Origin of the sequence: Nonomuraea sp. NPDC049725, assembly GCF_040674795.1 — a bacterium.
In the GTDB taxonomy this organism is placed as follows: domain Bacteria; phylum Actinomycetota; class Actinomycetes; order Streptosporangiales; family Streptosporangiaceae; genus Nonomuraea; species Nonomuraea ceibae.
Map to the genome: position 1 here is coordinate 283663 of NZ_JBFANJ010000004.1, position 359249 is coordinate 642911.

Genomic DNA, 359249 nt, shown 5'->3' on the forward strand with positions numbered 1-359249 from the left:
GGCGATCGCCGACCTGCGGGAGCGGTGTGCCGAGCTGCTGGACAACCCGCTGGTGGTGCCGTCGTTCCCGCAGTACCTGAGCGGGTTCGTGCAGGCGCTGGAGGCGGCTCCGGCGCTGACGCCGTTCGTGGTGGAGGTGATCTCCGGGGCGTTCGCCAAGCTGCCGGACCGGGTGCTCCTGCCGTGGCTGCCGACGCTCATCGAGACGCTGCGCAAGGAGGCCCCGGAGCTGGTCCCGATCCTGATCCGGGAGGCCGGGCGCACGTTCCCGGCGACGCTCGCGGCCGTGGACGCCTGGGTGGCCCCGTGGGAGCGGGCGCCCGGCGACGGGCCGGGCGTGCGGGCGGCTCCCGCCGCCGTCACGGGCGGGCCGGTCGCCGAGCTGCTGGCGGCGCACCCGGCTCCCAGCGACGCCGTGGCGGCGCTGCTCGGCTGCGAGGGCGGCTGGGCGCCGCTCGGCTCCGGCGACGCCGTGCCCGGGGCGGCCCCCGAGGTGGCCGCGCTCCTGGCCCGGCATCCGTCGGCGGCGGACGCGCTGGCAGGCGTGCTGTGCGCGGCCGGTAAGGGGTAGGGACAGCCCTACCCCAAGAGGCCAGCGAGCGGGAGAGTGGCGGCCGGGGTCCGAACCGTACGTTGAGGTACATGACGAACCTCCGCCGCCGCATCGCCGTCGACACCCGCTACGTCCTCACCGGTTTCCCCCTCGCCGTCATCGGCTTCTGCCTGATCGTGACCGGGATCGCGGCCGGGCTGGGCAGCGCCGTCGCCTTCGTCGGCCTGCCGATCCTGGCCGCCACGGCCACGATGGCGCGGCGCTTCGCCGACGTGGAGCGGGCCGCGCTGCCGGAAGTGCTCGGCCGCCCGCTCGCCCGCCCCGAATACCGCGAGGCCCCGGCGTGGGCCGGCTGGTTCCGCCGCACGATGAACCCGGTGCTCAACGCGCAGGCCCCGATGGACCTGCTGTACGCCATCCTGTCCTTCCCGATCGCCATCGTCTCGTTCGTGTTCGCCGTCGTGTGGTGGGCCGGGGCGATCGCGGGCCTGACGTTCCCGGTCTACGGCTGGCTCCTGACCGGTGTGCCCGGCTTCCACGAGGGCGGGCTGCCCGCGCTGCTCGGCTTCGGCGCCGACATGGCGACCCACATCACCTTCAACGTCATCGTGGGCGTGCTGTTCGCGCTGACGCTGGTCCCGGTGCTGCGCGGCGCCGCGCTGGTCAAGGCCACGCTCGCCCAGGCGATGCTCACCCGTCCCGCCTACGCCCCCCGCTCCGGCCTCCGGCACGCCGCCCACGTGGGCGTGTCCTGACCCCATATCGTGGGACTCAACGGACATCCATCTCGAAAGGGGCGAGCGTGCGCAGCGCATTCTTCGGCAACATGGACCCCCAGCAGCTCCCACCGGGCTTCGCCCTGCAGAACTCCAAGATGCTGCGCGTCCAGCTTCCCGAAGTGCTGGCCAAGCAGGGCTCGATGGTCGCCTTCCAAGGGCAGATGGACTTCGACTACGAAGGGTCCGGCAGCCTCGGCAAGCTGTTCAAGAAGGCCATGACGGGTGAGGGCGCCTCGCTCATGCGGGTGCGCGGGCAGGGCAACCTCTACCTGGCCGACAACGCCGACGACATCCACCTGTTCTTCCTGGAGAACGAGGGCCTGACCGTCAACGGCCGCAACCTGCTCGCCTTCCAGCCGCAGCTCGCCTGGGACATCCAGCGGGTGCAGGGGGCCGGCATGGCGGCCGGCGGCCTGTTCAACACCACGCTCAACGGCACCGGCTGGGTCGCCGTCACCACCCACGGCACGCCGGTCGTGCTCGACGCCGCCGCCATGCCGACGTACGCCGACGGGCAGTCGGCCGTGTGCTGGAGCACGTCGCTCAAGGTGGGCGTCAACCGCACGTTCAAGGCCGGCGCGCTGATCGGCCGGGGCAGCGGCGAGGCCATGCAGCTCGCCTTCCAGGGACCGGGGTTCGTCCTGGTCCAGGCGAGCGAGGGCCCGCCGGTGGTGCAGGCCAAGGGCTAGTGGCTCTCCTGCCGGGGGAGCACCACCTCGGCCAGGATGAGCTGGATGGCGGCGGCCACCGGGATGGCGAGCAGCGCGCCGACGATGCCGAGCAGCGCGCCGCCGATCAGCGCCGCCACGATCGTGGCGGCCGCCGGGACGTCCACGGACGTCTTCATCACGCGCGGCGCGATCAGGTAGTTCTCCACCTGTTGGTAGGCGATGAAGAACACCAGACAGGCGATCCCCACCGGCATCGACACGAAGAAGCCGACGATCGAGGCGACCCCGGCGCCGATGGCCGCGCCGATCAGCGGGACCAGGTCCGTCACGGCCACGATGATCGCCAGCGGCAGCGCGTACGGCACCCCGGCGATCGACAGGAACAGGAACGACGTGACGCCCGCGATCAGCGAGATGATCAGGTTGCCCGCGACGTACCCGCCGACCCGCCGCAGCACCTCGTCGCCCAGCAGCCGCACCCGCTCGCGGCGGCTCTTCGGCACCAGCCGGTAGCTGAGCCCGGTGATCGAGCGCAGCGACGCCAGGAAGTACAGGGTCAGGATCAGCACCGTGAGCGCCGAGAACAGGACGCTCACCACGACGCCCGCCGCGCCCAGCAGCCCGCTGAACACCTGCGTGCCCATGTTGCCGCTGAGCAGGTAGTCCTGCGCCCGCTCCAGCAGCCCGAACCGCTGGTCCAGCTCACGGACGCCCGGATTGGCGAGAAGCTGCTCGATGTAGGCGGGCAACTGCTCGACGAACTGGCCCGTCTGCTGCGACAGCGCGGGCACCACCGCCACGCCGAACAGCACGAAGAACCCGATCACCGCCGCGAACACCATCCCGATCGCCGCGCCCCGCCGCAGCCCGCGCTCCTCCAGCCGGCGCACCGCCGGTTTCAGCCCGACGGCCAGGAACAGCGACACCACGATCAGGATCAGCGCCGACGCCGTCACGGTCAGCGCCTGCACCAGCAGCCAGGCCGACAGCACGCCCAGCGCCGCCGTGAACCCGAACATGAACGGGCTCCCGCTCACCGGCCGGCCCGGCTTGCCGAACGGGGCCTTCTCACCGCGCCGCGCGGCCGGGACGCGCGGCGCGAAGCCCTCGACCCGCACCGCGCGTCCGTCGGGCTGCGCGTGCTCTTGCGTGGGGTTCGTCACGAGGGGATCTCCTAGGGCGGGACCCGTCCTCTGCCCCGGCTGAGCGTGTTCAGCCCTGCGGAACGATGTTGTGGTTGAGCCGGAACACATTGCCCGGGTCGTAACACCGCTTCACGGCCGCCAGCCGCCGATAGTCCGTTTCCGTGTACGCGTCCCGCACCCGGCTGCTGTCGGCCAGGAAGTTCAGGAACGTCCCGCCGATGCCGTGCTGCCCCAGCGTCTCACCGAGACCCGGCAGCGCCTGGTCCACGATGATCGAGAACGGCAGCCCGCGATGGCCGACCGGCCCCGCGTCCGGCCCCGCCTCGGCCATCGCGCCGCCCCAGTGCCGCAGCTCCACCGTCGCCTCCCGGCCCGTCTCCACCAGCGCGCCGATCAGCTCGTCCGGCAGCGACGGGAACAGGTCCAGGTAGCGCGCGGGCGTCCCGCCCATCGCCGCCCGCGCGTACGGCACCGGCCGCACGCCGTCCGCCAGCGCCGGACCGGCCGCCTCCCACAGCGGGCGCAGCACCTGCCGCCCCCGCTCCGCCGGGCCCGCGTACATGGCCTTGATCCCGACCGCCCGGCCGCCGTCGGGCCCCTTGGTGAGCATGATCGCCGTGCTCACCTCGTCCGGCGCCGACGCCGCCCAGTCGCGGTAACGGGCCAGCGTCTCCCCGGCCCGCTCGTACGGGAAGAACGCGATGCCCGCGAACACCTCAGCCACCGGGTACAGGCGGAACTCCAGCGACGTCACCATTCCGAAGTTGCCGCCGCCGCCCCGCAGCGCCCAGAACAGGTCGGCGTCCCGGTGCGCGTCCGCCGTGACGATCCGGGCGTCGGCCGTGACCACCTCGGCGCTCAGCACACTGTCGGCCGCGAACCCGTACCGGCGCGACAGCCACCCGACGCCGCCCCCGAGCGTGAAGCCCGTGACGCCGACGTCCGGCGACGAGCCCGACAGCGGCGCCAGCCCGTACGGCGCGGCAGCCGCCAGGACCTGACCCCAGCGGGCGCCCGGCCCGACCCGCGCCACCCGCCTGACCGGATCGATCTCCACCCGGTCCAGCGCCGTCGTCCGCAGCAGGATGCCGCCGTCCGACGGGACGTGCGTGCCGTGACCCGTCGCCTGCACCGCCAGCGGCAGGCCCAGCTCGCCCGCCGCCGCCACCGCCGCCCGCACGTCCTCCCGCCCCGACGCCTCCGCGACCAGCACCGGCCGCGCGTCGACGGCCGGGCTGAGCGCCGCGCGCCCCCGCTCGTACCCCTCGCCACCCGGCCGGTGCACGGCTCCACGGAAGCCGGCGATCCCGTACGTCCTGTCCGCGAGCTGCTGCACCATGTCCCTGACCTCCTGTTTCCCGACTGCCTCCAGCCTCCCGCCGGGCACCCCCCGGACACATCCGTGGTCACCACGGATTCACCACGGAAAGTCCTGATAGGCGATGATGTGGACGTGACGGTGTCAGGTCCGGGCGGGGTGTCGAGGCGCGAGGCGGAAGTCCTCGAGGCGCTCGGCGCGCGGCTCACGAACGCGCAGATCGCCGGCCGCCTCCACATCTCCATCCGCACCGTCGAAAGCCACGTCTCGTCGCTGCTGCGCAAGTACGGCGTCACCGACCGGCAGGAGCTGGCCGCGCTCGCCGTCCCCGCCGGCGAGCTGGCCGGGCTGCCCGTCACCCGCACCTCGTTCGTCGGCAGGCAGGCCGAGCAGGAGGCGATCAGCGCCGCGTTCGCCACCTCCCGCCTCGTGACCCTCGCCGGGCCAGGCGGCGTCGGCAAGACCCGCCTCGCCGTCGCCGTGGCCGGCGCCCTCGGCCACGGCGGCGCCTACACCGACCTCGTCCCCGTCCGCGACGGCTTCGTCACCGAAGCCGTCGCCGCCGCCCTCGGCGTCTCTGAGCAGCCGCAACAGCCCCTGGCCGACGCCGTCACCGACCGGCTCGGCACCACACCCGCCCTGCTCGTCCTCGACAACTGCGAACACCTGCTCGACGAGGTCGCCGGCTTCGTCGACCGGCTCCTCGCCCGCTGCCCCGGCGTCCGCGTCCTCACCACCAGCCGCGAACGCCTCGGCATGCCCGGCGAACGCGTCATCGCCGTCGAACCCCTCCCCGCGAGCACCGACGCGGTCACCCTCTTCCACGACCGCGCCGCCGCCGCCGGACAGGACGCCCTCGACCCGGCCACCGTCGAGACCATCTGCGCCCGGCTCGACGGACTGCCCCTCGCCGTCGAACTCGCCGCCGCCCGCAGCGCCGCCCTCGGCGCCGAAGGACTGCTCGCCGCCCTCGACGACCACCTCCGCCTGCTCGCCGGCGGACGCGGAGCCGACCAGCGGCACCGGTCACTCCGCGCCGTCCTCGCCTGGAGCCACAACCTCCTCGCGGACCCCGAACGCGCCCTCCTGCGCCGCCTGTCCGCCTTCACCGGCGCCTTCGACCTCCCCGCCGCCGTCGCGGTCACCGGCGAGGACCGCATCCACGTCGCCGACCTCCTCGGCCGCCTCGTGGACAAGAGCCTCCTCCAGCGCGGGGCCGGCCGCTGGTGGCTCCTGGAGACCGTCCGCGCCTTCGCCGCCGAACACCTCGCCGCCGCCGGCGAAACCCCCGCCACCCACGCCCGCCATCTCACCTGGGCCGCCACCACCGCCGAATCCCTCACCGCCCGCCTCCTGCCCCCCGCCCCCGCCCCCACCCCCATCCCCGCCCCCATCCCCGCCTGGATGACCGGCAGTGCGAGCTCCCATCCGGGAGAGGCGGTCCGGCCATCACCCCACCTGGGAGAGGCCCCCGCCGGGACGGTCGGCGGCGCGCCTACGGGCTCCCTTCGGGGGGACGCCCCGGTCGGGGCGGCCGGTGGCGCGCCTGCGCGCTCCCTTCGGGAGGATGCCCCCGCCGGGACGGCCGGTGGTTCGCCCACGGGCTCCCTTCGGGGGGAGACTCCCGCGTGGGCCGCCGTTCCCGTGGAAGGCGGGCGCGCCGGGGTGGCTCGTGCGGGGGTGGCGTGGTGGGCGGAGTTCGACGCCGTGGCCGACGACCTGCGGGCGGCGCTGGCCAGGGCCCAGCCTGGCCAGATGGCGCACCGGCTGGCCAGGGCGCTGGGACGGCTCGCGTACGGGCGGCGCTTCCTGCGGGAGGCCATCGCCCACTTCCGCCACGCCGCCACGCTGGCCTTGACCCGGCACGATCCCGCAGAACCGCAGCCCACGCCGGAGCAGGCCGCGGCGAACGCCCGGGACGCGGCGGCCGACCTGAGTGCCGCCGCCGAGTGCGCACTGGCCTTCGCCGACTCGGCGCTGGCGTACGAGCTGCACCTGGCCGCCGCCGAGCACGCCCGTCAGGCGGGTGACGGCGACGCCCGGGCGATCGCGCTGGCCAGGGCCGCAGTGATCGCGAGCCGCCACCCGGGCTTCGGCACCGGCCTCACCGTCACCCCCGCCCAGCTCCACGCCCTCGCCGAGGAAGCCGCCACCGCCGGCGACCCGGCCAACCCCTACGTGACGGCCCACGTCGCAGCCGCCTACGCCTGGACCACCCACCCCCTGACCCCCCACCCCCCTTCAACGGGACCGACACAGCCCACCCCTCCAGCAGGCCAGACCCACCCGGGCGGTTCCCCCACCCCTCCGGTGGGCCAGGCGCAGCCGGACAGTTCCCCCACCCCTCCGGCGGGGGTGGCGCGGCCCGCCGCTTCTGCCGCGCCTCCGGTGGATCAGGCGCGGCCCGGCAGCTCCACCACGCCTTCGGCGGGGGTCGCAGGTTCCGACGCTCCCCGGGTGGAGTCCGAGCAGCCCGTCCCCTCCACCGCCCCTCCGGCGGAGGCCGAGCAGCCTGCCGTCTCCGTCGCGCCTTGGGAGCAGCGGTTGGGGGAGGGTGGGTCGTTGGCGCGGTGGGCGTTGGGGGCGGCTGAGGCTGTCGGGGATGCGGTGCTGGTGAGCGGGGCGATGGACGGGGTGGTGCTCGAGGCGGCCGGGGAGGGGCGGCTGCGGGAGGCGTACGGGACGGCCAGGGAGCGGCTCGTGCTGCGGGCGGCGATGGACCCGTACGATCCGCGTTCGGGCATCGAGATCGTCGACTCCCTGCACACGGCCTCGGTCTACGCCGTGGCCGTGGGCGATCTGCCTGGGGCGTTGGAGATCGCGGGGGAGGCGATGCGGGATGACGTCACCGGCGGTCATCCGGCGTTGGCGAGGAGCCGGCTCATCGCGCCGCTGGTGTTGACCGGGGCGTTCCGGGAGGCGCTGGCCCTGGGCGTGGAGATGTGGGAGAGCCAGGCGCGGATGGAGACGCCGCCGGGGCGGTGGATGGCTCCGGCGTTGGCGTGGATGGGGCTGGCCTGCGATCTGCTGGGGGACTCGGCGGGGGCGCGGGGGTGGCGTGGCCGGGCGGAGGCGGTCGGCGGGAGGAGGCTGGTGGCGTTGTTCGCGTTCATCGACGCGCGTACGGCCACGGATCGGATCGCCGACGGCGAGGGCGCTGATCGGGTGGGTGGGGCGCTGGCTGAGGTGGATCTCGGCGGGCGGGCCGGGGGGATGTTCGCCGGGTACGCCGTGGCGGCGCGGGCGGAGCTGGCCGTGGTGGCGGGCCGGGCGGACGCGGCGGAGTGGCTGGCGGCCGCGGAGCCGGTGGGGCGGGAGAACGCCTGGGCGGCGGCCTGCCTGGCGCGGGCCGAGGGCCGGCTGGCGGCCCGGTCGGCCGGATCCGGTGGTCAGGGTGCGCCCGGTGGGGCTGGGGCGGGGTTGGAGACGTTGGAGCGGGCGGTGGCTGGTTGGGAAGGTGTCGGGGCGCGGTACGAGCGGGCGCGGACGCTGCTTCTGGTGCCGGGCCGGGAGGCCGAAGGCAGGGACGAGCTGACCGCGATGAGCGTTATGTTGACCGATCGTTCTCGAACGGCATAGGGTCTGGGCATGGCGAGGGCGAAGGAGTTCGATCCGGAGGTCGCGTTGCGGCGCGCGCAGGAGCTGTTCTGGGAGCGCGGCTACGAGGCGACGTCGATGGCGGATCTGGTCGAGCACCTGGGTGTCGCGCGGGCGAGCATCTACGCCACGTTCGGCGGCAAGCACGAGCTCTACCTCAAGGCCCTGGGCCGCTATCTGCGGACGCAGGACCCGAACATCACCGACGCCCTGTCGCAGCCCGGCCCGGTGCTGCCGGCGCTGCGGGAGCTGATCTGGTCGTACGCGGAGGACTCGGCCGAGGGGCACCTGGGCTGCATGGTGGTCAACACGGCTGTGGAGCTGGCGGCGCGCGATCCGGAGGCGGGGCGGTTCGTGGAGTCGAGCTGGCGGCACCTGGAGTCGACGCTGACGTCGGCGCTGGTGCGGGCCAGGGCGCAGGGCGAGCTGCCGGCCGACCGGGACCCGCAGGCGCTGGCCAGGCTGCTGCTGGTGCTTCTGCAGGGGATGCGGGTGCTGGGCCGCACCGAGGGCAACGGTGACCGGTTGCGTGACGCGGCCCGCCAGGCTCTGGTCCTGCTCGGGTGATGAACCCATGCCTTCTTTAAAAACCGATCATTCTGATAGGAATTTACATCATGACGCGATTCGACGGCAAGATCGTTCTCATCACCGGCGGCGCCGGGGCCATCGCCGGAGTCACGGCGCGGGCGTTCGCGGCGGAGGGCGCCACGGTGGTGCTCGCCGGGCGTGACGCGGCCAGGCTGACCGAGGCGGCCAAGCGCGTCCAGGCCGAGGGCGGCCGGGCCGACTGGGTGACCGCCGACGTGACCAGCGCCGACGAGGCCGCCCGCATGGTCGCCACCACCGTCGAGCGTCACGGCGGCCTGGACGTGGCCTTCAACAACGCGGGCGTGCTCGGCGCGGTGGGCCCGCTCGCCGACGTGGACCCCGCCGCGTGGTCGTCGCTCATGGACGCCAACGTGACCGGCGTGTTCCTGTCGATGAAGGCCGAGATCGCGCACATGCGGGCGCACGGCGGCGGCGCGATCGTCAACATGGCCTCCAACATCGGCGCCCACCGCAGGCTGCCCGGCCTGGGCGCGTACGCCGTGTCGAAGGCCGCCGTGAGCGCGCTCAGCCGGGCCGCCGCGCTGGACCACGCCGCCGACGGCGTCCGGGTCAACGCGATCAGCCCCGGCCCGATCGACACCCCGATGAGCATGCGGCCGGGCGAGACCGCCGAGGACCGCGACGCCAGGATGGCCGCGCAGCTCCCGATCGGCCGGGTCGGCCGGACGGAGGAGATCGCCGCGGCGGTGCTGTGGCTGGCCGCGCCCGAGTCGGCCTTCGTGCTGGGCCACGACCTGGTCGCCGACGGCGGCGCGAGCGCCTGACCAGGAGAAGGACGCCTCGCCTAGGCGAAGAACAGCGGAACGGCGGCGTCCCTGGCTAGCAGGAAGCCGGCGATGGCCAGGGTCCAGCTCACCATCGAGGCCGAGTGCTTGGCCAGCCACGCCCTCAGCCGCTCCAGCTTCGGCTCCAGCCACTCCCCGGCCGCCGTACGCAGGGCGAGCAGCACCAGCGTCGGCACGATCATGACCAGCACGTACGCGCCGAGCAGCGGCACCCACACGCCCGGCGGCAACTCGGCGGTGGTCATGATCCCGACGGCGGCGAGGTAGGGCAGCATGGTGGCCACCTCCAGCAGCCCGGCGGTCAGCGCCAGCATCACCATCGTGCGCGGCCCGCCGGCCCGGGGCTCGAAGCGGCGCTCCGGCTTGCCGAGCTTGGCCCGGCGTTTCGGGTCGAACCGGAAGCTCAGCGCGAACAGCCCCACCCCGAGCGCGAACTGCACCCAGTGGGCCGCCTGGCTCTCCAGCGCCTGCCCGAAGTTGTCCACAACTGTGGACAGGCCGAGCATGAGCCCGACGCCCACCAGGAAGTAGAAGCCGACCACGGTCACCAGGTAGATCAGCAGCCGTGACGTCCGCGTGGTCAGCAGCAGGTAGACCGGGATGCCCAGGGTGCCGAAGCTGGTGCTGTCGACCAGCGCCAGCGCGGCCAGGGTCAGCATCAGTCCGATCGTCATCCCCCGATCCTCCCGCCTGGCGCGACCGGCCACATCCTGCGCCCGACCGACCCGGGCGTACATCCTTCGACCGACCCGCGACGTACGGCGAAGCGGGACGGATACGTACAGACGCGTAGGCGAAAGGGGTCGCGAGACCGATGTCCCGGACCCCGCGCCGGACCTAGCCTCGAAGCCTCCTACCAGGAAGGATCCGGTCGAGATGAGTGCCAAGGGTCTGGGGCTTCCGCTGGTCGCCGTCGTCGGGCTGGCCGCGCTCGGCGTGCCCCGGGTGGTCGCGCACGACCTGCGGCTGGTCGGCCCGTCCGTCAACGCGCTGCTGGTGTTCGTGCCGATCGCCGTCTGGCTGGCGGTCGTGCTGTGGAAACGCGTGCCCAACGCGTTCATGACGCTGCTGGCGATCGGCGCGGCCTATGGTGTGCTGCTGGGACTCACCCACCAGGTGCTGTGGGCCGAGTCGTTCGGCGGTGATCCGCCCTCGCTCGGCGGCAACCTGGCTGGTGCGCTGTCACCGGCGGTCGAGGGGCTGCTGCTGCGGGCGTTCGCGTTCGGCAGCAGCCTGATGACCGGGCTGGCGGTCGGCGCCGCGGTGGGCGCGGTCGGCTGGGTGCTGTCGCGGCTGGTGCCGGGGCTGCGGCCGGGTGACGACTAGGGCGGAGGAGGCGGTGACGATCCGGGGCGAGCGACGGCAGCAGGCGGCCGACCTGGGGCTGGCCATGGTGGTGCTCGTCGTGGTCGGCACCGCGATCAGCGCCAACGTGGGCTCGGCGGGGGCGGAGCCGCCCGTGGCCGCCTACGGGTTCGGGCTGCTGCTGAGCGGGCTGATGTTCGTGCGCCGCCGCTGGCCGGTGGCGACGCTCGTCGTCACGGCCGCCGCCCTGCTGGTCTACTACCTGCTGTCCTATCCGCCGGTCGGGCTGGCCGTGCCGGTGGCGGCGGCCCTCTATTCGGCGGCCGAGCAGGGCAAGCTCCGGTGGGCCGTCGGCACGGCCGTCGCGCTGCTGGTCATCTCCACGACCGCGCGCACCGCCCACGGCGACGACCCCGCCTATCTGTACGGGTTCGAGCTCGCCACGTCGGTGGGCCTGATGGCCGCGGTGATCGCGCTGGGCGACACCGTGCGGTCACGGCGCGGCTGGCGGGCCGAGCTCGACAAGCAGGCCCGCGCGGCGCGGGCCGAACGCGAGCGGGAGGCCGCCCGCCGGGTCGGCGAGGAGCGGCTGCGGATCGCCCGCGACCTGCACGACCTGCTGGGCCACACGATCTCCGTCATCTCGCTGCACACCGACGTGGCCCGCGAGGCGCTGCGCGACGACCCCGACGCCGCCGAACGCTCGCTGGCGGTGGTCCGCGACGCCTGCGGCGACGTGGTCGCCGAGCTGCGCGCCTCGCTGCGGGCGCTGCGCGAGCCGCCGCTCGCCGACCAGGGCCGGCTGGCTCCGACGCGGGGGCTCGCCGACCAGGGCCGGGTGGCTCCGATGCGGGGGCTCGCTGACCAGGGCCGGCTGGCTCCGGTGCCGGGGCTCGACCGGCTGGACGAGCTGGCGCGGCCGGCGCGCGAGGCCGGGCTGGAGGTCGGGGTCAGCGTGCGCGGCACGCCGGTGCCGCTGCCCGCCGTCGCCGACGCGACCGCCTACCGCGTGGTCCAGGAGGCGCTGGTCAACGTGCTCAAGCACGCCGAGGCCCACCGGGTGGAGATCGAGCTCGCGTACGGGGAGGAGGCCCTGGTCGTCCGGGTGACCGACGACGGCAAGGGCGGCCCCGGCGAGGGCAAGGGCGGCCCCGGCGAGGGCAAGGGGGGATTCGGCGACGGCAAAGGGGCGCCAGGCGAGGGCGAGGGGCTGGACGGCGGGTGGGGGATCATGGGGATGCGCGAGCGGGTGGGGCTGCTGGGCGGCACCCTGCGGGTGAGCTCGCGGCCGTCGGAGGGGTTCGAGGTGGAGGCGCGCGTGCCGTACGGGGACCGGACGTGATCCGCGTCGTCCTGGTCGACGACCAGCACCTGGTGCGCGAGGGGCTGCGTGCCCTGCTCGACCGGGCGGGCGACATCACCGTGGTCGGTCACGCCAGCACCGGGCCCGAGGGCGTCGCGGTGACCGTCCGGGAGAAGCCGGACGTGGTGCTCATGGACGTCCGCATGCCCGGCGGCGACGGGCTGGAGGCGACCAGGCGCATCATCGCCGACCCTGAGCTGCGCCGGGTCCAGGTGATCGTGCTGACCACGTTCGACACCGACGAGAACGTGCTCGACGCCGTGCGCGCGGGCGCGGCCGGGTTCCTGCTGAAGGACAGCACGCCGGAGCAGTTGCGCGAGGCGGTGCGGGTGGTCGCGGCGGGTGAGGCGCTGCTGTCGCCGGGCGTGACCCGGAGGGTGATGCGCGCGGCGGCGGCCGGCAGCCCGCCGCTGAAGACCGGCCGCCTGGACGCGCTCACCGAGCGGGAGCGCGAGGTGCTGGCCGAGGTGGGCCGGGGCCGCTCCAACGACGACATCGCCCGGGTGCTGTCGATGAGCCCGGCCACCGCCCGGACGCACGTCAGCCGCCTGCTGGGCAAGCTCGCGGCCCGCGACCGGTCGCAGCTCGTGGTGATCGCGTACGAGACCGGGCTGGTCGTGCCCGGCCGGGATTAGCCCGTCGAGGCGGGCCAGGCAAAAGGTTATGATCACGCACATCGCCCCCTGGACCTCCGAAGGAGCCCGCCAGTGCCCGAGAACGAGCAGGAGCGCGCGCCACAAGGGATCGACATCACCAGACCGAGCGTCTCCCGCGTCTACGATTTCATGCTCGGCGGCAAGGACAACTACGAGATCGACCGCCACGTGGCGCAACTGGCGCTGAAGGTCGCGCCCGACGCCCCCGAGGCCGCCCGGTCCAACCGGCAGTTCCTGCGGCGCACGGTCCGCCATCTGGCGGGCGAGGCCGGCATCCGCCAGTTTCTCGACATCGGCTCCGGGCTGCCGACTCAGGGCAACGTGCACGAGGTCGCCCAGGCGATCACGCCCGGCGCCCGCGTCGTCTACGTGGACCACGACCCGATCGTGCTCGTGCACGGCCGGGCGCTGCTGGCCGTGGACGCCAGCACGACCGTGATCGAGGCCGACATCCGTGAGCCCGAGGCCATCTTGGCGCACCCCGACGTCCGGGGGCTGATCGACTTCACCCGGCCGGTGGGGCTGCTGCTGTTCGGCATCCTGCACCATCTGGCCGACGACGAGGACCCGGGCGGCATCGTCGCCCGGCTGATGGCGGCCCTGGCGCCGGGCAGCCACCTCGCGATCTCCCACTTCCACAATCCGGGCCGGGCCCACCCCGAGGTGGCGGAGCAGGCGCGCTCGGCCGAGAAGATCTTCAACGAGACGCTCGGCACCGGCCGGTGGCGCACCAGGGAGGAGATCCTCGCCTACTTCGACGGCCTCGAACTGCTGGAGCCCGGCCTGGTCCCGCTGCCGGAATGGCGGCCGGACAGGGGGGACGAACAGGCCGAGCTCGGCATCACGTACCACACCTTCGTCGGCGCGGTGGCGCGCAAGCCGTGACCGCGGTCAGGGGCGCTTGCCCATCGCCTGGCGGATGACGTCGCGCGCCCGGTCCATCATCGCGACCGGCGTGCCCATGAGCAGGTTCTTGGTCGCCGACTCGGTGCCGGGGTGCGGGTGCGTCGGCGCCATCGCCTCGGCGGCCCGGAGCCCGGCGCCCAGGGCACGCCGCTCGGCCTCGCTGGTGCGCGCGCGGAACTCGGCGAACTCGTAGCGCTCCTCGCTGCGCGCGTGCGCCTCGACGGCGGCGCGCAGCACCAGCAGGTTCTCCATGAAGTCGGGCGCGTCCGGCCCGGCCTTGTCCATCTGCTGGAGGAGCTTCTTGGCCTGGTTCTCCTCGGCCAGGCGGTCGTCGACGATGCCGTCACCCCCGTCGATCTTGCGGCGGGCGTACGGGTGGACGATCTCCTCCTCGGCCGTCTCGTGCACGGCCAGCAGCCGCACCAGGCGCGTGAACGCCTCGCCACGCTGCCCGGCGGGAGCCTGCTCGACCTCGTCGAACAGGTTTCTGATCATCCCGTGCTGCGCCAGCAGCAGTTCGATGACGTCGGTCTCGGTATCGGTCGCCATGGGTGGATCTCCTCTCGAATACGGCGGCTGCCTACCCTCGGACGCGCTGGTCACGCCTCGCCTTGCCAACCGCAGGCCGTCCCCAGGCGTGGCGAGGAGATTGTCCGAAGTGCCCCCGGGTAGGTCGCGCCCATGACCTTCGACCCACTCCAAGAGCGGGGCATCCCGCTCGACAAGCAGCTACGCAACTGGCGCGAGCTGAACGTCATGCCCATCGACCCCGACCACGCCGACCCGTACACCCGGTGCCGGATCATCGCGATGAACGGGATCGAGGTGGAGGCGATCCTCTTCAGCCACCAGCTCGCCCGGCACTGCCCCGACCTGGAGCTCAAGCAGCAGCTCGCCCGGGTCCGCTACATCGAGGCGCAGCAGCAGAAGGCGGTCAACTGGCTGCTGCCGGGCGTCTCCTCGGTGCTGGAGACCACGCTCGCCTACGAGCAGGTGGCCGTCGACCTGACGGCCTGGGTGGCCCGCATGGAGCCCGACCCGTATCTGAAGCAGGCCTACCAGTTCGGCGTCCTGGAGGACTTCGACCACCTCTACCGGTACGCCAACCTGTACGAGATGATCGAGCACCGCAAGGCGGAGAAGATCGTCGACGACCTCACCGAGGTGATGCCGGGCCGCCCCACGTACCTGCACCACCGCGACCCGGTCGACAACGTACGCGAGCCGTACGACAAGAGCAGCACCGAGCCGATCTCCAAGCTGCACGCGCTGACCATCATGGCCGCCGAGCAGCAGACCATGAACTTCTACATGAACGTCGGCCCCACCTACATGGAGCCGATCGCCCGCCAGCTCTACCAGGAGATCGGGCTCATCGAGGAGGAGCACGTCACCCACTACGAGTCGCTGGTCGACCCGGGCGAGAGCTGGTGGGAGATGCTGCTCAACCACGAGTACAACGAGTGCTACCTCTACCACTCGTTCATGGAGACCGAGTCCGACCCCAAGGTGAAGGCCATCTGGGAGCTGCACCTGAACATGGAGCTGGAGCACCTGCGGCTGGCCGCCGAGCTGTTCAAGAAGCACGACGGCCGCGACCCCGAGCAGGTGCTGGCCCCGGCGCTGCCGACGCCGGTCACGTTCGAGCCGAACAAGGCGTACCTGCGCGAGCTGATCGCCACGCAGATCGACTACACGACGCTGGGCACCGGCTACGTGCAGGAGGCCCACGAGCGGTTCGAGAAGATGCAGGACGCGATCATGGGCGGTGAGAAGGCGCCGTCGGAGCGGGTCATCGAGGAGAACCGCAGCAAGTCGGGCGAGGAGTACCGGCTGGAGACCGAGGGCCCGCACCCGGTGGAGAGCCTGCGCCTGGGCCGCTGAGGTTGGGCGGCCGGGGCCGGGGTAGTCCCGTTGCCATGGCTGCCGACGTCATCACCCTCATCACCGCTGATCACCGGCGGGTGGAAGCACTGCTCGACCGGCTCAAGGCGGAGCGGGGCGAGCGCCGGGACACCGTGGCCGAGCTGCACGTCCTTCTCACCGCGCACGCTCGCGCCGAGGAGGATCGGGTCTATCCCGGCATCGACGCCCATCACGGGCTGGAAGCGCACAAGGAGGCCGAGGTCCTGCTCGACGCGCTGCGGCGCGCCGAGGCGGGCTCGGCCGGGTTCGTGGAGACGCTGGAGCTGCTGGCCGAGTCGATCGTCCCGCACATGCGGGAGGAGGAGACGACGATGCTGCCGCTGCTGGCCAGGACGGCAGGCGACAAGCGGTTGAAACGTATCGGCGCCGCGTTCGCCGAGCGCAGGCAGCAGCTCCTGCGCGCCCTGGCGGCGGCCAAGCCCCTGGAACAGGCCGGTCAGTAGCCCCGGGTCACCCAAACGGCGAGCTGGGTGCGGTCGCGCAGGGAGAGTTTGCGCAGGCAGCTGGAGATGTGGTTCCTGGCCGTGCCTTCCGAGATGTCCAGCCGCCGGGCGATCTCCCGGTTGGTCGCGCCGAGTCCGACCAGCCGGGCCACCTCCAGCTCGCGCCCGGTGAGTGGCCCGGTGAGTGGCCCGGTGAGCGGCCCGGTGAGTGGCGTCGCGGCGGGCGGCTCGTCCTGCCGCAGTGCGGCGACCAGCCGCGCGGCCGCGGGCCCGCCGAGCACGGTCTCCCCGGCGGCGGCCCGCCGCACGGCGCCGACGAGCTCGTCAGGCGGCGTGTCCTTGAGCAGGTAGCCGCGGGCGCCGGCGCGCAGCCCGCCGAAGATGTACGCGTCGTCGTCGAACGTGGTCAGCATGATCGCCGCGATGTCGGGGAAATCCGTGCGCAGCCGCCCCACCAGCTCGACCCCGTCCATCACGGGCATCCGGGCGTCGACGAGCGCGACGTGCGGACGCTCGTCCGCGGCCGTCCCGGCGAGCAGTTCGAGGGCGTCGAGGCCGTTGCGGGCCGCTCCGGCGATGGCGATGCCGGGCTCGATCTCCAGCAGCTTGCGCAGCCCTTCGCGCATGAGGATCTGGTCGTCGACCAGCAGGACGCGGATCACGCGGGCACCGTCGCGGTCAGCGCGAATCCGTCGCCGGGCCGGTTGTCGATCTGCAGGACGCCGCCGATCCCGGCCAGCCGCTCCTGCAGCCCGCGCAGGCCGAAGCCCTCCGCCACGCGCTCCGGGTCGGCGCCGTCGCCGTCGTCCGCGATCGTCACCGTGATCTCCTGGGGCGCGCAGCCGAGCGCGACCTCGACGCGGCGGGCCCGCGCGTGCCGCAGCACGTTCGTCAGCCCCTCCTGCAGTATCCGGTAGCAGACCAGCTCGTGCCCCTCGGCCACGGCGGGCCACTCGCCGTCCACGGTGAACGCCACCTCCAGGTCGGCCGACCGGAACGAGGCGGCCAGCAGCTCCATCGCGGCCGCGCCGGTGCGGCCCTCCATGCGCAGCGGCTTGAGCGCGCGGACCCATCGGCGGGTGTCGTTCAGCGCGTCGAGGGTCAGCTCCTGCGCCTGGCGCACCTCGTCCCACGCCGAGGCGGGCCGGGCGGTGCGGAACCTCAGGGCGTTGGTCAAGCTCATGTTGATCACCGTGAGGTGGTGGCCGACGCTGTCGTGCATGTCGCGGGCCATCCTGGCGCGCTCGTCGGCGACGGCCAGGTCACGCGACTGCTCGGCGTGGCGGCGCAGCGCGGTGTGCGCCTCCTCCAGCTCCACCAGCAGGCGCCGGGTCCGTACGGCCTGCCGGTGCGCCTCCAGCAACGCCATCATGACCAGGACGATCACCAGGCAGAGGAACATCGCGAGCAGCCCGTTGACCACGGCCATGAACAGCGTCTGCGCCGGGTTGACCAGGCCGGCCCCGAAGTGCAGCAGCCCGGTCAGGACCGGGTAGAGCGCCGCGCCGCGCATGCCGAACACGACGAGCGCGTTGCCCACGGCCAGGCACGAGATGAGCAGCGTGGTGATGCTGCCCGCGGACATCATGAGCAGGCTCGCGCCCAGGAACAGCACGGTGACGGCCTTGCGCCCGGCAGGCGCCGAGGCCCGCCACGGCAGGAAGAACCACAGCACGCACGCGGCGAGCAGGGCGGCGGCACCGATCCAGAACAGCGCCGAGATCAGCGGCTGTGCCGCCAGGCCGGGCCGGATGTCGGGGTGCAGGGTCGCCAGGTAGACGAGCGCGCTGAGCAGCGCGGCGCCCCAGAAGGTGATCTCCAGCGCCACCGGGGCCCGGTCGCCGTCGAACTCCGTCCAGCCCCGCATGCTCGCAGCATACGGCGGGCCGCGCGGGGCGGGCAGATGACATCCGGCACATGACAAAAAGCGGATGTTCCGCCCGTAGGCCGCGAACCTACGGTCGGTGCCATGAACTTCCCCAGGACAGGAGCCGTCATCGCCACGCTCTCCTTGGCCGCCATGCTGGCCGTGAGCTGGGCGCTGTGGGACGCGCTGCCGGAGCTGATCACGACCCGGGAGGCCACGCCCGACCGGGCCGGGGTCCGGGTGCCGCGACTGCTGGCCGCCGGGGCGCTCCCGGCCGCGCTGGTGCTCGTCGTGGCAGCCCTGGGCGCGGGCGTCGTGGTGGGGCGGCGGGCCCCGGCGGTCCTGAACACGCTGTTCACGCTCACGCCGTCGCGGGCCGCGCTGAGCGTGGTGCTCGGCACGCTGCCGCCGTTCCTGCTGGTCCTCCACACGGGACTGCTCGTCTGGACCGCCGGGTACGCGATCCCGGTCGAGCAGATCATGGCCGCCTCCCTCGGCCTGCTGCTGGTCGCGCTGGGCCGGGCGCTGCCGAGGGTCACCCCGGACCTGCCGGGGGCGCCGGCCCGCGAGTGGAAGCGGGCGCAACGGCCGGGCGGACTGGCGACGACGCTGGTCGGCGTCGCGTGCGCGGCGGCGGCCTGGGTCCTGCCGCCGCTGCCGGTCGCGGTCGCGGCCGTGCTCCTGGTGGCCGTGGTCCACCTGGTGATGGGCCTGGTCACGGTGGCCCGGCTGCGTTAGGCGGGCGCGTGGACGATCCCGTCGCGGACCAGCCGGTCGACGGCCTCGGCGACCGCCTCCAGCGGCGTGTAGCGGGGGCGGAAGCCGAGCAGGCGTTCGGCCTTGGCCATCGAGCAGTGCGGGCTGTGCGCGATGTGGTCGTAGGTGATCTCGGCGTCCGACTCCGGCACGGTCTCCCGCCACCGCTCCCACGGCAGGAACGCCAGCCGCGCCTCCCGCCCGAACCAGCCGGCCACCGCCTCGGCGTAGCCGCGCAGCGTGAGCGCGGAGGCGGCCACGCAGTGGAAGCTCTCCCCGACGGCGGCCGAGCGGGCGGCCAGCGCGGCCGTGAACTGCCGGGCCACGTCGTCGGCGTGCACGTGCTGGACGGTCTCCAGCCCCAGGTTGGGCAGGGTCAGCACGTCGCCGTCGGCCAGCGTCTGGAAGGCGGCGGGATCGACGTTGCCCGCCGGGGTGACCGGCACCCAGCCGGGCCCGGTGATGTGCCCGGGGTGCAGCACGGTGACCGGCAGCCCGCTCTCGTGCAGCAGGTAGGACTCGACGGCCGCCTTCTTGATCCCGTAGTCGCCGAACGGCCGCCGGGGGCGGTCCTCCGTCGTCGGCACCTGCTCGCTGGGGCCGTGCACCCAGATCGTGCCGCAGTGCAGGAAGTGCCGCACCCGCCCGGCCAGGGCCTCGGCGAGCTGCCGGGCGCTGGACTGCTCGAAGCAGATCAGGTCGATGACCGCGTCGCCGCCCAGGCCGGCGATCCGCTCGCCGAACGTGCCGGCCGCCTCCTCCGCCTCCCGGTCGGCGACCACCGTGGTGACCTTCCGCCAGGCGCCGTGCGGGGTGTAGGGGCCGCGCCGGCCGCGGCTGACGGCCACCACGTCGTGTCCCGCCTCGACGAGCCGGGGGATCAGGTAGGTGCCGATGTGCCCGCTGGCGCCGATCACCACAGTGCGCATGGGGACCAGCCTAGATGCGCGGCTCGCCGGCCGCCTGGAGGTAGGTGAGCACCGCCAGGACCCGCCGGTTGCCGTCCTCCGCCTGGAGTCCGAGCTTGGCGAAGATGTTGCCGATGTGCTTGACCACCGCGCCCTCGGTGACGTGCAGCCCGGCGGCGATGTGGCTGTTGCTCTCCCCGGCGGCCATGCGGCCCAGCACCTCGCGCTCGCGCTCGCTCAGCGTGTCGATGGCGCGCGGGCGGTTGGCGGCCATCAGGTGGCCGATGACCTTGGGGTCGATGACGATCCCGCCGCCCGCGATGACGTCGAGCGAGTGCATGAAGTCGGTCACGCGCCCCACGCGGTCCTTCAGCAGGTAGCCGACGCCGCCCCGGGGCTCGGCGATGAGCTTGGCCGCGTAGGCGTCGCCGAGATACTGCGACAGAACCAGGACGCCGATGCCCGGATGGGCGGCGCGGATCTCCAGGGCGGCGCGCAGCCCGTCGTCGAGGTTGCGCGGCGGCATCCGCACGTCGGTGATCACCACGTCGGGGCGGTGCTCGGCGACGGCCCGCAGCAGCTCGTCGGCGTCCTCGACGGCGCTGACGACCTCGTGGCCGAAGCGCTGGAGCAGGGCGACCAGCCCTTCCCTCATCAGGGCCGCGTCCTCGGCGATCACCACACGCATGATCCCATTGTCGCTCATCGAGGGCGGGGGATGTCGGCGACGATCCTCGTGGGGCCGCCGGGCGGGCTGTCCACGACGAGGTCGCCGGAGAGCATCGCAGCCCGCTCGTACATGCCGACGATCCCGGTCCCGCGCGCCGAGCTGGCGCCGCCGAGGCCGTCGTCGGTGACGGTCAGCACGATGCGGTCGCCGGGAGCGGCCAGCGTGACGTGGATCCGGTCGGGCATGGCGTGCTTGACGGCGTTGGCGACGGCCTCGCTGGCGATGTAGTAGAGCGACGACTCGACCGGCAGCGGGAGCCGCCCGACGCCGTCGGCCTCGACCGTGGCGGGCACCGGCATGCGGTGCCCGAGCTCGCGCAGCGCGGCCCCGAGCCCGTCGTCGATCAGCGTGCGGGGGCGCAGCCCGTGCACGACGTCGCGCAGGGTGTCGAGGGCCAGCTCGTTCTCGCGCCTGACGGCCTCCAGCGACTCCAGCGCGGCGTCCTGCCGGGGCCCGGCGGGGATGGACTCGCGCAGCTCCAGTTCGAGCATGCCGAGGCGCATCGCGGCGGTGGCCAGGTGCTGCTGGGTGCCGTCGTGCAGGTCGCGCTCGATGCGCTGCCGCTCGCCCTCGAACCGCTCCAGCTCGGCGATGTTGGCCCTGGCCAGCGACGTCACCTGCGACTGAAGCTCGTCCATCCGGGGGGAGAGCAGCGTCGTGGCCAGGAAGCTCTGCCCGCAGGCGAGCAGGGTCGAGACGTACGGCAGCGCCACGGTGGCGAGGAGGCTGGCGGCGAGCGCGAGCGTGAGCTCCAGCGGCTCGGGCCGCGTCTGCCATTCGATCGCGGTGAACACGACGAGCGCCACGACCACCCAGAGCACCGACAGGGCGGCCGCCACGGCGAGGAACACGACGGACAGCAGCCCGGTCGCGAGCTGCACCACCGCGAAGGCCACCTCCCGCCAGAACATCGGCTGCTGGAGCCTGGCGAGCCCGCCCGGGCCCGGCGGCCGGGGGATGGCCTCGAACCCGGCCAGCCGCACCATCCGGCGTTCGATCCTGGCCATGTACGCGGCCCAGAACGGGAACAGCAGCGGCAGGCTGACGGCCACGACCCCCGGCGCCCACAGCAGGGCGTGGACGAGGGTGTAGACCAGGCCACGCCACGGCCAGCGCGACGTCAGGAACCTGAAGGGGGAGCCGCGGAGCGCGGACCAGGCGTTGGACATGTCGTGCAGCCTATGGAGAACGGACATCTCCGGTCAGTGAGGGCACGAGGAGCCTTCAGGTGGACTTTCCCCTACCCCAAAACCCCACAAAGAGGATCATCCATATGCAAACATGATCTCGCTTCGTTCCCGATGAAAGGACGTACCACGTGCGTAAGAAGGCCCTCGCCCTGGCAGCCATGCTCGGCGCCGGCACGGTCCTCCTGCACCCGGCGCCGGCGATGGCCGCCGCCTACACCCCTGAGGCCGCGTGCGCCGAGCAGTCCGGACGGGGCGGCTGGACGCATGTGAGCGACAACAAGCGTGCGGTGAAGCACCGCGGCTCGACGTGGGGTTACGTCTATCTGATGTGGAACCGCGCCAGCCAGCAGAACTGCGTCGCCATGATCAAGACCAGGTACGCCGGCAAGTCCACCTACACCCAGGCGATCCTCAAGGTGCAGGGCGGCGGCGCGTACCGTGACCCGGGCACGCTGACGGCCAGGACGTACAAGTACTACGCCGCCGCCATCGGCTACGGCAAGGGCCAGTGCGTCGACTTCGAGGGCAGGACGACCAACGGCACGCGGAACTACGCCACCGCCGTCGGAAAGCGCGGCAGGCTCGCCAACTGCGGCTGACCTCCGCCGCGGGCATCCTGCGTGTACGCTGCGCGGATGCTGAAGCTGGACCGGTTGGTGAACGTGCTGGGAGGCTACGGCGCGCGGCTGCGGCTGGCGCCCGCCTCCCGGGGCGTCGAGCTGCGCAGCGTCGTCGTCCACGATCCGGCCGACGACCGGCCGGCCGGCGGTGACGTGTACCTGGCGGTGGGCGTGGAGTCGACCGCCGAGGCGATCCGGCTGGCCCGCGCCGCCAGAGCCGTCGTGGTGCTGGTCCGCGAGGGCGTCCCGGGCGACGACGAGGCGCTGACCGGCGCCCGCGACGCCGGGATGGCCGTGCTCGCCGTCGACCCCGAGGTGTCCTGGAGCCAGCTCCTCGGCGTGGTGTACGGCCTGGTCCTGGAGGGACGCGAGACCGAGGCGGGCCGCGGCCCGACCGACCTGTTCGCCTTCGCCGACACGCTGGCCGGCGAGCTGGGCAACCCGGTGACGATCGAGGACCAGATGTCGCGGGTGCTGGCCTACTCGGGCTCCCAGCAGAGCTCCGACCCGGTCCGGCTGGAGACGATCCTGGGCCGCCGGGTGCCCGACTCGATGCGGCGGCTGCTGGCGCGCAAAGGGGTCTTCCGCCACCTGGCGACCTCCGACGAGCCGGTGTTCGTGGCGCCGTCGCCGGAGCACGGGCTGCGCGGCCGGATGGTGGTGGCCGTGCGGGCCGGGCGCGAGCTGCTGGGGTCGATCTGGGTGGAGTGCGAGCGTCCGCTGGAGGGCGCGCCGCTGACCGTGCTGGCCGACGGCGCCCGGGCCGTCGCGCTGCACCTGCTGCGCTCGCGGGTGAGCGCCGATCTGGAGCGGCAGGTGGAGTCCGACCTGGTCATCCAGTTGCTGGAGGGCACCGCCGACGCCCCCGCGCTGATCAGCCGGCTGGGGCTGCCCGGTGGCCAGTTCCGGGTGATCGCGTTGCAGGCGCACGTCGGCGAGGAGGCGCACGCCGCGATCCTGATGGCGTTCGAGCGGGCCACGACCGGGTTCGGCTGGTCGCGGCCGGGGCGCAGCGCGCTGTTCGGCAACACGCTCTACACGGTGCTGCCCAGCGGCGGCGAGCCGACGCCCGCCCGCGACTGGGTGGCCGCGATCGCGCACGTGCTGCCGCGCCGGGTCACGCTGATGGCCGGGGTCGGCGGCCCGGCCGTGCCCGCGCAGCTGCCCGCCAGCAGGCAGGAGGCGGACGAGAGCCTGGCCCTGCGCGCCGCCCGGCCCGACGGCGACCTGGCCGTGGTCTACGACGAGTCGTGGGACGCGATCCTGCTCCAGCGGCTGCGCGCGGCGGCGTCGGCGGGCCGCACCCCGGCGCGCGGTCCCGTCGCCGAGCTGACCAGGCACGACGCCGAGCACGGCACCCGCTACATCGAGACGCTGCGCGCCTGGCTGGAGGCGCAGGGCGATCTGGCCGTGGCCGCCACCCGGCTCGGCGTGCACCCGAACACCGTGCGCTACCGGTTCAGGAAGATGACCGCGATCACCGATCTGGGCCTCGACCAGCCGGAGAAGCGACTGGCGATGATCATCGCGTTGGCCGCCGCGTCGCCCTAGCCGGGCCGCGTTGTCCTGGCCGGACAAACGACGGCCCCCCGGTTGTCGCACGCAGATGAACCGTTCTCGCGTCCTACGGGCGATCCTGCAGGTGTAACGCGACAGAGCGGAGAGGGTGGCAATGCGTATCGACGGCGGGCCGCGAACGGCAGTGGTGATCGGCGCCGGTGTGGTGGGCCTGTCCACCGCCTGGTTCCTGCAGGAGCGCGGCGTCGAGGTGACCGTGGTCGACCGTGACGGGGTCGCCGCCGGTTCCTCCTGGGGCAACGCGGGCTGGCTGTCGCCCGGCCTGGCCATCCCGCTCAACGAGCCCGGCGTGCTCCGCTACGGCCTGCGCTCCCTGCTCGACCGGGACGCGCCGCTGCACGTGCCGACGACGCCCGACGTGGGGCTGTGGGCGTTCCTGACCCGGTTCGCGCTGCACTGCAACTGGAAGGACTGGGGCCGCGCCGTCCGGGCCAACCTCCCGTTCAACGAGGAGTGCCTGGAGGCGTTCGACGTCCTCACCGCCAGCGGCGTCGAGGCCCCCACCGTCGAGGCGCCGATCATGGCTGCCTTCCGCACCCCGAAGCAGGCCGTCTCGCTGCTGCACGAGCTGCGCCGCATCAACGACTCCGGGCTGGAGATCCGCTACGCCGCCTTCGAGGGCGCCGAGCTGCGCAAGCAGGCTCCGCAGCTCTCCGTGCAGGCAGAGGCGGGCATCCGGCTCGACGGGCAGCGTTACGTCGACCCGGGCGCGTTCACCCACGCGCTGGCCGACGCCGTCACCGCGCGCGGCGGCGTCATCCGCGACGGCTTCACCGTGACCGGCGTGGACCAGGAGGGCGGCAAGCAGGTCGTGCGCGCCGCCAATGGCGACACCGTCAAGGCCGACGCCGTCGTGCTCGCCACCGGCGCCTGGCTGAACCGGCTCGCCAAGGAGTGGGGCGTGCGGACCCAGGTACGCGCCGGGCGCGGCTACTCCTTCACCGTGCCGACGGACGAGCCGGTGCGCGGCCCGATCTACCTGCCCGCCGTGCGTGTCGCCTGCACCCCGTACCAGGGCAAGCTGCGCGTCGCGGGCACGATGGAGTTCCGCGACCCGGACGCCCCGCTCTTCCAGCGCCGCGTGGACGCGATCATCGCCTCCGCCAAGCCGCTGCTGACCGGCGTGCACTGGGAGGAGCGCACCGACACGTGGGTGGGCCCGCGTCCCGTCACCCCCGACGGCATGCCGCTGATCGGCGCCACCCGGGTGCCCGGCATCTACGTCGCGGGCGGCCACGGCATGTGGGGCCTGACCCACGGCCCGGCCACCGGCCGCATGCTCGCCGAGCAGATCACCACGGGCAAGCAGCCCGAGGCGCTGCGGGCGTTTGACCCGACTCGCTGACTTCCTGTCACATTGCGGGCCTCTTGTGTCTCTAATGGGAGTAGGCATTCCCGAGAGCGAGAGGCCCAACATGTTAGAGGTGATCGGCGCGGGGTTCCCGCGCACCGGGACGAGCTCGATGAAGGCCGCGCTGGAGCGGCTGGGGTTCGGGCCCTGCTTCCACATGTTCGACGTCATGACCAAGCCGGGCATCGCCGAGCGCTGGGCGCCGCTGGCCGGCGATGCCCAGCCCGACTGGGCCCGGGTGTTCGACGGCTACCGCTCCTCCCAGGACTGGCCGGCCTCCCACTTCTACCGCTCCCAGGCCGAGGCGTTCCCCGACGCCAAGGTCGTCCTGACCGTACGCGACCCGCACGCCTGGTACGTGAGCATGGGCACGCTCATGGCCGAGGGCCCCGGCCGCGAGCTGCCGCCCGACCTGCCCGAGGCCGCCGCGGCGGTGTTCGGCAGGATGGACCTGATCACTCCGCTCCTCACCGAGATCGGGCGGGACGTGTTCGGCCTCGACGACTGGACCTTCACCGACGGCATGCCGGAGGAGAAGGTCGCGCTGGCCGCCTTCGAGCGGCACGTGGACAAGGCCAGGGCGAGCCTGCCGGCGGACCGGCTGCTGGTCTTCGACGTGCGCGAGGGCTGGGAGCCGCTGTGCCGCTTCCTCCGCCGTGACGTCCCCGACGAGCCGTTCCCGCACCTCAACGACGCCAAGGCGATGGCCGCCACGCTCGACAGGCTGGTGCGGGAGGGCGTCATCGAGCCGCGCTAGGCGGCCGGCCGGTCGCCGAGCGGACGGCGGCGCAGAGCCGGGTCCGTGAGCGACGGAGGGCGCCACGCCCCGTCCGGCTGGTACAGGTTCACGCCGGGCGGGACGATCTCGTCGATGCGGTCCAGCGCCGCGTCGTCGAGGACGAGCGAGGCGCCCTTCAGGCTCGCTTCGAGCTGGGCCGGCGTGCGCGGCCCGATGATCACGGACGTGACGGCGGGATGCGCCAGCGGGAACGCCGTGGCCAGCTCCGGCAGCGTGCAGCCGAGGTCGCCGGCCAGCTCGATCAGCCGCTCGACGGCGTCCAGCTTGACCTGGTTCTCCGGGATCGCCGGGTCGAACCGGGCCGGGGTGATGCGGGCCCGGCCGCTGGACAGGTCGATCGGCCCGCCCTTGCGGATCCGGCCCGTCAGGAACCCCGACGCCAGCGGGCTCCACGTCAGCACGCCCATCCCGTACCTCTGGCACGTCGGCAGCACCGACGCCTCCACGCCGCGCGCCAGCAGCGAGTACGGCGGTTGCTCGGTGCGGAAGCGCGCCAGCCCGCGCCGCTCGGCCACGTGGTGCGACTCGGCGATCTGCTCCGCCGGGAACGTCGAGCAGCCGAACGCCCGGATCTTCCCCTCCCGCACCAGGTCGCCGAGCACGCCCAGCGTCTCCTCGACGTCGGTCGTGCGGTCCGGCCGGTGCACCTGGTACAGGTCGATCCAGTCGGTGCGCAGCCGCCGCAGGCTGTCCTCGACCGCCATGACGATCCACCGCCGCGAGTTGCCGCCCCGGTTGCGCCCCTCGCCCATCGGGAAGTGCACCTTCGTGGCCAGGACCACCTCGTCGCGCCGCCCGGCCAGCGCCTTGCCGACGATCTCCTCCGACTCGCCCGCCGAGTACATGTCGGCCGTGTCGACGAAGTTGACGCCCGCGTCGAGCGCCGTGTGGATGATCCTGGCGCACTCGTCGTGGTCCTGGTTGGCCACGAAGCCGAACATCATCGTCCCCAGGCAGTGCGTGCTCACCTCGATGCCGGTGCCGCCGAGAGCGCGGTAACGCATGGTCCCTCCAAGAGTCCGGTACGTGGTCCGCACGCTAGGAGTTAGAGTCGGCTCTAGGTCAAACTGGACACCATGCTGACCATCTCGCAGGTCGCCGAGCGCACCGGCCTGAGCGTGCACGCCCTGCGCTTCTACGAGCAAGAGGGCATCCTGGCCCACCCCGTCGAGCGTGACGCCGGAGGCCGCCGCGTCTACACCGAGGACCACGTCGACTGGCTCGGCATGTGCGTGCTCCTGCGCGCCTCCGGAATGCCGCTGCCCGACATCCGCCGCTACACCGAGCTGGTCCGCCAGGGCCCCGGCACCGAGGACGAGCGCCTGGAGCTGATGCGCGCCCACCAGGAGCGGGTGAGCGGCCAGATCGAGGAGCTCACCCGCTGCCTGGACCTCATCACGTTCAAGGTCGGCGTGTACGAGGACCGCGTCGCCGACTCGCCCGGCCGGGCGTGCGGCGTCTCACGGCTGTGATCACCAGTTGGCCGGCAGCCCCGGCGTCGTGGCGGGCAGCGCGTGGCCCGGCGGGTGGATGACGTACACCACGCCGCCGCTGCTGGAGCTGCGCAGCCACACGTTCTCGAAGTCGGCCCGCGGGTAGACCCGGCGCACCGCGTCGTTGCTGGACGAGGCCGGGTCGTTGGCGATCACGTCGCCGTTCTCGGTGAAGCCGACGACCACCATGATGTGCCCGTCCGTCCCGTACCCGGCGCCGGGCAGCTCGCCCTTCTTGAACGACTGCGAGGTGATCACCGGGATGCCCGCGCCGACCAGCTTCTCCAGCTCCGTCAGCGTCCGCAGCCGCGTCACGAACCCGTCCACGCCGTAGCGGCCCGCGTAGGCGACGTTGAACGGCCAGTTGCCCGCGCCCTGATAGGCGTGGTCGTAGGTGTAGCGCGCCGCGTGGTCGACCTCCGGGTTCGGGTCCGACGGGTCCACCCAGGCGGTGTCCTGCGCGCTCGGCCACCGGCCCCAGTAGCCCAGCACCATCGTGGTCGAGGACGGGCTGCACCACGCCTGGCCGCCGCCGTCCCACTCCGGGTAGTGGCCCGAGTGGATGCTCTGCGAGCGGCGCGGCACGTCCAGCTCCGTGCCCCACGCGCCGCCGCCGGGGCTCACCGGGACCCTCTTGCGCTCCGGGACGTGCGAGGCCATCGCGCCCAGCGTGCGCACCCGTGGCGTCACCGCCGAGCCCGGCGTCCGGTAGAGGGTGACGCGGAGCTGGTAGGCGTCGATCAGCCGGCCGTCGGCGGCCACCAGCGTGTCGACGGCCACGTTCGCGTCGGCGTCGCCCTGGCCGGGCACCGACGTGCGGCGGATGTCGCCCTCGCCGTAGGCCCAGCGGCCCAGCACGTACCACTTCGTCAGCCCGGCGGCGTGCCGGGCGCGTGCCTCGACCTGCATCCAGCTCCCGGCCGGGATGTCGGCCGTCCAGGAGGCGATCAGCTCGGTCGCGCCGAAGCCCGTCTGCCGTTCGGGCCCGGTCCAGCGGGCGTACTCCCAGGTCCGGGTGCCGAGGGCGTCGGTGTAGGAGGCGGTGCCCGCGACGCTCGCGAACGACAGCCCGTCGCCGGCGGTGGTGCCCTCCGCGGTGCCGCCGGCGAAGTCGGCCCGCTGGTAGACGACGTCGGCTTGGCCCGCCGCGGGCTTCGCCGCGGCGACGGCCTGGCCCGTGGGCGCGGTGAGCGCCGTGGCCAGCACGACGGTGGAGAGGAACGCGGTCAACGTACGCATGTACCCACCTTCACGGACGGCGTTCGAACCGGCAGACAGTAAGCACGGCGGGTATGGGAACGCATCGGCAAATGTACGTAACTAGCGCTTGGGGCCCTTGCCGTGGTCGGTCTTCTTCCTGGCCTGACCGGGGGGCTGGTCGGGCCGTTGCCGGTCGGACGAGTTCGCGGCCCGGCGGGGGCGCGCATGGGACGTCTCGCCGGCCTGGGTCGTCGTGTCCGACTGCGTGGTCCTGCTCTGGGGCGTCGCTTCCGACGGGGTGGCCGGTTCCGACGGGGTCGGTTCCGACGGGGTCGGTTCCGACGGGGTCGGTTCCGAAGTGGTCGGTTCCGATGGGGGCGCGTCCGACGGGGTCGTCTGCGGGCGCGTCGTCTCCGGCGCCGGCTCGGCCGTGGCGGTGACCGTCGCGGTGGCCGTGGCGGTCGCGGTGGTGGTGGGGTGCGGGGCGGGCACGGGCGGGCCCGCCACGGGGGTGGCGCTCCACGACGTGGCGGCCACGACGATCCCGGCCAGCGCCAGCAGCCCCGCCGTCTCCCGCCGCCGCCCACCGGCGCACCAGCGCCGCCCGCGGCCCGTCCGCTGTGCGGCGGCCCCGCCCGTCGGCCGGTCGGGCGGCGCGGGCTCGGACTTGCCCAGCAGGGCGGTCAGCTGCGCGTGCGCCTCGGCGGCGCCGGTGCGGCGTTCGGGGTCCTTCTCCAGCAGCCCGCCGATCAGCGGCGCCAGCTCACCGGCCCGCTCGAACGGGTCCGGGCGGGTGCTCACGACCGCGCTCAGCGTGGCCAGCTCGCTGCTGTGCCGGTACGGCGCCCGGCCCTCCACCGCCGCGTACAGCGTCGCCCCCAGCGACCACAGGTCGCTCAGCGCCGTGGACGGCCCGCCGCCGGCCCGCTCGGGCGCGATGTAGGCCGGCGTGCCCACGACCACGCCGGGCCGGCCCGACGACGGCTCGCCGTCCAGCGTCGTCGCCAGCCCGAAGTCCGTCAGGATGGCGTGCCCCTCGGAGGTGAGCAGGATGTTGCCCGGCTTCACGTCCCGGTGCAGCACCCCCGAGGCGTGCGCGTAGCGGAGCGCGGCCAGCACCTCCAGCCCGATGCGCGTCACGGTCGGCACGGCCAGCGGGCCCCGGTCGGCGATCATCCGGGCCAGGCTGCTCGACGGCACGTACTGCATGACGATCCACGGCCGCTCGCCGGCCAGCACCACGTCGTGGACGGCGGCGATGTTCGGGTGCGTCAGCTTGGCGGCGATGCGCGCCTCCCGCATCGTGTCGGCCGCCCGCTGCCCGGCGGCCGTCACCTCCTTGATCGCGACCTCACGGTCGAGGAGCTCGTCGCGGGCCCGCCACACGGCGCCCATGCCGCCCTCTCCCAGCTTCGAGAGCAACCGGTAGCGCCCGCCCAGTAACCACCCTTCCAAGGACATGTCACTGGCTTACCCGATCAACGGACATCACGCAACGCATTCGTACGAGTACTGGAAGGTCGTCTGAAGCTATGGAAAGGTAGGTGAAATGGCTCCAAGGATCGCGACGGCCAGCCGGGTGGAGCTGCCCGAGCTGCTCGACTTCCTCCGTCCCCGGCACCACGGCCTGCTGTCGACCACCCGCGCCGACGGCCGCCCGCAGCTCTCGCCCGTCACCTGCGGGGTCGACGGTGACGGCCGGATCGTGATCTCCACCTATCCGGACCGCGCCAAGGCCGTCAACGCGCGCCGCGACGACCGCGTGTCGATCTGCGTGCTGTCGGACGACTGGGACGGCCCGTACGTGCAGGTCGACGGCCGGGCCGAGGTGCTCGACATGCCGGAGGCGCTGGAGGGCCTGGTCGAGTACTTCAGGTGCATCTCCGGCGAGCATCCCGACTGGGACGAGTACCGCGAGGCCATGCGCCGCCAGGACAAGTCGCTGATCCGCGTGCGCATCGAACGCTGGGGCCCGATCGCGACCGGCGGCTTCCCGGCGCGGCTCAGCCCGCCCGCTCCTTGAGGTAGTCGCGCAGGACGACCGCCTGGTTGTGCTCGGTGTCCTTGGCGCCGTAGAGCAGCGTCACCCGGCCCTTCGCGGCGGCGTCGAGCAGCGGCCGGACGGCGTCGTCGCGCCCGGCCAGCTCCTCGCGGTAGCGCTCGGCGAACTCGGCGAACCGCTCGGGCCGGTGCCCGAACCACTTGCGCAGCTCGGTCGAGGGCGCCGCGTCCCGCGCCCAGCCGTCGAGCCGGAGGTCATCCTTGCGCACCCCGCGCGGCCACATCCGGTCCACCAGGAACACCGCGCCCTCGGCCGGCTCGTGGTCGTAGACGCGCTGGATCTCGATCGGTCCCATGCTCTGGATGATGCCCCTGACCCCGGGAGCCGTACGTGTCCGCCATGCCGTGGGGAGGTTTTCCGGCACCGGGCTCGGATAGGAGGCAGGCCCGGATCAAGCGACAGACAGGGGGCCGACATGGGCGCCGACGACAAGATCTCGAACAAGGCCGAAGAGCTGAAGGGCAGGGCCAAGGAGGGCGTGGGCCGGGCGACCGACGACGAACGCCTCGAGGCCGAGGGCCGCGCCGACCGCAGCAAGGGCAAGGTCAAGCAGGCGGGCGAGAAGGCGAAGGACGCCGCCCGCAACGTCAAGGACGCCTTCAAGCACTGAGGCACAGCACCGCCTCAAGCGCTGGGGCACTGCCTCAAGCACTGAGGCACGCGATGCACCTGGGGCCGGGGAGGGCTCGCCGTACCAAGGCGAAACACCTCCCCGGCCCCTTCCGTGTGCTTGACGTTCTTGACGGGCCCGCGGGCCGGGTTCCACGGTGACGCTCAGGCGCTCCACAAGGTCGCGGCGGCAGGCCGGACCGTTTCCCCGCAAAGGCTGGATTCACCGCATTTTCCCTCCGGGCATTTGATCACCTAGCCCATTTCCGCCCATTTACCGCAACAAAAAGGAACGGGTGGGACCGGTCAAGTCTTCTTTGGCCGAAGTGATTGGGGTGATTTACGGGTATATCAGGACTAGTGTCCCTTTAGGGCACTAGAAACAGGGGGAGGAGAAATGACTCTCATTCAGAGTGGTTACCGGTCCCACTGCTACCGTCGCCGCTGCTGTCGGCGCCGCCGTTACTACGGTGGCTGCCGTCGTAGGCGGTGGTGGTGGTAAGAGAACGCCGTGAGAGTCGGCGGGCCGACCGCCGTCTCTCATTCTCTTTTCCTAGGCGGGGAGACCGTCCGGCGCTCGCGCCGGCGGTCTCCCTCCGCCGCACCTTCCGTGAATTCTGGCCCAACACCCGCGGCCTGCGCTGGTTGCTCGCCGCGGGCGTCGTTTTCGCCGCGGTCGCCGCGCTCTGCGAAGTCGCGGCGATCGGCCTGTTCGGCCGGATCACCGATGAAGTGCTCACCACCCGCGACCTCGGCGCGTTCTGGGGGCCCGCGCTCACCTGGCTCGGCCTCGCCGCCGTCGCCGGCGTCGCCTCGCTCACCGGCACGTACGCGACCGCCGTCGGCGCCGAACGTTTCCTGCTGAGCCTGCGTGACCGGGTGTTCACCCACATCCAGACGCTCTCGCCTGATTACGGGGAGAACCGCCGCCTCGGCGACCTCATGGCCAGGCTCACGGACGACATCGAGGCCATCGAAGAGCTGATGGGATCGGGCCTGGTCAAGCTGTTCACCACGGCCGCCAGCGTCGTCTTCTTCGCCGGCGCCGCCTTCTACGTCCGCTGGGACCTGGCCCTGATCACGATGGCGCTGGTCCCCGCCTTCCTCGTGGTGTCGAAGATGTTCGCCTCCCGCTTCAGGGTGGCCTCGGCGCGCGAGCGCTCCAGCAACGGCGAGATGAACAGCGTCATCGAGGAGGGGCTGGCCAACCAGGCGCTCGTCCAGTCCTACAACCGCCAGTCCGCCGAATCGGCCCGGCTGCACGCGACCGGCCGAGGCTGGCTGCGCGCCAACCTGTCGCAGGCGTGGCTCGCCGGCCTGTACGGTCCCGCCGTCCAGGTGCTGGAGACCGTCTGCCTCATCGTCATCCTGGGCGTCGGCGCGTGGGAGATCGCCGCCGGACGGCTCACGCTGGGCGGCCTGCTGGCCTTCGCCGCGTACCTGGCCATGCTCTACCCGGCCGTGCAGAGCCTCGGCGAGATCGCGCTCACCGTGTCGGAGGCTGCGGCCGGCTCCGACCGCGTCATGGAGGTGCTCAGGACCAGGCCCGCCGTCGAGGACGCCCCCGGCGCCCGGCCGCTGCCCGGCCGCGCCGCCGGCCGCGTCGGCTTCGAGCACGTCGGCTTCCGCTATCCCGGCCGCAGACGGCCCGCCCTCCAGAACCTGTCGTTCACCGCCGAACCAGGCGAGCTCGTCGTGCTCACCGGACCCAGCGGCGCGGGCAAGTCGACGCTGGCCAAGCTGCTGCTGCGGTTCTACGACCCCGACACCGGCCGCGTGCTGCTCGACGGCCACGACATCCGCGAGCTCACCAGGGCGTCGCTGCGCGACAACATCACGATCCTGCACCAGGAGATGCTGCTGTTCTCGGGGACCGTACGCGACAACATCGCCTACGGCCGGCCGGACGCCACCCACGACGAGGTCATCCGCGCCGCCGAGCTCGCCGGGGTGCACGACTTCGTCAGGACCCTGCCCCGGGGGTACGACTCCCAGGTCGGGCAGCGGGGCAGACTGCTGTCCGGGGGGCAGCGGCAGCGCGTGGCCATCGCCAGGGCGATCCTGCGCGACGCCCCCGTGCTCGTCCTCGACGAGCCGATGACCGGCCTCGACCAGGCCACGGCCACGCGCATCATGGAGCCGCTGCGGCGGCTCATGGCCGGCCGGACCACCATCCTCATCACCCACGACCTGCGTCACCTGCCACAGGACGCACGCGTGATCGAGCTGGAGCCGGCCGGCCGGGAGAGCCGGATCCGCCTGAAGCGGCTCGGGGCTCAGCGGGAGAGCCCGAGGCTGTTGAGCAGCCCGGTGACGCCGATGTTGTCCAGCAGCGAGGACGAAGCCGACGGCGTCGACGGTGCCGCCGGTGCCGAGGACGAGCGCGGCGCGGTCGTCGTCGCCGACGAGGCCGGACGGTTCCACGGGCCCGTCCACGGGCCGGTCCACGGGCCGTAGGGCTGCTGCCACTGCGGACGGTAGGAGTGCGGCCAGTTCGAACGGTAGGAGTCGGCCCAGTGCGGGTGGTAGGCGCCGTACCGGCGGTTGTACTCCTCGCACCACGGCGCCGTGATCAGCCCACGGACGTGCCCGTTCACGTTGACCGTGCCCACCGGGCCGGTGCGCCTGGCGGTGGCGTCCGCGTTCGAGTTCGAGTCGAAGACCTGGCCCATCAGCGCGTGGACGTAGCCGTTGATCTCGGCCCACTCCTCGGCGGTCGGCTGCCTGTCGTAGCTGATCCGTACGCCGTCACGGCCGTACTCGTCGTCGGTCAGGTACTGGACCAGCTCGTCGTCGCCGATCACGTCACGCAGCGGCGAGTGCGGCAGGTACGTGGCGTTCGCGCACCACTCCCTGAGCCGGTCGTCGTAGTCGTCGGCAGCGGCAGGCGCGGCCATCAACGTGACGCCGGTGGCCGTCGCTGCGAGTGCGGTGATGACGTGCTTGTACATGGGTGCCCCCTGCGGGTGGTGATCTGATCATCCGCAGTGGTCAGTACCCATAGTGAGCTTTCAACTACTCCATGGTTGGATCTGGCCGTCTTTACCCGGACTGCCGTCGTCCGAGCGGAACGCGTACTCTGCTGCCCATGCGTGAACGGGTCATCGACGGCCGCTTCGAGCTGCGCGAACGGCTCGGCGGCGGCGGCATGGGTCTGGTGTGGCGGGCCTGGGACACCGCCCTGCACCGCGACGTCGCGCTCAAGGAAGTGCGGCCGCCCGACCCGGCCATGGACGAGCACGACCCGGCCCTGGCCCGCGAGCTGCGCGCCCGCGTGCTGCGCGAGGCCCGCGCGCTGGCCCGGCTCAACCACCCGCACGTCGCCACCATCCACCACATCGTCGACGAGGGCACGGACACGTACCCGTGGCTCGTCATGGAGCTCGTCACCGGCGGCTCGCTCCAGGACCGGCTCGCCCACGGCCCGATGCCCCCCGCGGAGGTCGCGCGGCTCGGCCGCGAGGTGCTGTCGGCGCTGCGCGCGGCCCACGCCGTCGGCATCCAGCACCGCGACGTCAAGCCCGCCAACGTCCTGCTCCGCTCCGACGGGCGCTCCGTCCTGACGGACTTCGGCATCGCCGCCGTACGCGAGGCGCCCAGCCTGACGGCTACCGGGTCGTTCATCGGCTCGCCCGAATACATGGCGCCCGAGCGCATCAACGGGCACGAGGGCGACCCGGCCTCCGACCTGTGGTCGCTCGGCATGATGCTGTACGTGGCGGTCGAGGGCCGGCATCCGTTGCGCCGCGCCACCACGCTGGCGACGCTCGCGGCGGTGCTCAACCAGGAGGTGCCGCCGCCGGAACGGGCCGGGGCGCTCGGGCCCGCCCTGATGGCGCTGCTCAACCGCGACCCGTCGGCCCGCCCCGGCCCCGAGACCCTCGACCACCTCCTGACCGTCGCCACCGACGCCCCCTCGGCCCCCGGGGACCGGCCGTTCGGCGGCGCCCCGCCGGTCGAGGCGCCGACCCACCCCCCGGGCGGCCCTTACGGCCACCAGCCCGCAGGCAGCTCGCCGACGCATCCGCCCGGGCCCTTCGGGGGCACGCCGTACCCGCCTCCCCGGGGAGCGATGACGCATCCCCCCGGCCGGCCCTACGGCGGCCCGCCGGCCCCCGCGCCCTACGGGCTGCCGACCCAGGAACGGACCGCGGGGAAGCGGAAGACCGGCAGGATCGTCGGCGCGATCTCGGCCGCCGCCGTCGTGGCCGTCGCCGCCGTCGTCTGGACGCAACTCCCCTCCTCGACCGGCGACCCCCAGCAGCGGCCCGAAGATGCCGCCACCCTCGCCGCCCCCGACCGCACCCCCACCGAGGACCCGGAGCCGGAGGAGGAGACCACCACCCCCACCCCCCGCGCCGTCAACCTGCACACCGAGGCGGGCATGCGCGACCTGATCAAGGCCATGAAGCCCGTCATCGGCGGCACCAAGGTCTACGGCCTCACCGTCTACCCCACCTACGCCTCCGCCGAGGCCCCCGCGAAGGCCCGCAAGGGCGCCTACGACCGCTACTTCTACCGCGACGGCGTCGTCACCAAGCAGGAGGGCTTCGGCCACACCACGAAGTCCCCCGCCGTGGACCTGGAATCGTTCGACTGGAGCGTCCTCCCCGCCCTGTTCCGCAAGGCGCCGAAGGCCCTGAACGTCCCCAAACCCACCTCCCGCTACCTCATCGTCGACACCGACTTCCCGTTCACCGGCGCCACCCGGCAGGTCCTGCTCGTCTACCTGAGCGACGAGTACGACGGCGGCTACCTGGTCGCCGACCGCAAGGGCAAGATCCTCAAGACGAACCCCGCAGGATAACCCCGTTTGACGGCTACCGCCCCATCGGGCCGGCCCGCCAGAATCGGACGTATGCCCGCATCTCGGCGTCGAACGCGCCCCCTCCGGCAGAACGACCCGCGGGAGATCGCCGGATACGCCCTGCGCGCACGGCTCGGCGAAGGCGGGCAGGGCGTCGTCTACCTGGGCGAGGGCCCCGACGGCCAGGAGGTGGCCGTCAAGCTCCTGCACGCCCGCTTCGACCATGACGCCGAGGCCCGGCGCTACTTCACCCGCGAACTGGCCGCCCTCCAGCGGGTGGCGCCGTTCTGCACCGCCCGCGTCCTGGAAGCCGACCCCGACGCCGACCCGCCGTACGTGGTCAGCGAGTACGTCGACGGGCCGTCACTGCAGGCGGCGGTGCACGAGCGCGGCGTGCTCTCCGGGGCCGACCTCGACCGGCTCGCCGTCGCCACCGCCACCGCGCTCGGCGCCATCCACGCGGCGGGCGTGGTGCACCGCGACTTCAAACCCGCCAACGTGCTGCTCGCCGCCGACGGGCCCCGCGTGATCGACTTCGTCATCGCCCGGCGGTTCGACGCCACCGCCGGACCGGCCAGCGGCGTCGTCGGCACGCCCTCGTACATGTCGCCCGAGCAGCTCTCCGGGCACCCGGCCGGGCCCGAGCTGGACCTGTTCGCATGGGCGTGCACGATCGCGTACGCGGCCAACGGGCAACCGCCATTCGGGCACGAGCCGCTCCCTGCGGTGATCAACCGGATCCTCAACGCCGACCCCGACCTCGGCCGCCTCGCCGGCCCCCTGCGCGGCCACGTAGCCGCCTGCCTCCACAAGGACCCCGCCCACCGCCCCACGGCCGCCCAACTCCTCACCGCCCTCCTCACCCACACCCCCGCCGGCCCCCGCCACCCGGCCCTCCCACCCCGACGGGACACAAACCCACCCCGGAACACCGCACCCCCTTCGGAACCGGCACCCCTTCCAGGCGCGCACGCTCCTTCGGGAGGTCACGCTCCCGCAGGGGGTCACGCTCCTGCGGGCGGTCATGCCCGTACGCCGGCCGGTACCCCGTACTCGCTTCCTCCGCCCTCGGGGACGCCCGCTCCCGTGGGAGGGGCGTCCCTTCCAGGGGGTGGCGGTCGCTCGGGAGGCCAGGTCCCGTCAGGGGGATACGCCCCGCCGGGGGCCGGGCCCGGTTCGGGAGGGGCGACCCCAGCCGGGGCCGGGCCTCGGGCGGGTGGGCCGTCGGAGGGGGCGTCCTATCCGGCTGGTCACAGCGCTTCGGGGCCGGGGACGTGGGGGGCGGTGGGGCCGGTCACGCGGCCGGGGAGGAGGCGCCGGGGGCTGCTGGTGGGCGCGGTGGCGGCGGCGGTCGCGGTGCTGGCCGGGGTCGTGGTCGTGGTGACCAATCTGACCGGAGGCGCCGGGACGACGACGAGCTCGCCGTCCGCGTCCACGGGGAACGCGGTGGTGCGGTCGCCGAGGCTCGGCCTGGAGTTCTGGCAGGGGAACGCCGCCGCCCCGCTGGCGCTCACCGACCTGGCCGCCCCGGTCACCAGGGTCTCCTTGCAGGCGGCCCCGTTCGAGCTGCGCTTCCCCCGCGTGCCCGAGGAGCGCGCGGTGCAGGTGTGCGCCTGGATGGACGATTCGGTGTTCGACATCACGGACGGCGCCAAGACGGCCGATCACCGGTGTTTCGCCCCGGGCACCGGCATGGCGGACTTCGAGCACGGCTCCGGCACCCTGTTCCTCAACGACGAGGGTCACAACTATCTGATCGGCGACCGGGTGACCCGCCATTCGGACACCCAGGACAAGGTGCTGGTCTCGTCGATCTTCCAGGGCGACACGCAGCAGCCGATCGCGGAGCAGCGGGGTGACCTGTATCTGACGGTGTTCGTGGACCACGACGGCGACCAGGTCTTCAAACAGGCCGGTGCGGGCGAGTACGAGTACCTGGTCCTGGACTTCCCGGGCTGAAATTTTCAGCGGAACGCCGCAGGTCACCCTTCCCGGGCGCGTTCGTTGGTTGACGGCCGGTCGGGGGCGTGGGATCAATCAGGGAAAGCGCTTACCCGAAGGGAGCGGACGTGTTACGTCAACTCTTGCGCCGCCTGTCCGTGGCCGCCACCGCCGTGGTGACGGCACTGACGGGCGCCCTGGCCGTGCTGCCACCGCCGGTCCAGGCCGCCACCGTGGACACCGGCGCCTGGTACGTCCTGGTGAACCGGCACAGCGGCAAGGCCCTGGACCTGTACGACTTCGCCACCGCCGACGGCGCCCCGATCGTGCAGTGGGCGCGCAACGACGGCAACCAGCAGCAGTGGCGGTTCGTGAGCTCCGGCGACGGCTACTACCGGCTCAAGTCCCGGCACAGCGGCAAGGTGCTCGACGTCTACGAGTGGAACGCCGAAGGCGGCGCGCAGATCGTCCAGTGGGCCGATCTGAACGGCTGGAACCAGCAGTTCCGCCTGGCCGACTCCGACGGCGGGCACGTACGCCTGATCAACCGCCACAGCGGCAAGGCCCTGGAGGCGTGGGAGTGGGCCACCAGCGACGGCGCCCGCGTCTCCCAGTGGGACGACCTGAACGGCGCCAACCAGCAGTGGCGGCTGGTCAAGCTCGGCTCCGGCGACAGCGGAGGCGGCGACGGCAGCGGCGCGTGGCCGTCCGACACCGGCAGCGTCCACCAGACGGAGACGCGCGAGGTCGGCACGTTCTTCGACGGCGGCATGAAGCGCTACTACGGCATCGGCGACGGCGGGCAGGGCGAGAGCCAGGACCCGATGTTCGTGGTGGCGAACGGCGGCACCATCCAGAACGTGATCATCGACGCCCCGGCCGGCGACGGCATCCACTGCGAGGGCTCGTGCACGATCCGCAACGTGTGGTGGAACGACGTGGGCGAGGACGCCGCCACGTTCAAGAGCTCCAGCTCCTCGGCGCGCTACCTGGTCGAGGGCGGCGGCGCGAAGTCGGGCTCCGACAAGGTGTTCCAGCACAACGGCGCGGGCACGGTGACGATCCGCGACTTCCAGGTGCACAGCTCGGGCAAGCTCTATCGGGCGTGCGGCAACTGCTCCAGCTCCTACCAGCGGCACGTGGTCATGGACGGCGTCACCGCCCGGTCCACGAAGGTGCTGGCCGGAATCAACACCAACTGGGGTGACACGGCCAGGTTCAGCCGGATCACGGTGTACGGGAGCGCGACGATCTGCGAGAAGTACCGGGGCGTTCCGAAGGGGAGTGAGCCCGAGAAGATCGGCTCCGGTGCGGACGGGGTCAACTGCCTCTACTCCTCCTCCGACATCACCTACAGATAGCTCCCGGTACGCGCCGGGAGAGGCGTCCTTTCCCGGCGCGTTGCGTTAGCGGTAACACGTAGCGGAATTCCCTACTGTCTCTGTGGGATACTGAGCGCATGGGCTCGGACACGACCCGCGCGCGCACACCCCTCGACGCCGCCGTCGAGGCGGCACGGTGGATCCGGTCGGCCGCCGTCGACGACGGCCGGGGGCGGCGGCACTGGGCGGCCAACCCCGACCCGGGCGGCCGGGCGGCCGTCCCCGCCGAGCCCGCGTCCCTCTACGCGGGGGCGGCGGGCATCGTGCTCTTCTTCCTCGAACTGGCCGACGCCACCGGTGACGAGACGTACCTGGAAGACGCTCGCGCCGGGGCCCGCTACCTGGCGGCCGGGTGGCGTGACCAGCCGGATCTGACCCTCTACCACGGCCTGGCGGGCACGGTGGTGGCGCTCGCCGAGGCAGGCTGGGCGCTGGGCGACGGCGGGTTCGAGGAGGAGGCCGCGGCTGCCGCCGCCCGCATCGCCGCCGCCGCCCGCCCGCTGCCCGGCGGGCCCGGCTGGACCGGCGACCCGGCGCAGCGGGGTGACGGCGGCATCGTGCTCGCCCTGCTTCGCGCGGCCACCGCGCTCGGCGTGCGCGCGTGCGAGGACGTGGCCCTGGAGGCGGGCGCCCGCATCGCCGGCCTCGCCGTCCCCGGTCACCGCTTCGGCGCCCCACCCCCTCCGTCCCCTCCGCCTTCGCCCGCTCGCCCGCCGCACCATGAGCCGCCCCGCCCGCCGCAGTCCGCTGAAGGGACGCCGCCAGGGCGCCCCGGCGAGGCCCCCACGCCCCACGACGCCCACACGCCCGACGAGCCCTTGAGGCGCGCCGACCCCGCTGAGCCGCCGGCCTCCTCCGGGCGCGCCGACCCCCGTGAGGCGCCCCCGCCCGCGGGGAGGCCCGTTGACGATCGGACGGGGGAGTCCGAGGGCGGGGATCGGGCGGCGTTGCCGGCGGACGCGGTGGCGCCCGGGTTCCTGGCGGGGACGGCGGGGACGGCGTTCTTGCTGGCCAGGCTGTACGGGGCGACCGGGGACATGCGGTTCCTGGAGGCGGCGCGGCGGGGGGCCGGGTTCGTGCGGGAGGTGAGCGTGGTGGCGGGGCGGTGCGCGGTGGTGCCGCATCACGTGCCGCAGGCCAGGGAGCTGCACTATCTGGGGTTCTGTTCGGGCTCGGCGGGGGTGGCCCGGATGTTCCACGAGCTTCACCGGGTGGGGGGCGATCCGGGGGATCTCGACTGGGTGGAGCGGCTGGCGCACGGCGTGGTCGAGAGCGAGGTGCCGCAGCGGCGTACGCCGGGGTTCTGGAACGCGGCATGCCAGTGCTGCGGGGCGGCCGGGCTGCTTGAGCTGTTCGTGGGGCTGTGGGCGGCTTCGGGGCGGCAGGCGTACCTGGATCACGCGCAGGCGCTCGCCGAGCATCTGATCGGGACCGCCGACGGGTCGGGTGGCCGGGGGCTGCGCTGGTATCAGGCGTACCGGCGGCTGCGGCCGGGCGAGCTGACGGCCGACACGGGCTACATGGTGGGCGCGGCGGGCATCGGCGCCGCCCTGCTGCACCTGGACGCGGCGCTGCGTCCGAGGGAGGGACGCCGGGTGATCCTGCTGCCCGACAACCCGTTCCCGCCTGCGCGTCTTCAATTCCTATAAAACGAGTAGGAAATGTTGACTTAGCGGACGCCGCGACGTACGTTTCCGGTATGAGCCAGGGACTCAACCTGACCAGGCGCCCGCACGTGGACTTCGGTCACGTCGCCAGCGCGCAGTGTCGTTGATCACGACCCAGCCACGCCTTTCTCCCCGTGAGGACATTCTCGTGATCGATCTTGACCCTTTTCCCGGCGACATCCACTGGTACGACCTCCCCGACGACGAAGCGGACCCGGAGGAGGACCGATGACGGAAACGCTGCCCGGCCCCGTCGTCGACGCCGACCGCTTCCGCCAGGCCCTCGCCGTGCACGCCGCCGGCGTCGTGGTGATCACCGCGCAGAACGCGGGCGTCCCCGTCGGCCTGACCGCCACCTCCTTCTCCTCCGTCAGCCTCGAACCACCCCTCGTCTCCTTCTACGTGGACCGTTCCTCGACCACCTGGCCCGCCCTGCGCGCGGCCGGTCACTTCGCCGTCAACGTGCTGGCCGGTGACCAGGCCGACGTGGCGTCCAGGTTCGCCCGCAAGGGCGTCGACCGGTTCGCCGAGCCCACCCGCTGGCGGCCCGGCCCGCTGGGCGCGCCGCTGCTGCTCGACGTGTCCGCCCATCTGGTGTGCCTGCCGTACGAGATCCGCGACGTGGGGGATCACGTGCTGGTCGTGGGCCTGGTGGCGGAGGCCGGAGTGCGGTCCGCCGCCCGCCCCCTGCTCTACCACCAGGGCCGGTTCGGCCGCTTCACCGCCCACCCCTGAGGAAGCCCCCGTGACCACTGACACCGTGCCCACTCACACCGTGCCCACCGTTGTGCCCACCCCAGGAGCCACCGTGACCACGCAAGCGCCGGCCTTCGCGAGCCCCGCCGACCACGCCACCTACGGCCACTACGCCCGCACGCCCGCCTACCCCTTCCGCGGGCGCGTCACCGCCGACGGTTCGAGCGGCTTCCGCGCCGAACCCGGCCGCTACCACGTCTACGCCGCCTGGACCTGCCCGTACGCCCAGCGCGTCGCCATCGTCCGCAAGCTCAAGGGCCTGGAGGACGTCGTCACCCTGTCGTACGTGGACGACGAGCGCGACGGCCGGGGCTGGGCGTTCCGCGCCCACCGCGGCCCCGACCCGGTCAACGGGTTCACGCTGCTCGGGCAGGCGTACGAGGCGACGCGGCCCGGCTATGACGGCCACCTGTCGGTCCCGGTCCTGTGGGACCGCCTGACCGGCCGGATCGTGAGCAACCACTTCCCCGACATCACGATCGACCTCGGCACGCAGTTCGACGCCTGGGCCCGCGCGGGGGCCGACCTGTACCCGGTGCACCTGCGTCCGCGCATCGACGAGCTGAACGCCTGGATCTACGCGGAGGTCAACACCGGCGCCTCCCGGGCCGCGCTGGAGCGGCTGGACGCGCTGCTGGGCGAGCACCGGTTCCTGACGGGCGACACGATCACCGAGGCCGACGTGCGGCTGTGGGTGTCGCTGGCCCGGCTGGAGGTGTTCGACCTGAGCGAGTTCGAACACCTGTGGGGTTACGCCCGCGACCTGTACCGGCGTCCGGCGTTCGCGGAGACGATCGAGGGACTGCCCGACTCCTGGCACCAGCCGCACCGGCGGGACCGGTGAGCCGGCCGCGCCGCCGCGTGCACCTGGCCGCGCACTTCCCCGGCGTCAACAACACCACGGTCTGGTCCGATCCGCGTTCGGGCAGCCAGATCGACTTCTCCTCCTTCACCCATCTGGCGGCGACGGCCGAGCGCGGCCTGTTCGACTTCTTCTTCCTGGCGGAGGGGTTACGGCTGCGCGAGCTCAAGGGCCGCATCCATGACCTGGACGTGGTCGGCAGGCCCGAATCGCTGACCGTGCTCAGTGCGCTGGCGGCGGCCACGTCCCGGCTCGGCCTGGCGGCCACCGTCAACACCACCTTCAACGAGCCGTACGAGCTGGCCAGGCGGCTGGCCACGCTCGACCACCTGAGCGAGGGCCGGGCCGGGTGGAACGTGGTGACCACGTCCGACGCGTTCACCGGCGAGAACTTCCGCCGGGGCGGCTACCTCGACCACGCCGACCGTTACGCGCGGGCCGCGGAGTTCGTCCGGCTGGCGCGGGCGCTGTGGGACTCCTGGCAGCCGGGCGCGTTCGTCGCCGACCGGGAGTCGGGGCGCTTCGTCCGGCCGGGCGGCATCGGCACGGTCACCCACCGGGGCGAGCACTTCGACGTGGCGGGCCGGTTCACGCTGCCGCGCAGCCCGCAGGGCCATCCGGTGATCATCCAGGCGGGCGATTCGGAGCAGGGCCGGGAGTTCGCCGCGGCCACGGCGGACGTGATCTTCAGCAGGCACGGCACGCTGGACGACGGCAAGGCGTTCTACGCCGACGTCAAGGGCCGCCTGGCCCGCCACGGCCGGGCGCCGCACGAGCTGAAGATCATGCCGGCGGCCACGTACGCGCTCGGCGACACCGAGGAGGACGCCGCCGAGAACGCGGCGGTGATCCGCAGCCAGCAGGTGGGCCCGCAGACCGCGATCGCGTTCCTGGAGCAGGTGTGGGGCCGCGACATGTCGGCCTACGACCCGGACGGGCCGCTGCCGGACGTGGAGCCGGACCTGACGGGGGAGGTGGCGCAGGGCCGCGTGCGGCTGGCCGACCGGGCCGCAGTGGCCGCGAAGTGGCGGGCGCTCGCCCAGGAGAAGGGGCTGACCATCCGCGAGCTGGTCATCGAGGTGACCGGCCGCCAGACGTTCGTCGGCACCCCGGCGAGCGTGGCCAGGCAGATCGACGAACACGTGCAGGCGGGCGCGGCGGACGGGTTCATCCTGGTGCCGCACCTGACGCCCGGGGGCCTGGACGACTTCGTCGACCGGGTGGTGCCGCTGCTTCAGGAGCGCGGCGTCTTCCGTACCGAGTACACCGGCGCCACGCTGCGCGAACACCTGGAGCTGTCATGACGTTGCACCTGGCCGTCGCCCTGGACGGCGCGGGCTGGCATCCGGCCGCGTGGCGGGAGCCCACCGCCAGGCCGGAGACGATCTTCTCGGCCCGCTACTGGGCGGCGCAGGTCGCCGAGGCCGAGCGCGGGCTGCTCGACTTCGTCACCATCGAGGACTCGCTGGGCCTGCAGTCGCTGCTGGCCGACGGGGACGACGACGAGACCGGGCAGGTGCGGGGCAGGTTCGACGCCGTCCTGCTGGCGGCCCGGATCGCGCCGCTGACCAGGCGGATCGGGCTCGTCCCCACGGCCACGACCACGCACACCGAGCCGTTCCACGTGGCCACCGGCATCGCCACGCTCGATCACGTCAGCGGCGGCCGGGCCGGGTGGCAGGCGCGGATCTCGGCGCGCGGCAGCGACGCGCGGCACTTCGGCCGCCGCGCGTTCCCGCCGCTCGACGGGCTGGACGCGGACTCGCCCCACGTCCGGGACCTGTTCGCCGAGGCCGCCGACGCGGTCGAGGTGGCGCGCCGGCTGTGGGACAGCTGGGAGGACGACGCGGAGATCCGCGACGTGCCGACCGGCCGGTTCGTCGACCGCGACAAACTCCACCACATCGACTTCACCGGGCGCTTCTTCACCGTGAAGGGCCCGTCGATCACGCCGCGCCCGCCGCAGGGCCAGCCCGTGGTCACCGCGCTGGCGCACGCGCGGCTGCCGTACGAGTTCGCGGCGCGGGCGGCCGACGTCGTGTACGTGACGCCGCGCTCGACCGAGCAGGCGCGGGACGTCGTCCGGGAGATCAGGGGCCTGTCGGGCGAGGTCAAGGTGTTCGCCGATCTGCTCGTGTTCGTCGGCGACGACGCCGCCGGGCGCAGGGCCCGGCTGGACGAGCTGGCCGGGGCCGAGCTGACCTCCGACGCGGCGGTCTTCACCGGCACCGCGGGGGAGCTGGCCGACCTGCTGCTCGACTGGCGGCGGGCCGGGATCGAGGGGTTCCGGCTGCGCCCGGGGGTGGTGCCGGACGACCTGAAGCAGATCACCCGGCGGCTGACGGCCGAGCTGCGTGCGCGGGGCGCGTTCCGGTCCGGGTACGAGGCGGGCACGCTGCGCGGCCTGCTGGGGCTGCCCCGCCCGGCCAGCCGATACGCGGAGGCATCATGAAATTTCTGGCTATCACGTTGATTGCGCACCACGACGACCGCTCACCCACCGATCGCCTCCGCGAGGTCGTCGAGAACGCGGTGCTGGCGGAGCAACTGGGCTTCGACGGGTTCGGCGTGGGCGAGCGGCACGAGCGGCCGTTCCTGTCGTCGTCGCCGCCCGTGGTGCTGGCCAACATCGCGGCCAGGACGGCCACGATCCGCCTGTTCACCGCGGTGACCACGCTCAGCCTGCTCGACCCCGTCCGCGCGTACGAGGACTACGCCACACTCGACCACCTGTCGGACGGCAGGCTGGAGCTGATCATCGGCAAGGGCAACGGGACCGCGCAGGCGCAGCTCTTCCACGTCACCCCCGAGGACCAGTGGGAGCGCAACCGGGAGGGCTACGAGCTGTTCCGCCGCCTGTGGCGGGAGGACAAGGTCACCTGGGAGGGCCGGTTCCGGCCGCCGCTCACCGACGCCGAGGTGCTGCCCCGGCCGCTCCAGCGGCCGATCAGGGTGTGGCACGGCAGCGCCACCAGCAAGGAGTCCGTGGAGCTGGCCGCCCGTTACGGCGACCCGCTGTTCTCGGCCAACGTCACCAACCCCATCGAGCCGTACGCCGAGCTGATCGATCACTACCGCGAGCGGTGGGCGCACCACGGGCACGACCCGGCGGACGCGCTCGTCGGCGCGGGCACCGCGGGCTTCTACACGGCCCGCACCTCGCAGGAGGCGATCGCCACCTACCGGCCGATCTACGACGCGAGGATCGCCCTGCTGGCGGAGCTCGGCGTCCGGCCGGTGTTCCCGACGCTGGAGGACGCCATCGAGCGCGGCTCCATCCTGGTCGGCAGCCCGCAGCAGATCGTGGACAAGGTGCTGCGCTATCACAAGCGGTTCGGCCACGAGGTGATGCACCTGCACGCCGACGCCGACGGCCTCACCCCCCGCCGGCACCGGGACGCGCTGGAGCTGTTCCAGGCGGAGATCGCGCCCGCGCTGCGCGAGGCGGTCCCCAGCCGGCCGTTCCCCGGAAGGACGTCATGACCCTCTCCATCCTCGACCTCGCCCCCATCACGTCCGGCCACAGCGCCGCCGACGCGCTGGGCAACACGCTCGACCTGGCCCGCCGGGCCGAGGAGCTCGGCTACCGCCGCTACTGGGTGGCCGAGCACCACCTGGCCCCCGGCGTGGCCAGCTCCGCGCCTTCCGTGCTCATCGCGCTGATCGCCGCCGCCACCCGGACCATCCGGGTGGGCTCGGGGGCGGTCCAGCTCGGGCACCGCACGCCGCTGTCGGTCGTCGAGGAGTTCGGCCTCGTCGACGCCCTCCACCCGGGCCGCCTCGACCTGGGCCTCGGCCGCTCGGGCAGGCCCGCGCCAGGCCAGGCGCCGGCTCGGGCGCCCGAGCCCCCGCCGGGCCCCCGGACGGTCGACGGGCTGCTGATCCCCGCGCCGTTCGACTGGTCGCGGCTCGCCGGGCATCCCCGGCTCGTCTTCCACGAGTCGCTGCTGCGCCAGCCCGGAGCCGAGACGCCGGACTTCGCCGAGCAGGTCGACGACGTGCTCGCCTTCCTCGGCGGCACCCACCAGGCTCGCGCGGTGCCCGGGGAGGGGGCCGACGTGGCCGTGTGGATCCTCGGCAGCAGCGGCGGCCAGAGCGCCAGGGTCGCCGGTGAGCGCGGCCTGCCGTTCGCCGCCAACTACCACGTCAGCCCGGCCACCGTGCTGGAGGCCGTCCAGGCGTACCGGGAGGCGTTCAAGCCGTCGGCCACGCTGGCGGAGCCGTACGTGATCGTCTCCGCCGACGCCGTCGTGGCCCCGACCACGGAGAAGGCCCGCGAGCTGGCGGCCCCGTACGGGCTGTGGGTGCGCGGCATCAGGACCGGGGCCGGCGCCCAGCCGTACGCGACGCCGCGGGAGGCCGCCGCGTACGAGTGGAGCGAGGCCGACCGTGACCTGGTCCGCGACCGTACCGACACGCAGTTCACCGGCACGCCGGGCGAGGTCGCGGAGCGGCTGCGGACGCTGCGGCGGGTGACCGGGGCCGACGAGCTGCTGGTCACCACCATCACCCACGACCACGCCGACCGGGTGCGCTCCTACGAGCTGCTCGCCGACGCCTGGGAGCGACAGTGAAGCGGCTGACGCCCCTGCTGCTCGCGCTGGCGCTGGCCGCCTGCGGCACGCAGACGGCCCCGCAGGGCGAGCAGGCGGCCTCGCTGACGTGGGCGATCGAGACCCAGCCGATCACGCTCAACCCGCACCAGTGGTCGCAGAACAAGGCCAGGCTGCTGGTGTTCAACCAGTTCGACGCGCTCGTCTCGCGCGGGAAGGACGGCTCGTTCCAGCCGTGGCTGGCCAGGTCGTGGAAGGTGTCGGACGACGGCCTGACCTACACCTTCGAGCTGCGTGACGACGTGAAGTTCCACGACGGGACGGCGTTCGACGCGGCGGCCGTCAAGGCCAACCTGGACCAGTTCCGCGTGCCGGACTACAACCCGGCCGTGGCGTCCATCCAGCTCGGCGCGCTGGACGAGGTGGAGGCGGTGGCCTCGCACACGCTGAAGGTGAAGCTGAAGGAGCCGGACGGCCTCTTCCTGGACTTCCTCGCCTCGCCGTACGGCGGCCAGGTGTCGCCCAGGTCGCTGAAGACCGCCAAGGACCTGAAGTTCGGCGGCCCCGACCTGGTCGGGACCGGGCCGTTCATCCTGGAGCGGTACGTGCAGGGCCAGGAGATCCGCTACCGGCGCAACCCCGCCTACGCCTGGGCGCCTCCCGGAGCCGGGCACCAGGGGCCGGCGTACCTGTCGGAGGTCGTCTACCGGTTCCTGCCCGAGGCGGCGGTCCGGGTCGGCGCGCTCACCTCCGGCCAGGTGCAGGTCATCGAGGGGGTCCCGGCCACCGAGGTGAAGTTGATCAAGAGCGATCCCGGCCTGGCCCTCCAGACCGCGCTCAACTCCGGCACGTCGTTCTCCTACTACTTCAACGTCACCCACCCGCCCTTCGACGACCAGCGCGTCCGCGAGGCGTTCCGGGAGGCGGTGGACGTGGACGCCGTGCTCAAGGCCGTCTACCAGGGCACCGCCACGCGGGCGTGGAGCGTCGTCGGCGCGGCGAGCCCGTTCTACGACGCCTCGCTCGAACGCTCCTTCGGCGGCGACACGGCCAGGGCCAACGCGCTGCTCGACGCGGCGGGCTGGACGGAACGCGACGCCCAGGGCTACCGGGTCAAGGACGGGAAGCGGCTGAGCGTGCGCAGCGTGTCGTCGGCCCCGTTCGTCAGGGACCGCCGCGACGTCCTGGCGCAGGCGATCCAGGCCCAGGTCAAGCAGAGCGCCGGGATCGACTTCCAGGTGAAGATCGTCGACCAGGGCACCGCGCAGCAGGCGGTGGCGGACGGCGCGTACGAGATCTTCGAGAACTCGCGCGGCGACTCCGACGTGGGCGCGGCGCTCAACCTGATCCTGCCGCGTGACGGCGCGATCAACCGGTCCGGGTACGTCGATCCGCGCGTGGACGGCTGGCTCGACCGCGCGTCGGCCACGCTCGACCAGGCCGAGCGCAAGAAGCTCTACGCCCGGGTGCAGCGGGTCGTGGTGGCGGACAAGGCCGTGGTGTTCCCGATCTACGTGCCCGCCGACCAGATCGCCTCCCGGGCGGGCGTGCAGGGGCTAGGGTTCGACCCCGGCTCGGGGACGCCGCGCAGCGCCTACGACGTGCGGATCGGCACATGATCAGGAGGCTGCTCGCCGGGGTCGCCGTCATGTGGGCGGCGGCCACGGCGGCCTATCTCGCGCTGCTGCTCGCGCCGGGAGACACCGTCGACATCCTGGTCGGCGACGGCCCCGACACGCCGGAGATCCGGGCCGGGATCATCGCCGAGTGGGGCCTGGACCGGCCGGAGGTCGTCCAGTACCTGGCGTACCTGGGCCGCCTGCTCCGGGGCGACCTGGGCCGTTCGTACCAGTCGCAGCGGGGCGTCGGCGAGATCCTGGCGGGCCAGGTGTGGCCGACCGCGCAGCTCACGCTCGCCGCCGCCGCGACGGGCGTGGCGCTGGCGGCCGTCATCGCGCTCGTCACCGCGGGGCGGGGCCGCTGGTCGCGGACCGCCGCCTCGGCCGCCGAGCTGGTGTCGGTGTCGGTGCCGCCGTTCCTCGTCGGGATCGTGCTGCTGTCGGTGTTCTCGTTCACGCTCGGCTGGTTCCCCGTGTCGGGCGCGGCGGGGCCGGAGGCGCTGGTGCTGCCGGCGCTGGCGCTCGGGCTGCCGATCGCGGGCGTGCTCGGCCAGGTGCTGCGCGACGGGCTGGAACGGGCGCTGGAGCAGCCGTTCGCGGTGACCGCGCGGGCTCGCGGGCTGACCGAGCGGGCGCTGGTCGCCCGGCACGCGCTCAGGCACGCGCTGCTCCCGGCGGTGACGCTGGCCGGCTGGTTCACCGGCACCCTGCTCGGCGGCGCGGTGATCACCGAGGTGCTGTTCGGCAGGCCGGGGCTCGGGCAGGTCGCCATGCAGGCCGTCACCGGCGGCGACCTGCCGGTGGTGATGGCCGTGGTGCTGCTGTCGGCGGTCGTGTACGTGACGATCAGCACGCTGCTCGACCTGGCCTACCGGGTCATCGATCCCAGGGTGCGGGCCTGACATGCGGGTCCTCGCGCCGCTGGCGTTCCTCGTGCTGCTCGCGGCCGCCGTGGCCGCGCCCGGCCTGTTCACCGCCGTGGACCCGCTCGCCGCCGACCCGGCCGCCGCGCTGGCCCCGCCCGGCGGCGCGCACTGGCTCGGCAGCGACCACCTCGGCCGCGACGTGCTGGCCAGGGTGGTGTACGGGGCCCGTCACTCGATCAGCATCGGCGTGGCGGCCACCGGCCTGGCGGTCACCGCCGGGGTGCTGCTCGGCCTGGCCGCCGGGCTCTCGCCCCGCTGGCTGGACGAGGCCCTGGCCCGCTCCTTCGACACGCTCTCGACGCTGCCGGAGCTGCTGCTGGCCCTGCTCGTGGTGGCGATCGCCGGACCGGGCACCGGCAGCGTGATCTTCGCGATCGCCGTGGCCCAGGTGCCCACGTACGCCCGGGTCGTCCGCGCCCAGACGTTCGTGGTGCGCCGGTCCGGCTACGTCGAGCAGGCCGTCACGTTCGGCCGCTCCCGGGCGGCCATCGTGGCCGGTCACGTGCTGCCGAACGTGCTCGGCGCGATCCCGGTGCTGGCCACGATCGGGCTCGGCACGGCGGTCATCGCCACCTCCGGGCTCAGCTTCCTCGGCATGGGGCCGCAGCCGCCCGCCGCCGAATGGGGCTCGATGCTCTCCGAGGCCCGCAACTACCTGCGGGTGGCCTGGTGGCAGGCGCTCTTCCCGGGCGCGGCCATCACGCTGACCGTGATCTGCCTGACCGTCACCGGCCGGCGCATGCAACGCCGCTTCGAAGGGAGGACGCCATGACCGTGAGCGCCGCGCCGCCGCTGCTCAGGACGCTGGTGGCGGTGGAGGACCTGCGGGTGCGCTTCGGCCGGGCCGAGGTGGTGCGCGGGGTCTCGCTGGCGGTGCGGGCGGGGGAGTGCGTGGCGGTGGTGGGCGAGTCCGGCTCGGGCAAGAGCGTGACGGCGCGGTCGCTGCTCGGCCTGGCCGGACCCGGCTCCACCGTCACGGCCGGCTCGTTCCGGATCGGCGGCCGGGACGCGCTCCGGTTCGGGCAGGCCGACTGGCGGCGGCTGCGCGGCAGGTTCGCCGGGCTGGTGCTGCAGGACGCGCTCGTCTCGCTCGACCCGCTGCGCACGGTGGCCGCCGAGATCGCCGAGGTGCTGGCCGTGCACGACGTGGTGCCGCGCGCCCGCCGCCGGGATCGGGTGCTGGAGCTGCTCGCCTCGGCCGGGGTGCCCGATCCGGAGGCCCGCGCCGGGCAGCGCCCGCACGAGCTGTCGGGCGGGCTGCGCCAGCGGGTGCTGATCGCCTCCGCCATCGCCGCCGACCCCGAGCTGATCATCGCCGACGAGCCCACCACGGCGCTCGACGTCACCGTGCAGGCCCAGATCCTGCGCCTGCTCGCCGACCGCAAGGCCGCGGGCACCGCGCTGCTGCTGATCAGCCATGACCTGGCCGTCGTCGCCTCGATCGCCGACCGCATCCTCGTGATGAAGGACGGCCGGGTCGTCGAGGAGGGTCCGGCGGACGAGGTGCTGTCGGACCCCCGGCACCCCTACACGCGCACGCTGCTGGCCGCCGTCCCGTCCGCCGCCTCGCGCGGCACCCGCCTGTCGGCCCCGGGCACGCCGGTGCCGCCCAGGCCGGTCACGGACGTCCAGGTCCTCGCCGGCACCGGCCTGACCAGGGCGTACGGGCCCCGTAAGGCCGTGGACGGCGTGTCGTTCAGCCTGCGCGAGGGCGAGACCCTGGGGGTGGTCGGCGAGTCGGGGTCCGGCAAGACCACGCTCGCCCGGCTGGCCCTCGGCCTGCTCGAACCGGACGACGGCCGGGTCACGCTGCTCGGGCGGCCGTGGAGCGGCATGCCGGAACGGGCCAGGAGGCCGCTGCGGTCACGCGTCCAGCTCGTCTCCCAGGACCCGCTCGGCTCGTTCGACCCGCGCCACACCGTGGGCCGGCTCGTCGCCGAACCGCTCGGCCTGCCCCGCGGCGAACGCCGGGACCGGGTGCTCGACCTGCTGGAACGCGTCGGCCTGCCGCCGGAGCTGGCCGCCCGCCACCCCAGGGAGCTGTCCGGCGGCCAGCGCCAGCGCGTCGCCATCGCCCGCGCCCTCGGCCCCCGCCCCGACGTGCTGATCTGCGACGAGCCGGTGTCGGCGCTCGACGTGTCGGTCCAGGCCCAGGTGCTCGACCTGCTGGCCGACCTCCAGGCCGAGTACGGCACCGCCATGCTGTTCATCTCGCACGACCTCGGTGTCGTCCACCATGTCAGCCACCGCGTCCTGGTCATGAAGGACGGCCGGGCGGTCGAGGAGGGCGAGGCCGGGCAGGTGCTCACCCGGCCCGCGCACCCGTACACGCGGGCGCTGGTGGCGGCGGTGCCGAAACTCGGCTCGGCTCAGCGGAACGCCAGCCCGTCGAAGTCGCCGGAGGAGCGCCACTCGTCGATGAACCGGAAGTAGGCCACGGCTCCCTGCGGATGGCCGACCATGAGCCGGCCGGCACGGCCCGGGTCCACGCCCTCGTTGTTGTAGTAGCCGGGCGTGCAGTCGGGCGAGCCCAGCAGGGAGCCGGCCCCGGACAGCAGCAGCTCCACCCAGGCGTCCTCGGCCTCGGCCGTGGCCTCGACCTGGGTGTGGCCGTGGTCGAGGGCGTGCTTGACGATCGTGGCGATCGTGCGGCCGGCCTCGGTGAGGTTGTGCGGGATGTTGGAGATCAGGTTCGCGCCCTGGGTGGGCTGGACGATGAAGGCGTTGGGGAAGCCGTGCACGTGGATGCCGTGCAGGGTGCGCATGCCGTCGGCCCAGTGCTCCGACAGCCGGACGCCGTCGCGCCCGGTCAGGTCGTAGCCGGCGCGGCGGGAGAACTCGGTGCCGACCTCGAACCCGGAGGCGTAGATGACGCAGTCGACCTCGTACTCCCTGCCGTTGGCGACCACCCCGGTCTCGGTGATGCGCTCGACGCCCTTGCCGTCGGTGTCGACCAGGTGGGTGCCCGGCTCGTTGTAGGCCTGCAGGTACTCGTCGTGGAAGCACGGCCGTTTGCAGAGCTGGCGGTACCAGGCCTTCAGCCGGTCGGCGGTCTGCGGGTCGGCCACGATCGCGTCGACGCGGGCCCTGATCTCGGCCATCTTCTCGAAGTCGGAGTCCTCGAACGCCTCCAGCATCCGCTCCAGCGTGCGCTCCCCGGCGGGCAGTTCGGCGATCCTGGCGCGGACGCGGCGGGCGATGTCGGTCCAGCCGTCCATCACCAGGTCCTCCTCCGCCAGGGCGCCGGTCTGGTTGGCGGTGAAGTTCTCCAGCCAGCGCTGCTGCCAGCCGGGCGTGGCGATCGAGGCGAACCACTCGGGGTCCGTCGGCCGGTTGCCGCGCACGTCGACGGACGACGGCGTCCGCTGGAACACGTACAGCTCGCCGCACGCCCTGGCCAGGTGCGGCACGCACTGCACGGCGGTCGCGCCGGTGCCGATGATCGCCACCCGCTTGCCGGCCAGCCGGTCCATCGGCGTGCCGAGCGCGTCGCCGCCGGTGTAGGCGTAGTCCCAGCGGCTGGTGTGGAACGAGTGCCCGCGGAACGTCTCGATGCCGGGGATGCCGGGCAGTTTCGGCACGTGCAGCGGCCCGACGCCCATCGCCACGAACTGGGCGGTGAACGCGTCGCCCCGGTTCGTCGAGACGATCCACCGCGTCCCGTCCCAGGTCAGGTCGGTGACCTCGGTGTGGAACAGCGCGTTGTCGTACAGCCCGTACTGCTTGCCGATGCGCCGGCAGTGCTCCAGGATCTCCGGCGCGTGCGCGTACTTCTCGGTGGGGACGTGGCCGGTCTCCTCCAGCAGCGGCATGTAGACGTAGGAGGCGGTGTCGCACTGCGCGCCGGGGTAGCGGTTCCAGTACCAGGTGCCGCCGAAGTCGCCGCCCTTCTCGACGATGCGGACGTCGTCGACGCCGGCCTCCTTCAGCCGCGCCCCGGTGACGAGTCCGGCGAATCCGCCGCCGATGAACGCGACCGTCACGTGGTCGCGTCGCGGCTCGCGCGCGGTCATCGGGGTGTACGGGTCGTCCAGGTAGTGGCTGAGCTGACCGGTGAGCCGTAGGTACTGGTCGTTGCCGTCGGGCCGGAGGCGTTTGTCGCGCTCCTCCAGATACCTACGGCGAATGGCCTCTTTGTCCATGAACGCTCCTTCGGCGGCGATTCCAGAATGGCATTCGGAAATCGCCTGGACAAGGGTCGCTCAGGCCAGCGCGTCGCGCGTCCACGAGCCGAGCACCAGGAGCGTCTTGGTGCCCGTCACGTCCCCCGCCCGGCGCAACCGGTCGATGACCTGCTGCAGATGGCCGAGGTCGCGCACCCGGACGTGGATCAGCGCGTCGGGGTCGCCCGCGATCGTGAACACCGCCTGCACCTCCGGCACGTCCGTCGCCGTGCGGACGATCTCGCTGACCGGCGTCGTCCCCGGATACCGCAGCTCCGTGAACGCCTCGATGCCCCAGCCCAGCTTGGAGTAGTCGATCTGCACGCTGAACCCGGTGATCACGCCGAGCTCCCGCAGCCGGTCCACCCGCCGCTTCACCGCGGCCACCGACAGGCCGATCCGCTCGGCCATCTCCGAGAACGTCCGCCGGCCGTCCTCCCGCAGCAGCCGCAGCACCTGGTGATCGATCTCGTCCACGACTGACATGCGCCAACCTCCTCCTGTGCGCAAAGAACATATGCATCCAGCGGCTTCCACTCCAACTATTTGCGTCTTCGGGCGGGTTTCTCCCCTGATACTTGCGCTCACCAGGGATGCGTTGCTGTGCTTGGGGTCCCCCACCGCACGACCGCCTGGAGGAACGCGTGAGTGTGTCCCTCGACGACAGATACGCCGCCGAGAGCGGCCGGGTGCTGATCTCCGGCATCCAGGCCCTGGTCCGCCTCACCCTGGAGCAGCGCCGCCTCGACACCGGACGCGGCCTCGACACCCGCGTCTTCGTCTCCGGCTACCAGGGCTCCCCGCTCGCCGGGGTCGACCTGGAGATGGCCCGCGCCCGGCGCTTCCTCGACGAGGCGGGCGTGGTGTTCCAGCCGGGCCTCAACGAGGAGCTGGCCGCCACCGCCGTCGCCGGCACCCAGCTCCTGCGCGAGCTCCCCGGCCGCCGCCACGCCGGGGTCACCGGCTTCTGGTACGGCAAGAACCCCGGCCTGGACCGGGCCGCCGACGCCATCCGGCACGGGAACGTGGCCGGCACCGCCGCGCTCGGCGGAGCCGTGGCCTGGATCGGCGACGACCCGGGCAGCAAGTCCTCCACCGTGCCCAGCTCGTGCGAGCCGATGTGCCAGAGCCTCGCCATGCCGCTGCTCGCCCCCGGCACCGTCGCCGAGATCATCGAGTTCGGCCTGCACGCCGTCGCGCTGTCGCGGGCCACCGGCCTGTGGACCGGCCTGAAGATCCTCGCCGACGTGGCCGACGCCTCCGCCACCGTGGACCTCGACAGCCTGCGCGCCGGCATCCCCGCCCCCGGACGCGCCGACGCCGGGCCGCCGCCGATCCTCGTCGGCCCCGCCTCGCTCGACGCCGAGCACGACATGCTCACCCGGCGGCTCGACCTGGCCCGCGCCTACGCCAAGGCGACCGGGCTGAACCGGGTCACCGCCTCCTCCTCGCGCGCCACGCTCGGCATCGTCGCCTCCGGCACCTCCTACCAGGTGGTGCTGCGCGCGCTGGCCGACCTCGGCGTGGGCGAGCAGGACCTCGAAGCGCTCGGCGTCCGGCTCGTCCGGCTCGGGATGCCGTACCCGCTGGAGGCCGCCGAGCTCGTCGCCATGACCGCCGACCTGGAGCGGGTGCTCGTGGTCGAGGACAAGGTGCCGTTCATCGAGGGCCAGCTCAAGCAGGCGCTGTACGGCGGCCAGCGCACCCCGGTCGTCGTCGGGCGCACCGACGAGACGGGCCGCGAGCTGCTCACCGCGCGCGGCACCCTCGGCGCGGAGGCCGTCGCCTCGGCCGTCGCCGCGTGCCTCGGCCCCGACCGGCTGCCGCGGGCCACCGCGGCCCCCGCCGCCGCTCCTCCCAAGCGGCGGCCCCTGCTGCCCGTCGTGGCGGCGCGGACGCCGTACTTCTGCTCGGGCTGCCCGCACAACACCTCCACCCGCGCCTCCGACGACACGCTGGTCGGCGTCGGCATCGGCTGCCACGCGATGATCGCGCTGGACGGCAACGGGCGCGGCCACCAGGTCGGCATCACCCAGATGGGCGGCGAGGGCGCCCAGTGGATCGGCCTGGCCCCCTTCACCGAGGACCGCCACTTCGTCCAGAACCTCGGCGACGGCACCTTCCACCACTCCGGCTCCCTCGCCATCAGGGCTGCCGTCGCCGCCGGGGTGACGATCACGTACAAACTCCTCTACAACGACGCCGTCGCCATGACCGGCGGCCAGCGCGCCGAGGGCCGCCTGGACGTGCCCGCGCTGACGCGGGCGCTCGCCGTCGAAGGGGTACGGCGCGTCGTCGTCACCACCCCCGAGCCCGAGACGTACAGGAACATCACGCTCGACCCGATTGCCGCCGTCAGGCACCGCGACGACCTCCCGGACGTGGAACGGGAGCTCGCCGCGCTCGACGGGGTGACCGTGCTGATCCACGACGACCGGTGCGCGGCCGAGGAACGGCGGCTGCGCAAGCGCGGCAAACTGCCCGTCGCCGTCGAGAAGGTCGTCGTCAACGAGCGCGTCTGCGAAGGATGCGGCGACTGCGGGGAGGTGTCCACCTGCCTGTCGGTTCAGCCGGTGGAGACCGAGTTCGGGCGCAAGACGCGCATCCACCAGCCGTCCTGCAACTCCGACCTGAGCTGCCTCAAGGGCGACTGCCCGTCGTTCCTGCTGGTCAAGCCGGGAACCAAGCGCGCACGCCCGGTGCCGCAGCCCCCCGCCACGCTGCCCGAGCCCGTGACGCGGTTCGCCGGCCGGTCCGTGCTGATCAGGATGCCCGGCATCGGCGGCACCGGCGTCGTCACCGTCTCGCAGATCCTCCAGATGGCCGCCCACCTCGACGGCCTGCACGCCGCCGGGCTGGAGCAGACCGGGCTCGCGCAGAAGGGCGGGCCGGTCGTCAGCGACGTCCGCATCTCCCCGGACCCGATCACCGGCTCCGTACGCGCCGCGAACGGCACCGCCGACGTGCTGATCGGCTTCGACCTGCTCGGCGCCGCCGCCGACGCCAACCTGGCCGTCGCCACGCCCGACCGCACCATCGCCGTGATCAACACCACCGTCGTGCCCACCGCCGCCATGGTCACCGGCCGCGACCGGCTCGGCTCCGCCGACGGCGCGCTCGCCCGCGTCGAATCCGCCACCCGGCAGGGCGACAACCTGTACGTGGACGCGCACGGCCTGTCCGAATCCCTCTTCGACGACCACATGCCCGCCAACATGGTGCTCATCGGCGCCGCCTACCAGCACGGCTGCATCCCCGTCTCGGCCGACGCCATCGAACAGGCCATCCGGCTCAACAAGGCCGCCGTCGAGCAGAACCTGGCCGCCTTCCGCTGGGGCCGCGCCACCGTCGTCGATCCCCCCACCACCCCCGACGCCGCCGAACCGAGCCTCGACGAGGTGCTGGCCGTCCGCGTCGCCGACCTGACCGGCTACCAGAACGCCACCTACGCCCGCACGTACGCCGACGAGGTCCGCCGCCTGACCGCCCGCGCCGTCGAACGCGCCGGCGAGGAGGCCGGCGCCCGCATCGGCCTCGCCTACGCCCGCGGCCTGCACAAACTCATGGCCTACAAGGACGAGTACGAGGTCGCCCGCCTCCACCTCGACCCCGCCGAACGGGCCAGGCGCGAACAGGAGTACGGCCCCGACGCCGTCGTGTCCGTGCTCCTCCACCCGCCGCTGCTGCGCGCCCTCGGCATGAAGCGCAAGATCCGCCTGACGCGCACCGCCGCCCCCGTCTTCCATGGCCTGCGCGCCGCCCGCCTGCTGCGCGGCACCGCCCTCGACGTCTTCGGCTACGCCCGCGTCCGCCGGGTCGAACGGGAGCTGGTCACCGAATACCGTGATCTCATGCGAGACGCGCTCACCCGGCTCACCCCCGGCACCGCCGACGCCGTCGCCGAACTGGCCGCGTTGCCGGAGGTCATCCGCGGGTACGAGGACATCAAGCTCGCCCGCGTCGCCGAGTTCCGCGAGCGGGCCGCCAAGGCACTCGCCCAGCTGCCCGCCCCGGCCGTCTCGTCCTCGCCGACCGCCTCCACCCGGGAGATGCCGTGACCGTTGACCGCCTGCTGCCGGACCAGGACGCCCGCGACCTCATCGACCTCACCCGCGACATCGCCGACAAGGAGCTCGCCCGCCGCGTCGACGAACACGAGCGCGCCGAGACCTACCCCGAAGGGCTGTTCGCGACCCTCGGCGAGGCCGGGCTGCTCGGCCTGCCCTACCCCGAGGAGTACGGCGGCGGCGGCCAGCCGTACGAGGTCTACCTCCAGGTCATCGAGGAGCTCGCCGCCCGCTGGGCCGCCGTCGCCGTCGCCACCAGCGTCCACACGCTGGCCTGCTTCCCCGTCTTCACCTACGGCACGCCCGAACAGCGCGAACGCTGGCTCCCCGGGATGCTCGCCGGGCGGCTCATCGGCGGCTACAGCCTGTCGGAGCCCCAGGCCGGCTCCGACGCCGGCGCCCTCACCTGCCGCGCCGACCGCGTCGAAGGCGGCTACCGCGTCACCGGCAACAAGGCCTGGATCACCCACGGCGGCATCGCCGACTTCTACGCCCTCTTCGCCCGCACCGGCGACCGGAGCATCTCCTGCTTCCTCGCCCCCGGCGCCGCCGACGGACTCACGTTCGGCCGCCCCGAAGAGAAAATGGGCCTGCACGCCATCCCCACCACCAGCGCCCACTGGGACGGCGCCTTCCTGGAGGACGACCGCCTCCTCGGCGAAGAAGGACAGGGGCTGCAGATCGCCTTCAGCGCCCTCGACTCCGGCCGCCTCGGCATCGCCGCCTGCGCCACCGGCCTCGCCCAGGCCGCCCTCGACGAGGCCGTCGCCTACGCCAAGGAACGCCAGACCTTCGGCAAGAAGATCATCGACCACCAGGGGCTCGGCTTCCTGCTCGCCGACATGGCCGCCGGGGTCGACTGCGCCCGCGCCGCCTACCTGGACGCCGCCCGCCGCCGCGACGCCGGCCTCCCGTACAGCCGCCAGGCCTCGGTGGCCAAGCTGGTGGCTACGGACACGGCGATGAAGGTGACGACGGACGCTGTGCAGGTGTTCGGCGGGTACGGGTACACACGGGAGTTCCGGGTCGAGCGATACATGCGCGAGGCCAAGATCATGCAAATCTTCGAGGGGACGAATCAGATCCAGCGCCTGGTGATCAGCCGACATCTGGCCAAGTAGAGGGCTGACGTGCGAGAACCCCGCTTTCCGGTGCTGGGAAGCGGGGTTCAGTTGTCTTGGGGCGGCGTCTTAGATGATCACTGTTCCGTGCCTGTTCCGTGAGAGACCTCGCGCGGGCGGAACAGACGGTCGTCGATGGCCTTGCGGGCTCGGTCGTGGGAGCCGGGCATCATGTGGGCGTAGACGCGAAGGGTGAACCCTGGGTCGGCGTGGCCGAGGTATTCGGCGAGTTCTCGGACCGAGACGCCGCCGGCCAGCATGACGCTTGCGTAGTAGTGGCGGAGCTGGTGCAGGCCCTCCTTGCGCGAGGTGGTGTAGCGCCTGCGCTGTCGAGGGTCCTTGTCCGGCGGTGGGATAACTCCCGCTTGGACGAGTACCGGCTTCCACACGATCTCGCTGTAGGTCCGGGACCTGATGTGACGGTCGTCCGTCCAGCGGAAGAGCAGATTGTGCGTGCGCAACCTGCCGTCCAGCCTTTCCCAGGGCAGTGAGCAGACCAGCGGGGGAAAGGTCGAGACGTGCCGCTTGATGGCCTCGGCCGCCCAATCGGGGAGCGGCACGACCCGCTCCCGGTCGTTCTTCGGCAGAGCGAAGGCGTGATCGCTGCCCAGCTTCTTGATCTGCCGGCGTACGCGGAGAAGACGCTCCTCGAAGTCGACGTCCTCCAGGGCGAGCCCGCACAGTTCCCCCTGCCGCAGCCCACAGGCCGCACCGATCATCGGGAGCAGACGGAACAGCGGAGGGTGGGCGTCGATCACGGCGCTGACTCTGTCATCCGACCAGGCGATGATCTCCTCGGCCGCGCGCTTGGGCACTTGCACGATCGGCGACTTGGCAGGACTCCGTTTGATCGCCTCGTCGGCTACGGCGAGGTTGAGGATGCCTTGGAGTACCAGGAAGGCCGTCTGTACGGTCGAGGTGCCGAACCGGCTGCTCAGGTCACTGATCCACGCCTGGACGTCCGACGGCTTGATGCTCTTCACCTGGCGCTTGGCGAAGGCCGGCGAGACGTGCAGGCGGTGGATGTACTCGTATCGGATCTTCGTCGCCGGGTCGACGATGCGTGAGGCCAACCAGCGCTCGGCTACCTCGCCGAACAGCACCTTCCCCGCATTGGGGTCGATGTAGTCGCCACGGGCGATGTCGGCGCCCATGGTGGCGATCTTGCGCTCGGCGTCGGCCTTGCGGTCGTACGCGGCTGAGCGCTCGTTGCCATCGGGGTCCATCCAGACGGCGAGCCAACGCTTGCCCTTGCCATGGCGCGCGGTTTTGACCTTCTGCGGCTTGCCGTCCGGGTTCCGGACTGTCTTGGTCCACAGGTCCTTAACGAAGGCCATGGGCTACTCCTGGTCCTGGACCCAGGACATGACGTCCTCAGGCACGTAGCGGAGGTGACGGCCGATCTTGCGGCCAGTCGGGCCTGTGCGGTGGTGTCGCCACTGGTAGACCGTGGCGACCGGGACGCCGAGGAACGTGGCTACGTCCTCCACGGTCCAGAGCTTGGCGAGGGTGTTCATGGGCACCCTCCGGTGATGGCAGCGGCGAGGAGTTGGTCGCCGAGGGAGTGACCCTTGCCTGCGTACTCCCATTCGCTGATGACGAGGATGGTGTCTTCGTCGAAGAGGGGGAGGCGGCCGGTGGTGATGTCGTTGGCGCGGGCGTGGTGTTCTCGGGCTGCTCGGAGTTGGCCGAGGGTGGTGGAGTAGCGGCGGGAGCGGGTTGAGAAGTGGCCGCGGAATCCGAGCATGTGGGCCCAGTCGGCGAGCCGTAGTTCGGCCAGCTCTGGTAGGGCGCCGAGGTGCATGCAGGTGGTGATGAGGCGGCGGGCGTGGTCGCGCAGGTTGAAGGCTTCCAGGTTGTCGAGGGGGTTGATGCGGCGGTCCAGGGTGCCGACGCATTCGGCGGCTTTGGTGGCGTACTTGGCGATGTAGCCGGCCACTGCTTGTTCGGTGAGGTCGCCGCTCAATGTGATGGGCCGGATGTCGAGTTGGGTGCCCCAGCGCAGGATGCGCGCTGGTTGGTTGGCGTGGGCTGGTGCGGTGGCTGTGACGGCTTGGGCGGCGTGTTGGACGGCTTGGGTGAGGGCGTCGGTGGTGGCCCAGGCCGGGGGCGGTGTGGTGGGTCCGTCGGGGCCGTCGAGGCGGATGACGGCGTGGAAGTGGACGACGCCGCGTCGTTGGTACTCGGCGACCTTGGCGAAGGAGAGGGTGAGGTGGTGGCGGAGGTCTTTGAGGGCCAGGCCGCCGGTCTTGGCGAGATAGCGGCGTACGGCGTCGGCGAAGCGCTTCCACAGCAGCGGCGCCAGGGCGTTGAACAGGACGCTGCCGGTGTAGTCATAGCAGTCGGGGCATAGCGGTTCGCCGAGGCGTGGGTCGTCTGTGTGGTGGCGTTCGGTGCAGGACAAGGTCTTGCCGTGCGGGCACGTGGTGGCATTGCGGCGGGCGTGGCAGGGCTGGATCTTGCCGTTCTTCTCCTTGCGCGCGTGGACGGTGCCGAAGGATGGGGCGGTCAGGGTGACGAACAGCGTCGGATGCGCAGTGACGGTGTTCGGTACGCCCTTGCCGCCGATGAGTCCGGCGCGGATGAGTTGGTAGGTGTCGGCTCGGTAGGTCTCGGCGCAGGCGGGGCAGCGGGAGGCGCGGCGGGTCTTGCAGGGGACGCGCAGGATGCCGTCAGGTTCGGTGCGGGTGGTGTAGCGGTGCAGGAGTTGGCCGGTGGCGCGATCGTAGTGGTCGACTTTGCCGCGTAGGTGGATGGGTTGGCGGCAGCCGCCGGTGTGGCGGATCTGGGTTGCCCAGCGGTCGTAGTCGGGGTGGTTCAGGCGCTTGATCATGCCGGTGATGGCGTGCACGTTGGCGTGTGTTGTGGGCATGATGGGGACCTCCTCTCACTCGTTCGGGTGATGGGGATGGCCCCCGACCTGGCGTGTGTCTTGGCGGATGTGCGGCCAGGCCGGGGGCGCTGCGCGTTAGGCGCCGTGGTTGTCGATGCCGGTGCCGTCGCAGTCAGCGCACCGGTCGCCTTCGACGTGCAGGCCGGTGCCGTTGCAGGTGCAGCAGCGGTAGTGGATCACCGGCAGCTCAGCGAGCATGGGTCACCTCCTTTCACGTGGGCGGGTGGTGAGGTAGATCCGCCAGTGGTGCGGGTGGGCGCGGTCGGGGTAGGCGCGGGATACGGCGTAGACGGTGAAGTGCAGACGCAGGCGGAACAGGGCGTCGACGATTTCGGCTCGGGTGCCGTCGATGCGGACGCGCATGGCTGTTGGGTTCCTTCCGGTCAGGCGGTGTGCAGGGTGCGCAGCAGGTCTGAGGCGAGTTGGTTGGAGACGCCGAGGTGGGTGCGTAGGGCGTCGCGGGTGATGGGTCGGCCGTGTTTGGTGTGGTGCTCGTCGGCGACGCGGCGGGCGTAGTCGACGAGGGCCGGGGCCAAGGTGCCGTCCTGCGGGTCGTTCTCGTCTGGCTTGTCGTGCGGGACGAGTTCCGGGACCGGGGACGAGGCCAGGACGGGCGAGGACGTCGGGACGGCGGACGGTTCGGGACGGGTGCGGGTGGCGCGGCGTTCCAGCATCGAGACGGCGATGAGGAAGGCGGCGGCCGGGGTGGCGGCGGTGATCCAGCCCCATACGGTCGGTTCGGCTTGGGCGAGGTTGGCGGCCAGGGACAGGATGATGCCGCCGGTCAGGACGAGGACCGGCCAGGTGATGCGGCCTTGCCGGCCTTGGTCGTTCTTCTTGTCGCGCTGGCGCTCGCGGGCGGCCATGACGCAGGTGAGGTCGATGCAGACGGCGACGGCCCAGGCCATCCAACCGGTCTGGCCGTGCTCGGTGGCGGTGTCGCGGATGTGGGTGAACGATCCGGCACCCGCGATGACGGCCAGGACGAGAACCGGGCCGGTGTCGAGCAGCCAGCAGGCCAAGCGTCGCATCGTTCCTCCCTTCATGAGTTCAGGCGTTGACGGGTGCGGGCAGGTGGGCGGTGATCTCGTCCCAGTCCGGGGCGAGGTGGGCGTGGGTGCGGGCGGCGTGTTCGGCGGTCTGCTCAGTGACGTAGAAGGAGCGAGCGCGGTACCACTGGCCGTCCTGGCTCGCGACGATGGCGACGCCGGGTGTCTCGGCGGCGATCGCGCGAGCCGAGACGAGTGCGGCCGGGTCGAGGTCGCCGAGCGTCATGGTCGCCGTCTCGGGATCGTTCACCCGGTGGCAGATCCGGCCCGAGCACTGAGCCCGCAGAGCGGTCACCCCAGGCCCGAGGTCGGAACCGATCCGCTGGCCGCAGCAGAACAGGTAGAGACCGAACGCCCGCCCGAGCTGCGCCACCCGTAGCAGCGCGGTGGAGGTCTTGGCGATTTCGTCCTTCTCTGACTTGTCGGCCATCAGGTACAGCTCGGCCAGTTCGTCCACCAGGACCACGACTGGCACGGGCCGAACGCCGGGCGGGAGTTGCCAGATGTTGCGGGCGCCGGCCTGGCGGCACAGCCCCATCCGGTCGATCATCAGCCCGACCAGGTCACACAGCAGGCTGACGGATTCAGTGCGCGATGTGGCAAGCGCCGACAGTCGAGGCGCGTACGGGGTGAACTCGACTCCGCCCTTGAGATCGAACCCCACCAGCGCCACCGGCTGCGGTGCCAGGCCGACGATGAGCGCGTTGGCCAGGTTCGACTTGCCGGATTGGGTGGCCCCGGCGTTGAGCCAGTGCGGCACCGTACGGAAGTCGATGACCCACGGCTTGCCGGTCTCCAGACGGCCCACGGTGACCTTGAGCAGGTCGGGTGAAGGCGGGAGCTGGTCGACGGTGACGAGCGGGTCGCGCATGGTCGCCATCAGCACCACGCGACCGGGCCGAGGCGAGGACACCCTTACGGCGTGGACGCCCCAGGAGTGGGCGAGGCGTTCGGCGGCGTCGGCGTAGTCGCCCGGCGTCTGGCCTTCCAGGGTGTGCAGGGTGACGCGCCAGCCGTGCCGGGTCGGCAGTGGTAGCCACATGAACGGTTTGGTGTCGACGGCGACCCGCTGGAACCGGCGGCGGACCTTGACCAGGCCGGTGGAGGCGATCGCGCCGGGGACGGTGGTGAACCACCAGCGCTGCCGCTTCTTGGTCAGCCCGCAGCCGAGCGCGACGCGCCGCCAGGAGGCGCGGACGGACAGGGCGACGAGCGGGAAGCCGACCGCCAGCCAGAACGAGGGGTAGTGGTAGCGGCGCCAGGCCCACAGCCCCGCCGCCACGACGGCGAAGGCTGTGAGCAGCAGGAGCGCGTCAGACATCGGCGGCCTCCCGTACGGGTAGCAGCGCCGTGGCGCGGTAGGCGATGCCCCACCGGCCGGCGATCTCCCAGACGTAGCCGAGCAGGCCGACCGCGTTGACCTGGTCGCCGACGCCAATGGGCGGTTCGCCGGTGGTGCCGATCTTGACGAGTTCGATCCGGCCGAACTCGTCCTCGACGGAGACGGTGACTTCGTAGACGGTGTTGCCGTTCTTGTCGGTCTTGATCTCGCCGGTGTCGCGGTTGAGGACGCGGGGGCGGGGTGCTTTGACGCAGGTGATGGCGAGTTTGCTGACATCCACGGGGATCGGGACGGAACGCATGGGTGGTGACCTCCTCTTTCATCGTGAGCAACATAGTTAACCTAGTTGGCTCAGTTGTCAATGTTCCCTCGGTTGGCCAGGTCGAACATTCGTGGTGAGATAGAAGGGCGATGGTCAAGAACACCGGGCAGCCCGCCTACCTCCAGATCGCCGACGACCTGCGCGCGCAGATCCGTGGCGGCTCTCTCGCGCCCGGAACCCCGCTGCCGTCCACGACCAAGCTCGCCGAGCAGTACGACGCGTCCCTGTCGGTGGTGAAGCTCGCCGTCGGCGTGCTGCGCACCGAGGGCCTGGTCATTGGCCAGCAGGGCAAGGGCGTGTTCGTCCGCGACGCCGACGAGCTCCCGCCCGCCCCGAAGGCCGGCGACGAGCTGGCCGAGCTGCGCGCCACCGTCCAGGACCTATCCGTCCGGCTGGCGAAGGTCGAGGAGCAGTTGGTTACGTCCACGACACGCCGTTCCGGACGTAGCAGCCGGTAACCTTCCGGGCCAGCGACGCCGACGCCCCGTCCGGGCTGCGGCGCAGGCTGAGCGCCTTGTCCTCGCGGCGGATGCCAACCAGCACCGTCACGTACCCCACCAGCAGCGCGACGCCGAGCACTCCGGCGATGATCAGCGGGATCATGGTCATGACCAGATCACCCCCGCCACGGCCAGGCCGCGCGGAGCGCGCGGGGGACGACGGGTCTCACCGCGCCGACCGGTACGCCTGCGCTTGCCGGCCTGCTTCTTGATCCAGCGCTCACGGGAGCGGCACTTGCGGCACCGGGTCTCGCCCTCGTCCAGGCGGGCGCTGCACTCGCAGGTGGGGTCCGGGTAAATCTCGTCAGTCATGGGGATCGCCTCCTTCTCAGTCGCCGTTCTTGCTTGCGAACTGAGAATGCGACGCAGCGTCAGGACGAGATCACTACACGACGGGACATGTACAAGACGTCCGGCCTACGATGGCCAGGTCCCCGGACGTCCCTCGGAGCAGGTGAGATGGCGAACGAACGGCTACGCGCAGCCCTGTTGCAGAAAGGCGTGTCCATCGCCGACCTGGCCCAGGCCATCGAGGTCGACCCCAAGACCGTCGAAAGGTGGGTCACCAAGGGCCGCGAGCCGTACCGAAAGCACCGCTTTGCCACGGCTTCGTACCTGGGCGTGGACGAGTCGTACCTGTGGCCGGACGCCCTCACCCGCGAACAGGTCACCGCCGCCTCCCAGAGCGAGGTCATCGCGATCCACCCGCACCGGTGGGCCGTCCCCCGGGACATCTGGGGACGACTGTTCGGCGGGGCGTCCGAGGAGATCGGCGTCCTGGTCTACAGCGGACTGTTCCTCGCCGACGACGGCGGCATGGTGCGCCTGTTCGGCGACAAGGCGAGGGCCGGGGTACGGGTGCGCATCCTGCTCGGCGACCCCGACAGCGCCGAAGTGGCCCAGCGTGGTGCCGACGAGGGCGTCGGGGACGGGATGGCCGCGCAGATCCGCAGTGCGTTGGTGCTGTACCGGCCGATCAGCAGCCTGGAGAACGTCGAGATCCGGTTGCATCGCACGGTGCTGTACAACTCGATCTACCGCGCCGACGACCAGTACCTGATCAACACCCATGTGTACGGCACCCGCGCCGGAAACGCGCCCGTCCTGCACCTGCGCCAGGTGGCCGGCGGGGACATGGTCGCCACGTACGCCGACAGCTTCGAGAAGGTGTGGGCCCAGGCCACGCCGGTGGAGCCCTGATGGCCCGCCGGATCGACTTCTACGACGACCCCGACGCACCCGCCCCCAACAGCCTCGTCCCGTCAGTCAACGTCATTGTCACCAACGAGGCCGGCGACCTGTTGATGATCCGCCGCACCGACAACGACAACTGGGCCGTCCCCGGCGGAGCCATCGACCTGGGCGAGTCCATCCCACAGGCCGCCGTACGGGAAACGCTCGAAGAGACCGGCATCACCTGCGAGATCACCGGCCTGGTCGGCACCTACAGCGACCCTCGCCACGTCATCCTCTACACCAGCAACGGCGAAGCACGGCAGGAGTTCTCCATCGTGCTGACCGCCCGAGCCATCAAGGGTCAGCCGACTCCCAGCGACGAGTCCCGCGAAGTCCGCTGGGTGCCCCGCGACCAGGTCTCTAAACTCGAGATGGACCGCTCTATGTGGATGCGGATCGAGCGCTACCTGGCCAGGCCCAGGACGCCGTACATCGGCTGATTACTATTGGCGGCGTCGCCTTGCTGACCTGGTTCCAGGAGAAGCAGCCAAGTCTGACAACGGTCAATGCTTTGCGCAGCCATCATTGGCCGGTCACGCTTCGTATCGTGCCGATACTCTTTACGTTGTCGCTGCTTCGCCGCACCAGCCAAGGCAGCTGATGCAACCACAAGGAATTCGAGTGATCAATAGGTGGAAACGTGCCCGCACGCTCCTCGCTGGACTGGCTGGCCAGCAGCCTATGAATCGACAGCGGATGATCTTCACCGTGACTACCCTGGGGCTCGTCGTCACAGGAATGCTATGGATGCTCGGCCCTGGAGCAACGTGGGTTCTAGTCACGTTCGACGGCATCAGCCTCGATGCTCTGCAGGCCGACAAAGAGCGAGCAGCAGCCATCGACGCGGTACGAGGTCGCGCGCTCGCCGTCGCCACCGGCCTGATCGCCCTTGTCGCTGTCTACTACACCGCGCGCAACGCCGATACCGCACGCCGCACTTACGAGATCGGACAGGAAAATCTCCGCCTTGCTGAGCAGGGTCATGTAACTGACCGCTACACCAAGGCCATCGAACAACTCGGATCCAGCGAGCTGGCGATTCGGCTAGGCGGCATCTATGCACTGGAGCGGATCGCTCATGACTCGCCCCGGGACCAACCGACAATCGTGGAGGTCCTGTGCGCCTTCATTCGTGAGCGCCCTCGCCCCATGACCAGACTGCCTGGTGACCAGGAGTCAGGGTGGGGCCTGCCAATGGACACCCAAGCTGCCTTTACTGTAGTTGCCCGACGCCACGTTGAGGCTGATGATCCCATTCGTTCCCTTAACCTTCGCGGAGCAGACCTTCGAGGCGTAGATCTAACTGATGTCGACGCGGAGCTTTCCAGCGCGGATCTCACCGACGTAAACTTCTCCGGTGCGCATCTCCGTGATGTGGACCTCTCGTATGCGATCCTCGCCGGTGCTGATCTAGAAGGCGCAGATCTTAGATCTGCGAATCTTGCGTTCGCAGATCTTTGTGACGCGAATCTCCGTAACGCGAATCTGTCGCACGCGGATCTCACCGATGTGGATCTCGGCATGGCGGCCGACCTGACTGGTGCGCTGGGGCTGCCCGATAATGATCAACATGGCCAGGAACCCAATTCTGCTCAAGTGGTATAAACGATCAGATATCGAGGGTTGAATCTGCCTCAGTCTGACTGTTCGAGCCTGCCTCTGCCCCTCGCGGCGAGTGCTGCCTCCACGGCCCGCACGGACGAGACGATGCACGGCGTGGCATCGCTGATCGATCGACTGACCACATGCTCGGGACCGTAGCGGGAGTGAATCTCGGCCAGCCGGTCACGTACGTCCAGGTGCTGGCCATCCGGGCTGGTGGTCATGTCGCAGTACGTCAGCGCCCGAGCCAAGTCAGGCTGCTCCTGGTCGAACTCCTTGACCAGCACGTCGAGCAGGTCCCGTTGCCGCGCCTCGTTGTCCGCGCACGAGTGGTAGGCCACCAGGCGGCACAGCCGTTCGTCGGCCCTGGCGATGTCGCGTAGATAGCGGGCGCCGTCGAGCTGATGCATGCCGGTGTCGACCAGATCCGGCGCGTACCCGATGTCATGCAGCAGGCACGCGGCAATCAAGGTGTCGGTGTCCGGGCCGAGGATCGGGGCCAGGGTTTCGGCCTGGTCGGCGACTCCCCGGGTATGCGCCCAGCGCCGGGGCAGCGTCGTCTCCAGCAGATCCTTGGCCAGATCGTAGGCCCACTCAACTTGTCCCACGTGGTTCACGATAGGCAGCAAGGGCGGGGGCGAATCCAGAGAGCGAGCCTAGACGTCCCAGGACGTCTCACCATCGGCGTTTCGTACCCGGACGAACCGACCCCGGCCATGCCTGGCGACGACCAGCCCTTCCTGCTCCAGGAGCGCGAGAGCCTGCCGGACGGTGTTGCGCGAGGCTGCGAACCGGCGCCGCAACTCGGCCTCACTGGGCAGGCCGGCACCGGGTGCGAGGTGGCCTTGTGCGATCTGCTCGCGCAGCCTCGCGGCGATGCTCTGGTAGAGGTACGGGGTCGCCGCGCCGGTGCCGGCAACGACGCGACCCTTGGACGGGACGGAGACCAGGAGCCCCTCGTCCTCCAGGATCGCCAGACCGCGCCGTACCGTGTTGCGCGCGACCCCGAACGTCCGGCACAGCTCCGCTTCAGACGGCAGGGCCGTGCCCGGCGGGAACTCGCCCGACTGGATGCGTTCGCGGACGCGGGCGGCGATCTGAGGATAGACCCGCCCGCCGGTCAGCCATCGGCCGGTCGGCACGGGGTCAGCCGCGGTAGGTGTCGAGGATGCTGTCGAGGTTGATGCTGAGGTCTCCCTGCTCGCCCTCGTGCCAGCCCTCCTCCGCTGCCTCCTCGATCCGGTCGACGGCATCGGCCATCTCCAGGAACGACACCCGTTCGTCGTTGCGGTCGCCCCAGTAGAACCAGCAGAACGACAGATGGACGAACACCCGTCGCGTCCGGCAGTACGTGTCGGTGACGTCGAGGGCGGGGCGGCCGTCCTGGGTGATGACGAGAACGCTCGCGATGCCGCGTTCGGCGAGGTGCTTGCACAAGGAGGCCAGCAGTCGCTGGGTGTAGGCGTGCTGCTGTTCCTTGAGGGTCTTGCTCGTGTGCATGGCTTCGTCTCCCTGTGGTCCGGTGCGGGCTCGTGGGGTGTGGGTCGAGCGTCGCCCCGGGGGCGGGGGCGGGAACACCGCAACTTGGGGACGTCTAGGGACGTCTGATGTTAACGTCGCAGGACAGGGTCATCTCGCGAGAGGAATCGGCCGGTCATGAACAACAACCTCCGCTACGCGATGACTGCCGCTCGCCTCAACACCACCGACATCGCCGCCGCCCTGGCCGTCGACCCGAAGACCGTCAGCCGATGGCTCCAAGGACGCATCCCGTATCCGCGTCACCGATGGGCTGTGGCGGATCTGCTCCATGTCGACGAGGCCGAGCTGTGGCCCGAGGTCGGGGCGCGACACCGGGTTCTCGCCGACGGCATCGAGGCGATCTATCCGCACCGCTGGGCCGTCCCCCAAACGGTCTGGCGCAACCTCTTCGCCCAGGCCCGGCAGGAGATCGGCATCCTCGCCTACAGCGCCCTGTTCCTCGCCGAAGACCGAGCCGTTCTCGACATCCTGGCCGACCGCGCAAAGGCCGGCATCTGCGTACGCATCCTTTTGGGAGACCCCGAAGGAGAGGAAGTGGCCGCACGCGGAGCCGACGAGGGGATCGGAGCCGAAGTGATGGCAGCGAGAGCCAAGAACGCGCTGGCGCTGTACTGGCCGCTTCTCGACATCGACGGCATCGAGATCCGGCTACACCGCACAGTGCTCTACAGCTCCATCTACCGAGCCGACCGACAGCTCTTCGTCAACACCCACGCCTACGGCACGCCAGCAGCCAACGCCCCGGTCATACACCTCACCCACACCGACGACCAAGGGCCGGCGAACACCTACATGACCAGCATGACTCGCGTTTGGGCTGGTGCTCAGCTCTGTCACAAGTAGTAGCTCACAGACACCTCCAGTAACAGCTACGGTCAGCTCTGAAAGCAACTTATCTGCACGTCATCAAGGGCAGCCCGCCTGCGGCGGCCTGCCGAGCGTCGGGCGCTCGCTGGCCGCGCTGCGGCTCTCCGGCCGGTCGCGGCCAGCACCGCCCGCGCAATGAGCTGCTGACGCTAGGCAGCTTTTGCTCGTCCTGATAGTGCCTGCTTCGCCCCACGAATCATCCCAAGGCTCCAATTGCCCCATCTGACACATTGAGACCATTCTGTTACCGCTCTCACGTCATCTAGGAGCCGGCCTCAAGCGCCCAACAAATCGAGAAGTCCTGACTCGGCTTCATAGGCGGGATGCTGGCCTGCCCTATGTGCCGATATGGAGCGTCCGAAATGATCGGCCGATAGAACCGTGTAGCAGAAAAATCAAGTCGTGTCTATCAGCTCAAAACGTGCGATCCTGACAGGGCAGCGAGCAGGTAAAACGTGGGTACTTTGTAGAAGAGGTGGTTACTCACACGATGCAAGTAAAGTTGCAAGGATCTGGCCTAATCGACTTCAACTTCCTCGTGATCCGAGCCGGTTCGAAGGATGGTGCGCGAGCCACCTTTGAGGATTTGGTCCAAGATTTGGTTGGAGTAAAACACCCTGAAGTTTCGACTATCGAGGCTAACCCCGGAGACTGGGGAATCGACGCTTACGTTGGCAGTCTCGCTGAGGGAGAGGTCTCGGTTTGGCAGTCAAAGTTTTTCCTCGACGGTTTTGACAAGGCTCAGCAGAGCCAGGTTCGCGATGCATATGATAGTGCGATTGCTGCAGCCAATAAGGAGGGCTACACCCTAATAAGTTGGACGTTGTGCATGCCATGCAACTTTGACGGCCCGAATCAGAAGTGGTGGGACGGGTGGAAAAAACGAATGGAAAAACGCGACGACGTCGTCATTGACTTATGGAACAGGGTCCGTCTTCGGAACCTTCTAATGTCCGAAGATGCTAAACGTGTTGTGGAGGTCTACTTCAACCCCATCTTTCCGGTAGCAAGTCAGGCTTCCACTAAACCAACCGTGCGTCTTGATGATCCGCTTCGATATGAAGGAGCCCTATTTGTCAAGCAGATGCACGTGGCGGGAATGCTGGCCTGCGATGAAGCAAAAGAGGAGTTCTTCAACGCCGAGATTCTGAGTCGCGAGATTCACGATAAGGCGCTCGAGGAAGAAGTGGCAGCCCTAAATGATACGCGCGCGGTTCTTGGATCCCTCTGGTCGCAACGTTTCAACACGGCGGTACAATTAAGTAATGATCGCCTACTGCCTGGTCTATATGAGCGAGTAATGGATGCGATCCGGGAACACCATCCATCAGTTCCGAAAGTCCTTCGATGCGGACTCATACACGCGTTTGGTCTGATGCATCAGCGCGTTGATGAAGGGCGGGCGGGCTGGGTTCGCGACTATAATAAGTTGGCGGCCGAATATATGTCATCCATTCGATCGGCTGAAAATAGTCACAGCCGGTCCGACGGCGCAATCACTCAAGCGGAAGCGCTAAAAGATGGCTAATCATCATCTACACTCGTCGCCCTCAAAAGCATCCGACCATACAGGCTTTCGCCCGGAGGATGACGCTACCTTCCGCCTAGCTCAGCTGCTGCTACTGCTAGACGTACTAGATGAGCAGGATTGGCTGGCAAGTCTCGAACGTCTCGGCGTAATGGACTTCTTTGCCGCCCACCCCTTTCTAGTAATCAACAAAGGCGACTACGACTATAAAAGGCTCATGCTGATTGGTTTCTCGGTTCGTTCTCTCACCTATGCGTCTCCCGGGCAACGGTTTGTAACGCGACGCTCCAGGCTGCAGCACGATCTAAGTCTGCTAGTGGCTTACGGGCTAACGAAAGTAGACGTCGATAAAGGCAGTATTGTCTACATCATTACGCCAAAGGGAAAAGAGCTAGCCGGTCAACTTCGCAGTCTCTACGCGCAATCATATCGAACCAGTGTTGAGATAATTGGTGCACGGATCAAGCCGTTATCCGACACAAAGTTGCAAGATCGCTGTAGAGAATGGCTGCGGGCGGACCCGTCCCTGCTGGATCTCCTTAATATTTAATGAGAGAAAAAATGAATCCACCCCGCGACTTCGGATTTCGCATTGTGGCTCTGCGGCTAGTCGGCTTCCGTAAGAACTACGACATCAGCTTTGTTGACGAGGCCGGACGCATTAACCCGCTCTCAATTATCGCAGGGGAAATTAGTACCGGCAAGACAACAGTCTTAGAGTTCGTTGACTATTGCCTTGGGGCCAGCCGGCATCCGGAGCATCCGGAGATCCTTACTAGTGTGCGTTCTGTACAGCTAGAGATCGTGACCTATGAACCTGTGCCTACAGAGGCCGCAGCGAGCGGTACGTCCGATGACAGTGAGCTTAGTGAAGATGCTGCCAGGTGGGCGATTGAGGAGAACCACTACGTGATTCAGCGTAGTGTGGAGACATCTGCCCGGTCCGCACTCGCTTATAGAGGAACCCTAGAATCAATGAATGGGATGCCTCGTAAGCTCTCTCCCGATTCGAGCGCGGAGGATAGTATCTCAAAGTTTTTCCTTCAGTTGTGTGGACTGGATGGCATACGCCTGCGGCAGGCACCTTCTCAACTCGACTCTGTAACGCACGCCCTAAGCTTCAGGGACCTATCGGCGCTCTGGTTCCTTTCTAACACACGTCTGGACAACAAGAATCTCCTTCACGAGCATCAACCGCATATCGCAATCAAACTCCGGCAAGTCATTGATATCCTGTTCGATGTACACGATCAGTCAGGTGCTGCTCTCGCTGCACAGATAAGCGAACTTCGTACCGAACTTGCTGCAGAACGTACAGGTATGCACGCCCTACGGCGCTTCCTGGAAGATCAGGGCGTGGCCGGCCACGGTGAGCTCGAGGCCCGGGAAGAGACAATATTGCGGCAGCATCGGAGCGCGCAGGCCGATCTGCAGAGACTAGATGAACAGGTAACGGAGAATACCGGCTTCGCTTCCCAGCTCCGTAACGAGTACTTTGAGCAAGCGCGTGTGGCGCGTGAAGCTGGGACAAGGGCGCGTGATAGAGAAACGTTGCATAGACGCCTCCTGCCTTTGAAGGCGCAGTATGCTGAGGACATCAAGAAGCTAACGCTCTTGGTCGAGGCTAGACGGCTCTTTGATCCGCTCACCGTAACCGTCTGTCCTGCATGTTTGGAAACTCTTAAGTCAACTACGAAGGTCGTCAATGGCCAATGCGGCTTGTGTCGCGCGCCCTTGCCTCTCCAACCAGTAGAGGGGACAGTGGAGTCAAACGGCAGGTCGGACGATCAGGAAGACCACAGTGAAGTCGTAGCACCTGATGGATCTTCTGACCCTGAGGGTCGTGATCGTAGCCAAGAGTCTGTCGATGTTTCGAAAGAACTTCGAAGTGTCCAGCGACGATTGCGAGAGCTTAATGGCTACATTGATGTTGTCGAGCGTGAGATGAAGGACGCCCGGCGGCTCGCAGATGATGCTGATGCTGTAGCTTCGACTCTTCAGCAGCAGCTCGACGCCATGACTCGTGAGGTAGTATCGCCTTTCATCGCGCAGCGCGACCGAATCTACCAGTCAATATCCGAAAATGAAAGACTGCTTGCTGAGATCGGGCAACAACGCCGTATGCTGGCTGCTCTGGATGCCAAAGCGGAGCTAATTGAAAAGCTCGTTGGCAGGATCTCGGAAACGAGTAAAAGGCTGCGGGAGCTTCAGGATAGTCAAAGGCAGCGCGAAGCGGTCCTTTCAAACATTTCGGAAAGATTCAGTTCTATACTTCGCGACTTCGGGTACCCCAAACTTGCTGAAGCAGAGGTTAATCGACAACTTGTCCCTCACGTTAGAGGAATGCGATACGACCGAGTAGGCTCTGCTGGCGCAATGACATTGCTCTCACTAGCTTGGGAACTTTCAATCTTTGAGCTTGCCTATGAATGGGGAGGCAGGCATCCGGGCTTCTTGATGATAGATAGTCCTCAAAAAAATCTTGCGCCAGAGCAACAGGGCGGGTCCGAAGAAGACTTCTCCGGGAACGCTGCAGGGGCTATCGTCCGTAACGTGTACGGGCATATTGATTCCTGGCTCTCTGGAGCAGGGCGCGGCGCACAGATAATCATCGTAGACAATGCGCCGCCAGCGCAGGCGAGCGAGGATGTGATTGTTCGGTTCACCGGCAACCCGTCGATCGCGCCATATGGGCTTATAGATGATGCGATCTATGTTTGAGATACTCGCATGTAACCGACGACCATCCCCCCACTTGGGTCGACACTAGCGTTTGGTTGGCGTGTAACTCAATGCGCTTCCTGAAAGTGCTAGATCCAAGTCGCTGGCTGAGGCCGTGACGATCGCTCACTTTGCCTGGCTCTTTCGATGGCTGGGGCGATCGACGCCGTGGCCCTCCTTCGTCGGACCACGGCACCGGGTGACCATGGCTGAGGTGACAGCATCGCTGACAGCAACGTCCCTACACGCCGACACATCCGCTCCACCCTCCACACGCGCCTGACCATGCTCTCGATCAGCCGAGCAGGGCGATTGCTCCGCCTGAAAAGCGGAAGATCGGCAGTGCGACCTTGGCACCGGCCCCAAGAATTGACCATTGCCAACACTCCGAAGGGATCACCCGTTCGACCCTCTCCGAGCTTGCGCAGAGTGGCGTGCTTGTCACCTGAGGAGACAGCCCTCGGCGAAGCACACAGCTCCTAAGTAGCCCTAGAAGGTTGCCACGAGCTGTCGATGAGCTTGTCAGATCCCTGATGTTTTTATCTGAAGGGCCAGCTGCTATCTAAAAGCGGATTGTTAGGGATCCACTCCATGCTCGACCGGCCGGCCTCATGCTCTACTCTCGAAAAGGTATATGAAACGGGAATTACGTCGGGCGGAAACGTGGTCAGCGCAAATGGGTTGTCGAACCTAATTGCGTTGGAAATCGGCGAACTAGGGTGGTGCCAGTTGAATACGCCTGCAAAGATCGCCGACACTCTTCGATTCTTGCCTTCCGGACGTTCTTGGGAGATCCCGAAGAATCCATCGTTCGCCCTGCTGGATCTGACCCTGCCATCCGAGGTGGGCGCAGACCCGACGGGCACCAGGATCTGATCACTCCCATACAATGCGTCTACGATCTCGTCCAGGGTGCAGAAGATATCGTGCAATCCCACAAAGATTGCAAAAGGCTTCTCCTGCAACTGGTAGCGACTGCCAGCTTTCTTTCGCAACCGGTCACGCAATCGGTCTTTGGAGTCAATAAACCCCCCGATCATGGCACCTGCCCCTACTATCCGGCCATGGGGGCGATCCGGAGCATCAGGTTTCCTTGGGAAGAATCTAAATCGCAACTCTGTCCCGTTGTTGCGGTAGATAGACTCAGGCGGAGTGTAATGATCCGGCTCGGTTGTCGGACCTTCTGGCAGGCCAGACAACACGTTCCGAACCCAGTTCACAAGGCGGCCGAGTGAAGGCTGGCGATCGTTCGGCCATGAAACCACGTCGAAGGCCAAAAACCAACGATCCAACGGCAACTCTGCATTGAGGCGATCCGCAATGCGGCCATGCGCATTTTGCTCGTTTGTCCAATCATCGCGAAGGAGAATAGAGGCTACTTCTACCCCGCAAAGATAGGCCCCATTGCGATAAATGCTAAAATCTGGACTACCGTCTCGTTCCTCGTATGCCACGACAGCGTTTCGTGCAATTAGGCTGTGGACTCCCAATTCGTCGAGTGCTTGCGCGTGCCATGAAGGTTTGGTGCTTCTGAGTCGCTTCAGCAATGCGTCGTTTTCGTCCGGAAAAGCGGCGTATGCTGAGTTGACTGCACGTCTCGCATATCTCGCTTCTTCGCGAGTTGACTGAAGAAACCAATTGACGCTCGGCTCGGCATTGCCAAGTGGACTTAGTCGCGGGTGATCTGGCTCTGAAAATACAATTTTGGATGACAAAATTGCCTCCATCAAATCCATTTGATTTGTTTCATTTGTGAAAAGCGTATGTGTCGGGTCATCCTAACGCGCTCAATCGGCTGGGACAATGAGGCTGTGGCCATGGAGCTTCTCCCGGATGCTGGCTAGGCGGATCTCGGCGGCTGCAAGATGTCGGAACCCGTCTCATGCGAAGCAGCACGAGTGCTTCTTCGTGCCATTTGGAGCGGTCGCGAGCTGGAGGCAATTCGGCTCCTGTCCGGCGGGGGCGGAGAACTGCTTACGGAACTGTTCTCCGAGCTGTCCGGCCTTCCTGAGCATTCCAGTAGGTCGTTCGGGGCGTCGAGGCGGAGGTCGAGGATGATTGCCTCATCGCGGGTGAACGTGATGATGGCAACGTTCGCGGTGGTTGAGGAGCCAGTCGATCATGCTCACCCTGTTCGCGAGATTCTAGAGGTCCTCGGCGCCCTCTGGTTGCCCGTTGGTTCCATCAGGTCCATGGCCACGAAGCTGAAGGCTCGGATGGTGACCTTGCCTAACGGTGTCACGCCGCGCAGCAGCGTCCAAGATCTGCTCGTGTTCCGCCTCTGTTCCGTGAGAGTACCGGAATCAGCGAGAAGTGATGCGAGACGTCGGCAAGCGTAACCACTGCTCATCGGCATGATCGAGCTATAGCCGCAGGCGACTGCATCGTGGGTCATAGATCATGCAAATCTTCGAGGGGACCAACCAGATCCAGCGCCTGGTGATCAGTCGGCACCTGGCCAAGTAGAGGGCTGACGTGCGAGAACTCCGCAGTCGGTCGTCGATGGCCCTGCGGGCTCGGTCGTGGGAGCCGGGCATCATGTGGGCGTAGACGGGGAGGGCCGGCGTGGCCGAGGTATTCGGCGAGTTCCCTCGCGGAGACGCCGCTGGCCAACATGACGCTGCCGTAGTAGTGGCGGAACTGGTGTAGCGCCTGCGCTGTCGAGGGTCCTTGTCCGCCGGTGGGATGAAGGGCAGATTGTGCGTGCTTGGCCGGCATGGCTACGGTGCTCTACTTCGCGTGTACGGTCACCGCTGCTCGCGACGCGTGAAAGAGCAAGCGCAGTATGAAGGTGTCCAAGGTGAACATGTCGGTGCCGTCCCAGTCGAACTGCCCGACCTGCCCTGGTAGGACCTCAGGGTTGGCGGCAACACAGTCATGGCCCTCTTGGTCCTCGACCCATTCGACGAGGCGGACGTCTTCGAACCGGAAGACCACGACAGGCGTCTTCGACAGTTCCGGAGGAGTCCATTCCGGGTCGTAGACGAACTCCAGTTCCAGCGTCGGCGGCCTGCCGGGCCTGTAGGTCAGGCGCCTGAAGTCGGTGTCGTGAAGGTAGACATGGGCACCGTCCTCGGTCCAGAACTCGTACGGTCCCTCTCGGGACGTGATGCCACGGCCCTTGTCCTTGGACACGCCGGCGAACTCGGTCACTGACATGAGGAACATAGTCCTACGGAACGGAACGATCGCGTAGGCCCGGCAAAGTGGTGACAGCTACATCCCCTCACAGGGACTCACTACGACCACCGTTCACCACCCTCTGACCACGGTCTCCGCTGAAAAGCGGACGGTCGGGCTGGATGCCGAGGAAGTCATCTCCGCATGAAGGGGGCGTCGTAGGCAGGCGGTCGGCCGTTCATCAACTCGGTCAGTTCTTCGTCAGTGAGTTCAAGCTCGAAGGCGTTGCCTGTTTGCCGCGGATCCCAGCCGTGACCGAGCGCCGTGCGTATGGTCGCTGTCACGAGCGCCGGCCGTATGGCCATCATGCGTCCTCCCAACCACGCGTCCGGCCGTGAGCAGGGCAGCGACACCAGGAGCACGCGACCCGAGCCGTCGACCAATTCCACCGCGAACGTCATCGGGCCCCAGCTGTTCCCCTGGCAGTACGTGGGCTTACGACGGACGCGCCATCGGAATGAAGTGCCGTCGACGCTGATGAGCCGCGAGCCCTTCTTCGGGATCGCCATGAAGCAATCTCCTGCCCTGTTCCGTCGCTGTTCCGTGGGATGGCCAAGAACAGAGAGAAACGACGGAAGCCGGTCGCAACCGTAACTCCTGCTCAGGCCCTTAGTCGACAGGTTCCCACAGGTGGGTGGACGGAGCGTCGGGGATCACGAAAATCGTCGAAGGTGCGAGAACCAAGCCTGCCGGTGTTGAGGCATGCCGCTCTATTGTCGGGAGTAGGGCGCGACCCCACACAGGTAGACCGACTGCTCCAGCAGTTCTGGCGTCACCTTGACCCCGGTCAGGTACTCGGCCATCGCGAAGAACGACTCACTGCTGTGGTCGTCGTCGAATCCGACGTGCCGCTCGATCTCGCTGAATTCCTCTTCCCATGTGTTGTAGGACTCGATGTCGGAGAAGCTTGGCTCCAAGGTCAGGCGCTCCTGGCCGTCTTCCATCCAGAGGAAGTCTTCCTGCCCGTTGACATTGCGGAAATGGGACACCAGCCGGGTGCCCGCTGACAATCGTGCGGCGACGCTGGGCATGACGCCCATGAAGCCGTTGGGTTCGACGACGAACGCCCAGTCGTCGACGAGTGTGACTCCGAAGAAGTGGCTATATCCGGTGCGGGGTCTACCGAGGCCGGAGAACGCTGCCTTGATCAGGCCCTTGAGCCCCACGGGCGGAAAGCGTTCGGCACCGGTCCGGGCCAGGACCTGCTCAGGTGTCAGTCCGCGGACGAGGGTGAAACAGTATGCGTCCCGGAGGTCGGTGTACGCGTCGTACATGAATCGGTTGTAGGTGAACCAGGCATAGTCAGCGGCAGTTGCGATCACGCCCACATGCTGCCAGTTGGTAATGACAGAAACGGTCACCGGTGGCTACCCGCCGTGCCGTGGAGGATCAGAAAGTGAGCTCGCCGGTGCGGAGCAGCACCAATGCTTCTTCGTGCCATTCGGAGCGGTCGCCTGCCGGCGGCAATTCGACGCCCGCGCATCCGGCAGGGGCGGCGAACTGCTGCCGGAGCTGTTCCATGAGCTGTTCAGCCAGCCTGAGCGTTTCCGGCAGGTCGTCCGGGGCGTCGACGCTGAGACCGAGGACGGTCGCTCCGTCACGGGTGAACGTGATGCTCGCCTGGTAGTGGTCACGGGCCTTGAGATAGAGCGTGGAAACGTCGTCCGCGCCGCCTTGGGTGTGAGCTCGGATGAGGGTGTGGAGCCGCTCGTCATCATCGGCCGCATTGACGTAGCTCTCGATGAATCGCCCGAGGACCTCGGAGCTGCACTCTGGCAGCCAGACGTAGACGTCGAGACACGGCGGCATGAGCCCAGCGTAGAGGCCGGAAATTGGGGACTTATTGTCCCAATTGACCAATGCGGTAAGTAATGCTTGCCCCCTGTCGTGATCCACTGCAAGCTGACCAAGGCGTCACTTCCCATCGGAACTCCTCAGGCAGAAGGGGACCACCGCATGAAGTTACGGCACGTGATCATCGCCTCGACCCTCGCTCTCCCGACCGCTCTCACCCTCGCACTGGCCACGGCCCCTGCGCAGGCCGTGACGTGTTCCCGGGGCTGGGGAACTGACCTGCACTCCGCCTGGATCGACTGTGACAACGGGAACACGACAGGAACCTTCCGGCTGAAGGTGCAGGTCTGCGCCAGCACCGGATGCGCCTGGCGCTACGGCCCGTGGAAGTACTACCAGGGCGGCGGCGCGTCGACCTACTCCGACATGGGCACGTGGGTGAACACGAGCAGCATCACCTACGAGCCCGGCCCGGCCGGCGGCTTCGCGCCCGTCGACTGACCGGCCGTGGTGATCCGGCCCGGAGCTGCGTGCGGCGCGGAGAAGGGTCACCACGAGGCCGCGGCCAGGGACTCCGACGAACACTGCGGGCGGTGGGCGGGGTCGGGTCAGTATGATCGCGGCAGACTGTCTCGCATACCCCCCAGGTAGGACCTTCTGTGCGATACGTGCCGCCTCCTCCGCCTGTCATCGGGCCGCAGGACTGGTCGTTCATGTGTGGGCTGCTGGCTGTCAGGACGGCGGACGAGCTGGCGTCGCGGCCGTTCGTGCCGAGTCCGGCGCGGCTGGAGCCGGGGGAGCGGGCGCTGCTCGTGGCTCCGGCGCAGCGGCATCTGTGGAAGCCGCAGAGCCCGGTCGCGTACCGGCGGAGCAACATGTTCGCCTTCGGGTCGCTGTCGTTCGTGATCGCGGCGCACGCGGTCAACGAGGCGGCCAACGCGCTGCGGAAGAGCAAGGCGGTGGCGGAGGCGCAGGGGCAGTGGGTGGTCGACGGGGCGGGGCCGTTGACCGTCACCACGCAGGGCGCTCATTTCACGCATCCCGATATGTGGGCGCATTTCGCGTGGGGGCGGGCCGAGTTCTGCGACATGGACGCCGCCGACCTGTTCCAGATTCACATGGTCGACGACGTGACGGGGAACCGGATCGGGTTGCGGTTCCGGACGATCTGGGCGCCGTTGGTGTTCGTGCTCACGGCGTTGTCGTCCCAGCCCGGGCATCCGCGGCTGCATGACCGGTCGTGGGTGCCGCCGCACGTCGCGCACATCCATCCGGAGATTCCCGCGCTGGTGGCCGACGCGGCGCTCAGGCTGGCCACGGGGCAGGGGGCGTTCCTGGAGCGGAATCGGTATCGGGGGCTGCAGGGGTAGAAGGGGTCGCCGAGGCGGTGAGGTGGGCGTGCAGGGAGTCGAGCATGGCGTGCCAGCCGGCGCGGTAGTCGGCCGCCGGCTCGCGGCGCACCGGGCGGTGCAGCAGCACGAGGCGGGTGCCGTCGCCGTCGGGGGAGAGCTCCCAGCGCACCCGTGACTCGGTCTCGCCCGGCCAGAGCCAGGTGTGCTCGACGAGCCGGCCGGGCTCGACCGCGAGGACCGCGCCCTCCGCCCGGCCCTCGTCGCCGAAGTCGAAGGTCACCGTGCTGCCGGGCTCCGGCCGGAGGGTCACGCCGGGCAGCCATTCGCCCTGCTGGGCGGGGTCGGTCAGGGCGGACCAGACCCGGGCCGGCGGGTGCGGCAGGCGGCGCTCGAACCGGATCTGCCACTCGCCGTCCGGCCCGAGGCCGAGGGTGCCGCGCCGGTCGTCCGGGGCGGGTGCGGTGTCGTCGTGCATGGTCAGGTGTCCTCCAGCCGGTCGAGGTGGCGTTCGAGGGAGTCGAGGCGGCCGGCCCAGTTGCTCCTGGTGCGCTCGATCCACGCGCCCGCCTCCTCCAGCGGGCCCGGGTCCAGCCGGTAGAGGCGGCGCTGCGCCTCGTTCCGGTACGTGACGAGCCCGGCCTCACGCAGCACCCGCAGGTGCTTGGACACGGCCGGGCGGCTGGTGTCGAACTCCGCGGCCAGCTCGCCGGCCGTACGCTCGCGCTCGGCCACCAGCTCCAGCAGCCTGCGCCGGACCGGGTCGGCCAGCGCCTCGAACACTCCCGTTCTCACCCGCCTTTTGTACCCTATGGGTTACGTAACCCGCAAGTTACGCAAGCCGGTCCCAGTCGTCACGCGCGGCGGCGATGGCGTCCTTGTGGTCGCGGGACCAGTCGGCCAGCGCCGACACCATGCCCGCCAGGCTCGCGCCCATCTCGGTCAGCCGGTAGTCGGTGCGCGGCGGGATGGTCGGGTAGACGGTCCGCTCGACCAGCCCGTCACGGCACAGCCGCTTGGTGGTCACCGTCAGCATCCGCTGGGAGATGCCGGGGATGGCCCGCTCCAGCTCGCGGAAGCGGCGCGTGCCCTTGGCCAGCTCGACCAGCACCAGCACCGTCCACCGGTCGCCGAGCCGGTCGAGCACGTCGCGGATCCCGCAGTCGTCGTCCCCGCACGGGCCGCTGACCTGCGGGCTTATCGCGGTGTTCGTGGCTGACACGAAAGTGCCTCCTTATGGGCCTGCCGTCCGGTGTGGATGAATCTGCACCACATGCCAACAGCAAGGAGCAGCAGATGATTCTCGTCACCGGTGTCTCCGGCGGCCTCGGCGGCCTGATCCACCGCGGACTCACCGGCCAGGACGGCATCGAGGTGGTCGGCGGCACCCGCACGGGTGACGGGGTGAGCACGCGCCGGATCGACTTCGACGACCCGGCGTCGCTCGCCGACGGGTTCCGCAGCGCGCACGTCCTCGTGTTCGTCTCGGCCGGCTACGCCGAGGACGACGTCGTGCTCGCCCGCCACGGCGCCGTGGCCGACGCGGCCGAGGCGGCGGGCGTCCGGCACGTCGTCTACACCAGCCTGGCGGCCTCCGGCGATCTGATGACGATCGCGCTGCCGCACCGCTGGACCGAGTCACGCCTGGCCGCGGCCCCGTTCGACGTGACGATCCTGCGCAACGGCCTCTACGGCGAGGTCCCCGTCGGGCTGGCCGCCACCGCCGCCGCGTCCGCCGGGCAGAGCGGCGTGTTCGCCGCGCCGTTCGGGGCCGGCAAGGTGTCGGTCGTGGCCAGGGAAGACCTGGCCGACGTCGCCGTACGGGTCGCCGCCGACATCCACCGGGACCTCGCCGCGGGGCGCCCCAGCCGCCACGCGGGCAGGACGTACGAGCTGGAAGGCGTCGAGGCGATCGGCGGGCAGGACATCGCGGACGTGCTGGGCGAGGTGCTCGGCCGGCCGGTCGGCTACCGGCCGGTCCCGCTGTCGGCGATGCGGGAGCTGCTCGCCGGGAGCGGCCTGGAGCCCTACCAGGTCACGCACACGCTCTCGCTGTTCTCCAACCTCAACGCCGGCTTCCTCCAGGCCCGCCGCACCGACCTGCCCGCCCTCCTGCCTGCCGCCCCCCGCCCGATCCGCGGCCGCATCACCCGGGCCGTCCAGGAAACGCTCGCCGGCTGAGCCGGTTCAGCGCTCGCAGACCACGCCGTCGCCGTCGCGGTCCTGGTACCAGGCGTACTCGGGGTCCCGGCCCCGGTAGTACGGGCCGTAGCCGGCGCGGTTGGCGTCGCCGCAGGTGCGGAACCGCGGATCGGTGCGGGTGTCCGGCTGCGGCTTGGTCGGGGCCGGAGTCGGGGTGGGCGTGGGCGTGGGGGAGGCGCCGGTCCGGTCGCAGGTGCCGGACCAGATGCGCAGCCGCTCCCGCTGGGCCTTCTTCTGCTCGGCGCGCATGACCTTGATGTAGCGGTCGTTGGGCCGGTAGAGGACGGCCCTGCCGTAGCCGTAGCGGACGAGGTTGCGGTTGACGTGCACGCCCTTGGCGTTCCACACGTAGTAGAGCCAGCGGCCGTACCGGTCCTTGGGGTCCTTGTCGGCCACGAGGTAGGCGACCTTGCCGAGGGGCAGCAGCGTGGCCGTCCTCGACGTGGCGGTCTTCGACCAGCACTGGCCGCGTTCGGGGGTGTCGACCTCCAGGAGGCGGACGCGGAGCTTGGTGGCGCCGCGCGTGACGTCGATCGTGTCCCCGTCCACGATCTTCACCACGCGTACGGACACCGCGCCCCCGGGCACCCCCTTGGGCGCGCTCCCGGCGTCCGCCGGCACGGCGACGACCGCCGGGAGCACCGCCGAGGCGGCGAGAAGGGCTGCGGCTGATAAGTGGACGCGCATCATGCGTCTCCAGCAGATAGAGGGATCTAACTGCCTATAGACGCCTATGGGACGGGGGCGGTGTACGCGGCTCTAGTGGAAGGCGGGCAGGCCGGTGAGGGCCTTGCCGAGGACGAGGGTGTGGATCTCCGAGGTGCCCTCGTAGGTGAGCACCGATTCCAGGTTGACCGCGTGCCTGATCACCGGGTACTCCAGCGTGATGCCGCTCGCGCCGAGGATCGTGCGGCAGGTGCGGGCGATGTCCAGGGCTTCGCGCACGTTGTTGAGCTTGCCGGCGCTGACCTGTTCGGGGGTGATGGCGCCGGCTTCCTTGAGGCGGCCGAGGTGGAGGGCGAGGAGCAGGCCCTTGCCGAGCTCCAGGGTCATGTCGGCGAGCTTCTCCTGGGTGAGCTGGTAGGAGGCGAGCGGGCGGGCGAACACCTCGCGGGAGCCGGCGTAGTCCAGGGCGGTCTCCAGGCAGTCGAGCGCCGCGCCCATCGCGCCGAACACGATGCCGTACCGGGCCTCGTTGAGGCAGCCGAGCGGGCCGGACAGGCCGCGCGCGCCGGGCAGCATGGCATCGGCGGGCAGGCGTACGTCGTCGAGGACGAGCTCGCTGGTGACGCTGGCGCGCAGGGACACCTTCCGCTTGAGGTCGTGGGCGGTGAAGCCGGGGGTGCCCGCCGGGACGAGGAAGCCGCGGACGCCGTCGTCGGTCCGCGCCCAGACGACGGCGACGTCGGACACGGAGCCGTTGGTGATCCACATCTTGGCGCCGTTGAGCACCCAGTCGGAGCCGTCGCGCCTGGCGGTGGTCCGCATGCCGCCGGGGTCGGAGCCGAAGTCGGACTCGGTCAGGCCGAAGCAGCCGATGCGCTCGCCGGCGGCCATCGGGGGCAGCCACTCGCGCTTGTGCTCCTCGCTGCCGTACTTCCAGATGGCGTACATGGCGAGCGAGCCCTGCACCGAGACGAGGCTGCGCAGGCCGGAGTCGGCGGCCTCCAGCTCCAGGCAGGCCAGCCCGTACGAGACGGCGCCCAGCCCGGCGCAGCCGTAGCCGTCGAGGTGCATGCCGAGGACGCCGACCGAGCCGAGGGTGCGGGCCAGTTCGCGGGCGGGCAGCTCGCCGGTGTCGAACCAGTCGGCGATGTGCGGGCGGATCTCCTTGTCGCAGACCTGGCGCACGGCTTTGCGGATGTCGCGTTCCTCGTCGGTGAGGAGGCCGTCGATGGCGAACAGCGTCGAGGGATGCACGGCGAAGCCCTTCCTGTATTTTGGATCCAAAATCCAAATATGTCACAGGAAGAGGGGCGTAGCCATGGGCGGGGCGTTGAACGGGCTGCTGATCGCCGACTTCAGCCGGGTCCTGGCCGGGCCGTACGCCACGATGCTGCTCGCCGACCTCGGCGCGGACGTGGTCAAGGTCGAGCGGCCCGGCGGCGGGGACGACACCCGCTCGTGGGGGCCGCCGCACGACGCCGACGGGGTGGCGACCTACTACCTGGCCGTCAACCGCAACAAGCGCTCGATCGCCCTCGACCTGCGCGACCCCGCCGATCTGGAGGTGGCCACGGCGCTGGCCGCGCGTGCCGACGTGCTCGTGGAGAACTTCCGGCCGGGCACGATGGACCGACTCGGCCTCGGCTATGACAGGCTGCGCGGGCTCAACCCGGGGCTGGTCTACTGCTCGGTGACCGGGTTCGGCACCGGCAAGGGCGCCGAGCTGCCGGGCTACGACCTGATCGCGCAGGCCGTGGGCGGGCTGATGAGCGTGACCGGCGAGCCCGACGGGCCGGGCACTAAGGCGGGCGTCGCGCTGGTCGACGTGATCACCGGGCTGCACGCGGCGCTCGGCGTGCTGGCCGCGCTCCGCCACCGCGACGCCACCGGGCAGGGGCAGCGGGTGACGGTGTCGCTGCTGTCGTCGCTGCTGTCCGCGCTGACCAACCACGCCTCCGCGTACGCCGCCGCCGGGGTGGTGCCGAAGGCCATGGGCAACCGGCATCCGAGCATCGTGCCGTACGAGGTGTTCCGGGCGGCTGACAGGCCGATCGTCATCGCGGCGGGCAACGACCGGCAGTTCCGGGCGCTGTGCGGGGTGCTGGAGCGGCCCGACCTGGCGGCCGACGAGCGGTTCGGCACGAACGCCGGCCGGGTGGCGCACCGCGAGGAGCTGGTCGCCGAGCTGAACGCGACGCTGGCCACGCGGGGCGCCGACGACTGGTTCGCCGCGCTGACGCCCGCCGGGGTGCCGTGCGGGCCGATCAACGACCTGGCCGAAGCCTTCGCGCTCGCCGCCGAGCTGGGGCTGGAGCCGCTGGCGGACGGGCAGGTGGCCAACCCGATCGGCCTGGACGTGACGCCGCCCGCCTACCGGCTGGACCCGCCCGAGCTGGGCCGGGACGAGCAGTGGGTCCGTGGGATATTGGGCCAATGACCTCTCGCCGGCCGCCCACGGCTCAGCAGTTCGTCCTGGAGGAGCTCAGGCGGGCCATCACCACCGGCCGCCTGCGGCCGGGCGAGCCGATCCGGCAGGAGGCGCTGGCCGACGAGCTCGACGTGAGCCGCGTCCCGCTGCGCGAGGCGCTCAAGACGCTGCAGGGCGAGGGCCTGGTCGGCCATCGGGCGCACCGGGGCTACTACGTCGAGCAGCTCTCGCTCGACGACCTGCGCGAGGTCTATCTCATCCGCGACCTGCTGGAGGCCGAGGCCGTCCGGCGCGCGGTCGGGCGGCTCACCGACGCCGGGCTGGAGGCGGCCGAGGCGGCGCAGGCCGAGGTCGAGCGGGCCGCCGAGGCCGCCGACGTGCTGGCCATGGCCGAGGCCAACCGGCGCTTCCACATGGCGATCTTCGAGTGCGCGGGGCTGCCGCGCCTGGTGCGGCTGATCAGGACGCTGTGGGACTCGACCGACGCCTACCGCTCGGTCTACTACGCCGAGGAGGCCAACCGGCGGCGGGTCATCGAGGAGCACCGGGCTACGCTCGACCTGCTGCGCCGCCGCGACGCCGAGGGCGCGGTGGCGCTGCTGGCCGGGCACCGGGCCGCCGCGGTCGAGGCGATCGAGTCCGTGCTCGGGTGAGCTGACCGCGCGGCGGCGTCAGCCCCGGTCGCGGGCCGCGCCGTCGACGACCTGGTCGATGTGCGCGGCCAGCTCGACGTCCTTGGCGGTCACCCCGCCCGCGCTATGGGTCGACAGGCGGAAGCGGATGCCGGAGTCGGTGCGCTCGATCTCCGGATGGTGGTCCAGCGCGTCGGCCTCGTTCGTCACCGCCTGGCGCAGCCAGTCGAAGTTGTCAGGCGTGATCGGGATGTCCCTGGTCAGCGCCGTGCCGTCGCGGCGCCAGCCCTCCAGGCCCGCCAGCGCCGTGTCGATCTCCTCGTCCGTCAGGAGCTCGGCCATGGTGTCCCCCCGTGTCGGTTGCCGTACACGTACCACGGGGAGAGCCGTTGACACCTGCGGCCTGGGGTCACCTGTAGACGGCGACGGCGGCTTCCTGCACCAGCGTGTCGACCATGCCGACCAGCTCCTTGACCAGCGGCGAATGGCCCGTGGCGAGGGCGCGCAGCCGTTCGTTGAGCGACGGCAGGCCGAGGTAGAGCGCGGCCTCGATCTGGAGCACCGCCACCAGCCCGCACAGCGCGGCGCTGCGCGCGTCGGGGCTCTTGCGGCCCTCGGCCGCCGACCGCACCCCGGCGGAGGCCCGTACCAGCAGGGCGATGTCGGAGGGCTCGTGGCGGACGTAGGGCAGCATGCCCAGGCGGCGGCGGGTCACCGGCACCAGCAGGCCCGCGGCGGTCAGCGCGTCGCGGGTGCGGTCGTACACGTTCTCGGCCAGGCTCCTGACCCAGTACGGCGGGTCGTGGCCGATGCGGTCGGCGGCGATCGCGTTCAGGAGGTCGTCGGCCACCGCGTCGCCGGTGGCGGCCCGGCCGGTGACGGCGGCCGAGCCCGCCGCGACGCTCACGTGCTCGGCGAGCACCAGGTCGATCAGCACCGCCCCGGCCAGCGCCAGTGACGTCGCCGACCGGTGGGCCAGCGGCTTGCCCGACTTGTCGTGCGCGATCAGGAACAGGTCGTGGTGGAGCGGCTGTCGGGTCACGCCGGCTCCTTGACCGAATCGCGCAGCGTGGGACGGCGTCCCATGGCGTACAGGATCGCCAGCACGACCGCGCCGACGCCGAGCCAGACGAGGCCCACCATCTGGGCGAGGATGTTGGCGTTGATCACCACGAAGACCAGGATCGCCATGCCGATGAGCGGCGCGGCCAGGTGGGCCCAGCGGTTGGCCGACTTCAGGCGGACCGTGTAGTGCACGACGACGGAGACGTGCAGGACGATGAAGGCGACCAGCGCGCCCATGTTGATCAGGCTGGTGAGCAGGTCGACGCCGCCGTCGACGGTCGACATCCACAGCCCGATGCCGACCGACAGCGCCGACACGAGCAGGATGGCGTTTGCGGGCACCGAGTTGCGCACCGAGATGCGGGCCAGGAACGCCGGGAGCTGCCGGTCGCGGGCCATCGCGTACAGCAGGCGCGAGACCGCGACCTGGGCGACCAGGGTGTTGGCCACGCCCCAGGAGATCGCGGTGGCGGTGGTGGTGAGATGCCGCAGCCATTCGCCCCCCGCGATGGCCGCCGCGTCGTAGAAGGCGGTGTCGGAGTTGAGCGGTTCGGGCGCGAGCAGGGCGGCCACCCACACCTGGGTGATGAACAGCACGCCCGCCAGGACGAGCGCCAGCCGCATCGCCCGGCCCACCTGCTCCGAACCGCCGGTCGACTCCTCGACCAGCATGCTGATGCCGTCGAAGCCGAGGAACGACAGCACGGCCACCGACACGGCGGCGAACACGATCGGCCAGGAGAAGGTCTCGGGGTTGAACAGCGGCGTCAGGCTGAACCCGCGGCCCGCCCCGTTGAGCAGCGCCCAGAGCCCGGCCAGCAGGAACAGCGCCAGCACGGCCAGCTCGGCGACGATCATCACCTTGGTGAGTTTGATCGTCATGCGGATGCCGCGCAGGTTGATCACCGTGTTGACCGTCACGAAGATGATCAGCCAGGCCCACACGGGCACCGCCGGGATGCTGGCGTTCATGGCGATGGACGCGATCAGGTAGAGCAGGCTCGGCGCGAGCAGGTAGTCGAGCAGGATCGCCCAGCCCGTCATGAACCCGACAGGCGCCGCGATGCCGCGCCCGGCGTAGTTGTAGACCGATCCAGAAAGCGGGAACGCCTTGACCATCTGGGCGTACGAGTTCGCGGTGAACAGCAGCGCGATGATGCCGACGAGGTATACCAATACCGGCATACCACCTGAACGCTCGTAGACCAGGCCGAAGATCGCGAATGGCGCGATGGGCACCATGAAGATCAGGCCATAGAACACCAGATCGGTCAGGCCGACCCCACGGCGTAACTCCTGGCGGTAGCCGAACCGGCCGATGCTCTCCTGTGAGTCCACGACGGCGCTCCAAAAACGGCGGGGGGTTGATTGGGAGATCCTTCCGCAGGTCGCCGGAGCGTCGCAAGGTGTGAGTCTTGCCGGTTCGTCCTTGTCGGCTTTCAATGATCCTCATACGGGTGATCCCCAGGAGGAGCCGATGCGAGCCCTACGGGCAGCCGCAGTTGTCCTGACCGTCGTTCTCACCACGTTCGTGACGGCCGAACCGTCCATCCCGGCGGTCGCCGGGCCCACCGACCCCGAGCCCGTCTCGCTGGTCACACTCTCCGTTCCGGACCGCGCGGCGATGGACCGGCTGGTCGCGGCCGGAGCCGACCTCGCCGAGCGGGTGCGGCCCCAGGCCGACGGCAGCATCCAGGTCGACGCGGTGGTGACGCCGACCCAGCTCGCGGCGCTCCGGCCGCTCGGCGCGACCCTGGCCACGGGCACGCCGGCCCCCAAGCCGGCCGCCACCGCCACCGCACGGGACCAGATCGTCATCGAGCGGGCCGTCTGGTTCAAGTCCCGCGACGGCTACTTCCTGTCGGTCGAGGCGTCCAGCAGCGCCGGCGGCGCGGCAGCGCTCACCGCCACCTGGAAGGGCAGGCGCGGCGCGACCGGCGAGGTCGCCCTGGCGCCCTACCTCGACGCGGGCGCCTACCTGGGACACCAGTTCGCCACCCCGGCGCCGGTGGACACCCGGCCCGACTGGGTCACGGTCACCTCCGCGACCGGCGGCACCGCGCAGGCCCGCGTCAGCGAGTGGCCCGACGGCGAGCGCCCCGACCGCACCGGTCACCGCTACCAGAAGGACTTCATCACCCAGTACATGCCGCCCGCGCAGCTCAACGAGCGCATCAAGGCCCTGCACCGCAGCTTCCCCCGGCTCACCGACATCGTCGAGCTGCCGCACCTGACCAACGGCTACCGCCGCCACGCCCAGGCGCTGCTCGGCGCCGTCCCCGGCTCAGCCGTCGTCGTCACCTCACGCGCGTACGGGTCCGAAGGCGGCAACGACCTGGCCGTCGAGCTCGTCGACCCGGGAGCGCCCGACCGCGCGCTCGACGTGAGCGTGGACGGCAAGCGCGTCACGGTCAGCCTGGCCACCGACGGCTCCGGGACGCCCACCAGCACGGCCGCCCAGGTGGCCGCCGCGCTCGACGCCACCCCCGGGCTGCGCGCCTCCACCTACAGGGGCGACCCGGGCGCCGGGATCATGGCGCCGGTGGCGCTCACCCAGCTCAGCGACTTCCTCAAGGCGCCCGCCGACGTCTCCCGCAAGCCCGCCAGGGTGCTCGCGCTGCGCATCGGCGTGCACCGCGACGGCTCGCGCACCGGCGTCCTGGCCTATGCCCAGGAGCACGCCAGGGAGTGGGTGACGCCGCTCGTCACCATCGAGGCCGCCGAGCGGCTGCTGCGCAACTACGCGCGCGACCCCGCCACCCGCAAGCTGCTCCAGCGCACCGACGTGTTCATCGTGCCGACCGTCAACCCCGACGGCGCCAACTACAGCTTCTACGACTTCAACTCCCAGCGTAAGAACATGACCAACCACTGCCCCGCCCAGCAGGCCGACCCGGCCCAGCGCAACACCTGGGGCGTGGACGTCAACCGCAACTACGCGGCCGGGTCGCTGCACGACGGCTACTTCGGCGCCTCCGCCAACTGCCAGAGCGGCACCTACGCGGGTCCGGCCGAGCACTCCGAGCCGGAGAGCCGCAACGTCATCTGGCTCGCGCAGAAGTACCGCAACATCAAGTTCGCCATGAACGTGCACAGCTACGGCGGCTACTTCATGTGGCCGCCCGGCGCGTACAAGCTCGACGGCCGCGTCACGCTGCCCCGCCCGACCGCCCAGGAGGAGGCGTACTTCCTGCGCTCGGCCCGCACGATCGAGGAGGCCATCGCCGCCGAGCGCGGCACCGTCACCTGGCCGCAGCAGACCGGCCCGGTGACCGACGTGCTCTACTCGGCCGCCGGCAACTCGGCCGACGAGCTCTGGTACGACTTCGGCATCTACGGCTGGGACTTCGAGGTCGGCAGCGACCTGTGGAACCCGGAGACGCGGAGATGGGAGGGCGTCGGCTTCCAGCCGCCGTTCAGCGAGGGACACCAGGAGGCGATGGAGTTCGCCTCGGGCCTGATCTCGCTGATCGGGGTGGCGGCCGACTACCGGGATCGGTGATTGTCGGCTCGATCTGGTAGGACAGGACTCGCCAATCCCCCAGGCGAGGACATCCTGCCATGATCGAGTACGACCCCGCGCTCGGCTACACGCTGTCCTACACGGACACGTACGCCGGGCTGCCTGTCGCCCACCACCCGCGGGACGGCCAGTCCCCGCCGGCGGGTGAGGTGGCCTGGCGGCTCCACGCGGTCACCTGGCCCGGCGACGAGCGGGCGCCCATGACGCAGGTCATCGACGCCTTCGTCGAGTCCGTCGACCCGGCGCGGGTCACGGCGCTGGTGATCGGCGCCTGGGAGGAGTGCTACGAGACGAGCTCGGCGTCGGTCGTGGAGCGCCTGGTCGCGCACGCGCCCCGGCTGACCGGGCTGCGCTCGCTGTTCTTCGGCGACATCGACTCCGAGGAGGCGGAGATCTCCTGGATCCAGCAGTCGGACGTGACGCCGCTGCTGGAGGCGTTCCCCAGGCTGGAGCGGTTCGAGGTGCGGGGCGGCGCCGAGCTGGAGCTGTCGCCGGTGCGGCACGAGGCGCTGCGGGTGTTGCGGTTCGAGACCGGCGGGCTGCCGGCCGCCGTGGTCAGGGCCGTGGCGGCGTCGGAGCTGCCCGCGCTGGAGCACCTGGAGCTGTGGCTGGGCGTGGCGGAGTACGGCGGCGACGCCACGGTGGCCGACCTGGCGCCGATCCTGTCGGGGGAGCGGCTGCCCGCGCTGCGGCACCTGGGCTTGCAGGACAGTGAGATCCAGGACGAGATCGCCGCCGCCGTGGCCGCCGCGCCCGTCGTGGCCCGGCTGGAGTCGCTGGCGCTGTCGATGGGCGTGCTGCGCGACGAGGGCGCCGAGGCGCTGCTCAGCGGCCAGCCGCTCACCCACCTGCGCAACCTCGACCTGCACCACCACTACCTGACCGAGCCCATGATGAAGCGGATCACCGCCGCCCTCCCCGGCGTCGAGGTGGACCTGACCGGCATGGAGCAGTCCGACCGAGGCTGGACCTTCGTCGCGGTCAGCGAGTGAGCGTGGAGTTCGCGGTCGTCGGGACCCCCGGCGACCGGCGGGTGACGATGTTCGGGGCCGCGGTGACCGCCCGCGGCCTGGCCGAGCCGTACGTGATCCCGTGGCGTGACGTGCTCGCCGGGCGGGAGCTGCGCGCGCCCGCGAAGGCGCTGCTGCGGATCGACTCGCCGGGCGAGGACGCCGAGGCCGACGCGCTGCTGCGCGGGCCCGGCGACCCGGCGCGGGTGGGCGGCGGCGCGGTCTGGTACGCGGCCTTCACCGCCGGGCTGGCGCGCGTCGCGGCCGTCCCCGGGGTCCGGCTGCTGGGCGACGTGGCGGAGATCGGCGTGCTGTTCGACAAGCGGCGCTGCCACGCGGTGCTGGAGGCGGCCGGGGTGCCGGTGCCGCCCGGCTTCACCGCCTCGTCGTACGAGGAACTGCGCGAGCTGATGGCCGTACGCGGCTGGAAGAGGGTGTTCGTCAAGCCCGCCCACGGCTCGTCGTCGTCGGGCGTGATCGCGTTCCAGGCGCACGCCGGGCGGGTCAAGGCCGTCACGTCGGCCGCCCGGACCGGCGGCGCGTACCTGAACTCGCTGCGGGTGCGCACCTACGAGGACGAGGCGGACGTGCGGCGGCTCGTCGACTTCCTGGCCCCCGACGGGCTGCACGTCGAGCGGTGGTTCCCCAAGGCGTCAGTGGGCGGGCGCGCGTTCGACCTGCGGGTGGTCACCGTGGCGGGGAAGCCGACGCACGCGGTGGTGCGGTCCGGACGCTGGCCGATGACCAACCTGCACCTCGGCGGCGAGCGCGGCGACCTGGAGCCGCTGCGGGCGCGCACCGCGCTGTGGGAGCGGGTGCTCGACACGTGCGCGCGGGCGGCGGCCTGCTTCCCCGGCACCCTCAGCACCGGGGTCGACCTGATGGTGGGCGCCGACTGGCGGACGGTCGCGGTGGCGGAGGTCAACGCGTTCGGCGACCTGCTGCCGGGCCTGGGCGACCTGGCGGGAAACGGCCGCGACACCTACGCCGAGCAGGTCAGGGCGGTGCTCGATGGACATGCGTGAGATCGTCGGCAGCCACGACATCCTGCTGATTACGCTCGACACGCTGCGCTACGACGTGGCCGACGAGCTGGCCAGGGCCGGGCGGCTGCGCAACCTGCTGCCCGGCGGTGCCCGGTGGGAGCGGCGGCACAGCCCCGGCAGCTTCACCTACGCCTCGCACGCCGCCTTCTTCGCCGGGTTCCTGCCGACGCCCGTGACGCCGGGGCCGCATCCCCGGCTCTTCGCGGCCACGTTCCCGGGCAGCGAGACCACGGGCGACGGCACGTGGGTGTTCGACGCGCCCGACCTGCCCGCCGGGCTGGCGGCGGCCGGCTATCACACGGTGTGCGTCGGCGGCGTGGGCTTCTTCAACAAGCGGACGCCGCTCGGGTCGGCGCTGCCGGGGCTGTTCGCGGAGAGCCACTGGGAGCCGGAGTTCGGGGTGACGGACCCGCGGTCACTGGAGCACCAGATCGACCGTGTGGGCGACATTCTGCGAAATATCAGGACCCGGGTGTTCCTGTTCCTCAACGTGTCCGCCCTCCACCAGCCCAACCACTTCTACCTGCCCGGCGCCACCGCCGACTCGCGCGACACCCACGCCGCCGCGCTCGCGTACGTGGACCGCCACATCGGCAGGCTCTACGACCTCATGCCCCGCCCCACGCTGGTGATCGTCTGCTCCGACCACGGCACGGCGTACGGCGAGGACGGCCACGTCGGCCACCGGATCGGCCACGAAGTCGTGTGGACCGTCCCGTACACGCAGTTCATCCTGGAGCCCCATGCGCCCGTATGAGGGATACGTCTACGCGTACCCGCACAAGACCGCCTACCGCCCCCTCGACCCCCGCCCCGCGCTGGCCGACGTGTGGGCCGGCGACCGGCCCGGCGCCCTGTACGTGCACATCCCGTTCTGCGAGATGCGCTGCGGCTTCTGCAACCTGTTCACCCGCACCGGCGCCCCCGAGAACCTGGTCGCCGCCTACCTCGACGCCCTCGAACGCCAGGCCGTCCAGACCGCCGGCGCCCTGGAGACCAGCGCGTTCACCACGGCCGCGTTCGGCGGCGGCACCCCCACCTACCTCAGCGCCCGCGAGCTGACCAGGCTCTTCGACCTGACCGAACGGGCCATGTCCGTCGACCTGGGCGCGATCCCGCTGTCCGTCGAGACCTCGCCCGCCACCGCCACCCCCGACCGCCTCGCCGTCCTCGCCGAACGCGGCGCCACCCGCGTCTCCATAGGCGTGCAGAGCTTCGTCGACGCCGAGGCCCGCGCCGCCGTCCGGCCGCAGAAACGCGCCGAGGTCGACGCGGCGCTCGACGCCATCCGCGCCAGCGCCGTCCCCGTCCTCAACATCGACCTCATCTACGGCATCGACGGCCAGACCCCCGCCTCCTGGCTCCACTCTCTGGACACCGCCCTCACCTGGAAACCCGAGGAGATCTACCTCTACCCGCTGTACGTCCGGCCGCTCACCGGGCTCGGCAAGCAGGGCCGCGCCTGGGACGACCAGCGGCTGGAGCTCTACCGCCTCGGCCGCGACCGGCTCGCCGACGCCGGCTACGAGCAGGTGTCGATGCGGATGTTCCGGCTGCCCGGCACCGCCAACGCCACCGAATACTGCTGCCAGACCGACGGCATGGTGGGCCTGGGCTGCGGCGCCCGCTCCTACACCGGCGACCTGCACTACTCCTTCGAGTACGCGGTCGGCGCCCGCCAGGTGCGCGCGATCATCGACGACTACGTGAGCCGCGACGACTTCGGCCACGCCAACGTCGGCTTCACGCTCACCCCCGGCGAACGCAGGCGGCGGCACCTCATCCAGTCGCTGCTGCAGGCCGGCGGCCTGGACCGCGCCCTCTACCGGGAGCGGTTCGGCGCCGACGCGCTCGACGACTTCCCGCTGGCGGAGTTCCGGCAGTGGCTCGTGATCGAGCCCGAGGTGATCAAACTGACGGCCGAGGGCCTGGCCTGGTCCGACGCGATCGGGCCCGCCTTGTTCTCGCCGCAGGTCAGAGCCCTCATGGACGGCTACGACGCATGCTGACCATCCTGTACCGAGGGCCGCTGGCGAGCTGCGACTACGACTGCGCCTACTGCCCCTTCGCCAAGCGGCGCGACACGCCCGAACAGTTGCGCGCCGACCGCGCCGCGCTCGAACGCTTCGCCGCCTGGGTGGCCCGGCAGGACTTCGACGTGGCCATCCTGTTCACGCCCTGGGGCGAAGGGCTCGTCAGGTCCTGGTACCGGAAGGCGCTCGTCGAGCTGTCATGGCTGCCGAACGTCCGCCGCGTCGCCATCCAGACCAACCTGAGCTGCCGCACCGGCTGGCTCGCCGACGCCTCCGACCGGGCCGCCCTCTGGGTCACCTACCACCCCACCCAGGTGCCCTACGACCGGTTCCTCGCCAAGCTCCGATCACTGACCGTGCGGCACAGCGTCGGCATCGTCGGCGACCCGGCGCACCTCGACGACGCCCGGCGGCTGCGCGCCGACCTGCCGCCCGAGACGTACCTGTGGGTCAACGCCGAGGAAGGCCGCCTCTACACCGACGCCGAAGCCGCCGACTGGACGGCCGTCGACCCGCTCTTCCACCACAGCCGCTTCCCGCACCCCAGCCGCGGGCTGCCCTGCCGCACCGGCGACAGCGTCGTGTCCGTCAACGGCGACGGCGACGTGCGGCGCTGCCACTTCGTCGCCGACCCGCTCGGCAACCTCTACGACGGCAGCTACGCGCCCCAGCTGCGGCCGCGCGCCTGCCCGGCCACCGCCTGCGACTGCCACATCGGCTACGTGCACCTGGAACCGCTCGGGCTCTACGAGGTGTTCGGCGACGGGGTGCTGGAACGCATCCCGGCCGCCTGGCCTCAGGTCTCGCGCTCCGGCCGGTAGCTCTCCTCGCTCACGCCGAACGTCCAGGCCACCCCCTCACGCGCCCGCCGCACCCACGGCGGCACCCGCAGGAAGTACGTGCGCCGGGTGCCGTCGGGCTCGGGCGTGGAGTTGACCACCTCCACCATCGCGACCGGCTCGTCACCCGGCAGCTCGATCCGCCACAGGACGCCCGTCTCGTCCGAATGCTCCGGCCGCGCCCCCGACTCGGCCAGATAGCGGTCGACGCCGAAGTGCTCCAGCATGACGCGGCGCAGCTCGGCGTTGGACTCCTCGCGGATGCGCGCCGGGGTCAGGTCCGTCATCGTGAACCCCGCGGGCACCGGCATGCCGTGCCAGGCATGCAGGGCGAACCCGTCGGACCACACCAGCGCCGGGCCGTCCGCCGCGTGCAGGCGGCCCAGCTCGTCGAGGTGCAGCTCGGCGGGGCGGGCGCTGACGATCGCCACCCGCTCGTACGGCCACCACCAGCTCGCGCACCGGGCGACCCGCTCCAGCCCGTCCAGCCCGCCGAGCCCCTCGAAGGCCGACAGCCAGGGGGCGTCATGCTGCCCGAGCACCGCATCGAGCGTCACCCGCCGCAACTCCTCCCCGACCTGCTGGCTGCCGTCCGCGGCGGCGGTGTCGCTTCCGGCGGCGACCTCGGCGGCGGCGGTGGCGTCACTTCCGGCGGCGGTTTCGGAGGCGGCGGCGGCTTCGGCGATGGCGCGGCGGACGTCGGCGACCAGGCGGCTCACCACCGGCCACAGCCTGCCGCCGGTCTCCTCCCACCGGGCCGCCCACCCCGCCGGGCCCAGCTCGGCCGAGAGCGCGGCCCTGGCCCGCTCCCACGGCAGGGTCCGCACCTCATGCCGCACCGACCGCCCCGCCACCACCCCGACCGGCAACCCCCCGAACACCACCGCCCCATCCGGAGCGGCCTCCCCTGCGAGAGCCCCCGGCCCGACGCGACCGTCCTCCTTCCCCGTCACGGCCCGAGGTGGCCCTTCGGGGGTTTCTGACGCGGTCCGGGCAACTTCCTGGGGGTTCGGGGCGGCGGGCCGGAGGCGGGTGGCGGGGTCGGCGGTGAGCCAGGCGGCGGCGCGGGCGCCGGCGAGCGGCGAGGCCACCACGATCACGTGGTCCGGCTCCGGCAGGCCCGCTTCCCTGTAGGCCTGCCGGACAGCCGCGTCGGCGTCGCCGCCCGGCCCGGTGGCGAAGGCCATGCGGTCCCACGCCACCCGTTCATCGGTGTGCACGGCCATCAGTCGGCCACCACCCGGAAGGAGCCCGGCACGTACTCGCGCTGGCGGATCACCCGGTACCAGCCCTTGGGCAGCGAGATCGTGTCATGCTCCTCGTGCACCAGGCGACCGCCCTCCGGCAGGTGCAGGAACCCGCCCGACAGCGTGCCGGGCCCCGGGATCGCGTGGCAGTGGCCCGTGGCCTCGCCGTGCGCCAGCACGAGCCGCCCGCGGGCGTCACGCGGCTCGGGCCGGACGGTGCGCGGCGCGTCCTCCTCGGACACCGGCACGATCAGGATGTCGCCCTGTCGGTACATCGACCAACCTCCATCGTCAGGGGGATGATCGGAAAGTACCGTCCGGCACCGACAAACCGGCGGGCCCAGGCCGGAGGAGGGGGCTCCCCGGCCTGGGCCCGGTTCGAACGGGTCAGGACATCAGACGCGCTGCCACAGGGCGGGCACCGCCGGGGGCTCCCAGCCTGCCTGCGCGGTGTGGCCCTGGAGGCACCGGTAGGTGGCGCCGCCGTACGTCACCGTGGCGCCGGCCGCGTAGGTGGTGCCGGCCGCCCAGGTGCCGCCGGGCGACTGCGTCGGCGTGTTGCTGCCGGTCGGGGTCGGGCTGTTGCCGCCCTGGGTGACCAGCGTGAGGCCGTACGCCTGCAGGATCTCGTTGACCGGCTGGAAGTACGTCGTGCCGCCCGAGCTGCAGTTGCCCGAGCCGCCCGAGGTCACGCCCTGGGCCTGGTCGCCGGAGTAGAACGAGCCGCCGGAGTCGCCGGGCTCGGCGCAGACGCTCGTCCTGGTCACCTGCGAGACCGTGCCCTGCGGGTAGGTGACGCTGGTGTTGAGCTGGCTGACCTGACCGCAGTGGGTCTGGGTGGTCGAGCCGGAGCGGCAGATCGAGGCGCCCACCTGGGCGACCTGGGAGCCGCGGATGGGCTGGATGCCCCGGTTGTAGGCGTTCACGACGCCGGTCGGGGTCCACTGCGAGTTGACCTCGACCCAGGCGTAGTCGTTGCCCGGGAAGGAGGAGCCGCGGAAGACGCCCTGGCTGACGCGGTTGTGGCCGGTCGTGGTCGCGCCGGTGCTGCCGCAGTGGCCGGCGGTGACGAAGCCGCCCTGCGAGCCCGCCTTGCTCACCGAGAAGCCGACCGAGCAGCGGGAGCCGCTGCCGATGTAGTACGCGTCGCCGCCGCGTACGTCGTAGTAGGCCTGCGGCTGCTCGTTGGAGCGGACGACCCTGACGGCCGAGGCGTCGGCGCCGCTGGCCCGTACCCAGGCCTGCGCCTTGGCGGGCGTGGAGGACAGGACGACCACGTCGTTGTTCACGACGTCGACGTACCAGACCGGCGCGGTCTTCGGCGCCTTCGCGGCCGCCCGGTCGAGGGTGGCCTTGATCGCGTCGAGCTGCTGGAGGGAGCGGCCGACCACGCGGGCCTCGACCCCGGTCTCCCGGATGGCGGCGACCTGCGCCTGGTCGGTGGTGGCGACGGTCATCGCAGCGGTGGGGCCGCTGAGCCAGACGCCGCCGTAGGCCGCGCCGAGCTGGGCGCGCAGGCCGGGCTCGACGGTCGCCGCGGCTGCCTCGTTGACGAGCCGGGTCTCGGCCTGCTGCTGGCTGATGCCGAGGTCGTCGCTGAGCGCGTTGATCAGACCGGGCGGTGGTTCGTTGACAGAAGCCTGCGCCTGCGCCGCGGCGTAGGGGCTGAGGTCGTCCGCGGTGGCGCTGTGCGCGGTCCAGGCTACAGCGGGGACGACCACGAGGGTCAGTCCGAGCGCGAGGCCCGCTGTCAGGGTCTTTCTGGGGAGCATGTGACTCTCCTCGTATTACGGGGGGTGTCGCCACCGTACGAGGACGGATACGAGGAATGGTCGTCCCAAATGACCCCCTATCGCGGTGTTATGGGGCGCCCAGGGCCTCCAGCGCGCGGTCCACGTCCGCGGTCGTGGTGTAGGCGTGGAAGCTCGCGCGGACCTTCCCGGCCCGCACCGCCGCCCGGATGCCGGCCGCCTCCAGCCGTTCGCCAGGCGCGTCGACGGAGACGATCGCGCTGTCGGACGGTTCGAGGCCGAGTCCGGCCCGGAAGCGGTTGGCGAGCGCCACGTCGTGGTCGCGGACGCGCTCGACGCCGATCTCGTTGAGCAGTTCGAGCGCGGGCGCGGCCCCCACGTAGCAGAACCAGGCGGGCGACAGGTCGAAGGCCCGCGCGTCGCCCGCGAGCCGCAGCGGCGGGCCGTAGAAGGAGCCGCCCTCGTCGGCCCCGGCGTACCAGTTGGCGGCCAGCGGGCGCATGCGCTCGCGCAGGCGCGGCGACAGGTAGCCGAACGCCGCGCCGCGCGGCGCCATCAGCCACTTGTACGCGGCGCAGGCCAGCGCGTCGACGCCGTCGACGTTCACCGGGAGCCAGCCGCACGCCTGGGAGCCGTCGGCGATGACGAGCGCGTCGTGGTCGCGGGCGGCGGCGACGATGTCGGCCAGCGGCGCCACCTCGCCGGTCGCCGACTGCACCAGGCTGAACGCCACCGCGCCGGTCGAGGCGGTGATCGCGTCGGCCAGCCGGTCGGCGGGAACGGTCCGGACGCGGGCGGCCACCGCCCACGGGAACAGGTTGCTGGTGAACTCGATCTCCGGCACGACCACCTCGGCGCCCGGCGGGAGCGCGGTGGCCACGGTGGACATGATCTGCGAGACGGTCGAGCCGACGGACACGTCCTCCGCGGCGGCGCCGACCATCCTGGCGAATGCGGCGCGCGAGCGGCCCACGGAGGCGTCCCACGGCTTCCAGTCGGAGCTGCCGTGCCGCCAGTCGGCCAGCACGGCCTGCAACTCCTCGAACGCCCGGCGGGGCGGCAGCCCGGACGAGGCGGTGTTGAGCCAGCCGGGCTCGGCGTCCCAGAGCGCGCTGTCAAGATCCATGCGCCCAGCCTAGGACGGTGCTTCCGGTACGCCTACCGTGCCGTTCGTCCGATGCCGGGCTCAGCGGCTCGCGCCGCTCAACTGGTCGCGCAGGCGGCGGCACTCGCGGGCGAAGCGGCTGCGGCTGCGGCTCGTGGCCCAGGCCGTCACCGTGGGGATCTCGTCGCGCGCGCCCGCCCAGGCCGCCACGTCGACGGCGAGCGTCACCGCCTCGGTGTGGACGGCTGCCGGCCGCTCGCCCTCGGCCAGGAGGTCCGGCAGCATGGCCTTGACGATCTCCCACACCTGCGCGTGCGCGCCCTGCCTGGCCGCGTCGGCGAGCGCGCCGAACGCCGGGCGGACCTCGCGCCGGGTGCGCCGGACGAAGTGCGCGAGCTGCCGGCCGACCGCCTCGGCGGGCAGGTCGCCCCGGGCGGCCATCCGTAACAGCAACGGCGCCGCCTCGCCGTCGGGACGGGTCAGCGAACGCGCCAGGTTGATCGCGGTCGCCTCTCCGACCGGCCCGCCCGCCTGCGCCAGGGCCGCGAGCGTCGCATCGGCGGCCCCTCCGCCGAACAGCCAGGGCAGCAGGTTGACGGCGACCACCTCGCGGTGCGACGGGAGGATCGCCGGCCACCAGCCGACGGTGTCGGCGTGATCGCCCCAGCTCCACCTCCGAGGCTCGCGCAGCAGCTCGTCGATCAGCTCGTCGCCGGTCGGCCCGGCCTGTAGAACGGGCCGCACCCAGACGTCGTCGGTGTGTTCGGGCACGTGGTCGTCGTCGAACACGTGGTCCACGGCGCCCAGCCGGTAGCCCCACTCCAGCCCCGTCACCGGATCGGGCAGGCCGCCTCCGGCCAGCCAGGCGGCGGCCTGCGTGGCGCCCCGCGACCCCACCCGCGCGGCCCGTTCGGCAGCTTCCGGCCAGGCGCCGCGCGGCAGCCGCAGCAGGGCCTGCGCCAGGTCGGCGGGCAGCGGCTCGACACCCGCCGCCGCGCACGCCTCCAGCCGGTCGACCAGCACCGCGGGGTCGAGGTGCCCGGTGGCCAGGGTGGGCGTCGCCAGCAGCACCGGCGGCAGCGCGCCTTCGCGCAGCGCCGCGTAGAGCTCGGCGAGCCGGCGCAGCACGAACAGGTGCGGCGGTGCGGCCCTCCCGGGCTCCGGCAGCCGGTCGTGGTGCCGCCTCACCGGGGCGGGCGCGGTGCCGTGGAGCCGGGTGGCGATCTCCCCCAGCAGTTGCGTGAAGAACCCCCCGAACGCCGCTGCCGGCTGCTGCGTCGCTTCCGGCTCGGGCATGACGCGCATGGCGGTGAAGACCGACTCCCAGGGGTCGGCGGGGCCCCCGACGGGCACGCCGGGATCGGAGCCCGGTGCGATCACCTCGTCGGCGAGGGCGCCGATCCACTGGCCGGGGCTGAGCCAGCACGGGCTCTCGTACAGGCCCGGATAGGAGTAACGGGTCGCGCGCGTCAGCGCCGCGCGCAGGGCCGCCCGGTCGCGCGCCGCCTGCTCGACGAAGGCGGCGAGCCAGCTCTCGGCCGTCTCCCAGCGCTGCACGGCCCAGCCGTCGGCGGCGAGCGTCGGCTCCGGGAACGGGCCGGGCGGGGCGAGCACGGGCAGCGGCAGCGGGGTGAACGGCTCGGCCGGCTCCTCGGGCGTCGCGTCGCCCCCGAACCGCTCGGCCACCTGACGGCCGAGGTCCGGGGGCAGCAAGGGCACCGCCTCGGCCACGGTGGCGCCGCCCGTGCCGAACGCGGCGGCGTGCTTGAGCGCGAGCCGGGCCGCGCGCTCCTGCACCTGGTAGGACGGGTGCGCGAACGCGGTGGCCAGCGCCGGGGCCAGCTCGTCGGCCCGGGACGCGGCGGCCGCCTTGTCGGCCCGCGAGGTCCGGGCCTTCTGGGACGTCCGGGACGCGGTGTGCCGCAGCTCGTCGTCCAGCCAGCTCAGGCCGGCGAGCGCCAGCTTGGCCTCGGCGCGGAAGGTCAGCGCGCCGATCGCCTCGGCGACGTCGGCGGCGTCGTGCGGGCCGGTGCGGCGGACCTGGGCCAGGGCCAGCTCCGCGACGGTGCCGGGGGCGGCGGGCAGCAGCCGCAGGTAGTCGCGCGAGCGGGCGGCGGACTCCTCGGGCGTGGGATCGACCAGCTTGTGCAGGCGTACGAAGAAGCGCAGGTCGAGGGCGTCACCGCCGCGCAGGAAGCGGCCCACGCAGCCGTCGAGGACCGCCTCGCGCGGAAGGACGCCGGAGGCGAGCAGGGACAGCCAGGCGGTCGGCCGGGGGGTCAGCTGTTCGTCGCGCAGTGTGCGGCCGGCGCCCTGGGCGTCGAAGATCCGCGGGAGCAGCGCGGCGGCCAGCGGGTCGCCGGGCACGACGCCGGCGGCGAGCCAGGCGACCACCAGCGGGTCGTGCGCGGGAGGGTCGCCGCCGCAGCTCCGCAGCAGGGCGAGCACCAGGGGCACGGTGCGGTCGCCGGGCCTGCGGATCTTCCGCGCGAGCCGGGCGGCGACGTCGGCCCGCCAGGCGGCCGGGCGGGTGACCAGCACGCGGGCCAGGTCGGGCCAGCCGGTGTCGGGCGCCCAGCGGGGGTTGAACTCGCGCCGGGTCAGCCAGGCCACCGCGCCCGCCGGGCCCGGGATCGTGCCCGCGCCCACGAGCCGCAGCGCCGCCAGGTGGCTCTCCATCGCGTCGCTGACCAGCCAGCGGAGGTCCCATTCGTCGGCGTCGTCCCGATGGGGCCGGGCGAAGCCTTCGCGCAGCTCCTTGACGAACCCGGGCAGCCGGCGCGCCACGTCGGCCCGTTCGGCGTCGGTGAGCGCGATGAGGCGGTCGGCCAGAGCGCCGGTGTCGCGGCCGATGACGAGGGCGCGGACCGCCTCCCAGACGGCCTCCTGATGTGTCATGCGGCGGACATTAGAGATCGCTACCGACAATATTGTGGAACCCCAGGGGGGTATGTTACTGTCGGCCGCCGAGATACGACTAAGGGGTACAAACAGCATGTCCGAGCACGGCGGCCACCACAACCACCACAACCATCACGATCACGCACAACATGGTCAGCACGGACATGATCAGCACGCGCAGCACGGGGAGCACGCGGGGCACGGGGAGCACGCTCACGGTGGGCCGGGGAAGGTCTCCTGGCGGATGGCGGCCTCGGCCACCCTGCACTGCCTCACCGGATGCGCCATCGGCGAGGTGCTCGGCCTGGTGATCGCCACCGCGCTCGGCTGGCACACCGTCCCGTCCATCGCGCTGGCCGTCGTGCTCGCCTTCTTCTTCGGTTACCTGCTGACCCTCATCCCGCTGCGCCGGGCCGGTCTCTCCTGGAAAGAGGCCATCAAGCTGGCCCTGGCCGCCGACACGGTGTCGATCCTGGTGATGGAGATCGTGGACAACGGCGTGATGGTCGCCATCCCGGGCGCGATGGACGCCGGGCTGGCCTCGGGCCTGTTCTGGGGCGCGCTGGCCGTGGCCCTGCTGGTGGCGTTCCTGGTGACCACGCCGATCAACAAGTGGATCATCGGCCGGGGCAAGGGCCACGCCGTGGTGCACGCCTTCCACCACTGAGGCGTCAGCCGACAATCATCTTCTCGTCCGGAAGCTGGTAGTGGCGGGTGTGCTCCTTGAGCGCCAGCGCCGAGCCGAGCGTGAGCGGCCCGGTCCTGCCGACGAACATGAGCACCACCAGCAGCAGTTGCCCCGCCACCCCGACCTGCGCGGTGATCCCCGTGGACAGCCCCGTGGTGCCGAACGCCGAGACGACCTCGAACAGCACCCGGTCCAGGCTGAACGGGGTCAGCACCAGCAGCACGTAGGTGGAGACCGCCACCAGCGCCACGCCGATGAGGCTGATCGAGACCGCCTGGCGCTGCACCGACTCCGGCAGCCGGCGGTTGCCCACGTGTACCGATTGCTCGCCGCGCATCTCCGCCCAGATGACGAACGCCAGCAGCCCGAACGTGGTCACCTTGATCCCGCCTGCCGTGCCCGCGCTGCCGCCGCCGACGAACATCAGCAGGTCGGTGACCAGCCAGCTCGACGGGTACATGGCCGAGATGTCCAGGCTGTTGAACCCGGCGGTGCGCGGCATCACGGCGGCGAAGAACGCGGCCAGCACCTTGCCAGGGTCGTCCAGCCCGCCCAGCGTGCGCGGGTTGCGCCACTCGGTGGCCAGGAACACCAGCGTGCCCCCGACCAGTAGGATCACGGTCACCCACACGGTGATCCTGGTCAGCACCGACCACCGGCCGGGATGCCGCCAATCGCGCAGCAGCTCGAACCAGACCGGGAAGCCGAGCCCGCCCACGATCACCGACACCGCGATGGTCAGGCTCACCCACGGATCGGTGACAAACCCCATCAGATTGTCTGCCCACAGCGCGAACCCGGCATTGTTGAACGACGACACCGCGTGGAAGACGCCCAGGTAGACCGCCCTGCCGAACGGCTCGCCGTAGCCGATCAGGAAGCGGCCGGTCAGCACCACCGCCACGACCGCCTCACAGGCCAGGCTGAACAGCACCACCTTGCGCACCACCGTGCGCACGTCGGTCATCCGCAGCGTCTTCGTCTCGGCCTGCGCGAACAGCCGGGCCCGCAGCCCGAGCCGGCCGGACAGCAGCACCGTGAACAGCGTGGCCAGCGTCATGATCCCGAGCCCGCCGACCTGGATCAGCAGCGCGATCACCACTTCGCCGAACGCCGACCAGTGCGACGCCGTGTCGACCACGGCCAGCCCGGTCACGCACGCCGCCGACGTGGCGGTGAACAGCGCCGTCACCCAGTCCGTCGACTCCCCGGACTCCGCGGCCACAGGCAGCATCAGCAGGCCGGTGCCCAGCAGCACCACCGCCGCGAACCCGGTCACGATCACCTGCGCGGGGTGCTGGAACCTTTCGAGCAGGGCCGGCGCCCTCGTTCTCACCGCTTCTCCCTCTTCCGGCCGGGTTCACGGTACAGCAGCCGGAAAAGGGGGTTCAGGTCGCGTCGGTCCGCTGGGCCTCCTGGTAGACGGCCATCGCCTCGTTGCCGAAGAACGGGCCGAACATGAAGTCGGGCGCGAAGTCGTACTTGAAGCTGTTGACCGAGGTCACCCAGCCGAGGCCGGTGGAGTCGTCGAAGCCCTGCAGCCACGGGCCGCCGCTCGAACCGCCGGTCATGCGGCAGCGCAGCCCGAGGTCCCGCGTCATGACGCTGTCGTCGAACGCGCGGCCGCTGCAGAAGATCAGCGACGAGCCGTCGAACGGCTCAGCCGCCGGGAACCCGTAGGAGAACATCTGCTGCCGTCTGGCCTGGTTGAACGCCACGCCCTGGCCGCCCACCACGTCGGTCAGCGTCCGGCCCTGCAACGGCGCGACCACGGCGGCGGCCACGTCGAAGTTGATGTCCTCGCGGGCGTTCCACTGCTGGGTGGTCAGCAGGCGGCTCGCCACCCAGGCGCCGAACGGCGCGCGGCCGTTGGCGAAGCCGGGGACGAACACCCAGTTGCGGTGGAAGGCGCCGTTCAGCTTGACGCAGTGCCCGGCGGTCATCACCACGCTCTCGTTCGCGCTGGTCACGGCGGTGCCGGAGCAGGAGGAGTTCTGGCCTCCCGCGGTGGTGAAGAAGACGCGTCCGGTGGTGCGGACGATGGCGCCGCCGTCGGTCCACCGCAGGCCGGGGCTGTTGGCCAGCTCGGCGGCCGACCGGGTGAACGAGGTGCCGCGCGTCGCCCACGGGTTGCCGCGCGTCGGCCGGTCGGAGCGGGCGGTGCGGCGCGGCTCGGGCGACGACAGCGGTCGCGCCGCGCGCAGGCGCTGCGGCGTCCAGTACTGCAGCACGGTCCTGCGCTCCGGCCAGGAGTCCGTGGCGGACCACCGGACCGGGCCCGGGTCGTGCGCGGCCGTGGCCTGCGCAGTCGTGGCCTGCGCGGTTGTGGTCAGCGCAGTCGTGGCCTGCGCGTTCGTGGCCTGCGCGGCGGCCGGGGCGGCCGTCAGGGTGAGCGTGAGGGCGGCGAGCAGGGCGACTCTGCGGGGCATGACGTACCTCCAGATAACCGGGATCTGCCGTCTGGAGGTACGCAACGGGAGGCGCGAAACGCTCAAAGCATGCGCATACGGGTATGGCTACCGCCGCAGCGCCGCCGCGGTCTTCGCCGGGTCGTAGTCCGGCCCGACCCCCTCCACCAGGAGCGCCGCGCCGTCGATGTGATCGGTGCGCAGGTGCAGGATCTCCTGGTAGGCGGGCGAGTCGTACCAGCCCCTGGCGGCGTCCAGGTCGGGGAAGCCGATGATCACGATCGTCCCCGGCCAATCGCCCTCGCGCACCTCCACCTGAGCCCCGTGCACCAGGAACCGCCCGCCGAACGGGTCGAGCGTCGCCTGGATGCGCTCCATGTACTCCAGCACGTCGGGGTGGGGGTTCGGCGTCTTCAGATGCGCCACGGCGTAAGCGGTCATGGTGTCCTCCCGGGTTCCGGTCGTCGACCCAAGAATCCGCGACAGGAGGGAAGCGCCACAATTACGTGCCAGGTAAGCGGTCGTTTGTCCGCAGGTCACCGGGGTAGCCGGAGCCCGTGGCCGGTATCCGGGGGATCTGCCACCCGCGCTTCACCTCGGTGCGGGACCGCTTCGCGGACAACTTCGCCGAGGGGCGGGAACTGGGCGCGTCCCTCTGCGTCTACCAGCACGGCGAGCCCGTCGTGGACCTGTGGGGCGGGCTGGCCGCCGAGGACAGGCCGTGGCGGCAGGACACGCTCGCGCTCCTGGCCTCGACCACCAAGGGGATGGCGGTCGCGGCCCTCCTGCTGCTGGTCGACCGGGGGATCCTCGACCTCGACACGCCGGTGGCCGACTACTGGCCGGAGTTCGCCGCCGAAGGCAAGGGTGCGATGCCGCTGCGCTGGATCCTGGGCCACCGCTCCGGCGTCGTGGTCATCGACCCGCCGCTGACCCTGGACGACATCGAACGCGGCAGCCCGGTCGCCGACGCGCTCGCCTGCGCCAGACCCGCCTGGCGGCCGGGCAGCGCCCACGGCTACCACTGCCTCACGCTGGGCTGGCTGGTCAGCGAGGTCGTCCGCCGCGTCACCGGCCTCACCGTGGGACGGCTGTTCGCCCGGGAGATCGCCGCGCCGCTCGGCCTCGACCTGCACATCGGCATCCCCGCCCACCAGGAGGGACGGCTCGCGAGCGTCGTCGCCCCCACAGCCGGCGAGGTGCGCAACGGCCGGGCCGACCCCGAGCTCCACGAGCTCAACCGGGCGATCTGCTCGCCGGCCTCGCTGCTCCACCGCGCCACCTACGGCAGCGTGGTCCTCACCCCCGAGCTGCTCGGCGGCTCACGCCTGTATCGGGCCGAGGTGCCCTCCGCCTGCGGCGTCGGCACCGCGGCCGGCCTGGCCAGGCTGTACGCGGCCCTCATCGGCGAGGTGGACGGCATCAGGCTGCTGCGCCCGGAGACCGCCGCCCGCGCCCGCGCGGTCGAGGCCCGGGGGCGCGACCTGGTGTTGCGGCTGGAGACGGCCTACAGCGCCGGGTTCATGCTGCCCGGCGGGCCGATGTGGCCGCCGTTCGGGGCGCCCAACGCCTTCGGGTACGCCGGCGCGACGGGCGCGTTCGCCTTCGCCGACCCGGACACCGGCCTGGCCTTCGCGTACGTGCCCAACCGCATGTCGGAGCTGATCGAGGGCAGCGACGGCCGCGTGTGGCCGCTGATGCGGGAGAGCCACCGCTGCGCGCGCGGCGGTTGACGCTGGCCGGGGTTAACCGGCCAGGTCCCTGGCGACGTTGTCGAGCCGGGTGGCCACCTCGTCGAGCTGCTCGTCGGTGACCGTGTCGCCGGGCAGCAGCCCGGCCACGTCCGCCCGCCGGGCGATCACCAGGCTGCGATGGGTGTCGTCCACCTGGGCCGCCGGCATGACCAGGCAGTCGCCCCGGACGAAGACCAGGACCGTATCGGGGTCCGGCGCGTCCAGCAGCCGCCGTACACACTCTCGGTTGACAAGGAGCATCGTGCGGTCCTCCGTGTTCCGTTTCGTGGGGGCTTCTGAGCGCGTACCCGGATCGTCCACCCGGTCACCTGGTCAACGCGGAAAGACCACGTCAGGAGAGGCACGGGGGTGTCGGGAGAAGTACGGGCCGTCGCGGAACGCTGTCGGATCCCGTACGCGCCGCCAGCCGCCATTTGCCAGCCGTCGTTTGTCAGCCGTCGTTTGTCGACCGCAGCCTCCAGCCGTCGGGCGTCGGGCGTCAGCCTCAATCGCCAGTCGCCAGTCGCCAGTCGCCAGTCGCCAGTCGCCAGTCGTCAGGAGAAGTACGCGTCGGCCGACGAGGTGGAGAGCAGGATGATGACGAGGACCGAGCCCAGCGTCGCCAGCCCGAAGCGCACAAGGACGAGCGGGCGGAGCCAGGACGGGAAACCCCCGCTTGCAGCGGCGATCACGGCACGGGCGTCGATCTCCCGCACGGCGGGGTCGGCCGACCTCGCGAACGCGGCCTCGGTGTAGCGGACGGCGAACACCTGACTCGCGGTGACGAAGCCGACCGCGAGAAAGATGACCGGTTCGAGAACCCAGGACAGAACGCGGCCCGTCCCCGCGAGGTTGAGCCCGGCCAGGGCGGTCACCACGACGGCGATGCCCAGCGCGAGCGCGAGCTCCGGCGCCCGCTCCTCGAACCTGATGCCGTGCCGGGCCAGGACGTCGGGCGCGTGGCCCTGCCTGGCGACCTCGGCCTCGGCCGCGCGCTGGGCCCGGCCCCCGGTGCGCCAGACAGCCACCGGTATGACGACAAAGGTGGCGGCCAGCAGCAGTTGCAGTGTGGCGGCAAGAGCGACGGAAACCGGCATGACGACTCACTCACTCACTCGATTGGATCATTCACTTGCTCGGGGCCGTTCATTTGCTCTGGATCGTTCACTTGCGCAGAGCCGTTCACTTGCGCAGGGCCGTTCACTTGATCGGGATCGCTCGCTTGATCGCGTCGCCGGCTCAGACGGCGACCAGGACGAGGCCGAGGATCGAGGCGCCGAACACGACGACGTGACGGACGTTCTGCAGGGTCCACGTCCAGGCGGGGAAGCCGTCCTCGGCGGCCTTGAGCAGGGCGGCGACGTCGATCCTGGCCAGTATCGGGTCACCCTTGCGCTGGAAGGCCGCGCGTACCGACTTCTCGGCCGTGAGCTGGCTGTAGAGGATGACGCAGTTGCCGACGAGGACGAGCGACTGGAAGATCCACGTCAGCGTCGGGGCCCAGGCGTGGCCGAACAGGTTGAGCCCAGCCACCACCGCCATGATCGCGGCGACCGTGGCGGGGACCGCGGTCTCGTGGCCGCCGGCGTCGAAGCGCATGCCGTTCTCGTGGAGGACGGTGGTGCGCACGCCCTGGCGCTGGAGTTCGGCCTGCGCGCGGGCCATCGCGGTGGCCCCGTAGCGGTGCCGGACCATCGGGATGCTCACGAAGGCGGCGGCGACGAGCAGCTGGCTGACGGCGATGACGGTGTTCACGGGGGCTCCTCGGGATCGGACTTGAACTAAGTGCAAGAGCACTGTAACCGGCTACTTGAACTAAGTGCAAGTCCAGTATCGTGGCCGCATGCCGCGCGACACCCTGACCAAGGAACAGATCGTCGAGACCGCGATCGAGCTGCTGGACGAGGAGGGCCTCGACGGCCTCAACATGCGCAACCTCGGCAAACGCCTCGGCTCCGCCGCCACGGCCGTCTACTGGCACGTACAGAGCAAGGACAACCTGATCCTGCTCGTCGGCGACCGCGTCTGGGACGAGATCGCGCTGCCCGACGTCGACGCCGTCGGCTGGCGCGCCGCCGCCACCGAGCTCGCCACCGGCCTGCACGACATGCTCAGCCGGCACCCGTGGCTCGTCCAGGCGTTCGGGTCGCACCTGTTCTACGGGGTGAGCAAGGCCCGCTACGACGAATGCAGCCTCGCCGTCTACGAGAAAGGCGGCTTCACCGGCGCGCACGCCGACCGGGCGGCCGGCGCCGTATTCACGTTCGTCCTCGGCTGCGTGCTCGGCGTGGCCGCGCAGGCGTCCCTCACCCGCCGCCTCGCCCGCGACGGCGGCGACGCCACGGCGGCCTTCCAGGAGACACTGGACAAAGCCGCCGAGATCGCCAAACAGTTCCCCCGGCTACGCAGCCGAGTCGAAGCCCCCACCCCCACCGACTATGCGACGGCCCCGGTCCAGACCTTCGAATTCGGCCTGGAAGCCCTCCTCAACGGCCTGGAATCCCAGCGCCCCACCTGACCCCACCCCGCCCCGAAGCAGCCCGAACGGCAACACCAACCCCCCACGCCCAGTCGCGTACGGTCGGCACCCAGCCCCGTACGGTCGGCATCCAACTGCGGTCGGTCGGCGCCAACCGTCCCCGAGGTGGCGCGTTCCCCTTCGAGTGGCCTGCTGAGAGTGGCGCGAGACGGCCACTCTCACCCCCCTCGTACGGTCGTAGCCCCACCCGCCCCGGGCGGTCCGTTCGGCTGGCGCGAGACGGTCACTCCCGCCCCTCTCCCGTACGGTCGGCGCCCCACCCTTCCCGGCAGCCCGTTCGGGGTGGCGTGAGACCCCTCATGCGGGCGGCACGCCCTCCCAGCCAGCGGGCACGTGACGGTCCGCTGTCATGGTCGGTCCACGTAGCCGGTGCCTTCCCCGGGCAGGTAGCCGCCGTCGTCGGCGTCGGTGCGGCCGGAACCGGCATCAGGGTCGTCCTCGTCCGAGGGCACCCAGTCGACCGCCGCGCCCACGTGCCCGCCGTCCGGCTCGGCGGCCGGGGTCTCGTCCTCGCCCTCGTCGATCATGCCGTGCTCGGCCTCGTCCACCGGCCCCTGCACACGGAATCCGGGGTCACCGCCTTCACCCTGCGGCTCCACGGCGTCGGGCGGCATCGGGTGCGGGCTCGGCCCCAGCGTCTCGACGTGGCCTTCGACCTCGTCCGTACGGCTCGCGACCGCCTTCTCGTCGGAGCCCGCCGTCACCGGCCACTCGTCGTCGCGGCCGGTCACGTACCCCATGGGCTCGGCATAGCCGCTGGAAGGCTCGGCGTCGTCGCCCGGCTTGCCCGGGTTCGCGTTCGAGCCGCGGATCGAGGCGGGGCCGATGTCGCCGCCCATGTTGTGCAGGTCGGCATCGAACGTGGTGCCCTTGTCCTGTTCGCGCCGCTTGTCGCGGTCCTTCTTGTCGGACACGTGGCCCACCTCCCTCACTCGGGCTCCACCCGCATGGCCGACTCCTCCGCCGAGTAGCCGCCGCTGTCGGGACCGACCTCCCGCGCAACCTCGTCGGACTCGATGTCACCGTGCGCCCCCTCGTCGGGCGCGACCAGCCGACCGGCCCGCCGTGGGTCGTCCCACACCTGGCCCGAAGGCTCCTCCGGCTGTGCCGGCCAGCCCTCCTCGACCCCGCTGTCCGCCTCCCGGTCGGTGTCGAGATCCGAGCCGACACCCAGCCCCGACTCGTCGGTGACCCGATCGGTCCCGGCATCGCCGCCACCATCGCGGCCCCGTGGCTCGTCCGCGCCGAACACCGGCTGGTCCTCGGGCACCTCCCGCTCCAGCCGGCTGTCCAGAGGCTCGCCCTGAATCTGCTCGTCAACTGTGGTGCCGTAGTCGTCGACCGCGATCGGCTCGTCCCCGGGCAGCGGCGCCTCCTGTGGATCGACCGCCCACTGCTGCTCGGGCGTGCCGTCCTGGAGGTCCGGGATGCCCTCGTCCTCGAAGCGGGATCGAGGGTCGTGCTCTGGCGTGTGTTCCCCCACGATGGTCCTCCCCTGTTCAGGCCCTCACCGCCCGCTGCCCAGCCGGTCCGCCGCATAACGACTCCTCGGTGCTCATGGCCGGTCCGGCCTCCCCGAATGCCGGACGCCACCCCGCGCCGACCCCATGACGCCCTCATGATGTCACAACCCCGCTTGCGTTGACGCCATTATGGCGTCATCATGGCGTCATGAACCTCACGCCCTTCGTCGACCAGCTCCGCAGAGAGCTGGCGGTCGCCGCTGAGGCCGGCGGCCCCGAGGCCCGCGAGCTGGCCGAGCGACTCACCGCGCCGCTCGAGTCAGCCGTCCGGCTCACCCTGCTCGACGCGCTGTCCACCGCAGCGGGCGAGATCACGCGCGACCTCGCCCCGGGTTCGGTCGACGTACGCCTGCGCGGGCGCGACGCCGACTTCGTCGTGCGACCGGCGCACACCCCACCTGCCCCCGCGTCCCCGCAGAGCACGCTGCGCTCCGCACTCGCCGGCGCGGTGGAGGTCGCGATGGGCGTACGCGCCCCGGTCCCCGACGCCGACGAGGGCGGCACGTCACGGATCTCCCTGCGCGTGCCCGAGCACCTCAAGTCGCGCATCGAGGAGGCAGCCGGCCACGACGGGCTCTCGGTCAACGCCTGGCTCGTCCGCGCCATCTCCGCAGCGCTGGAGCCCGGCGAGGCGGTCAGGTCCGACGATCCGCCGGGCGGCCGGCACTACACCGGCTGGGTGAGCTAGCCGGCCCGTCCCATCCGACCACCCCATCCGTGAGGCCACCCAGCATGCCGACTTTCGACACTCCCACCCCGATCCTGGCCACCGTCGACCTCCACATGGCCGACGTCCGCATCCACGCGACCGACCGCGCCGACACCGTCGTACGCATCCGGCCCGCCCACCACGACACCAGCGATCAGGTCGAGATCGACTACTCCCGCGGCAGGCTCCTGGTGCGCTCGCCGCCCGCCACGTTCCGCTGGCTGCTGTGGGGCGGCGAGTCGATCGACGTGGAGATCGAGCTGCCGACGGGCTCCCGCGCCGAGGTCAAGACCACCGGCGAGCTCCGGTGCGAGGGCCGCCTCGGCGACTGCCGGTTCCAGAGCGCCGACGGCGACGTCTGGCTCGACGAGACCGGCAGACTGCAGGTCCACGCCGGAAACGGCGACATCACCGTGGCCAGGTCCGGCCCCGCCGACATCACCGCCGACAACGGCGGCATCCGCATCAACCGGATCGACGGCGCGGCCACCATCAAGACCGCACACGGCGACATCACCCTCGGCGAAGTGACCGGCGACCTGCGCATGAAGACCGCCCACGGCGACATCACCGTGGACCGCGCCCTCTCGGACGTCGCCGCCAAGACAGCCACCGGCAACGTCCGCATCGGCGAAGTGGTGCGTGGCCAGATCAGCCTGGAAACCGCCTCGGGCGCCGTCGAAGCCGGCATCCGCGCAGGCACCGCCGCCTACCTCGACGTCCGAACCGACTACGGCAACGCACACATCGGCCTCACCCCCACCAGCGGCCCTGGACAGGCCGACGAAACCGCCGAACTCCGCGCCCGCACGGCCTACGGCGACATCCACATCCGCCGAGCCACCCCAACCCCCCACTAACCCAATGCCGCACCCCCCACGGCTCCCAACCAGAGACCGCGCCACCGATCCACATAAGCCCTCGCCCCGGCACCGCTCACCGCAGCGCCGCCACCCCACTTTCCTCGACAGCCCCCACGTTCCTGCACCCGTCACCGCCCCAGCCCGCCATCCCCGTGTCCCTCGAAAACCTCCCATGTCCCCTCACTCGCCACCCCAGCCTCAGCCCCAGCCTCAGCCCCAGCCCCAGCCTCAGCCCCAGCCCCAGCCTCAGCCCCAGCCCCAGCCTCAGCCCCAGCCCCCGTGCTCTCCGTAGCTGCCGGCGATCTCCGAACCCCCGCGATCTTCGAGCCTCGGAGGGGCCGTCCCTCGAAAATTCCAAGCTCCGCGACCTCCAAGCTCGGCGACACAGAGGGTCCCGGTAGGCGTCAAGCCGGGTCCGGGTCCGGGGCCGGGGGCTGTGGCGCGCCCGAAATCGCAGCTAACTGCAAGAAAGCAGACCCAGAGGTGGGCCGCGCTGACCGGAAGGAGAAGACCCATGCCCCCCGCGATCATGGCTGAAGGCCTGGTCAAGAAGTACGGCGACGTGGCCGCCCTGGACGGCTTGGACCTGGCGGTGCCCGAGGGCACGGTGCTGGGCCTGCTCGGCCCCAACGGCGCAGGCAAGACGACGACCGTGCGCATCCTCACCACGCTGCTCAAACCGGACGCCGGCCGCGCGTCGGTCGCCGGGTTCGATGTCGTGCGTGACGCCGACAAGCTGCGGTCCCACATCGGCGCGTCCGGTCAGTACGCCGCCGTCGACGACCATCTGACCGGCGCCGAGAACCTGGAGATGGTCGGCAGGCTCTACCACCTCGGCACGAAACGCAGCAAAGCCCGCGCCCGTGAGCTGCTCGAACGCTTCGACCTCACCGAGGCGGCCAACCGCCCGGTGCAGGGCTACTCGGGAGGCATGCGCCGCCGGCTCGACCTCGCCGGGGCGCTGGTGGCGAGCCCGCCGGTGCTGTTCCTCGACGAGCCGACCACCGGTCTCGACCCCAGAGCCCGCGCCGGTCTCTGGGACGTCATCGCCGAGCTGGTCGCCGCCGGCACCACGCTCCTGCTCACCACCCAGTACATGGAGGAGGCCGACCGGCTCGCCCACCGCATCGCGGTCGTCGACCACGGCCGGGTGATCGCCCTCGGCACGGCCGACGAGCTCAAGGGTCAGGTCGGCGGCGACCGGGTCGAGCTCACCGCGACGAGCACCGCCGACCTCGCCACCATCGCACGCGTGCTCGCCCCGCACGCCGTCACCGACGACACCGCGCTGCGGGTGACCCTCCCGGCGTTCCGCGGCGCCGCGTCGCTCAACGACGCCCTGTCCAAGCTGGCCGCCGAAGGCGTCGCCGTACGTGACGCCGGTCTGCGCCGTCCCACGCTGGACGACGTGTTCCTCACCCTCACCGGGCACGAGACGACGAAGGAACCCAGCCGATGAACTCCCTCCAGATGGCAGTCGCCGACGGCCTCACCATCACCAAGCGCAACGCACTCAAGATCCGGCGCGCGCCCGACCTGCTCGGCGGCGTCGTCATGCTGCCGATCGTGCTCGTGCTGCTGTTCGCGTACGTGATCGGAAGCATGATCGAGCTGCCCGGCATGTCCTACCGCGAGTACATGATCCCCGGGATCTTCGTCCAGGCGATCGTCACCAGCACCCAGATCACCGGCTACACGCTGACGCTCGACCTGCAGAAGGGCATCTTTGATCGGTTCCGCACGCTGCCGATGTCACCCTCTGCGGTCCTCGCCGGCCAGACCCTCAGCGACGTGCTGATGAACGTGACCAGCATCGCCGTCATGGCCGTGGTCGGGCTGCTGGTCGGGTGGCGGGTCCACTCGTCGCCGTACGAGGCCGCGCTGGGCTTCCTGATGCTGCTGCTGTTCTCGTACGCCTTCTCGTGGGTGACGGTGGCGGTCGCACTGACGCTGCGTACGCCCGAGTCGTTCAACAACATCGCCACCATGGTGTCGCTGCCGCTGGTCTTCCTCTCCAACGCCTTCGTGGACAGCTCCCGCCTGCCCGGGCCGCTGCAGGTCGTCGCCGAGTGGAACCCCGTCTCCACCATCATCCAGGGCGCCCGCGAGCTCTTCGGCAACACGAACGCGGCCATGCCCGTGCCTGATGCCTGGCCGCTCCAGCACGCGGTGCTGGCCTCGCTGCTGTGGTCGGTGCTGATCCTGGCCGTCTTCGTCCCCCTGTCCATCCGCCTGTACAAACGAGCCGTCAGCCGCTGAGCCGGGCACCGAGCTCCGCCGCTGAGCCCCGCCGCTGAGCCCCGCCGCTCCGGTGAACGGGAGGTCAGTGAGGGTCGGGCCGGGCGGCGCACCGTAGGGGAGCTGGGCGTCTCAGCCGGGAGCGGCCCCGGTCAGGCGGCCGCTGGGACCGGGCGGCGCAGGGTGCCGTGGCGCGGGCTGGGGCCGGATGGGCGTTTGGGCTTGCGAGTGGGCGCGCTTCCCGGGCTGAGGTGCCTGACCGGGTGCGGTGGGGGGCCGGGCTGGGGCGGTGCGGGGGCCCGGGGACGGGCGTGGGCGGGGTCCCAGGGACGGGCGTGGGCGAGGTGCGCCGCCGGGTGGGGCGTACGAGGTCCCGGGGCGGGCGTGGGCGGGTGCCCTGCCGGGTGGGGTGGGACGCTCGGCTGGCCGGGGCGAGGGCCCTGTCTGGGGAGGTGCAGGGTGCCTGGCGAGGTGGGACGGGATGCCGTGGCTGCGGCGGTGCGGGTGGCCGGGTGGTGGGGGCGGGGTGTTGGGGTGGGGTTAGTCGAGGTTGAGGCGGTAGCCCATGCCGGGTTCGGTGATCAGGTGTACGGGGTGGGCGGGGTCGCGTTCCAGCTTCTTGCGCAGTTGGGCCATGTACTGGCGCAGGTAGTGCGATTCCTTGACGGCGCTGCTGCCCCAGACTTCGGTGAGCAGTTGCCGCTGGCTGACCAGTTTGCCGGGGTTGCGGGCCAGCAGTTCCAGCATGTGCCATTCGGTCGGGGTCAGCCGTACGCCGCCGGTGATGGTCTTGCCTGCGAGGTCCACCACGTGGTCGCCGATCCGCACCTGGGCCGGTTCCGTCCCGTGGCCGCCGGTGCGGCGGGTGACCGCGCGGATGCGGGCGAACAGCTCCTCCAGGTCGAACGGCTTGGTCACGTAGTCGTCGGCCCCGGCGTCCAGGGCTTCGATCTTGTCCAGGTTGTCGGCGCGGCCCGACAGCACCAGGATCGGCAGGCTCGTCCAGCCGCGCAGGCCGTGGATGACGTCCACGCCGTCGATGTCGGGCAGGCCCAGGTCGAGCAGCACCAGGTCGGGGTGCCAGTCGGCGGCCCGGCGCAACGCCGTGGCGCCGTCCGGGGCGGTGGCCACCTCGTAGTCGCGGGCGTGCAGGTTGATGCGCAGGGCCCGCAGGATCTGCGGTTCGTCATCGACCACCAGGACCTTCACGCCTGCTCCTCAGGGTGTACGTGCATCGTCACGGCCTTCTGACCGCGGGGTGGGACAGGGGTGGCGGGAGTGGCCTGTCCGGTCATGCGGGGTGCACTTGCTGCTGTCCTGGGCTTCGGTGTCACTCCCTCATGTTCGCCGACGACCCGAGTATCCGGGGGAGGTGGGGGTGGGGCTGGTCCGGTGAGGGCGACCGAGTGAGGAGGGCTGGTCCAGTGGGAGTGGCTGGTCCAGCGAGGAAGGGCTGATCCCCGTGAGGGGGGTCGGGTCCGGGGTGTGAGGCCGGCTCCCGTGAGGAGGGTCACCTCCGTGAGGGTGTCGGGTTCCGTGAGGGGGGTGGGGTCCCGTAAGGGGGTCCCGTGAAGTCCAGCGAGGAGCAGGGTCCAGCGAGCGGCAGGGTCCAGCGAGGAGGGGGTCCAGCGAGGAGCGGGTTGGTCTCGTGAGAGGGCTGATCCAGGTCCAGCGGTGGGTGGGCGGGGCCGTAGCGGGCGGGATGGCGAGGGGGTACGTGCGGGCAGGGGGCGGAGGGGCTACGGCTTGTGAGGTGGGGGGTTGAGCCAGTGGGTGCGCCAGGTGGGGAGTTCGGCGGCGTCGCGGGTGGGGAAGCGGGCGAAGAGGTCGGCGGCTTCGCGCCAGGCGCGTTCGGCGCGGGTGTGATCGCCGAGCAGGGCGTGGGCGGCGCCGACGTCGCGCAGGGTGCGGCCCCGCCAGAGCAGGTGGCGTAGTTCGTCCCAGGTTTCGAGGGCGCGGCCGAGCCAGGAGAGGGCTTCGCGGGGCCGGCGGGCGGCCAGGCTGAGTTCGCCGAGGGTGCGCAGGCCGAGGCCGGTGCCGACGCGGTCGTGGAAGCGGGCGGTGGAGGCGACGACGGCGCGGAGCGGCGGTTCGGCCTCGGCGAGGCGGTTCTGGCGGATCCAGACCTTGGCCAGCGCCTGGGAGGTGTAGTTGGTGAGGACTTCGTCGCCGGTGTCGAGGATGATCCGGTGGGCCTGGGAGCAGAGGCGTTCGGCGTCGTCGAGTTCGCCGCGGGCCCGGTGGACGAGGCCGATGCCGCGCAGGGCGAGGGCTTCGCCGCGGCGGTGGCCGAGGGCGCGGTAGCGGGTGAGGGCGTCGCGGAGGCTGGTGACGGCCTGGGCGTCGTGGCCGAGTTCGCGGTTGGAGAAGCCGATGCCGTAGAGGGCGTGGGCGAGGCCCTCCTCGTCGCCGAGCGCGGTGAGGGCGGCGAGTGCCTGTTGCATGAGGGGGAGGGCGGTGTGGTGTTCGCCGACCTCGCGGTGGACGGTGCCGAGGCCGTTGAGGGCGACGGCGATGCCGCGTTCGTCGGCTTCGGCGCGGAAGAGGCGGAGGGCGGCGCGGAAGTGGCGTTCGGCCTCGTCGAAGTCGTCGCCGTTGTAGGCGAGCTGGCCGAGGCCGCATTCGACGACGGCTTCGGCGCGGCGGTTGCCTTGGGCGCGGGCGGCGGCGAGGGCGGCGGTGTGGGTGCGGCTCCAGCCGGCGAAGCGGTTGGAGCCGCCGAAGGAGGTGAAGATGAGCGTGTCGGCGAGGGCGCAGGCGAGGGTGTCGAGGCCGAGTTCGGCGGCGCGTTCGACGGCGACGATGAGCGCCGATTCGGCGGTGGGGAACCAGTGGGCGGCGTCGTCGCAGGGAGGGCCGGGCGCGGTGTGGCCGAGGCGGGGCAGCGCGATGGGGAGCTGCTGGGTGAGCCCTTCGCAGAGGGCGAGCATCTTCTCCAGGGCCCGGGTGACGGCGGCGTGCAGGTCGGGTTCGGGCATGGTGGCGGCGGCCCGTTCCTTGGCGTACAGGCGGACGAGGTCGTGCATCCGGTAGCGGGTGCGGCCGTCGCCGGTGGGCAGGGGCTCGACGAGGCGCGCGTCGATGAGCTCTTCGACGATCTCCTCGGTCGCCTCCGGGCCGAGGTCGAGTAAGGAGGCGGCGATGAGGAGGTCGAAGTCGGGCGGGTCGAAGTAGCCGAGGAGGCAGAAGGCGCGCAGGGCGGGGGCGCCGACCTCGGCGCAGCTCGCGCTGATGCCGGCGCGTACGCCGAGGTCGCCGATGGACAGCTCGTCGAGGCGGCGGCGTTCGTCGTCCAGCCGGTGCACGAGGCGGGCCAGCGACCAGTGCGGTTTGCGTTGCAGCCGGGCGCCGACGACGCGGATGGCGAGGGGGAGCCGGTCGCACTGGGCGACGAGGGTGCGGGCGGCGTCGGGTTCGGCGGCGACGCGTTCGGGGCCGACGATGGCGCGGAGCAGGTCGAGCGATTCGGGCTCGGTCATCTCGGCGAGTTCGACGACGGTGGCGCCGGGCAGCCCGTCGGGGCGGCGGCGGCTGGTCACGAGCACGGCGCAGGTGGCGCTGCCGGGCAGGAGGGGGCGGATCTGCGCGGTGTCGGCGGCGTCGTCGAGGACGACGAGGACGCGCCGGGAGGCGAGCGCCAGCCGGTAGAGCTCGATCTTGTCGTCGAGAGGCAGGCTCTCGTCGTGGCCTTCGACGCGGAGCAGGCGCAGCAGCCGGTCGAGCGCTTCGGCGGGGGTGACGGGCCTGGCCTGGGCGCCGCGCAGGGCGATGTGGAGCTGGCCGTCGGGATAGCGTTCCTGCAGCAGGTGGGCGGCGCGGACGGCGAGCGTGGACTTGCCGACGCCGCTGCGCCCGGAGATGAAGACGATCGGCAGCGCGGTGCCGGGCCGCTGGGCGCCTTCGGCGGCGGCCAGGACGCGGGCGAGCCCGGCGGAGGCGCCGGTGAAGTCGGTGATGTCGGGCGGGAGCTGGGAGAGGCGGCCGGGCGGCGGGCCGCCTCGGGGCGCGGTGTCCTGGCGGAGCAGGCCGGCGTGCACCTCGCGCAGCCAGGGGCTGGGGTCGACGCCGAGCTTGTCGCGGATGCGCTCGCTCGCGGCGGCGTAGGCGGCGAGGGCTTCGGCGTGCCGGCCGCTGTGGTGGAGGGCGCGCAGGTGCTGGCCGATCAGGCGTTCGGCGAGCGGGTGCTCGACGAGGAGCGGCGTCAGCGTGGCGATGACCTCGCCGCTCCTGCCCAGGCGCAGCGCGCTCTCGGCCCAGTCGGCGGCGATCGCGATCCGCTGCTGTTCGAGGTTCTGGCGGTAGCGTTCGGCCCATTCGCCGGTGATGCCGGTCAGGGCGACGCCGCGCCACAGGCTCAGGGCCTCGCCGAGGAGTTCGGCCCGCTCCTCGTCGCCGGCGCGGGCGGCCCGTTCGGCGAGGGCGCGGGCGTGGCCGGCGTCGATCTGGCCGGGCGGGACGTGCAGCGTGTAGCCGCCGGGGCTGCGGACGAGTGAGACGTCCTCGATGCCGGCGAGCAGGGCGCGCAGGCGGGTCACGTACGCGTAGAGAGAGCTGCGGACGGAGGTCGGCGGCGCCTCGCCCCACACCCGGTCGATGAGGGTTTCCACGGTGACGAGCCGTCCGGCGTCGGCGACGAGCGCGGCCAGCACCGTGCGCTGTTTGATCGCCCCGGCCTGGCGGGCGGCGTCGCCCGGCTCGATCGTGACGGGACCGAGGATGCGGAAAATCACCGGGTCATCTCATCCTGCGCGCCGGATGGGGGCAAATCGGCGCTGCACTTTGTCCGATAGGCCGCGAAAGTAGCGCGTTTGCCGGTAATTAGGTCCTCCCCGATCGGCATAACGCGGTTACATTCACGATATTTGCTCCCTCTTATCCCTCCACGTCGACCGAAGGGAGAGGCATGAGAGTGAGAACCGCGATCGCGGCCGTGTCTGCTGCGGCGATCCTCATGCCGGCCACCGTCGCCCAGGCCGCAGGAAGCACCCAGGCCGTAGGAAGCACTCAGACCGTAGGAAGCACTCAGACCGTAGGAAGCACTCAGGCCGTAGGAAGCACTCAGGCCGTAGGAAGCACTCAGGCCGTAGAAAGCGCCCAGGCCGCCGGAAGCAGCCCGACTGCAGACAGCAGAAGCGCCCAAGCGCCGCCGCCCGATGACCAGTTCCAGAAGGTGACGCTCAACGACAGCCCCGGCGAGCCCGTCGACCTGGCGGTCTTACCGGACTCCAGGGTCCTGCACACCACCCGGACCGGCGAGGTCTGGCTGCACGACCCGAAGACCGGGCTGAACACGCTCGCCGCCCGGCTGGACGTCTACCAGCACGACGAGGAGGGGCTGCAGAGCATCGCGCTGAGCCCCGGCTTCGGCAAGGGCTCGAAGAAGGACGACTGGGTCTACCTGTACTACTCGCCGCCGCTCGACACGCCGGTGGACGACCCGGCGACGCCGGACGTGAACGAGGGCGACGCCCCGTTCACCGGGACGCCGGCGGACTTCGCGCCGTTCGAGGGGCTGATCCGGCTGTCGAGGTTCCGGTTCGGCCGCGCGAGCATCGACCTGTCCACCGAGCAGAAGATCCTGGACGTGCCGGTGGACCGGGGCATCTGCTGCCATGTCGGCGGCGACATCGTCTTCGACGCGGACGGCAACCTGTACCTGTCGACCGGCGACGACACGAACCCGTTCTTCTCCGACGGCTTCACCCCGATCGACGAGCGGGCCGACCGCAATCCGGCGTTCGACGCGCAGCGCAGCTCCGGCAACACGAACGACCTGCGCGGCAAGGTGCTGCGGATCAAGGTCGGGGACGACGGCTCGTACGCGATCCCGGAGGGGAACCTGTTCGCGCCGGGGACGCCGGGCACCAGGCCGGAGATCTACGCGATGGGCCTGCGCAACCCGTTCCGCATCGAGCTGGACCGGGACAGCGGGGACCTGTACGTGGCCGACTACTCGCCGGACGCGAGGGAGGCCGACCCGGCGCGCGGCCCGTCGGGGACCGGCAAGTGGGCGGTCATCCGCGAGCCGGGCAACTACGGCTGGCCGTACTGCGCGACGGCGCGGCTGCCGTACGTGGACTTCGACTTCGGGACGGGCACGTCCGGGGCGGCGTTCGACTGCGCGGCGCCGGTGAACGACTCGCCGCACAACACCGGGGCACGGGCGCTGCCGCCGGTGGTCCAGCCGCAGGTGTGGTACTCCTACGGCGCGTCGCGGGAGTTCCCGGAGCTGGGCACCGGCGGCATCGGCCCGATGGCGGGACCGGCGTACGACTTCGACCCGCGTGACACGCAGGGCCGCGCGCCGGTGGCCTGGCCCGAGTACTACGACGGCGTCCCGCTCTTCTACGAGTGGACCCGCGACTACGTCAAGGCGTTCCACGGCGACGGGCGGATCGAGGACGTGCTGCCGTCGCTGGTGTTCGACAACCCGATGGACCTGGAGTTCGGCCCTGACGGCGCGCTCTACGTGCTGGAGTACGGCGACGGCTACTTCCGGGAGAACCCGGACGCCCAGCTGTCGCGCTTCGACTACATCGGCCACCGGGGCAACCACTCGCCGATCCCGGTCGCGAAGGCGTCGGCGACCGACGGGCACGCGCCGCTCACGGTCACGTTCACCAGCGAGGGCACCACGGACCCGGACGGCGACCGGCTGCGTTACGCGTGGGACTTCGACGCCGACGGCCGGGTCGACTCCCGGCGGCCCGAGGCGACGTACACCTTCACCGAGAACGGCCTCTACAACGCGACGCTGAGGGTCACCGACGGCGGCGGGATGTCGGCGGCCACGTCGGTGCGGATCGTGATCGGCAACGCCGCTCCGGTCGTCGAGCTGGTGCGCCCGGCGGCGGGGGACTCGTTCTCGTTCGGCGACGTGGTCGAGTTCGAGGTGCGGGTGACGGACGACCAGCCGGTCGACTGCGCGAACGTGACCGTGAACTACATCCTCGGCCACGACGACCACGGCCATCCGCAGACCACGGCCCGGGGCTGCACGGGCTCCATCCAGACGACGGAGCCGGGCGGGCACGACCCGGAGACCGACGAGCTCACCGGCGTCTTCGTCGCCAGTTACACCGACCCCGGCACCGGCGGGCTCCCGCCGCTGACCGGCAGCCACCAGGTCGTCCTCCAGCCGACCAGTTAGGAGATCCCATGTGTTACGGCTACGGCCCGAGCAGGCGCGCGCTGCTCGCCGCGGGCCTCGGCGCGGGGGCTGCGGCCTTCGCGGCAGGCCCGGCCGCCGCGTCGGCGGGCTCCCGGGGGCATCGCGTCCCGCCGGGGCTGATCAGCATCCAGCTCTGGACGGTCCGCGACGACCTGTCGCGTGACTACGACGCGACGCTGGCCTACCTGGCGGAGATCGGCTATCCGAAGGTGGAGCTGGCGCTGGGCTACTTCGGCAGGACGGCCGCGCAGTTGCGTCAGTTCCTCGACGGGCTGGGCATCCGCTCCACGTCCAGCCACGACGGCATCAGCGCCGACGACGCCGCGCTGCACACCAAGATCGAGAACGCGGTGACGCTCGGCCAGTCGTACCTGGTCGTGCCGTACCTGAGCTCCTCCAGCGAGGACCAGTGGAAGGCGTGGGCCGAGCGGATGAACGTGGAGGCCGAGGTCGCCAGGTCGGCGGGCATCCGGTACGGCTACCACAACCACGCCCACGAGTTCACCACGGACCTGGGCGGCGGCCGGACGCCGTGGGACGTGCTCACCGCCGAGCTCGACCCCCGGCTGGTCCACCTGGAGCTCGACCTCTACTGGGCGGTCACCGGCGGTGTCGGGCGCGGCGTCGCCGACCCGGTGCGGTTCACGCTCGACGTGATCAGGCGGGCGCCGCAGCGGGTGCTCCAGTTCCACGTCAAGGACCGGCACCTGGACGGTGACATGGCCGACCTGGGCACCGGGACGATCGACTTCCGGCGCATCCTCGACGCGCACCGGGTGAAGGAGTACATCGTCGAGAACGACACCCCGGACGTCACGCCCCGGCAGACGGCCGAGGTCGGATACCGCTACCTGCGGGAGATCCGCTACTAGCGGCGGCGGGCCCGGCCCGAGGGGGGCCGGGCCCAACTAGTTGAATTCTCACCAAATCTTCACCTTTCGCTGAGCGTCTTCTGAGGCTCACGGGGGAGTCTTGTCCCGTGACCGACCCCTCGCACCAGACCCTGGACTCCGCGAAGACCGCCGCACCGCCCGCCAGGACCGGCCCGGGAGCGCTCCGCCTCGCCCTGCTCGGCCTGGTCGCGATCGGCATCGGCGGCGCCGCCTTCGAGCTCGCCGCCGAACGGCACTGGGGCAGCCCGGTCCAGCTCATCCCGTGGGCGGCGCTGCTGCTGCTCGGGACCGCGCTGGCGCTGCTGGCCGGGCGCGACTCCCCGCGCGTGCTGACCGTGGTGCGCGTGCTGGCGGCGGTCGTGCTGCTCGCCTCGCTCTACGGCGTCTTCACGCACGTCTCCGTCAACCACGGCATGGGCGCGTTCGACCCCGCCTGGGGCTCGCTCTCCCCGCTCACCCAGTGGTGGTACGCGTTGACCAAGTCCGTCGGGAACGCCCCGCCGCTAGCCCCGGGCATGCTGGCCCAGAGCGCGCTGCTGCTCCTGATCATCTCGACGATCCGGCGGCACCGGGGTCAGCCAGCCCCGGAAGGCCGTCGCGCACGGTGAACGCGGCGGCCGTCACCGCCTCGGCCCCCGGCGCGCTCACGTACGGCAGGATCTTGAAGTCGGCGGTGAGCTCGCCGGGTGTGATCCGCACCGCGAGGTAGCCGCGCCGGCGCCGGTGGAAGCGCAGGTGCGGGTTGCCGTCGAGCAGCGGGTCGCCGCCCGGTTCCGGGTCGCGGCCGTCGCCGCCGCTGGACACCGACGTGACCGCGAACTCCGCGCCGACCGGCTCGGCCTCGGGGTCGTCGTAGTCGAGCACCAGGTTGCCGGCCCAGTGCGCGTGCACGTCGCCGGTGAGCACGACCGCGTTGCGGACGCCGGCGCTCACCCAGCCGCCGGTGACGCGGGTGCGCGAGGCGGTGTAGCCGTCCCAGGCGTCGCGCCGCAGCACCTCGCCGGGGCCGGGGTCACGGTCGCGGCGGCCGAAGAACACCTGCTGGGCGACCAGGTCCCAGCGGGCTCTGGAGGTACGGAAGCCGTCCAGCAGCCAGTTCTCCTGGTCCAGCCCGATCAGCGTGTGGCCGGGCGGCAGCGGCGTGGCGCAGGCGGTGAAGCCGTGGCCGCACGGGTGCCGGTCGCGGTGCTGGCGGGTGTCCAGCAGGTGGAAGGTGGCCAGCCGCCCCCAGCGCAGCCGCCGGTAGAGCTGCATCGCGGGCCCGCCGGGCCGGGCGCTCGCGCGCAGCGGCAGGTGCTCGTAGTAGGCGCGGAACGCGGCGGCGCGGCGCTCGGGCGGGATCAGGTTCGTCCAGTTGTTGTCCACCTCGTGGTCGTCCATGATCGCCACCCAGGGCGCGGCGGCGTGGGCCGCCCGCAGGTCCGGGTCGGTCTTGTAGAGCGCGTGCCGCCGCCGGTAGCCCGCCAGCGTGGTCGGCTCCGGCCCCTCGTGGTCGCGCACGTACGCGCCGGGCTCGGCCTCGTTCTCGTACAGATAGTCGCCCAGGTGCAGGATGAGGTCCGGGCTCTCGGCGGCCATGCGGGCGTACGCGGTGAAGTGGCCGTGCTGGTAGTTGGCGCACGAGGCGACGGCCAGGCGCAGCGCCCCGGGCAGCGTGCCGGGCGCGGGCGCGGTGCGGGCGCGGCCGATGGGCGACAGGTGCTGCCCCGCCTTGAACCGGTACCAGTACGGCCGCCCGGGCCGCAGCCCGGTCACCTCCACGTGCACGCTGTGCGCCCATTCGGGGACGGCCCGCTGGACGCCGCGCCGGATCACCTTGGCGCAGCGCGGATCGGTGGCCACCTCCCAGCGGACGTCGACCGGCGCGGCCGGCATGCCGCCGAGCCCGTCCTCGGCCAGCGGCTGCGGCGCCAGGCGCGTCCACAGCACGAACCCGTCGGGGGCCGGTTCCCCGCTGGCCACGCCCAGCGTGAACGGGTCGGCGGGGGCTCGGTACGGCGGCAGGACCGGCGACAGCCCCAGGGCGAGGAACGACCGTCTGTCCAACACACGACGATGATCGCGTGCGGGCGGCAATCTCTCGGTATGCCGAGAGTGCGGCCGAGGTCACTACTCCGGCGGCGGGTTAAGCTAACGTAACAGGAGATTCTGGCAAGGGGCGGAGGGCGGATGCCGGACGGGCTGGTGCAGATCGGCGAGGTCGCCGAGCGGCTCGGGCTGTCCCTGCGCACGATCCGCCACTACGAGGAGGTCGGCCTGGTGGTGCCCGAGCGCACGCCCGGCGGCTTCCGCCTCTACAGTGAGACCGACATCGGCCGGCTGGCCCTGGTCAAGCGGATGAAGCCGCTCGGGTTCAGCCTGGACGAGATGCGCGACCTGCTGGAGATCACCGACCGGCTGGCCGTCGGCGACGACGACCCGTCGCTGGTGGCGCGGCTGCAGATGTTCGAGCGCGCGGTCGCGGTCCGGGCCGACAAGCTGCGCGACCAGCTCGCCATGGCCAGGGAGTTCGGCGAGCAACTGCGGCGCCAGCGGCTGGGCGCGTCCCGTATGACGCTTCTCACCCCGCCGCCCTGAGGATCCAACCCTTACGTCAGGGTAGTTTGAAACGTTTGCTTACCTCTTTCCGGTTGGACGCTCCTTGCCTTCTCCCCTTCCGGCGCTGCGGCGCCTGACGCCCCGCGTGCTGCGCACCGAGCTGCTGTCCGGGCTGGTGGTGGCGCTGGCGCTGATCCCTGAGGCGATCTCGTTCTCGATCATCGCGGGCGTCGACCCCAGCATCGGGCTGTTCGCCTCGTTCACCATGGCCGTGGTGATCTCCGTCGTGGGCGGCCGGCCCGCCATGATCTCGGCCGCCACCGGGGCGATCGCGCTGGTCGTCGCGCCGCTGGCCCGGGAGCACGGGCTCGGCTACCTGGTGGCGACGGTCATCGTGGGCGGCGTCTTCCAGGTGGCGCTGGGCGCGCTGGGCGTGGCCAGGCTGATGCGGTTCGTGCCGCGCAGCGTGATGGTCGGCTTCGTCAACGCGCTGGCCATCCTGATCTTCATGGCCCAGGTGCCCGAGCTCACCGGCGTCCCGTGGGTGGTCTACCCGCTGGTCGCCGGCGGGCTGGCGCTCATGGTGCTCTTCCCGCGCATCACCAGGGCGGTGCCCGCGCCGCTGGTGTCGATCGCCATTCTGACCGCGATCACGCTGGGCGCCGGGCTGGCCGTGCCCACCGTGGGCGACAAGGGCGCGCTGCCGTCGTCGCTGCCCGTCCCCGGCCTGCCCGACGTGCCCTTCACGCTGGACACCCTGACCCTCATCGCCCCGTACGCGCTCGCGTTCGCCCTGGTCGGGCTGATGGAGTCGCTGATGACGGCCAAGCTCGTCGACGAGATCACCGACACGCGCTCCGGCAAGACCCGCGAGTCCATCGGCCAGGGCGTCGCCAACATCGTCACCGGGTTCTTCGGCGGCATGGGCGGCTGCGCGATGATCGGCCAGACGATGATCAACGTGAAGAACGGCGCCCGCACCCGGCTGTCCACCTTCTCCGCCGGCGTCTTCCTGATGGCGCTGTGCGTCGTCTTCGGGCCGTGGGTGTCGCAGATCCCGATGGCCGCCCTGGTCGCCGTCATGATCCTGGTCTCGGTCGGCACGTTCGACTGGCACTCGATCGCGCCCGGCACGCTCCGGCGGATGCCGTGGGGCGAGACCGGCGTCATGGTGATCACCGTCGCCGTCGTCGTGGCCACCCACAACCTGGCCGTCGGCGTGGTCGTCGGCAGCCTGGCCGCCCTCGTCGTCTTCGCCCGCCGCGTCGCCCGCCTGGCGGACGTCACCGCCTGCCTCGACCCCGACGGCCACCAGGTCGTCTACGCGGTCACCGGCGAGCTGTTCTTCGCCTCCAGCAACGACCTCGTCCACCGCTTCGCCTACGCCACCGACCCGGACGACGTGGTCATCGACCTCACCGACGCCCACATCTGGGACGCTTCGTCGGTGGCGGCGCTGGACGCGGTGCGGGCCAAGTACGCGGCACGCGGTAAGAAGGTCACCGTCGTCGGCCTCAACGAGCCGAGCGCCGAGCTCCACGACACGCTCACCGTCAGCCACTGACCATACTCTCACGTTAAGGTAGGGACCATGCGGGATGACGTCGCCCACGAGGCCGCGCGACGCCGGACGTTCGCCGTCATCAGCCATCCGGACGCCGGTAAGTCGACCATGACCGAGGCGCTGGCGCTCCACGCGTCGGCGATCACCCAGGCCGGGTCCGTGCACGGCAAGGCGGGGCGGCGCGGCGTCACCTCCGACTGGATGGAGATCGAGCGCGCCCGGGGCATCTCCATCACCTCGGCCGCGCTGCGCTTCGACTACCGGGGCCACGTGTTCAACCTGGTTGACACCCCCGGCCACGCCGACTTCTCCGAGGACACCTACCGGGTGCTGGCCGCCGTCGACTGCGCGGTCATGCTGATCGACGCGGCCAAGGGCATGGAGCCGCAGACCATGAAGCTGTTCGAGGTCTGCCGCCACCGCCGCATCCCGGTCATCACCTTCGTCAACAAGTGGGACCGGCCCGGCCGCCAGGCGCTGGAGCTGCTCGACGAGATCGAGGAGCGCACCGGGCTGCGGCCCACGCCCGTCACCTGGCCCATCGGGCTGCCCGGCAACTTCCACGGGGTGATCGACAGGCTGCGCGGCAGCGCCGTCCGCTACGAGCGCACCCCCGGCGGCGCCACCAAGGCGCTGGAGACCGAGCTCACCCCCGACCAGGCGGACGCCGAGCTGGGCGGCGACTGGCAGCAGGCGAGCGAGGAGACCGCGCTGCTCGACGCGATCGGTGCCGACCACGACCAGAAGGCGTTCGAGGCGCACGAGTCCACGCCGGTGCTGTTCGGCGCCGCGCTGCCCAACTTCGGCATCGGCCGCCTGCTGGACGTGCTGGTCGAGCTGGCCCCCGCCCCCGCGCCCCGGCCCGACGTCGACGGCGTCGCGCGGGCGATCGACCAGCCGTTCTCCGGGCTGGTGTTCAAGGTCCAGGCCAACATGGACCGCGCCCACCGCGACCGGATCGCGTTCGTCCGCGTGTGCTCGGGCCGGTTCGAGCGCGGCATGGTGCTCACCCACGCCGCCACCGGCCGCCCGTTCGCCACCAAGTACGCCCAGAGCGTCTTCGGCCAGGACCGCACCACCATGGACGAGGCCTTCCCCGGCGACGTCGTCGGCCTGGTCAACGCCACCGCGCTGCGGCCCGGCGACACCCTCTACGAGGGCGCGCCGGTGACCTTCCCGCCGATCCCCAGCTTCGCGCCCGAGCACTTCGCCGTCGTACGGGCCCGCGACTCCAGCAAGGCCAAGCAGTTCCGGCGCGGCATCGACCAGCTCGACGGCGAGGGCGTCATCCAGGTGCTCCGCTCCGACCTGCGCGGCGACCAGGCGCCGGTGCTCGCGGCGGTCGGGCCGATGCAGTTCGAGGTCGTCCAGCACCGGCTGTCCGCCGAGTTCGGCGCGGAGATCAGCCTCGACCGGCTCGACTACACGCTGGCCCGTCGCACCGACGCCGAGTCGGCCGAGCTGCTGGCCCGCCAGCGCGGCGCCGAGGTGCTGGTCCGCAGCCACGACCAGGCGCTGCTCGCGCTGTTCTCCGACCGGTGGCGGATGCGCTCGATCAAGGCCGACCACCCGGGCATCACGTTGCACGCCCTGATCGCCGACACCGCCCACGAAGCCGGATTCTGACTTGACCTGGAGTTCGCTCCAGCACGCACACTCCTGACCGGGCCCAGTTCTGGCGGCCCGGACTGGAGAGAGATCATGAAGCACCGGACGATCGGCACCGACCCCGCGACCCGCCGTGACGTGAGCGTGCTGGCGCTCGGCGCGATGATGTTCGGGTCGACGATCGACGAGAGGACCTCGTACGCGATCCTCGACCGCTACGTCGAGGCGGGCGGCACGTTCATCGACACCTCGAACAACTACGCGTTCTGGGCCGACGGCGGCCAGGGCGGGCAGAGCGAGGAGCTGCTGGGCCGCTGGCGGCGCAGCCGCGGCGTCGGCTCGGAGATCGTGATCGCCACCAAGCTCGGCGCGCGCCCGCTCGCGCCCGGCACCAGCTACGTCGGCAACGCCGAGGGCCTGTCCGCCAAGACGATCCGCGAGTCGGCGGAACGCAGCCGCGAACGGCTCGGCGTCGAGCGCATCGACCTGCTCTACGCCCACATCGAGGACCGGACGGTGCCGCTGCGGGAGACCGTCGAGGGCTTCGGCGAGCTGGTGGCCGAGGGCACGGTCGGACTGCTCGGGGCCAGCAACCACGCGATCTGGCGGGTGGAGCGGGCCCGCGCCCTGGCCGCCTCCGCCGGGCTCGCCGGGTACGAGGTGCTGCAGTATCAGCACAGCCACCTGCGGCCCCGCTTCGACATGCCCGAGTCCATCTTCGAGGACGGCAGCCTCGGGCACGCCGGCGCCGAGCTGCTCAGCTACCTGCGCGCGGAGCCCGGCCTGACGCTCGTCGCCTATTCGCCGCTGCTCGGCGGCGCCTACACCCGGCAGGACAAGCCCGTCCCGCCGGACTACGACCACCCCGGCACCCCGGCCCGGCTCGCCGTGCTGCGCCAGGTGGCCGAGGAGACCGGGGCGAGCGTCAACCAGGTCGTGCTCGCCTGGCAGATCGGCCACCGCTTCCCGGTGATCCCGCTCGCCGGCGCCTCCTCGCTCGCCCAGCTGGAGGAGAACCTGGGCGCGGTGAATCTGGAACTGACCACTGACCAGCGCGAGCGCCTCGATTCGGTCCACTGATCCGCCCGGCGCGAGTGATCGGCCCCGTGACGGGGCATGGATCTCCGGATCGGATCACTTGAGCGGAGGGAGATCCAGATGGACCAGCGGGGCAGCCGGGCCACGCGTGACGCGCACGAGGAAACATCTGCTCACGTTCGCTGCACGCCCCCGCCCGCCAGGCAACTCTTCGAGATCGCCGTCCTCGACACGACCGCTGAGGACGGCCGCCCGTACTGGCACACGATCGGCTGGGGCATCGACCGGGTCGAAGCCGACAACATCGCCGAGACGTACGTGAACCGCCCGTCGTGTCCCTACGACGCGGCCCGGATCCGGCACAACGGTCACCTGGTCGGGCTGCACCGCCGGCAGGCGTAAGCCAGGCTCGCCACCGGGGAGGTCCCGGCCCTCCCCGGCGGTCCCTGGACGGTCATCGCCTGGACGGTCCTCGCCTGGTCGCCCGCGCGTAGGACCAGGCCGTGGCCGCCAGCAGCGCCGTCACGGCGAGCATGGCGACGCCGTGATACCACTGCCAGCCCACGCCGAGGCCGATGAACCCGTCCGCCGCGACGATCGCCGCCCCGGCGCCGACGCCCAGCAGCGCGCAGCCGAGCACGGCCAGCATCAGCGGCCGTGGTACCCGGCGGCCCACCCGCGTCACGGTCAGCAGGACGAGCGCCGCCGCCAGCACCCCGGTCGCGACCGCGGCCCACTGGGCGGTGGTCACGTCCATGACCTCACTGGTGTAGCGCTCGTACTCGCCCGGAGGCACCGCCGGGCCGCCGGGGAACCCGAGCCGGCCCTGCGCGGCGTAGACGGCCTTGCCCGCGGCGTAGCCGAGGAACAGCACCGCCATCACCCAGGCGGGCCAGCGCACCTGATGTCGTTCCATGACGCCCAGCATGCGCCCGGGGCGGCCTGCGGGGACTCCCGCCCGCGAGTGAACGCGCTCCCCTGCACGGGGGAGTGCGGGGGAGTCACGCCGGGACGGCCCGCCGCCCGCGCCAGGCGAAGGTGAGGCTGCCGGCCAGGAGCACCACACCCGACAGCACGCCGCTGACCAGCGGCACCCACGTCACCGCCGCCGTCGCGGCCATCACGAGACCGGCGACCCCGAGCAGCGTCAGGGCCGCCCCGGGGGCCGCGATGCTCCAGTCCTTCCAGATCGGCGCCAGCGCGACGAAGTGCACGCCGACCACGAACGCGATCCAGGCCACGTTCGTCTCCACCGGGCGCTCCAGGGCGGCCAGCACCCGCAGCCCGCCGAAGAGCAGGATCGCCTCGGCGAGCACGACGACCAGGTAGCCCCGGCCGAACATGGGGCGCTGCCCGCCGCCGTCACGGCCCTCCCTCCGCGCGGTCGCGAGCCACAGCACGAGGACGGCCGCGGCGGCCAGGCAGGCGACGACCCGCAGGACGGTCACGGCCGGCGTGCTGAGCGGGCTCTGCGCGTTGACGACGACGAAGACCGCGCCGAACACCGCGCCCACCAGTAATCCAGTCATACGCTGCATGCCGCTCATCCAACTGGACGCCGGACGCCGCGCACACGGGGCCTGGGGCGAGAACGGGGTAGGCCTGGCCCTACCTGACCGCCCCGCGCAGATAGGCCAGCACGGCGAGCACCCGCCGGTTGTCGTCCTCGGAGGCGGGCAGCTCCAGCTTGGCGAACACACTGGCCACGTGCTTGCCCACGGCCGCCTCGGTGATCGACAGCGCGCGGGCCACGGCGCTGTTGGAGCGCCCCTCGGCGATCAGCGCCAGCACCTCGCGCTCGCGCGGGGTCAGCCGGTGCGACGGCTCGGTGACCTCCCTGGCCCGGGACCACGTCCGCTCGAACAGGTCGATCAGGGTGGCGATCAGGCCCTGCTGCCTGATCGCCAGCGCGCCGGGCGAGTAGGCGACGGGCGTGATCCGGACGAACGCCACCGAACGGTCGAAGATCAGCAACTGCTGCAGCGGCTCGTCGACCACCCGGTGCAGGTCGCCGGCCGCGTGCAGCTCCCGGATGCGGGCCGCCTTGCGCGGGTCGTCCAGCACGCTCGCGTGGACGATCGTGCGCATCGTCATGCCCTGCCGCAGCGCGTCGAGCACGCTGCGCCTGCTCAGGTGCTCCTGGCGGCCCTGGCTCCCGGTGCCCACCGGGTGCATCGCGCGCAGCTCCCCGGCCGTGCGGGCGACCTGCGCGATCTGCTGCCGGACGAGCTCGCTGTCGTCGAGCCGCTCGACCTCGACGGGGATGCCGCGCAGCTCGCCCACGACCTCCTGCAGCCGATCCGCGAGCTGGGCCAGGGACACGCTCTCTTCCACACGATCCTCCGCCGCCGAGAATATCGGCCGCGGCGCAGGAGTCAGCCGGCCCGGTGGGGGCGCCGTGTTCAGCGTCCGGATACGACATGTGGCGACAGGGCAGGCTGTACTCTCGACCGGTGATCTGACTCGTAGGCAGGAGCTGAGCGCGGATGCCGACCCACTCCACGGCCCGACCGTGGGGCGTGTTGACCCGGTCCCGTGCTGCCCTGGACGCGCTCGAACACCTCGTCGGCGGGCTCGGCACGGCGACGCTGGCGCTGCTCGCGCTGATGGGCCTGGCGGCGACCGCGGTGCTCTGCGCCGTCGGCGTGGGACTGCTCCTGGCGCCCGTCGCGCTGCGCGGGCTGCACGGCGCCGCCGGCCGCGAACGCGCCAGGCTCTCCCGCCTGGGGCCCGAGTTCGTCGGCCCCGGCAGCCCGCCGGCCGGGCTGCGCGCCGAGCTGGCCAGCCCGGTCACCCGCAGGGAGCTCTGCTGGCTCGCCACCCACGCCTCGCTCGGGCTGTTCCTCGGCGTGGCCGGGCTGACGCTGCCGTTCAGCGCCGTCCGCGACCTCGCCTTTCCCCTGTACGGGCACCTGCTCCCGCCCGAGGAGATGGCCGGGGCGGCGATGGGGCTGTGGATCGCCGACGACCTGCCCGGCCGCCTGGCCGTGGCGGCGCTGGGCGTCGGCTGGCTGGCGCTGTGCCTGCTCCTGCTGCCCGGCATGGCGCGGCTCCAGGCCTGGCCGGGACGGCGGCTGCTGGCGGCCGACGCGGACACCGACCTCGCGCTGCGCGTCGCCCAGCTCACCGCCACCCGCGCGGCGGCGCTCGACGCCCATGCCGCCGAGCTGCGGCGCATCGAGCGGTCGCTGCACGACGGCACCCAGAACCGGATCGTCGCCGTCACCGTCATGCTCGGCGTCGCGCGCCGCGCCCTGGACCGCGACCCGGCCATCGCCGGTGAGGTGATCGACCGCGCCCAGGACGCCGCCGAGCAGGCGCTCGCCGACCTGCGCGCCGTGGTGCGCGGCATCCTGCCGCCGGTGCTGGAGGACCGCAGCCTGGCCGACGCGCTGACCGGGCTGGCCGCCGCCTGCCCGGTGCCGTGCCGGGTCGACGCCGACCTCCCGGCCAGGTGCGCGGCGTCCGTCGAGGCCACCGCGTACTTCATCGTGGCCGAGGCGCTCACCAACATCGCCAGGCACAGCGGCGCCCGCCAGGCCACCGTCACCGTCCGGCGGACGGCGGACCTGCTGCTCCTGCGGATCACCGACGACGGCCGGGGCGGCGCCGACGACCGCCACGGCACCGGGCTCGGCGGCATCCGCCGCCGGGCCGAAGCACACGACGGAACCTTCACGCTGACCAGCCCTCCGGGCGGTCCGACCACCCTGGACGTGAGCCTGCCATGCGGATTGTGATCGCCGAGGACGACCCCCTGCTGCGCGAGGGCATGGCGCTGCTGCTGCGCGCCGAGTCGCTCGACGTGGTGGCCACCGCGGAGGACCCCGCCGGGTTCCTGGCCGCCGTGGACGAGCACGGGCCGGACGTCGCCATCGTCGACGTGCGCATGCCGCCCACCCACACCGACGAGGGCATCGCCGCCGCCGTCGAGGCCCGGCGCCGCCGCCCCGGCCTGGCCGTGCTCGTGCTGTCGGCGTACGTGGAGCAGGCCTTCGCCACCGACCTGCTGGCCCAGGGCAGCGCCGGGCTCGGCTACCTGCTCAAGGAGCGGGTCGGGCGGGTGCAGGAGTTCCTGGTCGCGCTGCGCCGGGTGGCGGAGGGCGGCACCGCCATCGACCCGGAGGTCGTCGCGCAGCTCCTGTCGCGCAGCCGGCCGGACAACCGGCTCGAACGGCTCAGCCCGCGCGAGCGCGACGTGCTGGCCCTGATGGCCGAGGGGCTGGGCAACGCCGCCATCGCCGAGAAGCTCGTCGTCACCGACGGAGCCGTGCACAAGCACATCCGCAGCATCTTCGCCAAGCTCGACCTGGCCCCCACCGACCGCACCGACCGGCGCGTCGCCGCCGTCCTGCACTACCTGGAGAACGGTGAGCGGTAGGGCCTGCCGTACCCGTCGGACTCCAGCGTGCGGGATCGACCACGCCCGGCCCCCGGCGGCAGGCTTGACGGTGTCACCACCACATGCCGTCAAGCAGGGAGCCCGTCCATGTTCCACCCCACCGTGCGCCGCCGGCTGGCCCTGGCGGCGGCCGCCGTCGTCGCGCTGACCGGTCTCGGCGCGGTCCCGGCGGGCGCGCAGTCCGCCGACCGCGTGCAGAAGAGCCTGGACGCGCTGACCGACGACGGGTTCCCCGGCGCGCTCGCGTCGGTGCGGGACCGCGACGGGCGCACCCGCGACTACACGGCCGGGGTGGGCGACCTGAAGACCGGCGCGGCGGTGCCCGTCGACGGGCAGGTGCGCATCGCCAGCAACACCAAGATGTTCACCGCCGTGGTCGTGCTGCAGCTCGTCGGCGAGGGCCGGATCGAGCTGGACGCGCCCATCGAGAAGTACGTGCCCAAGCTCGTCCGGGGCAGGGGCGTGGACGGGCGGAAGATCACGGTACGCGAGCTGCTCCAGCACACCAGCGGCCTGGCCGACTACGACGACCTGCTGATCAAGGACTACTTCGCGATCCAGCACACCCACTACGAGCCCCGTGACCTGCTCGACGCCGCGCTGACCGGCAAGACGGCCAAGGGCTGGAGCTACAGCAACACCAACTACGTGCTGGCCGGGCTCATCGTGCAGAAGGTCACCGGGCGGCCGATCGGCGAGGAGATCACCCGGCGCGTCATCAAGCCGCTCGGCCTGCGCAAGACGTACTGGCCAGGCGTCGGCGAGCAGCGCATCCGCGGGCCGCACCCCAAGGGCTACTTCGCCGCGAAGCCGGGCGACCCGTACGCCGACGTGAGCGTCATGGACCCGTCGATGGCCTGGGCCGCCGGGCAGCTCGTCGGCAGCCCGGGTGACCTCAACCGCTTCATGCTCGGGCTCATGGACGGCAGGCTGCTCAAGCCGGCGCAGCTCAAGGAGATGAAGAAGACGGTGGCCGCGCCCGACTTCGACACCGCCGGCGGGGCCCGTTACGGGCTCGGCCTCGCCACCTTCAAGCTGAGCTGCGGCGGCTTCGCCTGGTCGCACGGCGGCTCGGCGCCTGGATACGCGACGAGCAACGGCGTGACCGAGGACGGCAGGGCGGCCACGGTCGCCGTCACCGCGCTGCCCGCCTCGATGCCCGCGCTCAAGCGCCTCGAAGCCGCGCTCGACACCGCGCTCTGCTCGGCTCAGGCCGGGCGTACGCGGTAGAGGGCCGCGAACAGGGTGGCGAGCAGGGCGGCCGGCCGGAGACCGTAAAGCTCCAGCCGGGGCCGCCCGCTGACAGCACCGCCGCCCCGGCCGCCCCGGCGAGGCTGCTGCCGACGACCCGCACGAGGGCGTTGACGCAGCCCGCCGGGGCGGTCCTGGCGGGCGCGACGTGCTCGACGGTCATCGCGCCCAGCGCCGCCAAGGAAGCCCACGAGTTTCTATATGTGTATAGAAAGTAGCATGGCGGCATGCGTACCGGACGGCCGCCGAAGATCTCCAGGGCCGACATCGTGGCCGCCGCCCACCGGGTCATCGAGGAGGACGGCGTCGAGAGCCTGACCATGCGCCGCCTGGCCCGCGAGGTAGGCAGCACCGCGATGGCCCTCTACCACCACGTGCGCGACAAGGAGGAGCTGCTCCTGCTGCTGCTCGACGACTACGCGGCGAGCCGCCCCAGGCCCGCGGAGCTGCCGGAGGAGCCGCGCGAGCGCGTGGTGGCCGTGGCGACGGCGATGCGCGAGGCGCTGTCCGGCTGCCCGTGGATCGTGGACGTGCTGCGGGCGGACGACCTGCTGTCCGTGGGCGCGCTGTGGTATCCGGAGCAGATCATCGACGCCGCCGTGGAAGCCGGGCTGACGACGGAGTCGGCCGTGGACGCGTACCGGATCATCTGGCACTACACGGCGGGGGAGCTCGGCGGGCGGGCGGCGGCGCGCAGGCGGCGCGCCCAGGGCGGGAGCACCTACCGGGAGCGGGTGTTCGCCGAGCTGGACGCGGAGGAGTTCCCCCGGCTCGCGGAGGTGGGGCGGCGCTGGGAGGAGCTGACGGCGAAGGACACCTACGACCGGGGGCTGCGCGCGCTCGTCGGCGGGCTGCTGCCGTAGCTACGCGACGTCGCGCCGCAGCGGCGCGGCGACCGCGATGGCGATCGCGACCAGGGCGTAGCCGACCAGCACGGCGCCGCCCGCCGGCGCGGACAGCAGCGCGGTGGCGGAGCCGCCCGTCTGGTCGGCGACCGCGTCGGCCAGGTAGGTGAAGCCGGTCAGCGCGGAGGTGGCCCCGCCCGGCAGCCACGGATAGATCAGCTTGACGCCCGGGATGAGCATCAGCGTCGTCTCGATCATGTAGAAGTACGCGCCCACGACGGCCAGCGCGGCCACCTGGTTGCGCAGCAGGGCGCCCACGGCGACGCCGAGCAGCGTGTAGACGGCCATGGTCAGCGCGATGCGGCCCAGCAGGGCGAGCACCGTCGAGGCGGGCAGGCCGAGCGTGACGCCCTTGAGCGCGGCCGCGCCGAACAGCGCGCCGCCCGCGACCGCCGAGGCGGCCATGCCGTAGACCAGCCCCGCGCCGGTGTAGACGGCCAGCTTGGCGGCGAGCCAGGTCCACCGCCGGGGCGCGAACAGTGTCGAGGTGGTGATCGTGCGGTGCCGGTGCTCGGCGGCCACGGCCACGGTGCCGAGCAGCGCCGGGGCGAACACGGTGAAGCCGAGCAGGCCGAGCAGCACGCGGGTGCCCTGCTCGGTGTCGAGGCCGGGCATCGGCGGGTTGAAGTTCTCCGGGCCGACCAGTGCGAGCAGGCCGACCAGCCCGCCGCTGGCCAGCGCGGCCAGCAGCCCCCACAGCCAGAGCCTGGTGGCGGCCAGGCGGGTCCATTCGGCCGACAGCAGCGCGGTCATCGGGAGCCTCCGGTGAGGTGCAGGAACGCCTGTTCGAGGGTGGGGCGTTCGGATGTGATCTCGTGCAGCGCGACGCCCAGAGCGGTCGCCGCGGCGGCCACCTCGGCGGCGTCCAGGCCGTGGACGCGCAGCGCGCCGGGCGGTCCGGGCTCCACCAGGACCCCGTCGCCCGCCAGCCCGCGCGCCAGCCGCTCGGCCTCCGGGGAGCGCACCAGCACCGTGGCCGGGCCGTACAGCTCGCCGATGGGCCCGGTGCTGACCAGCCGCCCCTGGCGGATCACCACGGCGTGGTCGGCCAGGTGCTCGACCTCGCCGAGCACGTGGCTGGAGACCAGCACGGTGCGGCCCTCGGCGGCCAGCTCGCGCAGGAACCGGCGCAGCCAGGCGGTGCCCTCGGGGTCGAGGCCGTTGCCCGGCTCGTCGAGCAGCAGCACCCGGGGGTCGCCGAGCAGCGCGGTGGCCAGGTTGAGTCGCTGGCGCATGCCGGTCGACAGGGCGCGGGTGAGGCGGCCGGCGAACGCCGACACCCCGGTCAGTTCCGCGACCCGGTCGGCCCGCGCCGTGCCGTACCGGCCCATGCGGGCGTAGACCCGCAGGTGGTCGCGGGCGGTGTGCGCCGGGTGGAAGCCGGCGCCGTCGAGTGCGGCGCCGACGGTCGCGGACGGCGCGGGCAGGTCGGCGTAGCGCCTGCCGCCGAACAGGGCGGTGCCGGCGGTCGGCGTGACCAGGCCGAGCATCATCCGCATCGTGGTGGTCTTGCCGGCGCCGTTGGGCCCGAGGAAGGCGGTGACGGCGCCGGGCGGCACGTCGAAGCTCAGGTCGCTGACGGCGGTCACCGTCCCGTACGTCTTGGTCAGGCCGCGGACCTCGATGTTCACGCCGTCACCGCCGTCAGGCGCCGCAGCAGGTCGTCGGCGTCCGGCAGGCTGAGGATCAGCTCGTCGTGGCCGGCCACCCGGTCCGTGAGGGCGATGCGCAGCCCGGGGACGTCGTGGCGGGCCGCGACCAGGCGCTTGACGCCGTCGGACGACGTCCACGTGCCGATCTTGACGAAGCCGCTGACGAGCAGGCCGAAGTGCGTGCCCCGGGCGGCCGCGAGCGGCCGGTCGAGTCGGTGTGCCCCGGCGATGGCCGCCAGCGGGACGCTGACGACGGCGGTCCTGGTGAACAGCCGTGCCCAGGGGCTGAAGCGCACGACCAGCGTGTCCTCGTGAAGGTGGGCCTGGATCATGATCTGTCCTCCTCGCTCTATCTGTTCTATTAGTTGTATATCAGATAGAGTGTGGGTGTGCACCTGATCCTCGACCTCGACAGCGAGGTCCCGATCTACCAGCAGATCCGGGACCGGATCGTGGAGGCCATCGCCGGCCGGGAAGCCAAGGAGGGCGACCCGCTGCCCTCCACGCGCCAGCTCGCCGCCGACTTCGGCATCAACTTCCACACCGTGAACAAGGCGTACGACCTGCTGCGACAGCAGGGCGTGATCCGGATCAACCGCAAGAGCGGCGCCGTCGTGCGCCGCGACCCCGACAGCGGGCCGCCCGAGGCCCCCTTCACCGACGAATGGGAGGAACGCATGCGTGTGCTGCTGGCCGAGGCCACGGTCCACGGCCTCGACCGGGAGGACGTGCTGCGCCGGTGCGCGGCACTGCTCGACGGCTTCGGGGGCGCGCCATGATCGCGCTCGCCGGCCTCGTCCTGATCACCTGCCTGACCCTGGCGCTCCCGGCGCTCCCCAGGCCCATGCTGCCGTTCGGCGTGCGGGTGCCCGTGGAGCGGGCGGGTGATCCCGTCGTCGTCACCGAGCGCCGCCGCTACAACCGCGCGGTCGTGGCGGTGTCGCTGCTCGCCGTCCCGGTCCTGTTCCTGACGGGATGGGCGGAGGCGGTCTGCACGGCGGTGGCCGTCGTCCACCTGCTGCTGTTCGGGCTGGCCCACCACCGGATCCGGGCCGCCGCGCAGGCCGGGGCGTGGGCGGCCGGGCGGCGCGCGGGCCTGACCGTGGACACCACGTTCCGCACCGACCCGGTCCGCGTGCCCTGGCTGTGGGGCCTGCCCGCCGTGGCCGTCCTGCTGCTCACCGCCGCCGTCGGCCGGATCGGCGGGGCCGCGACCTTGGAGCCGGTGCTCCACCAGCTCGCGGTCACGCTCCTCGTGCCGCTGGTGACGATCGTCGTGCTGCGGGCCCGGCCCGACCTCGACGCCGCCAGGCCCCGGGGCTCGGCCCGCCGCTACCGCGTCTACCTGCGCGGCGTCGCCACCATGACGCTGCTGTCGGCCGCCTGTCTCAACCTGACGCTGTTCGCCGGGGCGCTGCGCCTGTGGGGGTTCGTCCCCGGCACGCCCGTCTGGCAGGTGGCCACGTACCTGCCGCTCGCCGCGCTGCTGGCCGGGTGGGTGATCTGGGAGACGCGGGTCGGCCAGGCCGGGCACCGCCTGCCCGCGCTGCCCGGCGAGGAGCAGGAGGACTCCGGGCTCGGGCAGCGCGACGACAACCGCCACTGGCACCTGGCCGGCACCGTCTACGCCAACCGCCGCGACCCCGCCCTGCTCGTGCACGCCCGCGTCAGCTCGTCCTCCTGGACGCTCAACCTGGGGCACCCGGTGGCCTGGGTGCTGCTCGGCGTGCTGGCCGCCGTCCTCGTCGTGGGCGGCGTGCTCGCGCTGTCGGGCGTCATCGACCTGCCCGAGAAGCGCGGCTTCCTGTAGTGCTCAGGGCACCAGGACCAGCCTGCCGCGCAGGCCGCCGCGGTCCAGACGGGCGTGCGCGTCCCGGACCTGCGCCAGCGGGTACGTCGCGGCCACCCGCAGCCGCAGGCGGCCCTCGTCGGCCAGCCTGACGAGCTCCGCCAGACGCGCGCCGTCGGGGCGCACCTCGATCGCGCCGGTCCGGATCCCGCGCACCCCGCCGGGCTGCGCCCCGGGAATCACGCCGGCGTACGCGCCCCCGTCCCGGACGAAGGCCAGCGCTGGCGCCCCGATCACCGCGGCGTCCACCACCCCGTCGAACGACGCGGCCGGGTCGTCCGTCGCGGAGCGGGGCAGGAAGTCGTCGGCGCCGAACGAGCGCACCAGGTCTTCGTCGGCAGGGGAGGCCATCGCGGTGACCCGGTGCCCGGCGATCCGGGCCAGCGCCACGGCGTAACCGCCCAGGCCGCCGGCCGCGCCGGTGACGAGCACGGAGGCCCCACGTTCGAGCGCCAGCAGGTCCACGGCCTGGGCCGCGGCCAGCCCGTTGAGCGGCAGCGTCGCGGCGTGCGCGCTGTCGGCCGACCGGGGCGCGGCGGCCACCGCGCCCGCGTCCAGCACCACGTACTCGGCGTGCGAGCCGAGCGGCTTGACCGGCCCGTAGACGAGACCCACGACCGCGTCGCCGACGGCGGGCCCGGTGACTCCCGTGCCCACGGCGTCGACCGTCCCGGCCAGGTCCCAGCCGAGCCCGACCGGCCCCGCGTCGCCGAAGGCGCCGGCGCGCACCCCGGCGTCGACCGGGTTCAGCGCGGCGGCGGCGACCTTGACGCGGACCTGGCCGGGGCCGGGCTCGGGCACCGGCACCTCGACGATCTCCACGGCTTCCGGCCCGCCGAAGGACTTCACGATTGCCGCACGCATGTGTTGCTCCCCTGTTCGCAGTGACGGTCTGTCCGCCTGCTGCGAACGTAGGGGGTGTTACTCTCTTTCGGTAAGTACGCACCCGCAAGTGCGTACGGGACCCGGAGGTGCGCCATGGCAACCCGGACGGCCGCCGAACGCCGCGCCGACGAGCGTGTCGCGTACGACGCCTACCTCAAGGACTGCCCGACCAGCCAGCTGCTCGACCGCATCAGCGACAAGTGGGTGAGCCTGATCCTCAGCGCGCTGCGCGAGCAGGGCGCGATGCGCTACAGCGACCTGGGCCGCAAGATCCCCGGCGTGAGCCAGAAGATGCTCACCCAGACGCTGCGCTCCCTGGAGCGTGACGGCCTGGTCGCGCGCACGGTGACCCCGGCGGTCCCGGTGCGCGTGGACTACCGGCTCACCGAGCTCGGGGCCAGCCTGAGCGGCTTGATCGTCGCGGTGAAAGAATGGGCCGAAACCCATATCGACCAGGTCAGAGCGGCTCGCGAACAGTACGACGCGGAGGAGTAGGCCATGCGCGCTGTGGTGATGGACCGGCTGGGCGGGCCGGAGGTGCTGCGCGTCCGCGAGGTCCCCGACCCGGTGCCGGGGCCCGGCCAGGTGCTGGTGGCCGTCGCGTACGCGAGCATCACGTTCGTCGAGACGCAGGTGCGGGCGGGCACCGGGCCCGCGGCCGGGTCGGCGCCCGAGCTGCCGCGCGTCCCCGGCAACGGCGTGGGCGGGCGGGTGCTGTCCGTCGGCCCGCAGGCCGACCCCGCGCTGGCCGGCACGACCGTGGTGACCACGACGGGCGGCACCGGCGGCTACGCGGAGCTCGCCGTGGCACGCGCCGACGACCTCACCCAGGTCCCGGCGGGCGTGTCGCTGCGTGACGCGGTGGCGCTGCTGGCCGACGGCAGGACGGCGGTGCTCGTCCACCGGCAGGCCGAGGTGCGGTCGGGCGAGTGGGTGCTGGTCGAGGCGGCCGGCGGCGGCGTCGGCAGCCTGCTGGTCCAGCTCGCGGCGGCCGCCGGGGCCAAGGTGATCGGCGCGGCCCGGGGGCCGGGCAAGGCCGGACTGGTGACCTCGCTGGGCGCGCACGCCTACGTGGACTACTCCGAGCCGGGCTGGGAGCGCGCCGTCGCGGAGCGGTCCGGCGGCGGCGTCGACGTGGTCTTCGACGGGGTCGGCGGCGAGATCGGCACGCGGGGCATGCAGGCCGTGCGGCCCGGCGGCCGGGCCTGCCTGTACGGCATGGCGTCAGGCTCCTGGACCGAGCCGGCCGCCCACGTGACCGTCGTCCCGCGCGGCGTGCCCACCCCGGCCGAGATCCGCGCCCTCGCCGAGGAGGCGCTGGCCCACGCCGCGGCCGGGCGGCTGCGCCCGGTCATCGGCCAGACCTACCCGCTGGACGGGGCCGCCGAGGCGCACCGGGCGATCGAGGCCCGCGCCACGACCGGCAAGACCCTGCTGACCGTGGCTTAGAGCCGTTAAGGAAACATAGATGCCATAGACTGGGGCGGCTCCCCTGAGGAAGGTGACGATGTCCACACCCACCACCAGCCGGCGGGAGAGGCTGCGCCAGGCCACCCTCGACGAGATCCACGAGGCCGCGCGCAAACTGCTGGTCGAGCAGGGCACGGCCGCGGTGACCATCAATGCGGTGGCCCGCGAGATCGGCATGAGCGGCCCCGCCCTCTACCACTACTACGCCAGCCACGACGAGCTGGTCGGCGCGGTGACCGCGGGCTTCTTCCGCGAGCTGGCCGCCGCGATGGAGCAGGCCCGCGACGCCCACGCGGGCGAGCCGGTCGCCGTCCGCCTGATCGCCGCCTGCCGCGCCATGCGCGCCTGGGCGGTCGGCCACCCCGCCGAGTTCGGCTGGATCTTCGCCAGCCCGATCGCCCCGCCCAACCTGCGCCGCGACTCCGTCCGCCACCAGGCCGCGACCCGCTTCGAGCAGGTCCTGCTCGACCTGACCGTCGAGCTGTGGCGGACGCGCCCGTTCCCGGTGCCCGCCGACCTGCCCGGCTCGCTGCGCGACCAGCTCACCGCCTTCTCCGAAGGCATCGGCGGCGCGCTCCCGCCGGAGGCCGTCCACGTCTTCCTGTCGTGCTGGATCAGGCTGTACGGGCTGCTGTGCATGGAAGTCCTGCACCAGCTCGACTTCGCCTACACCGACCTGGAGCCCGTCTTCGAGGAGTGCCTGCGCGACCTGGCGGGCATGCTCGCCCTCGACCACCCGGGCGGCTGAAGATTTTCCCGGCCCACCTGTCCGGAAGCGGCGCCCCCGTTCGTCACCCTGGTGAACGCACGACCGAAGGAGCGCACGATGAAGTACATGATGTTCGTCTGCAGTGACGCCGAGCCCGACACCGACCGGTCCGACTGGCCCGACGTCGACGTCTGGGTGGCGGAGAACGACGCCCGCGGCAGGCGCGTACGGGGTGCGGTGCTGGCCCCGGAGAGCGCGGCGACCACCGTCCGGGTCCGCGCCGGCGAGCTCATCCTCAGCGACGGCCCGTTCGCCGAGACCAAAGAGGTGATCGTGGGCTTCGACCTGCTCGAATGCGCCGACCTGGACGAGGCGATCGAGGTCGCCCGCACGCACCCGATGGCCCGCGCCGGACGGCTGGAGCTGCGGCCGTTCGCCGAATTCGAGCAGTGACGGGCCGCCTGGGCCGCCTGGATCGCCTTGAGGAGGTGGCCGCCGACGCCTACGGGCGCATCGTCGCCACGCTGATCCGCGTCACCGGCGACTGGACCCTGGCCGAGGACTGCGCCCAGGAAGCGCTGGCCCAGGCCGTGCAGCGGTGGCCACAGGAGGGCACACCCGACAATCCCGGCGGCTGGCTCATGACGGTGGCGCGCAACCGCGCGATCGACGCGCTGCGCCGCGCCACCGTCGAACGCCGCAAGCTGGCGGAGCTGGCCGCGCTCGCACCGGACGAGACCGGCCCGGGCGACGGCGGGAAGGAGGAGGTCGTGGACGACCGGCTGAGGCTCGTCTTCACGTGCTGCCATCCGGCCCTGGCCCTGGAGTCGCGCGTGGCGCTGACGCTGCGGACCGTCTGCGCGGTGCCGACCGCGGACCTCGCCCGGGCCTTCCTGGTCACAGAATCGGCGATGACCCGCCGCCTGACCAGGGCCAAGACGAAGATCGCCGACGCGGGGATCCCGTACCGGGTGCCGAGCGGCCCGGCGCTGGACGAGCGGCTGCCCGGCGTCCTGGCCGTGCTCTACCTGCTGTTCACGCAGGGCTACAACGCCGACGGCGACCCCGCGTTCGCCGACGAGGCGATCCGGCTCGCCCGGCTGCTGCGCCGGCTCATGCCGGGGCGGCGCGAGGTGCCGGCGCTGCTGGCGCTCTTCCTCCTGCAACACTCCCGCCGCGCCGCCCGCCGCGACGCTGATGGCCGCCTCGTCCCCCTGGAACGGCAGGACCGGACCCGCTGGGACCGGGCCGCGATCGCCGAGGGGCTGGCCGCGCTGGCCGACGCCGACCAGGACGGCCCGTACGGGTTGCAGGCGCGCGTCGCCGCCTGCCACGCCACCGCGCCGACGGCCTCCGCCACGGAGTGGGCGGAGATCGCCCGCTGCTACGACGCGCTGTCCCGGCTGCGCTCCACGCCCGTGGTCGAGCTCAACCGCGCCGTCGCGCACGGCTACGCGCACGGACCGCAGGCCGGGCTCGCGCTGCTGGCCCTGGCCCGGGAGGGCGGCGCGCTCGACGACCACCCGCTCGCGCTCGCCGCGGAGGCCGACCTCACCGCCCGGAACGGCGACCACGCCCGCGCCGCCGACCTGTTCCGCCGGGCGGCGGCCGTCGCCCACAGCGACCCGGAACGCCGCGCCCTCCTCGACCGCGCCGCCGAACACTCCCCCTGACCGGCGGGGTCATTCCCGGGGGCGGAGTCGGTGGGGCCGCGCGCTCCTCAACCGCGCCGCAGGGCACTCCTCCTGACCGGCGGGGTCACTCCGGAAGGCGGTGGTCAGAGGCCGTCGAAGGGGTGGTGGAGGGGGAGTTTGCGCAGGGCGCGGGAGATCTGGAGCGCCGCGGGCCGGAGCGCGTCGAGCAGACCGTCGGGCTCGCGCGACCGCACCTCCACGAGCACCGAGACGGCGGCCACGACGACGCTTTCCGTGCCGTACTCGAAAACGGGGAACGCGTAGGAGTCGACGCCCAATTGGCGTTCCTGGTGACAGGTGGCGTAACCGCGTTCGCGAATACCGGCCAAATCCTCTCGCAAACGCTGCGGAGAGGTGATCGTGTGACAGGTGTAAGCGGTCAAGTTCCGGCTGAGAATTCTTTTCCGCACGTCCGCCGGTGAATAGGCGAGAATGGCTTTCCCGACGCCGGTGGCGTGCAGCGGGAGGCGTCCGCCCACGCGGCCGACCGGTTTGACGGGAAGGCTCTTGGAAAGCCTTTCCACCAGCAGCGCCTCGTCACCGGCGGGCATCGCGAGCAGCACGTGTCCTCGGGTGATGTGATAAAGGTTCTGCAGGAACGGCATGGCGACCTCGCGCATGATGGAGGCGCGCGGGCAACGGGTGCCGATCTCCCACATGAGTTTGCTCAGCGAATATCGCCCCGACGGCGACTGGACGAGCGCGCCGTGGGCCACGAGGTCCTGCAGCCAGCGGTGGGCGGTGCTCGACGTCATGTTCGTGCGGTCGCAGACTTCTCTCAGCGTCAGTTCGAGCTGGTCGCCGGTGAAGGCCCGGAAGATTGACATGGCCTTGCCCGCGGCCGACGTCCGGGGGCCCTTGCCGTTCCCCGTCATTGAGTCTCCACTCAGTCCCGATTCGCGTCCTGATCCGCATCGTCCCAGGTGGGCCAGTGCGTTTCCCGCTGGGCGGGATCGTACTTCATGTGCGGCTCGCGTATCACGCATAGTGTTCCACACGTATACGTGAAGTTGCTTTTCACCCGATCGGGCCATATGCCCTATTTGGGAATTATCTGGCGGGAGGTTCCGGATGGGGGAATGGGCGGATCCGCCTGCCAAGCCGATCCGTTACGGGTTCTTACTCCGGTTGTGGGACGCCTATCAGGGATTCCGGGACGGGCGCCGCCGTATTCCGGCTATCGGTGAAGCCGAAAAGGCCGTCGTGGTCACGCCGAAAATCGAATACCTGCGTCATCTCGCCCGCGACCAGATCGACCACGAGCGCGGTGCCTGGCTCGCCCGCTCCGGCGCCCTGCGCGCGAGGCTGGCCGAGGCCCGCGAACGGCGGCAGGCGGCCGAGCACACGGCCCGCGTCGCCCGGCTGGCCTGGGTGGAGGCCCGCACCTGGGTCCCGGACCCGGACGAGCGGCGGCTCGCGGAGACCATCAGGGACGGGCGGCCCGGCTCCCTGGTACGGGCGCGGCGGCAGGCCGACCACGCCAGGCGGTGCGCCGCCGCCGAGACCGTCTGGGCGGCGGCCGAGAGCCGGCTCGCCGCGGCGGTCCGCGAGGTGGAGGCGGTCACGCAGGAGCTCGCCCGTGCGGAGGCGGGCAACCGGGCGCGGGTCCGGCGCATCCACGAGTTCACCAGCCGGCGCGTGGCGGCGTACCTGCAACAGCTCGTCCGCACGCACCCGCGCGGCCCCGAGCTGAACGCGCGCCTGGACCTGCTCGCCCCCGAACTGCCCGCCTGGGCCGAGGAGGACCGTCCCGAGCCGCAGGCGCACGACCACCCGCAGACGGACGCGCACGAGCGCCGCCCGTGGGTGAACGGACATGTACGTACACGAGGAGGAGAGGTCCCGGATGGCACGATGGCGCCCTAGGCGCGCGGGCGCGCCCGAACCCGGCCCGTTCGTCCCCCCGGACGTCGACGAGGAGGCCGCGCGCGCCGAGATCACGTCCCTGGTGGAGGGGCTGGCCCCCGGCGGGGTGGACGAGGCCACAGGGCATTCGCTCGACAACCTGGTCAACGCCATGTCGGCGCGCTGGGAGCAGGAGGTCCAGGCCGAGTACGCGGCCTACTGCGCGGAGGCGACCACCCGGCTGGGCGTGGCCGACGCGGCGGTGGCCGGGAGCCGCCCCGCCGAGGAGGACGCCCGCGAGCGGCTGGCGGACGCCCGCGCGGCCCTGGACGCGGCCCGGTCGCGGCTGTCCCCCGGCGGGGAGGCCGGCTGGGGCGCCCGGGGCCACGCGGACCCGGCGCTGATGGCGGGCCGGCCGCTGGGGCCGCTGCTGCTGCACGCGGCGGCGCTCGCGGCGGCGGTGGCGGCCGACTGGGCGGCGTTCCTGGAGGTGGTGAAGCTGCTCATGCGCGGTGAGGGCGACGTCGTCACCTCGGCGGTCGTGGTCGGATTCACCGCGATCGTGATCTATCTGGCGCATGCCGCCGGGTGCATGTTCCGCGACATCCGGGCCGGTTCGGCGGGGGTCAGCCTGCCGCTGGCCGTGCTCTGCGTCCTGGGGTGGGCCGCGTTCGGGGCCGCCGCCTTCCTGGCCCGCCTCACGATCACCGCGCGACGCCCGGCGTTCGGCGCCGAGGCCCCGCCGGACGACGGCGGCGCGCTGATGCCCGCGCTGTTCTTCCTCGCGTTCTTCGTCGGCACCGGCATCGTCGCGGCCGTCGGCGCGTATCTCACGCACAACCCGCTCCGGTCGGCGTACGGCAGGGCGGCGCGCGTACACCGGCAGGCGCTCGGGGCGGCCGCGGCGGCGGCCCGCGAGCTCGCGCTGGCCGAGGCGGCCCGTTCCGCGCACGCCAACCAGCTCATGGCCGCGCGGCAGCGGCTGCTGCACGCGCTCCAGGTCCGGCTGGCCCTCGCCGAACGGCTCAAGCAGCTGGCCAGGGTGCTGATCGCACAGCACGCCCAGGACCCGGCCGTCACCGACGCCATCCTCGAACCCGACCTGCGGCCCTACGCCTGGCAGTAGAGCCCGTTCACGGAAGACACCGATGCCTGCATCCATCACCCGTATCGCCGCCGCCCTGCTCGCCGGCCTCACGCTCACCGCCTGCTCGGGCAGCTCGGGCAGCCCGGGAAGCGAGGGCAGCTCGGGGAACGCGGCGGCCTCGCTCGGCTGCGAGCTGCCCGGCGGCGGCCCGCTCGCGCTCGCCGTGGGCGCGCACGCGAACGCCCCGGAGCCCGCGATCAGGTCCGAGGTCGTCGACCTGATGCGGCGCACCGCCAAGGCGGGCCACGACATCTCCGTGATCCGCCTCGACGGCACCCCGGAGGTGGTCTTCGACACCGAGTTCGCCAGCGACGCGGGCAACGACGTCGCCCTGGAGGACGACGTCAACGCCTACCTCACCGAGGTCGAGCGGACTCTCGGCGCCGGCGCCCGGGCCAAGGCCCCCGAGGTGGACGTGCTCACCGCGCTCTCGCTCGCGGCGGACGCCACCGGGCCCGGCGGCAGCGTCGTGCTCGTCGACCCGGGGCTGCAGACCGTGGCGCCTCTCGACTTCCGCGAGGTGATCGACGCCGAGCCGGCCCAGGTGGTCGCGTACCTGCGGGACAAGAAGCTCCTGCCGGACCTGACGGGGCGTACGGTGCTGCTGTCCGGGCTCGGCTACACCGCGACGCCGCAGCCCGAGCCGCACCCTGGGCTGCGCCGCAACATCGTGGCCATCTGGCGCGAGATCGCGCGGGCCGGCGGGGCCGCCTGCGTCGCCGTGGACGCCAGGCCGAACCACCACAAGGCCGCCACGGACACCCCCGCCGTCACCGTCGTCGTGCCGCCCGCCGTGCCCACCACGTTCACCGCCTGCGGTGAGGCGGAGCTGAGCGAGGGCAACCATGTCGGCTTCGAGCAGGGGACGGCGACCTTCCGGGAGCCCGCCGAGGCCAGGAAGACGCTCGCCAACCTGGCCGCCACCATCGGCAAGGACCGGCTGAAGGTCCGGCTCACCGGCAGCACCTCGGCCGAGGGCGGCAAGGCCGACAACCTTCGCCTCTCGCGCGAGCGTGCGGAAGCGGTCAAGCGCGAGCTCGTCGCGCTCGGCGTCCCCGACGCGGACATCGCCACCGAGGGCCGGGGCGAGCAGTTGCGGGGCCGCGCCGACGACCTCGCCCCCGACGGCACGCTGCTGCCCGGCCCGGCCGCCCGCAACCGCAAGGTCGTCGTCCGCCTCGCCTGCCCGGCCACATGACGCCGATCCGATACGGCCCGCTCGCCCGCGCGACCGACTGGTACCACGGCTGGCGCGACGGCCGGGCCGAGATCCCCTCACCCGTGGCGGGCGGCGAGCCGGACCGCCCGGTCACCACCCCGCACCGCGACGCCCTGATCCGGCGGGCGCAGGACGCCTTCGAGCACGAACGGCTCCGCTACGAGGCCGTGCGCGCCGGGATCCTGGCCCGCCGGGCCGTGGCCGCGTCGCTGAAGCCGCAGGCCGAGGAGCAGGCGGCACGGGCCGAGGAGCGGCTGGCCGCCGTCTCCGCGCCCCTGCCCGACGAGGAGCGGACCCGCCGCCGCCTCGGCGAGGACGGCCGCGACGAGCGCGTCGTCGTCATCCGGCGGCTGCGCGAGCAGGGCAGGCGGGTCCGCGCCGCGCGGGCGGCCGCCCGCGACGCCCAGGCGGAGCTCGCCACGCTCGACGGCCGGATCGCCGCCGCCTCCCAGGATGCCGACGGGCTCCTGCGCGCGGCCTCGGCCCGCGTCCGGCGCGTCCACGAGCACACGCAGCGCAGGCTCGCCGGTTACCGGCGGCGGCTGGCGCGCACCCACCCGTACGGGGCGTGGGTCAACGACGTGCTCAGCTCGCCCGCGCCGGAGATCCCCGGCTGGGCGGTCCTCGGCCCGCCGCCCCCTCGCCGGGCGCCGCGCCGGACCTCGGGCCCCCAGCCTGAGGAGGAGCCGCCCGCCGAGGAGCCGCCGCCGTCGATCCCGCTCGGCGACGTCACGGTGTTCGGCTCCGACCCGGCCGCCGACGTGGTCCTCGACGCGGTCTCGGCCGCCCCGCGCCACTTCACGCTGCGCCGCGAGGGGGCGCTGTTCCGGCTGACGGACCACGGGTACGGGCACGGGCCGTTCATCGCCGGGCAGCCGGTCAGGTCGGCGACGCTCGGGCCCGGCGACTGCTTCGACTTCGCCGACCACCGCTACCGCATCAGCGCCGACGGGACCGGCCTGTCGGACCGGCCGCTGGGCGGCTGCGCGCTCGTCGTCTCCGGCGTGTACGCCAAGAGCGGGGCCAAGTCACGCCTGACGAACATGTCGTTCGTGCAGCGGGACGACACCCTGCTCGCCATTCTCGGCCCGTCCGGGGCGGGCAAGAGCTCGCTGTTCGCGGCGCTGCTCGGCGAGCTGGAGACCGAACGGGGCGAGCTGTTCTTCCTCGGCCTCGACCTCAGGACCCATGCCCGGCAGATCCGCGACCAGCTCGGCTTCGTGCCGCAGGAGATCGAGCTCTACCAGACGCTCACCGTACGGCGGCTGCTGGCATACTCCACCTGGCTGCGCAGCCCGTGGCGGCGGCCGGAGCGCGAGCGGCGCGTCACCGAGGTGTGCGCCAGGCTCGGGCTCGGCGAGCAGATCGACCAGCTCGTCTCCACGCTCTCCGGCGGGCAGCGGCGGCGCGTCTCCATCGCGCTGGAGCTGCTCACCCGGCCGAGGCTGCTCATGCTCGACGAGCCCACCTCCGGGCTCGACCTGGGGATGGACCGCGAGCTGATGACGCTGCTGCGGGACTACGCCGAGGACGGCAACACGGTCATCGTGATCACCCACGCGACCGAGCACCTGGACCGGGCCGGTCAGGTCCTCGTCGTCGTCCGCGACGGGCGGCCGGTCTACTCGGGGCCGCCTGAGCAGGTCAGGCCCGCTCTCGGAGCGGCCGGTTACGCCGACCTGATGAGGTCGCTCGCCGACGACCCGCTGCCCGCCGCCCAGCGCTACGCCACCGGCACGGCGGCCGCCGAGGCGGAAGCGGAGGCGACCCGGGCCGCCCGCCGCGAGCCCGCCGGGCGTCCGGGCGGGGTGCGGCCGCGGCGGCGGGCGGTGCGGACGTTCGCGCGGCAGCTCGTGGTGCTCGTGCTGCGGCAGGTCGCGTTGCTGGTCGCACGCGGCGCGTCGCGCAACCGGGGGGACGACGACCGGAAGGCGGCCGAGTGGGCGCGCCGGGCGGCGGTGGCGCTGATGCCGCTGCTGATCGCCGCCGGGTCGGCGGCCCTGGCCGGGCTCGTGGCGGGGGAGTCGGGGCTCGGCGGCGTGGCTGCGCCGACGGCGCTGAGCCTGCTGACCACGCTCTGCGTGCTCAGCGGCCAGGCGCTCACCTACAGCGAGATCGTCGCGGACTACCCGATCATCCGCAGGGAGCGCCGCACCGGGACGCCGGCCCTGGCCGTGATGCTGTCGCGCTGGCTCGTCCACGCGGTGGTCGCCGTGGCGCAGGCGGTGCTGATCACCGTGGTGTTCCTCCAGGTGAGAACCGGGCCCGCGCACTCGCTGGTGTTCGGCCCGGCGGTGGAGCTGGCCGTGAACCTGGCGGCGCTGACCGTGGCGTCGATGTCGCTGGGCCTGCTCATCTCGGTGGCGGCCCGGCGGCTGGAGCAGGCCGTCGCCCTGGTGACCGCCACCTCGATCGCGCAAATCGCGCTGAACGGCGTCACAGCCGACCTGTCCGGCAATACGCTGCTCACCACCGTGGCCGCGCTCCTGCCCGACCGCTGGGGGCTGGCGGCCGCGGCGTCCTCGCTCGGCCTGCGCGAGCTGGGCGCGCCCGGCACCCCGGCCGACGCGCTGTGGCGGCACGACCTCGACCAGTGGCTGTTCGACCTGGCCGCGCTCGGGGTCGTGACGTTCGCCTGTTTCGCCGGGGCCACGTTCTGGCTGTCCCGGCGCCTCACCAAGAGTCACTGACGGGAGACAAGCATCCATGTTGTGGACGGGCATCTGGCTGATCGTCTGCGTGGCGGCCGGAGCGCTGATCCTCGCCATCCGCCGCGCGGTCAAGCGGCGCGCCGCCTCCGGCGGGGGCGGCGGCCAGGAGTCGCCGTTCTGGACCTGGACGGAGCGGTGCGGCTGGCTCGCCGGAATCGTGTCGATGTTCGCCGCGCTGTGGCCGCTGGTGGCCTCCGCCCTGGCCACCACGGCGTCCGGCACGCCCGCGCCGTCGGCGGCGGCCACGCAGCCGGCGGTGGTCGCGGCCAGCGACGGCTACGTGCTGCGGCCGTGCTCGTGGACGATGGTGTGCAACGACGGCGACAAGGTGGACCTCGACACGGGCAAGCCCGGCCACGGCGGCTCCGACATCCTGGTGGGTCCCGCCAGGGAGGGCGGCCCGGCCGAGGTCATCCTGGAGGACGACCACGTCCACGGCTCCGACTCGACGGCCCGCTACGTGATCGCCCCGGCGACCGCCGCCTCCGCCGCCGACTGCGCGAACCTGCTCGCGCACCAGAAGTACCGGCGGCCGGAGCTCGGCCTGGAGGATCTGGGGCAGGGCGCCAAGGTCTGCGCCGAGACGACGGAGAAGCACGTGGCGCTGGTGACCGTCATGCGGGTCTCGTACGAGCCGGTCGAGCTGGAGATCGCGTTCACCACGTGGAAGCCCTGACGCCGGGGGCGTACGGATCGCGTCAATAAACCCGCGCTGGGCGTACAGAAGTCGTCAAGATCGGCCGAATCGCTCTATTTCGGGATTTTGCTGGGTCGTGAACCGCTCTTCCCGAGCGGTTGACACAGCAACCGGAGTTGAGGAGCAGGGATGGCCGACGTCGTCTTCGTCGCCCTGACGATCGCGATCTTCGTGGTCTTCGGGCTTGTGGTGCGGGCGGTGGAGCGCCTGTGAGCGCGATCAACGCCATCGGTCTCGGGGTCGTCGTGGTCCTGGTCGCCTTCATGGTCATGGCCCTGCTGTTCCCGGAGCGGTTCTGATGAGCGCGACAGCCGCGGGGGCGCTCTTCGTCGTCTCCCTCGTCGTCGCGCTGGCCCTGGTGCACCGGCCGCTCGGCGACTACATGCACCGCGTCTACACCGGCGTCAGGCACAACGCCGCCGAGCGGGTCCTCTACCGGCTGCTCGGGGTGCGCGCCGACGCCGAGCAGGGCTGGGCGGTCTACGCGCGCAGCCTGCTCGCGTTCTCGCTGGTCTCCCTGCTCGTCGTGTACGGGTTGCAGCGCCTCCAGGACAGACTGCCGCTGAGCCTGGGCATGGAGCCCGTCACCGACCACATCGCCTGGAACACCGCGGTCAGCTTCGTCACGAACACGAACTGGCAGGCGTACTCGGGCGAGTCCACGATGGGCCACCTGGTCCAGATGGCGGCCCTGGCGGTGCAGAACTTCGTGTCGGCGTCCGTCGGCATGGCGGTGGCGGTCGCGCTGGTGCGCGGGTTCGCCCGCCGCAAGGCCGAGACAATCGGCAACTTCTGGGTCGACCTGGTGCGCGGCTGCGTGCGCATCCTGCTGCCGATCGCGTTCGCCGGCGCGCTGGTGCTGGTCGCGGGCGGCCTGGTGCAGAACTTCGCCGCCCCGCACGAGGTGACGACGCTGACCGGCGGCGTACAGCACATCACCGGCGGCCCGGTCGCCTCCCAGGAGGTCATCAAGGAGCTGGGCACGAACGGCGGCGGCTTCTACAACGCCAACTCCTCCCACCCGTTCGAGAACGCGACGAGCTGGACGAACTGGTTCGAGATCTTCCTGATCCTGCTCATCCCGTTCGCGCTGCCGCGCACGTTCGGCAGGATGGTGGGCCAGCTCCGGCAGGGCCGGGCGATCCTCGCGGTGATGGGCGTGCTCGCGCTGGCCGGCGTCGTGCTCACCAACGTGTTCGAGCTGAGCGGCGACGCGACGGTCCCGCAGGCGGCCGGGGCGGCGCTGGAGGGCAAGGAGCTGCGCTTCGGCGTCTCCGGCTCGGCGACCTTCGCCGCGGCGACGACCCTCACGAGCACCGGCGCGGTCAACTCCTTCCACGACTCCTACACGCCGCTGGGCGGGATGATGCCGCTGGTCAACATGATGCTCGGCGAGGTCGCCCCGGGCGGCGTCGGCGCGGGCCTGTACGGGATGCTCGTGCTGGCGGTGATCACCGTGTTCGTGGCCGGGCTGATGGTCGGCCGCACGCCCGAGTATCTCGGCAAGAAGATCGGCGCCCGTGAGATCAAGCTCGCCTCGCTGTACTTCCTGGTCACCCCGATGCTGGTGCTGACCGGCACCGCGCTGGCGATGGGCTCGGCCGAACAGCGCGCGGGCATGCTCAACAGCGGCCCGCACGGCCTCACCGAGGTCCTGTACGCCTTCACCAGCGCCTCCAACAACAACGGCTCGGCCTTCGCCGGCCTCACGGTCAGCACGCCCTGGTACGACGTGGCGCTCGGCCTGTGCATGATCCTCGGCCGGTTCCTGCCGATCATCCTGGTGCTGGCGCTGGCCGGCTCGCTGGCCCGGCAGTCGTCCGTCCCCGAGGGCGCGGGCACGCTGCCGACGCACCGGCCGCAGTTCGTCGGCCTGGTCGTCGGCGTGACCGTCGTCCTGGTCGCCCTCACCTTCCTCCCGGCGCTCGCGCTCGGCCCGCTCGCAGAAGGACTGTCCTGACATGTCACCACTCGCGTCATTGCCTGACGCGCTGAAGAAACTCAACCCCGCCACGCTGTGGCGCAACCCGGTGATGCTCATCGTGGAGATCGGCGCGGCGTTCACCACCGTGCTGGCCGTGCTCGACCCGTCGGTGTTCGCCTGGGCGATCGTGGCGTGGCTGTGGCTGACCGTGATCTTCGCGAACCTGGCCGAGGCCGTCGCCGAGGGACGCGGCAAGGCCCAGGCCGCCACGCTGCGCAAAGCCAGGACCGACACCCGGGCGCGCCGCCTGACGAGCCGCGAGTCCGGCGAGTGGACCGAGGTCGGCGCCCCCGAGCTGCGCCAGGGCGACCTCGTCGTGGTCGAGGCCGGGGAGATCATCCCCGGTGACGGCGACGTGGTCGAGGGCGTCGCCTCGGTGGACGAGTCGGCCATCACCGGCGAGTCCGCGCCCGTCATCCGCGAGTCCGGCGGCGACCGGTCGGCGGTGACCGGCGGCACGAAGGTGCTGTCCGACCGGATCGTCGTCCGGATCACCCAGAAGCCCGGCGAGAGCTTCATCGACCGGATGATCGGCCTGGTCGAGGGCGCGAACCGGCAGAAGACCCCCAACGAGATCGCGCTCAACATCCTGCTCGCCGCGCTGACGATCATCTTCCTGGTCGCCACCGTGACCATGCAGCCGCTCGCCGTGTACGCCAAGCTCGTCAACCCGGGCGTGCCCGACTCGCTCGCGCTGGACGCCGACGGCGTCACCGGGATCGTGCTGGTCTCGCTGCTCGTCTGCCTGATCCCGACCACGATCGGCGCGCTGCTGTCGGCCATCGGCATCGCCGGGATGGACCGCCTGGTGCAGCGCAACGTGCTGGCCATGTCCGGCCGGGCGGTCGAGGCGGCGGGCGACGTGTCCACGCTGCTGCTGGACAAGACCGGCACGATCACGCTGGGCAACCGGCAGGCCGGCGAGTTCGTCCCCGTCTCCGGGGTCACCGAGCAGCAGCTCGCGGAGGCGGCCCAGCTCTCCAGCCTGGCCGACGAGACCCCCGAGGGCCGTTCCGTCGTGGTGCACGCCAAGGAGGTGTACGGGCTGCGCGAACGCGAGGTGGCCGACGCCGCATGGGTGCGGTTCACCGCGCAGACCCGGATGTCCGGTGTCGACGTGGGCGGGCGCGAGATCCGCAAGGGCGCCGCCACGGCGGTGATGAAGTGGGTGCGCGACGCCGGCGGCCACCCCACGGAGGAGGTCGGCCACCTGGTGGACGGCATCTCCGCCTCCGGCGGCACCCCGCTCGTCGTGGCCGAGAAGGGCCGGGTGCTCGGCGTCATCCACCTCAAGGACGTGGTCAAGCCGGGCATGCGCGAGCGGTTCGACGAGATGCGCCGGATGGGCATCCGCACCGTCATGATCACCGGCGACAACCCGCTGACGGCCAGGGCCATCGCCGACGAGGCCGGGGTGGACGACTTCCTGGCCGAGGCCACCCCCGAGGACAAGCTGGCGCTGATCAAACGGGAGCAGGAGGGCGGCCGGCTCGTCGCGATGACCGGCGACGGCACCAACGACGCCCCCGCCCTGGCCCAGGCGGACGTCGGCGTCGCCATGAACACCGGCACCAGCGCGGCCAAAGAGGCCGGCAACATGGTCGACCTGGACTCCGACCCGACCAAGCTCATCGAGATCGTGGAGATCGGCAAGCAACTGCTCATCACGCGCGGCGCGCTGACCACGTTCTCGATCGCCAACGACCTGGCGAAGTACTTCGCGATCATCCCGGCGATGTTCGCGGCCGTCTACCCGGGCCTCGACACGCTCAACATCATGCGCCTGGCCAGCCCCCAGTCGGCGATCCTGTCAGCGGTGGTGTTCAACGCGCTCGTCATCGTCGCGCTGATCCCGCTGGCTCTCAGGGGCGTCCGATACCGTCCGTCCAGCGCGTCCAAGCTGCTCAGCCGCAACCTGTACGTCTACGGCCTAGGTGGCGTCGTCGCGCCGTTCGCCGGCATCAAGCTCATCGACCTGCTCGTCCAGTTCCTTCCGGGGATGTCGTAAATGGAACGTCTGCCCAGCCGGCTCCGCCGGTATGTCGCCGCGATCCGGGCGGTCGCCGTCCTGACCGTGCTGCTCGGCCTGGTCTACCCGCTGGTCACCACCGGCGTCGCCCAGGCGCTGTTCGACGACCACGCCGACGGCTCGATCGTGCGGGCCGGGGGCAGGGAGGTGGGCAGCGCGCTCATCGGCCAGTCCTTCACCGGTCCGGACGGCGAGCCCGTCAGGAAGTACTTCCAGTCCAGGCCGTCGGCCGCCGGCTACGACCCGACCGCGACCGGCGCGAGCAACCTCGGCCCCGAGGACGTCGTCGACACGCTGCCCACGCCCGGCGAGGAGGGCCGCCAGTCGCTGCTCACCCAGGTCTGCGCCCGCTCCAAGGCCGTCGGCGAGCTCGAAGGCGTCAGCGGCGCCCGCCCGTACTGCACGCCGGACGGGGTCGGCGCGGTGCTGAAGGTCTTCCCCGGCCGCGCCGTCAGCGTCAACCAGCCCTGCCCGGCCACCCCGTTCACCGCCTCCTACCGGGGGCTGAAGGTCGAGTGCGCCACGCCCGGCGAGGACTACGCGGCAGGCCGTACCGTGCCCGTCAGGGGAGCGGCGGGCCCGCCCGCCGTGCCCGCCGACGCGGTCACCGCCAGTGGCTCCGGCCTCGACCCGCACATCTCCGTCGCCTACGCCCGCCTCCAGGCGGCGCGCGTGGCCGGGGAGCGCGGCCTCGACCGGGCCGCCGTCGAACGGCTCATCGACCGGCACACCACCGGCCGGGCGCTCGGCTTCATGGGCGAGCCGGCGGTGAACGTGCTCGAACTGAACCTGGCCCTCGACCGGTCATGAGCAGCCGAGGCCGCCTGCGCGTCTACCTCGGGGCGGCGCCCGGGGTGGGCAAGACGTACGCGATGCTCGGCGAGGGCCGCCGCGCCCTGCAGCGCGGCCGGGACGTGGTCGTGGGGCTCGTCGAGACCCACGGCCGCCCCCGCACCGCCGCCCTCCTGGAGGGCATGGAGGTGATCCCGCGCCGGACGCTGACGCACCGGGGCGCCACCTTCACCGAGCTGGACACCGAGGCCGTGATCGCCCGCGCGCCCAAGGTGGCGCTGATCGACGAGCTGGCCCACACCAACGTGCCCGGCTCCCGGAACGTCAAGCGCTGGCAGGACATCGACGAGATCCTCGACGCGGGCATCGACGTGGTCTCCACGGTGAACGTCCAGCACCTGGAGTCGGTCAACGACGTGGTGCGGGAGATCACCGGCGTGCCGCAGCGCGAGACCGTCCCCGACGAGGTGGTGCGCCGCGCCGACCAGGTCGAGCTGGTCGACATGTCGCCCGAGGCGCTGCGCCGCCGCATGGCCCACGGCAACGTGTACGCGCCCGAGAAGGTCGACGCGGCGATGGCGAACTACTTCCGCGTCGGCAACCTGACCGCGCTGCGCGAGCTGGCCCTGCTGTGGGTGGCCGGGAAGGTCGACGACCAGCTCGACCGCTACCGCGCCGACCACGGCATCGCCGGCACGTGGGAGACCCGCGAACGCGTGGTCGTCGCGCTGACCGGCGGCCCCGAGGGCGACACGCTGGTGCGCCGGGCGGCCCGCATCGCCGCCCGCAGCAAGGGCGCCGACCTGCTGGCCGTGCACGTCACCAGCGCCGACGGCCTGGCCGGGGCCGACCCCGCCAGCCTGGCGCGGCAGCGCACGCTGGTCGAGAGCCTGGGCGGCACCTACCACCAGGTGGTCGGCGACGACGTGCCGCGCGCGCTGCTCGACTTCGCCCGCGGCGTCAACGCCACGCAGCTCGTCCTCGGCGCCTCCCGGCGGGGCCGGTTCGCGCAGGTGCTCTCGCGCGGCGTGGGCGTCGAGACCACCGCCCGCTCCGGCTCCATCGACGTCCACATGATCACGCACGAGGAGGCCAAGAAGGGACGCCGCAGGCCGGTCCGCTTGCGGACCGCGCTCACCCGCGCGCGGCAGCTGACCGGCTGGGCGCTGGCCGTGGCCGGGATGCCGCTGCTGACGTTCACGCTGTCGGCCTTCCGCGACGTGCTGTCGCTGACCAGCGAGATCCTGTTCTTCCTCTGCCTGACCGTCGGCGTCGCGCTGGCCGGCGGCACGTGGCCGGCGATCACCGCGGCGGTGGGCGGATCGCTGCTGCTCAACTGGTTCTTCACCCCGCCCACCGGCGAGTTCACCATCCACGACCCGGAGAACCTGTTCGCGCTGGCCGTGTTCGTGCTGGTGGCCGTCGCGGTGAGCACGATCGTGGACATCGCGGCCCGGCGCACCCGCCAGGCCGCCCGCGCCAGCGCCGACGCCGAGCTGCTGTCCACGCTGGCCGGGCACGTGCTGCGCGGCGAGGCGGCCGTGCCGTCGCTGCTGGAACGGATGCGCGAGGCGTTCGGCCTCACCACGGTCACCCTGCTCGAACGGCAGCCCGGCGCCGCCCGCGCGCCCGACCACCAGGACGACCCGGACGCCTGGCGCATCGTCGCCTCCACCGGCGGCGCCCCCGCCACCTGCCCCGGCCGGGCCGACACCGACGTGGTCGTCGACGACGACCTGATCGTGGCCGCCCGGGGCGGCCCGCTGGAGGCCGCCGACCGCGCGGTCCTGGAGGCCTTCGCCGCCGAGACCGCCGTCGCGCTGCGCCAGCAACGCCTCCAGGAGGCCGCCGAACGGGCCCGCCCGCTCGCCGAGGCCGACAAGATGCGCACCGCGCTGCTCGCCGCCGTCAGCCACGACCTGCGCACGCCGCTCGCCTCCGCCAAGGCCGCCGTCGAGAGCCTGGCCAACACCGAGATCGCCTGGAGTGACGCCGACCGCGCCGAACTGCTCGCCACCGCCGGCGAGTCCCTCGACAGGCTCGCCCGCCTGGTGGACAACCTGCTCGACATGAGCCGCCTGCAAGCCGGCGTCCTCGGCGTGCACCAGCAGCCGACCGCCGTGCAGGAGATCCTCCCGCGAGCCGTCGACGACCTCGGCCCGCTGCGCGACCGCGTCGACGCCGACCTCCCGCCCGACCTGCCCGACATCCTCGCCGACCCGGCCCTGCTGGAGCGCGTCCTGGCCAACCTCATGGCCAACGCCGTACGCTTCAGCCCGCCGGGAGAGCGCGTCACCGTCTCCGCCAGCGGGCACGGCGACCGGGTCGAGATCCGCGTCGTCGACCGGGGCCCCGGCATCCCGCCGGAGGCGCACGACCGGGTCTTCCAGCCGTTCCAGCGGCTCGGCGACCGCGACAACCACTCCGGCGTCGGGCTCGGCCTGGCCCTCTCGCGCGGCCTCACCGAGGCGATGGGCGGCACCCTCGTACCGGAGGAGACGCCGGGAGGCGGCCTGACCATGACCGTCACCCTGTCCATCTGCTAGCCTCCCGCGCATGGCCTCGTTCACCAAGTAACTCCAGGCGCGCCCCACCGCGGCGCGACAGGTGCCCGTTCCTTCTTTTCGGCTCTCGTCCGTGACGAGCGCCTGGCCTGGAGTTCCCTTCGACATGGCTTTCGTTCAGGAGCCTGACCGCGCCCTCGGCCGGTCCTGGCTCGTCCTTTCCCTGCTCTCTCTCCTGCAGTTCCTCATCGCCGTCGACGTCACCGTGGTCAACGTGGCGCTGCCGTCCATCGGCGGGGAGTTCGGCGCCGACGCCGCTGCCCTCGCCTGGGTCGTCAACGGATACGCGCTGGTCGGCGGCGGGCTGCTGCTGTTCGGCGGGCGGATCGCCGACCTGCTCGGCCGCCGCCGGCTGTTCCTGGCCGGCGCCGCGGTCTTCGGGGTGGCGTCGCTGGCCGCCGGGCTCGCCCCCACCCTGGAGACGCTCGTCCTCGCCCGATTCGGGCAGGGCGTGGGCGAGGCGCTGGCCTCACCCGCCGCGATGTCACTGATCGCGCTGCTGTTCACCGAACCCGCCGAGCGCGCCAAGGCGCTCGGCGTGTGGGGCGCGATCTCCGGCAGCGGGCTCGCGGTCGGCGTCCTGCTCTCCGGGGTGCTCACCGAGCTGCTGCACTGGCGGTGGATCTTCTTCGTGAACGTGCCGCTCGCGCTCGTGGTGGTGCTGGTGACGCCGCTCCTGGTGCGCCGCGACGGCCCCCGCGCGGGCGGGCGGCTGGACCTGCCGGGGGCCGCGCTCCTCACGTTCGGTCCCGTCGCCCTGGTGTACGGCATCCTGCGGGCCGCCCATCACCCGTGGACCGACCCCGGGGTCCTGGTCCCGCTCGGCGCCGGGGCGCTCGCGCTGGGCCTGTTCGTCCTGGTGGAGGCCAGGACCCGGGAGCCGCTGGTGCCGCTCGGCTTCTTCACCGACCGCACCAGGGCCGTCGCGAACGCGGCGACCGTGCTGCTCAGCGCCGCGCTGTCGACCACGTTCTTCCTGGCCACCCTCTACCTGCAGAACGTGCTCGGGCTGAGCCCGCTGCAGTCCGGGCTGGCGTTCCTGCCGTTCTGCGCCGCGCTGCTGCTGGCCGTCACGCGGGTGGCCGGGCTCATCCGGGTGCTCGGCATGAAGCACACCGCGATCGCCGGGCTGCTGTGCACGGCGGCCGGGGTGGGCTGGCTGGCCCGGCTGCCGGTCGACGGCCGGCTGTGGATCGACGTGGTGCCCGGCATGGTCGCCGTCGCGGCCGGGATGGCGATCGGGCTGATCGCGCTGCAGAACGCCGCCCTGCACGGGGTCACCGAGGCGGACGCCGGGGTCGCCTCCGGTGTGCAGCGGTCGGTGGACCAGCTCGGCGGCGCGTTCGGCCTGGCCGTCCTGGTCGGCGCCGCCGCCTCCGTCACGGCGGACGCGCCGGGCGGCCCGGAGGCGCTGGTCGCCGGCTACCGGACCGCGTTCGGCTACGCCCTGATCGGCGTCCTCACCGCCGCCGCGGGCATGGCCCTGGCGGCCCGCAACGACCGCCGCCCGTCCTGACGCCCCCGCCCCCCTCGATGGCCTCGCCCTCCGTGGGGGCCCGCCCCCGGCGGGCTTCTGCCCCTGAGCGGGCTCTGCCCCCTCGGTGGCCCCGCCCCTGACGGGGTTTCGCCCCTGAGCGGGTCCCCCCGGTGGGGGCGGGGTCATGACAGGCGGCAGGTGGCCATCGGGGTGTACGGGTTGGACGGTTGCTCACCGACGGCGTTGGCGTAGGCGGGGTACTTCCACGCGCACAGCGTCGTCGGCGAGATCTCGTGGTCGCTGCCCTGGCACTTCATGCCCTGCCACCCGGCCATGTACGAGATCCCCTTGTAGCCCTGCTCCTTGCAGTAGGCCGTGGCGTCGTTCCAGCTGACCTGGCCGGTGGAGGGGGCGGGCGCCGGTGGGCGGGTGGTCTCCTGGTCCGCCGGGGTCTTGGGGGTCGTCGACTGGTGGGTGACCTTCGGGGTCGGCCTGGCCGTCTTCGGAGCGGTGGTGGGCTTGCGGCTGCTGGGCGGGTCAGGGTCGGGGTCCGCGGGCGGGGCCGTGGAGGCCCTGCGGGGCGCCTTGGTGGGGGTGGCCGCGGAGCTCTTGGCGAGGTCGGAGACGTCGCCCTGCATCGCGGTGATCGACGGCAGGTGCGTCGTGGGCGGCGTCGTGGGCGGCGGCGGGCTGCCGGTGGGGGTGCCGGTGACCGAGGCCGTCGGGGCCGCCGCCTGCTGCTGGGCGGTGGCGGGCGCCAGCGCGTAGAAGCCGACTCCGGCCGCCACGCCCAGCGCGCCCGCGACCGAGGCGGCGACGACCGCGCGCCGCCGCGCCGGCTTCCTGCCGTTCTTCGCCGAGGCCGGGGCCGGGGCGTGCTGCCAGGCGGGCGGGGGCAGCGCGCGGAGCCGTTCGACCACCTGGGCGGCGGTGGGCCGCTTGGCGGGGTCCTTGGACAGGCACTCGCGCAGCAGCCGGGCGAAGCGCACCTCCAGCCCGTCGAGGTCGGGCTCGGAGTTGAGGACCGCGTGCAGGGTGGCGGGGATGGTGTCGCCGCCGAACGCCCGGCTGCCCGTGGCCGCGTAGTGCATGGTCGCGGCCCAGGTGAACAGGTCGGCGGGCGGCCCCACCTCGCGGCCGGCGATCTGCTCGGGCGCCATGTAGGCGGGGCTGCCGATCGGCTGGCTGGTGACGACTGACTGGCTCAGGTCCAGCGCCTTGGCGATCCCGAAGTCGATCACCACGGGACCGTCGGGGCCGAGCAGCACGTTGCCCGGCTTGAAGTCGCGGTGCACGACCCCGGCCGCGTGGATGGCGGCCAGCGCGGTCGCCGTGTTGATCGCCAGCCGTTGCAGCGCCGCCGCGCCGCGCGGCCCGCTAGCCCGGACGGACTCCTGCAGCGACGGCCCGTCCACGAACTCGCTGACGATGTACGGCCTGCTCCCGGCGAACCCGGAGTCGAGCATCTGGGCGGTGCAGAACGGCGCGACCCGCTTGGCGGTCTCCACCTCGCGCAGGAAGCGCACGCGCGCCTCTTCGTCGGCGATCAGGTACGGGTGCAGCAGCTTGACGGCGACCCGTTCGCCCTCAGGACCGCGGGCCGCGTACACGGCGCCCTGGCCACCCGCCCCGAGCCGTCCTTCGAGCTGGTAGGGCCCGACCGCGCGCGGGTCGTCGGGGAGGAGGTTCAGCGGCTCGGGCACCGAGCCTCCTCGCAGCCGCGCCGACCGGCGCTCAGGGCGCGGTCCCCGGGACGGTGATCGGCCGGCCGGGCGGGAGCTGGGCGACCAGTCCCTCGGCGGTCGCGGTGATCATCAGCACGAAGTAGTCCTCCGGGGTGTGTGCGGGGATGCCTGCCGCGGCCTGCCGCAGCAGGTCGGACCCGGCGATCGCGGCCATCGCCTCGTCGGCGGCCGGGGATTCGAGAAGTGCCGCCCGCTCCTGCTCGCCCACGGTGACGCCGAGCGTGATGGTGGCGATCGCCGAGCTGAGCACGGTGGCGGCGGACGGGTCGTAGCCGCGCCTGCCCAGGGCGGCGATCTGGTGCTCCAGCAGCCGGACGCCGGAGGCGCCGCGCGGGAACAGCCGCTGGAAGTAGAGGGCGGTGCCCGGGTGTCCGAGCGTGAAGCGGCGCAGCTGTGAGGCGAAGCTGACCAGGTGGGCGGCGGCCGGCTCGGCGGGGTCGTCGACCAGCTCCAGCTTGGCCAGGATGGCCTCGCCGACCAGGCTCTCCAGGGCGGAACGGCTGGGCACGTGCCGGTAGACGGCCGCGGTCGTGACGCCGAGCGCGTCGGCGACCTTCTGCATGGTCAGCTCGACCAGGCCGATGCGCATGCCGGCTTCGACCACGTCGTCCAGCGTGAACATGGCCGTCCGCCCGCCGGTCCGCATCGCCGCCTTCCCCCCTGGTTACGGGGCCTAACTTAGAAGAACGATCACAGGGCCGCAAGCCCGGGAAATGCCTTTGCGAGGTCGCCGTCCCGGTTGTTACCTTGGAGACATGCAGTATCTGTACTTCCTCTGAGAGTGACGGCCTCAGCCCCCGCCGTGCGGGTGCGGCTGAGCCTTCCGCCGTCATCTCACCTTTTCCCGGATCGCCACCCGGCCTCTTCGGCGTGCCCGCGATCCGGTTCTCCGGAGGAAGTATGTCCACCGACACCACTGTGTCGTCCACCCGTGCGCGGGCCCACCTCAACGCCGTCGATCTGCATCTGGCCCGTGGCGGCCGTCCCGTACTCGCCGGGGTCGATCTGACCGTCTCCGCCGGAGACCGGCTGGGGGTGGTCGGCGAGAACGGGCGCGGGAAGACCACCCTGCTGCAGGTGCTCGCCGGGACCCTGGCGCCCGACAGCGGCACCGTGCACCGCGCCGGCACGATCGGCGTCGCCGACCAGGAGATGCCCGTCGACGGCGACCGCACCGTCGGCGACCTGATCGATCTGGAGCTGGCCCAGGTGCGGGCCGTGCTGCACGCGTTCGAGACGGCGACGGCGGCGCTCGCCGAGCAGCGCCCCGGCGCCGACGAGGAGTACGCGGCGGCGCTCGCCGCAGCCGAGTCCATCGACGCCTGGGACGCCGACCGCCGCGTCGACGTCTCGCTCGCCGCCCTGGACGCGGTCGCCGACCGCGACCGGCCGCTCGCCGGCCTGTCCGTGGGGCAGCGCTACCGGATCCGGCTGGCGTGCCTGCTCGGCTCCCGCTACGACCTGCTGCTGCTGGACGAGCCGACGAACCACCTCGACGCGGCGGGGCTGGAGCACCTGACGGCGCGGCTGCGCGAGCACCCGGGCGGCGTGGTGCTCGTCAGCCACGACCGGGCGCTGCTGGCCGACGTCGCCACGGCCGTGCTCGACCTCGACCCGACCCGCGACGGCCGCCCCCGCGTCTACGGCGGCGGCTACGCCGGCTACCGCGAGGGCAGCCGCGCCGAGCGGGAGCGCTGGGAGAGCGAGTACCGCGACCAGCAGGAGGAGCGCAGGAAGCTCGCCCAGGACCTGTCCGCGGCCCAGAACCGGCTGTCCACCGGGTGGCGCCCGGAGAAGGGCACGGGCAAGCACACCCGCGCCACCCGGGCGCCCGCCCTGGTGCGGGCCGTGCACCGGCGGCAGGAGGACCTGGAGGCGCACGTCCTGGACGTGCCGCAGCCGCCGCTGCGCTTCCATCCGCCGGTCCTCGGAGGCCCGGCGGGCGCGACGCTGCTGCGGGCCGACGACGTGACGGTGCCGGGCAGGCTCGACGAGCCGTGCTCGGTGCTGCTGCGCGCCGGTGACCGGCTGCTGGTCACCGGGCCCAACGGCTGCGGCAAGTCCACCCTGCTCGCCGTGCTCGCGGGCGCGCTCGGCCCGGCGACGGGCGGCGTGCAGCACAAGCGCGGCGTCCGGATCGGCATGCTCGCCCAGGAGCCGCCGCCGCCGTCCCGCCGCCGCGCCTTCGAGGTGTACGAGACGGCCGCCGCGGCGTCGGGGGAGCGGGTCGGGCTGTCGCAGCTCGGCCTGCTGCCGCCCGCCGCCACGCACCAGCCGGTGAGCGAGCTGTCTCTCGGCCAGCGGCGGCGGCTGGACCTGGCCGTGCTGCTGGCCGCCCGGCCGCACGTCCTGCTGCTGGACGAGCCGACCAACCACCTGTCGATGACGCTGGTGGAGGAGCTGACCGAGGCCCTGGCGGCCACGGGCGCGGCCGTGGTGATGGCCACGCACGACCGGCAGCTGCTCCGTGACACGGCGGGCTGGCCCAGGCTCCAGCTCTGACCGCACCGCCCGGAGGGGCGCTCGCCACGAGGCGGGCGCCCCTCCGGCGTTCCGCGGGCCACTTGGCAAACCCCTAGGGGGTATGTTACGTTCCCTCGCGCAGATACCCCACAGGGGTATCCAGAGTGTCAGGAGAGCGGTTATGAATGCCGTCAACCCGCGCAGGTGGTGGGCGCTCGTCGTGCTCGCCGCCGCGCAGTTCATGGTCATCATGGACACGTCGATCATCGGGGTCGCGCTGCCCGACATGCAGCGTGACCTCGGCTTCTCCCAGGGCGACCTGCAGTGGGTGTTCAACGCCTACGTGATCGCCTTCGGCGGCCTGCTGCTTCTCGGCGGCCGCCTGTCGGACCTGCTGGGCGCCCGCAAGGTGTTCGCCGCCGGATGGGTCGTGCTGACCGCCGGATCGGTGGTCGCCGCCTTCGCCGGCAGCGCGTGGGTGGAGATCCTCGGCCGCGCCGTCCAGGGCGTCGGCGGGGCGCTCATCGCGCCGGCCGCGATGACCCTGCTCATGATGCTGTTCGGGCACAACCCGCGCGAGCTGGGCAAGGCCATGGCGCTGTACGGCGCCGCCGCGCCGGCCGGCGGCACCGCCGGGGTGTTCCTCGGCGGCGTGATCACCGAATACCTGAGCTGGCCGTGGGTGTTCATCGTGTACATCCCGATCGGCCTGCTCACGCTGGCCGCCGTCCCCGGGCTGCTGCCGGCGACGCAGGGCAGGCGCGGATCGGTCGACGTGCTCGGCGCGGTCTCCGTCACGGGCGGCATCGCCCTGGCCGTCTACACGATCGTCCGGGCTCCGGAGCAGAGCCTGACCGCCACCCTGGTCCAGGGCGCGGGCGCGGCGGTGCTGCTCGGGCTGTTCCTGCTGGTGCAGCGCTCGGTGAGGCAGCCGCTCATGCCGCTGAGCGTGTGGAAGACGCCGGGCCTGGCCGCCTCGAACCTGGCGATGGCGCTGCTCGGCGCCGCCTGGATCCCGATGTGGTACTTCCTCAACCTCTACCTGCAGCAGGTTCTCGGCTACGGCGCGTTCGCCAGCGGCGCGGCGCTGCTGCCGATGACGGTCGCGGTCATGATCTTCATGATCGGCATCACCGCCCGGCTGCTCGGCCGCTACGGCGCCAAGCCGCTCATCGTGCTCGGCCTGGCCGTCCTCGGCGCCGGGGTGCTCGGGCTGAGCCTGGTCCGCGCGGACGGGGCCTTCGCCACCGACGTGCTGCCCGCCAGCCTGATCGCGGCCGTCGGCATGTCGCTGGCCTACATCCCGGCCATGATGTCCGCGATGTCGGGCGTGCGGCCGGAGGAGAGCGGGCTGGCCTCGGGCATCGTCAACACCACCTACAACGTCGGCTCCGCCGTCGGCCTGGCCGTCATGACGGCCATCGCGACCTCGCAGGGGAGCGCCGACCTGACGGGCGGCTTCCAGGCCGCGTTCATCGGCGCGGGCGTCGTCGCCCTCGCGGGCGCGGTGCTCACCGTGGTCTCGATGCGCCGCCCGGCCAGGCAGGAGGTTGCCTCGGAAATACCATAGGGGGGTATAGTGTTGAGAGGGAAGCGGACGTGGAACGGGCCGAAGAGGAGATCGAGATGAGCAGGACCGGGTGTGAGAGGGCGGGCCGCAAGTGAACGCGGCCACCAAGCTGGGCGCCTACGTCCTGGGGCTGGCCGTCGTGTTCGGCGGCGCCCTGGGCGTGGGCAACATGACGGGCCCGGTGGTCGGCGAGCCGCCCGCCGAGCACCACGCCGCCGCGACGAAGCCCACGGAAAGCCACGGCGGCGGCCACCAGGCCGAGCAGACGAAGAACGATACCCCCGGGGGGCTCCAAGTGTCCGAGAAGGGCTACACGCTCAATCCGCTGACCACGCTCAAGGCAGGCAAGAAGGCCGACTTCCGGTTCACCGTGACCGACGCGGGCGGCGAGCCGGTCACCGACTACCAGGTCCAGCACGACAAGAAGATGCACTTCATCGTCGTCTCCCGCGACCTCGACACCTTCCAGCACGTGCACCCGGAGATGGCCGCCGACGGAGTCTGGTCGGTGCCGCTCACCCTTGAGTCCGCCGGCGCCTACCGCGCGTTCGCCGACTTCGCCCCGACCGGCGGCGAGGCGCTCACCCTGGGCGCCGACCTGCTCGTCGCGGGCGACCACGAGCCCAAGGCGCTCCCCGAGGAGACGCGCACCTCGACCGTCGACGGCTACGAGGTCAAGCTCGACGGCGACCTGGCCCCCGGCAGCACCGGCAAGCTCACGCTGACCGTCAGCAAGGACGGCAAGCCCGTGACGGACCTGGAACCCTACCTGGGCGCATATGGTCATCTGGTGGCGCTGCGCGCAGGCGACCTGGCCTACCTGCACGTGCACCCCGACGGTGAGCCGGGCGACGGCAAGACCAAGCCCGGACCCGAGATCGTCTTCTACGCCGAGGCGCCCAGCGCCGGCGGCTACCGGCTCTTCCTCGACTTCCAGCACGAGGGCAAGGTCCGTACGGCCGACTTCACGCTGCGCACCGGCCCGGCGACGGGTGCTCCCACCCCCGACGTCGAGCCCACCGGGCACGGCGAGCACAGTCACTGAACGAGAGAACTGGAGGCAGGGCGATGACGTCTCGCACCGATGACCGGCAGAGCGCGGTCGAACTCTCGATCGGCGGCATGACGTGCGCGTCGTGCGCGAACCGGATCGAGCGCAAGCTCAACAAGCTCGACGGCGTGACCGCGACGGTCAACTACGCGACGGAGAAGGCGAAGGTCACCTTTCCCGAGGGCGTGGACACGCAGTTGCTGATCGCCGAGGTGGAGAAGGCCGGCTACTCGGCCGCGCTGCCCCCGTCCGAGCAGGACGAGGCTGCCGGCGAGGGCGCGGCCGAGCCGCGGGACGACGAGCTGCGCACGCTGCGGCAGCGGCTGATCACCTCCGTGGTGCTGTCGGTCCCGGTGATCGCGATGGCAATGGTGCCGGCGTTGCAGTTCACCTATTGGCAGTGGTTGTCGCTGGTGCTGGCCGCTCCTGTGGTGGTGTACGCGGGCTGGCCGTTCCACAAGGCGGCGTGGACCAACCTGAGGCACGGCGCCGCCACGATGGACACGCTGATCTCGATCGGCACCATCGCGGCGCTGGGCTGGTCGCTGTGGGCGCTGTTCTTCGGCACCGCGGGCGTGCCGGGCATGACGCACCCGTTCGAGTTCACCATCGCGCGCAGCGACGGCTCGGGCAACATCTATCTTGAGGCCGCCGCGGGCGTGACCGCGTTCATCCTGGCGGGCCGCTACTTCGAGTCGCGGTCCAAGCGGCGGGCCGGCGCGGCGCTGCGCGCGCTGCTGGAGCTGGGCGCCAAGGACGTGGAGCTGGCCGACGGCCGCCGCATCCCGACCGCGCAGCTCAAGGTCGGCGACCGGTTCGTGGTCAGGCCCGGCGAGAAGATCGCCACCGACGGCGTGATCGAGGACGGCAGCTCGGCGGTCGACGCCTCCATGCTGACCGGCGAGTCCGTGCCGGTCGAGGTGCGGCCGGGCGACCCGGTGACCGGGGCGACCGTCAACGCGGGCGGCCGGCTGATCGTCCGGGCCACCCGGGTCGGCGCCGACACCCAGCTCGCCCAGATGGCCAAGCTCGTCGAGGACGCGCAGACCGGCAAGGCGCAGGTGCAGCGGCTGGCCGACCGGATCTCCGGCGTGTTCGTGCCCATCGTGATCGCGCTGGCGGTCGGCACGCTGGGCTTCTGGCTCGGCACGGGAGACGGCGTCGGGGCGGCGTTCACCGCGGCGGTCGCGGTGCTGATCATCGCCTGCCCGTGCGCGCTCGGCCTGGCCACCCCCACCGCGCTGCTGGTCGGCACCGGCAGGGGCGCCCAGCTCGGCATCCTGATCAAGGGCCCGGAGGTGCTGGAGTCCACCCGGCGCATCGACACCGTGGTGCTGGACAAGACCGGCACCGTCACCGAGGGCCGGATGACCCTCACCGGCGTCCACGTGGCCGACGGCCAGGACGAGGACGAGGTGCTGCGGCTGGCCGGGGCGCTGGAGCACGCCTCCGAGCACCCGATCGCCCGCGCCATCGCCAACGCCGCCCAGGCCAAGGTGGGCGAGCTGCCCGAGGTCGACGGCTTCACCAACGTCGAAGGGCTCGGCGTCCAGGGCGTCGTCGACGGGCACGCGGTGCTCGTCGGCCGGCCGAGGCTGCTCCAGGAGTGGTCGCAGCACCTGACGCCCGCGCTGGAGCAGGCTCTGCGCGAGGCGCAGGAGGCCGGGCGCACGGCCGTCGCGGTCGGCTGGGACGGCGAGGCCCGCGCGGTCCTGGAGGTGGCCGACGTGGTCAAGCCGACCAGCAAGGAGGCCCTCGCCCAGCTGCGCGCGCTCGGGCTGACGCCGGTGCTGCTGACCGGCGACAACCAGGCGGTCGCCCGGACCGTCGCCGCCGAGGTGGGCATCGACGAGGTGATCGCCGAGGTGCTGCCCGCCGACAAGGTGGACGTGGTCAAGCGGCTCCAGGGCGAGGGCAAGGTCGTGGCGATGGTCGGCGACGGGGTCAACGACGCCGCCGCGCTGGCCCAGGCCGATCTCGGCCTGGCGATGGGCACCGGCACCGACGCCGCGATCGAGGCGTCCGACCTGACCCTGGTCCGCGGCGACCTGCGGGTGGCGGCCGACGCCATCCGGCTGTCGCGCCGGACGCTGTCCACGATCAAGGGCAACCTGTTCTGGGCCTTCGCCTACAACGTGGCCGCCCTGCCGCTGGCCGCGCTCGGCCTGCTCAACCCGATGATCGCCGGGGCCGCGATGGCGTTCTCCAGCGTCTTCGTGGTCAGCAACAGCCTGCGCCTGCGCAGCTTCAAGTGATCTCGGGGTGTGACGCGCCGCCGCCGGACGACCTCCGGCGGCGGCGCAACAGCCTGGGATCATGGGCGTGACATGGGGACCGCTCACCCCGCCCATCGCAGGCGCGGCCACGGCAGGCGGATCATCGACCGGGTGCTCGCCATCGCGCCGGAGCTGCACGCCCGCAAGCATCCCGGCAAGCCGCTCCACCTGCAGCTGCACGTCCCCGACGACAACGCCGCCTTCCGCGACCACTGGGGCTGCACGCCGCACACCGCCGAGAGCTGGAACCGCCTCATCACCGGCACCGGGGTCTTCCGTCCCGCAGGCTCGTTCCTGGCCGTGGCCGGCGGGCACGCCGTGGGCTGCCTGCTCACCCACCACCGGCGCGCGCCGACCGGCGCGCTCGTCTCCCACGCGCTCACCGCGTTCCGGGCCCAGGGCTACGCCACGGCCGGGCTCGGCGTCGACGCCGACAACGGCACCGGCGCGGTCTCCGTCTACGAGCGCGCCGGGTTCGCCACGTTCCGGACGAGGACCTCGTACGTGCACGTCAGGGAGTGATGGCGTCACAGGGTGATGGCGTTCTTGGCCCGGTCGACGGACTCCTCGGCGGCGGGGCCGCCCGGGTTCTCCAGCGCGAGGGCCTGGTTGACCTCGGCGAAGGGCCGCATGCGGGCCTCGTAGCGGGCGAACGCGGTCTCGTGACCGGCCCTGCCCAGCTCCTCGGCCAGCACGTACGCGCCCACCAGCGCCAGGCTGGTGCCCTGGCCGGACATCGGGGAGGGGCAGCAGGCGGCGTCGCCCAGCAGCGTCACCCGCCCGGCCGACCAGCGGTCCATGCGGACCTGGGCCATGGCGTCGAAGTAGAAGTCCGGGTCGGCCCACATGCCCTCCAGCAGCTTGGGCGTCTCCCAGCGCAGGCCGCCGCAGTGCTCGGCGGTGATGCGCTTGTGCTGCTCGACGTCGCGGTGGTCGTAGGCGATCGGCCCGGCGTTGAAGCCCAGGTAGACCTTGATGCGGCTGTTGTCGCGGGTGGTGAAGAGGCCGTAGCCGGCGTCGCCGTCCTTCAGCCAGGTCTGCCAGTCGCGCAGGCCGAGGAAGTTGTCCATCGTGCAGATGCCGACATATTGGCCGATGGGGTGGACGAAGCGCTCCTCGGGGCCGAAGGCCAGCCGGCGCACGGCCGAGTGCAGCCCGTCCGCGCCGATCACCACGTCGTAGTCGGCCGGCTCGGCGTGGGCGAACGTGACGCGCACGCCGTGCTCGTGCTCGCGCAGCGCGGTGATCGAGTCGCCGAACCGGTAGTCGGCCGGGGCGTGCTCGTGCAGGATGCCCGCCAGGTCGTCGCGGAACAGCTCCACGTCGTCGTTGTCGAGCCGGCCGCCGCTGTAGGTGGTCTCGGTGGTGCGGAAGACCTCGTTGCCGTCGCCGTCGAGCACGGACATGCCCCGGTAGGCGGTCCTGGCGTCCCGCACCCGCTCCAGCAGGCCCATCCGGTCGACGACCTCGAGCGCCGCGCCGCGTACGTCGACCGCGTGCCCGCCGGTGCGCAGGGCGGGTGACCGTTCGACGACGGTGACGGCGAAGCCCTGGCGGCCCAGCCAGTACGCCAGCGCGGATCCGGCGGTCCCCGCGCCGGAGATGAGTGCCTTCTTCATGGTGAACCCCTCTCGTGTACGACTGAACGTACAGCGTAAATACAGTGGTTGGAAAGGGGGATCTGGTAAGTTCTGTACTAGTACAGAAGGAGAGACGCATGCCCGCGCCGTACCAGCAGATCGTCGACGACCTCCGGCGGCGGATCGACGACGGCGAGCTCGCGCCCGGCGACCGGGTGCCGTCGACCAGGCAGATCGCCATGAAATGGGGCGTCGCCCTCGCCACGGCGGCCAAGGCGCTCGCCACGCTCGGCCACGAGGGCCTGGTCGAGGCCCGGCCGCGCTCCGGCACCGTCGTCGCCGACCGCGCGCAGCGGCGCCGCCCGCCGGGGGAGCAGGGCCTGACCCGCGAGCGTGTCGTCGCGGCGGCGATGGAGATCGCCGACGCCGAGGGGCTGGCCGTGCTGTCCATGCGCGGCGTCGCGGCCCGGCTCGGCGTCTCGGCCATGTCGCCCTACCGCTACGTGGGCGGCAAGGAGGAGCTGGTGACGCTCATGGCCGACGCGGCCTACGGCGACGCCGAGTGGCCGGAGACGCTGCCGGAGGGCCGCCGGGACCGGATCGAGCTGATCGCGCGGCTGCTGTGGCGGGTGCACCGGCGGCACCCGTGGCTGGCCCACGTCACCCCGCTCAACCGGCCGCTGCCCCTGCCCAACCTGATGGTCTACGCCGAGTCCCTGCTGGCCGCGCTCGACGGCCTCGGCCTCGGCTCGGTCACCATGCTCAACCTCCAGGTCCTGGTCTTCAGCCACGTCCAGGGCCTGGCGGCCAACCTGGAGCACGAGGCCCAGGTCCAGGCGGCGACCGGGGTGTCCGACCAGGAGTGGGTCGACGCCCGGATGAGCGCCCTCGACCTGCGCCGCATGCCCACGTTCGCCAAGGTGCTCGCCGGGCTGCCGAGCGAGGGCTACGACCTGGACCTGGACGCGTTCTTCGAGTTCGGCCTGCAGCCGCTGCTCGACGGCATCGACAGGCTGATCGAACGGTCGGCGACGAGCTAGAGCCAGCCCGCCTCGGTGGCGATGCGGATCGCGTCCTGCCGGGTGCGGGCGTTCAGCTTGGTGACGGCGGAGGCCAGGTAGTTGCGCACGGTGCCGTAGCTGAGGTGCAGGTCCCTGGCGATGTCGCGGGGCGCGGCCCCGGCGCCGGTCAGGCGCAGCACGTCAGCCTCGCGGTCGGTCAGCGGGCTGTCGGGCAGCCGCAGCGCCGCGTAGGCGAGCTGCTGGTCGACGATCCGGCGGCCGGCCGCGACGTCGCGGATCGCGGCCACCAGCTCCTGCGGCCGCGCGTCCTTGAGCATGAACCCCGACACGTGCGCCTCGACGCCACGCCGCAGGTTGCCGGGCCGGCCCAGCGCGGTGAGGATCAGCACCCGGCAGTCCGGCAGCCGGTCGTGCAGCTCGGCGGCGGCGGTCAGGCCGTCGAGCGCGGGCAGGTCGATGTCGAGGACGGCGACGTCCGGCCGGTGGGCCAGCGCGGCGGGCACGATCGCGTCGCCCGTCTCCAGCGCCGCCACGACCTCGAGGTCCTCCTCGTAGCCGAGCAAGGTGACCAGCGCCTCACGCAGTATCCGGACATCTTCCGCTATGAGGACACGAATCACAGTGGGCATCCTAAGCGTGGTAGACAACGCGGGTGACAGGCGCCGAGCACGACGGATGGCCGCAGCTCAGGCCGTGGGCCGGCTGGGCGCTGGTGCTCGGCTACGCCGCCCTCCTGATCCCGGCGCGGTTCGCGATCATCGTCACGATGGCCGGGGCGCTGGGCCGGTCCACGCCGCTCACGCTCGCCGTCTGCCTGGGCCTGATCCTGGCCGTCGTGGGTCTCTTCGCGCTGGTCGCCCGGGGTGTCCGCGCCGCCGTCCCGGTCCTCGCGGTCACGACCTTCGCCCCGTACGCGGGCTTGTCCGTGCTGTGGGGGCCGATCGCGGGGCCGCTGGCCGCCGCCATGCCGCTGAGCGTGGCGGGCCCGGCCGGGTGGCTGCTGGCGGGCGCGGTGGTGCTGGCCGACGCCTCCGTCGCGGTCGTCCTGCACGGCCCCGGCCTCGCCACCGTCCTCAGCTTCACGGTCATCGACGTGAACGTGGGGCTGACGCTGTTCGCCCTGGTACGGCTGGCCGTGCTGCTCAGCGAGACCCAGGCGGCCAACCGGCAGCTCGCCGCGCTCGAAGCCGCCGCCGAACGCCTGCGCGCGGCCGGTGACCTGCGCAGGGCCATCGGCGACCGGCTCGCCCACGTCCTGCGCGAGTCGCGCCGCACGCCGGTCACCCCCGATGCGCTCACCGGCATCGCGGAGACCGCCCGCGAGGCCGCCGCCGAGGCCAGGGCGGTCGCCGCCGCTCCCGGCGCGCCCTCGACGCCCGCCGCCCCCACCGGCCCGCCCGATGCGCCGTCGCGGCTCTCCTGGTGGGCGCTCACCGCGATGACCGTCAACGTGGCCGTCATCGCGCTCCACAACGTCGCCGACAGCGGGCCCGGCAGTGGCGCCGCCGATCCCGGTCGCTGGGCCGTCGCCGTCACGGCCGCGGTCCTGGCCGTCGCGTTCCAGCTCCACCACGGCGTGCCCCGCGCCCGGCCCGTCCGGCACTGGCGACGGACGCTCCCGGCGCACATCCTCGCGGTCACCGCCGCCGCACTGTACGTCGGCGAAGGCGCCCTGTCGCCGCTGGTCAGCCTGGCCGTGGCCAACACCCTGCTGTGGCTGCCCGCCCGCTGGTCCGTGCCCGCCGTCGCGCTCGGCGCCGTCGCCTCCGGGTACGCGCTGCCGCTCCATCCCGGCGCGGGCGGTTACGCGCTGTACCAGGCGACCTCGGTGGTCACGATCGCCATCGGCGTGTACGCGTTCAACCGGTTCCCCGAGGCCGCCGCGCGGCTGCACGGGCTGCGCGGGCAGATTGCCGCGAGCGCCGTCGTCACCGAACGGCTCCGGCTGGCCAGGGACGTGCACGACCTGCTCGGCATGACGCTGTCGGCGATCACGCTCAAGGCCGAGCTGGCCCTGCGCGTGCTCGGTGACGACCCTGGCAAGGCGGAGCTCCTGCTGGCGGAGGTGGGTCCGCTGGCCGAGCGCGGGCTGGCCGACGTCCGCTCGATCACCTCGGGCGGCGCCCGGCTGAGCCTGCGCGAGGAGATCGGCTCGGCCCGCTCGCTGCTCGCCTCAGCCGGCATCGAGACCCGCATCGAGATCGGGGTAGGGGTGGGGACCGGAGTCGTCGTGGAGTCCCCCGTGCTGGCCACCGTCCTGCGCGAGGCCGCCACGAACGTCGTCCGGCACGCCGCCGCCCGCCGCTGCACGATCACGGTGGAGGCGGACGAGCACACGGTACGGCTGCGCGTCTCCAACGACGGCGTCACCCCGGGCTCGCCCGGCACGGGCAGCGGGCTGGCGAGCCTGACGGCCAGGGTCGAGGCCGCCGGCGGCACGTTCATCGCCGCGGACCAGGGCGACGGCACGTTCACCCTGTCCGCCGCGGTGCCCCGCTAGCCCGCCAGCAGGCCGGTGAAGAAGGCGCGCACGTCGCCCGAGTAGACGTCCGGAGCCAGGTGGGCGGCGTAGTGCCCGCCGGTCTCGTACGTGTGCCACTGCACGATGTTCTTGTGGTCGCGCTCGGCGAAACGGCGGATGGACTGGAAGTCGCCCTTGGCCGACGCCAGCCCGATCGGCACCGTCGTCGGGCCGGCCGGCGGCTGCCCCGCCTTGGCGTTCTCGTAGTAGAAGCGGATCGCGGAGCCCGCCGTGCCGGTGAGCCAGTGGAACGCGACGTTCGTGATCACGAAGTCGTCGTCGAGCTCCAGGTCGAAAAGCTGCGCCAGCCAGCCGAGCAGCCCCACCGGCGAGTCGGCGAGCGCGTGCGCCAACGTCTGCGGCTGCTGCGAGTGCAGGGTGTTGAAGGCGCCCATCTCCTCCCAGAACCGCTGGAGCACCCCCATCGCGGCCTGCTCTTCCTCGGTCATGCCCACGAACTCCGCAGGGTCGCCGGAGGGGAAGGAGAAGATCTGCGTGACGTGCACGCCCACGACGTTCTCCGGCGCGAACCGGCCGATCTCCGGCGACACCATCGAGCCGCCGTCGTTGCCCACCGCGCCGTAGCGCTCGTACCCCAGACGGCTCATCAGCTCGGCCCAGGCGCGGGCGGTGCGCACGGTGCCCCAGCCGCTCTCCACGATCGGCGCCGAGAAGCCGAACCCCGGCAGCGACGGGATCACCAGGTGGAAGTCCCGCGAAAGCGGCTCGATGACGTCGAGGAACTCCACCAGCGAGCCGGGCCAGCCATGCGTGAGGATCAGCGGCAGCGCGTCCGGCTCGGCGGAACGCACGTGCAGGAAGTGGATCCGCTGCCCGTCGATCACGGTGGTGAACTGCGGGTGGGCGTTGATCCTGGCCTCCCAGGCGCGCCAGTCGTAGCCGTTGCGCCAGTGGTCGGCCAGCCGGCGGACCCGCTCGACGCTCACGCCGTACGCGTCGGGCGCGTCCTCGGCGTAGCGGGTCAGGTCGAGGCGCGTCTGGAGGTCGTCCAGCTCGGCCTGCGGAATCTCGATACGGAAGGGGACGATGTCGGAAGTCATGCCCTCAATCCTGGGCAAACGCCACCCCGGCCAGTAGTTCCGCGTGCACCGGTGCACCATGCACAATGCACGGCCCGCCCGTGAGCCCGCCGGGCCGGTTGCTGTATGAATGATCGCAGCATGGCCTGGTGAGCGGAGGCGGTCCCGATGACCAACGGTGACACGGTCTCGGGACGGGTGATCTCGCCGGTCCTGGTCGGGCGCGAGGAGGAGCTGCGCCGCCTGGCCGCGGCGGTGAGCCGGCCACCGGCCGTGGTGGTGCTCGAAGGCGAGGCCGGGATCGGCAAGAGCAGGCTGCTGGCGGAGCTCGCGGCACGGCCCGAGACCGCCGGTCGGCTGCTGCTGCGCGGGGGCGCCCGGCGCATCCGGGAGCCGTTCCCGCTCGGGCCGCTGGTGGAGGCGCTGCGCGGCGCCGAGGAGCCGCTGGCGCGGGCCGGGCTGTCGCCGGTGGCGGGCGCGCTGCGCGGCCTGCTGCCCGAGCTGGCCCCGGTGCTGCCGCCCGCCCTGGACCCGCTCGACGACCGGGCCGCCGAACGGCACCGGCTGTTCCGGGGGCTCGCCGAGGTGCTGCGCGCGCTCGGCCCGGTGGTGCTGGTCGTGGAGGACCTGCACTGGGCCGACGAGCAGACCGTCGAGTTCCTCGCCTACGCGCTGGCGGTGCCGCCGCCCGAGCTGTCGATCGTGCTCACCTACCGGGGCGAGGAAGCCGGCGCGGTCGTCAGGGAAGTGACCGGGCGTCCGGCGGACGCGGTGTTCCACGATCACATCCTGCTGAAGGCGCTCGACGTCACCCAGACCGGCGACCTGGCCGCGGCGATCCTCGGCGAATCCGGCGTCACCGCCGACTTCGGCGCCCACCTGCACGAGCTGTCGTCAGGGCTGCCGCTGGCCGTACAGGAGCTGATGGCCCTGCTGCGGGCGCGGGGCGCGCTGATCAGGCTGCGCAGCGGGCGATGGGCGCGCAAGGCGGTGGCGGAGCTCGACGTGCCGCCCGGCGTGCGCGACTCGGTGCGCGAACGGGTCGCCCGGCTGCCCGAGGCGGCGCGTGCCGTCGCGGAGGCCGCCGCGGTGTTACAGGCCCCGGCGCGGCCGGCCGACCTGGCCCGGGTGTGCGGGCTGCCGAGGGCCGACACCGTGGCCGGGGTGGACGACCTGCTGGTCTCCGGGCTGCTGGCCGAGCAGGCGGGCGCGGTGGCGTTCCGGCACGTGCTGGCCGCGCAGGCCGTCTACGGCGCGATCCCGCTCGGGCGCCGCCAGGAGCTGCACGCCCGCGCGGCGGCGGTCGTACGGGAGCTGCGGCCGGTGCCGCTCGGCCAGGAAGCCCACCACCTGCGCCAGGCCGGGCGGCTGGCCGACTGGGTCGAGGCCGCGGAACGGGCCGCCGAGCAGGCGTCGCGCCTCGGCGACGACGCCGAAGCCGTGCGCATCCTGGAGGACGTGCTGCGCCACGCCCCGCTCGACCCGCGACGCCGGGGCCGCCTGGCCGCGCGCCTCGGCTGGGCCGCCGCCCAGGTGCTGCGCCCGCCCCAGATCATCGGCCTGCTGACGCAGGCGCTGGAGACGGAGCAGCCCGGCCCGCTGCGCGGCGAGCTCAACTTCCTCGTCGGCATGCTCCAGGAGAGGCTCGGCGAGGACTCGGGCGCGCAGCGCCGCACCATCGCCGCCGCCGTCGGCGACCTCGCCGACCGGCCCGACCTCACCGCCTGGGCGATGGCGTCGCTCGGCAGGCCGATGGACCCGAGCGTGCCGCTGGCCGAGCACGTCACGTGGCTGGAACGCGCCCTGGAGACGACCCCGCGCGTCGGCGACCCGGCCGAGGAGGTCTTCGTCCTCGGCAAGGTCGCGACCTCCTTCAGCGGGTACGGCGACCCGCGCTGGCTGGAGCTGACCGAGGAGGTGCGCCGCAGGACCGGCGGCCGGCCACGGCACCGGCAGGAGGTGGGCGCCTACCGGTCCATCGCGGAGAACGCCTGCCTCGCGGGCAACTACGCCGTCGCCGCCGACCTGCTGGCCGCCGCCATGCGCGGCGCGGCCGGCGAGGAGTCGTCACGCGAGCCGCTGTCGCGCTGCCGGCTGGTCGCCCTCCTGCTCGCCTGCTGCCGTGGCCGCTGGGACGGGCTGGAGGAGGAGACCGCGCTGCTGCTCGACGAGTACGGCGGGCGGCCGTTCGACCGCCTGGGCGCCGAGATCGTCGCAGCCTGCCTGGCGCTCGCGCGCGGCGAGCTCGACACCGCCCGGCGCGAGCTGCCCGAGGTCACCGGCACCGCCCTGGTCCAGGGGGCCTACGAGCTGCTTCCGCTGTCGATGGCCGCCTTCCTGCGGCTGTCCACGGCGAGCGGCGAGGCCGGGGCCGCGCTCGCGGCCGTCGAGGCGGCGGTCGAGGTGTGGGAGGTCAAGGGGCTCTGGCCGCTGGCGGTGCGCGCGTTGCCCGCGCTGGCCGAGGCGATGGCGGCGGCGGGCCGGCGTGCCGAGGCCGTCGCGCTGGTGGAGCGGGTGTCGGCGCGGCTCGACGGGCTCGACGCGCCGATGGCTGCGGCGGCCCTGGCGCACGCCCGCGGCCACCTCGCCGCCGACGACGCGGACGCGGCGGCGCTGTTCCGCGCGGCGGCGGCGGGCTACGACCTTCTGGGAGCCCCGTACGAGGCGGCCCAGTCCCGCGAACTCGCCGCCGCCCACCTCTTCACCACCACACCCACCAAACCCGACCCCGCCGAACCAGCCGCCCCTTCCGGGGCTGCCGCCTCTTCGGGGGCTGCCGCCTCTTCGGGGGGTGCCGCCTCTTCGGAGGTTGCCGACCCCTCCGGGGCTGCCGACCCCTCCGGGGCTGCCGACCCCTCCGGGGCTGCCGCCCCCTCCGGGGTTGCCGCCCTCTCCGAGGCTGCCGGCCCCTCCGAGGCTGTCGGGCCCTCCCGCCCTTCGGGTGCTCCGGGGTTGTTGTTGGAGGCGATCGCCGGGTTTCGGGAGCTGGCCGCGCGGTGGGATCTCGACCGGGCGGCGCAGCTCGCTCGCAAGCACGGGGTGACGGTCAGGGGCCGGTATCCCGGCGGCCCGCAGGGGTACGGCGCCGACCTGTCACCCCGGGAACGGGAGATAGCCGAAATGGCCGCCGCCGGGCTGACGAACCGGGAGATCGGCCGCCGCCTGTTCGTCTCGCCCAGGACGGTCGAGAAGCACCTGGGCGCCGCGCTGCGCAAGCTCGGCCTGCGCTCCCGCACCGCGCTCGCCGCCCACCTCGGGGACCCCCGTAGTGACCCGCCCGGTACGGGGGCCGCGAATGGGGTGGCCTACCCATAGTCCCCACCGGCGGTGCGGACGACGCTTGGGGCATGTCCGAAACCGACGCCACCGACGGCGATCCGGCTGACTCCGACCCAGCGCGGAAAGGACCGGCGGCCCCGCCGGAGCAGCCGGTCATCGAACCACTCGAAGACGCCCCCGAAGGGTTCGAGCCCGTCTGAACCTCACCCCTCAGCACCCGAAAGGGCAGTTCGGCATGTCTCCACGCACTTCACCGCATGATCCCCCCTCTTCCAAGCCCCGCCGCACCGGCGCGCTGATCGCGGCCTCGGCCCTGGTTCTCGGCACGCTCGCCGTTCCCGGCGCGCCCGCTCTGGCTCAGGAACCCGAGCCCGCCGCCCCGGCGACCGCCCCGGCGACCGGGCAGGTCACCGGCCCGATCGCGCTGGCCGGGCTCGGCAAGGGCGACCGCACGGTCACCCTGATCACCGGCGACCGGGTGCGCCTCAGCGACGCGGGCGGCGGCACGTACTCCGTCCGGCCGGAGTCGAGCGTGCGCCCCGACGGCACCACCGCCCAGCTCTCCACGCTCGCCACCCCGGACGGCGTCTACGTCACCCCGAGCGACGCCGTGCCCGCCATCAACGCGGGCCGCCTGGACCGGGAGCTGTTCAACGTCACCTACCTGGCCGAGAACGGCTACACCGACGATCGGGCCAAGCAGTTACCCGTCATCGTGCAGTATCCAGGGCAGCACACGGACCGGGCGGTCGCCTCGGCGGCCGAGGCCATCCCCGCCAGCGAGCCCGTGCTCACGCTGGAGAGCGTCAACGCCGCCGCGCTGGCCGTCACCAAGGCGGAGGCGGGCGCGTTCTGGACCGCGGTGCGGGCCGAGCCGGACGCGAACGGGTTCGCCGGGCGGGCGGCGCTGCGCGGCGGGATCGTCAAGGTGTGGCTGGACGGCAAGGTCAAGGCCGATCTGGCGGAGAGCGTCCCGATGATCGGCGCCCCGCAGGCGTGGGCCGGCGGGCACGACGGCGCGGGCGTCAAGGTCGCCGTCCTCGACACCGGCGTGGACGCCACGCATCCCGACCTGGCGGACCGGATCGCCGACAGCAGGTCCTTCATCCCCGGCGAGGAGGTGCGGGACGGCCACGGCCACGGCACCCACGTCGCCTCCACGATCGCCGGCTCCGGCGCGGCCGGAGGCGGCAGGCACAAGGGCGTCGCGCCGGGCGCGCGGTTGATCGTCGGCAAGGTGCTGTCCGACGCGGGATCGGGCCAGGACTCCCAGATCATCGAGGGCATGGAGTGGGCTGCCGCCTCCGGCGCCAAGGTGGTCAGCATGAGCCTGGGCGGCGGCGCGAGCGACGGCAGCGACCCGATGAGCCAGGCGGTCGACGCGCTCACCGCGTCGTCCGGCGCGCTGTTCGTGATCGCCGCGGGCAACGCCGGAGAGGGCGGCGCCGAGACGGTCGCCACCCCCGGCACCGCCGAGGCCGCGCTCACCGTGGCCGCCGTGGACAAGAACGACGCATGGGCCCCGTTCTCCAGCCAGGGACCGCGCGTCGGCGGCGGGCTCAAGCCGGACATCGCCGCCCCCGGCGTGGCCATTGCCGCGGCGCGCGCCGCGGGCACGAGCATGGGCAGCCCGATCGACGAGCACTACACGGCCGCGAACGGCACCTCGATGGCCACCCCGCACGTCGCCGGAGCCGCCGCGATCATGGCGCAGCGGCACCCGGAATGGACGGGACCGCAGCTCAAGGCCGCGCTCATGTCGACCGCCAAGGACGACGCCCTCAGCGTGTACAAGCAGGGCGCAGGCCGCGTCGACCTCGCCACCGCGTACACCCAGCAGGTCTTCGCCGTCACCGGCGGGCTCGACTTCGGCGCGGTGGAGAGCGGCGCCGAGCCGGCCACCCGCGAGCTGACCTACACCAACCTGGGCGGCGCGCCCGTCACGCTGACGCTCGCCCCCACCCTGAGCGGGTCGGACGGCGGCGCGGTCGAGGGCGCGCTGGGACTGGGCGCGACGACGCTCACCGTGCCGGCAGGAGGCGCGGCCACCGCCACGGTCACCGTCGACCCCAAGGCGCTGGCGAAGCTGGACAACTACACCGGCGCCGTCACCGCGACCGCCGACGGCGTCCGGCTGCGCACCCCCGTGGGCGTCGTCCGTGAGACGCCCAAGGCCACGCTCACCATCCACACCCTGGGCCGCGACGGCAAGCCGCTGACCCCGTGGGCCCAGGACACGATCGACGTGTCCGGCGGCAAGGGCGTCATCGGCGGCGTCTCCGTGCCCGCCGAGGGCACCACGATCGTCCGCGTCCCGCACGGCGTCATCAGCGTGGCCCAGTTCGTGCAGTGGGTCGGCGACGACGACCGGCTCAACCTGGCGATGCTGTCGGTGCCGGAGCTGACCGTCACGGAGGACACCGAGATCACGCTCGACGGCCGGAAGCTGAGCCAGGTGCGGTTCAGCACCCCGCAGCCGGCCGAGCCGCTGAACAACTACGTCTACCTGGCGTATCAGCGGACGGTCGGCAACGGCGACTCCTACATGGGGTTCACCTGGCCGCGCGCGCCCTACGGAGGGGCCGCCAAGCTGTGGGCGCTGCCCACCGAGAAGGTCACCAAGGGCGCCTTCCGCTTCCACACCCGCTTCACCCTCGGCCGGGCCGAGGTCGCCATGAGCGTGCGCGGGCGCGACAAGCTCTCTCTGCACCCGATGACCGCGCTGCACGGCGTCAACACCGCCGGGGTGCACGAGCAGAGCGACGGCTTCCCCGGCTACGTGCCGTTCACCGGGACCCGCGACCTGGAGGTCGCCGACGTCGGCGAGGGCAGGCCCGAGGACCTCGCCGGCCGCGACCTGCGCGGCAAGCTCGTCCTGCTGGAGGCGCCGCTGTCGCAGGGCGTGTTCGGCGACGCGTGCGGCGTGCAGATCGAGCGGCTGGGCCCGATCCGTGACGCCGGCGCGGCAGCGGTCGCGTACTTCCCGAAGCCCGGGTCCGGCTGCGCGATCCCGCTGGGCTTCACGCAGGTCCCGTTCACCGGGGAGGCCAAGCCCATCGGCGTCGCCACGGTGTCGCTGCCGTCGGCCGAAGGGCTCGCCCTGCGCGCCCGGCTCACCGGCGGCAAGCGGCTGATCGTACGGGTGACCGGCACCGAGGAGACGCCCTACAGCTACACCTTCGCCCCTTACGAGGAGGGCCGGGTGTCCCGTTCGCTGCACTACACCTTCGGCGAGCGTGACCTGGCCAGGGTCGATCTGGACGCCCACGTCGTCGCTCCTCACCGCTACGACGACTGGCGGTACGCGCACAAGCCCGACGACGTCATGCCGCTGTCGACGAAGCTCGCCGGGTGGGGCGGCCCCCGGCTCGGCCTCCAGGAACGCCGCGACTGGGTCGGGCCGCTCGACGGCGGGATGCTCTGGTCGCACGGCATGGAGGAGCTGCGCGGCACGCCGGCCGACGCCCGGGTCCCGCAGTGGGCACTGGAGGTGCTCGACAAGCCGGTCCGGATCCGTCAGACCTGGATGGCCACGCCGTTCACGCCCGGCACCGCGACCGGCTCGGACAAGGTCTACAAGCTGGCCAAGCCGGGCGCGAACCTCGGCGCCTTCTTCCGGTGCATGATGTGCGTCCAGGGCGACAAGCTGTGGGCGGAGTTCGAGCCCAGCTACGGCTCTCCGGGCGCCAGGCAGTACAGCGGCGGCTACTGGCCGACGAACGACCTGACCAAGCCGGGGTTCGAGGTCCGCCTCTACAGGGACGGCAAGGAGATCCCGCGCGCCGAGGCCGGCGGCTCGACCGTCCTGCCGGTCTTCACCCTGCCGCAGCGGTCGGGCAGCTACCGGCTGACCGCCAGGAACGACCGGCACGACACCGAGTGGACCTTCACCGCCCCGGCGGCCGGGGCCGAGCGGCTGCCCGGTTCGTTCTGCTCGCTTGAAGTGCTGTACGGCACGGCGGAGCCCTGCAAGCCGGCCCCGGTCGTGTTCGTCGGCTACGACCTGGGTGACACGCTGGACGCCGCCAACAGCGTGCGCGCCGGTCGTACGCACGCCTTCACCGTGTCCGCCTACCACTCGCCGTCCGCGTCGGACATGCCGGGCATCGCCGGTCTGAAGCTGTGGGCCAGCACCGACGACGGCGCCACGTACACGCCCGTCCCCGTCAAGCGCGGCAAGGACGGCACGTACACCGCCAGGACCCGCTATCCCGCGCTCGGCGCCACCAAGGGCGCCGTGACCCTCAAGGTCGAGGCGTGGGACAAGGCGGGCAACACCGTCAAGCAGACCACCGTCCGAGCCTTCGACCTGCGTTAGTCAGCTCGTGAGCGCCCGGCGTCGCCGACGCCGGGCGCTCACGCGTCCCGGCCCGGGCGGAAGGCCGTTTCGTACAGGTCGTCGAAGGTCTTCAGGAAGTCGTTCCAGTCGCCGTTGAGGTTGACCACCAGCGTGCGGTGGCCCTGGCGGTCGCCCATCGCGAACGAGGTCGAGCCCTGGATGAAGCCGCCGCCGCCCCAGAGCGTCACCCCGCACGGGAGCCGCTGCTCGTAGACGCCGAGGCCGTAGCGGGTGCCGGGCACCCAGTCCGCGCCGTCGGTCGGGACCGTGGTGAACATCTCCTCCTGCTGGGCGGGCGGCAGCAGCTCGCCGTCGAGCAGGGCGCGCAGGAACCGGTGCAGGTCGGCGGTCGTCGAGACCATGCCGCCCGCGGCCCCGGCCCAGCTCAGGTCGGCGTCTGTCACGTCGTGGACGTCGGCGGGCCCGCCGCCCTCGTCGGAGCGGGAGTAGTGCCGGGCGCGCGGCTCGCGGACCGTTTCGGCGCCCGTCGGCAGGTACGTCCCGGTCAGGCCGAGCGGGCCGGCGATGCGGCGGTCGATCTCGGCGGCCAGGGTCGAGCCGGTCGCACCCTCGACGATCATCCCGGCCAGCGTGTAGTTGAGCTTGGAGTAGATGAAGCGCGTGCCCGGCGTCTCGGGGCGCGGGGGCTCCTGGCCGATGACGGCGTCGGGCAGCCCGCTGGTGTGGTTGAGCAGCTGCCTGACAGTGATCGCGGAGCCGTCGCCGCCCAGGTGCTCCTCGACCACGCCGGGCAGCCACGTGGCCACCGTGTCGTCCAGGCTCAGCTTGCCCTCGGCGGCCAGGCGCAGGACGACCGTGCCGGCGAACGCCTTGGTGAAGCTGCCGATGCGGAAGTGCTCGCCGGGCCGCCGCTCGCGGCCGGTGGTCAGGTCGGCCACTCCCGCCGTGCCGAACCAGCGGGTCCCGTCGGGGTCGCGCAGCTCGGCGACGATGCCGGGCCCGTCGCCGTCGGCCACGGCCCGGTCGAGGGCGGCGGCGAGCTGATCGGGGCGGAACGGGGACATGGTGCCTCCAGAGGCGTCAGGGGAAGATGCAAGCAACCGTAGTTGACTATTTCGGAGTTAGTCAACTGCGGTTGCTTAGTCTGGAGGCTCCGGGCTATGCGGTCCCGGAGGGCTTCTTCGTGCCGCGCACCTTGGCGTAGTGGCGGGCGGCCCTGGCCCGGTTGCCGCAGCCGGCCGAGCACCACTCGCGCCGCGCGGATTCGCGCAGGAAGTAGAGCACGCATCCCGGGGCCTGGCAGGCGCGCAGCTCGTGGCGCTGCGGCCCGGCGAACAGGGTGACGGCGTCCTCGGCCAGCGCGGAGAGTGCGGCGTCGACGGCGCGCCCGGCGGTGCGCACGACGGCCTGCGGTTCCGGGCCGGTGCGCAGCTCGTGCCAGCGCGGGGCGCGGGCGGCGTGCGCGTTGAGCGTCGCGACCGAGCCGGGGCCGGGCTCCTGCCCGGCGACGGCCGCGGCGGCGAGGGCGCGTACGGCCTCCCGCAGCTCCCGTGCGTGACGCAGGTCGTCGCCCGTCACGCCCAGGAGGTCGGCGTCCGGGAGCGGGACGGCGAGCCGGTCGCGCACGTCGCGCAGCCACGCGGCGAGGTGCTCGACGGTACGCAGGCCGTCGAGGACCTGACCGCGCACGGCATGCGTGGTGTTGCCGAGTTCGATCGGCGGCAGCTCCCCGAGCTGGGGAGCGCCGCCACCGGTGAGGTCTGCCACATCCACACTTCTAACGCTACCGGCAGCTTGACACCGTGAGGACCGTCCGCCATATTTCTAACGGTCGCACTTGCCTGTAACCATGAGAAAACCGGAGGACTCGCATGAGCGCACTGGCCCTGCGGACCGGCCACGTCGGCCTGAACGTGACCGACCTGGCCCGCTCCACCGCCTTCTACCGCCAGGTCCTGGAGCTGGAGGTCTACAACGAGCAGACCGACGGCGACCGCCGCTACGCCCTCCTCGGCCGCGACGGCGCCCTGATGGTCACGCTGTGGCAGCAGAGCGACGGCGCGTTCCCCGCGGACCGGCCCGGCCTGCACCACCTGTCGTTCCAGGCCCCCGACATCGAGACGGTCCACCGCGCCGAGGCCGTCCTGCGCGGGCTCGGCGTGCAGCCGCTGCACGACGGCGTCGTCCCGCACGGCGAGGGCGCCTCGTCCGGCGGCGTGTTCTTCACCGACCCGGACGGCATCCGCCTGGAGATCTACGCCCCCTCCGGCGCCGACACCGCGCCCGCGCCCACCAAGGGCGCGCCGACGTGCGGCTTCTTCTAGAACCCAGCGGCCAGGAAAGGAGCCGACCGTGCTCCACCACGGCGAACACGTGGTGCAACGCCGGGCCGGGCTGACCACCGACGGATGGGGATCGGCGGGTGTCGGCGCGGCCGTCCCGCCGGTCGCCGCGAACTTCCTCCGTGAGCAGCGGCTGGTCGTGATCGCGGCCGCCGACGACACCGGCGCGGCCTGGGCCGGGCTGATCACCGGCCCGCCGGGGTTCGTCACCGCCCCGGACGACCGGACCGTCGTCACCGACCGGCTGCCCGGCGCGGGCGATCCGCTCGCCGGCCTGTTCGACACCGAACGCGACCTCGGCATGCTCGTCATCGAGCCCTCCGGGCGGCGCCGGATGCGGGTCAACGGCCTGGCCCGCAGGGACGGCGACCGGCTCGTCACCAGCACCCACCAGGTGTACGCGAACTGCCCGAAGTACATCCAGACGCGTACGTACCTCGACGAGCTGCCGTCGCCGGGCCGGACGGCGGCCGTCACCGGCGAGCTGACCGAGCACCAGCGGCGGTGGATCGCCGGGGCCGACACCTTCTTCGTCGCCACCTACGCGGCAGGACAGGGCGCCGACGCCTCGCACCGGGGCGGGAACCCCGGGTTCGTCACCGTGACCGGCGACGGGCGGCTCACCTGGCCCGACTACACGGGCAACTCCATGTTCATGACGCTGGGCAACCTCGCCGTCGAACCCCGCTGCGGGCTGCTGTTCCTCGACTGGGAGAACGGCGACACGCTGCAGCTGACCGGCCGGGCCCGCGTCGACTGGGACCCCGGCCGGGCCGCGGCCGTGCCCGGCGCCCACCGGCTCGTCGACTTCGAGGTCGAGCGGGCCGTCCAGATCACCGGAGGGCTTCCGCAACGCTGGTCGTTCGGCGGCTACTCGCGGTTCAACCCGTCCCAGGCCGCCGAGAGGAGGGCGTGATGCGGGTCCGCGTCGACGACGCCCTGTGCCAGATCCACGCCCAGTGCGTGTTCGCCGCGCCGGAGGTGTTCAGCCTCGACGCCGATGACGAGCTGGTCTACGACGCGGAGCCCGGCGACGCGTACTGGCCCGCCGTCGAGGAGGCGGCGCGCGCCTGCCCCGTCCAGGCGATCACGCTCGAAGAAGACTGACCGAGGAGAGAGCTCATGACCGTTCCGCCCTTCACCGAAGAGAGCGCCCGCGCCAAGGTCCAGGCCGCCGAGGACGCCTGGAACACCCGTGACCCGCACCGCGTGTCCCTCGCGTACACACCCGACTCGGTCTGGCGCAACCGGGACGAGTTCGTCACCGGCAGGGAGGAGATCGTCGGCTTCCTGACCCGCAAGTGGGCCAGGGAGCTGGACTACGCGCTGCGCAAGGAGCTGTGGGCCTTCACCGCCGACCGGATCGCCGTCCGTTTCCAGTACGAGTGGAGCGACGCGGCCGGGGGATGGTGGCGCAGTTACGGTAACGAGCTGTGGGAGTTCGACGCGAGCGGGCTGATGCGGCGGCGCGAGGCCAGCATCAACGACCTGCCGATCGCCGCCGGCGAGCGCCGCATCTTCGGGCCGCGCGGGGAGAATGAGCGGGGCGTGCCCCTGCCGCTCGCCTGACAAAGAGGGAAATAGCCGGTATTTCCTCCTGGTTAACTCTCGTACAGCGATGATCACGAGAGTCAGGAGACGCGATGACCTCACCGGGCGATCCGTTCAACGCGGGCGGCGACCAGGAGCTCGGCCGGCTGCTGGACCAGTTCCGGCAGGACGTGGCCGCGATCGAGCGGCTGAGCGGCCGGATGGCCGCCGTCAAGGGACGGGGGGAGGCCGCCGAGGGCCGGGTGGTGGCCGAGGTGACACAGACGGGGGCGCTGACCGGGCTCACCATCGACCCGCGCGCCATGCGGCTCGGCTCCGCGGAGCTGGCGGCGGCGGTCCTAGAAGCGGCGGGCCGGGCCGCCCGCGACGCCGAGCGGGAGGCGGGCGACCTGGTGGCCCCCTTCATCGCCGAGACCGTGCTGGACGGCGCGGGCCCGAGCGGCGACCGGCCGGGCGCCGGGGGCGACCGCGGGCGGCGGCCTTGAGGATCAACCCGGGCCGCGCGAGCATCTACGGGTTCGGCGCGCTGGGCATCGCCGGGTTCGTCTTCAAGATGCTCGCCGTGGACTACCCGACCGGCGACCCGGCCAAGGCCCGCCAGGCCGCCGAGGTGTGGGCCAGGCTGGCCGAACGCGTCGAGCGGAGCCCGGACAAGACGTTCGCCGCCGCCGAGACGGTGTGGCGGCAGAACAGCGGGGCCGGGGTCGACGCCTTCAAGAAGGCGGTCACCGCCGGCCTCTATCCACAGCCGCCCACGGCCGGCTACGCCGCCAGGCTCGCCCAGCGCTGCCGGCAGAACAGCCAGGCGTGCACCGAGTACGCGGAGGTCATCGAGACCGCGCGGCACACGTACTGGACGCTGGCGCTGGCCAACTTCGCCAGCTTCATCTTCATCACCACCTTCCCCTGGCAGGCGGGGACGGCGTACCAGATCAGCCAGTTCCTCATGCGGCGGGCGCAGGCGGGCATGCTGGCCAAGCTGCTGGAGCACAGCGTCGCCAGGATCGTGCTGGCCAAGCTGACGGAGTACACGATCGGCAGCACCTTCTTCGCCGTCGGGGACGTGGCCGTGGTCGCGGGCGTGAAGGCGCTGCGCGGGGAGGATCCCGGCTCGCTGGAGCAGAACGCCACGCAGGCGCTCAAGGAGTTCGCCGCCTCGGTCGCCTTCTACGGCGCGTTCGACGCCGCGATGCCCCTGGCCGGCAAGATCAGCCAGAATCCCGACGTCCGCTACTTCCTGAGCCGGGTGGCAGGCGGCTCCATCGGATACGGCCCCTCGTACGACGCCATGAACGGCCAGGAGGGCGCCGAGCTGATCCCGACGTGGAAGGAGACGCTGGGCCGGCTGCTCCTCTACTTCACAATGGCGCACAAACCCGCGAGCTGAGGAGGACGGCATGGACATCCACAAGCACGTGATGCGCTCGGCGGCGCACGCGTTCGACGTCGAGCGGGACGAGCTCGGGCGGTTCGTCGGGGAGGCGGCCAGGGACCTGGAGGCGATCGGCGCGTTCTGGGGTGACGACGACCTGGGCGCCACGTTCCTCAAGGGAGAGGGTGGCGCGTCGGGGTACGAGGCGGTGACCGGGCAGATCCAGGAGGGGGTGGCGAACTTCCTGACCGGGCACGGGGAGATCGCCCGGCGGCTGCGCCTGATGAGGGACAACGTCGAGGTGGGGGACTGGAACCAGGTCGCCCTCATCCTGTCGAAGCTCCCGCCCGGCGACCCGGATCGGCCGATCTGGGGGGCGAGCTGATGTTTCGGTAGCCGTACGAAATTTTCATCAGGATGATTGCGCAGGTGGGTCGGGGCCTCGGCGTTGCGGCGAGCGGGCGGCATTGACAGCTTGACAAATTCGAGCCGATACTTTCGCCAACTCGCCGATAGTTTCGAGGAGGAAGCGCGCACATGAACGAGCCCCTCGCACCCCCGAAACGCCGCGGACCCATCAGGCGGTTCGTCGCCCGCTCCTGCGTCGTGGCGGTGGCCGTGGCCACGGCGATGCTCCCCGGCGTCGCCCACGCGGCCATCACGACCAACCAGACGGGCACCAACAACGGCTACTTCTACTCGTTCTGGACCGACAGCAACGGCACCGTCTCCATGGAGCTGGGCTCCGGCGGCAACTACAGCACCTCGTGGCGCAACACCGGCAACTTCGTCGCGGGCAAGGGCTGGAGCACCGGCGGACGCCGCACCGTCAGCTATTCGGGCAGCTTCAACCCGTCAGGCAACGCCTACCTGACCCTCTACGGCTGGACGAGGAACCCGCTCGTCGAGTACTACATCGTCGACAACTGGGGCACCTACCGGCCCACGGGCACGTACAAGGGCACGGTCACCAGCGACGGCGGCACGTACGACATCTACCAGACGACCCGCTACAACGCCCCGTCGATCGAGGGGACCAGGACGTTCAACCAGTACTGGAGCGTCCGGCAGTCGAAGAAGACCGGCGGCACCATCACCTCGGGCAACCACTTCGACGCCTGGGCCAGGCACGGCATGAACCTGGGCAGCCATGACTACATGATCATGGCGACCGAGGGCTACCAGAGCAGCGGCAACTCCAACATCACCGTGGGCGGCACCACCGGCGGCGGCGACGGGGGCAACGGGAGCGGCGGGTGCTCGGCGACGCTGTCGGCGGGCCAGCAGTGGAGCGACCGCTACAACCTGAACGTCGCGGTCAGCGGCTCCAGCAACTGGACCGTGACGATGAACGTGCCCTCCCCGGCGAAGGTCCTGTCCACCTGGAACGTCAGCGCCAGTTATCCCAGCTCCCAGGTGCTCACCGCCAGGCCGAACGGCAACGGCAACAACTGGGGCGTGACCATCCAGCACAACGGCAACTGGAACTGGCCGACGGTCTCCTGCAGCGCGGGCTGACCCCGGCGACCGCGAAGGCGCGGCGGCCGGGGCCGCCGCGCCGATGCCGGCTCAGCCGCAGGTGTTGGCGCGGATCGAGACGACGGGCCAGGGGGTGATGGAGGTGTGCGAGGTCTGCCCGACCGGCACACAGGGGCCGACGACGAGGATGGGGCCGGCGAGCGGCGACGCGTGCTTCTGCAGGACGACGACCTGGTGCATGCCGGTGCCGGAGGAGCAGTAGCTGCTCGCCGAGCCGGAGCCGTACTGGGTGGTGCATCCCGTAGGCGCGGCGGCGGCGGGGGAGGCGAGGAGGACGGCCGGGCCGAAGGCCAGGGCTGCGGCGCCCGCCAGAACGGCGGCACGATGACGAAGGCTCATACGAGTCTCCAGGGGTGGGGGGTTTTACTTTTAGGAAAGTTTCCTAAAAGTGAGGCTAGATCGCCGTTTCCCCCACCGTCAAGACAGCCGTTTGCCCGTCAACCACGACATTTCCCATCTTGCTTCACACGCCCTGCCGACCCGGCATGATCTAACTCCGCCGGATGAGCGATGGGAGCGATGTGAAGAGAAGATTGACCCTGCTGGCGACCGCCTTCGTCACGGTCGCGGCAGTCTTACCCGTTCAGGCCGCCGGAGCCAGCCCCCAGCAGCCGCCCCAGACGATCACCTGGACGCCGTGCGAGGAGGAGCCCGCCGCCGAGTGCGGCAAGCTGGCCGTCCCGATCGACTGGTCCCAGCCTGACGGCCCCACCGTCGAGCTCGCCCTGGCCAGGCGCAAGGCCACCGACCCCGCCGCCCGCATCGGCTCACTGGTGATCAACCCCGGCGGCCCCGGCGGCTCCGGCGTCGAAGCCGCCTACGGCGCCCCCGGCTTCTTCACCCCCGAACTGCAGCGGCACTTCGACATCGTCGGGTTCGACCCGCGCGGCGTCGGCCGCAGCAACCCCGTGGTCTGCTCGGCGTCCGTCTACAACGAGATGCCGTACGCCGTCATGACCAGCCAGGCCGACTTCGACAGGTGGACCGCCTACAACGAGCGGCTGCGCGCCGACTGCCGCGCCCGCACCGGCCCCCTGTACGACCACGTCGACTCCGTCAGCGTGGCCCGCGACCTGGACGCCATCCGCGCCGCACTCGGCGAGGAGAAGCTCACCTACTACGGGATCTCGTACGGCACGCTGATCGGCCAGATGTACGCCGAGCTGTTCCCCGGCCGGATCCGCGCGCTCGCCCTCGACAGCAACATGGACCACAGCCTGCGCGTCAAGCAGTTCCTCGACAGCGAGGCCGCCGCCGTCGAGGACGCCTTCGACCAGTTCGTCGGCTGGTGCGACCAGGAGCCGAGCTGCGCCCTGCACGGCCAGGACGTCCGCGCGATCTGGAAGGACCTGCTGGCCAAGGCCCGGCGCGGCGAGCTCTACTACCCCGGCGTGCCCGACCGGCCGATGACCGAGCTGCAGGTGCTGTGGCAGGGCGTCCTCGGCACCGAAGGCCCCGCCTGGCAGCTCCTCGCCCAGATGATCAACGCCCTCAACGGCGGCACCCCGCCCGACTGGGTGCCCCCGCTGCCCGGCCGTCAGCCCGTGCAGGGCGAACTCGCCCACCTGCCGACCGTCATCCTGTGCCAGGACTACAGCCTGCGGGTGCGCAACTACCGCGAATACGCCGCACTGCTGCGCAGCTCCGCGCGCCGGGCCCCCGACATGCGCTTCAACCCGATGCCGATCGAGGACCTGCCCGTCTGCCTCAACCACCCCACCAACAACCCGCAGCACCGGCTGCGCTACAAGGGCAGCGCGCCGCTGCTGCTCGGCAACTCGCTGCACGACCCGTCCACCCCGTACGACTGGTCGGCCGACGTCGCCAGGCAGCTCGGCCGCAAGGCGGTGCTGCTCACCTACGAAGGCTGGGGCCACCGCATCTACGGCAAGGACGAGTGCAGCACGGTGCCCATCGACAACTACCTGATCTCGCTGACCGTGCCCCCGCACGGCTACCGCTGCCCCGTCGGCGGCCGGGTCGAGAACACGCTCAAGCGGCAGGCCGAACTCTGGCCCACCGACGGCCTCCCCTGGTCGTCGCTGCCCCGCTGACCCCGCGGCCGGGCCCGGAAACCACCCGGGCCCGGCCCTCAGTGCACGGTCTTGCGCGCCTCGTACCAGGTGGCGCCCACCGGCTCGCCCGCCAGGTTCCAGCTCCACGACACCACGGGCGTGATGCCGAGGTAGAAGCCGGGCCCCACCATGCCGACCCGTTCCACCGGCTCCCCGGCCCGGCCGTAGACGCGCACCCCCCGCGCCACGAACGGCTCCATCGACACCAGGTCGTCGACCACCACCGCCACCAGGTGGTTGCCCGCCCTGACGTTGCGGAACTTGCGCGTCTCCAGCACCGACGCGCCCGACCCGCCGACCCAGAACCGCTCGCCGTCGAACTCGAACGCGACCGGCGCCACGTCCGGCTGCCCGCCCGGTCCCAGCGTCGCGATCCGCGCCAGCGGCTGCGACCGCAGGTACGCGATCTCCTCCTCGGTGAACGCCATGACGCTCCTCCTTTCAGTCACGCCCTCCCCCTTGCCGGGAAGCCGTGCGTGACGCCAGACTGCGGCGTGGCCGTTGAAGACCAAGACTGGTGGAAGACGCTGGAGCGCGCCCTGGAGATCGTGGAGCGCGACGCCCGCGCGGCGGGCCACACCGGCGCCCTCCGGCTGATCCCGAGGGGCTGGAGCGTCGGCGCGCAGGTGCAGTACGACGGCCGCCATCACGGTGAGGGCCTGTGTCCCGAGGAGGGCGGCGACCTCGTGAGCGCGATCGTGAACGTCGCCGGCTCCACCCAGGAAACGATCATGGAGCTGATCTGGCAGGTCTGGCCCGTCTGCGTGCCCCATGATCGCGGCGCGCACGTCGGATGGGAGGACGGGGTCGCCGTGTGGAAGTGCGCCGCCGGCGGCTCGCACGTCCTCGCGCGGATCGGTGAGCTGCCTGGCTAGGGGCGGGGGCGCATTCCGGCGAAGAGGGCTTCGAGCACCCGGTCGACGTACTCGTGCGTCACCGGCTCCTGCGTGACCATGAGGGTGAAGAACAGCGGCCCCGTCAGGATCGACATGGCCAGGTCCAGGTCGAACTCGGGGGCGAGCTGCCCCTGCTCCCTGGCCTTGGTGAGCCGGGCGACGGTCTTGGCCTCCTGCGGCTTGGTGAAGCGCTCGTTCAGCTCGGCGGCGACGGCCGGGTTGTGCTGGGCCTCGCCGATCAGCGACTGGAAGAGCGGCCCGAACGGGGGGCGGCCGAGCAGGTCGACGGCATGGTGGATCTGCGTGCGGAGGTCGGCCATGACGTCGCCGGTGTCGGGGTAGTCGAGGTCCGGCTGTTGCGGTGACAGGACCGCGTCCAGGAACAGGGCGCCCTTGGACGGCCAGCGGCGGTAGATCGTGTGCTTGCCGACGCCGGCGCGGGCCGCGACCCCCTCGATGCTGAGCTTGGCGTAGCCGATCTCCTGGGCCAGCTCGAGCGTGGTGCGCCGGATGGCCTCGGTCCGGTCGTCGGCCCGGGTGCGTGGGGTGTCCGTCATGTGGACAGCCTAGTAGAACGGCACGTGCCGTTGGGGGGTTGCGGGCGTTCGGGGTCAGGCCCGTGCCGTGATCCGCTCGGTGCTCCGGATCACCGCCCGGACGGGCTCCCGGTCGCCGGTCGTGGACCGGACGAGCACCCGGCCGTTGTCGATCTTCACGTCCCAGCGCGGCTCCTCGACCGTCGCGGGCCCGCGCACCACCTTGCCGTCGGCGAGCCGGAACGTGCTGCCGTGCCACGGGCACCGGACGCAGCCGTCGCCGACGATCGTGCCCTCGTCCAGCGGCCCACCGGCGTGGGTGCAGGTGGCCGAGAGCGCGTGCAGCGTCCCGTCGTGCTGGACGAGCAGCACGGCCACCCCGTTCGCCGTGACGCGGTGCGGCCGGCCGTCGCTCACCTCGGCCACCGCCGCGACGTCGGTCCAGTCGGTGACGGGCTGCTGGAACGCGGTGTGGTTGACGCCGACGCCCTGCACGAGCGACAGGCGCCCGCCCAGGTACGCGCCGATCGACGTCATGGCCAGGCCCGCGCCGCTCAGCAGCATCCCGGCCCGCCGCTGCCCGCGCCCGCGCGCGACCCAGGAGGCCGCCTGGAGCGCGGTCGCCGTCACGTTGCACAGCGCGTGCACAAGCCCGGTCCGCTGCTCGGGCCCGTAGGTCTCCGACCAGTCGGACGCCCCCGCCGCCGCGGCGGGCACCGTGGCGATCAGCCCGACGCCGACCAGGCGGCGCGCCGACTCGGCCCCGGCCTCGCCTCCGGCCACGTCCAGGAAGGAGGCCATGGTCCAGGCGCCGATGGGCAGGTCCGTAAGAACGGGGTGCAGCGAGTGGCCCAGCCAGGTGCCCGACAGCGCGTTCTTGATCGCGTCGGGGCGCGTCAGCCGCCCGACCAGGCCCGCGAGCTTGTTCGATGCGCCGTCGAGCGCACTCCAGTCCTCGACTCTTTTGCTCATGACGGCTGGCTTCCCCAGGCCGGGTGACTCATGCCTGGGGAGCCCGGCGCGCTACGGCCGCTCGGCGCGCAGCCGGTCGACGGCGGCCGTCGCGTGCACCGCGTACTCGCCGAGAAGCTCGGAGTGGGCCTGTTCCAGGCCGAGGATGACGGCGCCGAGCACGGTGGCGAGCGCGCCGACGACGCTGCTGGAGATCGCCACGAACTCGTGCAGCGGCCGGGCCGCCGCCTGCACCGCCTCGACGACCTCCGGGGCGTCGCCGATCTCGCCGCCGATCACCACCAGGTCGGGGTCGACGACCGCCGCGAGCGCGGCGCACGCCCTGGCGACGTCCAGCACGTACGCGTCGAGCACGGCCTTGGCCTCGGCCGAGCCTGCGGCGACGTCGGCCAGGATCGCCTTGACCACCTCGCCGACGGAGGCCGCGCCGGGAGCCTGCGAGCGGTAGGAGTCGACCAGGCGGGAGGCCGCCAGCCGCTCCTCCATCGCGTGGCGCGAGGTCTGCTCGGCGCCGTCGGCCCACGGGAACGGCAGCCGCGACAGCTCGCCCGCCGCGCCGTGCGCGCCGCGCACCAGGCGGCCCTCGTTGATGAGCCCCGCGCCGACGCCCACGCCGAGCTGCAGGTAGGCCAGGCTCGGCACGTCGGCCCCGGCGCCGATCCGCATCTCGGCCACCGCCGAGCAGTTGACGTTGTTCTCCAGCCGCACCGGGCCGTCGAAGTGGTCGGTGAGCGCGTCGAGCAGCGTGGCGACGGCGCCCTTCTCCTGTCCGGCGGAGGCGGGCACCTGGCTGCGGCGGGCGTCGATGATCTGCGGTAGCGCGATCGTCACGGCCCGCAGCCGGTCGCGTCCGGCGCACCAGTCGGCGAGCTGCCGGGCCGCCCGCTCCATGACGTGCGGCGACGGCTCGCGGCGGCGGGCCTCGCCGGGGCGGACCGGCTCGGAGATGGACACGTGCGTGGTGCGCGCCCCGGCGAGGTCGACGGCCATCAGCTCGACGTGGGAGCTGCCCAGGTCGACGCCGAGCGCCCAGCCGACCTCGTCGGCCGCCTCGAACAGCACGGCCGGCTTGCCGGTCGCCGGGACGTGCCTGCCGTTGCGGCGCAGGTAGCCGGCCTCCTCCAGGGCGCTGACGGCGTCGTTGACGCTCGGCTTCGACAGGCCGGTGGCGGCGAGCAGCCGGGGCCGGGTGGTCGAGCCGTGCCCGAGCGTGTGACTCAGGACGTGGCGCTGGGTCGGGGGGAGTTCCGGCGAACGCATGTGGTCATCCAATCGGAGTCACGCCTGTCTTGTCAGGGCGCGTACGGCGGCGGCGGAACTCGCCCGGGAGGCGCCGAAGGTCCGTACCACGCCGGTGGCGCGCGGGTAGTCCGTCCCCGGGTAGCCCATGTCGACGACGACCAGGCGCGGCGCGTCCAGCCGGGCGAAGACCTCGGCGCTGGCGGGATGGCGGGGCAGGTCCCGTACGACGGCCACGACGACGTCGGACGGCCCGAGGCCCGGCAGGTCGGGCAGGTCGCTGATCGGCGGGGTCAGGACGTGGTCGGCGAACGCGACGCCGGCCGCGCGCAGCTCCGGCCCGATACCCCACGGGACGGGCCCGGCCGCGATGGAGGTCCGGTCGTCGAACGTGACGACGTGCACAGTGCCACCCGTGCCGCCGGTGCCGCCCGGGCCGCCCGCGATCGACGCGTCGCCCTCGACGGTGGTCGCCCCCCAGGCCGCGGCCAGCCCGGCCGCGCGCTCGGCGGCGGTGTTGGCGGCCCCGGGCACGCCGACCGTGCCGGGGTATGCGCGGGCCATCGCGGCGACCCGCCGGTTGGCCTCCTCCAGCCGCTCGGCGGACAGCTCGCCGGACCGCACGGCGGCGACGATCGCGTCGACGACGGCGGTGGTCGCCTCCTCGTACTGCTCGGCCCCGAGGCACAGCACGTCGACGCCGGCGCGCAGCGCGCCCACGGCGGCGGCGGGCAGCGACGAGGCGTGGTTCAGCACGCCGTGCATCTCCAGCGCGTCGGAGATGACGACGCCGTCGTAGCCGATCTCGTCCCGCAGCAGGCGGCTGATCACGGCGGGGCTGAGCGTCGTGGGCGCCGAGGGGTCGAGGCAGTCGACCACCACGTGCGCGGTCATCATGCTCGCCACGCCGGAGGCGGCCGCGCTGACGAAGGTACGCAGGTGCTCGTCGTCGAACTCGGCCCGCCCGGCGGTCACCCGGCCGAGCGACAGGTGCGAGTCCAGCAGCGAGCCGCCGAGCCCCGGGTAGTGCTTGACGCACGCCGCCACGCCCGCCTCCTGCAGGCCCTCGATCCAGGCGGCGGCGTGCTCGGCGTTGTCACGCGGGCTGCGGCCGTAGGAGCGGGTGGTCAGCGGGCTGAGCGGGTCGGTCACGTAGTCGCCGATCGGCGCCAGGTTGTAGTTGACGCCGAGGTCGCGCAGCTCGGCGCCGATGCCCCGGCCCACCGCCCGGGTGGCGTCCAGGTCGCCGTTCTCGCTCAGCACCCGGTTGCCGGGGTAGGGGCTGCCCTCGTCGTGGTGGATGCGGGTGACGTCGCCGCCCTCCTCGTCGATCCCCACGACGGCGTCCGGCCGGGCCTCGCGGATCTGCCGCACGAGCTCCGCCACCTGCTGCGGCGACACGATGTTGCGGCCGAACAGGATGACGCCCGCCATCCCCTCGCGCAGCCGGTCGAGCAGCCACGGCGGCGCGGTGGTGCCCTCGAAGGCGGGCAGCACGGTGCCGAGGGCGAGTTGCCGCAGGTCTGATGTCATGCGAATTGCTCCTCATATGCCAGGTGGGCGAGCCGGACGGCCCCGAAGACCGGCTCGGTGCCGAGGACCGACAGCGGCAGCGTGACGCCCTGCTCGACCAGCGCTTCGGCGAACGCGGACCGGAACGACGGCTGCTTGACCATGACCGCGCCCGCGCCGACGACGGCGTCCGCGCGGACCCCGAGGCGCAGCGCGGCCACGACGTTGCCGGCGAGCCGCTGGGCGTTGCCCACGATGGCCCGCCGCGCGCTGGGGGAGCCGGCCTCCGCGCAGGCGAAGACGCTCTCGGCGAGTTCGCCCAGTTCCTCGCGCACGCCCTCCAGCGCTCCGGGGAGGCGGCGGTCCTCGATCACGTCGAACGCGCCCGCGACGAACGTGCGGAACACCCGGTCGCCCTCGCCGCGGTCCAGGCTCTCGGCGTACAGCCGCAGGGCGTCGATGACGATGCGCGGCGCGCTCCCGTGGTCGCCGAGCAGCCAGCCCCACCCGTCGGTGAGGATCGTGACGCCGTCGGGGGTCCGGCCGCCGACGACGGCCCCGGTTCCCGCGATCACCGACACGGCATGGTCGTACCCGCCTGCCAGGCCGACCAGCAGGGCGTCGTTGCACACCCGTACGGTGACGCCGGGGCCGAACTCGGCGGCCACGGCGGCGTGCAGCTCCCTGGTCAGCGCCTCGGAGTCGCAGCCGCGGGCGCCGACGCCGACGGCGGCGAGCCGGTGGCTCGGGGGCGCCACCTGGCCGGTGGCGGCGCGGATCAGCGCGGCGCGCCCGGCCGTGGACAGGTCGTTCCAGTCGGTGTTGGGCAGGGTCTGACCGGCGAGGTGCTCGCCGGTGACGGCGTCCTCGACGTGGACGCGCAGGTACGAGCCGCCGATGTCGAGGCCCGCGACGCCGGGGCGCGGCTGGGGGGCCACGCTCACGCGGTCGTCTCCACCTTCGTGTCGAGGCGGGTGAACACCGCGTCCTCGGGGCGCCGGCCGGTGGCCGCGCAGGCCTCCTGGACGACCATCTGGCAGATGACGGTGGCCGCGATGGACAGCTCGGCGCCGCTCATCCCGGGCAGGTGGATCTGGTGCAGCGGGCCGGGGCCGTCGTAGGCGATCGGCTCGGCGCCGATGAGGTGCACGGTGGCGCCGTGGTCGGCGAGCTGGCGGGCGAGCAGCGCCTCGCTGCCGCAGTCGACGATCACGTGGACGGTGCCCGGCCGGGCGCTGTCCATGAATCCGTGCAGGTAGGAGCGGGTGTCGAAGCTGGAGGCAGGCAGTGCGACGCCTTCGCGGAACAGCAGCGAGGCGCCCTCGGCCGCCGCCAGCCCCGCTCCGGAGGAGACCACGTCGAGGTGGCCGGCGCGCACCAGGTCGGCGGCGATGCGCCCGGCTGCCGCGCGCTGCCCGTCGATCACCGTGGTCAACCGCTCGCCGAACGAGCGCCAGCGCGGCTCGTCGACGCCGCCGGTCAGGTGCTCGGCCAGCATGGCCAGGGCGAGCGCGGTGGCCGTGTAGCCGACGGTGGACACGCGGGAGTCGGCGACGCCGCCCAGCCACAGGTGCCGGGGGGCCAGCTCGGACACCGGCGAGGGCGTCCGGTTGACGACGCTCATCCGCGACTCCTGGGGAGCCAGTGACAGCGCGCGCACGATCTCGACGCTGCGTCCCGACTGGGAGACCCCCAGGTACGTCGTCTCCGGGCGCACCTGGTCGGCGGTGAAATCGGCTCCAGTCAGCAGCTCGCACGCCACGCCGCGCGCGGTCAGCCCGGCGACCAGCACGTGCGCGGCGGCGCGGCTGGCCCCGATCGCGAAGGCGACGAGGCGGGTGACGCCGCCGTGACGGTCAAGCTGCCCCGGCAGAGCCCCGGCGAGGTCCGCCAACGACTCGGGCTGGCTGCGAAAGGCCTCGTCAAAGGAGTTCCACGGGAAAACTGTTGCTGTAGCCATGTTAGTAAGGTAGCTTACCTTACTCAGGATCGTCAAAGGAGTACGTATCCTGTGGAGGTGTACCCGAATGCATGATCGTCCGTCGCAGCCCCAGCCGACCCGCCGTTCGGTCCTGGCGTTCCTGGCGCTGTCCCCCGTCGCCGGCGCGCTCGCCGCCGGCTGTGCCACGTCCGGCGGAAAGCAGGCGCCCGCCGCGTCCCCGACGGGCCGTGCCGTCGCGGGCAATCCGTTCGGGGTGGCCGCCGGCACGCCCGTCGAGGTCGTGCTCTTCGACGGCGGCTACGGCCAGGCCTACATCAAGCTGCCCGTCGAGCTCTACCAGAAGAAGCACCCCAAGACCGAGGTCAAGCAGACCTCCACCCAGCAGATCCAGCAGACGCTGCAGCCGCGCTTCGTCGCCGGCAACCCGCCGGACGTCGTCAACAACTCCGGCTCCAACGCCATCGACTACGGCGCGCTCGTCGGCGACAAGGCCCTGCTGTCGCTGGCCCCGCTGCTGGACGCGCCCTCTTGGAGCGATCCAGCCGTGCCCGTGCGCGACACCCTGCGCCCCGGCGTGGTCGAGGTCGGCACGCACGACGGCCAGTTCGTCGTCCTCAACTACTCCTACGGCGCCTACGGCGCCTGGTACAGCGCCTCCCTGTTCGAGGAGAAGGGCTGGACCTACCCGCAGACCTGGGACGACTACCTCGGGCTGTGCGACAAGATGGCCACCGCCGGCATCGCCCCCTGGACCTACCCCGGCCAGTTCCCGTACTACATGTTCTGGTGGCTGGCCTCGATGATCTACAAGGTCGCGGGCAAGGAAGTCATCGACAAGATCAACAACTTCGAGAAGGACGCCTGGACCGACGAGCGGGCCGTCGCCGCGCTCAAGGCGTTCGAGGCCATCCCCGCCAACGGCTGGGTGCTCAAGGGCAGCTCGGGCCTCAACCACACCGACGCCCAGATGCAGTTCCTCCAGGGCAAGGCCGGATTCGTCCCCGGCGGCTCCTGGCTGGAGAAGGAGATGGGCGACAGCGTCCCGGCCGGCTTCGACATGTCGATCTGCCGCGTCCCGTCGATCACCGACGCCGACGACCGGCCGTTCGGCGCCCTGTGCGCCAAGGCGGGCGAGCCGTACATCGTGCCGCGTGACGCCGCCAACTCCGCCGGCGGCCTGGAGTTCCTGCGCGCGATGCTCTCGAACGAGGGCGGCTCCAACTTCATCGCCCAGGCCGGCGCGCTCTCCTCCAACCGCAACGCCACGCTGCCCGCCGACGCCAAGCACGGCCTCGTCTCCATCAACGACGCGCTCAAGGAGGCCGGCGACAACATCTTCGGCCTGACCGTCGACACCCGTAACAGCCGCCTGTGGAACGACATCGCCAAGGTGATGGGCCGGTTCATGAACGGCGACGTGAAGGCCGACCAGCTCGCCAAGGAAGCGCAGCGCCTCACCGACGCGGCCCGGAACTGAGATGCGAAACCGGCACCAGCGCCGTGTGATCGTCGGCTTCCTCGCCGCGCCGCTCATCCTTTACACGGTGTTCGTGGCCTCGCCGTACGTGCAGGCGTTCTACATCGCCATCACCGACTGGCGGGGCCTGTCGGCCGAGTTCGACGTGATCGGCCTGGCCAACTTCGCCGAGCTCTTCGGCGACCCGGTCTTCTGGAAGGCGCTCGGCAACAACCTGATCCTCCTGATCACGCTGCCGCTCGTCACGATCGGGCTGGCGCTGTTCCTGGCGTTCATGCTGAACGCCGCGGGCGGCCCCCGCAGCGGGGAGATCCGCGGCGTCCGGGGCGCCACGTTCTACCGGGTCGTGTTCTTCTTCCCGTACGTGCTGTCGATCGCGATCATCGGCGTGCTGTGGATGAACATCTACAACCCGATCAACGGCCTGCTCAACGGCGGGCTGCGCGCGATCGGGCTCGGGCACGTGCAGCCGTCGTGGCTCGGCGACGAGAGATTGGCCTTCTGGGCGGTGCTCGCCGTCCTCGTCTGGAACGGCGTCGGCTTCTACGTCGTCCTGTTCACCGCCGGCCTCAAGGCGATCCCCGCGTCGCTGCTGGAGGCCGCGGTGCTCGACGGCGCCTCCAGGAGCCAGGTCTTCTTCCGCATCACCGTGCCGCTCATCTGGGAGAACATCCGCACAGCGGCCGTCTACCTGGGGATCGCCGCACTGGACGCGTTCGCCATCGTGCAGATCATGACCGGCGGCGGGCCGAACGACTCCACCCAGGTGGGCTCGTTCTACCTCTACCAGAACGCGTTCTCCTACGGCCGGTTCGGCTACGCCTCGGCGATGGGCGTCGTGCTCTTCGTCGTCACCCTGGCCCTGTCCGCCTTCACGCTCCGCGCGACCCGCCGAGAGAGGATCGAATTCTGATGGCCGCCACCGGTGCGCGCAGGCCGCGAGGCAGATCCGCGGGCCCGACGATCGCCGTCGCCCAGGCGTTCCTCGTCCTGTGGGCCGTCGTGTCGACCGTGCCGCTGATCTGGGCCGTCGTCAGCTCGCTCAAGAGCGACCCGGAGATCGTCGCCGACCCGTGGTCGCTCCCCGAGGCCCTGCGCTGGGACAACTTCGCCCGTGCCTGGGACACCGCCTCCATCGGCACGTACTTCGGCAACACCGTGATCGTCGTCGGCGGCGGCGTCGTGCTGACGCTGCTGCTGTCGGCCATGGGCGCCTACGTGTTCGCGCGCTTCGACTTCCGCGTCAAGGGCGTGCTCTACTACTTCTTCATCGCCGGGATGACGTTCCCCGTCTTCATGGCGCTCGTCCCGCTGTTCTTCGTCGTGCAGAACCTCGGGCTCGGCAACTCGCTGCCCGGCCTCATTCTCGTGTACGCCGCGTACTCGCTGCCGTTCTCGATGTTCTTCCTGGTGGCGTTCTTCCGCACGCTGCCCGAGGAGGTCGCGGAGGCGGCCAAGCTCGACGGGTGCGGCGAGGTGGCCACGTTCTTCCGGGTGATGCTGCCGATGGCCAAGCCGGGGCTCATCAGCGTCGGCATCTTCAACTTCATCGGCCAGTGGAACCAGTATCTGATCCCGTTGGTGCTGGTCAGCGACGACAGCAAGTTCGTCCTGTCGCAGGGGCTGGCCAACCTCGCGGTCGAGCAGGGCTACGCCGGTGACCGTTCGGGCCTGTTCGCGGGCCTGACGATCGCGATGGCGCCGATCCTGATCGTCTACGTCCTCCTCCAGCGCCGCATCCAGGCCGGCATGACCGCGGGGGCGCTCAAGTAGGCAGCGATCTTGACTCGAAGGGTCCGATGTATTTGCCGTAAGAGTCAAGCTGGGACCCCACCCTCTCTGCTGCATCACCCTTGCGCATGCCGCGCGGTAGGTGCGAGACTGGCGATCATCTAAATAGAAAAGATTCTTTCCTATTAGAATCCGCTCTCTTATAGATCCCATGTCTTGGAGGCAGACAGCCCAATGACTACCGATCACGTGGTCGCGGGCCATACCCGCGTGCTGTCGTCCGGCCAGGAGCGGCTCTGGTTCCTGAACCAGCTCGACCCCGGCAACGCCTCCTACAACATGTTCGTCACCGAGCGCCTGCGCGGCCCGCTCGACGCCGACGCGCTCGAACAGGCGCTCCTCGCCGTCGCCGCCCGGCACGAGGTGCTGCGCACCCGCTACGCCGACGAGGACGGCCGGCCGGTCGCGGTCGTCGACCCGCACCCGCGCGTCACCCTGACCTGGGTCGACCTGGCCGGCCCCTACGGCGAGGAACGCGCCGCCCGGCTGGTGGCCGAGTGGACCGGACGGCCGTTCGACCTGGTGGAGGACCAGCCGCTGCGGGCCGGCCTGATCCGGCTCGGCCCCGGCGAGCACGTGTTCGTCGTCGTGCTGCACCACATCGCCGCCGACGGCTGGTCGCTCGGCATCCTGCTGCGCGAGCTCACCCGCGCCTACAACGGCGAGCCGGCCCCGGCCCCGCTGACCCTGCAGTACGCCGACCACGCCCGCGAGCAGCGCGAACGGGATGCCACGCCGCCCCAGGCGCTGGTCGAGCGGCTCAGGAACGCGCCCGCGCTGGAACTGCCCGCCGACCGGCCGCGCCCGCTCGTGAAGACCACCGCCGGCGACCGCGTCGTCACCACCCTGCCCGCCGGGATCAGCGACCGCATCGGCCTGCTGGCCAGGCGGGAGCGGTGCACGCTGTTCATGACGTTGCTCGCGGCGTTCCAGGCGCAGCTCTCCCGCTACAGCGGCCAGCAGGACGTGTGCGTGGGAACCCCGGTCTCCACCCGCGACAGCGAGGAGCTGGAGCCGCTGATCGGCTTCTTCCTCAACACGCTGGTGGTGCGCACCGACCTGTCCGGCGACCCCACGTTCCGCGAGCTCATGCACCGGGTGCGCGCCACGGCGATGGAGTCGCTGATGGCCTCCGACGTGCCGTTCGACCGGCTCGTCGACGCCCTCGACCTGCGCCGCGACCTCAGCCGCACGCCGCTGTTCCAGGCCGAGTTCGTCATGGGCGCCGAGACCGCCGGGCAGCTCGCGCTCGACGGCGTGACGGCCGAGCCCTACGACCCGGGGACCGCGCAGGCCAAGTTCGACCTGGCGCTGGAGGCGGCGCCCGGGGCCGACGGGCTGCGGCTCTTCCTCGTCTACAGCACCGACCTGTTCGACCGCGCCACCGCCGAGCGCTTCTCCGGCCACTTCGCCAACGTGCTGCGCCAGGTGGCCGACGACCCCGAGGTGCGGCTGTCGGAGCTCGAACTCGCCGGGCCGGGGGAGCTCGCCCTCCTCGACGCGTGGAGCCGGGCCGAACCGGTGCCGCCCCGGGCGCGCACGCTGCACGAGATGGTGGCCGCCACCGCCGCCGCCCGCCCGTCGCACCCCGCCATCGTCCAGGCCGGGCGCACGCTCACGTACGCCGAGCTCGACGGCCGCGCCGACCGGCTCGCCGCGCTGCTGCGCGAGGCCGGGGTGGGCATCGGCGACCGGGTGGCGATCTGCCTGGAGCAGTCGCCCGAGCTCGCCGTGGCCGTGCTCGGCGTGCTCAAGGCCGGAGCCGCGTACGTGCCCGTCGACCCCGAGCAGCCGGACGAGCGGCTGGCGTACCTGCTGGCCGACTCGGGCGCGGCGGCGTTGGTCGCCGACACCCCGGTGGGCGGCTTCGCGGGGCCGCTGCTCGGCGTCCCGCAGGAGAGCGGCGAGCCGGTCGGGCCGTCGGCCGGGCCGGACGACCTGGCGTACGTGATCTACACCTCCGGGTCCACCGGGCGGCCGAAGGGCGTGGCCGTCCAGCACCAGCAGGTCCTCAACTACCTGTCCGACGTGCGCGAACGCTTCGGCGTCGTGGACGGGGCCAGGTTCGGGCTGCTGCAGTCGCTCTCGTTCGACTTCGGCGTCACGGTCTTCTACCTGGCGCTCATGACCGGCGGGACGCTGGAGCTGTACCCGTCGCGGATCTCCGGGGCCGAGTTCGCCGGCCACGGCCTGGACTACCTGAAGATGACCCCGTCCCACTTCGGCGCGCTGGCCGCCGAGGTGCCGCCGGAGGAGCTGCTGCCTCGCCGTACGATGATCTTCGGTGGCGAGGGGTCGAGCTGGCAGCAGACCAGGGAGCTCGCGGCGCTGGGCCGGTGCGAGATCGTCAACCACTACGGCCCGACCGAGACCACCGTGGGCGTCACCACCTACACGGTCAGGCCCGACGACGAGATCCGCGGCCCTGTCACGCCGATCGGCCGCCCGCTCGGGCACGCCCGCGTCCACGTGCTCGACGCCGCGATGCGGCCGGTGCCGATCGGCGTGCCCGGCGAGCTGTGCGTCGGCGGTGACCGGCTGGCCCGCGAGTACCTCGGCAGGCCGGACCTGACGGCCGAGAAGTTCGTGACCGTCCGGGGCGAACGCCTCTACCGCACCGGCGACCTGGCCCGCTGGCTGCCGAGCGGCGACCTGGAGTTCCTGGGCCGCCGCGACCTCCAGGTGAAGATCCGCGGCTACCGGGTGGAGCTGGGCGAGATCGACGAGGCGCTGCGCAAGCTGCCCGGCGTCGCGCACGCGGTGGCCGACGCCCGGGGCGAGCCCGGCGCGCTGGAGCTGGTCGCGTACCTGGTGGCCGACGGCGAGCGGATGCCGGTCGGCGAGCTGCGGCGGGCGCTGGGCGTCGCGCTGCCCGAGTACATGGTGCCGACCCGCTACGTGTGGCTGGACCGGCTGCCGCTGAAGTCGCACGGCAAGGTCGACCGGGCCGCGCTGCCCGAGCCGGAGGCCGAGCGCCCCGACCAGGGCGTGGCCTACGAGCCGCCGTCGGGGCCGGTGGAGGAGGTGATCGCGGCGGCCGTGGCCGACGTGCTCGGGCTGCCCCGGGTCGGCGCGCTCGACGACTTCTTCGACCTGGGCGGCCACTCGCTGCTGGCCACCCGCGTCGTCGCCAGGCTCCGCCGCGACCTGCCCGAGGAGTGCGCGCCGGTCAGCGTGATGGACCTGTTCCAGCATCCGACCGTGCGCCGGCTGGCCGCCGTGGCGGGCGAGCCGTCGGCCCGGCGCGGGCTGCTCTACCTGCTCACGCCGCCCGGCCCGGCCACGCGCACGCTCGTCTGCGTCCCGTACGGCGGAGGCAGCGCGGTCGTCTACCAGCCGCTGGCCGACGCCCTGCCGGAGGGCACCGCGCTGTACTCGGTGGCCGTGCCGGGCCACGACCTCGGCCTCGCCGAGGAGCCCAGGCCGCTGGCGCAGGTGGCCGCCGAGTGCGCGGCCGAGATCATGGAGAAGGTCGGCGGGCCGCTGTCGCTGTACGGGCACTGCGGGGTCGGCGGCGCGCTGACCGTGGCGATCGCCCGGCTGCTGGAGGAGGCGGGCCGCGAGATCGAGACCGTCTATCTGGGCGGGATCTTCCCGTTCGCCCGGCCGACGCGCGGACTGCTCGGCCTGTGGGCGAAGCTCACCGGCAGCGACCGGTGGCGCAGCGACCGGGGCCAGCTCGCCTGGCTGACCTCGATGGGCGCCGACCTGGGCGACCTCGACGAGGAGCAGCGGGCGTTCATCGTGCGCAACATGCGGCACGACGCGCGGCAGGCGGAGGAGTACTTCACCGGACTGCTGGACGCCGACGCCGCGCCGCTGCGGGCGCCGATCGTGTCGGTCGTGGGCGAGCAGGACCCGACGACGGAGTACTACGAGGAGCGCTACCGCGAGTGGCACTTCATGACCGGGCGCACGACGCTGGCGGTGATCAGCGAAGCCGGTCACTATTTCCTGAAATATCGGGCGGAGGAGCTGGCCGCGATCCTCTCCCGCGACCCGCTCACCCCCGGCGACAGCGGCCCCGGCTGGAGCGTCGAGGCCACCTCCACCCCCCGGGCCGCCTCCCCGGAGACCACAGCCGGACCCGAACCCAGCGTCGGACGCTTCCTGGCCGTGGCGCTCGGCCAGATGGTGACGATCACCGGCGCGACCATCACCGAGTTCGCCATCCCCATCTGGATCTACCTGAACACCGGGCGGCTCGCGCAGATGGCGCTGATGACCGTGCTCGCCGTCATCCCGGGCGTGCTCGCCGCGCCGCTGGTCGGCGCCATCGTCGACCGGACCAGCAGGCGCAAGGTGATGCTCGCGAGCAGCGTCGCCGGCCTCGCCATCCAGGGCGCGGCGGCCGCCCTGCTGTTCACCGACGGGCTCGACACCTGGACCCTGTACCCCCTGCTCACCATGCTGTCGGTGGCGCTGGCCTTCCAGCGGGTCGCGTACTCGTCGGCCATCCCGCAGCTCGTGCCCAAGCGCTACCTCGGGCATGCCAACGGCGTCGCGCAGATGACGGCGGGCGTCGCCCAGTTCGTCGCCCCGCTGGCCGCGGTCGGGCTCATGTCCGTGATCGGGCTCGGCGGCATCCTCATCGCCGACATCATCGGCTACCTGGTCGCCGCCATCGTGCTGACCGTGGTGCGCTTCCCCGCCACGCTCGCCCACCAGCGCAGGGAGTCGGTCGGCGCCGAGATCAAGGCCGGGTTCCGGCTGTCGATCGGCAACCGGGACTTCCGGGCGATGGTCGCGTTCTTCGCGCTGCTGGCCATCGTGCTGTCACCGGTCTTCATGCTCTACTCGCCGCTCGTGCTCTCCTTCTCCAGCCTGTCGCAGGTCGGCGTGATCGCGCTGTGCGGCGGCGCGGGCGCGGCGGCGGGCGGCCTGTGGATGAGCCTGTGGGGCGGCCCCCGCCGCCGGCGCATGATCGGCATGCTGCTGCTCACGCTGGTGATCGCGGTGTCCTGCGTGCTCGTCGGCCTGACCCGGTCGCTCGTGCTCATCGGCATCGGCGCGTTCGGCGTGTCGCTGGGGCTGGCGCTGGTCAACGGCGTGTACGCGACCATCATCCAGGTCAAGGTGCCCCAGCGCTACCACGGCAGGGTGTTCGCGCTCAACCAGATGGTGGCCTGGTCCACGATCCCGCTCGGCGTCGGCGTGCTGACGCCGCTCGCCGAACGGGCACTCGAACCGCTCATGCTCCCCGGCGGCGCGCTGGCCGGCACCGTCGGAGCCGTGATCGGCACCGGGCCGGGACGCGGCATCGCGCTGATCTACGTGATCTTCGGGCTGTTCATCGCGCTGCTGGTGGCAGGCGCGCTCCGGGCCAGGGTGCTGTCCCGCTTCGACGACCACGTCCCCGACGCGACCCCCGACGACCTGATCGGCGTCGCCCGCCTCAAGCAGAGCGAATAGCGGCGACCGGCTCAGCGGGCGGCGTCGAGGACCGCCCGCTGCCCGGCCGTCAGCTCCAGGTCCACCGCGCCCAGGCTCTCCTCCAACTGCTCGACCGAAGAGGCCCCGACCAGCGGGATCACCGGAACGTCGCCGCCCATGAGCCAGGCGAGCACCACCTGGTTGACGCTCGCCCCCGTCTCACGCGCCACCTCCCGCAGCGCCGCCATCCGCCGCGGCGTGCCCGGATGGTCGTACGCGTCGCCCAGCGGCTTGTCGTCACGCACGTACGCGCCGCCCAGCAGCGGCGAGTACGCCACCAGCGTGAGTGCCGGCTCGGCCCGCAGATAGCTGAGCAGGTCGCCGCCCACCGCGCCGAGATTGCCGTCCACCGAACGCGGCGTCGGCACGTCCAGACGCGGGCGCAGATAGGAGTGCTGATACTGCAGCACCTCGTAGCCGGGCAGCCCCGCCGACGCCGCCAGCCCCCGGGCCCGCTCCAGCCGCCACGACCAGTGGTTGCTCGCCCCGAGCAGCCCCACGGCGCCCTCCGCCACCAGCGCCGCGAACGCCTCCACCGTCTCCTCCAGCGGCACCCGCCAGCTCTCCAGATACGCGTGCGCGTACAGCAGATCCAGCCTGTCCATGCCCAGCCGCTCCCGGCTGCGCTCCGAGGACTCCCGGATCACCCGGGCCGACAGGCCCTCCAGGTCATGGCTGAGACTCGTCGCCGGCGCGTTGGGCCGGCCGCCGAGCTTCGTCGCGACGACGACCTCGTCCGTCACCCCCCGGCTGCGCCGCCACCGGCCGAGCAGCGCCTCGCTCTCACCGCCCTGCGTGCCGTTGACCCAGTACGCGTAGTTGTTGGCGGTGTCGAGGAAGTTGCCGCCGGCCTCGACGAACCGGTCGAGCACGGCGTACGAGGTCGCCTCGTCCACCGCCGTGCCGAACAACATCGTGCCCAGACTCAGCACGCTGACCCGGCGACGGGTCCCCGGATCACTGCCGATCACGCGGTACTTCATGAGAATCCTCTCCCGGACGTTCATCGGAGGGCAGAGCCGGAGTATCGCCGCTAGAGCCGGCTCGAGGTCAACCACCGCCCGTTACGCCCGCCGTCGTACGGGCCCGTGCGCCCTGACGTGGCGCTCGTCCGTCCCTAGGGGCGATCCCCGAGGCCCACGGCGGTACGCGCCGGTCCCCGCGTACGTGCGACGGTGTAGGACGACTGCCTCCCGTGGGCCGACGTCACCGGACCTGGATTTCGCGACTCTGGATCCAACGCGGAACGACACCGACAGGGAGCGCGAGATGAACACCACCGTCACCCCCACCCAGACCATGATCACCGGGCTGGCCGGCTGGCTGTCCCGGCACAGCATCGACATCCTGCGGGTCAGCCTCGGCCTGGTGTTCGTGGCCTTCGGCACGCTCAAGTTCTTCCCAGGGGTCAGCCCGGCGGAGGCCTTGTCCGTGGCCACGCTGGAGAAGCTGTCGTTCGGCATGCTGTCCGGCTACGCGGCGCAGTTCGTCATCGCCGCCATGGAGGTCTTCATCGGGCTCACGCTGGTCACCGGCAAGTTCCTGAAGACCGGGCTCGTGGTGATGGCCGGCGCGCTGGCCGGCTTCTTCGCCCCGTACGCGCTGTTCTTCACGAACCTGTTCCCCGGGGCCCCCACGCTCGAGGCACAGTACATCTTCAAGGACATCGTGCTCGCGGCGGCCGCCATGGTGATCGGCGCCCGCGCACTCGGCGCCCGCCTGGTCCCCGCCCGTGCATGACCAGCCCAGCCCCCCGCCTCCCGGCCCTGCCCCGGGAGGCATCTCCATGCCCACCCCCGGGGCCCACGCCTCACACCAGGTCGGGCCTGGTCGGCCGGGCCGTGTCGGACGTTCCGGGTCGGTCGGCCCGGGTCGGCCGCGCCGAGCTGGCGCGCGTGGGCCGGGTCGGTCGGCCCGGGTCGGCCGCGCCGAGCCGGCGCGCCCGGGCCGGGTCGGCCGGGCCGGGGCGGCTCGCGGGCTGGAGCGGCCGCCCCAGCGGGTCATGCCGGGGCGATCGTCTGGAGGAGGGCGCGGGCCTCGGCCACCGGGCGGGCGGCGCCCTTGCGGGCCGCCAGCTCGGCCAGCCCGGGAATGCCGACCCGCGCTCCGGCCTGTGGGCCGGTGCGTGCCCCGGCCAGGGCGGCGGCCTTGACCGCGACCGCGAGCAGGTCGGCAAGCCCCGGACGGGCAGGCTCACCGGCCCCCGGCAGCAGGGCGGGCAGCGCGGACGCCAGCATCGCCCACGTCTCGCCGTGCGCCCCAGACAGCGCGAGCTCCTCCAGCGCGGGCGCGACCCGCTTGAGCGTCACGGAGTCCAGCGCCACAAGCGTGGCCAGCGCCCAGCCGAGATCCCCGGCTGACAGCTCCCCACGCAGGGCGAGGATCTTCGCCGCGTCGATCGCGTGCACCCGTACGGCAGGCTGCTTGTGCCCCATGCCCAGCACGATCGCGGCGGCCGTGGCCCGCCCCACCGGGCCGTCCCCGTACGCCAGCGCGGGCAGCACGTCCACCTGGGCGTCACGGTGGCGCAGGTCCACGGCGAAACACTCCAGCACGTGCGCGGCCAGCGCTTCCCGATGGGACGGCAGCACCGAGGGCCACCACGCCATCCGGTCCGAATGGCCGGCGAAGTATTCCCTGGGCTCCAGCGTGAACAGCTCGCGGATCCGCTCCGGCAGGCCCGGCGCCGGCGTCAGGCGGGCGTGCAGCTCGGTGACGGGGGCGTAGTTCTGGTAGCCGCCGAGGTTCCGCATCACGCTCGCCGGGCCGTACGCGATGACCGGATCGGCCGCCCCGCCCGCCCGCAGCCACGCCGCCAGCCTCCGCCCCGCCGCCGACGTCAGCCTCTCCGCCCGGCCGAGCGCCACCGGGTCGACGGCCCGGGGCAGGCGGATCAGCGCCTGGCAGAAGTCGAGAGGCAGCGGCTCACGGTCACCCAGGAGTTCGAGCCGGTCGACGAGCGTTGCGGCGTCGAGGCGCCCCGTGCGCGCGGTCGGGGTGGCCAGCAGCAACGGGACGCTCCCACCCGCCTCGAACAGGGCCGCGACCTCCCGGTAGCGGTCACGGATGAACCAGTCGAGCACGGTCTGATAGGGCGGATTCCGCGCCAGGTAGTCGCTGATCTGGCGGGAGAGCACGGCGCTGTCCGACGGCGACACCACCGCGAGCGCGCACAGGGACAGCAGCGAGTAAGGGTGGTAGCAGGTGCTCGGGTCAGCCCATAACGGGTAGCCGTGCTCGAAGCTGCCCCACCGCTCGTTCCGCCACGGCCGCAGCGCCTCGGCAGTGCCCTCGCGGTCACGGTGGACGTGCTCGACCAGCGCGGCGAGCATCAGCTCGTAGCGGATGGGGTCGTGCGGCCAGCTCATGGAGGACAGCGCGGCGGCCAGCTCCGCCGCCGAGCCGATCGGTTTTGGCATGCCCGGCAGCGCGGGCGCGGTCAACGGCGTGGTGACCGGGGCCTCGACCGGCGCCGGCACGACCTCCCCGTAGGCGGCGGCGATCCGGGCCAGGGCCTCCGGCGGCAGGACCGCCGCCGCCTCCCGCACCGCCTCACGGGCCGCCCGGCTCGCGTGCGGCGCCAGCTTGACCGCCAACCGCACCGCCCGATCCCGCAACGACGGCACCTCCACCCCGAAAACCAGCCCCAACGCCACAACCGCCCCGTCAACGCGGTTGGACGCTCCCTGGCCGCCTGCACCATCAACGCGACCGGACGTGCCCTCGTCGGGCGGGCCGCTGACGCGGTCGGACGGGGCCTTCGGGCGTGGGGTCGCTGGGCGGGTGGGGGCGGACTGCGCTATCCACTGGAGCGCCGTCGTGACGTACTTCCGCTCCTGCCGGAACGCCAGCGCGCCGACCGCCTCGGCGAACAGCTCGTCGCCCAGCCCGCCCGCCTCGTCGGCGCGGCGCAGCTCGGCGGCGGCCAGCCGCACCAGCGGCGAGGCGGCGAACGGCAGCACCCGCACCAGGTCCACCACGGGAAGCTCCGCCACCTCCGGCCGCAGCTCCTCCCACAAGGTCACGAACGGCTCGACCTCCCGGGCGTCACCACCGTTGAGGAACTTCGACGCGCACCCGCCGATCAGCGCCTTCCGGTCCAGCCGCCCTTCGCCCGCCAGCCCGGCCAGCGCCCCGATCACCGTGGGGTGCTGGTACGCCGAGTTCCACGCCCGGTCGTGCGCCAGCGGCCGGGCGACGCCCTCGGCCTGGAACAGCCGGGGCACCATGAAGTCCAGCAGCGGATGGTCGCGCACCAGGTCGGCGCCCGCGCCCGTCCACAGCCTGTGGTGCAGGTGCCACACCCAGCCCGCCACGAACGCGTCGTTGTCGGGCGGCTCGATCCCCGTCTCGATCACCAGCGTGGCGGCCAGGTCCCAGCCGGGCTCGCCGTCCACCCGCCCCGCGAGCCCGCGACCGCCCGGACGGAGCCCGGCGGCCAGCCGTCGGGCCAGGTCGCGCCGCCACGGCTCCGGCCGGTCGCGGACCAGCCGCGAGATCCGCTCGGCGTCGGCCTTGGGCGACGGCACCGTACGCAGCTCGCGCCGGTCTAGCCAGGCGGCGACCTGGGCGGCCCCGCCCAGGCAGGCCGCCCCCGCCATGCGCAGGGCGGGCGCGGCGCCGGCGACCCCCCAGCGTGACTCGTCGCGCACCCGCCCGGCCAGGTAGCCAGGCAGCTCCGCGGCCACCGCCTTACGGTCGGCCGCCCCGAGCCCTACCAGGAACGCCACCAGCCCGTCCCCGCCGTCCCCGTTCTCGATCCGTCGCCGGATCTCCTCCCACGGACCCACGCCCCACCTCCACCCGGCCACGGCAAGCAACGCCCGAACGCTACCGACCCCCACCGACAACCAGGGGCCGACATCCGGGGGGTCAGCCGAGGGCTTCGCCGACGCCTTCCACGTCGCGGATCGCGCTCATGACCTGTTCGCTCCGGCCGGTCGCCGGGTCGAAGACGGTCACGCCCAGGGGTGGCGCCTCCTGGGGCATCCCGAACACCAGCTTGGTCCCGTAGAAGGCCACCGGCAGGTTGCCGCCGGGCAGCGTGGGGACGACGGTGCCGGGCACGCCCTCCCGCATCGACAGCACCTGGGCCGAGTCGCCCCAGGCCACGGCCACCCGCCCATCGGGTGCGGCGGCGAGCGCGGAGCCGGTGCTGGAGGACCCGCAGGCTCCGCACTCGACGGTGTCGAGGATCCGGGCGTGGTCGAGGACGAGCACGTTGCCGCACTGCCCCTCCGTGGCGGCGAACGTGCCGCCGGGCACGTAGGCGACGGCGTCGCCGAGCTCGCACTCGCTGCCGCCGTCGTGCTTGACGGCTTCGAGCCGCCCGGCCCGCACGTCCGCGATCATGGTCACGGCGCCGTCGTAGGGGCCGATGCCGTTGGCGAGCTGCCTGCCGGTGCCGTCGTCGCGTTCGCGTGGGGAGCCGACGAGCAGCCCGGTGCGGCCGTCGGGGAGCGGGCCGACGGCCACGGTGGCGCCGAAGCCGTCGTGCGGCTCGCTGTTGCCGGGGACGCCGTCGGTCTCCTGGGTGATGCGCCGGGGCGGCGTGGTGTCGCCGTCGGTCACGTAGACGGCGCCCGCCTGCTGGACGCCGCTGTCGTTCTCCTCCGGCGCCCCGATGGCGATGGTCCCGCCGTGGGCGGCCACGGCGGCGCCGAACCGCGCGCCCGGCTGCGGGTTCGGCGAGACGATCTTCCGGTACGGCGCGGCGTTCCCGCCGTACAGGACGTAGACGGCGCCCGCGCTGTGCCCGCCGTCGACCTTCGTGTACGGGGCTCCGACGACGACGTCGGCGCACCCGTCGGCGTTGACGCGGGCGAGGGCCACCGAGGACCCGATGGCGTCGGCGGCCAGGTCGGGGATGCGCAGGTGGACGAGCTTGCCCGCGCTGAGGATCGACACCTGCCCGCCGGTGAGCATGCGGTTGCCCACGGCGACGTCGTCGTGTCCGTCGCCGTCGAAGTCCCGCGCGCTCGCCTTGGCGCAACGGTCCGCGGGGGAGGCGGCGCCGGTGGTGGTGGCCGGGGCCGCGCCCACGCCGGGATCGCACGCGGTGAGCGTGATGAGGAGTGCCGTGAATGCGAGCACGAGCCGCCGTGACATATCCCGATGATTGCGGATCCATCCCACCTACGGCCACTCGGCGCAGGGCCCGTGTGACACTGGCGCGGGAGGTGGGAGGGCTTTCGAGACCGAGGACCGGCCATCGGACTCGCCGTACGTCGAGCGCGTCTACCGCAGCGAGGGCGTCTCCACGGCCACGCGGATGCGGTCGGTCGCGTACACGAATTGGGAGCTGGTCGTCTGGGCGGACCGGGGCCGCACGCGCGTCGTGGTGCGCGGGCCGGAGACGGGGCCGAGCACGGTCGAGGTCGGCGGGGAGGCGGCGCTGTTCGGGATCATCTTCGCCCACGGCGCCGCGATGCCGCACCTGCCGGTCCCGAGGCTGGTTGACGCCGCCGTGCCGGCCCGGCACGTGACCGCGCGCACGCTGGTGCTGCGCGGCGAGGAGTGGGAGCTGCCGCGCTTCGGCACGGCCGAGGACTTCGTGGACCGGCTCGTACGGGCCGGCGTCCTGGTGCGCGACCCGCTGGTGGCCGACGTGCTCGCGGGCGACGACGCCCGGGGCCTGAGCCCGCGCTCGGTGCAGCGCCGGGTGGTCGCGGCGACCGGGCTGACGCGGGGCGCGATCCGGCAGATAGAACGCGCCCGGCAGGCGGCCGTGCTGCTCGGCGAGGGGCTGGCCCCGCTGGACGTGGTGCACCGGCTGGGCTACTACGACCAGCCGCACCTGGCCCGCTCGCTCACCCGGTTCGTCGGCCGCACGGCGACTGAGCTGCGCCGCCCCGACCCGGACGAGCCCCTGTCGCTTCTGTACAAGAGAGGGTGAGCCGCGCTCCCGTAGCGTTCCCGCGTGCCGCCGCGACCGGGCGGCACGCACGACCCTTCTGACGACAGGAGCACGTCCTATGCCTCAGTTCGCCCTGGTCTACCAGTACGACCCGGCCGTGACCGGTCCCACAGAGGGGGAGCTCGCGGACTGGCTGGCCTTCGACAAGGAGATGCGCGACGCGGGGGTCTTCGTGTACGCGACCGGCTTCTACGACGTCGGCACCGCCAGGACGGTCAGCGTGCGTGACGGCGCGACGGTCGTGGCCGACGGGGTGGCCGTCTCGTCCGGCCCGGTCGTCGCCGGCATGTGCGTGGTGAACGTGCCGGACGCCGACGCCGCCACCGCCTGGGCGGCCAAGGTGCCCACCGCCCGCTACGGCGGCGTCGACGTGCGCCCGGTCGTCGAGTACGAGGGCTAGACGATCTCCAGGTTGGCCATCATGGCCATGTCCTCGTGCTCGGCGTTGTGGCAGTGGAACAGGTAGCGCCCCCGGTAGCCGTCGAAGCGGGTGATGATCTCCACCCCTTCGCCCGGCCGCAGGGCGACGGTGTCCTTGAGCCCGGCGTCGTGGGGGAGCGGCGGCCGGCCCCGGCGCGAGAGCACCTGGAAGCCGACCAGGTGCAGGTGGACGGGGTGGTGGACGTCCGCCACGAGCCGCCAGATCTCGACGTCGCCGAGGCGGGCGGTGACGTCCGTGCGGGCGGGGTCGAACGGCAGCCCGCCGATCAGCCAGCCGTGACGGCCGTGCGTCCTCCCGGCACGGAACGAGAGGTCCCGCACCCGGACCGCGTCCGACCGCCGCCATCGGGGCAGGTCGGTGGAGAGCGTACGCGGGACGCGGCTGTCGTCGGCGGCCCTGCGCGCGACGCGGAAGGCCATCACGTCGCGCGTCCGGCCCGAGCCGAGCCGGTTCACCAGCCGGACCAGGCCGCCGACGGGGACGCCGGAGAAGTCGACGACCACGTCGTAGCGTTCGGCGGGGGCCATCGGCAGGACCCGGTGGGTGACCGGCGCCGCGAGAAGCCCCTGGTCGGCGCCGATCTGGACGAGGTCGAGGCGGCGCCCGTCGCCGGTGACCGCTTCGAGCTCGTAGTGGCGGGCGTTGGAGGCGTTCAGCAGGCGCAGCCTGTAGCGGGCGGCGTCGGCCTCGTGCACGGGCCAGGGCGCGCCGTTGACCAGGATCACGTCGCCGAGCACGCCGGCCAGGTACTCCTCGCGCACGCCCGGCCGTCCGCGCAGCGTGGGGTCGAGCGAGGGGTAGTCGAGGCCGCCGTCGGCGGCGAACGCCCGGTCCGCGATCATGAGCGGCAGCTCGCGCGGCCCGGCGGGCAGGCCGAGCGCGTCCTCGGCGTCGTCGCGCACGATGTGCAGCCCGGCCAGGCCGCGCCAGATCGCCGGGGCGGTGAAGTCCATCCGGTGGTCGTGGTACCAGAGCAGGGTGGGCCGCTGGTCGAGCGGGAACGTGTATTCCCTGGTCAGCTCCGACACCACCGCGCGCGGGTCGTGCATGACGTGCCCGCCGTGGTCCCATTCCCGGGGCAGGACGAGGTCGGTCGGGTAGCCGTCGGAGTCCGCCGGGGTCCGGCCGCCGTGCAGGTGCACGACGGTGGGCACGGGCAGGTCGTTGCGGTGCGTGACGGTGACCGGCCTGCCGCGCCGCGACTCGATCGTGGGCCCGGGGAAGACGCCTTCGTACGTCCACAGCGGCGTCCTGACGCCGGGCAGGATCTCCGCGGTCACCTCGCGCTGGGTGATCGCGTAGCGGTCGACGCCGCCCGCGGTGCTGACCGGCTTGAGCACGGCGGGCAGCGGCAGCGGCACCCGGAACGGCGGCGGCAGCGGCACGGCGCTGCGCAGCTCGGCGCCGGTGACGGCCGGGCGGCGGGCCAGCGCGGCTGACGTCGACAGCCCGGCGGCGGCCACCAGCCCGAGCGTCCCGCCGATGCCGAACAGCCGCCGCCTGGTCACCCCTTGCCGCTCAGACATCACGGACCTCCCGCCGTCCGAGAGGCCGCCAGGTGGCGATGAACTGCACGACGACTCCCGCGACGGTCGTCACCCCGAGCGGGACGTGCAGCCACAGCGCGCTCTCCATCCCGGCGAAGTACTGCACGGTCTCGGCCGCGACCACCCCCAGCGTGGCCAGGAACGGCCAGACTTGCCGCATCCGCACCCACGCCACGACGGCCACCACCAGCTGCACGTAGCCGATGGAGGTGGTCACGTCGGCGCCCACCGCGTGCCAGCGCAGGCTCCCGTAGTCGCCGGTCAGATAGACCCCGGCGAAGACCGGCTGGGCGGCGATCGCCACCAGGTGCGCGCTGACGACGGCCCGCAGGGCCCATGCCGTCGGCGTCGTCATGACGGATCCTCCTGTCACGTCGTCCGTTTCGTCGACGCGTCCGACACTATGACTCGACGGTTATCTTGTCGAAGATCAATATTGCTATGCTGTCATGCACCGGGAGGCATGATGGATCTGAACGCACTGCGCCAGTTCGTGGCCGTGGCCCGGCTGGAGCACCTCAGCCGCGCCGCCGAGGAGCTGCGCGTCGCCCAGCCGTCGCTCAGCCGCACGATCGCCCGGCTGGAGAACGAGCTCGGCACGCCGCTGTTCGAGCGCAGCGGCCGTCTCCGGCTCAACGACGTGGGCCGGCTCTTCCTCGGCCACGTCGAACGCGCCCTGGGCGAGCTCGACGCGGGCGTCCGGGCCGTCGCCGACGCCGTCAGCGAGGGCGTCGGCGGCGTGCGGCTGGCGTCGGAGACGTTCCTCACGCTCACCGGGCCGCTGGCCGCCTACAAGCGCGCCCATCCCGACATCGAGGTCGAGCTCCGCTGGATGCCCGCCGACGACATGGTCCGCGCCCTGCTCGCACAGGAGGTCGACCTGTGCGTGGCCTCCCAGCCCATCGCCGCCGAGGGCCTGACGGCGGTCCAGCTGCTCGACGACGTGGTGGGGGTGGCCACGCCGCCCGGCCATCCGCTCGCCGGCCGCGCCCGCGTGAGCGTCGACGAGCTCGCCGGGCAGCCCCTCGTCAGCGCCCGCGCGGGCCACTGGCAGCGCCGCCTGCTGGAACGGCTGTTCGCCGCGCGCGGCCTCACGCCGAAGATCGTCTGCGAGGTGGACGAGCCCAGCGCCATCGCCGGGCTGATCAGCGCCGGGCTCGGCATCGGCCTCGTCCCCGGCTTCGCCAGGCGCGTCTCGGCCGGGTTCGCCGGCTGCTGGATCCCCGTCGACAGCCCCGACTGCCGGCGCACGGTCACCCTCTACTGGGCCACCGGCAGCCGCCTGCCGACCGCCGCCCGCCTGATGCGCTCCACGATCACCGGCTGGGACTGGGACCCGGCCTGACGTTCGAGGGGGCTGCGTCGTCGTACCGATGACACCGCACGAGAGGACGTACCACCATGCCCACACAGCGCGAGAGTGACGAGGCCGCGATCCGGCAGCACGTCGGGAAGATCGTCGAAGGACTCCGGGCCAAGGATCTTGACGGCCTGCGGAGCCTCTACGCGGCGGACGTCGTGTCCTTCGACGTCGAGCCGCCCTTGCAGCACGTCGGGGTCGAGGCGAAGATGAAGAACTGGACGAACGTGTTCGCGGTCTTCGAGACCGTCGACTACGAGGTCCGCGACCTCACGCTCACCGTGGGCGACGAGGTGGCGTTCGGGCACTGCTTCGGCCGGTTGAGCGGCACGCTGAAGAACGGCACGGCGACGAGCGGCATGTGGGTGCGGGGCACGTTCTGCTTCCGCAAGGCCGACGGCCGCTGGCTGATCGCGCACGACCAGGCGTCCGTGCCGTTCGACCTGGCCACCGGCCGGGGCGTCGTCGACCTCCAGCCCTGACCCGAGCGGGTCAGGGGCGCCTGAGCCGGACCGCGAGGAACGACGGCGCCCGGTGCAGCCGGTCGTAGGCGGCCTCGTCGACCTCCCGCAGCTCGGCGGTGGGCCGGGGCTCGGTCAGGTGCTCCAGCACGAACCCCGCCGCCAGCAGCTCGCCCAGGAACGTCTCCAGCGGCAGGCGCTGGTAGTGGATCGACAGCCCGCTGTCGCCGAGCGGCAGGTCCCGCCAGTCGTGGCTGAAGTACGAGCCGCCGAAGTGCTGCCAGTCGGCCGTGGGGTGGGTGGTCGACACCAGCAGCCAGCCGCCCGGCCGCAGCACGCGGCGCAGCTCGCCCAGCAGCCGCGCCCGGTCGCGGACGTGCTCGTACACGAGCGCGCAGAGCGCCCCGTCGAACGACGCGTCGGCGGCGAAGCCCAGCGGCTCCTCCAGGTCGTGCAGCAGCAGCTCGGCCCGGCCGCCGACGCGGGCCCGCGCGTGGCCCAGCAGGGTGGCGCTGCCGTCGACGCCGACCACCCGGGCGCCGCGCGCCACCAGCTCGGCCGCGTAGTGGCCCGCCCCGCAGCCGACGTCCAGGACGCGCGCCCCCGACACGTCGCCGGCCAGCGCGAGCATCGCGGGCCTGTCGGTGTAGGCGTTGTACGGGCTCGTCTCGGCATGCCCGGCGAAGTGGTCGCCGAGCGCGTCATGGTAAGCGGTGCGCATCGGGCCATCATCGCGCGAGCGCCCGCTACAGGCCGACCCAGCGCCGGTAGGGGCCGAGGTCGACGTTGCCGCCGCAGACGACGGTGACGACGTGGCGTCCGGCGAACCGGTCAGGGTCCTCCAGCACGGCGGCCACGCCGAGGGCCGCCGACGGTTCGGCGACGAGCCCGGCGTGCTCCAGCAGCAGCCGCAGACCGGTGACGATCGACGCCTCCTGGACCAGGACGGCGTCGTCGGCGACCGCCAGCAGGTCGGCCAGGACGGCGGGGATCGGGCGGCGGCCGGCGACGCCGTCGGCGATGGTGTCGGTGGTGTCGGTGGTGACGACCTCGCGCGCGTGCCACGAGCGGGTCATCGCGGGCGCGCCGTGCGGCTGCACGCAGATCACCTCGACCTCCGGCAGCAGCGTCTTCATGACGTGTCCCACGCCGGTGGCCATCGCCCCGCCGCCCAGGGCGATCAGGACCGTGTCGAACGCGGGCGTCCCGGTCGCCAGCTCCAGCCCGATGGTCGCCGCGCCCTCGCACGTCTCGAGGTCGAGGCTGTCCTCGACCAGCCGGACGCCCCGCTGCCGGGCGAGCTCGGCGGCCCGTTCGCGGGCCTGGTCGAAGTCGCCCGCCACCAGCTCCAGCTCGGCGCCGAGCGCGCGGATGCGGTCGAGCTTGGCGGCGGGCGCCCGGCGTGCGGCCACGACGGTCACGCCCAGGCCGCGGCGGCGGCCCGACCAGGCGAGCGCCTGGCCGAGGTTGCCCGCGCTCGCGCACACCACCTCCGGCCTGCCCTGATCGGCCAGCAGGCTCGTGACCAGCTCGGCGCCTCGGCCCTTGAAGCTGCGGACCGGGTTCGCCGTCTCCAGCTTGACGCTCACCGTGCAGCCGAGCCGCTGCCCCAGCGCGTCGCACTCGTACTGCGGCGTGTCCAGGAAGCGGGGGTCGATCACCTCGCGGGCCGCGCGGATCCGGCCGAGGTCGAGGCGCGTGCCGGGCTCGGCGGGCGGCATCGGTCAGTGCTCCGGGCGGCCGCCGCCGGTCAGGACGGGGGCGGTGCGGTTGGCGCTGGACAGGTGGACGCCCGTGGCGCGTTCGGCGAGGGCGAGCGCGCCGGCGACGGGGTGGCCGGGGAACTCGGGCCGCTCGCCGTCGACGTCGACGCCGAGCGCCCGCAGGTCGTCCGCGAGCCGGTCGGGGTCGGCGCCCTGCCGGAGCCGGTAGGAGAACAGGCCGAACGCGGTGATCAGCTCCCCGTCGGCGTAGTAGCCGAAGTCCGCGCCGCTGTGCGTGACCCGGACGACGGCCGCGACCGTGCCGGCCGACAGGCGGGTGATCCCGTCGTGGACGGCTCCGTCGCCGAAGCGTTCGAGCAGGACGGTCCCGCCGTCGGCGGCGTAGGCGGAGACGCCGTGCCCGTCCTGGCCGAGGGGGCCGGGGGTGACGCCGATGCGCCGCATGGCCTCCTCGGGCGTCAGGTCGCGGGCGAACCCGGCGTGCAGCCAGGGCCCGCCGGGGTCGCCGGTGAACCCGGCGCACAGCCAGGCGTGGGCCGAGCCGGTCATCGCCGGTCCTGTCTCGGCTCGAACCGGACGAACGGAATGTGCATGCCCACCTCGCGGTAATCCTCCTGGCTCCCGTCGACGGCGTAGCCCATGAGCTTGCACAGGCGGCGGGCGGCGGCGGGGTGCCGGGACGCGTATCGGGCCATGATGTCAGGCCCCTCCTCGGCGGGGACAGGGGTGGCCGTCACCTGGAGGACGCGCCCGCCGACCTGGACGGTCACCTCCGGGGCGGCCAGGACGTTGCGGTACCAGTCGGCCTTGACGCCGAACCCGGAGGCGGCCAGGTAGCCGTGCCCGTCGTGCGCGACGACCTCGATGACGGCCTGGCGGCGCAGCCCGGAGACCCGGCCGGTGTGGGTGAGCAGCATGATGCGGCGGCCCAGCAGCGGGCCGAGGCCCAGGCGGTAGAGGAGGATGGGCAGCCGCCACAGCCTGCGGCTCAGCCCGGTCGGCGGCGTGGGCCTCTTGACGATCTCCACTGGTGTCAGCCCCTTCCGGGTGTCGTGGCCGGGTCCTCGCCGGGGAGCAGGCTCTCCGCCACGGCCAGCGCCTCGTCCGTGGGCAGCTCGCCGTCGATCATCTGGTGCAGCATCAGCCCGTCGATCGCGGCGACGGCCAGCGTGGCGATCCCGATCGCCTGGGCGGCGGGCCGGCCGGGGTGGAGGGCGCGCAGCCGGTCGGCGAGCCGCTGCCGGGCCTGGCGGAGCTCGTCGCGCAGCATGGCGCCGAGCGCGGGGTCGCGGGTCGCGCCGATGATCAGCTCGGCGGCCAGCCGGGGCGCGGGCTCAGCGTCGCCGGTGCGCGGCAGCAGGGCGCGGATGGCGGCCAGCGCGGTCCGCTCGTCCTCGGCGGCGAGCAGCTCGTCGACGAGCGGGTTGACGAGGAGGTCGGTGCCGCGCCGGAAGATCGCCGCGTGCAGGCCGGGCAGGCCGCCGAAGTGGTAGTGGATCAGGCCGGGATTGGTGCCGGCGCGCTCGGCCACGGCCCGCGCGGTGACGCCGGGCCACCCGTGCTCGCTCAGGAGCGCGAGGCCGGCTTCCACCAGTTGCTCGCGCCGCCGATCGCCGCGCGGTGAATTTGGTCGCTCGGCCAAGTTGGTCATGCGGCCAAACTAGCATGCCCGCCCGGATGGGGTTCAGTCCGGCCGGTAGGCCGCCAGGAAGACCCGCACGGCGGAGTCGGCGTAGTGGTCGAGCTCCGCCTCCGTGAACGCGACGTCGTCACCGCAGAACATGACCTTGTTGACCGGGATCGAGGTGGTGAGCCAGGTGAAGTGGTTGGCCGCGATCAGCGAGTCGTCGATCCGCAGCAGGCCCCGGCGCGCGAGCTCCTCGAAGCACGACGCCAGCGAGGCGTGCACGCGCTCGGGCCCCGCCTCGAAGTAGGCCCGGCCGAGCTTGGGGAAGCGGCCGGCCTCGGCGATGACCAGGCGGCGCACGCGCAGTTGCGACGGCTGGGTGAGGGCGCGCACGAACTTGTGCGCGACGGCCCGCAGCGTGGTCTCGACGTCGTCGGCGGTGGCCAGCTCGGTCATCGCGGCCTTGAAGATCTGGTCGATGCCGACGAGCCGGTCGAGCACGATCTCCTCGAAGAGCTGCTCCTTGCGGCCGAAGTGCTTGTAGATCGTCTGCTTCGAGGCCCCGGCGGCGGCCGCGATCTCGTCGGTCTTGGCGCCCACGTACCCGTCGCGCAGGAAGACCTCCATGGCCGCGTCCATGATCCGCCGCCTGACCTGGGCGCCGGGCCGTTCCTTGGCCGTCGCGTGCGGGGCTTCGACTTGCGTCACTTCGGTTCCTCCTGCGCGTGCGGTGAACAGCCTGTTGACACCAAGCGTACAGTACCGTACGGTTCCGATCACGCAGAACTGTACCGTACGGTACTGTTACAGCAGAGGGAGAACGCGGATGCGCAAGATCGTGAGTGGCCTCTTCATCTCGCTCGACGGCGTGGTCGAGGCGCCCGACCAGTGGCACTTCCCCTACTTCGACGACGAGATGGGCAACGCCGTCCAGGCCATGATGGACGGCACCGAAGCGATGCTCCTGGGCCGCCGCACCTACGAGGAGTTCGCCTCCTACTGGCCCACCTCGACCGACGACCTCGCCGGATACATGAACGACACCCCGAAGTACGTGGTGTCCAACACGCTGACCTCCGTCACCGAGTGGCAGAACTCCACGCTCGTCACCGGCGACCTCGTCAAGGAGATCTCCCGGCTCAAGGAGCAGCCGGGCGGGAAGATCAGCATGTCCGGCAGCGGCACGCTCGTCAGCTCACTCGTGCGCGAGGGGCTGCTGGACGAGCTGCACCTGCTGCTCCACCCGATCGTCGTCGGCTCGGGCAAGCGGCTCTTCGGCGACGGCGCGCAGGCGCCGCTCCGCCTGACCGGCTCGCAGACCTTCGCCAGCGGAGTGCTGCACCTGACCTACGCGCCCACCGTCTGACCAGCCCGACCAGCCTGGCCAGCCCGACCGGATCATCAGACGGTCTCCAGCGTGGTGGTGATCTCCACGCTGTCGCCGATGGTCCGTGCGATCGGGCAGTGGCGGGTGTGCCGGTCGTGCGCCCGGGCCACCTCGTCCGGGTCCACGCCCTCGGCCAGGCGCACCAGGTAGCGCACGTGCACGGAGGCGATGCGCAGCACCCCGCCGTCCTTGACGATGATCCCCTCGGCCTCCGACGTCAGCGCGCCGTCGGTCGTCGGCTGGCCGAGCCGCCCGAGCAGGCCGGACAGGGTGCCGGTCAGGCATCCGGCGGTCGCGCCCACCAGGTAGTCCAGGGTGGTGGCGTGCGGCTCGATGGTGTCGAGCGGCACGTTGTAGTGCTCGGCCACCCCGCCGTGCATGCCCATCGGCACCTGCCCGTCCAGCGGCACGGTGACCAGCTTCGTGCGGCCGGGCGCGGCCTCGACGCTCACCCGGGCGATCTCGGCGACGGTGCTGCTGTCGATCATGTTCACTGCTCCTTGTCGTGGCGGGGCGGTCAGCGGGTGGTGTTGGAGGCCGCGGCGGTCAGCGCGCCGAAGTCGACGCGGCCGCCGTCCAGGGGGACGACGGCGGCCACGTAGCAGTCGGGGCGCACCACGTACACGACGTCCTGCTCGCCGGCGTACACGTCCCACATCTCGTCGGACAGCACGGTGAGCACCCCGGAACCGGCGGGGGTGGGGGCCAGGACGGCGCGGCGCACCCACGCGGGGGCGGGGACGGCGTCGAGCGCGGTCCGCAGGCCGGAGGTCAGGCCGCCCCGGCCGGGCACGGCCAGCAGGGTGAGCGCGCCCGCGACGGCGGCGCGCAGCGTGGTCGTCCGGCCGCCCTGGGCGCAGCGCAGGTCGGGCAGCGGCTCGCCCGGCCGCACCCGGGGGGAGGGCAGCGCGGTCGGCGCGGTCAGGACGGAGCCGGTGTAGGGGAACGGCTCGTACAGCTTGCCGCTGTCGACCCGGTTCGCCTGGTCGGGGGCGTCGGCGGCGGCGGCCAGCGCGGCGTCGCGGGCCCGGCGGCCGGCCTCGTCGTCGGGGGTCATGAACTTCATGGACGCCCCGGTGACCGCCAGGTTGTGGTCGGCGGCGGCGGCCCGCTCGGCCTCGTAGCTGTCCAGGAGCGCGGGCCCGGCCTGGCCGTTGAGCACGAAGCCGAGCTTCCAGGCCAGGTTCTCGGCGTCCTCCATGCCGCTGTTCATGCCGCGGGCGCCGAACGGCGACACGACGTGCGCGGCGTCGCCCACCAGGAACACCCGGCCGCTGCGGAAGGCCGAGGCCCGGCACTGCTGGAAGGTGTAGGTGTTGCTGCGGACCACGCGCACCGGGTGGTCGCCGATCGCGGTGGCGATGCGGGCGCGGACGCGCTCGGGGTCGGTGAGGACGTCGGCGTCGGCGTCCAGCGGGATCTGCCAGTCGAGCCGCCACAGCCGCCGGGTCACGCCGTGCATGAGCACGATGCCCTCCGGGTGGAAGGGCGGGTTGAACCAGAGCCGCCGCTCCCGCTCGAACGGCAGCTCGGCCTCGAAGTCGGCGACGAGGAAGCGGCCCTGGGTCTGCCAGCCGTCGAAGGTGATGCCCAGGTGGCGGCGGATCCGGCTGCCGATGCCGTCGGCGGCGACCAGGTAGGCACCGGTGTGGGTCTCCTCGCCGTCGGGGCCGGTGGCGGTGACCCGTACGCCGGAGTCGTCCTGCTCGAAGGCGTCGACGGTGCGGCCGAGCCGGATGTCGGCCAGGCCGGTCGCCAGCGCCGCCTCGTGGAGCAGCTCCTCGATGCGGAACTGCGGGAAATTGACGAAAGGCGGGTAGATCTCCTCGCCCTTCGGCGGGAACCTGAGCTGGAGAATCTCCTGGTCGCCGTAGTAGGTGCGGCCCAGCGACCAGCTCACGCCGTCGTTGACGATCTCGTCGGCGAGGCCGAGCCGGTCATACAGCGCGAGGATGTCACGCTGCACGGTGACGGCTCTCGACTGGCGGCAGCTCGGCTGGTCACGCCGCTCCAGCACCACCGAGCGCACGTTCTGCCGGGCGAGGAGGAGCGCGGTGGCCAGGCCCACGGGCCCCGCGCCCACGATCACCACACGGGGAGAAGAACTTGAGCTGTCCGGCAGAACCATCGCCACCTCCGGCGTGACCGATATTCGGTCGCTACGACCGTCTATTGGTCATAGCGTGCCCTGTCTGCGGCCGGACTTCAAGAGGTACGGCCAAGGCGTACGGTGAAGTCGTGTTGGCGCGTGAGTGCGCGAAGCGCGATAATCGCTCACATGCCCCGATTTTCGAGGGGTGGTAACCCCGTCCTTCGCCTGGGAGTGAGACCGTGACCGAACCGGCCAGACCCGCTGAGATCGCGCAGACGCTCGACCGGGGGCTGCACCTGCTGGAGATCCTCGCCGAGGCGGACCCGGACCACGGGCTCTCCCCGACCGAGGCCGCCGCCAAGCTGGGCGTCCACCGTTCCATCGCCGCCCGCCTGCTGGCGACCCTGCTGCGGCGAGGGTTCGTCCGGCGCAACCGCGAGGGCCGCTACCTGCTGGGCATGGGCCTGTTCACGCTGGCCCGCCAGGTGTCGCAGAACCTCCTGGTCGTGGCGGGTCCGCTGCTCACCGAGATCGCCGAGCGCCTCGACGCCACCGCCGTCATGCACGTCGCCGACGGCGACGGCGCCGTCACCCTGGCCTCCGTCGAGCCCAAGCGGGCCAGCTTCCACATCGGCCTGCGCACCGGCTCGCGCCACCCGCTGGGCACCGCCGCCACCGGCATCGCCATCCTGGCCGGCCGCCCGGCCGAGCCGGGCGAGCGCGACAAGGTCGCCCAGGGGCGCGAGCAGGGGTACGTGGTCACGACGGGTGAGCTCGTCCCCAACTTCACCGGCATCGCCGCGCCCATCGTGGTCAACGGCTGGTGCGACGCCAGCGTCGGCGTCGTCATCCCCAAGGAGCGTCAGCACGACGAACGGGCGCTGGCCGACGAGGTGATCACGCTGGCCAGGAGCATCGCGCTCGCCCTCGCCTGACCCCTGACGTGACCTCTGCCCGCGCCGAGCGCGGGCGTGCGAGGCCCCGGAGCCCCGAGCGGGCACCGGGGCCTTTCGCATGTCCGCACGATTGACAACCCTTCACCCCCTGCGCGAGGATCGCCGATATGCGGTACCTGTAACCGATAATAGAACGCCCATGCATGCAGGGGCACGATCTCGAATGGGGTGGCCATGGTCTACTACAGGCGCCTGGGCGAAGTGCCGCGCAAGCGGCACTCCCAGTTCCGCGGCGGCGACGGCGTCCTCTACCACGAGGAGATGCAGGGCGAGGAGGGGTTCAGCTGGACCCAGTCGTTCCTGTACCACCGCCGGATCCCGACCGCCATCACCGCGGCGGAGAGCCGGCCCGACACCGGCGGCGGGCTCCGGCCGAACGACCCGCTGCTGCCACGGCACCTGCGCACCCACGCGTTCGAGCCGGGCGGTGACCCGATCCTCGACCGGCGGGTCCTCATGGGCAACTCCGACGTGACGATCTCGTACGTCGCCGCCGACGCCGACAGCCCGCTCTACCGCAACGCCGTCGGCGACGAGCTCGTCTACGTCGAGTCCGGCTCGGCCGTGCTGGAGTCGCCCTTCGGCCGGATGGAGGTCGGCGACGGCGACTACGTCGTCATCCCCACCTCCACCACCCACCGGTGGCGGCTGCTCGGCGGCGAGCTGAGGCTGTTCGTGGTGACGGCGTCGGGCGGCGGGCACATCAGGCCGCCCAAGCGCTTCATGTCGCCGTTCGGGCAGTTCCTGGACGGCTCGCCGTACAACGAGCGCGACATCCGCGGCCCCGAGGAGCTGACGTCCGCCGACGGCCCCGCCGACGTCTACGTCAAGCACCGGCGCGGCCTGACCCGCTACACCTACGCCTACCACCCGTTCGACGTGGTGGGCTGGGACGGCTACAACTACCCCTACGCGCTGTCCATCCGCGACTTCACCCCCTCGACGGGCGCGCTGCACCTGCCGCCGCCCACCTACATCACGTTCGAGGGGCCGGGCTTCGTCATCTGCTCGTTCGTGCCGCGCATGTACGACTACCACCCGGACGCGGTGAAGGTCCCCTACAACCACGCCAACGTCGACTCCGACGAGGTGCTGTTCTACTGCGGCGGCGACTTCATGAGCCGGGCCGGCACGGGCATCGGCATGGGCTCGGTCTCCCTGCACCCGGCGGGCTACATCCACGGCCCGCAGCCGGGCAGCGCGGAGAAGAGCCTGACGGTGACCAGGACCGAGGAGTACGCGGTCATGGTGGACACGTTCAGGCCGCTCGACCTCGGGCCCGACCTGAGCGAGGCGGAGGACGCCGGCTACGCCTGGTCGTGGGCGCGCGGCGCCGGTGTCGACGTCGGCGGGTGAACCACCACGGCGAAGGGCCCTGCGACTCACGGTCGCAGGGCCCTTCGCCGTCAGGAGGCCGGTGTGTGCTCGGCCGGGACGGCACGGCGCGGCGTCAGCGCCTTCCGCGCCCGCGTGGCCAGCGCCGCCAGCCCCTTCGGCTCGTAGAACAGGATGACCACGATCAGCCCGCCGTAGAGGATCTGCGCCACGTAGGCAGGCCCGAAGTCGGACACCGCGCCGCCCATGCCCGGCACGGCGTCGCTGTAGCGCTGCAGGAGCAGCGGCAGCGACGACACGAACGCCGCGCCCGCGATCGCCCCGGCCACCGACGCCTGCCCGCCGATCACCACCATCGCCAGGTACTCCAGCGACAGGAACAGGTCCCAGTACTCGGGCACCACCCGCTGGAACAGCAGGGCCAGCAGCACGCCGGCCAGGCCCGCGTACACGCTCGACAGCGTGAAGGCGACCGACCGGTAGCGCGCCACCGGCACGCCCAGCGCCGCCGCGTGCACCTCGCCGTCGCGGATCGCGGCGAACGCCCGGCCGACCCGGCTGCGCAGCACCAGCACCGCGAACACCGTGGTCAGCACCAGCACGAGCAGCGTCACGTACCAGCCGCGCTCGGCCTGGCGCAGCGGCACCCCGAACAGCGACAGCTCGGGCTCGACGCCCAGCACCTGGAACGAGCCGATCGTCAGCTCCGGCACGTTGCGCCCGTTGTAGCCGCCGGTGAGCGGCTCGGCGGCGAACAGCACGTGCTGGCCGATGAACACCAGCGCCAGCGACGCCACGCCCAGGTAGATGCCCTTCAGCCGGCCCGCCAGCGGGCTGAACGCCAGCCCCGCCAGCCCGGCCATCGTCACCGCGATCACCGCGGCGAGCAGGCTGGGCAGCCCGAGCCCCCAGGAGTCCTCCGTGCCCGGCGAGCTGAGCCAGATGTAGCCGTAGGCGCCCACCGCCAGGAAGAACGAGTGCGCCAGGGAGAGCTGCCCGACCCGGCCGACCAGGATCATCAGCCCCACCGCGCCGATGGCCGCGGCGAAGGCGAACGAGCCCAGATTGAGCCAGAACCGGTCGGCGTACAGGGGGATGGCCAGCAGGACCACGCCCGCCACCACCGCCACCGGCGCCCGCCACCGGATCCGCCCGGAGATCTTGTCAAACACGGACGGCCTCCCGTATCCCGAACAGCCCGGCGGGCCTGACCAGCAGCACCACCAGCATCAGCACGTACGGCGCGGCCTCCTCGAAGCCCTGCCCGAGGAACGCCAGGTGCTCGCCGTAGCCGCGGACCAGGACCTCGCTCAGCCCCACCATCAGCCCGCCGGCGATGGCGCCGGTCGTCGAGTCGAGCCCGCCGATGATCGCCGCCGGCAGCGCGCGCAGCGCCACCGCCTCGACCGACGTGTCCAGGCCCGGACTCGGGTAGGCGACGATGAACAGGCCCGCGCACACGGCCAGGGCGCCGGCCACCGCCCACGCCGTCGCCGACACCCGGCCGAGCCGGATGCCCATCAGCGACGCCGTCTCCGGGTCCTCGGCCGTGGCCCGCATGGCCACGCCGAAGTCGCTGCGGTGCAGCCAGAGCTGGAAGAGCACCAGCAGCAGCGCGCCGACGACCAGCGCGGCGATCCGCGCCTCCGCGACGCCGATGCCCAGGAAGCGCACCACGTCGTTGCCCCACGGGTCGTCCGTGGTGAGGATCTGCGAGCCGATCCGCCGGTCGGTCTCGGTCAGCAGCACCACGTCCAGCCCGATGGTCATGATGCTCGCCGCGACCACGGCGTTCGTCTTGCGGAACCTGCTGACCAGCAGGCGGTCGATCAGCACGGCCAGGATCGCGGCGGCGGCCACGCCCAGCGGGAGCGCCACCCAGAACGACAGCCCGTGCAGGCTGGTCGCGCTGGCCACCACGTACGTGCCGAACATCAGCAGGCTCGGCTGCGCGAAGTTGACCACGCTGGACGACTTGTAGATGACGACGATGCCCAGGGCGACGAGCGCGTAGACGGCACCGAGCGACGCGCCCTCCACCAGCATCGAGAGAAGTTGTGCCATGAAACCGGCTCCTAGGATGGCGGCTCGGACTCGGAACGTTCCTTTTCTGCGGCGCCGGCCCTGCCCAGGTAGGCGGCGATCACCGCGTCGTCCGCGATCACCTGGTCAGGCGGCCCGGTGAGCACGACCTGGCCGAAGTCGAGCACCGTGACCTGTTCCGAGATGCCCATCACCAGCCCCATGTCGTGCTCGACCAGCAGGACCGTGATCCGCTGCTCGGTGGCGATCCTGCGGATGGTGTCGCGGACGGCGAGCTTCTCGTGCGTGTGCATGCCGGCCGCGGGCTCGTCGAGCAGCAGCAGTCTCGGCTCGGTGGCCAGGGCGCGGGCGAGGTCGACCCGCTTGGCCTCGCCGTAGGGCAGCTCGGCGGCGGGCAGCGGCAGCAGGTGGTCCACGCCGAGGAACTCGGCGACCTCGCGGACCTTGGCCCTGGCCTCCCGCTCGGAGCGGCGCACGTGCGGCAGCCGCAGCCCGGCGCCGAACACCCCGCCCCTGCCCAGCCGGTGCCGCCCGAGCAGCAGGTTCTCCTCGACGGTCAGCCCGGCGAACATGGACGCGTTCTGGAACGCCCGGCCGACGCCGAGGCCCGTGACCCGGTGCGGCGCGAGCCCGATGAGCTCGGCGCCGTCCACGCGCACGCTGCCGCCGGCCGGCTTGTAGATCCCGGACAGCACGTTGAACAGGGACGACTTGCCCGCGCCGTTGGGACCGATCACCGCGTGGATGGTGCCGGGCTCGGCGGTGAAGGTGACGCTGTCGAGCGCCGTCACCCCGGCGAACCGGACCGTGACGTCGCTGACCTCCAGCCGGGCCCCGGGGGCCGTGGTGCCGTGTGCCGTCATGGCGTCCCTCCCCGCGCGTCGCCGGGCAGCGTGGCGGCGCTCTCCTCGTCGGGCTCGCCGCCGAGATAGAGGCGGCGTACGCGGTCGTCGCCGCGCAGGCGCTCGGCCGGGCCCTCGATCGCCACCTCGCCCACGGCCAGCACGTACGCGTGGCCGGCCAGCTCCAGGGCGACCGCCGCGTTCTGCTCGACGACGAGCATGGCGGTGCCCTGCCGGTGGATCTCGCGCAGCAGGTCCACGATCCGGTCGATGATCTTCGGAGCGAGGCCCAGCGACGGCTCGTCGAGCAGCAGCAGCCGGGGCTCGGCCATGAGCGCCCGGCCGATGGCCAGCATCTGCTGCTCGCCGCCCGACAGCAGGCCGGCGGTCTGCTTCCGGCGCTCGCCGAGCACCGGGAACAGCTCGTAGACCCGCTCCAGGTCGCCGGGGCGCTTGCCCTTCGCGTTGCCGTAGCGGCCCGCGCGCAGGTTCTCCTCGACGGTCAGGTGGGCGAAGACGCGGCGGCCCTCGGGCACCTGCACGATGCCGGACTTGACCCGGCGCTCGGCGCCCAGGCCGTCGATGCGGGCGCCGGCGAACCTGATCTCGCCGCCGGTCATCCGCCCGGCCTGGCCGGTCAGCACGCCGGAGATCGCGCGCAGCAGCGTGGACTTGCCCGCGCCGTTGCTGCCGAGGACGGCCACGATGCCGCCCTGCGGGACGTCGACGCTGACGTCCCCCAGGGCGGTCACCGCGTCCCCGTAGCGCACCCCGAGGTTGCGCACGGAGAGCAGCGGGTCGCTTTCCCGTTCGGTCATCGGGCCTGGAACTTCGCGGTGTCGGGGCCGGTGTAGCCGGCCTGGACCAGCTCGAGGCCGCCTTCCGCGTCCTTGGACGGCTTCATGATGAAGGTCTGGGTGGACGGGGAGACGCCCTTCTTGGAGAAGTCCAGCGGCACGGTGGTCTGCTGGGTGTCGTAGGCGCCCTTCTGCCGGAACGCGGTGGCCAGGCCCTCACGGCTGAGGTCCTTGTTGTCGCACGCCTGGGTGATGGCCTGGTCCATCACGCTGGCCGCCGCGTAACCGAGGGTCACCCACAGGCTGGGCGTGATCGACTTGTCGCCGGACTCCGCGTACAGCTTCCTGACCTGCTCGGGGCCGGGACCCTCGCCGGCGAACGGCGCGGCGGAGCTGACGACGAGCATGTTCTTCTCCATGGCCGCTCCCGCGCCGGTGGTCAGCGACTCGGGGGAGAAGCCGGGGGAGGCGGCGACGATCGGCACGTCCAGGCCCTCCACGTCGGCCACGGCCACCGCGGAGGAGACCTGTCGGCCGGACGCGCTCAGGAACAGCGCCTTGACGCCCGCCGCGGCCATCTGCTTGACCTGGCCGGACAGGTCGCTGACGGTCGGGTCGATCTGCTGGCCGACCACGGTCATGCCGTTGGCCTCGGCGGCGAAGGTGGCCCCCGCCAGGCCGGGCTCGCCGTAGTCGCCCTTGAGGTAGATGTAACCGATCTTGTCGCCTTCGGCCAGCTTCTTCTGCTCGATCAGGTAGTCGACGGCGTTGACCATCTCGATGTCGTAGGTGGTGCCGGGGATGATGATCGACGAGCTGTCCTTGACGCTGGGCGACCAGCCCATCGACACGGCGAGCACGCCGTCCTGCTCCAGCTTGGGCAGCACGGCGAGCGTGGTGGGCGAGCCGACCGTGATCTGCAGGGCGAGGACCTGCTGGGACAGGTCGGAGTAGAGGGACACCGCCTTCTGCGGGTCGTAGCCGTGGTCGCGGGTCATCAGGTTGACCTTGCGGCCGTCGCAGACGCCGCCCGCGGCGTTCTTGGCGTCCCAGTAGAGCTTGACGCCGAGGTTCTGCTGCTTGTCGATGGCGGCGAACGGCCCGGTGATGTCGGTGAGCAGGCCCAGGTTGATCGCGGAGCCGTCCACGCCGGGCCCCACGGGCATGCCCCCGGAGTCGCCGGCGCTGGTCTCCGCCTTGGTGGAGCAGGCGGACATGGTGGTGATCGCGAGGGTCGCCGCGCCGAGCGCGGCGGCCATGCGGAGCTTGCGGGATGGCATGCGTCCCCTTTCGTGCCGATACGGGTTCGCGTTCGTCGGGAAACGCGTGGCCGCGGGCAGTAGAGATCACTCGGTGGTCGGTGGGGAGAGAGCGGCATGCAACCGATATTCGGTTATACCGTTCGACTATCGTGCTGTGGCCCGATCTGGCGTGTCAAGAGGGTGGCCAAACGGCAACAGGAATGATGTGGGGCGGTGAAACGGCCGCTTCACCGCCCCGGGGAGAGCAGGTCAGGCGCCGGCCGCCTGGATCTCGCGGACGGCGCGCAGGGCGTCGGCGGGCTCCATGCGGGTGCGGTAGTTCATCGTCACGTGCCTGGCCCGCACGATCCCGGCGGAGTCCAGTACGAACGTCGCGGGCACCGGCAGGCTCCAGCGGCCGTCGGGCTGCTGGCGGGCCAGCGCGGCCGCCGTGACGTCCAGCAGGTGCGGCTTGATCTTGTCGGGCAGCTCGAACCGCACCCGGTAGGCGGTCATCACCTCCTGCTCGGCGTCGGAGAGCACGTCGTAGGCCAGCTCGTGCTTCTCCTGCATCGACAGCGCGTCGTCGGGCAACTGCGCGCTGATCGCCACCAGCCGGGCCCCCGCCTCGCGGAACTCGGGCAGGGCCGCCTGGTACGCGGCCAGTTCGAGGTTGCAGTACGGGCACCAGGAGCCCCGGTAGAAGATCAGCACGACCGGCCCCTCGGCGAGCCGCTCGGACAGCCGTACCGTGGCGCCGGTCGCACCCGGCAGGGCGAAGTCGGGCGCCTTCTCCCCGAGCTCCAGCCCTGGCACGAGACCGGCGGCCTCGATCTCGGCGAACGCGTCGTTGATGGCCTGCTTGGCCTCCTCGGGCCGCTGCACCGACGCCGCCTTGGCCGCCAGGATCTCGTTGAGCGATTGCACCGGACACCCACCTCCATAACCGTTATTCGGTTGTTGTGTTCGCAATTTGCGCGTTAGGCGCATCCTGGGAAGCGGAACGTGTCGCTGTCAAGACTTGGGGGGTGCTGTTAGGGTGAGCGATACCGATATATGGTGAGCGCAACCGTTAATCGAACATGCGTGAGGTGGTTAGGACATGGCTGAGCGGGAGTTGCTCACCGTCCCCATCGGGACGGCGGCCGGCGCCTCGGAGGTCTACTCCGGCGTGGCCCGGATGGCCGGAGTGCTGTGGTGCTCCCGGGTGCGCGCCCGCCCCGGACAGCGCGCCGCCACCGCCGTGGTGGTGGTCCACCCCTCCTCCAACTTCCTCGGGCACTACGCCCTCGACGCCTGGGCCGAACGCGGCGTCGACGCCGTGGCCATGACCACCCGCTACCTGGGCAACGACTCGGTCCTCCTGCTGGAGAACTGCGTGCTCGACATCGCCTCCGTCGTCGGCCACCTGCGCGCCGAGGGATACGAGAAGGTCGTGCTCGTCGGCAACTCGGGCGGCGGCGGCCTCGTCGCCCTCTACCAGGAGCAGGCCCGCAACCCCACCATCACCTCCTCGCCGTACGGCGGCGGCCCCGACCTCACCGGGGCCCACCTGCCGCCCGCCGACGCGCTGGTCATGCTCATGGCCCACCCCGGCCGGGCCAACCTGCTCGTCGAATGGCTCGACCCCGCCGTGCGCGACGAGGACGACCCCTTCGACCGCGACCCCGAGCTCGACATGTTCGCCGCCCGCAACGGCCCCCCGTACGGGGAGGAATGGCTGGCCCGCTACCGCGCCGCCCAGCGGGAGCGCAACGAGCGGATCACCGACGCGGTGATCGCCCGGCTCGCCGAGCTCGACGAGCGCAGCGGCGGCCGCGTCACCGACCTGCCCATCAGGATCCACGCCACCTGCGCCGACCCGCGCAACGTCGACCTGTCGATCGACCCGTCCGACCGCGCCCCCGGCACCCTGTGGGGCGAGCCGTACGAGGCCAACCTGCGGCCCACCACGCTCGGCCACCTGACGAGCCTGCGCTCGTGGCTGTCGCAGTGGTCGATCCGCACCTCCCACGGCGACGGCCCCGTCCGGCTGGCCGGCGTCGACGTCCCGGTGCACGTCATCTACGGCACCGCCGACCAGGCGTGCTTCCCCTCCCACGCCCGCCAGCTCTACGAGGCGGTGCCGCACGACACCAAGGCGCTCACCGCCGTCCAGGGCGGCCGCCACTACCTCAACGGCCAGCCCGAGCTCACCGCCGTCATGGCCGACGCCCTCATCGGCTGGATAGGAAAGGTCCTGTGAACCGTCCGACGATCGCCGACCTGAGCACGGCCTGGGTCCGCATCCCGCTCGGCGCGGGACGCGGCGGCTCCGGCGCCACCCAGGTCGACCTGCTGCACGTCACCCTCACCGACGACGAGGGCGCCACCGGCACCGGCTTCACCTACGCGCTCACCGGCGGCGCCGAAGCCCTGTACGCGCTGCTCACCGGCCTGGTCAAGGAGAAGGCCGAAGGCACCCCGCTCGACTCCTGGCCGCGCCGCTGGCACGAGATCGCCGCCGCCACCCGCCGGCTCGGCAAGGGCATCGCGCTGCCCGCGCTGTCGGCCGCCGACATCGCCGTGTGGGACCTGCGCGCCCGCCGCGCCGGCCTGCCGCTCTACCGGTTCATCGGCGCGCACACCGACACCGTCCCGGTCTACGGCAGCGGCCGATCCACCCACGCCATGTCGGTGGACGAGCTCGTCGAGGGCTCCCGCCAGTACGTCGCCGAAGGCTACGACGCGGTCAAGCTGCGCGTCGGCGCCCGCCGCGCCGAGGAGGACGTGGCCCGCGTACGAGCCGTCCGCGAGGCGCTCGGCGACGGCCTGCGCATCATGGTCGACTGCAACGAACGGCTCGACCTGCCCACCGCCGTGTGGCTCGGCCGCCGCCTCGACGACCTCGGCGTCTACTGGATGGAGGAGCCGCTGCCCGCCGACGACCTCGCCGGGCACGCCCACCTCGCCGCCCGCCAGGGCGTCCCCCTCGCCGTCGGCGAGCACCTGCACGGCCGCCACGACTTCGCCGGCTACCTGCGCGAGAACGCCGCCTCCGTGCTGCAGCCCGACGTGCCGCTGTGCGGCGGCGTCACCGAATGGCTGCGCATCAGCGCCGTCGCCGAGGTCCACGGCGCCGTGCTCACCCCCCACTTCCTGCCGGAGCTGCACGTCAACCTGGCGGCGGCCGTCCCCAACTGCACCTACGTCGAGCACTTCCCGCTGATCGACGAGGTGCTGGCCGAGACGCTGCCGATCAGCGGCGGCGTGGCCACCCCGCCCGACCGCCCCGGTCACGGGATGCTGTGGGACACCGCCGCGCTCGACCGCCTCCGGCACGCCTGACGAACGACCCGAACAGGAGCACACCGTGTCCAAGCCCTTCGCCTCCACCGCAGACACCGAAGAGAAGCCCGAGATCCTCGAAGTCCTCGCCGACGGCGTGTACGCCCTCACCACCGGAGGCGACCCCAACGTGGGCGCCATCGAGGGCGAGGACTTCCTGGTCTGCTTCGAGGCCCGCGCCACCCCCGTCATGGCCGAGCGCTGGCTCGCCCAGCTCCGGCAGCACACCGACAAGCCGGTCCGCTACCTGGTCCTGTCGCACTACCACGCCGTCCGCGTCCTCGGCGCCGCCGCCTTCGACGCCCAGGAGATCATCACGCACACCGAGACCCGGCGGCTCATCGTCGAGCGCGGCAAGGAGGACTGGGCCGTCGAGTTCGGCCGGATGCCCCGCCTGTTCGCCGGCCACGAGACCATCCCCGGCCTCACCTGGCCCACGCTCACCTTCGACGACCACCTGTCGATCGAGCTGGGCGGCGACCGCGGCACCGTCGAGCTGGCCTGGGCGGGCAACGGCCACACCTCCGGCGACATCTACGCGTACGTGCCCAAGTCCAAGGTCCTGTTCGCCGGCGACCTGGTGGAGAACGGCTCGGCCGTCTACACCGGCGACGCCTACCACCGGGACTGGATGACCAGCACGCTCGACCGGGTCAAGGCGCTCGACGTGGAGATCCTCGTCGGCGGGCGCGGCGAGATCGCCCGCGACCGCGCCGCCTCCCAGCGCGCGATCGAGCTGACCCGCGACTTCCTCAGCACGCTGATGACCGCCGTGGACACCGTCAAGCGCGGCGGCGGCACGGTCGAGCAGGCGTACGTGGCGGCCCGCGAGGCGCTGCTGCCCGTCTACGGCGGCATGCCGGTGTTCGAGCACGCCATGGTCTTCGACACCTGGCGCGCCTGGGAAGAGCTCGACGGCCGGGGACCCGGCATCTGGACCCCCGAGCGCGACCGCGAGGTCTGGGACCGCCTCACCGGCTGACCGGATCGGCCCGCCGCCCGACCAGGTGATGCCTCCAGCCCGCGCCCCTCTCCCGCCAGGCTGGAGGCATCACCGCCGCCCGCGTCAGGTGAGGATCTCCACGTGCCCGTCGGTGCCGTTGACGCGGATGCGCTGCCCGTCGCGGATCAGCCGGGTGGCCCGCTCCACGCCCACGACGGCCGGCAGCCCGTACTCGCGGGCGATCACCGCGCCGTGCGTCATGATGCCGCCCACCTCCGTCACCAGCCCCGCCACGGTGACGAACAGCGGGGTCCAGCTCGGGTCGGTGTAGGCGGTGACCAGGATGTCGCCCGCTTCGAGGTCGGCCCGCGCCATGTCGGTGACGACCCGGGCCCGGCCCTCCACGGTCCCGGCCGAGACCGCGAGGCCGGGCAGCGCGCCGGGCGGGGCGTCCGCGCGCCGGTACCGGCCGTTGAGCGCCTCGCCGTCGGAGGTGAGCACCCGGGGCGGCGTCAGCGTCTCGTACGTGCGGAACGCCTCCCGCCTGTCGCGGATCAGCCCGGCGTCCGCCTCGCCGGTGCGCACGACCTCCCGCAGCTCCTCGAACCGCAGGAAGAAGACGTCGTCCCGCGCGCCCAGCGCGCCCGCCCTGACCAGCCGGTCGGCCTCCCGCAGCAGCGCCTGCTTGTAGACGAAGTAGCGGCTGATCATGCCGTACTTGGGGTATTCGCGGTAGCCGGCGAAGGTGCGGACCCGGTCGATCATCCGCTTGGTCTCCTCGGCCTTCTCCTCCCCGCCCGGCAGGGCGCGCAGCCGCGTCAGCACCTCCCGCTCCTTGCGCCGCGCCTCCTGGAGGCCCTGCTCGAAGTGCCGCTTCCCGGCGCCGGGCGCGAAGTTCCTGACGTTGCCGAGCAGGGCGGGCAGGAGCATGGCGGGCTGCTCGCTCCAGCGGGTCCTGGTCACGTCGATCTCGCCCGCGCAGCGCATGCCGTACGTGCCGAGGAAGCCCAGGAGGGCGTCACGCGCCTCCCGCCCGCCGGGCAGCGCGGCCAGCTCGTCCAGGAAGCCGTCGCCCTCCCGGCCCTCGTCCGCGACCCGCTGGAGGAACGCCACGACCTCCGGGTGCGGCCTGACGGCGTCGGCGACGTCGAGGAGCGCCAGCCCCATCTCCGCCGTGACGTTGTGGGGCACCGACTGGGTGAGCGTGTCGGCCGCGTTCTTCTCGCCCAGCCATTCCTCCAGGTGCTCGTTGAGCCAGTAGGAGGCGTCCATCCCGGCCATGATCACCTCGTAGCCGCGCGGCTCGAACAGCAGGCGCTTCAGCTCCGCGAGGTCGGCCGTGACGAAGTCGAGCAGCTCCGTCCCGGACAGCCCCTCGATGCCGCGCCGCAGCTCGGCGACCGACTCCTCGTTGAGCCGGATCATCTCGGTGACGACGGCCGGGTCGGTCTCGATCGGCGGGGTGTCGCCGGGCGGCCTGAGCGCGGCCGGCAGGGACTCCAGGTCGCCGTCGGGCAGCGGGTCGATGAAGTCGCCGCGGTCGAGGACGGTCTTCAGCGCGTCGAGCATGAGCGGATCGGACTTGCCGAGGGTGCCCAGGAGGCCCGCGCGGCCCGTGGGCGTCGCCAGCAGCGGGCCCACGTCGACGAACAGCCGCCCGGCCGCCTCCTGCATGGGCCGCGGGGTCGTCAGCTGCCACAGGGACAGGCCCAGCGGCTTCATCGCGTCGGTCATCATCTGCTGGTGGCCGACGGAGACGTAGACGTGGTTCTCCTCGTCGCCGGTGACCGGGACGGGGAACAGGGTGGTGATCGGCCGGCTCTGCACGATGTGGAAGTCGTCGCCGGCCAGGCACCACTCGATGTCCTGCGGCCGGCCGAAGTGCGCCTCGACGCGCCGGCCCAGCCGCACCAGGCGCACGACCTGCGCGTCCGTCAGCGCCGGGCGCGAGCGCAGCTCCGGCTCCACGGGCGCGTCCCGCGTGCCGCCTCCCGGCGTGGCGAGCACGTACCGGGGCTTGTCGGCGACCGTCGCGGAGACCACCCGGTCGTTGCGCACCGTGTAGACGTCACCGGAGACCAGCCCGGCCACGAGCGCCTCGCCGAGCCCCCACCCGGCCTCCACGGTGGCGACCTTCCGGTTCGAGGTCACCGGGTCGGCGGTGAACAGCATCCCGGACGCCTCCGGGAACACCATCCGCTGCACGACCACCGCCATCCGCACCTGCCGGTGGTCGAACCCGTTGCGGCACCGGTAGGCCACCGCCCGCTCGGTGAACAGCGACGCCCAGCACCTGCGGATGTGCCGGAGGACCTCAGCCCGGCCCACGACGTTCAGGTAGGAGTCCTGCTGGCCGGCGAAGGACGCGGTCGGCAGGTCCTCGGCCGTCGCGCTGGACCGCACCGCGTAGGCGCCGTGCTCGCCGAGCCGGGCGAGCTGCTCGCCGACCGCCGCGACCAGCTCGCCGGGCGGCTCGACGCTCTCCACGACGCCGCGGATCTCGGCGCTCAGCGTGCGGATCGCCTCGTGGTCCTCCGGTCCCACCCGCGACAGCCGGTCGAGCAGCGCGTCGATCGACGGCGCCACCGCGTGCCCGAAGGCGTCCGTCGTGACGCAGAACCCGTCCGGCACGCGGACGCCCTCGACGCGCGAGAGCTCGCCCAGGTGCGCCCCCTTGCCGCCCACTGTCGCGATCTTCGTCGAGTCGATGTGCTGGAAGCCGATCACGTAACGCAATTCCGTCGCTCCGTCGTTCGTCGGGCCGGTTCGCAACGGGCAGTATGGAGCACTTTCCGGCGCCTCATGAGGGACGCCGATCTGCTATAACCTGAAAGTGGCGAGCCGATGGTAGGCCCGTCTCGCGTAGACCAGAGGCTCCTCGGCGCCGAGCTGATGGACCGCCTCCACCCTTCCCAGAAACAGCGTGTGGTCACCGGCCGGCACGGTCGTCGTGATCGCGCAGTCCATCGCGGCCAGCGCGCCCGGCAGGATCGCGTTGCCGGAGCAGGGGGACGGCGACCAGTCCACGTCCGCGAACTCGCTCTCGCCGACCGGGCGTTCCCCGGCGAAGTGGGCGGCGAGCGCGCTCTGCCCGGTGGCGAGCAGGTTCGCGGTGAAGCTCCGGTTGCTCATGATGAGGCCGTGCGTACGGCTGCTGCGGCTCAGCGACACCAGGATCGTCGGCGGCTCCAGCGACACGGACAGCAGGCTGTTGATCGTGACGCCGTGCGGCCCGGTGGCGGATCGCGTGGTGACGACGGCGACCCCGGTGGGCCACTGCCGCATGACGGCCCGCATCGGCTCGGTCACCACGCGGAGGCCCGGGGCGCGGCGGTCTCCAGGGCCGGGAAGTGGGGCACCACCTCCTCGCCGAGCTGGGCGAGGACTTCGCCGGCGGGCCGGCTGCCGTGCTGGACGCCGAGCGCGCAGTGGTTGATGCCGACGTCCTGCCAGCGGCCGAGCAGCTCCAGCAGGCCCTGGGTCCCGGTGCGCAGGACGAAGCCGCCGCGCAGCGGGGTGGGCGGGTGCAGCGGGTCCTCCATCAGGTCGATCCACTCGTTGGTGGCCACGGGCTTGAACGCGGCCCCGGGGATCCGGCCGCGCCAGGTCGCCGCCTTCTTGCCCAGCGCGATCGGGCCCTCGGCGGTCGTGGTGGAGCCGGGGTAGACGAGCCAGCCGTCGGCGTGCTCGGCGATCCAGTCGGGGGCCTGCTGGGAGGAGCCCGTGACCAGCAGCGGGATGTGCCCGTGCACCGGCTTGGGCAGCAGGTCGACGCCGGAGGCGGAGGGCCGCAGGAGGTCGCGGAAGGCGTGCACCGCCTCCCGGAAGCGCAGGCCCCGGCTCTCGAAGTCGACGCCGTAGGCGGGGAACTCGCTGGGCCGGTCACCGGAGGCGATGCCGAGCACCAGCCGGCCGCCGGAGAGGTGGTCGATCGAGGCCGCCTGCTTGGCCAGGTCGATGGGGTGCCGCAAGCTGAAGATCACGCTGCCCGAGGCCAGCGTGATCGTCGAGGTGTGCGCGGCCAGCCAGGTCAGCGCCGACCAGGGGTCGTACACCTGGCCGACGTCGCCGAAGCTCGCGTCCGCCAGCGGGATGTCCCTGACCCACGCGGCGGCGAACCCGGCCCGCTCGGCCTCCTGGACGAGCGCGCTCTGCCCGCGCAGCGCCGCCATGTCGCCGGTGTAGGGCCACAGCGGCAGGAACAGCCCGACCGTCAACCGGCCGTTGGCGAACATGCGGTCGAACCCGACGTGGCCTGTTAGGTCACTCATGACAACCCCTTCTGGTTGGAACGTTCGATCCAGAGCATAGCCTGACTGGATCGAACGTTCCAACCAGGTAGGCTGAAGTCATGGACTCCCAGGACACGCGCGCCCGGATCGTACGGGCCGCCGCCGAGCTGCTGCAGCGGCAGGGCTACGAGGGCGCCTCCGTCAAGCCCATCGCCCTGGCCGCCGGCGCCTCGGTCAGCTCCGTGTACCACTTCTTCCCCGGCGGCAAGCAGGAGCTCGCGGTCGAGGCCGTGCGCCACGGCGCCGCCGAGTACGCCGACCTGCTCCGCGAGGGCCTGGCCTCCAGCCCCGACCCGGCCGAGGGCGTCGCCGCCTGCGCCCGGCTGATGGTGTCCGCGCTGAAGACCTCAGCCTGGGTCGACGGCTGCCCGGTCGCCGTCACGGCGCTGGAGACCGTGGGCCGCGTGCCCGGCATCCAGCAGGCGGCCGACGAAGCCCTCGCGCACTGGCAGCGGCTCGTCAGCACCGCGATCCAGAAGGCGGGCGTCCCCGCCGACACGGCCGACGAGCTGGCCAGTACCGTCATCAGCACGCTGGAGGGCGCCGAGCTGCTCAGCCGGGTCCGCCAGGACGACCTGCCGCTGCGCCGCGCCGCCACCCACCTGTCCCAGCTCGTCCGCCTGGCGGTGAACCCGGCCTGATCAGCGCAGGCCGGGCCAGTCGTCCCTGCCGGACCGGCTGACCTGACAGGCGGCCTCGGCGTACACGCGGGCGTCCTTCGAGGCCGCGCGCAGCCACTCGGCCAGCGTGACCGGCAGGGACGCGCGGGGCTCGGCCAGGCAGCGGTCACCGGCCGGCGCCAGGTAACGGGGGTCGCCGCTCACCAGGACCGCCAGCCCCTCGTCGAACCACTGCGGCACCTCCTCCCCGCCGAGCCGGGCGTGCAGCTCCACGTGGGCCAGCTCGTGCGAGGCGATCACCGGGTCGACGCCGCGCGGCGACAGCATCACCGACCGGTTGAGCACGGCGATGCCGCGCTCGCGACCGCCGCCGATCCTGCGGTAGCAGTCGTCGGACAGGCACACGAGGATGTCCGGGGCGCTCTCCCGGCCGCCGAAGAAGTCACGTACCCGCTGGTCGGCTTGCGCGACGACCTCGGCCACGTGCCTGCGCCGGTCCGGCGGCAGGCCGGGCTCGGCGTACACGCCGGGCTGCAGGCGCTCCAGGCCGTAGCAGCCGGGGCACGTGGTGGCCGCGACGGACGGGAAGGCGATCGCCGTCACCGCCACGGCGGCGGCCAGCAGGAGCGCGATGACGCCGCCCGCGATCCGGAGCCTCCTGGTCACGGACACGTGGCGCCCCGGGGCGGCAGCCGGCGCTCGGTGACGTACCTGCTGACGTGCTCGACGACGCACGGGTTCGCCATCGCGCCGAACAGGTTGTGGCCGGGGCCGTCGTGCCTGATCGTGCGGCTGCCGGGGATCCGGCTGACGACCCGGCGGGTGGAGTCGTAGTCCTGCCAGGTGCCCGCGCCCAGCATGGGCGGCAGCGTGCGGGGCATCGGGGCGGGCGGGTTCGTCACCGGGGACGGCCAGCCGGCGCAGGTGAGCGGCAGGTGCCAGGCGAGGGCGAAGGAGGCGCCGGCGCTGGGGGCGAGGGCGCGCAGCCGCCTGGTCGTCCGCGCGAGGTCGCGCTGGTCCGCCGGGCGGGGCAGGTCCAGGCACTCCTTGTAGCCGCCGCCGGGGGCGCCGGGGTAGGGCTGACGGGGAGACAGCGCGAAGCCCGACGCGTCGCCCTTCTCGGCGGCCGTGATCGCCGCCACGACGTCGCCCCAGCTCGCCGGGCCGGGCCGGAGCTTGAGGAACGCCAGCGCCCGGAGCTGCGTGCCGTCGTAGCGGGCGTCGATCCGAGGGGCGGGGATCGGCTCCCGGTCGGCCTTCGCGGTCAGCGCCCGCCAGCGCTTCTCCGTCCCGGCGGGGGCCCAGGCGAAGAAGCGGTCCAGGAACCGCTCGGTCTCACGGGCCTCGGCGTCGAGCTCGGGCTGCCAGTCGCGGACGCTGTGGTTGCGGGTGCCGTCGACGTACAGCGTGCGCACGCGGTCGGGGAACAGGCGGGCGTAGGACTGGGCGATCGTCCCGCCGTAGGAGAGCCCCAGGAAGTTCATCCTGTCGTCGCCGAGCGCCCGGCGGACGGCGTCGGCGTCGCGGGCGTCGTCGGCGGCCGACATGTGGTCGAAGAGCTCGGGATCGGTGTCACGGCACGCCTCGCCCCGGGCCCTGTTGGCCGCGGCCACCCGGTCGAAGCCGGCCTGGTCGGCGGGGAACGCCGGGGTGCGCACGAACCCCCAGTCGCACTTCAGCACCGCGCCGCTGAGCCCGGGATAGCCGCGCGGGTCCCACGTCACCACGTCCATCGACCGCCGGATCTTGTCGAAGATCCGGGTACGCGAGCCGAGCGAGGCGATCTGGAAACCCTGCGGGCCGCCGAAGTTGACCAGCACGGACCCCTCCCTGGCGCCGGTGGCGGGCAGCCGGGCCACCTTCAGGACGAGCTTACGGCTGCTGCCGGGGGACAGGGCGACGGGCAGGTCCGCGCACTGGAGCTCGGGCGCGTCCGCGACGGGGCAGGCGCTCCACGACAGCCCCGGCTGCGGCGCCGGAGCGTTGAGCGGGGCGGTGAGGACGGCCACCCCGAGAAGTGTCTTGAACATGCGACGGAACGCTAGAAGTCACCGCCGACCCGGGTCTGCCCCCGAAGGTCAGCGGACATTGTTCACCAAAGTGGACTATGAGCACCCCGATACGCCCTGAGTAGGGTGAATTCCATGTCCAGGTATGCGGTCGTCGCCGCCGTCGTGGTCGCGGACACGGCGCTGTTGTGGCTGGACGGGACCCAGGGCTGGATGCTCGCCGCCTACGCGGTGGCCGTGGCGCTCACCGTGGCGGCGGCGAACCGGCTGCCGTTCGCCGCCTTCTTCGCGGCGCTGGCGCTGGCCGTGCTCACCGGCGCTTCACTCGCGCTGCTGGCCTGCACCGGGTTCCAGGCCGGGCACCGCATCTCCGCGCGCAGGGACGTGGTGGTGACGGCCTGCGCCCTCAGCGCGTACGTGTGCGTGCTGCTGCTGGCCGTGCAGCGGTCCCCGGGCTCCGACGAGCCGTGGATCAGCCTGGCCCGCGTCGTCATCCTGACCGCGCTGCCGCTGCTCGCCGGCCGGTACGTGGCCCAGCAGCGCGAGCACATGCGCCGCGAGCGGGCCCTGATCGCCGAGCAGGAACGCCTGCGCGAGCGGCTGCGCATCGCCCAGGACATGCACGACTCGCTCGGCCACCTGCTCAGCCTGGTCTCCGTGCAGGCCGCCGCGCTCCAGGTCGGCCCGCTGCCGCCGGACCAGCGGCACGCCGTGGGCGGCCTGGCCGACACCGCCCGAGCCGCCGCCGCCGAGCTGCACGAGGTGGTCAACGCGCTGCGCGAGCACGACGTGCCCGGCCTGGACGACGTCGGCGACCTCGTCACCCGCTCCCGCGCCGCCGGGGCCACGGTGACGGTCGACACGTCCGGCGAGGCCGTCCCGCTCGCCGACCCGAGGGCCTCCCACGCCGCCTACCGGGTCGTCCAGGAAGGGCTGACCAACGCGGTCAAGCACGCGCCCGGCGCGCCGATCACCGTGTCGCTCGACTGGCAGCCCGACGCCCTGCTGATCTCGGTGGCCAACCCGGCGCCCCGCGCTCCCGCGGCCTCCACCGGCGGCGGCAGCGGCCTGCGCGGGCTCACCGAGCGCGTCGCCTCGGCCGGCGGCCTGCTGCGCGTCCACCCCGGGACGCGCGAGTTCCGGCTCGTCGCGATGCTCCCCCTGGTGCCGGTCCTCGCGGAGGCCGCCTCGTGATCAGGACCCTGGTGGCCGACGACGAACCCCTCATCACCACCGGCATCCGCACCGTCCTGGAGTCGGCGGGCGACATCGAGGTGGTGGCCACCGCCCGCGACGGCCGCGAAGCCGTGCGGGCCGCCCGAAGCCACAGCGTCGACGTCGCGCTCCTCGACCTCGCGATGCCCGTCATGGACGGCCTGGCCGCCGCCGCCGAGCTGGCCGGCACGCGGGTGGTGCTCCTCACCGCCTTCGGCGACCACGACAACGTACGGCGAGCGGTACGGCAGGGCGTGTCCGGGTTCGTGCTGAAGACGTGCACCCCGGACGAGCTCATCCGCGCGGTCCGCGCCGCGCACGCCGGGCACGCGTACCTGTCGCCGGCCGTGGCCCGCCAGGTGCTCGACATGGCCGCGCCCGGCGACGACGAGCGCGGACGCGACGCCGCCCGCAGGCTGGCCACGCTCACCGCGCGCGAGACCGACATCCTCGCTCTGGTGGCGCAGGGCCTGTCCAACGCCCAGGTGGCCCGGCGCGCCCACATGACCGAGGCCAGCGTCAAGACCTACGTCAGCCGCATCCTCGCCAAGCTCAACTGCGCCAACCGCGTGCAGGCCGCCCTGCTCCTCCGCGACGCGCCGTTCCCTGCCCGACCCCGGCGGTGAGCGTCAGTGCCCCATGTCGTGCTTGCGGCGCGGGGGCCTGCCGTAGCCGAGCGTGCCCATCATGCCCTGCTCCTGGTGGAAGAGGTTGTGGCAGTGGAACATCCACTCGCCCGGGTTGTCGGCGTGCACGTCGATCTTCATGCGTTCGCGCGGCTTGATGTTGACGGTGTCCTTCCTCGGACCGCCCCGGTCGGTGGTCCGGACCTGGAAGGTGTGGCCGTGCAGGTGCATGGGGTGCCACATGTGGGTGTCGTTGTGCATGACGATCCTGATCGTCTCGCCGCGCTCGACGCGCAGGCGCAGCGGGTCGTCGGCGCCGTGGCCGTTGAGGGTCCACTCGTCGCCGCCGGGGCGCTTGCGCAGGCCGAACGTGACGGTGACGGTCCGGGAGGGCTGGGGGAGCTGGTCGGCCCGCCGAGCCTCCAGGTCCTGATATTTAAGCATCTGGCGGTTGAGCTCCGGCACCGTGCCGTCCGGCGACGGCCTGCGGGCCCCCCGCGAGGTCCGCACCACCGCGAACGCCCGCCCGCTCTTGCCCTCCGCCATCGCCATCAGCGGGAACGCCCCCTCGCCCAGCGTCGTGACGAAGTCGTAGCGCTCGCCCATGCCCAGCACGAACGCGTCCACGGTCACGTGCTTGCACGGGAACCCGTCGGTGTGGGTGACGGTCATGCGGTGCCCGCCGAGCGCGACCCGGAAGGCGGTGTCGGCCGCCGCGTTGATCACCCGGAACCTGACCCGGGCCCCAGGACGGCTGTGGAACGTCCTGGGCTCGTTCGCGGTGTGCCCGTTGACCAGGTAGTACGGGTAACGCATGTGCCCGGCGACGCCGCCGAGGAGAGGGCTGCTGAGGCCCTTGTCGTGCGAGGTGGCGCTCATCCGCCGCTCGGCGTCCTCGGGGGTGCCCTTGACGCCGTCCTGCCAGTCGTCGAGCACGACCGTGAACTCCTGGTCGTAGCCGAGCGGCTCGCGCGGGTCGGCCACGACGAGCGCGCCGTACAGGCCGCGGTCGCTCTGCATGCCGACGTGCGAGTGGTAGAAGTACGTGCCGGGGTCCGGGACGGTGAACACGTAGTCGAACGTGCCGCCGGGCGGGGTCGGCCGCTGCGAGAGGCCGGGGGCGCCGTCCATCTTCGGGGTGATGCGGATGCCGTGCCAGTGCACGGTGGTCGGCGCGGGCAGCTCGTTGACGAGCCTGACCCGTACGGTCCGGCCGGCGGTGGCCCGGATCAGCGGGCCGGGCAGCCGGTCGTCGTACATCCAGGTGGACAGGGTGCGCCCGTCGAGGACGACGGTGCCGGGCCGGGCCCGCAGCACGCTGCCCCGGGGAGCCGCGGCGGCCACCGCGGGGCCGACCATCGGGCCGACCACGGGGGCGGCGCCCAGGGCGGCGAACACGCCGCTGACGAACAGCCTGCGGGACACGGCCCCACGCGAATCATTCACTGCGGTTCCTCTCCTTCACCCCACGCAAGGTAACGGAGAGTCACCGACAGGGCACGCCGCGACGCGCCCGGTTCGGCTTGATCGCCCGCGTGTCAGCAGCAGGCGTCGCCGCGCCACGCCTCGCGGCCCTCCTTGACCGCGACGGCGGCGATGACCAGGGCGGCGACCGGGTCGGCCCAGGACCAGCCGAACAGGCTGTTGAGCGCCAGCCCGGCCAGCAGCACGCCGGACAGGTAGGTGCACAGCAGGGTCTGCTTCGAGTCGGCCACCGCGGAGGCGGAGCCGAGCTCGCGGCCGGCGCGCCGCTGCGCGTACGACAGGAACGGCATGACGACCAGCGACAGCGCGGCGATGATCAGGCCGGGGGTGGAGTGCTCGGCCTCGCCGGCGCCCAGCAGGGCGCGTACGGCGTCGAAGCCGACGTAGGCGGCCAGTGCGAAGAACGAGATCGCGATGACCCGCAGCGCCGTCCGCTCCCGCTTCTCGTGGTCGGCGGCGGTGAACTGCCAGGCCACGGCGGCGGCCGAGGCGACCTCCACGACCGAGTCCAGGCCGAAGCCGATCAGGGCGGCGGAGGAGGCGGCCGCGCCGGCGGTGATGGCCACCGCCGCCTCGACGACGTTGTACGCGATGGTGGCCGCGACCAGGAGCCGGATGCGGCGCCGCAGGACCGCCCGCCGGTCCGGGGCGGGCGGGTTCAGCGTGGTCATGACGCCTGGGCGGGGCGCAGGGCCACGGCGTGGCCGGCGGCGGCCAGCAGGTGCTCGGCCGAGGCGAGCAGGTCCATCAGCTCGGGCCGGGTGAGGGAGTAGAAGGACTGGCGTCCTTCGGCCCGGTAGTCGACCAGGTCGCAGTCGCGCAGGCAGGCCAGGTGCTTGGAGACCGTGGACTGGGCCAGGCCCAGCTCGCCCACCAGGTCGACCACCCGCGCCTCGCCGCGCGCGAGGCGGGCCACGATGCGCAGCCGGTTCTCGTCGGACAGGGAGTGGAACAGTGCCGCCGCCGGGGAGACGCCCGCGGCGATGTCCGCGCTCACGCAGCGCCCGGCCTCACTATCAATCGCCATACGGCGATGATATCCCAATGGCGCGATGCCTCAGGCCGTCAGGTCGTTGACCGGGCTGCGGGCGCCCTGCCCGGTCAGGACCCGTACGGCCTCCTCCGCGGCGAAGCGCCGTACGGTGGCGACGGCCTGCTCGGAGTAGTAGGCGGCGTGCGGCGTGACGATCACGCCGGGCAGCGTGAACAGGGGGTTGCGGGGCTCCCAGCCGCGCTGCTTCGCGGGCTCCTCCTCCAGGTCGTCCAGGGCCGCGCCGGCGATCCAGCCCTCGGTGAGCGCCTGGTGGAGCGCCGCGTCCTCGACGATCGGGCCGCGGGCGGTGTTGACGAGCAGGGCCGTCGGCTTCATCCTGCGGAGCGTCGTACGGTCGAAGGCGTGGTGGGTGCCGGGCGTGAGCGGCGCCTGGATCACCAGGTAGTCGGTGCCCTCCACGAGCTCGTCGAACGACACCGGCCGCACGCCGCGGGCCCGGATCTCGGCCTCGTCGACGAACGGGTCGTGCGCCCACACCTCGACGCCGAACGCCTTGGCGCGTTCGGCGATGAGCTGGGCGATGAAGCCGAAGGACAGCAGCCCGAACACCCGTCCCCGCAGCCGCCAGACCGGCTCCCCGCTCTGCCAGCGCCACACGCCCTCCCGGGTCGCCCGGTCGTACGCGCAGATCTTGCGGGCGGCGGCGAGCCAGAGCGCTACGGCGTGGTCGGCGACCTCCTCGGCGCACCAGTCGTTGGGCGCGTTCGTGACCTGGATGCCGCGCCGGGTCGCGGCGTCCACGTCGACGATGTCCACGCCCGTGCCGTAGCGGGCGATCACCCGGCAGCGGGTGAACGCCTCGATCGCGCGGGCCCCGATCCGGGCGTACTGGGTCAGCACGCCGTCGGCGTCCCGGCCCTTCTCGATCACCTCCTCCTCGCTCTTGCACTGGGCGGCGAGCAGCTCGAACCCGGCGCCCTCCACGATCGCGCGTTCGATGTCCACGTCGCCGAAGTCGGAGTCGGCGATCATGATGGTGCCTCTGGCGTCAGTGCGAGTCACGGGGAATCCCCTTGGTGTGGACGAGGTCCTGGTAGTCCAGGGCGAGCTCCAGGCAGCCGCCGCCGTCGAGCTGCCCGACCGTGGCGCGATAGATCTCCTGCCACGGCGTCTGGTTGTCGAGCGGCGGCGGTGTGTGATCGGCCCACCGCCCGGCGATCTCCTCGTCGGTCAGCAGGACGTCGACGCGGGCGTTGTCCAGGTCGACGCGGATGCGGTCGCCGGTGCGCAGGATGGCGAGGTTGCCGCCCGCCGCGGCCTCGGGGCTGGCGTTGAGGATGGACGGCGCGTCGGAGGTGCCGCTCTGGCGGCCGTCGCCCAGCGTCGGCAGCGTCGTGATCCCCCGCCGGATCAGCGTGGCCGGGACCTCCATGTTCACCACCTCGGCCGAGCCCGGATAGCCGATCGGGCCGGTGTAGCGGATGACGAGGATGCAGTTCTCGTCCAGCTCCAGGGCGGGGTCGTCGATGCGGGCGTGGTAGTCCTCCGGCCCGTCGAAGACGACGGCGCGGTAGTCCGCCACCGGGCGGAGGTCGCCGGCCAGGACGGAGGTCTTCATGACCGCGGAGCCGAACAGGTTGCCCGTCATGATGAGCAGCCCGCCGCGCGGGGCGAGCGGCTGGTCGTAGGGGCGGATGACCTCCGGGTCGGCGGGCGGGGCGTCGGCCAGGTTCTCGGCCACGGTCCTGCCGGTGACGGTCACGGCGTCGCCGTGCAGGCGCCCGGCCGCCAGCAGCGACCGCATGAGGGCGGGCAGGCCGCCGGCGCGGTAGAAGTCCTCGCCGAGGAACTCCCCGGCGGGGGCGACGTTCGCCAGCACCGGGACGTCGCCGCCGACGCGCTGCCAGTCCTGGATGGTCAGCGGCACCCCGACGTGCCGGGCGATGGCGTTGACGTGGATGGGCACGTTGGTGGAGGCGGCGATGGCCGAGGCGACCACGATCGCGTTCTCGAAGGCCGGCATGGTCATGATCTTGCGCGGGGTCAGGTCCTCGCGGACGAGCTCCACCGCCCGGCGGCCCGTGTCGTACGCCATCTGGGCCCGCCGCCGGTACGGGGCCGGGATCGCCGCGCAGCACGGCAGCGACATGCCCAGGGCCTCGGCCAGGCAGTTCATCGACAGCGCGGTGCCCATCGTGTTGCAGTGCCCGATGCTGGGCGCGGAGGCCGCCACGCGCGCCGAGAACTCGGCGTAGTCGATCTCCCCGGTGGCCAGCAGCCGCTTCGACTGCCAGATCACCAGCCCCGAGCCCGACGCGGCCACCCGTTGACCCTGGTGATAGCCGTTGAGCATCGGCCCGCCGGACAGGACGATCGCCGGGATGTTCACCGTCGCCGCCGCGGCCAGGCACGCGGGCGTGGTCTTGTCGCAGCCCGTCGTCAGCACGACCCCGTCGAGCGGATACCCGTACAGCACCTCGACCAGCCCCAGGTAGGCGAGGTTGCGGTCCAGCGCGGCGGTCGGGCGCTTGCCGGTCTCCTGGAGGGGATGGACGGGGAACTCCAGCGGTATGCCGCCGCCGTCGCGGATGCCGTCCCTGACCCGGTCGGCCAGGGCCAGGTGGTGGCGGTTGCAGGGGACGAGGTCGCTGCCCGTCTGGGCGATGCCGATGATCGGCCGGCCGGACTGGAGCTCGCCCGGGGTCAGCCCGAAGTTGAGGAAGCGTTCGAGGTAGAGAGCCGTCATCTCCGGATTGTCCGCGTTGTCCCACCATGCCTGGCTGCGCAGGCCGCCTGTTGCCGCCATCAGGATCCCTCCGATCGGGCGAGGTTGACGCCGCTGGCGATGACGCCGATGTGGCTGAACGCCTGCGGGAAGTTGCCCATGAACGCGCCCGTCGACGGGTCGATCTGCTCCGGCAGCAGCCCCAGCGGGCTGGCCCGGGCGCACAGCGACGCGTAGAGCTCCCCGGCCCGGTCCCGCTCGCCCAGCAGGATCAGGTTGTCGACCAGCCAGAAGCTGCACAGCAGGAACGCGCCCTCGTCGCCGGGCAGGCCGTCGGGGGAGCTCTCGTGCAGGTAGCGGTAGAGCAGGCCGTCACCGGCCGACAGGCGTGCCGCGATCGCCGCCGTCGTGGCCGCCATGCGCGGGTGGCCGGCCGGGACGACCTTGCGCAGCGGGAGCGCGAGCAGGCTGGCGTCGAGGCTGCCGCCGCCGTCGAGATGCTCGCTCAGGCACTGGGCCTTCTCGTCCCAGGACTCCTCCAGGATGACCCGGCGCAGCGTCTCGGCCTCCCGGCGCCAGGCCGCGATCTGGCCGGGCATGCCGAGCCGCTCGCCGATCGCCGCGGCCCGGTCGAGGGCGACCTGGCACATCCCGGCCGAGTACGTGAACACCCGGCCTTCGCTGCGCACCTCCCAGATGCCCTGGTCCGGCTGCCGCCACGTGCTCGCGGCGGCCTCGGCCAGCTCCGCCAGGCCGGACCAGAGCGCGGGCTGGAGCTCGCGGCCAGGACGCAGCCACTGGTCGGCGCAGTCCAGCACCTCGCCGTACACGTCGTGCTGGCGCTGGTCGGCCGCGCCGTTGCCCCAGCGCACCGGGGCCGAGCGCCGGTAGCCTTCGAGCTCGGCGTCCTGGACCTCCTCGGGCACGGCGTCGCCGAGCAGCGTGTACATGATCCGCGGGCTGCGGCTCTGCTCGAAGGCGTCCAGCACCCAGCCGAGAAAGGCGTCGGCCTCCTCGCCGAAGCCCACCCGGCGCAGCGCGAACACGGCATAGGCGGCGTCCCGGATCCAGGTGTAGCGGTAGTCCCAGTTGCGCACCCCGCCGATCGGGGCGGGCAGCGACGAGGTCGGGGCCGCGACCAGAGACCCGTTCACCCAGTCGTCGCACAGCTTCAGCGTGATCACCGCGCGCCGGACCAGCGCCGCCTGCGGGCCGTCGTAGCCGCACTTGGCCATCCAGCGGCGCCACGCTCCGGCGGTGTCGCGCAGCATCGTCTCGGGGGCGAACCGGTGGTGCCGGTGGATGCGCCCCCACGACAGCACCAGGTCGAGCCGGTCGCCCTGCTCCAGGTCGTGCTCGGTGCGCAGCCCGGTCAGCGGCCGGTTGGAGCGCAGGTGCAGGCGCAGATCGGGCCGCCGCAGCGCCCGCACCTCCAGGCCGCTGCCGAGCGCCCGGGCCTGCCCGCCGCCGCGCGGCTCCAGCTCCGCCCGCAGGCGCACGCTCCCGCTCACGACCACGGCCGAACGGACCAGCTCGGCCCGGCCCGCCCCCGCGTCGTCGCTGAGATCGGCCCCGGCGCGCAGGGCCAGCGCGTCCGTGATCCGCACCAGACCGGACGGCGCGCGCAGCTCGGTCACCAGCACGGCGGTGTCGGGCTCGTAGAACTGGCGCGCCTCCAGCAGGCCGTCCGCGGTGAGCGTGAAATGCCCGCCACGGGCCTGGTCCAGCAGCCCGCACACCAGCGGTTCGCTGTCGAAGCGGGGAAGGCACAGCCACGGGATCGAACCGTCCAGGCCGACCAGCGCCGCCGTGTCGCCGTCGCCGATCAGGCCCAGGTCCTCCAGCGGCGGATAGCCGTCCGCGCGGCGGACCGGGCGGAAGGGCGGGTCGGTGTCGAGCATCGCCGAACTCTTTCGTCGGAATGGACTGCATCACCGAGTACCCCCGGCGGAGGAGCGGATAACGCCGCTTCTCCGCAGGTCAGCGGCCGGGAATTAATAAATCCTTTGGCGAATGCGTAACGGTTTCCGCGTTACTCCGATCGGGCCGGCGGGCGTGATGACGGCCACGGTCACCCGGGTATGGGAGGGAAGAATCGGGGGGAAGGTGCGTGATGGTCAAATCTGTGGTGGTCGGCGTGGACGGCTCGGCGCCGTCGGACACGGCGCTGGAATGGGCGGCCGCCGACGCGCGGCGGCGGGGGCTGGGCCTGCGGCTCGTCCACGTGTGCGAGCACTCCCGGTTCGGCCGGGAGGCGACGGACTACTGCGCCGGGACCCTGGAGGCCGCCCGCGACCGGGTGGGCCGGGCGGCCGGCGGTGTCGAGGTGACCACCGAGCTGCTGGCCGGGCACGTCGTGGACGCGATGGTCGGCGAGTCGGCCACCGCCGACAGCGTGGTGCTCGGCAGCCGGGGGCTCGGCGGGTTCAAGGGGCTCCTGATCGGCTCGGTGAGCGTGGGCGTCGCCGGTCACGCCGCCTGCCCGGTGGTGATCGTACGCGGCTCCGCCGAGCCTGCGCACGGCCGCGTCGTCGTCGGCGACGACGGCTCCCAGTGCGCCGAGACCGCCCTGGCCTACGCCGCCGAGCAGGCCCGGGCCAGGGACGTGCCGCTGCTGGTCACGTACGCCTGGCAGGTGCCCGTCACGCCCTCGCTCGCGGTGGGCTACAGCGCGCTGCTGGAGCGCTCCTGCGAGGCGGAGCTCCGTACGGCGGCCGAACGGCTGAGGGCGTGGCGGGAGAAGCACCGGGACATCGAGATCGTCGGCGAGCAGATCGCCGGGCATCCGGCGGAGGCGCTGATCAAGGCCGGGGAGACGGCCGATCTGGTGGTCGTGGGCACGCGCGGCCTGGGCGGTTTCGCCTCCGCCGTGCTCGGGTCCGTGAGCCGGACGGTGCTGCAACAGGCGACCTGTCCGGTGGCGATAGTCCGCCCCGGGGCGAAACAGGCATAAAGTGCGGTGATGTCGCACCCCTGGCGCGGCTGGTGCCTCCTGCGGCCCGGCCTCCTGCTGTACGGCGGCACGGTCGGCACCAACGAGCCGCACGCGCACCACGCGGTGCAGCTCATCGTCGCCGCCGAGCCCTTCACACTGGCCGACGCCCACGGGGAGCGGCTGACCACGCGGATCGCCGTCGTCCCGCCCGACACCGGCCACACGCTGATCAGCGGAGCCCATGACGCGCTGCTCGCCCACCTGGACCCGCGCAGCGCGCCCGGCCGCGCCCTGCTCGCCCGCTCCGGCGCGGGGGCGCGGGCCTCGACCTGGTCGCCGCCCGCCGCCCTCGCCGGTTCCGGCGCTCAGGACGGGCGTGGGGGAGCCAGGCCGCTCATGTTCGCCGAGCCGACGGCCGGGCACTCGCGCTCGGCCGAGGCGGCGGGCGCGCTGCGCACGGTCGAGGCGTGCAGCGGCCACAGCGGCGCCGCCGACGCCACCCTCCATCCGGCCGTCGAGGCGGCGATCACCGTCATCCCCGCGCTCCTGCCGGCAGGACCGGTACGGCTGCGAGCGGTGGCAGACGCCGTCCACCTGTCGCCGAGCCGGCTCGCGCACCTGTTCGGCGCGCACGTCGGCATCCCGCTGCGGCCGTACGTGCGGTGGCTGCGGCTGCGGCAGGCCATCGACCGGGTGGCCGCCGGGGAGACGCTGACGGCTGCCGCGCACAGCGCCGGGTTCACCGACGGCCCGCACTTCACCCGCGCCTTCCGGCGCACCTTCGGCAACACGCCCTCCGAGCTCGCCGCCGCGATCGACTGGTTACCCGACGTCGGCCCGTGACCGGCGCAGCTCCCGCTTGAGAATCTTGCCGGTCGCGGTCATCGGCAGGCTCTCGCAGAACTCGACGATCCGCGGATACTTGTAGGCCGCCATGTTCTCCCTGCACCACTCCACGAGCTCGGCCTCGGTCACCGCCGACCCGGGCGACCGGATCACGTACGCCTTGACCTCCTCGCCGTGCGAGCCGTGCGGCACGCCGACCACCGCCACCAGCGAGACCGCCGGATGCGTCATCAGCACCTCCTCCAGCTCGCGCGGATAGATGTTGAACCCGCCCCGGATGATCATGTCCTTGGTGCGGTCGACGATGGAGTAGTAGCCGTCCTCGTCGCGGGTGGCGATGTCCCCGGTGCGGAACCAGCCGTCCCGCAGCACCTCCGCCGTCTCCTCCGGCCTGCCGTGATAGCCCTTCATGATGTTGTGCCCGCGCACGGCGATCTCCCCGGGCCCTTCGCCCTCGACCGTGTTCCAGTCGTCGTCCACCAGCCGCATCTCCACCCCCCACACCGGGAAGCCGATCGTGCCCGGCCTGGTCGGCCGGCTGAGCTGGTTGAAACAGGCCGCCGGGGACGTCTCCGACAGCCCGTACCCCTCCAGGATCGGGATGCCGAACGTGGCCTCGAAGTCCTTGAGCACCTCCACCGGGCAGGCGGCCGCCCCCGACACCGCCACCCGCAACGACGCCGGCACCTCGGCCTCACCCGCGTGGATCTTCGCCAGCATCGCCCAGTACATGGTCGGCACCCCGGCGAACATCGTCACCCGCTCCCCGCGCATCAGCTCCAGCGCCTGACCGGGCTCGAACCGCGGCACGAGCACCAGCGTGGCGCGGCGGCGCAGGCTCACGTTCATCACCGAGGTCTGGCCGAAGGAGTGGAACAGCGGCAGCACCGCCAGCGACACGTCACCCTCGGGGTCGCGGGGGAACATCTCGTCGCTGACCATCGTGTTGAGCAGCAGATTCGCGTGCGTGAGCTCCGCGCCCTTGGGCCGCCCCGTGGTGCCCGACGTGTAGAGGATGGCCGCGACGTCCTCCGCCCCGGTGCCCACCGTCTCGAACTCGCCCGACTTGCCGTCCAACGCCGCCCAGAACGACTCCCCGTACTCCGACTCGGTCGCCAGCGGCGTCGCCGGCAGGACGAAGAAGTGCTCACACCCCTCCGTCGCGTCCACCGCCTCCCGCCCGCGCGCCCCCGTCGGCAGCTCGGGCGTGCCCTCGAAGCAGAACAGCGCCTTCGCGCCGCTGTCGTCCAGGTGGTACGCGATCTCCCTCGGCTGCAACAGCACGTTGAGCGGCACCACGGTCGCCCCGGCCTTCAGGATGCCGAAGTACACGAAGGGGAAGTACGGCACGTTCGGGCAGAGCAGCGCCACCTTGTCGCCCCTGCCGATCCCGCGCTCCACCAGCAGATTGGCCACCTGGTTCGCGACGGAGTCCACCATGGCGTACGGCAGCCGCAGATCCCCGTAGACCAGGGCGGTGCGGTCCGGGACCGTGCGGGCGCTGTCTTCCAGAATGATCGACAGGTTGAGCATCGGGGCCCCTCTCGTCGGAACGCCTCGTCCGCCCCCAGAATGCTCCGCCCCCCACCCCCAGCACTTGTACGAACGTGCCGACTCCACCGGCTACGGCCGAGCGCGCCCGGCAGCGGCCGGAACCGGCGGACCCCGCGCAATCGTGGCGTCGAGGCGCACGTAGCCTCGGCATCGGAGGAGAGTGGTCGCAGGGGATCGGGGTGCGAGGTGGAACCGACGGGCACGGCGCTGACGGAGGCCGACTGGGCGGCCCACCGGCCGGCGGTGTTCGGGGCCGCGTACCGGATTCTCGGCAGCGTGGCCGAGGCGGAGGACGTGGCGCAGGAGGTGTGGCTGCGGGCCGCCGCCGCCGACCTGTCCGAGGTGCGCGACATGCGTGCCTGGCTGGTGACCGTGTCCGCCCGTACGGCCTACAACGTGCTGATGTCGGCGCGCGTGCGGCGTGAGTCGTACGTCGGGCCGTGGCTGCCCGAACCGCTGCTGACCGGGCCCGACGCCGCGACCCGGGTGCTCGTGGACGAGTCGGTGAGCACCGCGATGCTGGTGGTCATGCGGACGCTCACCCCCGCCGAGCGCGTGGCGCTGGTGCTGCACGACGTGTTCGACCTCCCGTTCGCGCGCATCGCCGAGGTGCTGGGCGCCACGCCCGCCGCCAGCCGCAAGCTCGCCTCGCGGGCCCGTACGCGGGTCGCCGCCGTCACGGAACGGCCCCGCGCCTCCAAGGCCGAGACCAGGCGGGTGCTGGAGGCGTTCAGGGCGGCGGCCGAGGCCGGTGACCTGGCCGGGCTCGTCGCGCTGCTGGACCCCGAGGCCGTCTACGTCGCCGACGGCGGCGGCAAGGCGACGGCGGCGCGCAGGCCAGTACGGGGCGCCGCGATCATCGCCCGGCTGGCGATCAGGCAGGTCGAGCTCAGGCGTCCGGACGCCGTCCGGGTCGTCGAGGTCAACGGGGAGCCCGCCCTGGCGACCTACTCCGGCGGCGCGCTGGTCTGGCTCGACACCGTGGAGGTCAGCGGCGGGCGGATCACGGAGTTCAGGAGGCTGGTCAATCCCGACAAGCTTCCGCGCATCGGTCACATCTGAGCCGGCTGTCTTGTCTCCCTGCCGATCCCTCCCCGTCCGTGGGGGGACAGGCTGAGAGAGGACGAGACGGTGGCACAGGTTGTGATCATCGGTGGTGGTTTCGCGGGCGTGTGGAGCGCGGCGGGCGCGGCGCTGGCGCGCGGGGAGCGGGACCTGCGTATCACGCTCATCGCGCCCGGCGAGCGGATGGTCCTGCGTCCGAGGCTGTACGAGCCCGAACCGGGCCTGGCCACGGTGGAGCTGCGCAGGATCCTCGACCCGATCGGCGTCGAGCACCTGCGCGCCACGGTCAGCGAGATCGACACCGCCCGCCGCGTGGTGGTGGCCGACGGCCAGGAGATCCCGTACGACCGCCTGGTGCTGGCGGCGGGCAGCGAGCTCGTCCGGCCACGGGACCTGCCCGGCGCCGAACGGCTCTTCGACATCGACACCCTGGCCGGGGCCCAGCGGCTCGCCGACCGGCTGCGCGGCCGGGCGGACTGTTCCGTCGTGGTCGTCGGCGCCGGGTTCACCGGTCTGGAGGCGGCGACCGAGCTGGCCGCCCGGGGCCGGGTGCTGCTGGTGGACCAGGCGACGGTGGTCGGCGAGCAGCTCGGCCCGGAGCCGCGCGAGGCGATCGAGTCGGCCCTGGACGAGCTCGGCGTCGAACGCCGCCTCGCCACCACCGTGACCGAGGTCGGCGACGGCTACGCAGCCCTGTCCGACGGCACCAAGGTCGAGGCGGACGCGGTCGTCTGGTCGGCGGGCATGCGGGCGAACCGGCTCACCCGGCACATCACCGGCTCACTCGACCACCTTGGCCGGATACCGGTGGACCGGCACCTGCGCGCCCTGCCCGAGGTGTTCGCCGCCGGTGACACGGCCGCGGCGCCCTACGACGCCGGGCACACGGTCACGCAGTCCTGCCAGCACGCCGTCCCGCTCGGCAAGGTCGCCGGGTACAACGCGGCGGCCGACCTGCTCGGCGTCCCTTCGCGCGACTTCACCCCCGGCCCGTACGTCACCTGCCTCGACCTGGGCGGCGCCGGGGGGATCTTCACCCGCGGCTGGGACCGGAAGGTGATGGCCACGGGCGCCCACGGCAAGGAGATCAAGCGGCAGATCAACCAGGCGATCCACCCGCCCGTCGACGACGCCGCGAAGATCCTCGCCGCCGCCGACGACGTCTACCTGGACCTCCCCTTCTTCCCCCGCTAGGAGCTTTCGGGGCTGGGAGCTTCCCGGGCTGGGAGCTTCCCGCGCTGGGAGCTTCCGCGTCAGGAGGACGTCGCGCTCCTCGATAACGGCCGGTCCGGAGCCTCCTCACCGCCGGGCTCCGGCCGCGCCGCCAGCGGCAGCCGCAGCACGAACCGGGCGCCGTCCGGGTGATCGGCCACGAACAGATCGCCCCCGTACGCGTGGGCGATCTCGCGGGCGATCGGCAGGCCGAACCCGGAGCCGCCGGTGTCGAGCGTGCGCGCCTGGTCGTGCCGGTAGAGCCGGTGGAAGATGCGCTCCCGGTCCTCGGGCGGGATGCCGGGCCCGTCGTCGATGATCTCCAGGACGGCGTACGGCGGCGTGGCGGCGACCACGAACTCGATGGTGGTGGTGGTGTGGCGTTCGGCGTTGGCCACCAGGTTGGACAGCAGCCGGGCCAGCCGCACCTGCGAGGCCCGTACGACCACGTCCTCCTCCAGCCGGGTGACCACGGCCGCGCTCGGTGGGTGGGCGCCCAGCTCCTCCACGACCAGGCGGGCCAGGTCGACGAGCTCGACGCCGGGCGGCGGGGCCGTGTAGAGGCGGGCCAGGGCGAGCAGGTCGCCCACGATCTCGTTGAGCCGCTCGGCGTCGCGGTGCAGGCTCCGCAGGGTCCGGCGCAGGTCCGCGCCCGGGTCGGACAGCGCGTCCTCCAGCTCGGTCAGCAGGCCCGTGATCGGGTTGCGCAGGTCGTGCGCGGCGTCGAACACGAACCGCTGCTGATGCTCGATCGTCTCGTGCAGCATCGACACCTTCTGCTGCTCCTGCCGGTACGCCTGGTGGAGCAGCCCGTCGGCCCCGGCGTCCGGCTCCTCGGCGGCGCCGGCGACCTCCGCCTGCCCGAACACGACGATGATCCCCTTGGCGGCGCCCGACGGATCGAGCACCGGCGCGCTCGTCATCCGCCAGTGGCGCGGGTCGGGCGGCGCCCAGTCGTGCCGCAGCAGCGGGACGACCTCGCCGACGCCCGTACCGGCCACCCGCTCCAGCGACGCGCGCACCTTCGCCGCCCCCGCCGCGCTCAGCCCCCTCGGGGCCACCGGCAGGGACCGGCCGACGACCTCGTCCCGCTCCTGGCCGGTCATCCGCAGGCAGGCGTCGTTCACGGCGAGCACGACCAGCTCGCGGGTGAGCAGCATGCAGGGACACGGCAGCGCCTCGAATGCCGCCTGGTAGTCGACCGTCGCTCCCATCACCGGGTCCCCCTCAGCCGCCATCTACCCTCAGAGGCCCCGCGACATGCGAAAACATCAGAGAACGGTCAGCCCAGGCGCATGACGCAGCCCAGCGCCGGCGACCCCGCGGTCCACCCCAGGTCGGAGAGGTCGCGTGCCTTGCCGTCGGCCTGGGCGCGGCGGACGAGCCGGCCGAGGATCTTCAGCAGGAGGGCGCACAGCCGGAGGTTTCTCCGGGTCATCGCCCAGCCCAGCCCGGCCCAGCCCAGCCCAGCTCAGCCCGGCTCAGGCTCCGGTGAAGCCACCGCGACGTCGCCCGGCAGAAGACCCTGCTTCGCGAACGCTTCGCCGGTCTCGACAGCCACGCTCCGCGCTGGCTCGCCGAACTCGACCGCACCCCGGCCTTCTACTTCGACTCCATCACCCAGATCCGCCTGGACACCTGGTCACGCGGCCGGGTGACGCTGGTCGGCGACGCAGGACTGTCCCCCGGCCCCGCGATCGGCGCCAGCACCAGCCTCGCGATGATCTTCGCGTACGTGCTCACCGGCCAACTGGCGGCAGCCGGCGGCGACCACACCGGGCGTTCCCCGCCTACCAGGCCGAAATTGAAGACTTCGTCCAGCGCAGCCACACCTTCTGCCCCGCGCTCTCACCCGATGGCTGGCCACCCTCAACTCCCAGGGAATTCGCCTGTCCGACTCCTTCCCGGTCCGCGACTACCACCCAGCGACACCTTCTTGAGGGTCGTCACCGCTGTGTCCGGCCCGCTGTGATTCACTCCTGGTTCCAGTTGTCGAAGATGATGACGGGCGCTTCTTCCACATCCAGCCACTCGCTTTCAAGGCGCATACCGGTGGACGCCTCGATGAAGGCGAATGCCGCGCTGCGCTTGCCTCGATAATCCTCCGGGTCGAGGCTGTCGAGCATGGGCAGGAAATCGGCCAGGATGCTCGGGTCACCCAACTGGATGAGGTGCTCGGCGAAAATGAAGTAGCCCATTCGCGCCTGGATCTCGCCGTCGGCTGCGTACAGGAGCGTGTATCCACCGTTCATGTGCCAGGTCGCCATCCACACCCGTGACGTCTTGCTGAGTTCGACGAGGATGTGATCGGGCGTGGCGTAGCCGTAACTGAACTCCAGAAAGCCGTAGGTTCCTGCGCCCTTGAAGGCGAAGAAAACCGGCTGATCCTCCAAATAGGCCTCTTCCGTGGCGTATTCCATGGTGCGTTGGTGTGGCTCGCGGCCTCCGTTCAGCCGCCACAGGAGGTCGTCCACCGTGGTTTCTTCGTCCAGGGGCTGCACAACGGTCCAGTTGAGCGCGTCCTCCAACCACTGGTGCCGGTCGAAGAGATTTCGGTAGTGATCGATCACGGTTGGATTATGTCGCCGTTCGTTACCTGAGCGCTCGATCCGGCAAGCGGGTGCGACCGTCGGAGGACGGGATGCGACCTGAGGTGGAGGTTTCCGGTCTGCCCGAGTCCGACTTCGGGCTGTCGTGCGTGAGAAGCGGCTTCCCTAGCGTCGGATCCCGACGAAAGGAAACCCTCACGATGAACGCGTTACGTCGGAGCCCGTGGCCAATTCCGGTGCTCATGGTGCTCTCGCCGCTGCTGGCGGAGGTGTTCAGCGGCTCCATGCCCGCCACCGACTTCTTCCAGCCGGGCATGTTCCTCCCCTTCACCGTTTTCGTCTACGGTCTGCCGATTCTGGTGCTGCGCGAGGTGGCCACGCGGACGAGGACGGGACTGCTCGGCCTGTGGTGCCTGGGCATGATCTACGGCCTGTACAACGAGGGTCTGATCTCGGAGACGCTCTTCCACCCGCTCGACCCGGCGAACGACGCGTACGGGACGTTGGGGGTGGTCGCCGGGCTGCGGATCCCCTGGGCGCTGTACATCCTGCCCTGGCACGGACTGTTCTCGCTCCTCACCCCGGTGCTCCTGACGCACCTGCTGTTCCCCGAGCAGGCGGACCGGCCGTGGCTGCCGAAGTGGGCCACCTGGGTGCTGGGGATCGTCACCGGCGGGCTGGCGATCGCCCGGTTCGTGTTCTGGGGCGAGAACCGCGGGGTGCAGGACGGCGGGACCTTCCTCCTGCACCTGGCGGTCGTGCTCGGTGCCGCGCTGGTCGCCTGCCTGGTCGCGGCGCGGCTCCCGCGGGGGCCGCGGGTGGTGGCGGTCGTGGATCGGCCGGGGGCGCGGTGGCTGCCGTTCGCGGCGGGGGCGGGGCTGTACGCGAGCTGGTTCGTCGGGACCGAGCTGCTGGTCTCCGTGGTCGAGGCCCCGTGGCCGGTCGTGGCGCTCTACACCTCGGCGGCGGTGGCGGCGGGACTCTGGGCGACGGCCAGGGTACGGGCGACGACCAGGGCCGCCGCCGCGCTGTTCGTCCTCGGCGCGGGAACGACACAGGCGGCCGTCGTCGTCCTGCTGATCGGACTGCTGGTCGGCGACGCCTTCAGGGCCCTGTCCGGAGCCGTCTTCGTCGCCGTCTACCTCACCGCCACGGCCCTCGTCGCCCGGCGGCAGGGCCGAGCGGCGCAGTCGGCCGGAGAGATCAGCCGCGCAGGTAGCTGAGGACCGCCAGGACCCTGCGGTGACTGATCTCGTCGGCGGGCAGGTCCAGTTTGGTGAAGATGCTGCCGATGTGCTTGGAGACGGTCACCTCGGAGATGACGAGATCCCTGCCGATGGCGGCGTTGGACCGGCCCTCCGCCATCAGAGCCAGCACCTCGAGCTCGCGCGGGCTGAGCCGCAGCAGCGGGTCGGCCCGGTGCGTGAGCAGCCGCCGCACCACCTCCGGGTCGATCACCGTCTCGCCGCCGCCCACCTCCCGCATGGTCGCCACGAACTGTGCGCCGTTCGCCACCCGGTCCTTGAGCAGGTAGCCAGTGCCGGCATCACCGCTACGCAGCAGCTCGGAGAGTGCGGCGCCGTCGACGTACTGGCTGAGGACCAGCACCGGCAGCGAAGGGCGATCGCGGCGCAGCGCGATCGCCGCCCGCAGGCCGTCGTCGGTGTGGTCGGGCGGCATACGCACGTCGGTGACGACGATGTCGGGCCGGAAGGCCGAGGTCGCGCTGCGGAGCTCACCGGCGGTAGCCACTGCGGCCACCACCTGATGCTCGAAGTACGTGAGAAGGTTGACCAGGCTCTCCCGCAGCAGGCCGGAATCCTCGGCCAGCACGACTCTCATGCCGTCACCGGGTGCGGCAGGCAGGGGATCTCGGCGCGCAGGACGGTCGGCCCGCCGCCGGGGCTGGTGAATCTCACCCGGCCGCCCACCGCGGCCACCCGGTCCGCCATGCCCTGGACGCCGCCGTCCGCCCGTACGTCGAGGCCGCCCCTGCCGTTGTCACCCACTTCCAGGATCAGCGTGTCGCGGGCGATCCAGCCGCTGACCCAGCAGTCGTCGGCCTCGGCGTGCTTGGCGACGTTAGCCAGAGCCTCGCTCACCATGAAGTACGCGGTGCTCTCCACACTGGGCACGAGCCTGCCCGGAACGTCGATCTTCACCCGGATCCTCAGGGAATGAGCCCTGGCCAGCTCGGACACGGCTTCGGGGAGGCCGCGCTCGGCCAGCACCGGCGGATGGATGCCGCGTACGAGCTCGCGCAGCTCCTCAAGCGTCGTGATGGTCTCTAGATGGGCGCGGGACAGCAGGCTGTGCAGCTTGGGATCGGCCACGTTCATCCGCGCCATGTCCAGCATCACGCCGAGCGCGACGAGCCGCTGCTGGGTGCCGTCGTGCAGATCACGCTCGATGCGCCGCCGTTCGGCGTCGAACGCGTCGAGCAGCCGCCCGCTGGAGCCGACCGTCTCCATGTCCGGGATCTCGTACGGGGGAGGCGCGAGCAGCGCCCGGGCGATCGGAACCCGCATCTTCGCGGCCACGACGGCCAGGTAGGCCGCGGCCACCAGCCCGAGCGCTGCGAACCCTGCCACCAGGAGCGAGTCCGCCAGTGTGGCCAGGTGCGTGCCGAGGAGGTCGACCGGCCCGGACACCAGGTAGACGACTGGTGCGGCGAGGAAGACGGTACAGACCAGCGGTACGGCGGCGACGGCGTAGTCGAGCAGCCACAGCCCCGTGATCAGCGCCATGGTGTAGCCGAACGCGCGCCAGGTGGCGTTCTCGCGGAGCCTGGTGCCGATCCACGCCCTGGGCCTCGGCCGGCGCAGGGTCCGGTGCGGGCTGGGGAGCGCAGGCAGGCCGAGCAGCCGTAGCCGCCGGCGTTCGACGGCGCCGATCGGGATCCCCGCCAGCCCGGCCGCCGTCAACGGGACGAACCCGATCGCGAGAGGCGCCAGCGTCACGCCCACCAGGACGAACGTCAGCACCACCGTCATGGTCACGCCGCCGAGCAGGGCGCCGGTCGCCGCGTACGCCCAGGCGCGCCAGGGCGTGGAGGAGGTCAGGAGCCTGGTCGGGTGCATGCTCTCCACACCGCCGGAGCTTAGGACCTTTCCCGGCTCCTGCCATGACAGCCACCTATACCAAGAAATGTCGTACCTGCCGTGATTCGCCCGTCCACCGGTCACCTGTGTGCTGGAGACCTCGTCGTCTACCGCACTGGAGGGCATCTCGTGAGGCCGGTTCACTCCGCACCAAGGCGATCGGTCACCTGGCCGATGAAACCCACCGCGCGCAGGGTGTGGCTGGTGCTGCACGTGAGCCTGTCCGTGGGCTGGCTCGGCGGCAGCTACGCCATGCTCGTCATGGGCGTCGTGGCGCTGACCAGCACGGGAAGGCCCCTGCGGCCCGCGGCCTACGACATGCTGCACATCAGCGACACGGCGATCATGATTCCCGGGAGCCTGGGGGCCCTGGTCACCGGACTCGTGCTGGCGCTGTACACCAAGTGGCGCGTCCTGCATCACTGGTGGGTCGTCACCAAACTGGTGCTCACCGTCTTCGCGATGATCTTCGGGTACGCGTACACCGCCCAAGGGGTGAAGGCCGCGCTCGCCATGACCCTGGCCGACCCGGGGGCCGACATCGGCTCCTTGGAGCCCGGGTTGCTGGCGGGGTCGGTCGTGATGCTGGTCGTCCTGTCTCTCGCCACGGTGCTGTCCGTCGTCAAGCCGTGGGGACGCACCCGATGTGGCCGCGGCCCCAGCAGCCGCCGACCCCGGGCCCCGGCACACTGACCGTCCCAGCCGGCGCGAGAGAAGGTGTCGGCTCACTCCTTCTGACCTGGCCGTACGATGCCCGTCTCGTACGCGTACACGACGAGCTGCACCCGGTCACGCAGGTGCAGCTTGGTGAGGATCCGGCCGACATGGGTCTTCACCGTCGCCTCCGAGACGGTCAGCGTCTCGGCGATCTCGCCGTTGGAGTGACCGCGGACCACCTCCGCCAGCACCTCGCGTTCGCGCTCGGTGAGCTGGTCCAGCCGCCCGTCGGCAGGGGAGCAGCCCGTCGCCGGGTCGGGCAGGTGCCGGGCGAAGGCGTCGATCAACCGGCGGGTCACCTGCGGCGCGACCACGGCGTCGCCGGAGGCCACGGCCCGGATGCCGGTGAGCAGATCGGGCGGCGGCACCTCCTTGAGCAGGAACCCGCTCGCGCCGGCACGCAGCCCGGCGAAGACGTACTCGTCGAGGTTGAACGTCGTCAGCAGCAGGACGCGCGCCGGGGATCCGGACTCGACGATCCGCCGGGTGGCCTCGATGCCGTCCATCACCGGCATCCGGACGTCCATCAGCACCACGTCCGCTCTCGTGGCGCGGGTCATCGCCACGCCCTGCGCGCCGTCGCCGGCCTCCCCGACGACCTCCAGATCGGGCTGGGTCTCGAACACCATGCGGAAGCCGAGCCGCAACATGGGCTGGTCGTCCACCAGCAGCAGCCGGATCTTCACGGGCTTCCGTCACCGAACCTGAGGCGGGTGCGCACCCGCCAGCCGCCATCGGGCAACGGCCCCGCCTCGACCCGGCCGCCGTAGGCCGCCGCCCGCTCGGCCATGCCGGCCAGCCCGTGACCGGCGGTCTGCGCCCCCGCCACGGCCAGGGCGGACGCGCCGCGCCCGTCGTCGACGATCTCCAGCTCGGCCCCGGAGACCGTATAACTCAGCCGGATCTTCGCGGCGGCCTCCGGGCCGGCATGCTTGATCGTGTTGGTCAGCGCCTCCTGGACGATCCGGTAGATCGCCAGCCCCGGGCCCGGCCCCCAGCCGCCCGGCACGCCTTCACGGGTCAGAGTCACCTGTACGCCTGCCTCCCGCACCTGGTCGAAGAGCAGATCGAGATCGTTCACGCCGGGCGGCGGGGCCAGACTGCCCTTCTCGCCGACGCTGCCCGGCCGGGTGCCAATGTCGGGCCCGGTGCCGCCGCCCGGCCCGGTGCCGCTGTCGGGCCCGCCGTCGCGGAGCAGCCCCAGCAGCCGGCGCATGTCCGCGAGCGCCTCCCTGCCCACCGCCGACACCTTCCCCATCGTGTCGGCGGCCCGCTCCGGAGCCGTCGTCGCGGTGAACGCCGCCCCGTCGGACAGCGCCACCATCACCGCCAGGTTGTGGGTCACGATGTCGTGCACCTCCCGGGCGATCCGGCTCCGCTCGGCCGCCACCGCGAGACGGGCCTGCTGGTCACGCTCCCGTTCCAGCCGCTCGGCCCGCTCCCGCAGCCCCGCGAGATGGGACTCCCGGGTCTGGAGCGTCACCCCGAGCAGGACGGCCACCGCCACGCCCGAGGCGAGCACCACCACGTCACCCCACCGCAGCCCCGCCACCAGCACGCCGTAGAGAAAGGCCGCGCCGAGCGCCGCCACCGGCGGCACCACCCGCGGCCACGGACGGTGCCGGGCCACCGTGTACGCCGCCACCCCGACCACGGCCACCGGATAGACCTCCTGCACCCCCGCCACATAAGACGCCAGGCCGAGCCCGACCGTCACATACAGCACCAGCACCGGAGCCACCCGCCGCCACACCAGCGGAAGACAGACCACGCCCAGCCAACCCCACCCGGCCACCCCGTCCAACCCAGGAACGTTGGCCAGCACCACCACCCCGGCCAGGGCGGCGTCCAGCACCCACCCGTGCTCTCGGGCGCGGGCAACGAGTCGTCCGACCACGTCAGCGACGCTACCGACGACCGCCGGCCACCGCACCCACCCCAGGTCCTATCTTCCCGACCGCCCCGTACGACCCAGGTCGTAGCCGCGCTTCTCCTCCCGACAAATCCGCACCCGCCGGCCGTCGGTGCTGTCGATGACGCTCCTTCCACCGAGAGGCCGCTTCAGGGTGAAGCCGACCGGGTGCGCGTAGCCGACCAGGTTCTTGAACACGGGCTCTTCCCAGAGCCCACCGGGCCAGGGCCAACGCGGTAACCGCCAGAACGAGGAACGACTTGCCTGCAGGCATAAGAGGGCTCAATCCGGCAGGTTCGCCAAGGCGAGCGCCCAGGGATAGTCGTCGATGCGGTCGGGTCCGGTGCTGGGCGGGTGCGGCTCGAACTGGCCCGGGCCGAGCAGGACGCGGATGCCTTCGGCGCGAAGCCCCTCCACGCTGCGCCGGAAGGGGGCGCGGGAGGCGAGGGCGGTGTTGACGAAGGGCAGGACGACGACGGGGATGCCGAGTCCGGGCGCCTCGGAGAGCAGGCCGAGGGCGTAGGTGTCGGCGATGCCTTGGGCGAACTTGTTGATGGTGTTGTACGTGGCGGGAGCGACGATGATGGCGTCCGCGCGTGGGGACTTGGGCTCTGCGGGCTTGCGGTACTGGCTGCGTACGGGGCGGCCGGTCTGCTTCTCCAGCTCTGCGACGTCGATGAAGTCCAGGGCGGGCGGTGTGGCCACGACCTGGACGGTCCAGCCGGCCTGTCGGGCCAGGGTGACGAGTCGGCCGACGTCGGGGGCGGGCCCGGCGGCGCAGACGATGACGTGGAGGAGCTTGCCGGATCGGCTCACGCGATGGACTCCCAAGGTGGCGACGTATTCACGGCAGCCTGCCACTTCCACGTAGGGCAGGGAACCGGGCGGGCTGCCCAACCGGCGTCCGCCCAGGTCAGATGAGGGTGGAGCCCGGGACTCGAACCCGGAACCTACGGATCAAAGCTCGGCCGATCAAGATCCACCGGCAGAAAGGGGAGCGAAGCTCGACCCTGATGTGGATACTCGGGCATACACATGAGTAGCGCGGTTGATCCCGGTATATCCCCGTGCCTCGTCCTATGACATCGCCTGATGCGTCCTCATAGACGGCGGCATTGATCCCCAGCCTTGCCAGCCCGCCCTCGTACTGCGGAGTGGAGTAGGCGGGATTATCCAAGGGGACCACGGCGCACGGATGTCCTCCCGAGCAGACATCCCGCGTGTGAGCGCGACTGGCGGCAAACTAGACGCCGACCTTTTCCACAGTCCCAATGACAAAGACGTCGCCATTCGGAGCATGAGTGAGACAGTCGAGGTCCCCATAAGCCTTATACCCAAAGGGCTTGCTCCTGCCCCATTTCTCGAACCCGCCCACCAGGGCTACCGAAGATCCTTGCAGGATGTCGCCGACATCGGGGACGGTAACGCCGCGTTTTCCGTTCATCTGTGTCGGGGTCGTGCCCTTCGGCCAGACAAGCCCCATAGGCGATGAGTCAGCGGTCACCAGCTCCAAGCATCGGTTCGCGGAGTTGTAGGTCAGCTCACCTTCTGCGGCGACCAGGAAGTTGAGAGTTGAGCTGCGTACGACGATCTTCGGGTCATGACCGACCGCATGTACATGGTCGATACCGTTTCTTGCGGCATCGGATGGTTGGCTGGTAGGAGGCGCTGTAACTGCTACACCACCGTCCACCGAGGCGCAGGCCGCAAGGGGTATCAGCAGAGCCAAGACGGCTGTGCCGGCGGGCCGAGGACGGCAGCGTAACAGTCTCATGGACACATTCAACCCCCTGAAGGGGCTTGGACGATCGGGCGGTTGACCGCTATGGAAATCTACGCCCGCACTTCACTCACCGAGTGTCGGAAGCTGCTCCATGAACGAGACCGCTCGGCGAAGGAGCGGAATGGTGACCGACCCGCCTCCCACAAGGGCGATCTGCAGCGCCTCAAGCACCTGTTCACGAGAGACCCGCTCTTCATCACACCGTTCGAGATGGTAATAGACGCACTCCTCGCAGTCCTTCATCACGGATACCACCAGGCCGAGCAGTTCTTTGACCGAGGCGGGCAGGGCGCCGGGGGCGTACGCCGCGCCGTCCAAGGCGAAGAACGATTCAAACAGCGACCCGCTGCTGCGCAAACGCTCATTTCCGTCGGCTCTGGCCTTGCGGAAAGCTTCTGGGGAAGGCGTCACGGTCAGATGTTCGCGGGCATGAATGGCGATGTCGGCCTGAGGACCGGTGGAACTGGACATGTGGGCATTATGATCCGCCGATCAGCTTCACCACCAACGATGATTTGCGTTGGGACTATCAGTGATGGTTATCGCCGGGGTTTCCCAATGCCCGGTCGGTCAGTCACGTGCTCGCTTCCGGGCCCGTTCGATCTCGTTGATGTTGTCCTCCGTCCATCGGCGGAGCGCCGTGATGGGCTCGGCAAGGCTGCGCCCGAGCGCGGTGAGCTCATAGTCCACCCGGGGCGGGATGGTGGGGTGGACGGTGCGCGTGACGAACCCGTCGCCTTCGAGGCTGCGCAGGGTCTGGGTGAGCATCTTCTGCGAGACGCCCGCGATGCGGCGGCTCAGGTCGGTGTAGCGCATGGTGCCGTCAAGGAGGGCATCCACGACGAGGATCGTCCATTTGCCTGCGATGTGATCCAGCACCTGGCGGGTCGGGCACTTCGCCGAGAAGGCGTCGGCCGGCAACCCGGAGGACTCCACAATGGTCTCCATGAAGGGAGAGTAACGCACTAATTAGTGCCTACTTCCGCATGGAGAGCCGCTCTCCGATAGTGAGTGGCATGACGCCTCACACCATGTCTGTCGCCGAAGCCATCCACACCCGCCGCACCGTCCGGCACTACCGCCCCGATGCGGTCCCCGCGGACGTGCTCGACGCACTCCTCGCCCTCGCCATCGAGGCGCCCACCAGCTGGAACCTCCAGGACCGGTCCATCGTCGCCGTCACCAGTGACGAAGGTCGTGCGGATCTGGCCTGGGCCACCGGTGGTCAGCCCCAGCCGCAGGAGGCGCCGCTCATGCTGGTCTTCGTCGCCGAGCCGCTGTCCTGGCGCGAGGACCACAGCGACGTCTACGAGCAGGCTCGTCGCAATGGAGCATGGAACGACGAGTTCGTCACGATGTTCTCCGCGGCGTCGCAAGCGTTCCAGGCGGATCTTGAGGAGCGCGGCCTGCTGCGGGAGTACGCGATCAAGGACGCGATGATCGCGGCCAGTTACGTGATGCTCGCCGCCACGGAGATGGGGCTCGCCACTTCGCCGATGAACGGCTGGGACGAGGCCAAGGTGAAGAAGGCGATCGGCATCGAAGACCGCGACGACCTGGCCATCGCCCTGCTGATGTCCATCGGCTATCCCGCGGAGGAGCGCCGCCACCCCGGCCGCCGGGCACGGGAACGCAACGTGTTCCACGAGTCCTACGGATCGCCCGAACACCACTCCCGATGACGACGCCCCTCACCGGAAACGATCGCCGGATCGGCATGAGCCGGGCAGGAGGGGCTCGCCCTGCGACCGGCCACCGCCTGACGCCTCAGGCGTCGCCTCCCAGGAGCCAGCGCAGCATGGCGGGCGTGGCGGCGAAATGACCGGCGTGACCTGCGTCGTCCGCCTCGATGAGCGTGGCGGACGGGATGCGGGCGGCCAGCCAGCGCCCGTGCGTCACCGGGACGACCGTGTCCAGGGACCCGTGCCAGATCCGCACCGGTACGTCGATCGTCGCCGGGTCGAACCCCCACGGCAGCCCGTACAGGGCGAACTCGTCGTCGATCCACCCGTCCTTGCCGGGCCGTACGGCTTCCGCGAAGGCCGGCCGAAGCATGGCCTGGACCTCGGGCTGGGCCAGGACGGCCTGCTCGGCGGGCGGCAGCAGCGTGGCGGGGCTCGCGCTCTCCTCGTCCTCGGCGAACAGCTTGACCAGGGCGTCCCTGCTGATCAGCGCCGCCTCGGAGGAGCGGCGGTTGCTCTCCATCATGCCGGCCGTCCAGTCCAGCCCGGACGCGTCGCACGGCGCCAGGCTCGCCAGGGCCGCGGCGCGCGTGACGCGGCCGGGGTGGCGGGCGGCGAAGGCGAGCGCGTGCGGCCCGCCTCCTGACACGCCGAACACGGGGAAGCGGTCGAGGCCGAGAGCGTCGGCGATCGTACGGATGTCCTCGGCGGCGTCCACCACCCGGCGTCCGCCATGCGGCGTGGAGCTCCCGTAGCCGGGCCGGTCGTAGGTGATCAGCCGGATGCCCAGCTCGGTGAAGAGCTCGGGATGCGGGTAGCGGGCGAGGCGGCTCATGGGTGTGCCGTGGGTGTACACGACGGGGCTGCCGCCGGGCTCGCCCCACTCCTCGACGGCCAGGGTGCGGCCGTCGGCCGCCTTCACCTCACGCACGCTCGATCTCCTTCGCCGCGAATCTTTCGCAACCTACGCTATTCAGCACCTGTTAGGAGGATGCGGCCGAAGCGTGCCATAAAGCGGACGAAAGGTGCCATTCGCGTAGGCTCGCGGGTGTGATCGAGGGGACCGTGTCGACCCAGCTGGCCCGGCTACTGGCCGGCGCCGCGGGGGCGAACGCCGCGCTGGCGGCCTTCGGCGACGAGGTCCACCACGACCTGGTGCGGGTGCCGGCGTCGGTCACCGACGCGCTCTGGGAGGAGCTGGCCGGTGTCACGGCCGCGCAGCTCGTACGCGCCCTGCCCGACCAGGGCGTTGGGCTGTGGAGCCACATGTTCGGCGGGGGCGAGAACCTGCTGGACGGCCTGCGTGACGCCGCCAGATACCTCCCGATCCTGGCCGATCCGGCGACCGAGTCGATCGAGGTGCTCGACGACGGCGAGCTGACCACGGTGCGCCACAGCTCCACGACCCGCCTGGCCCCGGCGGTGGCCGCCGCCCGGATCGAGTTCGGTCTCGGCGTGGTGCTCGAACAGTTGCGCCGCGCCGGCGTCAGGACGGTCACGCCCGTGCACGTGGGGTTCAGCCATGCCGCGCCCCGGCGTCACGACGGCGTCGCCGAGCTGTTCGGCAGCCGGAACGTCACCTTCGCCGCCGAGTCCGACAGCCTGACGTTCCTCACCGCCGACCTCACGACGCCGCTGCCGTACGCCAGGCCCGGCCTGGCCCAGGTGCTGCGGCAGCATGCCGACCTCCTGCTGAGCGCCGTACGGCCGGCGTCGACCTGGCACGACAGGTTCCGCGCGGCCGTGGCCGACGCGCTGCGCGACGGCGACTGCTCGTTGCGGGCGGTCGCCGCCCGCCTGGCCCTCAGCTCCCGCACGTTGCAGCGCCGCCTGGCCGAGCAGGGCACCACCTGGCGGGCCGAGCTGGAGACCGTACGGCAGGACAGGGCGGTGCGGCTGCTGCGGGACACAGACCTCACCGTCGACGCCGTCGCCGACCGGGTCGGCTACAGCGACGCCCGCGCCCTGCGCCGCGCCACGCATCGTTGGCACGGCAGCTCACCACGCACCGTACGCGGAAAGCCCACGTAACCAGTCAGACGGGGTAGGGCGCCCGGGGCTCGAACCCGGAACCTACGGATTAAAAGTCCGCAGCTCTGCCAATTGAGCTAACGCCCCTCGCAACGACAAGCGTACAGAGATTACCGCCCCGCCCGCGACGCCATTCGCTCTCGTCTCGTCACCGGTAGGCGGCCAGCCCGGTCAGCGCCTCGCCGAGCACCAGCGTGTGGATCTCCTGGGTGCCCTCGTAGGTCAGCACCGACTCCAGGTTGTTCATGTGCCGGATCACAGGGTACTCCAGGGTGATCCCGTTGCCGCCGAGGATGGTGCGGGCCTCCCGGGCGATGTCCAGGGCGGCGCGGACGTTGGCGAGTTTGCCGAAGCTGATCTGCCGGGGCTCCAGGGTGCCGGCGTCCTTGAGCGCGCCGAGGTGGAGGGCGGTCAGCCCGGCCTGGGCGGCGCCGACGTACATCCAGGCGAGTTTGTCCTGGGTGAGCTGGAAGGCGCCGATCGGCTTGCCGAACTGCACGCGGGTCTTGGCGTACTCGACGGCGGCCTCCAGGCAGGCGCGGGCGGCGCCGACGACTCCCCACAGGATGCCGAAGCGCGCCTCCGACAGGCACGACAGCGGCCCCTTGAGGCCGCGTACGCCGGGGAGCACGGCGCTGCCGGGCAGGCGGACGTCGTCGAAGTAGAGGGAGGAGGTGACCGATGCCCTAAGGGACAGCTTCTTGTGGATCTCAGGGGCGGAGAAGCCGGGGGTGTCGGTGGGGACGACGAAGCCGCGGATGCCGTCGTCGGTCTGCGCCCAGACGACGGCCACGTCGGCGATGGAGCCGTTGGTGATCCACATCTTGGAGCCGTTGAGGATCCAGTCGTCGCCGTCGCGCTTGGCGTACGTGCGCATGTTGGCGGGGTCGGAGCCGTGGTCGGGCTCGGTCAGGCCGAAGCAGCCGATGGCCTCGCCGGCGGCCATGCGCGGCAGCCACTGCTCCTTCTGCTCGTCGGACCCGTAGCGCCAGATGGGGAACATGGCGAGCGAGCCCTGCACCGACACGAACGAGCGCAGCCCGGAGTCGCCGGCCTCCAGCTCGCGGCAGGCGACGCCGTACGAGGTCGCGTCGGTGCCGGCGCAGCCGTAGCCCTCCAGGTGCATGCCGAGCAGGCCGAGCGCGCCGAGCTCGGGGGCGAGCTCGCGGGCGGGGAAGGTCGCCTCCTCGAACCAGTCGCCGACGTGCGGCAGCACGCGGTCGGCGACGAAGGTGCGCACGGTGTCGCGGATGAGTCGCTGGTCGGCGTCGAGCCGGTCGTCCAGCCGCAGCAGGTCGTCCATCGCGCGTCCTCTCCTCGCTTAGGGGGCTACCAGGGTTCTACCAGGGGCAATCCCGATGTGCGAACGCAGGGCGGCAGGGCAGTCTTGGGGCATGAGCGAATACAACACCAAGCAGCTGCGCAGGACCCGCAAGGGCAGGATCATCGCGGGCGTGTGCTCGGGCGTCGGGGAGTACGTCGGGATCGACGCGAACCTCATCCGCATCGGCCTCGCGGTCATGACGCTGTTCGGCGGGCTGGGCGTGGGCGTGTACGCGATCGGCTGGCTGCTCATGCCCGAGGAGGGCAAGGAGACGTCGATCGTCCAGGACCTGATCAACAAGCAGCAGAGCAACAGCGGCGGCGGCACCAGCCCGTGGAGCGACGAGCAGAAGCCGCAGCAGTGATCAGGTCGCGGTCTGCGTCCGCACGCGGCCGCGCGACTCGGTCCAGATCATGGCCAGCACGGCGGCCACGATGAGGCCGGTGATGCCCGACAGGGCGACCACCGGCTCGGGGCCCAGCTTCTCGGCGGCGTAGCCGCCGATGAGGATCGCGACGCCCTGCGCGGCCATGAGCCCGGACTGCACCAGCCCGAACGCCTGTCCGCGCTGGTCAGGAGGGACTCGCTGGACGAAGGCGGCGTTCGCGGCGAGCTGATAGGCGCCCCCGATCCCCGACAGGACCCACGCCCCCAGCACGACCTCCAGCGGCGGCCGCATCGCCGTCACGATCAGCGGCGCGCAGCTCAGCATGGCCAGCCAGCCCATCAGCCGCATCCGCCCGGGCGGCGTGACGAACCTGCTGAACAGGAACGCCCCCACTACCGTGCCCAGCGGCATCGCCGCCATCAGCAGGCCGGTGATCACCGGCACGGGCAGGGTGCCGGTGTAGAGCTCGACGGCGTACGGCACCGCGATGCCCTCGGGCAGCACGTAGAAGCCGCACAGCCAGGCGAACAGCACCAGCGTGCGCAGCTTGCGGTCGCCGAACACGAGGCGGGCGCCGGCCCTGGTCATCGTCCACATGGACGGTCTGCCGCCGGCGTGCTCGCTCGCGGGGCGCCGCCGTACGCCGGTGACGAGGATCAGCGCGGAGGCGAGGAACGTGGCCGCGTTGATGGCGAGCGCGCGGTAGGGGCCGAGGGCGGCGATCACGGCGCCGCCGGCGGCGAAGCCGAGCATCTGCACGGCCTGGTTCGTCATGTTCTGCAACGCGGAGCCGACGACGTAGCGGTCGCCTTCCAGCACCTCGGGCAGCAGCGCGGCGCGCGCGGCCGAGAACGGGGCGCTGAGCAGCACCACGAGGAACACCAGCCCGCACAGCACCGGGAACGGCATGAACGGCAGCGCCATCACGCCCACGAGCGCGGCGCGCAGCAGGTCGCAGGCCACCATGACGCCCCGGCGCGCGAACCGGTCGGCGAGCCCGGCCAGCAGCGGCCCGCCCAGGATCGACGGCAGGTAGGTCAGCGCGTAGACGGCGGCGGTGGCCAGGGCGGAGCGGGTGCGGTCGTAGACGAGCACGGCGAGGGCCACCTGGGCGAGCTGGTCGCCGAGCAGCGACAGCCCCTGGCCGTACCAGAGCGCTCTGAACTCCTTGACGGCGATGACCTCACCGTAAGTGGCTTGGCGCTCTGTGGCACGGCGATGCCGTCCCGGCAGCCGTCGCGTCCGCATGGCCCCCATTGGACTCCGCTGTGCCTGACTGAGAGTGTTCAGTATGTCACCTAAGGTGCCCGATCATTCGGCAAGGCGCAACCCATTGGCGTCACCCGGAGGTTAAAGGGTCACCAACCCAGCTCATGGAGACGGTCGTCGTCGATGCCGAAGTGGTGGCCGACCTCGTGAACCACCGTGATCCGTACCTCCTCGACGACCTGCTCTTCCGTGTCGCAGATCTGACAGATCGGATTGCGGTAGATCTCGATGCGGTCGGGCAGGACTGCGGAGTACCAGTCGCCGCGCTCGGTGAGGGGAATGCCGGTGTACAGGCCCAGAAGGTGGGGTTCTGGCGGATCGTCCACAACTGTGACGACAACATTGCTCATGACACGGGTCAGCTCCGGAGGGATCGTGTCCAGCGCCTCGGCCACGAGCTCTTCGAACTTCTCCGGGGAAACCTCGATCACACGTGCCATTCTGCCTCGCGGGCTGGGTAAGCAAGAAACCGTATGAAGTTCCTGGACAGGTTGAAAGCAGTCATCAGGTCGCGGGCGTCCAAAGCTGTGGCGGTGCTCGTCGTCGCCGCGGCCGGCGCCTGGCTGGGCATCTTCCTCAGCGGGACCGTGCACGCGCAGGTCGGCCCCGTCGAGACCGGCATGTCCGTCGCCCCCTCCTGGAGCGGCGAGACGATCGTCGACGCCAGCCCGCTGGGCACGCTCACGTTCGGCACCCACGACGCCCCGCTGACCCTGCGCATCACGCTTGAGAACATCGACCAGGAACGCGCCAAATCGCTCCTCGAAGACCCCCGCCTCACCGACCGGCTGCCCAGCATCATCGAGCGCGACCTGCTCGCCGGCGTGCGCGAGCTCGCCATCCGCTCGCTGCTGTGCGCCGCCGCCGGCGCGCTGATCGCCGTCCTCATGGTGTTCAGGCGGCCCCGCGTCGCCCTGACGGGCCTCCTGGTGGCCGCTGTGGCGCTCGCCACGACCGGACTGGTCGCCGCCCGGACCTTTCACCCCGGCTCGCTCGTCGAGCCCCGCTACACGGGCCTCGTCGCCGCGGCGCCCTCCCTCGTGGGCAGCGCCGAGTCGATCGTCACCCGGTTCGAGTCGTACCGCTCGCAACTCACCAAACTCGTCACCAACGTCTCGAAGCTGTACGACGCGGTCTCAACCCTTCCGGTGTACGACGCCGACCCCCGTTCCATCCGCGTCCTGCACGTCTCCGACATCCACATCAACCCGATCGCCTGGAACGTCATCCGGTCCCTGACCGAACAGTTCACCGTCGACCTGATCGTCGACACCGGCGACATCTCCGACCACGGCAGCAAGGCCGAGAACAAGTTCGTGGAGGAGATCGGCCGCCTCGGCGTCCCGTACGTGTACGTACGCGGCAACCACGACTCCAAGACCACCGAGAAGGCCGTCGCCAAGCAGAAGAACGCCGTCGTCCTCGACGACAAGATGCGCAACGTCGCCGGACTCAGCATCTACGGCCTCGGCGACCCGCGCTTCACCCCGGACAAGTCCGTACACGTCGACACCGACCCCGCCTCCCTCGAAGCCTTCGGCCGCGCCCACAGCGAGAACGTCGAGAACGCCGACCTCGTGGCCGTCCACGACGACATCGTCGCCCGCGGCTTCTCCGGCGCCACGCCGATGGTCCTGGCCGGTCACGCCCACAAACGCTCCACCACCATGCTGCCCACGGGCACCCGCGTCCTCGTCCAGGGCTCCACCGGCGGCGCCGGCCTGCGCGCACTCGAACACGCCGAGCCCACGCCCGTCCAGGCCTCCGTCCTGTACTTCGACCGCGAGACGAAACGCCTGCAGGCCTGGGACGACATCACCCTCGGCGGACTCGGCGAGCAGTCGGTGTACATGCAGCGTCACGTGGAGCCCGACCCGGGACGTATGATTTCCCCAGCGCCGACGAACGCCCCGTCGCCAACGGGGACGCTCAGCGGCACTACGTCACCGGCCGCCGGTTCGCCACTTTGGCATCAAGGGCAATCGTCCCCTATGCTTCAGAGGTCTCCGACGGAAGGCGACAGGGAATCCTGAGCCCCCATCGTCTAGCGGCCTAGGACACCGCCCTTTCAAGGCGGCGGCACGGGTTCGAATCCCGTTGGGGGCACTGCGAGCGCCTAGCGCACCCGCGAAACGGCAGGTCGAAGGACCTCCGAAGAGCTGGTAAGCTAAGCGAGCGCAAAGAGAACGAAGCAAGACGCAAGGTCCTGTAGAGCAGTTTGGAGTGCTCGCCACCCTGTCAAGGTGGAGGTCGCGGGTTCAAGTCCCGTCAGGACCGCTCTGGGTCAGGTAGCTCAGTTGGTACGAGCGTCCGCCTGAAAAGCGGAAGGTCGGCAGTTCGACCCTGCCCCTGACCACCAGCTTTCGAACAACCAAGATGCCCCGTAGTGATCTCGCTCCGGGGCGTTTTTGTGTGCCGACGACACCGGCGGCTGGCAGGATCCTGGTGTGAGCCGGACGGACAACACCATGCCGTTACGCATCCAGCAGCAGGACGGCCGCCGCTTCAGGCACGACGTGGGCGGGTCCTACAAGGGCGTTGGGAAAGTCGCGAACATCGCTGAGCGGAAGGCCCGGCAGCGCGTACGGCTGACCCTGCTGAGAGGCGAGGAGCCGGCGCCGACCAGACACCGCCGATGCGAGAAGTGGCTTTACTGAGAAGCCTTTCACGGTGGGCGAAGTCGTCGGCATCGGCGCCCGCCCCGGCCCAGCGTCGAGTGGGTCGGCCGGAACGAATTCGGCTACGTCGGTTACGGTCGCGTCCGGGTTCGGTCGCGATGACGGCAGAGCGTGACATCGTGAAGGCAGTGGAAAGGTCGGCTGGTACATCGCCCAGGGCTGAGGACATAGGGCGATGGCAATTCGGCAGGTAGCGTCGCTCGCTGGAGTTCTCCTTGTCGCCGGGATGTTGACGGCGTGCAGCTCTACACCCGCAGCCCGCCCAACGCCTGGCCCTACCGCAGTGGAGGAGACCATCGAACCTCCGGCGGCCGAGACCCTGAGAGTCCCCGGCATGGAGTCGGGCACGAAAACGCTGGCGACTGCCGGACCGACAAGGGGGTCCAGCGTCATCGCGGACATTCGGGCAGACAAGGGCAGTATGTGGGTGATGTTCGACTGCCGAGGCGCAGGAACAGCGGAGATTGCCTTGGAGCCGCTCGTCTCGATGCCGTTCACATGCCTCGACAGCACGATCACGCCGACTATGAACCAAATCGACCTCAAATCGAAGACGCGGCTCAGAGTTCGTGTGCAGGCCCCCGAGTCGGTCGAATGGACGTTGAGGGTGACTCAGTAGTCATCGACTACATAGGACTAACGGACGCCCCGGGCATTCCCTTCAGCCTCCGTACAGCAGGCCGTTGAGAGCGGGGCGGTTGCCGGCGAAGGTCACCGTGCCCTCCGCCAGGGCCGTGTCGAGGGCGGCGGGGTCGGTCAGCAGGGCGCTGAGGGTTTTGGGGGTCGTGCGGAGGGAGAGGTCGGCCGTGGCGGGTTCGCCGCTGTGGACCTGGATCCGGCCGGACTCCGCGCGGAGGGTCCAGGTGGTGCCGTCGAGTTCGAGGCGGCAGACGGTCGGCGGCGCCGCCGGGTCGGGGTGGACGTGGCCCCGTAGGTAGATCAGCACCGAGGTGGCGCTGAGTGAGGTGGGCTGGGGCGGGTGGGGGGCGTCGATGCCCCAGTCGCTCAGGGCCAGGATGACCGGCTCCAGCTTCCTGCCTCGTTCGGTGAGTTCGTAGACCTGGGGCCCGGTGGCGGATTCGCGGGTGCGGCGGCGGATCACGCCGTGGTGCTGGAGCTCGCGGAGGCGGTCGGTGAGCAGGTTGGAGCTGGCGTTGGGCAGGGCGTGGCGCAGCTCGGAGAAGCGTTGCGGCGCCAGGAGCAGCTCACGGACGACGAGCAGCGCCCATCTCTCCCCGACGATGTCGAGTGCTCGCGCGATCCCGCACGAGTCGCGGTAGCTGCGGCTGGTCGGCACGGCTGCTGTCTCTCCTCGGTGCACTGCTGGCTCGGAACGTGATTCATCCTAGTCCACGGTGAGGTTATTTTTAACAACCGACGATGGTTAGTCTTCAGGAGTCAGCACAGATCGACAGGCGATGGAGGGCGCAGTGAGTGTTTCGACCGAAGATCGGCAGCATGGGCATGCGACGGTCGTGGATCCCGACGCGCATCAGGTGCTGTTCGAGAACGAGCACGTACGGGTGATCCAGGCGCGGGCGTCGCACGGCTGGGAGAGCGCCATGCACGCGCACCGCCCGATGCTCGTGGTCAACCTGGGCACCGGGCGGCAGAAGGTGACCTGGGCGGACGGGTCCACCCAGATCGTGGATCTGAACCCGGGCGCGGTCGTCTGGCAGGACGACGCCTTCGAGCACGCCTGGGAGTTGCTGGCGGGGGAGGTGAACGTGGTGCTGGTCGAGGTCAAGTCGGCGGACGGCGGGCAGTAGCGGGCGTCGTCACGCCTGGGTCAGGAGCGTGCTGTAGGCCTGGGAGTGCTCCTGGCCGGACATGAACGAGACGAACTGCCGGACGAAGGCGCCGCGCGAGTAGCTGCCGTCACCGGCCAGGTCGCGGCCGAAGGCCGTACGGAACAGGTCGCGGTATTCCTGGGCGTCGATCTTCTGGTCGTCGTCCACGTCGGTGACGTCGAACAGCACATCGGCGATCTTGATGAGCCCGGCCCCGGGCAGCGAGGCGGCCGCGGCGGCGTACTCCTGGCGGGTGACGCGGCCGTCGTCGTCGCTGTCGAGGGCTGCCTGGAGCTCCCGCCACCAGGCGGCGTACGCCTGGAAGAGCCGCTCCTCGTCCTGCTCGCCCAGGTCGAGCCGGGTGGCGACCTCCCTCGCCATGGCGGCCAGGTCCGGCCAGCGCAGGTAGCCGTCGCCGGTCTGGTCGAGGACCTCACTGAAGAAGCGGTCGGCCGACAGGACCACCTGCTGGTCGTCGGCGGCGGGGGCGGGGGTGATGAGGCGCAGGAGGGCCGCGGCCTGCCCGGCCTTGCGGCGTACGGTGTCCCACGGGGTGGCGGACGACGGGTCGAGCAGGCCCATGACGGAGTCGACGCGCGTCCAGCCCTCCGGGAGGTAGCGGGTGGCGAGGCCGGCGGTCAGGTAGGCGCCCTGCATGAGGGTCCGGGCCCCGGGGAGGTCGGGCAGCGCGACGCGCCGGCAGAACGGCTCCGGGAGCGAGGCGATGATGACCGCGGTGGCCAGCGGGCCCGCCACGGCCCGGCCGACCGTCCACACCAGGGGATGGCCGCGCAGCACCGGCGGCGCGGGGACGTTGGCCAGGAGCCGGTAGAGGATGACGCCCACGGCGTCGTTGTTCTCCAGGCGGTTCTCGACGACGTGGTCGTAGTAGGGCCAGAACTCCTGCAGCGTGGCGGGCAGGTGCTCGTTGTCGCCGTCGATGAGGGTCAGGAAGATGCGGTATTCGTCGTAGAGCCGCCGCATCTCGCCGGCGTCGAGCGTTTCGCCGCTCAGCCGGCACATCGCCACCGTCGACTCGAAGAGCGTGGCGACGACCCAGGCGCGGGCCTCGGGGTCGGTGGCGTCGTAGGGGCGGCCCTGGGCGTCGGTGCCGGACATGCGGGCGTGGAGGCGGTTGAGCCGGGCCACCTCGCGGTCGCGTACGCGGGGGTCGGGGCTGAGGATGCGCCGCGAGCTGGTCGCGGTGTTGCGCAGCCGCCGCCAGGGGTGGGTGAGGAATGTCGAGTTCTCCATCAGCGCCGCGCCGATCTGCGGATGTGCGGCTTCGAGCAGCGTGGCGCGGGTGACCGCGAGGCCCCAGCGCGCCTCGCCGACCAGGCGGCGCAGGATGGAGTCGGCGCCGAAGACGTCCGTCGTCTCCGCTGTGGTGGTGCGGCTCATCGGTGACCCTCCCCGGTCAAGGTGGTGGACTGGCGTACGTCGCCGAAGCGGCGCTGGCGCCGCCGGTAGGTGTCGAGGCACTCCCAGAAGTGGGTGGCGCGGAAGTCGGGCCAGAGCACCTGCGGGAAGACCCATTCGGCGTAGGCGACCTGCCAGAGCATGAAGTTGGAGATGCGCTGCTCCCCGGACGTGCGGATGACGAGGTCGACGTCGGGGGTGTCGGAGTAGGGCAGGTGCTGGGCGAAGCTGTCCTCGGTGACCTGGTCGGCGGGCGTGGCGGAGCGGATCAGCGAGCGGGCAGCGGCCACGATGTCGCGGCGTCCGCCGTGGTCGAAGGCCACGGTCAGCGTCATGCGCCTGTTGTCGCCGGTGAGCGTCATCAGGTCGGTGATGTCGCGGACCAGGGGCTGCGGGATGCGCGGGTCGGCCATGCCGAGGAACCGGCAGCGGACGCCCCGGGCGTGCAGGGCGGGGGCGTGCTTGCGGATGGCGCGGCGGACGAGCCGCATGAGGATGTCGACCTCGGCGGCCGGGCGCCGCCAGTTCTCCGTGGAGAAGGCGTACAGGCTCAGCCAGGTGACCCCGGCGCTGCGCGCCGCCTCGATGACGTCCATCACGGCGGCCTCGGCGGCCTCGTGGCCGGCGGTGCGCGGCAGTGATCGCTGCGCGGCCCACCGGCCGTTTCCGTCCATCACGCAGGCGACGTGCCGCGGCAAGAGCATGACCACCCCCATAACTGAGGGTAACTGTAGCTTTACCTTTCGTGGTGTCAAGGTGGGCCGGTGGGGAGGATTACCTTGGGGGCATGCGCCTGACCGCCTTCACCGACATCTCCCTGCGGATCGTGATGCGCCTGGCCGTCGTGAGCGGTGACGAGCTGCTAACCACGCGGGCCGCCGCCGACGTGCTGGCGATCCCCTATACGCACGCGGCCAAGGCGGTCTCGCGGCTGAGCGAGATGGGGCTGGTGGAGACCCGGCGGGGGCGTGGCGGCGGGCTGCACCTCACGGCGGCGGGGCGGCGGGCGACGGTGGGCTCGATCGTGCGCCGGCTGGAGGGCGAGCACGAGGTGGTGGGGTGCGAGGACGCGCTGCTGCCGTGCCCGCTGCGGGCGGCCTGCCGGTTGCGCGGGGCGCTGCGCCAGGCGCAGGAGGCCTTCTACGCGTCGCTCGACACGCTGACGGTCGACGCGCTGGTCACGGGGCCGACCGGGCCGGTGCTGCTCGGGCTGGGCGTCCCACCCAGATCGGGGACCGGCGGACCGGCTCTTTAATATGCATTCCAGATACCAATTTTCTGGAGGTCCCCCATGCTGTCCGCGGAAAGCGCCGCGACCGTCCGCGCCACCCTCCCCGTCGTGGGCGCGTCGCTCGACACGATCACCGCCCGCTTCTACGAGACGATGTTCGCCGAGCGGCCGGAGCTGCTCGACGGCCTGTTCAACCGGGGCAACCAGCGCAGCGGCGAGCAGCGCAGGGCGCTGGCCGGGTCCATCGCCGCGTTCGCCGGCGCCCTGCTCGACAACCCGGACGAGCGCCCCGACGCGCTGCTCACCCGCATCGCGCACAAGCACGCCGCCGTCGGCATCACCGACGACCAGTACGTGATCGTGCACAAGTATCTGTTCGCCGCCATCGCCGAGGTGCTGGGCGAGGCCGTCACGCCCGAGGTCGCCGCCGCCTGGGACGAGGTCTACTGGCTGATGGCCGGCGCCCTGATCGCCATGGAGGCCCGCATCTACGCGCAGGCCGGCGCGAGCGAGGGCCGCACCTGGCGCCCGTGGCGGGTCGTCGAGCGCCGCGAAGAGACCGCCGACGTCATGTCGCTCGTGCTCGCGCCCGTCGGCGACGAGCCGGTCCCGCCCGCGCTGCCCGGCCAGTACGTCAGCGTCCGCGTGCGGATGCCCGACGGGGTGCACCAGCTCCGGCAGTACACGCTGTCCGGCCACGGCGCCGACGGGCTGCGGCGGATCACCGTCAAGCGGGTGCGCGGCGAGGGCGCCCCCGAGGGCGAGGTGTCCAACCTGCTGCACGCCACCGTCGAGCCGGGCGACGAGCTGACGCTGTCGGCCCCGTTCGGCGACGTGACGCTGGCGGGCGGCGACGCGCCGCTCGTGCTGGCCTCCGCCGGCATCGGCTGCACCCCGATCGCCGCGATGCTCCAGCACCTGGCCGAGACCGGCAGCGACCGCCGCGTCCTGCTGCTGCACGCCGACCGCTCCGAGCCCGAGCACGCGCTGCGCGAGGACATGGAGGCGCTGACCGCCGTGCTGCCCCGGGGCGAGAAGATCTTCTGGTACGAGGACGGCCGGCGGGGCAGGGCGGGCCGGATCGACCTGGCCGGGGTCGACATCCCGGCGGGGTCGGTGGCCTACCTGTGCGGGCCGCTGCCGTTCATGCGGGAGGCCAGGGCCCAGCTCATCGGCGCGGGCGTGGCGCCCAGGGACATCCACTACGAGGTGTTCGGCCCCGACCTGTGGATCGCCGCGGCCTGAGCGGAGCCGAGAGCGCGACGGGATCCCCGTATTTAAGTGCACTTATGTGCCGTTTGGGGGCCACCTGTCATCATGGGGACCATGTTGGAGGCTGCCGGGCTCGACGAGGTGACGGAACGGGCGTACCGGTTACTCGTCCGCGCGGGCGAGGCGGAGGCGGCCGACGTCGCCGAGGAGCTGGGGATCACGGCCGAGGCGGCGGCCGGCGCGCTCGCCACGATGCGGGACCTGGGGCTGGTCCGCGACGCGGGCGGGCGCGGGTTCGCGCCGGTGGCCCCGGACGTCGCGCTCGGGCCGCTGCTGATGCGGCGGCAGGAGAGCATCGACTGGGCCCGCCAGGCGGTCGAGCAGCTCGCCGAGGAATACCGCACCAGCCTGCGCCGCCGCGACGCCGACCGGCTGATCGAGGTGCTGCCGAGCCGCGCCGCGCTGCGTGAGCAGGTGCGCCACCTGCAGAACAGCGCCCGCGAGGAGGTCATGTACTTCTGCCGCGCCGGGCACGTGGTGATGCCGTCCCAGGACAACACCGAGGAGCTGGACGCGCTCGGCCGGGGCGTCGACTACCGGGTGATCTACGAGCGGGCCCTGCTGGAGGAGCCCGGGATGGTGGCCAACGTCGCCTATGGCATCAAGCTCGGCGAGCGCGCCCGCGCCGTGCGGTTCCTGCCGGTGCGGATGATGATCGCGGACCGGGCGACCGCGCTGCTGCCGCTGGTGCAGCACGCGGGCGGCCGGACCGAGACCACCGCCGCGCTGGTGCGCGGCAGCAGCCTCCTGGACGCGCTGATCGCGCTGTTCGAGGCCCAGTGGGACCGGGCCACGCCGATCCGGTCGCTGGACGACGGGCAGGTCATCGACGCGGCGGCCGGCTGCCCGCTGGACGCCGACGAGCTCTACCTGCTCTCGCTGCTGGTCGCCGGCGTCCCCGACAAGTCGATCGCGAGCCAGCTCGGGCTCAGCCTGCGCACCGTGCAGCGCCGCGTCTACCACCTCATGCGGCGCGCGGGCGCGCAGACCAGGATGCAGCTTGCCTGGCATGCGGCCCGCGAGCGCTGGCTGTGACTACCGGACCCCGTACGCGCGGGTGACGGTCTGCTCCAACCGCTCTCCGGCGGCGCCCGTCGCGGTCACCCGCAGCGACACCCCGAGGTCGGTCTTGCGGTGCGAGACCAGGGCGACGTGCTGCCCCCGGCCCGCGGGGATCAGCGGCAGCCGCCGCCAGGTCCTGCCGTCGTCGTACGACATCTCCGCGCTGAGCTTCCTGGCGCCGGGCGCGGTGAAGCCGAGCTTGACCGGGAGCGTCCGGTGGACCCGGCCCTCCAGGTCGGCCGGGATGTCGTAGCCGACGCCGAGCATCGGCAGCGGCCGGGTGTCCTCCGTCCTGGCGGACCTGAACGTCCACGACGTCCGCGTGGCCGTGGCGTGCAGCCACTCGTCGCCGGTGCGCGTGGTGTCCAGCTCCAGCCGGTACTCGGCGTCCTCGGCCACGGCGGGGAAGGCGCCGCGCAGCGTGCTGCGCTCCTCCACCAGCTGCCCGTCCCGGTAGAAGCGGGCCGCGGTGGTGTCCTTGTCGGCGCTGTCCCGCGCGTAGCCCTGGTGCCCGTCGGCGTCCACGAACTCGGGCACCTGCACGGTCAGCACGTCACCCGTCCGGGTCGCCGCCTGGACGGCCGGGCGCACGACCGGGGCGAACCAGTCCTCCTTGACACGCTCGCCCGGCCGGTAGGTCCGCGGCCGGTCGGTCAGCCCGCCGCGCAGCCGGCTCATCGACTCCCAGGTCAGGGCGTGCTGCACGACGTGCTGCCACTGGGTGTCGCCGGCGCTGACGTACTCGGCCCGGCGCAGCGGCGTGTTGACGATGCGCTGCGTCTCCATCTGCGAGCCCAGGTCGTACGTCTGCCACGGGCGCCAGCCGAAGCGCTGGTCCTTGCCGTAGCGGTCGCCGCCGGACTCGTGGTAGCCCGCCTCGACCAGGGCGGTGTTGCGCCAGTTCACGTCGTGCACGATCCGCTCGGGCACGTGGCCGGAGGAGACCTGCATGACCTCGTACAGGTACGGCGGGGCGAACTGCCCGGTCACCTCGATCACGCCGCCCGAGCGTGCCTTCTCCAGCAGCGCCTGGCCGCGGTCGTGGGTGATCAGCAGGGTGGGCAGCGGGTCGCGCTCGCCCTCCGGCTTCCACGGCTGCCACATGGCCCGGCCGTCGGGGCCGACGACGATCACCGCGGCGGCTCCGGCGTCGGCGATGCCCTGCAGCTTGCTCGTCCAGTCGCCGAACTGCTCGCTGGCCAGGACGACCGCCTTGCCCTTCACGTCACCGGCGTCGGCCGTGGCCAGGGGCCAGCGCTTCTTGCCGGCGAACTCCGGCGACCTGATCGCGGGGCGCACCACCAGCGGGTCGCGGCCCAGCTCGGCGGTCACGCGGGGCGCGGCGAGCTGCCAGCGCGAGGCGAACTCGAACGTGCCGTTCGTGACGGGCTTGGTCGGCGTGACCGAGAGCCCGTCGACCGACGGGAAGTTCATCGAGCCCAGGCTGATCTTGCGCGACCCGTACGTGCGGTGGGTGAAGTAGGTGGAGATGCCCTCCTGGATCACCGGCTGCGAGGTCCTGATCTCGACGGGAACGGCGGTCCTGGGGTCGAGCACGATCTCCATGTCGCCGGTCACCGGCAGCTCCGGGTTCACCACGAGCGTGTCGACGGGCGTCTCGGAGCTCGTCTCGCCCAGGATCGCCTGCATGTGGTAGGTGCCCTCGGCGACCTCGGCCGTCCAGCCGGCCTGCTCGTCGAGGATGTAGCCGTAGGCGTCGTCCCTGCTGGAGGCCCCGTACATGGAGATGAAGGGCACGCGGGCGGGGGAGCCGTCGGCGTTCACGGCGGTGAAGCGGACCTTGTGGATCTTGCCCCGGCGGGTGAGGGCGATCGTGGTGTGCGCGACGGCGTCGCCCGCGGTGGCGGTGACGTAGCCCGCGTGCCGGCCGTGCTGGAGCTTGGCCGGGTCCACGGTGACGCGCACGCTCGCGCTCGCGCCCGGCTCGACGGTGAGCGTGGTCGCCGACAGCGTGACCGCGCCCTCGGCCGGGGCCTGGCCGTCGAGGTTGGTGACGGAGGGGGTGAGGGCGAGCGTGACGGGCGCCTGTCCCGTGTTCGTGTAGGTGATCTCGCCGCCGGGGACGCCGGTGTCGCCGTCCTCGTGCACGCCCAGGCTCAGCGTCCCCGTCGCGGTGAGGGTCTGACGGAGGGCGCGCGTCACGTCCAGCCGCCCGCCGCCCTGCTCGTACGGGGTCTGCCCGGCGATGGTCTTCGACGTGGACACCAGCGCGTTCTTGAGCTGCGCGGCGGTCCAGCCGGGGTGGCGCTGGGCCAGGATCGCCGCCGCGCCGGCCACGTGCGGCGTGGCCATCGAGGTGCCGGAGAGCTTGGTGTGGAGCTCGTCGACCGGGGTGCCCAGGCCGGTGCCCGCGGCCCGCGCGGCGACGATGCCGACGCCCGGTGCGGTGATGTCCGGCTTGACCGCCTCGTCCAGGCGGGGGCCGCGGCTGGAGAAGGGGGCGAGGGCGTCGTCGGCGTCCACCGCGCCCACGGTCAGGGCCGAGTTGGCGGCGCCGGGCGAGCCGACGCTGTACTCGCTGCCGTCGTTGCCCGCGGCGATCACGAACAGCGTGCCGGTCTGCTCGGTCAGCACGTCCACGGCGGTGCTGAGCGGGTCGGTGCCGTCGGTGGCGCCGCCGCCGAGGCTCATGTTGACGACGTCGGCGCCGCTCTCCCTGGCCGCCCACTCCATGCCGGCGAGCACCTGCGACTCCGTGCCGCTGCCTCTCGCGTTCAGCACCTTGCCGATCATCAGCTCGGCGCCGGGCGCGACGCCCTTGCGCAGGCCGCCCGAGGCCGCGCCGACGCCGGCGACGGTCGCGGCGACGTGGGTGCCGTGCCCGTGCTCGTCCTTGGCCGACGGGTCGTCGGTGAAGTTGCGGGCCTCGACGACCCTGTCCTTGACGTCGGGGTGCGTCTCGTCGATCCCGGTGTCGAGGACCGCGACCTTCACGCCCTTGCCGTCGAAGCCGTCCTGCCACGCCTGCGGCGCGCCCACCTGCGGCACGCTGTGCTCCAGCGTCGCGGTGACCTTGCCGTCCAGCCAGACCTTGGCCAGGCCGTCCCGCAGCTTCGGCTCGCCGCCCGCGCGCTCGGCGGCCCACAGCACGGGCAGTTCGTCCTTGTCGGCCCGCATCGTCCGCGCGTTGACGCTGCGCAGCGTGACGGCCTTCGCGTCGCTGTCGCGGTAGGACAGGATGAGCGGCAGGACCTCGCTGCTCTCGTCGTCGTACCCCTGCTCGATGAGGTCGCTCACGGCGAACAGCCGCTCGTCGACCAGGCCCCGGGACACGTAGGGGACCATGTCGGCGGGAGTGACGGTGAGCTCGCCGTCCTCCTCCTCGGTGAAGAACCTGACGTCCTCCCGGCCCTTGCCCGGCCGCACGGTCGCGGCGCGCTTGCCGCCGGCGACCTCCCTGACGGTGACCACGTCACCGGTGATCAGCGTGACCTCGTGCAGGTCACCGCCGCCGGAGGCGGGCTCCGGCGGCGTCGCCTGCGCCTGCGTGGGCACGGCGAGCATCGCCAGGCCCGCGCCGACGGCGGTGAAGCGGGTGATCCATCCCATGAACGAACCCGATCTGTCGTGCAATGACACATTGCTTTACTCGTCCATGAGGATGCGGGATAAGGACCGGTCAATGGGGGGTATGCGGCTGACCGGATGGCGACATGTCGTGAAAATGCCAGCGGCGGCCTCTCACCCGGCCGCGCAGACCGTGCCGTTGAGCCTGAACACGGACGGAAGCACGTTCGGCCCCGAGTAGTTGCCCACGAAGCCGATCGTGGCCGACGCCCCGGTGGCCAGGACGCGGTTGCCGGGCTCGCTGACGGCCTTGACCGCCCGCCCGTCCTGCGTCCAGACCGCGCTCCAGCCGCTCCCCAGACTCTGCCAGCTTCTCGGCCAGGCGAAGTCGAGGGTCCAGCCGTCGATCGGCGCGCCGGTGTTGGTGACGTCGATCGACCCGACGTAGCCGCTCGACCAGTCGGACTGGACGCTCAGCCGTACCGAGCACGAGCTGGTGGCAGGGGCCTTCGTGGTGAACGTCAGCGGCGGCGAGGCCCAGGAGAGGCCGCCGCCGGCGTCGCGGGCGATCACGTTGACCGTGTAGCGGGTGCCCGGCCGCAGGTTGCCTGCCGTGAACGAGGTGCCCGAGGTCTCGCCGAGCTGCTCGGTGACCGCGCCGTGCTGGCGGTGGATCTCGTACTTGGCGATGGGCCGGTCGCCGGCCGTGGCGCGCGGCCAGGTGATCGTGGCCTTGGTGTCCGTGACGGCAGACGCGACGGGCTGGGCGGGGGCGGCGGGGCCGGACCGGTCGGCGGCCGGCTTGAGGACGATCGTCGTCAGCGACAGCGGCGGCAGCGTCTGGCTGGTGGCGCTGCCGCTGGTCGCGGTGGCGATGGAAGTCGCGCCGTTGGTGTGGGTGAGCACCGTCGGCACGCCGGCCGCCGGGGTGTAGCCCGCGTAGTCGATCGCCGCCGCGTACGAGGTGTCGCGCGAGGTGTTGATCATCATGACCGCCAGGTCGCCGTTCGGGCGGCGGGCGGCGTGCGCGCTGACGGCGGGCGTGTCGCTCGCCGCCCGGACGAACTGGTCACCCGGCCGGGCGAACCTGCCGACCATCTGCAGCGCGTAGTAGGGCGCGAACGGCGTGTTGAACGCCGGCTCGCAGACCGACCCGTCGGCGGTGCACGTCCCGCTCGACAGCAGGCCGAAGTCGCCGTAGTCGGTGTGCCCCTCGACCTCGGTGACCGTGCCGATGCCGTTGTGGACGTTCCACCACTCGACCGTGAACACGCCGTTCGCCAGCAGCGTCGCGTACGCGTCGGCGGCGGCCAGCGCGCCCGGCTGGGTGTTGGTGCCGTTGCTGCTGGAACCGGTGTTGAACTCGGTCATCGCGATGCCGATCCGCTCCGCGCCCGGCCCGGCCAGCCTGGCGATCTGCTCGCGGGTGAGCTGGATCATGTCCGGTACGTGTCCCGTGCGGTCCAGGGCGCCCGGGTACCAGTGCAGGACCACGAAGTCGATCTTCGGGCCGGCGGTGGACAGGACGACCTCGTTCCAGCTTCCCGCGTCGCCCTCCGCCCTGATCGCGTCGGGCCAGTTCGCGGGCGTGGTCAGCACCGCGCCGATCTTGATCGTGGGATCGACCGCCTTCATCGCGTCCGCGTAGGCGACGACGTGCCTGGCGTACTCGGCCGGGCTCTTGTCCGCGTGGTTGTCGGCCTCCCACGCCGCGCCGTAGTGGCCGTTGCCGTAGTTCTCGTTGCCGATCTCCCAGTACTTCACGCCGTAGCCCTTGGTGACGTTGGCGTAGCGGACCCAGGCGGCGGCCTCCTCGGCCGTGCCCGTGCCGTAGTTGGCGGTCACCATCGGCTGCGCGCCGGTGCGGCGGGCCCCGGCCATGAAGGTGTCGAAGTCGGTGTCCGGCGCGACATAGCCGCCGGGGGCGGTGTGGTCGGCCCAGTGGTAGATGTCGGAGTACGAGCCGCCCGGGTAACGCAGCAGCCGCACGCCCGCGTCCTTGAGCAGGTCCGCGGTCTGGTCGCTGCCCAGTTGCGCATCCCAGACGGCGTGGTTGGTCCCGATGCCGGTCTCGGGCACGCCGGCCAGCGCGGCACGGGTGTTGACGGTGATCTCTACGGGGACGCCGTCGTCGGCATGGGCGGTCGGGGCGTTCAGGGCGGTCAGCGCCAGCAGGATCGCGGACGCGGAGCGCAGCAGGGTTCTCGGCATCGGTGCACCTCGCCGTGGCAGTGGTTCCTCACTCGACGCCTCCTCCTGACCAGGAGACGACATGATCATGAGTGGCGCGCGGCGCACCCGTCAAACGACGCTGAAACTTTCACCCAGGGTTCGGTCCGCTGCTCAGCGCCACAGTTTCCCGGTGGACAGGTCGAGGTTGTAGACCCGTTCGGACCAGGCGGCGCGGACCTGGAAGGCGCCCTTGCCCGACCAGCCGAGCCCGGAGCCGAGGCTGTCGTCGCCGCGGAACACCGGGGTGACCGCGCCCAGGCGCTCGCCGGTCTTCACGTCGTAGGTCGTGACCCGCCCCTCGTCGTCGATGACGACCAGGCGGTGGCCCTTCGGGTGCAGGTGGTAGGCGTCCCCGGCGGGCAGGCTCATGCGGGGCTTCCCCTGGTGGTCGAGGACGAGGGCCCGCGAGGCGGTGGCGGCCACGATGCCGCTCCCGCCGAGGTCGTGGACGCGCCGGACGTCGGGGAGCTCCAGCGTCCGCCAGGTCCGGGTGTCGATGATCCGCGCGCCGTCCCGGACCAGGGCGAGGTACCTGTTCTGGCCGGCGAACGTGACCTTGGGCAGCTCGGTGTCGGCCAGCGCGCCGGTGAGCGGGCGCGCGCCCGCCTCGTCCTCGTACACCAGGCGGCGGTCGTGCCGGTGCAGGTAGACCAGGGCCTTCTTGTCGGGGCTGCGGGTGAACGGGGCCGGCCGGGGCGCCTTGCCGGGGATGACGACGTACGGCGCGGCCTGCGGGAACGGCTGGTCATTGACCAGCCAGCCTCTGCAGTCGGCCGCCACCTGCGTGGTCCACGCGCAGGAGGGCGCCTTGTACGTGCGCACCGTCTCGAAGCTCGAGCGGCTGTCGGAGAACGTCAGGGGCGGCGTGTACGCGGGCGGCTCGGAGAGCACCGGCAGGCCGGGGGTGAGCAGCGCGGCCGACAGCACGATCGCGGTTCCCGCCAGATAGAGGCCGCGCGTGGACCAGCGGCCGATGGCCAGCTCGGCCGGGGCGCTCGCCGGTTCGCGCCGGGCGGCGAACGTCACCGCCACGGCCACGGCGACCAGGATTCCGGTGTGCGCGATCCGGGCCGGGGTGACGTCCTGCAGGAGAAAGGCGGTCGCCGAAACGGCGCCGGCCAATCCGAGGAGCCATGCGCCACGATAAACGCGCGCCTCGTCGTACGCGTTCGAGGCCCCCCGCGAGAACACCACGGAAACCGCGCACCAGCCGAGCACCAAAGAGAACGGGTCATTGGTGAGCCCCGCCACGGGAACGGCGACGACGAGCGCGATCAGACGCCATCGGCGCACGGCCCGGAAATGGCCGACGACCTGTTCGGCGTCGGCCGCGGTGACGGTGAATCCGGTCTGCGCGGCGAACCTGTCGAGCCGTTCCCGGCTGACCGGAGAGGCGGCCGCCAGCACGGTGAGCAGGGCGGCCACCCAGAGAATCAGCGGGGGTATTGTCACGAGATGCCACCATATATGGTTTCACCTCGTGGCTTCCGATGAAATTTGGCAGCAATACGGCGTTACCTCTTGGCGTGCCGAACCGGTCCGATTACGCGTGGTGATCTGGACGTCGTTTTCGCTCGTCATGGTGACCGCGTTTCTTTGGGGGACCGGGGCGGTGACCCCGCATATCAACTGGAACATCAACTCCTTCTTCGCCGGCGCCTGGGTGGACGAGAAAAGCGGCGCCCTGTCCACCAGGTTTTTCGTGGAAATCGAGAACGAGGGGTCCACCACCTTCACCGTCTCCGGCCTCTCGATGAACATCCCGGGCCTGCGGCTGCTGCCGGCCGAGAACCCCGGGGCGGAGAAGGTCACCGTCGAAGGAGGCGACATGGAGGTGATGGAAAGGCACGTCGCCATCACCGACTGCGCGGCCGTGCCTCACACGCCGCAGCCGGTGCGGTTCACGTACGAGACCTATCTGGGGGCACGGACGGCGGAGGTCACCTGGGACTCCTGGCAGCTGACCGGGCCCGACGGCGCGACGGTCCCGGTCGCCTGGCAGCGCGGCCTGTCCGACAAGGTGTGCAGCGAAGCGGTGAGCGACGAATGGCCCTGACGAACCCCCACCCGCGCGCCGCGTCCGGCGGTCTCATGCCGCCCGTCGCGCTGATCGCCACCGGTCTCGTCATCGTCTACGCCGCCCTCCGGCTCGACGGCTTCGACCTGCTCCTCGACCCGGCCGGCTGGGCCATGTGCGCGGTCGGGCTGTCCCGGCTGCGAGGCGTCTCCCTCCACCCGGCCGACCCGGCGGGGGCCGCAGCCACCACGTTGATGGTCGTCCTGTCGAGCGCCGACCTCCTGATAACCGGCCCGGCCGCGCCGGACACGTCCCTGGAGCAGGCGCTCGACCTCGCCGAGAAGGCCGGCTCCCTGCTCGCCATCTGGCTGATCGGCGAGCTCGTGGCCGGGCGGCTCCGCCCCGGCGGGCACGCGTCCCGCGCCGCGCTCCTCGACGTGCTGCGCTGGGCGGTCGCCGCGCTGGGCGTCGCCGGCATGCTGGCCCCGTACGGCTACGCCGGGCTGCCCCTGGCCGTGACCGTCGCCTGGTTCGCGGCGCTGGTGGTGCTCGTCGTCGTCCTCTACCGCTCGGCCAACCTGTCCTGCCTGAACCAGCCGTAAGGCACGCCGGCGTAGCCGTGTAAGGTGATCGCCATGTTCCTCACCCGTGCCTAGGCCACCGCCCGGCCGCACCGACGCGTGCGGCGTGCCGGTGTCCTTCGCACGTCTCAGCGCCGCGACGCGCTGCCTTCCTGAGGAACCTTCATGTCTCCCTCCTACGTCGCCGTCCTCTCCCACCCCGGCGCCGCGCGCGCCTTCGGCTTCGCCCTGCTCGGGCGGCTGTCCTACGGGACCGTCTTCCTGTCGCTGACGCTGGCGCTCACGGCCACCGCCGGCTCCTACGCGCTCGCCGGCGGCGTCCTGGCCCTGTTCGGGCTCGCCGTGTCCGTCCTGTCTCCCGTGCGGGCCTGGCTCGTCGACCGGTACGGGCCGCGCCGGGCGCTGCCTCCGATGGCCGGTCTCTATGCGGCACTGCTGGGCTGCCTGGCCGTGCTCACCTGGCAGCCCGGGGCGCCCTGGTGGCTGCTGGCCGTCCTGGCCGCAGCGGCGGGCGGGTGCTCGCCGCCGCTCGGGCCCGTCATGCGCACGCTCTGGAGCGACCTGCTGGGCGACCAGCGGCTGCTGCAACGCGCCTACAGCCTCGACACCGTCGCCGAGGAGCTGCTCTACATCGCCGGCCCGTTGCTGGCCGGGCTGGTCGCCGTGGTCGTCGATCCGGCGGCGGGCGTGGCCATGAGCGCCTGCCTGGTGGCGACCGGCACGTTCGCCCTCGTCACGTCGCCCGCGATGCGGCCCGGCGCCGCCCCGGCCGCCGCCCGTCGCCGGGAACGCGGGCCCGGCGTCCGGGCGCTGTTCACGCCCGTCGTCGTCGCGGCCGCGCTGGGCCTGTGCCTGGGGGCGCTGACGCTGCTCGTGGTCGTCTTCGCCCAGCGGCAGCAGCAGCCCGCCGCCGTCGCGTGGGTCGAGGCCGCGCTGTCGGCGGGCAGCGCGGCGGGCGGCCTGGCCTACGGCGCGATCGCCTGGCGCGCGTCGGGGGCGGTGCGGTTGCGCCTGCTGGCCGCCGCGCTCGGCCTGGCCGTCGCCGCGGCCGGAGCCGTGCCGAACCTCGCCGGGCTGGCCGGCGCGGCGGCGGTCGCCGGGCTGTTCGTGGCCCCCGCCTTGACGACCGCCTATCTCCTGGCCGACGAGCTGGCCGGGCCGCGGAACAGGACCCAGGCCGGCGCGTGGGTGAACACCGCCTTCCACGCCGGCAACTCCCTCGGCACCGCCGGCGCCGGGCTCGTGGTGGAGCGGCTGCCGCTGGAGTGGTGCTTCGCGCTGGCGGGGGCGCCGCTGCTGCTGGTGGCGATCATCACGTCGCCGCGCCCCCGGCGCGATGTCACGGCCTGCTGTCGGCCCAGCCCGCTTCCAGCACCGTCGTCGTGCCCACCACGGTGCCCGGCTCGTGCCCGGCGTGCGCGTCGCCCGGCTTGACCACCACGCTCTCGCTGGCCAGGCCCCGCCCGGTCTCCTGGTCGAAGATCAGCCGGGTCTCCATGACGCTGTCCTTGACCTTCTCCTCGACCGCCACCGCCGCGCCCTGGCGGCCCTCGGCGTCGGTCACGTTCTCGATGACCTTGACCGAGTCCAGGTCGGCGAGCATCCGGAAGGCGGCGGCCCGCACCTCAGGCGTGACCGGCATGTCCAGGATGAGCCCGGTGCTCACCCGGTACAGCCACGGGTCGGACGCCATCGGCACGCTCTCCGACTCGGTGTCGTGCCCCTTGTACGAGCGCAGCAGCCACGCCTTGAGCCTGCCCGGATCGGACGGCAGCGAGCGCAGCTCCTTCATGGTCACGTTGCGGCCCAGCCAGAACACCTTGTCACCGTCGACCAGCGGGCTGAAGCCGCCCCACGGCTTGCGCGGCGAGGTGGACAGCGTGATCGCGCGCGGCTTGCCGGGCACCTTGACCTCGAACTCGCGGGGGGAGCCCGCCCGCCGCCAGGCCGCCTCGTCCTCGGGTGTGGCCGGTCGCGCGCCGAGCGACTGGTAGGTGCCGCCCTGCTCGCCGCCGGTCGCGCTGGACGTCCAGCCCTCGCTCCGCTGCCGCTCCACGACCGTGTAGCCGCCCTCGGCGACCTGGTGCAGGGTGCGCTGCATGGTGGACGTGTGCCACCACGCGCCCATCTCGTCGGGCTGGCTGCCGGCCTTCTCGGCGGCGGCCAGCAGCACCTCGCGCGCCGACAGCCGCACCTTCGTGGCGGTGGCGGTGGCGGTGGCGGCGGGCTGGGCGACGGAGTCGGGGGCGCTCGGCGGCGCGCCGCCCGTCCCGGTCACGACGACGGCCGCCGCCGCGACCGCGGCCGTGGCCCCGGCCAGGCTGATGCCCCACACCGGCCGGACGGCCTTCCGGCCGCGCCGCGCCTTGCGCGGGTGCGACATGGCGTACGTGAGCTCCCTGGCCCGGGTGCCCTCGTCCACCGGGGCGTCGCCGAGGTGTGCGGGCCGAGCGGCACGCAGCTCGTCCATCGGGTTCATGACCACTCCTCGCTGAGGTTGTTGCGCACTCGGGGACGGGACGGCCCGGCGGGCTCCATGGCCTGCTTGAGCCGTTTGCGGGCGCGGTGCAGCCGGACCCGGAACGCGGCGGTCGAGCAGCCGACGACCCGCGCGGCCTCCTTCGGCGACAGCCCCTGCCATGCCACCAGGACGAGGATCTCCCGGTCGTCGTCGCCGAGCGCGGCCAGCGCCTGGAGCACGCCGATCCGCTCGGTCACCTGGTCGGCCACGTCCCCTTCGGTCCAGGCGCGCAACTCCTGCGCGAGCGCCTCGCGCCTGGCCTCGGCGCGGATGGTGTCGCGCAGCACGTTGCGTGCCACGCCGAGCAGCCAGGGCAGCGCCGGGTCGGGCACGTCCTCCAGCCGCCGCCAGGCGATCGCGAACGTCTCGCTCACGACCTCGTCCGCCACCTGACGTCCCGAGCGACTGACCACGTACGCCCACACGCGTTGCCGGCATTCGTCGTACATGCCGGTGAACCGGTGCTGATCATCCGTCACCGCCCCGCCCCTTCGTTCCGGATGTTTCTGACACCCGGTAGTGGTCCGAGCAGTCCCGTTGTTACCGCATGATCGGAAAAATCAGCCCACCAGGCCCAGCAGGTACGCCACCGGCACCAGGCCAACGGTGAGCGCCACGGCCCACCAGCGGGGCGCCGGTCCCGTGCGCAACGTGGTGACGCCGAGCGGGACGAGCGCGACGGCCAGCCCGGCGAGGGCGACCAGCGAGACCGGGTCGCTGCTGCCCTTCAGCACGCCCAGCGGCAGCGCGGCCGTCAGGCCGAGCGCCACGCACCGGGCCACCCCGAGCGCCCGTGCCCGGTACGCGCCCACGGCCAGCACGATCCAGCCCGCCATGATGCACACGTTGACCGCCTTGAACACGTGGAAGGCCCCGTACGTGCCGGCCACCACGCGCTGCGCGGCCTCCAGCCCGAGCACGTCCACGAGCTGGAACGCCAGATGGCTCACCCCGGCGTGGAACACCCGCCCGAACAGCCCGAGCACCACCAGCGTGATGCCCCAGCGCCCCCAGCCGGGCTCCAGCCGCCGGGCCAGCCCGGTCACCGCCGGCCACAGCAGCACCACCCCGGCGGCGAACAGCCCGTAGGACAGCGCCATCTCGCCGGGCCGGGCGGCGTGGGCGGCGAGCTGCCCGGTGAAGAAGTCGTCCGCGCCGATCCGGGTCAGCACCCCGGCCAGGAGGAGCAGCGGGCCGAGGATCATGCCGACGCCCTCGACCCAGCGGCCTGGCAGCTCTGTTGATGTCATGCCCGCCATTCAAGTGACGCGGGCGGCCGTTCTCACTGGTGCGCGGAGGAGAGGTGAGGGTAGTCCTGGCACCACCTGGACCCGCCGGCGCCAGGCAGCTTCACCCGCCCCCCGGACTGCTCCGCCGCGCGTTTGACGATCCCATGGATCGAGCGGCGATCCGTCGTCCCAGGCGCTGCGCCGGAGCCTCCACGAGCCGGTACGTGAGCGCCGAGCAGCCCAGCAGCACCGCCACGACCAGCGCCCCCAGGCCCACCCGGTACGGCCAGGCGACGGCGGCCGGGTCGCCGAGGAAGCCGTCGACGATCTCCAGCAGGATCGGGTGGATCAGGTAGACCGAGTAGCTCACCATCCCCAGCCATGCCCACCACGCGGGCACCCGCCGGTCGGCCAGCAGCATCCCCGCCCCGAACGTCGCCCACGCCGCCAGGACCGCCGCCACCCACGGCAGCGGGTCGCCGTCGTGCCACAGCAGCGCCGCCCCGGTGGCCGCCACCGGCACCCCGCCCGCGACGGCCCAGCCTCGGCCCCGGGAGATCTGCCCCGTCCGCCACCGGTACAGCGCCGTGCCCGCGAACATCGTGGCCAGGATCGTCAGGCTCTGCCAGGCCGGGATGCGGCTGTTGACCGCGATCAGCCCCAGCGGGAGCACCGCCAGCGCCACCGCCCCGGCCCGCCGCAGCGCCGGGCGTGAGCTGAGCACGCCCGCCAGCCCGCCGCCGCCCAGCACGACCGCCGCCAGCGTCGTGACGAGCGTCGGCCCCCGGTGCGTGAGCAGGATCGTCGGCAGCACGCCGCCGGCGACCACGGCCAGCACGCCGAACCCGGCCGCCACCTCCGCGCTGCGCCGATGCCAGCCGGCCACGAACAGCGCCGTGACCAGCAGGTAGAAGGCCATCTCGTACGAGAGCGTCCACAGCACGTTGACGACGTTGGGCGCGTTCAGGAGGTCCTGGAGCATCGTCAGATGGGCGAGCGTGGCCGTGACCGGGTTGTCGGTCAGGTAGACGTGGATGCCGTCGATCCCCGTCACCACCAGCAGCAGCGCGGCGCACACCACCACCGCCCACAGCGGGTAGAGCCGGAAGCCCCGGCCGATCCAGAACCCGGCCACGCTGCCCCGCCGCTCCAGCGACGCCGGGATCACGTAGCCGCTGACCAGGAAGAACACGATGACGCCGTACCAACCGGCGTCGAACCACGGGCCCGTGACGCCGCGCAGCTCGGGGTAGAGCGGGTTCAGCGCGTGCTCGTACACGACCACCAGGGCGGCCAGCCCGCGCAGGGCGTCGAGCCAGCCGAGCCGGGGGCGCACGGGGGCGGCTGTGCTGGGGGAGATCTCGGTGTTTGTCATCGGAAGATCGACAATATCGCTTAGTTGACACTGACTATCCTGTGACTAATAGTTGATGTCAACTATGAGGGAGGGCTCATGGACACAGGACACGTCACCTCCGCGGATGGCACCGTCATCGGGTTCCACCGGCTCGGCGCCGGACCCGGCCTGGTCGTGCTGCACGGCCAGATGGAGTCGGCCCGCAGCCACCTGGAGCTCGCCGAGGCGCTGGCCGGCACGTACACGGTCTATCTGCCGGACCGCCGGGGCCGCGGGCTCAGCGGACCCTACGGCCCGCACCACGTGGCGGACCGCGAAGCCGAAGACCTGGAAGCGCTCCTCGCGCACACGGGCGCCTCCCGCGTCTTCGCCGTCAGCGTCGGCGCCCTCGTCGCCCTCCACACCGCCGCCCGCCACCGCGCGGGGAGCACGGGCTCACCGAAAGGGCATCCGGGCGGCTTACGGACGGCGGGCGCGGGGCTGATCCGGGAGCTGGCCCTCTACGAGCCCGCGCTGTTCGTGGACGGACCGGCGCCCACGGCGTGGCTGGAGCGGTACGAGCGGGAACTGGCCGCCGGGCGGGACGCGGCGGCGCTGATCACGGCGATGAAGGCCGCCCGGCTCGGCCCGGCGATCTTCGACCTGATGCCGCGCCGGCTGCTCGACGCCCTGTCGGCGCGCATGCTGGCAGCCCAGGACCGCAAGGCGGGCGACGGCGACGTCACGATGCGGATGCTCGCCCCGACCCTGCGCCACGAGACCCGCGTGGTGGCCGAGCTGGCCCGCTCCCAGGCGGCCTACGGCGCGGTCGGCGCGCGGACGCTCCTGCTCGGCGGCAGCCGCAGCCCCGCCTACTTCAAGGCCGCCCTCGACGCCCTGGAGCGGGTCGTCCCCGGCGCCGCCCGCGTCGAGCTCGCCGGGGTCGGCCACAGCGGCTCCGGGAACGCCGACACCGGCGGCAGGCCGGAGCGCGTGGCCGCCGAGCTGCGCCGCTTCTTCGGCTAGCGGCCACGACGGCGCCGGTCGCCGGGCAGGCCGTCCCGGCCGTCGGCTCACATGTTGATCATGTGACCGGACAGGCCGTGGATCGCCTCCTTGACCGCCTCGCCGAGGGTCGGGTGGGCGTGCACGTTGCGGGCGACCTCGTGCACCGTGAGGTCCCACTGCTGGGCCAGCGTGAGCTCCGGAAGCAGCTCGGTGACCTCGGGGCCGATCAGGTGGGCGCCGAGCAGCTCGCCGTACTTCTCGTCGCTGATGATCTTGACGAAGCCGGCCGAGTCGCCCAGGCCGTGCGCCTTGCCGTTCGCGGTGAACGGGAACTTGGCCACCTTGACGTCATAGCCCAGGTCACGGGCCTGCGTCTCGGTGTAGCCGAAGCTGGCCACCTGCGGCTGGCAGTAGGTGGCGCGCGGGATCATCACGTAGTCGAGCTCCATGGTCTCGACCCCGCCGATCGTCTCCGCGGCGATGATGCCCATCGACTCGGCGGCGTGCGCGAGCATGAGCTTGGCCGTGACGTCGCCGATCGCGAAGATGTGCGGCACGCTCGTGCGGCAGCGGCCGTCGACCGCGATGGCGCCCCGGTCGGTGAGCTGCACGCCGGTCTTCTCCAGGCCGTAGCCGTCGACGCGCGGCTGGAAGCCGATCGCCTGGAGCACCTTGTCGGCCTCCAGCACCTGCTGCTGCCCGTCACGCGACACGGTGACCTTGACGGCGGAGCCGGTGTCCTCGATGTTGTCGACGCGGGTGGAGGTGAGCACCTCGATGCCGAGCCGCTTGTAGCGCTTGGCCAGCTCGGCGGAGACCTCTTCGTCCTCCAGCGGCACGATCCGGTCGAGGAACTCGACGATGGTGACCTTGACGCCGTAGTTGTGCAGCACGTACGCGAACTCGACGCCGATGGCGCCCGCGCCCGCGATGATGATGCTGGACGGCAGGTCCTCGGAGAGGATCTGCTCCTCGTACGTCACCACGCGCTCGGAGAGCTGGGTGCCCGGGATCAGCCGGGTGGTGGCGCCGGCGGCGACGATGCAGTGGCGGAAGGTGATGGTCTCGCCGTTGACCTGCAGCGTGTTGGCGTCGAGGAAGGTGCCCCGGCCGTCGTACTCCGTGATGGAGTTCTTCTTCATCAGGTAGTGGACGCCCTTGACCCGGCCGTCGGCCACCTTGCGGCTGCGGGTGAACGCCGCGCCGTAGTCGAAGCTGACCTCGCCGCTGATGCCGAAGGTCTTGGCCTCTTTGGTGAAGATGTGGGCCAGCTCCGCGTTGCGCAGCAGCGCCTTGGACGGGATGCAGCCCACGTTCAGGCAGACGCCTCCCCAGTATTTCTCCTCGACGACCGCGGTGCGCAGCCCGAGCTGGGCGGCTCGGACGGCGGCCGTGTATCCTCCCGGACCGGCGCCGAGAACGACGACGTCATAGTCTGTGCTCATGACTCGGACCATACCGCCCGCCCGCGCACGGTCCTGACGCGCTATACCTCGACCCGGTAGGACAGCGTCAACTCGTCCGCCGGAACGCCCCGGATGCCCCAGTTGACCTGCGGCATCTCGATGATGGTGATCTCCACGTCCTGCTTCGGATACGGCAACGTGTCGTAGATCTCGCGGATCAGCGCGCGCTTGGCCTCGTCACTGCGGCCGGTGAAGCAGACGATCTCGATGATCAGATAACCGTCGCCGCGCTGCGGGCAGATGAAGTCGTCGGCGTCGAGCAGCAGGAACCGGTGGAACCTCTTGTCCTCGGGCAGCCCCCACGCCTTGACCACGCACTGGTGGAGCAGGTCGGAGACCTCCTTCTGGTGCCCGCCCCACACGTCCCTGCGCCCGTAAACCTTCACCTGTGCCATGTCGGCCAATATAGAGCGTGTGATTCGCATACTGCTGGCCGACGACGAGGCCATGATCCGCGCCGGGGTGCGGGCCATCCTCGCCTCCGACCCGGACCTGGAGGTGGTGGCGGAGGCCGGCGACGGCCGCGAGGCGGTGGACCTGGCCATCAGCCACCACCCGGACGTGGCGCTGCTCGACATCCGCATGCCGAGGCTCGACGGGCTCGCGGCGGCGGCGGAGATCCGCAGGGCGGCGCCGGGCACGGCGGTGGTGATGCTCACCACGTTCGGCGAGGACGACTACATCGCCAAGGCGCTGGACGTGGGCGCGAACGGGTTCCTGCTGAAGTCCGGCGACCCGCGCGAGCTGATCGCCGGGGTCCACGCCGTCGCCGGCGGCGCCGCGTACCTGTCGCCGAAGGTCGCCCAGCGGGTCATCGAGCAGCTGGCCGGCGGCCGGATGGCGCGCGGCGCCGCCGCCCGCGACCGCATCGCCGGGCTGACCGACCGCGAGCGCGAGGTGCTGGCCCTGCTGGGCGCGGGCCTGTCCAACGCGGAGATCGCCCGCACGCTGCACATCGTGGAGGGCACGGTCAAGGCGTACGTGAGCGCCATCCTCACCCGGCTCGACGTGCGCAACCGCGTACAGGCCGCGATCATCGCCCACGAGGCTGGATTGGTAGCCTGACCCGTGATGTATCGCCTCGTGTTCACGCAGGTCTTGCGGCGGTTCGACGCCGAGGCCGTGCACCATCAGACCGTCAGGGCCCTCGCGATCCTCGCCAGGCTGCCCCTGCTCAAGCGATCCCTGCACCGGGCTCTCGCACCGCACGACCCGGCCCTGCGGGTGAGCGCCTTCGGCGTGCACTTCCCGGGGCCGCTCGGGCTCGCCGCCGGCTTCGACAAGGACGCGGCGTGCGCGGAGGCGGTGGCGGCGCTCGGCTTCTCGCATGTCGAGGTCGGCACCATCACCGCCCACGGCCAGCCGGGCAACCCGCGTCCGCGCCTGTTCCGGCTGGTGCCGGAGCACGCGGTCGTCAACCGGATGGGGTTCAACAACGCGGGCGCCCGCGCCGCCGCCCGCCGCCTGCGCCGCACCCGCGGGGTGCCGGTCGTGGTGGGGGTCAACATCGGCAAGACCAAGGTGGTGCCCGAGTCGGGCGCGGTCGCCGACTACGTGACCAGCGCCAGGACGCTGGCGCCGCTGGCCGACTACCTGGTGGTCAACGTCAGCTCGCCCAACACGCCGGGACTGCGCGACCTTCAGGCCGTCGAGCTGCTGCGCCCCCTGCTCAAGGCGGTCAAGGAGGTGGCCGACGGCACGCCCAGGCGCACCCCGCTGCTCGTCAAGATCGCGCCCGACCTGGCCGACGAGGACGTCGACTCCGTCGCCGATCTCGCGGTCGAGCTGGGCCTCGACGGCATCATCGCGACCAACACCACGATCCGCCACGCGGGCGAGACGGGAGGCTTGTCCGGCCGTCCGCTCAAGGAACGCTCGCTGGAGGTGCTGCGCCGCCTGCGCGCCCGCGTGGGCGACCGTCTGACGCTCGTGTCGGTGGGCGGCGTGGAGGACGTCGATGACGTGTGGGAACGCCTGCTGGCCGGCGCCACGCTGGTGCAGGGCTACACGGGCTGGATCTACGGCGGCCCGCTGTGGGCCTCCCGCATCCACCGCCAGCTCTCCCGGCGCGTACGCCGCCACGGCCTGAAGTCGATCACCGAGATCATCGGCCGCACGGCATGACCGGCGCCCCGGGGACGCCCTCGACTGTCGTAGCCGCGGGTTAGTCTCCGGGCGTGAAGGTAGAGGCCTCCGTCGAGCAGCTCGTCTTCGTCGACGACGACCACTACACCGTGGCCCGGATGAGCTCCGACGACGCCGGCTCCTTCGTCGCCGCGGGCCGGCCGCTGGCCGGGGCCCAGCCGGGGGAGCGGCTCCAGCTCGCCGGCGCGTGGGAGTCGCACCCGCGCTTCGGCCGCCGCCTGGCCGTCAAGCAGTGCGAGCGCGTCGCGCCCTCCACCGTCCGCGCCATCAGCCTCTACCTGGGCTCCGGCCTGATCCGCGGCGTCGGCCCGCGCCTGGCCCACGCCATCGTCAGCCACTTCGGCGAGCAGACGCTCAAGGTCATCGACACCGAGCCCGAGCGGCTGCGCGAGGTCGTCAACATCGGCGCGATCCGCCAGGCGCAGATCGTCGAGGCGTGGGCCGAGCAGAAGGCCGTGGCCGAGCTCATGGTCGCCCTCCAGGGGTTCGGCGTCAGCCCGCTGCTCGCCGCCAAGCTCTACCAGGCGTACGGGCACGACGCCCTCCACGTGCTGACCAAGGACCCCTACCAGCTCGTCGGCCGGGTGCGCGGCATCGCCTTCCACACGGCCGACCGCATCGCGCTGCGCTCCGGCGTGCCCGAGAGCAGCCCGGCGCGGCTGCGGGCGGCGGTCCTCGACCGGCTGGAGGCGGCGGCCGCGGGCGGCGGCCACTGCTTCCTGCCGCTGCACGCGCTGGTCACCCAGGTGGTGGCGCTGGTCGAGCAGGACGAGCGGCCGGTCAGGCGGGCCGTCGACGCGCTCAGCGCCGAGCGGCGCGTCGTCGTCGAGCCGTCGCCGTCCGACCCGGGCCGGCTCGTCGTCTACGGCAAGCAGGAGCACAGCCGCGAGGTGGCGCTGGCCGGCCACCTGGCCAGGCTGCTGCGGGCCCGCTCGACGCTGCGGATGCGCCCCTACTCCGAGGACGAGCGGCTGCACGAGGACCAGCGCGCCGCCGTCAACCTGGTGCTGACCAGCACCGTCTCCGTGCTGACCGGCGGGCCGGGCTGCGGCAAGAGCCACACCGTGGCGGCGATCGCCTCGACCGTGCGGGCGATGGGCGGCTCGGTGACGCTGTGCGCGCCGACCGGCAAGGCCGCCAAACGGCTGTCGGAGCTGACCGGGCTGCCCGCGATGACCGTGCACCGGCTGCTGTCCGCCCGCGCCGAGCCCGACGACGGCGCGCTGTTCGCCGACGACCCCGCGCAGGCCGACCTGATCGTGGTGGACGAGGCGTCGATGCTCGACCTGCACCTGGCCACCCGGCTGGCCGCCGCCGTGCCGTCGGGCAGCCACCTGCTGTTCGTCGGCGACAGCGACCAACTGCCCAGCATCGGCCCCGGCAGGGTGCTGGCCGACCTGCTCGGCGTGCCGGAGGTGCCGCGCGTGCGGCTCACCCACGTGTTCCGGCAGGCCCACGACAGCGGCATCGTCCGGGCCGCCCACCGCATCCGCGCCGGCGAGCTGCCCGACCTGCCCGGCGGGGGCGGCTTCTGGTTCGAGGAGCTGGACGACCCGGTCAAGGTGGCCGATCGGGTCATCGAGCTGGCCACCGAGGCGATCCCCCGCAAACAGGGCGTCGAGCCCGGCCAGGTGCAGGTGCTGTGCCCGATGCGCCGGGGCGAGACCGGCGCCACCGAGCTCGGCCGCCGCCTCCAGGACCGGCTCAACCCGGCCCGCGAGGGCGTCGCCGAACACTGGGCGGGCCCGTCGGTCTTCCGGCCCGGCGACCGGGTGATGCCCATCCGCAACAACTACGACAAGGGCGTCTTCAACGGCGAGACCGCCACCGTGACCGCCGTCGACCCGCGCGAACGGCTCGTCGAGCTGTGCACCGACGACGGCCGCGCCGTCCCCTACACCTTCGACGAGCTCGACGAGCTCACCCACGCCTACGCGATCAGCGTCCACCGGGCCCAGGGCAGCGAATACCCGTTCGTGGTGGCGCCGGTGGTGGCCGAGGCGGGCGGCGTCATGCTCCGCCGCAACCTGCTCTACACGCTGGTCACCCGGGCCAAGGCATGGGTGGTGCTGGTCGGCGGGCGCGACGCGCTGGAGCTGGCCGTGCACCGGCTGGGCGGGCGGCGCAACACCGCCCTGTCCCACCGGCTGGCTCTCCAGCTCGCCGCGCCGTGACCGTCAGACGCTGGGGCGGGTCGACTCCGCGTCGTGCGTCATGCCGTCGATGCGCGCCAGCACCGCCGTCACGTCGACGACGCCCGGCCGGTGCGGGCGGCGGCGCTGCCACGGGCGCGGCCCCGCCTGTGGCCTGTATTCGACGCCGAGCGCGTCCAGCCTGCCCAGGTGCGCCTCCAGCCGCTCGGCGAAGCCCTCGCCGCCGCCCCACGCGACGTCGGCCAGCGCGCACGTACGGGGCCACAGCCGGTAGTCGAGCACCCGGCCGTCGGGCACCCGCTCGCTCCAGAGCTGCGCCTGCACGCCGATGACGCGCGCCCGCTCCTCCTCCGGCCACTCGGCCGGCGCCGGCTCGAACGCGGCCACGTCCGCGACCGTGATCGTCTCGCCGATCGCCATCGGCTCCTCCGCCGAGGCGGCCTCCGCGTAGTCGAAGTAGAGCGGGAACACCGGCGTGGCCACCACGTCATGGCCCGCGGCGGCGGCGCGGCGGCCGACGTTCATGCCGCGCCACGGCATCACCACCGTGTCCTGGCGCAGCCGCCCGCTGACGAACGCCTCGTCCCACACCACGGCCCGCGCCCCGCGCTCGGCCAGCGCGTCGGCGAGCTGCCGCAGGAACCACGCCTGAAGGTCGTTGGCGCCCGCCAGGCCCAGCGACTCGCCGTAGGCGGTGATCTCTGCCGAGGCGGCCCACTGGTCGAGCACCACCTCGTCGCCGCCGATGTGCACGTACGGCGTCTCGCCGAGCGCGCCGAGCAGCTCGTCGAAGATCGTCGTCAGGAACTCGACCGTCGGCGGCAGCGGCGACAGGATCGCGGGGGAGATGCCCCACCGGTCCAGCACCTCGTGCGGCTCGCCGGTCGCGCCGAGCTGCGGGTAGGCCGCCAGGATCGCCGAGGCGTGCCCCGGCACGTCGATCTCCGGCACGATCGTGACCGCCTTGGAGCGCGCGTACGCGGCCAGCTCCGCCAGGTCGGCCAGCGTGTAGTAGCCGCCGTGCGGGATGTCGTCGTACGCCTCGGGCTCGCGGTAGAAGTGGGTCGCGGTGCGCGGCCGGTGCGAGGCGACCTCGTGCAGCAGGGGATAGGCCCGGCTCTCCACCCGCCAGCCCTGGTCGTCGGCCAGGTGCAGGTGCAGCCGGTTCAGCTTGTGCACGGCCATCAGGTCCAGCAGCCGCATGACCTCCCGCTTGGGGAAGAAGTGCCGGGCCACGTCCAGGTGCAGGCCGCGCCAGGCGAACCGGGGCGCGTCCTCGATCCGCACGCCGGGCACGTTCCACGCCTGGCCGGCGCCGAACCGGTAGGCGTCGGCGGGCAGGAGCTGGCGCAGCGACTGGGCGGCGTAGAACGCCCCCTCCCGGCCGCCCGCGGCGATCTCGACGCCGCGCGAGCCGACCGACAGCCGGTACGCCTCGGCGCCCAGCGCGGGGTCGAACCGGGTGGCGACGGCGCCGTCGTCACCGGGCAGCAGGTCCAGTCCGGGAAGCGCGGTCCGTACGGGCTCGATCAGCGGGCCGGAGACGGTGGCCCCGGCGGCGAGCTCATAGGAGCCGGAGAGCGGGTTGTGCAGCGATGGGCGAGGAATCATGTAGTGAGATAGTGCTGCAAACCGTTGGCCAAAGCCAGGGCGATGCGCTGGCGGAACTGGGCGTCACGGAATTTGGCCGCCTCCGCCGCGTTGCGCATGTTGCCGCACTCGACGAAGATCTTCGGCACCGTCGACAGGTTGAGCCCGCCCAGGTCGTTGCGGTAGTCGAGGGCCTTGTTGCCGATGTAGGTGGAGTAGGGCAGCCCGGTGCCCTTGCGGAAGGCGTCACGCACGGCCACGCCCAGGTCGGACGACTGCTTGACCACCGGGTCCACCGGGCCGTTGATCTTCTTCGGCATGATCACGTGGAAGCCGTGGTTGGCCGGGGCGGAGCCGTCGGCGTGCACCGAGATCGCGGCGTCGGCCTTGCTGCGGTTGCCGATGGCGGCCCGCTCGGTGATGCACGGCCCGACGCCGGTGTTGCTGGAGCGGGTGAGCTTGACCGTGGCGCCGCGGTTCTTGAGGATCTTGACGAGCCGCTTGGAGACGTCCCAGGTGAAGGCCGCCTCCGAATAGCCGTCGTTGGTGGCGGTGCCCGTCGTGTCGCACGCCTTCCACTGGGTCAGCACGTTGACCTTGCGGTTGATCGCCTTCGGGTTGCGCGCGTTGCCGCCGTTGTGGCCGGGGTCGATGACGACCGTCTTGCCCTCCAGCGGCTTGGGCGCCGGGGCCCGCTCGGCGGGGGCGGGCGTGCCGGACTCGTCCGTGACGACGGCCGGGGTGCGTGCCTGGGAGCCCGCCTGCGTGGCGGCCGGGGCGGCGGCCTGACCGGCGGCGGTCCCGCCGGAACCGGCGCCGCCGCACGCGGAGATGAGCAGGCCGCAGACGGCCAGGACGGAGGCGGGTAGAGCGCGCATGGGCTCCAACTTACGTGAAACCCGCCCCCGGGGAGCCGCGAAACGCCTCACCAGACGTGTTCGCCGACCTCCTGCCGCTGCAGCAGGGCGGCCAGCTCCCGCGCGTCCTCGGCGTCCAGGCCGAGGACGACGCGGGGGCGGCCCCACGGGTGGTCGAGGGAGTGTGCGACGTAGCTGGCCACGGATTCCGCGCCGACGTCCGTCCCCCGCCCGCGCCCGGCCCGCCACTGCGCCCAGGCGCGTTCGAGCTCGGCCGCCGCGCGCTGGGCGCAGGACACCAGTTCCGGATCACGCATGACTGTTCCCCCCGGATCAGATCGTGGCCGGACCGAATCCGGCCACAATTAGCATGACCCTGACGAGTAAACAGCCGGGGGCGCGGTCACGGGGCGTGTTGACCCAGCTTTGGCCCGCTATTGGGCCGGACCCGTGCTGCGGCGCACGATCAGCTCGGGCGTGATTTCGCGCAACCGGGCGCCCTTGCCCGGCTCGGAGATGCGGTCGCTCAGCAGCGTGGCGGCCGACCGGCCCATGGCGCGGCGCGGCTGGTCCACCGAGGTGAGCGAGACGTGGTTCGAGGCCGACAGGTGGGTGTTGTCGTAGCCGACCACGGAGAGGTCTTCGGGGACGCGCAGGCCCAGCTCGGTGGCGGCGGAGAGCACGCCGAGCGCGAGCACGTCGTTGGCGGCGAAGATCGCCGTGGGCCTGGGGTCCCGGGTCAGGAGGGCGATGGCGGCGTCGTGGCCGCCGTTCTCGGTCGACTCCGCGGCTTCGACCATGATGTACGGGGCGAGGGAGTGCCTGCGCATGGCCACGAGGTAGCCCTCGCAGCGGGAGGGCCGCGGGCCCTCGATGTGCGCGATGCGCTTGTGCCCGGCCTCGACCAGGTGGTCGATGGCCAGCCGGGCGCCGAGCCGGTCGTCGTCGACGACGATGTCGACGCCTTCGAGCTCGATGTCACGTTCCCCGACGACGACCGTCGGGGTGTAGGAGGTCGCCTCGATCAGGGTGGCGCTGGTCGGCGGGATGCCCAGGAGGACCAGCCCGTCGACCCGCAGCTCCAGGAAGGCCTCCACGGCCTCGTCCTCGAAGGCGGGATCCCACTGGCTGTTGCCGATCAGCATGCGTAACCCGTCGCCGTGCAGGCTCTCCTGCAGGCCGTCGAGAAACTCGGCGTAGAAGGGATTGTGCAGGTCGGCGACGAGCGCGCCGACGAGGTGAGTGCGGCCTTCGACCAGGCTGCGGGCGACCGCGTTCGGCCGGTAGCCGAGCTCGCGGGCGGCCTGGAGCACTGCCTGGCGCCGGTGCTCGCTCACGTGCGGGGATCCGCGCAGCACGAGGGAGACCAGCGATTTCGAGACGCCGGCTCGTTCGGCGACGTTGCGGATGGTGGGCCTGGGCCGGGGCAGCGTATCTACCTCTCTCATGTCGGTGATGGTCGGAGTCTTGACGGGCGGTCCTGACATGTGTCTCCCCCGCGATGCGAAGTTGGGCACCTGTACCACCAAACGATCGAGTTCGCCGCAGGGTACGGCCTTGTCGCCAACGACCCGATCTCCACTGGTCAGGGCTCGGATACTGTGCAGGGGTGACACCCGAGACGGCGCGTCCGCCCCGGCGCAGGCTGAGCGTCGACCGGCGGCGCGAGGAGCTCATGGCGGCGGCTCTGGAGCTGTTCGGCGCCAGGGACGCCGAGGACGTCACGATCGACGACGTGGCCTCGGCGGCCGGGGCGTCGCGGGCGCTGGTCTATCACTACTTCGGCGGCAAGCAGGAGCTCTATGTGGCGGCGCTGAGAAGCGCGGCCGGCCAACTGGAGGCGCGGCTGCGGGAGGCGCGGCCGCGCGCGCATGACGGCGCCGGTCTGCTCGGCGATCTGGCCTCGGGGCTCGGGCGCTACTTCGACTTCGTGGAAGAGCACGCGGCGGGGTTCGCGGCGCTGCTGCGCGGCGGGCCGGCCAACCGGACCGGCGAGGTCGGGGAGATCGTCGACGGGGTCCGGCAGCGGCTCTTCCGGCTCGTCCAGCGGCAGATGCGCGTCGAGGAGCCGACCCCGGTGCTGCGGGCGACGCTGCGCTCGTGGATCGCCTCGGTGGAGACGGCGGGGCTCGACTGGCTGGAGCACCGCGACATCGAGCGGGCCACGCTCGAACGCATGCTCGTCGAGCAGATGGTGGCGTTGCTCGGCGTCGCAGCCCGGCACGACCCCGACGCGCGCCGGCTGCTGGAGCAGCACGGCTGACCGGTGGAGAAATGGCGCCGGGCGGGCGGCGCCAGCTCCCACGTGCGACGTCGTATCGTCACAGGGGTGGACCGGGTCGTGCGGACCTGGCCCACCGTTCAACCCCCCTGAGGTTCGTAACTACTCCGAACGCTGCTGCGGAATCCCCGCGAGCAGTGCGCGGACCTCGGTCTCCCGGTAACGCCGGTGACCGCCGAGGGTGCGAATCGACGTCAACTTGCCCGCCTTGGCCCACCTGGTAACGGTCTTGGGGTCGACCCTGAACATGGTCGCGACCTCGGCGGGCGTGAGCAGCGGCTCGGCCTCGGGTGTACGAGCTGACATTTGTGCGGCCTCTCCTCCGTGTGGACCGGCTTAGCGCGATCCTGTGACTGCTTTTGCGCGTGTCACGGATGTCCCCCTATGGCGCAGAGCGTGCGGCTTTTCTGAGCCATATGCGGCATCACCCGATGTGACCATACCGCCACGCAGAGCGATTGGCGAGCCCTTCTTTGACCCAACTGCCCGCCCCCATGGCGATGTCACGCTCGGTGATTCTAGCGACACGTTTCGTGGTATCGCAGTGAAAACGGCAAACTACTCAGTTCGCAGAAGAGAGCAGCCGCGAGTCGTGACCTACTCATGCAGGTCAGAGCGTCGTATTGGGGTTCAGTTGGCAGATTCCAGAAGTTGCATTGACTTCCAGCGAAGGATGACCCTCTGGTACATGGCATAGGCAAGTTCTTCTTGACCCGTGTCCAGACCCGTCAAAGCGGCCGAAAGCTCCGCAACCGACTGGTCCGCCTGGAGGGCGTCGTCGTCCATCAGATGCACCAGACCGCCGTAGTCGAGCTCGACCAGCGAGTGCGGATGGAACTCCTCCAGCCACCGCGCCACGTCCTCCACGTCGAAGTTGGGCGAGGTGTCGCCCAGATGGCGGCGCAGCACCTGAAGCGCCCGCGCCGCCCGCCTCCTGGCCTGCGCCATGGACGTCACGTAGATGAGGTTGCGTCCCGTCGTGGTGGTCACGTCCTGCCCGGGTGTGGAGGAGCCGAGCACCAGCCAGCGCTCGTTCCCGTCGAAAGGCACGAACCATGACGGCGGCACGTGCCACGCCGTGGTGCGGATGTGGGTGCGCAGCGCCGACGAGCCGCCGGCGCGCTTGTAGCGGTCGAAGTCGTCGGCCGTCTGGTCGGCGATCGTCTTGGAGACGATGCGGTCCATCAGCTTGGCCGGAGTGCTCCCGCGCAGCTTCGAGAAGGCCAGCCAGGAGCGCAGCCGGGTCTGCCAGGGGCACACGTACAGCCGGTCCTCCACGCGCCGCAGGTAGGCGTTGGGGCTCTCCTGTGAGGGGACCAGCTCGGGAGGGGCGCCGAGCAGCCGCCTGACGGCCTCGCCGTGCTCGGCCTGGAGCGCGTTGGCGCGGCGCGGGCGGTCGTTGGAGTCGGCATAGTCGGCCCAGACCTTGCGCTCAGACTCGGCGAACGCGGTCAGCGGCTCATAGACGCGGAGGTAGGCGGCATAGGGCAGCACGCACGCATCGTGTCATGAAGCCGTCGGCGCTCGCACTGTGGCGCCCATTACGCTGGTAGGCGATCTCCGCCGCGACGGGGCGGCGGACCGGACAGGGAGTCACTACCGTGACCGACGTCTTCGGCACGTCCCACAAGGACGTCCACGAGCAGGTCGTCTTCTGCGCCGACGAGCAGAGCGGCCTGCGTGCCATCATCGCCATCCACAACACCCAGCTCGGCCCCGCCCTCGGCGGCACCAGGTTCTACCCGTACGAGAGCGAGCAGGCCGCGCTCGCCGACGTGCTGAACCTGGCCAAGGGCATGGCCTACAAGAACGCGCTGGCGGGGCTCGACCTCGGCGGCGGCAAGGCCGTCATCATCGGCGACCCGGCCCGCGACAAGAGCGAGGCGCTGCTGCGCGCCTACGGCCGCTTCGTCGAGACGCTCGGCGGGCGCTACATCACCGCCTGCGACGTCGGCACCTACAGCGAGGACATGGACGTCGTGGCCCGCGAGTCGCGCCACGTGACCGGCCGCACCCTCGCCAACGGCGGCGCCGGCGACTCCTCCATCCTCACCTCCTACGGCGTCTTCCAGGGCATGCGCGCCTCGGCCGAGCGCGTCTTCGGCACGCCGTCGCTGCGCGGCAGGCGCGTCGGCGTCGAGGGCGTCGGCAAGGTCGGCCACCGCCTGGTCGACCTGCTCCGCGAGGACGGCGCCGACGTGGTGATCTGCGACGTCAGCGAGCAGGCCGTCGAGCGGGTGCGGCAGCGCCACCCGGAGGTCGACGTGGTGGCCGACGCGCAGGCCCTCACCGAGGCCGACATCGACGTGTTCGCGCCGTGCGCGCTGGGCGGCGCGCTCGACGACGCCACGGTGGCCAGGCTGCGCGCCAGGATCGTCTGCGGCGCCGCCAACAACCAGCTCGCCCACTCCGGCGTGGAGAAGCAGCTCGACGAGCGCGGCATCCTGTACGCGCCCGACTACGTGGTCAACTCGGGCGGCGTCATCCAGGTGGCCGACGAGATCTCGGGCTTCGACATGGAGCGGGCCAGGGCCAAGGCCGCCCAGATCTACGACACGACTCTGAAGATCTTCGGGATCGCCGCGGACGAGGGCGTTCCTCCGGCGGTCGCAGCGGATAGGCTGGCTGAACGTAGAATGTCGGAAGTCGGGCGCATTAGGGGCATTTGGCTGGGCCGCTGACGCCCCGCGCCCATACGACGTACCGAGCTGGGCACAAAACAGGTACGGTAATAGGCGAACGATAGGCTGACGCCCAAAGTCAGGGCGGCGTCAGTGTGTGGTGCGTTAGCGACGAGGGGTCGGGGACGACCCCACACGAGGGGGTCGAGCCAATGGGGCGCGGCCGAGCAAAGGCCAAGCAGGTCAAGGTTGCTCGCCAGCTGAAGTACAACAGCGGTGGCACGGATCTTGACCGACTTCGCGACGAACTCGGGGTCGGTGACCCCGGCCGCAACGACGACGCCGACGACCTCAACGACGAGCTGGCGGATCGCTATGCCGATTACGCCGACGGCTACGGTGCCGGAGACGACGACGATGATCGTCCCTCCGGCCGTCGATAGCCGTTCCTCCGCGTGACGTGGGTTCGCGTTCCGGCGCGGACCCACCGCTCAACGAGCGTCGGGCCCCACGGGTGACCGTGGGGCTTTGTCGTGCGTGCCCATAACGTGTCGACGGTGCCACGTACCATTAGGGCATGGACGTGCTGACAGGCGAGCCGCTGGCGCTGGACCTGGTCAACACGCGGGCCGGCACGCCCGCGGGCGACGTGGACTTCCTCGGCACCGCCGACGGCCTCGGCGTCTGGCTCGCCCGCCAGTCCGATCGGCTGAGCGGCCTCCCGCAGCCGCTCACGGCCGACGGCCTCGCCGCGGTGCACCGGATCCGCGCGCACGTCGAAGCGGCCGTCACAGCCGTCGTCGCGGGCCAGGCGCCGCCCGCCGCAGCCGTCGCCGCGCTGAACGAGGCGGCCCGCGCCGCCCCCACCCACCTGTTCCTGGGCGGCTCAGGCGTGGAGACCCGCCGCGACGCCGCGCCGCTCGACCGGCTGCTCGCCGAGCTCGCCGAAGCCGCCATCACGCTGCTCGGCACGCCCGGGGCGAGCAGGGTCAAGTCCTGCGAGGCCCCGGGCTGCCGGATGCTGTTCCTTCCCGCCCACCCGCGACGCCGCTGGTGCTCGCCCGAGCTGTGCGGCAACCGGGTCCGGGTGGCCCGCCACTACGAGCGGGCCAGGAGCGGTCAGGCGTAGGCCGCCCGGCCCGAGCCGGGCACGATCTCGCCCATCACCCACGCGGGCAGGCCCCGCCCGGCCAGCAGGCGGATCGCCGCGTCGGCGTCGTCGGCCGCCACGATCGCCGCCATGCCGACGCCCAGGTTGAAGGTGCGGTCGAGATCCTTCTGCGCGATGCCGCCGTGACCGGCCAGCACCTCGAAGATCGCCGGGGGGGTCCAGGAGGAACGGTCCAGCCGGGCGTCGAGATGCTCCGGCAGCGAGCGCGACAGGTTGCCCTCGACGCCGCCGCCCGTGATGTGCGAATAGGCGTGCACGTCGACCGTGCGGGCCAGCTCCAGGCAGTCGAGCGAGTAGATGCGCGTCGGCTCCAGCAGCTCCTCGCCCAGCGGCCGGCCCAGCTCGGGCAGCTCGCTGTCGAGCGTCAGCGCGGAGTTGGCGATCACGTGGCGGACCAGCGAATAGCCGTTGGAGTGGACGCCCGACGACGCCAGCCCCAGCACCACGTCACCCTCGCGGACCCGGGCCGGGCCCAGCATCCGGTCCGCCTCCACCACGCCCGTGCCCGCGCCCGCCAGGTCGTACTCGTCCGGGCCCATCGCGCCGGGGTGCTCGGCCGTCTCGCCGCCCACCAGAGCCGCCCCGGCCAGCCGGCAGCCCTCGGCGACGCCGCCGACGATCTCCGCCACCCGCTCCGGCAGCACCTTGCCGCACGCGATGTAGTCGGTCATGAACAGCGGCTCGGCCCCGCACACCACCAGGTCGTCCAGCACCATGCCGACCAGGTCGATGCCGATCGTGTCGTGCTTGCCGTACTGCTGGGCGAGCATCACCTTCGTGCCGACCCCGTCGGTGGACGTGGCCAGCAGCGGCCGCTTGTAACGCAGCAGCGCCGAGGCGTCGAACAGCCCGGCGAACCCGCTCGCGTCGTCGACCACCTCCGGCCGCCGCGACCGCGCCACCTTGTCCTTCATCAGCGTGACAGCGCGCTCACCGGCCTCGATGTCGACCCCGGCCGCCTCGTACGTGCTCATGCCTTGCTCTCCAACACGAACTTGCCCACGTTGTCCTGGTCGATGGGGATGGGGTAGGAGCCGTCGAAACAGGCCCGGCACAGCCGCTCCGCCGGGATCGTCGTCGCCTCGGTCAGCCCTTCGAGCGAGATGTAGCCCAGCGAGTCGGCGCCCAGCGAGGCGCGGATCTCCTCGACCGACAGCGAGCCCGCGATCAGCTCCGCCCGCGTGGCGAAGTCGATGCCGTAGAAGCACGGCCACGCCACCGGCGGCGACGAGATCCGCACGTGCACCTCACGGGCGCCCGCCTCGCGCAGCATCCGCACGATCGCCCGCTGCGTGTTGCCGCGCACGATCGAGTCGTCCACCACGACCAGCCGCTTGCCCTCGACGACCTCGCGCAGCGGGTTGAGCTTCAGCCTGATGCCGAGCTGGCGGATCGTCTGCGACGGCTGGATGAAGGTCCGGCCCACGTACGAGTTCTTCACCAGGCCCTGGCCGTACGGGATGCCGCTCTCTTCGGCGTAGCCCACGGCCGCCGGGGTGCCCGACTCGGGCGTGGGGATCACCAGGTCGGCCTCCACCGGGTGCTCGCGGGCCAGCACGCGGCCCACCTCCACCCGGGTCACCTGCACGCCGCGGCCCGCGATCGTCGTGTCGGGGCGGGCCAGGTAGACGTACTCGAACAGGCAGCCCTTGGGCTCGGCCAGCGCGAACCGGCGCGACCTGACCCCGCGCTCGTCGATCGTCAGCAGCTCGCCCGGCTCGATCTCGCGGGTGAACGTGGCGCCCACGATGTCGAGCGCCGCGGTCTCCGAGGCGACCACCCAGCCGCGCTCCAGCCTGCCCAGCACCAGCGGGCGGATGCCCTGCGGGTCACGGGCCGCGTACAGCGTCTTCTCGTCCATGAACACCAGCGAGTAGGCGCCCTTGACCTGCGGCAGCAGCTCGGCGGCCGAATCCTCGATGGAACGGCTGCGATCCTGCGCCAGCAGCGTGGTCAGGACCTCGGTGTCGGTCGTCGCCCGCGTGGCGCCCGGCTCCAGCCGCTCGGCCAGCTCCGGGGTGTTGATCAGGTTGCCGTTGTGGGCCAGCGCGAGACCGCCCACCTCGGTCGAGCTCAGCGTCGGCTGCGCGTTCTCCCACACGCTGGAGCCCGTCGTGGAGTAGCGGCAGTGACCCACCGCGATGTGGCCGCGCAGCGTGCCCAGCACCGACTCGTCGAAGACCTGGGCCACCAGGCCCATGTCCTTGTAGACGAGGATGCGGCTGCCCTCGCTGACCGCGATGCCCGCGGACTCCTGGCCGCGGTGCTGCAACGCGTACAGCCCGTAGTAGGTGAGTTTGGAAACTTCCTCGCCTGGCGCCCAGACGCCGAAGACACCACAGGCATCCTTCGGAGCGCGGTCTTGGGGGTCCAGGTCATGGCCGAGCCGGCCGTCGCCCTTCAGCACATGCTTCAGTCTAGGTTGCGGCCTTCCGTGCTCGCACACCCGGGTTGTTTGAGCCAAGGATGACCCCTGTCTTACCGTGTCGGATGGTTTCGAAGGGCGCTCCCGCGAAAAGGTGAAGTATCCGGCATTCGACTCGTCGGGGGAGACGCAGACGTGACCACACCTGGGGACCCGAACCAGCCTCGCCCGCGCGAGAACCGGCCCGGCCCGGACGAGCCCGCCCACGAGCCTCCCGTCCAGGAGCCCGGCCAGACGGCCGCGCACGCCTGGTGGGCCGAGGGCGCCGCCGAGGAGCCCGCCCCCGACCGGCCCGCCCGCGAGCGGGGGGAGTCCGCCGGGTCAGGCCAGTCCGGTCGCGAGCAGGGGGAGCCGTCCGGGACGGAGCCGTCCGGGACGGAGCCGTCCGGGACGGAGCCGTCCGGGACGGAGGAGCCCGGCGAGGGGCCCGGGGAAGGGGAGGAGCCGATCGCCCCGGCGCCGCCCGTCGTCCCCCAGCCCGGCACGCCCGCCCCGCCGCAACCCGGTCCCGGCCCGGAACCCCGGCCCGGCCCCGAACCCCGGCCTGGCCCTGAGCCGCGTCCTGGCCCGGAGCCCGGCCCCGGCCCGGAGCCGCGGCCCGGTCCCGAGCCCCGGCATCCCGATCTGCCCACGGCGCCCGAGACGCCGCCGCCCGCGACGGCCCCCGACGAGGCGGACGCGGAGCGCACGGCGGTGTTCGGCACGCCCGACTGGAACCGTTCCGGCGACACGCAGTCCTACCCGATGCCCGGCTCCACCCCGTCGTACCCCGGCTGGGAAGGCGCCGCCTCGGACGACGAGCCCGGCCCCTCGGGCCCCCGCACCCCGTCCCGCTACGACCCGCCCCCGTCGGACCGCCCCTCCTTCGAGCCGCCGACCCTCGAGGCCCCGGACGACACCACAGCCCAGGGCACCCCGTACAGTCCGCTGGCCCCTCAGGGAGAGACCCCCCAGGGACACGAGACAGGCGCCGCGCACCCGTACGGGACGGGGGCCGCGCAGGAGGGCCCCACGTACGGGTCAGGCGCCGCCCAGCCGGAGGGCGCCCCCTACGGCGAGGGCGCGCCGCACGGGGAGGGGCAGGAGCCCGCGGTGCCGGGGACGGCGCCGTCGAGTCCGTACGGGGGAGCGCCGGGGGCGGGTCCGGTGTACGGGTCGCCGCCCGGCGGGGCGTACACGCCGCCGCCCGGCGGGGCGGGGCAGTATCCCCCGGACTGGCGGCCGCCGGGCCAGCCGGGCAGCGGGCTGGCGACGGCGTCGCTGGTGCTGGGCGTGGCGAGCCCGTTCCTGGTGTTCGTCTGCTTCATCGGCCTGCTGACGGCGATCCTGTCGATCGTGTTCGGCATCGTGGCGCTGACCAAGCGGGTGGGGAAGGGCCGGGCGATCACCGGCATCGTGCTGAGCGTCGTGGCGCTGGTGCTGTTCGCGGCGGTGGCGATCTGGTTCTGGAACGTGGTGCAGGAGTGCGCCCAGCTCCCGGGCGGCCTGGCCGACCGGTGCTTCGAGGCGCGGATCCCGTGGATGGGCAGCACGCCGTCCTGACGACGCCGACGTAGCTTTTCGGCGCGTTATAGCGGCAAATATCCGGACAGGTCGGCTCGGGATCCGCTGGCCGCCACCGCCCCCTTCCCCGTGGCCTCCTCCCACGTCATCCGCCCCACCGCCAGCTCGATCCACGTGCGCGCGTCCATCTCGACCACGTTCGGCGGCGTCCCCCGCGTGTGGCGCGGCCCCTCGATCGCCTGTACGGCCGCGTACGGCGGCACGCGCACCTCGACGGTCCGCCCGGGCGCGGCGGTCACCAGCCGGTCCAGCAGATGGCGTACGGCCTGCCGCGCGGCGTCGCGCTCGGGCCGCAGCCCGCGGTCGTAGGCGGTGAGCACGGCGGTGACGAGGGCGTCGGCCAGCGCGCCGGCGGGCCCGTCGTAAGCCGGTTGGTCGAGGGCGACGAGCTGGGCGTCGAGTGCCTCGCGGAGCTTCGCTGGGTCGAGTTTGCGTGGTGGCACGCCACCATTGTGCTCCCTGGAAGCGTTCACCGCGCCGGAGGGCCTCGTTCACCTGCGGTTTCTCCGGTGACCGTAATGTCCGGCTCGAACGATTGCGCACTACCTTGGAGGACCCTGTGGCGAATCTCTCGCCGCGCCGGCTGCTGCCGCTGCTTTCCACCCCGCACAAGGGTGGCCGATCCGCGATGACCTGCCAGTTCCGGTGCGGCAACGCGTGCGCGCATGACGTGGCCAACACGAGCGGCAACCCGTACTTCGGCGAGGTGGTCGAGCAGGCGCTGTCGCGTCGTGGCGCGCTGCGCGCCGGCGCGCTGGGCGTGCTGGTGGCGGGGGCCGGGCTGGCCGGGGCCGCGCCGGCGTTCGCCGACCCGGGCAAGCCGGAGGCGGCCGGTCACCGGGGCGGCGGCCTGGACTTCACGCCCGTTCCTCCGAACACCGACGACAAGCTGACCGTGCCCGACGGCTACCGGTCCTCGGTCGTGGTGCGCTGGGGCGACCCGGTGCTGCCGGACGCGCCCGCGTTCGACTTCGCCAACCAGACGGCCGACGCGCAGGCCAAGCAGTTCGGCTACAACTGCGACTTCGTCACCCTCTTCCCGATGGGCCGCGACCGTGGCCTGCTCTGGGTGAACCACGAGTACAGCGACGAGAACCTGATGTTCCGCGGCTACACCGGCGGCGCCGCCGCGACCGAGGAGCAGATCAAGATCGCGCTGGCCGCGCACGGCGGCTCGGTGGTCGAGGTGGAGCGCGAGCACCGCAGCGGCGAGTGGAAGCTGGTGACCCGGGGCCGCCGCCGCTACAACCGGCGGATCACCGCGACGACGCCGATGCGCTTCACCGGCCCGGCCGCCGGCAGCGACCTGCTGAAGACCGCGGCCGACCCGGCCGGACTCAAGCCGCTGGGCATGCTGAACAACTGCGCCGGCGGCACCACTCCGTGGGACACGGTGCTGACCGCCGAGGAGAACTTCGACCAGTACTTCGTCAACGGCGACAAGGTCCCCGCCGAGCAGAAGCCGTACGTCCAGCGCTACACGCTCACCACGGGCACGCCGGCCGACAACCGCCGCTTCGACCGGGTCGAGGAGCGGTTCGACCTGGCCAAGCACCCGAACGAGGCCAACCGGTTCGGGTGGATCGTGGAGATCGACCCGTTCGACCCGGACGCGACGCCGATCAAGCGGACCGCGCTGGGCCGCTTCAAGCACGAGGCCGCCACCACGACGCTGGCCAAGGACGGCCGCCTGGTCGTCTACATGGGTGACGACTCCCGGTTCGAGTACGTCTACAAGTTCGTCTCGAAGGAGCGCTACCGCCGGGGCAACGACCGGCACAACCGGAGCCTGCTGGACGAGGGCACGCTCTACGTGGCGCGGTTCACCGGCGACAGCCCGGCGGAGGAGATCGACGGCTCGGGCAAGCTGCCGTCCGACGGCGCCTTCGACGGCGCCGGCGAGTGGATCCCGCTGGTCAGCGGCAACGAGTCGCACGTCGAGGGCATGACCGCGGCCGAGGTGCTGGTCTACACGCGCGTGGCGGCCGACAAGGTGGGGGCGACGAAGATGGACCGCCCCGAGGACGTGGAGCGCAACCCGGTCACCGGCGCCGTCTACGTCGCGCTGACCAACAACACCAACCGCACCCCGGCGCAGGCCGACGAGGCCAACCCGCGCTCGAACAACAAGCACGGCCACGTGCTGGAGCTGGTCGAGCGGCGCGGTGACGCGGCGGAGACGACGTTCGCCTGGTCGGTGCCGCTGGTCTGCGGCGACCCGAACGACTCCGGCACCTACTTCGCCGGGTTCGACAAGACCAAGGTGTCGCCGATCTCCTGCCCGGACAACCTGGCCTTCGACCGTGACGGCAACCTGTGGATCTCCACGGACGGCAACAAGCTCGGCAGCCACGACGGCCTGTTCGTGATGCCGGTGCGCGGCCGGGACCGGGGTCACGTGCGGCAGTTCCTCACGGTGCCGGTCGGCGCGGAGACCTGCGGCCCTATGATCACCGAGGACCAGCGCAGCGTGTTCGTCGCGGTGCAGCACCCGGGCGAGGTCGACGGCGCGAGCCCGGACAAGCCCGCCAGCCGCTGGCCCGACGGCGACCAGCCGCGCCCGGCCGTCGCGGTGGTGTGGCACGGCAGGAACAAGAAGATCGGCAGTTGACGTCAAGTTAACTTGAGGTCCTAGGCTCCTCTCCATGAGCATGGAGATGACGGCCTGGCACCAGGTGTACTCGCTGAACAACCGCCCGGAGCGTCGCCAGATATCGAAGGCGACGCTCCGTCGCGTCTGGGGGTTCGCCCGGCCGCATCGCCGTAGGATCACGTTCTTCCTGGCGCTGAGCGTGGTGATGGCGGCCCTGGCGGTGGCCCCGCCGGTGCTGGCGGGCCGGGTGCTGGACGCGATCGGCGCGGGCGAGCCGATGAGCGTGGTGCTCGGGCTGGCGGGCCTGATCGCGGGCCTGGCGGTGGCCGAGGCCGGGCTCGGGCTGCTGACCCGCTGGCTGTCGTCGGGGCTGGGCGAGAATTTGATCCTGGACCTGCGCACGGCCGTCTTCGACCACGTGCAGAAGATGCCGATCGCGTTCTTCACCAGGACGCGCACCGGCGCCCTGGTCAGCCGGCTCAACAACGACGTGATCGGCGCGCAGCGGGCGTTCACCGACACGCTGTCCAGCGTGGCCGGCAACGTGGTGACGCTGGTGCTGGCGCTGACCGTGATGATCGGCATCTCCTGGCAGATCACGCTGCTGGCGTTGCTGCTGCTGCCGGTGTTCGTGCTGCCCGCGCGCCGGATGGGCGTGCGGATCGCCCGGCTGCGCCGCGAGGCCGCCGACCACAACGCGGCGATGGGCACCCAGATGACCGAGCGGTTCTCGGCGCCGGGCGCGACGCTGGTCAAGCTGTTCGGCCGGCCGCGTGCCGAGTCGGCCGAGTTCGCCGCCAGGGCCAGGCGGGTGCGTGACATCGGGGTGCGCACGGCCATGACGCAGTCGGTGTTCGTCACCGCGCTGACGCTGGTCTCCGCGCTGGCGCTGGCCCTGGTGTACGGGCTCGGCGGCTTCTACGCGCTGCGCGACCAGCTCGACCCGGGCTCGGTCGTGGCGCTCGCGCTGCTGATCACCCGCCTCTACTCGCCGCTGACCGCGCTGGCCAGCGCCCGGGTGGACGTGATGAGCGCGCTGGTCAGCTTCGAGCGCGTCTTCGAGGTGCTCGACCTCGAACCGCTCATCAAGGACCGGCCCGGCGCCGGCCAGGTGCCCGACGGGCCGGTCGGGGTCGAGTTCGACAACGTGCGCTTCGCCTACCCGTCGGCCGACAAGGTGTCACTGGCCTCCCTGGAGGAGGTGGCCGCGCTCGACAGCCGGGGCGGCGTCGAGGTGCTGCACGGCGTCTCGTTCCGGGCCGAGCCCGGCCAGATGGTCGCCCTGGTGGGCTCGTCGGGCGCGGGCAAGTCCACCATCGCCCAGCTCCTGCCCCGCCTGTACGACGTGGACGAGGGCGCGGTGCGGATCGGCGGCGTGGACGTGCGTGACCTGACGGCCGACTCCATCCGCGACACGCTCGGCATGGTCACCCAGGACGGGCACCTGTTCCACGACTCGATCCGGGCCAACCTGCTGCTCGCCCGCCCCGAGGCGGACGAGGAGGAGCTGTGGGAGGTGCTGCGCCGGGCCAGGCTCGCCACGCTGATCGAGTCGCTGCCCGACGGCCTCGACACGGTGGTGGGCGAGCGCGGCTACCGGCTGTCGGGCGGCGAGCGCCAGCGGCTGACGATCGCCCGCCTGCTGCTCGCCAGGCCCCGCGTGGTCATCCTGGACGAGGCCACGGCCGCGCTCGACTCCACCTCCGAGGCCGCCGTGCAGGAGGCGCTGGCCGAGGCGCTCGACGGGCGGACCGCCGTGGTGATCGCGCACCGGCTGTCCACGATCCGCGCCGCCGACGTCATCCTGGTGATCGAGGACGGCCGGGTCGCCGAGCGCGGCACGCACGCCGAGCTGCTGGCCGCCGGGGGCCGCTACGAGGAGCTCTACCGCACTCAGTTCGCCGACCCGGCCATCGCCGCCTGAGGCTCCCCGGTCGTACGGTCCGCGCGCAGCGTGCGGAGCGCGACCGGGATGCCCGCCAGCACCACGACGGCCGCGATCACCAGCGTGAACCGGTAGGCGTCGAGGAAGGCGGCGAGCGGCGGCCCGTCGCCCGCCGCCTGCCGGGAGGTCAGGATCGCGCCCAGCACGGTGATGCCGAGCAGCCCGAACACCTCCCTCGACACGTTGAGCACCCCGGACGCCACCCCGGACCGGCCGGTGGGCATCCCGCTGAGCACGGCCGCGGTCAGGGGCACCAGCAGGCCGCCGCCGAGCCCGTACAGGACGAACCACGGCAGCACGTCCGCGTAGCCGCCGTCGGCGCCGACGCCGGAGATCAGGTAGATCGCGGCCGCCATCAGCGCCAGCCCGAGCGCCACGGTCCTGCCGATGCCCAGCGCCGCGCCGATCCGCTGCGACAGCACCGCGACGACGCCCATGACCAGCGCCATCGGCACGAACGCGGCCCCGGCCTCGGTCGGGCTGAAGCCGAGCACGTTCTGCAGCCAGAGCGCGCTGAAGAAGTAGATGCCGAACACGCCGAACGACCAGATGCCGCTGGTGATCACGCCGCCGGTGAACCGCCTGGCCCGGAAGAGCGACAGGTCGATCATCGGCTCCGCCGCCCGCGCCTCGACCAGCAGGAACGCCACCGCCGACACCGCCGTGACGGCGAACGCGGTGAGGATCTCCGGCGAGGTCCAGCCGGCCGCCTCGCCCTCGATGAGCGCGTAGGTCAGCGCGAACAGCGCGATCGCGGAGGTGGCCAGGCCCGGCAGGTCGAGGCTGTGCCGTACCCGGGCGAAGGCCGGCCGCACCGCCCACAGCGCCAGCCCGAGCGTGGCGACGCCGATCGGCACGTTGATCAGGTAGATCCAGCCCCAGTGCCAGTTCTCGCTGATGAAGCCGCCGGTCACCGGGCCGAGGGCCATGGACAGCGCCCCGGCCGCGCTCCAGATGCCGACCGCGCGGCCGCGCTCGGGCCCGTCGGGGAAGATCTGCGTGATCAGTGACAGCGCGGTCGGGGTGAGCAGGGCCGCGCCGACGCCCTGCACCGCGCGGGCGGCGATCAGCGCGCCGCCGTCGGTGGCGAGCCCGGCGGCCAGCGAGGCCAGTGTGAAGACGCCGAGCCCGGCGGCGAACACCCGGCGCGCCCCGAACACGTCGGCCAGCCTGCCCCCGGCCAGCATCAGCCCGGCGAACACCAGGATGTAGCCGCTGACGATCCACTCCAGCCCGGCCAGCGTCAGCCCGAGCTCCCGCTGGATCGTCGGCAGGGCGACGTTGCCCACGTTGTTGTCCAGATACGTCATGAACGTGCCGAGCGTCACCGCGCCCAGCGCCCACCATCTCCGCTCCACAACCCCTCCTATACGGCGTACTTGTACGACGTATAGGGAATCTCGTACGGCGTATAGTTGTCAACCGTGATGGGAAAGCTCACCGCGGACGCGATCGTCGAACGGGCCCTGCGGATCGGCGACGCCGAAGGGCTCGACGCCGTGACCATCAGGCGGCTCGCGACCGACCTCGGCGTCACGCCGATGGCCCTCTACTGGCACTTCAAGAACAAGGACCGGCTCCTGGAGGGCATGGCCGACCACCTCGTCGCCGGGTTCGCCCCCGCGCGCGACGACGAGCGGCCGTGGCAGCAGCGGCTGCGCGAGGTCCTGACCGGCCTGGTCCGCGTGCTGCGCACCCACCCGTGCGCCAAGAGCGTGCTGGAGCAGGTCGACCAGAGCGCGGTGCCGAGCTTCCTGGCCGTGTGGGACGACGCGCTCGGCCTGGCCAGGTCCGCCGGGTTCTCCGTGGAGGAGAGCTGCCTGATCTCCAAGTACCTGCTGCAGAGCGCCATCTCCATCGCCGACGCCCCGGTGCACTTCACCGCGAGCAACCCCCCGGAGGAGGTCGCCGAGCTGGTCCGGGTCAAGCGCCTCGGCCTGCAGTCGCTGCCCGCCGCGACCTACCCGAACCTGGTGGAGATGGCCGGCCCCCTCGTCCAGCCCGACCCCGAGCTCTACGACACCTTCGGCGTCGACCTCGTCCTCGCGGGCATAGAAGCCCTGGCGGCCAGACGCTAGGGTCCTGGCCATGACCTTCGAGCTGGTATGCGAAATCGAGCCGCCCACCACGCCCGACCTCAAGCGCGTCCGCCACCAGATCGGCACGCTGAGCACGATCGCCCACTCGTTCCTGATCCCCGACAACCACATCGGCCGCGCGACCGTCTCCAGCGTCGCCGTGGCGCACGAGGTCGAGGCGATGGGCGGGCGCAGCATCGCCTGCCTCAACTCGCGCGACCGCAACCTGCTCGGCTTCCGCCGCGACCTGCTCACCGCCGCCGCCTACGGGGTGGACCAGTTCCTGTTCGTCTACGGCGACAAGCCGACCAGCGGCAACCGCACCAGCGACCTGACCGTGCGCTCGATGATCGACGAGGCCCGCGCGTTCTCGCCCGGCCTGCGCGTCGGCGCCGCCGCCGGGCTGCGCCCGCTCCCGGCCTGGAAGCGGGCCGCCGACTTCCTGTTCCTCCAGGCCGGCTTCTCGCTGGAGGCGCTGCTGCGCTGGCGCGAGGCCAACCCGGTCGACGTCCCGGTCTACGCCGGCGTGCTGGTCGTGGCCAGCGCCGGCCACGCCCGCGCCCTGTCGGCCGCCATCCCCGACATCGCGATCCCGGACGAGCTGGTCGCCCGGCTGGCCGACGACCGCATGGCCGGCGTCGAGGCCGCCTGCGCCCAGGTCCTGGCCGTCCGCGACAGCGGCGCCTTCGCCGGGGTGCACCTGATCCCCGTCAGCCGCTACCGCGACGTCGAGTCCCGCCTGTCGGCCGCCCTCAGGTGACCTTGCGCGAGCGGGCCAGGGCCGCCAGCACCGCCCCGGCGACCGCTACCGCGAACAGCACCGCGTACGTGCGCTGGAAGCCCTGCATGAGCTGGTCCACCGCGACCGGCGAGAGCGTCGACAGGGTGCCCGCGTAGACCTGGGCGCGCACCTCGGGCCCGACGGCGCTGCCCAGGACGCTGAGCGACAGGCCGATGCTGAGCACCACGCCGACGTTCATCACCATGAGCCGGAAGCCGTTCACCACGCCCAGGCTGCCGCTGGGCAGGGCGGCCATGACCTGCGTGGTGTTGCCGGTCAGGAAGGCGCCGCTGCCGCACCCGGCCACGAACAGGCCGATCCCGATGATCCAGTACGGGGTGCCGGGGTCGGCCGTCAGCATCAGCACGCCCAGGCCCGTGGAGCTCATCAGCGCGCCGCCGATCGACAGCGCGTACGAGGAGACGCGGCGGCCGAGCGCGCCCACGACGGGCGAGGCCACGGCCATGCCCACGGGCACCGGCAACACGCTGAGCCCGGCCGTGAACGGGTCCACGCCCCGGGCCGCCTGGAAGTACAGTGCCACCACGAGGATCAGCGCGGCCCGGGCGATCGCGTTGCAGAACGACGCCAGATTGGCGCACGCCAGCATCCGCCCGCCGAACAGCCGCACGTCCAGCACGGGGTGCGAGGCCCGCCGCTCGACCAGCACGATCACCGGGACGAGGACGACGAACACCGCGGCGCCGGCCAGCACGACCGGGCTGGTCAGCCCGCCGGAGCCGGCTTCGGAGAGCGCGAGCAGGATGGCCGACAGCGCGGCGAACACCAGCGCGTTGCCCAGCGCGTCCACCGGCTGCTTGGGCCCGCGCGGCATCTTGCGCAGCGTGACCGCTCCCCAGACGACGGCGATCACCCCGGCGGGCACGTTCACCCAGAAGATCCACTGCCACCCGGCGGTGGAGGCGATCAGGCCGCCCAGCGTGGGCCCGGCGAGCTGGGCCACCGACAGCGTGCCGATGTAGACGCCCATGCCCTGGCTGAGCTTCTCGGGCGGGAACGCGTCGGTGATGATCACGGTCCCGTTCGCCAGGATCATCGCCGCCCCGACGGCCTGCACCACCCGCATCGCGACCAGGAACCACACGTCGGGCGACAGCCCGGCCAGCAGCGACGCCACCGTGAACAGCGCGAACCCGGCCAGGTAGACCTCCCGCCGGCCCAGCAGGTCGGCCACCCGCCCGAAGAACACCAGGCTCGCGGTGTTGACCAGCAGGAACGCCAGCAGGATCCACCCCGACTCGAACGGCGTGGCCTGGAAGTGCCGGACGACCGCGGGGAGCGCCACGTTGAGCGTGCTGCCCGCGATGCCGATGAGGACGAGCCCCAGGCTGGTGACCGAGCAGACGCGCCACGCGTAGCGCATCCTGGCATGTTGATCGGGGGAGATCGCGACCATGCCTTCAACTATGACGTACGACGTACGTCCACTTCGCGGCGGGGTGAGGGAAATTCTAGAAAACAGTTCAGCGAGCCCGCCGGCGCAGCCCGTCCAGGTCGTGGACGACCACGCGCCGCCGCCCGGTCTCGATCAGCCCCCGGTCGCGCAGCGAGCGCAACGCCTTGCTGACGGCCTCGCGCGACGCCCCCGTCCAGCCCGCCAGCTCGTCCTGCGACAGCGGCAGCGCCACGCGAAGCCCGCCCGGCGTCTGCTCGCCGTAGCGCTCGGCCAGCTCGATCAGCCGCGTCGCCACCCGTCCCGTCGTGTCGAACGCGCCGTACTCGATCCGCTTGCGGTCGGAGTCGCGCAGCCGCTCGGTGACCAGCCGCAGCAGCAGGACGGCCACCCGCCCGTGATCCTGGAGGAAACCGGTGAAGTCGCGGATCACCACCCCCGAGACCGGCTCCAGCGCGGTCACCGTGGCCGAGCGCGGCGAGCCGTCGATGGCCGACATCTCGCCCAGCAACGCGCCGGGACCGCGCACCGCGAGCACCACCTCAGTGCCGCCGCTCGTATGGGACGAGACCTTGACCCGGCCCGCGGTCAGCACGAGCACCCAGTCGGAGGTGTCGCCCTCGGTCATCACCGTCGTCCCGCGCTCCCACCGTCGCGGCCGCCCCGCGGCGAGCACCGCCTGGACCTCGTCGGGGGTGAGCGTGGACAGGAACTCGCCGGCCTCTGGCGTCATGCGCCCGATTATGTCCGTACGGAGCGGCGGGCATCTATGCCATTTCTGTGAGAACGTACGCCTCCACGGGCTCCTCCTTGCCCTTGAGGCTCAGCCTGCCGAGCGGATCGACCCGGGCCCCCGCGCCGAGCTGCTTGAGCGTGGTCGCGCCGATCACCACCGTGCCCGGCTCGGCCAGCGACTGGAGCCGGGCCGCCACGTTCACGCAGTCGCCCATCGCGTTGAAGCCGCGCAGCTCGGGGCTGCCGATGTTGCCGACGAGCGCGGGCCCGGTGTTGACCCCGACGCGGAACGTCGGCCACTCCACGGCCGCCCCCGCCACCTCCCGCGCCACCTCGGCGGCGGCCCGCTGCATGGCGAGCGCCGCCCGGCACGCCGCCCTGGCGTGGCCCGCCTGCGCCGCCGGGGCGTTGAACACCGCCAGCAGCGCGTCACCGACGAACTGCACGATCGTGCCGCCGTTGGCCAGGATGCACGGCACCGCCGCCGTGTGATAGCGGTTCAGCATCTCCACGATCTCGCCCGGCGTCACCCGCTCCGAGAACGTGGTGAACCCCTTCAGGTCGGCGAACAGCGAGGTCAGCTCCTGCAACCGGCCGCCCAGCGCCGCCTGGCCCGGATCGGCGAGCAGGGCGTTGGCCACGTCCGGCGACATGTACTGGCGGAAGAGCGTGTCGAGCTCCCGGTAGAGGCGGGCGTTCTCCAGCGAGATCGACAGCTGCCCGGCCAGCGTGGCGGCCAGCGCCTCGTCGTGCGCGCCCCGCCCGGCGGGCACCTCCAGCACCCCGGCCAGCCGGTTCTTCACCGTCAGCGGATAGGCGACCAGCTCGTCGCGGCGGATCGGCGCGTGCGTGGTGAAGTGATACTCGCGCGACCCGATCCGGGTGCGGCCCTCGGAGACCAGCCCGATCCGCACGTCCCCGTACGCCTGCCTGACCCGGTCCAGGGCCGTGGCCAGCAGCTCGGTCTCGGGCAGGCCGACGCGGGTCCTGGCGCCCACGTCGACCAGCGCGGCCAGCCGTTCCGACAGCGCCCGCTCGTCGGCCAGCGCCCGGCCGGCCCGGTCGAGCACCGCCGCCTGGCCCTCGTTCAGCCGGAACTTGCCCGACAGCCGGGTCGCCGCCAGCGGCTCGCCCCGCCGCACGTGCTCGACCAGCTCCTCCAGCGCCCGGTCGTAGTCCTGCTGGATGCGCCGCACCGTCGCCGAGAGCGTCACCGAGTCGAACAGCCCGGCGCCCGATCCCTCCCGCCTGAACTGCAGGTAGGCGCTGTAGGCGACGAACCCGAACGCGAACGTCAGCAGGACGTGCCACTCCCACCACGTCAGATGCCAGTTGAGCTGCGACATCCCGGCGACCATCGACTCGGCCAGCAGCGCGTAGGCGGTGATGAGGCTGATCAGCATGGCCGACGGCCGCCGCCGGTGCAGCAGGAACATCATCACCCCGGCCGCCGCGAACAGCGCCAGCCCCGGCAGCGACCCCCACGCCACCCACCCGGCGGGCGACCCCTCCGGCGGGCGGCTCAGCGGCGTCCAGCCCGGCAGCAGCGAGGCCAGCCCCCACAGCACCATGAACCCGAACAGCGCCCCGCGCACCGCGTGCTGCGCCTTCAGCACCGCCCGCGCCGCCCGCTCGCCCAGCGGCAGCGCCGAGGCGAACGCGAACCCCGAGGCCACCGTGAGCCCGGCCATCTGCCCCAGGTCGAACCCGAGCGACCCCTTGGGCAGGATGATCTGCGGCGTCGCCAGCCCGTGCATGAAGAAGAACCCGGCACTGCTGACGAACACCATCGAGACCAGGAACAGCCGGGCGTCCCGCCGCCGCCGCGACGCCTCGCTGATCAGCGTGCCCAGCACCACGTTCAGCCCGGCCACGGCGACGATCAGCCAGAAGTGGCTGGGGTTGTGGTGCCACATGACGTTCAGGTCCGGCTGGGCGAGCAGCAGCCACAGCCCGAGCATGGGCAGCGCCAGATGGATGACCCAGACGACTCCGCGCACGGGTTGCGTGGCGGGCGGCAGGTAGGGGGCTGACACGCCCCTGATTATCCACGGGCGGGGCGCAGGGCCACTGTGTTGTTTTACGGGTTCGACACTTCTTGACCCGTCAAGTGACGTCAGCCCGTTCTGTCACACTGTGTTTCGTGATGGATACGTTATGTCACTTCTGCCATCCGATGGAACGGTTGAAACGTGAATCTCATGTTCAACATGAACATCACCTGTTCTTCGGAAGGAAAGCCGTGGCTCTCAAGGTTCGGGGTGGGCGCTCGCTCGCCCTCGTCTCCGCCGGCGCGCTCGCCGCTTCGCTGCTCACCGTGGGTGGCGTCGCGACCGCCTCGTCCGTCTCCACCGCGGCCGGTGAGGTGACCGCCTGCGTGCACAAGAAGTCCCGCTACGCGCGCATCGTCAACCCGACGGCCAAGTGCCGGACGACCGAGATCCGCATGATCATCGGTGGCGGCGAGACCCAACCCGCCCTCTCCTCGGGCACCCGCGGCCAGGCCGGCCCCCGCGGCCCCCAGGGCCTCCAGGGCCCGAAGGGCGACGCCGGCCCCGTCGGCCCCCGCGGCCCCCAGGGCAAGCAGGGCCTCCCCGGCAAGGACGGCGCCCCCGGCAAGGACGGCCAGCAGGGCCCGGCAGGCAAGGACGGCCAGGACGGCAAGCAGGGCCCCGCGGGCAAGGACGGCCAGGACGGCAAGCCCGGCGCCCCCGGAAAGGACGGGCAGGACGGCAAGCCGGGCCTTCCCGGCAAGGACGGGCAGCCGGGGCCGAAGGGCGACACCGGCCCCCGCGGCCCCCAGGGCCCGAAGGGTGACCCGGGCGGCGCGGCCAACCTCTCCACCTACGTGGAGACGGCCTCCATCAAGAACGGCTCCGGCACGGCCACCTGCAAGAGCGGCGACCTGGCGACCGGCGGCGGCTTCTCCGTCGACTGGCGCTACCAGGTGACCGCCAGCATGCCCAGCGGCGGCAACGGCTGGACGGTCCGGGCGAGCAAGGGCAACAACAACGACTACGACGTCAACAGCAAGAGCGCCCAGCCCGAGGTCTCGACCCAGGGCGGCAACCACGGCTCCGCGGGCTCGGTCTACGTCGTCTGCCTGAAGTCCTAGGCACAACGCGAAAGTCCCAGGCACAACACGAAGGGCCGGTACGGCATCCCGTACCGGCCCCTTTGTCGTGGATCAGCCGAAGATGGCCGGCAGCGCGCCCGTGTGGGTGTCGCGCAGCTCCGAGACCGGGACCTCCAGCACGTCCTGCACCACCAGCGACTCCCCGCCGGTGACGCCGAGCCCGTAGCACGGGACCTCGTGCTCGGCGCAGAGGGCGGCGAACTCGTCGAACGCCTCCGGCCGGACCGCGACGAGCGCGCGGGCGGCCGACTCGCTGAACAGGTCGGTGAACGGCTCGCCGCTCAGCGCCACGGTGGCGCCGATGCCGCGCGCCAGGCACGCCTCGGCCAGCGCGATGGCCAGCCCGCCGTCGGACAGGTCGTGGGAGCCCTCCAGGAGCCCGCGCCGGGCGGCCTCGACGAGCACGGTGGCGAGCGAACGCTCGGCCTCCAGGTCGGCCTCCGGCGGCAGCCCGCCGAGGTGGCCGTGGGCGACGTGCGCCCACTCCGACCCGCCGAACTCGGCGGCCGTGTCGCCCAGCAGCGCGACGCGCAGCCCTTCGGCGACGAACCCGGTGGGCACCCGCTTGGCCACGTCGTCGATGACGCCGAGCACGCCGACGACCGGCGTGGGGTGGATGGCGGTGGAGCCCGTCTGGTTGTAGAAGGACACGTTGCCGCCGGTCACCGGGACGCCGAGGGTGCGGCAGGCGTCGGCCAGGCCGCGTACGGCCTCGGCGAACTGCCACATGACCTCGGGGTCCTCGGGGGAGCCGAAGTTGAGGCAGTTGGTGACGGCCAGCGGCTTGGCGCCGGTGACGGCCACGTTGCGGTAGGCCTCGGCGAGCGCGAGCTGGGCTCCGGCGTACGGGTCGAGCTTGGCGTAGCGGCCGTTGCCGTCGGTGGACAGTGCGATGCCCCGGGTGGTGGGCTCGGCTCCGGCGATGGCCTCGGAGATGCGCAGCATCCCGGCGTCGGCCGGCTGGGCGAGCACGGTGTTGGAGCGCACGTAGCGGTCGTACTGGTCGGTCACCCACGCCTTGGACGCCAGGTTGGGCGAGCCGAGGAGCTGGAGCAGCGTGGCGCGCAGGTCGGCGGGCCGCTCCAGCGCGTCGGGGGTGTCGGCGTTGAGCGCGGCCTGCCCGGCGGGCTCGTGGAAGGGCCGCTCGTAGACGGGGCCGTCGTCGGCGGCGGTGCCGGGCGGGATGTCGACGATGGTCTCGCCGTGCCAGGTCATGACGAGGCGGCCGGTGTCGGTGACCTCGCCGATGACGGTGGCGGGAACGTCCCACTTGGCGCAGATCGCCATGAACGCCGGGATGTCGGAGGGCCGGACGACGGCCATCATCCGCTCCTGCGACTCGCTCATCAGGATCTCCTCGGGGCGCAGCGAGGGATCGCGGAGCGGGACCTGGTTGAGGTCGACGTGCATGCCGCCGGTGCCCTTGGCGGCCAGCTCGGTGGTGGCGCAGGAGACGCCGGCCGCGCCGAGGTCCTGGATGCCGACGACGACGTCGGCCGCGTAGAGCTCCAGGCAGCACTCGATGAGCAGCTTCTCCATGAACGGGTCGCCGACCTGCACCGCGGGGCGCTTGGCCTGCGACTCGTCCTCGAACGTGGCCGAGGCCAGCACGGAGGCGCCGCCGATGCCGTCGGGGCCGGTCGAGGCGCCGAACAGGACGACCTTGTTGCCGGGCCCGGGGGCGGTGGCGAGCTTGATCTGGTCCTTGCGCAGCAGGCCCACGCAGAGGGCGTTGACCAGGGGGTTGCCGATGTAGCAGGGGTCAAAGGCGACCTCGCCGCCGATGTTGGGCAGGCCGAGGCAGTTGCCGTAGTGGCTGATGCCCTCGACCACGCCGGGCAGCACGCGGCGGGTGTCGTCCTGGTGGGCGCCGCCGAACCGGAGGGCGTCCATGACCGCGATCGGGCGGGCGCCCATCGACATGATGTCGCGCACGATGCCGCCGACGCCGGTGGCGGCGCCCTGGTGCGGCTCGACGTAGGACGGGTGGTTGTGCGACTCGATCTTGAAGGTGGCGGCCCAGCCGTCGCCGATGTCGACCACGCCGGCGTTCTCGCCCATGCCGACGAGCAGGGCGTCGGACTTGGGGGCCTTGGTGGCGAACTGCTTGAGATGCACCTTGGACGACTTGTAGGAGCAGTGCTCGGACCACATGACGCTGTAGATGGCCAGCTCGGAGCCCGTGGGCCGGCGGCCCAGGATCTCCTTGACCCGGTCGTACTCGTCCTGCTTCATCCCGAGCTCGGCGAAGGGCATCGGCTCGTCGGGCGTGCTCTCCGCTCGCTTGACGGAGTCGGTGGTCATGCGTTCACCAGCTTCTTGAGGATGGAGGTGAAGAAGCCGAGGCCGTCGGTGCTCGGGGCGCCGACCAGCTCCTCGACCGCGTGCTCGGGGTGCGGCATGAGGCCGACGATGTTGCCCGCCTCGTTGCGGATGCCCGCGATGTCGTTCATGGCGCCGTTGGGGTTGCCGCCGACGTAGCGGAACACGACCTGGCCGTTGGCCTCGATCTCGGCCAGCGTCTCGGCGGAGGCCACGTAGCGGCCCTCGCCGTGCTTGACCGGCAGCGTGATCTCCTGGCCCTGCTCGAAGGCGTTGGTCCAGGCCGTGTCGGTCGACTCGACGCGCACGCGCTGGTCGCGGCAGACGTAGTGCAGGGAGGCGTTGCGGGTCAGCGCGCCGGGCAGCAGGTGCGCCTCGCACAGGATCTGGAAGCCGTTGCAGGTGCCCAGCACGGGAAGGCCCGCGCGGGCGGCCGGGATGAGCTCCTCCATCAGCGGCGCGAACCGGGAGATGGCTCCGCACCGCAGGTAGTCGCCGTAGGAGAAGCCGCCGGGCAGGAAGACCGCGTCGACCCCCTTCAGGTCGTGGTCGGCGTGCCACAGCGGCACCGCCTCGGCGCCCACGAGGCGCACGGCCCTGGCGGCGTCCTGGTCGTCGAGTGTGCCGGGAAACGTGACTACGCCCACACGGGCAGCGCTCATGACTGTCGTCCCCTCCGAGGAAATGAGCACACGCCACCGTCTCTTCGGGGCGGACGGCGGGCGGCGCTCCCTAGGGTAGCCGGTGCTTTCGTGTGTTCCTCGTCACGCCCCGCACCAGCGGAGACGTCAGACGGCGGCGAGCTGGCGGGAGCGGGCCTCGGCCGCGTCGTCCCAGGCGAGCAGCTTGCGCAGATGGACCGTGGTGCCACGGCCGGGCGTGATGCCGAAGGAGATCTCGTCGACGACCGAGCGCATGATCAGCAGGCCGCGGCCGTTCTCGGTGTCGGCGGGCGGGAAGTGGAGCGGCACGGAGGGCAGGCCGCCTCCGCTGTCGGCGACGCGGACGTCGCAGCGGCCGTAGCCGATGGCGGCCGTGACCTCGTAGCGGTTGGCGGGGCCGCCGTGACGCACGGCGTTGGAGCAGGCCTCGGAGACGGCGAGCAGCATGTCGGCAATGCAGGGCTCACTCACATGCAAGGATCGCATGGCATCGCCAAGCACCCGCCTGACCATCGGGATGCCGATCGCATCCCGAGGCAGTGCCAACGAGAACTCAATGTCCACCGGACTCCTCCGGGCTCCGGAATGTCACCTGGAGTAGGTTTCCCCGTGAAATCGGGGCTAACCGCAAAATCACGCTGTTGTTATTTGGGCTTGGCGAACCCGTGGCATTGTGGCACGCCGGAATGCGGCTTTAGCCGTACAAGGCCATTTGAGGTGTGAAATATGCCGTTCTACGCCTCGACGCGGACCGTGTAGTCCTCGATCACGGTGTTCGCCAGCAGAGTCTCCGCCATCTTTCGGACGTCCGCAATAGCGGCGTCGTCGGCGGGACCCTCCAGCTCGATCTCGAAGCGCTTGCCCTGCCGCACGGCGGACACACCCGAGAAACCCAGCCGGGGCAGCGCACGGGCGATGGCCTGGCCCTGCGGGTCGAGAATCTCGGGCTTCAGCATGACGTCTACGATGACGCGCGCCACTGCGTTCCTCCTGGGTACGGCGGGGTTGGCAAAGGACAGCCTACCGGCGCGTGTTTGCGTGCGGCACAACGGGAACGGGGACATCATGGGGCTTGCGCGGAGGGCTGTGACGTCTGCCACGATGGCCCCAAGCGCGTACGAACCACCACCAAATGGTCCGGACGCTCAGAAGGCCGGCCACCGGTGGCAACCCCGTCCGGACCGGCCCCGACCGCACAGGAGTGGCACGTGACCGTCGACGCCTCTCGTGGTGCCGAAGCACCCCCGGAGCTCGTCCAACTCCTCACGCCGGAAGGAGAGCGGGTCCAGCATCCCGACTACGACATCGACCTGACCCCCGAAGAGGTCAGGTCCCTCTACCGCGACCTGGTGCTCGTCCGGCGCGTGGACCTGGAGGCCGTGGCCCTGCAACGGCAGGGTGAGCTCGGCATCTGGGCCTCGCTCCTCGGCCAGGAGGCCGCGCAGATCGGCTCCGGCCGCGCGCTCACCGACGCCGACATGGCCTTCCCCACCTACCGCGAGCACGGCGTGGCCTGGTGCCGCGACGTCGACCCGCTCAAGCTGCTCGGCCTGTTCCGCGGCGTCAACCACGGCGGGTGGGACCCCAAGGAGCACAACTTCCACCTCTACACGATCGTCATCGGCAGCCAGACGCTGCACGCCGTCGGCTACGCCATGGGCATCCAGCGCGACGACGCCACCGCCGCCACCATCGCCTACTTCGGCGACGGCGCCACCTCCCAGGGCGACGTCAACGAGTCGTTCATCTGGGCCAGCGTGTTCAACGCGCCGATCGTGTTCTTCTGCCAGAACAACCAGTGGGCCATCTCCGAGCCGCTGGAGAAGCAGACCCGCATCCCGCTCTACCGCAGGGCGTCCGGGTTCGGCTTCCCCGGCGTGCGCGTCGACGGCAACGACGTCTTCGCCTGCCTCGCCGTCACCCGGGCCGCGCTCAAGAACGCCCGCGAGGGCCAGGGCCCGACCATGATCGAGGCGTTCACGTACCGGATGGGCGCCCACACCAGCGCCGACGACCCGACCCGCTACCGCGTGGCCAGCGAGCTGGAGGCGTGGAAGCTGAAGGACCCGATCGAGCGGGTCAAGTCCTACATGTTCAAGAACGAGCTGGCCGACCAGGCGTTCATCGACGAGATCGAGGCCGAGGCCGAGCAGCTCGGCGCCGACCTGAGGGCCCGCTGCCTGGCGATGCCCGACCCGGAGCCGCTCGCCATGTTCGAGCACGTCTACTCCGAGCCGCACGCGCTGATCGACGAGGAACGAGCCCAGTACGCCGCCTACCTGGAGGGGTTCGAGAGATGACCGTGCTGAGCCTTTCCAAGGCGCTCAACGAGGGCATGCGCAAGGCCATGGAGGACGACCCCAAGGTCCTCATCATGGGCGAGGACGTGGGCAAGCTCGGCGGCGTGTTCCGCGTCACCGACGGGCTGCAGAAGGACTTCGGCGAGGACCGGGTCATCGACACGCCGCTGGCCGAGTCGGGCATCATCGGCACCGCGATCGGCCTGGCGCTGCGCGGCTACCGGCCGGTGTGCGAGATCCAGTTCGACGGCTTCGTCTTCCCGGCCGCCGACCAGATCATCACCCAGCTCGCCAAGATGCCCATGCGCTCGCTCGGCGCGATCAAGCTCCCTGTCGTCGTACGCATCCCGTGCGGCGGCGGCATCGGCGCGGTCGAGCACCACAGCGAGTCGCCCGAGGCGTACTTCACCCACACCGCCGGGCTGCGCGTCGTGGCGTGCGCCAACCCGGCCGACGCCTACTCGATGATCCAGCAGGCGATCCAGAGCGACGACCCGGTCATCTTCTTCGAGCCCAAGCGCCGCTACTGGGAGAAGGGCGAGGTCGACACCACCAGCACCGACTGGTGGACGCCCCTGGACCGGGCCCGCGTGGTGCGCCCCGGCACCGACGCGACGCTGCTCTGCTACGGGCCCATGGTCAAGACCTGCCTGGAGGCCGCCAAGGCCGCCGAGGAGGACGGGCGCGACCTGGAGGTCGTGGACCTGCGCTCGCTCAACCCGCTCGACACGCCGGTGGTCCTCGACTCCGCGCGCCGCACCGGCCGCGTCGTCGTCGTCCACGAGGCCCCGGTCAACAACGGGTTCGGCGCGGAGCTGGCGGCCCGCATCACCGAGCAGTGCTTCTACCACCTGGAGTCGCCGGTGCTGCGCGTCGGCGGCTTCTCCACCCCCTACCCGCCGTCCAAGCTGGAGGAGCACTACCTCCCCGACCTGGACCGGGTGCTCGACGCCGTCGACCGCGCCTTCGGCTACTGAGGGGGATCCCGCACTGATGCGACGCGAATTCAAGCTCCCGGACGTCGGCGAGGGGCTGACGGAGGCCGAGATCGTCCGCTGGCACGTCAGGCCGGGCGACGAGGTCAAGGTCAACCAGATCATCGTCGAGATCGAGACCGCCAAGTCCATCGTCGAGCTGCCCATCCCGTGGAACGGCCAGGTGGCGGACCTGCTCGCGGACGAGGGTCAGACGGTGGACGTCGGCGGGCCGATCATCGCCGTCGAGACCGGCGAACCGAGCGAACCCGGCGAACCGGGCGGTCCTGGCGGCTCCGCGGGCGCCGCCGACCAGCAGGCGGCCGCCCTGGCCGAGGACCTGGTGCCCACCCCGCCGGCGGAGGGCGCCGTCGAGCCGGGCGCCCACGGCAGCCCCGCGCCCAAGGAGGAGCGCCAGGCCGTCCTGGTCGGCTACGGCGTCAAGACCGGCGCGGCCCGCCGCCGCACCCGCAGAGCGCCGTCGACGATCCCCGCCGACCCGGTCGCCAACCCGTCCCGCGTGGAGCTGGAGGGCCCGCCCTCCACGGCCCCCCAGCCCCCGTCCGAGCAGCCCCCGGCGTCTACGGACCCGGCCAGGGTGGCGGCGCTGGCCAAGCCGCCCGTCCGGAAGCTGGCCAAGGACCTGGGCGTGGACCTGACCACCCTCACGGGCACGGGCCCCCACGGCTCGATCACCCGCGAGGACGTCCACGCGGCGACCGCCCAGCCGTCGCAGCCGCAGCAGCAGGCTGCGACGGCCCGGCCGCAGGCGGGCGAGGAGCGCATCCCCGTCAAGGGCGTGCGCAAGATGACCGCCCAGGCGATGGTCGCCAGCGCGTTCACCGCCCCGCACGTCACCGAGTTCCTCCAGGTGGACGTCACCGAGACGATGGACGCGGTCAAGCGGCTGCGCGCGCTGCCCGACTTCGCCGAGGTCAAGGTGTCGCCGCTGCTGCTGGTGGCCAAGGCCGTGCTCACGGCGGCCCGCCGCCACCCGATGATCAACTCGTCCTGGGACGAGGCCGCCCAGGAGATCGTCGTCAAGCACTACGTCAACCTGGGCATCGCCGCCGCCACCCCGAGGGGCCTGGTGGTGCCCAACGTCAAGAACGCCCACGAGCTGACCCTGCCCGGCCTGGCCGCCGAGCTGGGCAAGCTCACCGAGACCGCCAGGGCGGGCCGCACCCAGCCGGCGGAGATGGCGGGCGGCACCATCACGATCACCAACGTCGGCGTCTTCGGCGTCGACGCCGGCACCCCGATCCTGAACCCGGGCGAGTCCGCCATCCTCGCCTTCGGCCAGGTACGGGACATGCCCTGGGTGGTCGACGGCGCGCTCGCCGTACGGAAGGTGACGACCCTGGCCCTGTCGTTCGACCACCGGGTGGTCGACGGCGAGCTGGGCTCGCTGTTCCTGCGCGACGTGGGCGCGATGCTGGAGGACCCGCTGCGGATGCTGGCCTGGAGCTGATCGCGGGCCGGGAGGGGGCGACCCCTCCCGGCCTCTGTAGGGTGGCGCCATGATCCGCCACATCGTGCTGTTCACCTGGACCGAAGACGCCACGCTCGCCCAGAAGGCGGGGGTGCTGGCCGCGCTGCGCGGGCTGCCGGACGTCATCCCGCAGATCCGCTCCTACACGGTCGGCATGGACGCGGGCATCAACCAGGGCAACCACGAGTTCGCCGTCGTCGCCGACTTCGACTCCGAGGACGACTACGTGACCTACCGCGACCACCCGGAGCACCAGAAGGTGATCGCCCATCACGTCAAGCCGATCCTGGCCTCGCGCGCCGCGGTGCAGCTGGAGCTCTAGAGCTCGGGCGGGTTGTTCTCGCGGTGCATCAGCCGGTCGTCGGAGGTGCGGCCGCGCCGGGGCGCGAGCACGACGCTCAGCACGATCCCGGCGCCTCCGACGATCATGAAGATGAGGCCGATCACGTCCATGTGGACGCTCTGGCCGAACACGTCGGGCTCGATGGCGAATCTCAGGATGGCGCCGAGCGTGAGGAAGAAGATGCTGACCCCGACACCCATGACGGCCTCCAGCGACAGGCAAAGAGCTAGTACGCCCTCGGTCATACCCGGGTAACGCGGATCACACCCTCAGGACGCCACCTCCTGCCTGAGCACCGCCGCGACCTGGGGCGCGACCCGGTCGGCCCAGTCGGCGAGCACCTCGCCGAGCTGCGGCAGCCGCGACTCCAGCAGCGCCAGGCCGGGCGTGGGCACGACGGCGCCGAGCTCCACCAGCAGCGGCCGCAGGTGCACCTCGACGGCCAGGGAGTGCGCCGGGTCGCCCATGACCAGCAGGGGCAGCGCCGCGGTCCCGCGCAGCGCGGCGGGAGGCAGCCGGTCCAGGAAGGACTTGAGCAGCCCGGTGTAGGTGCCCTTGTAGGTGGGGCTGGCCACCACCAGCACGCGCGCCCCGGTGACCAGCTCCACGGCCACCTCCACGGCGGCCGACGGGGTGGCGGCGAGCAGGTGCGGCCCGAGCGCCGACAGGTCCACGACCTCGGGCGGCCCGTCGTGCCCGATCCGACGCCCGACGGCCTCGGCGGCCTCGACGGCCGCCGCGAGCGTCCTGGAGCCCTCGCGCGGGTTGCCGACCAGCGTGACGAGGCTCATCCGGCCACCACCAGGTCAGCGGCCCGGTCGGCGGCGTAACGGGAGCCCGGCCTGCTCAGGCCGTAGTTCTCGCGCAGCGTACGGCCCTCGTACTCGTGCCGGAACAGCCCCCTGACGCGCAGCTCCGGCACGACGTGGTCGACGAAGTCGTGCAGCCCGCTGGGCAGGAGCGGCGGCATGATGTTGAACCCGTCGGCCGCGCCGCCCTCGAACCACTCCTGGATCTGGTCGGCGATCTGCTCGGGCGCCCCGGCCACCACCCGGTGCCCACGGCCGCCGGCCAGCCGGGCGATGAGCTGCCGCACGGTCAGGTTGTCGCGCCTGGCCAGGTCCACGACGAGCTTGCGGCGGCTCTGCGCGCCCTCGGTGTCGACGCCCACGTCGGGCAGCGGCCGGTCGAGCGCGTCGTGGTCCAGCTCGATGCCGACGAGCGTGGAGAGCTGGGCCAGCCCGTAGGCGGGGATGATGAGCTCGTCCAGCTCGCGTTCCAGGCGGCGGGCCTCGCTCTCGGTGGAGCCGATGACGGGGGAGATCCCGGGCAGGACGAGCAGGTCGCCGGGCTGCCGGCCGTGGCGGGTCAGGCGGCTCTTGAGGTCGCGGTAGAACGCCCGGCCCTCCTCCAGCGTCTGCTGGGCGGTGAACACGGCCTCGGCGTAGCGGGCGGCGAACTCTTTGCCGTCCTCCGACGAGCCCGCCTGGACGAGCAGCGGATGCCCCTGCGGCGGCCGCTGGGTGTTCAGCGGGCCGCGTACGGAGAACCGCTCGCCGGCGTGCTCGATCGCGTGGATCTTGCCGGTGTCGGCGTAGACGCCGCCCGCCCGGTCGGCCACGACGGCGTCGTCCTCCCAGCTGTCCCAGAGTTTGGTGACGACGTCCAGGAACTCGGTGGCGCGGGCGTAGCGGTCGGCGTGCGCGGGCCGCTCGATGCCGAAGTTGCGCGCCTCGGCCTCGCCGGCGGAGGTGACGATGTTCCAGCCGGCCCGGCCGCCGCTGATGTGGTCGAGCGAGGCGAACTTGCGGGCGACGTGGAACGGCTCGTTGTAGGTCGTCGAGACGGTCGCGATCAGCCCGACGTGGTCGGTCACGGCGGCGAGCGCGGACAGCAGGGTCAGCGGTTCGAGCCCGCCGAGCGCGTTGTGCCGGACGTCGGCCTGCAGCGCCACCCCGTCGGCCAGGAAGACGGAGTCCAGCTTGCCCGCCTCGGCGATCCTGGCCAGCTCCTGGTAGTGGCGGACGTCGGCCAGGCGGGCGGGCTCGGTCAGCGGGTGCCGCCAGGCGGCCTCGTGGTGGCCGACGCCCATGAGGAAGGCGTTGAGGCGTAGCTGTCTGCTCATGTGGTCCTCCAGGTGCTGAAGCGGCGCTCGACGCTGACCAGCAGCAGGTTGAACAGCAGGCCGAGCAGGGAGATCGTGATGATTCCGGCGTACATGTCGGGGATGCGGAAGCTGAACTGGGCGTCCTGGATCAGGTAGCCGAGCCCCGCCTTGGCGCCGACCATCTCGGCGAAGAGCAGGACGAGGATCGCGTACGCCCCGGCCAGCCGGATGCCGGTGAAGACGGCGGGCACGGCGGCGGGCAGGATCACCTTCTGGAAGAGCCGGACCGGGCCGACGCCCATCGACCTGGCCGACTTGACCAGCAACGGCTCGACCGCCCGCACCCCGCTGATGGTGTTGAGCAGGATCGGCCAGGAGCAGGCGTACAGCACGAAGGTGATCTTCGTGGTCTCGCCGATGCCGAGGATCAGCGTGAAGACGGGCAGCAGCGCGACCGCCGAGGTGTTGCGGAACACCTCCAGCAGCGGCACCAGCGTGTCGGCCACCGGCCGGTACCAGCCGATCAGCAGCCCGAGCGGGATGGCCAGCAGGATGGCCAGGCCGAACCCCGACAGCGAGCGCACCAGCGACGCCCGTACGTGCTCGGGCAGTTGGCCGCCGAGCAGCAGGTCGTAGCCGGCCTGAAGGTTCACCGAGAGCGGTGGCACGAAGACCGGGTCGACCACGCCCAGCCGGGGCAGCCCCTCCCAGGCCGCCAGGAGCAGCAGGACGGCCGCCGACCGGGCGGCGGCCCGCCGGACGGCGCTCACGAGGCCCGCTCCTGCTCCTGGGCCGCCGCCACCTCGGCGCGCAGCAGGCTCCACACGTGGTGCCGGTACGCGCCGAACGCCGGGTCGGCCCGCAGGTCGCCCTCGCGCGAGTCGAACGACACCTCGACGACCTCCTTGATCCGCCCGGGCCTGGAGGTCATGACGGCGACCCGCTGGCCCAGGTAGACGGCCTCGTCGATGCCGTGGGTGATGAACACGATCGTCTTGCCGGTCTTGCGCCACACGTCCAGCAGCTCGCCCTGCAGCGACTCGCGCGTCTGGGCGTCCAGGGCGGCGAACGGCTCGTCCATGAGCAGCACGTCGGGGTCGAAGGCGAGGCTGCGCGCGATGGCGACCCGCTGGCGCATGCCGCCCGACAGCTCGTGCGGGTAGCGGTCCTCGAACCCGGCCAGGCCGACCAGGTCCAGGTAGTGCCTGGCCCGCCCGGCGCGCTCGCGGCGGGGCACGCCCTTGGCCTCCAGCCCGAACTCGACGTTGGCCCGCGCCGACCGCCACGGGAACAGCGCGTACTGCTGGAAGACCACGCCCCGGTCGAGGCCGGGGCCGGTGACGGGGGCGCCGTCGATGAGGATCTCGCCGCTGCTCGGCGTGGCCAGCCCGGCGATCAGGTCGAGGAGGGTGGACTTGCCGCAGCCGCTCGGCCCGACCAGCGTCAGGAACTCTCCTTCGCGCACGTCCAGGTCGATGTCCGCCAGCGCGGTGAACGGCTCGCCCCGGACCGTGAACGTCCGGCCCACGCCCCGAATGCCGATCTTGGTGCGGACGGCGGTCTCGCTCAGTGTCGTCATGAGGCGCTCCGGCCGGCGTAGGGGTTGAACGCGTTGGTGAAGACGTCGTCGGCCTTGACCTGGCCGGGCCTGATGTCGCCGGAGCGCTCCAGCCAGTCGATCCAGGTCTGGAACTCCTTGGCGGCGATCACCCCGCCGGGGCCGGCGATGCCCGAGCTCTTCCAATAGCGCACGGTGCTCGGGTCCTCGTTGCGGCCGCGGCGGTTGATGATCTGCTCGAACTTGGCGACCACCTCCTCGCGGGGGCGGGTCTGGGCCCAGTGCACGGCCTTGGCGAAGCCGGTCACGAACGTGCGGACGATCTCGGGGTTGTCGGCGATGAACGCCTCGCGGAAGACGACCGAGCCGGCGGTGAACGGCCCGAACAGCCCGGTGTCGGTGAACAGCGGCCGCAGCCCGCCGCGCTCCAGCGCCTTGTCCTTGAGGATGCCGCCGAGGGTGCCGACGTCGAGCTGTCCCTGGCGCAGCGCCTGCTCGGTGTTGACCGGCGGGACGACGACGAGCTGGACGCGCTCGATCTCGGCGGGGGTGAGCCCGGCCCGGGTCAGATACTCCTTGATCACGGCCTCGTGGTGCGCGCCGAGCGTGTTGACGCCGATCTTCTTGCCGATGAGGTCGCGCGCGGTCCTGATCGGGCTGTCCTCGGGCACGTAGTAGCCGCTGAACGACTTCTCGTCCGCGCCGTAGTAGCCGATCACGGCCTTGATGGGGGCGCGGGCGGCCCGGAGCTTGACGATGGCGCCGTTGAAGGCGCCGCCGAAGTCGGTCTGGCCGGTGGCGGCGGACTGGATGTCCTGCGGCCCGGAGGTGGTGTTGCCGACCCACTTCAGCTTGATGTCGCCGAGGTAGCCCAGCTCCTCGGCCAGTTCGGGGAAGGTGACCGCGCCGACGCTGCCCTGGTAGCGCAGTTCCTTCTGGACGGATCCGGCCTGGCTCGTCCCACAGGCTGCGGTGGCCAGCAGCAGCGTGGTTGCGGCAACGGCATGTCTGAAACGGCCCACTCTCATGCCGCCGAACCTAGGCGTCCGCCGTCACTAAGTCAACATTTCCTACAGGTTTAATAGGGAAATGGCGTGAAGAACGCGCCGGCCATCGGGCCGGCGCGTTCGTCAGAAGGCCTCTTCGGGCAGCTCCATGAGCTCCTGACCAGTGGCGTCGAGCGTGCGGCGCTCGGCGGCCAGGCGGGGCAGCACGGTCGTGGCGAAGAACGACGCCGCCGCGACCTTGCCCTGGTAGAAGGGGTCGTCGCCGTCCGCCAGGCGGGCCAGCGCCACCTCGGCCTGACGCAGCAGCAGCCAGCCGATCACCAGGTCGCCCAGCGAGAGCAGGAACCGGGTGGTGTTGAGCCCGACGCGGTAGACCTCCTCCGGCTTCTCCAGCGACCCGAGCGCCCAGCCGGCCATCGTGTCGCCCATGGCCTTGACCTCGGCGGCGGCCTCGGCGAGCAGCTTGCGCTCCTCCTTGAGCCGGCCGTTGCCCGCCTCGGAGGCGGCGAACTCGTTGATCTCGGTCAGCAGCGCGCCCACGGCCGCGCCCTGGTTGCGCAGGATCTTGCGGAAGAACAGGTCCAGGCCCTGGATCGCGGTCGTGCCCTCGTACAGGGAGTCGATCTTCGCGTCCCGGATGTACTGCTCGATCGGGTAGTCCTGGAGGTAGCCGGAGCCGCCCAGCGTCTGCAGCGAGCGCGCCAGCAGTTCGTACGAGCGCTCCGAGCCGACGCCCTTGACCAGCGGCAGCAGCAGGTCGTTCATCGCGTGCGCGTGCCGGTCGTCGGGGTCGATCTGGATGGCGTCCTGGAAGGTCGCCGTGTAGAGCACCAGCGCCCGCATGCCCTCGGCGTACGCCTTCTGCAGCATCAGCTCGCGCCGCACGTCCGGGTGGTTGACCACGGTCACGCGCGGGGCGGTCTTGTCGGCCATCTTGGTCAGGTCGGCGCCCTGGAAGCGCTGCTTGGCGTACTCCAGCGCGTTCAGGTAGCCGGTGGACAGGGTGGCGATGGCCTTGGTGCCGACCATCATGCGGGCGTGCTCGATGACCATGAACATCTGCTTGATGCCCTCGTGCACGTCGCCGACCAGCCAGCCGACCGCCGGGTGCTTGTCGCCGAAGGTGAGCTCGCAGGTCGTGGAGACCTTCAGGCCCATCTTCTTCTCGACGTTGGTCACGTACGCGCCGTTGCGCTCGCCGAGCTCGCCGGTCTCCAGGTTCACGTGGAACTTGGGCACCAGGAACATCGACAGGCCCTTGGTGCCGGGGCCGTGGCCCTCGGGGCGGGCCAGGACCAGGTGGAAGATGTTCTCGGCCATGTCGTGCTCGGCGCTGGTGATGAAGCGCTTGACGCCCTCGATGTGCCAGGTGCCGTCGTCCTGCTGGATCGCCTTGGCGCGGCCGGCGCCCACGTCGGAGCCGGCGTCGGGCTCGGTCAGCACCATGGTGGCGCCCCAGTTGCGCTCGATGGCCAGCTCGGCGAAGCGCTTCTGCTCCGGGGTGCCGACCTTCCACAGCGTGTAGGCGAAGTTCGGGCCCGCCGCGTACATGTACAGCGCCGGGTTGGCGCCCAGGACCATCTCGGCGGTGGCCCATGCCAGGCTCCGCGGGATGCCGGGGCCGCCCAGGTCGGTGGGCAGGTCGAGGTGCGCCCAGCCACCGTCGACCAGCGTCTTGAACGACTTCTTGAAACCGTCGGGGATGGTGACGGACCCGGTGGCGGCGTCGAAGACGGGCGGGTTGCGGTCGCCCTCCTCGAACGAGTCGGCCAGGACGCCCGTCGCGAGCCGCTCGGCCTCATCCAGGATGCTGCGGGCCGTGTCCTCGTCCACGTCCGCGTACGGGCCCCTGCCGAGGATCTCGCGTCGCCCGAACACCTCGAAAAGGTTGAACTCCAGGTCACGCACGTTGCTCTTGTAGTGGCCCATGGGTGCAGCTCTCCTTGAACCGAGTCCTTCATCTACTGGCGAGTAACCTTACTAGCAATGCTACCCGCCGGTAACCATGGATATGCGTGGCATGCTCATCTCCGTGGATGCCGAAGAACTCGCCGCGAGATGGCGAGAGCGCCTGGAATCCTGGGCCATTCCGCCGGAGATCCTGGCCGCGGCCCCGGTCGATCCGTGGGGCTATCCGGTGAGCCGGTTCACCAGCCGCACCGACAGAGCGCTCGCCGAGCCCGACGACGGGCCCACCATGACGCGCGTGCGGCAGGCGCTGCCCGAGGGCGGCACGCTGCTGGACGTCGGCTCGGGACCGGGCGCCTCGTCGCTGCCGCTGCGCGAGCGCATCGGCCACCTCTACGCCGTCGACAGCTCGCCCGAGATGCTCGACGAGCTCTCGGCCCGCGCCGACAAGCTGGGCGTGCGCACCACCGCGATCGCGGGCCGCTGGCCCGACGTGGCGGCCGAGGTGCCCGAGGTCGACGTGTCGGTGGCCGCGCACGTGGTCTACAACGTTCCCGACCTGGCGCCGTTCCTGTTCGCGCTGGACTCGCGCACCCGGCGCCGCGTGGTGCTGGAGCTGCCGCACCGCCATCCCATGAGCTGGCTGGCGCCGCTCTGGCAGCACTTCCACGGCGTCGACCGTCCCGTGCGGCCCGTCGCCGAGGACTGCGTGGCGCTGGCCGCCGCGCTGGGCTTCGCGGTGCGCGTGGAGGAGCGCGAGGCCCCGCTGGAACGATTCAGCTCCCTGGAGGAGCTGGCCGCCAGCGCCTGCCACCGCATCTGCCTCGACCCGGCGCGTGCCGACGAGGTGGCGCGCACGGCGCAGGAGATGGGGATGTGGCCGATGCCCCGCGACCGCTGGGTCACGATCTGGTGGGAATGATCGCGGCCCGGGGCGCGTTCCGTGTTGTGAGCACAGCTCCCGGACGAGACGCGCCGTACCCGGTAGGTAAAGACGACGCATGACACTGCAGTCCCGCTGAAGGAGTCATGCCACGATGGCCTGGATCATCCTCGTTCTCGCCGGCGTCGCCGAAGTCGCGATGGCCCTGTCGCTCAAGCTCAGCAACGGTTTCACCCACGTGTGGTGGTCCGTCTCCTTCCTGCTCACCGCGCTCCTGAGCTTCGGCATGCTCGCGTACGCCCTCAAGTCCCTCGAGGTCGGCACCGCGTACGCCGTGTGGACCGGCATCGGCGCGGTCGGCACGGCGGTGCTCGGCATGCTGGCCATGGGCGACGACGTCTCGGCGATCCGCCTGATCTCCATCGGGCTCATCCTGGCCGGGGTCGTCGGGCTCAACCTGGCCGGCGCGCACTAACCGGCTTGACTCGATTGCCGGTGTCGCGATTGAGTGGCCGGATGATCGAGATTCACGCTGTGACCATTGACTGCGCCGACCCGTACGAGCTCGCCACCTGGTGGAGCAAGGCCACGGGCCTCCCGCTCGGCGACGGCGACATGCCGGGCGACGACGAGGTGATGCTGCGCACCAAGCACGATCCGTTCCTGCTGTTCATCCGGGTGCCGGAGGGCAAGTCCGTGAAGAACCGGCTGCACCTGGACGTCAACGGCACCGAGGGCCGCACCCGCGACCAGGAGGTCGAGCGCCTGCTCGGCCTCGGCGCCACCATCTACGACGACCGGCGCGACGAGAACGGCATCGGCTGGGTCACCATGCGCGATCCCGAGGGCAACGAGTTCTGCGTCTGCCGGAGCGAGGCCGAGCGGGCCGCCTCAGCGAGCTGAGCGCGCCCGGCCCTGCATGGTGAGGGTGAGCACGGCGGCGATCACGTAGACGAGCAGTCCGTGCCAGCCGGCGTGCACCGCCGAGCCGAACACGCCCTCCCCGTCGAGCACGAGCTGCACCGGGTAGTCGAGCACCGCGGTGATGCCGGCCGGCAACAGCGCGAACTTCCACGGGTGGCGCAGGCCCCACACGCGCGCCTGCCGGGTCACCCGGTCGCCCTCCTCGGGCTTGGACACCGCGCCCACGGCCGCGATCAGCGCGAACAGGCTGATGCCCAGCCCCAGCGCCCACACCATGTCGCCGCCGCCGCCGAGCAGCCCGACCCCGAAACTGGTCGCGGCGACGGCGCCACCGCCGATGGCGGCGGCCTTCCACGGGGCGCCGCGCAGGGCGGCGGCGGACAGCGAGACTTCATCACGTCGGGTGATTTCGTTCATGTCCTCAGCGTGCCTCCGGCCGCCCCCTGCCCACATCGGGGATGGACCCTGACCAGTCCCTGACATGATGCAGTTCATGCGAGATGTCACGATTGAGCAGTTCGGCGCCGGCGAGTGGGAGCGGCTGAAGGCGATCCGCCTGCGCGCGCTCCAGGAGGCGCCTGACGCGTTCGGGTCCTCCTACGAGCGGGAGAGCGCGTTCACCGCCGAGACGTGGGCTGAGCGGCTGTCAGGGTCGTGGTGGCGGGTGGCCGTCATCGACGGCGGCGACGCCGGGCTGGTGTGCGTGCGGGTCGAGGAGGGCCGGGCGCACCTGCTGTCGATGTGGGTCGCGCCGGAGGCCCGGGGCCGCGGGGTCGCCTCGCGGCTGGTCGACGCGGCCGTCGCGCACGCCAGGGAGGTCGGCATGGACGAGGTCGAGCTGTGGTGCGTCGACCACAACACGGCGGCCAGGGCGCTGTACGCGAGCAAGGGGTTCACCCCCAGCGGCAAGAAGATGGGCCTGCCGTCCAACCCCGACATCCCCGAGTCCCACTATGTCCTGTCCCTGCTCTTCCGCCGGGCCCGCCGGGACGACGTGCCCGCGATCGTGGCGATGCTGGCCGACGACCCGCTCGGCGCCACCCGCGAGGGCGACCCGTCCGACGAGCGCTACCTGGCCGCCTTCGACCGCATCGACGCCGACCCGTACGACGAGCTGATCGTCGCCGAGCGCGACGGCAAGGTGATCGGCACCATGCAGCTCACCTACCTGGCCGGGCTGTCGCGGCTGGGCGCCGAGCGGTGCCAGATCGAGGCCGTCCGGGTCGCCGCCTCCAGCCGGGGGGAGGGGCTGGGCCGCAGGATGATCCAGTGGGGCGTCGACCGGGCCCGCGCCCGGGGCTGCGCCATGGTGCAGCTCACCTCCGACAAGTCCCGCGCCGACGCGCACCGCTTCTACGACTCGCTCGGCTTCACCGCCTCGCACGAGGGCTACAAGCTCGCGCTGAGCTGAGCCAGCATCCACCTGCACCAGTCGGCCCGGTGCCGCTCGTAGCCGAGCCCGCACCGCAGCGTCGCGTAGTTGCCGAAGCGCGGGTCGCCGATCGGCGGCGGCCCGCCGAACAGCTCCTCCTCGCGCTCGTAGTCGGCCAGCCTGGCCTCGTGGCGGGCGAGCTGGTCGGCGAAGAGCCGCCGCAGCGCCTCCGGCTCGGCGAGCCAGGCCGTGTAGGTCTTGAGCACCAGCTCGTCGCGCTCCGGCCGCTCGCGCGGCGGCTCGGTCACCCACTCGCGCAGCGCCGCCGTGCCCGCGCCGGTCAGCCGGTAGATCTTCTTGTCCTGCGGCCCGGGCCCCGCCTGCGTCTCGTACGCGACCAGCCCCTCGGCCAGCAGTTTCTGCAGCTCGGTATGGATCTGGCTGTGCCTGGCCGTCCAGAAGTAGGCCACCGGCCGGCGCATCGCCTGGGCGATGTCGTACCCGGTGCGCTCGCCGCGGGCCAGCACGGCGAGGATCGCGAATCCCAGCGTTGAGGTCATGGTGCGTCCAGAGTATTGTTCCTGGCAACTATGTCACTTCTGACATAGTCTCAGAGAAAGGGGCGGCCATGCGCGCGATAGTCGGCTCGTTGGGACTCGTACTGGTGCTGACCGCTTGCGGAGGCGCGGTCAGCACCTCGGCCGCCCCCAGCCCGTCACCACCCCCCAGCGCCACCCCGACCCCCACGCCCACGCCGACGCCCACGCCGACGAAGGCCAAGGCGAAGGGCCCCAACGTGAGCGGCTGCTACACCCGCGACGACGGCAAGATCTTCACCTACGGCGACGACATGCCCGGCGTCATCACCGGCAAGGGCGAGGTCGGCGTCGTCATCACCTACGAGCGGCGCGGCAACGTGTGCTCCTGGCGCCCGCTGTCCGACCGGCTCGTCGCCGCCGGCTACCGCGTCCTGCTGTACGCGCGCAAGTCCGTCGACCTGCCCGAGGACACCGCGCTGGCGATGGCCAGGCGGCTGGCCAAGGAGAAGGGCGTCGAGCGGGTCTTCCTGGCGGGCGGCTCGATCGGCGCCACCGTCTCGGCGACCGCCGCGCTGGAGCTGGGGGACAAGGCCGCCGGGGTGATCGCCCTGTCAGGCGCGATCGACGCCGCCGAGGCCGCGAAGCTGAAGGTGCCGCTGCTCCAGATCGGCACCGAGCACGACAGCTACGGCGGCGCCGACGACCTGCAGACCGCGCACGACGCCGCCACCCGCGCCCCCGACCGGCAGATCCACGTCATCAAGGGCGAGAGCGCGCACGCCTCCGACCTGTTCCGCGGCCCCTACGCCACCGAGGTCATCGACCGGGTCGTGGCGTTCATGGACCGGCACAAGGGCTGAGCTCCACCAGGTTGTCGTGGTAGACCGCACCCCTGCCCAGGTCGGCGTCACGCTCGGCGACGACCGTGTTGGGGTTGGCGCCGCCCGGGCTGAGCTTGGGCCAGCGGCCCTTGGGCGAGGCCACCACGCCGGGCGCCACCCGGTCGCTGATCTCGACGTCGGCCAGGAAGCCGCCGCCGGCGTTGTGCACCCGCACCCGCTGCCCGTCGCTCAGCCTGCGCGCCCGCGCGTCGGCCGGGTTGACCAGCACGACTGGCTCCTTGGCCCGCCGCCGCAGCTCCGGGTTGTTGCCGAAGGTGGTGTTGAGGAACGTGTGCGGGGCCGGCGTGATCAGCGTCAGCGGGTACGGGCCGCGCCCCGCCGTGCGCGCCGACAGCGACGGCACGTACGCCTTGCCCGGCGGCGGGAACCGCAGCCGGCCGGACCGGGTCGGGAAGCCGTCGGCGTGCGGCGTGAAGGGATCGGGGTAGTTCATCCGCACCCAGCCCTCCTTGCGCAGCCTGTCGACGGTGATGCCCTCAAGCGAGGAATGCCCGCTGGACAGCAGGTTCTCGGCCAGCTCCAGATCCGTGTCGAACAGGGACGGCTCGGTCATCCCCATGTGCGCCGCCAGCCGGCGGAAGGTCTCGGTCGTCGACAGGCACTCGCCCGGTGGCGGGGTGGCGGGCTCGTTCCACAGGAGGTAGAGGTGGCCGTAGCCGGCGTGCAGGTCCATGTGCTCGGTCTGCATCGTCGCGGGGAGCACGATGTCGGCGTAGTCGACCGTGTCGGTGGGGAACTGCTCCATGACGACCGTGAACAGGTCGTCGCGCATCAGCCCGCGCCTGATCCGGTTGCTGTCGGAGGTCGAGCCGACCGGGTTCGCGCCGTAGACCCACAGGCACTTGACCGAGTCGGGGTCGGCCAGCTCGGAGGCCAGCCTGGTCATGGTGAGCGTGCGCACCGGCTTGGCCAGCAGGTCGTCGCGCGTGTCGATGTTGACGTGCACGTGGTCGCTGGTCGAGTAGGCGACGCCGCCGCCCGGATGCCGCCAGTCGCCGGTCACGGCGGGGATCGCGGCGATGGTGCGCATCGCGGTGCCGCCGCCCTCGTGGCGCTGGATGCCCATGGTGGCGCGGATCGCGGTGGGCCGGGTGTGGGCGAGCCTCATCCCCAGGCTGTGGATGTCGGCGGCCGGGATGCCGGTGATCTCCGCCGCCGTCTCGACCGGATATTTCAGGATCTCGGCGCGGAAGCTCTCCCAGCCGTCGGTGTGCCGGGCCAGGAAGTCCTCGTCCTGCGCGCCCTCAGCCAGCACCACGTTCAGCAGGCCCAGCGCGAGCGCCGCGTCGGTGCCCGGCCGGATCGCCAGATGCTGGTCGGCCTGGTCGGCGGTCCTGGTGCGGATCGGGTCGATCGCCACCACGTGCGCGCCCTCGGCCCGCGCGTCCTGCACGAACTTCCACAGGTGGTGACCGCTGGTGAGCGTGTTCGTGCCCCACAGCAGGATCAGCCGGGACTGCGCGAAGTTCTCCGGGTCCATGCCGCCGGCCGTGCCGTTGGTCAGCCGGAGACCGGAGGTGCCCGCCGCCGAGCAGATGTTCAGCCAGTGCCGCGAGGCGCCCAGCATGTTCCAGAACCGGCGGCCGGCCACGCCCTCGCAGCCCTGGAGGTAGCCCAGCGTGCCCGTGCCCTGGTAGGGCCAGATCGCCTCGCCGCCGTGCTCCTCGACGATGCCGCGCAGCCGTACGGAGATCTCCTCCAGCGCCTCCTCCCAGGAGATGCGCTCGAACTGCCCGGACCCCTTGGGGCCGGTGCGGCGCAGCGGGTGGAGGATGCGGTCGGGCGCCCGCGTCTGCTCCAGGTAGCGGTTGACCTTCACGCACAGCGCGCCGCGCGTATAGGGATGGTCGGGGTTGCCGCGCATCTTGACCGCTTCGCCGTCCCGCACGGTGACCACCCAGGAGCAGGTGTCCGGGCAGTCAAGCGGACACGCTCCCAGCACCTTCAGTTCGCCCGACATGCGTCACAGCTTATGTGGAGCCCCTGCGGCGCGGTCAGGGGGAGTTCACGGTAGAAATCAAGGTGAAGGGTTGGAGCTCCACCGACACGGGGCTCACAGATCGTACGATGCGCCCGGAAAGGTGCAGAATCACTGTCGGTGGCCGAAATCAGAGAAAGCGAAGACGCGGAGGACCTCTCGGAAGGGGATCCAGCCGTGGGCGAAGCGCGCGCTGACGCGGACGTCTACGTCGTCGAGCCGCTCCTGCCCCAGCGCCTGCGCAGGCCCTCCGACCTGCTGCGGCTGTTCGCCACGCTGCTCACGCTCGGCGCGGTGATCCTGCTCGCGCTGGTGGCCAAGCAGACGCTCAGCGGCCTCGAACGCGACGTCAGCGAGGGCACCGCCCTGGTGCCGCTGCTCAGCCGCGTCGCGACCTTCGTCGGCGGCGCGGCCGTCCTCATCGTGCCCGTCGCCTTCGCCGTCGAACGGGTCTTCCACCGCGACGGCCTGCGCGTCGCCGAAGGGCTCATCGCCGCCATCGTCGGCATGGTCGGCTCGTTCCTGCTCGGCCAGTGGCTGGTCGGCGGCAACGTCGACGACCTCGGCAGGCTGCTCACCGGCGGCCGGCCCATCGAGCCGCTCAACACGCTGCTCACCTCCGTCACCGCCTACGCCACCGCCGTCCGCATCTCCCGCCGCCCCACCTGGCGGGCGCTCGTGTGGACCGTGATCGGCCTCGACATCCTGGCGCTCTACTCCGGCGGCCAGATCACCCTGCCCGGCGCCATCGTCACCGTCCTGGTCGGCATGGCGATGGGCTACGCCACCCTGTACGGGATCGGCAGCCCCAACACCAGGCCGCCCGGCAACGCCGTCGTGGCCACGCTGCGCAGGCTCTCGTTCTCCCCGGTGTCGGCCCGCCGCATCGAGGACGACCACCAGGGCAGCCGCCGCTACGCCGTCGGACTGGCCGACGGCGCGAGCCTCGACGTCACCGTGCTCGACCGCGACCGCCAGGTGGCCGGCCTGCCGTACCGGCTGTGGCGGCGCATCCGCCTCAACTCCGAGACCCGGCGCAAGGCCATCAGGTCGCTGCGCGCCGAGCTGGAGCGCGAGGCGCTCATGGCCTACGCCGCCCAGGCCGCCGGGGCCAGCACGCCCCGCCTGCTCGGCACCAGCGAGATCGGCACCGAGGCCGCGCTGCTCGTCTACGAGCACCTTGACACCCGGCCGCTCGACGAGGTGCCCGACGAGGAGATCAGCGACGACGTCCTCGCCCAGATCTGGGAGCAGGTCTCGCTGCTGCAGATCCAGCGTCTCGCCCACCGCAGGCTGACCGGCGACGGCATCCACCTCGACCGGGCCGGCCGCGTCGTGCTCACCGACGCCCGCAGCGGCGAGATCGCCGCCGGCGACCTGCTGCTGCGCCTCGACATCGCCCAGCTCCTCACCTATCTGGCGCTGCGCGTCGGCGCCGAGCGGTCCGTCAGGGCCGCCAGCGCCGTCATGGGCTCCGACGCGCTGGCCACCGCCATGCCGCTGCTCCAGCGCATCGCGCTCACCCGCGAGACCCGCGCCGCGCTGAAGAAGGACAAGCACCTGCTCACCGCGATCCGCGAGCAGATCGTCGCGCTCAAGCCGCAGAGCAAGCCGGAGGAGATCCGGCTGGAGCGCTTCCGGCCGCGCACGCTCGTCACGATCATCGCCAGCACGTTCGCCGCCTACATCGTGCTGTCCCAGCTCAGCCGGGTCGACGTGGTGCAGGTCGTCACCACCGCCAACTGGGCCTGGACCGGCCTGGCGCTGCTCGCCTCGTTCGTCAGCTTCGTGGCCGCCGCGCTGATGCTGCGCGGCTTCGTGCCCGAGCACCTGCCCCTGTGGCGCACGGTGCTCGTGCAGTTCGCCGCCTCGTTCGTCAAGCTCGTCGCGCCCGCGGCCGTCGGCGGCGTCGCGATCAACACCCGCTACCTGCAGAAGCGCGGCATCGTCCCGGCGCTGGCCGTGGCCAGCGTGGGCGCCTCGCAGCTCGTCATGATGGTCTTCCACATCGGCCTGCTGCTGTTGTTCGCCTACATCACCGGCTCCAACACCGCCACCACGTTCACGCCGTCGCGCGGCCTGGTCGTGGTGCTGCTGTCGGTGGCGCTGCTGGTCGTGGTGCTGTTCGGCATCCCGCCGGTGCGCCGGTTCATCACCCGGCGGATGCAGCGGCTGTTCGCCAACGTGCTGCCCCGGCTGCTCGACGTGCTGCAGACGCCGCGCAAGATGATCGAGGGCGCCGTCGGCACCCTCATGATCACCATCGCCTTCGTGGCCTGCCTCTACGCGTGCGTCCACGCGTTCCGCGGTGAGATCGACTTCACCACGGTCGCGGTCGTCTACCTCACCGCCAACGCCATCGGCTCGGCCGCGCCCACGCCGGGTGGCCTGGGCGCGGTCGAGATCTCACTCACCGCCGGGCTGAGCGTCGCGGGAGTGCCGCCGACCCTGGCCACCTCGGCCGTGCTGCTCTACCGGCTGCTCACGTTCTGGCTGCCGGTGCTGCCGGGCTGGGCGTCGTTCACCTACCTGCAGCGGCACGAGGCCCTGTGATCTCGTCGATCGCCTTGAGCTCGTCCTCGGTGAACGCCGGGCCGTCCACGCACGCCACGTTGTCCTCCAGCTGACGCACGCTGCTCGCGCCGATCAGCACGCTCGTGACGCGCGGGTCGCGCAGCGTCCACGACAGCGCCATCTGGGCCAGGCTCTGCCCGCGCCCCCTGGCCAGCTCGTCCAGCGAGCGCGCCAGCTCCACGTCGATCTGCTTCTCGCTGAGGAACCGGCTGGTCGCCGCCCGCGAGTCCGCCGGCACGCCCTTCAGGTAGCGGTCGGTCAGCAGCCCCTGCGCCAGCGGCGAGTAGACGATGCAGCCCATGCCCGCCTCCTCCAGCGTGTCGAGCAGCCCGCCCTCGATCCACCTGTTGATCATCGAGTAGGACGGCTGGTGGATGAGCAGCGGCGTGCCCAGCTCCCGCATGATCCTGGCCGCCTGGGCGGTCTGCTCCGCCGAGTAGTTGGAGATGCCCGCGTACAGCGCCTTGCCCGAGCGCACCGCCCGGTCCAGCGCGCCCATGGTCTCCTCCAGCGGCGTGTCGGGATCGGGCCGGTGGCTGTAGAACACGTCCACGTACTCCAGGCCCATCCGACCCAGCGACTGGTCCAGGCTGGCCAGCAGATACTTGCGCGATCCCCATTCGCCGTACGGGCCGGGCCACATGTCGTAGCCGGCCTTGGTGGAGATGACCAGCTCGTCCCGGTACGCGGAGAAGTCCTGCCGGAAGATCCGCCCGAACGTCCGCTCCGCAGACCCGTACGGCACGCCGTAGTTGTTGGCCAGGTCGAAGTGCGTCACGCCCAGGTCGAAGGCCCGGCGCAGGATCGCCCGCGAGTTCTCCAGCGGCCGGTCGTCACCGAAGTTGTGCCACAGCCCCAGCGACACCGCCGGCAGCTTCAGCCCGCTGCGCCCGCTCCGGTTGTACGGCTGCCGCTCGTAGCGGGCGGCGTCGGCCTCGTACGTCATGCTGTCCCTCTTTCGATGATCCACGACAGGGCGAACGCCTCCTCGCGCCAGGCGTCGTACCGTCCGCTGCGCCCGCCGTGTCCCGCGCCCATCTCCGTCTTCAGCAGGAACGGCCCGCCCTTGGCCGTGGCGCGCAGCCGCGCGATCCACTTGGCCGGCTCGTGGTAGAGCACCCGCGTGTCGTTCAGGCTGGTGATCGCGAGAATCGGCGGATACGTCCTGTCGTCCACGTTCTCGTACGGCGTGTACCCCTTCATGTACGCGTACACGTCCGCGTTGTGCAGCGGGTCGCCCCACTCGTCCCATTCGATCACCGTCAGCGGGAGCGACGGGTCGAGGATCGTGTTCAGCGCGTCCACGAACGGCACCTCGGCCACCACGCCAGCGAACTCCTCCGGAGCCAGGTTGACCGCCGCGCCCATGAGCAGCCCGCCCGCCGAACCGCCCCTGGCGATCACCCGGCCGCTCCACCCGGCCTGCTTGAGATGCCGGGCCGCGGCCACGAAGTCGGTGAACGTGTTCTTCTTGCTGGTGAGCTTGCCCTCCTCGTACCAGCGCCGGCCCATCTCGCCGCCGCCGCGCACGTGCGCGATCGCGAACACGAACCCCCGGTCGAGCAGCGACAGCCGCGGCACCGAGAAGCCCGGGTCGATCGACGTCTCGTAGCTGCCGTACCCGTACAGCAGCGTCGGAGCCGGCAGCGTCGTGTCCTTGCGCTTGACGACGGAGATCGGGACCTCGGTGCCGTCCTCGGCCGTGGCCCACTCGCGGAACTGCTCGTAGTCCTCGGGGTCGTAACCGCCGAGCACCGGCCGCCGCTTCAGCAGGATCAGCTCCCGCGTGGCCAGGTCGTAGTCGTAGACGCTGGCCGGCGTCACCATGCTGGTGTAGGCCAGGCGCAGCCGGTTCGTCACGAACTCCGGGTTCCCGGCCGGCCCGACGTCGTAGAGCGGCTCCGGAAAGTCGATCTCGTACGGGGCTTCGCCCTCGGGCAGCACCCGCAGCCCGGTCAGGCCGTCACGGCGGAAGTGCACGACGGCGTGGCCCGCGAACGCGTCGATCTCCAGCAGCCGGGTGTCCTCCCGGTGCTCGATCACCGGCGTCCAGACGCCGGGGTCGTCGAGCGGCGCGGTGGCCAGCTCGAAGTTGCGCGCGTTCTCGTTGTGGAGCACGTAGAAGAAGTCGCCCGCGTGCTCGATGCCGTACTCGACGCCGGTCTTGCGGGGCCGCACCAGCCGGAACTCGCCCGCCGGGTCGGCGGCGTCGAGGATGCGCACCTCGCTGGTGATCTTGCTGCCCGCGCCGAGCACCAGGTAGCGCTCGCTGCGGGTCAGCCCGATGCCGACCCAGAACCGCTCGTCGGTCTCCTCGTAGACGAGCACGTCCTCGCTGGTGCCGAGCGTGTGCCGGTAGACCTGGTAGGGCCGCCAGGCGTCGTCGACCCGCGTGTAGAAGAACGCCGACCCGTCGGCCGACCAGGCGCCGCCGTAGAAGATGTCGGTGATCTCGTCCTCGAGCAGCTCGCCCGTCGCCAGGTTCTTGAACCGCAGCGTGAAACGCTCGTCGCCCTTGAAGTCGGTGGAGTAGGCCAGCATCGTGCCGTCGGGCGAGACGGAGCTGGTGCCGACGGAGAAGAACGGGCTGTCGCCGGCCAGCTCGTTGCCGTCGAGGATGACCTGCTCGCGGTCGAGGCGCTCGCCCGGCGTGATCTCCGGCGGCGTGTCGCCGTCGGCGGGCACGCGGCAGGAGGTGGCGTACTGCTTGCCCTCCTCGGTGCGGGAGAAGTACCACCAGCCGCCCTTGCGGCTCGGCACCGACAGGTCGGTCTCCTGCGTGCGGCCCTTGATCTCCTGGAAGACCTGCTCCTGGAGCTCGGTCAGATGGGCGGTCTCCTCCTTGAGAAAGGCGTTCTCCGCCTCCAGGTAGGCGATCGTCTCCGGATCGTCTTTGTCGGTAAGCCAGGCGTACTCGTCGATCACGGTGTCGCCGTGATGGGTGCGCTCAGCCGGAACCTTCTTCGCCACAGGGGGCGTGTTGCCTCTGCTCACGTGGGGGAGTCTATGGTCGGCCGTGATCGATTTGTGGCCTGGCGGCGCAGGCAACACGGCACGAACGGTCTTGGGCGCTGCTAATCTTTAGAAGCCGACGCGGTGCGGCGCAACCCAACCTCCTCACTCAGGTGATTTCGGTATGGGCTGTGCGACTGGCGAAGGCACTCCTCGCAAGCTGGTAAGTTAGCGGGGCGTCGAAATTCCAGCAGGTCGAGCGAGTCCGGTCAATTTGACAGAGACTTGAACGGCTGAAAGAATTAAGACACAACGAAATGAGCGCCTCTCGCAGGACTGGGGAGCAAGCGTCCGTTTCTTGAGAACTCAACAGTGTGTCAAAAGCCAGTGCATGAAGTTTTTCATGCAACACCTCGTCAAATATGACGGAGATAATGTTGCC

Annotated in this window: 342 protein-coding genes, 4 tRNA genes, 1 pseudogene and 1 riboswitch (1 of these 348 running past the window's edge); of the genes and pseudogenes, 177 read left to right on the forward strand and 170 right to left on the reverse strand. The window is 72.0% G+C overall.

The annotated features are described in order from the left end of the window. The 3 genes from AB0J53_RS12475 to AB0J53_RS12485 all read left to right on the forward strand — a co-directional run. A protein-coding gene (locus AB0J53_RS12475; protein ID WP_364171435.1) for a hypothetical protein crosses the window boundary here: on the forward strand, window positions 1–571 show its 3' end. The gene continues 2213 nt to the left of window position 1, outside the view; 571 of the gene's 2784 nt are visible here — the last part of the coding sequence; the start codon falls outside the window, past its left edge; the stop codon is at window positions 569–571. Window positions 572–642: 71 nt separating this feature from the next. Next, window positions 643–1308, forward strand: coding sequence for a sensor domain-containing protein (locus AB0J53_RS12480; RefSeq protein ID WP_364171437.1), 666 nt, complete (start codon window positions 643–645; stop codon window positions 1306–1308). Window positions 1309–1355: 47 nt separating this feature from the next. Continuing rightward, complete coding sequence (locus tag AB0J53_RS12485) at window positions 1356–2021, forward strand: AIM24 family protein (protein ID WP_364171439.1); 666 nt, start codon at window positions 1356–1358, stop codon at window positions 2019–2021. Here AB0J53_RS12485 and AB0J53_RS12490 read toward each other — a convergent pair. Then, entirely contained in the window at window positions 2018–3166 is a 1149-nt protein-coding gene (locus AB0J53_RS12490; RefSeq protein WP_364171441.1) for an AI-2E family transporter, read from the reverse strand. The two genes, AB0J53_RS12485 and AB0J53_RS12490, sit on opposite strands and share 4 nt — an antisense overlap. Before the next feature lie 49 nt (window positions 3167–3215). After that, entirely contained in the window at window positions 3216–4487 is a 1272-nt protein-coding gene (locus AB0J53_RS12495; RefSeq protein ID WP_364171443.1) for an FAD-binding oxidoreductase, read from the reverse strand. Between the two features lie 114 nt (window positions 4488–4601). Here AB0J53_RS12495 and AB0J53_RS12500 point away from each other — a divergent pair, with 114 nt between their 5' ends. Genes AB0J53_RS12500 through AB0J53_RS12510 form a run of 3 tightly spaced genes read left to right on the forward strand, consistent with a single transcriptional unit; the run spans window position 4602 to window position 9439 of the window. Further along, window positions 4602–8045: a LuxR C-terminal-related transcriptional regulator gene (locus AB0J53_RS12500; protein ID WP_364171445.1), complete on the forward strand. Its 3444-nt coding sequence runs from the start codon at window positions 4602–4604 to the stop codon at window positions 8043–8045. A 9-nt stretch (window positions 8046–8054) separates the two neighbouring features. Then, on the forward strand, window positions 8055–8630 hold the full coding sequence (locus AB0J53_RS12505) for a TetR/AcrR family transcriptional regulator (RefSeq protein WP_219508482.1): 576 nt from the start codon (window positions 8055–8057) through the stop codon (window positions 8628–8630). A 50-nt stretch (window positions 8631–8680) separates the two neighbouring features. Then, window positions 8681–9439 (forward strand): SDR family oxidoreductase, encoded by a 759-nt coding sequence (locus tag AB0J53_RS12510; RefSeq protein WP_364171447.1) that lies wholly within the window; start codon window positions 8681–8683, stop codon window positions 9437–9439. Window positions 9440–9459: 20 nt separating this feature from the next. Here the strand turns inward: AB0J53_RS12510 and AB0J53_RS12515 are convergent, their stop codons facing one another. Then, window positions 9460–10134 carry a GAP family protein gene (locus AB0J53_RS12515; protein WP_364171449.1) on the reverse strand — a complete coding sequence of 225 codons (675 nt, stop codon included), beginning with the start codon at window positions 10132–10134 and terminating at the stop codon, window positions 9460–9462. Between the two features lie 202 nt (window positions 10135–10336). Between AB0J53_RS12515 and AB0J53_RS12520 the strand changes: the two genes are divergently transcribed. The 4 genes from AB0J53_RS12520 (at window position 10337) to AB0J53_RS12535 (ending at window position 13669) form a co-directional block, all read left to right on the forward strand. Then, on the forward strand, window positions 10337–10786 hold the full coding sequence (locus AB0J53_RS12520; RefSeq protein WP_219508485.1) for a hypothetical protein: 450 nt from the start codon (window positions 10337–10339) through the stop codon (window positions 10784–10786). Continuing rightward, window positions 10776–12107: a sensor histidine kinase gene (locus AB0J53_RS12525; protein WP_364171451.1), complete on the forward strand. Its 1332-nt coding sequence runs from the start codon at window positions 10776–10778 to the stop codon at window positions 12105–12107. The genes AB0J53_RS12520 and AB0J53_RS12525 overlap by 11 nt, the downstream gene beginning before the upstream one ends. Then, complete coding sequence (locus AB0J53_RS12530; protein WP_364171453.1) at window positions 12104–12763, forward strand: response regulator transcription factor; 660 nt, start codon at window positions 12104–12106, stop codon at window positions 12761–12763. Before AB0J53_RS12525 ends, AB0J53_RS12530 begins: the two co-directional genes overlap by 4 nt. Window positions 12764–12835: 72 nt before the next feature. After that, on the forward strand, window positions 12836–13669 hold the full coding sequence (locus AB0J53_RS12535) for an SAM-dependent methyltransferase (RefSeq protein ID WP_364171455.1): 834 nt from the start codon (window positions 12836–12838) through the stop codon (window positions 13667–13669). Between the two features lie 6 nt (window positions 13670–13675). On the opposite strand, the gene AB0J53_RS12540 is transcribed toward AB0J53_RS12535, so the two are convergent. After that, window positions 13676–14239 carry a hemerythrin domain-containing protein gene (locus AB0J53_RS12540; RefSeq protein ID WP_219508489.1) on the reverse strand — a complete coding sequence of 188 codons (564 nt, stop codon included), beginning with the start codon at window positions 14237–14239 and terminating at the stop codon, window positions 13676–13678. Window positions 14240–14371: 132 nt separating this feature from the next. Here AB0J53_RS12540 and AB0J53_RS12545 point away from each other — a divergent pair, with 132 nt between their 5' ends. After that, window positions 14372–15574: a hypothetical protein gene (locus AB0J53_RS12545; protein ID WP_364171457.1), complete on the forward strand. Its 1203-nt coding sequence runs from the start codon at window positions 14372–14374 to the stop codon at window positions 15572–15574. Window positions 15575–15609: 35 nt separating this feature from the next. After that, window positions 15610–16059, forward strand: a complete 450-nt coding sequence (locus AB0J53_RS12550; RefSeq protein WP_219508491.1) for a hemerythrin domain-containing protein — start codon at window positions 15610–15612, stop codon at window positions 16057–16059. On the opposite strand, the gene AB0J53_RS12555 is transcribed toward AB0J53_RS12550, so the two are convergent. Both AB0J53_RS12555 and AB0J53_RS12560 read right to left on the reverse strand, forming a co-directional pair. Continuing rightward, window positions 16053–16721, reverse strand: a complete 669-nt coding sequence (locus AB0J53_RS12555) for a response regulator transcription factor (protein ID WP_364171458.1) — start codon at window positions 16719–16721, stop codon at window positions 16053–16055. The two genes, AB0J53_RS12550 and AB0J53_RS12555, sit on opposite strands and share 7 nt — an antisense overlap. Further along, window positions 16718–17926, reverse strand: a complete 1209-nt coding sequence (locus AB0J53_RS12560; RefSeq protein ID WP_364171459.1) for a sensor histidine kinase — start codon at window positions 17924–17926, stop codon at window positions 16718–16720. The genes AB0J53_RS12555 and AB0J53_RS12560 overlap by 4 nt, the downstream gene beginning before the upstream one ends. A gap of 102 nt (window positions 17927–18028) precedes the next feature. Between AB0J53_RS12560 and AB0J53_RS12565 the strand changes: the two genes are divergently transcribed. Next, window positions 18029–18664, forward strand: a complete 636-nt coding sequence (locus tag AB0J53_RS12565) for a hypothetical protein (protein WP_364171461.1) — start codon at window positions 18029–18031, stop codon at window positions 18662–18664. Here AB0J53_RS12565 and AB0J53_RS12570 read toward each other — a convergent pair. The 3 genes from AB0J53_RS12570 to AB0J53_RS12580 are packed head-to-tail and all read right to left on the reverse strand — an operon-like array spanning window position 18661 to window position 21489. After that, window positions 18661–19611, reverse strand: coding sequence for an NAD-dependent epimerase/dehydratase family protein (locus tag AB0J53_RS12570; protein ID WP_364171463.1), 951 nt, complete (start codon window positions 19609–19611; stop codon window positions 18661–18663). The genes AB0J53_RS12565 and AB0J53_RS12570 overlap by 4 nt on opposite strands. Window positions 19612–19621: 10 nt before the next feature. Next, window positions 19622–20278, reverse strand: coding sequence for a response regulator transcription factor (locus AB0J53_RS12575; protein WP_364171465.1), 657 nt, complete (start codon window positions 20276–20278; stop codon window positions 19622–19624). Window positions 20279–20292: 14 nt separating this feature from the next. After that, complete coding sequence (locus AB0J53_RS12580) at window positions 20293–21489, reverse strand: histidine kinase (protein ID WP_364171467.1); 1197 nt, start codon at window positions 21487–21489, stop codon at window positions 20293–20295. 149 nt (window positions 21490–21638) lie between these two features. Here AB0J53_RS12580 and AB0J53_RS12585 point away from each other — a divergent pair, with 149 nt between their 5' ends. The 4 genes from AB0J53_RS12585 (at window position 21639) to AB0J53_RS12600 (ending at window position 25816) form a co-directional block, all read left to right on the forward strand. Further along, window positions 21639–22109, forward strand: coding sequence for a hypothetical protein (locus AB0J53_RS12585; RefSeq protein ID WP_364171469.1), 471 nt, complete (start codon window positions 21639–21641; stop codon window positions 22107–22109). Window positions 22110–22145: 36 nt separating this feature from the next. Then, a complete protein-coding gene (locus AB0J53_RS12590; protein ID WP_364171471.1) occupies window positions 22146–23681 on the forward strand; it encodes a helix-turn-helix domain-containing protein in 1536 nt (511 codons plus the stop codon). 121 nt (window positions 23682–23802) lie between these two features. Next, complete coding sequence (locus AB0J53_RS12595; protein ID WP_364171473.1) at window positions 23803–25053, forward strand: FAD-dependent oxidoreductase; 1251 nt, start codon at window positions 23803–23805, stop codon at window positions 25051–25053. Window positions 25054–25123: 70 nt separating this feature from the next. Continuing rightward, entirely contained in the window at window positions 25124–25816 is a 693-nt protein-coding gene (locus tag AB0J53_RS12600) for a sulfotransferase family protein (RefSeq protein ID WP_364171475.1), read from the forward strand. Here AB0J53_RS12600 and AB0J53_RS12605 read toward each other — a convergent pair. Continuing rightward, window positions 25813–26862 (reverse strand): aldo/keto reductase, encoded by a 1050-nt coding sequence (locus AB0J53_RS12605; protein ID WP_364171477.1) that lies wholly within the window; start codon window positions 26860–26862, stop codon window positions 25813–25815. The genes AB0J53_RS12600 and AB0J53_RS12605 overlap by 4 nt on opposite strands. Before the next feature lie 72 nt (window positions 26863–26934). Here AB0J53_RS12605 and AB0J53_RS12610 point away from each other — a divergent pair, with 72 nt between their 5' ends. Then, complete coding sequence (locus tag AB0J53_RS12610; protein WP_219508501.1) at window positions 26935–27330, forward strand: MerR family transcriptional regulator; 396 nt, start codon at window positions 26935–26937, stop codon at window positions 27328–27330. Here the strand turns inward: AB0J53_RS12610 and AB0J53_RS12615 are convergent, their stop codons facing one another. Together AB0J53_RS12615 and AB0J53_RS12620 are read right to left on the reverse strand one after the other, a co-directional pair. Beyond that, window positions 27331–28590 (reverse strand): C39 family peptidase, encoded by a 1260-nt coding sequence (locus tag AB0J53_RS12615; RefSeq protein WP_364171479.1) that lies wholly within the window; start codon window positions 28588–28590, stop codon window positions 27331–27333. A gap of 81 nt (window positions 28591–28671) precedes the next feature. Beyond that, window positions 28672–30012, reverse strand: coding sequence for a protein kinase (locus AB0J53_RS12620; protein WP_364171481.1), 1341 nt, complete (start codon window positions 30010–30012; stop codon window positions 28672–28674). A gap of 88 nt (window positions 30013–30100) precedes the next feature. Here AB0J53_RS12620 and AB0J53_RS12625 point away from each other — a divergent pair, with 88 nt between their 5' ends. Further along, window positions 30101–30574 (forward strand): PPOX class F420-dependent oxidoreductase, encoded by a 474-nt coding sequence (locus tag AB0J53_RS12625; protein WP_219508504.1) that lies wholly within the window; start codon window positions 30101–30103, stop codon window positions 30572–30574. Here AB0J53_RS12625 and AB0J53_RS12630 read toward each other — a convergent pair. After that, complete coding sequence (locus tag AB0J53_RS12630) at window positions 30555–30908, reverse strand: DUF488 family protein (protein WP_364171484.1); 354 nt, start codon at window positions 30906–30908, stop codon at window positions 30555–30557. The genes AB0J53_RS12625 and AB0J53_RS12630 overlap by 20 nt on opposite strands. A gap of 120 nt (window positions 30909–31028) precedes the next feature. Between AB0J53_RS12630 and AB0J53_RS12635 the strand changes: the two genes are divergently transcribed. The 16 genes from AB0J53_RS12635 to AB0J53_RS12710 all read left to right on the forward strand — a co-directional run bounded on the left by AB0J53_RS12635 (window position 31029) and on the right by AB0J53_RS12710 (window position 52168). After that, entirely contained in the window at window positions 31029–31223 is a 195-nt protein-coding gene (locus AB0J53_RS12635; RefSeq protein ID WP_219508506.1) for a CsbD family protein, read from the forward strand. Between the two features lie 644 nt (window positions 31224–31867). Continuing rightward, window positions 31868–33679: an ABC transporter transmembrane domain-containing protein gene (locus tag AB0J53_RS12640; RefSeq protein WP_364171486.1), complete on the forward strand. Its 1812-nt coding sequence runs from the start codon at window positions 31868–31870 to the stop codon at window positions 33677–33679. 631 nt (window positions 33680–34310) lie between these two features. Beyond that, window positions 34311–36029 (forward strand): serine/threonine-protein kinase, encoded by a 1719-nt coding sequence (locus AB0J53_RS12645; RefSeq protein ID WP_364171488.1) that lies wholly within the window; start codon window positions 34311–34313, stop codon window positions 36027–36029. 51 nt (window positions 36030–36080) lie between these two features. Next, a complete protein-coding gene (locus AB0J53_RS12650; protein ID WP_364171490.1) occupies window positions 36081–37988 on the forward strand; it encodes a protein kinase in 1908 nt (635 codons plus the stop codon). Window positions 37989–38098: 110 nt separating this feature from the next. Beyond that, the gene (locus AB0J53_RS12655; protein ID WP_364171492.1) at window positions 38099–39331 is read left to right on the forward strand and encodes a pectate lyase; all 1233 of its coding nucleotides are present in this window, start codon (window positions 38099–38101) and stop codon (window positions 39329–39331) included. 98 nt (window positions 39332–39429) lie between these two features. Beyond that, the gene (locus tag AB0J53_RS12660; protein WP_364171494.1) at window positions 39430–41001 is read left to right on the forward strand and encodes a lanthionine synthetase LanC family protein; all 1572 of its coding nucleotides are present in this window, start codon (window positions 39430–39432) and stop codon (window positions 40999–41001) included. Between the two features lie 246 nt (window positions 41002–41247). Continuing rightward, window positions 41248–41754: a flavin reductase family protein gene (locus tag AB0J53_RS12665; RefSeq protein WP_219508510.1), complete on the forward strand. Its 507-nt coding sequence runs from the start codon at window positions 41248–41250 to the stop codon at window positions 41752–41754. A gap of 73 nt (window positions 41755–41827) precedes the next feature. Continuing rightward, window positions 41828–42619: a glutathione S-transferase C-terminal domain-containing protein gene (locus tag AB0J53_RS12670; RefSeq protein ID WP_364171497.1), complete on the forward strand. Its 792-nt coding sequence runs from the start codon at window positions 41828–41830 to the stop codon at window positions 42617–42619. After that, window positions 42616–43941 (forward strand): NtaA/DmoA family FMN-dependent monooxygenase, encoded by a 1326-nt coding sequence (locus tag AB0J53_RS12675; RefSeq protein WP_364171498.1) that lies wholly within the window; start codon window positions 42616–42618, stop codon window positions 43939–43941. Before AB0J53_RS12670 ends, AB0J53_RS12675 begins: the two co-directional genes overlap by 4 nt. After that, window positions 43938–45089, forward strand: a complete 1152-nt coding sequence (locus AB0J53_RS12680) for an LLM class flavin-dependent oxidoreductase (protein ID WP_364171500.1) — start codon at window positions 43938–43940, stop codon at window positions 45087–45089. The genes AB0J53_RS12675 and AB0J53_RS12680 overlap by 4 nt, the downstream gene beginning before the upstream one ends. Continuing rightward, entirely contained in the window at window positions 45086–46120 is a 1035-nt protein-coding gene (locus AB0J53_RS12685; protein ID WP_364171502.1) for an LLM class flavin-dependent oxidoreductase, read from the forward strand. The genes AB0J53_RS12680 and AB0J53_RS12685 overlap by 4 nt, the downstream gene beginning before the upstream one ends. Next, on the forward strand, window positions 46117–47211 hold the full coding sequence (locus AB0J53_RS12690) for an LLM class flavin-dependent oxidoreductase (RefSeq protein WP_364171504.1): 1095 nt from the start codon (window positions 46117–46119) through the stop codon (window positions 47209–47211). The genes AB0J53_RS12685 and AB0J53_RS12690 overlap by 4 nt, the downstream gene beginning before the upstream one ends. After that, window positions 47208–48809 (forward strand): ABC transporter substrate-binding protein, encoded by a 1602-nt coding sequence (locus tag AB0J53_RS12695; protein ID WP_364171505.1) that lies wholly within the window; start codon window positions 47208–47210, stop codon window positions 48807–48809. Before AB0J53_RS12690 ends, AB0J53_RS12695 begins: the two co-directional genes overlap by 4 nt. Continuing rightward, window positions 48806–49711, forward strand: a complete 906-nt coding sequence (locus AB0J53_RS12700; RefSeq protein WP_364171507.1) for an ABC transporter permease — start codon at window positions 48806–48808, stop codon at window positions 49709–49711. The genes AB0J53_RS12695 and AB0J53_RS12700 overlap by 4 nt, the downstream gene beginning before the upstream one ends. A 1-nt stretch (window position 49712) precedes the next feature. Beyond that, window positions 49713–50507, forward strand: a complete 795-nt coding sequence (locus tag AB0J53_RS12705) for an ABC transporter permease (protein ID WP_364171509.1) — start codon at window positions 49713–49715, stop codon at window positions 50505–50507. Continuing rightward, entirely contained in the window at window positions 50504–52168 is a 1665-nt protein-coding gene (locus AB0J53_RS12710; RefSeq protein ID WP_364171511.1) for an ABC transporter ATP-binding protein, read from the forward strand. The genes AB0J53_RS12705 and AB0J53_RS12710 overlap by 4 nt, the downstream gene beginning before the upstream one ends. Here AB0J53_RS12710 and AB0J53_RS12715 read toward each other — a convergent pair. Both AB0J53_RS12715 and AB0J53_RS12720 read right to left on the reverse strand, forming a co-directional pair. After that, complete coding sequence (locus AB0J53_RS12715) at window positions 52105–53877, reverse strand: NAD(P)/FAD-dependent oxidoreductase (protein WP_364171513.1); 1773 nt, start codon at window positions 53875–53877, stop codon at window positions 52105–52107. The two genes, AB0J53_RS12710 and AB0J53_RS12715, sit on opposite strands and share 64 nt — an antisense overlap. 60 nt (window positions 53878–53937) lie before the next feature. Further along, entirely contained in the window at window positions 53938–54384 is a 447-nt protein-coding gene (locus AB0J53_RS12720; protein WP_219508519.1) for an Lrp/AsnC family transcriptional regulator, read from the reverse strand. 107 nt (window positions 54385–54491) lie between these two features. Here AB0J53_RS12720 and AB0J53_RS12725 point away from each other — a divergent pair, with 107 nt between their 5' ends. Together AB0J53_RS12725 and AB0J53_RS12730 are read left to right on the forward strand one after the other, a co-directional pair. Beyond that, complete coding sequence (locus AB0J53_RS12725) at window positions 54492–57956, forward strand: indolepyruvate ferredoxin oxidoreductase family protein (protein WP_364171515.1); 3465 nt, start codon at window positions 54492–54494, stop codon at window positions 57954–57956. Further along, a complete protein-coding gene (locus AB0J53_RS12730) occupies window positions 57953–59086 on the forward strand; it encodes an acyl-CoA dehydrogenase family protein (RefSeq protein ID WP_364171517.1) in 1134 nt (377 codons plus the stop codon). The genes AB0J53_RS12725 and AB0J53_RS12730 overlap by 4 nt, the downstream gene beginning before the upstream one ends. Window positions 59087–59163: 77 nt before the next feature. Here the strand turns inward: AB0J53_RS12730 and AB0J53_RS12735 are convergent, their stop codons facing one another. The 8 genes from AB0J53_RS12735 to AB0J53_RS12770 all read right to left on the reverse strand — a co-directional run bounded on the left by AB0J53_RS12735 (window position 59164) and on the right by AB0J53_RS12770 (window position 64671). Next, on the reverse strand, window positions 59164–60423 hold the full coding sequence (locus AB0J53_RS12735; protein ID WP_364171519.1) for a site-specific integrase: 1260 nt from the start codon (window positions 60421–60423) through the stop codon (window positions 59164–59166). A 3-nt stretch (window positions 60424–60426) separates the two neighbouring features. After that, on the reverse strand, window positions 60427–60603 hold the full coding sequence (locus AB0J53_RS12740) for a helix-turn-helix domain-containing protein (protein ID WP_364171521.1): 177 nt from the start codon (window positions 60601–60603) through the stop codon (window positions 60427–60429). Beyond that, complete coding sequence (locus AB0J53_RS12745; protein ID WP_364171523.1) at window positions 60600–61958, reverse strand: replication initiator; 1359 nt, start codon at window positions 61956–61958, stop codon at window positions 60600–60602. Before AB0J53_RS12745 ends, AB0J53_RS12740 begins: the two co-directional genes overlap by 4 nt. A gap of 96 nt (window positions 61959–62054) precedes the next feature. Next, a complete protein-coding gene (locus tag AB0J53_RS12750; protein WP_364171525.1) occupies window positions 62055–62177 on the reverse strand; it encodes a hypothetical protein in 123 nt (40 codons plus the stop codon). A gap of 3 nt (window positions 62178–62180) precedes the next feature. Then, window positions 62181–62342, reverse strand: coding sequence for a DUF3970 family protein (locus AB0J53_RS12755; RefSeq protein WP_364171527.1), 162 nt, complete (start codon window positions 62340–62342; stop codon window positions 62181–62183). Window positions 62343–62362: 20 nt separating this feature from the next. Continuing rightward, the gene (locus AB0J53_RS12760; protein ID WP_364171529.1) at window positions 62363–63010 is read right to left on the reverse strand and encodes a DUF2637 domain-containing protein; all 648 of its coding nucleotides are present in this window, start codon (window positions 63008–63010) and stop codon (window positions 62363–62365) included. Window positions 63011–63029: 19 nt separating this feature from the next. Continuing rightward, window positions 63030–64349 carry an FtsK/SpoIIIE domain-containing protein gene (locus AB0J53_RS12765; protein WP_364171531.1) on the reverse strand — a complete coding sequence of 440 codons (1320 nt, stop codon included), beginning with the start codon at window positions 64347–64349 and terminating at the stop codon, window positions 63030–63032. Then, a complete protein-coding gene (locus AB0J53_RS12770) occupies window positions 64342–64671 on the reverse strand; it encodes a hypothetical protein (protein ID WP_364171533.1) in 330 nt (109 codons plus the stop codon). Before AB0J53_RS12770 ends, AB0J53_RS12765 begins: the two co-directional genes overlap by 8 nt. Before the next feature lie 110 nt (window positions 64672–64781). On the opposite strand from AB0J53_RS12770, the gene AB0J53_RS12775 reads away from it, so the two are divergent. Next, a complete protein-coding gene (locus AB0J53_RS12775) occupies window positions 64782–65150 on the forward strand; it encodes a winged helix-turn-helix domain-containing protein (RefSeq protein WP_364171535.1) in 369 nt (122 codons plus the stop codon). Here AB0J53_RS12775 and AB0J53_RS12780 read toward each other — a convergent pair. Then, complete coding sequence (locus tag AB0J53_RS12780) at window positions 65110–65301, reverse strand: hypothetical protein (protein WP_049572426.1); 192 nt, start codon at window positions 65299–65301, stop codon at window positions 65110–65112. The genes AB0J53_RS12775 and AB0J53_RS12780 overlap by 41 nt on opposite strands. Next, window positions 65298–65504, reverse strand: coding sequence for a hypothetical protein (locus AB0J53_RS12785; protein WP_364171537.1), 207 nt, complete (start codon window positions 65502–65504; stop codon window positions 65298–65300). The genes AB0J53_RS12780 and AB0J53_RS12785 overlap by 4 nt, the downstream gene beginning before the upstream one ends. 147 nt (window positions 65505–65651) lie before the next feature. On the opposite strand from AB0J53_RS12785, the gene AB0J53_RS12790 reads away from it, so the two are divergent. The 3 genes from AB0J53_RS12790 to AB0J53_RS12800 all read left to right on the forward strand — a co-directional run bounded on the left by AB0J53_RS12790 (window position 65652) and on the right by AB0J53_RS12800 (window position 68033). Next, complete coding sequence (locus tag AB0J53_RS12790; protein WP_364171539.1) at window positions 65652–66392, forward strand: helix-turn-helix transcriptional regulator; 741 nt, start codon at window positions 65652–65654, stop codon at window positions 66390–66392. Next, the gene (locus tag AB0J53_RS12795) at window positions 66392–66868 is read left to right on the forward strand and encodes an NUDIX domain-containing protein (RefSeq protein ID WP_364171541.1); all 477 of its coding nucleotides are present in this window, start codon (window positions 66392–66394) and stop codon (window positions 66866–66868) included. The genes AB0J53_RS12790 and AB0J53_RS12795 overlap by 1 nt, the downstream gene beginning before the upstream one ends. A gap of 256 nt (window positions 66869–67124) precedes the next feature. Further along, window positions 67125–68033 carry a pentapeptide repeat-containing protein gene (locus AB0J53_RS12800; protein ID WP_364171543.1) on the forward strand — a complete coding sequence of 303 codons (909 nt, stop codon included), beginning with the start codon at window positions 67125–67127 and terminating at the stop codon, window positions 68031–68033. A gap of 29 nt (window positions 68034–68062) precedes the next feature. Here the strand turns inward: AB0J53_RS12800 and AB0J53_RS12805 are convergent, their stop codons facing one another. From AB0J53_RS12805 to AB0J53_RS12815, 3 genes are read right to left on the reverse strand one after another with little or no spacing between them, the layout of a single operon-like run. Continuing rightward, window positions 68063–68638 carry an HD domain-containing protein gene (locus AB0J53_RS12805; RefSeq protein ID WP_364171545.1) on the reverse strand — a complete coding sequence of 192 codons (576 nt, stop codon included), beginning with the start codon at window positions 68636–68638 and terminating at the stop codon, window positions 68063–68065. A gap of 48 nt (window positions 68639–68686) precedes the next feature. After that, window positions 68687–69172, reverse strand: coding sequence for a GntR family transcriptional regulator (locus AB0J53_RS12810; protein WP_364171547.1), 486 nt, complete (start codon window positions 69170–69172; stop codon window positions 68687–68689). Between the two features lie 4 nt (window positions 69173–69176). After that, window positions 69177–69530, reverse strand: coding sequence for a hypothetical protein (locus tag AB0J53_RS12815; RefSeq protein ID WP_364171549.1), 354 nt, complete (start codon window positions 69528–69530; stop codon window positions 69177–69179). 156 nt (window positions 69531–69686) lie between these two features. On the opposite strand from AB0J53_RS12815, the gene AB0J53_RS12820 reads away from it, so the two are divergent. The 4 genes from AB0J53_RS12820 to AB0J53_RS12835 all read left to right on the forward strand — a co-directional run bounded on the left by AB0J53_RS12820 (window position 69687) and on the right by AB0J53_RS12835 (window position 74688). After that, window positions 69687–70415: a helix-turn-helix transcriptional regulator gene (locus AB0J53_RS12820; RefSeq protein ID WP_364171551.1), complete on the forward strand. Its 729-nt coding sequence runs from the start codon at window positions 69687–69689 to the stop codon at window positions 70413–70415. 514 nt (window positions 70416–70929) lie between these two features. Further along, entirely contained in the window at window positions 70930–71967 is a 1038-nt protein-coding gene (locus AB0J53_RS12825) for a hypothetical protein (RefSeq protein ID WP_364171553.1), read from the forward strand. Window positions 71968–72184: 217 nt separating this feature from the next. Beyond that, window positions 72185–72517 carry an ABC-three component system middle component 2 gene (locus AB0J53_RS12830; protein ID WP_364171990.1) on the forward strand — a complete coding sequence of 111 codons (333 nt, stop codon included), beginning with the start codon at window positions 72185–72187 and terminating at the stop codon, window positions 72515–72517. 11 nt (window positions 72518–72528) lie between these two features. Further along, window positions 72529–74688 carry a hypothetical protein gene (locus AB0J53_RS12835; protein WP_364171555.1) on the forward strand — a complete coding sequence of 720 codons (2160 nt, stop codon included), beginning with the start codon at window positions 72529–72531 and terminating at the stop codon, window positions 74686–74688. 539 nt (window positions 74689–75227) lie between these two features. Here the strand turns inward: AB0J53_RS12835 and AB0J53_RS12840 are convergent. From AB0J53_RS12840 to AB0J53_RS12860, 5 genes are all read right to left on the reverse strand, one after another. Next, window positions 75228–76424 carry a hypothetical protein gene (locus AB0J53_RS12840; RefSeq protein WP_364171557.1) on the reverse strand — a complete coding sequence of 399 codons (1197 nt, stop codon included), beginning with the start codon at window positions 76422–76424 and terminating at the stop codon, window positions 75228–75230. Window positions 76425–77418: 994 nt separating this feature from the next. Beyond that, window positions 77419–77847: a hypothetical protein gene (locus tag AB0J53_RS12845; protein ID WP_364171559.1), complete on the reverse strand. Its 429-nt coding sequence runs from the start codon at window positions 77845–77847 to the stop codon at window positions 77419–77421. Window positions 77848–78002: 155 nt separating this feature from the next. Continuing rightward, a complete protein-coding gene (locus tag AB0J53_RS12850; protein ID WP_364171561.1) occupies window positions 78003–78377 on the reverse strand; it encodes a hypothetical protein in 375 nt (124 codons plus the stop codon). A 201-nt stretch (window positions 78378–78578) separates the two neighbouring features. Next, window positions 78579–79229 carry a DUF6461 domain-containing protein gene (locus AB0J53_RS12855; RefSeq protein WP_364171563.1) on the reverse strand — a complete coding sequence of 217 codons (651 nt, stop codon included), beginning with the start codon at window positions 79227–79229 and terminating at the stop codon, window positions 78579–78581. A gap of 28 nt (window positions 79230–79257) precedes the next feature. Next, a complete protein-coding gene (locus tag AB0J53_RS12860) occupies window positions 79258–79677 on the reverse strand; it encodes a hypothetical protein (RefSeq protein ID WP_364171565.1) in 420 nt (139 codons plus the stop codon). Between the two features lie 147 nt (window positions 79678–79824). On the opposite strand from AB0J53_RS12860, the gene AB0J53_RS12865 reads away from it, so the two are divergent. Together AB0J53_RS12865 and AB0J53_RS12870 are read left to right on the forward strand one after the other, a co-directional pair. After that, window positions 79825–80163 carry a hypothetical protein gene (locus AB0J53_RS12865; RefSeq protein WP_219508526.1) on the forward strand — a complete coding sequence of 113 codons (339 nt, stop codon included), beginning with the start codon at window positions 79825–79827 and terminating at the stop codon, window positions 80161–80163. Window positions 80164–80375: 212 nt separating this feature from the next. Next, window positions 80376–81032: a hypothetical protein gene (locus tag AB0J53_RS12870; protein ID WP_364171567.1), complete on the forward strand. Its 657-nt coding sequence runs from the start codon at window positions 80376–80378 to the stop codon at window positions 81030–81032. On the opposite strand, the gene AB0J53_RS12875 is transcribed toward AB0J53_RS12870, so the two are convergent. Genes AB0J53_RS12875 through AB0J53_RS12885 form a run of 3 tightly spaced genes read right to left on the reverse strand, consistent with a single transcriptional unit; the run spans window position 80968 to window position 82233 of the window. Further along, on the reverse strand, window positions 80968–81489 hold the full coding sequence (locus tag AB0J53_RS12875; RefSeq protein ID WP_364171569.1) for an SRPBCC family protein: 522 nt from the start codon (window positions 81487–81489) through the stop codon (window positions 80968–80970). The genes AB0J53_RS12870 and AB0J53_RS12875 overlap by 65 nt on opposite strands. Window positions 81490–81491: 2 nt before the next feature. Continuing rightward, a complete protein-coding gene (locus AB0J53_RS12880; RefSeq protein WP_364171571.1) occupies window positions 81492–81806 on the reverse strand; it encodes a metalloregulator ArsR/SmtB family transcription factor in 315 nt (104 codons plus the stop codon). 37 nt (window positions 81807–81843) lie between these two features. Further along, on the reverse strand, window positions 81844–82233 hold the full coding sequence (locus tag AB0J53_RS12885) for a helix-turn-helix domain-containing protein (protein WP_308125918.1): 390 nt from the start codon (window positions 82231–82233) through the stop codon (window positions 81844–81846). A gap of 74 nt (window positions 82234–82307) precedes the next feature. On the opposite strand from AB0J53_RS12885, the gene AB0J53_RS12890 reads away from it, so the two are divergent. Further along, window positions 82308–83192 carry an NmrA family NAD(P)-binding protein gene (locus AB0J53_RS12890; protein WP_364171574.1) on the forward strand — a complete coding sequence of 295 codons (885 nt, stop codon included), beginning with the start codon at window positions 82308–82310 and terminating at the stop codon, window positions 83190–83192. Window positions 83193–83198: 6 nt separating this feature from the next. Here AB0J53_RS12890 and AB0J53_RS12895 read toward each other — a convergent pair whose 3' ends face one another. After that, a complete protein-coding gene (locus tag AB0J53_RS12895; protein WP_364171576.1) occupies window positions 83199–83903 on the reverse strand; it encodes a thermonuclease family protein in 705 nt (234 codons plus the stop codon). A gap of 69 nt (window positions 83904–83972) precedes the next feature. After that, window positions 83973–85163, reverse strand: a complete 1191-nt coding sequence (locus AB0J53_RS12900) for an acyl-CoA dehydrogenase family protein (protein WP_364171578.1) — start codon at window positions 85161–85163, stop codon at window positions 83973–83975. A 34-nt stretch (window positions 85164–85197) separates the two neighbouring features. On the opposite strand from AB0J53_RS12900, the gene AB0J53_RS12905 reads away from it, so the two are divergent. Further along, a complete protein-coding gene (locus tag AB0J53_RS12905) occupies window positions 85198–86316 on the forward strand; it encodes a CoA transferase (protein WP_364171580.1) in 1119 nt (372 codons plus the stop codon). Beyond that, window positions 86313–86960, forward strand: coding sequence for a GntR family transcriptional regulator (locus tag AB0J53_RS12910; RefSeq protein ID WP_364171582.1), 648 nt, complete (start codon window positions 86313–86315; stop codon window positions 86958–86960). Before AB0J53_RS12905 ends, AB0J53_RS12910 begins: the two co-directional genes overlap by 4 nt. A gap of 18 nt (window positions 86961–86978) precedes the next feature. Here AB0J53_RS12910 and AB0J53_RS12915 read toward each other — a convergent pair whose 3' ends face one another. The 3 genes from AB0J53_RS12915 to AB0J53_RS12925 form a co-directional block, all read right to left on the reverse strand. After that, window positions 86979–87281, reverse strand: a complete 303-nt coding sequence (locus AB0J53_RS12915) for a 4a-hydroxytetrahydrobiopterin dehydratase (protein WP_364171584.1) — start codon at window positions 87279–87281, stop codon at window positions 86979–86981. Window positions 87282–87348: 67 nt separating this feature from the next. Further along, window positions 87349–87981 carry a GPP34 family phosphoprotein gene (locus AB0J53_RS12920; protein WP_364171586.1) on the reverse strand — a complete coding sequence of 211 codons (633 nt, stop codon included), beginning with the start codon at window positions 87979–87981 and terminating at the stop codon, window positions 87349–87351. Continuing rightward, complete coding sequence (locus AB0J53_RS12925) at window positions 87978–89342, reverse strand: APC family permease (protein ID WP_364171588.1); 1365 nt, start codon at window positions 89340–89342, stop codon at window positions 87978–87980. Before AB0J53_RS12925 ends, AB0J53_RS12920 begins: the two co-directional genes overlap by 4 nt. 139 nt (window positions 89343–89481) lie before the next feature. Here AB0J53_RS12925 and AB0J53_RS12930 point away from each other — a divergent pair, with 139 nt between their 5' ends. The 6 genes from AB0J53_RS12930 to AB0J53_RS12955 are packed head-to-tail and all read left to right on the forward strand — an operon-like array spanning window position 89482 to window position 96437. Further along, window positions 89482–91506 carry a M14 family zinc carboxypeptidase gene (locus AB0J53_RS12930; protein WP_364171590.1) on the forward strand — a complete coding sequence of 675 codons (2025 nt, stop codon included), beginning with the start codon at window positions 89482–89484 and terminating at the stop codon, window positions 91504–91506. 59 nt (window positions 91507–91565) lie between these two features. Next, the gene (locus AB0J53_RS12935) at window positions 91566–92519 is read left to right on the forward strand and encodes an STM4015 family protein (protein ID WP_364171592.1); all 954 of its coding nucleotides are present in this window, start codon (window positions 91566–91568) and stop codon (window positions 92517–92519) included. A gap of 2 nt (window positions 92520–92521) precedes the next feature. Continuing rightward, complete coding sequence (locus AB0J53_RS12940; RefSeq protein ID WP_364171594.1) at window positions 92522–93562, forward strand: STM4014 family protein; 1041 nt, start codon at window positions 92522–92524, stop codon at window positions 93560–93562. Beyond that, a complete protein-coding gene (locus tag AB0J53_RS12945) occupies window positions 93555–94340 on the forward strand; it encodes an STM4013/SEN3800 family hydrolase (protein ID WP_219508536.1) in 786 nt (261 codons plus the stop codon). The genes AB0J53_RS12940 and AB0J53_RS12945 overlap by 8 nt, the downstream gene beginning before the upstream one ends. Then, window positions 94327–95592, forward strand: coding sequence for an STM4012 family radical SAM protein (locus AB0J53_RS12950; protein ID WP_364171597.1), 1266 nt, complete (start codon window positions 94327–94329; stop codon window positions 95590–95592). The genes AB0J53_RS12945 and AB0J53_RS12950 overlap by 14 nt, the downstream gene beginning before the upstream one ends. Continuing rightward, the gene (locus tag AB0J53_RS12955; RefSeq protein ID WP_364171599.1) at window positions 95586–96437 is read left to right on the forward strand and encodes an STM4011 family radical SAM protein; all 852 of its coding nucleotides are present in this window, start codon (window positions 95586–95588) and stop codon (window positions 96435–96437) included. Before AB0J53_RS12950 ends, AB0J53_RS12955 begins: the two co-directional genes overlap by 7 nt. Here the strand turns inward: AB0J53_RS12955 and AB0J53_RS12960 are convergent. The 5 genes from AB0J53_RS12960 to AB0J53_RS12980 form a co-directional block, all read right to left on the reverse strand. Next, window positions 96413–97675, reverse strand: a complete 1263-nt coding sequence (locus AB0J53_RS12960; RefSeq protein WP_364171601.1) for a DUF6745 domain-containing protein — start codon at window positions 97673–97675, stop codon at window positions 96413–96415. The genes AB0J53_RS12955 and AB0J53_RS12960 overlap by 25 nt on opposite strands. A 5-nt stretch (window positions 97676–97680) precedes the next feature. After that, on the reverse strand, window positions 97681–97977 hold the full coding sequence (locus tag AB0J53_RS12965) for a hypothetical protein (protein ID WP_364171603.1): 297 nt from the start codon (window positions 97975–97977) through the stop codon (window positions 97681–97683). Between the two features lie 120 nt (window positions 97978–98097). Then, window positions 98098–99474, reverse strand: a complete 1377-nt coding sequence (locus AB0J53_RS12970; RefSeq protein ID WP_364171605.1) for a carbohydrate-binding protein — start codon at window positions 99472–99474, stop codon at window positions 98098–98100. 88 nt (window positions 99475–99562) lie between these two features. Beyond that, window positions 99563–100579, reverse strand: coding sequence for an aminotransferase class V-fold PLP-dependent enzyme (locus AB0J53_RS12975; RefSeq protein WP_364171607.1), 1017 nt, complete (start codon window positions 100577–100579; stop codon window positions 99563–99565). A gap of 60 nt (window positions 100580–100639) precedes the next feature. Further along, window positions 100640–103456: a hypothetical protein gene (locus AB0J53_RS12980; protein WP_364171609.1), complete on the reverse strand. Its 2817-nt coding sequence runs from the start codon at window positions 103454–103456 to the stop codon at window positions 100640–100642. 247 nt (window positions 103457–103703) lie between these two features. Between AB0J53_RS12980 and AB0J53_RS12985 the strand changes: the two genes are divergently transcribed. Continuing rightward, window positions 103704–104126 (forward strand): DUF4396 domain-containing protein, encoded by a 423-nt coding sequence (locus AB0J53_RS12985; RefSeq protein WP_246646831.1) that lies wholly within the window; start codon window positions 103704–103706, stop codon window positions 104124–104126. 4 nt (window positions 104127–104130) lie between these two features. Here AB0J53_RS12985 and AB0J53_RS12990 read toward each other — a convergent pair whose 3' ends face one another. The 3 genes from AB0J53_RS12990 to AB0J53_RS13000 form a co-directional block, all read right to left on the reverse strand. Further along, the gene (locus tag AB0J53_RS12990) at window positions 104131–105483 is read right to left on the reverse strand and encodes a potassium transporter TrkG (RefSeq protein ID WP_364171612.1); all 1353 of its coding nucleotides are present in this window, start codon (window positions 105481–105483) and stop codon (window positions 104131–104133) included. A 52-nt stretch (window positions 105484–105535) separates the two neighbouring features. Next, complete coding sequence (locus AB0J53_RS12995; RefSeq protein ID WP_364171614.1) at window positions 105536–106576, reverse strand: peptidase; 1041 nt, start codon at window positions 106574–106576, stop codon at window positions 105536–105538. An 87-nt stretch (window positions 106577–106663) separates the two neighbouring features. Beyond that, window positions 106664–106996, reverse strand: a complete 333-nt coding sequence (locus tag AB0J53_RS13000; RefSeq protein WP_219518050.1) for a DUF1330 domain-containing protein — start codon at window positions 106994–106996, stop codon at window positions 106664–106666. A 116-nt stretch (window positions 106997–107112) separates the two neighbouring features. Here AB0J53_RS13000 and AB0J53_RS13005 point away from each other — a divergent pair, with 116 nt between their 5' ends. After that, entirely contained in the window at window positions 107113–108288 is a 1176-nt protein-coding gene (locus tag AB0J53_RS13005; protein ID WP_357583369.1) for a serine hydrolase domain-containing protein, read from the forward strand. Window positions 108289–108300: 12 nt separating this feature from the next. On the opposite strand, the gene AB0J53_RS13010 is transcribed toward AB0J53_RS13005, so the two are convergent. The 3 genes from AB0J53_RS13010 to AB0J53_RS13020 form a co-directional block, all read right to left on the reverse strand. Beyond that, a complete protein-coding gene (locus AB0J53_RS13010) occupies window positions 108301–108549 on the reverse strand; it encodes a hypothetical protein (RefSeq protein ID WP_219518054.1) in 249 nt (82 codons plus the stop codon). 293 nt (window positions 108550–108842) lie between these two features. Then, complete coding sequence (locus AB0J53_RS13015; protein WP_364171617.1) at window positions 108843–109385, reverse strand: hypothetical protein; 543 nt, start codon at window positions 109383–109385, stop codon at window positions 108843–108845. Window positions 109386–109527: 142 nt separating this feature from the next. Continuing rightward, window positions 109528–110043 carry a hypothetical protein gene (locus tag AB0J53_RS13020; protein ID WP_364171618.1) on the reverse strand — a complete coding sequence of 172 codons (516 nt, stop codon included), beginning with the start codon at window positions 110041–110043 and terminating at the stop codon, window positions 109528–109530. Window positions 110044–110131: 88 nt separating this feature from the next. Between AB0J53_RS13020 and AB0J53_RS13025 the strand changes: the two genes are divergently transcribed. Beyond that, window positions 110132–110806, forward strand: a complete 675-nt coding sequence (locus tag AB0J53_RS13025) for a TetR/AcrR family transcriptional regulator (protein WP_364171620.1) — start codon at window positions 110132–110134, stop codon at window positions 110804–110806. A gap of 368 nt (window positions 110807–111174) precedes the next feature. On the opposite strand, the gene AB0J53_RS13030 is transcribed toward AB0J53_RS13025, so the two are convergent. Further along, window positions 111175–111741, reverse strand: a complete 567-nt coding sequence (locus AB0J53_RS13030) for a hypothetical protein (protein WP_219518059.1) — start codon at window positions 111739–111741, stop codon at window positions 111175–111177. Window positions 111742–111755: 14 nt separating this feature from the next. Further along, complete coding sequence (locus AB0J53_RS13035) at window positions 111756–112310, reverse strand: DUF5709 domain-containing protein (RefSeq protein WP_364171622.1); 555 nt, start codon at window positions 112308–112310, stop codon at window positions 111756–111758. A 188-nt stretch (window positions 112311–112498) separates the two neighbouring features. Between AB0J53_RS13035 and AB0J53_RS13040 the strand changes: the two genes are divergently transcribed. The 4 genes from AB0J53_RS13040 to AB0J53_RS13055 all read left to right on the forward strand — a co-directional run bounded on the left by AB0J53_RS13040 (window position 112499) and on the right by AB0J53_RS13055 (window position 116181). Further along, complete coding sequence (locus tag AB0J53_RS13040) at window positions 112499–113038, forward strand: toxin-antitoxin system HicB family antitoxin (RefSeq protein ID WP_219518061.1); 540 nt, start codon at window positions 112499–112501, stop codon at window positions 113036–113038. A 44-nt stretch (window positions 113039–113082) separates the two neighbouring features. Beyond that, window positions 113083–113919 (forward strand): DUF4097 family beta strand repeat-containing protein, encoded by an 837-nt coding sequence (locus tag AB0J53_RS13045; protein WP_364171624.1) that lies wholly within the window; start codon window positions 113083–113085, stop codon window positions 113917–113919. 517 nt (window positions 113920–114436) lie between these two features. Further along, window positions 114437–115381: an ATP-binding cassette domain-containing protein gene (locus AB0J53_RS13050; RefSeq protein ID WP_364171626.1), complete on the forward strand. Its 945-nt coding sequence runs from the start codon at window positions 114437–114439 to the stop codon at window positions 115379–115381. Then, window positions 115378–116181 carry an ABC transporter permease gene (locus AB0J53_RS13055; RefSeq protein WP_364171628.1) on the forward strand — a complete coding sequence of 268 codons (804 nt, stop codon included), beginning with the start codon at window positions 115378–115380 and terminating at the stop codon, window positions 116179–116181. Before AB0J53_RS13050 ends, AB0J53_RS13055 begins: the two co-directional genes overlap by 4 nt. Window positions 116182–116700: 519 nt before the next feature. Here AB0J53_RS13055 and AB0J53_RS13060 read toward each other — a convergent pair. Further along, the gene (locus AB0J53_RS13060) at window positions 116701–117369 is read right to left on the reverse strand and encodes a response regulator (protein WP_364171630.1); all 669 of its coding nucleotides are present in this window, start codon (window positions 117367–117369) and stop codon (window positions 116701–116703) included. A 530-nt stretch (window positions 117370–117899) separates the two neighbouring features. Further along, complete coding sequence (locus AB0J53_RS13065; RefSeq protein WP_364171632.1) at window positions 117900–120890, reverse strand: BTAD domain-containing putative transcriptional regulator; 2991 nt, start codon at window positions 120888–120890, stop codon at window positions 117900–117902. A 440-nt stretch (window positions 120891–121330) separates the two neighbouring features. Here AB0J53_RS13065 and AB0J53_RS13070 point away from each other — a divergent pair, with 440 nt between their 5' ends. From AB0J53_RS13070 to AB0J53_RS13080, 3 genes are all read left to right on the forward strand, one after another. Beyond that, a complete protein-coding gene (locus AB0J53_RS13070; RefSeq protein ID WP_364171634.1) occupies window positions 121331–123310 on the forward strand; it encodes a PQQ-dependent sugar dehydrogenase in 1980 nt (659 codons plus the stop codon). Window positions 123311–123318: 8 nt separating this feature from the next. Continuing rightward, on the forward strand, window positions 123319–124203 hold the full coding sequence (locus AB0J53_RS13075) for a sugar phosphate isomerase/epimerase (protein ID WP_219518132.1): 885 nt from the start codon (window positions 123319–123321) through the stop codon (window positions 124201–124203). Between the two features lie 107 nt (window positions 124204–124310). Then, window positions 124311–124832: a hypothetical protein gene (locus tag AB0J53_RS13080; protein WP_364171636.1), complete on the forward strand. Its 522-nt coding sequence runs from the start codon at window positions 124311–124313 to the stop codon at window positions 124830–124832. Here the strand turns inward: AB0J53_RS13080 and AB0J53_RS13085 are convergent. Then, window positions 124771–126273 carry an alkaline phosphatase D family protein gene (locus AB0J53_RS13085; protein ID WP_364171638.1) on the reverse strand — a complete coding sequence of 501 codons (1503 nt, stop codon included), beginning with the start codon at window positions 126271–126273 and terminating at the stop codon, window positions 124771–124773. The genes AB0J53_RS13080 and AB0J53_RS13085 overlap by 62 nt on opposite strands. A gap of 120 nt (window positions 126274–126393) precedes the next feature. Between AB0J53_RS13085 and AB0J53_RS13090 the strand changes: the two genes are divergently transcribed. The 5 genes from AB0J53_RS13090 to AB0J53_RS13110 all read left to right on the forward strand — a co-directional run bounded on the left by AB0J53_RS13090 (window position 126394) and on the right by AB0J53_RS13110 (window position 131374). After that, entirely contained in the window at window positions 126394–126801 is a 408-nt protein-coding gene (locus AB0J53_RS13090; protein ID WP_364171640.1) for a MerR family transcriptional regulator, read from the forward strand. A gap of 64 nt (window positions 126802–126865) precedes the next feature. After that, complete coding sequence (locus tag AB0J53_RS13095) at window positions 126866–128326, forward strand: SulP family inorganic anion transporter (protein WP_219518138.1); 1461 nt, start codon at window positions 126866–126868, stop codon at window positions 128324–128326. 27 nt (window positions 128327–128353) lie between these two features. Beyond that, window positions 128354–129952: a peptide chain release factor 3 gene (locus AB0J53_RS13100; protein ID WP_219518140.1), complete on the forward strand. Its 1599-nt coding sequence runs from the start codon at window positions 128354–128356 to the stop codon at window positions 129950–129952. A 75-nt stretch (window positions 129953–130027) separates the two neighbouring features. Continuing rightward, window positions 130028–131014, forward strand: coding sequence for an aldo/keto reductase (locus AB0J53_RS13105; RefSeq protein WP_364171642.1), 987 nt, complete (start codon window positions 130028–130030; stop codon window positions 131012–131014). 78 nt (window positions 131015–131092) lie between these two features. Continuing rightward, complete coding sequence (locus AB0J53_RS13110; protein WP_219518144.1) at window positions 131093–131374, forward strand: hypothetical protein; 282 nt, start codon at window positions 131093–131095, stop codon at window positions 131372–131374. Between the two features lie 52 nt (window positions 131375–131426). On the opposite strand, the gene AB0J53_RS13115 is transcribed toward AB0J53_RS13110, so the two are convergent. The 3 genes from AB0J53_RS13115 to AB0J53_RS13125 all read right to left on the reverse strand — a co-directional run bounded on the left by AB0J53_RS13115 (window position 131427) and on the right by AB0J53_RS13125 (window position 133306). Then, window positions 131427–131888, reverse strand: coding sequence for a hypothetical protein (locus tag AB0J53_RS13115; protein ID WP_364171644.1), 462 nt, complete (start codon window positions 131886–131888; stop codon window positions 131427–131429). 85 nt (window positions 131889–131973) lie between these two features. Next, window positions 131974–132501 (reverse strand): hypothetical protein, encoded by a 528-nt coding sequence (locus tag AB0J53_RS13120; protein ID WP_364171646.1) that lies wholly within the window; start codon window positions 132499–132501, stop codon window positions 131974–131976. A 79-nt stretch (window positions 132502–132580) separates the two neighbouring features. Continuing rightward, window positions 132581–133306 carry a LuxR C-terminal-related transcriptional regulator gene (locus tag AB0J53_RS13125; protein WP_308126214.1) on the reverse strand — a complete coding sequence of 242 codons (726 nt, stop codon included), beginning with the start codon at window positions 133304–133306 and terminating at the stop codon, window positions 132581–132583. A 188-nt stretch (window positions 133307–133494) separates the two neighbouring features. Between AB0J53_RS13125 and AB0J53_RS13130 the strand changes: the two genes are divergently transcribed. The 4 genes from AB0J53_RS13130 to AB0J53_RS13145 all read left to right on the forward strand — a co-directional run bounded on the left by AB0J53_RS13130 (window position 133495) and on the right by AB0J53_RS13145 (window position 137488). Then, the gene (locus AB0J53_RS13130; RefSeq protein ID WP_364171648.1) at window positions 133495–134712 is read left to right on the forward strand and encodes a sensor domain-containing protein; all 1218 of its coding nucleotides are present in this window, start codon (window positions 133495–133497) and stop codon (window positions 134710–134712) included. Continuing rightward, entirely contained in the window at window positions 134700–135353 is a 654-nt protein-coding gene (locus AB0J53_RS13135; protein ID WP_219518151.1) for a response regulator transcription factor, read from the forward strand. The genes AB0J53_RS13130 and AB0J53_RS13135 overlap by 13 nt, the downstream gene beginning before the upstream one ends. A gap of 108 nt (window positions 135354–135461) precedes the next feature. Next, window positions 135462–136604: a serine hydrolase domain-containing protein gene (locus AB0J53_RS13140; RefSeq protein ID WP_364171651.1), complete on the forward strand. Its 1143-nt coding sequence runs from the start codon at window positions 135462–135464 to the stop codon at window positions 136602–136604. A gap of 248 nt (window positions 136605–136852) precedes the next feature. Next, window positions 136853–137488, forward strand: coding sequence for a helix-turn-helix domain-containing protein (locus AB0J53_RS13145; RefSeq protein WP_364171653.1), 636 nt, complete (start codon window positions 136853–136855; stop codon window positions 137486–137488). On the opposite strand, the gene AB0J53_RS13150 is transcribed toward AB0J53_RS13145, so the two are convergent. From AB0J53_RS13150 to AB0J53_RS13160, 3 genes are read right to left on the reverse strand one after another with little or no spacing between them, the layout of a single operon-like run. Then, window positions 137489–138283, reverse strand: coding sequence for an ABC transporter permease (locus tag AB0J53_RS13150; RefSeq protein WP_364171655.1), 795 nt, complete (start codon window positions 138281–138283; stop codon window positions 137489–137491). Continuing rightward, window positions 138280–139161 (reverse strand): ATP-binding cassette domain-containing protein, encoded by an 882-nt coding sequence (locus AB0J53_RS13155; RefSeq protein WP_357583401.1) that lies wholly within the window; start codon window positions 139159–139161, stop codon window positions 138280–138282. Before AB0J53_RS13155 ends, AB0J53_RS13150 begins: the two co-directional genes overlap by 4 nt. After that, on the reverse strand, window positions 139158–139514 hold the full coding sequence (locus AB0J53_RS13160) for a hypothetical protein (protein ID WP_364171657.1): 357 nt from the start codon (window positions 139512–139514) through the stop codon (window positions 139158–139160). The genes AB0J53_RS13155 and AB0J53_RS13160 overlap by 4 nt, the downstream gene beginning before the upstream one ends. A 57-nt stretch (window positions 139515–139571) precedes the next feature. Here AB0J53_RS13160 and AB0J53_RS13165 point away from each other — a divergent pair, with 57 nt between their 5' ends. Together AB0J53_RS13165 and AB0J53_RS13170 are read left to right on the forward strand one after the other, a co-directional pair. Then, window positions 139572–139961 (forward strand): GntR family transcriptional regulator, encoded by a 390-nt coding sequence (locus AB0J53_RS13165; protein ID WP_219518402.1) that lies wholly within the window; start codon window positions 139572–139574, stop codon window positions 139959–139961. After that, complete coding sequence (locus tag AB0J53_RS13170; protein WP_364171659.1) at window positions 139958–140992, forward strand: hypothetical protein; 1035 nt, start codon at window positions 139958–139960, stop codon at window positions 140990–140992. The genes AB0J53_RS13165 and AB0J53_RS13170 overlap by 4 nt, the downstream gene beginning before the upstream one ends. 3 nt (window positions 140993–140995) lie before the next feature. On the opposite strand, the gene AB0J53_RS13175 is transcribed toward AB0J53_RS13170, so the two are convergent. Next, a complete protein-coding gene (locus AB0J53_RS13175) occupies window positions 140996–141895 on the reverse strand; it encodes an NADP-dependent oxidoreductase (RefSeq protein ID WP_364171661.1) in 900 nt (299 codons plus the stop codon). A gap of 114 nt (window positions 141896–142009) precedes the next feature. Here AB0J53_RS13175 and AB0J53_RS13180 point away from each other — a divergent pair, with 114 nt between their 5' ends. From AB0J53_RS13180 to AB0J53_RS13200, 5 genes are all read left to right on the forward strand, one after another. Further along, window positions 142010–142411: a helix-turn-helix domain-containing protein gene (locus tag AB0J53_RS13180; RefSeq protein WP_364171663.1), complete on the forward strand. Its 402-nt coding sequence runs from the start codon at window positions 142010–142012 to the stop codon at window positions 142409–142411. A gap of 3 nt (window positions 142412–142414) precedes the next feature. Beyond that, complete coding sequence (locus AB0J53_RS13185) at window positions 142415–143365, forward strand: zinc-binding dehydrogenase (protein WP_364171665.1); 951 nt, start codon at window positions 142415–142417, stop codon at window positions 143363–143365. Window positions 143366–143423: 58 nt separating this feature from the next. Continuing rightward, a complete protein-coding gene (locus tag AB0J53_RS13190) occupies window positions 143424–144134 on the forward strand; it encodes a TetR/AcrR family transcriptional regulator (RefSeq protein ID WP_364171667.1) in 711 nt (236 codons plus the stop codon). 78 nt (window positions 144135–144212) lie between these two features. Continuing rightward, window positions 144213–144548, forward strand: a complete 336-nt coding sequence (locus AB0J53_RS13195; protein ID WP_364171669.1) for a YciI family protein — start codon at window positions 144213–144215, stop codon at window positions 144546–144548. After that, window positions 144545–145768: a DUF6596 domain-containing protein gene (locus tag AB0J53_RS13200; protein ID WP_364171671.1), complete on the forward strand. Its 1224-nt coding sequence runs from the start codon at window positions 144545–144547 to the stop codon at window positions 145766–145768. The genes AB0J53_RS13195 and AB0J53_RS13200 overlap by 4 nt, the downstream gene beginning before the upstream one ends. A 104-nt stretch (window positions 145769–145872) precedes the next feature. Here AB0J53_RS13200 and AB0J53_RS13205 read toward each other — a convergent pair whose 3' ends face one another. Continuing rightward, a complete protein-coding gene (locus AB0J53_RS13205) occupies window positions 145873–146664 on the reverse strand; it encodes an IclR family transcriptional regulator (RefSeq protein WP_364171674.1) in 792 nt (263 codons plus the stop codon). A 328-nt stretch (window positions 146665–146992) separates the two neighbouring features. Here AB0J53_RS13205 and AB0J53_RS13210 point away from each other — a divergent pair, with 328 nt between their 5' ends. From AB0J53_RS13210 to AB0J53_RS13260, 11 genes are all read left to right on the forward strand, one after another. Next, entirely contained in the window at window positions 146993–147655 is a 663-nt protein-coding gene (locus AB0J53_RS13210; protein WP_219518427.1) for a hypothetical protein, read from the forward strand. After that, a complete protein-coding gene (locus AB0J53_RS13215) occupies window positions 147636–148760 on the forward strand; it encodes a hypothetical protein (protein WP_364171676.1) in 1125 nt (374 codons plus the stop codon). Before AB0J53_RS13210 ends, AB0J53_RS13215 begins: the two co-directional genes overlap by 20 nt. A gap of 22 nt (window positions 148761–148782) precedes the next feature. Then, complete coding sequence (locus AB0J53_RS13220) at window positions 148783–149979, forward strand: OmpA family protein (protein ID WP_364171678.1); 1197 nt, start codon at window positions 148783–148785, stop codon at window positions 149977–149979. Next, complete coding sequence (locus AB0J53_RS13225; RefSeq protein ID WP_364171680.1) at window positions 149976–152690, forward strand: ATP-binding cassette domain-containing protein; 2715 nt, start codon at window positions 149976–149978, stop codon at window positions 152688–152690. Before AB0J53_RS13220 ends, AB0J53_RS13225 begins: the two co-directional genes overlap by 4 nt. A 16-nt stretch (window positions 152691–152706) precedes the next feature. Further along, a complete protein-coding gene (locus AB0J53_RS13230) occupies window positions 152707–153387 on the forward strand; it encodes a hypothetical protein (RefSeq protein WP_364171682.1) in 681 nt (226 codons plus the stop codon). A 230-nt stretch (window positions 153388–153617) separates the two neighbouring features. Continuing rightward, window positions 153618–153707, forward strand: coding sequence for a K(+)-transporting ATPase subunit F (locus tag AB0J53_RS13235; RefSeq protein WP_219517942.1), 90 nt, complete (start codon window positions 153618–153620; stop codon window positions 153705–153707). Then, the gene (gene kdpA / locus AB0J53_RS13240) at window positions 153707–155368 is read left to right on the forward strand and encodes a potassium-transporting ATPase subunit KdpA (protein ID WP_364171684.1); all 1662 of its coding nucleotides are present in this window, start codon (window positions 153707–153709) and stop codon (window positions 155366–155368) included. Before AB0J53_RS13235 ends, kdpA begins: the two co-directional genes overlap by 1 nt. A gap of 1 nt (window position 155369) precedes the next feature. Further along, complete coding sequence (gene kdpB / locus AB0J53_RS13245) at window positions 155370–157400, forward strand: potassium-transporting ATPase subunit KdpB (protein WP_364171686.1); 2031 nt, start codon at window positions 155370–155372, stop codon at window positions 157398–157400. Beyond that, the gene (locus AB0J53_RS13250; RefSeq protein WP_364171688.1) at window positions 157401–158231 is read left to right on the forward strand and encodes a potassium-transporting ATPase subunit C; all 831 of its coding nucleotides are present in this window, start codon (window positions 157401–157403) and stop codon (window positions 158229–158231) included. Next, window positions 158228–160759: a sensor histidine kinase KdpD gene (locus AB0J53_RS13255; RefSeq protein WP_364171690.1), complete on the forward strand. Its 2532-nt coding sequence runs from the start codon at window positions 158228–158230 to the stop codon at window positions 160757–160759. Before AB0J53_RS13250 ends, AB0J53_RS13255 begins: the two co-directional genes overlap by 4 nt. A gap of 124 nt (window positions 160760–160883) precedes the next feature. Then, entirely contained in the window at window positions 160884–162293 is a 1410-nt protein-coding gene (locus AB0J53_RS13260) for a DHA2 family efflux MFS transporter permease subunit (RefSeq protein ID WP_364171692.1), read from the forward strand. Between the two features lie 143 nt (window positions 162294–162436). Here the strand turns inward: AB0J53_RS13260 and AB0J53_RS13265 are convergent, their stop codons facing one another. Together AB0J53_RS13265 and AB0J53_RS13270 are read right to left on the reverse strand one after the other, a co-directional pair. Further along, entirely contained in the window at window positions 162437–163957 is a 1521-nt protein-coding gene (locus AB0J53_RS13265) for a serine/threonine-protein kinase (protein WP_364171694.1), read from the reverse strand. A gap of 31 nt (window positions 163958–163988) precedes the next feature. Further along, window positions 163989–164645, reverse strand: coding sequence for a TetR/AcrR family transcriptional regulator (locus AB0J53_RS13270; RefSeq protein WP_364171696.1), 657 nt, complete (start codon window positions 164643–164645; stop codon window positions 163989–163991). A 254-nt stretch (window positions 164646–164899) separates the two neighbouring features. On the opposite strand from AB0J53_RS13270, the gene AB0J53_RS13275 reads away from it, so the two are divergent. The 5 genes from AB0J53_RS13275 (at window position 164900) to AB0J53_RS13295 (ending at window position 171881) form a co-directional block, all read left to right on the forward strand. After that, window positions 164900–166501 carry an ABC-F family ATP-binding cassette domain-containing protein gene (locus AB0J53_RS13275; protein ID WP_364171698.1) on the forward strand — a complete coding sequence of 534 codons (1602 nt, stop codon included), beginning with the start codon at window positions 164900–164902 and terminating at the stop codon, window positions 166499–166501. A 142-nt stretch (window positions 166502–166643) separates the two neighbouring features. Further along, window positions 166644–168032: an MFS transporter gene (locus AB0J53_RS13280; RefSeq protein WP_219517930.1), complete on the forward strand. Its 1389-nt coding sequence runs from the start codon at window positions 166644–166646 to the stop codon at window positions 168030–168032. Between the two features lie 91 nt (window positions 168033–168123). Further along, complete coding sequence (locus AB0J53_RS13285) at window positions 168124–169077, forward strand: hypothetical protein (protein ID WP_364171700.1); 954 nt, start codon at window positions 168124–168126, stop codon at window positions 169075–169077. Between the two features lie 23 nt (window positions 169078–169100). Beyond that, window positions 169101–171338, forward strand: a complete 2238-nt coding sequence (locus tag AB0J53_RS13290; protein WP_364171702.1) for a heavy metal translocating P-type ATPase — start codon at window positions 169101–169103, stop codon at window positions 171336–171338. Between the two features lie 72 nt (window positions 171339–171410). Further along, on the forward strand, window positions 171411–171881 hold the full coding sequence (locus AB0J53_RS13295) for a hypothetical protein (RefSeq protein WP_364171704.1): 471 nt from the start codon (window positions 171411–171413) through the stop codon (window positions 171879–171881). A gap of 5 nt (window positions 171882–171886) precedes the next feature. Here AB0J53_RS13295 and AB0J53_RS13300 read toward each other — a convergent pair whose 3' ends face one another. Next, the gene (locus AB0J53_RS13300) at window positions 171887–172978 is read right to left on the reverse strand and encodes an FAD-dependent monooxygenase (RefSeq protein WP_364171706.1); all 1092 of its coding nucleotides are present in this window, start codon (window positions 172976–172978) and stop codon (window positions 171887–171889) included. 98 nt (window positions 172979–173076) lie between these two features. On the opposite strand from AB0J53_RS13300, the gene AB0J53_RS13305 reads away from it, so the two are divergent. Then, a complete protein-coding gene (locus tag AB0J53_RS13305) occupies window positions 173077–173979 on the forward strand; it encodes a GntR family transcriptional regulator (protein WP_364171708.1) in 903 nt (300 codons plus the stop codon). Here the strand turns inward: AB0J53_RS13305 and AB0J53_RS13310 are convergent. Next, window positions 173976–174581, reverse strand: a complete 606-nt coding sequence (locus tag AB0J53_RS13310) for a response regulator transcription factor (protein ID WP_364171710.1) — start codon at window positions 174579–174581, stop codon at window positions 173976–173978. The genes AB0J53_RS13305 and AB0J53_RS13310 overlap by 4 nt on opposite strands. A 32-nt stretch (window positions 174582–174613) precedes the next feature. Here AB0J53_RS13310 and AB0J53_RS13315 point away from each other — a divergent pair, with 32 nt between their 5' ends. Then, window positions 174614–176461 (forward strand): histidine kinase, encoded by a 1848-nt coding sequence (locus AB0J53_RS13315; RefSeq protein ID WP_364171712.1) that lies wholly within the window; start codon window positions 174614–174616, stop codon window positions 176459–176461. Here AB0J53_RS13315 and AB0J53_RS13320 read toward each other — a convergent pair. After that, window positions 176458–177543, reverse strand: coding sequence for an epoxide hydrolase family protein (locus AB0J53_RS13320; protein ID WP_364171714.1), 1086 nt, complete (start codon window positions 177541–177543; stop codon window positions 176458–176460). The two genes, AB0J53_RS13315 and AB0J53_RS13320, sit on opposite strands and share 4 nt — an antisense overlap. 147 nt (window positions 177544–177690) lie before the next feature. Here AB0J53_RS13320 and AB0J53_RS13325 point away from each other — a divergent pair, with 147 nt between their 5' ends. From AB0J53_RS13325 to AB0J53_RS13335, 3 genes are read left to right on the forward strand one after another with little or no spacing between them, the layout of a single operon-like run. Beyond that, the gene (locus tag AB0J53_RS13325) at window positions 177691–180837 is read left to right on the forward strand and encodes an AAA family ATPase (RefSeq protein ID WP_364171716.1); all 3147 of its coding nucleotides are present in this window, start codon (window positions 177691–177693) and stop codon (window positions 180835–180837) included. 32 nt (window positions 180838–180869) lie between these two features. Then, window positions 180870–181001 carry a hypothetical protein gene (locus tag AB0J53_RS13330; RefSeq protein WP_281427272.1) on the forward strand — a complete coding sequence of 44 codons (132 nt, stop codon included), beginning with the start codon at window positions 180870–180872 and terminating at the stop codon, window positions 180999–181001. A gap of 35 nt (window positions 181002–181036) precedes the next feature. Beyond that, window positions 181037–185119, forward strand: coding sequence for a S8 family serine peptidase (locus AB0J53_RS13335; RefSeq protein WP_364171718.1), 4083 nt, complete (start codon window positions 181037–181039; stop codon window positions 185117–185119). A 38-nt stretch (window positions 185120–185157) separates the two neighbouring features. Here the strand turns inward: AB0J53_RS13335 and AB0J53_RS13340 are convergent, their stop codons facing one another. Beyond that, entirely contained in the window at window positions 185158–186165 is a 1008-nt protein-coding gene (locus AB0J53_RS13340; RefSeq protein ID WP_364171720.1) for a serine hydrolase domain-containing protein, read from the reverse strand. A gap of 94 nt (window positions 186166–186259) precedes the next feature. Next, on the reverse strand, window positions 186260–186874 hold the full coding sequence (locus tag AB0J53_RS13345; protein WP_364171722.1) for an ABATE domain-containing protein: 615 nt from the start codon (window positions 186872–186874) through the stop codon (window positions 186260–186262). A gap of 98 nt (window positions 186875–186972) precedes the next feature. Between AB0J53_RS13345 and AB0J53_RS13350 the strand changes: the two genes are divergently transcribed. From AB0J53_RS13350 to AB0J53_RS13385, 8 genes are all read left to right on the forward strand, one after another. After that, the gene (locus AB0J53_RS13350) at window positions 186973–187425 is read left to right on the forward strand and encodes a VOC family protein (protein WP_364171724.1); all 453 of its coding nucleotides are present in this window, start codon (window positions 186973–186975) and stop codon (window positions 187423–187425) included. A 28-nt stretch (window positions 187426–187453) separates the two neighbouring features. Then, window positions 187454–188359, forward strand: coding sequence for a pyridoxamine 5'-phosphate oxidase family protein (locus AB0J53_RS13355; protein WP_364171726.1), 906 nt, complete (start codon window positions 187454–187456; stop codon window positions 188357–188359). Beyond that, window positions 188359–188550, forward strand: a complete 192-nt coding sequence (locus tag AB0J53_RS13360; protein ID WP_357583454.1) for a ferredoxin — start codon at window positions 188359–188361, stop codon at window positions 188548–188550. The genes AB0J53_RS13355 and AB0J53_RS13360 overlap by 1 nt, the downstream gene beginning before the upstream one ends. Window positions 188551–188565: 15 nt before the next feature. Further along, window positions 188566–189012, forward strand: a complete 447-nt coding sequence (locus AB0J53_RS13365; protein ID WP_364171728.1) for a nuclear transport factor 2 family protein — start codon at window positions 188566–188568, stop codon at window positions 189010–189012. Window positions 189013–189086: 74 nt separating this feature from the next. Then, window positions 189087–189479, forward strand: coding sequence for a YbaB/EbfC family nucleoid-associated protein (locus AB0J53_RS13370; protein WP_357583458.1), 393 nt, complete (start codon window positions 189087–189089; stop codon window positions 189477–189479). Then, on the forward strand, window positions 189476–190381 hold the full coding sequence (locus AB0J53_RS13375) for a hypothetical protein (RefSeq protein ID WP_364171730.1): 906 nt from the start codon (window positions 189476–189478) through the stop codon (window positions 190379–190381). Before AB0J53_RS13370 ends, AB0J53_RS13375 begins: the two co-directional genes overlap by 4 nt. Before the next feature lie 10 nt (window positions 190382–190391). Then, the gene (locus AB0J53_RS13380; protein WP_219510326.1) at window positions 190392–190751 is read left to right on the forward strand and encodes a hypothetical protein; all 360 of its coding nucleotides are present in this window, start codon (window positions 190392–190394) and stop codon (window positions 190749–190751) included. A 152-nt stretch (window positions 190752–190903) separates the two neighbouring features. After that, window positions 190904–191884 carry a glycoside hydrolase family 11 protein gene (locus tag AB0J53_RS13385; protein WP_364171732.1) on the forward strand — a complete coding sequence of 327 codons (981 nt, stop codon included), beginning with the start codon at window positions 190904–190906 and terminating at the stop codon, window positions 191882–191884. 51 nt (window positions 191885–191935) lie between these two features. Here AB0J53_RS13385 and AB0J53_RS13390 read toward each other — a convergent pair whose 3' ends face one another. Next, entirely contained in the window at window positions 191936–192244 is a 309-nt protein-coding gene (locus AB0J53_RS13390; protein ID WP_364171734.1) for a hypothetical protein, read from the reverse strand. Window positions 192245–192426: 182 nt separating this feature from the next. On the opposite strand from AB0J53_RS13390, the gene AB0J53_RS13395 reads away from it, so the two are divergent. Then, entirely contained in the window at window positions 192427–193959 is a 1533-nt protein-coding gene (locus AB0J53_RS13395; protein ID WP_364171736.1) for an alpha/beta hydrolase, read from the forward strand. Window positions 193960–193997: 38 nt separating this feature from the next. Here the strand turns inward: AB0J53_RS13395 and AB0J53_RS13400 are convergent, their stop codons facing one another. Then, a complete protein-coding gene (locus tag AB0J53_RS13400; RefSeq protein ID WP_364171738.1) occupies window positions 193998–194408 on the reverse strand; it encodes a PPOX class F420-dependent oxidoreductase in 411 nt (136 codons plus the stop codon). A 66-nt stretch (window positions 194409–194474) separates the two neighbouring features. Between AB0J53_RS13400 and AB0J53_RS13405 the strand changes: the two genes are divergently transcribed. Then, window positions 194475–194855, forward strand: coding sequence for a hypothetical protein (locus AB0J53_RS13405; protein WP_364171740.1), 381 nt, complete (start codon window positions 194475–194477; stop codon window positions 194853–194855). Here AB0J53_RS13405 and AB0J53_RS13410 read toward each other — a convergent pair. Genes AB0J53_RS13410 through AB0J53_RS13435 form a run of 6 tightly spaced genes read right to left on the reverse strand, consistent with a single transcriptional unit; the run spans window position 194852 to window position 201095 of the window. Then, a complete protein-coding gene (locus AB0J53_RS13410; protein WP_219510335.1) occupies window positions 194852–195433 on the reverse strand; it encodes a TetR/AcrR family transcriptional regulator in 582 nt (193 codons plus the stop codon). The genes AB0J53_RS13405 and AB0J53_RS13410 overlap by 4 nt on opposite strands. A gap of 54 nt (window positions 195434–195487) precedes the next feature. Further along, on the reverse strand, window positions 195488–196384 hold the full coding sequence (locus AB0J53_RS13415; RefSeq protein WP_364171742.1) for a Rieske 2Fe-2S domain-containing protein: 897 nt from the start codon (window positions 196382–196384) through the stop codon (window positions 195488–195490). Window positions 196385–196435: 51 nt separating this feature from the next. Beyond that, complete coding sequence (locus AB0J53_RS13420; protein ID WP_357583470.1) at window positions 196436–197644, reverse strand: ROK family transcriptional regulator; 1209 nt, start codon at window positions 197642–197644, stop codon at window positions 196436–196438. Between the two features lie 18 nt (window positions 197645–197662). Further along, entirely contained in the window at window positions 197663–199156 is a 1494-nt protein-coding gene (locus tag AB0J53_RS13425; RefSeq protein ID WP_364171745.1) for a glycoside hydrolase family 3 N-terminal domain-containing protein, read from the reverse strand. Continuing rightward, complete coding sequence (locus AB0J53_RS13430; protein ID WP_364171747.1) at window positions 199153–200079, reverse strand: BadF/BadG/BcrA/BcrD ATPase family protein; 927 nt, start codon at window positions 200077–200079, stop codon at window positions 199153–199155. The genes AB0J53_RS13425 and AB0J53_RS13430 overlap by 4 nt, the downstream gene beginning before the upstream one ends. Further along, window positions 200076–201095, reverse strand: a complete 1020-nt coding sequence (locus AB0J53_RS13435) for a hypothetical protein (protein WP_364171749.1) — start codon at window positions 201093–201095, stop codon at window positions 200076–200078. Before AB0J53_RS13435 ends, AB0J53_RS13430 begins: the two co-directional genes overlap by 4 nt. A gap of 67 nt (window positions 201096–201162) precedes the next feature. Here AB0J53_RS13435 and ngcE point away from each other — a divergent pair, with 67 nt between their 5' ends. The 4 genes from ngcE to AB0J53_RS13455 all read left to right on the forward strand — a co-directional run bounded on the left by ngcE (window position 201163) and on the right by AB0J53_RS13455 (window position 209757). After that, window positions 201163–202554 carry an N-acetylglucosamine/diacetylchitobiose ABC transporter substrate-binding protein gene (gene ngcE, locus AB0J53_RS13440; RefSeq protein WP_357583478.1) on the forward strand — a complete coding sequence of 464 codons (1392 nt, stop codon included), beginning with the start codon at window positions 201163–201165 and terminating at the stop codon, window positions 202552–202554. Window positions 202555–202579: 25 nt separating this feature from the next. Further along, on the forward strand, window positions 202580–203467 hold the full coding sequence (locus AB0J53_RS13445) for a sugar ABC transporter permease (protein WP_308126015.1): 888 nt from the start codon (window positions 202580–202582) through the stop codon (window positions 203465–203467). Continuing rightward, a complete protein-coding gene (locus AB0J53_RS13450) occupies window positions 203467–204327 on the forward strand; it encodes a carbohydrate ABC transporter permease (RefSeq protein ID WP_219510343.1) in 861 nt (286 codons plus the stop codon). The genes AB0J53_RS13445 and AB0J53_RS13450 overlap by 1 nt, the downstream gene beginning before the upstream one ends. 192 nt (window positions 204328–204519) lie before the next feature. Next, on the forward strand, window positions 204520–209757 hold the full coding sequence (locus tag AB0J53_RS13455; RefSeq protein WP_364171752.1) for an amino acid adenylation domain-containing protein: 5238 nt from the start codon (window positions 204520–204522) through the stop codon (window positions 209755–209757). An 11-nt stretch (window positions 209758–209768) separates the two neighbouring features. Here the strand turns inward: AB0J53_RS13455 and AB0J53_RS13460 are convergent, their stop codons facing one another. After that, window positions 209769–210761, reverse strand: a complete 993-nt coding sequence (locus AB0J53_RS13460) for an aldo/keto reductase (protein ID WP_364171754.1) — start codon at window positions 210759–210761, stop codon at window positions 209769–209771. A 286-nt stretch (window positions 210762–211047) separates the two neighbouring features. Between AB0J53_RS13460 and AB0J53_RS13465 the strand changes: the two genes are divergently transcribed. Beyond that, complete coding sequence (locus AB0J53_RS13465) at window positions 211048–211518, forward strand: DoxX family protein (protein ID WP_219510345.1); 471 nt, start codon at window positions 211048–211050, stop codon at window positions 211516–211518. 260 nt (window positions 211519–211778) lie between these two features. Here the strand turns inward: AB0J53_RS13465 and AB0J53_RS13470 are convergent, their stop codons facing one another. After that, the gene (locus tag AB0J53_RS13470) at window positions 211779–214568 is read right to left on the reverse strand and encodes a hypothetical protein (protein ID WP_364171756.1); all 2790 of its coding nucleotides are present in this window, start codon (window positions 214566–214568) and stop codon (window positions 211779–211781) included. A gap of 82 nt (window positions 214569–214650) precedes the next feature. Beyond that, the gene (locus tag AB0J53_RS13475) at window positions 214651–215886 is read right to left on the reverse strand and encodes an FG-GAP-like repeat-containing protein (RefSeq protein WP_364171758.1); all 1236 of its coding nucleotides are present in this window, start codon (window positions 215884–215886) and stop codon (window positions 214651–214653) included. 10 nt (window positions 215887–215896) lie between these two features. Here AB0J53_RS13475 and AB0J53_RS13480 point away from each other — a divergent pair, with 10 nt between their 5' ends. Further along, window positions 215897–216673, forward strand: coding sequence for a helix-turn-helix domain-containing protein (locus tag AB0J53_RS13480; protein ID WP_364171760.1), 777 nt, complete (start codon window positions 215897–215899; stop codon window positions 216671–216673). Window positions 216674–216752: 79 nt separating this feature from the next. Then, the gene (locus AB0J53_RS13485; RefSeq protein WP_364171762.1) at window positions 216753–217094 is read left to right on the forward strand and encodes a YciI family protein; all 342 of its coding nucleotides are present in this window, start codon (window positions 216753–216755) and stop codon (window positions 217092–217094) included. On the opposite strand, the gene AB0J53_RS13490 is transcribed toward AB0J53_RS13485, so the two are convergent. Together AB0J53_RS13490 and AB0J53_RS13495 are read right to left on the reverse strand one after the other, a co-directional pair. Continuing rightward, on the reverse strand, window positions 217091–218662 hold the full coding sequence (locus AB0J53_RS13490; protein WP_364171764.1) for a multicopper oxidase domain-containing protein: 1572 nt from the start codon (window positions 218660–218662) through the stop codon (window positions 217091–217093). The genes AB0J53_RS13485 and AB0J53_RS13490 overlap by 4 nt on opposite strands. After that, entirely contained in the window at window positions 218655–219038 is a 384-nt protein-coding gene (locus AB0J53_RS13495; protein ID WP_364171766.1) for a hypothetical protein, read from the reverse strand. The genes AB0J53_RS13490 and AB0J53_RS13495 overlap by 8 nt, the downstream gene beginning before the upstream one ends. A 111-nt stretch (window positions 219039–219149) precedes the next feature. Here AB0J53_RS13495 and AB0J53_RS13500 point away from each other — a divergent pair, with 111 nt between their 5' ends. Both AB0J53_RS13500 and AB0J53_RS13505 read left to right on the forward strand, forming a co-directional pair. Further along, a complete protein-coding gene (locus tag AB0J53_RS13500; RefSeq protein WP_364171767.1) occupies window positions 219150–220028 on the forward strand; it encodes a LysR substrate-binding domain-containing protein in 879 nt (292 codons plus the stop codon). 56 nt (window positions 220029–220084) lie between these two features. Then, window positions 220085–220525 carry an SgcJ/EcaC family oxidoreductase gene (locus AB0J53_RS13505; RefSeq protein ID WP_364171769.1) on the forward strand — a complete coding sequence of 147 codons (441 nt, stop codon included), beginning with the start codon at window positions 220085–220087 and terminating at the stop codon, window positions 220523–220525. Window positions 220526–220535: 10 nt separating this feature from the next. Here the strand turns inward: AB0J53_RS13505 and AB0J53_RS13510 are convergent, their stop codons facing one another. The 6 genes from AB0J53_RS13510 to AB0J53_RS13535 are packed head-to-tail and all read right to left on the reverse strand — an operon-like array spanning window position 220536 to window position 224563. Further along, the gene (locus tag AB0J53_RS13510) at window positions 220536–221225 is read right to left on the reverse strand and encodes a class I SAM-dependent methyltransferase (RefSeq protein ID WP_364171771.1); all 690 of its coding nucleotides are present in this window, start codon (window positions 221223–221225) and stop codon (window positions 220536–220538) included. Window positions 221226–221250: 25 nt separating this feature from the next. Then, complete coding sequence (locus tag AB0J53_RS13515) at window positions 221251–222225, reverse strand: pyridoxal-phosphate dependent enzyme (RefSeq protein ID WP_364171773.1); 975 nt, start codon at window positions 222223–222225, stop codon at window positions 221251–221253. A 3-nt stretch (window positions 222226–222228) separates the two neighbouring features. Beyond that, on the reverse strand, window positions 222229–222777 hold the full coding sequence (locus AB0J53_RS13520) for a DUF6461 domain-containing protein (protein WP_364171775.1): 549 nt from the start codon (window positions 222775–222777) through the stop codon (window positions 222229–222231). Beyond that, window positions 222774–223256 (reverse strand): nitroreductase family deazaflavin-dependent oxidoreductase, encoded by a 483-nt coding sequence (locus AB0J53_RS13525; RefSeq protein WP_364171777.1) that lies wholly within the window; start codon window positions 223254–223256, stop codon window positions 222774–222776. Before AB0J53_RS13525 ends, AB0J53_RS13520 begins: the two co-directional genes overlap by 4 nt. A 5-nt stretch (window positions 223257–223261) precedes the next feature. Next, window positions 223262–223879, reverse strand: a complete 618-nt coding sequence (locus AB0J53_RS13530) for a TetR/AcrR family transcriptional regulator (protein ID WP_364171779.1) — start codon at window positions 223877–223879, stop codon at window positions 223262–223264. 33 nt (window positions 223880–223912) lie between these two features. After that, window positions 223913–224563, reverse strand: a complete 651-nt coding sequence (locus AB0J53_RS13535) for a TetR/AcrR family transcriptional regulator (protein ID WP_364171781.1) — start codon at window positions 224561–224563, stop codon at window positions 223913–223915. Window positions 224564–224681: 118 nt separating this feature from the next. Between AB0J53_RS13535 and AB0J53_RS13540 the strand changes: the two genes are divergently transcribed. Continuing rightward, a complete protein-coding gene (locus tag AB0J53_RS13540; protein WP_364171783.1) occupies window positions 224682–225221 on the forward strand; it encodes a dihydrofolate reductase family protein in 540 nt (179 codons plus the stop codon). 35 nt (window positions 225222–225256) lie between these two features. On the opposite strand, the gene AB0J53_RS13545 is transcribed toward AB0J53_RS13540, so the two are convergent. Both AB0J53_RS13545 and AB0J53_RS13550 read right to left on the reverse strand, forming a co-directional pair. Further along, the gene (locus AB0J53_RS13545) at window positions 225257–225730 is read right to left on the reverse strand and encodes an OsmC family protein (protein ID WP_357583502.1); all 474 of its coding nucleotides are present in this window, start codon (window positions 225728–225730) and stop codon (window positions 225257–225259) included. 29 nt (window positions 225731–225759) lie between these two features. Next, on the reverse strand, window positions 225760–227370 hold the full coding sequence (locus tag AB0J53_RS13550; RefSeq protein WP_357583504.1) for an FAD-dependent oxidoreductase: 1611 nt from the start codon (window positions 227368–227370) through the stop codon (window positions 225760–225762). A gap of 203 nt (window positions 227371–227573) precedes the next feature. Between AB0J53_RS13550 and AB0J53_RS13555 the strand changes: the two genes are divergently transcribed. Then, window positions 227574–228269, forward strand: coding sequence for a helix-turn-helix domain-containing protein (locus AB0J53_RS13555; RefSeq protein ID WP_364171786.1), 696 nt, complete (start codon window positions 227574–227576; stop codon window positions 228267–228269). Between the two features lie 195 nt (window positions 228270–228464). After that, entirely contained in the window at window positions 228465–229646 is a 1182-nt protein-coding gene (locus AB0J53_RS13560; RefSeq protein ID WP_364171788.1) for a homogentisate 1,2-dioxygenase, read from the forward strand. A gap of 50 nt (window positions 229647–229696) precedes the next feature. Here AB0J53_RS13560 and AB0J53_RS13565 read toward each other — a convergent pair whose 3' ends face one another. The 6 genes from AB0J53_RS13565 to AB0J53_RS13590 all read right to left on the reverse strand — a co-directional run bounded on the left by AB0J53_RS13565 (window position 229697) and on the right by AB0J53_RS13590 (window position 235475). After that, window positions 229697–230797 (reverse strand): branched-chain amino acid ABC transporter permease, encoded by a 1101-nt coding sequence (locus AB0J53_RS13565; protein WP_364171790.1) that lies wholly within the window; start codon window positions 230795–230797, stop codon window positions 229697–229699. After that, the gene (locus AB0J53_RS13570; protein WP_219515232.1) at window positions 230790–231689 is read right to left on the reverse strand and encodes a branched-chain amino acid ABC transporter permease; all 900 of its coding nucleotides are present in this window, start codon (window positions 231687–231689) and stop codon (window positions 230790–230792) included. The genes AB0J53_RS13565 and AB0J53_RS13570 overlap by 8 nt, the downstream gene beginning before the upstream one ends. 11 nt (window positions 231690–231700) lie before the next feature. Continuing rightward, window positions 231701–232531 (reverse strand): ABC transporter ATP-binding protein, encoded by an 831-nt coding sequence (locus tag AB0J53_RS13575; RefSeq protein ID WP_364171792.1) that lies wholly within the window; start codon window positions 232529–232531, stop codon window positions 231701–231703. Next, window positions 232528–233328 carry an ABC transporter ATP-binding protein gene (locus AB0J53_RS13580; RefSeq protein WP_364171794.1) on the reverse strand — a complete coding sequence of 267 codons (801 nt, stop codon included), beginning with the start codon at window positions 233326–233328 and terminating at the stop codon, window positions 232528–232530. Before AB0J53_RS13580 ends, AB0J53_RS13575 begins: the two co-directional genes overlap by 4 nt. Beyond that, window positions 233325–234587, reverse strand: coding sequence for an ABC transporter substrate-binding protein (locus AB0J53_RS13585; protein WP_364171796.1), 1263 nt, complete (start codon window positions 234585–234587; stop codon window positions 233325–233327). The genes AB0J53_RS13580 and AB0J53_RS13585 overlap by 4 nt, the downstream gene beginning before the upstream one ends. A 231-nt stretch (window positions 234588–234818) precedes the next feature. Continuing rightward, complete coding sequence (locus AB0J53_RS13590) at window positions 234819–235475, reverse strand: peroxiredoxin-like family protein (protein ID WP_364171798.1); 657 nt, start codon at window positions 235473–235475, stop codon at window positions 234819–234821. A 175-nt stretch (window positions 235476–235650) separates the two neighbouring features. On the opposite strand from AB0J53_RS13590, the gene AB0J53_RS13595 reads away from it, so the two are divergent. Genes AB0J53_RS13595 through AB0J53_RS13605 form a run of 3 tightly spaced genes read left to right on the forward strand, consistent with a single transcriptional unit; the run spans window position 235651 to window position 238857 of the window. Beyond that, the gene (locus AB0J53_RS13595) at window positions 235651–236793 is read left to right on the forward strand and encodes an alpha/beta hydrolase (protein WP_364171800.1); all 1143 of its coding nucleotides are present in this window, start codon (window positions 235651–235653) and stop codon (window positions 236791–236793) included. After that, window positions 236790–237875 carry a mandelate racemase/muconate lactonizing enzyme family protein gene (locus AB0J53_RS13600; RefSeq protein ID WP_219515205.1) on the forward strand — a complete coding sequence of 362 codons (1086 nt, stop codon included), beginning with the start codon at window positions 236790–236792 and terminating at the stop codon, window positions 237873–237875. The genes AB0J53_RS13595 and AB0J53_RS13600 overlap by 4 nt, the downstream gene beginning before the upstream one ends. Window positions 237876–237900: 25 nt before the next feature. After that, complete coding sequence (locus AB0J53_RS13605) at window positions 237901–238857, forward strand: MBL fold metallo-hydrolase (RefSeq protein WP_364171803.1); 957 nt, start codon at window positions 237901–237903, stop codon at window positions 238855–238857. Between the two features lie 84 nt (window positions 238858–238941). Here the strand turns inward: AB0J53_RS13605 and rph are convergent, their stop codons facing one another. The 3 genes from rph to AB0J53_RS13620 form a co-directional block, all read right to left on the reverse strand. Beyond that, a complete protein-coding gene (gene rph, locus AB0J53_RS13610) occupies window positions 238942–241545 on the reverse strand; it encodes a rifamycin-inactivating phosphotransferase (protein WP_364171992.1) in 2604 nt (867 codons plus the stop codon). 93 nt (window positions 241546–241638) lie between these two features. Beyond that, complete coding sequence (locus AB0J53_RS13615; RefSeq protein WP_364171805.1) at window positions 241639–242127, reverse strand: flavin reductase family protein; 489 nt, start codon at window positions 242125–242127, stop codon at window positions 241639–241641. Next, the gene (locus tag AB0J53_RS13620; protein ID WP_364171807.1) at window positions 242124–243089 is read right to left on the reverse strand and encodes an LLM class oxidoreductase; all 966 of its coding nucleotides are present in this window, start codon (window positions 243087–243089) and stop codon (window positions 242124–242126) included. The genes AB0J53_RS13615 and AB0J53_RS13620 overlap by 4 nt, the downstream gene beginning before the upstream one ends. Window positions 243090–243169: 80 nt before the next feature. Between AB0J53_RS13620 and AB0J53_RS13625 the strand changes: the two genes are divergently transcribed. Beyond that, window positions 243170–243751 (forward strand): TetR/AcrR family transcriptional regulator, encoded by a 582-nt coding sequence (locus tag AB0J53_RS13625; protein WP_364171809.1) that lies wholly within the window; start codon window positions 243170–243172, stop codon window positions 243749–243751. Here the strand turns inward: AB0J53_RS13625 and AB0J53_RS13630 are convergent, their stop codons facing one another. Together AB0J53_RS13630 and AB0J53_RS13635 are read right to left on the reverse strand one after the other, a co-directional pair. Beyond that, on the reverse strand, window positions 243752–244396 hold the full coding sequence (locus AB0J53_RS13630) for a hypothetical protein (RefSeq protein ID WP_364171811.1): 645 nt from the start codon (window positions 244394–244396) through the stop codon (window positions 243752–243754). Continuing rightward, on the reverse strand, window positions 244393–245760 hold the full coding sequence (locus AB0J53_RS13635) for an alpha/beta fold hydrolase (RefSeq protein WP_364171813.1): 1368 nt from the start codon (window positions 245758–245760) through the stop codon (window positions 244393–244395). The genes AB0J53_RS13630 and AB0J53_RS13635 overlap by 4 nt, the downstream gene beginning before the upstream one ends. Before the next feature lie 114 nt (window positions 245761–245874). Here AB0J53_RS13635 and AB0J53_RS13640 point away from each other — a divergent pair, with 114 nt between their 5' ends. Beyond that, window positions 245875–246933 carry a histidine kinase gene (locus tag AB0J53_RS13640; protein WP_364171815.1) on the forward strand — a complete coding sequence of 353 codons (1059 nt, stop codon included), beginning with the start codon at window positions 245875–245877 and terminating at the stop codon, window positions 246931–246933. Then, the gene (locus AB0J53_RS13645; RefSeq protein ID WP_364171817.1) at window positions 246930–247580 is read left to right on the forward strand and encodes a response regulator transcription factor; all 651 of its coding nucleotides are present in this window, start codon (window positions 246930–246932) and stop codon (window positions 247578–247580) included. Before AB0J53_RS13640 ends, AB0J53_RS13645 begins: the two co-directional genes overlap by 4 nt. 3 nt (window positions 247581–247583) lie before the next feature. Here AB0J53_RS13645 and AB0J53_RS13650 read toward each other — a convergent pair whose 3' ends face one another. The 6 genes from AB0J53_RS13650 to AB0J53_RS13675 form a co-directional block, all read right to left on the reverse strand. After that, complete coding sequence (locus tag AB0J53_RS13650) at window positions 247584–249026, reverse strand: multicopper oxidase family protein (protein ID WP_364171819.1); 1443 nt, start codon at window positions 249024–249026, stop codon at window positions 247584–247586. Between the two features lie 92 nt (window positions 249027–249118). Further along, window positions 249119–249736: a cation transporter gene (locus AB0J53_RS13655; protein WP_364171821.1), complete on the reverse strand. Its 618-nt coding sequence runs from the start codon at window positions 249734–249736 to the stop codon at window positions 249119–249121. Then, complete coding sequence (locus AB0J53_RS13660; RefSeq protein WP_364171823.1) at window positions 249733–250092, reverse strand: metalloregulator ArsR/SmtB family transcription factor; 360 nt, start codon at window positions 250090–250092, stop codon at window positions 249733–249735. Before AB0J53_RS13660 ends, AB0J53_RS13655 begins: the two co-directional genes overlap by 4 nt. A 30-nt stretch (window positions 250093–250122) precedes the next feature. Beyond that, on the reverse strand, window positions 250123–251121 hold the full coding sequence (locus AB0J53_RS13665) for a C-terminal binding protein (protein ID WP_364171825.1): 999 nt from the start codon (window positions 251119–251121) through the stop codon (window positions 250123–250125). Then, complete coding sequence (locus AB0J53_RS13670) at window positions 251108–252865, reverse strand: IlvD/Edd family dehydratase (protein WP_364171827.1); 1758 nt, start codon at window positions 252863–252865, stop codon at window positions 251108–251110. The genes AB0J53_RS13665 and AB0J53_RS13670 overlap by 14 nt, the downstream gene beginning before the upstream one ends. Further along, window positions 252865–254685, reverse strand: a complete 1821-nt coding sequence (locus AB0J53_RS13675) for a glycoside hydrolase family 15 protein (RefSeq protein ID WP_364171829.1) — start codon at window positions 254683–254685, stop codon at window positions 252865–252867. The genes AB0J53_RS13670 and AB0J53_RS13675 overlap by 1 nt, the downstream gene beginning before the upstream one ends. A 212-nt stretch (window positions 254686–254897) precedes the next feature. Here AB0J53_RS13675 and AB0J53_RS13680 point away from each other — a divergent pair, with 212 nt between their 5' ends. After that, entirely contained in the window at window positions 254898–255737 is an 840-nt protein-coding gene (locus tag AB0J53_RS13680) for a universal stress protein (RefSeq protein ID WP_364171831.1), read from the forward strand. A 9-nt stretch (window positions 255738–255746) separates the two neighbouring features. Next, entirely contained in the window at window positions 255747–256562 is an 816-nt protein-coding gene (locus tag AB0J53_RS13685; protein WP_364171833.1) for a helix-turn-helix transcriptional regulator, read from the forward strand. Here the strand turns inward: AB0J53_RS13685 and AB0J53_RS13690 are convergent. Then, window positions 256542–258098 (reverse strand): long-chain fatty acid--CoA ligase, encoded by a 1557-nt coding sequence (locus AB0J53_RS13690; RefSeq protein ID WP_364171835.1) that lies wholly within the window; start codon window positions 258096–258098, stop codon window positions 256542–256544. The genes AB0J53_RS13685 and AB0J53_RS13690 overlap by 21 nt on opposite strands. 207 nt (window positions 258099–258305) lie before the next feature. Between AB0J53_RS13690 and sigJ the strand changes: the two genes are divergently transcribed. Together sigJ and AB0J53_RS13700 are read left to right on the forward strand one after the other, a co-directional pair. After that, window positions 258306–259181 (forward strand): RNA polymerase sigma factor SigJ, encoded by an 876-nt coding sequence (gene sigJ, locus AB0J53_RS13695; protein WP_364171837.1) that lies wholly within the window; start codon window positions 258306–258308, stop codon window positions 259179–259181. A 69-nt stretch (window positions 259182–259250) separates the two neighbouring features. After that, a complete protein-coding gene (locus tag AB0J53_RS13700; RefSeq protein ID WP_364171839.1) occupies window positions 259251–260378 on the forward strand; it encodes an FAD-dependent oxidoreductase in 1128 nt (375 codons plus the stop codon). 59 nt (window positions 260379–260437) lie between these two features. Here the strand turns inward: AB0J53_RS13700 and AB0J53_RS13705 are convergent, their stop codons facing one another. The 4 genes from AB0J53_RS13705 to AB0J53_RS13720 all read right to left on the reverse strand — a co-directional run bounded on the left by AB0J53_RS13705 (window position 260438) and on the right by AB0J53_RS13720 (window position 262966). After that, on the reverse strand, window positions 260438–261610 hold the full coding sequence (locus AB0J53_RS13705; protein WP_364171841.1) for an ATP-binding protein: 1173 nt from the start codon (window positions 261608–261610) through the stop codon (window positions 260438–260440). A 68-nt stretch (window positions 261611–261678) separates the two neighbouring features. Then, window positions 261679–261834 carry a hypothetical protein gene (locus AB0J53_RS13710; protein ID WP_364171843.1) on the reverse strand — a complete coding sequence of 52 codons (156 nt, stop codon included), beginning with the start codon at window positions 261832–261834 and terminating at the stop codon, window positions 261679–261681. Window positions 261835–261998: 164 nt separating this feature from the next. After that, a complete protein-coding gene (locus AB0J53_RS13715) occupies window positions 261999–262139 on the reverse strand; it encodes a hypothetical protein (RefSeq protein ID WP_364171845.1) in 141 nt (46 codons plus the stop codon). Window positions 262140–262369: 230 nt separating this feature from the next. Then, a complete protein-coding gene (locus AB0J53_RS13720; protein WP_364171847.1) occupies window positions 262370–262966 on the reverse strand; it encodes a hypothetical protein in 597 nt (198 codons plus the stop codon). 179 nt (window positions 262967–263145) lie between these two features. On the opposite strand from AB0J53_RS13720, the gene AB0J53_RS13725 reads away from it, so the two are divergent. Further along, window positions 263146–264168 carry a hypothetical protein gene (locus tag AB0J53_RS13725; RefSeq protein ID WP_364171849.1) on the forward strand — a complete coding sequence of 341 codons (1023 nt, stop codon included), beginning with the start codon at window positions 263146–263148 and terminating at the stop codon, window positions 264166–264168. On the opposite strand, the gene AB0J53_RS13730 is transcribed toward AB0J53_RS13725, so the two are convergent. Then, window positions 264149–264787 carry a response regulator transcription factor gene (locus AB0J53_RS13730; protein ID WP_357583553.1) on the reverse strand — a complete coding sequence of 213 codons (639 nt, stop codon included), beginning with the start codon at window positions 264785–264787 and terminating at the stop codon, window positions 264149–264151. The genes AB0J53_RS13725 and AB0J53_RS13730 overlap by 20 nt on opposite strands. Next, window positions 264784–266025, reverse strand: coding sequence for a sensor domain-containing protein (locus AB0J53_RS13735; protein ID WP_364171994.1), 1242 nt, complete (start codon window positions 266023–266025; stop codon window positions 264784–264786). Before AB0J53_RS13735 ends, AB0J53_RS13730 begins: the two co-directional genes overlap by 4 nt. A 195-nt stretch (window positions 266026–266220) precedes the next feature. On the opposite strand from AB0J53_RS13735, the gene AB0J53_RS13740 reads away from it, so the two are divergent. Further along, on the forward strand, window positions 266221–266739 hold the full coding sequence (locus tag AB0J53_RS13740; protein WP_364171851.1) for a hypothetical protein: 519 nt from the start codon (window positions 266221–266223) through the stop codon (window positions 266737–266739). Between the two features lie 32 nt (window positions 266740–266771). Here the strand turns inward: AB0J53_RS13740 and AB0J53_RS13745 are convergent, their stop codons facing one another. From AB0J53_RS13745 to AB0J53_RS13770, 6 genes are all read right to left on the reverse strand, one after another. Continuing rightward, window positions 266772–267449: a response regulator transcription factor gene (locus AB0J53_RS13745; protein WP_364171853.1), complete on the reverse strand. Its 678-nt coding sequence runs from the start codon at window positions 267447–267449 to the stop codon at window positions 266772–266774. Beyond that, window positions 267446–268660, reverse strand: a complete 1215-nt coding sequence (locus tag AB0J53_RS13750; RefSeq protein ID WP_364171855.1) for a histidine kinase — start codon at window positions 268658–268660, stop codon at window positions 267446–267448. Before AB0J53_RS13750 ends, AB0J53_RS13745 begins: the two co-directional genes overlap by 4 nt. 297 nt (window positions 268661–268957) lie before the next feature. Further along, complete coding sequence (locus AB0J53_RS13755; RefSeq protein WP_364171857.1) at window positions 268958–269491, reverse strand: flavoprotein; 534 nt, start codon at window positions 269489–269491, stop codon at window positions 268958–268960. 427 nt (window positions 269492–269918) lie between these two features. Further along, a complete protein-coding gene (locus tag AB0J53_RS13760; RefSeq protein WP_364171859.1) occupies window positions 269919–270449 on the reverse strand; it encodes a hypothetical protein in 531 nt (176 codons plus the stop codon). Between the two features lie 72 nt (window positions 270450–270521). Then, window positions 270522–270929: a carboxymuconolactone decarboxylase family protein gene (locus AB0J53_RS13765; protein ID WP_364171861.1), complete on the reverse strand. Its 408-nt coding sequence runs from the start codon at window positions 270927–270929 to the stop codon at window positions 270522–270524. A 99-nt stretch (window positions 270930–271028) separates the two neighbouring features. Then, window positions 271029–271406 carry a helix-turn-helix domain-containing protein gene (locus AB0J53_RS13770; RefSeq protein ID WP_364171866.1) on the reverse strand — a complete coding sequence of 126 codons (378 nt, stop codon included), beginning with the start codon at window positions 271404–271406 and terminating at the stop codon, window positions 271029–271031. 68 nt (window positions 271407–271474) lie between these two features. Here AB0J53_RS13770 and AB0J53_RS13775 point away from each other — a divergent pair, with 68 nt between their 5' ends. Continuing rightward, a complete protein-coding gene (locus tag AB0J53_RS13775; RefSeq protein WP_364171868.1) occupies window positions 271475–272140 on the forward strand; it encodes a nitroreductase family protein in 666 nt (221 codons plus the stop codon). Between the two features lie 85 nt (window positions 272141–272225). Here the strand turns inward: AB0J53_RS13775 and AB0J53_RS13780 are convergent, their stop codons facing one another. Continuing rightward, complete coding sequence (locus AB0J53_RS13780; protein WP_364171870.1) at window positions 272226–273071, reverse strand: alpha/beta hydrolase; 846 nt, start codon at window positions 273069–273071, stop codon at window positions 272226–272228. A 119-nt stretch (window positions 273072–273190) separates the two neighbouring features. On the opposite strand from AB0J53_RS13780, the gene AB0J53_RS13785 reads away from it, so the two are divergent. Further along, on the forward strand, window positions 273191–274171 hold the full coding sequence (locus AB0J53_RS13785; RefSeq protein WP_364171872.1) for a helix-turn-helix domain-containing protein: 981 nt from the start codon (window positions 273191–273193) through the stop codon (window positions 274169–274171). A gap of 14 nt (window positions 274172–274185) precedes the next feature. Here AB0J53_RS13785 and AB0J53_RS13790 read toward each other — a convergent pair. Both AB0J53_RS13790 and AB0J53_RS13795 read right to left on the reverse strand, forming a co-directional pair. After that, window positions 274186–274258 (reverse strand) — tRNA-Lys (locus AB0J53_RS13790). Window positions 274259–274319: 61 nt separating this feature from the next. Continuing rightward, on the reverse strand, window positions 274320–275474 hold the full coding sequence (locus tag AB0J53_RS13795) for an acyl-CoA dehydrogenase family protein (protein ID WP_357583573.1): 1155 nt from the start codon (window positions 275472–275474) through the stop codon (window positions 274320–274322). 91 nt (window positions 275475–275565) lie between these two features. Between AB0J53_RS13795 and AB0J53_RS13800 the strand changes: the two genes are divergently transcribed. Then, window positions 275566–275859, forward strand: coding sequence for a PspC domain-containing protein (locus tag AB0J53_RS13800; protein WP_357583575.1), 294 nt, complete (start codon window positions 275566–275568; stop codon window positions 275857–275859). Here the strand turns inward: AB0J53_RS13800 and AB0J53_RS13805 are convergent, their stop codons facing one another. Both AB0J53_RS13805 and AB0J53_RS13810 read right to left on the reverse strand, forming a co-directional pair. Further along, window positions 275860–277131 (reverse strand): MFS transporter, encoded by a 1272-nt coding sequence (locus AB0J53_RS13805; RefSeq protein ID WP_357583577.1) that lies wholly within the window; start codon window positions 277129–277131, stop codon window positions 275860–275862. A gap of 110 nt (window positions 277132–277241) precedes the next feature. After that, window positions 277242–277583 (reverse strand): metallopeptidase family protein, encoded by a 342-nt coding sequence (locus AB0J53_RS13810; RefSeq protein WP_308125808.1) that lies wholly within the window; start codon window positions 277581–277583, stop codon window positions 277242–277244. Between the two features lie 102 nt (window positions 277584–277685). Here AB0J53_RS13810 and AB0J53_RS13815 point away from each other — a divergent pair, with 102 nt between their 5' ends. From AB0J53_RS13815 to AB0J53_RS13835, 5 genes are all read left to right on the forward strand, one after another. Beyond that, window positions 277686–279185, forward strand: coding sequence for a metallophosphoesterase (locus tag AB0J53_RS13815; protein ID WP_364171875.1), 1500 nt, complete (start codon window positions 277686–277688; stop codon window positions 279183–279185). Then, window positions 279186–279258, forward strand: a tRNA-Glu gene (locus tag AB0J53_RS13820). It abuts the gene before it with no gap. Window positions 279259–279354: 96 nt separating this feature from the next. After that, window positions 279355–279429 (forward strand) — tRNA-Asp (locus AB0J53_RS13825). Between the two features lie 5 nt (window positions 279430–279434). Beyond that, a tRNA-Phe gene (locus tag AB0J53_RS13830) sits at window positions 279435–279511 on the forward strand. 602 nt (window positions 279512–280113) lie between these two features. Beyond that, window positions 280114–280449 (forward strand): hypothetical protein, encoded by a 336-nt coding sequence (locus AB0J53_RS13835; RefSeq protein ID WP_364171877.1) that lies wholly within the window; start codon window positions 280114–280116, stop codon window positions 280447–280449. Window positions 280450–280491: 42 nt separating this feature from the next. On the opposite strand, the gene AB0J53_RS13840 is transcribed toward AB0J53_RS13835, so the two are convergent. Beyond that, on the reverse strand, window positions 280492–281127 hold the full coding sequence (locus AB0J53_RS13840; protein ID WP_364171879.1) for a winged helix-turn-helix transcriptional regulator: 636 nt from the start codon (window positions 281125–281127) through the stop codon (window positions 280492–280494). A gap of 133 nt (window positions 281128–281260) precedes the next feature. On the opposite strand from AB0J53_RS13840, the gene AB0J53_RS13845 reads away from it, so the two are divergent. After that, a complete protein-coding gene (locus AB0J53_RS13845; protein ID WP_364171881.1) occupies window positions 281261–281599 on the forward strand; it encodes a hypothetical protein in 339 nt (112 codons plus the stop codon). A 9-nt stretch (window positions 281600–281608) separates the two neighbouring features. Here AB0J53_RS13845 and AB0J53_RS13850 read toward each other — a convergent pair whose 3' ends face one another. Next, window positions 281609–283021: an oxygenase MpaB family protein gene (locus AB0J53_RS13850; RefSeq protein ID WP_364171883.1), complete on the reverse strand. Its 1413-nt coding sequence runs from the start codon at window positions 283019–283021 to the stop codon at window positions 281609–281611. Next, the gene (gene uppS, locus AB0J53_RS13855) at window positions 283018–283743 is read right to left on the reverse strand and encodes a polyprenyl diphosphate synthase (RefSeq protein WP_246645113.1); all 726 of its coding nucleotides are present in this window, start codon (window positions 283741–283743) and stop codon (window positions 283018–283020) included. The genes AB0J53_RS13850 and uppS overlap by 4 nt, the downstream gene beginning before the upstream one ends. 83 nt (window positions 283744–283826) lie before the next feature. Here uppS and AB0J53_RS13860 point away from each other — a divergent pair, with 83 nt between their 5' ends. From AB0J53_RS13860 to AB0J53_RS13870, 3 genes are all read left to right on the forward strand, one after another. Then, window positions 283827–284294 carry an Rrf2 family transcriptional regulator gene (locus tag AB0J53_RS13860; RefSeq protein ID WP_364171886.1) on the forward strand — a complete coding sequence of 156 codons (468 nt, stop codon included), beginning with the start codon at window positions 283827–283829 and terminating at the stop codon, window positions 284292–284294. 36 nt (window positions 284295–284330) lie between these two features. After that, window positions 284331–285515, forward strand: a complete 1185-nt coding sequence (locus tag AB0J53_RS13865; protein ID WP_364171888.1) for a globin domain-containing protein — start codon at window positions 284331–284333, stop codon at window positions 285513–285515. A gap of 81 nt (window positions 285516–285596) precedes the next feature. Beyond that, a complete protein-coding gene (locus AB0J53_RS13870; protein ID WP_364171890.1) occupies window positions 285597–286577 on the forward strand; it encodes a helix-turn-helix transcriptional regulator in 981 nt (326 codons plus the stop codon). On the opposite strand, the gene AB0J53_RS13875 is transcribed toward AB0J53_RS13870, so the two are convergent. The 3 genes from AB0J53_RS13875 to AB0J53_RS13885 form a co-directional block, all read right to left on the reverse strand. Next, on the reverse strand, window positions 286578–290174 hold the full coding sequence (locus AB0J53_RS13875) for a S8 family serine peptidase (protein WP_364171892.1): 3597 nt from the start codon (window positions 290172–290174) through the stop codon (window positions 286578–286580). Between the two features lie 132 nt (window positions 290175–290306). Beyond that, window positions 290307–292343, reverse strand: coding sequence for a cellulose binding domain-containing protein (locus AB0J53_RS13880; RefSeq protein WP_364171894.1), 2037 nt, complete (start codon window positions 292341–292343; stop codon window positions 290307–290309). 132 nt (window positions 292344–292475) lie between these two features. Next, window positions 292476–293816 carry a hypothetical protein gene (locus AB0J53_RS13885; RefSeq protein WP_364171896.1) on the reverse strand — a complete coding sequence of 447 codons (1341 nt, stop codon included), beginning with the start codon at window positions 293814–293816 and terminating at the stop codon, window positions 292476–292478. A 28-nt stretch (window positions 293817–293844) separates the two neighbouring features. Between AB0J53_RS13885 and AB0J53_RS13890 the strand changes: the two genes are divergently transcribed. The 3 genes from AB0J53_RS13890 to AB0J53_RS13900 all read left to right on the forward strand — a co-directional run bounded on the left by AB0J53_RS13890 (window position 293845) and on the right by AB0J53_RS13900 (window position 296396). After that, entirely contained in the window at window positions 293845–294420 is a 576-nt protein-coding gene (locus tag AB0J53_RS13890; protein WP_364171898.1) for a hypothetical protein, read from the forward strand. Then, window positions 294411–294983 carry a hypothetical protein gene (locus AB0J53_RS13895; RefSeq protein ID WP_364171900.1) on the forward strand — a complete coding sequence of 191 codons (573 nt, stop codon included), beginning with the start codon at window positions 294411–294413 and terminating at the stop codon, window positions 294981–294983. Before AB0J53_RS13890 ends, AB0J53_RS13895 begins: the two co-directional genes overlap by 10 nt. Window positions 294984–295127: 144 nt before the next feature. Further along, window positions 295128–296396: an MFS transporter gene (locus AB0J53_RS13900; RefSeq protein ID WP_364171902.1), complete on the forward strand. Its 1269-nt coding sequence runs from the start codon at window positions 295128–295130 to the stop codon at window positions 296394–296396. On the opposite strand, the gene AB0J53_RS13905 is transcribed toward AB0J53_RS13900, so the two are convergent. From AB0J53_RS13905 to AB0J53_RS13920, 4 genes are all read right to left on the reverse strand, one after another. Further along, window positions 296302–297441, reverse strand: a complete 1140-nt coding sequence (locus AB0J53_RS13905; RefSeq protein WP_364171904.1) for a CU044_5270 family protein — start codon at window positions 297439–297441, stop codon at window positions 296302–296304. The genes AB0J53_RS13900 and AB0J53_RS13905 overlap by 95 nt on opposite strands. After that, window positions 297438–297962: a sigma-70 family RNA polymerase sigma factor gene (locus AB0J53_RS13910; RefSeq protein ID WP_364171906.1), complete on the reverse strand. Its 525-nt coding sequence runs from the start codon at window positions 297960–297962 to the stop codon at window positions 297438–297440. The genes AB0J53_RS13905 and AB0J53_RS13910 overlap by 4 nt, the downstream gene beginning before the upstream one ends. Window positions 297963–298043: 81 nt before the next feature. Then, complete coding sequence (locus AB0J53_RS13915; protein WP_364171908.1) at window positions 298044–298733, reverse strand: hypothetical protein; 690 nt, start codon at window positions 298731–298733, stop codon at window positions 298044–298046. Window positions 298734–298833: 100 nt separating this feature from the next. Beyond that, window positions 298834–300087 carry an acyltransferase gene (locus tag AB0J53_RS13920; RefSeq protein WP_364171910.1) on the reverse strand — a complete coding sequence of 418 codons (1254 nt, stop codon included), beginning with the start codon at window positions 300085–300087 and terminating at the stop codon, window positions 298834–298836. Between the two features lie 78 nt (window positions 300088–300165). Here AB0J53_RS13920 and AB0J53_RS13925 point away from each other — a divergent pair, with 78 nt between their 5' ends. Then, the gene (locus AB0J53_RS13925; protein WP_364171912.1) at window positions 300166–301074 is read left to right on the forward strand and encodes an alpha/beta hydrolase; all 909 of its coding nucleotides are present in this window, start codon (window positions 300166–300168) and stop codon (window positions 301072–301074) included. Window positions 301075–301121: 47 nt separating this feature from the next. Here AB0J53_RS13925 and lpdA read toward each other — a convergent pair whose 3' ends face one another. Beyond that, window positions 301122–302501, reverse strand: a complete 1380-nt coding sequence (gene lpdA, locus AB0J53_RS13930) for a dihydrolipoyl dehydrogenase (RefSeq protein WP_219506551.1) — start codon at window positions 302499–302501, stop codon at window positions 301122–301124. A gap of 41 nt (window positions 302502–302542) precedes the next feature. Then, window positions 302543–302917, reverse strand: a complete 375-nt coding sequence (locus AB0J53_RS13935; RefSeq protein WP_219506548.1) for a tautomerase family protein — start codon at window positions 302915–302917, stop codon at window positions 302543–302545. Between the two features lie 19 nt (window positions 302918–302936). Between AB0J53_RS13935 and AB0J53_RS13940 the strand changes: the two genes are divergently transcribed. From AB0J53_RS13940 to AB0J53_RS13950, 3 genes are read left to right on the forward strand one after another with little or no spacing between them, the layout of a single operon-like run. After that, the gene (locus tag AB0J53_RS13940; protein WP_364171915.1) at window positions 302937–303587 is read left to right on the forward strand and encodes a response regulator transcription factor; all 651 of its coding nucleotides are present in this window, start codon (window positions 302937–302939) and stop codon (window positions 303585–303587) included. Window positions 303588–303593: 6 nt separating this feature from the next. After that, the gene (locus AB0J53_RS13945; RefSeq protein WP_364171917.1) at window positions 303594–304646 is read left to right on the forward strand and encodes a quinone-dependent dihydroorotate dehydrogenase; all 1053 of its coding nucleotides are present in this window, start codon (window positions 303594–303596) and stop codon (window positions 304644–304646) included. 53 nt (window positions 304647–304699) lie between these two features. Then, a complete protein-coding gene (locus tag AB0J53_RS13950; RefSeq protein ID WP_364171919.1) occupies window positions 304700–306841 on the forward strand; it encodes an ATP-dependent RecD-like DNA helicase in 2142 nt (713 codons plus the stop codon). A gap of 3 nt (window positions 306842–306844) precedes the next feature. Here the strand turns inward: AB0J53_RS13950 and AB0J53_RS13955 are convergent, their stop codons facing one another. The 4 genes from AB0J53_RS13955 to AB0J53_RS13970 all read right to left on the reverse strand — a co-directional run bounded on the left by AB0J53_RS13955 (window position 306845) and on the right by AB0J53_RS13970 (window position 310715). Beyond that, window positions 306845–308431: a beta-N-acetylhexosaminidase gene (locus AB0J53_RS13955; protein WP_364171921.1), complete on the reverse strand. Its 1587-nt coding sequence runs from the start codon at window positions 308429–308431 to the stop codon at window positions 306845–306847. Continuing rightward, entirely contained in the window at window positions 308428–309288 is an 861-nt protein-coding gene (locus AB0J53_RS13960) for an N-acetylmuramoyl-L-alanine amidase (protein WP_364171922.1), read from the reverse strand. The genes AB0J53_RS13955 and AB0J53_RS13960 overlap by 4 nt, the downstream gene beginning before the upstream one ends. Before the next feature lie 47 nt (window positions 309289–309335). After that, complete coding sequence (locus AB0J53_RS13965; protein WP_049572779.1) at window positions 309336–309584, reverse strand: hypothetical protein; 249 nt, start codon at window positions 309582–309584, stop codon at window positions 309336–309338. 117 nt (window positions 309585–309701) lie between these two features. Next, window positions 309702–310715 (reverse strand): LacI family DNA-binding transcriptional regulator, encoded by a 1014-nt coding sequence (locus AB0J53_RS13970; protein ID WP_219506537.1) that lies wholly within the window; start codon window positions 310713–310715, stop codon window positions 309702–309704. A gap of 161 nt (window positions 310716–310876) precedes the next feature. Here AB0J53_RS13970 and AB0J53_RS13975 point away from each other — a divergent pair, with 161 nt between their 5' ends. Continuing rightward, window positions 310877–311530: a helix-turn-helix domain-containing protein gene (locus AB0J53_RS13975; RefSeq protein ID WP_364171925.1), complete on the forward strand. Its 654-nt coding sequence runs from the start codon at window positions 310877–310879 to the stop codon at window positions 311528–311530. Window positions 311531–311650: 120 nt separating this feature from the next. On the opposite strand, the gene bldC is transcribed toward AB0J53_RS13975, so the two are convergent. Then, window positions 311651–311854, reverse strand: a complete 204-nt coding sequence (gene bldC / locus AB0J53_RS13980) for a developmental transcriptional regulator BldC (protein ID WP_013133571.1) — start codon at window positions 311852–311854, stop codon at window positions 311651–311653. A 324-nt stretch (window positions 311855–312178) separates the two neighbouring features. Further along, window positions 312179–313042, reverse strand: coding sequence for a hypothetical protein (locus AB0J53_RS13985; protein ID WP_357583658.1), 864 nt, complete (start codon window positions 313040–313042; stop codon window positions 312179–312181). A 107-nt stretch (window positions 313043–313149) separates the two neighbouring features. Between AB0J53_RS13985 and AB0J53_RS13990 the strand changes: the two genes are divergently transcribed. The 3 genes from AB0J53_RS13990 to AB0J53_RS14000 all read left to right on the forward strand — a co-directional run bounded on the left by AB0J53_RS13990 (window position 313150) and on the right by AB0J53_RS14000 (window position 315298). Beyond that, window positions 313150–314229 (forward strand): Glu/Leu/Phe/Val dehydrogenase dimerization domain-containing protein, encoded by a 1080-nt coding sequence (locus AB0J53_RS13990; RefSeq protein WP_219506535.1) that lies wholly within the window; start codon window positions 313150–313152, stop codon window positions 314227–314229. Window positions 314230–314381: 152 nt separating this feature from the next. Beyond that, window positions 314382–314612: a DUF3073 domain-containing protein gene (locus AB0J53_RS13995; protein WP_219506533.1), complete on the forward strand. Its 231-nt coding sequence runs from the start codon at window positions 314382–314384 to the stop codon at window positions 314610–314612. Window positions 314613–314746: 134 nt separating this feature from the next. Further along, window positions 314747–315298, forward strand: a complete 552-nt coding sequence (locus tag AB0J53_RS14000; protein ID WP_364171928.1) for a CGNR zinc finger domain-containing protein — start codon at window positions 314747–314749, stop codon at window positions 315296–315298. Here the strand turns inward: AB0J53_RS14000 and purM are convergent. Beyond that, complete coding sequence (purM, locus tag AB0J53_RS14005; RefSeq protein ID WP_364171930.1) at window positions 315289–316314, reverse strand: phosphoribosylformylglycinamidine cyclo-ligase; 1026 nt, start codon at window positions 316312–316314, stop codon at window positions 315289–315291. The two genes, AB0J53_RS14000 and purM, sit on opposite strands and share 10 nt — an antisense overlap. Next, on the reverse strand, window positions 316311–317747 hold the full coding sequence (purF, locus tag AB0J53_RS14010; RefSeq protein ID WP_219506526.1) for an amidophosphoribosyltransferase: 1437 nt from the start codon (window positions 317745–317747) through the stop codon (window positions 316311–316313). Before purF ends, purM begins: the two co-directional genes overlap by 4 nt. Window positions 317748–317900: 153 nt before the next feature. Here purF and AB0J53_RS14015 point away from each other — a divergent pair, with 153 nt between their 5' ends. Then, window positions 317901–319307, forward strand: a complete 1407-nt coding sequence (locus AB0J53_RS14015) for a hypothetical protein (RefSeq protein WP_364171932.1) — start codon at window positions 317901–317903, stop codon at window positions 319305–319307. A gap of 26 nt (window positions 319308–319333) precedes the next feature. Here AB0J53_RS14015 and AB0J53_RS14020 read toward each other — a convergent pair whose 3' ends face one another. Continuing rightward, on the reverse strand, window positions 319334–319771 hold the full coding sequence (locus AB0J53_RS14020; protein ID WP_364171934.1) for a sterol carrier family protein: 438 nt from the start codon (window positions 319769–319771) through the stop codon (window positions 319334–319336). 116 nt (window positions 319772–319887) lie between these two features. On the opposite strand from AB0J53_RS14020, the gene AB0J53_RS14025 reads away from it, so the two are divergent. Further along, window positions 319888–321939 (forward strand): PhoX family phosphatase, encoded by a 2052-nt coding sequence (locus tag AB0J53_RS14025; protein WP_364171936.1) that lies wholly within the window; start codon window positions 319888–319890, stop codon window positions 321937–321939. Between the two features lie 34 nt (window positions 321940–321973). Beyond that, on the forward strand, window positions 321974–323845 hold the full coding sequence (locus AB0J53_RS14030) for an ABC transporter ATP-binding protein (RefSeq protein WP_364171938.1): 1872 nt from the start codon (window positions 321974–321976) through the stop codon (window positions 323843–323845). Here the strand turns inward: AB0J53_RS14030 and AB0J53_RS14035 are convergent. Next, window positions 323815–325224 (reverse strand): DHA2 family efflux MFS transporter permease subunit, encoded by a 1410-nt coding sequence (locus AB0J53_RS14035; protein WP_364171940.1) that lies wholly within the window; start codon window positions 325222–325224, stop codon window positions 323815–323817. The two genes, AB0J53_RS14030 and AB0J53_RS14035, sit on opposite strands and share 31 nt — an antisense overlap. Before the next feature lie 69 nt (window positions 325225–325293). On the opposite strand from AB0J53_RS14035, the gene AB0J53_RS14040 reads away from it, so the two are divergent. Both AB0J53_RS14040 and AB0J53_RS14045 read left to right on the forward strand, forming a co-directional pair. Beyond that, window positions 325294–325944: a TetR family transcriptional regulator gene (locus tag AB0J53_RS14040; RefSeq protein ID WP_364171996.1), complete on the forward strand. Its 651-nt coding sequence runs from the start codon at window positions 325294–325296 to the stop codon at window positions 325942–325944. 10 nt (window positions 325945–325954) lie between these two features. Continuing rightward, entirely contained in the window at window positions 325955–326704 is a 750-nt protein-coding gene (locus AB0J53_RS14045) for a methylenetetrahydrofolate reductase (protein WP_219506516.1), read from the forward strand. Here the strand turns inward: AB0J53_RS14045 and AB0J53_RS14050 are convergent. The 3 genes from AB0J53_RS14050 to AB0J53_RS14060 form a co-directional block, all read right to left on the reverse strand. Beyond that, the gene (locus AB0J53_RS14050; protein ID WP_357583672.1) at window positions 326697–328142 is read right to left on the reverse strand and encodes an MFS transporter; all 1446 of its coding nucleotides are present in this window, start codon (window positions 328140–328142) and stop codon (window positions 326697–326699) included. The two genes, AB0J53_RS14045 and AB0J53_RS14050, sit on opposite strands and share 8 nt — an antisense overlap. Window positions 328143–328209: 67 nt before the next feature. Further along, entirely contained in the window at window positions 328210–328872 is a 663-nt protein-coding gene (locus AB0J53_RS14055; protein ID WP_219506514.1) for a Crp/Fnr family transcriptional regulator, read from the reverse strand. 34 nt (window positions 328873–328906) lie between these two features. Beyond that, window positions 328907–330910: an adenylate/guanylate cyclase domain-containing protein gene (locus tag AB0J53_RS14060; protein WP_364171943.1), complete on the reverse strand. Its 2004-nt coding sequence runs from the start codon at window positions 330908–330910 to the stop codon at window positions 328907–328909. Window positions 330911–331116: 206 nt separating this feature from the next. On the opposite strand from AB0J53_RS14060, the gene AB0J53_RS14065 reads away from it, so the two are divergent. Then, window positions 331117–331989 carry a hypothetical protein gene (locus tag AB0J53_RS14065; protein WP_364171945.1) on the forward strand — a complete coding sequence of 291 codons (873 nt, stop codon included), beginning with the start codon at window positions 331117–331119 and terminating at the stop codon, window positions 331987–331989. A gap of 72 nt (window positions 331990–332061) precedes the next feature. On the opposite strand, the gene purL is transcribed toward AB0J53_RS14065, so the two are convergent. From purL to purS, 4 genes are all read right to left on the reverse strand, one after another. Beyond that, window positions 332062–334314 carry a phosphoribosylformylglycinamidine synthase subunit PurL gene (gene purL / locus AB0J53_RS14070; RefSeq protein ID WP_219506512.1) on the reverse strand — a complete coding sequence of 751 codons (2253 nt, stop codon included), beginning with the start codon at window positions 334312–334314 and terminating at the stop codon, window positions 332062–332064. After that, the gene (purQ, locus tag AB0J53_RS14075) at window positions 334311–334994 is read right to left on the reverse strand and encodes a phosphoribosylformylglycinamidine synthase subunit PurQ (RefSeq protein ID WP_219506511.1); all 684 of its coding nucleotides are present in this window, start codon (window positions 334992–334994) and stop codon (window positions 334311–334313) included. Before purQ ends, purL begins: the two co-directional genes overlap by 4 nt. Before the next feature lie 126 nt (window positions 334995–335120). Continuing rightward, window positions 335121–335507 (reverse strand): ATP-binding protein, encoded by a 387-nt coding sequence (locus tag AB0J53_RS14080; protein ID WP_219506592.1) that lies wholly within the window; start codon window positions 335505–335507, stop codon window positions 335121–335123. A gap of 221 nt (window positions 335508–335728) precedes the next feature. Then, on the reverse strand, window positions 335729–335974 hold the full coding sequence (purS, locus tag AB0J53_RS14085) for a phosphoribosylformylglycinamidine synthase subunit PurS (protein WP_219506510.1): 246 nt from the start codon (window positions 335972–335974) through the stop codon (window positions 335729–335731). A 228-nt stretch (window positions 335975–336202) separates the two neighbouring features. Between purS and pdhA the strand changes: the two genes are divergently transcribed. The 4 genes from pdhA to AB0J53_RS14105 are packed head-to-tail and all read left to right on the forward strand — an operon-like array spanning window position 336203 to window position 340082. Next, a complete protein-coding gene (gene pdhA / locus AB0J53_RS14090; protein WP_219506509.1) occupies window positions 336203–337294 on the forward strand; it encodes a pyruvate dehydrogenase (acetyl-transferring) E1 component subunit alpha in 1092 nt (363 codons plus the stop codon). Then, the gene (locus tag AB0J53_RS14095) at window positions 337291–338271 is read left to right on the forward strand and encodes an alpha-ketoacid dehydrogenase subunit beta (protein WP_219506507.1); all 981 of its coding nucleotides are present in this window, start codon (window positions 337291–337293) and stop codon (window positions 338269–338271) included. Before pdhA ends, AB0J53_RS14095 begins: the two co-directional genes overlap by 4 nt. Window positions 338272–338287: 16 nt before the next feature. Continuing rightward, window positions 338288–339739 carry a dihydrolipoamide acetyltransferase family protein gene (locus tag AB0J53_RS14100; RefSeq protein WP_364171949.1) on the forward strand — a complete coding sequence of 484 codons (1452 nt, stop codon included), beginning with the start codon at window positions 338288–338290 and terminating at the stop codon, window positions 339737–339739. 49 nt (window positions 339740–339788) lie between these two features. Next, window positions 339789–340082: a Dabb family protein gene (locus AB0J53_RS14105; RefSeq protein ID WP_364171951.1), complete on the forward strand. Its 294-nt coding sequence runs from the start codon at window positions 339789–339791 to the stop codon at window positions 340080–340082. On the opposite strand, the gene AB0J53_RS14110 is transcribed toward AB0J53_RS14105, so the two are convergent. The 7 genes from AB0J53_RS14110 to AB0J53_RS14140 form a co-directional block, all read right to left on the reverse strand. After that, a complete protein-coding gene (locus AB0J53_RS14110; protein WP_219506502.1) occupies window positions 340079–340303 on the reverse strand; it encodes a DUF6458 family protein in 225 nt (74 codons plus the stop codon). The two genes, AB0J53_RS14105 and AB0J53_RS14110, sit on opposite strands and share 4 nt — an antisense overlap. Before the next feature lie 69 nt (window positions 340304–340372). Beyond that, window positions 340373–340894, reverse strand: coding sequence for an NAD(P)H-dependent oxidoreductase (locus AB0J53_RS14115; protein ID WP_364171953.1), 522 nt, complete (start codon window positions 340892–340894; stop codon window positions 340373–340375). Continuing rightward, window positions 340891–342228, reverse strand: a complete 1338-nt coding sequence (locus AB0J53_RS14120; protein ID WP_357593933.1) for an LLM class flavin-dependent oxidoreductase — start codon at window positions 342226–342228, stop codon at window positions 340891–340893. The genes AB0J53_RS14115 and AB0J53_RS14120 overlap by 4 nt, the downstream gene beginning before the upstream one ends. After that, window positions 342225–342980, reverse strand: a complete 756-nt coding sequence (locus tag AB0J53_RS14125) for an ABC transporter permease (RefSeq protein ID WP_308125803.1) — start codon at window positions 342978–342980, stop codon at window positions 342225–342227. Before AB0J53_RS14125 ends, AB0J53_RS14120 begins: the two co-directional genes overlap by 4 nt. Further along, window positions 342977–343789: an ABC transporter ATP-binding protein gene (locus AB0J53_RS14130; RefSeq protein ID WP_364171956.1), complete on the reverse strand. Its 813-nt coding sequence runs from the start codon at window positions 343787–343789 to the stop codon at window positions 342977–342979. The genes AB0J53_RS14125 and AB0J53_RS14130 overlap by 4 nt, the downstream gene beginning before the upstream one ends. Continuing rightward, window positions 343786–344796: an ABC transporter substrate-binding protein gene (locus AB0J53_RS14135; RefSeq protein WP_364171958.1), complete on the reverse strand. Its 1011-nt coding sequence runs from the start codon at window positions 344794–344796 to the stop codon at window positions 343786–343788. Before AB0J53_RS14135 ends, AB0J53_RS14130 begins: the two co-directional genes overlap by 4 nt. 102 nt (window positions 344797–344898) lie before the next feature. Next, the gene (locus tag AB0J53_RS14140; RefSeq protein ID WP_364171960.1) at window positions 344899–346704 is read right to left on the reverse strand and encodes an acyl-CoA dehydrogenase; all 1806 of its coding nucleotides are present in this window, start codon (window positions 346702–346704) and stop codon (window positions 344899–344901) included. Window positions 346705–346807: 103 nt separating this feature from the next. Here AB0J53_RS14140 and AB0J53_RS14145 point away from each other — a divergent pair, with 103 nt between their 5' ends. The 3 genes from AB0J53_RS14145 (at window position 346808) to AB0J53_RS14155 (ending at window position 348469) form a co-directional block, all read left to right on the forward strand. Next, complete coding sequence (locus AB0J53_RS14145; protein WP_364171962.1) at window positions 346808–347605, forward strand: class I SAM-dependent methyltransferase; 798 nt, start codon at window positions 346808–346810, stop codon at window positions 347603–347605. Window positions 347606–347623: 18 nt separating this feature from the next. Continuing rightward, window positions 347624–347687, forward strand: a riboswitch (guanidine-III (ykkC-III) riboswitch). Window positions 347688–347720: 33 nt separating this feature from the next. Next, window positions 347721–348041 carry a multidrug efflux SMR transporter gene (locus tag AB0J53_RS14150; RefSeq protein WP_219506487.1) on the forward strand — a complete coding sequence of 107 codons (321 nt, stop codon included), beginning with the start codon at window positions 347721–347723 and terminating at the stop codon, window positions 348039–348041. A gap of 59 nt (window positions 348042–348100) precedes the next feature. Then, complete coding sequence (locus AB0J53_RS14155; RefSeq protein WP_357593924.1) at window positions 348101–348469, forward strand: VOC family protein; 369 nt, start codon at window positions 348101–348103, stop codon at window positions 348467–348469. On the opposite strand, the gene AB0J53_RS14160 is transcribed toward AB0J53_RS14155, so the two are convergent. Then, the gene (locus AB0J53_RS14160) at window positions 348458–348907 is read right to left on the reverse strand and encodes a hypothetical protein (RefSeq protein WP_219506484.1); all 450 of its coding nucleotides are present in this window, start codon (window positions 348905–348907) and stop codon (window positions 348458–348460) included. The two genes, AB0J53_RS14155 and AB0J53_RS14160, sit on opposite strands and share 12 nt — an antisense overlap. A gap of 76 nt (window positions 348908–348983) precedes the next feature. Here AB0J53_RS14160 and AB0J53_RS14165 point away from each other — a divergent pair. Together AB0J53_RS14165 and AB0J53_RS14170 are read left to right on the forward strand one after the other, a co-directional pair. Continuing rightward, a pseudogene (locus tag AB0J53_RS14165) lies at window positions 348984–349388 on the forward strand (GNAT family N-acetyltransferase); the annotation flags it as partial. Between the two features lie 114 nt (window positions 349389–349502). Continuing rightward, window positions 349503–349901, forward strand: coding sequence for a GNAT family N-acetyltransferase (locus AB0J53_RS14170; protein ID WP_364171998.1), 399 nt, complete (start codon window positions 349503–349505; stop codon window positions 349899–349901). On the opposite strand, the gene AB0J53_RS14175 is transcribed toward AB0J53_RS14170, so the two are convergent. Continuing rightward, the gene (locus tag AB0J53_RS14175) at window positions 349880–350422 is read right to left on the reverse strand and encodes a PadR family transcriptional regulator (RefSeq protein ID WP_357593920.1); all 543 of its coding nucleotides are present in this window, start codon (window positions 350420–350422) and stop codon (window positions 349880–349882) included. The genes AB0J53_RS14170 and AB0J53_RS14175 overlap by 22 nt on opposite strands. A gap of 89 nt (window positions 350423–350511) precedes the next feature. Here AB0J53_RS14175 and AB0J53_RS14180 point away from each other — a divergent pair, with 89 nt between their 5' ends. After that, window positions 350512–351261 carry a hypothetical protein gene (locus AB0J53_RS14180; protein WP_364171965.1) on the forward strand — a complete coding sequence of 250 codons (750 nt, stop codon included), beginning with the start codon at window positions 350512–350514 and terminating at the stop codon, window positions 351259–351261. Here AB0J53_RS14180 and AB0J53_RS14185 read toward each other — a convergent pair. Further along, window positions 351239–353263 carry a molybdopterin-dependent oxidoreductase gene (locus AB0J53_RS14185; protein ID WP_364171967.1) on the reverse strand — a complete coding sequence of 675 codons (2025 nt, stop codon included), beginning with the start codon at window positions 353261–353263 and terminating at the stop codon, window positions 351239–351241. The two genes, AB0J53_RS14180 and AB0J53_RS14185, sit on opposite strands and share 23 nt — an antisense overlap. A gap of 195 nt (window positions 353264–353458) precedes the next feature. Between AB0J53_RS14185 and AB0J53_RS14190 the strand changes: the two genes are divergently transcribed. Next, window positions 353459–355834 carry a lysylphosphatidylglycerol synthase transmembrane domain-containing protein gene (locus AB0J53_RS14190; RefSeq protein WP_219506440.1) on the forward strand — a complete coding sequence of 792 codons (2376 nt, stop codon included), beginning with the start codon at window positions 353459–353461 and terminating at the stop codon, window positions 355832–355834. Here AB0J53_RS14190 and mgrA read toward each other — a convergent pair. The 3 genes from mgrA to AB0J53_RS14205 all read right to left on the reverse strand — a co-directional run. After that, a complete protein-coding gene (mgrA, locus tag AB0J53_RS14195; RefSeq protein WP_364171969.1) occupies window positions 355803–356801 on the reverse strand; it encodes an L-glyceraldehyde 3-phosphate reductase in 999 nt (332 codons plus the stop codon). The genes AB0J53_RS14190 and mgrA overlap by 32 nt on opposite strands. Further along, window positions 356798–358849 carry a S9 family peptidase gene (locus tag AB0J53_RS14200; RefSeq protein ID WP_364171971.1) on the reverse strand — a complete coding sequence of 684 codons (2052 nt, stop codon included), beginning with the start codon at window positions 358847–358849 and terminating at the stop codon, window positions 356798–356800. Before AB0J53_RS14200 ends, mgrA begins: the two co-directional genes overlap by 4 nt. A gap of 127 nt (window positions 358850–358976) precedes the next feature. Next, window positions 358977–359249, reverse strand: a 273-nt coding sequence (locus AB0J53_RS14205) for a hypothetical protein (protein ID WP_364171973.1), incomplete at its 5' end; no start/stop codon positions are given.

Bases quoted from the DNA above. Each gene is read 5' to 3' on its own strand.
- AB0J53_RS13195 (WP_364171669.1), top strand. From the start codon at position 144,213: ATGAAGTACATGATGTTCGTCTGCAGTGACGCCGAGCCCGACACCGAC.
- AB0J53_RS12760 (WP_364171529.1), bottom strand. From the start codon at position 63,010: ATGCGACGCTTGGCCTGCTGGCTGCTCGACACCGGCCCGGTTCTCGTC.
- mgrA (WP_364171969.1), bottom strand. From the start codon at position 356,801: ATGACGTACGAGGCCGACGCCGCCCGCTACGAGCGGCAGCCGTACAAC.
- AB0J53_RS12790 (WP_364171539.1), top strand. From the start codon at position 65,652: ATGGCGAACGAACGGCTACGCGCAGCCCTGTTGCAGAAAGGCGTGTCC.
- AB0J53_RS12745 (WP_364171523.1), bottom strand. From the start codon at position 61,958: ATGCCCACAACACACGCCAACGTGCACGCCATCACCGGCATGATCAAG.
- AB0J53_RS13435 (WP_364171749.1), bottom strand. From the start codon at position 201,095: ATGGCTACAGCAACAGTTTTCCCGTGGAACTCCTTTGACGAGGCCTTT.
- AB0J53_RS13550 (WP_357583504.1), bottom strand. From the start codon at position 227,370: ATGGTTCTGCCGGACAGCTCAAGTTCTTCTCCCCGTGTGGTGATCGTG.
- AB0J53_RS13860 (WP_364171886.1), top strand. From the start codon at position 283,827: ATGCGCCTGACCGCCTTCACCGACATCTCCCTGCGGATCGTGATGCGC.
- AB0J53_RS14150 (WP_219506487.1), top strand. From the start codon at position 347,721: ATGGCCTGGATCATCCTCGTTCTCGCCGGCGTCGCCGAAGTCGCGATG.
- AB0J53_RS12755 (WP_364171527.1), bottom strand. From the start codon at position 62,342: ATGCGCGTCCGCATCGACGGCACCCGAGCCGAAATCGTCGACGCCCTG.
- AB0J53_RS12770 (WP_364171533.1), bottom strand. From the start codon at position 64,671: ATGCGTTCCGTCCCGATCCCCGTGGATGTCAGCAAACTCGCCATCACC.
- AB0J53_RS13365 (WP_364171728.1), top strand. From the start codon at position 188,566: ATGACCGTTCCGCCCTTCACCGAAGAGAGCGCCCGCGCCAAGGTCCAG.
- AB0J53_RS12735 (WP_364171519.1), bottom strand. From the start codon at position 60,423: ATGGCCTTCGTTAAGGACCTGTGGACCAAGACAGTCCGGAACCCGGAC.
- AB0J53_RS13920 (WP_364171910.1), bottom strand. From the start codon at position 300,087: ATGACAAACACCGAGATCTCCCCCAGCACAGCCGCCCCCGTGCGCCCC.
- AB0J53_RS13635 (WP_364171813.1), bottom strand. From the start codon at position 245,760: ATGTTCAAGACACTTCTCGGGGTGGCCGTCCTCACCGCCCCGCTCAAC.
- AB0J53_RS13150 (WP_364171655.1), bottom strand. From the start codon at position 138,283: ATGACCGCGCTGCTGTCGGCCGAATGGACCCGCCTGGCCGCCACCAGG.
- AB0J53_RS13250 (WP_364171688.1), top strand. From the start codon at position 157,401: ATGGAACGTCTGCCCAGCCGGCTCCGCCGGTATGTCGCCGCGATCCGG.
- AB0J53_RS13520 (WP_364171775.1), bottom strand. From the start codon at position 222,777: ATGACCGGCTCGGCCCACGCCTGGCTGTGCGCCGGGTTCACCGGCGAC.
- AB0J53_RS13740 (WP_364171851.1), top strand. From the start codon at position 266,221: ATGAAACCCACCGCGCGCAGGGTGTGGCTGGTGCTGCACGTGAGCCTG.
- AB0J53_RS12610 (WP_219508501.1), top strand. From the start codon at position 26,935: ATGCTGACCATCTCGCAGGTCGCCGAGCGCACCGGCCTGAGCGTGCAC.
- AB0J53_RS12495 (WP_364171443.1), bottom strand. From the start codon at position 4,487: ATGGTGCAGCAGCTCGCGGACAGGACGTACGGGATCGCCGGCTTCCGT.
- AB0J53_RS13450 (WP_219510343.1), top strand. From the start codon at position 203,467: ATGGCCGCCACCGGTGCGCGCAGGCCGCGAGGCAGATCCGCGGGCCCG.
- AB0J53_RS13260 (WP_364171692.1), top strand. From the start codon at position 160,884: ATGGCTTTCGTTCAGGAGCCTGACCGCGCCCTCGGCCGGTCCTGGCTC.
- AB0J53_RS13760 (WP_364171859.1), bottom strand. From the start codon at position 270,449: ATGAGACTGTTACGCTGCCGTCCTCGGCCCGCCGGCACAGCCGTCTTG.
- AB0J53_RS14130 (WP_364171956.1), bottom strand. From the start codon at position 343,789: ATGACGACACTGAGCGAGACCGCCGTCCGCACCAAGATCGGCATTCGG.
- AB0J53_RS12480 (WP_364171437.1), top strand. From the start codon at position 643: ATGACGAACCTCCGCCGCCGCATCGCCGTCGACACCCGCTACGTCCTC.
- AB0J53_RS13775 (WP_364171868.1), top strand. From the start codon at position 271,475: ATGACGCCTCACACCATGTCTGTCGCCGAAGCCATCCACACCCGCCGC.
- AB0J53_RS14175 (WP_357593920.1), bottom strand. From the start codon at position 350,422: ATGACCTCAACGCTGGGATTCGCGATCCTCGCCGTGCTGGCCCGCGGC.
- AB0J53_RS13090 (WP_364171640.1), top strand. From the start codon at position 126,394: ATGCCGGACGGGCTGGTGCAGATCGGCGAGGTCGCCGAGCGGCTCGGG.
- AB0J53_RS12710 (WP_364171511.1), top strand. From the start codon at position 50,504: ATGACCGTGAGCGCCGCGCCGCCGCTGCTCAGGACGCTGGTGGCGGTG.
- AB0J53_RS14045 (WP_219506516.1), top strand. From the start codon at position 325,955: ATGACCTTCGAGCTGGTATGCGAAATCGAGCCGCCCACCACGCCCGAC.
- AB0J53_RS12595 (WP_364171473.1), top strand. From the start codon at position 23,803: ATGCGTATCGACGGCGGGCCGCGAACGGCAGTGGTGATCGGCGCCGGT.
- uppS (WP_246645113.1), bottom strand. From the start codon at position 283,743: ATGCTCTTGCCGCGGCACGTCGCCTGCGTGATGGACGGAAACGGCCGG.
- AB0J53_RS13120 (WP_364171646.1), bottom strand. From the start codon at position 132,501: ATGACTGGATTACTGGTGGGCGCGGTGTTCGGCGCGGTCTTCGTCGTC.
- AB0J53_RS13675 (WP_364171829.1), bottom strand. From the start codon at position 254,685: ATGCTCGACACCGACCCGCCCTTCCGCCCGGTCCGCCGCGCGGACGGC.
- AB0J53_RS14170 (WP_364171998.1), top strand. From the start codon at position 349,503: ATGCTGGCCGACGACCCGCTCGGCGCCACCCGCGAGGGCGACCCGTCC.
- AB0J53_RS12580 (WP_364171467.1), bottom strand. From the start codon at position 21,489: ATGTCCAACGCCTGGTCCGCGCTCCGCGGCTCCCCCTTCAGGTTCCTG.
- AB0J53_RS13320 (WP_364171714.1), bottom strand. From the start codon at position 177,543: ATGACTTCCGACATCGTCCCCTTCCGTATCGAGATTCCGCAGGCCGAG.
- AB0J53_RS14120 (WP_357593933.1), bottom strand. From the start codon at position 342,228: ATGAGCAGACAGCTACGCCTCAACGCCTTCCTCATGGGCGTCGGCCAC.
- AB0J53_RS13510 (WP_364171771.1), bottom strand. From the start codon at position 221,225: ATGCGCACCGCTTACCATGACGCGCTCGGCGACCACTTCGCCGGGCAT.
- AB0J53_RS12795 (WP_364171541.1), top strand. From the start codon at position 66,392: ATGGCCCGCCGGATCGACTTCTACGACGACCCCGACGCACCCGCCCCC.
- AB0J53_RS13175 (WP_364171661.1), bottom strand. From the start codon at position 141,895: ATGCGTGCGGCAATCGTGAAGTCCTTCGGCGGGCCGGAAGCCGTGGAG.
- AB0J53_RS13220 (WP_364171678.1), top strand. From the start codon at position 148,783: ATGCCTGCATCCATCACCCGTATCGCCGCCGCCCTGCTCGCCGGCCTC.
- AB0J53_RS14185 (WP_364171967.1), bottom strand. From the start codon at position 353,263: ATGTCGGGCGAACTGAAGGTGCTGGGAGCGTGTCCGCTTGACTGCCCG.
- AB0J53_RS13485 (WP_364171762.1), top strand. From the start codon at position 216,753: ATGCCTCAGTTCGCCCTGGTCTACCAGTACGACCCGGCCGTGACCGGT.
- AB0J53_RS13425 (WP_364171745.1), bottom strand. From the start codon at position 199,156: ATGACATCAGACCTGCGGCAACTCGCCCTCGGCACCGTGCTGCCCGCC.
- AB0J53_RS13800 (WP_357583575.1), top strand. From the start codon at position 275,566: ATGAGCGAATACAACACCAAGCAGCTGCGCAGGACCCGCAAGGGCAGG.
- AB0J53_RS13500 (WP_364171767.1), top strand. From the start codon at position 219,150: ATGGATCTGAACGCACTGCGCCAGTTCGTGGCCGTGGCCCGGCTGGAG.
- purL (WP_219506512.1), bottom strand. From the start codon at position 334,314: ATGACCACCGACTCCGTCAAGCGAGCGGAGAGCACGCCCGACGAGCCG.
- AB0J53_RS13850 (WP_364171883.1), bottom strand. From the start codon at position 283,021: ATGAGCCGCACCACCACAGCGGAGACGACGGACGTCTTCGGCGCCGAC.
- AB0J53_RS12895 (WP_364171576.1), bottom strand. From the start codon at position 83,903: ATGATGCGCGTCCACTTATCAGCCGCAGCCCTTCTCGCCGCCTCGGCG.
- AB0J53_RS12965 (WP_364171603.1), bottom strand. From the start codon at position 97,977: ATGTACCGACAGGGCGACATCCTGATCGTGCCGGTGTCCGAGGAGGAC.
- AB0J53_RS13530 (WP_364171779.1), bottom strand. From the start codon at position 223,879: ATGACCAACTTGGCCGAGCGACCAAATTCACCGCGCGGCGATCGGCGG.
- AB0J53_RS13880 (WP_364171894.1), bottom strand. From the start codon at position 292,343: ATGCCGAGAACCCTGCTGCGCTCCGCGTCCGCGATCCTGCTGGCGCTG.
- AB0J53_RS13010 (WP_219518054.1), bottom strand. From the start codon at position 108,549: ATGCTCCTTGTCAACCGAGAGTGTGTACGGCGGCTGCTGGACGCGCCG.
- AB0J53_RS13965 (WP_049572779.1), bottom strand. From the start codon at position 309,584: ATGCGTGATCCGGAACTGGTGTCCTGCGCCCAGCGCGCGGCGGCCGAG.
- AB0J53_RS12510 (WP_364171447.1), top strand. From the start codon at position 8,681: ATGACGCGATTCGACGGCAAGATCGTTCTCATCACCGGCGGCGCCGGG.
- AB0J53_RS13570 (WP_219515232.1), bottom strand. From the start codon at position 231,689: ATGGCACAACTTCTCTCGATGCTGGTGGAGGGCGCGTCGCTCGGTGCC.
- AB0J53_RS13875 (WP_364171892.1), bottom strand. From the start codon at position 290,174: ATGGGATGGATCACCCGCTTCACCGCCGTCGGCGCGGGCCTGGCGATG.
- AB0J53_RS13295 (WP_364171704.1), top strand. From the start codon at position 171,411: ATGGGGACCGCTCACCCCGCCCATCGCAGGCGCGGCCACGGCAGGCGG.
- AB0J53_RS13040 (WP_219518061.1), top strand. From the start codon at position 112,499: ATGAACCTCACGCCCTTCGTCGACCAGCTCCGCAGAGAGCTGGCGGTC.
- AB0J53_RS13730 (WP_357583553.1), bottom strand. From the start codon at position 264,787: ATGAGAGTCGTGCTGGCCGAGGATTCCGGCCTGCTGCGGGAGAGCCTG.
- AB0J53_RS13100 (WP_219518140.1), top strand. From the start codon at position 128,354: ATGCGGGATGACGTCGCCCACGAGGCCGCGCGACGCCGGACGTTCGCC.
- AB0J53_RS14115 (WP_364171953.1), bottom strand. From the start codon at position 340,894: ATGAGCCTCGTCACGCTGGTCGGCAACCCGCGCGAGGGCTCCAGGACG.
- AB0J53_RS12875 (WP_364171569.1), bottom strand. From the start codon at position 81,489: ATGCACGACGACACCGCACCCGCCCCGGACGACCGGCGCGGCACCCTC.
- AB0J53_RS13400 (WP_364171738.1), bottom strand. From the start codon at position 194,408: ATGGCGTTCACCGAGGAGGAGATCGCGTACCTGCGGTCGCAGCCGCTG.
- AB0J53_RS13475 (WP_364171758.1), bottom strand. From the start codon at position 215,886: ATGTCACGGCGGCTCGTGCTCGCATTCACGGCACTCCTCATCACGCTC.
- AB0J53_RS12625 (WP_219508504.1), top strand. From the start codon at position 30,101: ATGGCTCCAAGGATCGCGACGGCCAGCCGGGTGGAGCTGCCCGAGCTG.
- lpdA (WP_219506551.1), bottom strand. From the start codon at position 302,501: ATGAGCACAGACTATGACGTCGTCGTTCTCGGCGCCGGTCCGGGAGGA.
- AB0J53_RS13705 (WP_364171841.1), bottom strand. From the start codon at position 261,610: ATGGGAGCGACGGTCGACTACCAGGCGGCATTCGAGGCGCTGCCGTGT.
- AB0J53_RS12910 (WP_364171582.1), top strand. From the start codon at position 86,313: ATGACCTCTCGCCGGCCGCCCACGGCTCAGCAGTTCGTCCTGGAGGAG.
- AB0J53_RS13410 (WP_219510335.1), bottom strand. From the start codon at position 195,433: ATGACGGACACCCCACGCACCCGGGCCGACGACCGGACCGAGGCCATC.
- AB0J53_RS13765 (WP_364171861.1), bottom strand. From the start codon at position 270,929: ATGTCCAGTTCCACCGGTCCTCAGGCCGACATCGCCATTCATGCCCGC.
- AB0J53_RS13335 (WP_364171718.1), top strand. From the start codon at position 181,037: ATGTCTCCACGCACTTCACCGCATGATCCCCCCTCTTCCAAGCCCCGC.
- AB0J53_RS12560 (WP_364171459.1), bottom strand. From the start codon at position 17,926: ATGCGGGGCTGGACGGAGTTCGACGGCGACCGGGCCCCGGTGGCGCTG.
- AB0J53_RS13055 (WP_364171628.1), top strand. From the start codon at position 115,378: ATGAACTCCCTCCAGATGGCAGTCGCCGACGGCCTCACCATCACCAAG.
- AB0J53_RS13505 (WP_364171769.1), top strand. From the start codon at position 220,085: ATGCCCACACAGCGCGAGAGTGACGAGGCCGCGATCCGGCAGCACGTC.
- AB0J53_RS13455 (WP_364171752.1), top strand. From the start codon at position 204,520: ATGACTACCGATCACGTGGTCGCGGGCCATACCCGCGTGCTGTCGTCC.
- bldC (WP_013133571.1), bottom strand. From the start codon at position 311,854: ATGTCAGCTCGTACACCCGAGGCCGAGCCGCTGCTCACGCCCGCCGAG.
- AB0J53_RS12870 (WP_364171567.1), top strand. From the start codon at position 80,376: ATGTGTGGGCTGCTGGCTGTCAGGACGGCGGACGAGCTGGCGTCGCGG.
- AB0J53_RS13300 (WP_364171706.1), bottom strand. From the start codon at position 172,978: ATGAAGAAGGCACTCATCTCCGGCGCGGGGACCGCCGGATCCGCGCTG.
- AB0J53_RS13215 (WP_364171676.1), top strand. From the start codon at position 147,636: ATGGCACGATGGCGCCCTAGGCGCGCGGGCGCGCCCGAACCCGGCCCG.
- AB0J53_RS12620 (WP_364171481.1), bottom strand. From the start codon at position 30,012: ATGTCCTTGGAAGGGTGGTTACTGGGCGGGCGCTACCGGTTGCTCTCG.
- AB0J53_RS13325 (WP_364171716.1), top strand. From the start codon at position 177,691: ATGACCAACGGTGACACGGTCTCGGGACGGGTGATCTCGCCGGTCCTG.
- AB0J53_RS13180 (WP_364171663.1), top strand. From the start codon at position 142,010: ATGGCAACCCGGACGGCCGCCGAACGCCGCGCCGACGAGCGTGTCGCG.
- AB0J53_RS12650 (WP_364171490.1), top strand. From the start codon at position 36,081: ATGCCCGCATCTCGGCGTCGAACGCGCCCCCTCCGGCAGAACGACCCG.
- AB0J53_RS12980 (WP_364171609.1), bottom strand. From the start codon at position 103,456: ATGACACATCAGGAGGCCGTCTGGGAGGCGGTCCGCGCCCTCGTCATC.
- AB0J53_RS13025 (WP_364171620.1), top strand. From the start codon at position 110,132: ATGCCGCGCGACACCCTGACCAAGGAACAGATCGTCGAGACCGCGATC.
- AB0J53_RS13865 (WP_364171888.1), top strand. From the start codon at position 284,331: ATGCTGTCCGCGGAAAGCGCCGCGACCGTCCGCGCCACCCTCCCCGTC.
- AB0J53_RS14095 (WP_219506507.1), top strand. From the start codon at position 337,291: ATGACCGTGCTGAGCCTTTCCAAGGCGCTCAACGAGGGCATGCGCAAG.
- AB0J53_RS13945 (WP_364171917.1), top strand. From the start codon at position 303,594: ATGTATCGCCTCGTGTTCACGCAGGTCTTGCGGCGGTTCGACGCCGAG.
- AB0J53_RS13350 (WP_364171724.1), top strand. From the start codon at position 186,973: ATGAGCGCACTGGCCCTGCGGACCGGCCACGTCGGCCTGAACGTGACC.
- AB0J53_RS12660 (WP_364171494.1), top strand. From the start codon at position 39,430: ATGGGCTCGGACACGACCCGCGCGCGCACACCCCTCGACGCCGCCGTC.
- AB0J53_RS13955 (WP_364171921.1), bottom strand. From the start codon at position 308,431: ATGATTCCTCGCCCATCGCTGCACAACCCGCTCTCCGGCTCCTATGAG.
- AB0J53_RS12915 (WP_364171584.1), bottom strand. From the start codon at position 87,281: ATGGCCGAGCTCCTGACGGACGAGGAGATCGACACGGCGCTGGCGGGC.
- AB0J53_RS12505 (WP_219508482.1), top strand. From the start codon at position 8,055: ATGGCGAGGGCGAAGGAGTTCGATCCGGAGGTCGCGTTGCGGCGCGCG.
- AB0J53_RS13710 (WP_364171843.1), bottom strand. From the start codon at position 261,834: ATGACCCGGAGAAACCTCCGGCTGTGCGCCCTCCTGCTGAAGATCCTC.
- AB0J53_RS12515 (WP_364171449.1), bottom strand. From the start codon at position 10,134: ATGACGATCGGACTGATGCTGACCCTGGCCGCGCTGGCGCTGGTCGAC.
- AB0J53_RS12835 (WP_364171555.1), top strand. From the start codon at position 72,529: ATGAATCCACCCCGCGACTTCGGATTTCGCATTGTGGCTCTGCGGCTA.
- AB0J53_RS12680 (WP_364171500.1), top strand. From the start codon at position 43,938: ATGACGTTGCACCTGGCCGTCGCCCTGGACGGCGCGGGCTGGCATCCG.
- AB0J53_RS13495 (WP_364171766.1), bottom strand. From the start codon at position 219,038: ATGACGACGCCGACGGCATGGGCCCTGCGGGCCGTCGTCAGCGCGCAC.
- AB0J53_RS13870 (WP_364171890.1), top strand. From the start codon at position 285,597: ATGTTGGAGGCTGCCGGGCTCGACGAGGTGACGGAACGGGCGTACCGG.
- AB0J53_RS13205 (WP_364171674.1), bottom strand. From the start codon at position 146,664: ATGACGGGGAACGGCAAGGGCCCCCGGACGTCGGCCGCGGGCAAGGCC.
- AB0J53_RS13660 (WP_364171823.1), bottom strand. From the start codon at position 250,092: ATGGCGATTGATAGTGAGGCCGGGCGCTGCGTGAGCGCGGACATCGCC.
- AB0J53_RS14105 (WP_364171951.1), top strand. From the start codon at position 339,789: ATGATCCGCCACATCGTGCTGTTCACCTGGACCGAAGACGCCACGCTC.
- AB0J53_RS13105 (WP_364171642.1), top strand. From the start codon at position 130,028: ATGAAGCACCGGACGATCGGCACCGACCCCGCGACCCGCCGTGACGTG.
- AB0J53_RS13075 (WP_219518132.1), top strand. From the start codon at position 123,319: ATGTGTTACGGCTACGGCCCGAGCAGGCGCGCGCTGCTCGCCGCGGGC.
- AB0J53_RS12970 (WP_364171605.1), bottom strand. From the start codon at position 99,474: ATGCTCCCCAGAAAGACCCTGACAGCGGGCCTCGCGCTCGGACTGACC.
- AB0J53_RS14140 (WP_364171960.1), bottom strand. From the start codon at position 346,704: ATGGGCCACTACAAGAGCAACGTGCGTGACCTGGAGTTCAACCTTTTC.
- AB0J53_RS12570 (WP_364171463.1), bottom strand. From the start codon at position 19,611: ATGCGCACTGTGGTGATCGGCGCCAGCGGGCACATCGGCACCTACCTG.
- AB0J53_RS12740 (WP_364171521.1), bottom strand. From the start codon at position 60,603: ATGAACACCCTCGCCAAGCTCTGGACCGTGGAGGACGTAGCCACGTTC.
- AB0J53_RS13385 (WP_364171732.1), top strand. From the start codon at position 190,904: ATGAACGAGCCCCTCGCACCCCCGAAACGCCGCGGACCCATCAGGCGG.
- AB0J53_RS13190 (WP_364171667.1), top strand. From the start codon at position 143,424: ATGTCCACACCCACCACCAGCCGGCGGGAGAGGCTGCGCCAGGCCACC.
- AB0J53_RS12605 (WP_364171477.1), bottom strand. From the start codon at position 26,862: ATGCGTTACCGCGCTCTCGGCGGCACCGGCATCGAGGTGAGCACGCAC.
- purQ (WP_219506511.1), bottom strand. From the start codon at position 334,994: ATGAGCGCTGCCCGTGTGGGCGTAGTCACGTTTCCCGGCACACTCGAC.
- AB0J53_RS13995 (WP_219506533.1), top strand. From the start codon at position 314,382: ATGGGGCGCGGCCGAGCAAAGGCCAAGCAGGTCAAGGTTGCTCGCCAG.
- AB0J53_RS13255 (WP_364171690.1), top strand. From the start codon at position 158,228: ATGAGCAGCCGAGGCCGCCTGCGCGTCTACCTCGGGGCGGCGCCCGGG.
- AB0J53_RS12700 (WP_364171507.1), top strand. From the start codon at position 48,806: ATGATCAGGAGGCTGCTCGCCGGGGTCGCCGTCATGTGGGCGGCGGCC.
- AB0J53_RS13545 (WP_357583502.1), bottom strand. From the start codon at position 225,730: ATGATCGACAGCAGCACCGTCGCCGAGATCGCCCGGGTGAGCGTCGAG.
- AB0J53_RS12930 (WP_364171590.1), top strand. From the start codon at position 89,482: ATGCGAGCCCTACGGGCAGCCGCAGTTGTCCTGACCGTCGTTCTCACC.
- AB0J53_RS13625 (WP_364171809.1), top strand. From the start codon at position 243,170: ATGGACTCCCAGGACACGCGCGCCCGGATCGTACGGGCCGCCGCCGAG.
- AB0J53_RS12690 (WP_364171504.1), top strand. From the start codon at position 46,117: ATGACCCTCTCCATCCTCGACCTCGCCCCCATCACGTCCGGCCACAGC.
- AB0J53_RS13560 (WP_364171788.1), top strand. From the start codon at position 228,465: ATGGTCTACTACAGGCGCCTGGGCGAAGTGCCGCGCAAGCGGCACTCC.
- AB0J53_RS14040 (WP_364171996.1), top strand. From the start codon at position 325,294: ATGGGAAAGCTCACCGCGGACGCGATCGTCGAACGGGCCCTGCGGATC.
- AB0J53_RS13960 (WP_364171922.1), bottom strand. From the start codon at position 309,288: ATGCGCGCTCTACCCGCCTCCGTCCTGGCCGTCTGCGGCCTGCTCATC.
- AB0J53_RS12645 (WP_364171488.1), top strand. From the start codon at position 34,311: ATGCGTGAACGGGTCATCGACGGCCGCTTCGAGCTGCGCGAACGGCTC.
- AB0J53_RS12775 (WP_364171535.1), top strand. From the start codon at position 64,782: ATGGTCAAGAACACCGGGCAGCCCGCCTACCTCCAGATCGCCGACGAC.
- AB0J53_RS13000 (WP_219518050.1), bottom strand. From the start codon at position 106,996: ATGACCGCTTACGCCGTGGCGCATCTGAAGACGCCGAACCCCCACCCC.
- kdpB (WP_364171686.1), top strand. From the start codon at position 155,370: ATGTCACCACTCGCGTCATTGCCTGACGCGCTGAAGAAACTCAACCCC.
- AB0J53_RS13795 (WP_357583573.1), bottom strand. From the start codon at position 275,474: ATGGACGACCTGCTGCGGCTGGACGACCGGCTCGACGCCGACCAGCGA.
- AB0J53_RS12665 (WP_219508510.1), top strand. From the start codon at position 41,248: ATGACGGAAACGCTGCCCGGCCCCGTCGTCGACGCCGACCGCTTCCGC.
- AB0J53_RS12860 (WP_364171565.1), bottom strand. From the start codon at position 79,677: ATGCCGCCGTGTCTCGACGTCTACGTCTGGCTGCCAGAGTGCAGCTCC.
- AB0J53_RS13360 (WP_357583454.1), top strand. From the start codon at position 188,359: ATGCGGGTCCGCGTCGACGACGCCCTGTGCCAGATCCACGCCCAGTGC.
- AB0J53_RS13340 (WP_364171720.1), bottom strand. From the start codon at position 186,165: ATGTCCCCGTTCCGCCCCGATCAGCTCGCCGCCGCCCTCGACCGGGCC.
- AB0J53_RS12590 (WP_364171471.1), top strand. From the start codon at position 22,146: ATGCTGAAGCTGGACCGGTTGGTGAACGTGCTGGGAGGCTACGGCGCG.
- AB0J53_RS12540 (WP_219508489.1), bottom strand. From the start codon at position 14,239: ATGGCGACCGATACCGAGACCGACGTCATCGAACTGCTGCTGGCGCAG.
- AB0J53_RS13465 (WP_219510345.1), top strand. From the start codon at position 211,048: ATGAACACCACCGTCACCCCCACCCAGACCATGATCACCGGGCTGGCC.
- AB0J53_RS13515 (WP_364171773.1), bottom strand. From the start codon at position 222,225: ATGCCGCCCGCCGAGCCCGGCACGCGCCTCGACCTCGGCCGGATCCGC.
- AB0J53_RS12600 (WP_364171475.1), top strand. From the start codon at position 25,124: ATGTTAGAGGTGATCGGCGCGGGGTTCCCGCGCACCGGGACGAGCTCG.
- AB0J53_RS13015 (WP_364171617.1), bottom strand. From the start codon at position 109,385: ATGCCGGTTTCCGTCGCTCTTGCCGCCACACTGCAACTGCTGCTGGCC.
- AB0J53_RS13185 (WP_364171665.1), top strand. From the start codon at position 142,415: ATGCGCGCTGTGGTGATGGACCGGCTGGGCGGGCCGGAGGTGCTGCGC.
- AB0J53_RS12955 (WP_364171599.1), top strand. From the start codon at position 95,586: ATGCTGACCATCCTGTACCGAGGGCCGCTGGCGAGCTGCGACTACGAC.
- AB0J53_RS12765 (WP_364171531.1), bottom strand. From the start codon at position 64,349: ATGTCTGACGCGCTCCTGCTGCTCACAGCCTTCGCCGTCGTGGCGGCG.
- AB0J53_RS13690 (WP_364171835.1), bottom strand. From the start codon at position 258,098: ATGCTCAACCTGTCGATCATTCTGGAAGACAGCGCCCGCACGGTCCCG.
- AB0J53_RS12685 (WP_364171502.1), top strand. From the start codon at position 45,086: ATGAAATTTCTGGCTATCACGTTGATTGCGCACCACGACGACCGCTCA.
- AB0J53_RS12950 (WP_364171597.1), top strand. From the start codon at position 94,327: ATGCGCCCGTATGAGGGATACGTCTACGCGTACCCGCACAAGACCGCC.
- AB0J53_RS12630 (WP_364171484.1), bottom strand. From the start codon at position 30,908: ATGGGACCGATCGAGATCCAGCGCGTCTACGACCACGAGCCGGCCGAG.
- AB0J53_RS13160 (WP_364171657.1), bottom strand. From the start codon at position 139,514: ATGATCCAGGCCCACCTTCACGAGGACACGCTGGTCGTGCGCTTCAGC.
- AB0J53_RS12565 (WP_364171461.1), top strand. From the start codon at position 18,029: ATGAACTTCCCCAGGACAGGAGCCGTCATCGCCACGCTCTCCTTGGCC.
- AB0J53_RS14000 (WP_364171928.1), top strand. From the start codon at position 314,747: ATGGACGTGCTGACAGGCGAGCCGCTGGCGCTGGACCTGGTCAACACG.
- AB0J53_RS13270 (WP_364171696.1), bottom strand. From the start codon at position 164,645: ATGCGGACCGGCGGGCGGACGGCCATGTTCACGCTGGACGACGTGGTC.
- AB0J53_RS13380 (WP_219510326.1), top strand. From the start codon at position 190,392: ATGGACATCCACAAGCACGTGATGCGCTCGGCGGCGCACGCGTTCGAC.
- AB0J53_RS13805 (WP_357583577.1), bottom strand. From the start codon at position 277,131: ATGCGGACGCGACGGCTGCCGGGACGGCATCGCCGTGCCACAGAGCGC.
- AB0J53_RS14080 (WP_219506592.1), bottom strand. From the start codon at position 335,507: ATGGTCAGGCGGGTGCTTGGCGATGCCATGCGATCCTTGCATGTGAGT.
- AB0J53_RS13370 (WP_357583458.1), top strand. From the start codon at position 189,087: ATGACCTCACCGGGCGATCCGTTCAACGCGGGCGGCGACCAGGAGCTC.
- AB0J53_RS12785 (WP_364171537.1), bottom strand. From the start codon at position 65,504: ATGACTGACGAGATTTACCCGGACCCCACCTGCGAGTGCAGCGCCCGC.
- AB0J53_RS12825 (WP_364171553.1), top strand. From the start codon at position 70,930: ATGCAAGTAAAGTTGCAAGGATCTGGCCTAATCGACTTCAACTTCCTC.
- AB0J53_RS12890 (WP_364171574.1), top strand. From the start codon at position 82,308: ATGATTCTCGTCACCGGTGTCTCCGGCGGCCTCGGCGGCCTGATCCAC.
- AB0J53_RS13170 (WP_364171659.1), top strand. From the start codon at position 139,958: ATGATCGCGCTCGCCGGCCTCGTCCTGATCACCTGCCTGACCCTGGCG.
- AB0J53_RS13680 (WP_364171831.1), top strand. From the start codon at position 254,898: ATGGTCAAATCTGTGGTGGTCGGCGTGGACGGCTCGGCGCCGTCGGAC.
- AB0J53_RS13115 (WP_364171644.1), bottom strand. From the start codon at position 131,888: ATGGAACGACATCAGGTGCGCTGGCCCGCCTGGGTGATGGCGGTGCTG.
- AB0J53_RS12820 (WP_364171551.1), top strand. From the start codon at position 69,687: ATGAACAACAACCTCCGCTACGCGATGACTGCCGCTCGCCTCAACACC.
- AB0J53_RS13225 (WP_364171680.1), top strand. From the start codon at position 149,976: ATGACGCCGATCCGATACGGCCCGCTCGCCCGCGCGACCGACTGGTAC.
- AB0J53_RS12615 (WP_364171479.1), bottom strand. From the start codon at position 28,590: ATGCGTACGTTGACCGCGTTCCTCTCCACCGTCGTGCTGGCCACGGCG.
- AB0J53_RS13540 (WP_364171783.1), top strand. From the start codon at position 224,682: ATGCGCAAGATCGTGAGTGGCCTCTTCATCTCGCTCGACGGCGTGGTC.
- AB0J53_RS12905 (WP_364171580.1), top strand. From the start codon at position 85,198: ATGGGCGGGGCGTTGAACGGGCTGCTGATCGCCGACTTCAGCCGGGTC.
- AB0J53_RS12850 (WP_364171561.1), bottom strand. From the start codon at position 78,377: ATGGCGATCCCGAAGAAGGGCTCGCGGCTCATCAGCGTCGACGGCACT.
- AB0J53_RS14030 (WP_364171938.1), top strand. From the start codon at position 321,974: ATGAGCATGGAGATGACGGCCTGGCACCAGGTGTACTCGCTGAACAAC.
- AB0J53_RS13895 (WP_364171900.1), top strand. From the start codon at position 294,411: ATGGCCCTGACGAACCCCCACCCGCGCGCCGCGTCCGGCGGTCTCATG.
- AB0J53_RS12945 (WP_219508536.1), top strand. From the start codon at position 93,555: ATGCGTGAGATCGTCGGCAGCCACGACATCCTGCTGATTACGCTCGAC.
- AB0J53_RS12845 (WP_364171559.1), bottom strand. From the start codon at position 77,847: ATGTCAGTGACCGAGTTCGCCGGCGTGTCCAAGGACAAGGGCCGTGGC.
- AB0J53_RS13045 (WP_364171624.1), top strand. From the start codon at position 113,083: ATGCCGACTTTCGACACTCCCACCCCGATCCTGGCCACCGTCGACCTC.
- AB0J53_RS13460 (WP_364171754.1), bottom strand. From the start codon at position 210,761: ATGAAGTACCGCGTGATCGGCAGTGATCCGGGGACCCGTCGCCGGGTC.
- AB0J53_RS13970 (WP_219506537.1), bottom strand. From the start codon at position 310,715: ATGAGAGAGGTAGATACGCTGCCCCGGCCCAGGCCCACCATCCGCAAC.
- AB0J53_RS14055 (WP_219506514.1), bottom strand. From the start codon at position 328,872: ATGACGCCAGAGGCCGGCGAGTTCCTGTCCACGCTCACCCCCGACGAG.
- AB0J53_RS12780 (WP_049572426.1), bottom strand. From the start codon at position 65,301: ATGACCATGATCCCGCTGATCATCGCCGGAGTGCTCGGCGTCGCGCTG.
- AB0J53_RS13230 (WP_364171682.1), top strand. From the start codon at position 152,707: ATGTTGTGGACGGGCATCTGGCTGATCGTCTGCGTGGCGGCCGGAGCG.
- AB0J53_RS12995 (WP_364171614.1), bottom strand. From the start codon at position 106,576: ATGCCCCGCAGAGTCGCCCTGCTCGCCGCCCTCACGCTCACCCTGACG.
- AB0J53_RS13140 (WP_364171651.1), top strand. From the start codon at position 135,462: ATGTTCCACCCCACCGTGCGCCGCCGGCTGGCCCTGGCGGCGGCCGCC.
- AB0J53_RS13280 (WP_219517930.1), top strand. From the start codon at position 166,644: ATGAATGCCGTCAACCCGCGCAGGTGGTGGGCGCTCGTCGTGCTCGCC.
- AB0J53_RS13900 (WP_364171902.1), top strand. From the start codon at position 295,128: ATGTCTCCCTCCTACGTCGCCGTCCTCTCCCACCCCGGCGCCGCGCGC.
- AB0J53_RS13620 (WP_364171807.1), bottom strand. From the start codon at position 243,089: ATGAGTGACCTAACAGGCCACGTCGGGTTCGACCGCATGTTCGCCAAC.
- AB0J53_RS14160 (WP_219506484.1), bottom strand. From the start codon at position 348,907: ATGAACGAAATCACCCGACGTGATGAAGTCTCGCTGTCCGCCGCCGCC.
- AB0J53_RS12550 (WP_219508491.1), top strand. From the start codon at position 15,610: ATGGCTGCCGACGTCATCACCCTCATCACCGCTGATCACCGGCGGGTG.
- AB0J53_RS12800 (WP_364171543.1), top strand. From the start codon at position 67,125: ATGATCTTCACCGTGACTACCCTGGGGCTCGTCGTCACAGGAATGCTA.
- AB0J53_RS12520 (WP_219508485.1), top strand. From the start codon at position 10,337: ATGAGTGCCAAGGGTCTGGGGCTTCCGCTGGTCGCCGTCGTCGGGCTG.
- AB0J53_RS13640 (WP_364171815.1), top strand. From the start codon at position 245,875: ATGTCCAGGTATGCGGTCGTCGCCGCCGTCGTGGTCGCGGACACGGCG.
- AB0J53_RS13415 (WP_364171742.1), bottom strand. From the start codon at position 196,384: ATGAGCAAAAGAGTCGAGGACTGGAGTGCGCTCGACGGCGCATCGAAC.
- AB0J53_RS12840 (WP_364171557.1), bottom strand. From the start codon at position 76,424: ATGGATTTGATGGAGGCAATTTTGTCATCCAAAATTGTATTTTCAGAG.
- AB0J53_RS13110 (WP_219518144.1), top strand. From the start codon at position 131,093: ATGGACCAGCGGGGCAGCCGGGCCACGCGTGACGCGCACGAGGAAACA.
- AB0J53_RS12975 (WP_364171607.1), bottom strand. From the start codon at position 100,579: ATGGATCTTGACAGCGCGCTCTGGGACGCCGAGCCCGGCTGGCTCAAC.
- AB0J53_RS12830 (WP_364171990.1), top strand. From the start codon at position 72,185: ATGCTGATTGGTTTCTCGGTTCGTTCTCTCACCTATGCGTCTCCCGGG.
- AB0J53_RS13580 (WP_364171794.1), bottom strand. From the start codon at position 233,328: ATGACCGAACGGGAAAGCGACCCGCTGCTCTCCGTGCGCAACCTCGGG.
- AB0J53_RS14050 (WP_357583672.1), bottom strand. From the start codon at position 328,142: ATGGTCGCGATCTCCCCCGATCAACATGCCAGGATGCGCTACGCGTGG.
- AB0J53_RS13935 (WP_219506548.1), bottom strand. From the start codon at position 302,917: ATGGCACAGGTGAAGGTTTACGGGCGCAGGGACGTGTGGGGCGGGCAC.
- AB0J53_RS12865 (WP_219508526.1), top strand. From the start codon at position 79,825: ATGAAGTTACGGCACGTGATCATCGCCTCGACCCTCGCTCTCCCGACC.
- AB0J53_RS13685 (WP_364171833.1), top strand. From the start codon at position 255,747: ATGTCGCACCCCTGGCGCGGCTGGTGCCTCCTGCGGCCCGGCCTCCTG.
- AB0J53_RS13290 (WP_364171702.1), top strand. From the start codon at position 169,101: ATGACGTCTCGCACCGATGACCGGCAGAGCGCGGTCGAACTCTCGATC.
- AB0J53_RS13490 (WP_364171764.1), bottom strand. From the start codon at position 218,662: ATGTCTGAGCGGCAAGGGGTGACCAGGCGGCGGCTGTTCGGCATCGGC.
- AB0J53_RS14135 (WP_364171958.1), bottom strand. From the start codon at position 344,796: ATGAGAGTGGGCCGTTTCAGACATGCCGTTGCCGCAACCACGCTGCTG.
- AB0J53_RS13420 (WP_357583470.1), bottom strand. From the start codon at position 197,644: ATGCGTTCGCCGGAACTCCCCCCGACCCAGCGCCACGTCCTGAGTCAC.
- ngcE (WP_357583478.1), top strand. From the start codon at position 201,163: ATGCATGATCGTCCGTCGCAGCCCCAGCCGACCCGCCGTTCGGTCCTG.
- AB0J53_RS14100 (WP_364171949.1), top strand. From the start codon at position 338,288: ATGCGACGCGAATTCAAGCTCCCGGACGTCGGCGAGGGGCTGACGGAG.
- AB0J53_RS12545 (WP_364171457.1), top strand. From the start codon at position 14,372: ATGACCTTCGACCCACTCCAAGAGCGGGGCATCCCGCTCGACAAGCAG.
- AB0J53_RS13655 (WP_364171821.1), bottom strand. From the start codon at position 249,736: ATGACCACGCTGAACCCGCCCGCCCCGGACCGGCGGGCGGTCCTGCGG.
- AB0J53_RS12725 (WP_364171515.1), top strand. From the start codon at position 54,492: ATGCGTTGCTGTGCTTGGGGTCCCCCACCGCACGACCGCCTGGAGGAA.
- AB0J53_RS12575 (WP_364171465.1), bottom strand. From the start codon at position 20,278: ATGCGTGTGGTGATCGCCGAGGACGCGGCCCTGATGAGGGAAGGGCTG.
- kdpA (WP_364171684.1), top strand. From the start codon at position 153,707: ATGAGCGCGACAGCCGCGGGGGCGCTCTTCGTCGTCTCCCTCGTCGTC.
- AB0J53_RS13575 (WP_364171792.1), bottom strand. From the start codon at position 232,531: ATGACGGCACACGGCACCACGGCCCCCGGGGCCCGGCTGGAGGTCAGC.
- AB0J53_RS12815 (WP_364171549.1), bottom strand. From the start codon at position 69,530: ATGCACACGAGCAAGACCCTCAAGGAACAGCAGCACGCCTACACCCAG.
- AB0J53_RS13330 (WP_281427272.1), top strand. From the start codon at position 180,870: ATGTCCGAAACCGACGCCACCGACGGCGATCCGGCTGACTCCGACCCA.
- AB0J53_RS12750 (WP_364171525.1), bottom strand. From the start codon at position 62,177: ATGCTCGCTGAGCTGCCGGTGATCCACTACCGCTGCTGCACCTGCAAC.
- AB0J53_RS13390 (WP_364171734.1), bottom strand. From the start codon at position 192,244: ATGAGCCTTCGTCATCGTGCCGCCGTTCTGGCGGGCGCCGCAGCCCTG.
- purM (WP_364171930.1), bottom strand. From the start codon at position 316,314: ATGAGCACGTACGAGGCGGCCGGGGTCGACATCGAGGCCGGTGAGCGC.
- AB0J53_RS13135 (WP_219518151.1), top strand. From the start codon at position 134,700: ATGCGGATTGTGATCGCCGAGGACGACCCCCTGCTGCGCGAGGGCATG.
- AB0J53_RS13585 (WP_364171796.1), bottom strand. From the start codon at position 234,587: ATGCCATCCCGCAAGCTCCGCATGGCCGCCGCGCTCGGCGCGGCGACC.
- AB0J53_RS12705 (WP_364171509.1), top strand. From the start codon at position 49,713: ATGCGGGTCCTCGCGCCGCTGGCGTTCCTCGTGCTGCTCGCGGCCGCC.
- AB0J53_RS12935 (WP_364171592.1), top strand. From the start codon at position 91,566: ATGATCGAGTACGACCCCGCGCTCGGCTACACGCTGTCCTACACGGAC.
- AB0J53_RS13145 (WP_364171653.1), top strand. From the start codon at position 136,853: ATGCGTACCGGACGGCCGCCGAAGATCTCCAGGGCCGACATCGTGGCC.
- AB0J53_RS13915 (WP_364171908.1), bottom strand. From the start codon at position 298,733: ATGACATCAACAGAGCTGCCAGGCCGCTGGGTCGAGGGCGTCGGCATG.
- AB0J53_RS13925 (WP_364171912.1), top strand. From the start codon at position 300,166: ATGGACACAGGACACGTCACCTCCGCGGATGGCACCGTCATCGGGTTC.
- AB0J53_RS13305 (WP_364171708.1), top strand. From the start codon at position 173,077: ATGCCCGCGCCGTACCAGCAGATCGTCGACGACCTCCGGCGGCGGATC.
- AB0J53_RS13670 (WP_364171827.1), bottom strand. From the start codon at position 252,865: ATGGCGGCAACAGGCGGCCTGCGCAGCCAGGCATGGTGGGACAACGCG.
- AB0J53_RS13275 (WP_364171698.1), top strand. From the start codon at position 164,900: ATGTCCACCGACACCACTGTGTCGTCCACCCGTGCGCGGGCCCACCTC.
- AB0J53_RS13595 (WP_364171800.1), top strand. From the start codon at position 235,651: ATGGCTGAGCGGGAGTTGCTCACCGTCCCCATCGGGACGGCGGCCGGC.
- AB0J53_RS12715 (WP_364171513.1), bottom strand. From the start codon at position 53,877: ATGGACAAAGAGGCCATTCGCCGTAGGTATCTGGAGGAGCGCGACAAA.
- AB0J53_RS13735 (WP_364171994.1), bottom strand. From the start codon at position 266,025: ATGCACCCGACCAGGCTCCTGACCTCCTCCACGCCCTGGCGCGCCTGG.
- AB0J53_RS13725 (WP_364171849.1), top strand. From the start codon at position 263,146: ATGAACGCGTTACGTCGGAGCCCGTGGCCAATTCCGGTGCTCATGGTG.
- AB0J53_RS13905 (WP_364171904.1), bottom strand. From the start codon at position 297,441: ATGAACCCGATGGACGAGCTGCGTGCCGCTCGGCCCGCACACCTCGGC.
- AB0J53_RS12720 (WP_219508519.1), bottom strand. From the start codon at position 54,384: ATGTCAGTCGTGGACGAGATCGATCACCAGGTGCTGCGGCTGCTGCGG.
- AB0J53_RS14110 (WP_219506502.1), bottom strand. From the start codon at position 340,303: ATGGGTGTCGGGGTCAGCATCTTCTTCCTCACGCTCGGCGCCATCCTG.
- AB0J53_RS12985 (WP_246646831.1), top strand. From the start codon at position 103,704: ATGGCGGCCTCGGCCACCCTGCACTGCCTCACCGGATGCGCCATCGGC.
- AB0J53_RS13770 (WP_364171866.1), bottom strand. From the start codon at position 271,406: ATGGAGACCATTGTGGAGTCCTCCGGGTTGCCGGCCGACGCCTTCTCG.
- AB0J53_RS12635 (WP_219508506.1), top strand. From the start codon at position 31,029: ATGGGCGCCGACGACAAGATCTCGAACAAGGCCGAAGAGCTGAAGGGC.
- AB0J53_RS13050 (WP_364171626.1), top strand. From the start codon at position 114,437: ATGCCCCCCGCGATCATGGCTGAAGGCCTGGTCAAGAAGTACGGCGAC.